At 68.0% G+C, this 434,710-nt stretch carries 410 protein-coding genes, 9 tRNA genes and 4 pseudogenes (1 of these 423 only partly in view); 250 read left to right on the top strand and 173 right to left on the bottom strand.

Translation table 11 applies throughout. The features are described from left to right. The 4 genes from BLR41_RS05145 to BLR41_RS22375 form a co-directional block, all read left to right on the top strand. Positions 1–398: DUF3558 domain-containing protein (locus BLR41_RS05145; protein WP_092626858.1), on the top strand; the 398-nt coding region annotated here is incomplete at its 5' end. Between the two features lie 567 nt (positions 399–965). After that, entirely contained in the window at positions 966–2,165 is a 1,200-nt protein-coding gene (locus BLR41_RS05140; RefSeq protein ID WP_143012999.1) for a glycosyltransferase 87 family protein, read from the top strand. Positions 2,166–2,326: 161 nt separating this feature from the next. Continuing rightward, a complete protein-coding gene (locus BLR41_RS05135) occupies positions 2,327–3,370 on the top strand; it encodes a S66 family peptidase (protein ID WP_092626781.1) in 1,044 nt (347 codons plus the stop codon). Positions 3,371–3,611: 241 nt separating this feature from the next. Continuing rightward, positions 3,612–3,929, top strand: a complete 318-nt coding sequence (locus BLR41_RS22375; protein WP_143012998.1) for a hypothetical protein — start codon at positions 3,612–3,614, stop codon at positions 3,927–3,929. Between the two features lie 470 nt (positions 3,930–4,399). Here BLR41_RS22375 and BLR41_RS23330 read toward each other — a convergent pair. The 4 genes and pseudogenes from BLR41_RS23330 to BLR41_RS23780 form a co-directional block, all read right to left on the bottom strand. Continuing rightward, positions 4,400–4,699 (bottom strand): annotated as a pseudogene (locus tag BLR41_RS23330) (DUF1330 domain-containing protein). Between the two features lie 439 nt (positions 4,700–5,138). Beyond that, entirely contained in the window at positions 5,139–5,894 is a 756-nt protein-coding gene (locus BLR41_RS22370; protein ID WP_143012997.1) for a hypothetical protein, read from the bottom strand. Continuing rightward, positions 5,869–6,330 carry a very short patch repair endonuclease gene (locus tag BLR41_RS05120; protein WP_281240929.1) on the bottom strand — a complete coding sequence of 154 codons (462 nt, stop codon included), beginning with the start codon at positions 6,328–6,330 and terminating at the stop codon, positions 5,869–5,871. The genes BLR41_RS22370 and BLR41_RS05120 overlap by 26 nt, the downstream gene beginning before the upstream one ends. Before the next feature lie 2 nt (positions 6,331–6,332). Continuing rightward, positions 6,333–7,559: a DNA (cytosine-5-)-methyltransferase gene (locus BLR41_RS23780; protein WP_092626857.1), complete on the bottom strand. Its 1,227-nt coding sequence runs from the start codon at positions 7,557–7,559 to the stop codon at positions 6,333–6,335. Positions 7,560–7,665: 106 nt separating this feature from the next. Here BLR41_RS23780 and BLR41_RS05110 point away from each other — a divergent pair. Together BLR41_RS05110 and BLR41_RS05105 are read left to right on the top strand one after the other, a co-directional pair. Next, positions 7,666–8,904, top strand: a pseudogene (locus BLR41_RS05110) (helix-turn-helix domain-containing protein). Between the two features lie 95 nt (positions 8,905–8,999). Continuing rightward, on the top strand, positions 9,000–9,458 hold the full coding sequence (locus tag BLR41_RS05105; protein WP_176797821.1) for a flavoprotein: 459 nt from the start codon (positions 9,000–9,002) through the stop codon (positions 9,456–9,458). Positions 9,459–9,488: 30 nt separating this feature from the next. On the opposite strand, the gene BLR41_RS05100 is transcribed toward BLR41_RS05105, so the two are convergent. From BLR41_RS05100 to BLR41_RS05090, 3 genes are all read right to left on the bottom strand, one after another. Next, positions 9,489–9,881 carry an NUDIX hydrolase gene (locus tag BLR41_RS05100; protein WP_092626778.1) on the bottom strand — a complete coding sequence of 131 codons (393 nt, stop codon included), beginning with the start codon at positions 9,879–9,881 and terminating at the stop codon, positions 9,489–9,491. 64 nt (positions 9,882–9,945) lie between these two features. Further along, positions 9,946–10,152 carry an HAD family hydrolase gene (locus BLR41_RS22745; RefSeq protein ID WP_176797820.1) on the bottom strand — a complete coding sequence of 69 codons (207 nt, stop codon included), beginning with the start codon at positions 10,150–10,152 and terminating at the stop codon, positions 9,946–9,948. A gap of 240 nt (positions 10,153–10,392) precedes the next feature. After that, positions 10,393–10,466: transfer RNA gene (locus BLR41_RS05090), tRNA-Gly, on the bottom strand. 80 nt (positions 10,467–10,546) lie between these two features. Between BLR41_RS05090 and dcd the strand changes: the two genes are divergently transcribed. Together dcd and BLR41_RS05080 are read left to right on the top strand one after the other, a co-directional pair. Further along, positions 10,547–11,128 (top strand): dCTP deaminase, encoded by a 582-nt coding sequence (gene dcd / locus BLR41_RS05085; RefSeq protein ID WP_092626776.1) that lies wholly within the window; start codon positions 10,547–10,549, stop codon positions 11,126–11,128. Positions 11,129–11,336: 208 nt separating this feature from the next. Continuing rightward, a complete protein-coding gene (locus BLR41_RS05080; RefSeq protein WP_092626775.1) occupies positions 11,337–12,743 on the top strand; it encodes a sugar porter family MFS transporter in 1,407 nt (468 codons plus the stop codon). Between the two features lie 173 nt (positions 12,744–12,916). On the opposite strand, the gene BLR41_RS05075 is transcribed toward BLR41_RS05080, so the two are convergent. The 3 genes from BLR41_RS05075 to BLR41_RS05065 form a co-directional block, all read right to left on the bottom strand. Continuing rightward, the gene (locus BLR41_RS05075; protein WP_092626774.1) at positions 12,917–13,945 is read right to left on the bottom strand and encodes a hypothetical protein; all 1,029 of its coding nucleotides are present in this window, start codon (positions 13,943–13,945) and stop codon (positions 12,917–12,919) included. Further along, positions 13,938–14,510 (bottom strand): RNA polymerase sigma factor, encoded by a 573-nt coding sequence (locus BLR41_RS05070; RefSeq protein WP_092626773.1) that lies wholly within the window; start codon positions 14,508–14,510, stop codon positions 13,938–13,940. Before BLR41_RS05070 ends, BLR41_RS05075 begins: the two co-directional genes overlap by 8 nt. A 169-nt stretch (positions 14,511–14,679) precedes the next feature. Then, a complete protein-coding gene (locus BLR41_RS05065) occupies positions 14,680–14,889 on the bottom strand; it encodes a hypothetical protein (protein WP_092626772.1) in 210 nt (69 codons plus the stop codon). A gap of 162 nt (positions 14,890–15,051) precedes the next feature. On the opposite strand from BLR41_RS05065, the gene BLR41_RS05060 reads away from it, so the two are divergent. Next, complete coding sequence (locus BLR41_RS05060) at positions 15,052–15,885, top strand: helix-turn-helix domain-containing protein (RefSeq protein WP_092602135.1); 834 nt, start codon at positions 15,052–15,054, stop codon at positions 15,883–15,885. A 9-nt stretch (positions 15,886–15,894) separates the two neighbouring features. After that, positions 15,895–16,089 (top strand): DUF397 domain-containing protein, encoded by a 195-nt coding sequence (locus BLR41_RS05055; RefSeq protein ID WP_170837467.1) that lies wholly within the window; start codon positions 15,895–15,897, stop codon positions 16,087–16,089. 80 nt (positions 16,090–16,169) lie between these two features. Here the strand turns inward: BLR41_RS05055 and BLR41_RS05050 are convergent, their stop codons facing one another. The 5 genes from BLR41_RS05050 to BLR41_RS05030 all read right to left on the bottom strand — a co-directional run bounded on the left by BLR41_RS05050 (position 16,170) and on the right by BLR41_RS05030 (position 25,115). Next, positions 16,170–16,775, bottom strand: coding sequence for a Uma2 family endonuclease (locus BLR41_RS05050; protein ID WP_092626771.1), 606 nt, complete (start codon positions 16,773–16,775; stop codon positions 16,170–16,172). Between the two features lie 84 nt (positions 16,776–16,859). Then, positions 16,860–18,335: a TIGR02679 family protein gene (locus BLR41_RS05045; RefSeq protein ID WP_092626770.1), complete on the bottom strand. Its 1,476-nt coding sequence runs from the start codon at positions 18,333–18,335 to the stop codon at positions 16,860–16,862. Further along, positions 18,332–22,372, bottom strand: a complete 4,041-nt coding sequence (locus tag BLR41_RS05040; protein WP_092626769.1) for a TIGR02680 family protein — start codon at positions 22,370–22,372, stop codon at positions 18,332–18,334. The genes BLR41_RS05045 and BLR41_RS05040 overlap by 4 nt, the downstream gene beginning before the upstream one ends. Beyond that, positions 22,369–23,604 (bottom strand): TIGR02678 family protein, encoded by a 1,236-nt coding sequence (locus BLR41_RS05035; protein ID WP_092626768.1) that lies wholly within the window; start codon positions 23,602–23,604, stop codon positions 22,369–22,371. Before BLR41_RS05035 ends, BLR41_RS05040 begins: the two co-directional genes overlap by 4 nt. Beyond that, positions 23,601–25,115, bottom strand: a complete 1,515-nt coding sequence (locus BLR41_RS05030; RefSeq protein ID WP_092626856.1) for a TIGR02677 family protein — start codon at positions 25,113–25,115, stop codon at positions 23,601–23,603. The genes BLR41_RS05035 and BLR41_RS05030 overlap by 4 nt, the downstream gene beginning before the upstream one ends. A gap of 1,120 nt (positions 25,116–26,235) precedes the next feature. On the opposite strand from BLR41_RS05030, the gene BLR41_RS05020 reads away from it, so the two are divergent. Next, positions 26,236–27,096: a hypothetical protein gene (locus tag BLR41_RS05020; RefSeq protein WP_245693884.1), complete on the top strand. Its 861-nt coding sequence runs from the start codon at positions 26,236–26,238 to the stop codon at positions 27,094–27,096. 113 nt (positions 27,097–27,209) lie between these two features. Here the strand turns inward: BLR41_RS05020 and BLR41_RS05015 are convergent, their stop codons facing one another. Both BLR41_RS05015 and BLR41_RS05010 read right to left on the bottom strand, forming a co-directional pair. Beyond that, positions 27,210–28,079: an NmrA family NAD(P)-binding protein gene (locus tag BLR41_RS05015; protein WP_281240928.1), complete on the bottom strand. Its 870-nt coding sequence runs from the start codon at positions 28,077–28,079 to the stop codon at positions 27,210–27,212. A 332-nt stretch (positions 28,080–28,411) separates the two neighbouring features. Then, complete coding sequence (locus tag BLR41_RS05010) at positions 28,412–30,667, bottom strand: (Fe-S)-binding protein (RefSeq protein WP_092626765.1); 2,256 nt, start codon at positions 30,665–30,667, stop codon at positions 28,412–28,414. A gap of 569 nt (positions 30,668–31,236) precedes the next feature. Here BLR41_RS05010 and BLR41_RS05005 point away from each other — a divergent pair. The 3 genes from BLR41_RS05005 to BLR41_RS04995 all read left to right on the top strand — a co-directional run bounded on the left by BLR41_RS05005 (position 31,237) and on the right by BLR41_RS04995 (position 32,712). Next, positions 31,237–31,683, top strand: a complete 447-nt coding sequence (locus BLR41_RS05005; RefSeq protein WP_218119902.1) for a DUF1707 domain-containing protein — start codon at positions 31,237–31,239, stop codon at positions 31,681–31,683. 121 nt (positions 31,684–31,804) lie between these two features. Beyond that, complete coding sequence (locus BLR41_RS05000; RefSeq protein ID WP_092626763.1) at positions 31,805–32,128, top strand: DMT family transporter; 324 nt, start codon at positions 31,805–31,807, stop codon at positions 32,126–32,128. Then, a complete protein-coding gene (locus BLR41_RS04995) occupies positions 32,125–32,712 on the top strand; it encodes a TetR/AcrR family transcriptional regulator (RefSeq protein WP_092626762.1) in 588 nt (195 codons plus the stop codon). The genes BLR41_RS05000 and BLR41_RS04995 overlap by 4 nt, the downstream gene beginning before the upstream one ends. Before the next feature lie 99 nt (positions 32,713–32,811). On the opposite strand, the gene hisG is transcribed toward BLR41_RS04995, so the two are convergent. Next, a complete protein-coding gene (gene hisG, locus BLR41_RS04990) occupies positions 32,812–33,678 on the bottom strand; it encodes an ATP phosphoribosyltransferase (protein WP_092626761.1) in 867 nt (288 codons plus the stop codon). Positions 33,679–33,954: 276 nt separating this feature from the next. Between hisG and BLR41_RS04985 the strand changes: the two genes are divergently transcribed. From BLR41_RS04985 to BLR41_RS04965, 5 genes are all read left to right on the top strand, one after another. Next, entirely contained in the window at positions 33,955–34,734 is a 780-nt protein-coding gene (locus BLR41_RS04985) for a DUF4097 family beta strand repeat-containing protein (RefSeq protein ID WP_218119901.1), read from the top strand. Between the two features lie 539 nt (positions 34,735–35,273). Then, positions 35,274–37,142 carry a molecular chaperone DnaK gene (dnaK, locus tag BLR41_RS04980; RefSeq protein ID WP_092626760.1) on the top strand — a complete coding sequence of 623 codons (1,869 nt, stop codon included), beginning with the start codon at positions 35,274–35,276 and terminating at the stop codon, positions 37,140–37,142. A gap of 80 nt (positions 37,143–37,222) precedes the next feature. Then, entirely contained in the window at positions 37,223–37,888 is a 666-nt protein-coding gene (gene grpE / locus BLR41_RS04975; protein ID WP_092626853.1) for a nucleotide exchange factor GrpE, read from the top strand. 138 nt (positions 37,889–38,026) lie between these two features. After that, positions 38,027–39,226 carry a molecular chaperone DnaJ gene (gene dnaJ, locus BLR41_RS04970; protein ID WP_092626852.1) on the top strand — a complete coding sequence of 400 codons (1,200 nt, stop codon included), beginning with the start codon at positions 38,027–38,029 and terminating at the stop codon, positions 39,224–39,226. Then, the gene (locus BLR41_RS04965; RefSeq protein ID WP_092626759.1) at positions 39,223–39,687 is read left to right on the top strand and encodes a heat shock protein transcriptional repressor HspR; all 465 of its coding nucleotides are present in this window, start codon (positions 39,223–39,225) and stop codon (positions 39,685–39,687) included. Before dnaJ ends, BLR41_RS04965 begins: the two co-directional genes overlap by 4 nt. An 83-nt stretch (positions 39,688–39,770) precedes the next feature. On the opposite strand, the gene BLR41_RS04960 is transcribed toward BLR41_RS04965, so the two are convergent. After that, on the bottom strand, positions 39,771–40,538 hold the full coding sequence (locus BLR41_RS04960) for a YwqG family protein (protein ID WP_092626758.1): 768 nt from the start codon (positions 40,536–40,538) through the stop codon (positions 39,771–39,773). Between the two features lie 74 nt (positions 40,539–40,612). Beyond that, on the bottom strand, positions 40,613–41,794 hold the full coding sequence (locus BLR41_RS04955; RefSeq protein ID WP_092626757.1) for a globin domain-containing protein: 1,182 nt from the start codon (positions 41,792–41,794) through the stop codon (positions 40,613–40,615). Positions 41,795–42,025: 231 nt separating this feature from the next. Between BLR41_RS04955 and BLR41_RS04950 the strand changes: the two genes are divergently transcribed. The 7 genes from BLR41_RS04950 to clpB all read left to right on the top strand — a co-directional run bounded on the left by BLR41_RS04950 (position 42,026) and on the right by clpB (position 52,200). Continuing rightward, positions 42,026–42,922, top strand: a complete 897-nt coding sequence (locus BLR41_RS04950) for a pyridoxamine 5'-phosphate oxidase family protein (protein ID WP_218119900.1) — start codon at positions 42,026–42,028, stop codon at positions 42,920–42,922. Positions 42,923–43,339: 417 nt separating this feature from the next. Then, positions 43,340–43,834 carry a MarR family winged helix-turn-helix transcriptional regulator gene (locus BLR41_RS04945; RefSeq protein ID WP_218119899.1) on the top strand — a complete coding sequence of 165 codons (495 nt, stop codon included), beginning with the start codon at positions 43,340–43,342 and terminating at the stop codon, positions 43,832–43,834. A 183-nt stretch (positions 43,835–44,017) separates the two neighbouring features. Next, positions 44,018–44,509 carry a MarR family winged helix-turn-helix transcriptional regulator gene (locus tag BLR41_RS04940; protein ID WP_092626755.1) on the top strand — a complete coding sequence of 164 codons (492 nt, stop codon included), beginning with the start codon at positions 44,018–44,020 and terminating at the stop codon, positions 44,507–44,509. Continuing rightward, a complete protein-coding gene (locus tag BLR41_RS04935) occupies positions 44,506–47,217 on the top strand; it encodes an MFS transporter (protein ID WP_092626754.1) in 2,712 nt (903 codons plus the stop codon). Before BLR41_RS04940 ends, BLR41_RS04935 begins: the two co-directional genes overlap by 4 nt. Before the next feature lie 194 nt (positions 47,218–47,411). Next, positions 47,412–48,272 (top strand): YceI family protein, encoded by an 861-nt coding sequence (locus tag BLR41_RS04930; RefSeq protein ID WP_092626753.1) that lies wholly within the window; start codon positions 47,412–47,414, stop codon positions 48,270–48,272. 278 nt (positions 48,273–48,550) lie between these two features. Next, positions 48,551–49,366 (top strand): NAD(P)H-binding protein, encoded by an 816-nt coding sequence (locus tag BLR41_RS04925; RefSeq protein WP_143012996.1) that lies wholly within the window; start codon positions 48,551–48,553, stop codon positions 49,364–49,366. Positions 49,367–49,617: 251 nt separating this feature from the next. Beyond that, on the top strand, positions 49,618–52,200 hold the full coding sequence (gene clpB, locus BLR41_RS04920) for an ATP-dependent chaperone ClpB (RefSeq protein ID WP_092626751.1): 2,583 nt from the start codon (positions 49,618–49,620) through the stop codon (positions 52,198–52,200). Between the two features lie 334 nt (positions 52,201–52,534). On the opposite strand, the gene BLR41_RS04915 is transcribed toward clpB, so the two are convergent. The 4 genes from BLR41_RS04915 to BLR41_RS04900 form a co-directional block, all read right to left on the bottom strand. Next, the gene (locus BLR41_RS04915) at positions 52,535–54,877 is read right to left on the bottom strand and encodes a heavy metal translocating P-type ATPase (RefSeq protein WP_092626750.1); all 2,343 of its coding nucleotides are present in this window, start codon (positions 54,875–54,877) and stop codon (positions 52,535–52,537) included. Continuing rightward, positions 54,874–56,022 (bottom strand): cytochrome c oxidase assembly protein, encoded by a 1,149-nt coding sequence (locus BLR41_RS04910; RefSeq protein WP_245693877.1) that lies wholly within the window; start codon positions 56,020–56,022, stop codon positions 54,874–54,876. Before BLR41_RS04910 ends, BLR41_RS04915 begins: the two co-directional genes overlap by 4 nt. 24 nt (positions 56,023–56,046) lie before the next feature. Further along, entirely contained in the window at positions 56,047–56,724 is a 678-nt protein-coding gene (locus tag BLR41_RS04905; protein ID WP_245693875.1) for a DUF5134 domain-containing protein, read from the bottom strand. 162 nt (positions 56,725–56,886) lie between these two features. Beyond that, positions 56,887–57,807 carry a LysR family transcriptional regulator gene (locus BLR41_RS04900; RefSeq protein WP_092626743.1) on the bottom strand — a complete coding sequence of 307 codons (921 nt, stop codon included), beginning with the start codon at positions 57,805–57,807 and terminating at the stop codon, positions 56,887–56,889. Between the two features lie 70 nt (positions 57,808–57,877). On the opposite strand from BLR41_RS04900, the gene BLR41_RS04895 reads away from it, so the two are divergent. Continuing rightward, positions 57,878–59,005, top strand: coding sequence for a TDT family transporter (locus BLR41_RS04895; RefSeq protein ID WP_092626741.1), 1,128 nt, complete (start codon positions 57,878–57,880; stop codon positions 59,003–59,005). An 86-nt stretch (positions 59,006–59,091) separates the two neighbouring features. Here BLR41_RS04895 and BLR41_RS04890 read toward each other — a convergent pair whose 3' ends face one another. Then, positions 59,092–59,697 carry a CGNR zinc finger domain-containing protein gene (locus tag BLR41_RS04890; RefSeq protein WP_092626740.1) on the bottom strand — a complete coding sequence of 202 codons (606 nt, stop codon included), beginning with the start codon at positions 59,695–59,697 and terminating at the stop codon, positions 59,092–59,094. 93 nt (positions 59,698–59,790) lie between these two features. Here BLR41_RS04890 and BLR41_RS04885 point away from each other — a divergent pair, with 93 nt between their 5' ends. After that, positions 59,791–60,654: an alpha/beta fold hydrolase gene (locus tag BLR41_RS04885; RefSeq protein WP_218119898.1), complete on the top strand. Its 864-nt coding sequence runs from the start codon at positions 59,791–59,793 to the stop codon at positions 60,652–60,654. Between the two features lie 212 nt (positions 60,655–60,866). On the opposite strand, the gene BLR41_RS04880 is transcribed toward BLR41_RS04885, so the two are convergent. Further along, positions 60,867–62,096 carry an MFS transporter gene (locus tag BLR41_RS04880; protein WP_092626738.1) on the bottom strand — a complete coding sequence of 410 codons (1,230 nt, stop codon included), beginning with the start codon at positions 62,094–62,096 and terminating at the stop codon, positions 60,867–60,869. Positions 62,097–62,180: 84 nt separating this feature from the next. Between BLR41_RS04880 and BLR41_RS04875 the strand changes: the two genes are divergently transcribed. The 4 genes from BLR41_RS04875 (at position 62,181) to BLR41_RS04860 (ending at position 65,892) form a co-directional block, all read left to right on the top strand. Beyond that, positions 62,181–62,810: a TetR/AcrR family transcriptional regulator gene (locus BLR41_RS04875; protein ID WP_092626737.1), complete on the top strand. Its 630-nt coding sequence runs from the start codon at positions 62,181–62,183 to the stop codon at positions 62,808–62,810. 117 nt (positions 62,811–62,927) lie between these two features. After that, complete coding sequence (locus tag BLR41_RS04870) at positions 62,928–63,650, top strand: type III secretion system chaperone family protein (protein ID WP_245693873.1); 723 nt, start codon at positions 62,928–62,930, stop codon at positions 63,648–63,650. 282 nt (positions 63,651–63,932) lie between these two features. Then, a complete protein-coding gene (locus BLR41_RS04865; protein WP_092626734.1) occupies positions 63,933–64,706 on the top strand; it encodes an SDR family NAD(P)-dependent oxidoreductase in 774 nt (257 codons plus the stop codon). A 220-nt stretch (positions 64,707–64,926) separates the two neighbouring features. Next, on the top strand, positions 64,927–65,892 hold the full coding sequence (locus BLR41_RS04860; RefSeq protein ID WP_245693871.1) for an SAM-dependent methyltransferase: 966 nt from the start codon (positions 64,927–64,929) through the stop codon (positions 65,890–65,892). Between the two features lie 292 nt (positions 65,893–66,184). On the opposite strand, the gene BLR41_RS04855 is transcribed toward BLR41_RS04860, so the two are convergent. Continuing rightward, positions 66,185–66,682 carry a GNAT family N-acetyltransferase gene (locus tag BLR41_RS04855; protein ID WP_245693869.1) on the bottom strand — a complete coding sequence of 166 codons (498 nt, stop codon included), beginning with the start codon at positions 66,680–66,682 and terminating at the stop codon, positions 66,185–66,187. A gap of 155 nt (positions 66,683–66,837) precedes the next feature. On the opposite strand from BLR41_RS04855, the gene pyrE reads away from it, so the two are divergent. From pyrE to BLR41_RS04840, 3 genes are all read left to right on the top strand, one after another. After that, a complete protein-coding gene (pyrE, locus tag BLR41_RS04850; protein WP_092626846.1) occupies positions 66,838–67,416 on the top strand; it encodes an orotate phosphoribosyltransferase in 579 nt (192 codons plus the stop codon). Between the two features lie 34 nt (positions 67,417–67,450). Next, a complete protein-coding gene (locus BLR41_RS04845) occupies positions 67,451–68,254 on the top strand; it encodes a TrmH family RNA methyltransferase (protein WP_092626733.1) in 804 nt (267 codons plus the stop codon). A gap of 198 nt (positions 68,255–68,452) precedes the next feature. Further along, the gene (locus BLR41_RS04840) at positions 68,453–69,394 is read left to right on the top strand and encodes a DUF368 domain-containing protein (RefSeq protein ID WP_092626732.1); all 942 of its coding nucleotides are present in this window, start codon (positions 68,453–68,455) and stop codon (positions 69,392–69,394) included. A gap of 111 nt (positions 69,395–69,505) precedes the next feature. Here the strand turns inward: BLR41_RS04840 and BLR41_RS04835 are convergent, their stop codons facing one another. From BLR41_RS04835 to BLR41_RS04825, 3 genes are all read right to left on the bottom strand, one after another. Then, on the bottom strand, positions 69,506–69,733 hold the full coding sequence (locus tag BLR41_RS04835) for a hypothetical protein (RefSeq protein ID WP_092626730.1): 228 nt from the start codon (positions 69,731–69,733) through the stop codon (positions 69,506–69,508). Positions 69,734–69,779: 46 nt separating this feature from the next. Next, entirely contained in the window at positions 69,780–70,958 is a 1,179-nt protein-coding gene (gene nagA, locus BLR41_RS04830) for an N-acetylglucosamine-6-phosphate deacetylase (RefSeq protein WP_092626728.1), read from the bottom strand. A 575-nt stretch (positions 70,959–71,533) separates the two neighbouring features. Then, a complete protein-coding gene (locus tag BLR41_RS04825) occupies positions 71,534–72,127 on the bottom strand; it encodes a SigE family RNA polymerase sigma factor (protein ID WP_092626727.1) in 594 nt (197 codons plus the stop codon). A 97-nt stretch (positions 72,128–72,224) separates the two neighbouring features. Here BLR41_RS04825 and BLR41_RS04820 point away from each other — a divergent pair, with 97 nt between their 5' ends. The 3 genes from BLR41_RS04820 (at position 72,225) to BLR41_RS04810 (ending at position 74,386) form a co-directional block, all read left to right on the top strand. Then, the gene (locus BLR41_RS04820) at positions 72,225–72,506 is read left to right on the top strand and encodes a YciI family protein (protein ID WP_092626726.1); all 282 of its coding nucleotides are present in this window, start codon (positions 72,225–72,227) and stop codon (positions 72,504–72,506) included. Positions 72,507–72,623: 117 nt separating this feature from the next. After that, positions 72,624–73,034, top strand: coding sequence for a DUF3151 domain-containing protein (locus tag BLR41_RS04815; protein ID WP_092626845.1), 411 nt, complete (start codon positions 72,624–72,626; stop codon positions 73,032–73,034). 224 nt (positions 73,035–73,258) lie between these two features. Further along, a complete protein-coding gene (locus BLR41_RS04810) occupies positions 73,259–74,386 on the top strand; it encodes an FUSC family protein (protein ID WP_092626844.1) in 1,128 nt (375 codons plus the stop codon). 114 nt (positions 74,387–74,500) lie between these two features. Here BLR41_RS04810 and BLR41_RS04805 read toward each other — a convergent pair whose 3' ends face one another. Next, a complete protein-coding gene (locus BLR41_RS04805) occupies positions 74,501–75,157 on the bottom strand; it encodes an HNH endonuclease family protein (RefSeq protein ID WP_092626724.1) in 657 nt (218 codons plus the stop codon). A gap of 153 nt (positions 75,158–75,310) precedes the next feature. Then, entirely contained in the window at positions 75,311–76,015 is a 705-nt protein-coding gene (locus BLR41_RS04800; RefSeq protein WP_176797817.1) for a hypothetical protein, read from the bottom strand. 145 nt (positions 76,016–76,160) lie between these two features. On the opposite strand from BLR41_RS04800, the gene BLR41_RS04795 reads away from it, so the two are divergent. Then, positions 76,161–77,447: an adenylosuccinate synthase gene (locus BLR41_RS04795; protein WP_092626722.1), complete on the top strand. Its 1,287-nt coding sequence runs from the start codon at positions 76,161–76,163 to the stop codon at positions 77,445–77,447. Positions 77,448–77,878: 431 nt separating this feature from the next. Here BLR41_RS04795 and BLR41_RS04790 read toward each other — a convergent pair whose 3' ends face one another. After that, positions 77,879–79,033 carry a glycerophosphodiester phosphodiesterase gene (locus tag BLR41_RS04790; RefSeq protein ID WP_218119896.1) on the bottom strand — a complete coding sequence of 385 codons (1,155 nt, stop codon included), beginning with the start codon at positions 79,031–79,033 and terminating at the stop codon, positions 77,879–77,881. A gap of 155 nt (positions 79,034–79,188) precedes the next feature. On the opposite strand from BLR41_RS04790, the gene purD reads away from it, so the two are divergent. Continuing rightward, positions 79,189–80,472, top strand: a complete 1,284-nt coding sequence (gene purD / locus BLR41_RS04785; RefSeq protein WP_092626720.1) for a phosphoribosylamine--glycine ligase — start codon at positions 79,189–79,191, stop codon at positions 80,470–80,472. A 222-nt stretch (positions 80,473–80,694) separates the two neighbouring features. Here the strand turns inward: purD and BLR41_RS04780 are convergent, their stop codons facing one another. After that, positions 80,695–81,081, bottom strand: a complete 387-nt coding sequence (locus BLR41_RS04780; protein WP_092626718.1) for a VOC family protein — start codon at positions 81,079–81,081, stop codon at positions 80,695–80,697. After that, positions 81,078–81,371 (bottom strand): ArsR/SmtB family transcription factor, encoded by a 294-nt coding sequence (locus BLR41_RS04775; protein ID WP_092626716.1) that lies wholly within the window; start codon positions 81,369–81,371, stop codon positions 81,078–81,080. Before BLR41_RS04775 ends, BLR41_RS04780 begins: the two co-directional genes overlap by 4 nt. A gap of 225 nt (positions 81,372–81,596) precedes the next feature. On the opposite strand from BLR41_RS04775, the gene BLR41_RS04770 reads away from it, so the two are divergent. Beyond that, the gene (locus tag BLR41_RS04770) at positions 81,597–81,800 is read left to right on the top strand and encodes a hypothetical protein (protein ID WP_092626714.1); all 204 of its coding nucleotides are present in this window, start codon (positions 81,597–81,599) and stop codon (positions 81,798–81,800) included. Positions 81,801–81,884: 84 nt separating this feature from the next. On the opposite strand, the gene BLR41_RS04765 is transcribed toward BLR41_RS04770, so the two are convergent. Continuing rightward, positions 81,885–82,535, bottom strand: coding sequence for an HAD-IA family hydrolase (locus BLR41_RS04765; protein WP_092626712.1), 651 nt, complete (start codon positions 82,533–82,535; stop codon positions 81,885–81,887). An 18-nt stretch (positions 82,536–82,553) separates the two neighbouring features. Further along, the gene (locus tag BLR41_RS04760; RefSeq protein WP_092626711.1) at positions 82,554–83,573 is read right to left on the bottom strand and encodes a threonine aldolase family protein; all 1,020 of its coding nucleotides are present in this window, start codon (positions 83,571–83,573) and stop codon (positions 82,554–82,556) included. Between the two features lie 168 nt (positions 83,574–83,741). Here BLR41_RS04760 and BLR41_RS04755 point away from each other — a divergent pair, with 168 nt between their 5' ends. From BLR41_RS04755 to BLR41_RS04725, 7 genes are all read left to right on the top strand, one after another. Continuing rightward, complete coding sequence (locus BLR41_RS04755) at positions 83,742–84,260, top strand: SigE family RNA polymerase sigma factor (protein ID WP_092626710.1); 519 nt, start codon at positions 83,742–83,744, stop codon at positions 84,258–84,260. A gap of 13 nt (positions 84,261–84,273) precedes the next feature. Next, entirely contained in the window at positions 84,274–84,957 is a 684-nt protein-coding gene (locus BLR41_RS04750) for a hypothetical protein (RefSeq protein WP_092626708.1), read from the top strand. 164 nt (positions 84,958–85,121) lie between these two features. Continuing rightward, positions 85,122–85,445, top strand: a complete 324-nt coding sequence (locus BLR41_RS04745; protein WP_092626706.1) for a DMT family transporter — start codon at positions 85,122–85,124, stop codon at positions 85,443–85,445. Positions 85,446–85,648: 203 nt separating this feature from the next. Further along, positions 85,649–86,236, top strand: coding sequence for a TetR/AcrR family transcriptional regulator (locus BLR41_RS04740; RefSeq protein WP_092626705.1), 588 nt, complete (start codon positions 85,649–85,651; stop codon positions 86,234–86,236). Positions 86,237–86,411: 175 nt separating this feature from the next. After that, positions 86,412–87,845 carry an adenylosuccinate lyase gene (gene purB / locus BLR41_RS04735; protein WP_092626703.1) on the top strand — a complete coding sequence of 478 codons (1,434 nt, stop codon included), beginning with the start codon at positions 86,412–86,414 and terminating at the stop codon, positions 87,843–87,845. 129 nt (positions 87,846–87,974) lie between these two features. Beyond that, on the top strand, positions 87,975–88,859 hold the full coding sequence (locus BLR41_RS04730) for a phosphoribosylaminoimidazolesuccinocarboxamide synthase (RefSeq protein WP_092626702.1): 885 nt from the start codon (positions 87,975–87,977) through the stop codon (positions 88,857–88,859). Between the two features lie 402 nt (positions 88,860–89,261). Then, positions 89,262–90,020: a polysaccharide deacetylase family protein gene (locus BLR41_RS04725; protein WP_143012995.1), complete on the top strand. Its 759-nt coding sequence runs from the start codon at positions 89,262–89,264 to the stop codon at positions 90,018–90,020. 25 nt (positions 90,021–90,045) lie between these two features. Here BLR41_RS04725 and BLR41_RS04720 read toward each other — a convergent pair whose 3' ends face one another. Both BLR41_RS04720 and BLR41_RS04715 read right to left on the bottom strand, forming a co-directional pair. Then, on the bottom strand, positions 90,046–90,681 hold the full coding sequence (locus BLR41_RS04720; RefSeq protein WP_092626699.1) for an MBL fold metallo-hydrolase: 636 nt from the start codon (positions 90,679–90,681) through the stop codon (positions 90,046–90,048). Between the two features lie 93 nt (positions 90,682–90,774). Further along, positions 90,775–91,449, bottom strand: coding sequence for a TetR/AcrR family transcriptional regulator (locus BLR41_RS04715; protein WP_092626698.1), 675 nt, complete (start codon positions 91,447–91,449; stop codon positions 90,775–90,777). 95 nt (positions 91,450–91,544) lie between these two features. On the opposite strand from BLR41_RS04715, the gene BLR41_RS04710 reads away from it, so the two are divergent. The 4 genes from BLR41_RS04710 to BLR41_RS04695 all read left to right on the top strand — a co-directional run bounded on the left by BLR41_RS04710 (position 91,545) and on the right by BLR41_RS04695 (position 95,434). Further along, entirely contained in the window at positions 91,545–92,135 is a 591-nt protein-coding gene (locus BLR41_RS04710) for an SCP2 sterol-binding domain-containing protein (RefSeq protein WP_092626841.1), read from the top strand. Between the two features lie 193 nt (positions 92,136–92,328). Further along, on the top strand, positions 92,329–93,537 hold the full coding sequence (locus tag BLR41_RS04705) for an acyl-CoA dehydrogenase family protein (protein WP_092626697.1): 1,209 nt from the start codon (positions 92,329–92,331) through the stop codon (positions 93,535–93,537). Positions 93,538–94,363: 826 nt separating this feature from the next. Further along, positions 94,364–94,867: a hypothetical protein gene (locus BLR41_RS22740; protein ID WP_176797816.1), complete on the top strand. Its 504-nt coding sequence runs from the start codon at positions 94,364–94,366 to the stop codon at positions 94,865–94,867. 105 nt (positions 94,868–94,972) lie between these two features. Continuing rightward, the gene (locus tag BLR41_RS04695) at positions 94,973–95,434 is read left to right on the top strand and encodes a pyridoxamine 5'-phosphate oxidase family protein (RefSeq protein WP_092626695.1); all 462 of its coding nucleotides are present in this window, start codon (positions 94,973–94,975) and stop codon (positions 95,432–95,434) included. Between the two features lie 364 nt (positions 95,435–95,798). Here the strand turns inward: BLR41_RS04695 and BLR41_RS04690 are convergent, their stop codons facing one another. Genes BLR41_RS04690 through pdhA form a run of 3 tightly spaced genes read right to left on the bottom strand, consistent with a single transcriptional unit; the run spans position 95,799 to position 99,620 of the window. Further along, on the bottom strand, positions 95,799–97,334 hold the full coding sequence (locus BLR41_RS04690; protein WP_092626694.1) for a dihydrolipoamide acetyltransferase family protein: 1,536 nt from the start codon (positions 97,332–97,334) through the stop codon (positions 95,799–95,801). A gap of 10 nt (positions 97,335–97,344) precedes the next feature. Continuing rightward, the gene (locus tag BLR41_RS04685) at positions 97,345–98,364 is read right to left on the bottom strand and encodes an alpha-ketoacid dehydrogenase subunit beta (RefSeq protein ID WP_092626693.1); all 1,020 of its coding nucleotides are present in this window, start codon (positions 98,362–98,364) and stop codon (positions 97,345–97,347) included. Next, complete coding sequence (gene pdhA / locus BLR41_RS04680; RefSeq protein ID WP_176797815.1) at positions 98,364–99,620, bottom strand: pyruvate dehydrogenase (acetyl-transferring) E1 component subunit alpha; 1,257 nt, start codon at positions 99,618–99,620, stop codon at positions 98,364–98,366. The genes BLR41_RS04685 and pdhA overlap by 1 nt, the downstream gene beginning before the upstream one ends. Positions 99,621–100,176: 556 nt before the next feature. Here pdhA and BLR41_RS04675 point away from each other — a divergent pair. From BLR41_RS04675 to BLR41_RS04650, 6 genes are all read left to right on the top strand, one after another. Continuing rightward, complete coding sequence (locus BLR41_RS04675; RefSeq protein WP_176797814.1) at positions 100,177–100,881, top strand: GOLPH3/VPS74 family protein; 705 nt, start codon at positions 100,177–100,179, stop codon at positions 100,879–100,881. Between the two features lie 196 nt (positions 100,882–101,077). Further along, positions 101,078–101,773, top strand: a complete 696-nt coding sequence (locus BLR41_RS04670) for a GOLPH3/VPS74 family protein (RefSeq protein WP_176797813.1) — start codon at positions 101,078–101,080, stop codon at positions 101,771–101,773. 58 nt (positions 101,774–101,831) lie between these two features. Continuing rightward, complete coding sequence (locus BLR41_RS04665; RefSeq protein ID WP_092626687.1) at positions 101,832–103,256, top strand: M20/M25/M40 family metallo-hydrolase; 1,425 nt, start codon at positions 101,832–101,834, stop codon at positions 103,254–103,256. Between the two features lie 376 nt (positions 103,257–103,632). Next, on the top strand, positions 103,633–104,439 hold the full coding sequence (locus BLR41_RS04660; protein WP_092626686.1) for a transporter substrate-binding domain-containing protein: 807 nt from the start codon (positions 103,633–103,635) through the stop codon (positions 104,437–104,439). A 139-nt stretch (positions 104,440–104,578) separates the two neighbouring features. Then, positions 104,579–105,364, top strand: a complete 786-nt coding sequence (locus BLR41_RS04655; protein WP_092626684.1) for an ABC transporter permease subunit — start codon at positions 104,579–104,581, stop codon at positions 105,362–105,364. A gap of 21 nt (positions 105,365–105,385) precedes the next feature. After that, positions 105,386–106,168 carry an amino acid ABC transporter ATP-binding protein gene (locus BLR41_RS04650; RefSeq protein ID WP_092626683.1) on the top strand — a complete coding sequence of 261 codons (783 nt, stop codon included), beginning with the start codon at positions 105,386–105,388 and terminating at the stop codon, positions 106,166–106,168. A 42-nt stretch (positions 106,169–106,210) separates the two neighbouring features. Here BLR41_RS04650 and BLR41_RS04645 read toward each other — a convergent pair whose 3' ends face one another. The 3 genes from BLR41_RS04645 to BLR41_RS04635 all read right to left on the bottom strand — a co-directional run bounded on the left by BLR41_RS04645 (position 106,211) and on the right by BLR41_RS04635 (position 109,843). After that, positions 106,211–106,495, bottom strand: a complete 285-nt coding sequence (locus BLR41_RS04645) for a hypothetical protein (protein WP_092626682.1) — start codon at positions 106,493–106,495, stop codon at positions 106,211–106,213. Positions 106,496–106,886: 391 nt separating this feature from the next. Beyond that, entirely contained in the window at positions 106,887–108,716 is a 1,830-nt protein-coding gene (locus BLR41_RS04640) for a phosphoenolpyruvate carboxykinase (GTP) (protein WP_092626680.1), read from the bottom strand. A gap of 428 nt (positions 108,717–109,144) precedes the next feature. Further along, positions 109,145–109,843 (bottom strand): DUF6802 family protein, encoded by a 699-nt coding sequence (locus tag BLR41_RS04635; RefSeq protein WP_176797812.1) that lies wholly within the window; start codon positions 109,841–109,843, stop codon positions 109,145–109,147. A gap of 243 nt (positions 109,844–110,086) precedes the next feature. Here BLR41_RS04635 and BLR41_RS04630 point away from each other — a divergent pair, with 243 nt between their 5' ends. After that, a complete protein-coding gene (locus tag BLR41_RS04630; protein WP_092626679.1) occupies positions 110,087–111,112 on the top strand; it encodes a siderophore-interacting protein in 1,026 nt (341 codons plus the stop codon). 233 nt (positions 111,113–111,345) lie between these two features. Here the strand turns inward: BLR41_RS04630 and BLR41_RS22735 are convergent, their stop codons facing one another. Next, the gene (locus BLR41_RS22735; protein WP_176797811.1) at positions 111,346–111,510 is read right to left on the bottom strand and encodes a hypothetical protein; all 165 of its coding nucleotides are present in this window, start codon (positions 111,508–111,510) and stop codon (positions 111,346–111,348) included. A 349-nt stretch (positions 111,511–111,859) separates the two neighbouring features. Between BLR41_RS22735 and BLR41_RS04625 the strand changes: the two genes are divergently transcribed. The 3 genes from BLR41_RS04625 (at position 111,860) to BLR41_RS04615 (ending at position 113,675) form a co-directional block, all read left to right on the top strand. Beyond that, positions 111,860–112,090, top strand: a complete 231-nt coding sequence (locus BLR41_RS04625; RefSeq protein WP_143012994.1) for a hypothetical protein — start codon at positions 111,860–111,862, stop codon at positions 112,088–112,090. 630 nt (positions 112,091–112,720) lie between these two features. After that, entirely contained in the window at positions 112,721–113,053 is a 333-nt protein-coding gene (locus tag BLR41_RS04620; protein ID WP_092626676.1) for a hypothetical protein, read from the top strand. A 25-nt stretch (positions 113,054–113,078) separates the two neighbouring features. After that, complete coding sequence (locus BLR41_RS04615) at positions 113,079–113,675, top strand: DUF3558 domain-containing protein (protein ID WP_176797810.1); 597 nt, start codon at positions 113,079–113,081, stop codon at positions 113,673–113,675. 221 nt (positions 113,676–113,896) lie between these two features. Here the strand turns inward: BLR41_RS04615 and BLR41_RS04610 are convergent, their stop codons facing one another. Together BLR41_RS04610 and BLR41_RS04605 are read right to left on the bottom strand one after the other, a co-directional pair. Next, positions 113,897–114,088 carry a DUF397 domain-containing protein gene (locus BLR41_RS04610; RefSeq protein ID WP_092626673.1) on the bottom strand — a complete coding sequence of 64 codons (192 nt, stop codon included), beginning with the start codon at positions 114,086–114,088 and terminating at the stop codon, positions 113,897–113,899. Further along, positions 114,085–114,969 carry a helix-turn-helix domain-containing protein gene (locus BLR41_RS04605; protein ID WP_245693859.1) on the bottom strand — a complete coding sequence of 295 codons (885 nt, stop codon included), beginning with the start codon at positions 114,967–114,969 and terminating at the stop codon, positions 114,085–114,087. The genes BLR41_RS04610 and BLR41_RS04605 overlap by 4 nt, the downstream gene beginning before the upstream one ends. Positions 114,970–115,055: 86 nt before the next feature. On the opposite strand from BLR41_RS04605, the gene BLR41_RS04600 reads away from it, so the two are divergent. From BLR41_RS04600 to BLR41_RS04570, 7 genes are all read left to right on the top strand, one after another. Beyond that, entirely contained in the window at positions 115,056–115,280 is a 225-nt protein-coding gene (locus BLR41_RS04600) for a hypothetical protein (protein ID WP_245693857.1), read from the top strand. Then, entirely contained in the window at positions 115,277–115,525 is a 249-nt protein-coding gene (locus BLR41_RS04595; protein WP_092626002.1) for a hypothetical protein, read from the top strand. Before BLR41_RS04600 ends, BLR41_RS04595 begins: the two co-directional genes overlap by 4 nt. Continuing rightward, the gene (locus BLR41_RS04590) at positions 115,522–115,935 is read left to right on the top strand and encodes a hypothetical protein (protein ID WP_092626671.1); all 414 of its coding nucleotides are present in this window, start codon (positions 115,522–115,524) and stop codon (positions 115,933–115,935) included. Before BLR41_RS04595 ends, BLR41_RS04590 begins: the two co-directional genes overlap by 4 nt. 446 nt (positions 115,936–116,381) lie before the next feature. Further along, positions 116,382–116,768: a hypothetical protein gene (locus BLR41_RS04585; RefSeq protein WP_143012993.1), complete on the top strand. Its 387-nt coding sequence runs from the start codon at positions 116,382–116,384 to the stop codon at positions 116,766–116,768. A gap of 81 nt (positions 116,769–116,849) precedes the next feature. After that, positions 116,850–118,166: a WXG100 family type VII secretion target gene (locus tag BLR41_RS04580; RefSeq protein ID WP_092626668.1), complete on the top strand. Its 1,317-nt coding sequence runs from the start codon at positions 116,850–116,852 to the stop codon at positions 118,164–118,166. A gap of 31 nt (positions 118,167–118,197) precedes the next feature. Continuing rightward, a complete protein-coding gene (locus BLR41_RS22365) occupies positions 118,198–118,779 on the top strand; it encodes a hypothetical protein (RefSeq protein ID WP_143012992.1) in 582 nt (193 codons plus the stop codon). Next, positions 118,776–119,432, top strand: a complete 657-nt coding sequence (locus BLR41_RS04570; protein WP_092626664.1) for a hypothetical protein — start codon at positions 118,776–118,778, stop codon at positions 119,430–119,432. Before BLR41_RS22365 ends, BLR41_RS04570 begins: the two co-directional genes overlap by 4 nt. Positions 119,433–119,739: 307 nt before the next feature. Here the strand turns inward: BLR41_RS04570 and BLR41_RS04565 are convergent, their stop codons facing one another. Beyond that, the gene (locus BLR41_RS04565; RefSeq protein WP_176797809.1) at positions 119,740–120,135 is read right to left on the bottom strand and encodes a DUF2267 domain-containing protein; all 396 of its coding nucleotides are present in this window, start codon (positions 120,133–120,135) and stop codon (positions 119,740–119,742) included. A gap of 258 nt (positions 120,136–120,393) precedes the next feature. Between BLR41_RS04565 and BLR41_RS04560 the strand changes: the two genes are divergently transcribed. After that, entirely contained in the window at positions 120,394–121,431 is a 1,038-nt protein-coding gene (locus BLR41_RS04560; RefSeq protein ID WP_092626839.1) for a baeRF2 domain-containing protein, read from the top strand. A 171-nt stretch (positions 121,432–121,602) separates the two neighbouring features. On the opposite strand, the gene BLR41_RS04555 is transcribed toward BLR41_RS04560, so the two are convergent. The 8 genes from BLR41_RS04555 to BLR41_RS04520 form a co-directional block, all read right to left on the bottom strand. Next, complete coding sequence (locus tag BLR41_RS04555; protein ID WP_092626661.1) at positions 121,603–121,845, bottom strand: DUF2283 domain-containing protein; 243 nt, start codon at positions 121,843–121,845, stop codon at positions 121,603–121,605. A 185-nt stretch (positions 121,846–122,030) separates the two neighbouring features. After that, positions 122,031–123,830, bottom strand: a complete 1,800-nt coding sequence (locus tag BLR41_RS04550) for an IucA/IucC family protein (protein ID WP_092626660.1) — start codon at positions 123,828–123,830, stop codon at positions 122,031–122,033. After that, on the bottom strand, positions 123,827–124,417 hold the full coding sequence (locus tag BLR41_RS04545) for a GNAT family N-acetyltransferase (RefSeq protein WP_092626658.1): 591 nt from the start codon (positions 124,415–124,417) through the stop codon (positions 123,827–123,829). Before BLR41_RS04545 ends, BLR41_RS04550 begins: the two co-directional genes overlap by 4 nt. Continuing rightward, positions 124,414–125,751 carry a lysine N(6)-hydroxylase/L-ornithine N(5)-oxygenase family protein gene (locus BLR41_RS04540; protein ID WP_092626657.1) on the bottom strand — a complete coding sequence of 446 codons (1,338 nt, stop codon included), beginning with the start codon at positions 125,749–125,751 and terminating at the stop codon, positions 124,414–124,416. Before BLR41_RS04540 ends, BLR41_RS04545 begins: the two co-directional genes overlap by 4 nt. Positions 125,752–125,776: 25 nt before the next feature. Next, positions 125,777–127,342 carry a pyridoxal phosphate-dependent decarboxylase family protein gene (locus BLR41_RS04535; RefSeq protein ID WP_281240926.1) on the bottom strand — a complete coding sequence of 522 codons (1,566 nt, stop codon included), beginning with the start codon at positions 127,340–127,342 and terminating at the stop codon, positions 125,777–125,779. A gap of 709 nt (positions 127,343–128,051) precedes the next feature. After that, positions 128,052–129,932: a dynamin family protein gene (locus BLR41_RS04530; RefSeq protein ID WP_092626654.1), complete on the bottom strand. Its 1,881-nt coding sequence runs from the start codon at positions 129,930–129,932 to the stop codon at positions 128,052–128,054. Further along, on the bottom strand, positions 129,929–130,519 hold the full coding sequence (gene grpE / locus BLR41_RS23945; RefSeq protein WP_425426878.1) for a nucleotide exchange factor GrpE: 591 nt from the start codon (positions 130,517–130,519) through the stop codon (positions 129,929–129,931). Before grpE (BLR41_RS23945) ends, BLR41_RS04530 begins: the two co-directional genes overlap by 4 nt. A gap of 107 nt (positions 130,520–130,626) precedes the next feature. Next, a complete protein-coding gene (locus BLR41_RS04520) occupies positions 130,627–132,225 on the bottom strand; it encodes a dynamin family protein (protein WP_218119895.1) in 1,599 nt (532 codons plus the stop codon). A 110-nt stretch (positions 132,226–132,335) separates the two neighbouring features. On the opposite strand from BLR41_RS04520, the gene BLR41_RS04515 reads away from it, so the two are divergent. From BLR41_RS04515 to BLR41_RS04465, 11 genes are all read left to right on the top strand, one after another. After that, positions 132,336–133,535, top strand: coding sequence for a sensor histidine kinase (locus BLR41_RS04515; protein ID WP_245693855.1), 1,200 nt, complete (start codon positions 132,336–132,338; stop codon positions 133,533–133,535). A 62-nt stretch (positions 133,536–133,597) separates the two neighbouring features. Beyond that, a complete protein-coding gene (locus tag BLR41_RS04510) occupies positions 133,598–134,254 on the top strand; it encodes a response regulator (RefSeq protein WP_092626650.1) in 657 nt (218 codons plus the stop codon). Between the two features lie 157 nt (positions 134,255–134,411). After that, positions 134,412–135,662 (top strand): NAD(P)/FAD-dependent oxidoreductase, encoded by a 1,251-nt coding sequence (locus BLR41_RS04505; RefSeq protein WP_092626649.1) that lies wholly within the window; start codon positions 134,412–134,414, stop codon positions 135,660–135,662. A 107-nt stretch (positions 135,663–135,769) separates the two neighbouring features. Continuing rightward, entirely contained in the window at positions 135,770–136,579 is an 810-nt protein-coding gene (locus tag BLR41_RS04500) for an HAD family hydrolase (protein ID WP_092626648.1), read from the top strand. Between the two features lie 240 nt (positions 136,580–136,819). Then, positions 136,820–137,788 carry an ABC transporter ATP-binding protein gene (locus tag BLR41_RS04495; protein ID WP_092626836.1) on the top strand — a complete coding sequence of 323 codons (969 nt, stop codon included), beginning with the start codon at positions 136,820–136,822 and terminating at the stop codon, positions 137,786–137,788. Positions 137,789–138,074: 286 nt separating this feature from the next. After that, positions 138,075–138,824 carry an ABC transporter permease gene (locus BLR41_RS04490; protein WP_092626646.1) on the top strand — a complete coding sequence of 250 codons (750 nt, stop codon included), beginning with the start codon at positions 138,075–138,077 and terminating at the stop codon, positions 138,822–138,824. A gap of 759 nt (positions 138,825–139,583) precedes the next feature. Beyond that, a complete protein-coding gene (locus BLR41_RS04485; protein ID WP_245693853.1) occupies positions 139,584–140,192 on the top strand; it encodes a hypothetical protein in 609 nt (202 codons plus the stop codon). Between the two features lie 149 nt (positions 140,193–140,341). Then, positions 140,342–141,055: a tRNA (guanosine(46)-N7)-methyltransferase TrmB gene (trmB, locus tag BLR41_RS04480; RefSeq protein ID WP_092626834.1), complete on the top strand. Its 714-nt coding sequence runs from the start codon at positions 140,342–140,344 to the stop codon at positions 141,053–141,055. A gap of 679 nt (positions 141,056–141,734) precedes the next feature. Continuing rightward, a complete protein-coding gene (locus BLR41_RS04475; protein WP_092626645.1) occupies positions 141,735–143,558 on the top strand; it encodes a sensor histidine kinase in 1,824 nt (607 codons plus the stop codon). Further along, the gene (locus BLR41_RS04470; protein WP_092626644.1) at positions 143,555–144,214 is read left to right on the top strand and encodes a response regulator; all 660 of its coding nucleotides are present in this window, start codon (positions 143,555–143,557) and stop codon (positions 144,212–144,214) included. The genes BLR41_RS04475 and BLR41_RS04470 overlap by 4 nt, the downstream gene beginning before the upstream one ends. Before the next feature lie 626 nt (positions 144,215–144,840). Continuing rightward, positions 144,841–146,172, top strand: coding sequence for an amidohydrolase family protein (locus BLR41_RS04465; RefSeq protein ID WP_176797808.1), 1,332 nt, complete (start codon positions 144,841–144,843; stop codon positions 146,170–146,172). A gap of 130 nt (positions 146,173–146,302) precedes the next feature. On the opposite strand, the gene BLR41_RS04460 is transcribed toward BLR41_RS04465, so the two are convergent. The 3 genes from BLR41_RS04460 to BLR41_RS04450 all read right to left on the bottom strand — a co-directional run bounded on the left by BLR41_RS04460 (position 146,303) and on the right by BLR41_RS04450 (position 150,834). Further along, positions 146,303–146,989, bottom strand: coding sequence for an SDR family oxidoreductase (locus BLR41_RS04460; protein WP_092626643.1), 687 nt, complete (start codon positions 146,987–146,989; stop codon positions 146,303–146,305). A gap of 170 nt (positions 146,990–147,159) precedes the next feature. Then, the gene (locus BLR41_RS04455; protein WP_092626641.1) at positions 147,160–149,268 is read right to left on the bottom strand and encodes a PhoX family protein; all 2,109 of its coding nucleotides are present in this window, start codon (positions 149,266–149,268) and stop codon (positions 147,160–147,162) included. Between the two features lie 342 nt (positions 149,269–149,610). Beyond that, positions 149,611–150,834 (bottom strand): MFS transporter, encoded by a 1,224-nt coding sequence (locus tag BLR41_RS04450; RefSeq protein WP_092626640.1) that lies wholly within the window; start codon positions 150,832–150,834, stop codon positions 149,611–149,613. Positions 150,835–150,987: 153 nt separating this feature from the next. On the opposite strand from BLR41_RS04450, the gene BLR41_RS04445 reads away from it, so the two are divergent. From BLR41_RS04445 to BLR41_RS23775, 4 genes and pseudogenes are all read left to right on the top strand, one after another. Continuing rightward, positions 150,988–151,638: an HAD-IA family hydrolase gene (locus BLR41_RS04445; protein ID WP_092626832.1), complete on the top strand. Its 651-nt coding sequence runs from the start codon at positions 150,988–150,990 to the stop codon at positions 151,636–151,638. 60 nt (positions 151,639–151,698) lie between these two features. Beyond that, positions 151,699–152,205, top strand: a complete 507-nt coding sequence (locus tag BLR41_RS04440; protein ID WP_092626639.1) for a GNAT family N-acetyltransferase — start codon at positions 151,699–151,701, stop codon at positions 152,203–152,205. A 131-nt stretch (positions 152,206–152,336) separates the two neighbouring features. Continuing rightward, a complete protein-coding gene (locus BLR41_RS04435) occupies positions 152,337–152,744 on the top strand; it encodes a YciI family protein (RefSeq protein WP_092626638.1) in 408 nt (135 codons plus the stop codon). Then, positions 152,741–153,032: pseudogene (locus BLR41_RS23775) on the top strand (sigma factor); the annotation flags it as partial. The gene BLR41_RS04435 and the pseudogene BLR41_RS23775, both read left to right, overlap by 4 nt. A 118-nt stretch (positions 153,033–153,150) precedes the next feature. On the opposite strand, the gene dnaB reads toward BLR41_RS23775, so the two are convergent. The 6 genes from dnaB to BLR41_RS04400 all read right to left on the bottom strand — a co-directional run bounded on the left by dnaB (position 153,151) and on the right by BLR41_RS04400 (position 160,212). Next, complete coding sequence (gene dnaB, locus BLR41_RS04425) at positions 153,151–156,453, bottom strand: replicative DNA helicase (RefSeq protein WP_092626636.1); 3,303 nt, start codon at positions 156,451–156,453, stop codon at positions 153,151–153,153. Between the two features lie 543 nt (positions 156,454–156,996). After that, complete coding sequence (rplI, locus tag BLR41_RS04420; RefSeq protein WP_092626635.1) at positions 156,997–157,449, bottom strand: 50S ribosomal protein L9; 453 nt, start codon at positions 157,447–157,449, stop codon at positions 156,997–156,999. 203 nt (positions 157,450–157,652) lie between these two features. Next, complete coding sequence (gene rpsR, locus BLR41_RS04415) at positions 157,653–157,892, bottom strand: 30S ribosomal protein S18 (protein WP_092626633.1); 240 nt, start codon at positions 157,890–157,892, stop codon at positions 157,653–157,655. A 181-nt stretch (positions 157,893–158,073) separates the two neighbouring features. Continuing rightward, complete coding sequence (locus BLR41_RS04410) at positions 158,074–158,541, bottom strand: single-stranded DNA-binding protein (protein ID WP_092626631.1); 468 nt, start codon at positions 158,539–158,541, stop codon at positions 158,074–158,076. 60 nt (positions 158,542–158,601) lie between these two features. Then, a complete protein-coding gene (rpsF, locus tag BLR41_RS04405; RefSeq protein WP_092626630.1) occupies positions 158,602–158,973 on the bottom strand; it encodes a 30S ribosomal protein S6 in 372 nt (123 codons plus the stop codon). A gap of 234 nt (positions 158,974–159,207) precedes the next feature. Further along, positions 159,208–160,212: a hypothetical protein gene (locus tag BLR41_RS04400; protein WP_176797807.1), complete on the bottom strand. Its 1,005-nt coding sequence runs from the start codon at positions 160,210–160,212 to the stop codon at positions 159,208–159,210. Between the two features lie 492 nt (positions 160,213–160,704). Here BLR41_RS04400 and BLR41_RS04395 point away from each other — a divergent pair, with 492 nt between their 5' ends. Together BLR41_RS04395 and BLR41_RS04390 are read left to right on the top strand one after the other, a co-directional pair. After that, positions 160,705–161,463, top strand: a complete 759-nt coding sequence (locus tag BLR41_RS04395) for a deoxyribonuclease IV (RefSeq protein ID WP_092626629.1) — start codon at positions 160,705–160,707, stop codon at positions 161,461–161,463. A 191-nt stretch (positions 161,464–161,654) separates the two neighbouring features. Next, positions 161,655–162,995 (top strand): hypothetical protein, encoded by a 1,341-nt coding sequence (locus BLR41_RS04390; RefSeq protein WP_425426877.1) that lies wholly within the window; start codon positions 161,655–161,657, stop codon positions 162,993–162,995. Here the strand turns inward: BLR41_RS04390 and BLR41_RS04385 are convergent. Further along, positions 162,925–164,616 carry a glycosyltransferase family 87 protein gene (locus BLR41_RS04385; RefSeq protein ID WP_092626627.1) on the bottom strand — a complete coding sequence of 564 codons (1,692 nt, stop codon included), beginning with the start codon at positions 164,614–164,616 and terminating at the stop codon, positions 162,925–162,927. The genes BLR41_RS04390 and BLR41_RS04385 overlap by 71 nt on opposite strands. Before the next feature lie 97 nt (positions 164,617–164,713). Further along, on the bottom strand, positions 164,714–167,707 hold the full coding sequence (locus BLR41_RS04380; RefSeq protein ID WP_245693840.1) for a transglycosylase domain-containing protein: 2,994 nt from the start codon (positions 167,705–167,707) through the stop codon (positions 164,714–164,716). 273 nt (positions 167,708–167,980) lie between these two features. On the opposite strand from BLR41_RS04380, the gene BLR41_RS04375 reads away from it, so the two are divergent. After that, the gene (locus BLR41_RS04375; protein WP_092626623.1) at positions 167,981–168,448 is read left to right on the top strand and encodes a hypothetical protein; all 468 of its coding nucleotides are present in this window, start codon (positions 167,981–167,983) and stop codon (positions 168,446–168,448) included. Positions 168,449–168,465: 17 nt separating this feature from the next. Here the strand turns inward: BLR41_RS04375 and BLR41_RS04370 are convergent, their stop codons facing one another. Continuing rightward, on the bottom strand, positions 168,466–168,870 hold the full coding sequence (locus BLR41_RS04370; RefSeq protein ID WP_176797806.1) for a DUF5318 family protein: 405 nt from the start codon (positions 168,868–168,870) through the stop codon (positions 168,466–168,468). 334 nt (positions 168,871–169,204) lie between these two features. On the opposite strand from BLR41_RS04370, the gene BLR41_RS04365 reads away from it, so the two are divergent. Continuing rightward, a complete protein-coding gene (locus tag BLR41_RS04365; protein WP_092626622.1) occupies positions 169,205–169,789 on the top strand; it encodes a PadR family transcriptional regulator in 585 nt (194 codons plus the stop codon). Between the two features lie 21 nt (positions 169,790–169,810). Further along, on the top strand, positions 169,811–170,914 hold the full coding sequence (locus tag BLR41_RS04360; protein ID WP_092626620.1) for an inositol-3-phosphate synthase: 1,104 nt from the start codon (positions 169,811–169,813) through the stop codon (positions 170,912–170,914). 135 nt (positions 170,915–171,049) lie between these two features. Here the strand turns inward: BLR41_RS04360 and BLR41_RS04355 are convergent, their stop codons facing one another. The 3 genes from BLR41_RS04355 to BLR41_RS04345 form a co-directional block, all read right to left on the bottom strand. Further along, positions 171,050–171,811, bottom strand: coding sequence for a DUF3558 family protein (locus tag BLR41_RS04355; protein WP_092626619.1), 762 nt, complete (start codon positions 171,809–171,811; stop codon positions 171,050–171,052). 78 nt (positions 171,812–171,889) lie between these two features. Further along, on the bottom strand, positions 171,890–172,126 hold the full coding sequence (locus tag BLR41_RS04350; RefSeq protein ID WP_092626617.1) for a DUF397 domain-containing protein: 237 nt from the start codon (positions 172,124–172,126) through the stop codon (positions 171,890–171,892). Next, the gene (locus tag BLR41_RS04345; RefSeq protein WP_143012991.1) at positions 172,123–172,989 is read right to left on the bottom strand and encodes a helix-turn-helix domain-containing protein; all 867 of its coding nucleotides are present in this window, start codon (positions 172,987–172,989) and stop codon (positions 172,123–172,125) included. The genes BLR41_RS04350 and BLR41_RS04345 overlap by 4 nt, the downstream gene beginning before the upstream one ends. Positions 172,990–173,238: 249 nt before the next feature. Here BLR41_RS04345 and BLR41_RS22730 point away from each other — a divergent pair, with 249 nt between their 5' ends. Then, positions 173,239–173,409: a hypothetical protein gene (locus tag BLR41_RS22730; RefSeq protein WP_176797805.1), complete on the top strand. Its 171-nt coding sequence runs from the start codon at positions 173,239–173,241 to the stop codon at positions 173,407–173,409. Between the two features lie 39 nt (positions 173,410–173,448). Here BLR41_RS22730 and BLR41_RS04340 read toward each other — a convergent pair whose 3' ends face one another. From BLR41_RS04340 to BLR41_RS04330, 3 genes are all read right to left on the bottom strand, one after another. Further along, complete coding sequence (locus BLR41_RS04340; RefSeq protein WP_092626612.1) at positions 173,449–174,492, bottom strand: glucose 1-dehydrogenase; 1,044 nt, start codon at positions 174,490–174,492, stop codon at positions 173,449–173,451. Continuing rightward, positions 174,489–176,366: a glycoside hydrolase family 15 protein gene (locus BLR41_RS04335; RefSeq protein WP_092626610.1), complete on the bottom strand. Its 1,878-nt coding sequence runs from the start codon at positions 176,364–176,366 to the stop codon at positions 174,489–174,491. Before BLR41_RS04335 ends, BLR41_RS04340 begins: the two co-directional genes overlap by 4 nt. 234 nt (positions 176,367–176,600) lie before the next feature. Beyond that, positions 176,601–177,176, bottom strand: a complete 576-nt coding sequence (locus BLR41_RS04330; RefSeq protein WP_092626609.1) for a type VII secretion system-associated protein — start codon at positions 177,174–177,176, stop codon at positions 176,601–176,603. Positions 177,177–177,426: 250 nt separating this feature from the next. Between BLR41_RS04330 and BLR41_RS04325 the strand changes: the two genes are divergently transcribed. The 6 genes from BLR41_RS04325 to BLR41_RS04300 all read left to right on the top strand — a co-directional run bounded on the left by BLR41_RS04325 (position 177,427) and on the right by BLR41_RS04300 (position 183,218). After that, entirely contained in the window at positions 177,427–177,882 is a 456-nt protein-coding gene (locus BLR41_RS04325; RefSeq protein ID WP_092626830.1) for a PRC-barrel domain-containing protein, read from the top strand. Between the two features lie 468 nt (positions 177,883–178,350). After that, on the top strand, positions 178,351–179,139 hold the full coding sequence (locus tag BLR41_RS04320; protein WP_176797804.1) for a helix-turn-helix domain-containing protein: 789 nt from the start codon (positions 178,351–178,353) through the stop codon (positions 179,137–179,139). 94 nt (positions 179,140–179,233) lie between these two features. Further along, positions 179,234–179,644, top strand: a complete 411-nt coding sequence (locus BLR41_RS04315; protein ID WP_092626608.1) for a sterol carrier family protein — start codon at positions 179,234–179,236, stop codon at positions 179,642–179,644. 90 nt (positions 179,645–179,734) lie between these two features. Continuing rightward, a complete protein-coding gene (gene purF, locus BLR41_RS04310; protein WP_092626606.1) occupies positions 179,735–181,306 on the top strand; it encodes an amidophosphoribosyltransferase in 1,572 nt (523 codons plus the stop codon). 196 nt (positions 181,307–181,502) lie between these two features. Continuing rightward, on the top strand, positions 181,503–182,627 hold the full coding sequence (gene purM / locus BLR41_RS04305; protein WP_092626605.1) for a phosphoribosylformylglycinamidine cyclo-ligase: 1,125 nt from the start codon (positions 181,503–181,505) through the stop codon (positions 182,625–182,627). Positions 182,628–182,765: 138 nt separating this feature from the next. Then, the gene (locus tag BLR41_RS04300; RefSeq protein WP_092626829.1) at positions 182,766–183,218 is read left to right on the top strand and encodes a DUF4396 domain-containing protein; all 453 of its coding nucleotides are present in this window, start codon (positions 182,766–182,768) and stop codon (positions 183,216–183,218) included. Positions 183,219–183,556: 338 nt separating this feature from the next. Here BLR41_RS04300 and BLR41_RS04295 read toward each other — a convergent pair whose 3' ends face one another. Beyond that, positions 183,557–183,733 (bottom strand): DUF3073 domain-containing protein, encoded by a 177-nt coding sequence (locus BLR41_RS04295; protein ID WP_092626604.1) that lies wholly within the window; start codon positions 183,731–183,733, stop codon positions 183,557–183,559. 233 nt (positions 183,734–183,966) lie between these two features. Between BLR41_RS04295 and BLR41_RS04290 the strand changes: the two genes are divergently transcribed. Then, positions 183,967–184,851 carry a DUF8083 family protein gene (locus tag BLR41_RS04290; RefSeq protein ID WP_092626602.1) on the top strand — a complete coding sequence of 295 codons (885 nt, stop codon included), beginning with the start codon at positions 183,967–183,969 and terminating at the stop codon, positions 184,849–184,851. Between the two features lie 201 nt (positions 184,852–185,052). On the opposite strand, the gene BLR41_RS04285 is transcribed toward BLR41_RS04290, so the two are convergent. From BLR41_RS04285 to BLR41_RS04265, 5 genes are all read right to left on the bottom strand, one after another. Continuing rightward, a complete protein-coding gene (locus BLR41_RS04285; RefSeq protein WP_092626601.1) occupies positions 185,053–186,021 on the bottom strand; it encodes an asparaginase in 969 nt (322 codons plus the stop codon). Then, positions 186,018–186,578, bottom strand: coding sequence for an RsiG family protein (locus BLR41_RS04280; protein WP_092626600.1), 561 nt, complete (start codon positions 186,576–186,578; stop codon positions 186,018–186,020). The genes BLR41_RS04285 and BLR41_RS04280 overlap by 4 nt, the downstream gene beginning before the upstream one ends. A 123-nt stretch (positions 186,579–186,701) precedes the next feature. After that, positions 186,702–187,487 (bottom strand): 3-keto-5-aminohexanoate cleavage protein, encoded by a 786-nt coding sequence (locus BLR41_RS04275; RefSeq protein WP_092626598.1) that lies wholly within the window; start codon positions 187,485–187,487, stop codon positions 186,702–186,704. A gap of 262 nt (positions 187,488–187,749) precedes the next feature. Continuing rightward, positions 187,750–188,895: a CAF17-like 4Fe-4S cluster assembly/insertion protein YgfZ gene (ygfZ, locus tag BLR41_RS04270; protein ID WP_176797803.1), complete on the bottom strand. Its 1,146-nt coding sequence runs from the start codon at positions 188,893–188,895 to the stop codon at positions 187,750–187,752. An 80-nt stretch (positions 188,896–188,975) separates the two neighbouring features. Next, positions 188,976–189,410: a Fur family transcriptional regulator gene (locus BLR41_RS04265; protein ID WP_342745324.1), complete on the bottom strand. Its 435-nt coding sequence runs from the start codon at positions 189,408–189,410 to the stop codon at positions 188,976–188,978. A gap of 238 nt (positions 189,411–189,648) precedes the next feature. Between BLR41_RS04265 and BLR41_RS04260 the strand changes: the two genes are divergently transcribed. After that, positions 189,649–190,497: an aminodeoxychorismate lyase gene (locus BLR41_RS04260; protein ID WP_092626595.1), complete on the top strand. Its 849-nt coding sequence runs from the start codon at positions 189,649–189,651 to the stop codon at positions 190,495–190,497. Between the two features lie 109 nt (positions 190,498–190,606). Here BLR41_RS04260 and BLR41_RS04255 read toward each other — a convergent pair whose 3' ends face one another. Together BLR41_RS04255 and BLR41_RS22725 are read right to left on the bottom strand one after the other, a co-directional pair. Beyond that, complete coding sequence (locus tag BLR41_RS04255) at positions 190,607–191,281, bottom strand: heme-binding beta-barrel domain-containing protein (protein WP_176797802.1); 675 nt, start codon at positions 191,279–191,281, stop codon at positions 190,607–190,609. 66 nt (positions 191,282–191,347) lie between these two features. Next, positions 191,348–191,509, bottom strand: a complete 162-nt coding sequence (locus BLR41_RS22725) for a hypothetical protein (protein WP_176797788.1) — start codon at positions 191,507–191,509, stop codon at positions 191,348–191,350. 82 nt (positions 191,510–191,591) lie between these two features. Here BLR41_RS22725 and BLR41_RS04250 point away from each other — a divergent pair, with 82 nt between their 5' ends. Beyond that, positions 191,592–192,341, top strand: a complete 750-nt coding sequence (locus BLR41_RS04250; RefSeq protein ID WP_092626594.1) for a methyltransferase domain-containing protein — start codon at positions 191,592–191,594, stop codon at positions 192,339–192,341. 54 nt (positions 192,342–192,395) lie between these two features. Here BLR41_RS04250 and BLR41_RS04245 read toward each other — a convergent pair whose 3' ends face one another. From BLR41_RS04245 to BLR41_RS04225, 6 genes are all read right to left on the bottom strand, one after another. Further along, positions 192,396–192,701: a DUF1416 domain-containing protein gene (locus BLR41_RS04245; protein ID WP_092626593.1), complete on the bottom strand. Its 306-nt coding sequence runs from the start codon at positions 192,699–192,701 to the stop codon at positions 192,396–192,398. After that, complete coding sequence (locus BLR41_RS04240; protein ID WP_092626591.1) at positions 192,698–193,543, bottom strand: sulfurtransferase; 846 nt, start codon at positions 193,541–193,543, stop codon at positions 192,698–192,700. The genes BLR41_RS04245 and BLR41_RS04240 overlap by 4 nt, the downstream gene beginning before the upstream one ends. Positions 193,544–193,580: 37 nt before the next feature. Then, a complete protein-coding gene (locus BLR41_RS04235) occupies positions 193,581–194,030 on the bottom strand; it encodes a DUF4395 domain-containing protein (RefSeq protein ID WP_092626590.1) in 450 nt (149 codons plus the stop codon). A gap of 103 nt (positions 194,031–194,133) precedes the next feature. Beyond that, positions 194,134–194,205, bottom strand: a complete 72-nt coding sequence (locus BLR41_RS23940; RefSeq protein WP_408626654.1) for a putative leader peptide — start codon at positions 194,203–194,205, stop codon at positions 194,134–194,136. A gap of 183 nt (positions 194,206–194,388) precedes the next feature. Then, on the bottom strand, positions 194,389–194,931 hold the full coding sequence (locus BLR41_RS04230) for a TlpA family protein disulfide reductase (RefSeq protein WP_092626589.1): 543 nt from the start codon (positions 194,929–194,931) through the stop codon (positions 194,389–194,391). After that, positions 194,931–195,737, bottom strand: a complete 807-nt coding sequence (locus BLR41_RS04225; protein ID WP_092626587.1) for an LmeA family phospholipid-binding protein — start codon at positions 195,735–195,737, stop codon at positions 194,931–194,933. Before BLR41_RS04225 ends, BLR41_RS04230 begins: the two co-directional genes overlap by 1 nt. Before the next feature lie 371 nt (positions 195,738–196,108). Between BLR41_RS04225 and BLR41_RS04220 the strand changes: the two genes are divergently transcribed. Next, a complete protein-coding gene (locus BLR41_RS04220) occupies positions 196,109–196,942 on the top strand; it encodes a winged helix-turn-helix transcriptional regulator (protein WP_245693838.1) in 834 nt (277 codons plus the stop codon). Here BLR41_RS04220 and BLR41_RS04215 read toward each other — a convergent pair. Beyond that, a pseudogene (locus tag BLR41_RS04215) lies at positions 196,841–198,082 on the bottom strand (APC family permease); the annotation flags it as partial. The gene BLR41_RS04220 and the pseudogene BLR41_RS04215 overlap by 102 nt on opposite strands. Positions 198,083–198,462: 380 nt before the next feature. Here BLR41_RS04215 and mshD point away from each other — a divergent pair. From mshD to pstB, 5 genes are all read left to right on the top strand, one after another. Further along, positions 198,463–199,428: a mycothiol synthase gene (gene mshD / locus BLR41_RS04210; protein WP_092626826.1), complete on the top strand. Its 966-nt coding sequence runs from the start codon at positions 198,463–198,465 to the stop codon at positions 199,426–199,428. A gap of 206 nt (positions 199,429–199,634) precedes the next feature. Beyond that, positions 199,635–200,747 carry a phosphate ABC transporter substrate-binding protein PstS gene (gene pstS, locus BLR41_RS04205; protein ID WP_092626585.1) on the top strand — a complete coding sequence of 371 codons (1,113 nt, stop codon included), beginning with the start codon at positions 199,635–199,637 and terminating at the stop codon, positions 200,745–200,747. A gap of 130 nt (positions 200,748–200,877) precedes the next feature. Then, the gene (pstC, locus tag BLR41_RS04200; protein WP_176797801.1) at positions 200,878–201,963 is read left to right on the top strand and encodes a phosphate ABC transporter permease subunit PstC; all 1,086 of its coding nucleotides are present in this window, start codon (positions 200,878–200,880) and stop codon (positions 201,961–201,963) included. Then, on the top strand, positions 201,960–202,874 hold the full coding sequence (gene pstA, locus BLR41_RS04195; protein ID WP_092626583.1) for a phosphate ABC transporter permease PstA: 915 nt from the start codon (positions 201,960–201,962) through the stop codon (positions 202,872–202,874). The genes pstC and pstA overlap by 4 nt, the downstream gene beginning before the upstream one ends. Positions 202,875–202,889: 15 nt before the next feature. Continuing rightward, a complete protein-coding gene (gene pstB, locus BLR41_RS04190; protein ID WP_092626582.1) occupies positions 202,890–203,666 on the top strand; it encodes a phosphate ABC transporter ATP-binding protein PstB in 777 nt (258 codons plus the stop codon). Positions 203,667–203,960: 294 nt separating this feature from the next. Here pstB and BLR41_RS04185 read toward each other — a convergent pair whose 3' ends face one another. The 7 genes from BLR41_RS04185 to BLR41_RS04155 all read right to left on the bottom strand — a co-directional run bounded on the left by BLR41_RS04185 (position 203,961) and on the right by BLR41_RS04155 (position 212,813). Beyond that, positions 203,961–204,818: a helix-turn-helix domain-containing protein gene (locus tag BLR41_RS04185; protein WP_176797800.1), complete on the bottom strand. Its 858-nt coding sequence runs from the start codon at positions 204,816–204,818 to the stop codon at positions 203,961–203,963. A 170-nt stretch (positions 204,819–204,988) separates the two neighbouring features. Further along, a complete protein-coding gene (gene phoU / locus BLR41_RS04180) occupies positions 204,989–205,645 on the bottom strand; it encodes a phosphate signaling complex protein PhoU (protein WP_092626579.1) in 657 nt (218 codons plus the stop codon). 315 nt (positions 205,646–205,960) lie between these two features. Next, the gene (locus BLR41_RS04175; protein WP_245693831.1) at positions 205,961–208,714 is read right to left on the bottom strand and encodes an LCP family glycopolymer transferase; all 2,754 of its coding nucleotides are present in this window, start codon (positions 208,712–208,714) and stop codon (positions 205,961–205,963) included. Between the two features lie 479 nt (positions 208,715–209,193). Beyond that, positions 209,194–210,069 carry a GGDEF domain-containing protein gene (locus BLR41_RS04170; RefSeq protein ID WP_092626576.1) on the bottom strand — a complete coding sequence of 292 codons (876 nt, stop codon included), beginning with the start codon at positions 210,067–210,069 and terminating at the stop codon, positions 209,194–209,196. Positions 210,070–210,581: 512 nt separating this feature from the next. After that, positions 210,582–211,007, bottom strand: a complete 426-nt coding sequence (locus BLR41_RS04165; RefSeq protein WP_092626575.1) for a hypothetical protein — start codon at positions 211,005–211,007, stop codon at positions 210,582–210,584. 29 nt (positions 211,008–211,036) lie between these two features. Further along, positions 211,037–212,182: a tRNA dihydrouridine synthase DusB gene (dusB, locus tag BLR41_RS04160; protein ID WP_092626574.1), complete on the bottom strand. Its 1,146-nt coding sequence runs from the start codon at positions 212,180–212,182 to the stop codon at positions 211,037–211,039. Between the two features lie 55 nt (positions 212,183–212,237). Further along, complete coding sequence (locus BLR41_RS04155) at positions 212,238–212,813, bottom strand: superoxide dismutase family protein (protein ID WP_092626572.1); 576 nt, start codon at positions 212,811–212,813, stop codon at positions 212,238–212,240. Positions 212,814–212,954: 141 nt separating this feature from the next. Between BLR41_RS04155 and BLR41_RS04150 the strand changes: the two genes are divergently transcribed. Further along, positions 212,955–213,911: a DMT family transporter gene (locus BLR41_RS04150; protein ID WP_092626571.1), complete on the top strand. Its 957-nt coding sequence runs from the start codon at positions 212,955–212,957 to the stop codon at positions 213,909–213,911. Between the two features lie 75 nt (positions 213,912–213,986). Beyond that, positions 213,987–214,062, top strand: a tRNA-Lys gene (locus BLR41_RS04145). A 94-nt stretch (positions 214,063–214,156) separates the two neighbouring features. On the opposite strand, the gene BLR41_RS04140 is transcribed toward BLR41_RS04145, so the two are convergent. From BLR41_RS04140 to BLR41_RS04130, 3 genes are all read right to left on the bottom strand, one after another. After that, positions 214,157–214,483 (bottom strand): ribbon-helix-helix protein, CopG family, encoded by a 327-nt coding sequence (locus BLR41_RS04140; protein ID WP_092626569.1) that lies wholly within the window; start codon positions 214,481–214,483, stop codon positions 214,157–214,159. Further along, positions 214,480–214,788, bottom strand: a complete 309-nt coding sequence (locus tag BLR41_RS04135) for a hypothetical protein (protein WP_092626568.1) — start codon at positions 214,786–214,788, stop codon at positions 214,480–214,482. Before BLR41_RS04135 ends, BLR41_RS04140 begins: the two co-directional genes overlap by 4 nt. A 259-nt stretch (positions 214,789–215,047) precedes the next feature. Next, complete coding sequence (locus BLR41_RS04130) at positions 215,048–215,479, bottom strand: GNAT family N-acetyltransferase (RefSeq protein ID WP_092626566.1); 432 nt, start codon at positions 215,477–215,479, stop codon at positions 215,048–215,050. 187 nt (positions 215,480–215,666) lie between these two features. Between BLR41_RS04130 and BLR41_RS04125 the strand changes: the two genes are divergently transcribed. Next, positions 215,667–216,326: an HD domain-containing protein gene (locus tag BLR41_RS04125; protein ID WP_092626565.1), complete on the top strand. Its 660-nt coding sequence runs from the start codon at positions 215,667–215,669 to the stop codon at positions 216,324–216,326. Positions 216,327–217,108: 782 nt separating this feature from the next. Beyond that, entirely contained in the window at positions 217,109–218,626 is a 1,518-nt protein-coding gene (gene putP, locus BLR41_RS04120) for a sodium/proline symporter PutP (protein WP_245693825.1), read from the top strand. 846 nt (positions 218,627–219,472) lie between these two features. On the opposite strand, the gene BLR41_RS04115 is transcribed toward putP, so the two are convergent. Beyond that, on the bottom strand, positions 219,473–220,024 hold the full coding sequence (locus BLR41_RS04115) for a GNAT family N-acetyltransferase (RefSeq protein WP_092626563.1): 552 nt from the start codon (positions 220,022–220,024) through the stop codon (positions 219,473–219,475). A gap of 91 nt (positions 220,025–220,115) precedes the next feature. Next, positions 220,116–221,330: a dipeptidase gene (locus BLR41_RS04110; protein WP_092626562.1), complete on the bottom strand. Its 1,215-nt coding sequence runs from the start codon at positions 221,328–221,330 to the stop codon at positions 220,116–220,118. Between the two features lie 410 nt (positions 221,331–221,740). Between BLR41_RS04110 and BLR41_RS04105 the strand changes: the two genes are divergently transcribed. The 4 genes from BLR41_RS04105 (at position 221,741) to BLR41_RS04090 (ending at position 226,771) form a co-directional block, all read left to right on the top strand. After that, on the top strand, positions 221,741–222,013 hold the full coding sequence (locus tag BLR41_RS04105; RefSeq protein ID WP_092626823.1) for a DUF3311 domain-containing protein: 273 nt from the start codon (positions 221,741–221,743) through the stop codon (positions 222,011–222,013). Between the two features lie 226 nt (positions 222,014–222,239). Beyond that, complete coding sequence (mctP, locus tag BLR41_RS04100) at positions 222,240–223,901, top strand: monocarboxylate uptake permease MctP (protein ID WP_092626561.1); 1,662 nt, start codon at positions 222,240–222,242, stop codon at positions 223,899–223,901. 153 nt (positions 223,902–224,054) lie between these two features. After that, on the top strand, positions 224,055–225,713 hold the full coding sequence (locus BLR41_RS04095; protein WP_092626559.1) for an FAD-binding dehydrogenase: 1,659 nt from the start codon (positions 224,055–224,057) through the stop codon (positions 225,711–225,713). 329 nt (positions 225,714–226,042) lie between these two features. After that, positions 226,043–226,771 (top strand): PIG-L deacetylase family protein, encoded by a 729-nt coding sequence (locus BLR41_RS04090; protein WP_092626558.1) that lies wholly within the window; start codon positions 226,043–226,045, stop codon positions 226,769–226,771. A 314-nt stretch (positions 226,772–227,085) separates the two neighbouring features. Here the strand turns inward: BLR41_RS04090 and BLR41_RS04085 are convergent, their stop codons facing one another. The 7 genes from BLR41_RS04085 to paaI form a co-directional block, all read right to left on the bottom strand. Next, positions 227,086–227,277, bottom strand: a complete 192-nt coding sequence (locus tag BLR41_RS04085) for a hypothetical protein (protein ID WP_092626822.1) — start codon at positions 227,275–227,277, stop codon at positions 227,086–227,088. Between the two features lie 118 nt (positions 227,278–227,395). Then, entirely contained in the window at positions 227,396–228,319 is a 924-nt protein-coding gene (locus tag BLR41_RS04080) for a diacylglycerol/lipid kinase family protein (protein WP_092626557.1), read from the bottom strand. 269 nt (positions 228,320–228,588) lie between these two features. Next, on the bottom strand, positions 228,589–230,262 hold the full coding sequence (locus BLR41_RS04075; RefSeq protein ID WP_092626555.1) for an APC family permease: 1,674 nt from the start codon (positions 230,260–230,262) through the stop codon (positions 228,589–228,591). A 482-nt stretch (positions 230,263–230,744) separates the two neighbouring features. Next, positions 230,745–232,385 (bottom strand): APC family permease, encoded by a 1,641-nt coding sequence (locus BLR41_RS04070; RefSeq protein ID WP_245693820.1) that lies wholly within the window; start codon positions 232,383–232,385, stop codon positions 230,745–230,747. Between the two features lie 436 nt (positions 232,386–232,821). Continuing rightward, positions 232,822–233,433 (bottom strand): TetR/AcrR family transcriptional regulator, encoded by a 612-nt coding sequence (locus tag BLR41_RS04065; protein WP_092626552.1) that lies wholly within the window; start codon positions 233,431–233,433, stop codon positions 232,822–232,824. 129 nt (positions 233,434–233,562) lie between these two features. After that, a complete protein-coding gene (gene paaK, locus BLR41_RS04060) occupies positions 233,563–234,894 on the bottom strand; it encodes a phenylacetate--CoA ligase PaaK (RefSeq protein WP_092626550.1) in 1,332 nt (443 codons plus the stop codon). Between the two features lie 13 nt (positions 234,895–234,907). Next, positions 234,908–235,285, bottom strand: a complete 378-nt coding sequence (gene paaI, locus BLR41_RS04055) for a hydroxyphenylacetyl-CoA thioesterase PaaI (protein ID WP_092626821.1) — start codon at positions 235,283–235,285, stop codon at positions 234,908–234,910. Between the two features lie 308 nt (positions 235,286–235,593). Here paaI and paaZ point away from each other — a divergent pair, with 308 nt between their 5' ends. The 8 genes from paaZ to BLR41_RS04015 all read left to right on the top strand — a co-directional run bounded on the left by paaZ (position 235,594) and on the right by BLR41_RS04015 (position 242,589). Further along, positions 235,594–237,636, top strand: a complete 2,043-nt coding sequence (gene paaZ, locus BLR41_RS04050) for a phenylacetic acid degradation bifunctional protein PaaZ (RefSeq protein WP_092626549.1) — start codon at positions 235,594–235,596, stop codon at positions 237,634–237,636. Between the two features lie 67 nt (positions 237,637–237,703). Further along, on the top strand, positions 237,704–238,672 hold the full coding sequence (paaA, locus tag BLR41_RS04045; RefSeq protein WP_092626547.1) for a 1,2-phenylacetyl-CoA epoxidase subunit PaaA: 969 nt from the start codon (positions 237,704–237,706) through the stop codon (positions 238,670–238,672). Further along, positions 238,669–239,013: a 1,2-phenylacetyl-CoA epoxidase subunit PaaB gene (gene paaB, locus BLR41_RS04040; RefSeq protein WP_245693810.1), complete on the top strand. Its 345-nt coding sequence runs from the start codon at positions 238,669–238,671 to the stop codon at positions 239,011–239,013. Before paaA ends, paaB begins: the two co-directional genes overlap by 4 nt. Before the next feature lie 176 nt (positions 239,014–239,189). After that, positions 239,190–240,080: a 1,2-phenylacetyl-CoA epoxidase subunit PaaC gene (paaC, locus tag BLR41_RS04035; RefSeq protein WP_092626546.1), complete on the top strand. Its 891-nt coding sequence runs from the start codon at positions 239,190–239,192 to the stop codon at positions 240,078–240,080. Continuing rightward, complete coding sequence (paaD, locus tag BLR41_RS04030) at positions 240,074–240,610, top strand: 1,2-phenylacetyl-CoA epoxidase subunit PaaD (RefSeq protein ID WP_092626544.1); 537 nt, start codon at positions 240,074–240,076, stop codon at positions 240,608–240,610. Before paaC (BLR41_RS04035) ends, paaD begins: the two co-directional genes overlap by 7 nt. Before the next feature lies 1 nt (position 240,611). Beyond that, entirely contained in the window at positions 240,612–241,706 is a 1,095-nt protein-coding gene (gene paaE, locus BLR41_RS04025) for a 1,2-phenylacetyl-CoA epoxidase subunit PaaE (RefSeq protein WP_092626541.1), read from the top strand. Positions 241,707–241,861: 155 nt separating this feature from the next. Next, positions 241,862–242,224: a type II toxin-antitoxin system RelE/ParE family toxin gene (locus BLR41_RS04020; protein WP_092626539.1), complete on the top strand. Its 363-nt coding sequence runs from the start codon at positions 241,862–241,864 to the stop codon at positions 242,222–242,224. A 2-nt stretch (positions 242,225–242,226) separates the two neighbouring features. Then, on the top strand, positions 242,227–242,589 hold the full coding sequence (locus BLR41_RS04015) for a helix-turn-helix domain-containing protein (protein WP_092626819.1): 363 nt from the start codon (positions 242,227–242,229) through the stop codon (positions 242,587–242,589). A gap of 314 nt (positions 242,590–242,903) precedes the next feature. On the opposite strand, the gene BLR41_RS04010 is transcribed toward BLR41_RS04015, so the two are convergent. From BLR41_RS04010 to BLR41_RS04000, 3 genes are all read right to left on the bottom strand, one after another. Next, positions 242,904–243,842 carry a sporulation protein gene (locus BLR41_RS04010; RefSeq protein ID WP_092626537.1) on the bottom strand — a complete coding sequence of 313 codons (939 nt, stop codon included), beginning with the start codon at positions 243,840–243,842 and terminating at the stop codon, positions 242,904–242,906. Between the two features lie 381 nt (positions 243,843–244,223). Continuing rightward, a complete protein-coding gene (locus BLR41_RS04005; RefSeq protein WP_092626536.1) occupies positions 244,224–244,430 on the bottom strand; it encodes a hypothetical protein in 207 nt (68 codons plus the stop codon). 160 nt (positions 244,431–244,590) lie between these two features. Further along, a complete protein-coding gene (locus tag BLR41_RS04000; RefSeq protein ID WP_092626534.1) occupies positions 244,591–245,211 on the bottom strand; it encodes a YigZ family protein in 621 nt (206 codons plus the stop codon). 271 nt (positions 245,212–245,482) lie between these two features. Between BLR41_RS04000 and BLR41_RS03995 the strand changes: the two genes are divergently transcribed. Continuing rightward, positions 245,483–245,683 carry a hypothetical protein gene (locus BLR41_RS03995; protein WP_092602537.1) on the top strand — a complete coding sequence of 67 codons (201 nt, stop codon included), beginning with the start codon at positions 245,483–245,485 and terminating at the stop codon, positions 245,681–245,683. 203 nt (positions 245,684–245,886) lie between these two features. Continuing rightward, a complete protein-coding gene (locus BLR41_RS03990) occupies positions 245,887–247,044 on the top strand; it encodes an FAD-dependent oxidoreductase (protein WP_092626533.1) in 1,158 nt (385 codons plus the stop codon). A 314-nt stretch (positions 247,045–247,358) separates the two neighbouring features. Here BLR41_RS03990 and BLR41_RS03985 read toward each other — a convergent pair whose 3' ends face one another. Both BLR41_RS03985 and BLR41_RS03980 read right to left on the bottom strand, forming a co-directional pair. Further along, positions 247,359–248,189, bottom strand: a complete 831-nt coding sequence (locus tag BLR41_RS03985) for an aldo/keto reductase (protein ID WP_092626531.1) — start codon at positions 248,187–248,189, stop codon at positions 247,359–247,361. 193 nt (positions 248,190–248,382) lie between these two features. Next, positions 248,383–249,654 carry an MFS transporter gene (locus tag BLR41_RS03980; protein WP_092626818.1) on the bottom strand — a complete coding sequence of 424 codons (1,272 nt, stop codon included), beginning with the start codon at positions 249,652–249,654 and terminating at the stop codon, positions 248,383–248,385. Positions 249,655–250,069: 415 nt separating this feature from the next. On the opposite strand from BLR41_RS03980, the gene BLR41_RS03975 reads away from it, so the two are divergent. Next, positions 250,070–251,137, top strand: coding sequence for a hypothetical protein (locus tag BLR41_RS03975; protein WP_092626530.1), 1,068 nt, complete (start codon positions 250,070–250,072; stop codon positions 251,135–251,137). Next, positions 251,137–251,742: a zinc finger domain-containing protein gene (locus tag BLR41_RS03970; RefSeq protein ID WP_245693808.1), complete on the top strand. Its 606-nt coding sequence runs from the start codon at positions 251,137–251,139 to the stop codon at positions 251,740–251,742. Before BLR41_RS03975 ends, BLR41_RS03970 begins: the two co-directional genes overlap by 1 nt. Positions 251,743–251,784: 42 nt before the next feature. On the opposite strand, the gene ctaD is transcribed toward BLR41_RS03970, so the two are convergent. Continuing rightward, a complete protein-coding gene (gene ctaD, locus BLR41_RS03965) occupies positions 251,785–253,488 on the bottom strand; it encodes an aa3-type cytochrome oxidase subunit I (RefSeq protein WP_092626528.1) in 1,704 nt (567 codons plus the stop codon). A gap of 300 nt (positions 253,489–253,788) precedes the next feature. Here ctaD and BLR41_RS03960 point away from each other — a divergent pair, with 300 nt between their 5' ends. After that, positions 253,789–254,589 (top strand): DUF427 domain-containing protein, encoded by an 801-nt coding sequence (locus BLR41_RS03960; protein WP_092626527.1) that lies wholly within the window; start codon positions 253,789–253,791, stop codon positions 254,587–254,589. Positions 254,590–254,663: 74 nt separating this feature from the next. Here BLR41_RS03960 and BLR41_RS03955 read toward each other — a convergent pair whose 3' ends face one another. Then, positions 254,664–255,284, bottom strand: a complete 621-nt coding sequence (locus BLR41_RS03955; protein WP_092626525.1) for an SACE_7040 family transcriptional regulator — start codon at positions 255,282–255,284, stop codon at positions 254,664–254,666. 141 nt (positions 255,285–255,425) lie between these two features. Between BLR41_RS03955 and BLR41_RS03950 the strand changes: the two genes are divergently transcribed. The 3 genes from BLR41_RS03950 (at position 255,426) to BLR41_RS03940 (ending at position 260,542) form a co-directional block, all read left to right on the top strand. Further along, a complete protein-coding gene (locus tag BLR41_RS03950; protein ID WP_092626523.1) occupies positions 255,426–257,039 on the top strand; it encodes a carboxyl transferase domain-containing protein in 1,614 nt (537 codons plus the stop codon). A 205-nt stretch (positions 257,040–257,244) separates the two neighbouring features. Next, complete coding sequence (locus BLR41_RS03945) at positions 257,245–259,317, top strand: acetyl/propionyl/methylcrotonyl-CoA carboxylase subunit alpha (protein ID WP_092626521.1); 2,073 nt, start codon at positions 257,245–257,247, stop codon at positions 259,315–259,317. A gap of 64 nt (positions 259,318–259,381) precedes the next feature. After that, positions 259,382–260,542, top strand: a complete 1,161-nt coding sequence (locus BLR41_RS03940; RefSeq protein ID WP_092626520.1) for an acyl-CoA dehydrogenase family protein — start codon at positions 259,382–259,384, stop codon at positions 260,540–260,542. A 364-nt stretch (positions 260,543–260,906) separates the two neighbouring features. On the opposite strand, the gene BLR41_RS03935 is transcribed toward BLR41_RS03940, so the two are convergent. The 3 genes from BLR41_RS03935 to BLR41_RS03925 all read right to left on the bottom strand — a co-directional run bounded on the left by BLR41_RS03935 (position 260,907) and on the right by BLR41_RS03925 (position 263,131). Next, positions 260,907–261,491: a dihydrofolate reductase family protein gene (locus BLR41_RS03935; RefSeq protein WP_092626518.1), complete on the bottom strand. Its 585-nt coding sequence runs from the start codon at positions 261,489–261,491 to the stop codon at positions 260,907–260,909. A 470-nt stretch (positions 261,492–261,961) separates the two neighbouring features. Further along, positions 261,962–262,543, bottom strand: a complete 582-nt coding sequence (locus BLR41_RS03930; RefSeq protein WP_092626517.1) for a hypothetical protein — start codon at positions 262,541–262,543, stop codon at positions 261,962–261,964. 369 nt (positions 262,544–262,912) lie between these two features. Continuing rightward, entirely contained in the window at positions 262,913–263,131 is a 219-nt protein-coding gene (locus tag BLR41_RS03925; RefSeq protein ID WP_092626817.1) for a heavy-metal-associated domain-containing protein, read from the bottom strand. A 273-nt stretch (positions 263,132–263,404) separates the two neighbouring features. Between BLR41_RS03925 and BLR41_RS03920 the strand changes: the two genes are divergently transcribed. The 5 genes from BLR41_RS03920 to BLR41_RS03900 all read left to right on the top strand — a co-directional run bounded on the left by BLR41_RS03920 (position 263,405) and on the right by BLR41_RS03900 (position 265,326). Continuing rightward, positions 263,405–263,647: a hypothetical protein gene (locus BLR41_RS03920; RefSeq protein ID WP_092626516.1), complete on the top strand. Its 243-nt coding sequence runs from the start codon at positions 263,405–263,407 to the stop codon at positions 263,645–263,647. A 432-nt stretch (positions 263,648–264,079) separates the two neighbouring features. Further along, positions 264,080–264,685: a ScbR family autoregulator-binding transcription factor gene (locus BLR41_RS03915; RefSeq protein WP_092626515.1), complete on the top strand. Its 606-nt coding sequence runs from the start codon at positions 264,080–264,082 to the stop codon at positions 264,683–264,685. A gap of 358 nt (positions 264,686–265,043) precedes the next feature. After that, positions 265,044–265,119, top strand: a tRNA-Glu gene (locus BLR41_RS03910). A gap of 28 nt (positions 265,120–265,147) precedes the next feature. Next, a tRNA-Asp gene (locus tag BLR41_RS03905) sits at positions 265,148–265,224 on the top strand. Between the two features lie 28 nt (positions 265,225–265,252). Beyond that, positions 265,253–265,326 (top strand) — tRNA-Phe (locus BLR41_RS03900). Positions 265,327–265,452: 126 nt separating this feature from the next. On the opposite strand, the gene BLR41_RS03895 is transcribed toward BLR41_RS03900, so the two are convergent. Next, entirely contained in the window at positions 265,453–265,854 is a 402-nt protein-coding gene (locus BLR41_RS03895; protein ID WP_092626513.1) for a VOC family protein, read from the bottom strand. 138 nt (positions 265,855–265,992) lie between these two features. Here BLR41_RS03895 and BLR41_RS03890 point away from each other — a divergent pair, with 138 nt between their 5' ends. The 3 genes from BLR41_RS03890 (at position 265,993) to BLR41_RS03880 (ending at position 267,542) form a co-directional block, all read left to right on the top strand. Next, the gene (locus BLR41_RS03890) at positions 265,993–266,424 is read left to right on the top strand and encodes a TraB/TrbI/VirB10 family type IV secretion system protein (protein ID WP_143012990.1); all 432 of its coding nucleotides are present in this window, start codon (positions 265,993–265,995) and stop codon (positions 266,422–266,424) included. Next, positions 266,417–267,109, top strand: coding sequence for a hypothetical protein (locus tag BLR41_RS03885; protein ID WP_092626511.1), 693 nt, complete (start codon positions 266,417–266,419; stop codon positions 267,107–267,109). The genes BLR41_RS03890 and BLR41_RS03885 overlap by 8 nt, the downstream gene beginning before the upstream one ends. A gap of 103 nt (positions 267,110–267,212) precedes the next feature. Beyond that, the gene (locus tag BLR41_RS03880) at positions 267,213–267,542 is read left to right on the top strand and encodes a GNAT family N-acetyltransferase (RefSeq protein WP_143012989.1); all 330 of its coding nucleotides are present in this window, start codon (positions 267,213–267,215) and stop codon (positions 267,540–267,542) included. Positions 267,543–267,574: 32 nt separating this feature from the next. Here BLR41_RS03880 and BLR41_RS03875 read toward each other — a convergent pair whose 3' ends face one another. Both BLR41_RS03875 and BLR41_RS03870 read right to left on the bottom strand, forming a co-directional pair. Continuing rightward, entirely contained in the window at positions 267,575–268,075 is a 501-nt protein-coding gene (locus BLR41_RS03875; protein ID WP_092626508.1) for an Imm1 family immunity protein, read from the bottom strand. A 293-nt stretch (positions 268,076–268,368) separates the two neighbouring features. After that, positions 268,369–268,764: a DUF3224 domain-containing protein gene (locus BLR41_RS03870; RefSeq protein ID WP_092626506.1), complete on the bottom strand. Its 396-nt coding sequence runs from the start codon at positions 268,762–268,764 to the stop codon at positions 268,369–268,371. Positions 268,765–268,885: 121 nt separating this feature from the next. Between BLR41_RS03870 and BLR41_RS22720 the strand changes: the two genes are divergently transcribed. The 5 genes from BLR41_RS22720 (at position 268,886) to BLR41_RS03850 (ending at position 272,132) form a co-directional block, all read left to right on the top strand. After that, the gene (locus BLR41_RS22720; RefSeq protein ID WP_176797799.1) at positions 268,886–269,044 is read left to right on the top strand and encodes a hypothetical protein; all 159 of its coding nucleotides are present in this window, start codon (positions 268,886–268,888) and stop codon (positions 269,042–269,044) included. 158 nt (positions 269,045–269,202) lie between these two features. After that, positions 269,203–269,430, top strand: coding sequence for a helix-turn-helix domain-containing protein (locus BLR41_RS23020; protein ID WP_218119891.1), 228 nt, complete (start codon positions 269,203–269,205; stop codon positions 269,428–269,430). Positions 269,431–269,541: 111 nt separating this feature from the next. After that, complete coding sequence (locus BLR41_RS03860) at positions 269,542–270,687, top strand: hypothetical protein (protein ID WP_218119890.1); 1,146 nt, start codon at positions 269,542–269,544, stop codon at positions 270,685–270,687. 308 nt (positions 270,688–270,995) lie between these two features. Beyond that, positions 270,996–271,316 carry a hypothetical protein gene (locus tag BLR41_RS03855; RefSeq protein WP_143012988.1) on the top strand — a complete coding sequence of 107 codons (321 nt, stop codon included), beginning with the start codon at positions 270,996–270,998 and terminating at the stop codon, positions 271,314–271,316. A gap of 399 nt (positions 271,317–271,715) precedes the next feature. Next, the gene (locus BLR41_RS03850; RefSeq protein ID WP_092626816.1) at positions 271,716–272,132 is read left to right on the top strand and encodes a VOC family protein; all 417 of its coding nucleotides are present in this window, start codon (positions 271,716–271,718) and stop codon (positions 272,130–272,132) included. A gap of 69 nt (positions 272,133–272,201) precedes the next feature. Here the strand turns inward: BLR41_RS03850 and BLR41_RS03845 are convergent, their stop codons facing one another. After that, positions 272,202–273,437, bottom strand: a complete 1,236-nt coding sequence (locus BLR41_RS03845; protein ID WP_092626502.1) for a cytochrome P450 family protein — start codon at positions 273,435–273,437, stop codon at positions 272,202–272,204. A gap of 226 nt (positions 273,438–273,663) precedes the next feature. Between BLR41_RS03845 and BLR41_RS23935 the strand changes: the two genes are divergently transcribed. After that, complete coding sequence (locus BLR41_RS23935) at positions 273,664–274,098, top strand: GrpB family protein (protein ID WP_092626498.1); 435 nt, start codon at positions 273,664–273,666, stop codon at positions 274,096–274,098. Positions 274,099–274,312: 214 nt separating this feature from the next. Here BLR41_RS23935 and BLR41_RS03830 read toward each other — a convergent pair whose 3' ends face one another. From BLR41_RS03830 to yczE, 4 genes are all read right to left on the bottom strand, one after another. Then, complete coding sequence (locus BLR41_RS03830) at positions 274,313–274,540, bottom strand: hypothetical protein (RefSeq protein ID WP_092626497.1); 228 nt, start codon at positions 274,538–274,540, stop codon at positions 274,313–274,315. Positions 274,541–274,938: 398 nt separating this feature from the next. Beyond that, positions 274,939–275,967 (bottom strand): magnesium and cobalt transport protein CorA, encoded by a 1,029-nt coding sequence (locus BLR41_RS03825; protein WP_092626495.1) that lies wholly within the window; start codon positions 275,965–275,967, stop codon positions 274,939–274,941. 37 nt (positions 275,968–276,004) lie between these two features. After that, positions 276,005–276,841, bottom strand: coding sequence for a protein phosphatase 2C domain-containing protein (locus BLR41_RS03820; protein ID WP_092626494.1), 837 nt, complete (start codon positions 276,839–276,841; stop codon positions 276,005–276,007). Between the two features lie 7 nt (positions 276,842–276,848). Continuing rightward, the gene (gene yczE, locus BLR41_RS03815; protein ID WP_092626492.1) at positions 276,849–277,490 is read right to left on the bottom strand and encodes a membrane protein YczE; all 642 of its coding nucleotides are present in this window, start codon (positions 277,488–277,490) and stop codon (positions 276,849–276,851) included. Between the two features lie 71 nt (positions 277,491–277,561). On the opposite strand from yczE, the gene yczR reads away from it, so the two are divergent. From yczR to BLR41_RS03800, 3 genes are all read left to right on the top strand, one after another. Next, the gene (gene yczR, locus BLR41_RS03810; protein WP_092626491.1) at positions 277,562–278,989 is read left to right on the top strand and encodes a MocR-like transcription factor YczR; all 1,428 of its coding nucleotides are present in this window, start codon (positions 277,562–277,564) and stop codon (positions 278,987–278,989) included. A gap of 1,194 nt (positions 278,990–280,183) precedes the next feature. After that, entirely contained in the window at positions 280,184–280,777 is a 594-nt protein-coding gene (locus BLR41_RS03805; protein WP_092626490.1) for an RNA polymerase sigma factor, read from the top strand. Further along, on the top strand, positions 280,774–281,289 hold the full coding sequence (locus tag BLR41_RS03800; protein WP_092626488.1) for a hypothetical protein: 516 nt from the start codon (positions 280,774–280,776) through the stop codon (positions 281,287–281,289). The genes BLR41_RS03805 and BLR41_RS03800 overlap by 4 nt, the downstream gene beginning before the upstream one ends. 218 nt (positions 281,290–281,507) lie before the next feature. On the opposite strand, the gene BLR41_RS03795 is transcribed toward BLR41_RS03800, so the two are convergent. After that, positions 281,508–282,674, bottom strand: a complete 1,167-nt coding sequence (locus BLR41_RS03795; RefSeq protein ID WP_092626815.1) for a pyridoxal phosphate-dependent aminotransferase — start codon at positions 282,672–282,674, stop codon at positions 281,508–281,510. Positions 282,675–282,850: 176 nt separating this feature from the next. On the opposite strand from BLR41_RS03795, the gene BLR41_RS03790 reads away from it, so the two are divergent. Further along, positions 282,851–284,056, top strand: coding sequence for a DUF445 family protein (locus BLR41_RS03790; protein WP_092626814.1), 1,206 nt, complete (start codon positions 282,851–282,853; stop codon positions 284,054–284,056). 48 nt (positions 284,057–284,104) lie between these two features. On the opposite strand, the gene BLR41_RS03785 is transcribed toward BLR41_RS03790, so the two are convergent. Next, the gene (locus tag BLR41_RS03785) at positions 284,105–284,716 is read right to left on the bottom strand and encodes a CGNR zinc finger domain-containing protein (RefSeq protein WP_245693804.1); all 612 of its coding nucleotides are present in this window, start codon (positions 284,714–284,716) and stop codon (positions 284,105–284,107) included. A gap of 45 nt (positions 284,717–284,761) precedes the next feature. On the opposite strand from BLR41_RS03785, the gene BLR41_RS03780 reads away from it, so the two are divergent. Continuing rightward, complete coding sequence (locus BLR41_RS03780) at positions 284,762–285,175, top strand: VOC family protein (protein ID WP_092626485.1); 414 nt, start codon at positions 284,762–284,764, stop codon at positions 285,173–285,175. A 126-nt stretch (positions 285,176–285,301) separates the two neighbouring features. Here BLR41_RS03780 and BLR41_RS03775 read toward each other — a convergent pair whose 3' ends face one another. Further along, positions 285,302–286,060, bottom strand: a complete 759-nt coding sequence (locus BLR41_RS03775; RefSeq protein ID WP_092626484.1) for a nucleotidyltransferase domain-containing protein — start codon at positions 286,058–286,060, stop codon at positions 285,302–285,304. Positions 286,061–286,356: 296 nt separating this feature from the next. On the opposite strand from BLR41_RS03775, the gene BLR41_RS03770 reads away from it, so the two are divergent. From BLR41_RS03770 to BLR41_RS03755, 4 genes are all read left to right on the top strand, one after another. Beyond that, positions 286,357–286,824 carry a helix-turn-helix domain-containing protein gene (locus BLR41_RS03770; protein WP_176797826.1) on the top strand — a complete coding sequence of 156 codons (468 nt, stop codon included), beginning with the start codon at positions 286,357–286,359 and terminating at the stop codon, positions 286,822–286,824. Between the two features lie 5 nt (positions 286,825–286,829). Next, positions 286,830–287,669 (top strand): hypothetical protein, encoded by an 840-nt coding sequence (locus BLR41_RS03765; RefSeq protein WP_176797798.1) that lies wholly within the window; start codon positions 286,830–286,832, stop codon positions 287,667–287,669. Positions 287,670–287,877: 208 nt separating this feature from the next. Continuing rightward, positions 287,878–288,144, top strand: a complete 267-nt coding sequence (locus BLR41_RS03760; protein ID WP_245693799.1) for a DUF2516 family protein — start codon at positions 287,878–287,880, stop codon at positions 288,142–288,144. Next, on the top strand, positions 288,144–288,947 hold the full coding sequence (locus tag BLR41_RS03755; RefSeq protein WP_218119889.1) for an alpha/beta fold hydrolase: 804 nt from the start codon (positions 288,144–288,146) through the stop codon (positions 288,945–288,947). The genes BLR41_RS03760 and BLR41_RS03755 overlap by 1 nt, the downstream gene beginning before the upstream one ends. A gap of 198 nt (positions 288,948–289,145) precedes the next feature. On the opposite strand, the gene BLR41_RS03750 is transcribed toward BLR41_RS03755, so the two are convergent. Continuing rightward, complete coding sequence (locus tag BLR41_RS03750) at positions 289,146–289,895, bottom strand: maleylpyruvate isomerase N-terminal domain-containing protein (RefSeq protein WP_092626480.1); 750 nt, start codon at positions 289,893–289,895, stop codon at positions 289,146–289,148. Positions 289,896–289,928: 33 nt separating this feature from the next. Then, positions 289,929–290,480, bottom strand: a complete 552-nt coding sequence (locus tag BLR41_RS03745; RefSeq protein WP_092626478.1) for a DUF2505 domain-containing protein — start codon at positions 290,478–290,480, stop codon at positions 289,929–289,931. A 39-nt stretch (positions 290,481–290,519) separates the two neighbouring features. Here BLR41_RS03745 and BLR41_RS03740 point away from each other — a divergent pair, with 39 nt between their 5' ends. Beyond that, positions 290,520–291,617: a UDP-N-acetylmuramate dehydrogenase gene (locus BLR41_RS03740; RefSeq protein WP_092626812.1), complete on the top strand. Its 1,098-nt coding sequence runs from the start codon at positions 290,520–290,522 to the stop codon at positions 291,615–291,617. A gap of 81 nt (positions 291,618–291,698) precedes the next feature. Then, the gene (locus tag BLR41_RS03735; RefSeq protein WP_092626477.1) at positions 291,699–292,739 is read left to right on the top strand and encodes a hypothetical protein; all 1,041 of its coding nucleotides are present in this window, start codon (positions 291,699–291,701) and stop codon (positions 292,737–292,739) included. 274 nt (positions 292,740–293,013) lie between these two features. Here the strand turns inward: BLR41_RS03735 and BLR41_RS03730 are convergent, their stop codons facing one another. After that, positions 293,014–293,793, bottom strand: coding sequence for an SDR family NAD(P)-dependent oxidoreductase (locus BLR41_RS03730; protein ID WP_092626475.1), 780 nt, complete (start codon positions 293,791–293,793; stop codon positions 293,014–293,016). 154 nt (positions 293,794–293,947) lie between these two features. Between BLR41_RS03730 and BLR41_RS03725 the strand changes: the two genes are divergently transcribed. From BLR41_RS03725 to BLR41_RS03665, 12 genes are all read left to right on the top strand, one after another. Continuing rightward, positions 293,948–295,132, top strand: a complete 1,185-nt coding sequence (locus BLR41_RS03725) for a L,D-transpeptidase (RefSeq protein WP_218119888.1) — start codon at positions 293,948–293,950, stop codon at positions 295,130–295,132. A 310-nt stretch (positions 295,133–295,442) separates the two neighbouring features. Further along, positions 295,443–296,741: a D-inositol-3-phosphate glycosyltransferase gene (gene mshA, locus BLR41_RS03720; protein WP_092626472.1), complete on the top strand. Its 1,299-nt coding sequence runs from the start codon at positions 295,443–295,445 to the stop codon at positions 296,739–296,741. A gap of 91 nt (positions 296,742–296,832) precedes the next feature. Then, positions 296,833–297,360, top strand: coding sequence for a type III secretion system chaperone family protein (locus BLR41_RS03715; protein WP_092626471.1), 528 nt, complete (start codon positions 296,833–296,835; stop codon positions 297,358–297,360). A gap of 707 nt (positions 297,361–298,067) precedes the next feature. After that, positions 298,068–298,817, top strand: coding sequence for a phosphoglyceromutase (locus tag BLR41_RS03710; RefSeq protein WP_092626469.1), 750 nt, complete (start codon positions 298,068–298,070; stop codon positions 298,815–298,817). A 414-nt stretch (positions 298,818–299,231) separates the two neighbouring features. Beyond that, complete coding sequence (locus tag BLR41_RS03705; RefSeq protein ID WP_281240925.1) at positions 299,232–300,476, top strand: sensor histidine kinase; 1,245 nt, start codon at positions 299,232–299,234, stop codon at positions 300,474–300,476. Continuing rightward, positions 300,473–301,159 (top strand): response regulator transcription factor, encoded by a 687-nt coding sequence (locus BLR41_RS03700; protein WP_092626466.1) that lies wholly within the window; start codon positions 300,473–300,475, stop codon positions 301,157–301,159. Before BLR41_RS03705 ends, BLR41_RS03700 begins: the two co-directional genes overlap by 4 nt. A 495-nt stretch (positions 301,160–301,654) precedes the next feature. Continuing rightward, positions 301,655–302,644 (top strand): Ppx/GppA family phosphatase, encoded by a 990-nt coding sequence (locus BLR41_RS03695; protein WP_092626811.1) that lies wholly within the window; start codon positions 301,655–301,657, stop codon positions 302,642–302,644. A 60-nt stretch (positions 302,645–302,704) separates the two neighbouring features. Then, entirely contained in the window at positions 302,705–304,294 is a 1,590-nt protein-coding gene (locus BLR41_RS22715) for a hypothetical protein (protein ID WP_176797797.1), read from the top strand. A 180-nt stretch (positions 304,295–304,474) separates the two neighbouring features. Then, entirely contained in the window at positions 304,475–305,329 is an 855-nt protein-coding gene (locus BLR41_RS03680; RefSeq protein WP_092626462.1) for a sugar phosphate isomerase/epimerase family protein, read from the top strand. Between the two features lie 100 nt (positions 305,330–305,429). After that, the gene (gene proC, locus BLR41_RS03675) at positions 305,430–306,260 is read left to right on the top strand and encodes a pyrroline-5-carboxylate reductase (protein ID WP_092626460.1); all 831 of its coding nucleotides are present in this window, start codon (positions 305,430–305,432) and stop codon (positions 306,258–306,260) included. 320 nt (positions 306,261–306,580) lie between these two features. Then, positions 306,581–307,615 (top strand): NAD-dependent epimerase/dehydratase family protein, encoded by a 1,035-nt coding sequence (locus BLR41_RS03670; RefSeq protein WP_092626458.1) that lies wholly within the window; start codon positions 306,581–306,583, stop codon positions 307,613–307,615. A gap of 9 nt (positions 307,616–307,624) precedes the next feature. Beyond that, positions 307,625–308,683, top strand: coding sequence for a lysophospholipid acyltransferase family protein (locus tag BLR41_RS03665; protein ID WP_092626455.1), 1,059 nt, complete (start codon positions 307,625–307,627; stop codon positions 308,681–308,683). A gap of 11 nt (positions 308,684–308,694) precedes the next feature. Here the strand turns inward: BLR41_RS03665 and BLR41_RS03660 are convergent, their stop codons facing one another. From BLR41_RS03660 to BLR41_RS03650, 3 genes are all read right to left on the bottom strand, one after another. Continuing rightward, positions 308,695–309,453 carry a GAF and ANTAR domain-containing protein gene (locus BLR41_RS03660; RefSeq protein ID WP_092626453.1) on the bottom strand — a complete coding sequence of 253 codons (759 nt, stop codon included), beginning with the start codon at positions 309,451–309,453 and terminating at the stop codon, positions 308,695–308,697. Positions 309,454–309,497: 44 nt separating this feature from the next. Then, on the bottom strand, positions 309,498–310,244 hold the full coding sequence (locus BLR41_RS03655) for a GAF and ANTAR domain-containing protein (RefSeq protein WP_092626810.1): 747 nt from the start codon (positions 310,242–310,244) through the stop codon (positions 309,498–309,500). 157 nt (positions 310,245–310,401) lie between these two features. Then, positions 310,402–311,112, bottom strand: coding sequence for a GAF and ANTAR domain-containing protein (locus BLR41_RS03650; protein ID WP_092626450.1), 711 nt, complete (start codon positions 311,110–311,112; stop codon positions 310,402–310,404). Between the two features lie 699 nt (positions 311,113–311,811). Here BLR41_RS03650 and BLR41_RS03645 point away from each other — a divergent pair. Then, on the top strand, positions 311,812–313,620 hold the full coding sequence (locus BLR41_RS03645) for a putative bifunctional diguanylate cyclase/phosphodiesterase (RefSeq protein WP_092626447.1): 1,809 nt from the start codon (positions 311,812–311,814) through the stop codon (positions 313,618–313,620). A 141-nt stretch (positions 313,621–313,761) separates the two neighbouring features. Here BLR41_RS03645 and BLR41_RS03640 read toward each other — a convergent pair whose 3' ends face one another. Both BLR41_RS03640 and BLR41_RS03635 read right to left on the bottom strand, forming a co-directional pair. After that, the gene (locus tag BLR41_RS03640; protein ID WP_342745323.1) at positions 313,762–314,658 is read right to left on the bottom strand and encodes an HAD family hydrolase; all 897 of its coding nucleotides are present in this window, start codon (positions 314,656–314,658) and stop codon (positions 313,762–313,764) included. 394 nt (positions 314,659–315,052) lie between these two features. After that, positions 315,053–315,700 (bottom strand): sigma-70 family RNA polymerase sigma factor, encoded by a 648-nt coding sequence (locus BLR41_RS03635; protein WP_245693796.1) that lies wholly within the window; start codon positions 315,698–315,700, stop codon positions 315,053–315,055. 425 nt (positions 315,701–316,125) lie between these two features. Here BLR41_RS03635 and BLR41_RS03630 point away from each other — a divergent pair, with 425 nt between their 5' ends. From BLR41_RS03630 to BLR41_RS03535, 18 genes are all read left to right on the top strand, one after another. Further along, positions 316,126–316,377: a glutaredoxin family protein gene (locus BLR41_RS03630; RefSeq protein WP_092626444.1), complete on the top strand. Its 252-nt coding sequence runs from the start codon at positions 316,126–316,128 to the stop codon at positions 316,375–316,377. A 719-nt stretch (positions 316,378–317,096) separates the two neighbouring features. Further along, entirely contained in the window at positions 317,097–317,942 is an 846-nt protein-coding gene (locus tag BLR41_RS03620; RefSeq protein ID WP_092626441.1) for a redox-sensing transcriptional repressor Rex, read from the top strand. Further along, on the top strand, positions 317,939–319,363 hold the full coding sequence (locus tag BLR41_RS03615; protein ID WP_092626439.1) for a glutamyl-tRNA reductase: 1,425 nt from the start codon (positions 317,939–317,941) through the stop codon (positions 319,361–319,363). Before BLR41_RS03620 ends, BLR41_RS03615 begins: the two co-directional genes overlap by 4 nt. Beyond that, complete coding sequence (gene hemC / locus BLR41_RS03610) at positions 319,360–320,298, top strand: hydroxymethylbilane synthase (RefSeq protein ID WP_092626438.1); 939 nt, start codon at positions 319,360–319,362, stop codon at positions 320,296–320,298. Before BLR41_RS03615 ends, hemC begins: the two co-directional genes overlap by 4 nt. 14 nt (positions 320,299–320,312) lie before the next feature. Continuing rightward, entirely contained in the window at positions 320,313–321,845 is a 1,533-nt protein-coding gene (locus BLR41_RS03605) for a bifunctional uroporphyrinogen-III C-methyltransferase/uroporphyrinogen-III synthase (RefSeq protein WP_092626436.1), read from the top strand. Positions 321,846–322,160: 315 nt separating this feature from the next. After that, entirely contained in the window at positions 322,161–323,156 is a 996-nt protein-coding gene (gene hemB, locus BLR41_RS03600) for a porphobilinogen synthase (protein WP_092626435.1), read from the top strand. Beyond that, positions 323,153–323,710 (top strand): hypothetical protein, encoded by a 558-nt coding sequence (locus tag BLR41_RS03595; protein WP_245693794.1) that lies wholly within the window; start codon positions 323,153–323,155, stop codon positions 323,708–323,710. The genes hemB and BLR41_RS03595 overlap by 4 nt, the downstream gene beginning before the upstream one ends. Before the next feature lie 73 nt (positions 323,711–323,783). After that, on the top strand, positions 323,784–324,581 hold the full coding sequence (locus tag BLR41_RS03590) for a proline-rich domain-containing protein (RefSeq protein ID WP_143012986.1): 798 nt from the start codon (positions 323,784–323,786) through the stop codon (positions 324,579–324,581). A 37-nt stretch (positions 324,582–324,618) separates the two neighbouring features. Next, positions 324,619–325,062 carry a hypothetical protein gene (locus BLR41_RS03585; protein ID WP_092626432.1) on the top strand — a complete coding sequence of 148 codons (444 nt, stop codon included), beginning with the start codon at positions 324,619–324,621 and terminating at the stop codon, positions 325,060–325,062. Continuing rightward, a complete protein-coding gene (locus tag BLR41_RS03580; protein ID WP_092626430.1) occupies positions 325,059–325,568 on the top strand; it encodes a hypothetical protein in 510 nt (169 codons plus the stop codon). Before BLR41_RS03585 ends, BLR41_RS03580 begins: the two co-directional genes overlap by 4 nt. A 24-nt stretch (positions 325,569–325,592) precedes the next feature. Further along, positions 325,593–326,006, top strand: coding sequence for a hypothetical protein (locus BLR41_RS03575; protein ID WP_176797796.1), 414 nt, complete (start codon positions 325,593–325,595; stop codon positions 326,004–326,006). Between the two features lie 174 nt (positions 326,007–326,180). Then, on the top strand, positions 326,181–327,530 hold the full coding sequence (gene hemL, locus BLR41_RS03570; protein WP_092626429.1) for a glutamate-1-semialdehyde 2,1-aminomutase: 1,350 nt from the start codon (positions 326,181–326,183) through the stop codon (positions 327,528–327,530). Continuing rightward, positions 327,527–328,162, top strand: a complete 636-nt coding sequence (locus BLR41_RS03565; protein ID WP_092626427.1) for a histidine phosphatase family protein — start codon at positions 327,527–327,529, stop codon at positions 328,160–328,162. The genes hemL and BLR41_RS03565 overlap by 4 nt, the downstream gene beginning before the upstream one ends. Continuing rightward, the gene (locus tag BLR41_RS03560) at positions 328,159–328,881 is read left to right on the top strand and encodes a TlpA disulfide reductase family protein (RefSeq protein WP_092626425.1); all 723 of its coding nucleotides are present in this window, start codon (positions 328,159–328,161) and stop codon (positions 328,879–328,881) included. The genes BLR41_RS03565 and BLR41_RS03560 overlap by 4 nt, the downstream gene beginning before the upstream one ends. A gap of 407 nt (positions 328,882–329,288) precedes the next feature. Further along, complete coding sequence (locus BLR41_RS03550) at positions 329,289–330,074, top strand: cytochrome c biogenesis CcdA family protein (protein WP_092626806.1); 786 nt, start codon at positions 329,289–329,291, stop codon at positions 330,072–330,074. Beyond that, complete coding sequence (resB, locus tag BLR41_RS03545) at positions 330,074–331,717, top strand: cytochrome c biogenesis protein ResB (RefSeq protein WP_092626423.1); 1,644 nt, start codon at positions 330,074–330,076, stop codon at positions 331,715–331,717. Before BLR41_RS03550 ends, resB begins: the two co-directional genes overlap by 1 nt. Continuing rightward, entirely contained in the window at positions 331,714–332,733 is a 1,020-nt protein-coding gene (gene ccsB, locus BLR41_RS03540) for a c-type cytochrome biogenesis protein CcsB (protein WP_092626422.1), read from the top strand. Before resB ends, ccsB begins: the two co-directional genes overlap by 4 nt. Positions 332,734–333,013: 280 nt before the next feature. Then, complete coding sequence (locus BLR41_RS03535) at positions 333,014–334,522, top strand: MinD/ParA family ATP-binding protein (RefSeq protein ID WP_092626420.1); 1,509 nt, start codon at positions 333,014–333,016, stop codon at positions 334,520–334,522. 388 nt (positions 334,523–334,910) lie between these two features. On the opposite strand, the gene BLR41_RS03530 is transcribed toward BLR41_RS03535, so the two are convergent. Beyond that, a complete protein-coding gene (locus tag BLR41_RS03530) occupies positions 334,911–335,099 on the bottom strand; it encodes a hypothetical protein (RefSeq protein ID WP_092626805.1) in 189 nt (62 codons plus the stop codon). A gap of 544 nt (positions 335,100–335,643) precedes the next feature. Continuing rightward, positions 335,644–335,865, bottom strand: coding sequence for a BldC family transcriptional regulator (locus BLR41_RS03525; RefSeq protein WP_218119915.1), 222 nt, complete (start codon positions 335,863–335,865; stop codon positions 335,644–335,646). Positions 335,866–336,028: 163 nt separating this feature from the next. Between BLR41_RS03525 and BLR41_RS03520 the strand changes: the two genes are divergently transcribed. After that, positions 336,029–336,460, top strand: a complete 432-nt coding sequence (locus tag BLR41_RS03520; RefSeq protein WP_218119886.1) for a DUF4229 domain-containing protein — start codon at positions 336,029–336,031, stop codon at positions 336,458–336,460. A gap of 170 nt (positions 336,461–336,630) precedes the next feature. Here BLR41_RS03520 and BLR41_RS03515 read toward each other — a convergent pair whose 3' ends face one another. From BLR41_RS03515 to BLR41_RS03500, 5 genes are all read right to left on the bottom strand, one after another. Continuing rightward, a complete protein-coding gene (locus tag BLR41_RS03515) occupies positions 336,631–337,047 on the bottom strand; it encodes a hypothetical protein (protein ID WP_092626418.1) in 417 nt (138 codons plus the stop codon). Further along, positions 337,044–337,301: a hypothetical protein gene (locus BLR41_RS03510; protein ID WP_092626416.1), complete on the bottom strand. Its 258-nt coding sequence runs from the start codon at positions 337,299–337,301 to the stop codon at positions 337,044–337,046. The genes BLR41_RS03515 and BLR41_RS03510 overlap by 4 nt, the downstream gene beginning before the upstream one ends. 278 nt (positions 337,302–337,579) lie before the next feature. Continuing rightward, positions 337,580–337,849 (bottom strand): hypothetical protein, encoded by a 270-nt coding sequence (locus BLR41_RS22355; RefSeq protein ID WP_143012985.1) that lies wholly within the window; start codon positions 337,847–337,849, stop codon positions 337,580–337,582. After that, positions 337,842–338,105, bottom strand: a complete 264-nt coding sequence (locus tag BLR41_RS03505) for a hypothetical protein (protein WP_092626414.1) — start codon at positions 338,103–338,105, stop codon at positions 337,842–337,844. Before BLR41_RS03505 ends, BLR41_RS22355 begins: the two co-directional genes overlap by 8 nt. Further along, the gene (locus tag BLR41_RS03500) at positions 338,102–338,320 is read right to left on the bottom strand and encodes a hypothetical protein (protein ID WP_092626413.1); all 219 of its coding nucleotides are present in this window, start codon (positions 338,318–338,320) and stop codon (positions 338,102–338,104) included. The genes BLR41_RS03505 and BLR41_RS03500 overlap by 4 nt, the downstream gene beginning before the upstream one ends. A 145-nt stretch (positions 338,321–338,465) precedes the next feature. Here BLR41_RS03500 and BLR41_RS03495 point away from each other — a divergent pair, with 145 nt between their 5' ends. Both BLR41_RS03495 and BLR41_RS03490 read left to right on the top strand, forming a co-directional pair. Next, on the top strand, positions 338,466–339,329 hold the full coding sequence (locus BLR41_RS03495; protein WP_092626412.1) for a helix-turn-helix domain-containing protein: 864 nt from the start codon (positions 338,466–338,468) through the stop codon (positions 339,327–339,329). Continuing rightward, positions 339,310–339,504, top strand: coding sequence for a DUF397 domain-containing protein (locus BLR41_RS03490; RefSeq protein WP_092626410.1), 195 nt, complete (start codon positions 339,310–339,312; stop codon positions 339,502–339,504). Before BLR41_RS03495 ends, BLR41_RS03490 begins: the two co-directional genes overlap by 20 nt. A gap of 110 nt (positions 339,505–339,614) precedes the next feature. On the opposite strand, the gene BLR41_RS03485 is transcribed toward BLR41_RS03490, so the two are convergent. The 3 genes from BLR41_RS03485 to BLR41_RS03475 all read right to left on the bottom strand — a co-directional run bounded on the left by BLR41_RS03485 (position 339,615) and on the right by BLR41_RS03475 (position 341,439). Beyond that, the gene (locus BLR41_RS03485; RefSeq protein ID WP_092626409.1) at positions 339,615–340,031 is read right to left on the bottom strand and encodes a nuclear transport factor 2 family protein; all 417 of its coding nucleotides are present in this window, start codon (positions 340,029–340,031) and stop codon (positions 339,615–339,617) included. A 123-nt stretch (positions 340,032–340,154) separates the two neighbouring features. Next, positions 340,155–340,907 (bottom strand): SDR family NAD(P)-dependent oxidoreductase, encoded by a 753-nt coding sequence (locus BLR41_RS03480; protein WP_092626407.1) that lies wholly within the window; start codon positions 340,905–340,907, stop codon positions 340,155–340,157. 100 nt (positions 340,908–341,007) lie between these two features. Beyond that, positions 341,008–341,439 (bottom strand): Rrf2 family transcriptional regulator, encoded by a 432-nt coding sequence (locus BLR41_RS03475; protein ID WP_092626803.1) that lies wholly within the window; start codon positions 341,437–341,439, stop codon positions 341,008–341,010. A gap of 229 nt (positions 341,440–341,668) precedes the next feature. Here BLR41_RS03475 and BLR41_RS03470 point away from each other — a divergent pair, with 229 nt between their 5' ends. Then, on the top strand, positions 341,669–342,880 hold the full coding sequence (locus BLR41_RS03470) for a dipeptidase (protein WP_218119884.1): 1,212 nt from the start codon (positions 341,669–341,671) through the stop codon (positions 342,878–342,880). A gap of 137 nt (positions 342,881–343,017) precedes the next feature. Here the strand turns inward: BLR41_RS03470 and BLR41_RS03465 are convergent, their stop codons facing one another. Together BLR41_RS03465 and BLR41_RS22710 are read right to left on the bottom strand one after the other, a co-directional pair. Further along, a complete protein-coding gene (locus BLR41_RS03465; protein ID WP_092626403.1) occupies positions 343,018–343,440 on the bottom strand; it encodes a hypothetical protein in 423 nt (140 codons plus the stop codon). 45 nt (positions 343,441–343,485) lie between these two features. Continuing rightward, entirely contained in the window at positions 343,486–343,938 is a 453-nt protein-coding gene (locus tag BLR41_RS22710; protein WP_092626401.1) for a MerR family transcriptional regulator, read from the bottom strand. Positions 343,939–344,831: 893 nt separating this feature from the next. On the opposite strand from BLR41_RS22710, the gene BLR41_RS03455 reads away from it, so the two are divergent. From BLR41_RS03455 to BLR41_RS03430, 6 genes are all read left to right on the top strand, one after another. Further along, positions 344,832–346,148: an MFS transporter gene (locus BLR41_RS03455; RefSeq protein WP_092626399.1), complete on the top strand. Its 1,317-nt coding sequence runs from the start codon at positions 344,832–344,834 to the stop codon at positions 346,146–346,148. A gap of 267 nt (positions 346,149–346,415) precedes the next feature. Beyond that, positions 346,416–347,015: a DUF3558 family protein gene (locus BLR41_RS03450; RefSeq protein ID WP_092626398.1), complete on the top strand. Its 600-nt coding sequence runs from the start codon at positions 346,416–346,418 to the stop codon at positions 347,013–347,015. A gap of 138 nt (positions 347,016–347,153) precedes the next feature. Next, on the top strand, positions 347,154–347,483 hold the full coding sequence (locus BLR41_RS03445) for a type VII secretion target (RefSeq protein ID WP_092626397.1): 330 nt from the start codon (positions 347,154–347,156) through the stop codon (positions 347,481–347,483). A gap of 132 nt (positions 347,484–347,615) precedes the next feature. Beyond that, entirely contained in the window at positions 347,616–348,578 is a 963-nt protein-coding gene (locus BLR41_RS03440) for a WXG100 family type VII secretion target (RefSeq protein WP_092626395.1), read from the top strand. Positions 348,579–348,627: 49 nt separating this feature from the next. Further along, positions 348,628–349,062 (top strand): hypothetical protein, encoded by a 435-nt coding sequence (locus tag BLR41_RS03435; protein ID WP_092626394.1) that lies wholly within the window; start codon positions 348,628–348,630, stop codon positions 349,060–349,062. Between the two features lie 10 nt (positions 349,063–349,072). Then, entirely contained in the window at positions 349,073–349,549 is a 477-nt protein-coding gene (locus BLR41_RS03430) for a hypothetical protein (RefSeq protein ID WP_143012983.1), read from the top strand. Between the two features lie 140 nt (positions 349,550–349,689). On the opposite strand, the gene BLR41_RS03425 is transcribed toward BLR41_RS03430, so the two are convergent. Together BLR41_RS03425 and menE are read right to left on the bottom strand one after the other, a co-directional pair. Then, on the bottom strand, positions 349,690–350,562 hold the full coding sequence (locus BLR41_RS03425) for a 1,4-dihydroxy-2-naphthoate polyprenyltransferase (RefSeq protein ID WP_092626391.1): 873 nt from the start codon (positions 350,560–350,562) through the stop codon (positions 349,690–349,692). A 112-nt stretch (positions 350,563–350,674) separates the two neighbouring features. Continuing rightward, complete coding sequence (gene menE / locus BLR41_RS03420; RefSeq protein WP_092626802.1) at positions 350,675–351,919, bottom strand: o-succinylbenzoate--CoA ligase; 1,245 nt, start codon at positions 351,917–351,919, stop codon at positions 350,675–350,677. A gap of 202 nt (positions 351,920–352,121) precedes the next feature. Between menE and menD the strand changes: the two genes are divergently transcribed. Both menD and BLR41_RS03405 read left to right on the top strand, forming a co-directional pair. Beyond that, positions 352,122–353,840 (top strand): 2-succinyl-5-enolpyruvyl-6-hydroxy-3-cyclohexene-1-carboxylic-acid synthase, encoded by a 1,719-nt coding sequence (menD, locus tag BLR41_RS03415; RefSeq protein WP_092626389.1) that lies wholly within the window; start codon positions 352,122–352,124, stop codon positions 353,838–353,840. A gap of 401 nt (positions 353,841–354,241) precedes the next feature. After that, on the top strand, positions 354,242–354,532 hold the full coding sequence (locus tag BLR41_RS03405; RefSeq protein ID WP_092626386.1) for a hypothetical protein: 291 nt from the start codon (positions 354,242–354,244) through the stop codon (positions 354,530–354,532). A 33-nt stretch (positions 354,533–354,565) separates the two neighbouring features. On the opposite strand, the gene BLR41_RS03400 is transcribed toward BLR41_RS03405, so the two are convergent. Then, positions 354,566–354,811, bottom strand: coding sequence for a hypothetical protein (locus BLR41_RS03400; RefSeq protein WP_092626384.1), 246 nt, complete (start codon positions 354,809–354,811; stop codon positions 354,566–354,568). Positions 354,812–355,104: 293 nt separating this feature from the next. On the opposite strand from BLR41_RS03400, the gene BLR41_RS03395 reads away from it, so the two are divergent. Continuing rightward, on the top strand, positions 355,105–356,625 hold the full coding sequence (locus BLR41_RS03395) for a M1 family metallopeptidase (RefSeq protein ID WP_092626383.1): 1,521 nt from the start codon (positions 355,105–355,107) through the stop codon (positions 356,623–356,625). 231 nt (positions 356,626–356,856) lie between these two features. Beyond that, complete coding sequence (locus BLR41_RS03390) at positions 356,857–357,057, top strand: PqqD family protein (protein WP_092626382.1); 201 nt, start codon at positions 356,857–356,859, stop codon at positions 357,055–357,057. A 42-nt stretch (positions 357,058–357,099) separates the two neighbouring features. On the opposite strand, the gene BLR41_RS03385 is transcribed toward BLR41_RS03390, so the two are convergent. Beyond that, positions 357,100–358,263 carry an isochorismate synthase gene (locus BLR41_RS03385; protein ID WP_245693783.1) on the bottom strand — a complete coding sequence of 388 codons (1,164 nt, stop codon included), beginning with the start codon at positions 358,261–358,263 and terminating at the stop codon, positions 357,100–357,102. Positions 358,264–358,727: 464 nt separating this feature from the next. Here BLR41_RS03385 and BLR41_RS03380 point away from each other — a divergent pair, with 464 nt between their 5' ends. The 3 genes from BLR41_RS03380 to BLR41_RS03370 all read left to right on the top strand — a co-directional run bounded on the left by BLR41_RS03380 (position 358,728) and on the right by BLR41_RS03370 (position 361,309). Then, positions 358,728–359,240, top strand: coding sequence for a DUF3592 domain-containing protein (locus BLR41_RS03380; RefSeq protein WP_245693782.1), 513 nt, complete (start codon positions 358,728–358,730; stop codon positions 359,238–359,240). A 258-nt stretch (positions 359,241–359,498) separates the two neighbouring features. After that, complete coding sequence (gene paaC, locus BLR41_RS03375; RefSeq protein WP_092626381.1) at positions 359,499–360,449, top strand: 1,2-phenylacetyl-CoA epoxidase subunit PaaC; 951 nt, start codon at positions 359,499–359,501, stop codon at positions 360,447–360,449. Positions 360,450–360,664: 215 nt separating this feature from the next. Further along, positions 360,665–361,309, top strand: a complete 645-nt coding sequence (locus tag BLR41_RS03370) for a hypothetical protein (protein ID WP_092626380.1) — start codon at positions 360,665–360,667, stop codon at positions 361,307–361,309. Positions 361,310–361,324: 15 nt separating this feature from the next. Here BLR41_RS03370 and BLR41_RS03365 read toward each other — a convergent pair whose 3' ends face one another. Both BLR41_RS03365 and BLR41_RS03360 read right to left on the bottom strand, forming a co-directional pair. Beyond that, complete coding sequence (locus BLR41_RS03365) at positions 361,325–362,164, bottom strand: inositol monophosphatase family protein (protein ID WP_092626379.1); 840 nt, start codon at positions 362,162–362,164, stop codon at positions 361,325–361,327. 176 nt (positions 362,165–362,340) lie between these two features. Beyond that, the gene (locus BLR41_RS03360; protein WP_092626377.1) at positions 362,341–363,030 is read right to left on the bottom strand and encodes a demethylmenaquinone methyltransferase; all 690 of its coding nucleotides are present in this window, start codon (positions 363,028–363,030) and stop codon (positions 362,341–362,343) included. Positions 363,031–363,504: 474 nt separating this feature from the next. Here BLR41_RS03360 and BLR41_RS03355 point away from each other — a divergent pair, with 474 nt between their 5' ends. From BLR41_RS03355 to BLR41_RS03275, 17 genes are all read left to right on the top strand, one after another. Next, entirely contained in the window at positions 363,505–364,803 is a 1,299-nt protein-coding gene (locus BLR41_RS03355) for a geranylgeranyl reductase family protein (protein WP_092626375.1), read from the top strand. 159 nt (positions 364,804–364,962) lie between these two features. Continuing rightward, positions 364,963–365,328 (top strand): NADH-quinone oxidoreductase subunit A, encoded by a 366-nt coding sequence (locus BLR41_RS03350; RefSeq protein ID WP_092626373.1) that lies wholly within the window; start codon positions 364,963–364,965, stop codon positions 365,326–365,328. Between the two features lie 93 nt (positions 365,329–365,421). Next, a complete protein-coding gene (locus tag BLR41_RS23325; RefSeq protein WP_092626371.1) occupies positions 365,422–366,135 on the top strand; it encodes a NuoB/complex I 20 kDa subunit family protein in 714 nt (237 codons plus the stop codon). Then, positions 366,132–366,872 carry an NADH-quinone oxidoreductase subunit C gene (locus tag BLR41_RS03340; RefSeq protein WP_092626369.1) on the top strand — a complete coding sequence of 247 codons (741 nt, stop codon included), beginning with the start codon at positions 366,132–366,134 and terminating at the stop codon, positions 366,870–366,872. The genes BLR41_RS23325 and BLR41_RS03340 overlap by 4 nt, the downstream gene beginning before the upstream one ends. 70 nt (positions 366,873–366,942) lie before the next feature. Then, on the top strand, positions 366,943–368,325 hold the full coding sequence (locus tag BLR41_RS03335) for an NADH-quinone oxidoreductase subunit D (protein ID WP_245693780.1): 1,383 nt from the start codon (positions 366,943–366,945) through the stop codon (positions 368,323–368,325). Continuing rightward, positions 368,326–369,126 carry an NADH-quinone oxidoreductase subunit NuoE gene (nuoE, locus tag BLR41_RS03330; protein ID WP_092626367.1) on the top strand — a complete coding sequence of 267 codons (801 nt, stop codon included), beginning with the start codon at positions 368,326–368,328 and terminating at the stop codon, positions 369,124–369,126. Positions 369,127–369,135: 9 nt separating this feature from the next. Next, positions 369,136–370,482 carry an NADH-quinone oxidoreductase subunit NuoF gene (nuoF, locus tag BLR41_RS03325; protein ID WP_092626365.1) on the top strand — a complete coding sequence of 449 codons (1,347 nt, stop codon included), beginning with the start codon at positions 369,136–369,138 and terminating at the stop codon, positions 370,480–370,482. Further along, a complete protein-coding gene (locus BLR41_RS03320) occupies positions 370,479–373,178 on the top strand; it encodes an NADH-quinone oxidoreductase subunit G (protein ID WP_092626363.1) in 2,700 nt (899 codons plus the stop codon). The genes nuoF and BLR41_RS03320 overlap by 4 nt, the downstream gene beginning before the upstream one ends. Next, positions 373,175–374,509: an NADH-quinone oxidoreductase subunit NuoH gene (gene nuoH / locus BLR41_RS03315; RefSeq protein WP_092626361.1), complete on the top strand. Its 1,335-nt coding sequence runs from the start codon at positions 373,175–373,177 to the stop codon at positions 374,507–374,509. The genes BLR41_RS03320 and nuoH overlap by 4 nt, the downstream gene beginning before the upstream one ends. Further along, the gene (gene nuoI, locus BLR41_RS03310; protein ID WP_092626359.1) at positions 374,496–375,062 is read left to right on the top strand and encodes an NADH-quinone oxidoreductase subunit NuoI; all 567 of its coding nucleotides are present in this window, start codon (positions 374,496–374,498) and stop codon (positions 375,060–375,062) included. The genes nuoH and nuoI overlap by 14 nt, the downstream gene beginning before the upstream one ends. Positions 375,063–375,067: 5 nt before the next feature. Then, on the top strand, positions 375,068–376,150 hold the full coding sequence (locus BLR41_RS03305) for an NADH-quinone oxidoreductase subunit J (RefSeq protein ID WP_342745321.1): 1,083 nt from the start codon (positions 375,068–375,070) through the stop codon (positions 376,148–376,150). Beyond that, complete coding sequence (gene nuoK, locus BLR41_RS03300) at positions 376,147–376,446, top strand: NADH-quinone oxidoreductase subunit NuoK (protein WP_092626357.1); 300 nt, start codon at positions 376,147–376,149, stop codon at positions 376,444–376,446. Before BLR41_RS03305 ends, nuoK begins: the two co-directional genes overlap by 4 nt. A 67-nt stretch (positions 376,447–376,513) precedes the next feature. After that, entirely contained in the window at positions 376,514–378,484 is a 1,971-nt protein-coding gene (nuoL, locus tag BLR41_RS03295) for an NADH-quinone oxidoreductase subunit L (protein ID WP_218119913.1), read from the top strand. A 52-nt stretch (positions 378,485–378,536) separates the two neighbouring features. Beyond that, positions 378,537–380,135, top strand: a complete 1,599-nt coding sequence (locus BLR41_RS03290) for an NADH-quinone oxidoreductase subunit M (protein ID WP_092626355.1) — start codon at positions 378,537–378,539, stop codon at positions 380,133–380,135. 71 nt (positions 380,136–380,206) lie between these two features. Further along, the gene (gene nuoN, locus BLR41_RS03285; RefSeq protein WP_092626797.1) at positions 380,207–381,769 is read left to right on the top strand and encodes an NADH-quinone oxidoreductase subunit NuoN; all 1,563 of its coding nucleotides are present in this window, start codon (positions 380,207–380,209) and stop codon (positions 381,767–381,769) included. Between the two features lie 158 nt (positions 381,770–381,927). Further along, positions 381,928–382,854: a polyprenyl synthetase family protein gene (locus BLR41_RS03280; RefSeq protein WP_092626796.1), complete on the top strand. Its 927-nt coding sequence runs from the start codon at positions 381,928–381,930 to the stop codon at positions 382,852–382,854. Positions 382,855–382,944: 90 nt separating this feature from the next. After that, positions 382,945–384,432, top strand: a complete 1,488-nt coding sequence (locus tag BLR41_RS03275) for a sunset domain-containing protein (protein WP_092626353.1) — start codon at positions 382,945–382,947, stop codon at positions 384,430–384,432. Between the two features lie 390 nt (positions 384,433–384,822). On the opposite strand, the gene BLR41_RS03270 is transcribed toward BLR41_RS03275, so the two are convergent. Beyond that, on the bottom strand, positions 384,823–385,263 hold the full coding sequence (locus BLR41_RS03270; protein WP_176797795.1) for an Lrp/AsnC family transcriptional regulator: 441 nt from the start codon (positions 385,261–385,263) through the stop codon (positions 384,823–384,825). Between the two features lie 74 nt (positions 385,264–385,337). Between BLR41_RS03270 and ddaH the strand changes: the two genes are divergently transcribed. After that, positions 385,338–386,207, top strand: a complete 870-nt coding sequence (ddaH, locus tag BLR41_RS03265) for a dimethylargininase (protein ID WP_092626349.1) — start codon at positions 385,338–385,340, stop codon at positions 386,205–386,207. 175 nt (positions 386,208–386,382) lie between these two features. Here ddaH and BLR41_RS03260 read toward each other — a convergent pair whose 3' ends face one another. Then, a complete protein-coding gene (locus BLR41_RS03260) occupies positions 386,383–387,267 on the bottom strand; it encodes a YceI family protein (RefSeq protein ID WP_092626347.1) in 885 nt (294 codons plus the stop codon). A gap of 484 nt (positions 387,268–387,751) precedes the next feature. Here BLR41_RS03260 and htpX point away from each other — a divergent pair, with 484 nt between their 5' ends. Further along, positions 387,752–388,627, top strand: coding sequence for a zinc metalloprotease HtpX (htpX, locus tag BLR41_RS03255; RefSeq protein ID WP_092626345.1), 876 nt, complete (start codon positions 387,752–387,754; stop codon positions 388,625–388,627). Between the two features lie 587 nt (positions 388,628–389,214). On the opposite strand, the gene rfbA is transcribed toward htpX, so the two are convergent. Further along, complete coding sequence (rfbA, locus tag BLR41_RS03250; RefSeq protein WP_092626343.1) at positions 389,215–390,114, bottom strand: glucose-1-phosphate thymidylyltransferase RfbA; 900 nt, start codon at positions 390,112–390,114, stop codon at positions 389,215–389,217. A 78-nt stretch (positions 390,115–390,192) separates the two neighbouring features. Beyond that, complete coding sequence (locus tag BLR41_RS03245) at positions 390,193–390,684, bottom strand: YajQ family cyclic di-GMP-binding protein (RefSeq protein WP_092626341.1); 492 nt, start codon at positions 390,682–390,684, stop codon at positions 390,193–390,195. 119 nt (positions 390,685–390,803) lie between these two features. Here BLR41_RS03245 and BLR41_RS03240 point away from each other — a divergent pair. Continuing rightward, positions 390,804–390,884 (top strand) — tRNA-Tyr (locus BLR41_RS03240). Between the two features lie 198 nt (positions 390,885–391,082). Here BLR41_RS03240 and BLR41_RS03235 read toward each other — a convergent pair. Together BLR41_RS03235 and BLR41_RS03230 are read right to left on the bottom strand one after the other, a co-directional pair. Continuing rightward, positions 391,083–392,045 carry a zinc-binding dehydrogenase gene (locus BLR41_RS03235; protein WP_092626339.1) on the bottom strand — a complete coding sequence of 321 codons (963 nt, stop codon included), beginning with the start codon at positions 392,043–392,045 and terminating at the stop codon, positions 391,083–391,085. Further along, positions 391,943–393,499: a DHA2 family efflux MFS transporter permease subunit gene (locus tag BLR41_RS03230; RefSeq protein WP_092626337.1), complete on the bottom strand. Its 1,557-nt coding sequence runs from the start codon at positions 393,497–393,499 to the stop codon at positions 391,943–391,945. Before BLR41_RS03230 ends, BLR41_RS03235 begins: the two co-directional genes overlap by 103 nt. Positions 393,500–393,706: 207 nt before the next feature. On the opposite strand from BLR41_RS03230, the gene BLR41_RS03225 reads away from it, so the two are divergent. Together BLR41_RS03225 and BLR41_RS03220 are read left to right on the top strand one after the other, a co-directional pair. Further along, complete coding sequence (locus BLR41_RS03225) at positions 393,707–394,042, top strand: MarR family winged helix-turn-helix transcriptional regulator (RefSeq protein ID WP_218119881.1); 336 nt, start codon at positions 393,707–393,709, stop codon at positions 394,040–394,042. Between the two features lie 571 nt (positions 394,043–394,613). Then, the gene (locus BLR41_RS03220; RefSeq protein ID WP_092626333.1) at positions 394,614–396,374 is read left to right on the top strand and encodes a P-loop NTPase fold protein; all 1,761 of its coding nucleotides are present in this window, start codon (positions 394,614–394,616) and stop codon (positions 396,372–396,374) included. Positions 396,375–396,419: 45 nt separating this feature from the next. Here BLR41_RS03220 and BLR41_RS03215 read toward each other — a convergent pair whose 3' ends face one another. Beyond that, a complete protein-coding gene (locus BLR41_RS03215; RefSeq protein ID WP_092626331.1) occupies positions 396,420–397,205 on the bottom strand; it encodes a GNAT family N-acetyltransferase in 786 nt (261 codons plus the stop codon). Between the two features lie 50 nt (positions 397,206–397,255). Continuing rightward, entirely contained in the window at positions 397,256–398,569 is a 1,314-nt protein-coding gene (locus BLR41_RS22705) for a pentapeptide repeat-containing protein (RefSeq protein ID WP_176797794.1), read from the bottom strand. Positions 398,570–398,785: 216 nt separating this feature from the next. On the opposite strand from BLR41_RS22705, the gene BLR41_RS03205 reads away from it, so the two are divergent. Next, entirely contained in the window at positions 398,786–399,703 is a 918-nt protein-coding gene (locus BLR41_RS03205; protein WP_092626329.1) for a haloalkane dehalogenase, read from the top strand. A gap of 187 nt (positions 399,704–399,890) precedes the next feature. On the opposite strand, the gene BLR41_RS03200 is transcribed toward BLR41_RS03205, so the two are convergent. Beyond that, complete coding sequence (locus BLR41_RS03200) at positions 399,891–401,501, bottom strand: solute symporter family protein (protein WP_092626327.1); 1,611 nt, start codon at positions 401,499–401,501, stop codon at positions 399,891–399,893. Further along, positions 401,498–401,917 (bottom strand): DUF485 domain-containing protein, encoded by a 420-nt coding sequence (locus tag BLR41_RS03195; protein ID WP_092626325.1) that lies wholly within the window; start codon positions 401,915–401,917, stop codon positions 401,498–401,500. The genes BLR41_RS03200 and BLR41_RS03195 overlap by 4 nt, the downstream gene beginning before the upstream one ends. A gap of 795 nt (positions 401,918–402,712) precedes the next feature. On the opposite strand from BLR41_RS03195, the gene BLR41_RS03190 reads away from it, so the two are divergent. From BLR41_RS03190 to BLR41_RS03175, 4 genes are read left to right on the top strand one after another with little or no spacing between them, the layout of a single operon-like run. Next, positions 402,713–406,201: a sensor histidine kinase gene (locus BLR41_RS03190; protein ID WP_245693775.1), complete on the top strand. Its 3,489-nt coding sequence runs from the start codon at positions 402,713–402,715 to the stop codon at positions 406,199–406,201. A 59-nt stretch (positions 406,202–406,260) separates the two neighbouring features. Then, positions 406,261–406,701 (top strand): roadblock/LC7 domain-containing protein, encoded by a 441-nt coding sequence (locus tag BLR41_RS03185; RefSeq protein ID WP_092626323.1) that lies wholly within the window; start codon positions 406,261–406,263, stop codon positions 406,699–406,701. 7 nt (positions 406,702–406,708) lie between these two features. After that, positions 406,709–407,326 (top strand): DUF742 domain-containing protein, encoded by a 618-nt coding sequence (locus tag BLR41_RS03180; RefSeq protein WP_092626321.1) that lies wholly within the window; start codon positions 406,709–406,711, stop codon positions 407,324–407,326. Continuing rightward, a complete protein-coding gene (locus tag BLR41_RS03175) occupies positions 407,307–407,912 on the top strand; it encodes a GTP-binding protein (protein WP_092626319.1) in 606 nt (201 codons plus the stop codon). Before BLR41_RS03180 ends, BLR41_RS03175 begins: the two co-directional genes overlap by 20 nt. Positions 407,913–408,099: 187 nt before the next feature. On the opposite strand, the gene BLR41_RS03170 is transcribed toward BLR41_RS03175, so the two are convergent. Beyond that, complete coding sequence (locus BLR41_RS03170; protein ID WP_092626317.1) at positions 408,100–408,417, bottom strand: hypothetical protein; 318 nt, start codon at positions 408,415–408,417, stop codon at positions 408,100–408,102. Positions 408,418–408,580: 163 nt separating this feature from the next. On the opposite strand from BLR41_RS03170, the gene BLR41_RS03165 reads away from it, so the two are divergent. Further along, positions 408,581–408,847 carry a hypothetical protein gene (locus BLR41_RS03165; protein WP_092626315.1) on the top strand — a complete coding sequence of 89 codons (267 nt, stop codon included), beginning with the start codon at positions 408,581–408,583 and terminating at the stop codon, positions 408,845–408,847. Between the two features lie 445 nt (positions 408,848–409,292). On the opposite strand, the gene BLR41_RS03160 is transcribed toward BLR41_RS03165, so the two are convergent. Further along, a complete protein-coding gene (locus BLR41_RS03160) occupies positions 409,293–409,718 on the bottom strand; it encodes a TIGR03668 family PPOX class F420-dependent oxidoreductase (RefSeq protein ID WP_092626313.1) in 426 nt (141 codons plus the stop codon). Here BLR41_RS03160 and BLR41_RS03155 point away from each other — a divergent pair. The 7 genes from BLR41_RS03155 to BLR41_RS03125 all read left to right on the top strand — a co-directional run bounded on the left by BLR41_RS03155 (position 409,717) and on the right by BLR41_RS03125 (position 415,604). After that, positions 409,717–410,733 carry an alpha/beta fold hydrolase gene (locus BLR41_RS03155; RefSeq protein WP_092626311.1) on the top strand — a complete coding sequence of 339 codons (1,017 nt, stop codon included), beginning with the start codon at positions 409,717–409,719 and terminating at the stop codon, positions 410,731–410,733. The two genes, BLR41_RS03160 and BLR41_RS03155, sit on opposite strands and share 2 nt — an antisense overlap. Positions 410,734–411,148: 415 nt before the next feature. Further along, positions 411,149–413,806, top strand: a complete 2,658-nt coding sequence (locus tag BLR41_RS03150) for a putative bifunctional diguanylate cyclase/phosphodiesterase (RefSeq protein ID WP_092626309.1) — start codon at positions 411,149–411,151, stop codon at positions 413,804–413,806. Between the two features lie 187 nt (positions 413,807–413,993). Next, positions 413,994–414,066 (top strand) — tRNA-Thr (locus BLR41_RS03145). Positions 414,067–414,148: 82 nt separating this feature from the next. Then, a tRNA-Met gene (locus BLR41_RS03140) sits at positions 414,149–414,220 on the top strand. A gap of 100 nt (positions 414,221–414,320) precedes the next feature. Continuing rightward, positions 414,321–414,491, top strand: coding sequence for a 50S ribosomal protein L33 (gene rpmG / locus BLR41_RS03135; protein ID WP_084133824.1), 171 nt, complete (start codon positions 414,321–414,323; stop codon positions 414,489–414,491). A gap of 229 nt (positions 414,492–414,720) precedes the next feature. Then, positions 414,721–415,185: a MaoC family dehydratase N-terminal domain-containing protein gene (locus BLR41_RS03130; protein WP_092626307.1), complete on the top strand. Its 465-nt coding sequence runs from the start codon at positions 414,721–414,723 to the stop codon at positions 415,183–415,185. Next, a complete protein-coding gene (locus BLR41_RS03125; protein WP_092626306.1) occupies positions 415,182–415,604 on the top strand; it encodes a MaoC family dehydratase in 423 nt (140 codons plus the stop codon). Before BLR41_RS03130 ends, BLR41_RS03125 begins: the two co-directional genes overlap by 4 nt. 477 nt (positions 415,605–416,081) lie before the next feature. On the opposite strand, the gene BLR41_RS03120 is transcribed toward BLR41_RS03125, so the two are convergent. Further along, entirely contained in the window at positions 416,082–417,317 is a 1,236-nt protein-coding gene (locus BLR41_RS03120) for a pyridoxal phosphate-dependent aminotransferase (protein WP_092626304.1), read from the bottom strand. Positions 417,318–417,527: 210 nt separating this feature from the next. Between BLR41_RS03120 and BLR41_RS03115 the strand changes: the two genes are divergently transcribed. From BLR41_RS03115 to rplA, 5 genes are all read left to right on the top strand, one after another. Next, positions 417,528–417,600: transfer RNA gene (locus BLR41_RS03115), tRNA-Trp, on the top strand. Positions 417,601–417,708: 108 nt separating this feature from the next. Next, positions 417,709–418,095 carry a preprotein translocase subunit SecE gene (secE, locus tag BLR41_RS03110; protein WP_092626302.1) on the top strand — a complete coding sequence of 129 codons (387 nt, stop codon included), beginning with the start codon at positions 417,709–417,711 and terminating at the stop codon, positions 418,093–418,095. Between the two features lie 96 nt (positions 418,096–418,191). Then, positions 418,192–419,022, top strand: a complete 831-nt coding sequence (gene nusG, locus BLR41_RS03105; protein ID WP_092626300.1) for a transcription termination/antitermination protein NusG — start codon at positions 418,192–418,194, stop codon at positions 419,020–419,022. 157 nt (positions 419,023–419,179) lie between these two features. Further along, on the top strand, positions 419,180–419,614 hold the full coding sequence (gene rplK, locus BLR41_RS03100; RefSeq protein WP_092626298.1) for a 50S ribosomal protein L11: 435 nt from the start codon (positions 419,180–419,182) through the stop codon (positions 419,612–419,614). Positions 419,615–419,729: 115 nt separating this feature from the next. After that, positions 419,730–420,446 (top strand): 50S ribosomal protein L1, encoded by a 717-nt coding sequence (gene rplA, locus BLR41_RS03095; protein ID WP_092626296.1) that lies wholly within the window; start codon positions 419,730–419,732, stop codon positions 420,444–420,446. A 251-nt stretch (positions 420,447–420,697) separates the two neighbouring features. Here the strand turns inward: rplA and BLR41_RS03090 are convergent, their stop codons facing one another. Together BLR41_RS03090 and BLR41_RS03085 are read right to left on the bottom strand one after the other, a co-directional pair. Beyond that, positions 420,698–422,935 (bottom strand): hypothetical protein, encoded by a 2,238-nt coding sequence (locus BLR41_RS03090; protein ID WP_092626294.1) that lies wholly within the window; start codon positions 422,933–422,935, stop codon positions 420,698–420,700. A 230-nt stretch (positions 422,936–423,165) separates the two neighbouring features. Continuing rightward, positions 423,166–424,080, bottom strand: coding sequence for a hypothetical protein (locus tag BLR41_RS03085; RefSeq protein WP_245693774.1), 915 nt, complete (start codon positions 424,078–424,080; stop codon positions 423,166–423,168). A gap of 421 nt (positions 424,081–424,501) precedes the next feature. Between BLR41_RS03085 and rplJ the strand changes: the two genes are divergently transcribed. The 5 genes from rplJ (at position 424,502) to BLR41_RS03060 (ending at position 427,978) form a co-directional block, all read left to right on the top strand. Continuing rightward, positions 424,502–425,017 carry a 50S ribosomal protein L10 gene (gene rplJ / locus BLR41_RS03080; protein ID WP_092626292.1) on the top strand — a complete coding sequence of 172 codons (516 nt, stop codon included), beginning with the start codon at positions 424,502–424,504 and terminating at the stop codon, positions 425,015–425,017. Between the two features lie 95 nt (positions 425,018–425,112). Next, positions 425,113–425,499: a 50S ribosomal protein L7/L12 gene (gene rplL / locus BLR41_RS03075; RefSeq protein ID WP_092626290.1), complete on the top strand. Its 387-nt coding sequence runs from the start codon at positions 425,113–425,115 to the stop codon at positions 425,497–425,499. A gap of 575 nt (positions 425,500–426,074) precedes the next feature. Further along, positions 426,075–426,569: an STAS domain-containing protein gene (locus BLR41_RS03070; protein ID WP_092626288.1), complete on the top strand. Its 495-nt coding sequence runs from the start codon at positions 426,075–426,077 to the stop codon at positions 426,567–426,569. 117 nt (positions 426,570–426,686) lie between these two features. Further along, positions 426,687–427,457, top strand: a complete 771-nt coding sequence (locus tag BLR41_RS03065; RefSeq protein ID WP_425426876.1) for a Mut7-C RNAse domain-containing protein — start codon at positions 426,687–426,689, stop codon at positions 427,455–427,457. Between the two features lie 146 nt (positions 427,458–427,603). Continuing rightward, entirely contained in the window at positions 427,604–427,978 is a 375-nt protein-coding gene (locus BLR41_RS03060) for a hypothetical protein (protein ID WP_245693772.1), read from the top strand. A 145-nt stretch (positions 427,979–428,123) separates the two neighbouring features. Here the strand turns inward: BLR41_RS03060 and BLR41_RS22340 are convergent, their stop codons facing one another. Continuing rightward, positions 428,124–429,524, bottom strand: coding sequence for a hypothetical protein (locus tag BLR41_RS22340; RefSeq protein ID WP_143012981.1), 1,401 nt, complete (start codon positions 429,522–429,524; stop codon positions 428,124–428,126). A 273-nt stretch (positions 429,525–429,797) separates the two neighbouring features. On the opposite strand from BLR41_RS22340, the gene BLR41_RS03055 reads away from it, so the two are divergent. Continuing rightward, on the top strand, positions 429,798–430,469 hold the full coding sequence (locus BLR41_RS03055; protein ID WP_092626282.1) for a transposase family protein: 672 nt from the start codon (positions 429,798–429,800) through the stop codon (positions 430,467–430,469). A 115-nt stretch (positions 430,470–430,584) separates the two neighbouring features. Here the strand turns inward: BLR41_RS03055 and BLR41_RS03050 are convergent, their stop codons facing one another. Then, entirely contained in the window at positions 430,585–434,175 is a 3,591-nt protein-coding gene (locus BLR41_RS03050; RefSeq protein WP_092626280.1) for a polymorphic toxin type 17 domain-containing protein, read from the bottom strand. A gap of 355 nt (positions 434,176–434,530) precedes the next feature. On the opposite strand from BLR41_RS03050, the gene BLR41_RS03045 reads away from it, so the two are divergent. Next, positions 434,531–434,710 carry the beginning of a hypothetical protein gene (locus BLR41_RS03045; RefSeq protein ID WP_092626278.1) on the top strand. The gene runs 237 nt beyond the window's last position, so 180 of the gene's 417 nt are visible here — the first part of the coding sequence; it begins with the start codon at positions 434,531–434,533; the stop codon falls past the right edge of the window.

The following is a 434,710-nucleotide window of genomic DNA, read 5'->3' as shown; positions in this document are numbered from 1 at the left end:
AATCGGTGCAAGGGATGCGGATAGGCCAGGAATCGCAGAAACTTGGCTTTGCTCCCGGAATAGAGGCGGAAGGCAGTACCTGTTTCTACAGTATCGAGATCGGGAACAGGATATACGTCAACACGATAACGAACCAAGGGATCGATCGGTGGATTGATCCTTCTGATGAAGATGCGAGATCCGAGGAGGTTTCCCGGATCCAGGGTTTTCGTACGATCAAGGTGTGGTTCGACAGCAAGCGCCCGGATCCGGATCACAAGTGCAGGATCTACGTGGATGTGGCTGCTGGTCAGTCGCTGGAGGTCAGGGTTGAGCAGTCCTACAGCGACGAGGATCCGCCGACCTGCACCACGGCTCGTCGGTTCGCCGAGGCCGCGATGCGGACGCTCGCCAACTGAGTGCTGTTAAGAGGGTGTCTCATGCGAGGTGTTTTCGTAGCAGGTTAGGGGCGGCGGCGAAAGCGGGAAAGGCGGCGTAATGGTTGGCTGTGCTTTCGTAACGTTGGGTCAGGCGGCGGTATTCTGAGAGTAAAGCCAGGCTGCGTTCGATGATCCATCGGTGTTGGCCTAGCGTGTGGCGGGGTTCGATCTCGGTACGGGCTATGCGGAGTGTGATTTCTCGCTGCCAAATGCACCGTAACAGCGTGTCGTCGCAGCCTTTCTCGGCTTGCAGCTTGGCGGTTTCGTCTGCCAGGGTCCCCTCAAGATCTAAGACAGGCCGGAAAAGCAAAAATTTATTCATCTGGTGGTCGAATTATTTATGCCATAGCAGATTCCAAATAATGATCCCCGTGGTTCTCGGTGCTGTCCGGGATCGCTGAAAATTTTTCCCGTCGGGATGTGGGATAATTGGGGTGCTCGTGTTGAGCAACCGGCATCCACACTGCGAAAGTATATGACTTGAAGTTCGTGAGCACGGAAGAAGTCCCAACGGGAACCAACCGCGTCTCGTGGCTGTCGAATCACATGCCTGCGGTGGTAGCGGTCGCGCTCACCGCGTTCGCCGCTCCCACGTTGCTGCAGTGGATGTTGATCGGGACCCCCGTGTTGGGGGATTTCCTCGACGTGACCGTGTATCGAGCTGGTGGCGCCGCCCTGCTCAACGGTGAACCGCTGTACGAATCCGATCTGCCCGCGCTCACCGGGTCGTATCCGTTCACTTACCCGCCATTCGCGGCGATAATCTTCACTCCGCTGTCATTCGTGCCGACGTGGCTTTGCCGCGCCCTCGTCATACCAGCGCACATGCTCCTGCTCGTCACGGTGGTTCGCGAGCTCCTGCGGCACGCGAATGCCGCGAGCATTCGAGAACGTCGTCGAGCGACGGTTGCCGTCGTCGCATTGGTGTTCTTGGTGGAGCCGTTGACGTGGACGATGTGGCTCGGTCAGATCAATCTGTTGTTGTTGGCCCTCGTTCTCCTCGATCTTGTCGGCGAGCACCGGAGTTCTGGAGTTGCCGTCGGTATCGCGACGGGGATCAAACTCACGCCCGGGCTGTTCATCGTGTACCTAATGTGCACGCGGCGATTCGGCATGGCCGCTCGTGCGGCCGGAGCGACGGCGGCGACGATCGGGCTCGGGTTTCTGGTCGCCCCGCATGATTCGTTGCGTTACTGGTCGGGAGTTTTCGCCGACAACTCCAGGTTCGGTGCCACCGCCGGGCAGGGAAACCTGTCGATCAACGGTGCGGTAGCTCGAATGCTGGGGGATGGGGACCTTCGGGTGCTGTTGTGGCTCGTTCTGGCCGGTATCGCAGTCGTCGCCGGGCTGGCCGTGGCGACCGCGGTACACAACCGAGGCGAGGTCCTGCTCGGACTGACGTTGTGCGGGCTCACCACAACCGCTGTGTCGCCGTTCTCGTGGAGTCACCACTGGGTATGGCTCGGCCCTCTCACGATCCTGGCACTGCTGTACGCGCCGAAATCGGTGTGCGCTGTACTGGGAGTGCTGACTTTCGCGTGGCCGGTGCACATCATCCTGGGGCTCGAGAGCCACTTCCCTGTCCTCGGTATCAGTACGTTTCCGCCTTGGCACGGGTTCGAGATGGTTTACGGGAACGCCTACCTGATCACCTTCGTCGGTACCCTGATTTTCGTATCCGCAGGATGGTTTCTCCGGACGGAACCCGGCCGACAACTGCCGCGAACGAGCAGCCGATCTCGGTGACTTGTCCGCTGATGACCTCCCGGCTACCTCGTGTACCGGTGACAGTACGGCTGGATCGGTGAGGAAAGCGCACTCGGTCAAGGTTGATCGGCTCGTCCTGATGCGTACCCGCGTCACATCCAATGCCGAAACGAGGTGACAGTACTCCTAGAGTTGGTCACATGGCGTTCGCCCACCCCCGGAAGGCCCGGCCCGGCGACAGGATCGCTGTGCTGTCGCCGTCCTTCGCTGCTCCCGCGGTCGGTTCCGCCGTGCACGAGCAGGCATTGCGACGGCTGCGGAACATCGCGGGTCTCGTGCCCGTCGAGTTTCCGACCACTCGGAAGCTCGACGCCACCGCGCGCGAACGCGCGGCGGACCTCAACGCAGCCTTCGCCGATCCGGAGATCCGGGCGGTGCTGACCACGAGTGGTGGAGATGACCAGATCACGGTCGTGCCGCACCTGGACGCCGAACTCGTCGCCAACGATCCCAAACCCTTCCTCGGGTACAGCGACAACACGAACCTGCTGAATCGGCTCTGGACGCTCGGGGTGCCCGGCTACTACGGCGGCTCGACCCAGGTTCAGCTGGGGCCGGGACCGCACGTCGATCCGGTCCACGAGCGGTCGCTGCGGGCCGCCCTGCTCACCGGCGAACGCATCGAGCTCACCGAGCCGGGCGAGTCCGAGGACATCGGGCACGACTGGAACGATCCCCGCGCGCTCAGCGAATTCGGCGAACGCGAGGCCACCGAGCCCTGGACCTGGGCCGGTCCTGCCGAATCCCGCACCGGCAGGACGTGGGGCGGGTGCGTCGAGGTGCTGCAGTGGCTGCTCACGGCCGGGCGTTTTCCGGTTGATCCGGCCGTACTCGATGGCGGTGTGCTGCTTTTGGAGACGTCGGAGGAATTGATCCCCGCGCGGGAGTTCGGTTGGATCCTCCGTTCCCTCGGGGAACGCGGGATCCTGCGTGCGGTTGATGCGGTAGTCATCGCGAGGCCGCCGACCTCGAACTTCACCGTGCGTCCCACGGCCGAGCAGCGGCGGGAGAACCGAGCGGAGCAGCGCGACACCGCGATTTCCGTGGTGCACGCCTACAACCCGGACGCGGTCGTCGTGGTCGGCCCGCCCTTCGGGCACACCAGACCACAGTGGATCGTCCCCTACGGCGGCTTCATGACGGTCGACGGCGCGAACGGACGGCTGTTCGCCGATTACGGCTGAGCCGTATTCGGCACGTCAGAGAGGCAGTGTCTCTAGCTCCTTGGCTGGCGAGCCGATACTCGTGTCCGCGCATGGCTCCTGTCCTGCGGTGCGAGCTGATTTTCGGCAGCCGCCCTTGACCGTGGAGAACCATCCTTGATGGCCCGCGTGTGGCCCGGAAGCTCACCGCGAGCCTGGTCAGAATGGAACAGATCGTCGCGAATGGCACACAAGGTCATGCCTGGAAGCGCAGTATGGAGCCATGTCGTCTGGTGAGTCTCGCTGCGAGCGATGCGATCTGCCTGTCGGGCAGTGCGAACACACTCGGAAACCCAAGCCCGCTGGGCAGCCCGCGCCTGCTCTGATCCTCATCAGCCCGGCGGGGATGGCGCATATTCCCGGCTGCTTCCACAAGGGTGATGATCCCGATTACTCCGACTGGGGAGAGATCCGCGACGTGCCGCGTGCCTGGGAGCGCATCGGAAACGGCGATGTCATCGCCGCGAACGCCGGCGCCAACGTCGAACTCCGGGCGAATCAACGCTGCAAGGACTGCGACAACCGAGCCCGTCATCCGTAACGAGATCCCGGTTGGTGACCCGGTTGATGTGTGGCAAGGCTGTAGTCAGTGCGGTCCGCCCCGATCGTGCTCACGATGAACCGCACCAACCTGCTGCGGTTCAAGGAAACCGTCGACGTTGCGGTTTCCGAGCTCGCGGTGCGGCCGGAGTCCTCGGGCCTCGCGGACTGAAAGCCGCTTCCGGGGTAGCCGACCGACGAGCTTCGGCACGGAGCCGCCCTGCACCGGCACCCCGCTGCCGGAGGTCGCCAACTCTCCGCGCACGAAAAAGGCCCAGGCGGAACTCGGAAGTTCCTGGCCTGGGCCTTCACCGTTGGAGCGGGTGACGGGGGTCGAACCCGCGTTCTCAGCTTGGGAATCCGATACTAGCGTCCGCGCACGGCTCCTGACCTGCGGCGCAAGGTGGCCTGTGGTGACCGTCATTGACCGTGGTTGACCGCCCTTAATGGCCCGCGTGCGGCCCGACGTCCTCAGGCGGCGTCAGTGCCTTCGACGAACAGTAAACGCCTGTCCAGAGCCGTTCCTCGTACTTCGAGTGCCCGCGCGTACTCGGGCGAGTCGTACCACTCGTGAGCGCGCTGCATGGTCGGAAACTCGACGACGATGACGCGCCGTCCTTCGGATTAGTTTCCCTCGACAACGTTCGGTGAGGCACCGCGGACCAGGTAGCGCCCGCCGTACTGCTCGATTGAGCGCTTCGCCAGTGTTCGGTACTGATCGGCAAGTTGTTCGTCGAGTACCTCGACCTCGGAGATCACATACGCCGTCATGGGAGACAGCCTGTCAGTAACAGCAGGGTGCATGTGGTCGTTCGAGGTGATTCGTGTGTGGCGATCGCGCACTCAGCTGCTCTCAAAGCTTTGGGGCAAGGCTGTGGTCAGCGCGGCTCGCCCAGCGAGCCCCGATGTCCACAGGCGCGGCAGCGATCGCCGGGCTCAGCGGCACACGGCTGCGGCAGATACGGCGATCGACGCGGACGGACTGTGCGACAGGGGCCGACCGGAGGAGGTTGGCTCTGCTCCCCCGGTGTCTCGCTCGTCTTCGGTCGGCTGGCTTGCGCGCGAACGGCCGCCAGGCCGCACGCGCAAGCGCCATGCCAAGCCGTCCCGGAGCGCGCCGCCGCAGGCGGCGCGCCTTGATCCCGTAGAGCGCAATTCGGCAACTTGCTATAGTTGGCATAGCTTTACAGCTATTAGGACACCTGGTGCCCTATGCTGCAGGAGGAAAATCCCATGTACCGTGTACGATGCAACTTTCTCTCTGTATTTGACCGATGGTTACTTTGGCGTCGCTCCGGTCGATCCTGATTTCGAGGTCCGGAGTAATAGACCCGTACGGTAGTTTGATCTTGGGGCCATCCGCGTTGAACTCGGTGACCGGAACTTGAAATATAGGGTCGAACAGAGTCCCAGGAATCTCTACTAGTTCGTACCTGCTAACTGTTAGGTCATCATTTTTGAACCCGCGAAGCATGAATATTGATTTGACCTGGTAGCGAAACTCATGAAAGAGTTCTAATGTCTTGTCTCGCCTCCCCGAGGCCGTACGTTGATCTTGGATCCAAGCAGCTTCAGTCAGCTTTGATATATGCAAGTAATAATGACTGATGTTCTTGGCGGCCGTTGTTTTCAACGAGTAGTACGAATGGTCTACTGCTATGTCCCAGAAACGGTTAGTTGCAGACTCAGATTTTAGGGTATCGCTACCGGCTGCTTCGCACGCTGCAGCGAAGGCGTCTTCAAATGTTGTTCGAGTGAGGGGTGCAATGTTGACAGCATGATGAGCCTGAATCCGGCTCCTGAACTCTTCGAGCCAACTTGTCGTAACCAGCGATGATTCAGGATTAATCCCCTCAAATAGAGATCGCGTAAGTGCGTCGACATATTGTGATACACGATAAACTTGTGAAGTGTTGAGCGCATCAATCTTGTCGTGTAAGTCATCGCGCGCATTCTGTCCAGTCACAAGATACGTTTCTACCATAATGGTTAAGGTGTGTCACGAGCTGGTAGATTCGCTGTGCTGCCTCGGCAGGCTCCTCGTGTTCCCAAATTCGGACTACTGACCATCCGGCGTTCGACAGTTGATAGTCAGTTTCCTGATCCCTGTTCCTGTTTTTCAGTAGCTTCTCGGACCACCAGTCGGAGTTCGATTTTGGAAGCATTCCATGCGCTGGACAGAAATGCCAGAAGCAGCCGTCAACAAAGACTGCCAACTTGCACTTCGAAAATACGATATCAGCTTCTCGTCGGATACCGTGTATTGGACGTTGATGAAGACGGTAGCGAAGTCCTAGCGCGTGAAGATTTTTTCTTATTTTTAACTCGACCTGGGTGTGACGTGTTGCTTGCTTCCGCATCCTCTGCGAGACTTCTGATGAAGATGGGGATGGTTTTTTCATGGTCATTGTGTGTCCTCACTGTCACAATATAGAATATCTGACGGCCGTAGCGAAGTGCCTTCAAGTGCAAGATTTTCGGCGTCAGGTCGTTTTTCGCCGAGTATCCACGCTGCCAGCCAGGCGAGCTGGTAAGAGATCAACGGTGGAACAGCGTCACCTACATGCCTGTAGGCATTCGCAAGGCTTTGCTCCTGAAACCTGTAACCTTGGGGGAATCCTTGCAAGGTCGCCATTTCGCGCAAGGAGCAAAGTCGGTCCTGTTGAGGGTGGGAGTATCTGCCGTTACCCACGTGTGCGCACTCCCTTTTGATGGTTCTTGCGGGTTCGTCCCACCACATTCGACCGTAAACGTCGGGATGTGAGCCAACTTTGCCCAAATTGATGATTCGTCGATGTGCAGGGTTCAGGAGTTTTTCGGTCGTCGGGTTTCCTACAAGGTCGGCCCAGGATCCGCCGTCTTGAGGAATTGCTTTCATTCGACGAAAAGTTAACTCACTCCTGAATGATGGTGCAGTGTGCGCCGGGTCGTTATCATCTTGTTCCCCTGCCTCTAGCCAAGGGAGATGGGAAATTGCGTTTCGCACCGTGAGGGCCTTTGGGACAACACAGTAATTCCTCCAAAGGTCTTCTAGGGTCTTGATTTGGAGTGGTTTTCGTACGGCTACGACTAATGCTCGTTCCCGTATTTGTGGCAATCCAAAATTGTTCAAGAAATGTGTAGCTGCATGTGTCTCGTAGCCAGCCGCGTGTAGATCGGCTATTAGTGCGTTGAGATGATGACGTTGTCGTCCCATCGCGAGTTCGCGCGCATTTTCCATGAGTATGATACGCGGCTTTAATTCGTCGACGAAATCAGAGACTCGTCCCACTAGGGAATTACGGGGGTCATCATAGGTGTGGTTGGAGGCAGTTGTTCTGCTGAAACCTGTGCATGGAGGACATGCGCAAAGGACATCGAGCTGGCCTGGTTGTATGCCCCAAGACTCGCGTATGAAACGTGGGTTGACGTCCGCGAGGTCGACTTCTTGCGGCGTAAGGTTAATGTTTGTAGCGTAGGTCTGGTTACATGCGAGAGACCCGATGGCCGATGAGGGCTTGCCCATCTGAGCATCTGCGGCGCCGATTACTTGGAAATGATCATGCACCTTGAAGCCGTAGCTCATGCCTCCGGCCCCTGAGAACAGGTCGCCAACAGTAAACCTGTCTCGTGGTTGGATCTGCTCGGTCATGGTGTCAATATACTGGTAGGTCGAGGCCGTGGTCGTTGGCGGCACGGTGGCGTTGGAGTGCGTTGATTGGTCCTGGGTTGGTGACTCTGTTGGTATCCTCGATCGCGTGCATGGTGCTGGTGATGAGCTGAGCGTCGGGGAGCGCGTGGCGTTCTACCGGCGTCGGCGTGGGCTGTCGCAGGCGGTGCTTGCCGGGTTGATGGGCAAGTCCGAGGACTGGGTGAGCAAGGTCGAGCGGGGCGATCGGCAGGTCAACCGGATTGAGGTGCTCGTCGAACTCGCTCGGCAGCTTCGGGTCACGCTCAACGACCTGATGGGCGAGCCGGTCCTGTTCGAGGACGACGAGGACAACGACGACGTTCCCGCCATCCGTGACGCGCTCATGTCGCCGGAACGGCTCTCGCGCACGCTGTTCGGCGGTGCGATGCAACCGGAATACGTCGATCCCGAACCGGTCGCGCGCGTCGCCGAGGAAGCCTGGCACCAGTACCAGAACGGCAGCGTCGGTCACGTCGTCTGCGTGCTTCCCGGCCTGCTGAAATCCGCGCAACAGCTCGAACGCACCTCCTCCGGGCATCCCTCCTACTACCGCCGCGCACACGCCGTCTCGGCTCGGGTTCACCACCTGGCGGCCACCACACTGAGCAAGGTCGGTGAGTCCGACCTCTCCTGGATCGCCGCCGAACGGGCCATGCAGGCCGCCGACCGCTCCGAGGACCCGCTCGTGCTCGCCTCCGTCTCCCGCGCTGGCACCCACGCCCTGCTCGCGGTGGGGCGCTTCGACGACGCCTTGAGTCTCGGCGAAACAGCTGCCCGGTGGCTCACCCCGCAAGTCCGGGAGGCGGAACCGGAAGCCCTGAGCCTGTACGGGATGCTCTTCCTGCGCACGGCGGTCGCCGCCGCTCGTCGGCAGGACCGCCAAACCACCCGCGAACTGCTCGGCCAAGCCGACACAGCCGCGCGATGACTCGGTGTCGACGCGAACTACTGGCAAACCGGCTTCGGGCCGGCCAACGTCGAACTGCACCGGCTGTCCGCCTCGCTCGACCTCGGCGACGTGTCCAACGTGGTCGAACGGGGCGAATCCGTCCATCCCACGCACCTGCCGGTCGAACGTCAGGTCACGCACTCGATCGACCTTGCACGCGCTTTGAGCATGCTGGCGCGCGATGACGACGCCACCCGCGTGCTGCTCGACGCCGAGGCCAAGGCGCCCCAGTTGGTCACGCACAGCTCGATGGTGCGCGAAGTTGTGCGCACCATGTACCGTCATGCTCCGGTGACCAACGGATCGAAGTCTTCCCCGCTGCTGGGACTCGCCGAACGCTGCCGGGCGGTGCGATGAGTACGCCTACTCTCGGGCTGATCGGGTCCGCGGCCGGTGGACTGGAGAACATCCGAACTTCCTTGATCGAACCCGCGATCGCGCGCGGGCGGTAGGTGGCGGTGACGCTCACACCCACGGCAGGAACGTGGCTGGAGGACACCGGGGAGCGGGAACGGATCGAGGCCGCGACGGGGCTGCCGTGCCGGGTGGCTCCGAGGATGCCGCGTGAGGACAGTCCACACCCGCCGATCGACTGCTTCCTCGTCTGTCCCGCGAGCGCGAACACGGTCGCCAAGTTCGCGCTCGGGCTGGCCGACAACCAGGCACTGACAACCGTGTGCGAAGCGATCGGTACTCAGTCCGTGCCGATCGTGGTGTTCCCGAGGATCAACGCCGCGCACGCCCGGCAACCCGCCTGGGACTCCCACATCTCCGCCTTGGAGCGTGCGGGGGCGCACCTGCTGACCGGCGACGAGTACTGGCCGCTGCACGAACCGCGCGGCGCACATGCGGGCAAGGACCTCCCCTGGAGCAAGATTCTCGACGCTGTCGATGCTGTGAGCCGTGCGTGAGTTGGAACTCTCTCGTTCTAGCTGCGTTCGTCAGTCGAGTAGTGCTTGCTCGTAGAGGTGGTCGAAGATGAGTTGGTCGACCGGTGAGACATGTTCTCGGTCTTGGTAGGCCAGCCAGATGACCTCGGCGATCTCGCTGGAGGGCGTCAGCGTTCCCTCGTAGTCGGCTGCGTAGCAGGTCATTCGCACGGTGGTTCCGTCGGGATGTCCGTCTGCCTGTGCTTGGAAGGTGCCGACATGTGTCGTGCTGGCAGCAGTGATCGCGACAGCGAGTTCCTCACGGATCTCGCGAACCAGGGTGTCCGTGTCGGACTCGCCGGACTCCCGTTTCCCACCGGGAATGTAGTAGACGCTCTTGCCGTGTGACCGTGTACTGAGGATACGGCCGTTCTCAAGTCTGATCCATGCGATCTTGTCGATCATTGTGTGTTCCAGGCTTTCAAACGTCGTGTCCAACGGTGTGGGTGAACGCCATGCTGCTCGGCTACTACAGCTCACTCGTGATGAGTTCCAGTTGTTCGGCCACGGTGTCGGCTCCGGCGTTGGTGAGCTTCTCGAACTTGCCGGGCTTGTTCGCGTAGCCGATCGCACGGGCACCGAAAGCGTGTGCGGCCTTGATGTCGCTCGGTGAGTCCCCGATCAGCGTGCAGTCGGCGGGGCTGCTGGCTGGCGCGGGAACCCCGATCGTGCTCACGATGAACCGCACCAACCTGCTGCGGTTCAAGGAAACCGTCGACGCTGCGGTATCCGAGCTCGCGGTGCGGCCGGAGTCCTCGGCCCCCGCGGACTGAAAGCCGCTTCCGGGGTAGCCGACCGACGAGCTTCGGCACGGAGCCGCCCTGCACCGGCACCCCGCTGCCGGAGGTCGCCAACTCTCCGCGCACGAAAAAGGCCCAGGCGGAACTCGGAAGTTCCTGCCCTGGGCCTTCACCGTTGGAGCGGGTGACGGGGATCGAACCCGCGTTCTCAGCTTGGGAAGCTGATGTTCTGCCATTGAACTACACCCGCATCGCCCTCAACGCGACGTAATCAAGCCTAGCACGGCGGCCGACGGCGATGTTCACCCACCCACCCGATACGCTGTTTCCGTGTTGCTCAGTGACCGCGACCTGCGTAAAGAGCTCGACGAGGGCCGCCTCGAACTCGATCCGTTCGACGACACGCTGATTCAGCCGTCGAGCATCGACGTCCGGCTGGACCGGTTCTTCCGGGTCTTCGACAACTCCAAGTACACCCACATCGACCCCTCGCGGCAGCAGGACGACCTGACCTCGCTGGTCGAGCACTCCGACGACGACGCGTTCGTCCTCCATCCGGGCGAGTTCGTGCTCGGCTCCACCTACGAGACGGTCCGCCTCCCCGACGATCTCGCGGGCAGGCTGGAGGGCAAGTCCTCCCTGGGCAGACTCGGCCTGCTCACCCACTCCACCGCCGGGTTCATCGACCCCGGCTTCAGCGGGCACATCACGCTGGAGCTGTCCAACGTCGCGAACCTGCCCATCACCCTCTGGCCGGGTATGAAGATCGGCCAGCTCTGCCTGTTCCGCCTCTCCAGCCCGGCCGAACACCCCTACGGCAGCAAGGCGGCCGGTTCCCGCTACCAGGGCCAGCGCGGCCCCACGCCCTCGCGCGCGCATCTCAACTTCGGCAGGGTCGACACCAGCCGCTGATCACGATCGAGATCCATTCGTTACCGGGTCAGACGCAGCTCGCTTCGATTCAGAAACGAAACGCATCTGAACCCGTCACAGTGGCGAGCGTCACGCTGAATCGTGGAAGTCAAGTGGGCCGAATGTGACTTACGTTGTCGCGTAACCCGTCGTTAACGAGCGGTGTGCGACATGGCACATCGGCGATCGGGGGCTCAGGAGTACTTCGATGTCGGTAGATCAGACGAGAGGTCGTTCCACCGATCACCTTGCGCACGTGGTGATGATTGCCGGGGCAGCCGCCCTGGGAGGCTTCCTGTTCGGCTATGACACCTCGGTCATCAACGGTGCGGTGGGAGCCATCCAGGAGAACTTCGGCGTCGGCGCGGCACTGACCGGTGTCACCGTCGCCGCGGCGCTGCTCGGATCGGCACTCGGTGCGGCCATAGCCGGTGGCATAGCCGACCGGATCGGGCGCACCAGGGTGATGCAGGTGGCGGCCGTGCTGTTCATCATCAGTGCCATCGGTTCGGCGCTGCCCTTCACGGTCTGGGACCTCGCCTGGTGGCGAATAGTCGGTGGTGTCGCCGTCGGTATCGCCTCGATGATCGGCCCCGCTTACATCGCGGAGGTCGCGCCCGCCGCCTATCGCGGCAGGCTCGGTTCGCTACAACAACTCGCGATCGTGCTGGGGATCGCGGTTTCCCAGCTGGTCAACTACGCACTCGCCTCCTCGGCGGGCGGCAGTGCCTCGGCTCAGCTCGGCCCGCTGGACACCTGGCAGTGGATGCTGGCCGTCGAGGCCGTCCCCGCGTTGATCTACCTCGTGCTCGCCTCGGTCATCCCGGAATCCCCGCGATTCCTCGTCCGTGCGGGCAGGTTCGACCAGGCTCGTGGGGTGCTGCAGCGCATCGAGTCCGAGGACGCGGACACCAAGATCCAGGAGATCCGCGACGCCCTCGGCGGCGAGCGCAAGACCAGGCTCAGCGATCTGCGCGGCAAGTTCGGCGTGCTGCCCATCGTCTGGGTGGGTATGGCCATCGCCGCACTGCAGCAGTTCGTCGGCATCAACGTGATCTTCTACTACTCCTCCACGCTGTGGCAGTCCGTCGGCGTCGAGGAGAGCAACTCGCTGCTGCTGAGCCTGTTCACCTCCATCGTGAACATCGTCGGTACGATCGTGGCGATCGCGCTGGTCGACAAGATCGGCCGCAAGCCGCTGCTGGTCGTCGGCTCCCTGGGCATGAGCATCGCTCTCGCGCTGACCGGTTGGGCCTTCAGCTACGCCAACGTGGTCGACGGCGAGACGACGCTGCCCTTCGAGTGGGGTGCTCTCGCGCTGGTCTCGGCGAGTGCCTTCGTGTTCTTCTTCGCGGCATCCTGGGGTGTCGTGATGTGGGTGCTGCTGGGCGAGATGTTCCCGTCCCGCATCCGCGCCGCCGCGCTGGCCCTCGGCACGGCCACCAACTGGATCGCCAACTGGCTGGTCACGGTGACCTTCCCGAGCATGCAGGCCTGGAACCTGCCGGTCACCTACTTCATCTACGCGGCGTTCGCGCTGCTCTCGCTGTTCTTCGTGGTGCGCTACCTCAAGGAGACGAAGGGTCGTTCCCTGGAGGAGATGGGCACCAGCTGATCGAGGTCAGCCGTTCGTCCTACGGAGTACTCGGCCGGCGGGATCTCCCGCCGGCCTTCGCTCCGGTAGGGGCTGTTCGCTTCGGTGCATCACCGGGAGGGGCGTCGTGCCGCACGACGCCCCTCGCTTCGTGACTGTGGCCGGATTTCCGCGGGTGGATTCCGCGAGGCGGCTCAGCCCCGCGTGTTCGTCCGTCCGTACTCCTCGAAGACCACGTAACCGGTCAGTTCGCCCCGGCCCAGGTTGAGACTCTCGAACGAGCGCAACACCCCGGTCGCGCTGTCGAACAGCAGCACCTCGAAAACCTCGCCGACGGACGCCGAGCTGGTGAGTCCCACCGCGAACACCTGGTGACCGCGCACCTCGCTCTCACCCCGGAAGCGCACGCCCGGAGTGCGGGCGAGCACCCGCAGCAGCTCCGCGCGGACGTCGCGGGGAAGTAGCTCGTGCTTGAACAGCGATACGGCGCTCCGGAACACGTCTCGGGAATCGTTCCCCCGCACGTTCAGACACTCCGCGACCCTTTCTGCTCGTTCGGGAACGCACCGCGCCAGGTGAACACTGTTCGGGCCGATCCGCTTCTCGCTGGTCCTGCGATGTCCGGTCCAGCCGCTCTGCCGCTTCCAGAAGTTCCGGTCCGCGGTGGAACCGAACTCGGGTGGCTGTGGAACCGTTCGCGTTGTTCCCACGGCCGGTTCCCGCAACCAGGCCTCCCGCTGCCGCGGGTAGTGGGCGCAGTGCTCCACCTCCGAGGAACACAGCGATCCGGACCACTCGTGGGTACGGATGTAGCCGAACTCGCCCTCGGCGGTTTCGTAGGGGGCGGTCTGCAACCCGTCCGCCCTGTTGAGCAGCTCATTGGTGGCCGCTTGCCCGGAAACGTCCGTACCGAGTTCGGTTGCCTCGCGCACCGGCCCGACCTCGGGCGGGCTCTGCTCGGATACGGCGGTCGTGCCGCTCAGCAGCGGAACGCTGCCGAGCAGCGCGGCTGCCAGGATCGACGCCGCCACCACTACGAGACGGCGCTGTTTCCCGCCCCGGCGGGCGGGCGAGTCGGGCCACGGGACTTCGCTCCCGGCGTGCTCGCGCAGTTCCGCCCGCGCGATCAGATCCGCGGCGCTGGGCCGCTCCGAACCGGACTCGGTGTCTTTGCCCGGGTCGGAGCGGCCGACGAGCTCGCGGACGGTATCGACGTCACGCATGGGACTCCTCCAACGGTTCGACAGCTGCCGGGCAGGGAGCTGAAACGGCGTTCTCCCGCTCCGAATCGGGGTTTTCCAGGGATTTCGCCAGCCGTCGTCGCGCGCGGAACAGCCGAACCCGCGCCGTTCCGCGCGCGCAGCCCAGCACTCGGGCCGCGTCGCCGAGGTCGAGGCCCTCCCAACCCACCAGTCGGAGGACCTCCTGGTCGGTCTCGGAAAGCGCGTCCATCGCGCGGTGCACATCGACGTGCTGAGCCCCGCGAGCCGGGTCCTCCCGCCGGTCGCGCAGCACGTCGTCGGAGGGAAGGGCCATCGCTTCCGGTCTGGCCCTGACCGCGCGGCGGTCGTTGGCCAGTACGCGGCGTGCGATGCCGTACAGCCAGGGCAAACAGTGTTCCGGTGCCCGGGTGCGACGTCGCCAAGTGATCACGAAGACCTCCTGGGCGAGTTCCTCCGAGGTGCTCGGATCTCGCAGCCTGCGCAGTACGTATCGGCGGACGGCGTCGTAGTGCTCCTCGTAGACAGCGGTGAACCACGCGACTCCCCGTTGGTCGACAGACCCCACATCAATCCCGCCTAGTCGCTGGATGTCGTTTACGTCCCCATCCGTGTCGCGCGAGCCGTCGGCGTTACCGCCCGGCGTCGATTTCTCGCGAAATCCTCGTTGTAATGGGGTGGCGCTGCGCTGCCCGGGCGTAAATTTCTCGCGAAATCGCCGGGCGGCGGGGTGGGAGTCACGGCCGGTAGAGCACCAGGTCGAACAGCGGGCCGAACCGTTCGGCCGCGCGATCGGCGTTCTCGAACACCGCGAACTGGCTGCGACCGCCTTCCTGCCAGTACAGGATCGCGCCCTCGGCGGTTTCCATTCCCCACAGCAGCACCGAGTCCGGGTCGGGCGCGCCGGTGTCGTCCTGCCGAGCGAGGCCGAAAACGTTCGGAATCACGTGAACCTCCTAGAAAGTCAGCCGTTTCACCGAGCACTGTCCGAACGGGAATCGCCCACCGGGAGGCCGTGCATCGGGATCACCGGATGCGGGAATCCCGATCACGGATTCCCGCTGGGAGCATGGTGTGGGTCACGACCGTTGTCGGGGAGGTCTTTTGCGGTGGTTCGCACCAGCCCCACGTTTCGGCGCCGCAGGCTCGCACGCAGGATCCGGTATCTGCGGGAGCGGGCCGGGCTGACCCAGGAGCACGCGGCCTGCGAGCTGGACATGTCCACCAGCGCGCTGAGCCGCAAGGAGAACGGCGATGTGATCACCTCGGTGCACGAGGCCAGATCCATGATGGACCTCTACGACATCCGGGACCCCGAACTGCTGGACCTGGCCAGAGCCGCCAGGGAACGCGGCTGGTGGCGGGCCTACGGCGTGGAGGATCGCGGCTACGTGGACCTGGAGACCGAGGCGTGCTTCGTTCGGGACTTTCAGGTGACGACTGTGCCCGGTTTGTTGCAGACTGAGGACTACGCGCGAGCGCTTTTCCAGAGTGGCCGCATCGGCGCATCACCGGAGCAGATCCGCAACGATCTCGCTGTTCGAATGATTCGGCGCCAACGTTTGACTGATGTCGAAAATCCGCTCGAACTCCGTGCTGTGGTGGACGAAGCAGCTCTCTGGCGGACTGTCGGGGAACGGAGAGTGATGTACGAACAGGTGGTTCACCTTGCCGAATGCGCGGAGATGCCCACTGTCGAGTTGCAGGTTCTGCCGCTGGGAAGCGGTGCACACTGTGCGATGAACGGTGCGTTCACGCTTCTGGAGTTCGCCGAACCGGCCGATCCGGAAGTGCTCTACGTCGAGTACCCGACGGGCTCGCTGCACGTGGAGAAGGCGTCCGAGGTCAGGGCCGGTAGACTCCTGTTTGAGGATCTACGGTCGAGCGCACTAGACTTCCAAGAGTCCGTGAAGCTGATCAAGAAAGTCGCTGAGAAGCTGTGAGGAGGCGCCATGTCGACGGTGGACGTCTCCAACGATGGATGGCGGAAGAGTAGTCGCAGCGGCAACAACGGTGCCGGGGGGAACTGCGTCGAGGTCGCCTTCGCGGGGCCCGCCGTGGCGGTGCGGGACTCCAAGGTGCCGGACGGCGCGGTGCTCGCCTTCGACCAGCGTGCCTGGGCGTCCTTCCTCGCTAGCCTGCGCTGAGAACCGAATTGGTGGGAACCGCTGCGCTGAGAACCGCAACGGCGACGGGTTCGCGACGACGGATTCTTCCGGTCGCCGCCTCAGTCCTCCAGTAGTTCGGCGGGGTCGAACCGGAGCGGGAACGGCTCCCGCGTCTCGAAGGTGTCGCCCGCCAGCGCCTTGGCGTGCACCTTGTAGGCACCGTTCTCACCGAGCCGCAGCAGTACGACCTCGGCGTGCTTCTTGGCGTAGGAGACCTCCACGCGCATGAAGTACGCGATGCCCGCCTCGGCGCACATGGCGGGTTTGTCGATCCGGTCGGCCACGCGGCTGAACGGCGAGACGCACTCGCCGAGGAGCAGCGCCCGGGTGGCGGGTATCCATACTCCTCCACGCGCCGGTTCGCGCAGCACCGCGAAATCGGGCTGGATCCAGCGATTGATGCCCAGCTGAACGTTCAGCGTCGGATAAACTCGGCACCCCAATCCTCTGGCCGGGGGTTCCATGAGGGTAAGCATTCGGTAAGTGGCGTATGTGTTGGCCGAACCCCCGTAAGGGCTCACGATCAGGTGTCCGTCCTGGCACTCGTACTTCACCGGTGGCATTCCGGGAATCGGCAGGTACCGGTCGGCGAGATCGGGGGTCCAGACGCCGCGCAGCTCGACGAGTAGGTCGAACGCGCCGGTGTCGTGGGCAGGTGCAGCCACAGGTATCACCCCTTCGGCCACCACGGCACTCATACCCCGAGCCTGCCGCGAGCGGTCGACGGTGTGGGATGTCGCGACGATCTTTCACTCCATCGGGGAGGACGGCGGCGACGCGGCTTTTCCTGCCAGCTCGTCCAGCAGCGTCTCGGCCACCCGCTCCTCGGGGGCGGCCACCCCGTGCTCCCGCACGGCCGCCGCGAGCTCGGGATCCCACGGGGTGTCCGGCACGGAGCCGGTGGCCGGTCCACCGCGTCGTGATCCGGCCGCGGCTGATCCGGTCCCGTCCGATGCGGCACCCTCCGAACCAGCGCCGTCAGATCCAGCCCCGTCAGATCCAGCCCCCTCCGAGTCTGCCCTGCCCGATCCCGCGAGGGCAGCCAGGTAGTCGGCCGCGGTCATCCGCCACGGCCGCACGCCCACCCGCTCCACGAGGTGTCCGATGATTCGCAACCCCTCGCCGTCGAAATCCCCGTGGTAGCGGGCAAGCACCCCGTGCGCGGCGAGTTCCCGCAGCAGCAGGATCGCCGCGCTGTTCGGCCACCCCGACACGCACACCATGGGCGGGCAGCACGAACCGAACCGCCGCAGCGCCAACGTCAGCACCGCCGGATTCTCCACCACGTACACCTCGGTCACGCCCTCGGCCGGTACGATCCCGCCATCCTGGGCACCGCCACCATGAAATCCGCCCCCTTGGTCACCGGCGCGCAACTGCGCCAGGGTCAGCGCGACTGCGCAGCCGTCCTCGCGCCCCACCCGCAGCATCCGGGCGGCGGTCCCGTGCCCACCGAGCAGCGGGCCCGCCACCAGCACCGTCGCGGAGAGCTCGTCCTCGGCCACCCCGGCGCGCTCCCACAGCTCCCGGCGCTGCTCGGCGTACTCCGGCACCGGGACGCCGTGCAGCACGGCCAGCGCACGCAGCACGAGTCCCGCCATCCGCGTGTCGGCGTCCAGCGCGTGCGGATCGCGCAGCTCCCGCTCCGCCAGCACCGGCAGCGGAAGCCCCGCGCCGGAAAGCCCGGACTCGGGCAGCCCACCCTCGGGAAGCCCTGCCAGCACCCGCAGCGCGTCGCCGAGCAGCTCGCGGGTCCGGGAGACCGAACCGTCCACGAGTCCGCCGCGCCGGACCTGCGCCACCCACTCGGCAAGCTCCGGGCGTGCCGCCACCACTTCGTGCTCGGCCAGCCACCGCCACAGCTCGGTCACCTCGTCGGTGTGCCGCTTCCGCCGCGCCGCCTGGTCGTCCAGCGGGCCGACCAGCTCGGCGACCACCGCCCGGCTGTCCCGGCCGCACACCTCCCGCAGGGCCGCGTCGAGCTCGGCCAGCGCGATCCGCTCGTACTCCCCCGGCAGCCGAGTCCTTCCCAGCAGGTCGGCCAGCCGGGAGCGCTGCGCCTCGTCCAGCGGCCCCACCCGGACCCCGCGCACGGTGCGGCCGGAGGACAGCCGTTCGTGCACCGCGCGCCAGAGCGGCGTCAGCTCGGCGTCGCGCAGCGAGTCCGGAAGACGCTCCCGCGGGGAATCCGGCGGACCCGTCCGTGGTGAATCCGGGAGGCTCATTCGCGCCACCCTTCGCCGTCCCACACGAACCGGGTGGTGGTGACCGCGTCGTCGCCGTCGCCGGTGGTCAGCGCGTGGATCGCGATGCCGTCCAACTCCCGGTACGTCCCCCACTCGTGGTCCGAGGTCAGCATCAGGTCCAGGTCCAGCGAGTTCAGCAGCTCGAACACCTGCCCCCGGTTGGCGCTGTCCACACCGACGAACACCTCGTCGAGCAGGATCAGCCGGGGTGCTCCGGTCATCGACTCGTAGTGCGCCGCGATGGCGGCGAACAGCGGCAGGTGCAGCGCGATGGCCTTCTCCCCGCCGGAGAGCGCCCCGTGCAGCTTCTTGGTCAGCAGTTCCCAGCCGCGGTCCCGTCCCCGGTCGATCCTGACGTCGAACCGGTGCCACTGGGTGTAGTCGAAGACCTCGCGCAGCTGCTCCTCCCAGGACGTGGCGGTGTTGTTGGTCTTGGCGTCCTCGATGCGTTCCCGGAAGAACCGGTGCAGCGACTCACGGTCCTGTTCGGACAGCCGTACCGGGTCCTTGAGCAGCAGGTCCCGCGCCGCCTGCGTGCCCGCGGGAAGGTCCCGCCCCACCTGCCACACCAGCCGCACCGCCACGTCGGATGCGGTGCGCACCCGTTCCAGGCGGTCGTTCATCGCGTCCACCAGCTCGTTGGCGCTCCTGATCCGCTCCGCCAGGTGCCTGCGCACGTCACCGGTCAGCGTCTTGTCGAACAGCTCGTGCTCGTGTTCGGTGATGTCGGTGCGCTGCCGCTCGTGCTCCTCGCGCAGCGACTCCAGCAGCCGCGTCGCACCCAGCCGGACGCCGTTCATCGTCGCCACGAACACGTGGACGTCCTCGTCCAGTTCCAGCGCCACGGCGGCGTGCTCGGCCAGTGCCTCCCGGTAGCCGTGCAGGGTCTCGTTGAGCCGGTCCAGCGAGTCGTTGATGTTCTTCGTCGTGTGCGGCGTGTTGGGCCACTTCTCGGTGACCGACCGGGCCGCCTCCAGGTTCGTCCGGATCGCGTTCGAGCTCGCGTCCAGCTCGATCCCGGCGTCGCCAGGGATGCTCGTCCCGGCGATCCGCCGGAACCGTTCGAGCCTGTCGTCGCGCAGCCCCACAGCGCGCTCGTGGTCCTGCGCGGTGGACACCCGCGAGCTCTCCAGCGATCCGATCCGGCCCGCGAGCTCCTGCAGCTGTTCGTTCAACGACTCCGAGTCGTTCTGGGCCTGCCGCAGCCTGCCCCGGACGTCCTCCAGCGCACGCAGGATCTCGCTCTGTTCGGTGCCGAGCGCGCGTTCCCTGGCACGCAGTTTCGTGGCTAGCGCCGCCGCGCGCTGCTCGGCACGCTCGGCCTCGGCCTCGCGCTGTCGCGCGACGGTGAGCGAGCGTTCGGCCTGTTCCGCCCTGTCCCGTGCGGTGTGTTCGGCCGTGGTGGCGTCGCGCATCGCGTCGATCCAGGTTTCCCCGGCCCGTTCGAACCCCTCCAGCGCGTTCTCGAACTCCCGGAGCGCGGTTCGTTCCCTCGGCAATCCGTACTCGTCGGCCTTGGCCGCCAGCGAGTTCCGGGTCCGTTCGACCGCTTCGGCGGACTCGGTGACCTGACGCTCGCCGCGACCCACGGCGTCCTGCCGTACGGCCACCGTCGCGGTGGCCGTGTCGAGCTCACCGCGTGCGGTGTCGACCTCCTCGGCGGACGGCAGCGAGTCCCGCTCGGCGCGCAGTCGTTCGCGGCGCCGTTCCAGCCCGTCCAGGGTTTCGTCGATTTCGGACAGTGACTCGTCCAGCACGGTCACCAGCTCCGAAAGCTCCGCGATCCGCCGTTCGCGGGCTCGCTCCCGTGCCGTCGTGCCGATGTGGGCCACCGCCGGTTTCGCCCAGCTCCCGGTCGCCGGGCCGAGTCGCCAGTGCCCGTCCGCTCCGATCGCCACCGGGTGCTCGGCGGGCAGCCGCTCGTCGAAGGCGATCGCGGCGAGTATCCGCTCCAGCCGCCGCGCGGGCACCGCGTGTTCGGGTTCCGGACGCAGCACCTCGGCGAGCGTTCGTCCGCCTGCGGGTTCGACGGATTCGGCTGTCAGGAACGTGTCGTGGCCGTCTGGGGTGAGCTCGCCCGCCGGGGTGACCCAGGCGTCTAGCAGGCCGCTCGCCTGCAGCGCCGCCTCGACGCCCGCTCGGGTCGCCTCGTCGGTGCGCTCGGCGAAGTCCACCAGTTTCCACAGCGGCGCACCGGGCAGTGTCGAACGGTCCGCGTCGCGGGTGGCCGGTGCGGTCGGCGGCAGGTCGGTCTCGTGTCGGAGCCGTTCGATCTCCGCCACGTGCGCGTCGCGGCGTTCGGCCAGGTGGTCGCGGCCCGCACGTGTCTCGGTTCGTTCGGTGGTGAGCGCTTCGGCGGCCGGTTCGGCGGCGTCCCACACCAGCCGTTGCACCGTGGAGTGGTCCGCCGCCGCTTCCGCGAGTTCCTCGACGTCGTCGATCCGCAGCTCGACGTTGGCCTCGGCCCAGTCCCGCAGCCGCTGTGACTGTTGCCGCACCGCTGCGGCGTGGGCCTGCTCGGCCGCGTCGCGGCGTTCGGTGGCCTCGGCCAGCTCGGTTCGTGCCTGTTCGGTCCGTTGTTCGGCCTGCTCGTGGTCCCGGAGCGCCGTCTCGTGGGTGCGCAGCGCGGTGTGCAGCTCGTCGAGCGCCTTGCGTTTGCCGTCGAGCGCCGCGCGCAGCAGTGCCCGCGCGTGTTTCGAGTCGTGCTCGGATCCGGCCATTTCCCGGTGGGTGGCCGACATGCCGAGTCGCCGCGCCGACTGCCCGGCCGCCTCGGCTGCTTCCCGCCGTTCGCCCTCCGCCCGGCGGGCGTTCTCGGCCGCCTCGACCGAACTCCGCTCGTTCTCCTCGGCCCGCGACCGGGCGTCGGTGGCCTTGTCCCGCAGTTCTGTCGCGTCGCTGTGCGCGTTCTCGCTGTCGGTCGCGAGTTCGCTCAGCTCGCTGTTGCGGTTGTTGAGCCCGTCGAACTCCTCCCGCAGGTTCGTGATCGTGCCGTCGGTCTCGCTCTTGCGCTGCCTTAACCGCTCGCGTTCGGTGAGCGAGTCGTCGTACTCCCGCTGGGTTTCGCGGGCGATGCCGCTCGTCCTGTCCACCTCGGAATTGGCCGAGGTCAGTTCGGTGGCGGCGTTGTAGAGCACGCGCCGTGCGTACTGTCGCTGTCGTTCGGCGAGTTTCTCGGCCGCCTCGACCTCCGTTTCGAGCCTGCCGATCCGTTCTCGTTGTCGGTCCAGCCGTTCGAAGCCGTCCGCGAGCTCGCTGATCTCGGCGTCACCGAGCGGTGGTAGCGCGTTGGACAGCAGTTTGGACAGGAAGTTCGGGTCGAGCCGCTCGGAGAGCTTCGGGGTGCGAAGCTGCAGCAACGCGCTGATCAGCGACTCGTAGCGCTGTTGCCCGATGCCACCGAAGAGCCTGGAGCGCAGCTCGGTGCGGTAGTCAGCCGGACTCTGGTGCACCTGCCCGGAATCCCCGAGTGCTTCGCCCAGGGCGGCCTGGGACAGCGGCTGACCGGAGTCGTTGAGCAGCGACAGGGTTTCCGCCACCTCGCCCGCTGTTTCCGCCACGTCGTGCACGGGAGAGTCAGGGGTGTGTATCCGGCGGGTGGTGGTGAAGTAGGCGGTGGTCACGTTGCTGGTGCGGCTGCTGGCCTGCAGTCGGGCGCCGCAGCAGAACCACTCCGTGCCCTCCTCGGTCTCGCGGGTGAACTCCAGCCAGACGTAGCCGACCCGCGTGGTTCCGCCGGCTCCCTCGCCCATCAGGTTCCAGTGCATGCCCCGGTCGGAGCCGAACGTGGACAACCGCCTCGGGGTGAGTCGCGCGTCGAACAGGAACGGCAGCAGCAGTTCCAGGGCCTTGGACTTGCCGGTTCCGTTGGGCCCGCGCAGCAGCAGCCTGCCGCGGTGGAACCGGAAGGTCTCCCCGTAGTAGCGCCAGATGTTGACGATGCCCGCCCGGTTCGGCTGCCAGCGGTTCCGCGAGGTGTCGGCGCTGTTCCGCGTCGGCAGCTCGGTGACGCTCATTCGTGGGTTCCTTCCGAGGGAGCCGAGACTTTCACGCCGTCGAGGCGGTAGCGGGCGGCGGCCGGTCGGGGAACGACCCTGTCCTCGTGCCGAACGACCAGGTCGAAGTCGGCCAGTATCCGCAGCGCGTCGCCGACCAGGCGGGAGGTGCCGTCCTCGGAGCGGTAGGACTTCGCCCAGCGGGGTTCGCGGGCCAGCATCTCCGCCGTGGCTTCGTGCAGCCGCTGTGTCGTCACGCCCTCCGGGTGAGCGTTGAGCTCGTCCAGCAACCGCAGCGCGGCGATCTTGGCGTTGCCCGAGTCGTCCGGGAAAGTGCTGTCGGTGGCGATCTGCTCCCGATCCACCAGCAGCACACCCTCCGCCCGTTCCTCCAGGACGAACCCCGCCTCCTCGGCGGCCTTGCGGATCAGCTGGCGACCGGCCTGCGAACCGGCGTAGCCGCGCTGCTGCTCGCTCAGGTCCTTCCAGTACACCACTGGATCGTCGAACAGCCTGCGCAGCACGGAGTGCCGTGCCCAGAGGTTCCGCTGGTTCCGCGAGGAGTGCTCGGCGGTGGTCCCGTAACGCGGATCGGTCGAGATCGTCCCGATCAGTTCGTCGGGGTCCGTGTAGTCGGTTTCCGCGTCGTCGATCCGGGAAGGACCGGTCACCGTGCTGAGCAGCCGCATCAGCAGGGTCGAGTCCACCCGGTAGAGCACCTGGGCCAGCTCGGTCTCGACGAAATTCTCGGTGCTGCCGTCCACCGTGACCAGCACCGTGTACGACTCCAGCAGCCGAAGTACGTCCACATAGGCCATTCGTTCCGAGCGGATCGAGGTGTCGAAGGTGGGCACCACGGGATCGTTCCCGGTGCTGTGGCGGACCCGCTCGGCGAGCATCCCGATGGTGGTGGTGGGAGTGGCCAGCAGCTCGGCCGCCACTACGCACAGCAGCGCGTAGCGGCGGCGGTCGAACGGTGCCCTGCCCGAACGGAGTCTGCGGGCAGGTCTGCTCGCGTCCACGTCGCCGCGGCTCTTGTGCAGCCGGGCGTAGCCCGCTCGGGGCATGACGGTCAGCGTCCAGCCGCAGTAGTAGTCGAACCAGGAGCGAAGTGCCTCGTGACGACGCCTGGCCGTGTCGAAGTCCTTCGGGGAGTCCTGTTTGGTCAGCAGCGGATTCGCCAGCAGCACCCTGATGCAGCGCGCCAGTTCCTCGCGCTCGGTGACCACGAGCTGGTTGTTGAGATTGCTCAACTCGCCTCCCGGGCGGGCTCTTCGAGATCACGACCCACGATGCGGATGTCGACCGCGAAGTCGGGGCCGGTGAACGTGCCGTGCGGGGTGCGCAGCGTTGTTTCGCCCCGGTCGTCGGGATCGCGCAGTTCGATCTCGGCACGGCCGTCCGGGGTACTCGCCCGGCGCGCCCCGGACTCGTCCCGCCCGGCGGCCAGTGCTCTGCCCAGCAGTTCGAGAAGTCGTTGGAACACCGTGTGGTCCAGCTCGGCGAAGTCGGACAGCCGTGCCCGCCCGTCGGTGGCCAACCGTTGCCAGGCGGCTTCGAGCTGGGCGCGCTCGGCACGCGCCAGTTCCGCGCGTTGCCGTTTGAGTTCGGCGACGTCGCGGACCCTGCCGGTGCGGGCGAAGCTCTCCTTGCGTCCCCCGGTGCGCAGCGTCGCCGAAATCCCCACCGCCGGTGCGTCGGCCCACGATGTGGAGGGGGCGATGACCTCCGGGTCCTCGTGGATCAGCTGGGCGTGCCGCGCCGATCCCAGGCCGAACGCGGCGGCGAACAGGCGGTGCAGCTCGTCCTCGTCGGGTGCTCGGGTGAACCAGCGGGCCAGTTCCCGGAAATCGGAGGCCACGCTGGAGGAACGTTTCCGCGAATCGTCGATGCGTTCCAGTACCTGCAGCAGGGTGACGATCGCCTGCCGCGCCACGGTCAGCAGCTGCTCGGCGCGCGGCGCCGAGTCGTCCTCCGGGTGGAACCAGATCCGCAGTCCCTGCCAGCGGGTGGCGCGATGATCCAGCCACTCGGTGCGTCGTTCGTCGCCCGTTCCGGGGGGTAGTTCCGCGCCCCGCAGCGCACGCCGGTGCAGCTCCGCCACACCGCGATCCTCCACTTCGGTGATGCCGGAGGCGATGGCGTGGCAGCGCTGTTCGAGCTGGTCGCAGAACTCCTGCAGGTAGGCCACCGTGGCCGATTTGACCTCGTGGAACGTCGTGAGGTCCACACCCTCGGCGCGCAGCAGCCGCTGGAGTTCAGCGTTGAACTGCTTGGTGTTGTTGCGCAAGGCCTCCAGATGGCCCTCCAGTTCCTGCAGGCTGCTGAAGATCCTGCGGTCGGCGGAGGTCGGGTCGCGTAGCAACTCGTTCAGCTCGCCCAGCCGGTCGGCTATGGCGTCGAGCACCGCCGTCTGCAACGCGCCGCTGGAGGCGAGTGTCGCCATCGCGTGTTGTACTCCGGCGAAGGCGGCCTCACCGAGCTTGGTCAACGAGTACTGCAGGTTGCGGCGTTCGTACTCGGCGGCGGTGCGGTAGTTCTCGGCGTGGTTCTGGACGTTGTCCAACAGTCCCCAGTCGCCCAGCTGCTTCAGCGCGGCGTGCAGGTCCTCGTCGGAGAGCGCGTCGAACCAGCCCACCGAGCGCAGCCTTTCCCGCACCTCGTCGATGCTCAGCGCGGTTTCCAGCCGTTCGTTGGCCTCGCCGAAGGCGTGCAGGATCGCGGAGTAGAGCTCGGAGCGGTCACCGGTGGTGAACCTGAACATCTCGCTCGGGACGCGCAGCGGCTGCACGGCACCCCCCTTTTCCGGACCGCTGGAACCGTCTCGGGAAGCGGTCACCCGACGCCACCATAGGAGACGCTACCGACACCTCGGGTGCCCGTGGTCGATTTCCCGCGAAACGCGCGGAACGTCGGGCCGCGCAACCGGTGCGTCCGGTGCTCGGACGTGTTTCCCGGACGACAGCGAGAGTGTTTTTCGTCGGCGCCGTCGGCATACGATTCGGCGTTCTTCTTACACGATCAGTGAATAGCGGTGGGCTGTTTCGCACGGCAATCTGGAGCAGCTCTGTCGAACGGGCGGAGTTTCCCGACCGGCGACGAGGTCCCACCCGTGTACTGCCCTACCCGGCGGTCCGTGTTCCGGAGGATCGAACATGCACCACGAACGACGTCCACTCATGCGGCGAACATCCGGCGTGTCCACTACGCCTCGACGATGGAGCACCGTACTGGTCTCGACGGTCGCTCTCACCGGTTTGCTCACGTCTCCGGCGATGGCGGCCGTACCGTCACCCACCGTCGAGCGGACACCGGATGCGGTTCCGATGCCGGGTTCGACGGCGAACAGCACCGACGAGCCCGACCTTCCTCCGAAGATCATCAAAACGAAGCTCCAGCAGGCGATCGATCCCGAGGCCGTGCCCGCCGTCGCGCCGCGCGACGTCGGGGCGAGTTCGCCGAGATCCGGTGAGAAGGTCGAAACGCTTACGGTCGGGAGAGGCGCTCCCGCCGAGACGTCGGCCGGGTGTACCCCAGTGGCCGACTCCGACAATCCGCACGTTTCGGGGAACCGTTCCGATGTATCCGCTCACGCGTGGTGGCACCAGGGCGACTGCGACAACGACAGGGCAACGGTCACCGCGTGTCTTTACGAGTGGTATACCGATCACACGTGGCGACGGAAGGCGTGCAACACGAACGAGAACCAGAAACCGGGTCGTAGTAGTAGCAGGTGGCTCAATGTCCGCGAACGCTGCGACTCCTTCGCGAGAACCTCGTGGCGTGCTCACGTTGACGTCGACGTGAACTGGGAAGTCGACAATCCCGGGGTCTCCACCAAGCAGGCCGATGTGGACTGTCGAGTCCATGACTGAGGGAGCCGATTGACTGACAGCGGTGAAGAACCGAGTCCCGGAGTGGCACCCGACAGCAGCGGCCCGGTGGGAACCGTGTTCGCCGCGCTGTACGGCGAGCTCGAACCGCACCCTTGGCGGGAGCCCGACGCGGAGCAGGACCTCTACGCCTTGTTCCACGCCAGGTCACAAGCCATGGGGTGGCTGCACGACATCGGCACGAGTGCCCGGAAGACCGCCACTGGGCAGCTCACGGATGTGAGACAGGTCGGAGCCACGGGCCTGTGGGGCATGAACGATGCCGGACTCGAGCACCCGCTCTCCGATCCCGAGGCGCCGCTGGCCGCGTGGGTCCAGGTGGGGGTGCGACCGCTGACCGAAGAACGACCGATACCTGTGCAGCCCTTGCTGCGCTGCGTCGGTGACGCGGTGGCACGGATCGGGACGCTGCGGCTGCGAGCGGTACAGCTGCTGCTGCCGGTTCAATGTCTCGATCCAGCCGCTTCCCGGATGCCGCCCTCGCTGTTCACCGCCGAGTGGTTCCTGAGCGGTGCTCCGGGGGGCGAGCTCCCGGTGCGGGTCACGCTGGACAGCGGGCAGGACCCCTCCCTGCCCGAGGCCGTGCCCGGGATTCGGGAGCGGATCAACCGACAGAACCAGGAAGTGTTCGTGTGCCGGACGCACTCACCGGACGGCCACGAGCCGTTGGCTTTGCGGCCGCCGTTCGGGGATCACCTCTGGAACGGGCCGTCGCTGCACCGGACGACCTTCCACGGCACCCTCGCCGAGTGGTCGTTGGACGCCCTGGGGTGGGTCGGTGGTTTCCTGGCGGATCTCAGTGCCTGCCAGGGCGTCGACACCCCGCTGGTGCTCACCGCCGTTCCGGAGTGACCGAGCTGTCGGTTTCCCGCGAAACCGCCGCGCGAGGGTGCGGGACGCCGGACGGACGTGCAAGGTGGTCCCCGGCTATGGGCATCCGACCGCTCGGCCGGGATCGCGGTCGGCTACGTCCTCGGGCGGAGGTTCTCCCAGGCCCAGGATCCGAGCGTGGTCGGCGTGGTGGTGACCGGATCCCGCCGCTGCTCGGGCGTGAAGTTCTCACGCATCCCCGCCGACATGCCCACGATTCCCTCGATCCGCCGCTCGGACAGTCCCACCGCCGACAGCGAGGCGCGGAGCCAATCGTCTGAGATCCGTTCGGGAACCACGTCGTGTCCCAGGACCTCTCCCAGCACCCCGGCCACGCGCGAGAAGGTCAGGTCCTCGGGACCGTGCACGGCCTGTACCCGCTGTCCGGACCACTCGTCCGACAGCAGTCGGGCCGCCGCCACCTCACCGATGTCCCGTGGATCGACCCACGCCATCGGGAAGTCGAGCGGCCACGGTGTTCGCAGCACTCCGGTCCGGATCTCCTCCGCCTGCGCGAGCAGGTTGGTGAAGAAGTAACCGCACCGCAGGTGCGAGACATTCGCACCGGTTTCGTTCAACAACCGTTCCGTCCGTGCGAGCCCGTCGATCTCGCCGACTCCGGAGCCCTTCTCAGCACCGATGCTGCTGACGAACACCGTTCTGCCGATTCCGTTCTCGGTGACGGCTCGGGCGGCGTTGGTCCCCATGTGAGCGTAGCCCGTGATCGGATCGTCATCCGAGTCCGGCGGGTTGATCCAGAGCAGGCGTTCGGCTCCCCGCGTCGCCCGAACCACCGCCTCGGCATCCCCCTGGTCACAACGGTGGACCTCGACCAACTCGCGGGTCGCCCGGTCGAGGTTGCCGGGTTCGCGAAGCAGCACTCGCGGTCTGATCCCCGCCTGGAGGAGTACGCGCACGGCCCGGGAGCCGATCTTTCCCGTGGGAGTGGTTACGACAGTGGTAATGGGGCACCTCCGGGACTGCTGGACAGCGGATTCCGCGGCGGAGTATGCCCGGGGGGACCGACACGGGACGGCTTTCGCGGGGCGGCGTCGATTTCTCGCGAAATGTACACGGGGAGGGGCGGTGCTGCTCCGTCGAATGGCAGCGGACAGCACAGGGGCCGCGCGGTACGGGACCGGAGAGGAAGCGGAGCCGGGCATAAAGCGGGGCCGGACTCCCGAATGGGAATCCGGCCCCGTTCACCGAACGAAAGCCCCTGGCCGGGAACTCGGGTGGCCGGGAAGTCGGGCCCGAGCGGGGGAACGCAACCCCCGTGAGGGGACTACGGCCTCGGTCAGCCGCTGGACTCGGCGCTCGCCGCGACGCCGTCCGAGTCCTGGGCCCCGTCACCGCCGGAACCGTCACCGTCGGTGCCGCGCCTGACCGACTGCAGCAGCAGCTGCGCCACGTCGACGACCTCGACGTTCTCCGAGGCGACCTGCTCGTTCTGCCGCGTTGTCATCCCGTCGGTGAGCATGACCTTGCAGAACGGGCAGCCGGTGGCGACCTTCGACGACGCGGTGCCCAGTGCCTCGTCCACCCGGTCGAGGTTGATCCGCTTGCCGGTGCGCTCCTCCATCCACATCCGGGCGCCACCCGCGCCGCAGCACATCGCGCGGTCGGCGTGGCGGGGCATCTCGCGGAACGAGGCGCCCGAGGCGTTGACCAGGTCCCGCGGCGGTTCGTAGACCTTGTTGTGCCTGCCGATGTAGCACGGGTCGTGGTAGGTGACGTCCTCGGTGACCGGGGCCACCGGGACCAGCCGCTTCTCCCGCACCAGCCGGTTGAGCAGCTGCGTGTGGTGCACCACCTCGTAGTTGCCGCCCAGCTGGCCGTACTCGTTGGCCAGGCTGTTGAAGCAGTGAGCGCAGGTGGCGACGATCTTGCGTTTGCCGGGCTCGCGGTTCTCGAACACCGAGTTCAGCGTTTCCACGTTCTGCTCGGCCAGCGTCTGGAACAGGAACTCGTTGCCCGCGCGGCGCGCCGGGTCGCCGGTGCAGCCCTCGTCCGGGCCGAGCACGGTGTACTTCACGCCCGCGATGTGCAGCAGTTCGGCGACCGCCTGCGTGGTCTTCTTCGCGCGGTCCTCGAACGCGCCCGCGCAACCGACCCAGAACAGGTATTCGACGTCCTCCTCGAGTTCACCGTCGAAGACCGGGACCTCGAAGTCGAGATCCTGGGTCCAGGCCAGCCGGTCCTTGTTGTTCTGGCCCCACGGGTTGCCCTTGTTCTCCAGGTTCTTGAACATCCCGCCCAGCTCGGTGGGGAAGTTCGACTCGATCATCACCTGGTAGCGCCGCATGTCGACGATGTGGTCGACGTGCTCGATGTCCACCGGGCACTGCTCGACGCAGGCGCCGCAGCTGGTGCAGGCCCACAGCACCTCGGGGTCGATGATCCCGGCTTCCTCCGGGCCGCCCACCAGCGGTTTCTCCGACTCGGCCAGCGCCAGGGCGTCGATCCTGCCCTTACGCTCCTCCGCGTCGTCACCGGTGAGGCCGACCTCCTCGCCGGTCATGTCCTTCTTGCCGCCCTCCAGCAGGTAGGGCGCCTTGGTGTAGGCGTGGTCGCGCAGGCTGGTGATCAGCATCTTCGGCGACAGCGGCTTGGCCGTGTTCCAGGCCGGGCACTGCGACTGGCAACGCCCGCACTCGGTGCAGGTGGTGAAGTCCAGCCAGCCCTTCCAGGAGAAGTCCTCCACCTGGCCGGCACCGAAGGTGTCGGTGTCCGGGTCGGCCTCCTCGAAGTCGATCGGGGCGCCGTTGCTCATCATCGGCTTCAGCGCGCCCAGCGCGGTGCGTTCGGGATCGCGCTTGAAGTAGATGTTGAAGAACGCGGTGAACCGGTGCCAGGCCACGCCCATGGTGATGTTCGAGGCGATGACGATGACCCAGATCATCGCCGAGAGGATCTTGAACGCGGCGAACAGCGAGACCGCGAACGCGCTGGCGGGCAGTACGCTGCCCAGCGCGAAGCTCACCGGAGCCGACCACACCGGGGCGTGGAACAGGTCGGAGGAGACCTTGAACGAGCGCAGGCCCATGATGCCCACGCCCTCCAGCACGACCACGGCTTCGACGAAGTAGGCCTGCCAGAAGTTGGAGCCCGCGAAGCGGGAGACCCTGCCGGCGCGGCGCGGGTGGTTGAGCTGGCGTATGGCGCTGAGCCAGATACCGCCGAGGATGGTGGTCACGCCCAGGATCTCGACGATCAGGTTCCAGGGGCCGAACGATCCCAGCCACGGGATCTCGAACGGCGCGTGGAACACTTCGCCGTAGGCGACCAGCACGCTCAGGCTGAGTCCGCCGAAGCCCAGCATGACGAACCAGTGGGCCACTCCCACGTGGCTCCACTTGAGCATCCTGGTGTGCCCGAGGACTTCCTTGAGCATGTTGGAGAATCGGGTACCGAACGGCCCCTTGCGGTTCGGGTCCGGTTGTCCGAGCCGGATGGACTGCACCATCCGTCGAACGGTCCTGACCACCATGACCACCGCGACCGCGGTCACGGCAAGACAGATCAGGCCCAGGACGAGCTGCAGGGCTACCATGCTCGTGGCCTCCTGTTCGCGGGTTTGGACGCTGAGCTTAGCCTCTATTACTCGTCGGTAACCATAGGGGCGTCGCTCGGGGTGGGAACAGTCGGTGATTGTGCGAGACGGCGACACGGAAGACTAGTCGGGCGCGAGGTCGTCCGCCTGCCGTCGGCGTGGAATCCGGGGAAGCGTAACAGAACGCTACGCTGCGCTGTTCGCGCTGCGCATCGCGGGTGTGTCTGATTGCTCGCCGCTCGTCGGTGGCGCGTCGAACTGCGCCGCGCGGCCTGCGCGAAGGCACTGTCGCGCCCGGATGGTGCGAGTTCATGGCGGGTGCGATTTTCGCCACTCTCGTGGTCCGAGTCCGGCTTTGATCGATCCAGTCGGAACCATCGCGGTGCGTTCCGGTGTCGCCGTTGTGGTGAAACGTCCCCGGCACGACCACGACTTCGGTATCCTCCTCGCACAGCATCGTGCCGGAAGTACCGCGCGGTGTGGCGTACCTCGGGAACGGCCGATCGGGAGGCGTGATGTCCGGCCCAGCAGCGAGTGGCCCGGATGGGAGCGGCCCGAACGAACGGGGCGTGCGCGCCTCGGACGCCGAGCGGGAGGCGGTCGCCGAGCGGCTGCGCCACGCGATGAACGAGGGCAGGCTCGACATAGCCGAGTTCGACGAACGGGTCGGGCAGGCTTACGCCGCGGTGACCCGCGCCGAGCTGGAACCCCTGACGCGGGATCTGCCGGACACCTCCCGGCCCGCCCGGCAGGGGCGTTCCGCCGTCCCGGCGGTCGGGAACGACGACGAGCACGAGCAGTCGGTCGAACGGAACCGCGGGCGGCGAAGCCGGGGCGCCGAGTGGCGGGACTGGGCGGGGACCTCCTTCGTGCTCGTCGGTATCTGGCTGATCACCTCGATCGCCTCCGGCGGTCCCACTTTCTTCTGGCCGATCTTCCCGATGGGGATCTGGGCCGTGATCCTGCTGTCCTCGATGATCTTCGGTTCCGGCGAGGACGAGCGCGGCGGTCGGTAGCGCTGAGCTGACACATCGACACTCCGGAACGGCGGCGGTATATTGAAGAAGTAGTACAGTCGTTCAATTTTTGGTCGGTTCGCGGTAGCCGCGACGATCCGTACGGGAGTTCGGAGGGCAGTTGGCCTACATCGTGTTGGTGGTGGCGATCCTGTCGGAGGTGCTCGGCACCCTCTCGCTGCGGTTCGTCGACGGGCTGAGCAGACCTCTTCCCCTGGTGTTGGTGGTGCTCGGCTACGGTTCCGCGTTCGTGGCGCTGGCGAACGTGCTCAAGATGGGCATCCCCGTCGGCGTCGCCTACGCCATCTGGTCTGCCGCCGGGGTGGCCCTGGTGGTGCTGATCGGCGCGTTGTTCCTGAACGAGACCATGACCCTGACCCAGATCGCGGGGATCCTGCTGATCATCGGTGGTGTGGTCGCGCTGGAGGCGGGAGGCACGCATTGACCCACGGCGGCAATCCGACCGAGCACTCCGACGGGCGCCGCGCCAAGGGGGAACGCAGACGCAGGGAGATCATCGACGCCACCCTGCGCGTGATCGAACGGGACGGCATCGCGGGGGTCAGTCACCGCAACATCGCACGTGAGGCCGGTGTGCCGCCCGCTTCGATCGTCTACTACTTCGAGAGCATCGACGGGGTGCTGATCGCGGCCCTGCTGGAGAGCTGCGAGACGATGATCGCCGAGCTGCGCGAACTCACCGAACAAGTGGTCGACGATCCCGAGGGATGGGTCACCGCCACCGCCGAGATGCTCTCCCGCATGGTCCGCGAGCAGCGCGGCCGGACGCTGGCCGAGTACGAGCTGTACCTGCTGGCCGCGCGCAGACCAGCGCTGCGTCCGGCCGCACGTCGCTGGATCGAGGTGGCCACCGGATACGTGCACGACACCGGGACCAGCGACACCGGCGCGGTACGCGCGCTGCCCGCCGCCATCGACGGACTGCTGATGCAGGCCCTGATCGCCGAGGAACCGCCCGGTCCCGAGGAGTTCCGCCCGGTGCTGGCCCACCTGGTCCCCGAGCGCTGACGAGGGGCGGCGCCGCGCAGAGGCGGTGCCGCCGCGGCGAGCTCAGGCGAGAGGTTCCGCTACGGCACCGACCTCGCGAACCGAGTCGACGAAGTCGGCTCAGAGCCTGCAGGCCTCCAGCCGGGTCACCAGGATCTCGGTGGCCCCCACCTCGGCGAGCTTGTCCATCACGTCCTGCACGTCCGCCCTGGGGACCATCGCCCGTACCGCTACCCAGCCGGGCTCGGTGAGGCTGGAGATGGTGGGCGACTCCTTGCCCGGGGTGATCGCCGTCGCCGTCTGCAGCGCGGTCTCCCGGCAGTTGTAGTCCATCACCACGTAGGAACGGGCGTCGAGCACTCCTCGCAGCCGTTGCCCCAGCACCTCGACGGCGTGCTCGCGCTCGTCACCGAGGGAGGCGCCCGCGCCGCGAACCAGCACCGCCTGCGAGCGCAGGATCGGTTCGCCGAGGGTGGTCAGCCCCGCCGCGCGCAGCGAGGACCCCGTCTCGACCACGTCCGCGATCGCGTCGGCCAGCCCGAGCTCCACGGCGGTCTCCACGGCACCGTCCAGTTCGACCGGCTCGATCCGGATGCCGTGCCGCGCCGCCGCCTGTTCGGCGAGTTTCGGGAACGAGGTGGCCACCCGCTTGCCGTCCAGCTCGGGGACCGAGGTGATCGGGCCCTCGTTGGCGACCGCGAAGTAGAACCGGGAGCTGCCGAAGCCGAGCCGCAGCAGCTCGGTGGTGCTCGCCGCAGTGCCCGCGCCCGCCAGCAGGTCCTGTCCGGTGATCCCGACGTCGAGCACCCCGGCACCCACGTTGCGCGCGATGTCGCTGGCCCGCCAGAAGATGAACCGCACGTTGTTGCTCGTGTCCTCGGCGAACAGGGCGCGATGCTCGCGATGAAGCCGGTAGCCCGCCTCCTCGAGTAGCTGGGTGGTCGGACCGTGCAGCGATCCCTTGTTCGGGACGGCGACGCGCAACATCAGGCATCCTCAATACGGCGTATGGCCTCCGGGAACGATTCTAATGCTTGCCGCTCCAGCGGGGTTCCGGCGCACCCCGTCCCACGGACTCCGATCTCCGGCGGAGCCCGGAGGCGCTCCGCGTGCGGACGAGTGGGCGCCCCGGATTCGCACTTTCGGAGTCTCCGGGGGTGTTCCGGGTAAATCACCGATGCCGTGCCCCCGCGCTCGGCGGTAGTTTGACCTCGTCGGGTGGACCGGGCACCCCCCTGAGAGCCAATCCCCGAGATCGGAGTGATGACGATGCGCACGGGACTCGCGGTGGGCGGCGCCGTACTGGTCCTGCTGGGTGGGGCCGTGCTCGCCTGGGGAGGGCCCTCGGACACCCGGACCGACTCGCCCTCCGGTGTGTCGGCCGTGGAGCTGCGTTCGGGTCCGAGCGCGGTGGAGATCAGCTACCGGGCCGGTGCCGAACCGAGGGTCCGCGAGGAACGCGACGGCTGGTGGGGCGGCTGGCGGGGCTCGGAGACGAGTTACCGGGTCGACGACGGCAGGCTCGTGCTCGACGCCGATTGCGGCTGGGGCTGTGACGTGGAGTACGAGGTGACGCTGCCCCGGCGCGTTCCGGTGACCGGCGGACTCGGTTCCGGTTCGTTGGAGGTCACCGGGATGTCCTCGACCGACGTGCGGGTGGACTCGGGAGCGTTGGAGCTGCGCGGCATCGACGGGGAGGTGCGCGCCGAGACCGGCTCCGGTGGCATCGAGCTCACCGACATCGGTGGCCCGCTCAACGTCTCGACCGGCAGTGGCCAAATAGAGGGGGAGGGCATCGACTCCGCCGAGGTCACGACGCGGACCAGCTCGGGCGGGATCTCGCTGGAGCTGTCCGAGCCGCGTTCGGTGCGTGCCGACACCGGCTCCGGCGGCATCGAGCTCACCGTCCCCGCGAACAGCTACAGCGTCCGCGCCGACACCGGCAGTGGTTCCACCGACATCGAGGTGCCCCGGGACGCCGACGCCGAGCGCTCGCTGCGACTTTCCACCGGTAGCGGCGCCATCGAGGTCGAGAGCTCCTGAAGAGCCGCCCCGCGGCGACTCCACCCGCGTGGGCCGGGGGTGCCCTCGTGTTCCCGATCAGTGCCCGCACCCGACCAGTGCCCGCGTGTTCCGAGCAGTACCCGCGCGGTCCACGGGTGTCCGTGCGGGCCCGTGGTGTGATTACCGGCTCCCGTGGTTGGGAATTCTCCCGAAAGCGGCCGGTCCGGCGCGGTCCCGTGGACGCCGCGAACAGGTGACTATCCGCCGGTGCCGTTCGCGGGACGGCCTCCCGCCTCGTCGACTCTTCCGGCCCCGGACCGCGGCCGAGCTCCCCGCCTCCGGGTGTCCCCACCTCCAGGGGAGCGAGACAGCCGCTCCCGGCGATACGAATCACACCCGCCGCGGCGAGCGTTCGGGAACACTCGTGGCTGGTCACGCGTTGTTCGGGCAGGAACCTTGAGCCTTGACGACTCAAACCCGGTTTGACGGATCGGACTCGGTTTCGGTAATACTTGAGTCAGTAGGGCTCAGGAGTTATCAGTCCTAAGCAGAGAACCAATACGCTGGAGGAGACTTCAATGGGGCGAGCGGTCGGTATCGACCTCGGGACGACAAACTCCGTCGTTTCCGTCCTGGAGGGCGGTGAAGCCACGGTCATCGCCAACTCCGAGGGCGCGCGCACGACCCCTTCGGTCGTCGCGTTCGCGAAGAACGGCGAGGTGCTCACGGGGCAGCCCGCCAAGAACCAGGCGGTGACCAACGTCGACCGCACCATCCGGTCGGTCAAGCGCCACATGGGCACCGACTGGAAGACCACCATCGATGACAAGGAGTACACCCCGCAGGAGATCAGCGCGCGTGTGCTGATGAAGCTCAAGCGGGACGCCGAGGCGTACCTCGGCGAGGACGTCACCGAGGCGGTCATCACCGTTCCGGCGTACTTCGAGGACGCCCAGCGGCAGGCCACCAAGGAAGCGGGCCAGATCGCCGGACTGGACGTGCTCCGCATCGTCAACGAGCCGACCGCGGCAGCGCTGGCCTACGGTCTGGACAAGGGCGAGAAGGAACAGCGCATCCTGGTCTTCGACCTCGGCGGCGGCACGTTCGACGTGTCCCTGCTCGAGATCGGCGAGGGTGTGGTCGAGGTCCGCGCCACCAGCGGTGACAACCACCTGGGTGGTGACGACTGGGACGAGCGCATCGTCGAGTGGCTGGTCGAGAAGTTCAAGAGCGCCAACGGCATCGACCTGACCAAGGACAAGATGGCGCTGCAGCGGATCAAGGAAGCCGCCGAGAAGGCCAAGATCGAGCTTTCCAGCTCCGCGCAGAGCAACATCAACCTGCCCTACATCACCGTCGACGCGGACAAGAACCCGCTGTTCCTCGACGAGACCCTGACCAGGGCCGAGTTCGAGCGGATCACCTCGGACCTGCTGGAGCGCACGCGCAAGCCGTTCGAGTCCGTGCTGCGTGACGCCGGTATCAAGGTCGGCGACATCGACCACGTGGTGCTGGTGGGCGGTTCCACCCGCATGCCCGCGGTCACCAACCTGGTCAAGGAGCTGACCGGCGGCCAGGAGCCGAACAAGGGCGTCAACCCGGACGAGGTCGTCGCGGTCGGCGCGGGCCTGCAGGCCGGAGTGCTGCGTGGCGACGTCAAGGACGTGCTGCTGCTCGACGTCACCCCGCTGTCCCTGGGCATCGAGACCAAGGGCGGCATCATGACCAAGCTGATCGAGCGCAACACCACCATCCCGACCAAGCGCTCGGAGACCTTCACCACCGCGGACGACAACCAGCCCTCGGTGCAGATCCAGGTCTTCCAGGGCGAGCGCGAGATGGCCGCGGAGAACAAGAAGCTCGGCATGTTCGAGCTGACCGGCCTGCCGCCCGCGCCGCGTGGCGTGCCGCAGATCGAGGTCACCTTCGACATCGACGCCAACGGCATCGTGCACGTCAACGCCAAGGACCAGGGCACCGGCAAGGAACAGTCGATGACCATCACCGGCGGCTCCGCGCTGCCGAAGGAGGACATCGACCAGATGGTCAAGGACGCCGAGGCCCACGCCGAGGAGGACAAGAAGAAGCGCGAGGAGGCCGAGACCCGCAACCAGGCGGAGTCGATGGTCCACCAGACCGAGAAGGTCCTCTCCGACAACGACGAGAAGCTGCCGGACGAGAGCAAGCAGAAGGTCCGCAGCGCCATCGACGAGGTCAACGAGGCGCTGAAGGGCGAGGACTCCGACGCCATCAAGTCGGCCGTGGAGAAGCTGGCCACCGAGTCGCAGTCGCTGGGCCAGGCCCTCTACAGCGAGGGCGACGCGAGCGCCGCCGCCGGTGCCGCCGGTGACGAGGCCGGGCAGGCGACGGGCTCCGCCGACTCCTCCGGTGCCGAGGACGTGGTGGACGCCGAGGTCGTCGACGACGAGGACGAGAAGAAGAAGTGACTCCGAACAAGCCAGAACAGGACCGGGGGCCGCAGCAGGCCTCCGGCGCACAGGACGAAGGCGAGCAGGAGCCCGTCGTGGTGCGGGACCGGCGCAGGATCGACCCGGAAACGGGTGATCTCCGGTCCTCGGACGACAGCCAGTCGGAGACCGGTGAGGTGACCGACAGCATGTCCGGATCGTTGGACGACGAGTTGGCCAAGGTGGCGGCCGAGGCCGACGCGGTGGAAACCGCCGCGGAGGCCGAGGCGCCCACTTCGGACGCGGAGAGCGAACTGCGTCGGCAGGTCGAGGAACTCACCGCTGACGTCAAGCGTGTGCAGGCCGAGTACGCCAACTACCGCAAGCGCGTCGAGCGCGACCGGGACTCGGTGATCAACAACGCGAAGGCGTCCGTGGCGGAGTCGCTGCTCACCGTGCTGGACGATCTCGAACGCGCCGAGTCGCACGGCGACCTCACCGGCCCGTTCAAGGCCGTCGCGGACAAGCTCACCGCCGCGCTGGCCGACGCCGGGCTGGAGGGCTTCGGCCAGGAGGGCGAGGAGTTCGACCCGAGCGTGCACGAGGCGGTCCAGCACGAGACCTCTCCCGAGGTCTCCGGGCCCACGGTCACGACGGTGCTGCGCCGCGGTTACCGCTTCGGTGAGCGGGTGCTGCGTCCGGCGATGGTCGGAGTCACCGACCACGAGCCCGACGGGAACGGTGCCGAGCCGGAATCGCAGGGCGAGACATCCGAACAAGGCTGATCCACGAGACTGCTTAGGAACCGCCGTGTTCAGTAACCGTTACGGGCTCGCACCCGCGTTCTCGCGAGGAGGATCACCGTTTCCCGGTGAACCGTCGTGGCGCACGTCAACGGATCGAGACGGAAGGAGGGGCGTCCGGTGAGTGCCAGGGAATGGCTGGACAAGGATTTCTACGCCGAACTGGGCGTCTCCTCCGACGCTTCGGCCGACGACATCAAGAAGGCGTACCGGAAGCTGGCCAGGGAGAACCATCCCGACGCCAATCCGGGTGACACCAAGGCCGAGAACAAGTTCAAGGCCGTCTCCGAGGCCTACGGCGTGCTCTCCGACCCGGAGAAGCGCAAACAGTACGACGAGGCCCGCAGGCTGTTCGCCTCCGGAGGCGGCGGCCAGGGTGGCTTCGGAGGTTTCGGCGGCGGTTTCGGTGGCCAGCCCGGCGGTGCGGGCGGTCCCGGATTCGACGTCGGTGACCTGTTCGGTGGCCCCGGAGGCCAGGCCGGTGGCGGGATCGGTGACCTGTTCGGCGGGCTGTTCGGCAACCGCAGAGGCGGTGGTGCGGGCACGGCCGGTAGAGCGAGCAGAGGCTCCGATGTGGAGACCGAGGTCCGCATCGACTTCACCGAGGCGGTGAAGGGTGCGACCGTCCCGTTGCGCCTTTCCAGTCCCACCACGTGCTCCACCTGCCACGGTTCCGGCGCCCGACCGGGCACCAGCCCCCGGAAGTGCTCGACCTGCTCGGGGCAGGGAGCGGTCACCCGCAACCAGGGGGCGTTCGCGTTCAGCGAGCCGTGCCCGGACTGCCGGGGGCGTGGCAGGGTCGTCGACAACCCCTGCCAGGAGTGCCGCGGCGAGGGTGTGAGCACCAGGACCAGGACGTTGACCGTGCGGATCCCGCAGGGCGTCTCCGACGGGCAGCGAATCCGGTTGGCACACCAGGGTGAACCCGGCCGCAACGGCGGCAACTCGGGTGATCTCTACGTCGTCGTGCACGTGAATCCGCACCAGGTGTTCGGCAGGTCGGGGCACGATCTCACGATCACCGTGCCGGTGACCTTCCCCGAACTGGCGTTGGGCGCTACGTTGACCGTGCCGACCCTGGAGAGCAAGGTGTCGGTGAAGGTGCCCGCGGGCACCAACAGTGGCCGTACCCTCCGGGTGCGCGGCAAGGGCATCGGCAGGAAGGACGGCAGCAGCGGGGATCTGCTGGTGACGTTGCAGGTTGCCGTGCCGAACAAGTTGGACGGCAAGGCCGCCGAGGCGTTGCGGTCCTACGCGGAGGCGACGGAGCAGCACGATCCCAGAGCCGAACTGAACGAGCTGGTCCGGAGGGCGGAATGACCGCGCGTGAGTCTGCCGCGGAATCCGGCGGTATGGCCGGATTCCCGCCAGGTGCGTCCGAGGACACCCCGGTTTTCGTGATCTCCGTGGCCGCGGAGCTGTCCGGGCTGCACGCCCAGACGCTGCGCAGCTACGACCGGCTCGGCCTGGTTTCGCCGGGCCGGACCCCCGCGGGTGGTCGGCGCTACTCCGCGCGCGACATCGCGGTGCTCCGCGAGGTGCAGCGGCTCTCCCAGGAGGAGGGCGTGAACCTCGCGGGCATCAAGCGCATCATCGAGCTGGAGAACCAGGTCGACGCACTGCGCGACAAGATCAAGGAACTCTCCGAGGAGGTCGCCGCGGCCTACGCGGCCGCCGAGCAGGCGGCCGCGCGGGTGCACGCCTCCTACCGGCGCGACCTGGTGCCGGTGCGGCAGGAGACGGCGCTGGTGGTCTGGAAGCCCGAGCGGCGCCGTCGCTGACCCTCGGCGACCTCGCGGACGACGGTTTCGCGACTCTCTTCGGTACGGTCACCGAGCCGCGAGGCCGCCAGCAGCCGAGCCGTTCAGCAGCACTGCATTTCCAGCCGGACACGGCTGAAGTCGCCCGCTCGCAGGTCCTGCTCCCCGATGAGGAAGTAGAGGCTGCCGCAGTCACCCCACATCCACTTCATCCGCTCGTCGCTGTCCAGCTGGGCCAGTAGTAGCTCCTCGCCGGAATTCCCCAGCACAGGCTCCTGGATCAGATCCGGCCAGCCACCGATCCGATGCGCGGGTTCGTCCTCGCCCTCGCGGCTCCCTCGGTAACCGTCGAACAGCTGGTCCGGTAACTCTCCCGCCTCGTCCGGAGGTAGATCCTCCAAGTCCGGGACGGTGAGGAGAGCTCGGCCGTGCAGCGCCCGTTCGCGGTGGCGCGTCGTTCCCTGCGATGGCGAGGTCAGCACTGCGGTCTCGGGGTGGGCGTGTATCACCCGCCAGCCGTCCGAGTCTCCCAGATCGAGCCCGGTTACGAGTTGTTCGGCCGGGGCATAGCAGAAATTGAGTACCCCGTGCCGCGGCAGCGGTAGTTCGGGGTTGATCGGGGCGATGGCGGTGAGGTCGAGCACGGCGAGCAGTTCGAGGGGTTTCGATTCGTGTTCCGGCCACGTGGTGTTCGGTGGTAGTAGTGCGTCGCCGCCGAAGCGGGAGACCCCCAGTGGTGCTCCCGCTTCGCTGTCGGTGCCGAGTGCGACGGAGGTGGCGGCCATAGCCGTGATGCGTTCGGCCTCGATGGTGCACACGTGTTCGGTCAGGGTGTGTCGGAGGTGCTCGCGTTGTTGTTCGATCCCGGACATGCGCGCACTCTCGCACCGACCACCGAGCCGGTCCTCGGGAGCTTCCGCCGCGTTCTCGGGAGCTCCGCGCCTGCTCAGTCCAGGGTGAACGGATCGTAGTGGATCCGTTCCAGCGGGGTGCCCGCCACCATCATGCCGGACACCGTGTTCCGGATCATCTCCGGCGAACCGCTGACCAGCACGTCGTGCTCCTGCCACGCGCCGTGGCGGGTCGCGGCCTCCGCCAGGGTGCCGTGCTCGGCTCCCTGCGCGGTGGGGTCGTTCTCCAGTACCGGGATCACCTTCAGCCACGGGTTGCTCATGGCGACCTGCCGCAGGTTGCGCAGCTCGTACAGGTCGTCCCGGGTCCTGCCGCCGTAGAACAGGTGGACCTCGGGGTTGTTGCCGTACTGCGCCAGGTCCTGAATGATCGACCGCATCGGTGCGAGCCCGGTGCCGCCCGCGAGCATCACCACGTCGCGCTCCGAGTCACGATCCACACCGAGCCTGCCCATCGGGGAACCCATGCGCCACTGGTCGCCGAGCTGGGCGTGCCCCACGATGGCGCGGCTCACCCAACCCGTCGGCACGGCACGTACGTGGAACTCCATCGTGCCGTCGTCGGAGGGTGGGTTGGCCGGTGACAGGTAGCGCCACAGCCTGGGACGCTGCGGCACCTCGACGCTGACGTACTGGCCCGGCTGATACGGCACGGGGTGTTCCGGCCTGATGCGCACCATGGCGACGTCCCAGCTCAACCTTTCGTGCTGCACAACCTCGCCGTTGTACCAGGCGGGACCGTCGTCCTTGGACGCCGCGTCGGTCATGGTCGTGGCCATCACCGCATAGGCCTCTCCCCAAGCACGCTCCACGGCGTCGTTCCAGGCGTCGCCCGCGTACTTCTTGATCGCTGCCAGCAGCGCGGTTCCCACCGCCTCGTAGTGCTCGGCGACCACGCCGAACTTGCGGTGGTCCCTGCCGAGCTGTTGCAGGAACGGAGTGAGTTCGTCCGGGCGGTCCACCATCTGCACCACGTGCACCAGGGCACGCAGCAGTCTGCTCCGCTGCACCTCCATGTTCACCGGGAACAGTTCCCGCGTGGCGGGAGCCAGGCTGAACAGCATGCTGTAGAAGAACCGCGACACGTCCTCGGCTTGTGGTTCCACCACGGCCCAGCTGTCCCGGATCAGCCGAACCGTCTCGTTCACGTCGGTCGGGCGCTCGCGATCAGCTGAGCCGCCGGGGCGCTCGGGGTGTAAAGCGGCGTTGGCTGTCATGATTCGGGCGATTCTCTCCACATAGGCGGCCGTGTCGGTCCGGCACGGTGTCCGTATACCTGAGGTCCGTATACATGTCCCCCGACTGCCCGAGACTCTAACCCCTTTTTCGGCTTGTGTGACCCTTGATGCCACCTTCGAGTGGTTGTTTAATACTCATCGTCATGAGAGCTCACACACTCGTGTTGAATCCGTTTCGGCACACTTGCATCCACATAGCGGCGTGACACGGTGAGGCGCGTGATCGCGGACTGGTTACCTTCCCCCGAATCCCGCCGTCCCACGGGGATGGCCACGGCGGAGCTGTTGGAGCTCGAACTCGCGGATTCGTCACCGAGCGTTTCCGATCGGATGCGGTCCGAATCGCACTCCGGTGGGCAGCGTCGCTACGACGACGGTCCGACGCGCCCACAGCTGCACCCCGTTCGTCCCGATCAGTCCACTTCGGACTACGAGGACGAGTCGAGTCGGCCGGAGGACCCGTTCGCTCCGAACGAGCGGAGCACCATGCCCGGCTCGGCCGGGGAACACCTGCTGCAGAGCGCCTACGAGACCGAGCGCCGTGCCCACAAGTTCTACAACGACCAAGTGCTCGATCACCTCAACGAGCGGATGAAGGAGTTCATCGTCTCGATGAGCATGGCCTTCATCGCCACCGCGGACGGACACGGCGAGTGCGACTCCAGCTTCCGCGCGGGACCCAAGGGGTTCATCGAGGTGCTGGGTGACCGCCACGTGGCCTACCCCGAGTACCGGGGCAACGGGGTCATGGCGAGTCTGGGAAACATCAGCGAGAACCCGCACGTCGGTATCCTGCTGATCGATTTCGTCGACGAGCTGATCGGGCTGCACGTCAACGGCAAGGCCAGGATTCTGGAGGACTCCGACCTCAGGGCCATCCATCCCGGGCTCCGCTCGGATTTCGAACGCGGCCGCAAACCGGAACGCTGGGTGGTCGTGCAGGTCGAGGAGGCCTACATCCACTGCCGCAAACACATTCCGCGGATGGCTTTTGTCTCGCGGGAACGTTCCTGGGGGACCGACGACGTCAAGCGCAAGGGCGGAGACTACTTCGCGGCCAAGGGGACGGCACGTCCCTGGCACCAATCGCAACCCCAGCACGACTGACCGGGCACATCAGCAGTTGTCCGCGTGGTCGGTTAGCCGGCACGTGAGTCGGCGCCTTGCGGCGTCGGGCCGGCTCTTGAGTAGCGACCTACGCGGCGAGCGGCCCGGCCTCGCGACGCATCCGACTCCCGCACCGGGGGCAATCGCGCTGCTCACCCGGTACGACCATCGGTGAGGCTCCGTGGCCCGGTTTGCGTGGCGGTGCGGGTGCCGGAACCTCCCGCGGGTGGCCGGGTCGCGTTGGTGGTTGTTTCGGCGCTGCCGCGCCGAAGACGCGGTTGGTTCCTCCGCCCTGCCGTGCACCGATGGTGCTCTCGTTCATCGGAGGAGGCCGACCCGCCGTACGTCGAGGACCGCCTGCCGCGTCGCCGCGGACCACCGGCACACTTGTGGTGTCGGCGATGGGAGGGCGAGCTCGTGACCGAAGAACTGCCGGGCGGGTCCTGTGAGGCGGAGTCCGGGGAGCGGGGCTCGGCCGGATCCGAGCGTGAACAGGCCGCCGCCGAGGTCGAGCGTGAACTCGCCATGATGTTCCGCCGCGCCCGCAAGATGTCGTTGGAGGTGGCCGCCGAGGTTCATCCCGAGCTCGATCCCGCCTCCTACAGCCTGCTGCTCATGGTCGCCGACGCGGGATCGCTGCGTGCCATCGAGATGGCCGAACGTATCGGCCTGGACAAGTCCACGGTCAGCAGGCAGATAGCCAACCTGGAGCGGTTGGATCTGCTGCGCCGCGCACCCGACCCGCAGGACGGCAGGGCCAGGCTGATCCAGCTCTCCGAGTCCGGCAGGCAACGACTGGACGGGGCGCGGCAACGTCGTTCCCGCCACTTGCGGGAGGACTTCGTGCAGTGGTCCACCGACGATCTGCACCAGTTCGCGAGGCTGCTCGGCAAGCTCAACGCGATGTACTGATCTCGGCCTTTCCCGCCGCTTCTTCCACCTGAGCCGTCGGGACGCCCGATTGCTCCCGAAAGCGCGGTTATCGCGGCTCGGTCCGGCGGGCGAGTGTGACCCCGCTCTCCGTCGGGCACGATTAAGTTGCTTATCGAAACTAAGGATCTTTATGGTTGGTTGTACCAACCAAAGGAATACTCGATGGGATCGCACTTCGAATCCTGCGAGCGATTACTGGAACCGCTCCGCAAGTTGCTGGGGATCAGACAGCTGGCGCTGCAACGGGCGCAGCACGGCAACGAACTGAGCACCTCGGGGACCGGCCTGTTGTCCGAGCTGGTCCACGGCGGCGAGTCGAGGGCCTCCGAGCTCGCCCACAACCGGGTCGTGGACACCTCCGTGGTGAGCAGACAGCTCGGTCAGCTCGAACAGGAGGGCCTGATCGAGCGCAGACCCGATCCGACCGACCGCAGGGTCTCGTTGCTGCGAGCCACCGAGCGGGGGCGGGCCGCGCTCGAGGAGCGCGAGCGGCAGAAGGCGCGCTGGCTCAGCGAAGTGGTGCTCAGCGAGTGGGACGAGAGTCGGCTCACCGAGCTGGACGGACTGCTCCGCGCGCTCTCGGACGACTTGCTGACCGCGTCCAGGCAGCTGCTCACGAACCCGGAAGACGCGGCCAAGGAAGGAAATCGATGACCACCTCGAACGTCGCGGGGGGTGAGGCGGGACACGCCCCGCCCGGCGAGTCCGCCGACGGAGGGGCCCCCGCGCGGGACGCCTCGTCTCCCGGCGCCGGTGGACCGGGGAGCTCCGGCGGAGCGATGACGCACCGCCAGGTGCTCAAGGCCCTGACCGGGCTGCTGCTGGCCCTGCTGGTGGCGATCCTGAGCTCCACGATCGTGTCCAACGCGCTGCCCAGGATCACCGCCGAGCTCAACGGCACGCAGGGCCAGTACACCTGGGTGGTCACGGCCATGCTGCTGACCTCCACGGCCACCACCCCCATCTGGGGCAAGCTCTCGGACCTGTTCAGCAAGAAACTGCTGTACCAGCTCTCGATCACCATCTTCACGCTCGGTTCGGTGCTCGGCGGTTTCTCGCAGTCGATGGGGATGCTCATCGGCTTCCGAGCCATCCAGGGCATCGGCATGGGCGGTATGCAGGCGCTGATCCAGGTGGTGCTCGCCGCGATGGTCGCGCCGCGCGATCGCGGCCGCTACACCGGTTACATCGGCGCCACCTTCGCCGTGGCCACCACCAGCGGACCGCTGGTCGGTGGGCTCATCGTGGATTCGCCGCTCGGCTGGCGCTGGTGCTTCTGGGTGACAGCGCCGATCGCGGTGATCGCGTTCCTGGTGCTGGGACGAGTGCTGCGGTTGCCGGTGATCAAGCGCGACGTCTCCATCGACTGGTTCGGCGCGCTGTTCCTCGTCGGCGGAGTGAGCCTGTTGCTGGCGTGGGTCTCGTTGGCGGGCAAGCAGTTCGACTGGCTCTCCTGGGCCACGTTCGGGTTCGTGGCGGGCGGTGTGCTCGCCGTGATACTCGCGGTGTTCGTCGAGACCAGGGTGCGCGAGCCGATCGTCCCGCTGGGGATGTTCCGCAACCCCACTGTCTCGCTGGCGATCGTCGCGATGGTCGCCGTCGGCACGGCGATGTTCGGCGGTGCGGTGTTCCTCGCGCAGTACTTCCAGCTCGGGCGCGGTTACACCCCCACCGAGGCCGGACTGATGACGCTGCCGATGGTGCTCGGCCTGTTCGTCTCCTCGACGGTGACCGGACAGATCATTTCCCGCGTAACGGGCAAGATCAAACCGTTCCTGATCGGTGGCAGCCTGGTGCTGACCCTGGGGATGGGGCTGCTGAGCACGATCGACTCGGACACGCCGCTGCCGCTTGTGGACGTCTACCTAGCCCTCATGGGGATCGGGGTCGGCGCCCTGATGCAGAACCTGGTGCTCGCGGTGCAGAACAGCGTCGACATCAAGGACATGGGATCGGTCACCTCGGTGGTGACCTTCTTCCGCACCCTCGGCGGTTCCGCCGGCGTCTCGGTGCTCGGTGCCGTGCTGGGCAGCAGGGTCAGCGAGTACGCCAGGGAGGGGATGGCGGAACTGCCCGGGCCGACCCCCTCGTTGAGCGGCGGAAACGGGAGCGTCTCGCTGGATGTCAACAGCCTGCCCGCGCCGATCGAGGCGATCCTGCACGACTCCTACGGCAGGGCGATCGGGGATCTGTTCCTGATCACCGCCTGCGTCTCGGTGGTGACGCTGCTCGCCGTGCTGTTCATTCGCGAGGTGCCGCTGCGTACCACCGTCGAAAAGCACGATCAGCCCGCGGAGGGCGGCAAGCACCGGGCTGTGGAGAACTTGAGCGAATCTGTGGACAACTCGTCGAGTGGTGGTGACGGATCGGTGGCCGGTGCACCGAGTTCGGCGCAGCCGATCACCCACGAAGGACACATATCGGAGGCAGTGGAGCGCCCTGTGAACACATCGAGCGACCCTGTGGACAACTCTGTGGAAAAGTCTGTGGAAAACATTGGGGAGAACTCGGTGGGTGGCAGGTCAGCCGCATTGTCGAACAACGGATTCGAGATGAACGAGCACAGTGCGAACGGTGTCAGTCTGGCCGGTTCGCTCTACCCGGACGACGGTGCTCCCACCGTGTACGGCGTGGTCCGAGGTCCTGGTGGCGTCCCGCTGGCGGGGGTGGTGCTCACGCTCACCGACTCGGTGGGAAATCAGGTCGATCGCACCCACTCGGATGACCTGGGGAACTATCGGGTGAAACCCGCCGGTGGCGGCACCTGTGTGCTGATCGCCGCGGCTGACGACTACCAGCCCTCGGCGGCCATGGTCGCGATCTCCGGGCGCACGGTGCGCCACGACGTCGAGCTCTCCGGCGGTGCCGGGCTCTCCGGCATGGTCCACAGCGGTCCGGTACCGGTGCCGGACGCCACGGTGGTGCTCACCGACGTGCGCGGCTCGGTCGTGGCCGCCGCGCGCACTGGCGGTGGCGGCGGCTACGAGTTCAAGGATCTGGTCGGCGGCTCCTACGCCCTGACCGTCACCGCCGAGGGGTACCAACCCACCAGCACCGAGGTGGCGCTGCCCGAGGGACAACGCGCCACGCTGGACGTCTCGCTGGAGTCGGGTGCCGAGGTGCGCGGCGTGATCCGCTCCGCCCGCCTCGGGCACGCAGTGCCGGAGGCCCAAGTGACCCTGCTGGACTCCTCGGGCGGCGTGGTCGCGGCCACGGTCACCGGTCCGGACGGGGAATACCGGTTCACCGATCTCTCGCACGGGGACTACACCGTGATCGCCACCGGTTACGCGCCGACCGCGAACAACCTCAGCGTGCGGGGCGAGCACGTCGACCACGACATCGCCCTCGGTCTGGAGTAGTGGGCGAACTCGCCCGATGGGGTGGCCGCTCCGCGGCACCGGCCTCCGACCGTCGACGACGCGGTCCCCGATGACGGGGCCACCGACGAGGCGGTCACCGACGACGGGACCACCGACGACGCGATTCTTCGAACCGGACCGGCGGATCCGGCGATTCCCGGATCCGCGGTTCTCACGCAGGAGAGGACACTCCGATGAGCCTCGGCCACGGCGAAGTGGGCGAACGACAGGATCCGACACCGAGCGGAGCGGTCACAGTGCGGGCCCGAACGCTCGGTGGTTGGCCGCTGCCGGAGGCGGTGCTCACCGTCACTGACGCCTCGGGAACCCAGGTGGGACGCGCACCCGCCGATTCGGCGGGGGAAGCCACGGTGCCCGCGCTGCCGCCGGGGCGCTACACGGCGATCGTCACGGCGCTGGGGCACCAGCCGCTCGCGCGCACCGCGATGGTGCGGCAGGGCAACGCCGTCGAGCTGGACGGGGTGGAGCTCTCCCCGGTGGGAGGCGGTGACGAGCTGCCCGAACCAGGGTTGTGGCGCATCGACCCGGCACACTCCGCCATCCGTGCCACCGCGAAGCATCTGGGGATCAGCAGCATCCACGGTCGGTTCAACGAGTTCGAGGGCGAGATCCGGATCGCCAGGCCGGTGGAGGCCTCCTCGGTGGACGTCCGGATCGACGCCGCGACTGTGGACACCGGAAACGCGCAGCGAGATGAGCACCTGCGCAGCGGCGACTTCCTCGACGTGGTGAACCACCCCCGGATCGGCTTCACCACCACCGGGATATCGCGCGGGCACGACCGCTGGGAGCTCGACGGTGAACTGACGCTGTGCGGCATCACCCGTCCGGTGCGGCTGGCGACCAGGTTCACCGGGGTGGGGCCGGACCCGTGGGGCGGCACCAGGGCGTCCGCCTCGGCCACCACGATCCTGCGTCGCGAGGACTTCGCGATGACCTTCAACCAGTCGCTGAGCACCGGGATCGCCGCGATCGGCACCACGCTGCGGATCGAGCTCGACGTGCAGGCCGTGTTCGCCGAGGACGCGAGCTGAGCTGGTCGCCGTCTCCGGTTTGATGTTTCACGCGAAACATTCCCCTCCGGCGCTCCGTTCCGCGACTCCCCCGGCGCGGTCGTGCTTGGTCCGGTCGTGCGTGGTGTGGTACTGCGCGGTGCCGCATTCCGGGCATCGTTGACTTCGAGCGCGCTGGAAGATCCAGACTCGTGGACGTGCCGCCTTCGGCGCGCGAACTCCCCGCGGAGTCCTCCGGTGGGGTTCGTCGCGCCCGGCGGTTTTCGCCCGTTGGTTTCGAGACGAGGTTCGGAGAGCGCATGATCCTGGTGACTTCGGCGACCGGCAACATAGGTCGCTGCCTGGTACGTGAACTGCAAGAGTCGGGCCACGCGGTGCGGGCGACCACCCGTGATCCCGGCGGGGCGGAGTTCCCCGACGGGGTCGAGGTCGTAGCCGGTGATCTCGAAGATCCGGACTCGCTCCGGGATGCCTTCGCGGGGGTGTCGGGGTTCTTCCTGCTCGGTTCGCCCGGCGACGTTCCGGCGATACTGCACCGGGCCGCCGAGGCAGGGGTGCGGCGGGTGGTGCTGGTCTCCTCGCTGCTCGCCGAGACGCACCCGGGCTCCTTCATCGGCAGCGGTGCGCTGGCAGGGGAGAAAGCCGTCCGGGACAGCGGACTCGAGTGGACCGTGCTGCGGCCGTGGGAGTTCACCTCCAACGCGTTCTGGTGGATCCCCTCGATCACTGAGCACGGCAGCGTGTACTCCCACGAGAACCCGGAGGGCTCGCAGGTCGTCGATCCGGCCGACATCGCAGCGGTAGCGGCCAGCGCTCTCACCGAGCTGGGTCATGAACAGCGGATCCATTCGCTGACGGGGCCCGAGAAGCTCACCGTCGCGCAGCGGGTGGCCGTGCTGGCCGAGGAGCTCGGTCGCCCCGTGGACTTCGTGGAGCTGAGCACCGAACAGGCCCGGGAGCGGATGCTGGAGTACATGCCCGCCGGGATCGTCGAGGACATGCTCGCCACGGAAGGTGGGGATCCGGGGCTGTCGGACACGGTTCGGCGGATCACGGGAAGGCCCGCGCGTAGTTTCCGGCAGTGGGCCAGGGAGCACATCGCGGCCTTCGGCTGAGGCCGGTGCCGCGACATCAACCACCCGCGGGGGACGTTTCGTACGCGAGACGTCCCCCGAATTCGTGGTTGCCCCGATTCGAACGATTGCGGATGACGCGAGTCGGATCGTGTCTGTATAGTTGAGTCATACAGGCTCAACTTTGTTTCCATAGTCGCTGTGTTGCGGCTGTTACGTCGGGCGGCCTTCGGGGTATGGCGGGAAGGCATGCCCTCGCCGGGGCGACGAAGCCGCTACGAGAGAGGTGAGGAATGGACGCGTTCAACCCGACGACCAAGACCCAACAGGCGATCTCCGCCGCGGCGCAGGCCGCGACGATGGCGGGCAACCCCGACATCGCCCCCGCGCATCTGCTGGGCGCGCTACTGGCGCAGAGCGACGGCCTCACGCCCTCGCTGCTCTCGGCGGTGGGCGCGGATCCGGCACGGGTGCGCGAGGAGTGCGAACAGCTCGCCAACGGGCTGCCCTCGGCGAGTGGCTCCACGGTGTCCACCCCGCAGCTGTCCCGTGAGTCGATCAAGGCTCTCACGCACAGCCAACAGCTGGCGACGGAACTCGGCGACGAGTACGTCTCCACCGAGCACCTGCTCGTCGGGCTGTCCGCCGAGGGCGGGCAGGTCGGTGAGCTGCTCAACCGCTACGGCGCGACCCCGGACGCGCTCAAGGACGCCTTCACCAAGGTGCGCGGTTCGGCGCGCGTCACCAGCCCCGATCCCGAGAGCACCTACAACGCGCTGGAGCAGTACGGCCTCGACCTGACCGACCGCGCCCGCAACGGCGACCTCGACCCGGTCATCGGCAGGGACGCCGAGATCCGCAGGGTCGTGCAGGTACTCTCCCGGCGCACCAAGAACAACCCGGTGCTCATCGGCGAGCCCGGCGTGGGCAAGACCGCGATCGTCGAGGGCCTGGCACAGCGCATCATCGCCGGGGACGTGCCCGAGTCGCTGCGCGACAAGCGAGTCGTCGCGCTGGACATGGGGTCGATGGTCGCCGGTGCCAAGTACCGCGGCGAGTTCGAGGAACGCCTCAAGGCGGTGCTCAAGGAGATCACCGAGTCCGAAGGGCAGGTGATCACCTTCATCGACGAGCTGCACACCATCGTCGGTGCCGGTGCCACCGGTGAGGGCGCCATGGACGCCGGGAACATGATCAAGCCGATGCTGGCGCGCGGCGAGCTGCGCATGGTCGGCGCGACCACGCTGGACGAGTACCGCAAGCACATCGAGACCGACGCCGCGCTGGAGCGCAGGTTCCAGCAGGTCATGACCGGTGAGCCCACGCCGGACGACACCGTGGCGATCCTGCGCGGCCTCAAGGAACGCTACGAGGTGCACCACGGCGTGCGGATCACCGACGGCGCGCTGGTGGGCGCCGCCACGCTCTCCGACCGCTACATCACCGACCGGTTCCTGCCGGACAAGGCCATCGACCTGGTCGACGAGGCCGCCTCCCGGCTGCGGATGGAGATCGACTCCCGGCCGGTGGAGATCGACGAGGTCGAGCGCGCCGTCCGCAGGCTGGAGATCGAGGAGATGGCGCTGTCCAACGAGGACGACCCCTCCTCCCGGGAACGCCTCGACTCGCTGCGCCAGGAGCTGGCCGACCAGCGGGAACGGCTGTCCGAGCTGACCGCCCGCTGGCAGCGCGAGAAGGAGTCCATCGACAAGGTCCGCGACCTCAAGAGCCGGCTGGAATCGGTGCGCGGCGAGTCCGAACGCGCCGAGCGCGACGGCGACCTGGGCAAGGCGGCCGAGCTGCGCTACGGGCGCATCCCCCAGTTGGAGAAGGAGCTGGAGCAGGCAACCGAGGAGCAGAACCGCTCCAAGGCGATGCTGCAGGAAGAGGTCACCCCCGACGACGTCGCCGAGGTCGTCAGCTCGTGGACCGGGATTCCGGCGGGGAGGCTGCTGGAGGGCGAGACGGAGAAACTGCTGCGCATGGAGGACGCCATCGGGTCGCGCGTCGTCGGCCAGCAGGAGGCCGTGCGCGCGGTCTCGGACGCGGTGCGCCGTGCCCGCGCCGGGGTGGCCGACCCGGATCGCCCCACCGGTTCCTTCCTGTTCCTCGGCCCGACCGGGGTCGGCAAGACCGAGCTGGCCAAGGCGCTGGCCGAGTTCCTGTTCGACGACGAGCGCGCGATGGTGCGTATCGACATGAGCGAGTACTCCGAGAAGCACTCGGTGGCACGCCTGGTGGGCGCGCCACCCGGCTACGTCGGCTACGACCAGGGCGGACAGCTCACCGAGACGATCCGCAGGCGGCCCTACTCGGTGGTGCTGCTCGACGAGGTGGAGAAGGCGCACCAGGACGTGTTCGACGTGCTGCTGCAGGTGCTCGATGACGGCAGGCTCACCGACGGTCAGGGACGCACCGTGGACTTCCGCAACACCATCCTGGTGATGACCTCCAACCTGGGATCGCAGGCCATCGCGAATCCCGATCTGTCGGAGGCCGAACGCGACGAGGCGGTCATGTCGGTGGTGCGCACCCAGTTCAAGCCGGAGTTCCTGAACCGGCTGGACGGCACGCTGGTATTCCACGCGCTGTCCACCGAGCAGCTGACCTCCATCGTGGACATCCAGGTGGACCGGTTGGCCAGGCGGCTGGCACAGCGGCGGCTGACCCTGGACGTGCGGCAGCCCGCGCGGGAATGGCTGGCGACGCACGGTTTCGACCAGGTGTTCGGCGCTCGGCCGCTGCGGCGGCTGGTGGAGTCGGCCATCGGTGACGAGCTGTCCCGCAAGCTGCTGGCCGGTGACATCAAGGATGGCGACAAGGTGACGGTCGATGCGGCCACCGAGGACAACGGTCTCACCGTGAACTCGGAGTGAGCTCTTGGTGGAGTTCGCTGCCGCCCGTTTGCCTGGCGGTGCGGGTGGCGGAACCTCTCGCACGGCTCTCGCTGCGGCTCCCCCGACATCGGGTAGTCACTACACAACGTCGGGGGCGTCCTCGCGAGAGCCGCACGGGAGAACCCGCGGCGGTGCCGAGGGCCAGGGTGGTCGGAGCTCTGCCTGCGAGGGTGGTGGGAGCTCGCCCTGCGTCGGTGGCGCGGCGATTTCGCGAGAAATCGACACCGCCGAGGCCGTACTGCCCCGCCCACCCCGCGATTTCGCGAGAAATCGACGCCGTTCGAGCGGTACCCCGTTACTGGGTGCCGCGTCGTTAGGGGGTGAGTGCGCCTCCCGGCCGGGTTCCGTCCACCGGTGAGCCGTCGGTGGAAGATTCGTCCGGAGTCGCTTCCCGACGGGGCGATTCGGTGCCGAACCTGCGCAGCCGCAGGCTGTTGGTGACCACGAACAGCGAGGACAACGCCATGGCCGCCGCGGCGATCAGCGGGTTGAGCAGTCCGAGGGCGGCCAGCGGCAGCGCGGCGAGGTTGTAGCCGAAGGCCCAGGCCAGGTTGCCCCGGATGGTCCGCAACGTCCGGCGAGCCAGGCTGATCGACTCGGGGACGATCTCCAGCTGGTCCCGCACGAGCAACAGGTCGGCCGCGTCCAGCGCCACATCGGTACCGGAGATGACGGCGATCCCGAGATCGGCACCGGCGAGTGCGGGAGCGTCGTTGATCCCGTCGCCGACCATGGCGACGGTGCGGCCCTGCTCCCGCAGTCCCGCGATGGTGGCCGCCTTGTCCGCCGGCAGTACCTCCGCCAGGGTCTCGTCGATACCCACCCGCTCGGCGACCGCCCGCACCGTGGCGGTGTTGTCCCCGGAGAGCAGCACCGTGCGCAGCCCGAGCCGGTGCAGTTCAGCGACCATGCGAGCCGCCGAGGGCTTGACCGTGTCGGTCAGGGCGAAGATCCCCCGCGCTTGGCCGTCCACCGCCACGGCCACCGTGGTGCGCCCCTGGCTCTCCCAAGCCACCCGCCTGGCTTCGAGCTCCTCGGGCAGCTCGCTGCCGCGCTCCCGCAGCAGCCTGGCCGACCCCACCAGCACCGAACGGCCCGCCACCGTCCCGGCCGCGCCCAGACCGGAGAGGCTGGTGAAGTCGGCGACCGGCTCCGGCCGCCCGAGTTCCTCCCCGGCCAGCGTGCTGATCGCCCGAGCCACGGCGTGTTCGCAGGCGTCCTCCACGGCGCCCGCCAGCCGCAGCACCGTGGCGGTGTCGGTGTCCGAGGTGGTGCGCAGGTCGACCACGGCCATCCTGCCGGTGGTCAGGGTGCCGGTCTTGTCCAGCACCACGGTGTCGATCGCACGGGCGGACTCCAGGGCCCGGTGCCCCTTGATGAAGATCCCCAGCTGCGCACCTCGTCCCGTGGCGGCCAGCAGCGCGGTGGGGGTGGCAAGCCCCAGCGCACAGGGGCAGGCGATGATCAGCACGGTCAGCGCGGCGCTGAAGGCTCGTTCCGGCGGCGCCTCGAGCAGCCACCAGCTCAGCAGAGTCAGCGCGGCCAGCACGCCGACGGCGGGTACGAACCAGCCGGAGATCCGGTCGGCCAGCCGCTGCGTCCGGGCCTTGTCGTGCTGCGCCCGCTCGACCAGCCCCCGCAGCCGGGCGAGTTGGGTCTCCTCGCCGACGCGGGTGGCCCGCACCACCAGGCGGCCGCTCGTGAGGATGGTGCCTCCCACGACTTCGTCACCCGCCGACGCTTCGACCGGGACCGGTTCGCCGCTCATCGCGCTGGTGTCCACGGTGCCGTGCCCGCGCAGCACCTCGCCGTCGGTGGCCACGGTCTCACCGGGGCGAACCGTGAAGTGGTCCTCGCGCCGCAGCCGCTCGACCGGCACCCGACTCTCGTTGCCGTCCCGGTCCAGCACCGCGACGTCCTTGGCACCGAGCGCGGCCAGGGCGTGCAGCGCACCGCCCGCGCGCTGTTTGGCCTTGGCCTCGAGCAGCCGTCCGGCGAGCATGAACACGGTGACCGCGGCCGCCACGTCCAGGTACACCGACCCGGCGGGTTCCAGCAGCAGCCCCGTCAGGCCCCGGTCACCGGTCGTTGTCTCCCGATAGGCGAAGATCGTGTATCCCGACCAGCAGGCGGACGCCAGGATGCCGATGGAGACCAGGGTGTCCATGGAGGTGGTTCCGTGGCGGGCCTGCACCAGCGCCTGGCGGTGGAAGGGCCAGGCGCACCAGGTGGCCACCGGCAGCGTCAGCGCCAGCAACACCCACGGCCACCCCGGAAACCGCAGTGAGGGGGTCAGGGCCAGCGTGATCGACAGGTCGGCCAGCGGCACCCCGCACAGCAGCGCCACCACCAGGCGGCGCCACAGGTAGCGGACCCGTTCGGCAGGGTCGCCGTCCTCCGGACTGTCGGGTCGGATCACCTCGGCGCCGTATCCCGCGGTCTCGACCTGCTTCAGCAGTCGTTCGAGCGCCACCTCGTTCGACGCCTCGACGGTGGCCTTCTCGGTGGCGTAGTTGACACTGGCCGACACGCCGTCGAGCTTGTTGAGCTTGCGCTGCACCCGCGTCGCGCACGCGGCGCAGGTCATCCCCGTGACGGCCAGGTCCACCGAGTAACCCTCGGAGTGTGACTCCTCGGACGGTGCCACCGAAGTCATCCGCTCCCCCGTTCCGGCCGCTCGTGCCGTGTCTCCCCGCTACTGTCCTCGGCCGCGGGGGGATCCGCTCGGGCGGTCTCGACGGTGGAACCGTCCGGGGCTTGCCGCCCGTCGCCCCGGTTCGCCCCCGTGCCCTGGCTTGACGCAGTGCCCTGGTTTGACGCAGTGCCCTGGTTTGGTTCCGTGCCCTGGTGCAGCCGGGCGAGCATGGCGTTGTAGTCGGCCAGCGCCTGCTCGTCGGCGTCCACATCGGCGGAGTCGCGCAGCGCGGGAGCGGTACCCGAGGCGGTGTGGGCCAGCGCGCTGCGGCGCGCGGACTCCAACCACGTGCCGAAGCCCGCTTCCGGGCCGCGGGAGCGCAGCCAAACCCCGACGGTGATCAGTGCCAGCACGGCCATGGTGGCGTCACCGAAGAACCACATGATCGCTCCGGCGAGGTGCTGGTCGTCCAGCAGCGTCGGTCCCCAGTCGGGACGGGCCAGGCGATAACCCGGTGCGATGGGACTGGGGGACATCATCAGCACCACGCCGACCAGGGTGTCCGGCAGCATCCCCGCCATCAGCAGCACCACGCGCAGCGGATGGGGGAAGCGCCGCCACCGGAGTGGTTCGCTGCCGAGCACGGGAAGGAAGAGCAGGTAACCGCTGGTCAGGTACAGCACGATCTCGAAGTGCCGCAGCCACTCGTGCTCCAGCCGCAGCTGCGCGAACACCGTCAGGTGGGTGACCACCAGCACGGCGGTGTAGTACACGAACGAGGTCGCCGGGTGGGTGAGCGCGTTCACGGTCCGGCTTCGCAGCGCGCTCTCCAGCCGTCCTGATGCGTTGGTTCCGCCCGCCGCGACCCAGAGTTCCAGTGGGCGTCCCACGATCAGCAGGATCGGCACCGCCATGATCAGCACCAGGTGCTGGACCATGTGTACCCAGGTCAGGGCTTCGCTGTAGACGCCGATCGCGCTGTTGACCGCCAAGACCAGTGCGAACAGCCCGCCCAGGAAGGCGACGGAGCGCCGGATCGGCCAGCGGCCGATTTGCCGGTACCGGAGCAGTCCCACGAGGTAGGCCACGGCCAGCAGCACCACGAGCCCGTCCCAGGGCGAGAGCTGCCAACTGGTCAGTGCGTTCGACCAGGTCAGGGGGGTCACCGCCGACATCGTCCTCGCTTTCCGCTACATGACGGCGATCATGTAGGCCATGCTCGCCGCCATCACTGCCAGCGTCACCCGCACTCCCACGGTGGAGTGCGCGACCAGTCCCACCACCGGCCCCGCCGCCGGGTCGGGCGCGGGTTCGGCCGTCAGTGGTGTCACCCCGTGCTCGTGCTGCCGGACGGGTTCCGCCGCCGGGGTGGAGGGGGTGGCGACGGTGGCCGGAACCCGGTGGTCGAACACCGGAAGTCGGTCCCATGCTCCCACGCCGTAGGCCACCGCCTGGCAGGTCAGGTAGACCACGAACGCCCAGTTCAGCCAGTCGGGGCGTGCCGTGGGCGCCAGCAGCATGTAGGCCATCGCCGCCATGTCCACCGTGGACAACAGCCACAGCGGGTTGAGCGCGCCCTCCCGGACGCGGAAAGCGACGGTGAGGGCGGCCTGCGTGAGCGTCACGAGCACGAACAGGGCAAGGCCGATCCGGTACAGCTCCGGGTTCGCCATGCGCGGGAACAGATACATCACGGCCATTCCCGCTGCCATGACCGTGTGCCCCGCGTGCCAGGCGCGGTGTTGTCCGGACATCGCGACCAGGTGGCCGGCGTGCACCACGATCACCACGAAAAGTGCCAAGGCCCACACGATTCGTAACCACATGGGTAAAAGTGGCATGTGCATTGCCGCCATCTCACCGTGCATGCCCGTTTCCGTTTCTCGACCGTCGGGTCGTGGGACGAACCGTGTTCGCCGTGCACGTCGTCCGGAGGGGGCGTTCGGTTCCCGAGGGGCCGCCGAAGTCGTACCCGGAGTGGACAACGTCACACCCGCCCGGCGATCTCTCGCGAAATCGCCGCGCCGGTGTCACTCACCACGGAGTGCGATGGCGAGCAGATCGCGGGCCGGGCCGCGCAGCGGCGTTCCTTCGGGCCAGACCGCGCGCAGGCTCCGGGTCAGATCGAGTTCGGCGACCTCGAGCCGCACGAGCGTCCCCGCGGTGAGTTCGGTGCTCACGGCACGGGCGCTGAGCACGGCGGGACCGATCCCGCCGGTCACGGCAGCCTTGATCGCGGTGGTGGAGGAGACCTCGAGCAGTGGCTCGGCGGTTTCGAGTCCGGCGTGTTCCCGCAACGCTCGTTCCAGCGCCCAGCGGGTTCCGGAGCCGCGTTCCCGGCTCACCAGCGAAGTGGCGGCCAGCTCCTCGGCCCTCGGTTCACGTCGGCGGTTGGCCCAGGGGTGCGACGGCGCGACGACCAGCGCCAGTTCGTCCCTGGCGACCTCACGCGCGGACAGGCCGCTCGCCACTTCCGGGCTCTCGACGAATCCGATGTCGGCCGTACCGGCCAGCACGTTCGTCGCGACCTCCGCCGAGTTGCCCGAGTCCAGCGCGACCACGGTCTCCGGATCGGCAGATCGCAGCGCGATCAACCAGCGTGGCAACAGGTACTCGGCCACCGTCAGGCTCGCCGCGATCCGGACGTGGCCGTGGCGGTCGGCCCGCAGCGCCGCGATGCCCGCCGCCAGGTCCGAGGCCGCTTCGATCGTGGCCTGCGCCCAGCTCGCCACGAGTTCGCCCGCCGTGCTCAGCCGGGTCCCGCGTGCGCCGCGCTCGAGCAGGGCGGTGCCGACATCGGCCTCCAGCTGCCGCAGCCGTGCGCTGGCGGCGGGCTGGGACATGTCGTGCGAGCGGGCGGCCTGCCCGATGCTGCCGAGTTCGGCCACGCTCAGCAGCAGCTCGTATCCGGTCAGATCGCGCACCGACCGGGGTAACGGCCGAGAAGACATAGGCGCAGCTTATGCGTTCCCAACCGACGAGGGACTACTCGGGCACGAGGAACCGCACGAGGGTGGAAGCATGACCGGCACCGCCCTCGCCGAGGAACCCGCGACGTCGCGACGCTTCGGCCCGTTGCGCGAACTCGATCACCCGGCTCGGGTCTTCGCCCGACTCGGCCCCAACTGGTTCGCCTCCGTGATGGGGACCGGCATCGTGGCCAACGCCGCCGCGACCCTGCCGGTGTGGCTGCCCGGGGTACGCACCGCGGCGACGGTGGTGTGGGCGTTCGGTGCGCTGCTGCTCCTCGCCCTCTGCGCCGCGTGGGCGGTGCACTGGATCCGCCATACCGGGGCGGCGCGTGGTCACGCCCACGATCCGGTCATGGCCCAGTTCTGGGGCGCCCCTCCGATGGCGCTGCTGACGGTCGGTGCGGGCACCCTGCTGCTGGGCAGGGACTGGATCGGGCTCGGTCCGGCACTGACCGCGGACTGGATACTGTGGACGGCCGGAACCCTGCTCGGGCTGTTCACCACCGCGTGGATCCCCTACCGGATGATGACCACGCACGACATAACGCGCGAGAGCGCCTTCGGCGGTTGGCTGATGCCCGTGGTTCCTCCCATGGTCTCGGCGGCCAACGGCGCGCTGCTCGTCGAGCACCTGCCGGCGGGCCAGCCGCGCCTGACCATGCTGCTGGGTTGCTACGCGATGTTCGGCATCAGCCTGTTCGCGACGCTGTGCATCGTTCCGCAGCTCTGGCAGCGCCTGCTGCGCCACAAGACCGGTGCCGCCGCGACCGTGCCCACGGTGTGGATCGTGCTCGGCCCGCTCGGGCAGTCCATTACCGCGGTCAACCTGCTGGCCCGCCCCGCGGGGAACGTGTTGCCCGCGCCCTACGGTGCGGCCGCCGACGCCCTCGGGCTGTTCTACGGGGTGGCAGCCTGGGGCTTCGCCCTCGTCTGGCTGGCGTTGGCCGCCGCGCTCACCCTCCGCACCGCCCGCTCCGGGTTGCCTTTCGCGCTGACCTGGTGGAGCTTCACCTTCCCGGTGGGCACCGTCGTCACCGGCACGAGTGGTCTGGCCGCCCGCACCGGGTCGCTGCTGTTCACCGTTGCCGCCGTGGCGCTCTACCTGCTGCTGGTGCTCGCGTGGCTCACCGTGGCCGTACGCACGGCACACGGCAGCTACCGGGGCGGACTGTTCTGAGCGACAGCCGGGTCTGAGGGGCCGAGTCCGACGGGGGCGGGGCGTCGATTTCTCGCGAAATCGCCGCGCCGGATGCCCGGCCGGGCTCACCGGCTTCGGCCCCGCTGGTGGCGCTCGACCTTGGCCCGGTTGCCGCAGATCGCCATCGAGCACCACCGGCGTCGTCGGCTCGGTGAGGGGTCGAGGAAGAGCCAAGAGCACCGGCCGCACACGCCGATCAGCGACCGCTGTTCGCTCAGCAGCAGTTCCGCGCTCGCCAGTGCGACTCTGCGCGCCACCAAACGCGGTCCGAGACGCACGGTGTCGAACACCCAGGTATGTCGGGTGCGGAACAGCTCCGAGGGTTCCGCCTCCTGTTGCGCGGTCAGGATGTCGGCTTTGACCCGGTCCCGGACGGCCCGCTCGCATCGGACCTCTTCCACTCCTGCGAGCAGGAACGTGTGCAGCGCCTCGCGTTGTTCGCGCAGTTCCACCAGCGCCGCGTCCGCTTCCGCCCGGTCGTCCGCCGCGCGGCTCAGCAGGTACTCGTGCTCCTCCGGTTCGAGCAGCCCGATCGCGTGCGCCCAGTCGGCCGCGTCGGTGAACTCGCTCAGGTACTCCACGTCACGGCTTCTGGTGCGGCCTCCGACCGTGTTGACGAAGACCAGCGCCGGATGGTCACCGATCAACGAGTCAGCCGTCCAGTCGGCCATTTTCCTCCTCCGCGAGTGTGGCGCCGGTCGGGTTGACAGCGCGGTGTGCCGCGGCAACCATACTAACCATAAAAACGGACAAAGGGGTTAGTTATGTTCGAGATGTCGGACCGCGAGTCGTGGAGCCCACCCGAGACGTTCGAGTTCCGTGGTCAGCAGATCCGTTACGGAGTCATGGGAGAGGGCGAGCCCGTGGTCCTGCTGCACGGCACACCGTTCTCTTCTGTGGTGTGGCGACGGATCGCGCCGCAACTCGCCCGTCACCACCGGGTGCACTACTTCGACCTGCTCGGCTACGGCCGCTCGGAGAAGAAGGCGGGACAGGACGTGTCGCTGGGGGTGCAGAACAAGCTCTTCGCCGTGCTGCTCGACCACTGGGAACTCGATTCCCCACACGTGGTCGGGCACGACTTCGGCGGGACCACCGCGCTGCGCACCCACCTGCTCGACGGCCGCGACTACCGCTCGATGACGTTGATCGACCCGGTTGCGCTCAGTCCGCACGGCTCGGAGCTCGTAAGAACGGCCCGGCGCCACGAGGACGCGTTCGGTGAACTGCCCGCCTACATCCACGAGGCGATCCTGCGCGCCTACATCGGCGGAGCGGTGTGCCGCTCGCTTTCCGAGCGGGAGATGCGGTACTACCTCGACCCCTGGTTGGGAGAGTCGGGTCAGTCCGCGTTCTACCGCCAGATCGCCCAGATGCGCGACCGCCAGATCGCCCAGATGCGCGACCGCCATACCGACGAGATCCAGGATCGCTACGACGAGATCCGCTGTCCGGTCAGTCTGCTGTGGGGTGAGCGGGACGCGTGGATTCCGCTGGAGCGAGGTCGGGAGTTGGCCGCACGTATGCCGCACACCGAGTTCGGCGTCGTCCCCGAGGCGGGACACCTGGTTCCCGACGACGCTCCCGAGGCGGTCGTGGCCGCGGTGCTCGACTCGTCGCGTCGGTAACGGAAGCGGTCCTGGTTCGGTTCGCGTGCCGAGGACGTGGCCGCGGCATCGGGTGCGGTCAGGAGTGCGTCCGGGTGGACGTGCTCGTGGTTCGGCCGTGGGGCCGAGCGGCCACGAACGGGCACGGCGCTGCCGTGGCGCCGAACACCCCGCCGAACCGATCGGCGGAGCTCGACCGGGTGATACCGCTCTCGTGGTGACACCGCTGCCGGTCAACGGGCCCTGCCGCTGCCGATCCCGGCCAGCACGGCGAACGCTCCCGCCGCGACGGCGAACACGATCGTGGCGTTGTCCAGTCCGAACAGCGTGGTCAGGTAGCCGAGCAGGATGCTGGAAAATCCCGCGGACAGGTAGGCGACCACGTAGATCATCGCCGAGGTGCCCGCCCGCTGTTCGGGTTTCGCCAGGGCGCTGAGCAGTCGGAAACCACCCATGAACATCAGCCCCCACCCCGCGCCCAGCACGATCGACCCGGCGAACAGCAGCACGGCGTTTCCGAGGATCACCGCCGTCGCGACGGCGGTCAGCCCGACCAGCAGCAACGGGACCGCCAGCCGCACCGCGCGCGTGCCGTGCCACCCCGAGGCCAGCACCTGCCCGATGCTGCCGACCCCGGCCAGCACCGTCACGGTCAGACCACCGACGAAGTGCGAGTTGTCCTCGACCAGTCCGCCGGCCACCGAGGGGCCCAGCGACATGAACATCCCGCCGACCGTCCAGGCGGCCAGCATCGTGGTGGCCAGCAGTGCGAACGTCCGCCCCTGTCCCGCGGGCACGATCGGCCGCTGCGGGCGCAGTAGCCGTCGCGCCTCGACACGGCCTCGTGCCACGGGTTCGGGTATCGCCGGCACCCCGAGGAACAGCACGACCAGCGCGGCGATCAGCACCAGGTAGCTCAACTCGGTCGGTGCCGGAGCGAACTGCACCAGCGCACCCGCCATCGCCGAGCCCACCGCCATGCCCGCCGAGGCGGCGATCCCGTTCACCAGCGGTCCGCGTCCGCTTCCCGGTGGTTGGAAGTCGAGCAGCGTGGCGCTGACCGCGCTGGTGACCGCTCCGGTGGCCAGTCCCTGCAGAATCCGACCGGCGCACAGCCAACCGACACCGGGGGCGAACGCCAGCACCAGCAGCGAGACGATCTCCAGCGCCAGCGCTCCGAGCAGTACTGGGCGTCGTCCCAGGTGGTCCGACAACGAGCCGAACAGCAGCAGCGCTGTCAGGATGCCGACCATGTAGACGGCGAACACCACCGTCAGCACGGTGCTGGAGAACTCCCACTCCCGTTGGTAGACGGCGTACATCGGGGAGGGTGCCGTGGAGGCCATCAGAAACACCGCGAGCACGGCTGCCGCCAGTGCGAACGCTCCGCCGGGCGAGAAGCGGCGGGGGTGCGAGGTTTCCGCGGTTGGTGGGGAAGTGGTGGGGGTCGGCTCGGGCGACATGATTCTCCTCACCGGAACGAGTCATTCCGCACGGCGCAACACAACCCCGGAGCGGATCATTCCGTTCCGAGGTATGCTGTGGCCATGCCCACAACCCAGCACGCCGCGGACTACGACGAACGCGTGATCAGCGCGGCTCGCGAGGTGTTCGCGCAGCAGGGATTCGCGGCTCCGGTCTCCGAGATAGCCGAGCTCGCCGGAGTCGGAGTGGCCAGCATCTACCGGCGTTACCCAAACAAGCGACGCCTGGCCGAGCAAGTTCGGATCGCCGCCATGAGTCGCGTCGTGGCCGAGGCGGAATCGGCGAGGGAGACCGAACCCGACGACCCCTGGGCCGCGTTCGTGCGGTTCATGCGGGGCTGTCTGCGCGCGCACGCCGGGATCGGCGTGGTGCTGCCGCCCTACGAGGAGTCCGCGGACGTCTCCGAGGATTTCACCCGGCTGCGGCAACGCATGATCGAACTCATCGAGGAGCTGGTGAGCACGGCCCAGCGTGCGGGGCAGCTGCGCGATGAGCTGCGCTCGGCCGATGTGTTCCTGCTGTTCAAGCACCTCAATCCGCCACTCGCCACCGACGAGGAACGTCGTGCCGAGCTGCGGCAGCGCTACCTCGAACTGCTGCTTCCCGGGCTCCGTGAGCGGGCGGACCGGCTGCCCGGCGACGCGCCCGAGTGGGACGAGCTCTTCCGGATGTGTGTTCCGGGTGGACAGTGACTCCGCGGGGCGATCCGGCCGGTTCGGCCACGTCTTTTCGGGGTTCTTCCGAGTGGTACCGCGATTTCGGGAGCAGGTGATCTTCGCACCGCTCCGGCGGCCGACTACCCTGCGCGTGTGGGCATACCTGCTTGGGTCTGGTTCGCCGTGGCGGCGGTCGCGACAGCGGCGGGCGTCACGCTGCTGATCACCGACCACGCGCGGCGAACGGCGAAGAACCGGGAAAGAAGACGTTGGGCGGCGCTGCGTGGTTGGCAGTTCGCCGAGTTCGATCAAGTGCTGCCGACCAAGTGGCAACGGGGGCTGCTGCCGCAGTACAACGGAGCGGTGGCCACCGACATCGTGGCCGGGTCCACCTTCACCGCCGACGGGAGGCGCCAGGTCTCGGTGCTCGACCTCGTGGTCGGCGGCAGGACGGTGGCAGTGCTGCTCGGGCTCCGCTGCCGCCGGTCGACGGCCACCACGCTCGAACTGTGGTTGCCGGAGGTGCCGGTTCCACCGGAGTCCGAACTCGACCTGCTCGGTCCGGTGGGCTCGCGCTACGCGTTCGTGGGCGACGTCGCCACGGCTCGGCCGCTGGTCACCCCGGACGTGGTCGACGCCGTCGAGGAGTTCGGCGACGACGTGACCGTGGCCTGGGCGGAGAACGACTGGGTGCTCGCGGCGCTCGAACCCGCCGCGGCCGAACCGGAACAGCTGGAGGGCACGCTGCGCGCGTTGGGCCGGTTCGCCGACCTGCTCGATCCGTTCGAAGTGGACCCCAACGGCGAGACCCCGAGCGCGGAGCGTCCCGACGACGAGATAATCCCGAGCCCCACCACCGAGGACGACACCGCCTGAGCGGCATTCCACCGCGCACCGGGCCGCCCCCTCGGAACGGCGCGGTGTCCCGTGGGGGAGGCGGCGCACCCTCGGGACACCGCGATTGGGCACCGCCACGTGCCCAGCCCCTACGGCCCGGCGATTTCGCGGGAAATCGAGGCCGCCGGTGCCTCCGCACCCCGTCGCGCGGAGGAAGCCGCACCGTAGCCTCGGAGATTCCGCCGACCGGGTTTAGGCCTACCGATCCGGGAGCTTCGACGGAAGCGGTCGTCGAGGAAACTCGCGGGTAGGGTCCGAGACATGTCTACCGCTCTCGTAACCGGTGCCACCGCCGGTATCGGGCGGGCTTTCGCCCGCAGGCTCGCAGCAGAGGGCTACGATCTGGTGCTCGTCGCCCGTGATTCCGAACGGCTGGCTTCACTGGCCGAGTACCTGGGGGATCGCTACGGTACCGTCACCGAGCGGTTGCCCGCGGATCTCACCCGGGACGAGGAACTCGCGGAGGTCGAACGTCGCCTCGGCGACGCGACGAGGCCGATCGAGCTGTTGGTCAACAACGCGGGTTTCGGTACCTCCGGTGCTTTCTGGGACACCGACCCCGAGACGCTGCGGCAACAGGTGGATCTCAACGTCACGGCCGTGTTGCGGCTGACCCGCGCCGTTGTTCCGGTGCTGCGTGACCTCGGCCGGGGCGACGTGATCAATCTGTCCAGTGTGGCCGGTTTCTTCGCCATGTCCGGTTCCACCTACTCGGCGACGAAGGCCTATGTAACCACGTTCTCCGAGGGCTTGTCCGCCTCATTGGCGGGAACCGGTGTGCGGGTCATGGCGCTTTGCCCCGGTTTCACCCGCACCGAGTTCCACCAGCGCGCCCGGTTGGAGATGAGCTCGTTGCCGAAGGCGTTCTGGCTGGATGCCGACACGCTCGTGCACGAGGCGCTGCGCGATCTGCGTCGCGGTCGCACCGTGTCGATTCCGGGCGCTCAGTACAAGGCCGTGGTGGCCCTCGGCAAGCTGATACCGAACCGGTTGCAGCGGTTCGTCGTCGGTCGCGCCGCGCCGGGGCGGACCTGAGCCCGAGAAACCAACCCGACGATTTCGGCTCGGTGTGGTTCCGTCGAATCCACGCCGAGCCGTAAGCGTCCGGAAATACCGTCCAGTAGAAATGAAAATGTGTCGCGTCGTTCTCGCTCGGGCGGGGTAACACAACGGGTTGGAAGTGCTGCTACTTTCTTCGCGGTGACACCCTGTCCGGAAGACACCGGTGTTCGGTTTCGGATGAGCGTCCCTCGAGATGTCGTCGATCACCGACAACGAACGCGGTTTCTTCGGAAAGTGGCAGTCCTGCCAGCAGTCATTCGGAAACGAGTTCACCGAGAACCGGAGACACGACATGTCAAACCGAGCGGCATTGGGATCCGCCCTGCCGGCGACCGGCATCGAGAATGCCTACGAACGGTTCGCGCCGTTGGCCGAGAAGTACTGGGGTCCCGATCTGCACAACGGGTACTGGTTCGACGGTGCGGACGAGAGTTCCCTGGAGGAAGCCACCGCCAGGCTGGCGGAACTCGTGATCGACAAACTGCGCGTGTCTTCCGGCGACCGGGTGCTGGACGTGGGGTGCGGTAACGGCCGTCCCACCGTAGCGGCGGGCGTCCGCACCGGTGCCGACATCACCGGTATCGACGTCAACCGTCGTGCGCTGCGAGAGGCCGCTACCCACGCCAGTTCGAACGGTGTGTCGCACTACGTTTCCTTCGAGTACGCCGACGCGCTCAACCCACCGTTCCGCTCCGAGAGTTTCGACGCGGTGATGTCCGTCGAGTCCTCGCCGCACTTCGAGACGGGCGAACTGCTGTCCAGTATGGCCCGGTTGCTGCGCCCCGGCGGACTTCTGGTGCTGGAAACGCCCTACGCGCGAGTTCGAATGACGGAGCGGCTGCGCTCCCGCACCGCCGAGTACTACGAACTGATCCAGGCGGTCTCGCTGGACACGTTGGCACGATACTTCGAGCTCGCCCACGCTGCCGGGTTGGCACCGGTGGAGTTCCTCGACATCACCGAGAACACCGCCCCCACCTGGCCGACGGCGCTGCGTCGGTTGCGGGACGACTGGGGTGAGATCGAGCGTGCGCTCGGCTCCGAACTGCCGGAACGTGCGGTGGCCACGGTAAGCGCGTGGCGCGAGCTTCCCGAGCTGGGGAGCATGATCCTCACACTGCGTCGGGACGACGAGCTGGCCGCTGCCCTAGGGCAGTAACGGGCGGGCGTTCCGCGTGGAATCCGCACTCGCCGAGGCCGGAGCGTATTTCCGTGGTGCGGACCAATCCGCCGAGCAAGCACGTCGCCCCGCTGGTGGTGTCGTTCCGGGGATTTCCCCAGCTCACTCGCCAGTGGTGATCCGGTCCCGCGCGATTCGTGGCTTCCGTCCCGTCGGAAACCACGAATCGCGGTCCGGGCTCGTGGCTACTCGATGTCGCGGCCCCGGAACGAGAGCCCGCGGTGGGTTCCGCCAACCGACCGGCTCGACCATCCGAGCGGAAGAACTTCGATCAGGCGTCGCTGGTGGCGAACTCCTCCTCCGGTGCCACGGACTTGATCCAGTCCAGGCTGGGGGCGGCGAACAGGGTCATCGTGGTCAGTTCGGTGAATCCCATCGAACGGGCGAGCAGCTTGGATTCCCGGTTGGACGTCGAGATGTCACCCACCACCCGGGTGGCGCCGGCGTGGTAGAGCGCACGGATGGTCGCGTCGGCCAGTTTGGTCGCCAGCGCCTTGCCCCGGAAATCCCTACGCAGCCCTATCCATTCGACGTGGCCCCAGTACTTCTGGTCGAAGAACGGCATCGAGGCCAACACGAATCCCACTTTCCGCGAGCCCACCTCCGCCACGTGGCAGGCTTCCGGTTGTTGGTCGAGATGTTTGGCTATGGCTCCCAACGACCACACGCTGTAGGGAAATACGGAAACGTCGAAAATCTCGTTGCCGAGTTCAAGTATTTCCGGGACGTCCCTGTTCTCGATCGGGCGTACTTCGGCGATTGATGTCATGGCGGAAATAGTAACCGCTGGTTCCTTTTCGGGAAGCATCCCTATTCGATCACACGATTAGGTGAGATTTTTCGTTCTGGCCAAAATTGACTTCGGTTTCGGGTAATATATCCGAATTTCGTGGCAGGGCGAAAATGATCACCGGACGGAGCGGTATGCTGCCGGTCGTGAAGGAACGAACCGCGCACACTACGGTTGACCAGCAACGTCGTGACCAGCTCGCCCGGCTCGTCCGGGACCTCACGGTGGTGCACGAACCGGTCACGCTGTCCTCGGGACGTCGGGCCGACTACTACGTGGACCTGCGCAGGGCCACGTTGCACCACGAGGCGGCGCCGCTGATCGGAACGCTGCTGCGGCAGCTCACCTCGGACTGGGACTACACGGCCGTGGGCGGACTCACGCTGGGCGCGGATCCGGTGGCCACCGCGGTACTGCACTCCTCCGGGGCCCCGCTGGACGCGTTCGTGGTGCGCAAGAGCGCCAAACAGCACGGCATGCAGCGTCGGATCGAGGGGCCGAACGTCTCCGGACGTCGGGTGCTGGCCGTGGAGGACACCTCGACCACCGGGGACAGCGTGCTCACCGCCGTCGAGGCCCTGCGAGAGGTCGATGCCGAGGTGCTCGGAGTGGCCACCGTGGTCGACCGCGACACCGGAGCCCGGGAAGCCATCGAGGCTGCGGGGCTGCCGTATCGGTCGTTGCTGGGAGTCACGGACCTGGGGCTGGACTGACCGAACCGACGAAGCACTACCACCAGGAGCCTTGGTGAGTTCCAACGACGGCGCCGGAGCGCACCCGAACGCGACCGAGGACGAGCGCACGGGCGGTGTCCCCGGGGACGCCGGCCGGCAACAGGCCGACCCGCCGTCTTCCGGCCGGGAACCGGCCGAACAGGGGGCCTCCGGGCACGATTCCTCCGAACAGGCACCAGCCGAGGCCGGGCCGACCGAGTGGGGTGCCCAGGTCGGGGTAGGCCCGTGGGAAGGGGAGTGGCCCGCGGACGAGCACTACGATCCGGAACTTCTGGAACACGGTGATCGTCGCAACGTGGTCGACCGCTACCGCTACTGGAGTCGGCGGGCCATCGTGGCCGATCTGGACCGCAGGCGGCACGGCTTCCACGTCGCCATCGAGAACTTCCAGCACGACCACAACATCGGAACGGTCGTACGCACCGCCAACGCCTTCGCGGCGCAGGAGGTGCACATCGTCGGCCGCAGACGCTGGAACCGGCGCGGTGCCATGGTCACCGACCGCTACCAGCACGTGCGCCATCATCCGGGACTGGACGAGCTGCGTGCCTACGCCGAGGAGCACTCGCTGCACGTGGTGGCCGTGGACAACACTCCCGGAGCCACCCCGGTAGAGCGGGTCGAACTGCCTGCCGACTGCGTGCTGCTGTTCGGGCAGGAGGGACCCGGTCTCGGTGACGACTCCCGTCGCATCGCCGATCTGGTGGTCTCCATAGCGCAGTTCGGCTCCACCAGGTCGATCAACGCGGGAGTGGCCTCCGGGATCGTCATGCACACCTGGATCAGACAGCACGCCCGGCTGGAGAACGCCTGGTGAATTCACCACTGCGGGGTGCCGGACTGCTTTTACGATCTCCGGCGAGCCTGCGAGCACTGCCGGGTGGCACCATGAGGGCGATCGGTAGCGTCGTACTCACGTGAACCGGCGAATCCCTTCCGCCGGAGCGTTCGGCACGGGCGGGCCCGGTGGCGCCGCCGGTTGGTTTCTCCAGTGTCCGACAATGAAAAGCAGGTCATGGTCAACTCATTGCGTGCGTATCTAGCGAACCTGGTCCGCGGTGCTCTGATCGGTACCGCCGAGATCGTCCCCGGTGTAAGCGGTGGAACGATCGCCCTGGTCACCGGGATATACGAAGCACTGATCGGTTCCGCCGGACATCTGCTCAGCGCGTTGCGGCTGGCCGTGGCCGACGTGCCGCGGGGCGCCGGTTTCACCCGCGCGGGGGTCGAGTTCCGCAAGGTGCGCTGGGACGTGGTGCTTCCCGCGCTCATCGGGCTGGTGTGCGCCGCGTTGATCGCCGCCAAACTGCTGGAACCGGTGATCGAGGAGCACCCGATCTCCTCCCGCGCGGTGTTCTTCGGGCTGGTGCTGGCCTCGCTGTGGGTCCCCATATCCATGATCGGCCGTGCCTGGCGGGCTGCCGACGTCATCACGGCCGTGCTGGCCGCCCTGCTCGCCTTCGGGCTCACCAGCCTCCCCCCGACCGCTGTCTCACCCAACCCGCTGATCGTGGCGCTGGCAGCGGCAGTGGCGGTCTGCGCCCTGGTGCTGCCCGGGGTCTCCGGTTCCTTCTTCCTGCTTTCCTTCGGGCTCTACGAAACGACGCTCTCCGCGCTCAACGAGCGGGACATCGGCTACATCGCGACCTTCGCCGTGGGGGCGATCATCGGTCTCTCGCTGTTCGTCAAACTGCTGCAGTGGCTGCTGGAGCACCGTAGGCGGATCACGCTGGTCGTGATGACCGGGCTCATGGCCGGTTGCCTGCGCGCCCTGTGGCCCTGGCAGACCGAGGAGCACCGCGAGCTGCTCGCCCCCTCGGGCAACGTGGGGGCGACGGTGCTGTTCTTCCTGCTGGGGGTGGCCCTGGTGGCTGCGGTGCTGGTGAGCGAGCACCTCGCGCTGCGGAACAGGCCGAACGACGACGAACCCACCGAGCAGATCTCCAGGGTTGGCTGACTGCGGGGTTCTGCGGTTCGGCCGGCGCAGGGGCTCGGGTGGCGGAACCTCGCGCTGGCAGGGGCTCCGCCGTGCCGCCGAGCTCCCCGCGTCGAGCTCCCTGCCTCGAGCTCAAAGCATCGAGATCACGCCCGCTATGCCGCCGACGAGGATCCCCAGCAGCAGCGCGTAGAGCAGCACGAGCAGCACCGGCAACCGCCGCGGATTCGGTTGCCGCGGCGGTCGTCGGTTCGGCGCTGACTCGGGTTCCGCGTTCCCGTTGCCGGTCGCCTGGGCGCGCAACGCGGCGGAGAGCACCCGTTCCGCATCCGGTTCGCCACCCGTCGAGGACGTACTCATGCCCCTCAGCGTAGGTATCCGTGCGGTTGCCGCGCGGGAGTGGTGCTCATCCGGCCAAGCTGGCGGCGCTGTCCGGTGCCGCCGGGACCGGCGAACCGTCCTTGAGTACGTGTCGCGGCCGCAGACGCTCGTCCAGTACCACCAGGTCGGCGGCCAGGCCGGTGCGGATCGAGCCCAGCCGCTCGGACAGACCCAGCAGCTCGGCCGGTTTGGTGGCACAGGCCGCCACCGCCTCCGGCAGGCTCAGACCGCAGCGTTCGACCAGGTTGCGCAGCGCGGTGTCCATCGTCAGCGTGCTGCCCGCCAGTGAGCCGTCCGCCAGTCTGGGTTCACCGTTGGTGACGGTCAGTGGCAGGCTGCCCAGCTCGTAGTGCCCGTCGCCCGCCTCCGTGGCGCTGATCGCGTCGGTGACGGCGACGGTGCGCGAGGGGCCCGCGTGCCGTGCGACCAACCGTGCCACTGTCGGGTGCAGGTGCACCATGTCGCAGATCATCTCGACGGTGATCCGCTCGTCGTCCAGCAGGGTGCCCACCGGCCCCGGCTCCCGGTGGTGCAGCGGACGCATCCCGTTGAACAGGTGGGTCGCCACGGTGGCCCCGGCGTCGATCGCCGGGCGCACCTGCTCGGCCACCGCGTCGGTGTGACCGACGGCGGCGATCACCCCCGCCTCGGCGAGCTGTTTGACCGCTTCGACGGAACCGTCGAGCTCCGGCGCCAGGGTGACCATCCGGACCTCGCCCTCGCCTGCTTCGAGCAGTTCGGCGACGGTTTCCGGGTCGGGGGCGCGCAGCATGTCGGTGTCGTGGGCGCCGCACCGCACCGCGGAGAGGAACGGGCCCTCCAGGTGGATCCCGGCCAGCAGCCCCTCGCGCACCGGATCGAGCAGCGAGGTGATCTGTTCCCGGAGTCGCGGCACGGAGGCCGTGACCAGGCTGGCCAGCATCGTCGTCGTGCCGTGTGCACGGTGCGCCGCCACCGCGGTGTTGATCTGCCGCCGCTCCGTGCTGGTCAGTGACCCGCCACCTCCGCCGTGGCAGTGGATGTCGACGAATCCGGGGACGATCCAGTGGCCGCTGAGCTCCGGCCGCAGTCCGTCGGGGGTGGGGCCTTCACCGATCTCGGCAATCCGTCCTCCCTCGACGCGGATCCAGCCGTCCCGCGGCGCTCCCTCGTCGGTGACGATCCGCCCGCCGATCAGCGACGGCTCGGTTGCTTCGTTGCTCACAGTCTCGGCGTTCCTTCCAGGAGCGGCTGCGGTCGATGCCGCTGGAGTCGCCCCGTGTTGCCGGGCGAATGTTTCGGGTTGCTAATCCGATCCTGCGACATCGACCCCATTTTGGTCTACACCACCTGTCGGAGACGTGGTGCGTGCCGCTCTTTCAGGGCAATCGGCGAAGTGAATCGATTCAGTAAGTGAGTATTCCGGTGCGCGACGTTACGAGCCGGCAGCCTTCGTGCCACCTACGAACGGCTCTCGGGACGGCCGCCGGACGTCCGCGAAGGGGGTATCGCCAGGGAAGACCCCGACCCACCGGGCCAGGGCCAACGCCCCGCTGCAAGGCGACGGCTCAGGAACACATCCACACGTTTCCTGAACGGTGCGTAACCGAGACCGCCCCTACCGGGTGGCAGTACCGAAATCACCTACAAGGCCCGGATGCTCGCGGGGTCCCCACTTCCGCCCTCGCGAGAACGATCCCAGCGTGGTGCGGAGCGCCCCGAGGTCGGGGCCCGCGGCGCGAACCGGCGGGAGGTTCCGCCACCCGCGCCGCCGAACGAGCCGAGGTGTGGAACTTCCGGTCAGGCGTTGCCGAGCTGCTTCTGCAACGCCTCCAGAGCCCGGCTGGCCGTGGATTTCACCGTTCCCTTGGACACACCGGTCGCCTCGGCGATCTCACCCTCCGACATGTTTCCGTAGTAGCGCAGCACCAGCACCTCGCGCTGCCGCCGGGGCAGGTGTCCCAGCGCGGCCACGATCGCCTGATGCTCGCTGGAGAGCATCGCCAGCGACTCGGCGGAACGCGCATCGGGCTGGTGCGGCGGCTGGTACTCGCGTGCGGTCTTGCGTCGTCGCAGTACCGAGCGGCTGCCGTTGACCACTGCCGTGCGCAGGTAACCCACGGCGGCTTTGGAGTCCCGCAGCTGCGACCAGTTGCGATACAGCCCGGTGAACGCCTCCTGCACCACGTCCTCGGCGGTCGCCGGGTCGTCGACGAGCAGTATGGCGAGCCGCACCATCCGCATCTGCTGGTTGCGGTAGAGGTCCTCCAGTGTCAGTGGTGCCTGGGACTGAGCGTCCTGATCCTCCTGTTCGTCCGAGCCGTCCAGAGCACGTAGGTGGCCGAGCGTGCGCTCGACCGAGCGTTCCACTCCGCTGGTTCCGTCCCCGATCACGATTCAGCAAGGTACCGGCTCAGCCCCCGGTTCGTCTGCTTACCCGGTAACCTCCGCAAGAAACTTGTGACCAAAACATCGTCCGAAAGGGTGGGAAATGGCCACTTTTGTCGTGCACATCCGATACGGCGAGGACCGTGAACTGCTCGAACGTGTCCGCCCGGACCACCGGGAATACGCCAAGGCGCTGGCCGACCGCGGGGTACTGCTGGCCGGTGGTCCGTTCGTCGACGGTGACGGCGCGATGCTGGTCTACGAGGTTCCCGACCGCGCCGAACTCGACCGCGTCCTGGCCGAGGACCCCTACACAAAGGAGGGTGTCCTCAGTGAGACCACGGTGCGGGAGTGGAAGGCGGTCACCGGCAGCTGGCTCGGCTGATCGGAGATCCCGGTCGAGCACCCCGCACGGCGAGCTCCCGTCGGTCGGGCCCGGTTCGGCGCACCGGCGCCCGCGACCGGCGACCTCGCCCGGCCCGGCTGGCAGGATGAGGTCATGATGACGCGAGGAAACCTGCTGGAACCGCCGGAGACAATGCTGCCCGAGGACAGCGATGCGCAGGCGGAGCTCGACCGAGGGGACGACCCCGCCGACGTCGCGGCTCGGCACCCCACCTTCAGCGCCGCGTGGGCCCGGCTGGCCGAGCTCGCCCTGGAATCCGGGAGCCCCGTCGCCGCCTACGCGTACGCGCGCACCGGCTACCACCGTGGCCTGGACGCGCTGCGCAAGGCGGGCTGGAAGGGTTTCGGAGCCGTCCCGTGGCACCACCGCCCGAACCAGGGGGTGCTGCGTTCCGTGGCGATGTTGGCGAAGGCGGCCCGGGACATCGGCGAGGACGGGGAGTACCAGCGTTGCAGCCAACTGCTCGCCGACAGTGATCCGGCCTCCCTGGAGGCCAACGGGCTCTGAGCCGATCGGGCCGGGCCGCCCGAGCGGTCCGGCCGCCGGTCACGTCGCTGCCCGTCGGGGAGCGGTTCCGTCCTGCCGTAGCCGCTCACCGGCCGGGTGACCGTCGCGAGACATCGAATCGTGGTGTTCGGGAGCACTCCCCGAGCGGCCTCCGCCACGGGCACCTGCCGGGGACGTGCCCGGGCTGACCGGATCACGCCCCGTGATTGTCGCAGAATGACAGCGTGCAGCGATTTCGCCAGGAACTCCTCCGACGAACGCAGCGTCTGCTGCGGACCGGCATCCCGATCGTGCAGTGCGCGATCTCGGCCGGGATCGCCTGGTTGATCGCCCGACACCTGGTGGGTCACCCCGAGCCCTTCTTCGCGCCGATAGCGGGTGTGATCGCACTCGGCATCTCGCTGGGACAGCGGTTGCGCCGCGCCGCCGAGCTGGTCGTGGGGGTCAGTGTCGGTGTGGGAGTCGGCGACGTACTGATCTCCGTCATCGGAACGGGACCGTGGCAGATCGCGCTGGTGGTGGCGCTGGCCATGAGCACGGCCGTGCTGCTGGACGCGGGTGGCGTGATCGTCATGCAGGCCGCTTCGTCCTCGGTGCTCGTCGCCACCCTGCTACCGCCCGCCACGATGGGCGGGCTCAACCGCATGGTCGACGCCGCGATCGGCGGCGTGGTCGGTCTGATCGTGGCAGCGCTGCTGCCGCAGAACCCGCTCGCCGTGGCCCATCGCTACGGCAGGACGGTGCTCGGCTCGCTGGCCGACGCGCTGCGCGGCATCTCCGCCGCCATGGCGGGCGAGGACAGTGCCGCCGCCTCCGACGTGCTCGTCGCCGCGCGCAAGAGCCATCGCTCGGTCGAGGAACTGCGTTCCGCGCTGACCACCGGTGACGAGATAGCCAGATACGCCCCGATCCGCTGGCGCAACCGCAGGGAGCTGGAGCACTACCAGACCGCCGCCACCCCGGTCGATCGCGCGTTGCGCAACACCCGCGTGCTCGCCAGGCGCGCGCTGGCCGCGCTGCGCGACGAGGAACCGGTCCCCGACCCGGTACCGGGGATGTTGGAGGAACTGGCCGGGGTGGTGGTGTTGCTGCGGGACGAGCTCGCCGACGGCTCGGAACCGCTGCGCACCAGGGAAGCGGCCCGTTCGGTCGCGCGTCGCACCACGGTTCGACTGGTGTCCGAAACGGACTTCTCCATGCAGGTGGTGGTGCTGCAGATCCGTTCCATCACGGTGGACCTGCTGCAGGCCACGGGACTGAGCCGTTCCGAGGCGCTGAACAGCCTGCCCTCGCTGCACCCGGATTCCGGGGAGGACTCCGCCGAGGCTCCCTCCGACCGGAACCCGGAGTGACCCGCGTTCGCGCCACGGCCGCCCGTCGCTGCCCGAGGGCTTCGCTCCCGGAGCGGGAGGCCGCCGGAGGTTCCGCCCCGAGGAGCATCTCGCCACCCCGACGGGGAACTCCGCTCAGCAGCCGTCCAGCACACCGCGCAGCGCGGTCCGCTCGGCTTCGGTGACGCTCAGCTCCCAGTTGTGCTTGGTGCCGATCCAGGAGCTCGCGTACTCGCAGTGGAAACTCTCGTCCGGCGGTAGCCACTCGTCCGGGGTGTCGTCACCCTTGGACTGGTTGACGTTGTCGGTGACGGCGAGCAACTGCGGACCGGACAGGTCGTTGGCGAACCGTTCGCGCTTCTTTCGCGTCCAGTCGGAAGCCCCGGAACGCCACGCCGCGGCGAGCGGAACCATGTGATCTATGTCCAGTTCGGAGGGGTCGCTCCAGCTGCCGTCGTCGTAGGGGCTGTCCCAGGTCCCCGACGTGGGATAACAGTCCGAACCGGTTCGCACGTTCTCACCGTCGCGAATGAGCACCCGCTCCCGTACGTTGCAGTTCTCGCCCTCGGCCTCGTCCCAGTGCGGGAACTCGTCGCGGTCGTACCCGTCCATCGAGCCCTCCCGCGCCGTCCGGAGGTCGCCGAGCATCTCCTCCGCCCGTGCGGTGTCCGGTGCGCCCGGTGGCCCGGCGGTCGAGTCGGTTTCCTCCGTCGGGGTGAGGGTGGCGCATCCCAACACGACGAGGACGGGTAACACGGCTGTCGCCGTACGCAGCGTTCTTTCGACGGGCATGACTGCCTCCGGGACGAATCCGGCCGCGGGGCGGCCGTGGTGGGGTGTTGGAGCTCGTGAGGTGCGGAAGGTACCTGATCTCGGCGTACGGGTGTTGAGCCGGACCACGCAATCCCCCGTCCGATGCTCGTCTTCGGCGCGGGGAGCCGGGAGTCACGGGCGGGCGAGCAGCAGGTCCCGGGTGTGCCGATACCATGCACAGCGGTGCAGCGGCCTGGGATGCGCCACCCCGTCCCGGTGGACCGTGGTCTCCTCGAAACTGGCCTGCATCGCGCGACCACGTGCCGATTCGCGCCGCTGCCGCAGCAGCTTCCGGGTGGTCACCACGGTCATCAGGCCGGTCGTGACCGGCGCTGGCTGCGTGGCCAGCGGGTCGTCGGTGGGTTCGCTCAGCGGGGGCGCGTGCGGGTCGGGGAAGACCTCGACCGAGCGTGCCGAACCGTGCAGCATGCGCTGGTCGTCGCAGTACACCTGCCCGGTCATCGGTGCGATCGCGCCGCGTCCCAGCAGCACCCCGCCGGAGTCGTCCCTGATCAGCGGAGTGGCCCTCGCCGGGGCCGCCAGCGCCGTGTCGAACTCCCCGACCGGGAGGGACCACACCGAGCTCGCGGGGGAACGGGTGACCGGGACATAGCCCACGGACAACTCCGCTAGTAGATTCTTACGCAGCAGCCGCAGCACCACGGCGGCCAGATCCGCATCCGTACCGTGTACCACCACACGGCCCTCGGCCTCGAGCAGTAGCGGATCCACGTCGGTGCGTGACGGCTGGGGCGGCAGATCGAACCACCGCACGTCGGCCCGTGCCGGGCGTGCTTCGCGTTCGATGTTTCCGCAGGATAGTGCGGTGGTAGTCACGTTACGCTCCTGGTTTACCCTGATCGGTCGGCATTCGCAGGTGCCGGGCCTTCCTCGGTGTGGCGACGCACCCGTGGCCACCGACAGCGATGACCCGCCGTTACCAGTTGCACAGACCGTCTCCAGTGACAGGTTGGAGTTTCACATGCCGGCAATCGTGTTGATCGGCGCCCAGTGGGGTGACGAGGGAAAGGGTAAGGCGACCGACCTGCTCGGTGAGCAGGCGCAGTGGGTCGTCCGCTACCAGGGTGGCAACAACGCAGGTCACACGGTGGTTTTGCCGGACGGGCAGGACTTCGCGCTGAAACTGATCCCCTCGGGGATCCTCAGTCCCGAGGTGCACAACGTCATCGGTAACGGTGTGGTGGTCAGCCCGGAGGCCCTGCTCGAGGAGCTGGACGGGCTGGAGTCCCGCGGCGTGGACACCTCCAAGCTCTCGCTGTCGGCGGACGCGCACCTGGTGATGCCCTACCACGTGGCGATGGACCGGGTCACCGAGCGTTACCTCGGCAAGAAGCGCATCGGTACCACCGGTCGGGGAATCGGTCCCTGCTACCAGGACAAGGTCGCCCGGGTCGGGGTTCGGGCGCAGGACGTGCTGGACGAGAAGATCCTCCGCCAGAAGGTCGAGGCCGCCCTGGAGTACAAGAACCAGGTGCTGGTCAAGGTCTACAACAGGCGTGCGATGGACCCCGAGGAGGTCGTCGACACGGTGCTGGCGCAGGCCGAACGGTTCGCGGGCCGGGTAGCGGAGACGAAGCTGATGCTGGACCAGGCGCTCGGCCGGAACGAGACGGTGCTGCTGGAGGGGTCGCAGGGCACGCTGCTCGACGTGGACCACGGCACCTACCCGTTCGTCACCTCCTCCAACCCCACGGCCGGTGGTGCCTGTGCCGGAGCGGGGATCGGCCCGAGCCGGATCGACTCGGTGATCGGCATCATCAAGGCCTACACCACCCGGGTCGGGGCCGGTCCGTTCCCCACCGAGCTCACCGACGAGGCGGGCGAGAACCTCCGCAAGGTCGGCGGTGAGGTCGGGGTGAACACCGGCAGGGACCGCCGCACCGGCTGGTTCGACGCGGTGATCGCGCGCTACGCGACCAGGGTCAACGGCATCACCGACTACTTCCTGACCAAGCTGGACGTGCTCTCCGGACTGGAGACGGTGCCGGTCTGCGTGGCCTACGACGTGGACGGGATGCGCACCTCCGAGATGCCGATGACCCAGACCGGCGTGCACCACGCCGTGCCGGTCTACGAGGAGATGCCCGGTTGGCGCGAGGACATCAGCGGAGCGCGCGCCTTCGAGGACCTGCCTGCCAACGCCCGGGCCTACATCGAGCGGCTGGAGGAGCTCGCCCAGGCGCGGATCTCGGCGATCGGGGTCGGTCCCGGACGGGATCAGACCATCGTGCGCCACCAGATGGCATAGATACTTTCCTGGTTCCCCGGTTGCGTGGCGGTGCTGGTGGCGGAACCTCGCGCACGGCTCTCGCTCCGGGAGGCCCGACATCGGGTAGCGACCTACCCAACGTCGTGCCTTCCTCGCGAGAGCCGCACGCGAGAACCCGCGGCGGTGCCGGTGGGAGACGTGGCCGTAAGCGGCTGCGCCGCTTGGGCGTAGCTCGGGTTTTCGGTCCGCCCGGGGCCTCGGTCGCGGGACTGTGTGTCGCAGCGTGCGTGTCTCGAGCGCGGGAGTCGGATGCATTGCGAGGCCGGGCCGCTCGCCGCGTAGGTCGCTACTCAAGAGCCGGCCCACCGCTCCCGAGGCGCCGACTCACGTGCCGGCTACCCGACCACCGCGCCGGAGCGACCGGCCCGGGAAAACAGCGAGGCGCCCCGGAGCTTCCGCCGAGCGCCCAATTACGCCGAGTGAGCCTCCCACTCTTCTTTCGCGTGAAGGGCGAGATCGGGCTGATCGGCGAACACGGCATCCACGCCGGTGGCGAACAACTCCCGGAGGAAGCCGAACACGTCGCCGTAGGCGCCGTCCACGTCGGAGCTTCGGAACTCCGTGGGCAGGAAGGTGTTCTCGGCCCGCACCGTGTAGGTGACCACGCGCAGACCGGCCTCGTGGGCGTCGGCCACCAGGTTCGTCGGCTCGGTGAGGCGACCGCTCTTGTCCCTCGGCAGGATCATGGTCGTGACCGGCGCCACCCAGTCGGCGTACTCGGACATCTCGCGCAGTCCCTCCGGGGTGACCATGTCGGCGTACTGGCGCGGGTCACCGCTCTCGACGAAGTCCCGTGGCGCACCGCTGCTCCACACCAGCTGCACCAGATCGACGTGCAGCCGCCGGTCCAGCCATCGCAGATTGCCCACCTCGAAGGACTGCACCGCCACCTTCGCGTGCGGGTGGTTGAGTCCGTTGCGGTCGAGAGCCCGCACCACGCCGGGTTCCATGCCCAGTCCCACCGAGTGGAAGTAACTCGGGTGCTTGATCTCCGGTGCGATCCCGATCCGCCTGCCCAGCTCGCGGGACAGTTCCCGCTTGAGGTCGATGATCTCCTGGAAGGTCGGGATCTCGAATCGCCCGTCGAAGACGGTGTTGTGCTGTCTGAGCTCGGGAAGACGTTCGGTCGCCCGCAGCGTCTTGAGTTCGGCCAGGGTGAAGTCCTCGGTGAACCAGCCGGTCACCCGCTCCCCGTCGATGACCTTGGTCGTCCTGCGGTCCGCGAACTCGGGGTGCTCGGCCACGTCGGTGGTGCCGCTGATCTCGTTCTCGTGCCTGGCTACGAGCACTCCGTCCTTGGTGGGTACGAGGTCGGGCTCGATGTGGTCGGCGCCCATCCGCGCCGCCAGCTCGTAGGAGGCGAGGGTGTGTTCCGGGCGGTAACCCGGTGCCCCCCGGTGACCGAGGACCCGGATGGTCTCGTCCCCCTTCGGGTGTCGTTTCGCCTTCGAATGCTCCGGGGCGGCGGGGTCCGCTTCGGCGGTCGAGGAAACCCCCAGCACCGGCAGCGCCGCGAAGGCCAGCGTACAAAATACCGCGATCTCGCGTATCCGTTTCCGTGGCACGTGGACCTCTCCTGCTCGCGTATTCGTTCGGGGAGATCGTCGAGCATGGTCGCGCACCTCGCGGCGAACTCGGGGTGAACGATCGAGGTCGTGTCGGCCACTTCTCGGCGGGGGGCGAGGCGTGCGCGGTCCGGCCAAGCTTTACGCTGCGGGGCGTGCGCATCCTCGTGATTGGTGCAGGCGGCAGGGAACACGCGATCCTGCGGGCGCTCTCCCGCGACCCGGAGGTGACGGCCCTGGCGTGTGCCCCCGGCAACGCGGGCACCGCGACGATCGCCGAGTCGTACTCGGTGGATGTCGCCGCCCCTGATGAGATCGCCGAACTCGCGGTGAAGTGGCGAGCCGACCTGGTGGTGTTCGGCCCCGAGACCCCGCTGGTCGTGGGCGCGGCCGACGCGGTTCGAGCGGCGGGGATCCCCTGCTTCGGGCCGTCCAAGGCCGCGGCACGTATCGAGGGTTCGAAGGCCTTCGCCAAGGACGTGATGCTCTCGGCCGGTGTGCCGACCGCGCACAGCGAGACCGTGGACAACCCGGCGAAGCTGGACGCCGCGCTGGTCAACTTCGGCCCCACCTGGGTGGTCAAGGACGACGGGCTGGCGGGCGGCAAGGGAGTGCTCGTCACCAGGGACTTCGATGCCGCCCGGGCTCACGCCTTGAAGCTGCTGGATGACGGCCATCCGGTGCTGCTGGAGTCGTTCCTGGACGGCCCGGAGGCGTCGCTGCTGTGCCTGGTCGACGGCACCACGGTGCGTCCGTTGCTGCCCGCACAGGACTTCAAGCGGGTCGGGGACGGCGACGCGGGCCCCAACACCGGCGGGATGGGGGCCTACGCCCCGCTGCCATGGGCTCCGGAGGGAATGGTCGCCGAGGTCGTCGACACCGTCGTGCGCCCCACGGCGGAGGAGCTGGCACGGCGCGGTACTCCCTACTCCGGCCTGCTCTACGCCGGGCTGGCGCTGACCTCGAACGGTCCGCAGGTCATCGAGTTCAACTGCCGCTTCGGCGACCCCGAGACGCAGGCGATCCTGGCCATGCTTCGCACCCCGCTGGCGACCCTGCTCGCCGCCGTCGCCAACGGTGAACTGGCCGAGGCGCCCGAGCCCGAGTGGGAGCCCGGCGCCGCGGTGACCGTGATCCTGGCCGCCGAGGGCTACCCCGGAAGGCCCCGCGTCGACGACGTGATCGGCGGCAGCGACGGCCCCGGTGTGCTGCACTCCGGTACCCGCAGGAGAGAAGAGGACGGTGCCGTGCTCGCCGCTGGGGGGCGGGTGCTGTCGGTGGTGGCCACCGGGGAGGATCTGGAGTCCGCGCGTGCGGAGGTCTACCGGCGCGTGGAAGGTGTGCACCTGCCCGGTGCGCACTACCGCACCGACATCGCGGCGCGTGCCGCGCGCGGCGAGGTGGCCGTCCCCGAGAACAATGACCTCACCCGGAGTTAAGGACCGGCACTCGGTGCACTGTGCTCGGGTGGTGCTGTGGCGGAACCTCTGACACGGCTCTCGCTGCGGGGAGGCCCGACATCGGGTAGCGACCTACCCAACGTCGGGCCTTCCTCGCGAGAGCCGAACCAGAGAACCCGCGGCGGCGCCGGTTGCGGGAGTGGTGAGTTCGCGGCAGTGCCGACGTGCAGTGGTGGTTTCGGCCCTGGCCGGCCGGGCGTGTCAGTGATGTTGGGCGATCTGGATGAGGTTGCCGCAGGTGTCGTCCAGCACCGCCGTGGTGACCGGCCCCATGTCCACCGGTTCCTGGGTGAACCGCACCCCCAGCCGACTGAGCCGGTGGAACTCTGCCCGCACGTCGTCCACGGCGAAGGAGGTCGCCGGGATGCCGTCCTCGAGCAGTGCCGCCTTGTACGGCTTGACGGCGGGATGGGCGTCGGGTTCGAGCACCAGCTCGGTGCCCTCCGGTTCCTCCGGCGAGACCACGGTCAGCCAGCGGTGCTCGCCGAGTGGGACCTCGGTCTTCTTCACGAAACCCAGCACGTCGGTGTAGAAGCGCAGGGCCTTTTCCTGGTCGTCGACGAACACGCTGGCCAGGTGAATCTTCATCGGTTGTCCTCCGCTGCGTCGGTCCTGAGCCATCGGGTCACGAGGCGCTCGAGGGGTGCGGTGTTCAGGTCGTGGAACTTGTAGCGGCCCTGGCGCCGTGTTCGGATCAGCTCCGCGGCTTCCAGCACGGCGAGGTGCTGGCTGATCGCCTGGCGGGACATCCCCAGGCCGTGCTTGGTCGCGAGCCGGGCGCGGATCTCGAACAGGGATTGGCCGCTCCGGTCCGCCAGCTCGTCGAGGATGTGGCGACGTGTGGGGTCGGCCAGCGCCTTGAAGACGTCTTCGGGCACACCCCCACAATAGGCAAGTGACGGCTTGCCTGGCAACCCTAGGGGACATCGGGTTCGGCGTTTCGGGAGGAACTCCCCGGCAACCGAATCGAATGCCCCGGAAGTGGTTCACGGGCAGCGGAGTTGTGGGAAGCTGGAGTTGTTGGCTCCGGACCCGCGGTAGCCGTTACGCGATCGGTCTCCGCTCAGCAGCGGAGCCGTGCCCTCGTGGTGAGGTGAGCAGCGATGTGGTGGAAGGTAGTTCTCGGCCTGCTGGCGCTGTGGCTGGTGCTCTCGGTGGCCGGAGCCGTGATCGGCTTCGTGGTGAAGGGATTGTTCTGGCTCGCCGTGATCGGTGGTGCGTTGTTCCTGATCACAGCCGCCGTCGGCTGGGCCAAGCGGGACAGCCGCCAGGTCGGCGGCAGGGATCGCGGTCGGCAGCTCCGCTGAGACCACCGCTTGCCGCCGGGTGTGCGGCGGCGTTCGGATCCCGGAGCGGCTCCGGTGAGTTCCGAGGTCCTGCGTGTTCCCGCCTCAGTCGTCGTTCGCGGCGGGCAGCACTCCGCGCGAGCGGAGCACTTCCCGTGCGTGCTCGGGCCCCTGCCAACGCCGAGCGTGCAGCCCCGCCGCACGGGCCGCCGCCACGTTGGGCTCGCGGTCGTCGAAGAACAGGCAGCGCTCGGGTGACGCGTCGATCCGTTCCAGCAGCACGCGCCAGATCTCCTCGTCGGGCTTGGCCATGCCCAGATCGGCGGAGAACACCACTTGGTGGAAGTGCTCCGCCCACCGCGTGCGTTCGGCTTCCCGCGCGAACGAGCCCGGCGCGTTGGACAGCAGCGCGAGTGGGGTGCCGGAGGCGGTCAGCTCCCGCAACAGCAGCAGTGTTCCAGGATCGGTCTCGGACCAGCCCGCCACATCGAGCCGGGTCAGTTCTCGGGACAGCCGCTCGTCCACGCTCGTACCCAGCCGGGCGGCGACCGCGCTCCAGTACTCGTGATCGTCGCAGCCGCGGTCGTACGCCTCGCGCTCGGCGAAGTAGGCCGCGCTCACGCTGTGCAGCGCGGCGCCGTCCATCCCCAACTCGGCCGTGATCCGCGGCAGTGCGCTGGTGGGTTTGCTGATCACCTCACCGTAGTCGAAGACGACCCAGCAAGGCCGCTCGCTTCCGGTTCCGCTCGTTCCCATCGCTTTCCCCTCCGCTGGTCAGTCCGCTTTCCCGATCCGGCGCAGCACCTCGTCGATGTCGCCGGAGTCGACGTCGCGGTGCGTCACGAAACGCACCCGCCCGGCCATCGGGACCGCGAGCACCCCGGCCTTTCGCAGCCGCTCCAGACTGTGACCGACGTCGGGAACGGTGGCCAGCACCATGTTCGTCCGCGGCGAATTGACGTGCCAGCCCAGCTCGGTCAGCCCTTCCGCGAGTCGGGCGGCGTTGTCGTGGTCGGTGCGTAGCCGCTCGGTGTCCTCCAGCGCCACCAGACCGGCGGCGGCGATCACGCCGCCCTGCCGGACCCCGCCGCCGAGCATCTTGCGCATCCGGCGGGCCTCGGTGACGAATTCGGTGGTGCCCCCCACAGCCGAACCGACCGGCGCCCCGAGCCCCTTGCTCAGGCATGTCTGCACCGTGTCCACCCCGACCGTCAGCGCCGCGGGCTTCACCCCCAGCGCGACCGCGGCGTTGAACAGGCGCGCCCCGTCCAGGTGGATCGCCAGACCGTTGTCGCGCGCCGCGGCCACCAGCTGCGCGTGCTCCTCCGGCGGGATCGCGGCTCCGCCCGACTCGTTGTGGGTGTTCTCCAGGCACAGCAGGCTGTCGCGCAGCGAGTCGTACCCCGCGCTTCCCCCGGTGACGGAGCGCACCAGCCCGGCGCTGGGTCTGCCCGGTCCCGCGTCCCAGTCCAGCGGTTCGGGCATCCCGCCCGCCAGCCATGCCGCGGATCCCAGCTCGTGGGTCAGCACGTGTGCCCCGCGCGGCGCCAGGAACCGGTCGCCGCGCCGCAGGTGCAGCGAGAGCGCGATCAGGTTCCCCATGGTGCCGCTGGGGACCCACAGGGCGTCCTCGGTGCCCAGGACCTCAGCGACGCGGCGTTCGAGCTTTCGCATGGTGGGATCCCGGTCCAGCACGTCGTCGCCGACTTCCGCGGCGGCCATCGCCGTGGTCATCCGCTCGTCGGGACGAGTCACCGTGTCGGAGCGTAGATCGATCGGGGCTGTTTGGGTCACGAAAGGATCACACCATATTCGGCCCGGTGAGCGGTATCGGGTACGCGGGCCTGCGGGTTCGTCGACTTCCACCGGGGGTGTGGTGATCGCGCCTCACCGGCGTGCAACCTTGAACGTTGGACGTTCCGTCCTGGTACGTGTTGGCACGCAACGAGCGGAGGCTTCCGCGTGGAGCAACGCGAGGAGCAGGAGTTCGCGGAGTACTTCGCGGCTCGGCGAGAGGCGGTGCGTCGAATGGCGTACATGATGTGCGGGGACTGGCACCGAGCGGACGACCTGACGCAGAACGCGTTCATAGCGGTCCACCGCAGGTGGCGCAAGATCCGCGACAAGGAGGCGCTGGACGCCTACGTGCGCCGCACCCTCACCCGTGCGGTGATCGACGACTCGCGCCGCCCCTGGCGTCGGGAGCGCGCCGTGGACGAGCTGCCCGAGCACTCGGCGGACCGGGTCGACATGGACGACTCGGTCGTCACCCGTCGGACGCTGCTCGCGGGGCTGCGGCTGGTTCCGCCGAAACAGCGGGCGGTGCTGGTGCTGCGTTATCTGGAGGGACTCGATGTCGCCGGTGTCGCCGAGGTCATGAAGTGCAGCGAGGGCAACGTGAAGAGCCAGACGGCCCGAGGGTTGGAGGCGCTGCGTGCCGCCCTCGGTGATTCGCTCGGTGATCTGCGGTCGATGTCGTGAGGAGGTGTAGGCAGTGCGAGAGCACGAACTCGCGGAACTGTTCCGCGACGCGGCCGATTCCGCCCCCGAAGCGACCTTCGACGCGGGGGACATCGCCAAGGCGTCGCGGCGTGTGACGGCGCGGCGCAGAGTCGGCGCCGCCGGGGGGTCGCTGCTGGCGCTGGCCGTGGTGGCGGGCGGTGTCGGTTTCGGAACGGGCTGGATCGATCCGCGATCGTCCCACCGGTCCGATACCGCTTCCACCGGTGTCTCGGAGCGCACGAGCGAACCCGCTCCCAGGGTGGGCACCGGACAGCAGGAGCCCACGGTGCTGTCCGCGCCGGGCGACCGCTCCGCGGGCTGCGGTCCACCCGACCCCGAGCTGGCCGACGCCCTTTCCGAGCAGTTACCCGCCGTGAGCGACGCCAGCGCGCCCGTGGCGGCCCAGCGGTGTCCCCCCGGCGCGCGCACCGCGTCGTTCCAGCTGCGCACCGAACGGAGCAACGGCAACGTGACCGTGATCCTGGGGTCGGCGTCCTCGGCTCCCTCCGAAGGGTCGGTCGAACCGCGACGCCGGGGCGACGACGGGGTGCAGGTGGCCGTGCGCACCGGCAGCGGACGCGAGCTGATCCTGCGCAGCAGTTCCGACTCCAGTGGTCCACCGCCCTACGAGGGCGAGCTGACCGGGATGGCCCGGCGGCTCGCGGGCGAACTCTGACCCGAGCCGTTCCCGGATCCGTCGAGTCCCGGATCCGTCGAGTCCCGGATCCGTCGAGTCGTGGTGGTGTCGCACACCAGAATGGTACGTCCGTACCACTCTACGGGTAGTCTTCCCGGCGTGAGCGTGGTTCGTATCGCCGACCGTGGGAGGGCGTGCTCGTTATGGCTTGGCTGGTGCTGCTGTTCTCCGGAGTACTCGAAGCCGGTTGGGCGATCTCGCTCAAGCTCTCGGAGGGCTTCAGCAGGCTGGTTCCCAGCATGGCCTTCCTGGTGCTCGCCGCGGGCAGTTTCGCGGGGCTGGCGTGGGCGATGCGTCTGCTGCCGGTCGGCCCCGCCTACGCGGTGTGGACGGGCGTCGGCGCTGCGCTGACCGCCGCGATCGGCATGATCTGGCTCGGCGACGCCGTTTCGGTGCTCAAGATCGTTTCGATCGTGCTGATCATCGCCGGGGTGCTCGGCCTCAACCTGGCGGGCGTCGGGCACTGAGTCCGGTGGAACGATCCACCGCCTGGGCGGCTGTAGGAACCGGGTCTCCGGAAGACCGGGTCTCCGGAAGACCGGGTCTCCGGAAGCGGGGGCGGGGACTTCCCGGTCGTGGGCGGGACTTCCGGTCGTGGGTGGGGCGGACACCGCGAGAGCCTCGCCTCACGTCCCCCAGTCGAGTGGGCAGGGTGGCTAGGATCGACGCGATGACGGCGGCGAGTACCCCGAAAGGTGAACGGCGGCGGCAGCTGCTCGTGGTCGCGGCGGCGGAACTGCTCTCCGAGGGCGGCTTCGCGGCGATCCGGCACCGCGCGGTGGCCGAGCGCGCCCGGCTGCCGCTCGCCGCCACCACCTACTACTTCGACTCGCTGGAGGAGCTGATCACCGCTGCGGTGCGCCACGAGGCCGAGGAGGAACTCGCGGCGGGCAGGCGCAGGCTGGAGGAGCTGGCCGAGCGGCGGCTCGGCACCGAGGAGGTCGTCGAGCTGGTGCTGGACCTGCTGCTGGGCACGGACTCGCGTGACGGCGGCACCGAGTCCGTGCTGCTGCGGTACGAGCGGCTGGTGGGTTCGCCGAGACGGCCCTACCTCGCCGAGTCGATGCGCGATCTGCACTCGCGGTTGCACGAGTTGCTCGCCGAGATCTTCCGCCGCTCCGACGCGGACATCGGCCACGAGCGGATGTTGGAACTCATCGCGCTGGTCGACGGTGCGGTGGTCAACGCCCTCATCGAGAGCGACCCCGATCCCAGGGGAGCCGCCCGGCGGATGCTGCGCGCCCAACTGCTCCGGTGATCCTTCCCGACCTCCCGCGCGGCGATTGCGCGAGAAATCGAGGCCACTCTGGGCCGCAGCGCCGTGCCCTGCCGTTTCCTCCCGGGCGGCCCGGCGATTTCGCGAGAAATCGCGACCCGACCGCACCGGGGCCGCCCGGCGCGTTCCTCCGTTGGTGGAAGTATCCTCACCACTCGTGACGGACAAGCCCAGCATTCCCGACCCGCTCGCCTCCCGCTACGCCTCGTCCGAGCTGGTCCGGCTCTGGTCGCCGGAGCACAAGATCGTGCTGGAGCGCAAGCTCTGGCTGGCCGTGCTGCGGGCGCAGGCCGAACTCGGCGTCGAGGTCCCGGACGGCGTGGTCGAGGACTACGAGCGGGTGCTGGAACAGGTCGATCTCGACTCCATCGCGGAGCGGGAGCGCGTCACCCGGCACGACGTCAAGGCGCGGATCGAGGAGTTCAACGCGCTCGCCGGGCACGAGCAGATCCACAAGGGCATGACCTCGCGCGATCTGACCGAGAACGTCGAACAGCTCCAGATCCGCCGCAGCCTGGAACACGTGCGCGACCGCACCGTGGCGGTACTCGCCCGGCTCGGGCAGCTCGCCACCGAGAACGGCGAGCTGGTCATGGCGGGCCGTTCGCACAACGTGGCCGCCCAGGCCACCACCCTCGGCAAGCGGTTCGCCACGGCGGCCGACGAGATGATCGTGGCCTTCCGGCGGCTGGAGGACCTGCTGGCGCGGTACCCGCTGCGCGGCATCAAGGGACCCGTCGGCACGTCCCAGGACGCGCTGGACCTGCTCGACGGTGACCAGGAGAAGCTCGCCCAGCTGGAACGCAGGGTCGCCGGGCATCTCGGCTTCGGCAAGGTGCTGGGCAGCGTCGGCCAGGTCTATCCGCGCTCGCTGGACTTCGAGGTGCTGACCACCCTTTCCCAGCTGGCCGCCGCGCCCGCCAGCCTGGCCAAGACCATCCGGCTGATGGCCGGCCAGGAGCTGGTCACCGAGGGTTTCAAGCCGGGGCAGGTCGGTTCCAGCGCGATGCCGCACAAGATGAACGCCCGCTCCTGCGAGCGCGTCAACGGACTCGCCGTGGTGCTGCGGGGCTACGTCTCCATGTCGGGCGAGCTGGCCGGGGACCAGTGGAACGAGGGGGACGTCTCCTGCTCGGTGGTGCGGCGCGTGGCGCTGCCCGATGCGTTCTTCGCGTTCGACGGGCTGCTGGAGACGCTGCTGACCGTGCTCGACGAGTTCGGCGCCTTCCCGGCCGTGATCGCGCGTGAACTGGACCGCTACCTGCCGTTCCTGGCCACCACCAAGGTGCTCATGGCAGCGGTGCGGGAAGGGGTGGGCAGGGAGACCGCCCACGAGGCCATCAAGGAGAACGCCGTCGCCGTCGCACTGGACATGCGCGAGCGCGGGCTGGAGCGCAACGACCTGCTCGACCGGCTGGCGGCCGACGAGCGGCTGCCGCTGGACCGCGAGCGGCTCGGGCAGCTGCTCTCCGATCCGCTGGAGTTCACCGGGGCCGCCGCGAACCAGGTACGCGAGGTGACCGAGGAGATCGGCGAGATCACCGGCCGCCACCCGGAGGCCGCGGCCTACGCCCCCGCCCCGATCCTCTGAGGCGCCGTTTCCTGGGGGCGAGCGGCGATTTCTCTCGAAATCGCCGCTCGCCCCCTCGGTCCCGCGTACTCTGCCGCGACGGCGGCCCGTCGGCCCGCCGATCGTTCGGGTGAGGCAGAATTCCGAACCGTGGTCGCGCTTTCCGAATACCGCCCGGTGGCAGCGGGCAAGGTCCGTGAGCTCTACGAGGTCGACGACGAGCACCTGCTGATGGTCGCCTCCGACCGTGTTTCCGCCTACGATCACGTGTTGGAGACGCCGATCCCGGACAAGGGCCGGGTACTGACCGCCATGAGCGTGTTCTGGTTCGAACTGCTCGGTGATCTGATCGACTCGCACCTCGTCGCCGCCGACGACCCGCGCATCCCGGACGAGGTGCGCGGCCGGGCGCTGCTGGTGCGCAAGCTGGACATGCTGCCCGTCGAGTGCGTGGCACGCGGCTATCTGAGCGGCTCCGGGCTGGCCGAGTACCGCGAGACCGGCAGTGTCTGCGGGGTACCACTGCCCGACGGCCTCACCGAGGCCTCCCGACTGCCGGAGCCGATCTTCACACCGGCCACCAAGGCGGAACTGGGCGAGCACGACGAGAACGTGACCCTGGACGCGGTGGCCGCCACCGTCGGGCGGGAGCGTGCCGAGCAGCTGCGGGACACAACGTTGCGGATCTACGAGCGCGCCGCCGAGCACGCCCGGACGCGCGGCGTGATCCTGGCCGACACCAAGTTCGAGTTCGGCCTCGCCGCCGACGGCACGCTGGTGCTCGGTGACGAGGTGCTGACCCCGGACTCCTCGCGGTACTGGCCCGCCGACGAGTACGCGCCCGGCAGGTCGCAGCCCTCCTTCGACAAGCAGTACGTGCGGGACTGGCTGACCTCGCCGGAATCCGGTTGGGACCGCGCCTCCGACGTGCCGCCGCCCCCGCTGCCCGACGAGGTGGTCGCGGCGACCAGGGCGCGCTACGTGGAGGCGTACGAGCGGATCACCGGACGTGATCTCACCGACTGGCCCGATTGAGGGGTCGTCGGCTCGGTTCGCGTAGCTGGTGCCGTGGCGGAACCTCTCGCACGGCGCTCCCTCCGGGAGACCCGACATCGGGTAGCGACCTACCCAACGTCGGGCCTTCCTCGCGAGAGCCGCACGTGAGAACCCGCGGCGGTGCCGATTGCGAGGGTGGTCGGAGTTCTGGCTGCGAGGATGGTGGGGGTTCGGCACCGCGTCGAAGCGGCGCGGCGATTTCGCGAGAAATCGACGCCGCGCCGGTGCTGCCGGACCGCTCCGAACGGTAGCGACAGGCACCGGACACCGTCCGGGTGCGTTGGCTCGGTGAATCCCGCTGGGCGGGTTTCTCCGAGAGGTCATGTCGGTTTCATTCGTCGGTCACCGGCACGACGATCCGGTCTGGCGCCATGAAGCACCGTGAGTACGCGACTCGTGGTCTCGTTGTACGGCATCCGCGGCGAGCAGGACCTCGTACGCTGCGCCAGCTTCGCCGCTCGGCTGGACCGGCTGCGTGCCGGGTTGTCGGTGTTCGTCCCCGCCTCGCTGCTGACCGGCTCGGCCGTGACCGACTGGTTGCGGGAGCGCCTGGCCTCGGGTGACGCCCTGGTGCTGCACGGCCTCGAACCGCCCCGTTCGAACCGGATTCGCGGCCGCCACGACGACCGTCGTCGCCCCCGACACGAGGCCGGGCTGCGGCTGACCGCGGTGAACGCGGTTCTCGAAGCGGCCGGGCTCGGCTCCGAGACGTTCGCTCCGCTGGGTGGCCGGGCCTCTACGGGCACCCTGGCGGCGCTGCGAGCCGCGGGCTTCGGGGCCTGCGTCGAGCCGGAGGTGCTGCGGGACCTGCGCACCGGGCGGGTACGACGCAGCAGGGTAGGAACACTGACGGGCTTCCGTAGCGAGTCGGCACGCTGCCGAGGGCTGCGTTCGATGGCCGAACGGGAGATCCGTGCTCGGCCGGGACGTGCCTGGCCGGGACTGGTCAGGCTCGCGATCTCCGCCGAGGATCTGGGGCATCCCGCCCGTCGCGCGGCGGTGCACGACGCCATCGACCTCGCGCTGCTGCACGGAGCCGTCCCGGCGACCTACCCAGAGCTGGTCGCACCGCCGCCCGCACCGCCGTATTCGGCTCCGACGGTGCGCGGCACCCCGAACCCGGACCCGCTGACCAGTTGATCAGCGGGTCCGGGGTGTGGTGCGCTCAAAGGCTGGTCGGTTCGCCCCGGTTGAGCACGGTCACGGTGGTTCCCTCCGGCCCGAGCCGTTCGAACATGCCGTAGTGCATCTGCGGCATGGACAGCACCGCCTCGTGGATCGGCACCGCCACGCGGGGTTTCATCGCCCGCAGGAAGTCCACTGCCTCGGAGAGCTTCAGCCAGGGCGCCCCGGTGGGCAACCCGAGCACGTCGACGTGCTGCGCCGGGACGTGGAAGGAGTCGCCGGGGTGGTAGAAGGCGCCGTGCTCGACCAAGTAGCCGATGTTGGCGATGCGCGGGATGTCCGGGTGGATCACCGCGTGCTGGCCGCCGACGACGTTGATCGCCACCCCGGCGAGCTCGAACGCGTCATCGGGGCGGGCCGTCTCGGCCTCGATTCCGTTCTCGGAGAGCTTGGCCGCGGACTCGGTGTCGGCGACCAGCCGCGCGTTCGGGTTGTTGCGCAGCACGTCCGGCAGCCGCTCCAGATCCAGGTGGTCGGGGTGCTGGTGGGTAAGCAGCACCGCGTCGAGGTCGCGCAGCGCCTCGAAGTCGTGGGAGAACGTCCCCGGGTCGATCAGCAGTCTCGCCGTCGAGGTCTCGACGAGGACGCAGGCGTGGCCGTAGTGGGTCAAGCGCAAGGTTGCCTCCGTGTGTTCGTGTCGGTTGTGGGTATCGCGGTGATCGAGTGGCCGCGTGCCGACCGTGCCGGTGACCGTGCGGCCGTGGTCGCGTCAGGAGGGTTTCCAGCGGCGTCCCTGCACCATGTCGCCGAATCCCATCCACACCAGGTTCATCAGGCGCATCGACAGCGCGTCGGCGGTGTACTCCGGATGGTCCGCCCACCAGTCGAGCATCGACTCGCCCGCTCCCACCAGCGCGGCGGCGAACGGTTGCATCTGCTCGAGCTGCACCGGTTGTTCGCTGCTTCCTCCGGCGCGGGCCAGCAGTTCGGCGACCATGTCCATCGCGCGGTCGCGCCACTCGGAGAGCTCGGAGGTGAAGGGCTGCCCCTGCACACTCGCCTGCCGGTGCAGGACGGTCCAGCTGTCGCGGTTGTCGTTGACGTACTCGAAGAACGCGTGCAACCCGCGCCAGAGCTGTTCGTCCGGTTTCAGATCCGTGTCCACCGCCTGGCTGATCGACTCGATCAGCCGGTTCGCCTCCCGCCGGATGCAGGCCACGAAGAGTTCGTCCTTGGCGCCGAGGTAGGCGTAGATCATGGGTTTCGAGATCCCGGCCACGTCGGAGATCTCGTCCATCGCCGCCTCGTGGTAGCCGTACTTGGCGAACACCTTCACGGCGGCGTCGAGGATCTGGCGCTCGCGCACCTGCCGGGGCAGGCGTCTGGAGCGGGGCTTGGCGGTGGTTCCGGACGGGTCCGTCCGGTTGTCTCTCGCGTCCTGCACTCTTGGCACGGTAGAACAGTGTCGATCAGGGGGTTGTATTGCCGGTCTATCTACCCGGGAGTAGTCTTACTCGTGAGTAGGTAATGGAGGGCAGCATGTCGGAATCCGACCCCATCGCCGCGTTGGCGGCCACCGATCCGAAGCAGGTCAGCAGGGAGGAGTTCGTCCGTCTGCTGGCGGCGGCCTCCGAGCTGGCCGCGGCCGACACCGAAGTCGATCTCAGTTCGCTGGAGCCGCAGCAGTTCGCCAGGCTGATCTCCCGCGCCTCGGACGAGCAGCTGCGGGACGTCATGGACCGCCCGGAGCTGGCAGAGCGGATCCTCGACGAGCTGTTCCGCCGCATGGGCGAGCACTACCGCTCCGACAAGGCCAAGAGCACCGAGGCCGTGGTGCGCTGGCGTATCAACCTCGACGGTTCCACCTCGCAGGGCTCGCCCGACTCCGATGACGACGAGACCGGGGTGCTGCGCTACGAGTGCGTGCTGTCCGACGGCACCTGCACCGTGAGCAAAACCCCGGAGCACGAGCCCAGGGCCACCGTGATGCTCGGCCCGGTGGAGCTGCTCAAGCTCGCCTCGAGCAACGCCTCGGCGCCCATGCTGTTCATGTCCGGCAAGCTCAAGGTGGCTGGGGACGTCGGCTTCGCCGCCGGGCTGACCAAGCTCTTCCAGATCCCGAAGGCCTGATCCGAACGAGCCCGGCGCTCCCGATTTTCGGGCGTCCCGACGTTTCCGACGCCCCGGATGCCCCGGCGATCCGCGTGCGGGCTCCCCACCGCCACACGCGTCCACCGCGGAGAGCCAAGACGCCGCCGGGTCGGAACCGGGTTCACCGTCCGCCTCGCCCGCGAACCACCAGCAACGACACCCGAGGAACCCCATGAGCTTCTCACTGGAACTCACCGAAGAGCACCAGGAACTGCGCGACTGGTTACACGGCTTCGCCAAGAAGGAGATCCGGCCCGCCGCCGCGGAGTGGGACGAGCGGGAGGAAACTCCCTGGCCGATCATCTCCGAGGCCGCCAAGGTCGGCCTCTACGGCTTCGAGACGTTGGCGACGTTCTGGGCCGACGAGACCGGCCTGTCGCTGCCCATCGCCAACGAGGAACTGTTCTGGGGCGACGGCGGTATCGGGATGGCGATCTTCGGTACCACGCTCGCGGTGGCGGGCATCTTCTCCGCCGGAACCCCGGACCAGCTCGCCGAGTGGGTCCCGCAGTGCTACGGCGACGTCGACGAGCCCCAGGTGGCCGCGTTCTGCTCCTCCGAACCCGAGGCCGGGTCGGACGTCGCCGCGATGCGCACCCGCGCGGTCTACGACGAGGCCACCGACGAGTGGGTGCTCAACGGGCACAAGGCGTGGGCGACGAACGGCGGGATCGCCAACGTGCACGTGGTGCAGGCCGTGGTGGACCCCGAACTCGGGCCGCGCGGTCAAGCCGCGTTCGTGGTCCCGCCCGGTACGCCCGGGCTGTCCGCACCGGGCAAGATCCGCAAGCACGGGCTGCGCGCCTCGCACACCGCCGACGTGTTCCTGGACGACGTGCGGGTTCCGGGCCGCTGCCTGCTGGGCGGCAAGGAGAAGCTCGACGAGCGGCTCGCCCGCGCCAGGGAGGGCGGCAAGTCCAGCTCGCAGGCGATGCGCACCTTCGAGCTCTCGCGTCCCACCGTCGGCTCGCAGGCCATCGGCATCGCCCGTGCCGCCTACGAGCACGCCCTGGAGTACGCGACCCAGCGGGAGACCTTCGGCCGCCCGATCATCGACAACCAGGGGATCGCGTTCACCCTCGCCGACATGCGCACCGAGATCGACGCGGCCCGGATGCTGGTCTGGCGGGCCGCCTGGATGGGGCGCAACGAGATCCCGTTCACCGCCGGTGAGGGCTCGATGTCCAAGCTCAAGGCCGGTCGGGTGGCGACCTGGGCCACCGAGCGGGCCATCCAGATCCTCGGCGGCAGCGGCTACACCCGCGAGTACCCGGTGGAGCGGATGCACCGCGACGCCAAGATCTACGACATCTTCGAGGGCACCGAGCAGATCCAGCAGCTCGTGGTGGCCAGGGCGGTCTCGGGGCGGCACATCCCCTGACGCCGCAGGTGACGTGTCGGCGTGCCGTCCCCGCGCCGGAAGAGGTCCGCGTGCCCGTCCCGAGCCCCGTGCGGGACGGGCACGGACGCGCGCCGGCTCAGGCACGAGATCTCGGGCGAACGGTTCGTCGCGGGTGCGCTGTGATGCCCTCCGCGTGCCGTCGCGAGTCGAGGCACCTCGCCCACCCCGGAGGGTGCGCGATTCGACTACGGCGGCGTCCGGAGGTACGCCCCCTCGACTCGGCCGTCCCCGTCGGCGAAACTCACCAGGCCGCCCGCGAGTTCCTCGCCACCGGCCCAGCCCCACCGGCCCAGCCCCACCGGCCCAGCCCCACCGGCCCAGCCCCACCGGCCCAGCCCTACCGGCCTCGACTGGCAGGATCCCCGGTACTGATCAGGCCCGAGGCCGTCCCGGCATCCGGGCGGTTCTCCGTTACGTATCCTGCGTCACTTTTCGGTGCGGGGACCCCGTGCCTTGGGGTTACGAGGGGACCCTGTGAGCAAGCTCGCAAGCCGTGCGTGGTCTTTGCCACGGTTCGGAATTGTCGCCCGTTTCCGCTTTGTTTCTCTGGAATGCTGGTGGGTTGCGGCCGGGTGAAGTCGGCACACACCTCACCTGAAGAGGTGAGATTGTGCGGCTTCGCCTGCGAAGACCGTTGCCCCTGTGTTTTATCGGCGCGGGCGGCCCTCGGGTCGGCCGCGGGCCACGAATCACCGCCGGGGATTCGTGGTGCCGACGCTTGGGTACACCACGCCGGGATCTCCGTCGTACGCGAGACACCGGCAGTATCCCGGCTCGCTTCGAGAGTGATTGGGAGGGCGAAGCGGTGAGCAAGGCGACATCCGACCCTGGAACTCCGATCTTCGGTGAGCTCAACAGCGAGCTCGAGCTGCCGGAGATCGACGTGCACGACTTCGAGTCGCACGAGTTCGACTTTCCGGAGGGGCCATCGGCCACCCAGCCACCGGAAGCCGAGCCGGCCACCGAGCAGGCGAAGGCCGCCGCGGCGGGCGGAGAGCAGGGCTCCGAGCAGCAGCAGGGGACCGGGCAGGCCGAGCGGCCCGAGAGCGGCTCCGGCGGTTCCCGGCGAGCCGGTGCGCAGCGGAGCACCCAGCAGAAGTCCGCCCCGACCACGCCGAACGGGGCCTCACAGGCCCACGATCAGCAGCCCGAGGGCGCTTCCGCCCAGCCGACCAAGACGTCCGAGGCCGACGACAGCGCCAACTCCGGGGCGCAGGAGTCCGGGCAGCACACCAGCGCGGCTGCCCAGGCCGTCGCCGGGGCCGGGGCCGCGGCACAGCGCGGCGGCCGCAGGCGCAAGGAGGAGTGAGGCGGCTCCGAGTTCGGGAACCTCGCGCCACGAGCCGGGGCGCCGCCGAACCGCCGAATCCGGCGGCGACACCGTGTTGTCGGGGGTTCGTGCGATGTTGGCCGCGTGACCGATTGGCAACAGTTCGAAACCGAAGCACCAGAGTTCGCGGCGGCCGTACGGCGGTGTTTCGAAGCACACCGGCACCACGTCCTGGCGACACTCCGCGGCGACGGATCACCCCGGGTCAGCGGCACCGAGGTCCAGTTCCACGCCGGGAACCTGACCATGGGGTCGATGCCACGCGCGCTGAAGGCGCTCGACCTGCGGCGTGATTCGCGCGCCGCGCTGCACGCCCACCCCTGCGAGATGACCGAGGGGGATGTGAAGGTCGCCGGGCGTGCCGTCGAGGTTCCCGACGGCGAGGAGCTGCGCGGCTACGCCGCCGAGATCCAGCACGAGCCCGGCACCTTCCACATGTTCCGTTGGGAGTTGCACGAGATCACCCACACCAGCGTGGTCGATGACCAGCTGCTGATCCGCACCTGGCATCCCGGAGCCGGGATCACCGACCACCACCGCTCCTGATTCCGAGTTCCGGTTCGGGTTGCGCGGCGGTGCGGGTGGCGGAACCTCCCGCACGGCTCTCGCTGCGGGTCCGGCGACATCGGGTAGCGACCTACACAACGTCTCCGGCGTCCTCGCGAGAGCCGCACCGGAGAACCCGCGGCGGTGCCGACTGCGGGGGTGGTCGGAGTGCGGCTTGCGGGAGTGGTGGCAGTGCGGCCCTTCGTCGGCACTGATGGCCCGACGATTTCGCGAGAAATCGACGGAGCTGGGATCACACCTCCGTGCGGGGGGGCGTCAATTTCTCGCGAAATCGCCACGCCCCGGTGGGGCGCCGACTCACGTGCCGGTAGCCGCTCCGGCACGTGAGTCCCGCCCCGCATCCTCAGAACGTCAGGGCCATCCCGGGATCGGACAGTATCGCTCCGACGTCGGCGAGGAACCGCGATCCCTGCTGGCCGTCCACCACCCGGTGGTCGAAGCTCAGCGCCAACTGGCAGACCTGGCGCGGCACCACCTGGCCGTCGACCACCCAGGGCATCTCGCGGATCGCGCCGAACGCCAGGATCGCCGACTCGCCCGGGTTGAGGATCGGCGTCCCGGTGTCCACCCCGAACACGCCCACGTTCGTGATCGTGATCGTGCCGTTGGTCATCGCCTCCGGCGAGGTCCTGCCCTCACGTGCGGTGCTGGTCAGTTCCTCCAGCGCCACGGCCAGTTCCCGCAGCGACATTCCGTCCGCGTCGCGCACCTTGGGCACGACCAGGCCGCGGTCGGTGGCCGCGGCCACGCCCAGGTGCACGTAGTCCTTGTAGACGATCTCGCCCGCCTCGCCGTCCCAGGAGGCGTTGACGTCCGGGGTCCGCTTCGCGGCCAGGCACATCGCCTTGGAGGCGATCGCCAGTGGCGTGACCTTGACGTCCCGGAAGTCGGGGTGCTTCTTGAGCCGCTCCCGGAACTCCATCATCGGAGTGACGTCGATCGTCAGGAACTCGGTGACGTGGGGGGCGGTGAACGCGCTGTCCACCATGGCCTGCGCCGTCGCCTTCCGGACACCCTTGATCGGGACCCGCTGTTCCCGCTCGGCACCGTCGCGGGCGGGTCGGGTTCCGACAGCGGAGCCCTCGGGGGCCGCGGCCGTGACGTCGCCCGCCGCCGCGCGCTCCACGTCCTGCCGGGTGATCACGCCACCCGAGCCGGAACCGTGCAGCGAACGCAGCTCCACGCCGAGGTCCTTGGCCAGTTTGCGCACCGGCGGCTTCGCGAGCGGCACTCCGCCACCCGCTGCGACCCCGCCACCCGCTGCGACGTCGGTGCCGCCTGCGGCCGACTCGGCCTGTCGGGAAGCGGACGGCGTGCTCACGGCAGAGGCGGAGCCGTTGAGCACGGTGCCGTTGGTGCCGGCGCTGTTGGTGCCGGCGCCGGTCGCCACCGGTGTTCCGTTGGCGGCGGGCCGTTGTCCGGCCGAGCCGTTGGACCCGCCGCTGCCGGAACCGCGCTGCCCGGCCGTGGCGTTCCCCTTGCGGGGGCGGCGTTTCGCGCTGGTCGAGCGCGGACCGTATCCCACCAGGGTGGCGATCCGGCCGTCGGCCCCTTCCTCACCGATCTTGCCGCCCTGCTCGGACGGCTCGCCCTGCTCGGCGGGCTTGTCCGGTTCCGGCTCGTCGCCTGCCGCGCCGGCCGGTTCGATCGTCAGGATCGGGGTTCCGACCTCCACGGTCTGGCCGGGTTCGGCGAGCAGCTCGCTGATCTTCCCCGCGTAGGGGGACGGCAGCTCGACCGACGCTTTCGCGGTCTCGATCTCCACGATGATCTGGTTCAGCTCTACCGCGTCGCCGGGACCGATCCGCCAGTTCAGGATCTCCGCCTCGGTCAGTCCCTCGCCGACGTCCGGAAGCGGGAAGTTCTTGAGTTGCGCCATGCCTGCCCCCTCAGTAGGCCAGTGAACGGTCGACGGCATCGAGTACCCGGTCGAGGTCGGGCAGGTAGCCCTCCTCCAGCTTGCTCGGTGGGTACGGCGTGTCGAATCCGTTCACCCGCAGCACGGGGGCCTCCAGCGAGTAGAAGCACTCCTGCTGGATCCGGGTGGCCACCTCCGAGGTGACCGAGGATTCCGGCGGCGACTCGCTGACCACGACCAGCCGTCCGGTGCGCCGGACCGACTCGGCCACCGGGCCCAGGTCCAGCGGTGAGAGCGAACGCAGGTCCACGACCTCGACGTCGTTGCCGTCCTCCTCGGCCGCGGTCGCGGCTTCCATGCAGGTCTTGACCGTCGGCCCGTAGGTGGCGACCGTGACGTCGGATCCGGTGCGCAGCACGGCGGAGCTGATCATCGGCAGGTGCTCGGCCGTGGGGTCGAGCTCGGCCTTCTCCCAGTACCGCCGCTTCGGCTCGAAGAACAGCACCGGATCGTCGGAGTCGATGGCCTGCTGCAGCATCCAGTAGGCGTCCACCGGGTTGGAGCAGGAGACCACCTTCAGGCCCGCCACGTGGGCGAACAGCGACTCCGGAGACTCGGAGTGGTGCTCCACCGCCCCGATACCGCCGCCGAAGGGAACCCGGATGACCAGCGGAACCTTGACCTTGCCCTGGGTGCGGTAGTGCATCTTGGACAGCTGCGAGACGATCTGGTCGAAGCCGGGGAAGATGAACCCGTCGAACTGGATCTCGCATACCGGGCGGAACCCGCGCATCGCCAGGCCGATGGCCGTGCCGATGATCCCGGACTCGGCCAGCGGCGTGTCGAGCACCCGGTGTTCGCCGAAGTCCTTCTGCAGCCCGTCGGTGACGCGGAAAACACCGCCGAGCTTGCCCACGTCCTCGCCCATGACCAGGACCTTCGGGTCGCGCTCCATGGCGTTGCGCAGCGCGTTGTTCAGGCCCTTGGCGATCGTGATCGTCTGGGTCGGTGTCGTGCTCGAACCGGTCGATTCCATGGTGGGCGCGGCCATCAGCGAACACTCCCCTCGGTGTCGTGGCCGGAGTCGGCGAAGCCGGCAAGGTAGTTCAGGTAGTCCTCCCGCTGCGCCGCCACCACGGGGCTCTCCTCCGCGTAGACGGCGGAGAACATCCGTTCCGGCGGCGGTTCCGGCATGTTCACGCAGAACTCGCGGAACCTCGCGGCCAGTTCGTCTGCCTCGGAATCCACCCCGTCGAAGAACTCCTGGTCGGCGATCTCCTCCCGGAGCAGGTGCGCCCGCAACCGTTCGATCGGGTCCTTGAGCTTCCACGCCTCCAGCTCGTCGTCCAGCCGGTAGCGCGTGGCGTCGTCGGAGGTGGTGTGCGCGTCCATGCGGTAGGTGAACGCCTCGATGAGCAGCGGCCCGTTGCCCTGCCTGGCCTCGTTCATGGCCCACTGGGAGACGGCGAGGCTGGCGAGCACGTCGTTGCCGTCGACCCGGATGCCGGGGAAGCCGTATCCCTTTGCGCGTTCGTAGAGCGGTACCCGGCTCTGCCGTTCGGTCGGCTCGGAGATCGCCCACTGGTTGTTCTGGCAGAAGAAGACCACCGGCGCGTCGTAGACCGAGGCCCAGACCATGCCCTCGTGCACGTCACCCTGACTGGTGGCGCCGTCGCCGAAGAAGACCATGGTTGCCTCGTTCGAGGCGGGGTCGTCACCCGAGTTGCCGACCTTGCCATCGAACTTCTGCCCCATCGCGTAGCCGGTGGCGTTCACGCACTGGTTGCCGATGACGATGGTGTACAGGCTCATGCCGGTTTCGTTCGGGTCCCAGCTGCCGTGGTCCGTGCCGCGGAAGATGCCCAGCAGCTCGGTGGGGTCGATGCCCCGGCACCAGGCGACTCCGTGCTCGCGGTAGCTCGGGAAGGCCATGTCCTGCGGTCGCATGGCGCGACCCGCGCCTATCTGCGCGGCCTCCTGACCCAGCAGCGGAACCCAGATTCCGAGTTGGCCCTGGCGTTGGAGTGCGTTGCCCTCGCGGTCGGCACGCCGCACCAGCACCATGTCGCGGTACATGCCGCGTAGCTGCTCGTCGGTGATGTCGATGTCGAAGTCCGGGTGCGATACCCGCTGACCCTCCGGCGTCAAGAGCTGAACGAGGTCAGCTCCGCCTTCGCTGGTCGCACGCAAACCGGCGATCACCTGCTCCCTCGTTGGTGTTGCTGAGGTTGCGGCAGGCACCGCGGTGTCCGCGAGTCGATCGCGATCGTCGGGTCGGCTCGGTCGCGTCCAGTGTTCGGGGGACATGTGGATCTCCTAGTCTCACCCCGGCCGTTACCGCTTGTGGCGGCTGAGGCCGGTTACCCCTAACGGTGCCGTCGACCAGGTGGGTCTCGGGTCATCCGATCGGGGTCGTTGGATCGCTCCTCGCCATCCTGGCATGACAACGGCCACTTCCGTGAGTCCTGACACAGAGATCGATGCCGCCTGCAAACCTTGTCCGGCGCACCGTAGCTCGCGGTTGGATCAAGCGAATTCGCAGGTCATCAGAGGGGTGGATCTCCGATGGATGGCGTTGTGACAGTTGTATAACCGATTTTTTCCCGGTTGGTTCCGGCACTGGTCAGCGTTGTCGTGGCTCGTGCTGAATCGATGGTGAGTACACTCGGTGGGTGCTCGGTTACTCGCGGGTTGCGGACCGTGGCACGGTGCACGGTCGGGCTTCGGCCGGGCTTCGGCCGGGCTTCGGCCGGGCTCCGGCCGGGCTTCGCCTCCGGCGCGGGACCGGTCTCGGCCGGGGAGCGAGGCACCGGATCCTCCGAAACGACCTCGGATGTGGCGGGTGTGATCTAGCATCCCCGGCGTGGAAGCACATCTGTCGCTGTCGCTGCCGGCCCAGATCGTGTTGTTGCTGCACGGCCCGGACGGCAGGCAACACCACGGGGTCAATCACCAAGTGCTCACGCCGGCCGCCGAGCTCGCCGAGCTCGTGCTGTACGGCCGCGCGGAACTGAATCGCTCCGCGCTCGGCGGTGTCAAAATCGGTCTGCTCGACTCCACCCCGGTGGGGTTCGAACCGCTGGAACGTCCACTCTCGGCGCTGGCGGGCCGAATCGAGGGGAAGGGCAAACCGCTGCCGTTTCACACCTGGTTGTCCGAGCGACGTGGTGCTTTCCGGGAACAGCGCTGGGCACTGCGGCAGCAGGGGTATCTGGAGTACGAACCGGAAAAGCTGCTCGGCTTCATCCCGCGCGACCGCTACCGGCCGCACGGGCCCCTCCAGCAGGAGTTGATCGGCGAGCTGGGGCAACTCGCTCGTGGCGAGCGTTCACCGGACGATCGGCTGGCGCTGTTGGTCGCGATCGTTCATCCCGCCGGGCTGCCTCGCAGGCTGCTCGGCTTCGACCGGTCGCAGGGTCGCAGGCTCAAGCACATCGCCAAGGGCCAGGACCTCGAAGGGGCCGTTTCGGCCGCGGTGGCGGCCACGGGTGCCGCCATCGGCGCCGCGGTCGCGGGTGGTGCGGGCGGCGGTGACGGCGGTGGTGGTGACGGCGGCGGAGGCAGCTGAGCCGAACGGGGAGGATTTCGGCGAAACCGGCTTCCACTTCGGTTCCGTTCACTACGATCACTCTTGAACCGCGGCGTGCTCCCGCCGGCGAGTGCTCTCCGTGGGGGCGGTCCCGGGCGGTGAGAGCTCCCGTGGTGGGGGCCGGATTCGCCCGAAGTGGGCCTCGGCGCGCTCCGTGTGATCTAGCATCCCCGGTGTGGAAGCACATCGGTCGCTGTCGCTGCCGGATCAGATCGTGTTGTTGCTGCACCCTCCGAGGGGTAGGCCGTTCACCAGTGTCAACCGCGATGTCGTGACTCCGGCGGCTGAGCTCGCCGAGCTGGTGGTGCACGGACGCGCGGAGCTGACCCGAACCGTGTTCGGCAACGTCAAAGTCGGCCCGGTCGATCCGACCCCGCTCGGTGTCGAAGCGTTGGACCGGCCACTGGCGGCCCTGGTGAACCGCTCCGGTGGCGCGGCCAGAGCGTTCTCGTTCCGCTCCTGGCTGAGCGAGCGGACCTGGGCGTTCCAGGAGCACCGCTCGTCGCTGCAGCAACGGGGGTACCTGCGGCACGAGCCGGACAAGATACTCGGTTTCCTGTCCTACGACCGCTACCGGCCGCACGAGGCCACGCGGCAGCCCTTGGTCGACGAGATCCTCCGGCTGGCGGACGGCGAGCGATCGCCGGACGACCGGTTGGCTCTGCTGGTGGCCATCGCCTATCCGAGCAGCTTGCACCGGCAGTTCGTGACCAGCTGGTCCCAGTCGAGCAGGCTCAAGCACATCGCCAAGGGTCAGGACCTCGAAGGGGCTGTTTCGGCCGTCGTGGCAAAGGCGGGAGGCGCCATAGCCTCCTCGGTGGGAGGTGACGGCGGTGACGGCGGTGGTGGTGACGGCGGCGGAGGCAGCTGATCTTCACCAACTCGGGCTTCACCAGGGCGGGTGAGCTTTCCCGAGGACTGGGAATACGATCGCGGGTGTGGATCGCACAGCAGTGAACACCTTCGTGCAGCAGCAATGGGAGTCCTCGGTACTTCCCAGCCTCTCCGAGCTGGTCGGCATCCCGGCCGTCTCACCGGCGTTCGACGCGGACTGGGAGGCCAACGGCCACCTGGACGCGGTCGTCGAGCACGTGCGCGGCTGGACCGCCGCTCGCGGGATCACGGGTGCAGACATCGAGGTGGTTCGCCTGCCGGGTCGGAGCCCGCTGCTGCTGGTCGACGTGCCCGCCACCGAAGGAGCCTCGGCTGAGACCGCGCTGCTCTACGGCCACCTGGACAAGCAGCCGCCGGTCGGGGGCTGGTCCGAGGGACTGGGGCCCTGGACGCCGGTGGTGCGCGACGGCAGGTTGTACGGCCGCGGTGCCGTGGACGACGGCTACTCCGGATACGCCGCGATCACCGCCATCGAGGCGCTGCGTTCGCACGGCGGTGCGCATCCGCGCTGTGTGCTGCTGCTGGAGACGGGCGAGGAGTCCGGCAGTCCCGATCTGCCCGCCTATCTGGAGCACCTCGGCGAGCGGCTGGGCCGCGTCGGCCTGGTGGTGTGCCTGGACTCCGGCGGCGGGGACTACGACCGGTTGTGGCTGACCACCTCGCTGCGGGGGATGGTGCAGCTCAACGTCACGGTTCGGGTGCTGGACGCGGGGCAGCACTCCGGTGCGGCCAGCGGGCTGGTGCCCGACTCGTTCCGGATCGCCCGGCAGCTGCTGGACCGGCTGGAGGACTCCGCCACCGGCGAGATCCGGCTGCCGGAGCTGAACGTGCGCGTCCCGGAGAACCGGGTGGCCGAGGCCAGGGCGGGTGTCGAGGCCGCGCCGGGGCTGGTGCGCGAGTCCGTCGAGCTGCCCGAGGGCATGCGGATGATCAGCGATGACGAGGCCGAGCTGGCGTTGCACAACTGGTGGCGGCCCACGCTCACGGTGATCGGTGCCGACGGGTTGCCGCACCCCTCGGAAGCGGGCAACGTGCTGCGTCCCCACACCACGCTGGATCTCAGCTTCCGGCTCCCGCCCACCGCCGATCCGCAGCGGGCGCTGGACGCGGTGCGGACCGCGCTGGAGACCGACATCCCCTACGGTGCGAGTGTCGAGTTCGGCCACGCCGAGGCGGGCCAGGGCTTCAACGCGCCCGACACTGCGGAGTGGTTGAACGACGCCCTGGACGCGGCGGGCACCGAGGTGTTCGGCAACGACTGGCGCACCATGGGGCTGGGCGGTTCGATCCCGTTCATGGGGCTGCTGCACGACAACTATCCCGACGCCCAGTTCGTGGTGACCGGGGCGCTCGGGCCGGGCAGCAACGCGCACGTCCCGGACGAGTCGCTGCACCTGGACTACGCCGCCAAGGTCACCAGCGCCGTCGCCTACGTGCTGGACGCGCACGCCCGGCGCTGATCGGTCACCGAGGAACCCGCCCGTGGCGCGCCCGGCCGTCCGTGCGTCGGTCACCGGCGGGTCGGTGATCGGCTGCTCGATCGGTTCGACGGGAATTTCTTCCGGTCACTCTTGGTGATGCTCGCCGACCCGCGATGCTTCACCCGATCAGCGTAACGGTATCGTGTGTTCCGCTTACGCGGCCGTTGCGCTCGATATCGTCCGGTTTCCGGCTCGATGGGGGCTGCGGTGGGTGTGCGTTGCGTGATCGATCGCGGTGCGGCTGTCCCGCTTCCGAGTGGATTTGACGTGATCGAAACACGCGAAGCTGTTTGTAACGGCCCCGGATGATGGCAGGATCCCAGCATCCGGATTCCCGTCGAGGAGGAGTGACACTGTGGCGCTTCGAACAACGTTGCGGGCCGCGGCCCTGTTACCCGCGCTCGCGCTGGCCGCGGCAGTAGCGGGCTGCGGCAGTGGTGGTGGCGGTGAGGCCAAGGGCGTCCCGCTGGTGAACGAGGGACAGCTGACCACCTGCACCAACCTGCCCTACGAGCCGTTCGAATCGCGCAAGGACGGCGAGGTCGTCGGCTTCGACATCGACCTGATCGACCTGGTCGCCAAGGACCTCGGCGTCGAACAGCAGGTCACCAACGCGCCGTTCACCACCATCCAGTCGGGCCAGGCCCTCAACGTGGGCAACTGCGACGTGGCCGCCGCCGCGATCACGATCACCGACGTCCGGAAGAAGAACTTCGACTTCTCCGACCCCTACTTCGACGCCACGCAGGCGCTGCTCGCCCCCAAGGGCTCCGGCCTCGACAGCTTCGAGAAGCTGCGGGGCAAGACGCTGGGGTACCAGAAGGGCACCACCGGCGCGGAGTACGCCAAGGAGCGCGCCGAGAAGAACGGCGTCACGCTCAAGCAGTTCGCCGACCTCGGCCTGCTGTTGCAGAACATGCGCACCGGCAAGATCGACGCCGTGATCAACGACGACTTCGCGCTGATCGACTTCGCGGACCAGAACCAGAAGTTCGAGGTCACCAAGAAGCTCAAGACCGACGAGAGCTACGGCTTCGGCGTCAAGACCGGCAACGGCGAGCTGCAGAACAAGATCAACGAGGTGCTGGCCAAGGCCAAGGAGGACGGCACCTACGACCGGCTGTACGAGAAGTGGTTCGGCCACGCGCCGTCCGAGAAGTGACTCGTTCCGACGGGTGAACCGACCACACCGGTCCTCCCGATGATCTCGCACGTGGCGGGACGGGCGTCGACCGCGTCCGTCCCGTTCCGACTGCCCTGGAGCCTCGATGGCAGTGCAAACCCGACCCGCCACCAGCGGGATGAGTAAACGCCAACGCGCCAAGATCGGGCGCGGTGTGCAGTACGCGGTACTGCTCGCGGTCGTCGTCGTGGCCGCGCTGCTCGCCGACTGGGGGCGTCTCCAGGATCAGCTCTTCAACCTCGAAGTCGCCCGCGCGCTGTTCCCCACCGTGTTGACAACCGCGCTGCTCAACACCGTCCTCTACACCGCCTCGGGGTTCGCGTTGGGCCTGGGGCTGGCGCTGGTGCTCGCGCTGATGCGGATGTCCTCAGTGGCGCCCTACCGCTGGATCTCCGGCGCCTACATCGAGTTCTTCCGCGGGCTGCCCGCGCTGCTGGTGTTCCTGTCGGTCGGAATCGGCATCCCGACCGCGTTCAACAACGTCAGCTTCAACCGCAACGTCACCGTCATGATCGCGCTGGGGATCGTCGGTTCGGCCTACATGGCCGAGACCATCCGCGCGGGGATCAAGGCGGTGCCCAACGGCCAGCTGGAAGCGGCCCGCTCGCTGGGGATGTCGCACGGCAGGGCGACGGTCACCGTCGTCATCCCGCAGGCGTTCCGCATCATCCTGCCGCCGCTGACCAACGAGCTGATCCTGCTGACCAAGGACTCCTCCTTGACGTTCGTGCTCGGTGCCACGCTCGCTCAGCAGGAACTCACCCAGTTCGGCCGAGCCGCGATGACCACCTACCCGGGCATGACCCCGATCCTGGTGGTCGGGCTGTGCTATCTGGTGATCACCATCCCGCTGTCGGTGCTGCAGCAGCGGTTGGAACGCAGGTTCGGACCCGACGGTCGGTAACGGCAGCCGAGGGAGCTTCACATGAGCGACGTAAAGATCGAGATCTCCGAACTGCGCAAGTCCTTCGGCGAGCTGGAGGTCCTCAGCGGGGTGGATCAGCGGATCGAGGCGGGCGAGGTGGTCTGCGTCATCGGCCCCTCCGGGTCCGGCAAGTCCACCTTCCTGCGCTGCGTGAACCTGCTCGAACAACCCACCTCGGGCAGGATCGTGGTCGACGGGGTCGAGCTGACCGACCCGGACGCCGACATCGACGCGGCGCGCACCCGCATCGGCATGGTCTTCCAGCAGTTCAACCTGTTCTCGCACCTCTCGGTGCTGCGCAACCTCACCGTCGCGCAGCGCAAGGTGCTCGGGCGTGACCGGGTCAAGGCCGAGGAGACCGCCCGCGAGAATCTGCGCAGGGTCGGGCTGGCCGCCAAGGAGAACGCCACCCCCGCCCAGCTGTCCGGCGGCCAGCAGCAGCGGGTCGGCATCGCGCGCTCGCTGTCGATGGACCCGGACGTGATGCTGTTCGACGAACCGACCTCCGCGCTGGACCCGGAGCTGGTCGGCGACGTGCTGGACGTGATGCGCGGGTTGGCTGACGAGGGCATGACCATGCTGGTGGTCACCCACGAGATGCAGTTCGCCCGCGAGGTCGCCGACCGGGTGCTGTTCATGGACGGCGGGGCCATCGTCGAGCAGGGCAGGCCCGCCGACGTGATCGGCAACCCGCAGCGGGAGCGCACCCGCCACTTCCTGGCGCGGGTGCTCAACCCGACGCACGCGGTCTCGGCCGTCGAGTCGGACTCCGACCACGGGTAGCACGGCCCAGCACGGGCAGCACGACGTGGTCGGTTTTTCCGATCAGTCGCTCTCGGGGTTCTCGGCCCGCTTCCTGCGCAGTGACAACATCGAGCGATACGCTTCCGGGCCGTGCGTGACGCCGCCGCGCGCGGCCGGGCCGTACGAGTCCTCGGAGCGTCCCGCCTCGCTGGTGGTCGGGTGGTTCGGTGCTGGGGGAGCGACGCGGCTTCGATAACGGGCCAACCCGGCGCTCCGGCGGCTGCCCACGCTGTCGGCTCCCCGCAGGAACAGCCACACGGCCAGCAGCGCGACCAGAACCAGTGCGATCATCGCCAGATCTACCATGACACACCTCCCGGGGTGTGCAGGCTTTCCGGTTTTTCTCGGACGTTTCCGAGTGTGCACCGGTTCGTCCGGTTCCGGCCAATCAATTCCTACGCGGGTGACCCTGAGTGTTCCTACGCAGTGCGAACGGTTCGAGGGATCGTTCACCGACGTTTGTGCCGCTCGGGGCGGCTCCGGCGCGTTCTGTTCAGCCGTGAGTTCGCGAAAATATCCGTGATTACCCACGATCGGGGGTTTTCGGTGCATTTACCGACGCGTGTCGAACCACGCTTTCGGGGGCGTTTTTCGAATGAATTCGATTCACACAATGCGCTGCGTGAACCGAGGGGTGTCGACATTCCGGAAAACGGAATCTCGACACCCCTCGGATTCGCGAAACCTCGCCGAAGCGTCACTCACCGATGCGCTGCTTGAGCGCCTCCAGCTCGTCGCGCATCGAGGTGGGCAGGTCCTCGCCGATCGTGTCGAACCACTCCTCGATCAGCGGCAGCTCCTCGCGCCACTCCGGCAGGCTCACCTCCAGGGACTGCTCGATCTCCTCGCGGGTGGCTTCGAGCCCGCTGAGGTCGAGCTGCTCCGCCGTGGGCACGCGGCCGATCGCGGTCTCCTCGGCGGCGGCGTTGCCCTCCAGCCGGTCCACGATCCACTTCAGCACCCGGCAGTTCTCGCCGAAGCCGGGCCAGACGATCTTCTTGCCCGACGGGTCCCTGCGGAACCAGTTGACGTAGTAGATGCTGGGCATCTTGGAGGCGTCGGCCTCCTTGCCCATGTTCACCCAGTGCTGGAAGTAGTCGCCGACGTTGTAGCCGATGAACGGCAGCATCGCCATCGGGTCGCGGCGCACCTCGCCGACCTTGCCCGCCGCGGCGGCCGTCTTCTCCGAGGACAGCGTGGCGCCCATGAAGACCCCGTGCTGCCAGTCGAAGGCCTCGTTGACCAGCGGGATCGTGGTCTTGCGCCTGCCGCCGAACAGGATCGCCGAGATCGGCACGCCCTGCGGGTCGTCCCACTCGGGGGCCAGGATCGGGCACTGCGACATCGGCGTGCAGTAGCGGGAGTTCGGGTGGGCGGCCTTCTCGTCCGAGTCGGGCGTCCAGTCCTGCCGCTTCCAGTCGGTCAGGTGCTCCGGCTGCCCCTCCATCTCTTCCCACCACACGTCGTCGTCGTCGGTCAGCGCGACGTTGGTGAAGATGGAGTTGCCCCGCTCGATGGTGCGCATCGCGTTCGGGTTGGTCTTCCAGTTGGTGCCCGGCGCGACACCGAAGAAGCCCGCCTCCGGGTTGACCGCGTAGAGCCTGCCGTCCTCGCCGAACCGCATCCAGGCGATGTCGTCGCCGAGGGTCTCCACGCGCCAGCCCGGGATGGTCGGCTCCAGCATCGCCAGGTTGGTCTTGCCGCACGCCGAGGGGAAGGCCGCTGCTACGTAGTAGACCTTGTTCTCGGGCGAGATCAGCTTCAGGATCAGCATGTGCTCGGCGAGCCAGCCCTCGTCACGCGCCATCGCGGAGGCGATGCGCAGCGAGTAGCACTTCTTGCCCAGCAGCGCGTTGCCCCCGTAGCCGGAGCCGAAGCTCCAGATCAGCCGCTCCTCGGGGAAGTGCGTGATGTACTTGATCTCGTTGCACGGCCAGGTGGAGTCCTGCTGGCCGGGTTCCAGCGGCGCACCCACCGAGTGCAGTGCGGGCACGAACTCCACGTCCTCGCTCTCGGAGAACCGCTCCAGCACGCGGTCACCCATGCGGGTCATGATGTGCATGGACACCACGACGTACTCGGAGTCGGTGATCTCCACGCCGAGCCTGGGCGGCTCGGCCTCCACCGGCCCCATGCAGAAGGGCACCACGTACATCGTGCGGCCACGCATGCAGCCCCGGTAGAGCTCGGTCATGGTGGCCTTCATCTGGTCGGGGTCCATCCAGTTGTTGGTGACCCCGGCGTCCTTCTTCTCGCGGGAGCAGATGAAGGTTCGTTCCTCGACCCGGGCGACGTCGGTGGGATCTGAGGCCGTCCAGAACGACTCGGGCTTCTTCGACTCGTCCAGACGCTTGAAGGTACCGGCCTCGACCAGTCGGTTGGTCAGGCGTTCCCATTCCTGCTGCGATCCGTCGCACCATACGACTTGCTCGGGCGTGGTCAGCTCCGCCACCTCACGTACCCAGGACAACAGGCGTTCGTGATTCACGGGTGCCTGGTCGAGACCGGGGATGGTCAAAGCGGTCATCGCGTCGTGTCTCCTGACTGGGCGCCACAGCCCGGATTCTCTCCTCTCGCCGACGCGTGGGCCGGCGGAGCTTTCAAAATGCTTCGCTCCGCCCGGAAATCCGGACGGAGCTGCATTTGGGGATGTACCGAGGCTAACCGGAGGTGCCGGGGTTGGCGGAGATCAGTCCTGTCACTTCCCTCACAAGAACGATAAGGGAATCGATTCAGATGGCGGGGTGTCGCGAAAATCCGACTGTTCCGAGGGGAGCTGGATCGATGTTTTCCGTCGTCGAGCCTCGCGGACTCGCTCGTTCGGATGATTATTCCCGAGCGAGCCCGCGGAAATCGGATGTGTTCCGGGGCACATTTTGATCCGAATTGCCGCCATTCGTGTTAATGGCTTCGGGTTCCGTTTCGGGAATCCGTGGCGCATTCAGCGCGCGGGGGTCAGGTCCAGAACGAGTCGTCGGCCGGGTCGGTGCCCGAGGCCTCGCCGCGGCCGGTGCCATCCCGCTCCTCGCCGTCCCAGAGCCAGTCCTCGGTGCCGCTGACCTCGAAGGGGCGCTGCTGCGTCGCGTACTGCCCCTGGCCGTCGACCCGGCCCTGCTCGACCACGGTCCACTCGCCGTCGCCGGTGTGCTTGGCGACGGTCACCTCGCCGGAATCGCTGATCTCGACCATCTGGTCGGCGGAGCCGTCCCCGTCGGCGTCGGTGACCATCATCTGGCCGTGCTCGGTGTCGACGATCGCGGTGTCGGCCCTGCCGTCGTTGTTGGTGTCCTCGGTGGGCGGGCCGACCTCCCGGTCCCCCTGCGGGGTGTCCACGACCATCGATCGGCCCTCGTCCTCGCCGTTTGGTTCCTGGACCGGTGATTCGTCGGGTTTCTCCCTGGTCCACTCGCCGGTCGTCTCGTCGTAGCGCGCCTGCTCGACCACGTTGCCCCGCTCGTCGATGCCGCGCATCACGTCGGCCTCGCCGTCGGCATCCGAGTCGGTGTAGGCGAGGAAACCGTCGTCGGTCAGCACGGCGACGGTCTCGTCCACGCCGTCGTCGTTGAGGTCGTAGTTGGCCTCGGCGGTGTACTCGGAATCGGCGATTTCGATCCGGATGTCGCCGTCTCCCGAACCGGTGTCCTCCACGTACATCAGGGCGCTCCCGTGCGGTTGGGTCTCGTCGGTGGGCTTCGGCGGTTGGGACGCGGCCGGGGCCGGCGCGGTTCCGGGAAGAACGCGGTTCGGGGCGTTCCGCTTCCGGGGCGGTGCTGTCGAGATGTGTCGTGCGACACGCTCGATCGCCTGTCGTCAATTGGCTGAGCGTAGGCTAACCTTACTGCAGAAACTCAGGCTAGCCTCACCGAAGCACCGTATCTCGTGATTGGGAGGAACGGTATGGCCACTGCTACCGGGACGGTACGTGCCGCGGCACCCGCAAGCACACGACCCGAAGCGACCGCCAGGCCCGAGTCCCGGGTCTACACCGTCGAGGTGGCAGGCAGGCAGCGGCTCAGTCCCAATTTCGTGCGGCTCACCTTCGCGGGCGAGGGGCTGCGTTCCTTCGGTGCCGGTGGGGTCGACCAGCGCATCAAGCTGATGCTGCCCAAGCCCGGCCGGACGGTGGCCGACGTGCCGGACGGTCACGACTGGTACCCCACCTGGCAGGCCATGCCGGAGGAGATCCGGCCGACCATGCGGACCTACACGGTTCGGTCGTTCCGCCCCGAGCGCGCGGAGATGGACATCGACTTCGTGCTGCACGGTTCCGGCGAGGAAGCCAGCGGCCCGGCCTCCGCCTGGGCGAACGGCGCCCGCATCGGTGACCGGGTGGCGATCCTCGGGCCCGACCGTCCCGGTTCCGGCAGGATGTGGGGTTGCGAGTGGTGCCCGCCCGCGACCGCGCGGCGGTTGCTGCTGGCGGGGGACGAGACCGCGATCCCGGCGGTGGCGGCCATCCTGGAATCACTGCCCGCCGATTCGCGGGGTATCGCCTGCCTGGAGGTGCCCAGCGAGGCCGATGTTCAGGCGTGGGACCACGTGCCGAGCGGTGTCGAGATCCGTTGGCTGCCGCGCGACATCGCCGGCAGCGAGCACGGTGAGCTGCTGGAACAGGCGCTCGAAACCGCGCTGGGTGAGCTGTGCGCCGGGCCGAAGGTGGACGGTTGCCCCGCCGCGAGCGAGGCGATCGCCGCGCTGGAGGACGTCGACGTCGACAACTACCTGCTCTGGGAGATCCCGGGTAGTCAGCACCAGGACCCGGCCTTCGACGAGAGTCTCGACATCGCGGGCGGGGAGCTCTACGGCTGGCTCGCGGGTGAGGCCGGTGTCATCAAGCGGCTGCGCCGGATGACCGTGCAGGGCTACGGCGTGCCGCGCGGTTCCGTGGCGTTCATGGGCTACTGGCGCCAGGGCCGCTGCTGAGGTCGTCGCCGAGCCGCCGCTGCCCCACCGCTGCCCCACCGCTCCGCGATTTCTTGGGAAATCGACGCCCGGTCGGACAGTCCACACTCGACCGCGCTCCCCGAATACCCCGGACCCCGTTACCGACCCGGCGCTGCTCGAACCCCGTGGTATCGCGGCGACCGGGTCCTTTCTCGGTAGGTACGCTTGGCACCGTTCGCGGTTGTCGGTTTCGGTGGTCTGTCCGCCCGGTCTCACGCCGACTCGTCGTCGATGGCGGCGAACAGCTCTGCCGCGCTGGTGAACGCTTCTGAGCACTCGCCATCGGCGATCTGTTGAGTGGCTTCGGCTTCGCCCGATTGCCACTCCGGCGTCCAGAACCAGCGTTGCTCCGCCGGGATGCCGCCCGATTCGTGCACGGTTGCCGCCCTCCATCGCTGCGACTTGGCGTGTTTCCTTGCCCGCGCTCGTCCCGCACGGGCTCGTATCCGTGCCATGATGTCCGAGTCATGATCGTGCCGGGAGTTCACGCATCTCGCGCCGGACGAAGGCGATGGCTTTGTCGGTTGACTTCGACATGTCGTCCACATCGGACTTCTGTGTCGAAGGACTGCCGAGATGTGTCGGCGGTATCTCGTCGCCGAGGTGTGGCGATCGGTTGGTGGAACCGCTGGCGGAGCTCACGGTCACCGAACCGAGTTGAGAGGTCGTAACTCAGTGGCAGCGGAACAACTCCAGCCCGTCTACGTACGTGCCCCGGGACTTCAGGTGACCATCGAGTTCTTCGGGGGAACTCCGGAGCAAGTCACCGAGAAGGTACTCAAGCTCATGCAGTCGAAAGCCGTTGTGCCCGCTATGGACTCCGATGGTGATACCTACCTGGTGAACTTCGGTTTGCTTCAGGGCGTCGGTGTCTCCAAGCTCGCTCCGCATGAGCTCGAAACGCCGGACGGGAAGGTACTGGTGAGCGCCGACTTGAACGATATTCCGGACCTGTAGCCCGAGAGCGAGTCGGCTCTGTCCGATGAGGTGTGACGGAGTAGTGTTCACAGCATCTTCGCCGCGCTAGAATCCCAGCGCAGTGAGTGTAGGCCCCGCGCACGCGGGGATGGACCCCACGCGGCCATGTAGGTCTGCGGAGGGATGCGGTAGGCCCCGCGCACGCGGGGATGGACCCACGTGGGCACGCTCGCCTTCCTGCATGGACAAGTAGGCCCCGCGCACGCGGGGGCTGAGACAGCAAAAGCGCCTCCGGAGCGTTCCGGAGGCGTTGTGTTGCTGCTGGGGTTCAGCCGAAGTGGTTGTTATTCACCGCGTTGATGAAGGTGGATCACCGCCGCCCGGTGGTAGTGAGGTGTCGGGCTGGGCGGTCCTTGGTTGTGCGCGTGGTTGCTCATCGCTGTGGCTGATGGTTGGGTGATGCGTTGTGATCGCTTGGGTCGATGACAGCGGTTTGGGTGACTGTCGATGCACCGGGGCGTTCGTTTGCCCGCAGTGTGATCAACGGGGTGAGTCGAGGTGTCCCGCGTCCTCGTGACAATTCAGTCGTTCCGCTGACACGGTGTGTGCTGATCCGGCAGGATGCGGTGCCGGGTGTGAGACCTGTGAGTTGGAGTGGGGAGACAGCACATGGGGCAGGACGGCTTCGGTGTCGATTACGACAAGCTCCGCGAGGCGCGCAAGGACCTCGAAGCGGCTCGGGAAGAGGCCCGGGAATTGGAGCGGAAGGCTCAGTCCACTGATCCGGGTGAGCTTACCGCGCTGGACAACACGACCGACGAGGCTCGTAAAGCGTTTCAGCAGCGCATAACCGGAGAAGAGGGTTCAGTGCGTAGCGCTGCTCGCGATATTCGGAAAATACTGGAAGAGAAGATCGAGGCGTACGACGCGGTGCTGGCCGAGTACGGGCTGGCCGATGACAACGCTTCGGTGGCGCAGCGGGATATCGAGAGGCGGAGCTGAGATCGTGGGTAGCTTGCGGAGCGGGATGCGTCGCAGTGGTGTCATCGCGGGCGGTGTGTTGCTGAGCGTGGTGCTCGCCGGGTGTTCGTCCGGTTCGGCCGAGCAGAACGGGGACTCGGCGGGAACCACCACGGGCGAGAGTACGTCCTCGTCGGAGTCGTCGTCCGGTTCGGCGATCGCGAATCCCAAGGATGCGACGGCTGTGGGGGTGTGCGAGCTGTTGCCCAAGGAAGCCGCTGTACAACTCGGGGTTCAGCCTCAAGGGGAGAAGGAGGAAGTCGAATCCGGCTCTGCCCCAGCTTGTGTTTGGGAGAGCGCGGAAGACTTCACTTCGGTTTCGTTGTCTCCCGTTCAGGGGCGTTCGCTGGATACCTACTACGAGCACGAGTCGGAGTACGTCGACTTCGAACGGATAACGGTGCACGGGCATCCGGGAGTGCGATCCAACAGGGTCAAGCCGATGGAGTCCGGGTCGTGCGGGATGCACGTCGCCGTGCAGGAGGATCAGCTCGTGCAGTCGTTCACGACTGTCCCGTCGGACGATACCGGAAGCGCCGACCCGTGTGCGTTGGCGAAGAAGGCTCTCCGGCTGTCGTTGCCCTCGTGGCCTGCCGCGGAGTAATCGGTTCTGTCCGATGAGGTGCGGCGGAGTGGTGTTCACAGCGCCTTCGCCGCGCTAGAATCCCAGCGCAGTGAGTGTAGGCCCCGCGCACGCGGGGATGGACCCCATCAGCCACCCCCTCGCGTCTGCCAGTCCAGGTAGACCCCGCGCACGCGGGGTCTGAGACAGCAAAAGCGCCTCCGGAGTGCTGTTCCGGAGGCGCTGTGTTTGTTCGCTGGGGTTCAGTCGAAGTGGTTGTTCTTCACCGCGTTGATGAACGTGGCCCACTGCTGCTCGGTGGTGGTGAAGTACCCGGCGGCGCGGTCCTTGGTGTCGCGGACGGCGGCGCCGTCGTGGGTGCGGCCGATTTCGACGCAAGCGGTTTCGCGGGACGAGTAGCTGGCTTTGCGCCAGCCTTCGGGGGATGCCGTCATGTGCTCTCCTCCAGTCGCTCCATGATGGAAGTGATGAACTCAGCTGTCTCCTGTTCGGTCATCGCTGCCTGTCGGAGGCTACCCATGGCATCCGTGTAATTGGAGATAGCTCCGGGTGAGGAAAGGAATACACCGGAACCGAGCGTCTCCAAATGCACGATCGGTGCCGCGTCGCCGAACTCGAAGTGGATGAAGTGGCCGCTGTGCAGGTGTGTCCATCCCAAGTTTTTGGGAAGCGCCCGAATCGAGACGTTCGGCAGCTCGGCCATCTTGAGCAGGTGCCGCAGCTGATCGGCGTGCGCTGACGCATCGCATACCGAATCACGCAGGACGTGCTCCAGGATGAACGCCTCGAAGACCGGAGCCTGCACCTTGGTGAGTACATCGCGCCTGGCGGCTCGCATCCCCACTTTGGCCTCACGTTCACCTGCCGGAAGACCGGACATGATCGCCCGGGCGTAGTCGGCGGTCTGCAGGATGCCGGGGATCAACAGTGGGGCGGCTTCGACGAAATGGGTAGCCGTGCGCTCGTACTCGATCAGCGTCACCAGCTCTTCCCGGACTCCGGGAATGCCGGGACGCAGCCAGTCCGGCTGATCCGCTTCCCTGGCCATGTCGACCAGACGTTCACGGTCCTCGCTGGAGATCTCCAAGGCAGCCAGGATGCTGGTCACGTCCGCAACGCTGATCGAGCGGCTGCCCGATTCGGTCCTGGTTACCCAACCGTGTGATGTTCCGATCCTGCGAGCCAGTTCGCGCACGCCGACATCGGCATCTTGGCGAAGTTTACGCAGTTCAGCCGCCAGCGAGCGTGCTTTGGGACTGCCAGGTTTGGATCGGTTCATAAACCAACCGTAGATGATATCGGCCTCGAAGATCATCACTCGATCGCGCTATTGCACCAACGTAACTCAATCCACCACTCTGGATTGCGATACAGCGATACAGCATTGCGAGGAGGTCATTGATGCCAGGTAATTACGAGGTCCGTCATCCGGGTGTGCGGGTGTGGTGTGGCAACGAGTCGGGGTGGTCGTCGTCGTTGTTGGTGTGGATCTCGCGGTGGTCGCCGGAGGTGATTCGGATCGAGACGCCGACGGTGTTCCACCGGACGGTGTGGACGGTGGATCAGGCTGCCCACCTGCGGGATGTGCTCACCTCGGCTGTTCAGACTGGGGGTGAGTCGTGGTGACCAGTTATGCGGGCAGGTTGGGCATGTGGCTGGCCCACGAGCAGTGGAAGCTGGAACAGGCCTCGTATGACATCCCGGCGCGGCAGGCCACCCCCAGGCAGTGCGCCGAACTCGCCGGAATATTGCAGCGGCTCTCCGACGAGCTGCGTGACTACGCCGCCGGACTGGCCTTCGGCGGCGGCCATCCGCCGGAATCGAGTTCGATCGACCCGGACGAGTTCCGCAGGCGGGGTGATGGGGAGTGAGCACCCATCCGGCGATGCTGCTGACCACCGCCATCGTGCTGGCCGCCACGGCGATCGTGCTGGGCGGCTGGGGCAACCGGGCGAGTTACCGGCCCCGCCACGCGGGCGGCAGCGGCCCGGCCGCCAGACGGCTGGCCGCACTGCGGCTGGAGCACCATGTCCGCGACGAACGCCCCACCACCGAGCTGATCGGCTGGCCGTTGTGCGACCCCGACGAGCATCCGCACCTGTTCCACCTCGACCCACCGGCCCCGGTGCTCCCGAAACCGATTCCGGCGCAACCAGCAGCACCGCTTCCCACCGTGACGACCAGCACCACGGCACCTGAACCCGCCACCGATCCCAGCGGGACAGAGCATCCCGAGCTGGCACTCATGCGCCGCGTCCTCAACGGGCTCCATCGCCTCTAGCCACCAACTACTCGCCAGCGTCCGCCCCCACGATCCATCTCTCCAGCCCAGACCGGCCCGGAACCGTGCACTCGGCCAACCCCCGACAACCGCCGAGACACCCCGGGCCCCGGTGGCGGGGCGTCAATTTCCCACGAAATCGCCGCGCACGCCCCACACTGCGGCGACGATTTCCCACGAAATGTACAAACCGCCACCACCGAAAACCCCGCCCGGCCGGGCCTCCCTCCCCACTCCCACCCGGCCGGGCGGGGACCCACCAGAACGCTCCGAACTCCCGCACCCCCGTTTCGGTTCCCCGTGAAACCCACAATCGGTGGTGCCGCATCGTTGCGTGGATTCCTCCGCTTGGTGCTGAGGGGCACCGGATGTCTCGTTTCGCCCCCGAGCGGCTTACGGGATTGCTACGTTGCCGAAGCGACGATCGTTCGTTCGGGGAGGACTTCGTGGGTGACGGTTATCGCGTCGACATCGAGAAACTGACGAGGCTGATAAGCGATCTGGACCACGCCGCCGACGACATCACAGCGGCGAACAGGGCGCTCAGCGATGCCAGAGGTCGCGACCTGGGCAGCCCCGGCATCGACGATGCCAGCGAGGGGTTCCGGGAACGCTGGTCGCACGGTATCGAGAAGATCGCCGAGGGGGCGAAGGCCACCAGCGACGCGTTGGGGTCGGCACGCGAGACCTACGCCAAGCTCGAACAGGAGGTCGTTTCACTGCTCGCCTCCGCTGTCTCGCAGCAGTCCTCGCCCGACGGCTCCGGAGGACAGGGAACGCAGGAATCGCAGGGTGAGATGTCCGCCATCGAGCAACGCATGGCGGGACAGTGACGCCTGCGGAGAACACAGTGGACATATCGAGCCGGTGGATCGAATGATCGACAACCCGGACGAGTGCTTACAAGGACGACGATGAGTGGAAACTCCGAGTACCCGGCACTGGGCTTCGATCCCGCCCCCGGAACCGTCGCCACGGTCGAGTCGGTGGCCACCGACCTCGGGAACGTGGCCACCAGGATGGGAAGTGCCCACGAGGCGCTGTCGAAGATCAGCGGCCAGGAAGGGCTGTGGCAGGGCAAGGCCGCTGAAGCGTTCCAGGACACCGTGGGCGAATTACCCAAGTACCTGCAGCAGGCGCACCGTTCGCTCGGTGACGCCTCACGGACGCTCACGCAGTGGTCGCACGACCTGAGCTCGTTCCAGCAACGAGCACGGGACTACGAGGCCAAGGCCGCCGCCGCGCGAAAACGTCTCCGCGAGGCGGAGTCGAATCCGGATCTGAACCTGGCCAACCAGCGGTTCCCGGACCAGGAATCCCTGCAGCAGGCGCAGCGCCGACTGGACGCCGCGCAGGCGACGTTGCGTGAAGCCGACAACGAGCTGCAAGCGATCCTGGACCAGGCCAAGCGTCTGCTCGCCCAGCACGAAGAGCTGGCCAAGCAGGTGGAGAACGCGTTACGCCGCGCCACCGACGAGGCTCCGGAGAAACCCGGCCTGCTGGAACGTCTCGGCGACGCGCTCGAAGAACTCGGCGAGAGCATCAGCGAGGTGGCGGACCGGGCCTGGCAGTGGGTCGAGGACCACGCCGAACTCCTGAAACAGATCGGCGACGTGCTCAGCACCGTGAGCACCGTGCTCGGTGTCGTCGCGATCGCGACCTCCTGGATCCCGGGAGTCAACGCGGTCACCTCGGCCGCCGCCATAACCGTCAGCGCCGCCGCGCTGGGAACCAACGCGCTGGCCAAGGCCGGTGGTGCCGATGTCTCCTGGGGAAAGATCGGTATGGACGCCATCGGAGTTATTCCCGGCGGACGCCTCGTCGCCGGTGCGAAGAACGCGGCTTCACAGGCAGGGAAGGTCGCGGCGGCATCCAAAATACCGAGCAAGGCGAGCGGTCTCGGTAAGAAAGCTTTGAGTGTCGATGGAATTACTTCAAAATCGGACATTCTGAAGCAGGCTACCGGGAAGACGGATATCTCTCCGATCACCAAAGCAGAGCTGAGGGCTAATCCCAAGGAAGCCATCGAAAACGCCGCGATTTACACTCATGCGAAATCTGTCGATTTGATTAACACGGTGACGAAATCTTCGATTGATCCATTTTCTAATGCGGGGGTTGCTATTGGCTCTGGGGTGGAGTCGGTCAAAAAGGTTGCTATAGCTGAAGGCAAGGACTATGCTTCGGGGCAGGCTGAATCCTATGTTGAGTCAAAATTGAACGAAAAATAAAAATAGCAACAAAATTGGGGTGGTTTGTCCAGTGGATGAGCACGAGCGCGATGTTGTTAAGGGTCGGTATGTCGATGCTTGGTCTGAGTCTTGCGAGGTAATCTACTTCCGTTGGGAAAAATTTGAGCTCAGTGATTTCAATGGGCGGGAGGAGATTGGGACCAGGTCTATTGGGTTCAAGATTGGTTTTGTAGTCTTTTTCCCGCTGCTGGTTGCCTATGCCTGGATCAGGGAATGGTTCGAGGCCTTCGGCCTGGTCAAGGAGTCCTATCACCACGTCAAACCGGCGCCCGGCGTCATCTCCGTCTCCGGTTCGAAGAGCAATCCCGGCCCGACCTCGTTGATCGACACGGTGAAACGCACGCAGCGCCGGTTGTGGCTGGTGGTTTCCCGCTCGCGGGTCGCGGTGGTGGTGCTGAACAAGCCGGACAAGCCGCCGCGTGTGGTGTGGCAGAGCGACGAGTCCTCCTCGGTCCGGTTCCACCACGCCTCGCAGCAGAGCATCGAGGTCGCCTGGCCGGACGGTTGCCGGGCGTACTTCTGCCCCACCATCGAGGAACGCAAGCTCATTACCCGCTTCGTCAACGCCACCTGGAACAACGAACCACGATGACCGACATCACCGACGACACCACCGATACCGCTCAGGAAGTACCCCGCTACTCGCTCGTGCTGCCCGAGGGCTTCATCGAACTTCCCGACGGGGAGCCGACCGAGGAGAAGCTGCACGCGCTGGCATCGGCCGTGGCGGTCCGGTTCGGGCTCCCCGAGGACACCGAGATCGATCAGGGGCTGGCCGGTGTCGCGGCGATGCTGATGACGCTCGGCGCCTCCGCAGAGGCGGGCGGGGCGCACTACAACGCCGCCGCCGTCTTCCGATCGGCCCAGGAAGCGCAACGACCGTTGATGGTCGTGGTCAGCTGCTTCGTATTCGGCTCGGAACGAACCACACGGCACACCGCCGTCGCCGCGCTGGAGCAGTACTACGGCAATCAGTCGGGCACGGAGGTCGAAGTGGTCGAGCTTCCCGCAGGTGAATCCGTCGTGACCCGTGCCGCCACCCCAAGCACCGTCGAAGTGGGCGAGGAAGCCGTCGAGCTGACCAATCACGCGATCACGGCGTGGATTCCCAGTCCTGCCGTGTCGGACATCCTGGGGGTTTCGGTCACGAGCAACAACACCGAGGACTGGACCGACATCGCCGACCTGGCCCGGGGGATATTCGAAACGGTCGAATGGCTGCCCGACGATGACGACACCGCCTGAAAGTGCGGCAGGGTGAGCGGAGTTCCTTACCGGCGACCCCACGGTTTTCGCCTGAGCTTCTTCGTGGTGCGCGGCATCACCCGACACCGAATCCGCGTCAATTTCTCGCGAAATGTACGAACGACGCCGACGGCACCGCCGCCGAACCGGCGTAAATTTCTCGCGAAATCGCCGCGCGGCGGTGCTGGTCCGGCTTCGCTCGGGCACCGGGTGCGGTCACTGGCTGCCGAGTGCGATCACTGGGAACCCCCGAGATTCGCCGAGGAGCTCCGGGAACCCCGGGAACTCCGGGGGGGCTCGCGGGACGCTACTGGAAGAGCCCGGCGATGGAGCCCGGCAGCTGCTCCACGGTGTCGGAGGTCTCGCCGGCGGGAGCCCACTGGCGCAGCGTGCTCAGCACCGCCCTGACCTGGTCCTCGGTCGTCTCCAGGTCGGTGGTGGCGATCTCGCCGCTGACGCGGTCCAGGAACTCAAGCTTGTTCAGCGAACGCGCCTGCCCGCTGCGCTGCGAGAGTTCGTTCCGCAGCTCCTCGGGCAGCCCCTCGGCGAGTTCGTCGACCTGTCCGGCGCTGACGGCCTCGGCCAGCGTGGTCAGGGTGGCGCGAGCGACGCGGGACGCCTCGTCCGCCGAGGACATGCCCGCGCTCTGCCGTACCTGCTCGGCGAAGTCGCGCATGGGCTCGCTCTGCCAGATCTCTGCCATCGAACTCCCTCTTCGGATCGTTTCCGCCTCCCGTCCCCGAAACCGGAGTGGTCTCCCCGGGGCGGCTCTCATCGCAGTGCCCACGCCGCCGTGGTCAATAAACGTGATCTGAGTCACTCTATGGCACTCTGTGGGTTTGCCGCGCTGTGTGCGGGGCATGCACATGCCAGTGACTGTGATCGACGTGTGAGCACTTCTCGTGAGCGTTCGACGTCGGTCCGGAAGAACGGTCCTTGGAGCTGAGAGAGGGGAACGATGATGGACTTGACGCGGCTGCGGTCGGTCTACGAGAGCGAGGGACCGTTCGCCACGGTGTACCTGGAGGGACGCTCCCCGAGCGAGGAGTCGGCCGATCAGCTGCGACTGCGGTGGCGTGGCCTGCGAGAAGGATTGGCGGGCGCCGGCGCCGGTGACGAGGTGCTGGACGCGCTCGAAGCGTACGTCCTCGACGCCGAGTACGGCGAGGAACAGGCCAACGGGCGGGTGCTGGTGGCCACCGAGAACGAGGGAGTGCTGCTCGCCGAGCCGTGGGACGCCGCCCTGGGAGCCGGTGACGCGCAGTACTGGACGCGGCTGCCGGAACTGGGCGCCTACGTGCGCGAGGAGTGCCGCTCGGTGCGCATGCTGGTGGTCATCGCCGACGAGCAGGGTGCGGTGGTCCGGCAGGAGGTCCTGGCCCAGCAGCACCATCCCCGGGAGCTGGGCAGTGAGACCGTCGAGGGCGGTGCCGAGACCGACACGCACAAACCGCGCGGCGCGGCCCTGGCGCACAAGCAGTTGCAGCGCCGGGCCGAGCAGGCCGTCGAGCACAACGTCGAGGACATCGTCGAGCGGCTGCGCACCATCGAGGCCGAGTTCCGGCCGCGGCTGCTGGTGCTGGCCGGTGAGACGCAGGCCCGCAGCATGGTCCGCGAGAAGCTGCCCGAGCGGCTGGCCGAGCTGCACGTGGACGCCGACCGCGGTGGTAACCAGGACGAGGCCGCGGAACAGGCACTGAACGAACAGCTGCGCGAGATCGCCGAGAAGGAGAGCTCCCGCAACGCGCAGGAACGCGCCGAACAGCTCAACGCGGGACTGGCGCACGGACAGGCCGTGCACGGTGACCACCCGGTGGCCCGCGCCGCCGAGATGGGCGCGGTGGACACCCTGCTGCTGGAGTACGGCACCGGAACCGAGCGCGAGGCGTTCCTGCTCAAGACGTGTGCCGAGACCAGCGCCCGCGCTGATCTGGTGGAGTCCGGCACCGGTCTGGCCGAGGGCGTCGGAGCGCTGCTGCGCTTCCCGGTCGACAACTGAGTCGACAACGGACCGGTGGACCCGCCCTCCGGCCGGTCGCGGTACTCCTTCGGATGATCACGGACGACCCCGGCTTCGGAACAGGCCGGGGTCGCCGCGTGTCCGCCACGACTCGATCCCGCTCGACGCTGCGCACATGCTCGACGAGTCGTTACCGAGCAGGACCGGATCTCAATCCCGACATGAACGCGGCATGTGCTTTTCCGCGTCCAGCAGTTCCAGGTTCAACAGTTCGCCGTCGTCCGAGAAATCGAGAAGCGCGACCGTTTCATCGTTTTTGCCGCGCACCTCCAGCGTCTCGGGAGGGTTGCCCGAAAGTTTCCCGTCGAACTTGAAAACCGCGGCGTTGGCTCGTTTGTCCCAGGACCACTCGACGTGAAGTGATCCTGTTGCTTGGGGCTCTTGTTCGTTCATTCCAAGTGTTTTTCCGGTGGGGATTTTTCGCTGAGCATCGAAAACCGTACCGGTGGGGCGTGTATCGGGAGTTTCGCGAGATCGCGGGACACATCGCGTGCAACCACGCCACGCGCCCCACGACCTTGAGTTGCTAATCACGCGGGCGGCTAACCGACCACCGACGCGAGCTCCGCCATGGCTCCTCAGTCCCGATCGGGCGCGTGGGGCGCGATGGGGTTGTCCAGCGTTCCCGCGATCTGCAGCGCGCTCGCCGGGTCCTGCAGGTTCACCATCTGCTGGTTGTCGCCCAGCTGCAGCCGGTTGAGGCAGGACAGCTCGTAACGCTCGGCGAACAGGTCGTACTTGCGGAACCGGTCCCGCAGCTCCGGCGCGGCTGCCTCGTAATCGGCCACGCACTCGGCCACCGTCCGCCAGAACTCCCGCTCGTCCAGCAGCCCGTGCTCGTGCGTGATCGAGCACAGGAAGCGGAAGAAGCAGTCGAAGATGTCGGTGAACAGCGAGAGCGCCCGCAGGTGCTCCGGCACCTCGGAGCGGATCCGCTCGATCTCGGCCGGGAGTTCGGTCTCCGGCTCGATCACGGCGACCTCCTCGCCGATGTCCTTGAGCAGTGCCCGCTTCGGCACCCCGTCCTCCAGCACCAGGATGATGTTCTCGCCGTGCGGCATGAACACCACGCCGTAGGCGTAGAAGCAGTGCAGCAGCGGGCGCAGGTAGGCGTCCAGGTAGCGCCGCAGCCAGTCGGCCGGTGCCAGCCCCGAACGGTTGATCAGCGTGCCGACCAGGGGCTCGCCGGACTCGTCCACGTGCAGCAACGCGGCCATGGTGGCCAGCCGCTGCCCCTCCCGCAGCTTCGGAACCGGGCTCTCCCGCCAGAGCGCGGCCAGCATCTTGCGGTACGGCGAGTCCTTCGCGGCGGCCGTGTAGTACTCGTTGTGGTATCCCACCGCCGCGCGTTCCCGCAGGATGTCGAAGCCGGACTCGCGCAGCAGCTCGTCACCGGCGACCAGCTCGCCCACCCAGTCGTTGATGGCCGGGGTGGCGCGCATGTACTCGGGCGAGAGCCCCCGCAGGAAGCCCATGTTCAGCACCGAGATCGCCGTCTTGACGTAGTTCCGCTCCGGCGAGTCGGCGTTGAAGAACGTGCGGATGGACTGCTGCGGCAGGTGATCGTCGTCGCCGTCGCCGAGGTGGATCAGGTTGCGGGTGGCGAACTCCGCCGCGAAGGTCACCGGCAGCTTGTTGTCCCACTGCCAGGGGTGCACCGGCACGAACAGGTAATCGGCGGGATCCAGCCCGAACTCGCGGATCCGCTTCTCGAACCGCTCCCGGGTCGATCGGTCCAGTTCGGACCGCACGAGCTCCTCGTAGTCCAGCCCCGCCGAGGCGCTGAAGCCGACCCGGTCGCGGTGCGCGGCCAGCCACACCAGCTTGAGCGGCACCCCCGCCTCCGGCGCGTACTTCGCGGACTCGGCGAGGTCGAACCCGATCCGGCCGCTGTTGGCCAGGAAGCACGGATGCCCCTCGGTCATGCCCGACTCGATCGCCTGGAACCCGGCGTCCAGCAGCTCTCCTGAGCTCACCCGGGGCTTGGCGAGTTTGAACGCGTCGCTCTCCAGCGTGCTGCTGATCTCCTCCAGATACACCGGCAGCAGCCCCTCGTGCAGCCCCAGCGTGTCGCGCAGCTCCAGGAAGAGCTCCAGCGCGTCGAGCGGCAGCTCCGCGCCGTCGCGGTGCCGGGTGATGCTGTCGGTGTCGATCGACCAGTGCCGCAGGCTCCCGATCCTGGCCCGGAAGTGGTAGCGCACCCTGCCGTCGTCGCTGCCGAGCACGTAGCGTCCTTCCCCGACCGGGGTGGGGGTCAGCAGCCGTTCGTGCGAGAGTTCGGCCAGCGCCTTGCGCACCAGGCGGCGGTTCACCAGCCGCCAGTGCTCCGGAGTCAGATGGCCCGCGGGCTCGTGCGTGCCGGGGTTGCCGGAACTCACCGTGATACCTCCCCCTCGGTCGAACCCGCGGTCCTGCTCGCCAGGTAGTCGGCGCGGGTGCAGATGCTGAGCAGCGCTCTCTTCTCGGGCAGCGAGACGGTGTCGACCACTCCGAAACCGACCTCCGCGTTCAGCGCGTGCACCGAGGTGTTGTTCACGTCGGGTTCCACGACCACCCGCTCGGTCGCGGGGTCGGTGAACAGCATGTCCATCACCGTGGTGAGCACGGCGCGGGTGAAGCCGTGCACCGGCATACCGGTGGGCGCGGCCAGGAAGTGCATCCCCACGTCGCCCGGCCGAACGGGATACAGCTCCGCCAGTTCCGAACGGGCCGGGTCGTACCGCTCGATCAGGAAGGCGGGAATCCCGTTGTGCAGGCCGACGAACGCGTCGTTGCCCGGCGTCGCCTCGATGGTGCGGAACTGCCGCCGCACGTCGGCCGGTTCGGCGTCGAGCATCAGCCAGAAGGCCGACTTCGGGTGGGTGAGCCAGCCGTGCAGCAGCTGGGTATCCTCGTCGGCCGACACGGGGCGCACGGCGAACTCGCCCAGCCGTTCGTCCGTGCGCTCGAACACGATCTCGGTCATGCCGCCGACTCCTCTCCTGCCGGTTCGCTCCGGGCAGGTCCGAGGTCGCCGGGAGCGCCGAAGTCCTGGAAGGCGATCGAACGTTCGACCGGGTAGTACTCCTCGCCGAGCATCCCCTGGATGATGCGCGAGTTCCGGTACGCGGCCATCCCGAGGTCGGGGGTGACGAAGCCGTGCGTGTGCAGCTCGGCGTTCTGCACGTAGATCTCCTCGCCGGTCGGGTCCACGCCGTAGCCGCGGCCGACGTCGAACCTGCCCGACTCGTCCCAGCTGATCCGGTGCGTGATCGGTTGCAGGAACTCCGGCGTGCGGTACCGGTAGCCGGTGGCGAGCACGAGCCCGTCGGTGTGCAGGCTGAAGTCCTCCTGCTGTTCCCACTGCCGCAGTCCCAGCGTGTAGCCGCCGTCCGCCGGGTGGTGTTCGGCCGAGGTCACCTCGGTGTTGGTCAGCAGTCTGGTCGGGCAGGGCCCGGCCACCCGCTTCAGGTAGAGCAGGTCGAAGATCTCGTCGACCAGTTCAGCGCTGATGCCCTTGTAGAGGCCGTGCTGCTGCGCGAGCAGCGACTGCCGGGTCCTGTCCGGCAGCGAGTGGAAGTAGTCGACGTACTCCGGCGAGGTCATCTCCAGGGTCAGCTTGGTGTACTCCAGCGGGAAGAACCTGGCCGAGCGGGTCACCCAGTTGAGGGTGTAGCCGTGCTCGTCGATCTCACCGAGCAGATCCCGGTATATCTCCGCGGCGCTCTGTCCACTGCCGACGATCGTGATGCTGGGTTTGCGCACCAGCGAGTCCCGGTTGTGCAGGTACCGCGACGCGTGAATCACGTCGCCGCCCAGGTCGCGGCACGGTTCGGGGACGTGGGGCGGGGTGCCGGTGCCCAGCACCAGCCTGCGCGCCCGGTGCGTCTCCGTCCGCCCGGTGGCGACCTCGGTGGCGTGCACCAGGTAGACGTCCTCGGTCGGGTCGTGCTCGATGCGCTCGACCCGGTGGCCGAACCGGACGCTGTCGAGGTTGCGCGCCGCCCAGCGGCAGTACTCGTTGTACTCCACTCGGGGTGGGAACCAGTCCGCCCGGATGTAGAACGAGTAGAGCCTGCCGACCTCCTTGAGGTAGTTCAGGAACGAGAACGGCGAGGTCGGATCGGCCAGACTCACCAGGTCGGCCAGGAACGGCGTCTGCAGGGTGGTGTCCTGCAGCATCATCCCGCCGTGCCATTCGAAGTCCGGCTTCTCGTCCAGGAACAGCCCGTCGAGCTCGTCGATGGGCTCGGTCAGGCAGGCCAGACCGAGATTGAACGGACCGACCCCGACGGCTACGAAGTCGTAAGTGGGGGGCATGGGGTTTTCCCTTCGGAGTTCTCGGTCAGCTCGCACGGCGCTCGGGATCCGCCTCGGGCGTCCCGGTCAGGTACCGGTTGCCGTGTTCGACGATCAGCTCGCACACCTCGGCGACGTCCCGCAGCGTGGTGCGCGGGTTGAGCAGGGTGAACTTCAGGTAGGTGTTCCCGTCGACGACCGTCTCGGCCACCATCGCGGCACCCGAGCGGTACAGCGCGTCGCGCGCGTGCAGGTTGACCCGGTCGCAGAGCTGTCCGTCCGCGTTCGCGGCGGGCACGTAGCGGAACACCAGGGCGCTCAGCTCGGGACGGTTGACCACCTCGAAACGTGGATCGGCCCGCAGCATCTCCCAGGTGCGCTCGGCCAGGTCCAGCACGTCGTCGAAGAGTCGCCCGAGCGCGTCCGGGCCCATGATCCGCAGGGTCAGCCAGAGTTTGAGCGCGTCGAACCGCCTGGTGGTCTGGATGCTCTTGTCCACCTGGTTCGGAACCCGTTCGGCCACGTGGCGCTCCGGGTTCAGGTAGTCCGCGTGGTAGGTGGCGTGCCGCAGCACGGAGCCGTCCCGCACGAGTACCGCGCTGGAACTCACCGGCTGGAAGAACGACTTGTGGTAGTCCACGATCACCGAGTCGGCGCGTTCGATCCCGTCCAGTCGGGCGCTCTCCCGGGAGACCAGTAGACCGCAGCCGTACGCCGCGTCCACGTGCAGCCACACCCCGAACCGCTCGCACAGCGCCGCGATATCGGAGAGCGGGTCGATGCTGCCGAAGTCGGTGGTGCCCGCCGTGGCCACCACGGCCATCGTGGTCAGTCCCGCCTCGTGGCAGCTCCGCAGCAGCTCGTGCAGCTCGTCGGCCCGCATGCGCCGGTGCTCGTCGGTGGGCACGGTCAGCACCGAAGCAGCGCCCATGCCCAGCAGTTTCGCCGCCTTGACAACGCTGAAGTGGCTGTCGGCCGAGGCGATGACACGCAGGCGCGACAGCTGTTCGGCGCGGTCGCTCTCCGGTCCGCCGGTTCCGCTCTCCGCCGCGTGCCGTTGCAGCGCCTGCTCGCGGGCTATGAAGAGTCCCTGCAGGTTGGACTGGGTTCCTCCGCTGGTGAACACCCCGTCGGCGGTCGGGCCGAAGCCGATGCGGGCAGTGGTCCAGTCGATCAGCCGCCGTTCGATGAGCGTGCCGCCCGCGCTCTGGTCCCAGGTGTCCAGTGAGGAGTTGATCGCCGAGCCGATGGCTTCGCCCAGCAGGGCGGGGATGACGATCGGGCAGTTGAGGTGGGCCAGGTAGCGCGGGTGCTGGAAGTAGACGGCGTCGTGCAGGTAGACCCGTTCCAGCTCGTCGAGCGCGCTCTTGGTGTCCGGCAACGGTTCGTCCAGGTCGATTCCGCCGATGACCGGCCCGAGCTGCTCGGGGGTGACTCCGGTGGTGGGCTGGTGGCCCGGATCCAGGAGTTCGCCGATCACCCGCTGTACCCCTTCGGTCACCGAATCGCGGTACTGCTCGGTGTTGTGTTCGTCCAGCAGGTACGACTTGGGGTCGACGGACTGTGCCGATGTCGCAGCGGTCTGCTCGGCCGGTGGTACGAGGAAACTCACGAACCGTCCTCCTCGGTGCTGGGTGTGCGATGCCGGATGGCTTGGGGGCGTGCGCCGCATCGCGGCTTCGAGTACCTCGTTGCGAGGTCAGCCACCGTGTTCGGCGCGTCGCGACCGTGCGGAATTAGGTTAGCCTAATTTTCATTGAACTTAGGCTAACCTATTTCGAGCTCGCTGTGTCGTGAGTCCGTTCACGTCGGACGTTCGGTCGGGTGGTGGTGTCGTCGGGTGGTGGTGTCGTCCTCGCGGCGAAACTCGCCGGCGAGGCCTCGGAAGCGAATACCCGCCACGGCCGGCTGCCCCTCCCGGAGTGTGGGAAGCGGAAGTGGTTAGAGGTCTCGCTCGTGGGGTCCCCTGTGGCCGCTCAGCCGTCCCCGCGCCACCGTGTCCGCGGCGTCGATTTCTCGCGAAATCGCCGGGCGGCTGGGCGAGGGGACCCGGTGCGTGAAGTGGTCCGGCCTGGGCGTTCGTCAATTTCTCGCGAAATCGCCGGGCCACTTCAACGCAGGCCGAACTCCCACCACCTACACAGGCCGAACCTCGACCACTCACGCAGTCGGCACCGCCGCGGGTTCTCGGGTGCGGCTCTCGCGAGGACGGTCCCGACGTGGCGTAGTAACACTCGATGTCGGGGCACCCGCAGCGAGAGCCGTGCCAGAGGTTCCGCCAAGCGACCACCCACACAACCCGGCCGGGCAGCCCCGATCCTTCACCCGGAGCGGTCGCGCAGCCCGCGTATCCGTTCCAGCAACCGCTCCACGTTGTCCCGGCCGGAAACCGCCTCCTCCAACCTGCGGTTCACCAGCTGCAACTGCCGGTTGCGCTCGGCCGAGTCCAGCTTCAGCGCCTGGTCGATCTCGCGGAGTTCGCTCTCGATCGACTCCATCCGCTTGCTCAGCGCCTCGTCGAGCGCGAGCGACAACTGCTGCTCCGCATCGATGAGCTGTTCGGAGACCAGTTGGTCCAGTGCCGAGCGCGCTTCCGAGATCGCGTCGCCGAGCCACTGCTTCATGTGCTGCTTGTCGGCAGCGTGCTTGCGGGTGCGGGCCATCCACCAGCCCGCCCCGAGGCCCAGCACGATCGTCACCGGCAGCACCACGGGATTGAGTGCGCCCACCCCGATCCCCGCCAGCGGCATCGCCGCGGCGCGGCCGACTCCCAACCCGCCGGAAACGCCCATGAAAACCAGCAGTTTGTCCTCGGCGGTGGGTGGCCTGCTCTCCGGTGGGCGCAGCGCCACCGGGGAGCGGTTACCGCGTGCGAACTGGGCGCGGATCACGTTCAGCTCCGCCTCGCCGAACAGTTCGGCCAGCGAGTCGCGAGCCACCTCGTCCAGGCGGCCCGACAGCAGGGTGGCCACTCGCGTCGAGACCAGCTGCAGCGCCGAGTCGACCTGCCCGGGCAGCGACGCCAGCTTCTCCCCGTCGGCAGTATCGACCTCGCGTCGGAACCAGTTCTGCACCTCGCGCACCCGGTCGGTGACCTCGTGGCTGGTCTCCACGCGGGTGCGCTGGATCCGCCCGCGCAGCTTGACCTGCCAACCCCGGGTGGAGGAGCGGCGCGCCGTCGCGAGCTCCTCCCGTCTGGCGCGCAGTGACTCCACTTCCCTCTCCCCTGCGGTGAGCGCCCGTTTCTCACCCTCCAGGCCGGAGACGATTTCGCTGAGCACTGTGGACATGCCGCGCATGGTGTTGGCCTCGCCGAGCATCGCGGAGTGGCCCGCGACCAGTTGCCGCAACGCGGAACGCAGCTCGTCCACACCGGAGCGTTCCCGCAGCATCGCCGCGCTCTCCGGGGCGGAGGAACGTGCGGCGAGTTCGGCCATCCGCGCCGAAACCGGATATATCGGAACCTCGGCGAACCGCGGGGCGTGCGTGGCCAGCAGTTGCCGGTTCTCCTCCAGCACCCTGCGCCAACCCCGATGCCGATCCGTCTTGGTCAGCACGAACAGCACGGTCTCCACGCGGTTGCTCACGCTGTGCAGGAAGTCCAGCTCGCCGCGACCGAACGGAGCCGAGGCGTCCGCCACGAACAGCAGCGCGGTCGCGGAAGCGGCGGCTTCGGCGGCGAGCTCGCCGTGCACGGCCTGCAGCCCGCCAACTCCGGGTGTGTCCACCAGCGTGAGTTCTCGCAGCGGTTCCAGCGGAGCATCGACCCTGATGTATCTCGGTGGCAGTTCACCGGCCGGGAGCTCGCCAGCTCCCGAGGACCAGGAGCCCAGCTCCTCGATGTCGAACCGCACCGGTTCCTGCTCGCCGGGGTAGCACGCGTAACCGGCCCACTCGGTACCGTGCTGGAACCACAGATAGGTGGACGTTGCCACATCGGCATCCACGGGGGACAGATCATGGCTGCCCAGCAGAGCGTTGACCAGGGAACTCTTTCCCCGGTTCGTCTCGCCGACCGCCACCACCCCCGGAACGGCGGTGCGCGAGTTCCTGATGCGCTCGATCCACTCAGCAGCCTCGGTGTCGACCTCCCGCACCAGCGCGGTCAGGTTCTCCCGGGTCTGCTTCACCTGGGTGGGCAGTTGCGAGGCCGCCGCCGCGTCGGCGCCCGGCAGGTTCGAGAGCGGAGAGTTCGTGCTCATGACGCGGTGGACTCACCGGAGGACGTCGGTTCCACGGTGGAACTCTCGTGGTTCGAGCGGTAGACCACCACGACGGGGGGCCGCAGCATCCGTCCTCGGTCGGAGAACCCGAGAACCTCGGTTTCCGCGATGACACCGTCCAGCGAGTGGTCACCGGTGGCGACCGTGCCTCCCGCCTCGTGCCTGGTCGGGTCGAACCGCTCCCCGTCGGGACGTAACGCGGTTACCCCCACAGTGCTCATTCCCTCCGTCAGCCGTTCGGTGACGCCCGCGCTGCGCGTCCGGTCGAAGGCGTACATGCACAGTTCGATCAGCTTTTCCCGCTCCGCCAGCGCCTGGTCCAGCGGGTCGACGAGCGATTCGTTGCTCAAAGTGGCCATCAGCGTTTCCGAACTCCGTTGCGGCTTGCCCAACCCCAGGTCTCTCGGCCGAGGGACGCGATACGAAGCCCCTGCTGCCGCCGCATTGGACGCGGCGGCGCGGTGTTCGGTTCCACTCGCGAGTAATCTCGCGCTCGGTTCCGGCAGGGCTGTTCCGGCAGGGCTGTAACGACGCCGCCCGGCATGGCTGTGACCCCCACCCGACAGGGACCCCCACCCGACAGGGACCCCCACCCGACAGGTGTGGGGCACACCGCGGGTCGGGCGGAGCGGGGCGGGCCATCGAGCACTGTCGGCACGTTCGAGGAGTCCGGTCACCCGCGCGTCCCGCTGCGCAGTTGCTGCCACAGCAGGAAGTAGGCACGGTGCACCACGTGGGCCACCCGGCTCTGCGCCGGGGTGGCGCCCAGCGATGCGAACGAGCGCCACCAGTTGGCGCGTTCCATCGCGTACTCGAGCAGCCGCTCCGGAGCTCCCCCGAGCATCCCCAGCCTTTCGGACGGATTGTTCGAGGCCCCCAGCCGCAGCACCTCGTCGAGCAGGTCGTTCGGCAGCGTGACCTCGCCCGAGGAGACCAGCGTCAACACCTCCAGCAGCCGCAGCTGGTGCGCGTCGGGCCGTGCCAGCAGTGCTTCGATCCCGTCCTGGATCCGCCCGCGTTCCGCCGGGTCCCGACTCCGCTGCGCCACGGCCGTCATCGACGCCAGACCCGCCGCGGCCTTGATGCCGTCGGCCCGGGCGCGGAAGACCGCGTTCAACCTGCGGGAGACCTCGGACAGGCCGGAGGACTCGTGCAGCACTCGACGCAGTTCCCCCGCCGTGATGTCCGGGTCGGCGGCTATGGCCTCCAGGGCACACCTGATGCCGTACAGATCGAGCAGTTCCAGCAGGCGGGTCCGGGTGCCCGTCGGCACGTCGCACTCCCAGCCGGTGAACAGATCCGCGGAGATCAGCAGGGTTTCCCTGGTCGTCTCGTCCAGCCCGGCAAGCCGGTGCAGCGCCTCGGCATCGGAAGCGGTGAACACCCCGGTCTCGGCGGTCTCCGCGAGCAACCCGACCACCGGGAGCACGTCGGTCACCCGCGGGCCGAGCTGCCGGGCCTGCCTGCCGGCCAGCAGACTCGCCGCGTGCCACACGCTGCCGTCGCTCTCGCGCACCGACTCCGGCTCCACCGTGTCCGCCTTGTTCAGCACGGCCAACGCGTTCGCCGGGCCCGCGGGGCGGTTGCCGGTCGCGGCGCCGAACGAGCTCAGCGCCCGCCGGTCGTCGGCCCGCACCGACTGCGTGACGACGTAGAGCACGGCCTCCGCGCCCGCCACCGCGCTCCGCGACACCGGGTCCAGTGCTTCGGCGCGTTCCTCCGGCTCCGCCGCTTCGGTCCCCGCCGCTCCGGTCTCCGCCGCTCCGGATTCGCCCGGCACCGCCTCCCTACCCAGTACCGCCTCGGTGCGGGCGACCGAGGAGTCGTCGGTCGACCCCAGCCCCGGAGTGTCGATCACCGTCAGATCGCGCAGCGCCTCGTTGGTCAGGTAGGCCTCCAGGTGTGAGACGCGCTCCCGCTCCACTCCCAGATCAGCCGGGATCGCCCCGTCGGAGGTGAACGGCAGCGACCGTTTGCCACCGTCGCGCAGGACCACCTCGACCCGGTCCACCGTGCCGTACCGGAATCGGGTGACGACCCGCGTGCACTCGCCGACGTCGGTCGGCGCCACGTTACGTCCGATCAGGGCGTTGACCAGCGTGGACTTGCCGGACTTGATCCTGCCCACCACCGCAAGCTGCAACGGTTCCCCGAGCCGGAGCACCACCTCGTGCAACCCGTTCGCGGTGTCCGCTCCGACCCTGCCGCGCAGGTCGGCGCACAGCCGCGCCACCACGTCAGACAACGGCCCGCGGGTTCGCTGCGTAGTCAACGGGCTCCTTCCGTGCGAGGCGCTGTCGACCCTCTGCCTCTCAAGTATGACCTCGATTTCGACCCCGGAATGAGGCGATCGCCGACTCACCTGGCATAGCATCGGCGGACGTGCGGCGACTCAGTCTGTGGATGCGTGCGCATCCGAGCGTGGGCGATGTCTCGATCATGGTATTGCTGCTGTTTACCGAGCTCGCCGCTGTGGTGATAACCTGGGGTGCCGAGCATCTGATCGGGTTCTGGAGCGTCCTGGCGGGCGCGCTGCTGGTGTTCCCACTCGCGTTCCGGCGGAACCTGCCCGGTGTGACGGCCTGTGCCGTGCTGCTCGGTCTGCTCTTCCAGCTGTTCGGTCCGCACCCACCCCTCTTGCGGCCGGGTTTCCTGGCAGTGCTGATCATGGTCTACACCCTCGTCGCCTATGTCGGCAGGAGGGCGGGGGGCGGTTACGTGGGCGCGGTGCTCGCGGTCTGGCTGCTGTCGAGCTATCCGACGACCGGTGTCACGCCCCCGTGGGCGCTGTTCGCCGTGCAACTGGTGCTCGTGCTCGGATTCTGCTGGGTGCTCGGCGAGTACTTCGGGGCCCGCCGGGCCTACCAGGAGGCGATGGAGAGCCGGCTGCGCGGTCTGGAGTTCGAGCGCGACCAGCAGGCCAGGATCGCGGTGGCCGAGGAACGCAACCGCATCGCCAGGGAGCTGCACGACGTGCTGGCCCACTCGGTGAACGTGATGGTCACCCATGCCGACGGCGCGGCGTACATCGTCCGCGACGCCCCGGACAACGCTGTGCGGGCGCTGCACACGATCGGGGACACCGGCAGGGAGGCACTCGTCGAGTTGCGCAGCCTGCTGCACGTGCTGCGGAACCGGACCGAGGCCGACGACAGCGCCCGACGCGACCCGCAGCCCGGCGTCGGCGGGGTGTACGAACTGGTGGAGCGGGTGCGTGGTCTGGGGCTGCCGGTGACGTTCCGGGTCGAGGGTGATCTCGATCGGATTCCCACCGGACAGGGGCTGGGGATCTATCGCATCGTGCAGGAGTCGCTGACCAACGTGCTCAAGCACGCGGGATGGCACGCCACGGCCGCCGTGCTGCTGCGCAACGACGGCGAGCGGGTGCGGATCGAAGTCACCGACAACGGGGCCAGGGGAGTGCTCGCGTCGGAGGCGGTGCCGGGCGGCAACGGTCTCATCGGGATGCGCGAACGCGCGGCCATCTACGGCGGGAGCCTGGAGGCGGGACCGGCGGAGGAGGGCGGTTGGCGGGTGCGCGCGGAGCTCTTGTTGGCTGGGGAGTCCGCGACCGCGAGCTGAGCGGGGTACCCGTCCCCCACTACGGAAACCGGGCCGGAGAATTCTGCTATAGGCTGATCCGCATGGTTCGGGTGGTGCTCGTCGACGACCAGGAACTCATGCGGGTGGGGCTGCGCATGGTGCTGGACGCCCAGGAGGACGTGGAGGTGGTGGCCGAGGCCGACGACGGTGCCGCGGCGGTCGAACGAGCACGGGAACTCGCTCCCGACGTGGTGCTGATGGACGTCCGCATGCCCGGCATGGACGGGGTGCGCGCCACCGAGCTCATCGTGGGCGAGGAGCTCGCCAAGGTGCTCGTGATGACCACCTTCGACCTGGACGACTACGCGCTGTCCGCGCTCCGGGCGGGAGCCAGCGGATTCCTGCTCAAGGACACGCCTCCGGCGGATCTGGTCTCCGCGGTGCGCTCGGTGGACGAGGGCGACGCGGTCGTATCGCCGAGCGTGACGCGCAGGTTGCTCGATCGTTTCATCGGAACGGGCGAGACGAAGCTGCGTGACGACTCCGTACTGGAGTCGCTGACCGGGCGCGAGCGCGAAGTGCTGGTCAACATGGCACGTGGCCTGTCCAACGGCGAGATCGCCGAGCGCCTCTACCTTTCGGAGGCCACCGTCAAGACCCACATCGGCCGTATCCTGGCCAAACTCGAGCTGCGCGACCGGGTGCAGGCCGTGGTGCTCGCCTACGAGACGGGACTCATCCGCCCCGGCACGGAGTGATTGCCGCTGGCTCCGCCTCGGTTGGGTCCGGGGTGGCGCCGCTCGGTGTTCACCGTCCGTGCACCCCCGGACCCGTGCCGCCCCGGTCTTCCGGTGAGCGAGCTCGACTTCCAGTGCCTACCCTCCCCCTAACCGCCCTGGTGGGGAGGGAGTTCTCATGTCCGAGACATTCGTCGTGGTCGGTGGTGGCCTGGCAGGCGCGAAGACCGTGGAGGCGCTGCGGGAGCGGGAGTTCCCCGGTCGTGTCGAGTTGATCTGCGAGGAGGAGGCACCGCCCTACGAGCGTCCGCCGCTCTCCAAGGACTACCTGGCAGGCAGGGCCGAGGTGGCCGACTTCGCCGTTCACCCCAGGGAGTGGTACGTCCGGAACGACGTCGAGCTGCGGCTGGGCACCCGGGCGACCGGGCTGCATCCGGGCAGCCACGAGATCGAACTGGCCGATTCCACCCGGTTGGGGTATGACAAGCTCGTGCTCGCCACCGGCTCCCGGCCTCGCCGGTTGCCGCTGCCCGGAACGGATTCCCGAGGCGTGCACTACCTGCGCAGACTGGGCGACGCCGATCGGCTCGCCGCCGCGCTGCGGCGCGTGGAGCGGCTGGTGATCGTGGGTGCTGGCTGGATCGGGCTGGAAGTGGCCGCCGTGGCCCGGAGCTACGGGGTGGAGGTTCACGTCGTCGAAGCGGCGCGTCAGCCCCTGTTGCTCTCGCTCGGGCCGCGGATGGGTGAGTTCTTCGCCGACCTGCACCGCGAGCACGGGGTCACGCTGCACCTTTCCTCCCACGTCTCCGAGATCATGACCCCCTCCGGGGTCACCGGAGTGCGGCTCACCGACGGGTCCGAGCTGCCGGCGGATGCCGTGCTGCTCGCGGTGGGGGCCCGCCCAGAGCTCGGCCTGGCCGAGGGCGCGGGACTGGACATCGACCACGGGGTGCTGGTCGACACCGGCCTGACCACCAGCGATCCGGACATCCTCGCGGTGGGTGACATCGCCGAGGTGCGGCATCCGTCGTTCGGTGGGCTCCGGGTGGAGCACTGGGCCAATGCGCTGAAACAACCCGCCGTGGCGGCGGCGACCATGTTGGGGCACTCGGCTTCCTACACCGAGTTGCCCTACTTCTTCACCGACCAGTACGACCTGGGGATGGAGTACCACGGTTTCGTGCCCGCCGGGGTTGAGGAACGGGTCGTGGTGCGTGGTTCGACGGACGAGCAGCGGTTCGTCGCCTGTTGGCTCGACAGCTCGGAACGGGTGCTCGCCGCCATGAACGTCAACGTCTTCGGGGTGGCCGAATCGATCCGCGGTCTGATCCACTCCGGCGCCTCGGTGGTGCCCGAGCGGTTGGTCGACACCGCCTACTCGTTGGACGACATCGAAGCACTGCGAAAACGTCCGGTCGGCAGTGCGTGACGGTGTCGGCAGTGCGTGACAGGGGTTTCGCCCCGAGCAGCGCTCCCGTAGTGTTATTCGACTCGCGACCGACCCCCGCCACCGGGCCGAACGGATAGGCTGCTGTTGTGACCACGAGATCCAGCTGGACACCGAGTCTTGTCGCCCTCGACGTGGACGGGACGATCGTGGATCCCGAGACGCAGTTGCTGTCCGACCCGGTGCGTCGGGCGGTGCGGCGTGTCGCCTCCTCGGGTAGCTACCTGGTCCTCGCCACCGGTCGGAGCATGCTCGGGACGCTGCCGGTGCTCGACGAGCTCGGCGTCACCGACGGGGTGGCGCTGTGCTCCAACGGAGCCGTCCGGGTCGATGTGGCCACCAGGGAGGCCGTCTCGGTGGAGACCTTCGATCCGCAGCCCGTGCACACCCGACTCTCCCCGTTGCTGCCCGGCTCGCTGTTCGCCGCCGAGCGCATCGGCGTCGGCAGCATGGTGACCGCCCCGTTCACTCCGGAGGAGCTGCACGGTCCGCAGTGGCACGTCGGGCTGGCCGAACTGCTCGGACATCCGGTGCCCCGTTTCATAGTGAACTGGGCGAACCGTGATCCCGCCGAGGTCTGGGGGCGCCTCGAAGGTCTCGAGCTGCCGGGGTGCACCTTCACGATCGACCACTACGACCCGTGGGTGACGGTCGTCCCCGCAGGGGTGAGCAAGGCTGCCGCCCTGGAGAAACTCCGGTTGGAACTCGGGGTCTCCCCGGATGGGACCTTCGCGGCCGGGGACGGTGACAACGATCTCCAGATGCTCGAATGGGCACACCACTCGGTGGCGATGGGCCAGGCACCCGCGACCGTGCGGCTCACCGCCGCCGAGGTGGCGAACCCGGTGACCGAGGACGGGCTGGTTCCCGCTCTCGAACGCTGGTTCGCCCCCGGCTGAGCGCCTCCGTGGCAGCGGCGGGTTCGTACCGCCGTGCCCTCCGGTCGAGTGAGCGATCCCACCCCTGCGAACGAGCTCCGGGCTGAGGGTCTCAGGGGGATCCGGGAAGACTACGACCTGAAGTGGATTCGGTTCTATACCCCGGGTGGACGCGGTGACGGCCGTTCCTCGGGCAGGCTGGTAGGTGACATGAGGCCGGATCACATTTCCGGCCGGTCACCGGAATCCACAGGAGTGACGATGATCGAGGCTGTGGGCCTCACCAAACGCTACGGCTCCAAGCTGGCGGTCGACGATCTCTCGTTCACCGTCAAGCCCGGCAAGGTCACTGGGTTTCTCGGGCCGAACGGGGCGGGCAAGTCCACCACGATGCGCATGATGCTCGGCCTGGACCGCCCCACCGCCGGCAAGGTCCTCATCGACGGCAAGCACTACACCGAACTCAAGAACCCGCTGCGCACGCTGGGGGCGCTGGTCGACGCCAAGTGGGTTCACCCGAACCGCTCCGCCTACGCGCACCTCAAGTGGATGGCCAGGTCCAACGGCATCCCCACCAAACGGGTGGACGAGGTGCTCGACATCGTCGGGCTCTCGGAGGTGGCCCGACGCAGGGCGGGCGGGTTCTCGCTCGGCATGTCCCAGCGGCTCGGCATCGCCACCGCACTGCTCGGCGATCCCAAGATCCTGATGTTCGACGAGCCGGTAAACGGGCTCGACCCGGAGGGCATCCACTGGATCAGGCGGTTCATGCAGCGCCTCGCGGCGGAGGGGCGCACCGTGCTGGTCTCCAGCCACCTGCTCTCCGAGATGGCCCAGACGGCAGAGGAACTGGTCGTCGTGGGACGCGGCAAGCTCATCGCGCAGTGCAGCACCCAGGAGTTCGTGGAGAGCTCCAGCAGCACCTCGGTGAAGGTCCGCAGCCCGCAGGCCGATCAGCTCGGCGAGGTCCTCACCTCGAACGGTTTCGCCGTCACCCGCGAGAACCAGCAGGAGCGGGACACCCTGCTGGTGCCCGACGGCGCGACCGAACAGATCGGTGAGCTGGCCGCCAAGTACGACTGCGTACTGCACGAACTCACCGTGCAGCGTGCTTCGCTCGAAGAGGCGTTCATGCAGATCACCGGGGAGGAAGTGGAGTTCAGCACCGGGAGCTCCGGTGCGGAGTCTTCCGGCTCCCCGGGCGAGGCGCCGGTCGCGGCGGAGAAGTGACCCCGCACGACCAGTAGGCATCGAACGGGAAGCGAGACGGCAGTCGTTTCCGGCAGCCCCGCGGTGGGTGCCGAGAACGCTGCCCCGTGGGAGTTCCGGTACTGGGGGAGCACGCGGTCCCGCAGCGTGGGACCTCGATCCGGCCCGACTTCTCGGGCCGTCCGAATCTCCCGGACATCCGGCGGAGTCGTGTTCTAGCGCCCCGTTCGAGACGACAGACAGCCACGAGCACTCGGCGACGCCGCGCGGAGCGGCTTCGCCGGTCACGAGCATCGGGATATTCGAAATGACATTGCTGGCAATCGAACGCATGAAGCTGTTCACCACCCGTTCCCCGTGGTGGTGCATGTTCGCAGCCCTGCTGCTGACCGTAGGGCTCGGTGTGCTGTACGCGGCCACGGCGCCCGCGGAGTTCACTGTCGTCGGCGCCACCCAGTCGGGCGGCCAACTGGGCATGATGGTGATCATGGTGCTGGCCGCGCTGGCCGTGACCACCGAGTACCGTTTCGGCACCATCAAGGCGACTTTCCAGGCCGTGCCGAACCGGACGGCGGTCATGCTGGCCAAGAGCGGCGTGGTGGCGGCGCTGGCCTTCGTGATCGGTGAGATCGCGGCTTTCCTGGCCTGGGGCGTCAGCTACCTGATCACGGGCGGCGAGACGCTCGTGCTGGACGCGGGGCACGAGTGGCGCAACGTGGCCGGACTCGGCCTGGTCTACGCCGGTGCCGCGCTGTACGCCCTCGCGGTGGGCATGCTGGTGCGGCAGAGCGCCGGAGCGATCTCGCTGGTGATCGTCTGGGCACTGCTGGTCGAGTCGTTGGTCGGGCTGCTGCCCAGGGTGGGCGACGACATCTTCGACTGGATGCCCTTCGCCGCCGCCAACCAGTTTTTGCAGGGCGGTGCTCCGCAGACGCCGATGACCTCCCAGATGCCTGAAGCGCCGATCGGACCGTGGGCCTCGTTGGTCTACTTCCTCGCCGTCGGGGTGGCGCTGCTGGTCATCGCGCTGATCACGGTCCGCAAGCGCGACGCCTGAGGTCGTCGGCCGGTAACCGAATCCGGTTCGGTAGCGGCTGTGCGGTGCCGCACGTCGTTATCGAGCCCGGGGGAGATACTGCTCACCCCTACCGATAAGATCAAGAGAAATCGAACTTACCGCTGGTTGTGAGATTGAGCGGGCCGCCGGAGTGTCTGTCGTGGCAATCCCGGACCGGTCGCGCACAGCCGGAAACCGACTGGACGGGCGCTCGGGGGTGCCTGTGGTCGGGACGGGGGAGGGCCAGGGCTGTCATTCGGGGGATGGCCCTGGCCCTGTATTTTTCGGCCGCATCGATGTTCTCCAGCCGGGCTGTGGAGCTGTTCGCTCGGCGGAACCCCAGCCTGCTCTCGCTCCGGGCGGCTGCCACATCGGGTAGGAACCGCACAACGTCGGGGGGTCCGTGTGAGAGTGCGCGGCGGGAGAACCCGTGCTCGCTCGGGAGTGATGTCCCATCGCGACGGATTTCGCCGCGAACGTCCCACAGTGGCCGATTCGGTGACCATGCTCACATAGCCCGTTCGCGTTGTTTCGTTCGGTTGAACGGCTGATTGCGCTGCGGGTCCTGCATTCTCGCTGGACAGTGTGAGGGGTAGCACATTCTTCGGAATGTTGCATACACCCACCGTGTCTGTGGTAACCCGTAAGGTAAGAGATGTAGCTCCAGGGGGCCGATGTCTCCGGAGCACATCCCTGGGGGTAAGGCCGCGAGTCGCCTACCCGAATCCCCTCGCGGCTCACGCGGAGGAGGGTGAAGCTGTGGTTCTGTCGAGTGAGTTTTCGTCGCTCAATCAAAAATCCGCCAAGGCCATCGAGGAAACCGAAGTAGCAGAGGACACCGAAGTCACCGAGGAAGCCGAGGACGTACGACTGATTCCCACTCCCCGGCTGGAGTGGTCGCTGGCAACCGAATCGAACCAGCCCGAGGGAGAGGCGGGTTCGCCCGAGTCGATGCGTACCGGATGGGTGCACACCGCTTCGCAGGACCAGGTGCTGGATCTGTTCCGCAGACTCGGCGGCCCCGATGGACGCCTGCCTGCTCCATGGTGGCTGCACGCGTTGCACCGGGGCGAGATCGGCACCCGCGCCGAGGCGTTCCGGTTCGAGGACGACCTCCACGCGCTGCTGATCACTCGGCCCGGTTGGGTGTTCGTGCCCTGGTCCACCGCAGGTGAGATCGGTTACTGGGAGTACGGTCCTTCCGATCGTCCACCGATGTCGGTACCGACCACGGTGACGCTGACCGACCAGCATCCGGGGTGGATCAACATCGTGCCCGCTCAGACGGAGGGAGCGCCCACACCACGGGTGCCCGCACCGGGCGTCAGCGAGCTGGCCGCGATCCTGCCTCGAATCGAGGCCTGGTAACACGTGCGCCGCTCGGTGGTCGGATCAGCCGTCCGGTCACCGAGTGATGGCGCTTCGACAATTCGACAACCTGCTCCACTCGTCCGGACGACACGGGCAACCGGTGGTCCGCCTCGGCCCCGGAACCGCGTTTGCGATACTGGCTCGACGTGAGTGCTTCCGACCAGCAGATTCCCCACCACCGCACGGTCGTCAGCTATGTGCAGCGCGGCGAGCGCATGACGACCGGACAGCAGCGTGCGTGGGATCGGTACTGGCACGAGTTCGGCCACGACATCTCCGAACTGCCCGCGGGGCCGCTCGACACCACCGGATGGTTCGGTCGAACCGCCCCGCTGGTGCTGGAGATCGGCTCCGGTATGGGGGAGACGACGGCACAGCTCGCCGCGGCCCAGCCGGATCGCGACCACCTGGCTGTCGAGGTCTACAAGCCCGGGCTGGCCCAGCTACTGGCACGTGCCGAGAACCTCGGCATCGACAATCTCCGGTTGCTGCGCGGCGACGCGACGGTACTGCTGCGGGAGCACTTCTCGGCGGACACGTTGAGCGAGGTGCGGGTCTTCTTCCCGGACCCGTGGCCCAAGAAGCGCCATCACAAACGACGGCTGGTTCAATCCGGTTTCGTGGCGTTGGTCGCCTCGCGGTTACGCCCCGGTGGGGTGCTGCACCTGGCTACCGATTGGGAGAGTTACGCCGAGCAGATGATGGAGGTCTGCACCGCGGAACCGAGCCTGCGGAACCGCTGGGCGGACTTTCCGGGGGGATGGGCGCCGCGGCCGGAGTGGCGACCGGTGACCAAGTTCGAGAACCGGGCCCATTCCGAGGGTCGTGAAGTGCACGACCTGCTCTTCGAGCGCGTCTGATCGAATTTTTCCGGTCGGGTGGACGGATTGTTCGCTCGGCGGAATTTCTCGGCTGTGCTAGCTCCGAGTGCGGAGAAACGTGCCGGGTGTGGAGACTTCGGGGTAGTCACCTGCCCGATCTCGGCAGGTTGCTCGATCTTGGCAGGTTGCTCGATCTTGGCAGGTTGCTCGACGTCGGCACGTCGTTCGAGGTTGACCGGCGCGATCCCGTTTCGACAGTCGTGGCGACGGTGGGCGGTTCATTCGAACCCGGGCGCATGCCTCCGGATGCGTGCCTTGCACACCTGCGTCCCTCGTCGTCTTCGACCGCGCCGGATGAGAACCTGACCTGTCGTTCGGTGGTCAAAACGGATCACCGGTCAGCGTCCGTGGTGGAACACCTCCCAGAGGTCGGGCAGCGTCGCGCTGAGTGCCATCAGCACCAGTACGGCCAGTGCCAGTACTGTCCCGATGACGGATAACGTGGTAAGCACGGTGTCGCTCCTTTCGTGCCGCCGGTCGTGTCCCGCGCCGATTCCGTGTCGGCAACGGCCCGTGTCGGTAACGGGAGGCCGCCGGTTACTGCATTGCGTCACCGAGCGTGACTGGCGATCGTCACGTGTTGTATCGGCCATGTGGTTATTTCCTGCCGACCGATCGGCCAAGGGGCGCGGGCGCTCGTGCCGGTTAGGGTTCGGATGTGCTGCCTCGGTCCGGTCGCTCATCCACCACTCGGCCCAGTCCCGAGCAACCGGGACGGTGGTCGGCACGATTCCTGTCACGCCGCACGGCGCGTGCGCTGCGGGAGCAGTGGATCTTCGCGGCCCTGCTGCTGCTGACCTGGCTCGGCGAACTGGCCCACACACTGGATGCCGGTTTTCCGGAACTGGGACGCATTCCGCTGATCACGGTGATGGTGCTGCTCGCGCTGGCCGCTCGGTGGTATCCGGTCAGGTGCGGCCTGCTCGGCGCGGGCACGTTGCTGCTCGGGGTGGTGTTCTCGTATGCCCCGGGGTTCGAGCCGGGCCCCGGAGTGCTCGCGAACGTCTCGATCACCGAGAACGTCGCGGGGCTGCTGCTCGTGGTCTACGCGTTCCGTGGCCTTTCTCGGAGCAGAGCGGGCCTGGTCACGTTGGTCCTCGTGGCTTCCTGCCTGGCAGCGGTGTTCCTGCGGGACGCTTCCTCGGTGTTCGTCCCGAGGGACCGGAGTCTGGAACTCGGATTCCTGCAGCTGGTGCTCGCGGTGGGCACCGGTATGTATCTGCGGGACAACCGCGAACACCGGGTCGCACGTTCCCCGATCGTCGAGCTGCTGCGCGAACAGTGGCCGATCACCGCCGTGCTGTCCGTTCTGCTGTTCGTGCAGACGATCAACATCGACTTCCTCAGGATGCCCTGGGGCGGCATGATGCTGCTGGTCAGCTGTGTGCTCATGTCCGTGCTCGCGGTGTTCGCCCCGCTCCGACCGGTGCATGCCGCGCTGTTCGGGGCGGTGACCGTCGTGTTCACCACGGTGTTGGGTTGGCTGTTCGACGCGATGGGAGAAGAGGCCGTCATAGCCGGCATCCCGGGCATGGGTGCGCTCCCGGCACCGATCGTCGTGGCCGGAATGCTGCTCGTGGCCTTCGCGGTCCGGCTGGCGTCCACACGTGAGGCCACCGTGGCCACCGGCGCCCTCACGGCCTCGGCCGTGTTCGGTGCGGTTCTCGTTCCGCAGACGAGGTACAGCGAGCCGCTGTCCCAGCTCCTCGGCCTGCTGTTCCTGGGGGCAGTCCTGCTGGTGATGGCGGTCGGCACCGGGATGTACTTCCGCGCCCGCGACGAGGACCGGGCCCGTGCGGTTCGTGCGGCGGTGAAGGGGGCGCAGCAGGACGAGCGGATGGCACTGGCCCGCGAACTGCACGACGTGGTCGCACATCACGTCACCGGGATCGTGGTGCAGGCACAGGCCGCGCTCAAGGTCGCCGAGAAGAACCCGCGAGCCGCGGGCGAGGCATTGGAGCGGATCTCGTCCAGCGGTACCGAGGCCCTCACGGCCATGCGGCGGCTCGTCGGCAGCATGCGTGACCCCGAGAACGACTCGTTCTCCGCACTGGAGACGGAGCCCACCGCCGACCTGGAGGCCGACCTGCGGAAACTTGTCGAGCACAGCACGCGCGAGGCTTCGGGGAAGCGGATCGAGCTGGAGGTGCGCTTGACGAAGGAGGTGCCGCAGGAAGTGGGGCGTTCGGCACTGCGACTCGTCCAGGAGGCGGTCACCAACGCCGAGAAGCACGCCCTCGACGCCGACCTCGTGACGATTTCGGTCAACACCGCGAACGAGCACTTACTGGTCGAGATCACCGACGACGGAACAGCTCCCAGCGGGCAGCCGCCGGGCGGCTCCGGTGGATACGGTCTGGTCGGCATGCGGGAGCGAATCGAACTGCTCGGCGGTCGGTTGAGCGCGGGACCGGGGCGAGGATGTGGTTGGCGAGTCGAGGCTCGGCTGCCGCTGACGGATACGGAGGAAAAGCGGGCATGATCCGGGTACTGATCGCCGACGACCAGGAAATGGTCCGAGCCGGCTTCCGGATGATCCTGGACAGCGAGGACGACATCCAGGTGGTCGGTGACGCGGGAAACGGCGATGAGGCCGTACGGCTCGCACGCGAACTGCGCCCGGACGTCTGCCTCATGGACATCCGGATGCCGGGCATCGACGGCCTGGAGGCCACCGGACTGCTCGCGGGCGAGGAGGCCACCGACCCCATCAAGGTCGTCGTGGTGACGACCTTCGACCTCGACGAGTACGTCGCCACCGCGCTCAACAACGGTGCCAGCGGTTTCCTGCTCAAGGACGCCGGGCCGGCGCTGCTGGTGGAAGCGGTGCACGCCGCCACCCGCGGCGACGCCCTGGTGTCGCCGCAGATCACCGTGCGGTTGCTCAGGCACTTCCACGAGTCCGGCACACACCGCGAACGCGAAGCGGACAAGCCCGGGGAACAACTGACCAGCAGGGAACACGACGTGGTCCGTGCGGTGGCCCGCGGCCTGACCAACACCGAGGTGAGCGGCGAGCTCTACATGTCGCTCTCCACCGTGAAGTCCCACCTGGCCTCGGTGCAGGGCAAGATCGGGGCGCGCAACCGGGTGGAGATCGCGGCCTGGGCGTGGCGCACCGGCCGGATGAACGACTGACCGGGCTGGCGATCCCGCAGTACCCCCCGGGGAGTGGAGGCGACCTCGTACGGGCAGTGTCCGAGCACCGGCCGTTCGGCGGATCGTTTCTGGCCGAACTGCCGAGGTGAGCGCACCGAACCGCGCGCATGCTGGGGACATGACGCGACACACGCAAGCCCGAATGCCGCTGCAATCCCGAAGCCCGCTGCAATCCCGAACCTCGTTGCAATCCCGAACCTCGTTGCAATCCCGCTCCCTGTTGCGCCCCAGGGCCCTGCTGCGAGCGTTGACCCCGCTGCGAGCTCTGCTCCCGTCGCGAGCGCGAGACAAGTTCCGTGAAGGCGCAAGCCCACGGCTGCCGGGACATTCCCGACAGCAGGACGCCGTTCCGGGAGGGAGGGTCCGTGAGTTCTCGGTCGCCGCGCGAAGACTTCGCGAGGGACTGATCTGTGCGGCACTGTCGTGCGGCATGCTCGCCGCTGGGCTGGTGATGTTTCACATCATGAACGCACTCGGGCCATAAAACAGGTAACCCGGTCTCCCGCCGTCCCGGGAGGAATCCAGACATTGACCGGTGCCCCGCCGCGGCCGAAGGCGTACCGGGTAGCTTCCGGCCCGCCGGTCGCCGGTTGGACAATGCGGTCATGCCGATCGCTCGACGCCTACGCGCCCCGCTGATGCTTCCCTGCGACGAGACCTGCTCGGTCCGGCGTGACGCTGTCGTGGACATCGACGAGCAGGGCAGGCTGGGCTACTGCGGTCCGCGTGTCTCGGCTCCCGAACCGGATCCGAACACCGTCGTACAGGACTGTCCCGGGCTGTTGCTGCCGGGAATGGTCAACTCCCACGCGCACACGCCCATGACGCTGTTGCGGGGCATCGGAGGTGAGCTGCCGCTGCTCCGCTGGTTGCGGGAAGCGGTCTGGCCCGCCGAGTCCCGGCTGCGGGCCTCGGACATCCGGGACGGCATGCGGCTCGGCAGCCTGGAGATGCTCAGCGCGGGAGTGACCACCAGCGCGGAGATGTACTTCGCGCCCGAATCCGTCGCCGAGGCGATACTCGAAGTGGGGTCGCGTGCGGTGATCGCCTCCGCGGTGATCGACACTCCCGACCTGGGTGACCTGGGCGGTTGGCAGGGCATGGTGGACCGGGTCAGCCGTTGGATCGACAGTGACGGCCTGCGCTTCGGCCCGGGCGAGCGCGTGGAACTCGCCTACGGCCCGCACTCCGCCTACACCCTTCCGCCGGAGGCCCTGCGAGCGATCGGCGAACAGGCGCGCGAACGCGACGCGCTGGTGCACACCCATGTGGCCGAAACCGCGGACGAGGACACCGAGCAGCGACGTTCGTACGGCTCGGTGCCGCGCATGTTGGCCGAACTCGGGGTGCTGGAGGGGCGTTTCCTGGCAGCCCACGGGGTTCATCTCGACGACACCGACATCGCCACCCTCGCCGAGCACGACGCGGGCCTGGCCCACTGCCCCGGTTCCAACGCGAAACTCGCCTCCGGTACGGCCCGGTTCGTCGATCTGCTGCGGGCCGGCATCCCGGTCGGGCTCGGCACCGACGGCCCGTCCAGCAACGACGACATCGACCTCCGGGAGGAGATCCAGCTCGCCGGGATGTTCGCCCGGCTGCGGGAGGGCGATGCCAACGCGGTCGGCGCGGCGGAGCTGCTGCTCGCCGCCACCAGGGGAGGCGCGCAGGCCCTGCACCGTACCGACATCGGCGTGCTGGAACGCGGCCGCTGGGCCGACGTCGTCCAACTGGACCTGGACACCCCGGCTTTCGTGCGCGGTGCCGACACCACGGACGAACGCATCCTGTCCAACCTGGTTTGGGCGGCGGGAGTCGACCGCGTGCGCGATGTCTGGGTGGCCGGTGAACAAGTGTTGCGTGCGGGGGAACCCACTCGGGTGGAGCGGGACTCGGTGTTGAAGTCCGCACGCGCGGCGGCACGCCGAATCGAGAGTTGAACCACTCGGTGGCTTCCCGACCGGTTGACTCCGCCGGGATGCGGTGCCTCTCGCTTCCGTCGTGCCGGTGCTCGCCACCGGCCGAGTCCCGACGCTGGACCGACGCGGGTCCGGGACGGGTCCCGGCCGGTCAGCCGTCCGGCCGCAGCACTATCTCCGTCATGTGCGCGTCGGCGCCGGCCCGAACGCTGGACACCACAGTGTCGGCGACCGATTCCGGCCGCAGGTAGCGCTCCGGTTCGAAGGCTCCGCCCTCGGACTCGCGTACCTCGCGTTGCATGTCGGTGGCGACACGTCCGGGGAACACCGAGGTCACCCGGATTCCGTTGGTGGCTTCCTCACCGCGCAGCACGTCCGCGTAGGCCCGCAGCGCGAACTTGCTGGCGGCGTAGGAGCCCCAGTTCGGTTTGGCGGTCATGCCCGCGCCGGAGTTGATCAGCACCACGTGGCCGGCGGAGGCCCGCAGCGCGGGAAGCAGTGTCCTGGTCAGCTCGGTCACGGCGAACAGGTTGAGTTCGAAGGTGCGGCGCCACGAGTCGACCCCGGTTTCGGAGACCGAGCCGAGCTCGATCATGCCCGCACTGTGCACCAGCACGTCGAGTTCCCCGATCCCGGCCGCCGCCGCTGCTATTCCCTCGTAGTCGGTGAGTTCGGCGGGCCAGGGGCTGGCCCCGGGCAGATCCGCCGCGAGCTTTCGCAGGGTTTCCTCGTCGCGGCCACCGAGCAGCACGTCGTGGGTTTCGGAAAGCCGGTGTGCCACCGCCGCCCCCACACCCCGTGAAGCGCCCGTGACCAGTGCGGTCGGTCGTGAAGTCATCCCGATTACGGTAGCGCCGTCACCACGGTGCACACCGCACGCCCCGGTCGTGCCGGGGTTTCTCGACCCCGGCACGACCGGTCGGTTGTCGCGCTTCCGTCACCGTTCCCTACCAGGGGAGCGCATCGGTGCGATCCGGGTGCGCGGTGGGGGGGGCTCACCGCCGTGGTTCAGCGTCGTCCGATCTCGCCCACGCGGTGGCCGTGGTCGCGCCACACGGCGACCAACGACGGGCGGGGCTGGGAGTCACCGCCGTCCGGCCAGTGCGAACCGGGGTCGGAGGGGCCGGACCCGTTGTCGCCCGGGTGCTGGACGCACACGGTCACGACGTCGTCGGTGATGATCGGGCCGCAGGTCTCGGCGCCGTTGGGCACCGTCAGGAACTGCTTGACGTGCCCCCGTTCCGGGCCCGTCACCGGCACGGCGAACAGCCCGTCGTGCGAGCCGAGCTCGTTGCCGTCCGTGGAGACCCAGAGGTTGCCGTGCCGGTCGAACGCCACGTTGTCGGGGCAGGAGATCGGGCTCACCTGATCCTTGTCGAACCCGCCGAAGTAGGTGCCCGCATCCTCGGGGTCGCCGCAGACCAGCAACAGGCCCCAGGACATGCGGGTCGACGTCGGATCGTCGTGGTTCTCGCGGATCTCCAGCACGTGACCGTGCTTGTTGCCGATCCGGGGGTTGATCTCGTCGACCGGTGCGTGCCCCGCCGCTCCTCGGTTGGAGTTGTTGGTCAGCGCGCAGTAGACCCGCCCGTTGGAGGGGTTCGGCTCGATGTCCTCGGGGCGGTCCATCTTGGTCGCCCCCACCTCGTCGGCCGCGAGGCGGGTGAACACGTAGACCTCCTCGGCCGTGAAGCCGGGAACGTGCGAGGTGTCGCCCGTGGCCAGCGGCAGCCACTCACCGGAGCCGTCGAACTCGCCGTCGGAGGGCAGCTCGCCGCTGCCGTCGATCTCCGAGGCGGGGCTGTCGCCGGAGAACCGCGCCACGTACAGGGTGCCGTGGTCCAGCAGCGACATGTTGTGCCTGCGGGCGTGGGCGCTCCGGCCGTTCTTCAACCTGCCGCTGGAGACGAACTTGTAGATGTAGTCGAACCGCTCGTCGTCCCCCATGTAGGCGACCACTCGGCCGTCGTCCGCGGTGCGGATCGTGGCGCCCTCGTGCTTGAAGCGGCCCAGCGCGGTGTGCTTGACCGGTGTCGAGTTCGGGTCGTGCGGATCCACCTCGACCACCCAGCCGAACCTGTTGGACTCGTTCGGCTCCCGGCTCGCGTCCCAGCGCTTCTCGAAGCGTTCCCACTTGCGGGTGCTGCTGCCGGTGCCCAGTCCGTAGCGGCGCATCCGCTCCCTGGTCTCCGGGTCGCTCACCCGGTCGGCGTGCGCGAAGTACTGGTGGAAGTTCTCCTCACCGGAGAGCACCGTTCCCCACGGGGTGACACCCCCGGCGCAGTTGTTCTGGGTTCCCAGCACCCGGGTACCGCTCGGGTCCTCGGAGGTCTTGAGCAGTTCGCTCCCGGCAGCGGGGCCACGCAGCTCGAACTCCGTCCGCAGCGTGATCCGCCTGCTGTACCAGCTCGGCAGTGGGCTGAGTCCGCCGCGTGCCGGGTCGCGCCGGACCAGCAGCACGGACATCCCGTGCGCGGCCCAGGCGGTCCGCACCTGCTGCTCGGTGGGTTTGTCCGGGTCGTAGTCGGCGAACATGTGGGTTTCGGTGGTGTACTCGTGGTTGACCACCAGCAGGTTGTGAATTCCCGCGTTGTCCAGCGGGATCAGCCCGGCGAAGTCGTTGTTGTAGCCGAACTGGGCCTGCTGGGCCTCGGGCGTCTGATTCCAGAAGTCGAATTCGGGGGCCGAGTGCAGTACCGGGTCTCCCCACCGGATGACGACCTGCTGCTCATACCCTTCGGGGATGACCACCCTGTCCTGGGTGTTCGGCGGCACCGGGTCGAAGTCGGTGCCGAGGGCAGCGGCGCCCGAGTCGTTCCCGTGACCGTTCCCGTGCCCACGGCCGTTTCCCCGCCCCGGGTTCGCCGCTGCCGTGCCCACGGCCGTGGCGGTCGCCCCCGCCGCCACGGACAGCACCGCGCCCGCGCGCAGCGCGCCCCGTCTGTTCACGACCCGTCGCACCAGGTCTCCGAAGTAGCTGTTGTCCGATTCGTTCGGCGCGTCGTGCGCGCAGGCGTTCCCGCAGCGGTATTCGCAGGTAACCGCGGATCGGCTGGCGGAGTGGTGGTCCAGCAGCGGTAGCGGGAGCGTGCGTGGTTCGGCTGAGTTGGCGGACATTTCCTGCCTTTCCACAGCTTTTGTCAGTGGGACGTGCCGACACTATGCGCGGCAGGCGAGGTCCCAGCTGATTGAACGTGAACGGCAGGGAAATTCGTGACGGTGAGTCGAGTCCGGCTGCTGCACAACGGTGAAAGCGTCGTCCCACGACCGGATGTCGGACAGCGCGAAGGCGACCCAGCGTTTCCACTTTCGACACTGTTACCTCTCGATGTGATTTACGGCACCGCCGATTTGTCGATCCGTCCCGCGCTCGGGCGCGCCGAAATCCGTTGTGGACTCGCGGTTCTCGTTCGTTGCTCGTTTTCGGGGCGTTGCCGGGGCGTGCTCCGTCGGGGCTGATCAGAACTCCTCGCCGACCACCGCTGCCTCCTCCGGGACCCGGTGCGGATCGGTGGCGTGCGAGCGCAGTCCCACCGCGAGCAGCCCGGCCGCGATCAGGCAGGCCACCGCGCCCGCCGCGAACGGTGCCCTGGGCCAGTCCAGCCAGGTGGCGATGTGGCTGACCAGTGTCGCGGCCAGTGCTCCGCCGAGCCACCGGCAGAAGTTGTATCCCGCGCTGGCCACCTGGCGGGGAGCCCTGCTGACGCTCATGGCGCTACCGGTGAACAGCGTGTTGAGCAGTCCCGAGACCAGACCGCTGACCACGATGCCCGCGATCAGCACGGCCTTGCTGTCGATGGTCATGATCAGCAGCAGTACCGCGTACAGCAGCACGGCCAGCACCGTGCCGCCCAGTTCGCCGAACCTGTTCGCGAGTTTCGGGGCCAGCGTGACCCCGGCGAACGCCACGCACACACCCCAGCCGAAGAACACCAGCCCCACGGCGATCGCGCCGTACTCCAGCACGAACGGGGACCACGCCAGCACGGTGAAGAAGGCCGCGGTGTACAGCGCCGAACCCACGGAGGTACGCAGCAGCGCGCCGTGCCGCAGGGCGCGCAGCGGGTCGAGCAGCCTGACCGGCTCACCGCGGTTGCCGGTGTCGGAGGGCAGGAAGCCCACGGCCAGGATCAGGGCGATGGCCATCAGCACGGCGGTTCCGGCGAACGGCCCGCGCCAGGAGATGTTGCCGAGCAGCGCCCCGAGCAGTGGTCCGGTGGACAGGCCGATGCCGAGCGCTGCCTCGTAGAGCAGGATCGCGGCCTGCTGTCCGCCGCTGGCCGCGCCGACGATCACCGAGAGTGCCGTGGCGATGAACAGGGCGTTGCCCAGGCCCCAGACCGCTCGCAGCGCCACCAGTTGTACGACCGTGCCCGCCAGCGCGCAGGCCAGGGTGGCCAGCACGATCAGCACCAGACCGGTGACCACCGTGCGCTTGGCGCCGAACCGCGCGCTGAACGCGCCGGTGATCAGCATGGCCACCACCTGGACCCCCAGGTAGGACGAGAACAGCAGGGTCACCTGCTCCGGGCCCGCGTCGAGTGCTTCGGCTATGGAACGCAGGATCGGATCGACGAGGCCGATGCCCATGAAGGCGATCACGGCCGCGAACGCGGTGATCCAGACGGTCTTGGGCTGCCCCTTGAACACCTCGCGCAATGGGGTGGCTTCGGACCCGCTCATGGGCGCGCGCTCCTCTTGTGGACGAAGTATTTCGTTAGAAATGCTAACTTTCATGCCGGGTGGCTGCCCCTCCGGGATGAGCAAGCTCACCGAGCGAGCCGGGAACCGCGTCCGGGTCATACCATCGACGGCGTGGGCGACGGCAGCGATGGCGTGACCGCGGTGTTGTTCGATCTCGACGGTGTGCTGGTCGATTCCGAGCACCTCTGGGACCGCATACGGCGCGAGGTCACCGAACAGCACGGCGGCGAATGGGCCGATGGTGCCAGTGAACGCATGATGGGGATGAGCACGCCGGAATGGGCCGAGTACCTCGTCACCGGGCTGGGCGTTCGACTGTCCTCCGAAGAGGTGGCCGAGACGGTCATCGACCGGATGGCCGAGCACTACGCCGCCGAACCACCGACGCTGCCGGGAGCCGTCGAGACGGTGCGGACCGTGGCCGAGCGGTACCCGGTCGCGATCGCCAGTTCGGCCCCGCCACGCATCATCGGGGCGTTCCTGGAAACCGGTGGACTCACGGACGTGGTGCGCCACACCGTATCCAGTGAGCAGGTGGGGGCGGGCAAGCCCGCCCCGGACGTATACCTGCGCGCGGCCGACGAGCTGGGGGTGGACGCGCGTAGGTGCGTGGCGGTGGAGGACTCCTCCAACGGGCTGCGCTCGGCGGCGGCCGCGGGCACCACCGTCGTCGCCGTGCCGAATCCGCACTTCCCACCCGCCGCGGACGCGTTGCGACTGGCCGAACGGCGCCTGGAACGCATCGACGAGCTGCCCGGGGTGCTCGCCGAACTGTCCGCGTGAGAGGTCGCTGGGGTTCCCGCCTCCCGGCCGGCCCCTCGATTGCCTCCCGGACCATCGGTGATGGATGCTGGTTACGTGCGTATCAGGGAGGCGACGGCCGACGACTGGCCCGCGATCTGGCGCTTCATGCGCGACATCGTCTCGGCGGGCGAGACCTTCTGCTGGGAGCGGGACACCACCGAACCGAGTGCTCGCGCGGGGTGGATGCGACTGCCGCCGGGCCGAACCGTGGTGGCCATCGACGACGAGGGAACCGTGGTGGGAACCGCCGAGACCCACCCCAACCACCCCGGGCCCGGCGCGCACGTGGCCAACGCGGGCTTCATGGTCGACCCGGCCCACGCCGGACGCGGTTACGGCCGTGCGCTGGGGGAACACGTGGTCGAGCAGGCCCGCGCCGACGGTTACTCGGCGATGCAGTTCAACGCGGTGGTGGAGACCAACACCGGGGCGGTGGCGCTGTGGCGCTCCCTGGGATTCGAGATCCTGACCACGGTGCCGGAGGCCTTCGAGCACCCCGAGAAGGGTTTCGTGGGGCTGCACATCATGCACCGCGCGCTCCGGTGAGACTTCGTCGACTCGGCTCGCGTGGCGATTTCGCGAGAAATCGAGGCGCAACGGTGTCGAGAACAGCGCGCTGGCTCCGTCCCCGGGGCACGATCGGATCAACCGGTCGTTCGACGGATAGGGAGCTCATCGTGAAGTATCTGCTGCTCAAGCACTACCGAGGTGGTCCGGAACCGGCTGCGGACCATCCGACCATGGATCAGTGGACTCCGCAGGAGGTCGACGCGCACATCCAGTACATGAAGGACTTCGCCGCCCGTCTGGAGGAGACCGGCGAGTTCGTGGATTCGCAGGCCCTCGCTCCCGAGGGCACGTTCGTGCGATACGACGGCGCGGGACAACCGCCGGTGACCGACGGCCCGTTCGCCGAGACGAAGGACCTCATCGCGGGCTGGATGGTCATCGACGTGGAGTCCTGGGAGCGCGCGGTCGAGCTGGCCGGGGAGCTCTCGGCGGCTCCCGGGAACGGCGGCGAGCCGATCCACGAATGGCTCGAAGTACGGCCGTTCCTCACCGAGCCACCCACGGTGACCGAGTGAACGAGCCACTGCTGCGGGAACTCGGACCCGTGGTGATCGGCGTTCTCGTCCGTCGCGGAGCTGAATTCGCCTCGGCCGAGGACGCCGTGCAGGAGGCGCTGGTTCGGGCACTCGAAGCCCGGCCGGAGGAGCAACCGCGCGCCCCCGAAAGCGTGGCTGATCTCGGTCGCGTGGCACAAGTTCCTCGACTCCGCACGGGCCGAGAAGTCCCGGCGCGAGCGGGAGCTGGCGGTGGCGGCCGAACCAACCGGCGTTCCGGTGCCCGGAACCGACGACACGCTGCGCGTGTAGGCCGAAGCCGCCCGCGCCGCCACCAACCTGGCCGAACGCGAGCATCTCACCCGCGAAGCAGCACGCGCGCGGCACCGGGCGCGGACCTCATGACCGGCTCGCGAGGACTGCTGCCCTACTCCTGGGCCATGTCCACGAACCGGCTGTAGTGCAGCTGGTGCGCCACGGTAACGGTCTCGGTGGGGCCGGCACGGTGCTTGGCGAGGATCAGATCCGCCTCGCCCATCCGGGGATCGTCCCGTTCGAACGCGTCGGGCCGGTGGATCAGGATCACCATGTCGGCGTCCTGCTCCAGGCTGTTGTGCACGACCACCGAGTTGGCCACGAAGTTGTGCGTGTCGGCCACCGTCGCGTCGTAGACGGGCTGCTCACCGAGCGAGGTGATCTCGACGATCTCGTCCCAGCGCACGTCGTCCCAGCGCACGTCGTCCGAGTACACCTCGTCCGAGGGCACCTCGTTCCGGCGCGATCCGGCGTCGGTGGTGACCGCTCGTTCCCGCCGATCGGCGGAGAACGTGCCATCCCCTACGGCGACCGCCCCCGGTTCGAGGGACCCACCGGCTCGGGCGACCGGTGCGGGTGCCGTGCTCGCGATCTCCCGACTCGCGACCTCCGCTCCGGCGATCTCGCGCGCGAAGCGCTGTCGACTGTCGATCCCGTCGAGCAGGATCTCCCAGCGGTTCGGATCCGCCTCCGGCGACGGGCGACGCAGCCTGGTGTGGACGGTGAACCGCGACAGCAGCAGTTGGAACCCGTCGGCCAGCGCGCGACCCTTGACCGTGCGGCGTTCCCACCCCGCCCGTAGTTCGCGCGGTTCCGCCGCGCTCCCCTCGCCGTCCCAGCACAGCCGCAGGAACAGCGCGAGTTGCCCACGTGGCAGCGAGAAAACCCGATGTGGCACCTCGCCACCGTCGAGCGCCGACCGGGCCAGCGAGACCACTTCGGACTCCGACACCGGTTCCGCGTCGAGCGGGTCCGGAACCCGTCCCGGCACCGCGACGTGGGCTCCCTCGGTCAGCTCGCCGAGCGGGGTCCAGCCCCACGGGGTCAGCATCGGGTGATTGGCGGTGGCCTCGACCTCCCGGCCGGAGGCCAGCACGACACGGAACGCCTCCTTGACACCGCTGCTGAACACGTTCGTGATCGGTCGCGGGACCATCCGCCGCTGCTCGTCCACCGACCACACCAGCGGTCGCTGCCCCTCGGCCATCAGCTCGTCGAAGGTGATCTCCGAACCGTCGTCGGCCCGCAGCAGTCGCGTACCACCGGTCAGACAGCCCGACTCGCGCAGGTCGGACAGTTGTGGTTTGCGGTCGTTGCGCTGCTCCGGACCACGGTTGAGCTGCGAGATCGCCACAACCGGGATCTCCAGTTCCTTGGCGAGCAGCTTGAGGCTCCGGGAAAACTCCGAGACCTCCTGCTGCCGGGACTCGACCCGCTTGCCCGAGGTCATCAGCTGCATGTAGTCGACCACGATCAGCCCGATGTCGTTGCGCTGCTTCAGGCGCCGCGCCTTCGCGCGGATCTCCATCATCGTCAGGTTGGGCGAGTCGTCGATGAACAGCGGTGCTTCGTTGATCTCGCTCATCCGGCGCGCGAGGCGGGTCCAGTCCTCGTCGGTCATCCGGCCACCGCGCATGTCCCCGAGCCGGATCCGAGCCTCGGCGGAGAGCATGCGCATCACGATCTCGGTGCGGCCCATCTCCAGCGAGAAGATGACGCTGCCGAGCCCGTTCCTGATCGAGGCGGCACGGGCGAAATCCAGTCCGAGCGTGGAGTTGTGGGTCGGGATCATCGACCGGCTCGCGAGGTAGAGCCGGTCGGGTGAGTCGACCTCCACGCACCGCACGGGGACACTGTCCACGCGCCGCACGGCCCTGACACCCCGGGGGCGCCGGTTGCCGCCCCGCTTCAGCTTGTGCTGGTCGTCGAGTTCGGTGCGGCGGAAGATCTGGTCCTCGCCGCTGTCGAAGACCACGAGAGTGGTGATCTCGTCACCCGAGTCCGGGTCCACGGTGGCGGTGCACGGGTATCCCAGGGTGAGGACGAGCTCGCGAACCCGCACCGAAAGGGACTCACGCACTCGCAGCAGCACGCGGCCGTCCTCGCCCACGCTGCCCGCCGTGTCCGCGAGTCCGGCCAGCAGCGAACGCCGCTGCTGCTCACTCCCGCGCAGGTAGTCGGCGGGGACCTCGGCCTCGTGCCACACTCCCAGCCCGGCCAACTCGGCCGCGGTTTCCTCGTCGAGCACGACCCCGTCGTTCGCGCGTACCAGGCCGTTCGGTTCCGGGGTGGCCGGTTCCAGGTTGGCCAGTACGTCCTCGCCCACCCCGGACAGTTCACCGGCCTTGTCGCCCGCCGCAAGCCACACTCCCAGCAGGTAGGGCGCGATCGGCAGGTCCCGCTGTGCCAGCGAGAACGGCCCGTGGTCGGGCAGCTCCACGTCCATCCGGTTGCCGAGCCTGTCGCGGAGTCCGGCCGTGGTGCACACGGTGCCGTCCCGCAGGCCCCACTGGTGCTGCTCGTCGGCGACCACCAGCGTGCCGTCCGAGAATTCGATCTCGTAGCAGACGTGACCGTGCATCACCTCGGTGGCCGCGGTCACCCGGACCGATCTGCCGTCCGCGCCGAGCAGTTGGTCGCCGACGGAAACCGCGCCCATGGTGGTCCAACCCTCCGGCGTGGGCAGCGGTGTGTGCAGCGCCAGTGCCTTGCCCACACCGGGACGTGCCGCGACGATGATCATCTGCCCCGGGTGCAGCCCGTTGGTCACGCCGTCCAGATCCACGAAACCGGTCGGGATCCCCTCGGATTCGCCGCCGCGCGAGGCGATGGCGTCGATCTCGTCCATCGTCGGCTGCAGCAGCTCTTCGAGCGCGACGTAGTCCTCGCTGGTGCGTCGTTCGGTCACGTCGTAGACAGCGGCCTGCGCGCGGTCCACGACCTCCTCGATCGCGGCGCCCTCGGCGCCGTTGTAGCCGTACTGCACGATCCTGGTGCCCGCCTCGACCAGCCTGCGCAGTACCGCCTTCTCCGAGACGATCTCGGCGTAGTAGTTGGCGTTGGCCGCGGTGGGGACCGTCCGGAGCAGCGTGTGGATGTAGGCGCCACCACCGACCTTGCCGAGTTCGTTGCGCCGTTCCAGCGCGGCGGACACCGTGACCGCGTCGGCGGGCTCACCCCGCCCGTACAGATCGAGCACGCACTCGTAGATCACGTGATGTGCGGGACGGTAGAAGTCTTGTGGCTGGAGCACCTCGACGACGTTGGCGATGGCGTCCTTGCTCAACATCATCCCGCCGAGCACCGACTGCTCGGCGGCCACGTCCTGCGGTGGTTGCCGTTCGAAGGCCGCTCCGTGATCGCCATCGTTCTCGTCGGGGGGCGGTTCCGTACCGCGCTCGTCAGCCAACGCCACGGCTTACTGCCACCTCCTGGACGCAGAGTCCGGCCCCGATGCCCGGGCCGAGTTCCGACATACGCGTCACCGTGCCGACCCGATGGGGTCGCCGGGTCACGAGTCGTCGCGGCAAATGATCGCGGAGACATCGACAGCGCCCGGTTGGTCGCGGCCCGGCGTGTCGCGAGTGCGTGCTGTCATGTCCGTGATCTCGAAGGTGCCCACATCATACGTGACCCGGTTCGGAACCGAGCCGACGCGAAGGGGCTGTGGACAAGTCGGAGGACAGCGTGTCGAACGGAATTGGACACACGTGTCCACTCGACGGTGCGCGTTGTGGACAAACTGGGGACAACTCTGTCGTGGTGCTCGTCTTCGCAGCGCACTTCTCGACGAAGGCCCTGTGGACAGGTTGTGGACAGCTTGCCGGTCCGTGACGGATACGAAACGACCGTCCCCAACCGTGGTGCTGTTGGTGCGGAAACACGGGGTAGGAACGGAACCGAACCGGTTCCGCGCGGCCGGTCTTCGCCACCTCCGCGCGGAACCGCGTTGAATGATTCAGCCGCCCGGCGTGACCTCGACGTGCATCGAGGCGTAGACGTCGGGGTGCAACCGCACGCCGACGGCCATCTTGCCCAGCGACTTGACGTTGCCCTTCAGTTCCACCGAACGCTTGTCCAGGCTGGGGCCACCCGCCTGACGCACGGCCGAGACCACGTCGGACTCGGTGATCGAACCGAACAGCTTGCCCTTCTTGGAAACCTTCTTGGAAAGCCGCACCATGCCCATGTTCTGCAGCTGTTCCTGCAGCTCCCGGGCATGCTCCAGGTTGCGGACCCTGCGGTTCTCCTGCGAGCGGCGGATGGTCTCGACCTGCTTCTGCGCACCCTTGGTGGCCAGGATGGCCATGTTCTGCGGCAGCAGGTAGTTGCGGGCGTAGCCGTCACGTACCTCGACAACGTCACCCGAGGCGCCGAGACCGCTCACGTCCGAGGTCAGAATGATCTTCACGGCGTGTCTCCTTTCAAAGCCGAACCGAGGTCACCCCGGCCCCGTCGCCGACCGGCACCGACGAGCCGGCCGGTCTCCCAGGCGTGATCGAGCGTGTGACCGAGTTCCCGAATCCGGGCAGCGGGGTCGCGCCCTGACGAGCCGGGGCTCCGTCGTGAATCGTGCACGCGTGGGAGCGCGGGGCGGTGGCGAGTATCCCGGTTTTACCGGGCGGTCGAGGTGTACGGCAGCAGCGCCATCTCGCGGGCGTTCTTGACCGCGATGGCAACGTCCCGCTGGTGCTGACTGCAGTTGCCGGTCACACGCCGTGCCCGGATCTTGCCGCGATCCGAGATGTACTTACGCAGCAGCGTGGTGTCCTTGTAATCGATGCTCAGTGCGTTCTGGTCATCACAGAAGGCGCAGACCTTCTTCTTCGGCTTGCGCACGGGCGCCTTGGCCATGTGCTTGCTCCTTCGAAGCGAGCGAGAACTCCGTAATGGACTTTTCGTTCGGCCGTGGGCCGGAAGCGACCGCAGGGGCGCGCCGACCACGGCCGGGCAATTCCCGGGCATTCGCGAGAACGCCGCGGCCACGGCGGGACGGGATGCTTCGGTCACCCGGTGACCGTGCTCCTCCCGCGGATCAGAAGGGTGGCTCGTCGCTGAAGCCGCCGCCGGAACCGGCCGGAGGGGCCGAGCTCCAGGGATCCTCCCCGCCTGAGCCGCCACCGGAGCCACCACTGCCGCGGCTGATCTTGTTGACCTTCGCCGTGGCGTAGCGCAGCGAGGGGCCGACCTCGTCGACCTCCATCTCGACCACGGTGCGCTTCTCGCCTTCCTTCGTCTCGAAGGAGCGTTGGCGCAACCGCCCCTGCACCACCACGCGCATGCCCCGGGTGAGTGTCTCGGCAACGTTCTCGGCTGCCTGCCGCCAGATGTTGCAACGGAGGAAGAGGGCTTCGCCGTCCTTCCACTCGCCCGCCTGGCGGTCGTAGAACCGCGGTGTGGACGCGACGGTGAAGTTCGCGACCGCCGCGCCGGAGGGAGTGAAGCGAAGTTCCGGGTCGGCGGTCAGGTTGCCGACCACTGTGGTTACGGTTTCACCGGCCATCGCCTGTTGACTCCGTCTCTGTGCTGAGGTCGGGGGCTGGGCCGCTCGGGAGAGCGGGGATCAGACCGAAGCGCCGACCTCGCCGCGGGTGGCGGCCTTGGCGGCCTTGGCGCTGGCACGGGCCAGACGGGCCTCCTTGCGCGGCTGCACGATCTTGCGCAGCATCTTGGTGCGCAGCACGTTCTCGCTCAGGTTGAGCTGCCGGTCGAGTTCGTTGACCGAAGCCGACTCGGAGTTCAGATCCACTACGACGTAGATGCCCTCGGCGCGCTTGTCGATCTCGTAGGCCAGCCTGCGGCGACCCCAGACATCGACGTTCTCGATGCTGCCGCCGTCGTTGCGAATGACCTTGAGGTAGTTCTCCAGGGACGAGGCGACATTCCGCTCGTCCAGGCTCGGGTCGAGAATGACCATGAGCTCGTAATGACGCATAACGACCACTCACCTCCTGTGGACTTACGGCCGCGGACTCTCCGCGGCAGGAGGGTCGCCATATCCATGGCGATCCGGTACAGCGTAGCAATCCGGCGAATCGGCCGGTGACCTGGGTATCGCGCGTACTGCCCGGTTACCCGGCACCGCTTCGTCCTGACGATCGGTGCTCACGCCCCCGCGCCGCGAGCGTTCACCCGCGGGCGAGTCCGAACGGTCGAGAAGCGGCACGTCTCAGACCCGGCGCAGCACCCACGTCCTGATGAGCGCGGCGGTCACCCCGGCCAACGAGACGGCGGCCAGCAGCACCGGCAACGCGACGCGCTCCCCGGAGCCGGTGGGCAACGCCTGAGCGCTTCCCGCCTCGCGCACCCGGTCCTGCTGGTTGTGCTCATCGCCGGTTCGCAGGTCACCCGTGGCGGGCTCTCCACCGGACGTCTCGCCGAACCGGCTGTCCGACCACGGCGGCAGCGACCCCGGCACGTAAGCGTACTCGGAGGGCGCCACCTGTTCGGCGGACCCCGGGGAGTAGTTCGAGCCCGGCCCGCCCGCCTGCCGCTGCGGCTGGTCGTCGATCGGATCCGTGGTGGGATCACCGCCGCTGCCGGAACCGGGTGTGCCGGGATTCCGCTTCTCGTCGCCGGACGAGCCCGGATCCGGGGATTCGGTGGGCTGGCCGGTCGTCGGCTCATCCGGGGTGGGGCTCGGTTCGCTCGGTTCCGGTTTCGGTTGGCCCGGCACGTTCACGCCGCCCAGGCAGGTGACCGCGAGGTTTCCCACGTGGAAGTTCATCGTGTCGCCGCGGTCCTCGACGGCGGCGAGCCCGGCGATACGATTCGCCAGCGCATCGGCCAGCGCGGAACCGGAGAAGTGCTGTTCCTCGGCTGTCACTTCGCCGATGCGGATCGGCGCGGTTCGCAGGAACTGCTGGTGGATCCGGTCTATCCGGTCGAAATCGAGCGGAAAGGTCAGTCCGGCCGCGTCCTTGACCCGGGAGTCCAGCGCACGGGGTGAGACCACGATCGGTTGGCCGTGCTCGGCGCTCGTCACGTCCTCGGTGCAGGTGCCGATCACCACCGGATCCGCCGCGGCGGCCACACCGCCGCCCAGGAACCCGCTCGTCGCCACCACGGCGCCCGCCGCCGTGGCAGCGGCCGCTCGCCGCAGCGCAGCGGGTGCTCGTTTCCGAGCGTCGAGAGTGGATTCCTCGGTCGGGTGGTCATCGCGCTGACTGCTCATACACGTACCCCTCACTCCGTGCGCGCTCTCCGGGACGCCCGCCGTTGGCTCGCGGGTGGGCGGTTCGCGGAGATCGAAGCCCTCACCCTGGTTAACGCGTGAGTACGGTCACGGTAACGCCATAGTGTGAAACCGTTTCGAATCGCCTCCGCCGCGCGCTCCCGGAGGCGGTACCCCGATCCCTTTCGTAGCCCGCGCCATCACTCTCCCGCTTGAGGCCCCACTGCTCACGTGGTCGGTGCCGCCGGGGTTTCTCCCGTGCGGCGTCAATTTCTCGCGAAATCGCCGCGCCGCTTCGACGCAGGGCGAACTCCGACCACCCTCGCAGCAGGACCGACCGCGGGTTCTCGCGTGCGGCTCTCGCGGGGACGGTCCCGACGTGGTGTAGTGGCCACTCGATGTCGGGGCACCCGCGGCGAGAGCCGTGCGAGAGGTTCCGCAACCCGCACCGCCACGCAAACCGACCCGAGGCGCTCCTACTAAGGTCGGGGTATGCAGATCGGTGCCCATGTTCGTGACGACGATCCACTGACCGCCGCGAGCGAACGCGGCGCCGAGGTCGTGCAGTTCTTCCTGTCCGATCCGCAGGGTTGGAAGGCTCCGCAGCCGCATCCGCTGGAGGAGCGGATCCGCGACTCCGAGCTGCGGGTTTTCGTGCACTCGCCCTACGTGATCAACGTCGCCTCGCCGAACAACCGCATCCGCATCCCCTCCCGCAAGTCCGTGCTCTCGCAGACCGCGGCCGCGGCGCGGATCGGGGCCGAGGGGGTGGTGGTGCACGGCGGTCACGTCACCAAGGACGAGGATCCGGCCGAGGGAGTGGCCAACTGGCGCAAACTCTTCGAGCGACAGGCCGCCGAGGGCGGCTTCGAGGTGCCGGTGCTGATCGAGAACACCGCGGGCGGTGCCAACGCCATGGCGCGCGGGTTCGACGACCTCGCCCGGCTCTGGGACGCGGTCGGCGAGTTCGGCGCGGGATTCTGCCTGGACACCTGCCACGCGTACGCGGCAGGTGAGGACCTCGTAGGCATCGTGGAGCGGGTTCGCGCCATAACCGGGCGCCTCGATCTGGTGCATCTCAACGACTCGCGGGACCCGTTCGGCTCCTGGCGCGATCGACACGCCAACGTCGGTTCCGGCACCATCGATCCCGAAGTGCTGCGCGAGGTCTGCGCCACCGCCGAGGCCCCGATCGTCGTGGAGACCCCTCCCGAGGGGCAGGCCGAGGACATCGCCTACCTCCGTGGTTGAATTCCCCCGGCCAGGGGAGGCCGGCGATTTCACGCGAGCTCGACGTCGGTAGGAGCGAGTTTCCCCAGCCGGAGGACCGGGACCTCGATTCTTGTCCGGGAGCGAGTGTGCGCGACCGATCGGTGGGACGGCGAACGACCGGACTCTCCGCCCTGGCCCTGGCGGCACTGTGCGTGCTGACCGGGTTGACCATGCTGTTGGGCTACGCCAACAAGGCCCGCTGCACCGGGCCCGAGTTCGACGAGTCCGGCGTCTCGCGCTCCGACGTCGCGTCCCGCAGCTCCCGCTACGTCTGCTACTCGGACCTGCAGTACCTGTGGAACGCGCGCGAGCTCGACGAGATGGGCTTTCCCTACGCCACCGGTGGGATCACCGAGGACGGGGAGCTGTACGGCAGCGTCGTCGAGTACCCGGTGCTGATCGGGGTGCTGGTGTGGCTGGGGTCGCTGTTCGTGCGGACCGACGCGGGTTTCCTGGCCGCCTCCGCGCTGCTGTTCGCCCCGTTCGGACTGCTCACCGCCTGGTGGCTGGGAAGGCTGAGCCGCTGGCGGGCGCTGTGGTGGGCGCTCGGCCCGCCGTTGGTGCTCTACTCCTTCCACAACTGGGACCTGGCCGCCGTGGTCTGCTCGGTGGGGGCGATCTACGCCGTGCATCGCCACCGGGCCACCGGGCTGCGACGACCAGCTCTGCTGGCGGCCGTGCTGTTGGGGATCGGCGCGGCCTGCAAGCTCTACCCCGCGATGTTCGCCCTGCCGCTGGCGCTGTACGTACTCACCGGTGGCGCTGCCGGTGCCCGCGATGCCGCCGGTTCCCGTGGTTCCACCGGTGCCGGTGATTCCGACAGGCGCGGCGGCCGGTTCGACATCGTTGGTGCGTTCGGCGTGCTCGGCACCGCGCTGGGAACTTTCGTACTGATCAACCTGCCGTTCGCGGTGATCGGTTTCGAGGGGTGGGCGGCCTCGTTCCGGTTCCAGCTGCGGCGCTCGGTGGACCTGACCACCAACTCGATCTGGTACTGGGGCCTGCGGCCGCTGGTGGCGGAGGACCGGTTCGAATCCCTGGTCGGGGTGCTTTCCCCGGTGCTGGTGCTCGTGTCGTTCGCGCTGGCCTGCGTGCTGGGGATGCGCCACTGGTCCCGTGGCGGGGCCTTCCCGTGGGTGGCGGTCTCGGCGGCGATGCTGTGCGGCTTCCTGCTGCTGCACAAGGTGCACTCCCCGCAGTTCGCGCTCTGGCTGCTGCCGTTCCTCGTGCTCGTGCCGGTACGCACCGGCTGGCTGATCGCCTACCTGCTGGCCGACGCCGCCATGGGGATCGGGTTCTTCCGCTGGATGTATCTGATCGGCACCGACCAGCCCTTCGCCATCTACGAGTCGTTCGCGGCGCAGGCGGTGATGATCGGGGTGTGGGGTCGCGCGGCACTGCTGGTCGGGTTGTTCGTCGCGTTTCTCGGGGCCGCCGGCTTCAGGTTCCCCGGAAGTTCACCGCCACGGGCGGCCGCCGAGCGGGATTCCCGACCCGCCTTCGCCGAATAGGCAGCACGAACCGGTCGGGTTTGTTGTCCAGGAACCCGCCGTGCGGATCGGAGTGCGGAGCACGGCGGACCCTGTCCAGTTCCGGACGCAGGATCTCCCGCACGATCAGCACGCAGATCAGCACCACCACCGCGTCGCGGACCACGACCGCCCCCAGGAACCAGTCCTCGGGCAGTCCGTTGTTGGAGGTGCCGAGGAAGTAGTACATCCGCGGCGCCCAGAGCGCCGCGTCGAGCAGCATCCACGTCGCCAGCAGCCGCCAGCGCGGGATGGCGAGCACGGCCAGCGGCACCAGCCACAACGAGTACTGCGGACTCCACACCTTGTTGGTCAGCAGGAACACCGCCACCACGAGGAAGCACAACTGCGCCAGCCGTGGCCGCACCGGTGCGGAGAGCGCCAGCACTCCGATCGCCGCGCAGCCCAGCAGCAACAGCACGAAACTCACCGCGTTCAGCACCGAGGGAGTCTCGTTCGGCCCCAGCGGACCGTCGAAACCCGCCCAGTCGCCGAAGTGCATGACCACGTTGTACAACGAGTCCGGATCCGCCGGTCGGGCGCTGTTGAACCGGAAGAACTCCCACCAGCCACGCGGGAACATGATCATGATCGGCAGGTTCACCACCAGCCACGCGCTCAGCATGGCCAGCAGCGCGCGCAGCCCCTCGCGGACCCGCCCGGAACGCAGGCACAGCACCAGAATCGGGCCGATGAGCAGCAGCGGATAGAGCTTGGTCGCCGCGCCCAGCCCCAGCAGCACCCCGGCGAGCGTCACGCGCTTGCGGGCCCAGGCGAGCAGTCCGGTGGTGGCCAGCGCGGTCGCCAGCGCGTCGAAGTTGGTGAAGGCGTGCACGAACGCCAGCGGGGCGGTGGCGGCCAGCGCCGCGTCCCACGCCCGGAACCGGCACAGCCGGTACAGCGCCCAGACGGTCACCAGCCAGGCCGTGGCCAGCCAGAACGCGCTGATCTCGAAGTAGACCGCGCTCTCCGCCGTGGCAGGCAGCACCCCGTGAGCCGCCAGCGTCATCCAGCCGTCGGTCAGTTTCGCGTTGGCCCACTGGAACAGCCCCGTGAGCACGGGATACATCATGTAGCGGACCTGCTCGTGGGGGGTGCCCGGATCGTCCACCCAGGACGTCTTGTAGGGGAACGCCCCGTCCGGCGCCAGGTCGCCGGCTCCGTAGCGCGGGATGAGGTCGGTGTAGCACAACGCGACGTACTGCCGGTTGTCCCGCCAGTCCAGCCGGGGGCCGTCGGTGGTTTCGTAGGTCTGCGCGCAGGGTGCCTTGAGGAGCCAGCTCGCCGCCAGCAGCAGTACCGCCAGCAGCAGGATCACCCGTAGCGGGGTCCAGAACCACTGCCTGCCCACTTGGGCGTGCACGCCGAGTCGCCCGCCGAACAGGTTGCTCAGCTTGATCGCGAGCGGTTCCGTCCAGGTGGGTGGAACGCGTTGGGTCCTGTCGAGTGAGGCGCTGTCCACCCGCGCCACCCGCTCGGTGGTGGCGACCGGTTCGGCTCCGCCCGGGTCCGGAGTGCCGTGGCGTTCTTCACCGACCCCTTCGGCGGGGTCCCGCTCGTTTCCCGCTCGTTCGGGCTGCTCCGGCTCGGACACGGTCCGCATGTTACGGAGCCCTCGCTACGAAGAGTGCGGCCGGTTCGTGGAACCGGCCGCACTCCGCACGAGATTCAGGAGTTCATGGGGACATCACGCCGGACGGTCAGTCGGGACCGCGGGCGCTGTTCTCGTCGTTCCCGCTGCCCTGCTGGTGTGGTCGCTCTTCCTCGGACGCGCTCGGGTTCGTGGTGTCACTTTCGTCCTCGCAGTCCGAGAACCAGGGGTTCTCCTGGCACTCGTCGTTTCGGTCCGAGCTCTCCCCGCCAGTCGGGGGGAAGTCGCTGGGCCCCGTTTCGTCGGACGGTGCTTCGTCGGACGGTGACTCATCGCTCGGGGGAGTCTCCGACTCGTTCTTCTCGTCCTCCGGGGGATCCGGACTCGGTGGCGGGGGCACGGTGAACTGGCCGATCGGATCCGGCTCCTGGAACTCCTCTACCGGCTTGCCCTCCAGGTAGGAGTTCATGAACTTCTGCCAGATGGCGCCGGGTTGGTCGGCGCCGTAGATGTCCGCACCCGAAGCGTCGGTCAGTGGTTCCTGTTTGGTGGTGGACTTGTTGAGCACGACCGCCGTGGAGATCTGCGGGGTGTAGCCCACGTACGAGGCGGTGGCGTTGTGCCCACTGTCCCGGAGCTGGTGGGTACCGCTCTTGGAGGCCACCGGCCGATCACCGTTCAGGTCCAGCCCGTACTCCTTCGCCACGTCCCGCATGCTCTCGGTCACGTTGGCGGCGATGTTGGCGCTGCTGTGGGAGCTGTCCGAGAACGCGGTCTCGGTCTCGGAGGAGAAGTCCTCCTTGACCTCGCCCTCGTTGGTCACGAGCTTCTCGACCAGGAACGGCTCGGCCCGTTCTCCGTCGGCCAGCCCGCCGTAGCCGTTGGCCAGGCTCAGCGTGCTCACCGGGTAGGCACCCAGTGTGACGCCGAGATTCGTGTTCCCCTTGGAGTTGGCGAGCACCGGCACGGTCTCGCCTTCCCTGTTGACCTTCTCGCGCGGGATGCCCGCCTGGTAGGCCGTCTCGGCCACGCTCTGCGGTCCGAACTTGTTGGCCATGTTCAGAAACGCGGTGTTGACCGACTCCTCGGTGGCCGTGCGTACGCCGCAACGTTCCGGATTACTGCCGCAGGTGACCCCGGCCGCGTTGCCGTATTCGGTACCCGCGATGGTCTGGTCGTCCGAACCGTCGTAGGTCTCCCCGATCCCGTAGCCGTCCTTCAGGCCGGTCGCGGTGACGAACGGTTTGAACGAGGAGCCGACGGGCTGGCGTTCCTCGACCCAGTCGTAGCCCTTGTTGCCCGGTGAGTAGGCGCGCACCGCGCCGGTTTTGGGATCCACGGCCGCCAGGGCCGGGTTGATCTCTTCGGGCTGGTCGGCCATCACCTGCTGCACCGCGTCGCGGGCGGCCTGCTGGGCCTGGCTGTCCAGCGTGGTGACCACCTGCAGGCCCTGACTGGTCAGCTCGTCCTTGGTGTAGTTGTGCTCCTCCAGCTCCTGGATGATGCGCCGCTGGATGTGGATCTGCGCGGTGGTGGTCTTCTGCTGCCACGCGAACCTTTCCCGGGTTTGCGGCATCTTCAGGTTCTGGTACTCCTGCTGGCTGATCCAGCCGTTCTGCTTCATCTGGAGGCTGACGTACTCCCAGCGGTCCTTGGCCCGCTCGGCGTCTATCTGGGGATCGTTGCCTCGGGGTAGCTGCACCATCCCGGCCAGCACCGCCGACTCGGAGGCGTTGAGCTCGCTCGGGTCCTTGTCGAAGAAGGCCTCGGCAGCGTTGTCGATGCCGTAGGCATCCCTGCCGTAGTAGGCGGTGTTGAGGTAGGCCTTGAAGATCGTGGTCTTGTCGTACTGGTTGGTCAGCTTGAACGCCCGCACGATCTCGGTGAACTTCCGGGTGATGCTGTGGTCGTCCTTACCCGTGCTCAGCTTGATGTACTGCTGCGTCATGGTCGAGCCGCCGCCCTGGCCACCGGAGAGCTGGTTGTAGACGGCGCGGCCGATGCCGGTCACCGAGAATCCGGGATTGCTGTAGAAGTCCGCGTCCTCGGCGGCCATGGTGGCGTGTCGCATCTCCTGCGAGACCTCGCTGAGGTCCTTGATGAGCACGCGCTCCTCCCCCTTTTCGGGCGAGAACTTGTTCAGCACGCTGCCATCGGAGTACTTGACCACCATGCTGGTGCTGTAGTTCTTGGCGACCTTCGAGGGTGGGGTGACCTCGAAGGTGAAGTAGCACCAGGCGAATATCGCGCCGGGCACCAGGATTCCCAGCGCCGCCGCGACGTAACAGGTACGCCGGAGACCGCGCCAGATCCTGCGCCTGCCGCGTTTCTTGCGGGCGAGGGCCGTCATGTCGTCGTCATCCGGATCGTCGGGATAGTCGAGTTCGTCGTCGAACCCCTCGTTGAAGCCGTCCTCGAAGTCGTCGTACTCGTCGGCGGAGTAGGGGTCCGAGTCCGAGTAGTAGCTGTAGCCGCCGTGCGAGGCGCGGTGCGTGATCAGCCCCGGATCGCTGTCCGGGGGCGAGGACTGCTCGGCGCGGGTCATGCCGAACTCGGCGGAGCTTTCGGGCGATTCGGACCGGGCCGAAGCCGTCGCGTCGGCTTCCTCGCGGGAGCCCGGAGTGTCCCGGGAGTTTCCGGCGGTTCCGTCCGGGCCGTTCGGGCCGGCGGAGGCCGCCGCGCCCGCGGCGGCGCCTGCCATGCCCCCGGCAGCCGCACCAGCCGCACCAGCCGCACCAGCCGCACCAGCCGCGCCAGCTGCCTTACCGCCGGTGGTTCGGTGCTCCCGGGTCGGTTCCTCGCCACCGCGGGGCGCCGCGTTCGGCCCACCCACGGAAGCTATGTGCTGGGTCGGTGCCTCACCCGGATCGTTCGGGTGCTGTCCGGGACCGCCCTGCCCCGCGGGTGGGCCCTGCGGGGGGCCTGGCGGTGCGGTCTTCCTGGTCGGCACCTCGTCCGGATTGCCGCCCTGCTGGGGTCCGGGGGTGTTGCCCTGCGCGCCGCGCCCGCCGGTGTTGCCCGGCGGTGGAGCGGGTGCGCCGGAGGGCGGCCTGCCCGAGGCGTCACGGGGGTTTCCCGAGCCGTCCACGGCCGGATGCTGCACGGTGGCGTCCGGGTCGGCCGGTGGCCGCTGTTGACCACCGGGTGGGGGTGCCGGTGGCTGCTGGCCACCACCCCGCTGCTGCGCGCCGGGCCACTGTGCGGTGGCGTCCTCGCCGGGCCGCCCCTGGCCACCCTGTGACGGCTGTTGTCCGGCACCGGTCTGTGGCGGTCCCCCGGCGTGCGGCTGCGCCTGTCCTCGTGGTGCCGCCGGTCCCTGCGGTGGTCCGTTCTGTGGCGGAGGTGGTGGTTGTTCGGAGGCGGGGCCGGGCGGTAAGTGCCCCCCGTCGGGACCCTGCTGCCCGGGACCCTGCTGCCCGGGGCCCTGCTGCCCGGGATACTGCGGTGGCGGCGGACCTCCCTGCGGAGCGGACGGCTGTCCGCTCTGCTGACCACCCGGCCAGCGGTGCTGCGGTGGTTGTTGTCCACGGGACGCCTGTGGTGGCGGCGGTGCCTGCGGCGGCGGTTGCCCCCCGCCTCGCTCGGGTGGCGGTGGGGGCGGCTGGTTCCCCGGCGGGGGCTCGTTGTGCTGCCCGGCCTGTTCTCCCTGCTGCTCCGTATGGGGCGGTCGGCCGGGTTGCCGCCCGCGCTCCGGCTCCCGATCCTCGGCAGCTGGCTGCCTGTGGCGGCGGCCGTCTTCGGACCGGTCGTCACGCTCGTCACTCACGAGAAGTCGTCCTCCGGGACAGGCGTCAACACGGACGCCGTGCGATGCGTTCACGTCGGCGGGTGCCACCGGCCGTGACCGATGAGGCTACTTGCTCACTCGGCCACGGTCCTGCGTCCCCGACCGCGGCCGTGGTGGCCCCCGGTACCGAGGACGTATGACTGCACCAGGTGGTTCCAGTTACATGTACGGCAAACCTCGACGACGAACACATTGAACTCTTCGAACATGGTGGCCATACGTGCCAGTTCCGCGTTGCTCCGGGCCGAATTGTCGGCGTGCTTGAGCTGCTCGCCGAACACCCAGGAGACGTAGGTCACGTGCTCCTTGCGGCACACCGGGCAGATCACGTCACTGGACTCACCGTGGAACTTGGCTGCCTGCAGCAGGTACGGTCCCGCGTCGCAGACCTCCTTCACACCTACCCGACCAGCATGGAGTCGCGCGAGCAGCGACCGACGCCGCAACGCGTAATCCACCACTTGCCGTTGGGTCCGCACGCCCTCAGCGTACGTGTCCTGCGCCCGGGCTCAATTGGGCCGTTCGGGGCAGCCCCGTGGCGGGGTGTCTCCGAACTACCGACGGTGACCGTGCCACGACGGGGTGACTCGGTGCGAAACGGGCCGGGTGCGGGGGTGCCTCGATTCGTCCCGGCGATTCGTCCCGGCCAGTGGGACGCCGGTCGGCTGCCACGGTCACGAGACCGGTGCTGCCCCGCCGGGGCCCGGAACGGTGATGCGGCAGCGGCGAGGACTGTAGTACTCCGATGTATCGGGACGATATAATCATCACCGGGTGCTGCTCGGCTGGGCTTCGTCCGCGAGAGGAGGGCCGGTGCTCGAACTCGCGGTGCTCGGACTGCTGCACGAGGCGCCGATGCACGGTTACGAGCTGCGCAAGCGACTCCAGGAGATTCGTGCGTTCTCCTGCGGAACGGTCTATCCGACGTTGCGCCGGATGAGTCGTGCGGGGCTGATCGAGGAAACCCAGGAAGAACAGGAGGCGCAGCGGTCACGGCGGGCTCGGCGTGTCTATCGTCTCACCGAGCCGGGACGGGATCGCTTCGTCGAATTGGTCGAGGACTGCGGGCCACGAGCGTGTCAGGACGAGGCGTTCGACGTGAGGCTGGCTTTCTTCGCACGAACACCGCCAACGATCCGGATGCGGATTCTGGAGAGCCGCCGGCGGCGCGTGGAGCAGCGCCGGGAAGGGCAACGGGCGATCCTGGCCAGAGCCGACGAGCAGTGCGACCGGTACACGGCGCAACTGCACCGCCTGGGCCTGGATCACAGCGAACTGGAGGTTCGCTGGTTGGACGAGCTGATCGCGCACGAGCGGGCCGAGCAGGGAGCCGAGCGGCCCGCGGGTGTGGGTGGCCTCGACCGAGGCTTGGACAGGGACACGACGAACGGGACATGACGGAGAAGGAGGCCGGCGACCATGGGCGGAGATCGTCACGACGAGGCGACGACCGGCAAGGTCCGAGTGGCGATCGTCGGTGTGGGCAACTGCGCCGCGTCGCTGGTACAGGGTGTGCAGTACTACGGGCGGATGGATCCGAGTGGTCGGGTCCCGGGTCTGATGCACGTGGACTTCGGCGGTTACCACGTCGGTGATCTGGAGTTCGTCGCAGCGTTCGACGTCGACGCGAAGAAGGTCGGCCGCGATCTGTCCGAGGCCGTGGTGGCGAGCCAGAACAACACGATGAAGATCGCCGACGTCCCGCCGCTGGGGGTGCCGGTGCAGCGCGGTCACACGATGGACGGGCTGGGGCAGTTCTACTCCGAGACCATCGAGGAGTCCGAGGAACAGCCGGTCGACGTGGTCGAGGCGCTGCGCGAGTCCCGTGCCGACGTGCTGGTTTCCTACCTGCCGGTGGGCTCGGAGGAAGCCGACAAGTTCTACGCGCGCACCGCGCTCCGAGCCGGTGTGGCCTTCGTCAACGCGCTGCCGGTGTTCATCGCCTCCGATCCCGAGTGGGCGCGCGAGTTCACCGAGGCGGGCGTGCCGATCGTCGGCGACGACATCAAGTCCCAGGTGGGTGCCACGATCACCCACCGGGTGCTCACCAAGCTGTTCGAGGACCGCGGCGTGCACCTGGACCGCACGATGCAGCTCAACGTCGGCGGCAACATGGACTTTCTGAACATGAAGGAACTCGGCAGGCTGGAGTCCAAGAAGACCTCCAAGACCAATTCGGTCACTTCGCAGGTGACGCGTGACATGGGGGACCGCAACGTGCACATCGGTCCTTCGGACTACGTCCCCTGGCTGGACGACCGGAAGTGGGCCTACATCCGGTTGGAGGGACGCGCTTTCGGCGACGCGCCGGTGAACCTGGAGTACAAGCTGGAGGTCTGGGACTCGCCGAACTCCGCGGGCATCATCATTGATGCCATTCGAGCTGCCAAGATCGCCGCGGACCGCGGGGTCGGCGGACCGGTGCTGTCGGCATCCTCCTACTTCATGAAGTCGCCGCCGGAGCAGTACTCCGATTCGGACGCCTATCAGGCGGTGGAGTCGTTCATCGCGGGGGAGAGCTGATCCAGTAGGCAGTGGTGGTCCCGCCGCTGCCCGGGCGCGTCGATTTCGCGCGAGATCGACGCGCAGCGGGGCGGTGCGGCCGTTCCGGTGCGGCGATCTCACGCGGGATCGCGGGATCGCCGCACGGCGTCCGGTTCAGGAACTGCCCAGATTCCCGATGATCATCTTCGCTATGCGGTTGCCGAGCTTCTTCGTGGCGGCGTCGTCACCGAGCACCGTGGACTGCACGTCCACGCGCGAGGTGTCGGTGACCGCTATGCCGATCAGACAGTTGCCGTACTCGCACTGAATCTTCGCTTCGTGGCCGGTGATGGTGGTCTTCTCGGCCTCGCCGGTCATGCCGCTGAACTCGTTCAGGCCCTGCTCCTCGTGGATCGCGAGCAGCGCACTCGTGCCCGGCCCGTTGCCCTGCGGAGGGTTGAACTCGCAACTGCGGGTCTCGCCGTTCCGCTTGTTGGCGGTGGTGCGGGGCAGCCCCAGTTCGTCGCGTTGTGCCTCGGTCAACAGTTCGCACGGGTCGGTACCCGCCAACGTCGGTGCGGGTGGTTTCGCGCCGCCGCCCGGACCGCCGCTGCCCGCCGAGCCGGAGGTGTCGCCATCGTTCGCTCCGCCGGAATTCGCCTCCTCGCCGGAGCCGTTGCCACCGTCCCCGGAGGCGTCGCCGGACGACGCCGCTTCCGATCCACCGGCGTCGGATTCGTCCGGTGCGGTGGACTCGTCGCCGCTGGGATCCGAGCTCGGGGAGTGCGAAGCCGTGGCCGAAGGCGCAACGGAACCAGCGGTCGAATCGTTCGCGCTTCCATCGCCACCGCAACCGGCCGCGGTCAGCAGTGCGAGTGCCGCCAGCGGCGCGATAATCGTTCTGAGGGCAGGTGTCGTCGAGCTGTGCTGCGTCATGATCCCGTGAGCTTATAATTCCACCGTCCACTCCGGAACCGTCCACTGTCCCCAACGGGGCGGGCGCGCGGCCAGCGGTCACGGCCGCCGGGGTAAATCGGTTCGGTGGTCGAACCTGCCGGCCTTGACGGCGCCCAGGAACGCACCGAACCTAGCTGGCTCGAAGACCAGCACCGGTCCTTCGTCGTCCGGACTGTCGTTTCGCAGCCACACCGCGTTGCCCCGCGGCGATACCTCGACACATTGGCCGTGGGTCGCGCTGTAGCTGGACTTGTGCCACTTCTTCGTGTTCCCCGAGTTCCACTGTCCGTTCAAGGGACGAACTCCTCCCGTGCCTGTCGGAGCAGCCTTCGCGACTCGCTCTCGTCCAGGGACCGCGCGAGGAGGTGTGCCATGACGCCGATGTACTCGGCTATTTCGTCGGCGTCCTCGTAGTACCTCCCGCCCAGCCGGTCCTCCAGATAGACCACGCCCGGATCGCCGGGGATCGCGAAGTCCATCAGGGTGAAGGGTCCGTGCAGGGCCGGATGCACGCCGACGTCCGCGCCGAGGATCCGTACGGCGACGTTCGTGCGTTCCGAGACGTCCAGCAGATGTTCGAGCTGTTCCCGCATGATCCGCGTGTCGCCGATTCGTCGCCGCAGCACCGACTCGTCGACGACGGTCGTCAGTTCCAGCGGTGTGCCCTCGCGGTCCAGGACCTGCTGTCGGGCCAGCCTGAGTTCGGTTCTGCGTACCGCCTCGTCCTCGGGAAGCTCCTCGTCGTGCCCCCGCATCAGCACTCCGGCGTACTCCGGGGTCTGCAACAGCCCCGGAACGATCATCGCCTCGTAGGAGCGGATGTTGTGCGCCCCCTGCTCGAGCCCCAGGTAGATGTCGAATCCCCTGGGAACCTCGGCCAGCCGTGCCAGGTCGGAGTCCTGGGGCACGTCCTTGAGCATGGTGATGACCTCCCGGAACTCCTCGACGCGTCCGGTGGCTCCGTAGTGGGGCAGCAGCACCTCTACATCGGCCGGTCGGGGAAGGTTGCGCATCGACTCGAAGTGATTGATGCGCACCCTGGAGCAGCCGAGTTTCGTCGCGGCCTCCTGCTGCGTGACGTCGGCTGCCTTGCGCATGCGCTGCAGTTCGAAAGCGATCATTCGGCGATACACCGCGGGGCTGAGCAGTCGTGCCATGTGATCACTCTGGTCGAGACGCCACCGCGACCGCACGCGGGTGGGAGGTTTCGCTCGCGGGCGAGCCGGTCGGGGCGCTCGGCGAGCGGGGCGGCTGCCGCTTCGTTCGGCGGGGTTCCCGCTTCCGAGTCCGGAGCCGCACAACTTGATCACTCGGCGGAGGGAAATCTTGAGGCGCAGCACCTCACGGAAGAGTGAGCGAGAGTTGTCACGATTGCCAGTTACCGTAACTCAGTTACTGTTACTGCCGTGTGGCAATCGGATTCCTCGTTCTGGGACGTGCTGCCGGCGGCGTTGCTCGCGCTGGCCATGCTGAGCTGGCCGCTGGTGTGCGTACTGCTCGGACGGATCCGGACCGCCCGGGGCGCGATGTCGAGCGCACGGCCGCCCGCCGTGTGTTCGAACTCGGAGCCGGGGTGATTCCCACGACGGGGTGTCGCGGCCCGTTCCTGCCCCGTCTCATTCCCCCAGTCGCACCGTGACCTTCACGTCGTCCTCTTCCGCGCGTAGCGCTCGTTGCCACTCCGTCAGCGGCACCCTGCGCGAGATCAGCCCGTTCAGCCACTCCCGGTCCGCCGCGTCCAGCGCGTGCACCGCGCCGCGGTAGTGCCGCAGGTTCGCGCTCACGGTCCCCAGCACCGTGTCGTTGTCCAGCACGAGTTCGTCGTTGATCGCACCGGCCGGGATCCGCATCGTGTGATCACCGCCGGACAGCCCCAGCAGTACGGTGATCGCGTTCCGGGCGGTTCTGCGCAGTACGTCGAACACCACGTCCCCCGAACCGGTGGCCTCGAACACCAGCTCGGGTTCAAAGTCCAGCTCGTCCAGCGAATTGTGGTACCCGGCACCCAGTTCACGAACCAGATCCGGTTTCGCTCCCCGCTCGACCCGGTCCATCACGTGCACGTCCAGTTCACGCTGCTTGCCGAGCAACGCCGCCAGCAGCCCCACCGGTCCGGCACCCGTGATCAGCACCCGTCGCGGGGCGAAGTAGGAGCGTCTGGCGACGAACTCGGCCTGCTCCCACGCCTTCTCCACGATCGAGGTCGGTTCGGTCAGCACTCCCAGCTCGCCCAGCCGGTGGGGCACCGGTACGGCGAACCTGGGCTCGACGGTCCAGCGTTGCGCTCCGAACCCGTCGAGTCCCCTGATCCCGCACTCGGTGTACTCGTTGTTGCGGCAGAAGTCCCACTGCCCGGCGGCGCACGCCGGGCACGGCCGGGGGTCGGGTCTGCGGACCACCCCCACAACGTGATCGCCCTCCCGGAAGCCGCTGACCGCGGGGGCGTAACTCACCCTGCCCAGCGACTCGTGGAACAGCACAATTCGCTCCCGACCCGCGGGAGACGTGCCGTGCTCGGACCCCACGACCTCCTCGTCGGTCGAACACACTCCCGCCAGCAGGCCCTCGACCAGTAGCTCCCCCGGATCCGGTGAAGGATCGGGCAGCTCGTCGACGGCCGAGGAGCCCGGTTTTCCCGGAATCACGGTCGCCGCCTTCAACGCCGGCTCCCTCCGTCGCGTCGACTGGATTCCTCGCGAGTGTGCCCGCCGTAGAGCATCGCCGCCGAGTTGACCAGGGCGAGGTGGCTGAACGCCTGCGGGAAGTTGCCGGTGAACCGCTCCGCGTGGGGGTCGTACTCCTCGGCGAACAGGCCCACGTCGTTGCGCAGCTCCAGCAGTTCCCCGAACATCCGCTCGGCCTCGTCGCGCCTGTCACACAGCGCGAGCGCGTCGACCAGCCAGAACGAGCAGGCCAGGAACGAGCCCTCCCGACCCGTCAGGCCGTCGACGGAGTTCGTGCCCGGCTCGGTGCTGTAGCGGTCCACCAGCACGCCGTGCCGCAGTTCCCGCTCCACCGCGCGCACGGTGCCGCGGACCCGTTCGTCCTCGCCCGGCAGGAAACCCAGTGCGGGGATGAGCAGCGTCGCGGCGTCCAGCGTGGTGCCACCGTAGTACTGGGTGAACGCGCCGAGCTCGGTGTTGAACCCCTCGCGCAGCACTTCCTCACGCACCGAGTCCCGGATCTCGCGCCAGCGGTCCACCGGTCCCGGGAGGTCGTCCTCCTCCACCGCCCGGACCGCGCGGTCGAACGCCACCCACACCATCACCCTGGAGTGGGTGAAGTGCCGGTCCGGCCCGCGCACCTCCCAGAGCCCCTTGTCCGGCCGCTGCCAGATGGTCTCCAGGTGCTTGAGCATTCCCCGCTGCAGCGCCCACGAGTCCGGGGTCTCCGCGACTCCCCGCTCGCGAGCGAGGTGCAGCGCGTCCATCACCTCGCCGAACACGTCCAGCTGCAGCTGGTCGTAGGCCGCGTTGCCGATCCGCACCGGTGAGACGTCCTGATAACCGGGCAGCCAGTCCGGCTCCCACTCCAGCAGGTGTCGCTCACCACCGACGCCGTACATGATCTGCAGATCCGCCGGATCTCCCGCGACGGCCCGTAACAGCCACCGCCGCCACGATGCCGCCTCCGCCGAGCACCCGAAGTTGTCCAGCGCCAGCAGCACCAGCGTGGCGTCCCGCAGCCAGCAGTAGCGGTAGTCCCAATTGCGGTTCCCGTCCAGCGCCTCCGGCAGCGAGGTCGTCGGAGCCGCGATGATGCCGCCGGTCGGGGCGTAGGTCAGCGCCTTCAGGGTGGCCAGTGAGCGGTACACCGGTTCGCGGTGCGGTCCGGTGTAGTTGATCCGGCGCGACCAGTCCCGCCAGAAGTCCTCGTTGTCCCGCACCTCCTGCACGGGATCCATCGGGGCGGGCAGATCGTCCGGGTCCGAGGACCACTGCAGCACCCAGGAGTAGCGTTGCCCGCCGCTCACGGTGGTCGTGATCTCGTGCGCGCGCTCGTCCTCCTTGCGGACGGGCAGCACGTCGCCGCGCAGCACCACGGTGTGCGGCCCGGCGAGCGCGAGCAGGTACTCGTCCGGTATCGGCTCCCGCTCGCGGATGGTGCGGACCCACGGCATCGAGTGGCCGTAGGCGAACCGCACCACCCAGCGGATTCCGATCTCCACCTCGCCGGAGATTCCCTCGACGGTCCGCACCACGCACGGCTCGTCGTTGTGGTTCTTCTCGTGCGGGGGCATGCTGTCGATCAGTCGCACCACGCCGGTGTCGGTGTGGAAGTCCGTTTCCAGCACGAGCGAGTTGTCCCGGTAGCGCCGCTCGACCCGCCGCACGGGGCCGGTCGGTGCGATGCGCCAGTGACCGTGGTTGTCCTCGCCCAGCAGTCGGGTGAAGCAGGACGGGGAGTCGAACCTGGGCAGGCAGAGCCAGTCGACGGAGCCGTCCCTGCCCACCAGGGCGGCGGTACGCAGATCGGACAGCAGCGCGTAGTGCTCGATCGGTCCGGGACCGCCGTTGCGTTGATCCTCACTCACAGGGTCGAGGCTAACCGCGTCGCCCGTGTCCCCCGGTTGTGGCGCCGAGCACGTGTCCGAGATGGCCCCGTGCCTCGCCCGGTGGCACCGGACTCTTCCCACCCGGCCTCTTCCCACCCGAATTCTTCCCACTCGGACTTCTCGGCGTCGAGCGTGTCGGGGAGAACCGACGCGAGCCACCCGGGTCCGCCCTGGCACGGCACGACCCGACGAAGCACCATCGGGAAGGTCGGCTCACTCCGAGGTGGGCGCCTGGGCCAGCATGTCGTGGGGGATCACCGCACGCACCGGGTCGTCCAGGTTCAGCCCCAGGTCCAGGCCGTCGAGCAGCTCGGGCAGCCGCGCACCCGCGACGGTGCGGTAGCTCGGCCAGTCCTCCGGAACCCGGTTCACGGATGTGCAGGCGGGTACGAGCCTGCTTCCGTCGTCCAGCTCCGCCTCGTAGAGCGCGTCCTCGTCGTCCTCCTCGGCGTAGAGCAGCAGCTCCCCCGCCAGCACGGCGGCCGGTAACTCGGACTCCGAGGCGTGGCCGGTGGCGATCAGCTGCAGCACCCGCTCCAGCTCGTTGCTGGGTTCGAAGGTGCTGGTGCCCGGTTCGTACTCGTCGTTGGGGTGGAAGCGCTCGTCGATCTCTCCGGACTCGTCGATCCGGAACGCGCCCACCACACCTTCGGGCGGAACGTGCTCCCCGGAGGCCTCGTAAGCCGGGTCCACGATGTAGAGCCAGCTGTTGGGGGTCTGTTTCGCCTGTTCCCGCATCTCCTCGGTGATCTGTGGCGCGTAGGGGGGTAGCGATTCGTCGGCTGCCATTTCGGTTCACGGCCCTTTCGGATGCGGTGGTCGGTTCGTACGGAGCCCGCCCGTTCGAACGGATCCCGCACGGCAGTATGCGCCCCGGTCGCCGGGCCCGAGGGTCTCGGTCCGGTCCGACGCGCGGTTTCGATATGACAACGGCTCTGTGCCGCACGGATGATCGGGATGCTTCGTGCGGGGGTAGGCGTGCAGACTAAACAGTCGATGCTCGTGTCGGGGCGAGCAGGTGGGTGGGAGGTGGTTGCTCTTGATCGGACAACGAGAGGCGTTGCGGCTGACCGGTTGTGAGACGTTCGATCCGCGCGGTAGTCGGATCGGCGTCGTCGGCCGGGTATTCGTGGATGATGACACCGAACAGCCCGCTTGGATAACGGTGCAGACCGGGTTGTTCGGTACCAACGAGAGTTTCGTTCCGCTGGCCGGCGCCGCGTTCGACGGTGACACGCTCACCGTGGCCGTCGGTCGGGAAACGGTTCGACGTGCACCGCGCGTGGCACTCCAGGACGGCGATCTGGAACCGGAGCAGGAAACGAAGTTGTACGCGCACTACGGGATGCGCTACGGCGTGAACACTCCGGAACCGGTGCTGCCCCTCGAGGAGACGCCACGACATTCCGCCGTGGCGGAGGGCAGCCAGGTGCGGGCACTCCGCACCCGGTTGCGGCGTTGGGCGGCGGCCCCCCCAGTAGGGGTCCGCCGGTAGGAGTGCGACGACAGGAGTCCCCCGCACGTCACGCGGGTGATGTCCTCGCGGAATCTTCCGCAGGCTCTCGCTTCGGGCGGCCCGGTACGAGTGGCGAGCAACGTCACGTCGTGGGCCCCGGCGAGAGCGCGCGGAAGACCCGCCGCGTCCGACCGACGGATTCGATTTCCCCGCGAATGTCGGAGGATCGCGTTAAAATGTTTTTCGGCCCGGTTACGAAGTGTTCGGGACCGGGGCCGCGCATGTTTCCGCTCGGGGGCGAAAAATCCGCCCCGTCCGATTCCTCCGGGTTGATTCGATCTTAGTGTTCGCACTTCGGAATGCTTGAGTCCGTCGTTCGTTCTAAGCCCTACGGCTGGTTGGGCTCCCCCTAAAGTGGGTTCCGCGACATGTTCGGCTCGGATACTTTGCCGCGCAGGAGAGGACGACGGTCCGATCCTGGCCGGGCACCCACTGAGAGGGGTAATCGTGCCGAGTATCCAAGCCGGAATGCCGCCACCCGCGGATCCGACACCCCGGAACCCGACCGGGAACAGCACCGCGGCCGGACACGACGCGCACACCAGAGCGCGGAAAGCCGTGGAATCCGTGACCCGCTCGACCGTGGCAGCGGACGGCGTACTACGGGTCGTGCACGGTGCCGAGCGGATCGGCAACACCGCACACCGCCTGCAGCGCGGTGCGAGCAGCCTCGTGCGTGGTGTGGTCAAACCCCCCTACGCCGCCACCGAGCCGCTGGACACCCTGGAGCGCCACAAACTCGCCGAGGGCGTCGAGTACCGAGTGCTCTACGACCGTGCCGCGTTGGCCCGTCCACCGCAGCTCGAGACGACCACACGCCTGATGCGTCGGGGCGAACAGGCGCGGGTGGTGCAATTCGCCCCGACGAAACTGCTGGTCGTCGACGACGAGTTCGGGCTGCTGCCGCTGACCGGTGGTCCCGAGGAGCTGGAGAGCGCGGTGCTGGTGCGCGACTCGGCGATGCTCACCGCCCTGATCCGCGTCTTCGACGACCTGTGGCGCCCGGCGGCCCCGGTGCGGGAGTCCGCCGCCTCCGCCGAATCGGATGTCCCCACCGACGAGGAACGTTGGATCCTTTCGCTGCTGGCCTCGGGAGCCACCGACGACACCATCGGAAGGCTGATGGGATTCAGCTCCCGCACGGCCCATCGCAGGGTGCGCGAGCTCGTCACCAAGCTGGGAGTGGAAACCCGGTTCCAGGCCGGAGTGCGGGCGGTGAAGCTGGGCTGGCTCTGACCGAGCCCGGCCCTCCTCGTGCCCGAGGCGTCGAACGGCGCTCGGTCGGCGGCCGGTGTCGTGCGGCTCCCGGCAGACTCGTAGGCTGCCGGACATGCCGGCCCGACGAGACGTCGATCCCGCTGAGCTGCGTACCGCCGTGGCCGCCACGTTGCCGTGGCTGGACGACCGAGCGCCGCGCCCCGGGCGAAGCGAACTGGCCCGGGCGGTGCGGCTGAGCCTGCGCACCCTCGAACAGCTGGCCCCGGGGCACACGGTCGAGGTCCGGGTGCCTCCCTTCTCGGCGGTGCAGTGTGTTTCCGGCCCGCGGCACACGAGGGGGACACCGCCCAATGTCGTCGAGACCGATCCGCACACCTGGCTGTCCCTCGCGACGGGAAGGATCGGCTGGGACCGAGCGATCCGTCAGGAGCTGGTCGCAGCCTCCGGCTCCCGAGCCGATCTCTCGTGGTGGCTTCCGCTGCTGCGCATCGCCGATCCGGACGGCCAGGCCCCGGAGAAGTGACCGGCCCCACCCTCGGGAGGTGGATACGGCCGGATGACACACGGTTTACACTGAGGTGTAACTCCGGCTCCGTCCCTCAGGGAGTTTTCGGTGGTCACCGACCTGCCATATCCGGGCAGCGCCGAGGCGGTCGAGCAGGACACCCCGCGCGAGGAATGTGGTGTCTTCGGCGTTTGGGCGCCCGGCGAGGAAGTCGCCAAGCTCGCCTTCTACGGACTGTTCGCACTACAGCACCGGGGCCAGGAGGCCGCGGGCATATCCGTCGGCGACGGCTCGCAGATGCTCGTCTACAAGGATCTGGGGCTGGTCAGCCAGGTCTTCGACGAGCAGGTCCTCGCCTCGCTGCGAGGACACGTGGCGGTGGGCCACGCCAGGTACTCCACCACCGGTGGCAGCACCTGGGAGAACGCCCAGCCCACCTTCCGGACCACGGTCACCGGCCGCGGCCTCGCGCTGGGGCACAACGGCAACCTCGTCAACACCGCGGAGCTGTTCGACCGCGCCGTGGAGCAGGGTGCCGACACAGCCGTGGGCAACGCCTCCTCCGCCGCGGGCGCTTGTCAGCGCGCGACCTCCGACTCCGACCTGGTGTGCGGGCTGCTGGCGGTCAACGCCGCGGACAAGGGCGTGGAGCAGGCCGCCATGGAGCTGCTGCCGACGGTTCGCGGCGCGTTCAGCATGGTCTTCTCCGACGAGTCGACGCTTTACGCCGCCAGGGACGCGCACGGCGTCCGCCCCCTGGTACTCGGCCGGCTGGAGCGCGGCTGGGTGGTGGCCAGCGAGACGGCCGCGCTGGACATCATCGGCGCTTCCTTCGTGCGTGAGGTCGAGCCGGGCGAACTGCTGGCCATCGACTCCGAGGGGCTGCGTTCCCAGCGGTTCGCCAATCCCGAACCCAAGGGTTGCGTGTTCGAGTACGTCTACCTGGCGCGCCCCGACACCACGATCGCGGGGCGCTCGGTGCACAGCACCAGGGTGGAGATCGGGCGCAGGCTGGCTCGGGAACATCCCGCGGAGGCCGACCTGGTGATGCCGGTGCCGGAGTCCGGAACTCCGGCGGCCATCGGTTACGCCCAGGAAGCCGACATCGCCTACGGCAACGGCCTGGTCAAGAACGCCTACGTGGGCCGTACCTTCATCGAACCGTCCCAGACCATCCGCCAGCTCGGCATCCGGCTCAAGCTCAACCCGTTGCGAGAGGTGATCCGGGGCAAACGGCTGCTCGTGGTCGACGACTCCATCGTGCGCGGCAACACTCAGCGCGCCCTGGTGAAGATGTTGCGCGAGGCCGGAGCGCTCGAGGTCCACGTCAGGATCGCCTCGCCGCCCGTGCGCTGGCCCTGCTTCTACGGGATCGACTTCGCCTCGCGGGCCGAGCTCGTCGCCAACGGGCTCGATCTCGACGGGGTCCGGCAGTCGATCGGTGCCGACTCGCTGGGTTACGTCTCGCTGGACGGGCTGGTGGCCGCTTCCGAGCAGCCCCGCAACCGGTTGTGCGCGGCCTGTTTCGACGGGAACTACCCGATCCCGATCCCCGAGGAGGACCGGATCGGCAAACACCTGCTGGAAAACCCCGAGCCCAGCAGCGGGGAAACCGCGGGCTCGTCCGACCCGGTGTTACCGAGCGGCTACGGAGCCGAGGACGCCGTGAGCAGGCCATGACGCCGCGGGGTCGGGAGAGGAGGTGCCGGGGGCGGCGAAGGCCCGGCGCCGTGGCCTCCCCGAGTTCGAAACGTCCTCGCAACTTTGGCGGCACCGTGCTCGTTACCCCGGTCGTCCATGTTCGTCCGTAGCGTGGTCGTGCCACGCACGGCTACGCACACCGCATCCGAAACGCGCACCAGATCTGGAGCAAGACGTGTCCGAAGACCTGCTGGCAGGGTCGAATTCCGGTTCCTCCGATCCGGAGGGGCCCGCAGCAACCTACGCCGATGCCGGGGTCAGTATCGAAGCGGGCGACGAGGCCGTCGAGCGGATGCGTCCCCTGGCGGCTCGTGCCACGCGTCCCGAGGTGCTCGGCTCCATCGGTGGTTTCGCAGGCTTGTTCCAGCTCAAGCTGGACCGGTGGACCGAACCGGTGCTCGCCTCCTCCACCGACGGGGTGGGGACGAAGCTCGCGATCGCGCAGGCCATGGACATCCACGACACCGTCGGTATCGACCTGGTGGCGATGGTGGTCGACGATCTGGTGGTCTGCGGCGCCGAGCCCATGTTCCTGCAGGACTACATCGCGACCGAGTCGGTCGACCCGGACCGGATAAGCAGTCTGGTCAAAGGGGTCTCGGACGGCTGCGTGCAGGCGGGATGTGCGCTGCTCGGCGGGGAGACCGCCGAACACCCCGGGATGATGGCCCCCGGTGAGTACGACATCTCGGCCACCGGCGTCGGTGTGGTCGAGGCCGACGACATGCTGGGGCCGGACCGGGTTCGCCCGGGTGACGTGCTGATCGGGATGCGTTCGTCCGGGCTGCACTCCAACGGGTTCTCCCTGGTTCGGCGCGTGCTGCTCGAACAGGCCAGGATGCCGCTCAACGGGCATGTCGAGGAGTTCGGTCGCACGCTCGGCGAGGAGCTGCTGGAACCGACGCGCATCTATGCCAAGGAGTGCCTCTCGCTGGCGGCCGAGGCCGAGGTGCGGGCCTTCGCGCACATCACCGGCGGCGGGCTCGCCGCCAATCTCGAACGAGTGTTGCCCAGCGGGCTCAGTGCCGTGATCGACCGGGGCAGCTGGACACCGGATCCGATTTTCGGGTTGATCGGGCAGCGCGGCAGGTTGGACAACGCCGAGATGGAGCGCACCTTCAACATGGGTGTGGGCATGGTGGCCGTGGTGGCCGCCGAGGACGTGGACCGTGCGCTGGCCGTCTCGACCGCCAGGCATCTGCCCGCCTGGGTGCTGGGCGAGGTGGTCAAGGACGCCACGAACTCCGAGGCCGGGGCCGCGGAGCGGGTCGTGCTGCGGGGGAACCACCCCAGATTCTGAGTGTCGGGTCCGCACCCGTCGGGGACCGCGGGCCCCGCGCGGCGAGCATCGTCGGGGTCCGTGGCGACTCCGCGAGTGGGGAATATACCCCTCCGGGGTACTCGTTGGGTGGAACGAGTCGCGATCACGGAGGAGTCGATGTCGACGCACGCCGCTTCCTGGACGATGGCCGCTTCGGCGACGCTGCACTGCCTGACCGGGTGCGCCATCGGTGAGGTCCTGGGGATGGTCATCGGAACCGCGCTGGGACTGCACAACGCCGCGACCGTCGTTATCGCCGTCGTGCTCGCGTTCGTGTTCGGCTACGGCCTCACCATGCGCGGCGTGCTGCGTGCCGGGGTGGGGTTCAAGCGCGCGTTGCGGTTGGCCCTCGCCGCCGACACCCTCTCGATCGCGGTGATGGAGCTGGTGGACAACCTGGTGATGGTGGGCATCCCCGGGGCGATGCACGCCGGGCTGGCCAACTGGTTCTTCTGGGCGGCGCTGGCATTCGCGCTGGCGATGGCGTTCCTGCTGGCGTGGCCGGTGAACAAGTGGATGATCGGCCGTGGCCAGGGGCACGCCGTGGTGCACGGTGCGCACGCGCACTGAGTGGTTCGGCTCCGGTGCGACGCTCGCCCGGCCGGTGCGGTCGGTCGGTGCGGCGGAGAGGATCAGCCCGAGGAACCGCGATCGACTCGCGGTGACCACGTGCTGGTGACGCCCGATCCCGCTGGGCGCTGTCCGGACAATTCCCCCGGGACAATACGGAACCCACCGAGCCGCATCACCAAAACCGGTGACACAACTCGGTGGGATCTCCGAACAATCGGTCGCGTAACCGGCGCATCAGTCCCGCTCGCTCGTGATGCCGGCCGTTGCCTCGCCCGCCGACAGGAACCCGAAACCCGGTCGACGAATGAACCCGTCACTCGTCGACGTGGCCGCGTTCACCTTCGGTGGTCGTCGTCCCTGTCGTCGTCGTAGTAATCTTCCTCTTCGTACCACTCAGGGGTGTAGTCAGAGGAAAGCTCACGCTCCAACGCCCCGAGGTCAACACTGGGGGAATTGTACTTCAGCTCGCGGGCCACTTTCGTCTGCTTGGCCTTGGCACGGCCGCGCCCCATGGCTCGACCCCCTCGCGCAGGGTTTGCGGGGCGGCCAGGGGAACGGCGGCCCCGCATGAATCTCGACAACCTTTTCCTGTAACTACCGTACCGTGCCGATGCGGTTCTTCGCGACGTGGTAGGCCAACCCGCTCTACCTGGAGCTGGTGACGTGGACCGCAGCGGTACCCGGCGGTTGTCACACGGGACGGGCACTGCCGATCCGGTTCCGACGACATGGCAACATACACGCTGTGCCGGAGCCGTTCGTCGCCTACCTGAGGGTGTACGAGCCCCTGTCGTCATTCGAGTCGCCCCGACGTGAACAGCTCTCCGAAGCGCTGGATCAGGGTGCTGTGGATCCGGTCGGAGTGGGATCTCGGGAACAGCACAGGTGGCTGCGTACCCAACTGTCCATCCGTCCGCGCCTGCTTCCCGGTGAAGCGGTCGACGGTACCGCCCAGGGGCCGGACGAGGTGCTGGCCCTCGACACCGAGGAGGTTCCCACGGGGGATGCCTCCGCGGTGGGGCCGGGGCCGCTCGTCTGCCCACTGGACCTGCGCGGTCGCGCCGCCGCCGCGCTGGTCGGTTTCATCGGCGCGGCGGAACCCCCGCTGCGAACAGCCGCTCTGCACGTGCCCGAGGACACCGCCAAGTCCAAGGCCTCCGCCGTGGTGCAGGAACTCTCCGACAGCGCCGTCCACGTGATCTCCTCGACCTGGACCATCCCGCTGCCGTGGTTCGCGGTGGTGGATCCGGAACAGCGCACCGTGCGCCACGACGAGTACGGGCGGATCAGGCGGCTCTACTGGCTGACCTCGATGGCCGACGCCCGCAGGCGGGTCTCCCGGGCGCACACCGTCACGAGGAACACCCTCGGTGACGAGGGGCCACCGAAGATCCTGCGGGAGACCGGGCGCTGGTTGGAACGGTTCCACCCCCACGCGGCCGTGGAACTGGACTACGGCGGTCTGGTGCAGATGATGTCCGACGAGGACCTGGAAGCGGACTCCTCGGCCGAGGACGTGCACGCGATCGTCGACGCCATGGAACTCGGTCACACCACCGAGGTCGGGGAACGCTACGAGGCGTTGCGCGAGTTCTGGGCCGAGCTGGCCGCGCACGAACGCTACAACTGATCCGAGCCTTCCCACCGCCTCGACCTGGGCGCTCGATCAACGGGGTGGGCGGCCTCCGCCGTCTCGGTGACCGCCCTGAACCTGTCCGTCCTGCCGCTGTCCGTCCTGCCGCCGGCCGCCCCGGCTCCGCTCGCCGGGTCCCTCGTCCGGTCCGGGCTCCTCCGGCCCGTGTTCGTCCGGAGGGGGCAGCGCGGCTCGGACTCAGTCGAACAGGCCCTTGAGCGCGCGGACGGTACCCATCCGGCGACCTCCGCCCAGCACGCTGCTCTCCGCCAGTTCCGTCAGGCTCTCGTTGTCGACCCCCACCGCGCGCAGCGCGGCCACCGCCACCGGCAGCCTGGCCCGCGCCGAGCCGTCGGCGATCTTCAGGGCGATCGCGTGCCCGTCGGGCAGTGCCAACGCCAGCACCCCCTCGACCCCCGACTTGCTCAACAGGCCCGGGACGGCACGCATCAACAGCGTGTCCTCGCGCTCGGTGCCCGCCACGAACCACGGGTGCGCCCGCATGGCGTCGGCCACCCGCCGTTCGGTCGTCCCGGTGGTCGCGGTGACCATGCTCCGGAACGTACGGGCGAGCCCGGTCAGCGAGAGCGCGAACAACGGAGCCCCGCAGCCGTCCACCGAGACCGAGTCGATCGGTTCGCCCGCCAACTCGGCCACGGCCCCGTGCAGTTCGATCTGCAGCGGATGCTTGGGATCCAGGTAGTCTTCGGTGGCCCACCCCCGTTGGGTGCAGGTGGCCAGCATCGCGGCGTGCTTGCCCGAGCAGTTCATGGTGATGCGCTGCTTGCCGAACCCCTCGGAAGCACGCCGGTCCCGCTCGTCCTCGCGCAGCGGCCAGTCGGTGGGGCAGCGCAGTGCGTCCTCGGTCAGGTCGTGGCGGTGCAGCACCTCCCTGGTGCGCAACACGTGTTCCGGCTCCCCGTTGTGGGATGCCGCTGCCATGGCGAGGTCGGCCTCCTCGTCCAGCCGCAGCCCGGCCCGCAGCATTCCCACGGCCTGCGCCGGTTTGTTCGCCGAACGCGGGTACATCGGGCGGTTGACCTCACCCGCGAAGCGCGCCACCCGCCCGTCCGGCGCCAGCACGACCACGGATCCGTGGTGCAGCCCTTCCCGGATCTCACCACGAACCAGCTCCACCAGCGGAGTCTGCTCGACCTGCTCGTTCAATGCCCGTCCCTTTCCGCGGCCAGTAAATCGTCCACCGAGGCGACGCCCTCGCGGTACCGCCGGGCGATCTCGTCGTTGAGGGCGTCCACCACCGCCTGCACCTGCTTGCGCCTGGTGGAGACGGACTCCTCCTCCGACTCGAAGGCCCGCAGCGCGACGTCGAGTTTCGCGGCCGACAACGACATCACGTCGGACAGGTCCACATCCGAGATCAGCGCCTCCACGTGCCTGCGGTGTGCCTCGACCCGTGAGGGCTCCACGGTCTGGTAACGCCCCGAACCGGTGGCCGGTCCGACGGCGTTGTCCGAAAGGATGCCGACCAGTTCCTCCACCACCGTGGCGGAACCGTTCTCGGCGCGTCTGCGCTGTTCCGCACGCACGATGTCGATCCGCGCGTGCAGCATCCGGCGCAGATAGGACAGGTCGGTCTCCTCCTGTGCGGCTTCGTCCCGCAACGAGCGCACTTCATCGAGATCACGTTGTTCCAGACCGCCCGCGAAGTCCGGGTCCAGAACCCGGTCGATGCGTCGGCGGCCTCCGGGGCGCACTTCGATCACGGCTAAATCCTCTGCATCCAGGCGCTGACTTCACCGGAGCCGGCATTTCGGCGCTCGATTACCCACATCCTAGGGGAGGCGATCCACCACTTGGGCCGATCGGAGGTGTGCCGCCCGGTCGAATCACCCGGACAGGCCGAACAGTCCACGAACGTGGGATACCGCTAGTGGCAATCGCTGCGCTATTTTCGCCACACCGGCCGCACGTGCCACCAGTTGTGCGTTGTCCCGCACCGGTTCTCCCGGCGAGTACTCCAGTGTGTCCGCCATCCCCACCCGGACGTGCCCGTTCGTCGCCAACGTGGCCAGCAGCATCGGCACCGCCGTGTCGTCCAGTCCGGTGACCGTGTAGCCGGCCCCTTCCGGGAGCCGTGCCACGGCTCTGCTCAACGTCTCCGGGTCGCCGTGCATACCGGAGTCGGTAGCCGAACCGAAGACCAGAACCGCGTGCACCGGCCCGGTCTCCGCCGCGCAGCGCGCTCGCAGCGTCTCCAGCTGTTCGAGTGTCCGCACCTCGTGGTGCACCGCGATCCCGCGGGTGCGCGCCCCCTCCCGCAGGGCGGCGACGAAGTCCTCCGGCGCGTCCACCGGACAGGTCAGCACTTCGGCTCCGGAGTCCAGCAGGGTGCTCAGGGTTTCCGACCGGGCGTAGGCGGCCACCCGAACCACCAGGTCCGTCCGGTTGTGCACAGCGGCCACCACGTCCGGAACCGAGGTGTCGTGTCGGGGTTCCAGGTCGATGACGGAGGCACCCACCCTCGCGCAGGAAGCCGCGGCCGCGGCGACCTCCTCGCTGCCCACCGGCAGCGCGGGGACATCGGCTTTCGCGTGGGCTCCAGTGACCGCGACCGTGATGATCGTTCCCGGACGCGCCCGGGAGCTGGCTGGATCGGTTGCCGGCGCTGTCATGCTTCGATCTTGGCACAGCTCCGTCTCGCGGTGACCCCGTGGCGAGCACCGTTCCGGGATTTCACCGACACGACTCGACGGTTCGCGCACGGTGGCCGCACCGGAGGGCTCTCCCGGCCGACGCCAGCAGGGCCGACGTCAGCAGGGCCGACGCCAGCAGGAGCGCGGTCAAGGGGAGCGCGGTTGGTGGGGAACCCGTCGTCCGGAGTGCTCGCGAAGCATGGGCCGCCGAGCCACCGAAGGGCGGGGACGCCTCACCCGGTCAGTGGCCCCGGACCCGCTGGGCGGCGATCCTGCCCGGCGGCTCCCCGGTGTCCGGTGGCACCGAGTCCGGGTCCACCGCGGCGGCCACCTGACGTTCCTGCTCGGCATCGCCTGCCAGCAGCTCCTCGTCGACGGGGGCCGAGCGCTTCAACAGCGCCAGCGCCACCGGTCCGAGCTCGTGGTGCAGCACCACGCTGCCCACCCGCCCCACGGTGCGCTCGCCGCGCAGCACCGGATCACCGGTCTCGGGACGTATCTCCACCGAACCGTCCAGGTGCAGCAGCAGCATTCTGCGCGGCGGCTTGCCCACGTTGTGCACCTTGGCCACGGTCTCCTGGCCGCGGTAGCAGCCCTTGGCCACGTGAGCGGCGGTGTGGATCCAGCCCAACTCGTGCGGGATGGCGCGGTCGTCGGTGTCCAGGCCCACCCGGGGGCGCAGTGCCTCCACGCGCAGCGCCTCGTATGTCATGCTGCCCGCTCTGCGCGCGCCGTTCTCGGTCAGCCGCATCCACCAGTCGACCATCGAATCCCGCGGTACCAGCAGGTCCGCGGTGAAGATCTGCCGGAACGGCACGTGGCGCACCAGGCCACCGCCGGGCAGCCCGCTCACCCCGTAGGGCTCGCTGGGCACCGACACGCCGGACGCCTCGAGCACCTCGCCCGCCCGTGGCCCGATCACGGTGAACACGGCGAACTCCTCGGTGGCCTCGCGCGGCTGGACGTCGGACCAGAAGCGCATCGCCTCCAGGTACTCCGGCAGCGACTGGGTGCCGTCGGTGCCCATGGTGGGCAGCGCGCTGGTCGCCCTGGAACCCGCCTCGCAGTCCAGGTAGACGACCTCGTCGTGGTGGGCCACCATCGTGTGGCTGTCCACCCGCCCCTGGCTGTCCAGCACCAGAGCCTCGGTACCCCGGTTCTCCGCCAGTTCGGTGAGGTGCTGGGACAGCACCAGGTGCAGCCAGCTCAGGCGCTCCCCGCCCGGTACCGCGATCACCTGCCGGTGCGAACGATCCACGACCGCGGCGCCACGAGCGGCCGCGCGCTGTTCCCCGAACGGGTCACCGAAGTGCCACGGCACCCCGAAATCGGGGGAGTCCTCGGGTGCGGGCACCGCACCGGGAAGTTCGAGCAGCGGTGAGTTCATCCTTCTCCCATCGGCGGGAACCCCGGCGGTTCGGTCGCGGGGCCGTCCGGTCGGGTGCTGTTCGGTGTTCGCGCGGCGACTCAGTCGCCTTCGCCAGGGTCAGCTCCGTGTGGAGCTTGGATATTCCCGTCCTGATCCGCCTCTTCAGCCAGGCAGGAGGCGCAGGTCCCGGACAGTGCGAGATGGGTGGCGTCCAGCTCGAAGCCGCGTTCGCTGCGCAGCAGTCCGCCGAGCTCCTCGAACCACTCGCAGGGGACCTCGTCGATCCCGCCGCAGCGGTGGCAGACCAGGTGCACGTGTTCGTGCTCCTCCACGGAGTAGGTGGGAGCCCCGTGCCCCAGGTGGGTGTGCCGCACCAGCCCGAGCTGCTCCAGCAGGTCGAGCGCACGGTAGACGGTGGTGATGTTGACCGTCGGTGTCGTGCGCTGTACGTGTCTGCACACCTGTTCCGGGGTCGCGTGTGCCAGCTCCCTGACGGCGTCCAGCACCAGCTGGCGTTGCGGGGTCATGCGCATTCCCCGCCGGTGCAGCGTGCTGCGCAGCGCGGGCTTCGTGGCACTCCGCGTCGGACCCACACGCGAAGATGTAGTGCTCGTGCCCCGTTCGTCGTCCTGCCTCATCTGAGCTCTCCCGCGGGTAACGGTCCGCGCACGTTCTCCAGCGCTTCGGCCGACTCTCGCTTTCGATCGTACGACCGGGTGAGCCGGCGCGGCCCGCTCGGGCACCCGGGTGTGTAGGTTCTAGGCTGCGAGTATGCGCATTCTGGCTCTGCTGGACGGCACCCTGGCCGATCCCGAGGTCCCGCTGCTGCGTTCCGACGACCTCGGGGTGCAGCGCGGCGACGGGATCTTCGAGACGATCCTGGCGGTCGACGGTGATCCGCGGGAGATCGAGGCCCACCTGGACCGGTTGGAGCGCTCCGCCCGGCTGATGGAACTCGGGCTTCCGGAGCGGGAGCACTGGTATCGCGCCGTGCGGTCGGTCCTCGCGGAGTGGCCGTGGGGCAGCGAGCCGGAGAGCGCGATCAAACTCGTGTGCACCAGGGGCCTGGACGGCGGGGACGGCACCCCCACCGCGTTCGTCTCGGGGCAGTCGCTGTCGGCGGAGCTGATGCGCAAGCGTGCCGAGGGCATCTCCGTGGTCACCCTGGAACGCGGCATCGACCCCGGGATGATGGAGCGCGCGCCCTGGCTGCTGCTCTCCGCGAAGACGCTGTCCTACGCGGTCAACATGGCCGCCCTGCGCGAGGCGGAACGACGCGGCGCCGACGAGGTCGTGTTCACGGCGACCGACGGTTCGCTGCTGGAGGGACCCACCTCCAACGTGGTGCTGGCCGAGGGGGGCAGGCTGGCCACCCCACCGCCGAGCTCCGGCATCCTGCGGGGCACCACCCAGGGCGCACTGTTCCGGGCCGCCGAGGAGGCCGGTTGGTCGACCGCCGTGGAACCGATCACCGCCGAGCGGTTGTGGCGGGCCGACGGTGTCTGGCTGGCGTCGAGCATCCGCAAGATCACCCAGGTGCACACCGTGGACGGCACACCCGTGGCCACCGACCCGGGGCTGAACGAGCGGATCTGCAAGCTCTACGAGTCGCAGTACTGACGTACCGGGAGTTCGGCGCGGGCGGTGTCGTTTTCCCGTGAACTCGCCACGATCACCGGCGAGGACAGCGGAAAACCCGATGCCTCCCGCCTCGGGGGCACTACGGCGCTCAGCCGACCACGCGTTCCAGCTTGGCGGAGAGGCGGGGCTGCAGCTCGTGCTCCGAGGTGGCGCGTTCCTCGACGTAGGCCAGCGAGCCGTCCACCACGCCGTACAGCCTGGTCGCGGCGGTCACGTCCTCCGAAGTGGGGGTGCGCAGCACCGCGTCGGTGGACAGCTGCCAGCTGGTCTGGTTGAGGGGGTTGCCGAAGAACATCTCCGCGATGCCCGAGGAGTGCACCAGCAGCAACTCGATGCTGTCGTCGGGCTGCGGCCGCCACCAGCCCAACTCGCGGAAAGCGGGCTCCACGATCTCGCCGCCCTCACCGTCCAGCTTCCAGGCCCGGCTCTCGTAGTACAGGAAGGGCCTGCCGTCGTGGGCGAAGGTCACCTGCTGCAGGAAGCGGTACTTCTCGTCCAGCGTGGGGTGGTTGGCCTCGCCCTCGCCCCGCCAGACACCGACCAGCGGCAGCAGACCCAGGCAGGCGCCGTCGAGTTCCGGGCCCATGCGCAGGTTCGCGGTGTCCCCGATTCCCGGCAGGTCGTCGAACTCGGGAATGTTGCGCCCGCGGGTCTTCTCCGCGCGCTCGGCCTGGGCGCGCACCGCAGCGTCACCGCTGCCGGGCTGCGGTTGACCGTTGGACGGGCCGGACTGTTCGGACGGCTGGTTGGGCGTGGCAGACATCGCCTCCGAGGTTACCTCGAAGGCTCGCCGCGCTCGTCGCCGCTCCCCCGTCCAGTGGTGGGCGGATCAGTCGCTGTGCAGGCGATACACCACGTAGAAGGCGAACCAGACCGTCGCCAGGGCGGCGATCCCCACCAGAGTGACCAGGCCGTAGTGCACGAAGTCGATGAGTGTCACGGCTCTAAGCATAACCACCACCCGGCTCGCGTGGGATGTGGTCTCAGGCATGATCTGCTCGGACCAGAGGGTTGCTCAACCGCGTTTCGGTGCTCAGCGGGTCTGGGGCCGGCGCCGAGGAGACGGGGATCACATGGAGTTCGCGACGCTGCGGGACAAGGCGATGAACTACCGGGAGTGGTTGCTCGGACGCAAGTCCGAGATCGATCCGGAGTTCCCCTGGTATCCCTTCGACACCCTCGCCAACATGCTCCACCTGGACGGGTTGTTGTCCGGGGACAACCGGACCGTGTTCGACCGGTTGGCGGGGCAACGGATCGCCGATATCGGCGCCGCCGACGGCGACCTGGGTTTCTTCCTGGAGTCCCAGCTGGGATGCGGGCTCGACGTGGTCGACACCTCGGCCCCCAACTACAACGGACTGCGGGGCGCGCGGCTGCTGGCCGAACGGCTGGGCTCCGAGGCGGGCATCCACGACGTGGATCTGGACAGCCAGTTCCGACTACCCGCCGAGCACTACCGCGCCGTGTTGTTCCTCGGGCTGCTGTACCACCTGAAGAACCCGTTCTACGTGTTGGAGACGCTGTCCCGGCACAGCGAGCTCTGCTTCGTCTCTACCCGGATCGCACAGCTGAGCCCCGACCACGGGACCCGGTTCGCCGAACAACCGGTGGCCTATCTGCTTCACCCCACCGAGGCGAACGACGACGCCACGAATTTCTGGATCTTCTCGGAGGCGGGGCTGCGCAGGTTGTTCGACCGCACGGGGTGGGAGGTGCTCGAGTTCACCACCGTCGGACGAACCACGGACTCCGATCCGGCGGCGCAGGACCGCGACGAGCGGGCGTTCGCCCTGCTGCGCTCCCGCAACGTCGGGGAGTGAGATCACGCTCGGGGGTGGTGTCGGCGCTTCCCGCGTCGACACCACCCACCGGCATCACGCCACGGCGATCTCCACCTCGTGCAGGCCCGGCCCGTTCGCGGCGACCTCGGACTCGCCGCTGCCGTCGCGGTGCAGCGCACGCACGGTCCAGGTTCCCTCGGTCGCGTAGAACCGGAAGTCACCGCTCTCGGCGGAGACGACCTCGGCGGTGAACTCCCCCGCCGGATTCAACAGCCGGACGAAGGCACCGCCCACCGGCTGACCTCCGGAACGCACCTTGCCCGCCACCACGGTCTGGTCACCGGTGTCCGCCCCCGCGGCCGACTGGTCCGGTGCTCCGCATCCACTGCTCACGATCACGCCTCCTGCTCACTCGGGTTCTCGATCGGCACACCGACCAGCGAGCCGTACTCGGTCCAGGAACCGTCGTAGTTCTTCACGTGCTGGTGCCCCAGCAGTTCGTGCAGCACGAACCAGGTGTGCGAGGAACGCTCGCCGATCCTGCAGTAGGCGATCGTGTTCCTGGACTCGTCGAGCCCGGCCTCGTTGTAGACCTTGCGCAGCTCGTCGTCCGACTTGAAGGTGCCGTCCTCGTTGGCGGCGCGGCTCCAGGGCACGTTGATCGCCGAGGGGATGTGGCCGGCGCGCTGCGCGGACTCCTGCGGCAGGTGCGCGGGTGCGAGCAGTTTCCCGGAGAACTCGTCGGGCGAGCGCACGTCGACCAGATTGCGCTCGCCGATCGCGTCCACGACCTCCTCGCGGAACGCACGGATCGAGTTGTCCGGCTCCGCCGCGACGTAGTTGGTGGCCGAGCGCGCCGGGACCTCCTTGGTCAGCTCTCGGCCGTCCAACTCCCACTTCTTGCGGCCGCCGTCGAGCAGTCGCACGTCGCGGTGCCCGTAGAGCTTGAAGTACCAGTAGGCGTAGGCGGCGAACCAGTTGTTGTTGCCGCCGTAGAGAACCACCGTGTCGTCGTTCGAGATCCCCTTGGCGGAGAGGAGCTTGCCGAAGTCCTCCCGGCCCACGAAGTCACGCCGCACGTGGTCCTGCAGTTCGTTGCGCCAGTCCAGTTTGACCGCGCCGCGGATGTGTCCACCGTCGTAGGCTGTGGTGTCCTCGTCCACCTCGGCGAACACGACCCCGTCGGCGTCCAGGTTCTGTTCGGCCCAGTCGGTGGTTACCAGGACCTGTTCACGACTCATCGAGCGACTCCTTTGCTCGTATCGGCGAAGTGAATTCTCAGCGGATTTCGGAGGTTAGTCCCGCGGGAACCAACCTCCGGATCAACGGATACAACCGGCAACCGAGGCAGAAACCGAAGGCGGCGTTGAGCAGCGCGGCGACCAGTGCCAGCGCGTTCGCCGTCACCCCCAAGAGGATCCACCCTCCGGCGTATCCGACGGTTGCCATCAGGGTGCAGGCGAATCCGATTCCCTGGGCGAAACGAACCGGTTCGGGGGCCTCGTACGACCGCTCGTCATCCTCGGGCAAGCGAGGGCGCACCGTGTGCCGGTAGAGGTGCCCCCACGGATTGAGGCGTAGCCCCACGAACGCACACAGCGCGAACAGCGCGGTCTGTGCGGCCAGAATTCGCCAGCTCCCGGTCAGCAGCCCCAGGACGAGGATGCCGCTGGTGATCCATGCCGTGAAACGGACACCGCGTGGATCGAGGCGGTCATCACTGGGCATGGTGTCTCCTGGCTGGTGGAAGAGGGTGCCGAATCCGCCGGGCCGGGTAACGCCGCCGCGTCGATGTGAGAACCGATCGCATTCGGTGCCGCCGCCCTGGTCGTCACCCGCGACACAGGCTGCTTCCGACGCGGCACAGATCCACCGCGCGCCTGGAGGTCAGCAGTACATGCACACTTCGGAGGTTACCCGTCCCGACCGGCGAGCGGAAAGATTGTTCACCTGTTGGGATGGATGTATCCGGACCGGATTGTCGTGTCGCTCATCTGACTACCCGATGTCGGGACTCCCCGCGGCGAGGGCCGTGCGAGAGGCTCCCCCGAGCCAGCGACCCGACGACCCGAGCGGAAAACTTCGCTCAGGGAAGGTGCGGGCGCAGCGCCTCGGTGAGCCCCTCCCGGCGCGGCACCCCGGACACCCGGAACAGTTCCCGCCCGTCGGCGTCCAGCGCGAGCGTGGTGGGTGTGGTGTGCACCCCCAACGGTGCCGACCACTCCGGACGGTGCGTCAGATCGACCTCCACGTGGCGCAGCCCCGTGGTTCGTTCGGTCATCGTCGACAGCAGGATGCGGGCGTGTCTGCACGGGGCGCAGAACGTGGTGGACAGTTGCAGCAGGATGATCTCGGGCGTGCCGTCTCGTGCGGCTGAGCTGTCCACCGGACCGGCCGTGCGCCCGGTTCCGGTCACCCTGTCTCCGGTCATCCTGCCGCCGGTGCCGGTGACCTCGCGGCGCAGCACCTCGGCGATCTCCGCGGGAAGCTGATCGAACACTGCCAGGGAAACTCCTTCGGCGCGGCGGTTATTCCGCTTGGTGATCCGGCCCTCCCGCACGCGGAGCACCGAGCCGAGCACCAGCGTCACGAGCAGCGAGAGCAGCAGCGCCCACCACTCCGGTGGCATCAGCCAACGGTTCCGTTCCCGTTGATGACCACGTCCTCGGCGCTGCCCGCCACCACCAGCGTGCCGCGCTCCACCTCGACGGCCGTGGGCCGCACGTCGAACGGCAGCCCTCCCGGGTCGAGCGTGGTGTCGAACCGCCGCAGGATCATCTTCTCGAAGGTTCTCGCCAGGTCCACCCGGCCGACGGCGCTGTTCTCCAGGTCCAGTTCGTTCGGCACGATCCGCAGCTTGCCGTCCGACAACCGCAGCGTGCCGGTGACGGTGACCTGGTTGCTCGTTCCCGCGATGTCGACCTTTCCGCGCATCCGCACCCCCGTCGAGGAGTCAGTCCCCGCGGAATCGGTGCCCGCGCCGTCGGACGCGGCTGCCGAGGTGGCCGGGGTCTCGACCGGAGTGATGCGCAGGTCCTCGACCGGTACGGTCTTGTCCAGATCGGATTCGTCGATTCGGAGCTTCCCGGTCACCTCGTCGACCGCTATCCGGTTGTTCCTGCCGGTCAACATGCCCAGCGTGGAGATCCGCGCGTGATGCAGCCGGGCACGGACGTCGACATCGCGCAGCGGACCGACGTCGACCCCCGGTACGCGTAACCGCACATCGCGGAAGTCCCCTCGCGCCGCCTGGGTCAGGAACGGAAAACCGGTTATCCGGACCCCGGGGTCGCGCCCGAGCTGGAGTTTCTTCCCCAGTTTCTTGGACACCTGGTACTCGGCGATGGCCGCGCCGCCGAAATCTGCCGCCAGGAACAGACCGAGCAGCACGACCAGCGTGATCGTGAGCTTCTTGGCCGGGAAAGCACGTCGCACCGGGAGGTTTCCGTTTCTGTCTGGTGTATCCGCGGCGGGGAGACACGGTCTTCTCACTCTAGTAGGAGTTCTTCGAGTCACCTTTCGCGACGGCTCGCGCGGTGGCACCCGTCACGGTGGTCCGGGCAACGTGCGCGGCCGTTCCGTCACTCGTCGCGCAGAGCCCGGACACCGGGTGGTTCGTAACCGAGGTCCCTTCGGGCCGGTCGCGCTGCCTCGGTCGTGTGAGCTGTGTTGCGTTACTTGTGCTTGTGCTGCGTGTTATGGGTATTCTCATCGTCATCGGAGGCAACGGAGCCTCGCAGCCCGGTTACGGCGCATTTTCCGCATCGCCCACTTCCGGCGTTCCCGCCGGTTCACGGAGGCATTGTATGAGCTCCGATCTGCTGCTGTTGAGCAACGAGTCCGACTGCGAGTCCGTGCTGCCCGCGCTGTCCCTGCTGCCGCATCGGGTGCGGGTGATCGCTCCGGACAGCTCCGCCATGGTCACCGCCGGCGGACACGAACTCGTCGTCGTCGACGCCCGCGACAACCTCGCGAACGCCAGGAACCTGTGCCGGATGCTCTCCTCGGGAGGCGCCGGGGTGCCGGTCTTCGCCGTGGTCAACGAGGGCGGCCTCGTGGTGGTCAACGCCGAGTGGGGCGTGGACGACGTGCTGCTGCCCACCGCCGGCCCGGCCGAGGTCGACGCGCGAATCAGGCTGCGTACCGCACAGCGTGGGGCCGACTCCGTCGCGGGTGGGCCGGTGACCGTGGGAGACCTGGTCATCGAGGACGAGACCTACACGGCCAGGCTCAAGGGCAAGGCCCTCGAACTGACCTACAAGGAGTTCGAGCTGCTCAAGCACCTCGCCACCCACGCGGGCAGGGTCTTCACGCGGGTACAGCTGCTGCAGGAGGTGTGGGGCTACGACTTCTTCGGCGGCACCCGGACGGTGGACGTGCACATCAGGCGGCTACGCGCCAAGCTGGGCCCCGAGCACGAGGCCATGATCGGAACGGTCCGCAGCGTGGGCTACAAGTTCGTGCGGCCTTCGCGGACGAACCGGGATTCGAGTGGGTCACGGCGGGCCGATTCGGCCGCGCAGCAGGAGGGAGCGGAGCTTCCGCCGCTCGCGGAACAGGAGTCCGACGCCGAAGCAGCCGAGTCCGGCCACGACGGCCTGCCACGGCAGGCTGAACGCGAGTACAGCGCACCCCACTAGACCCACGGCGGGCAGTGCCCTGGGGAACCACCGTTGCTCCCCGGGCAGGGTCCACGCCGCCGCGTTGGCGATCGCGTAGTAGACCAGCACGCCGAACGAGGAGAAGCCGATCACCGCGCGCAGGTCGCCCGCCGCGATCAGCACCACCACCACGGCGGCCACTCCGAGTTCGGCGTGGTGCGGGGTGCCGAACCGGGGGTGAACGCGGTCCAGCGGCCCGGGCAGGTCCCGTTCGCGGGCCATCGCCATCGCGGTTCTTCCCACCCCAGCGAGCAGGGCGAGCAGCGCGCCCAGCGCGGCCGTGCCCGCCGCGATCCTCGCCGCCGGGGCGAGCCACGGAAGCGGCCCCGCTTCTACCGCCTCGGCGAGCGGTGCCGTGGACTCGGCCAGCCCTGCCGGGCCCAGCGAGCCGAGCAGCGTCACCCCGACCACCAGGTACAGCAGCACCACGATGCCCAGCGCGATCGGAATGGCCCGCGGGATGGTCCGCTCGGGATCGCGAACCTCCTCGCCGAGGGTGGCTATCCGCGCATACCCGGCGAAGGCGAAGAACAGCAGCCCCGCCGCACCGGTCGTTCCCCACAGGCCACCCCAGCGCGAGCCGGTCTCCGCCGGGACGCCGCCGGTGCCGGGTAGCAGCGGTGGATCCGAGTCCGGAAGCCATGTGGCGACGAGCGCCACCGCCAACCCGGCCAGCGTGATCAGCAACAGCACCCGGGCCAGCCGCGCCGTGCGGGTGATCCCGACGTAGTTGGTCCCGGCGAGCAGCAGCACGAACACCACCGCCACCACATCGCGGTGCGACGGCGAGAGGTAGTTCGCCGCCGTCAACGCCATCGCGGCGCACGAGGCCGTCTTACCGGTGACGAATCCCCAGCCGGCCAGGTAGCCCCAGAGCGGACCGAGTCGTTCGCGGCCGTAGACGTAGGTACCTCCCGCGGCGGGGTGGCGTGCCGCCAGCGCCGCCGAACTCGACGCGTTGCAGAACGCCACGAACGCCGCCAGCAGTAGAGCCGGTACGAGATTCCAGCCCGCCAGCGAGGCCGCCGGGGCGAACGCCGCGAAGAGCCCGGCGCCGATCATCGAGCCGAGCCCGATCGTCACCGCGTCGGCCGTACCGAGGCGGGCTTGCAAACGCATGACCACTTCTTTCGTTCGTGCGGGGCTTGGGCTGCGTGGCGGTGTGGGTGGCGCGGAACCTCTGGCACGGCTCTCGCTGCGGGGAGGCCCGAGATCGGGTAGTTACTACACGACGTCGGGCCTTCCTCGCGAGAGCCGCACCGGAGAACCCGCGGCGGTGCTGGTGGCGAGGGTGGTTGGAGTTCGGCCTGCGTCGAGATGGCGCGGCGATTTCGCGGGAAATCGACGCCGCCTCGGGGGTGGGGGTTCGGCGTGCCGCGCCCGTTCGTCGTTCCACTCGCTGCGACTTCTGGTTTCGTGTCTGGCCTTCCTTGGGTTTCGTACTCGAGTGGGCTCACGCGGGCAACCAACTCCGGTTGAACATCGGTAATCTCGGTCGCGTGGTGCATCTGACGTGGCGAAACGGACTTGACGAGAGCGAGACCGGCGAGGTCTTCGACCTGCTGACCGCGGCCGAGCGAGCCGACGGGGTGGCGCCGGTCGGTGAGCACGTGATCCTGCGGCTGCGCTCCCACCGCGGGGTCAGTGAGCAGATCGAGCCGGTGCAGGCCGACGTAGCGGGTTCGGAACACTTCGTGATCCGTGCCGACGGTGGCGAACTGGCGGGCTACGCCCATGTGGACAACGAGGGCGAGTCCCGGGGAGAACCATTGGTGGCCGAACTCGCGGTAGATCCCCGGTTCCGGCAGAAAGGGATCGGTACCCAGCTGGTGGGGGCGTTGCTGGAACGTGCCGAGATACCCCCCGAACCCGACGAGGAAGGGGACTCGTACCGGTTGCGCATCTGGTCGCACGGCCTGCACGCGGCCGCGGTTCGCCTGGCCGATCGCTTCGGTCTCGCGCGGGTTCGGGAACTGTGGCGGATGGGGCGTGAGTTGAGCGGTGCCGAACTCGACGAGCCGGTGCTGCCGGAGGGGGTGACGATACGTGGTTTCCGGGCCGGTGCGGACGAATCGGAGCTGGTCCGGGTCAATCACCTCGCGTTCTCCTGGCACCCCGAGCAGGGTGGGATGACCGAGGCGGAGCTGCGGGAGAAGGAGGGGCTGGACTGGTTCGATCCGGCCGGATTCCTGCTGGCCGTGGACGATGCGGACCGGCTGCTCGGATTCCACTGGACCAAGATTCATCCGGACGGAAGTGGTGAGGTCTACGTGGTCGGAGTAGATCCGGACACGCAGGGTAGTGGACTCGGGAGGGCGCTGACGTTGGCCGGGCTGCGCTACCTGCGCGACGTCGGATGTCCGAGGGTGATGCTCTACGTGGAGGCGGACAACGGCCCCGCGGTCAGCGTTTACCGCCGGCTCGGCTTCGAGCGCTGGGATGTCGACGCACAGTTCGGCCGGTGAGCAACGCTGAACACTGTGGGTGTTCATAATTGCGGTGCGGGTGAGCATGTTTCGGATGTGCTCACCCGCTTAGCTGTGTGCTTGCTTACTTAGCGTGCCGTGTTCATTTTCTGTTCATCTGAATGGTGGTCGACGGCTACCGAGTCGACTTAAGGTCGCTCTCGGAACGGCACACGCCGTCAACTCCGTTGTCTTGGAGGAGCGACGTGCACTTCGGGCGGCACAGGTTCGCGCTCGGGTTTCTCGCGGTCGGTGTTCTCGCGCTGACCTCCTGCGGAACCGATCGCAACGTCACCACGGCCGATCTGAACCCCGAGTTGCGGCAACTCGAGGTCGACTGCGGAAACGCCTCCGTGGTCGCCGAGGGTTCTTCCGCGCAGAAGAACGCGATGGATGTCTTCGCCAGGGACTTCGGTGTCAAGTGCGAGGGCAGGCAGCTCAACTACACGGCCTCCGGCTCGGGCAAGGGAATCTCCGCCTTCACCGCCGGGCAGGTCGATCTCGCCGGCTCGGACGAGGCGCTCAACAGTGCCGAGGCCAAGAAGGCCAGGGAACGCTGCGGGGGCAATCCAGCCTGGAACATCCCCATGGTCTTCGGGCCGCTCGCGATCACCTACAACCTTCCGGGGGTCGACGACCTCAACCTCAGCCCGGAGACGATCGCCAAGATCTACCAGGGGGAGATCACCAGGTGGAACGACCCGGCCATTCAGCGGCTCAATCAGGGAGCCGACCTTCCGGGGACGGATATCGTTCCGTTCTACCGCTCCGACGAGTCCGGCACCTCGGCCAACTTCCAGGAATACCTCTCCATCGCCACCGACGGGATGTGGAACGGCTCGGGCAAGACGTTCCGCCCCGGATCCGGTGTGGGCCAGGGCAGGGCAGGCACCGACGGAGTCACCTCCTCGGTGGAGCAGACCGAGGGCGGGATCACCTACGCGGCCTGGGCCTTCCCGAAGAACGCCGGACTCGGCATCGCCGCCATCGACAGCGGTAACGGCCCGGTCGAACTCACCAGCCGATCCGCGGGCAAGGCCATCGACGGTGCCGAGATAGCCGGTACCGGGCACGACCTCCGGCTGAACCTGGAGTCGATCTACGGCAACGACTCGCCGGGGGTCTACCCGCTGGTGCTGGCCACCTACGAGGTCGTCTGCTCGGCAGGCTACGACCAACAGACCGCGAAATCCGTGAGCGCCGCGCTGCGGATCGCGGCACACGCGGGCCAGGAGAACCTGGAGCAGGCGGGATACGTACCGCTGCCCCCGAAGTTCCGCGAGAAGGTCCTCGACGCGGTCGAGGCGATCCGGACCTGAGCCCGGCAGTGCCGAGCCAGGTCGCCACCAACCCGACGTCCTCCCGGGCTAGTGCGGGCTCGCGCCGTGCGGCAGGCACGGCACACGAGCACGACCGGGAAATCCGGAAACTGAGAGGTCGCGAACAACGGTGACCGAGTCGACGAATTCCGAGTGGCGGTCCGCACCGCCGGGCGAAGCAGTCACCTCCCCGGGCGATACCGGCAACACCCTCGTGGGAAGTTCCGAAGAGGCGGCGTCTCCCGAGCACCCCACACCGCCGGAGCAGTCCGGCGGCAGGAAGAAGGTGATACGCCTCGGGGACCGGCTGTTCCAGAGCGTGGCGACCGGATCAGGGATCTTCGTCGTCGCCATCATCGCGTCAATCGGGTTGTTCCTGCTGGTCAGGGCCATCCCCGCGTTGCAAGCCAACGAGGCCAACTTCCTGCTCTCCGGGCAGTGGCGCACCGGCGATCCGGAGGACATGGCCTTCGGTATCGTCGATCTCGCCTGGATCACCGTCGCGAGCTCGTTGGTGGCGCTGATCATCGCGATGCCCGTGGCGGGCGGAATCGCGCTTTTCCTCACCCAGTACGCCCCCAGGGTGCTGGCCAAGCCGTTCGCCTACGTGGTGGACCTGCTCGCCGCCGTCCCCTCCGTGATCTACGGCCTCTGGGGAGCGCTGGTGCTGGCGCCGGTGCTCAAGCCCGTCGCGCTCTGGATCAACGGGACACTGGGTTGGATACCGATCTTCGCCGACGGAAACGTGCCCGCCAACAGCGGTTCGAACGTCTTCACTGCGGGCATCGTGCTCGCGGTGATGATCCTTCCGATCATCACCGGGGTCGCGCGCGAGGTCTTCTCGCGAACCCCCTCGGCACAGATCGAGGGCGCCCTGGCACTGGGGGCGACCAAGTGGGAAGTGGTGCGCACCACGGTCTGGCCGTTCGGCCGCAGCGGGTTCGTCGGCGGAGCCATGCTCGGTCTCGGCAGAGCGCTGGGTGAGACCGTCGCGTTGACGGTCATCCTCAGCTACACCTTCGAGGGGCCGCACTACAGCATCTTCGACGCGGGGGCGACCTTCGCCTCGCGGATCGCGCTCGGCTCGGCCGAGTTCAACAACCACCTCACCGTCGGTGCCTACATCGCGGCCGGGCTGGTGCTGTTCATCAGCACCTTCGCCGTCAACGCGCTCGCCCGCTGGATCGAGAGCGGCAGCGGTAAGGGGAAGAAATGAGAACGGACACCGCTGACCTCGAGCGGCCCGCCAGCGCCCCCGCCTTCCAACAGCTCGGCCTGGGGCGCAAGATCAAGAATCACACCGCCACCGTGCTGTTCGGCCTGGCGTTCGTGATCGCGGTGGTTCCGCTGCTGTGGGTGTTGTTCACCCTGGTGCAGCGCGGCCTGGCTCCCATGCTCAACGCTGAGTGGTGGAACCACTCGTTCTACGGGTTGCTGCCGAACGACTCCGGTGGCGGTGTCTACCACGCGCTGGTGGGAACCCTGGAACAGACACTCGTCTGCGCCCTCATCGCGGTTCCGCTCGGCGTGACGGTCGGGATCTTCCTCATCGAGTACGGCAGGAACTCCAAGCTGGCCCGGACCACCACCTTCATGGTGGACATCCTCAGCGGGCTCCCCTCGATCGTGGCCGGGCTGTTCATCTACGCGCTGTGGATCACCACGTTCGGTTTCGACCGCAGCGGATTCGCGGTCTCGCTCTCCTTGGTGCTGCTGATGCTGCCGGTGGTGGTGCGGGTGACCGAGACGATGCTGACGATCGTCCCCGACGAGCTGCGGGAGGCTTCCTACGCGCTGGGCGTCCCCAAGTGGAAGACCATCCTGAAGGTGGTGCTGCCGACCTCGTTCTCCGGCATCATCACCGGCATAATCCTCGGGCTGGCCAGGGTGATGGGCGAGACCGCGCCCCTGCTCATCCTGGTCGGCTATTCCAGGGCGATCAATTACAACCTGTTCGAGGGGCCGATGGCCTCGCTGCCCCTGACGGTCTACACGGCACGCAAGACGTCCACGGAGGCGGGCGAGTACCGGATGTGGGGGGCGGCGCTCACCCTCGTGCTGCTGATCATGCTGATCAATCTGCTGGCAACACTGTTGTCCAAACTGTTCGCGGTAAAGACCAGGTAGGGCGGTAGCCGAATCATGGCCAAACGTCTCGACATCAACGATCTCAACCTCTACTACAACAAGTTCCACGCGGTGCAGGACGTCACGCTGCAGGTGCACGCCCGCAGCGTCACCGCCTTCATCGGCCCCTCCGGTTGTGGCAAGTCCACCGTGCTGCGAGCGCTGAACCGCATGCACGAGGTGATTCCCGGCTCCAGGGTCGAAGGCAGCGTGCTGCTCGACGGTGAGGACGTCTACGCACCGGGGGTCGACCCGGTCCAGGTGCGTCGCACCATCGGGATGGTGTTCCAGCGGGCCAACCCGTTCCCCACGATGTCGATCCGGGACAACGTGGTGGCCGGACTGAAGCTGGCCGGGGTCAAGGACAAGAAGCGCCTGGAGGAGATCACCGAACACTCGTTGCGCGGAGCCAACCTCTGGGAAGAGGTCAAGGACCGGCTCAACAAGCCCGGCGGCGGGCTCTCCGGTGGCCAGCAGCAGCGGCTGTGCATCGCCCGTGCCATCGCGGTGCAGCCCGACGTGCTGTTGATGGACGAGCCCTGCTCGGCACTCGACCCCATCTCGACGCTGGCGATCGAGGACCTCATCGCCGAGCTGAAGAAGGACTACACGATCGTCATCGTCACGCACAACATGCAGCAGGCCGCGCGGGTGAGTGACCAGACGGCGTTCTTCAACCTGCCCGAGGTGGGGCAGCCCGGCCAGTTGGTCGAGATCGGGGAGACCGGGAAGATCTTCTCGAACCCGAGTCAGAAGGCCACCGAGGGCTACATCTCCGGCCGCTTCGGCTGAGGGGACCGCGTCGGGTCGGCCTGCCTGGCGGTGCTGCTGGCGGAACCTCCCGCACGGCTCGCGCTGCGGGTGCCCCGACATCGGGTAGCGACCTACACAACGTCGGGGCCGTCCTCGCGAGAACCGCACCGGAGAACTCGCGGCGGTGCCGACCGCGAGGGTGGCCGGAGTACGGCCCGCGGGCATGGTGGGATCCCGAGACCGTACCGAAGGCGCGGCGATTTCGTGGGAAATCGACGCCGGCCGAGCGAGCGGATCGCCCGGCCGGGGACCGCGGGGCCTTCGGGGGCCGGCTCACTCGCGGTGCTCGTCCGCGATGCTCGATATCAGCATCGTCGATTCCTTGGGCGGCAACGCCAGTGCGCACACCCGCTCCAACGCGGCCAGGTACGGAGCGGTTTCGGCCGGTTTCTCCCAGAACCGCGAGTTCGTGGAATCACCCACGTGCACCACCTGCGGGTCGCCCGTCTCCCGGAACGAGAAGGCGGTGACACGGTCACCGAGCAGCGGATGAGCTCCACTGCCGAACGGCAGCACCCGCAGCGTCACGTTGCGCCGGTAGCTCATCAGCACCAGGTGCTCCAGCTGGGCGCGCATTACCCGGGGCCCGCCCACGCCGCGCCGCAGCGCGGACTCGTCCAGCACCGAGTACAGCTCCAGCGGATGCTCCCCCAGCAGACGCTGCTGGCGGGTAGCCGTGATGGTCAGCCGTTCGGAGATCTCGTCCTCGGTTATCGTCTCGCGTTCCGTCGCCAGCAGTGCCGAGCAGTATTCCTCGGTCTGCAGTAATTCGGGGAGGGGATCCGCCCCGAACGTGCTCACCGCTTCGGCGGCGGTCTCCAGCCCCAGGTAAGTGTCGAAACCGTTGCGGCGGGCGGTGCTGGCGTACGCCTGCCACCAACCGCGTTTCTTGGAGCCCTCGGCGAGTTCGAGCAGTGTGGTGACCTGTTGGCCGCTCGAGCCGTAGAGCTCGGCCATGAGCCGGACATCCGCGGTACGGACCGGGACACGGCCGAGCTCGATCTGGCTTATCTTTCCCTGTGAGCAATCCAGGTGAGCCGCGACTTCGCGGTGTGTGCGCTGCGCTGCCTCGCGCAGCTTACGTAGTTCGCTGCCCAGACGTCGGCGGTGCACGGTAGGACTCTTACTCACGTCGGCAGACTCGCACACCGCGGCCGTGAACAGCCGTCGTCAACGCCGACTAATAATAGCGTTCACTCGATCGAATGAGCGCTGTGCGGAATCGACGACGTTGAGCCGTCAACAGCGTTCCGTGTGCTCGCCCGTTCCGGTGAGAAAAAGACGCTTATCCGGAAACTCGGTCACGAATGGTCGCTGCTCGGCATGGTTCCCGTCACCACGTAGATGATCCGTCGGGCCACCGAGACCGCGTGGTCCGCGAAACGCTCGTAGAACCTGCCCAGCAGGGTGATGTCCACCGCCGCCGATACGCCGTGGGACCACTCGGAGCCCATGACCACGCTGAACAGGTGACGGTGCAGGTCGTCCATCTCGTCGTCGTCGCCTTCGAGATCCCGCGCCTGCTGCACGTCCTGGGTGCGCAGGATCTGGTTCAGTCGGTTCGCGAGCTTGACCGCGACCTGGCCCATCTGCGAGAAGTAGGTTTTCACGTCCTCCGGGAGCACGGGCTGCGGGTGCCTGCGCCGTGCCGCCTTGGCCACGTGCAGCGCGAGATCTCCCATCCGCTCCAGGCTCTCGGCGGCGTGGATGGTCGAGATGACGGTACGCAGGTCTCCCGCGACCGGTGCTTGCAGCGCCAGCAGCCCGAAGGCGTGCTCCTCGCAGCGCGCTCGGGCCTCGTCGACCTTCAAATCGTCGTCGATGACCTGCTCGGCCAACGACAGGTCAGCTCCGAGCAGCGCGGTGGTTGCCTGCTCCATCGCGTTACCGACCATGGTCGACATCGCGGCGAGCTCGTCGGCGAGCTTGTCGAGCTGTTCCTGGTAGACCTCACGCATGGCTCCCACCCTACTTCGTGGGGGTATTGCGCAGGGTTCCCGTTGGTTAACCTGCGGTGAACACGATTTGAGTTCTCACTCGAAAAGACGAGTACGGGCGCGGTGGGGCATCACTGTGGGTGAGATTCCCCGAGTCCCGAGCGGGCTTTCCGCGTCGAAATCCGCCACCGGCGTTGGTTCCGGTGCCCACCACTCCCGCCGAACGTTCTCCGGAAAAAGGGGCGGGGGCCGATGTGCGAGCCGCACGCCCCCGTGGCCCCGTGACCGACTGCTCGGTACGAACGAGCACGCCGGTCACGGGAGAACACGTTCCGGTTAGCCGCTGACACCGCCGCACTTGTCCTCACCCGCGTTGACGGTCGAGAGATTCTCCGGAACGTCCACGTCACCGCTGTCCGGCTTGCGAATCCGGTTTTCGTAATCGGTCCCCAACTCCAGCCGGAGGGTCTCGCCGGCCGAGGAATCGGCCACGATCTCGGCCGAGGGCACGGCGGAGGCGAGCAGCTGTGCCCGCTGCTTGTTCCCCTCCGAATACCGGATGACCGTCCGGTCGAGCGGCGAGTCCAGGTTGCCGACGTCGCCGACCGCGAAGTCGAACTCACGCAGGTCGCTGGCGGTGTTGCTCGCGAGGCCGCTGCGTTCGGTGCTGTTGAACACCGAAACGCTCACCTCGGAGGGCTCGGGTTTCGCCGAGCCGTTCCCCTGCTCCTGCTGCGTGAAGGCCATGGGCGAGGTGTCCGATGCGGCCCCCTCCGAAGCCCGCCCGCTCTGCTCTCCGGACGAGGAGTCGAGCGGCACGTCCTCGATGATGGCCCGGAACAGCGAATGAGCCTTGGACTCCGCCAGCACCTCGTTGCCCCGTGAGTTCGCGGTTCCGGTGGTGGGGATGGTCACGAAGGTGACCTTCTCCGGGTCGAGCCCGTCCAGCGATTTGCCGAGCGAGATCAGCTTGTCACTGTCGACGTTGTCGCCGAAGGTGTTGGCGATGATGGCGTTGGCCAGGTTCGTGAGTTTGCCGGGGTTGAGCAGCACGTTCGCCGAGGTCGTCTTGCGCAGTAACGCGCCTAGAAACAGCTGCTGCCGCTCCATCCGGCCGTAGTCCGCGGTGACGTCGTTGGTGAGCTTGCGTGCCCTGACGTAGCGCAGCGCCTGCTGTGGACCGAGCTTGTGCGTGCCCGCGGTTTCGAGGATGGTGCCCAGCTCGTGGTCGATCATCGGCTTGTTGGTGCAGATCTGCACACCGCCCACCGCCTTGACCATGGACTTGAACCCCTGGAAGTTGATCCCCAGGAAACTGTTGATCTCGAGTCCGGAGAGCTGCTGCACCTGTTTGGTGACGCAGGCGGGCCCGCCTTCCCCGAACGCGGTGTTGAACTTGACGTTCTGCCGGGCCGCCACCGTCTCCTCGCTGTACTTCCCGGTGGCGGAATCCCACTTCTTGCAGGTGTCGGCGTCGATGTCGATCTCCAGGTCGCGCGGGATCGACACGATCACCACCCGACTCCGGTCGGCGGGAATGTGCGCGATCATCGTCGTGTCCGAACGGGCACCGGGCACCCCCTCGGTCGTGCCGATGTCGTCCGAGGTCTCGGCGCCCTGGCGAGTGTCCGAACCGATCAGCAGGAAGTTCTGATCTCCCTCCTGCAGGTGCGCGTCCTGAATGGCGTCGGAGTTCTCGTTCAGCGCGCGGATCTGGTTGAAGCTCGCGTCCAACCAGGTCTTGCTGCCCCAGCCGATCCCCGTCGTGACGAACACCAGAGCCGCGACGCCGACGGCCGCTACCCGTCCCAGCGTCTGCATCCGCCTACGCCGCTTCCCCTTGCGCCACTCCACGCGCGAGGAGTTCGCGTCGCGGTCCTCGGCGAAGTCGAACGGCATGTCCTGGCCGGGTTCGGGCTCCTTGCGGCTTCCCCACAGCCAGGCGTACTTCTTGCGCCGCTTCTCCTCCTCCGCCGCGAGCTCGTCGTGTACCGCCGAGAACCTGGCCAGCGTCGCGTCGATTGCGGCGCTGGCCTCGTTGTCGTCGTCCTGCTCGTCCGCCGACTCCTCGTCGTCCGTGGCCGCTTCCCGGGAAGTGGTGGACTGGGCAGTGCCGGACGAGTCGTGCTGCGGGGCGATGGCGGTGGTGGCGGGATCGTGCTCCGTCCCGGAGGTCCGGGCGCCGACCGCGCTCTCGGGGCTCCGTTCCGGTTGTGCGCCCTCGTACGGGGAGGGGGTTTCCGGTGCGGGCCCCCCGGCCCGGGGCGAGCCGTTCAACATCTCTTCCGCGGCCGAGGGAGCGCTCGGATCCGGAGCGGCGGTTCCCTCGCCACGGGCGGGTTGTCGTGGTGACTCGGGCGGGTACCCGCCTGCTTGCGGCGGCGTTTCGCCGCGTACCGCGGGCTGTTGAGCGGTGGGTTCCTCGGAGGGAATCTGCTGGGCCCCGGTTTCCCGGGAGCCGGTTTCCCGGGACCAGGTTTCCCGGGACGGGGGCGGTGGAGCCGGAGCACGGCGGTTCTGATTCAACGCCGCGCTGATCGGCTGGTTCGGGCGGGTGCGGTCGCTCGTGTCGGTTCCGGTGTCGCCCCCGGGCCGGGGTGGCGTAGCCGGCGTCGGGTTTCCGGTGGCCTGTTCCGCCGAGGGCGGAGCCATGGGTGAGGTGTGTGAGGAGCTCTGGTCCGCGGGCTGTTGGGTGTTGTCGTTGCTCCTGGCTGCGTTCGGCCTGCGCGACGCACCGAGGAACGGCGTCATCCGTGCCGTGTCGTCGCTCTCCGCGGGCGGAGCGTTGGTGGATCCGATTCCATCGGAGGGCGGTGGGGAACTCGCCGAACTGGGGATCTGCCACTGGGTCTGTTCGGACTGTCCCGGCTCGGCTCCCTCGGGCTGTTCCGGTTCCTGCCGCCTGCGGCGAGCGCGGCGACCACGAGACCGGCGGCCCCCGTCCTGGGGCTGGTTCTCGTGTGATGGCGGAGTCTCCGGCACGGCCTCGGTTGTCCGCGTGGGCTGCTCCGGCGATTCCTCGTCCGGCCCGTTCCGGGGGGATCGTGGTCCGGATTGTTCCTCGGGTGGGACGAATTCCGATTCGTCCACTTCGACCTTTCGGTGCGAACCGGTGTTCTGGCTCTGCCCCTTACCGTGTCGGGACAGCAAATCTCCGACTCGCGTACCACCCGTACCGTCGTCCCCGAGAGCCCTTCTGCGCCTGCGCGAAGTGGCCCGGCTGCCCGTCTCGGAGCCGTTTCCGGTTTCGTCTTCGGGAGACGCCCACTCCGAGTGGGAACTCTGGTGCCCCGAACTGCCTCGACGGGGATTATCCGGCACCTGCGTTCCCTCCCACCTTGCTGTCATTGGCTTTCATTCGGACGGTTGGCGATCCCCACCCCCGAAGCTGTATCGCCAGACTCGGTCAAGATGCTACGGCTGATCGCTCGCACTGACGATAGCGGCGCCGGATTCTTCACAATCAGTGCACGGCACAACCGTGTTATGTAGGGTAAATCACAGCTCTCGCTCGTCCGAGTGGGGCAGCGCTCTGGTGCCGAACACCCACGTGACCGAAGTGATCGCGTTCAGTAGTTCTGTGATGACGATTCGGATCGCCTGGTGATCCCTGTCAAGTGGACTTCACCGCGCTTTCGGTAGGCGACGACGTTCCGCCCCGATTGTTTGGCCGCGTAGAGCAACACATCCGCCCCGAGAATTTTCTCTTCCGTCCCGGACGTGACGGCCTCCCCGGCCGTTGCGTCGTACGTCAATCCGATGCTTACCGTTATGTGAAGTCCGCGTGCCACTCGCTGCCACGGAAAGTCCGCTATCCGCGACCGTGCACGTTCGCACAGCGAAATCGCGGTCGGCTCGTCGATACCCGGCAGCACCAGTACGAATTCCTCGCCGCCGTATCGCGCACAGAATCCCCCATTGGGTAGTTCTTCCTGTAGTAATTCGGCGACACGCTGCAACACGCGATCGCCGAGTACGTGCCCGAAGGTGTCGTTCACCTGCTTGAACCAGTCCAGGTCCACCAGAGCTATACCGAGCCCCTCGGGAGTTTCCCGCGGCAGACTCTCGAGACGTTCGTCCAGATAGCGCCGGTTGTAACCACCCGTCAGGGTGTCGCGCAGACTTTGCTCCCTGACGCGTGCGTGTTCCCGCCGCAGCCAGTTCACCTCGTGTCTGAGTTGTTCCGGTACCGGAGGAGTGAGCTCGCTGTTGCGTAGATCCAGCGCGGCCCGCAGGTGGTGGTAGGCCTGCTGCCAGCGTCCCCGGGAGGCGAGCAGTTCCGCTATGGCCTCGTGCAGTTCGGCCAGTCCGGCGGCGGTGGCCGAATCGCTCGCGTAATGCCTGCCGGTGCTGTGCTCGGTGCACGGGAGGTCGTGCAGCCGGGCCCTGGCGGCTTCTTCCCGCCAGGTCTCCGATTTGGCAATACCATCGCAAAGTCCGGACATCGCACTCACCTCCCGTAGTGGTGTCGTCCGGTGAGCCACCGGGCTTGAGTCGGTTCCGCTCAACCGGACCCGATTTCGCTCAACCGGCGTACCGCGTCACCGGCGTGCCCGGACAACCCGTTCGTCCGCTCGGCCTCCCACCCGTCGCTCCGGTCACGGGGTCGATGCCTGCCTCGACCCCCCTTCTCCGAGCGCTCCTGTCACGTCCCGTCACGATTCATTACCGGAGGCTTACGTAGCCATACCCCATTCAACCCGGTTTAACGTAACCACGCATAGTGGCATGTCGAGGACGAAGCGTTGTTCGTGCCGGCGGCAGCCCGTAGTGCTCCGAGGGGACGGGCCGCGCCCACCAGGAGGTATCCATATCTGGGCTCGCCGCGACGGGAGTCCGGCAGAGGTTCGGCCGAGTGAGCGTGCGGGAGGAACCAGCCGACGAACTCCTGATCGGGGCAGGGAGCTCCTCCGAGGTAGGACCCTCCCCGACGCAGGACCCTCCCCGACGCAGGGGCTTACCCGGGGCAGGGAGCGAAGCCGTACCAACGGCCGTCGAGCACCACCAGGTGCTGCGAACCGAGCTGTCTACCCACCACGACCCCCTCGCGGCGCACCGTGATCTCCACACCCACGACCCAGACCCTCCCCGCGGGGTGCCGCCCGGCCACCGTGAACTCCCCGTCGGGGCGCATCGTCCCGAGCGCTGGTTCCGCCGTGACGGTCATTCCGTCCAGCGAGCAGCGCCGATCCCGGTAGTCGGGATGCTGGGTACGGCGCAGGAAGCTCCGTTGCGCGTCCGGGCCGCGCCGTGCCGCCGCGTTGTTGGTGCGGAAGTAGGCCGTGACCGAGCGAACGGCTCCCGATTCCGGCGACGGTGGAACGGGCGTGGGGCTGTCCGAGAGCAGGCAGCACCACAGCAGCACCAGCAGCGGTGACGCCATGAGCGTCCCCGAGCGGCGCGGGAGGGAACTCATCCTCCACTGTGGTCCAGGTCGGCACCCACCGGCACTGAGTTGTCCTCCGGATCGTCCAGCCAACCCTCCGGCAGCGCCACCTTGCCCGGTGAGCCCTGCCTGCCGCGCGGCCCCTCGGCATCGGCGGGGAAGGGGACGTCCGGATCGAGCTCGTCCAGCATGCCCGCCAGCTCGCCGAGCGTGGACACGACACCGAGCCTGCGGCGCAGTTCCGAACCGACCGGAAAGCCCATGAAGTACCACGACATGTGCTTGCGCAGGTCGCGCATGGCCTTTTCCTCGCCCATGAGTTCGGCCAGCAGGCAGGCGTGGCGGTACACGATGCCACGGATCTCGCCGAGATCCGGCGGCTCGGGGATCGGTTCACCCCGCAGCTCGGCGTGCAGCTCCCGGAACAACCACGGCCGACCCAGGCAGCCACGCCCGACCACGACGCCGTCGCAACCGGTCTCGTCCATCATCCGCCGGGCGTCCGAGGCCGTGAAGATGTCCCCGTTGCCCAGGACCGGAATGCTCCGCACGGTTTCCTTCAGCCGGGCGATCCGTTCCCAGTCGGCCGTCCCCGAGTAACGCTGTGCCGCGGTGCGGCCGTGCAGCGCCACGGCGGAGGCCCCCGCCTCCTCGGCGATGCGCCCCGCGTCGAGGTAGGTGGTGTGTTCGTCGTCGATTCCCACCCGGAACTTGGCCGTGACCGGAACACCCGCCGGTTCGGCCGCCCGCACGGCGGCCGAGATGATGTCCTCGAACAGTCTGCGCTTGTAGGGAAGTGCCGCTCCACCGCCCTTCCGGGTCACCTTGGCGACCGGGCAACCCCAATTCGTGTCTACGTGGTCGGCCCAGCCCTCGCCCACGACGATCTTGACCGCCTCGGCCATGGTCGCCGGATCCACACCGTAGAGCTGCATCGAACGCGGGTGCTCACCCTCGTCGAAACTCATCATCCGCAGCGTCTTGGCGTTGCGTTCCACGACCGCGCGGGCCGTGATCATCTCGCAGACGTAGAGCGAGTCGCGACTGCCGTACTCCCGACACAACTTCCGGAAGGCCAGGTTCGTGATGCCCGCCATCGGAGCGAGCACCACGGGCGGATCGACCGCGTACGGGCCGATCCGGAGTGGTTCGGTGGCTGGCGCGAGCGACATACCTCCATTGTCGGTGTTCGCCACCGCCGATCAGCACCGGGCGGACGCAGTCCGTTCAGAACGCCACGTTCAGACAGGCCAGCCGGGCCCCGGCCTCACCTGCCGCACCGGGCGCCGTGCGGGTGCGGTGCTCGTGGATCACCACCGACGAGGCGTCACCCCGGTGCGGGTTCCATTCCCCGAAAGCGCCGCTCACCGCGTTGCCGGCCGCGTCGGTGCGGAAATCCAGCCAGATCTCGTTGCTCGGGTTGGCGTAGGCCGGATCACCGGACACGCCCTCCGGCGCGGGTACCCGCTGGAAGTGGGGCCCCGCGTCGGAACCCTCCGCGCCGCACGGGCGGGTGTGCACGTGGGCGCCGTAGGTGCGGTTCGGGCGCAACCCTTCCAGGACAGCGGCCACGGACGTGCCTTCCCCGGGAGAGCTCTCGGCGAACACCGCCATCCGGGCGCCCGGCGGCACCAGCTCGGGCGCGTAGGTGATCGCGGCAGCGGATTCCTGGTAGCGGGTGAAAACTCCCTGCGCCACCGTCCGGCTGTTCCCCTCGGAGTCCGAGGGCTCCGCCTGCGCGGTGGCGGGAACCGCGATGATCAGGGCCGTCACGGCCAGCACGACACTCGATACGGATCGCATGTGTCCGGTTCTACGTGCCGCGCGGTCCTCACCGGTGGATGATCGCCGGAAAGGGTGAAACGGCGTGTCCGGCGGTGAGTGTGACGAGGATCGTCCTCGTCGCGGGAGCGTACCGGTGTGTAGGCGCGCTACGTTGATCCGATGACTGATTCGGGGCGCGACCGGACCTGGTTGGTCGCGATCGCCACCGCGATGTGGGGGACGGACGCGCTGTGGCGGATGCCGCTGGCGACCAGCTTACCGAGCACCACCGTGGTGCTGTGCGAACATCTGATCGTCACGGTGCTGCTGGCGCCGCTGCTGCCCAGGGCGTGGCGGGCGTTCGCCCGGTGCGGCGGCAAGCAGCGGGCGGCGGCGCTGGTGGTGGGGGCCGGTACCTCCGCGCTGGCCACGCTCATGTTCACCGCCGCCTTCGGCTACGGCGATCCGGTGACTCCCGTGGTGCTGCAGAAACTGCAACCGGTGTTCGCCGCGGTGGCCTCGTTCCTGCTGTTGCGCGAGGGCTTCCGCCGTGGCTACCTCGCCTTCGCCGTTCCCGCGCTGGCAGGTGCCTGGCTGCTGGCGTTTCCGGATCCGACCCAGGTGAGCGTCTCGCGGCTGATGCCCGCGCTGCTGGCGCTCGGGGCTGCGGCGCTGTGGGCCGCCGGGACGGTGCTGGGGAGGATGTTGAGCAGGGAACTGGCTCCGATGGAGGTGACCACGCTGCGGTACTCGGTGGGGCTGCCCACCGTGGCGCTGGTGCTGTTGCTGCGGGACGGTTCGATCACCGAGGGGCTGTCGAGCATCGGTGAGGCGCTGGCGGTGGGCTGGGCGAACCTCGGAGGACTGCTGCTGCTCGCGCTGATTCCCGGCCTGCTGGCGTTGAGCCTGTACTACCTGGGGCTGCGCGCCACGCCGGCTGCCCGGGCGACGTTGGCGGAGCTGTCGTTTCCGGCGACCGCCGCCATCGTCGGTGTCGGTGTGCTGGGCGAGACCCTCACCGTCACCCAGTGGGTCGGTTTCGTGCTGCTGGTCGTGATGATCACCGCGCTGGGCTGGAACGAACGTGCCGGTAGTCGGAAGGTCGTCCAACCGGAAGTCGCACTCGTGCGCGGCTGAACCGACACGCCGGGCGGGCGATCGGCCCGCCCGGCGATGCACCAGATCAACGGCTGCCTGTAAGGTGTATCTCGCGGGCCGTTAGCTCAATGGGCAGAGCAGTGGACTTTTAATCCACGGGTTCAGGGTTCGAGTCCCTGGCGGCCCACCAGAAGCGCAGGTCAGCGAGTTTCTCCACTGACCAGTCAAGATCACGAGTGCACTTTAGGCGCACAAAATCCGTGTTCCGGTGTGCTGTCCGATGTTCAGTTGTGCTGGAGTTCTTCGCGTGCCACACGGCGGGCGATCTCTTCCACCTGAGCAATGGTGGGAGAGGCACCGTGATGTTCCTGCATGGCTTGTCGCAACAGGCGGCGCACCAGCGCCGAGGTGGGGATGTGCTCGGTAGCGGCCCACTCGCGCAGCTGTGCGTCCAGTTGTTGATCGATGCGCAAGTGCAGCGGGACATCCAGCGTCGTAGCGTTTTCGACCGCTTCCGCTTCGGCGTTCTCGGCCTCTTCAGCTGCTACTTCGGCTCGGATCTCCGCATGTCTGGCACGGCGGAGTGCCCGGTTGTCCTCTCTCCTCGTCATGTTCCGGCCTCCTTGTTCTTCAGATAGTCGCGTAGGTCGGCACCACGCGTTTTCCAGGCCGTAACCCCGGAGAAGTCCTCGGGGTCGACGATGACGGTGATCACGAACTCGGCGCTCGTGGAGTAACCGATGATCCGGATGTAGCTCGCTCGGCTTTTCGGGTCCGGATCACGTACTACTCGGTGAGCGTCCGTGACCGCTTCTGTCGTCCAACTCGGTTCGATGTCGGTCGCTCCGGGATAGCGGACCGAACGAGTACGTATGTGTTCGACGTCCTCTTCGTCCCACCAGAGCTCGATTGTCACGCTCTAAGTGTAGCGCAATGTGCTACTTGGTCCAGCCATTGAGAGGTCGACCGTTTTCTGATCTTGCTCTGTTCGTCATCGCCTCCGCTCATCGAAACGTCAGGGGCTGCGGTGTCGAAGGCTGACTCGGGGCCTCCCCTCGTGCCGCTGCGATCGGGGTCCGCAGTCGAGTCGCGATCTCCGGAGCTACGGGTGGCAGGCTCCGGGAGGTGACCGAGAGGCTGGATGTTCGTGTATGAGCGGCCAGCCGGTCGGTCGTTCAGCGTGGGGCGATGAAGAACAGCTCCGGATCCCCTTCGTCCAGGCCGTAAACGATGCCCGCGGATTGCCATCCCAGCGAAAACAACAGGGATTGCATGGCGTGGTTCGACAAGTTGGTTGAGGTGAACAGTTTCGTCGTCGCCCAACGATGTTCGGCGTCGCGCAGCAGTGCCGCGCCGACGCCGTGCCGCCGGACGCGTTCGTCGACGGTGAGCAGTACGACGAACTCGTGACCAAAGAACGAGCGGTCGACGACGCAGTAGCCCACCACCGCTGCGTTCATCTCTGCGACGCGGGTTTTCCCGGTTTCCACATACCGGTGGATCGAGTCGGACCGAGTAGCATCACCATGTTCGGCCAGCGGATCGATACCGATCGTCGACAGAATGTCGGCGGGTGTCGCGTCGCGTACTGTGATCGAGTTTTCCACGAGATCATCTGAGCATGCGGATCGCTCGCATTCGCCCAATCCCCGAGAGCTCGCACACTCGAGCAAGCTCACTCCGGGCAAAGCCCGCAGGTAAGGCTCGCAGCCGCGCAACCGGAGTCGTACCGGTTACGAGCAGACACGACGAAGCCCTGTCATTGCTGTGGACGCTGTGTCATCGTGTACTTACGTGACTGATGATCGCCGGAGCGAACCGCTCGCAGCGAAGACCCCGTTCCCCGCCGAGCTGGACGAACGCCTGCGTGACCAGCTGACCTTCTTGATCGAGGTTGATCACCTCAAAGCGGTCCTTCGCCAGTCCCCGCTCGTGGCCGCTGAACAACGCGAGAACGACGCCGAGCACTCCTGGCATCTGGCCATGATGGTGGTCCTGCTGGCCGAGTACTCCGACGAGCCCATCGACACCGGGCGCACCGTGCGACTGGTGCTTGTCCACGATCTCGTCGAGATCTACGCCGGTGACACACCGCTGTACGCGGCCAACGACAGAGACGACCAGTACGAGCGCGAAGCTCACGCGGCCACCGAGTTGTTCGGCTTGTTGCCCGAGGACCAGGCTTCGCGGCTTCGCACGCTGTGGGACGAGTTCGAAGAACGCGACACGCCCGAGGCCCGTTTCGCCAAGGCCATGGACCGTTTCCAGCCGCTCCTGCTCAACTGGATGGCTCGCGGTGGTACCTGGCGTACGCCCGGTACCACCGCCGACGACGTCCGCAGGCGGAAAGCCGTGATCGGCGACGCCTCGACGTATCTGTGGGAAGCCGGGCAGCGCCTCATCGCCGAAGGAGAAGCCCGCGGCTGGGCCCGCCCCGGACAGTCCGCTGAGTGACCCGGCGGAACAATGTCCGGCCCGAGGTGTGTTTTGGGGCCCTTCTGGGGCGCAGCCACACTTTTCCCACACAAAACGACGACAGACGACGAGCACCGACCAGTCACAGCGATCGGTTCGGAGGCGGCATCGAGCCAGGTGACAGCGGGTATCGGCACCCACCGGCAAACGACGGCGGGAACCGACCCGCTACTCCACGGGTTCAGGGTTCGAGTCCCTGGCGGCCCACCAAAAGGCCAGGTCAGCGAGTTCCGCCACTGACCGATCAAGATCACTGCCACACTTTATCCCCCCGAAATTCGGGTGCCGGGCGTTGCCCGATGCTCAGCTGTGGTGGCGCTCTCGATCGCTTCCGCTTCGGCGTTCTCGGGCTCTTCCGCTGCTACTTCGGCCCGGATCTCCGCATGTCCGGCCCGGTGGGTTCTCCGGCTGTCCTCGCTCCTCGTCATGTTCCGGCCTCCTCGTTCTCCGGGGGTCGCGCAGGATGGCGAATCCTTCCGGTGCCCCGAGCCGGTGCCGTCGGTTTTCGGAACTTCACGTTTCGTTTCTGAATCTTCCATTGGGTGAGACGAGGTTGCATTCACTCTTCGGGGTGAGCGCTCGTTGTTCGATCGGACAACAAAAACGCCTAAATCATGTGATATCGCACGAATACGCCGTTGCGAATACCACTTACTATCCTTCGAACACTTACCGCGAACACATGCCGGCCTCGATTCGTGACCACTGACTGTGATCCGCTTCGGCGGAGCGCATGTGTCGTCCCGGCTGAAGGAGTATCAGTGTTTGAGATCAGTCCAGTGGTGCTGACGACCTTCGCCGCGTATCTGGTCGTCATGCTCGTGATCGGAGTGTGGGTGTACACCCGCACCAACACTCTCGCCGACTTCGCGCTCGGCGGTCGAAACCTCAACGCGCCGACCGCGGCACTGTCGGCGCAGGCCAGTGACATGTCCGGCTGGTTGCTGCTCGGCCTCCCGGGAGCGGTCTACGCCCAGGGCGTGGGGGCCACCTGGATCGCGATAGGCCTGGCCCTCGGTACGTACCTCAACTGGCTGTTCGTGGCGCCCCGGCTGCGTACCTACACCGAGCGGGCCAACAACGCCGTCAGCCTGTCGGCCTACCTCGAATCGCGATTCGAGGACCGCAGTCGTTCGCTCCGGCTGGTCTCCGCGCTGGTGATCGTGGTGTTCTTCACCGTCTACGTCGCCAGCGGCCTCGTCGCCGGGGGAGTGTTGTTCGAGGACGTCTTCGGCGTGGACTCCACAACGGCGATCTCCATCTCGGTGGCGGTCATCGTGATGTACGCCTTCCTGGGCGGGTTCCTCGCGGTGAGCTTCACCGACGTGGTGCAGGGAACGATGATGTTCCTGGCCCTGGTGGTGCTCCCGCTGATCGGTATCGCACTGCTGGGCGGTTTCGGCGGCCTCGGCGGGGCCCTCACCGAGCAGTCCCCCGCGTTGCTGGACATGGGCCAGGAGGCGAGCTTCACCGACGGGAGCTGGTCGAGCGGAAGCGGCCTGAGCTTCGTCGCGATCGTGTCGCTGCTGGCCTGGGGGCCGGGCTACTTCGGGCAGCCGCACATCCTGGCGCGGTTCATGGGAATCCGCAGTGCGCGGCACATTCCCGTCGCCCGGCGGATCAGCACCACCTGGGTGCTGGTGACCCTCCTCGGCGCCTCGCTGGTCGGCCTGGTCGGTATCGGCGTGCTCGACCAGCCGTTGGACGATCCGGAGCAGGTGTTCATCGCGCTGGCACAGCAGCTGCTCAACCCGTGGATCGCGGGCATCCTGCTCGCCGCGGTGCTGGCGGCGGTCATGTCCACCGCCGACAGTCAGCTGCTCGTCGCCTCCACCGCGCTGACCGAGGACTTCTACCGCGCTTTCGTGCACAAGGCGGCCTCGGAGCGGCTGTTGGTGTGGGTCGGGCGCGCCACCGTGATCCTGGTGGCGATCGTGGCCTACGTGATCGCGCTGGGCGGCGGAGCTGTGCTGGACATCGTCTCCTACGCGTGGGCCGGTTTCGGTTCCGCGTTCGGCCCGGTGATCCTGCTCTCGCTGTTCTGGTCCCGCATGACCTGGACCGGTGCCCTCGGTGGTGTCGTCGGTGGCGCGGTGACCGTGCTGGTCTGGAAGAACGTGGACGCGCTCAGCGGCACCGGGGTCTACGAGATGATCCCGGGCTGGATCGTGGCCCTGCTGGCCATCGTGGTGTGCAACGGTCTCGGCAAACGTCCGGAACGTGACTGGTCCGGGGACATGGCCGAACCGGTCGAGGACGCCGAGCCGGCCAAGTCCTGAGGTCAGGGCGTCTCCACGGCAAGGAGGGGCGGGGCCGCTTCGGCGAATGCCCCGTCCCTCGCGTGTCGTCGGCTCCTCGGACCGCCCCACCGAGCGGCGATTTCGCGGGAGATCGACGACGGCTTCGCGCGCGTGCGCGCGGTCGGAACTCACCCGCACGACTCGCGCTGCGTAAGCCCGGCAGGGCCGCCGACGTGCCCAGCGATTCCCCGAAAAACCGCCAACCGGTGCCCCGCTCGTCTGCCACCGAAGCGCGCGGCGGGAGGAGCTACGGGGGTATGTCCCCCTGACCGCGACCGTGTCGAAGACACCGGTCACAGGTCCGTGGGGTGGGAATCCACGTGCGGGCACTACTCCGCACTCGCCGGGGTTACAGCGGTAGGAGCCGCTGCTCTCGTGCCACGCGCTCCCAAGATTGCCGAACCGGGCGACCGTCGCCGGGTGTCGTGGCACTCGTCTCCCGGCCCGCTCTGACCGGGGTAGTCGCGGTCGCGAACCGCGCCCCGGACTTATCCCGTCCTTCGGCCTGCCGGGAACGGCTGAAGCGGGAGCGTATACGTGCTACGCTGGCATCTGCTTTTTTCGTTTCTTGGCAGATCGAAATATAGCACGGTCGGCCCCCGGTGATCCGGGGGCCTTCTCGTAGCGCTACCGGTTCCACACGCTCGGTGACTTTCCGTCGCTTGTGGCCGGTCACCTCGCGGCCCCGAGATTGCGCGAGAGAGTGGTGCCCATCTTCGCCGTCCCGCCCCGTCGGAGCGGCGATTTCGCGCGAGATCGACGGCAGTGGGTGCCGGGATGCTCGGTCCGCTTTCCGCTACTGGCCGCTTCGTGAGCAGAAACCGGTCAGGATTCCCGCCCGTGCCACTCCTCGGCGAGCACCGCCCAGATCTGCATGTCGTGGCGCTTGCCGTTGAGCGGGAAAAGACTGCGCAGCGTCCCCTCGTGGGTCATCCCCAACCGTTTCGCCACCGCGATGCTGCGATGGTTCTCGGCCGAGACGCGGTACTCCACCCGTGCCATGCCGCGAATCCGTACAGCCCAGTCGATCAGGTGCTCGCAGGTCCGGGTGATCAGCCCGCCACCCTGCGCCGCCTCGGAGAGCCAGACACCCAGTTCGCAGCAACCGCTGCTGGTGTCGAACACCCGCCACAGCGCACCGCCGATGAGCTCCTCCCCGTGCCAGATCCCCATGATCCGGCCGGAGTCGCCGGCCTGCTTGTCCGCGTATTTCTGCAGGAACCGCCGTGCCGACTCCTCGTCGAAGACGATGCCCGCCCAGGGCATCCAGGGCTCCAAGTGTTTTCGGTTGGCTTCGGTGAACTCGGCGAACTCCGCCGCCTGCCAGGGCTCCAACGGCCGCAACTCGGCGTCGGCCCCCAACGGATGTGCGAACACTGCGGCCCCTCTCGAACGACTGCCCGCTACCTTCCTACCCGCACGCGCAACCGGATTTCCGGAAACCGCGCGAGTCCGGGGCGTGCCGCGATCAGTCCGCCGCGGCCCCGTCGAGCTGCTCCACGGTGGCGATCGACGGGCTCTCGGCGCGCCGCAGCCGCTCGGCCACGTTCTCCGCGTCGCGCAGCGCGCGCAGCGGGTTGTGCCAGGTGAGCTTGGCCAGCTCCGCCTCGGACCAGTTCCGCTCCAGCAGCTCGGCGAGCAGGTTGGGATACCCGGCGACGTCGTCGAGCCCTGCCGTGGTGAACGGGGTGCCGTCGAAGTCACCGCCCAGTCCGATGTGGTCGATTCCGGCCAGCTCGCGCATGTGATCCAGGTGGTCGGCCACATTGGACACGGTCGCCACGGGGCGCGGATTCTCCCGCTCGAACTCGGCGCGTGCCCGGTGTCCCTGTTCGGTGCCGTCCAGCGGGTGCAGCCCCAGCCCGGTCAGGTGCGCGTCGACCGCCCGGTCCCACTCGGCGGCCTCGGGCAGCACGAACTTCGGCACGAAGGTCGCCATCGCCACGCCGCCGTTCTCGGGCAGCGCCCGCAGCACGTCGTCCGGCACGTTGCGCGGATGGTCGCAGACCCCTCGCGCGCTGGAATGCGAGAAGATCACCGGGGCGCGGCTGGCCCGCAGTGCGTCCCGCATGGTGTCGGCCGAGGTGTGCGAGAGGTCGACCAGCATGCCCAGCCGGTTCATCTCCCGGACCACCGCCTCGCCGAAGCGGGTGAGACCACCGGCGGCGGGTTCGTCGGTCGCCGAGTCCGCCCAGGGCACGTTGTCGTTGTGCGTGAGCGTCATGTAGCGCACGCCCAGCTCGTACAGCGCCCGCAACGTGCCCATCGAGCAGTTGATCGAGTGTCCGCCCTCGGCACCCATGAGTGAGGCGAGTCCGCCCGATTCGCGGCAGCGCTCCACATCCGCGGCCGACCGGGCCGGAACCAGTCGGTCCGAGTACCGCTCGGTCAGGGTGCGCACGCAGTCGATCTGCTCCAGGGTGGCCGATACCGCTGCGTCGCCGGTGAGGTCGGTGCGTACGTAGACCGACCAGAACTGCGCGCCCACACCGCCGGAACGCAGTCGAGCCAGATCGGTGTGCAGCACCGCCGACTGGTCCGTTGCGATGTCGGCCCGGTCGGTGTCGTATCCGACCGTTTCGCGAAGTGCCCAGGGCAGATCGTTGTGGCCGTCGAACACGGGGTGTTCGTTCAGCAGCCGTGCGGTACGCCGCCGCGACTCGGACTCGGTGGGCTCGGTCATGGGTCCGCCTTCGTTCTGCTCGAGATGTGTCGCCCGATGCCGGGTGGCCCTCCGGTGATGTCCGATCGGGCTCGTCGGTGGGCCGTGCTCGGAGTGTGCTCCGAGTTCGAAGTGTGCCGGACAGCCGGTGGGTGTATGTCCCGGGCGTTCCCGGTCCGGTGTGCGAGTGGCGAAACACCGCGCCCACCCACCGAAACCGGGTGCACCCCGTGAAAACCGGGCACACCCCGTGAGAACCGGGCACCCGCCGTGAAAATCCGCGTTGGCGGCCGAGGCCGCGTCCCAATCCGTCGGACAGCCCTTCCCAGCGAGATCGAGTCCGACTAGCATGCTGCTGCCCGATCGGGTGATCCGCACTGGTCCAGCCTGGGGAGACGTCCATGACCGAGCAGCCCATGAGTGAGCCACCCATGAGTGAGCCACCGAGCTCCGCCGCGCGAGCGCGGCACGGAACCGACCGCTCCCCGGGGAACCTGCTGCTGCTCGTCCCGCTGCTGATGCTCGTTACTCCACTGTGGAATCACGACGAGCCCAGGCTGTTCGGCCTGCCGATGTTCTACTGGTCGCAGTTCCTGTTCGTGCCGCTCGGCGTGGTGTGCGTGGGGTTGGTCGTCCGCGCCGCGAACCGACGGGAACGCGCTGCCACGGGCTCCGCCGCCGACGGCACCGAGCGGAAGAACTGACCGATGCTTTCCCGAGTCGTCGTCCGCCCCGGCGATGATTTCGGCGCGCGAGCGCCGAACCACCACCTCCCCGACTCGACCACCCGCGGGTTCTCCCGCGTCGCGCTCTCGCGAGGACGGCCCGACGTTGTGTAGGTCGCTACCCGATGTCGGGCCCCCGGAGCGAGAGCCAGCGGGAGGTTCCGCCACCCGAGCCCCCGGCAACCCCGACAGGAAACTCTGAAAAATGCAGTGGATCGAATTCGGCGTTTTTACCGCGCTCTTCCTGTTCGTCTCGGTTCTGGGGTTCGCCGCCACGCACTGGCGCCGTGCCGAGTCGATGCAGCACCTCGACGAGTGGGGACTCGGGGGCCGCAAGTTCGGCTCCTGGATCACCTGGTTCCTGGTGGGCGGTGATCTCTACACCGCCTACACCTTCGTGGCCGTCCCGGCGCTGGTCTTCGGGGCCGGTGCGATGGGCTTCTTCGCGCTGCCCTACACCGTGGTGCTCTACCCGCTGGTGCTGCTGCCGCTGCTGCGCATGTGGTCGGTGTCCAGAGTGCACGGTTACGTCACCCCGGCCGACTACGTGCGCGGCCGTTACGGCTCGCCGCTGCTGGCCACGCTGATCGCGGTGACCGGAATCGTCGCCACGATGCCCTACATCGCGCTGCAGCTGGCCGGGCTGGAGGCCGTGCTGCGCACCATGGGGCTCAACGCCGGTGGATTGGCCGGGCACGCGCCGCTGTTCATCGCCTTCGTGGTGCTGGCGCTGTACACCTACCAGTCCGGACTCCGCGCCCCCGCGCTGATCGCGTTCGTCAAGGACCTGCTGATCTACGTGGTCATCCTGGTTGCCGTGTTCTACCTGCCCAGCAAGCTCGGCGGCTGGGGATCGATCATCGACCAGTCCGCCGAGACGTTCTCCGGCCCGGACTCCGGTGGATCCATCCTGCTCGGGGAGCACAACCAGCTGCAGTACGCCACCCTCGCGCTGGGCTCGGCGCTCGCGCTCTTCCTCTACCCGCACTCGCTGACCGGTATCCTCGCTTCCTCCGGCCGCAAGGTCATCCGGCGCAACATGGTCGCGCTGCCCGCCTACTCGTTCCTGCTCGGAATGCTGGCGCTGCTGGGCTACGCCGCACTGGCCGCCGGGGTCGAGCCCATCGTCAACGGCGCCACCGGCGAGCCGGACTCCAACACGATCGTGCCGGTGCTGTTCGACCAGATGTTCTCCGACTGGTTCGCCGGGCTGGCCTACGCCGCCATCGGTATCGGCGCCCTGGTTCCGGCCGCGATCATGTCCATCGCGGCGGCCAACCTGTGGACCCGCAACATCTACAAGGAACACCTGCGTCCCGGCGCCACCCCGGCGCAGGAGGCCAAGCAGGCCAAGCTCGCCTCGCTGGTGGTCAAGTTCGGCGCGGTGCTGAGCATCGTGTTCATCGACCCGCAGTTCTCCATCGACATGCAGCTGATCGGCGGCGTCATCGTGCTGCAGACCCTGCCCGCCGTCGCGATCGCCCTCTACACCAGGTGGCTGCACCGTTGGGCGCTGGTGGCGGGCTGGACGGTCGGCATGGCCTGGGGGTTGTGGCAGCTGTACCTGATCCCGAAGGACCCGGCCACCGGGGAGGGGCACTTCGGTGGTTCCGCGATGCCGTTGTCGGACTTCAGCCTCTTCGGTTGGCAGCCGTTGCCGGACGTCCGGACCCAGATCTACGTGGGTGCGGTGGCGCTGCTGCTCAACCTGCTGGTCGCGGTGGTGCTCACTCCGCTGCTGCGGTGGTTCGGCGCCGCCGAGGGCAGCGACGCCACCGCCGAGGCCGACTACTACGCCACCGAGGCGCCCGCCGGTGCCACCGAGGCGGCGGAGGCCGAGACCTCCGGGGAGACCGCGTCGCGGTGACGCGCGGTTCGGGGAGCGGCAGTCGGAAGTACTGTTTCCGGCCCCGGCCTGTATCGGATAGTGTTTCGTGACTCACGCCTCGCTCGCGGGAGGACTCGGAGAACCGATCGCGAAGGCGTGTGAGCGGTCCCGAGCCTGACGGGAGGCGTGGCAATGGCATCGGACGCGGACGTCATCGTGGTCGGCGCGGGACTCGCCGGGCTGGTGGCCACCTACGAGCTGACCCGCGCGGGCAGATCCGTGCTGCTGGTCGAACAGGAGAACGCCGACAACCTCGGCGGGCAGGCCCACTGGTCCCTCGGCGGGCTGTTCCTCGTGGACAGCCCGGAGCAGCGCAGACTCGGTGTGCGGGACAGCTACGAACTGGCGCTGCGGGACTGGAACAGCAGCGCCGCCTTCGACCGCCCGGAGACGGACCACTGGCCGCGACGCTGGGCACAGGCCTACGTGGCTTTCGCCGCGGGGGAGAAACGCTCCTACCTGCGCGACCTCGGGATGCGGTTCATGCCCTTCGTCGGATGGGCCGAACGCGGCGGTGGCACCGCGAGCTCCCACGGCAACTCGGTGCCGCGGTTCCACTTCGGCTGGGGAACCGGGCCCGAGATCGTGCGGGTCTTCGCCGAGCGGGTACGAGAAGCCGAGCGTGCCGGGCTGGTGCGTATCCGGTACCGCCACCGGGTGGACGAGCTGCTCACCTCCGACGGCGTCGCGCACGGGGTGAGTGGCAGCGTGCTGGCGCCCAGCGCGGAACGCAGGGGAGTGGCCTCCGCACGCGAGGTGGTGGGGGAGTTCGAGCACCACGCGCAGGCCGTGGTGGTCACTTCCGGCGGGATCGGCGGTAATCAGGAGTTGGTGCGGCGGAACTGGCCCTCCTGGCTGGGGCGGAAACCGGAGTCCATGCTCACCGGCGTTCCCGCCCACGTGGACGGCAGGATGCTCGACATCGGTGAGCGCGCCGGGGCCAGCGTGGTCAACCGCGACCGGATGTGGCACTACACCGAGGGCATCACCAACTGGGACCCGGTCTGGCCGGGGCACGGCATCCGGATTCTGCCCGGACCGTCCTCGATGTGGCTGGACGCCACCGGTGAGCGACTGCCCGCGCCCTACTTTCCCGGTTTCGACAACATGGGAACGCTGCGCCACATCCTCGGCACCGGTTACGACTACACGTGGTTCCTGCTGGACCAGCGCATCCTGGAGAAGGAGTTCGCGCTGTCGGGGTCGGAGCAGAACCCCGACCTGACCGACAAGAGCCCGCGCAAGCTGCTGTCCCGGGTGCGCAAGGGGGCTCCAGGCCCGGTGGAGGCGTTCAAGCGCCACGGGGTCGACTTCGTGGTGCGGGACAACCTGCGCGACCTGGTGGCCGGGATGAACGAGCTCACCGGCGAGTCGCTGCTGGACTTCACCGCCGTGCGGGAGCGGGTGGCGGCCCGCGACGCCGAGATGCATCGCTCCTACGGCAAGGACATGCAGGTCTCGGCGATCCGCGCCGCGCGCGGGTTCATCAGCGACAGGGCGATCCGGATCGCCACACCGCACGGACTGCTGGACAGCGGTAACGGGCCACTGATCGCGGTGCGGCTCCGGTTGCTCACCCGCAAGACCCTGGGCGGGCTGGAGACCAATTTGGACTCCCAAGTGATGCGGCCCGACGGCTCCGCGTTCGACGGGCTCTACGCCGCCGGGGAGGTGGCCGGCTTCGGTGGTGGCGGGGTGCACGGTTACAACGCGCTGGAGGGGACCTTCCTCGGTGGCTGCGTGTTCTCCGGCCGAAACGCGGGACGAGCACTCGCTCGCGATCTTGCCTAATCCATCGTGCACTGAGCTGCGAGGGCGGTCGGGGTTCCGCACTGTGCCGAAGTGGCCCCGCTTCGCCACGCAGCCGACTCACGCGCTCCAGACACCCGCGCTGTTCGCCCGCACGACTCCGGCCCGACGGGCACCGCGGCGATTTCGCGAGAAATCGCCGCCCACGTGGCCACATCGCCGCACCGGATCGAAAATTTCGCGAGAAATCGCCGCCCACGTGGCCACATCGCCGCACCGGATCGAAAATTTCGCGAGAAATTGACGCGCCCTGGGCAGCACCCGACAATCCGAGAACCGCTCGCCGACTCCGGGACACCGATGGGGGATTCATGACCGAGACGCTCGAACCCATGCCGACCGACTGGCAACGTGCGCTGGTGATCGTGGCGCATCCCGACGATGTGGAGTTCGCCGCCTGTGCGGCGGTGGCGAGCTGGACCGATGCGGGACACGAGGTCAGCTACCTGCTGGCCTCGCGCGGCGAGGCCGGTATCGACGGAGTTCCCCCCGAAGAGGCCGGGCCGTTGCGCGAACGGGAACAGCGCGAGAGCGCCGCCCTGGTCGGTGTGCACGACGTGCGCTTCCTCGAGCACCGGGACGGCGTCATCGAGTCCGGTACCGCGCTGCGGCGTGACCTGGCGCGCGGGATACGCGAAGTGCGCCCGGACCTGGTGGTCACGTTCAATCACTACGACCGCTGGGGATTCGGCGGCTGGAACAGTCCGGACCACCGCGCGGTGGGACGGTCGGCGCTGGACGCCGTCGGCGACGCGGGAAACCGCTGGATCTTCCCCGAGCTCGTCACCGACGAGGGGCTGCACCCCTGGAACGGGGTGCGCCGGATCGCGGTGGCCGGATCACCGCATCCCACGCACGCTGTCGACGTCGGCCCGACCCTCGACCGGGCGGTGGGCTCGCTGGCCGCGCACGCCAACTACCTGGCGGCACTGAGCGAGCAGGCACCGGAGGACATGGCCCGCGACTTCCTGCACCGCACCACCGCCGAGGCGGGGGCGTCCTTCGGCGCCGAACACGCCGTCGCCTTCGAACTCGTCTAGAGCTCGCCAGTTCGGTTGGGCGAGGCGGTTCCGTGGCGGAACCTCTCGAACGGCTCTCGCTCCGGGAGGTCCGATATCGGGTAGCGACCTACACAACGTCGGGCCTTCCTCGCGAGAGCCGCACGGGAGAACCCGCGGTCGGTCCCGTTGCGAGGGTGATCTGAGCTCAGCCTCCGGGGTGGTCGGAGTTCGGCACTGGATCGAAGCCTCCCGGCGATTTCGCGGGAAATCGACGCCCACCGCCGTGGTGCTGCCCCAGCGTCTAGGAAATTTCGCGGGAAATCGACGCTGCTCGGGTTCCACAACGGAGTGTCCTATTCGGATTCACTTCGGTCGGCCCGCTCGAACTCCGGTGACCACACGTGCCAGCTGGACAGCTCGATCGGGCACTGATAGGCCACCAGCCTGCCCTCGCTGGAGTTGACCAGGGTCTGCGCCTGCTGTTTGGTGATGATCGCGCGATGCGCGCACACCGTGCATCTCGGAGCGTTGCTGTAGTTCCACATCGTCAACGGCGGTTTTTCCTCACCGGTATCTCGCTGTGCGGGGAGTTCGGGATGCGGTCGCGCGGTGCGGCTACGGCCTCGGAGAGTCGCGATCGTCGGCCGTGCGACACACCCGTCCTCACCCACCGTCCACCCAGTCCTGCGGTACGACCACGTGCAGTGCGTTCCGAGCCACCGAGAAGTCTCGCGGCGTCCCCGCGACGAGTTCACCGTCGATGTTGATCGGCATGTTCGGAGTCGTCTCCAACCGCATTCGCCTGGTGCGGATGTGCTCCGCCTGATCGGTTTCCAACAGCCTCGTGCTCTTGAAGTTCCGTGCCACAGTGGCCAGCTCGCGAACGTTGCCGTGTTTGATCACCGTCACGTCCAGCGTACTGTCGTCGATGCCCGAATCGGACACGGCGAGCTGACCCCCGCCGAAGTAGCGACCGTTGGCCACGGAGACCTGCAGCAGGCTGTTGAACTCCCTCGTCGGATGATCCCCGTCCGGGAAGGTCAGCCGTGCCGGGAACGGCCGATGTCGCATGAAGCCCCGGGCCGATGCCACCGGGTAGGCCAGTTTCCCCACGAGCTTCTTCAGTTTGGGGGACATGGCGGTGGCGACGTTCGAGCCGATGCCGACCGAGGCCCGGTTCGCGTAGTAGTTGTTGCCGCACAGTCCGAGATCGATATCGACGATCTTGCCCCGGGCGATGGTCTCGCACGCCTTCTCGATCTCGGTCGGGATCTCCAGGGTGCGGGCGAAATCGTTCGCCGTGCCCAGCGGCAACAGTCCCATCGGAACACCCGTGTGGGCGAGCACGTCGACCACCGAGCTGATCGTGCCGTCCCCACCGCCGATGATCACGAAGTCGTGCTCCTCGTCGATGGCGGCCCGTACCGTCTCCACCAACCGTGCCGGATCCTTGAGCGGATAGGTGGTCCCCAACGGGACCCCCAGCTTCGTCAGACTCCGCACGGCCTGCGTGTAAGCGATGCTTCCGGTCCGGGACAGCGTGTTGACCACGACCGCCACCCGGTTCAATCCGCCGCTGGTGGACACCACTGCTCCCGTCTGCCTGCTGCGCCTACGCCCCGAAAGGTCTGCACCCCGAAGTGTATGCGGGGTGGCGCGATGCTTCCTCGGTGTGTGGTGTGTGCTACGCCATTGGCGATCCCGAGGTCATCAGCGACCGGCAAGCGCGTACGGGATCACCGGAGTTACGTACGTGGCAACTGGCCGGGACGAGAACGGGGCGGGACCACGCGGTCCCGCCCCGGCTGCGATCTCGCCGTTTCCGGACCTTTCGGCCCGAACCGGTTGTCGACGCCTCAGCCCGCTGTGGCGGGCGCGTCGGTCGGGGTCTTCTCGATGTAGGCGACGGCGCGCTGCGCGGGCAGGCGTACCGCTATCGCGTAGAAGTACAGCGCCACGCTCCACACCGCGACCACGAGCGAGCCCAGCCCGATGCCGAGCACCCCGTCGCCACCGCCGAGGAGACTGTCCGCGACCTCCCCACCGGGAGTCACCTCACCGAAGTAGCTGAAGACCATCAGCCCGGCGAGCCAGATCGGGAACCAGGAGCCGGCCTTGAAGTCCACCGGCGGGGTGTCGTGCTTGGTGGTCACGTGGTAGATCGCGAAAACCACGTAGCCGACCAGCAGGCCGATCAGCATCTTCTCGTTGATCGACCAGTTGGACCAGAACACCAGCAGGCCGGAGGCGATGAACGCCAGCACCGGGATCAGGTCTCCGCCGGGCAGCCGGAAGGGGCGTTCCTGGTCGGGCAGCTGCCTGCGCAGCGCACCCACCACCAGGCAACCCGGTGCGAAGGAGACGGCGAAGGCCGAGCTGATGAAGCCGATGAACTTCGACCACGCGGGGAATGGCAGGAAGAAGAAGCACCCGACCACGAACATCAGCAGGATGGAGACCCACGGCACGCCCTGCCGGTTGAGCTTGGTCAGCACCTGCGGTGCGTTGTCGTTGCGGGCGTTGGCGTAGGAGAGCCTGGTGGTCACACCCGCGTAGATCAACCCGGTGTCGGCCGGGGAGATCACGGCGTCGACGCGCAGCAGGAACGCCATCCACGCCACGCCGAGAGTCAGCGCCAGCCCGGCCAGCGGCCCGGCGTTCTCGGCGAACTCGAGGTTCTCCCATCCGCTGCCCAGCAGTCGTTCCGGCAGTCCGGTGATGAAGGCGATCTGCAGCAGCACGTAGATGATCGCGGTGACCACGACCGAGCCGATCAGGGCGAACGGGACGTTGCGCTGCGGGTTGTCGGTCTCGCCCGCGAACTCGACACCGTTGCGGAATCCCAGGTAGGAGAACGCGATACCGGCCGCCGGGATGGCGGTGAAGATGGCGCCCGCCCCGCTGGGCATGAAGCCGCCGAAGTTGGTGAGGTTGCCCGGGTTGAACTCAGCGTAGAACAGCACGACGATGACCAGCACGATCACCGCGAGCTTCCACCACACCAGAATGTTGTTCAGGTAGGCGAAGAGTCGGACGCCGAGCACGTTGATCGCGCTGTAGAGCGCCATGAGCCCGATGGCCACGAACCATCCCGCTCCGTTGACCAGGTACTCGCCGTCGGACTCGACCATGAGCCAGCTCGCGTAGGGGTACGCGTACTGCATGGTGGCCAGTACCTCGATGGGGGTGACCGCGGCGGCGGCCAGCCAGCTGATCCAGCCGGAGCTGAAGCTGGCGAAGGAGCCGAAGGAGTAGTGCGGGAAGCGGATGATTCCGCCGACGACCGGGAACATCACCGACAGCTCGGCGTAGACGAACCCGATCAGCATGATCATGATCGCGCCGATGATCCAGGACAGGATCGCTGCCGGACCGGCGATCTGGGAAGCGTAGAGGGCGCCGAACAGCCACCCGGAACCGATGATCGCGCCGACCCCGGTGAACAGCAGGCTGATCCGGTTCACGTCCCTGCGAACCCCGTGATCGAGCTGCACCTTGGCCTGCGTCGGTGGCGCAGTTGGTGTCGCCATCTATTCGCCCTTTCCGTACCTTTGTGAGGTCGATAACTACTTTGAGCGTGGACTCTCTAGGATTCGGGCGGCGTCGTCAACACGAAACGGTTAACCTGTCGCGCAATCAAGTAACATTTTGTGTACGGAACTGTGCGTAGGCCGTGCGATCGTGTCGCGTATTGGGCGATTCGTGGCCTTTAGTGTGATCAGAATCGCGTGAAGATCAGGAGCGCGTTGACCGGCGAGCTCCCACAGTGTGGAACGAGTTCTCCCGCCGGTGTACGTGCTTCGATCGTCGGGGTTCCCGCGGTACGGGAACGCCCCTACCTGAGGTAGGTTCCGCGAGGCGGCCCCGGACAGCCGGGAGGACGCTCCTCGTGCCCGCTGGCGGGGACTCGAAACGTGGTGGGACCTCGAAACGTGGTGGGACCTCGAAACGTGGTGGGGACTCGAGAACGCAGCGGGGACTCGAGACCCCGGCGGGTCGGGAAGCGATCCGGTCAGCCCGCCGTGTGGGGAGCGTCGGTCGGAGTTTTCTCGACGAAGGAGGCCACCCGGCGGGAGGGCAGCCGTACCGCCATGGCGTAGTAGTAGATCAGTACGCTCCACACCGCGATGATCAACGCGCCGAGCCCCACCCCTATCGGGCCGTCACCGCCCTGCAGCAGCAGCGCCTCCTCGGCGGGCTGGTTGGGAGTGACCTCCCCGAAGTAGCTCAGTGCCAGCATCCCGGCCAGCCACACCGGGAACCAGGAGCCGGCCTTGAAGTCCACCGGCGGGGTGTCGTGCTTGGTGGCCACGTGGTAGATCACGAAAACCACGTAGCCGACCAGCAACCCGATGAGCATCTTCTCGTTGATCGACCAGGTGGACCAGAACACCAGCAGATTGGACGAGAAGAACGCCAGTAGCGGAATCGTGTCCCCACCGGGCAGCCGGAAGGGGCGGTCCTGGTCGGGCAGCTGGCGGCGCATGGCGCCGACCACCAGGCAACCCGGTGCGAAGGAGACGGCGAAGGCCGAGGTGATGAAGCCGATGAACTTCGACCACGCGGGGAATGGCAGGAAGAAGAAGCACCCGACCACGAACATCAGCAGCACCGAGATCCAGGGAACTCCCCGCCGGTTCAGCCTGGTGAGTGCCTGCGGTGCGTTGTCGTTGCGGGCGTTGGCGTAGGAGAGCCTGGTGGTCACACCCGCGTAGATGAGTCCGGTGTCCGCCGGGGAGACGACCGCGTCCACTCGCAGCAGCCAGGCCATCCAGACCACACCGAGCACCAACGCCAGCCCGGCGAGCGGTCCCGCGCTCTCGGCGAAGGTCAGCTCGCCCCAACCGTCACCGAGCAGGTCCCGGGGCAGTCCGGTGACGAAGGCGATCTGCAGCAGCACGTAGATGATCGCGGTGATCACCACAGAACCGATCAGGGCGAACGGGACGTTGCGCTGCGGATTGTCGGTCTCGCCCGCGAACTCGACACCGTTGCGGAATCCCAGGTAGGAGAACGCCACCCCGGCCGCCGGGATGGCGGTGAAGATGGTCCCGGCGCCCTCCGGGGTGAACCCGCCGAACTCGGAGAGGTTGCCGGGATTGAACGACACCGCGAAGAAAACCACGATGACCAGCACGATCACCGCGAGCTTCCACCACACCAGAATGTTGTTCAGCCGGGCGAACACGCCGACTCCCAAGGCGTTGATCGTGCTGTAGAGGGCCATCAGCGCGATCGCGATCAACCAGCCGTAGCCGCTGACCAGGTACTCCCCCTCCACCGGAGTCATCAACCAGCTCGCGTAGGGGTACGCGTACTGCATGGTGGCCAGTACCTCGATGGGGGTGACCGCGGCGGCGGCCAGCCAGCTGATCCAGCCGGAGCTGAAGCTGGCGAAGGAGCCGAAGGAGTAGTGCGGGAAGCGGATGATTCCGCCGACGACCGGGAACATCACCGACAGCTCGGCGTAGACGAACCCGATGAACAACACCATGATCGCGCCGACGATCCAGGACAGGATCGCTGCCGGACCGGCGATCTGGGAAGCGTAGAGGGCGCCGAACAGCCACCCGGAACCGATGATCGCGCCGACCCCGGTGAACAGCAGGCTGATCCGGTTCACGTCCCTGCGAACCCCGTGATCGAGCTGCACTGTGGCACGGGTAGGTGAACCAGCCGGTGTGCCCATAGTCGGCCCCATTCGAGTGATAGGAATCACTTCGGCGTCCCCATAGCACTCTCAGGGAGAGACCGGAGTTCGGCAACACGAACACGCCTGCGGCGCGAAGACGCTCCGCGTCCCGACCCGAGCGAGCACCGCGCGCTCTGCTCGCTGCTGGGCTCGGCAGTGCCGATTCCTCGCGAAATCGCCGGTCCTGCGGCACTACCAGAGCCGAACTCCGACCACTTACGCAGGCTGAGCTCCTGTCACTCATGCAGTCGGCACCGCCGCGGGTTCTCTCGTGGTGCTCTCGCGAGGAAGGCCCGACGTGGCGTAGTACCTACTCGATGTCGGGCCTCGCCGCAGCGAGTGCCTGCGAGAGGTTCCGCCATCCGCACCGCCACGCGACCCGTGCCGGGCGCGGTAGTCAGTCGTGACGTTTGAGTCCCTCGAAGGCGATCGTGGTCACCGCCTCGGCGATCTCCTCCTTGGTGAGCCCCTGCCGGGGGCGGTACCACTCGATCACCGAGTTCACCATCCCGAACAGCAGCCTGCTGGTAAGTGCGGGGTCCAGGTCCAGCCGCAGGCTGCCCGCCCGCTCCGCCTCGGCGACGAGCTCTCCCACCAGGTGGTCGAACTCCCGGCGTCGGGCGAGCGCCTGGCGCTCCACCTTGCTGTTGCCACGTACCCGCAGCAGCAGGGTCACGAACGGCAGCTCGTCCACCAGCACCTCGACGCTGCGCCGCACCACGTGGTGCAGCCGGTCGATGGCGGGACCCTCCAACGACTCGGGCTCGTCCAGCACCGCGAACAGCGCGTCCAACGCCCGGTCCACGCTCATCCGCAGCAGTTCCTGCTTGCTGGAGACGTGGTAGTAGATGGCCGATTTGGTGATGCCGAGTCGTTTGGCGAGGTCCTCCATGCTCGTGCCGTCGTAGCCACGTTCGTGGAAGACCTTGACGGCGGTGCGCAGCAGCGAATCGAGATCGTAACCCGGTCTGCCGCGCCCAGCACCGTTGTTCGTAGCCGCACCCGCCATGGTCTTCAGTCTCGCAGTAGTGGCCGGGGAGCGCGGTCACCGGCCCGCGCGGCCCCGGCGGGGGTGTCCACCGGTTCTCGTCGGCTCCGGTGAGGGGTCGCCCGCACGGATCCGGTGGGGACGGCTCGGTCAGCTCTCGCGCAGATCGACGATCCGGCGCAGCTTGCCGACCGAACGCGGCAGCGTGTCGGGCTCGACGATCTCCACACCCGCGCTCACACCGACCGCGTCCTTGATCGCTGTCGCCAGCGCACCCGGTGCTTCCGAACGCTGCGCGTCGGTGGTGGTCTCGTCCGCCTCGATCTTGACGCGCATCTCGTCGAGTCGGCCCTGCGTGGTGAGTTCGAGCTGGAAGTGCGGCGAGAGACCGTCCTGCCGCAGCACGAGCTCCTCGATCTGGCTGGGGAAGACGTTCACGCCGCGCAGGATGATCATGTCGTCGCTGCGTCCGGTGATCTTCTCCATCCTGCGCATCCCGGGGCGTGCGGTTCCGGGCAGCAGCCTGGTCAGGTCCCTGGTGCGGTAGCGGATCACCGGCATGGCCTCCTTGGTCAGCGAGGTGAACACCAGCTCGCCGTGCTCGCCGTCGGGCAGCGGCTCCTCGGTGACCGGGTCGATGATCTCCGGGTAGAAGTGGTCCTCCCAGATGTGCGGGCCGTCCTTGGTGCTCACGCACTCGTTCGCCACGCCGGGCCCCATCACCTCGGAGAGTCCGTAGATGTCCACCGCGTCGATCCCGGCCGCCTCCTCGATCTCGCGGCGCATCTCGGCCGTCCAGGGTTCGGCCCCGAAGATGCCGATCCGCAGTGAGCTCTTCCTGGGGTCGAGTCCCTGCCTGCGGAACTCGTCGAGCAGCGTGAGCATGTAGGAGGGGGTGATCATGATGATCTCGGGTTCGAGATCGTGGATGAGTCGTACCTGCCGCTCGGTCATCCCTCCGGAGGCGGGGATCACGGTGCAGCCGAGCCGTTCGGCGCCGTAATGCGCACCGAGCCCACCGGTGAACAGCCCGTATCCGTAGGCCACGTGCACCTTCTGGCCCGGTCGGCCGCCCGCCGCTCTGATGGAGCGCGCGACCACATCCGCCCAGGTGTCCAGGTCCCGCTGGGTGTAGCCGACCACGGTGGGCGTGCCGGTGGTGCCGCTGGAGGCGTGTACCCGCCGCAGCTGGTCCTGACCCACCGCGAACATGCCGAACGGGTAGTTCTCCCGCAGGTCGTTCTTGGTGGTGGTGGGGAACTTCGCCAGGTCGGCGAGGCTGTGGCAGTCCTCGGGCCGCACCCCGGCCTCGTCGAACTTCCTCCGGTAGCAGGGCACGTTCTCGTAGGCGTGCCGCAGGGTTTCGCGGAGCCGTCGCAGCTGCAGCTCGGCCAGCTCGGCGCGGCTCGCGCTCTCCGCGGGGTCCGGTCCGCTACTCGGCTCGGCGGGGGTCGATTCGGTGTGCGCGGCGAGTTCGGTCAATGTCGTGCTCCCTTCAACTCTTGATGCTGCGGCTGTGCCCGCGGAACTCGGCGACGGTTTCCCCGTCGGTGGCGTCGCGGAACACCGTGGTGTCGTAGATGCCGCTGCGTCCCCTGGTGTGGCGTTCGACCGCCCGGGCGTGGAGCAGTTCTCCCTCGTGTGCGGGGGTCAGGAACGTGATCTGCGCGCTCGCGGCGACGGTGACCGGCCCGTGGCTGTTGCAGGCACAGGCGAAGGCCGTGTCCGCCAGCAGGAACACGTAACCGCCGTGGGCGATGGCGTGCCCGTTGACCATTTCCGGGGTCACGCGCATCCGCACGAGCGCGCGGCCCTCCGAGGCTTCGAGCAGCTCTATGCCGAGTGCCTTCGAGGCGTGGTCCTCGTCGAACATGGCCGCGGTGGGGGCGGCTATCGGCGGGTGATCGGCGTCCAAATCGGTTTCACCACCTCGGATTACTGACCGAACAGTCGGTTGCCGACCCGGGGTCGCCGTGGTTCCAGCGCGTGCCGCGCTGCCGGTCTTCGATGGTTTTTTCGTGGGCAACTATCGGTCAGGTGATTGTGCACGAGCTTGTTCTGCGTCACAATGCTTTACCGACCGATTGGTCAGTAATAAGCGAACTCGGCTGCCCGGCCACGCCACGGCGGGCGGAGCGAGCACTCGGACGACAGGCGGACTACCCCAGGGAGATCGCGACGATGGAGCCATTGCGCAGCTACCTCGCGGGACGGTGGCAGCGACCCGACGCGGCCGGAACGCCGTTGCACGACGCCGTGACCGGGCAGGAGGTCGCGCGGATCTCCACATCCGGGCTGGACCCCGCCGCCGCGCTCGCTTACGGCCGGGAGACCGTCGGTCCCGTCCTGCGCGAGCTCACCTTCCACCAGCGGGCCGCGCTGCTCAAAACCCTGGCCTCCCACCTGCGGGAACACCGTCACGAGCTCTACTCGCTCTCGGCCCGGACCGGCGCCACCAAGGGCGACTCCAAGTTCGACATCGACGGCGGCATCGGCGTGCTGTTCAGCTACTCCAGCAAGGGCAGACGCGAGATGCCCGACGACACCGTCTACGTGGACGGCGCCACGGAACCGCTGAGCAAGCAGGGAACCTTCCTCGGGCAGCACATCGCCACCCCGCTGCGAGGGGTGGCGGTGCAGATCAACGCGTTCAACTTCCCGGTCTGGGGACCGCTGGAGAAGCTCGCCCCCGCCTTCGTCGCGGGAATGCCGACCCTGATCAAACCCGCTCCGCAGACCGCCTACCTGACCCACCGGCTGGTGGAGCTGATCGTCGAGTCCGGCATCCTGCCGGAAGGGTCGGTTCAGCTGCTGTGCGGCGATCCCGGCGATCTGCTCGACCACCTGACCGAGCAGGACACGCTCTCGTTCACCGGATCGGCCGCCACGGCGCGGCGCCTCCGCGCGCACGAGAACGTCGTTCGGTGCGGCGTGCGGTTCAACGCCGAGGCCGACTCGTTGAACTGCTCGATCCTCGGGCCGGACGCCACCCCGGACAGCCCGGAGTTCGAACTGTTCGTGCGCGAGCTGGTCACCGAGATGACCGTCAAGGCGGGCCAGAAGTGCACCGCCGTCCGCAGGGCCTTCGTCCCGGCAGAGCTCGCCGACGAGGTGACCGAGGCCGTACGGCGGCGGCTGGCCGACATCAGGGTCGGCGATCCCGCTTCGAGCGAGGTCGACATGGGTGCGCTGGCCGACCTGGAACAGCGCGAGGAGGTCCGCCGCTCGCTGAAGGCGCTGCTGGAGTCGTGCCGAGCGGTGCACGGCGACCCGAACACGCCGTTCGAACTCGTCGACGCCGACTACGAGCAGGGCGCCTTCGTGCCGCCCATGTTGCTGCGCTGCGACGATCCCGAGCTGCCGCAGCCGCACGAGGTGGAGGCGTTCGGCCCGGTGAGCACGATCATGCCCTACCGCGACGCCGAGCACGCCGTGGACCTGGCGCGCCGGGGCAGTGGCAGTCTGGTCGGTTCGGTCGTCTCGGCGGATCCGGAGTTCGTCCGCACCGTCGTGACCGGCGCCGCTTCTCAGCACGGACGCATGCTCGTGCTCAACCGCCACGATTCCGCGGAGTCCACCGGCCACGGTTCCCCGCTGCCGCAGCTGGCGCACGGCGGTCCCGGCCGGGCCGGCGGCGGTGAGGAGATGGCCGGGTTGCGCGGCGTACTGCATCACATGCAGCGCACCGCCGTGCAGGCCGACCCGGACACCCTCACCTCCCTCACCCGGAAGTGGACGCCGGGCAGCGCCCGCGAGATCACGGCGGTTCACCCGTTCCGCAAGCACCTGGAGCGGTTGCGCGTCGGGGACAGCGTGGTCGGCGGCCCCCGCACCGTCACCCGGGAGGACGTGCGACGGTTCGCCGAGTTCACCGGGGACGAGTTCTACGCGCACACCGACGAGGAGGCAGCCGCCGCCAACCCGTTCTTCGGGGGTCTGGTGGCGCACGGCTACCTCGTCGTCTCGTTCGCCGCCGGGCTGTTCGTCGCGCCCGAGTCCGGGCCGGTGCTGGCCAACTACGGCCTGGAGAACCTGCGGTTCCTGACGCCCACCTATCCGGGCGACGAGATCACGGTCACGCTGACCGCCAAGCGCATCACACCACGGCACAACGCCGACTACGGCGAGGTGCGCTGGGACGCGGACGTGACCAACCAGGACGGCGAGTCCGTCGCCAAGTACGACGTCCTCACCCTCGTGGCCAAGGAGAACCCACCGGAATGAGGCGCCGCCGCCGGGTGGCGCAGCCGGACGAAGCGAAACGGAAGAATTCGGGGAGGAGGTGAGTGGCGTGAGCACCGAGGAAGCCACGATCACCGACGAGGAGCGGTTACACCAACGGTTCGAGTCGACCGTCGAACACGACCAGCGCGTCGAGCCGCGGGACTGGATGCCCGAGGGCTACCGCAAGACCCTGGTGCGCCAGATCGCCCAGCACGCGCACTCCGAGATCATCGGGATGCAGCCGGAGGGCAACTGGCTGACCCGTGCCCCGAGCCTGCGGCGCAAGGCGATCCTGCTGGCCAAGGTGCAGGACGAGGCGGGTCACGGGCTCTATCTGTACTCGGCGGCCGAGACGCTCGGCGTCGAGCGCTCCGACCTGACCGAGAAGCTCGTCGCACGCCGCCAGAAGTACTCCTCCATCTTCAACTACCCGGCACTGACCTTCGCCGACATCGGCGTGATCGGCTGGCTGGTGGACGGGGCCGCGATCGTGAACCAGGTGCCGCTGTGCCGGTGCTCCTACGGGCCCTACGCCCGGGCGATGATCCGCATCTGCAAGGAGGAGTCCTTCCACCAGCGGCAGGGCTACGAGCTGCTGCTGACCATGATGCACGGCTCCGAACAGCAGCGGCGGGACGTGCAGGACGCGGTGGACCGCTGGTGGTGGCCCTCGCTGATGATGTTCGGACCGCCGGACGGGGACTCGCCCAACACCCAGCAGTCGATGGCCTGGGGCATCAAGCGGCACACCAACGACCAGCTGCGGCAGAAGTTCGTGGACATGACCGTGCCGCAGGCGGAGGTGCTGGGAGTCACGCTGCCCGACTCCGGGCTGAGCTACAACGCCGAGCGCGAGCACTACGAGTTCTCCGAACCGGACTGGGAGGAGTTCCACCGCGTGCTGGCCGGTGAGGGGCCGTGCAACACGCAACGCGTCGAACGGCGGCGCGCCGCGCACGAGGGCGGCTCCTGGGTACGCGAGGCCGCGGCGGCGCACGCGGCGAAGCAGGCGGAACGCGGGAGGGCCGCGGTATGAGCACAGCATCCGGAACCGGGGAGAACGACCGGGACGCTACGGGCGGGGTGGAACGGCCCAGCACGGCCTGGCCGCTGTTCGAGGTCTTCGTCAGGGGGAAGCGGGGGCTCAACCACGTGCACGTGGGCTCGCTGCACGCCGCCGACGAGGAGATGGCGCTGCACAACGCGCGCAACCTCTACACCCGACGCAACGAGGGCGTGAGCATCTGGGTGGTGCGCGCGGCCGACATCACCGCGTCCAGCCCGGACGAGAAGGACCCGTTCTTCGCGCCGAACGGGGACAAGGTGTACCGGCATCCCACCTTCTACGAGATACCCGACGATGTCCCCCATATCTGAGGTGACGGTGTCGGCCGAGCTGTCGGGGTGGTCCGATGGCGGAACCTCTCGCGGCGGTGCCGACTGCGGGACTGGTGGAGGTTCGGCCCAGTACGGCTCTCGCTCCGGTCCCGAACTCGACAAGTCGTGGCGCCGCGGTTCGGCGGCCACGTTCGCAACCGGTGAGGTAATTCCCCATGTCGTTCGACAACGCCTACGAGGCAATCGCCGAGACACATCCCGAGGGGGACGCTCGCTGGGCGTTCGGCACCGGGTTCGACGATCCGCTGTCCGGAGTGGACACCACCCTGCCCGCCGGTGTCGACACCGGCGATCTCGCGGCCTACTGCCTGATGCTCGGCGACGACGCGCTGATCCTCTCGCAACGGCTCACCGAGTGGGTGACGTGTGCTCACGAGCTGGAGGACGAGGTGGCGCTGGCCAACATCGCCCTGGACCTGCTGGGGCAGGCGAGGATGCTGCTCTCCCGCGCGGGTTCGGTGGAGGGGCTCGGCCGTGACGAGGACGCGCTGGCCTACTTCCGCTCCGAACCGGAGTTCCGCAACGTGCGGCTGGTCGAGCTGCCCGGCGGGGATTTCGGCAGGACCATCGCCGCGCTGCTGGTGTCGTCCACCTGGCGGCTGGCGCTGCTCAACCGCCTGGTCTCCTCCACCGATCCGGTGCTCGCCGCGATCGCCGCGAAAGCGGTCAAGGAGGTCACCTACCACCGGGAGTACGCCGCACGCTGGGCCGTCCGGCTCGGTGACGGCACCGAGTACTCCGCCGAGCGCCTGCGCAGCGGTTTCGCCGACGTGCTGCCACTGGTCGACGAGCTGTTCACCGGGCACGCCGTGGAACGGCGACTGGCCGCATCGGGGGTGGCCGTGGACAGCACCGAGCTGCGAGAGGAGTTCGACGGGGTGCTGGCCCAAGTGGCCGAGCAGGCGCTGCTGCGGCTGCCCGAGGTGAACCGGGTGGGGTCGGTCGGCGGCCTGGCCGGCCGCGACGGCGTCCACACCGAACACCTCGGCTACCTGCTCGCGGAGATGCAGAGCCTGGCGCGCAGTGATCCGGAGGCGACATGGTAACCAGCACCGAACGCGATCGGACCGTGGCCGCCGAGGTCGCGGAGTCGGTGACCGATCCGGAACTTCCCATGCTCACCCTCGCCGATCTCGGGGTGCTGCGCGAGGTCACGGTCACCGACACCGGCGGCGTGGTCGTCACGATCACACCCACCTACTCCGGCTGCCCGGCGCTGACCGAGATGCGTACCGACCTGCACCGCAGGCTCACGGCGGCGGGCTACGCCGACGTGCGGATCCGCACCGAGCTCTCCCCACCGTGGAGCAGTTCGTGGCTCACCGAGCGCGGCAGGCGCAAACTGGCCGAGCACGGCATACACCCGCCGGACGAGCGGGCCGGTGAGTGGGCCCCCGGAAACGGTGGTGCCGGTCCGGTCCCGCTGACCCTGGGGCCGCCGCGACGGGAGATCCGCTGCCCGCAGTGCGATTCCCCCGCCACCGAACGCACCTCCGAGTTCAGCGCCACCGCGTGCAAGGCGCTGTATCGCTGCCTGGACTGCCGGGAGCCCTTCGAGTACTTCAAGGAGATCTGACGTGTCCACCCCGACAGCTACCGCGCCGAGGCGTCGCGCGGACAACTCCTTCCACACCCTCCGGGTGGCCGAGGTCGAGCGGCTGTGTGACGACGCGGTCGCGGTGACTCTCGACGTTCCCGCCGAGCTGGCGGCCGAGTTCGACTTCCTGCCCGGGCAGTCGCTGACCCTGCGGCGGCGGGAGGCCGACGGTGAGCACCGGCGTTCCTACTCGATCTGCTCCGCGCGGGGCACCCGGCCCCGCATCGGGGTGCGACTGGTGCCGGAGGGGCTGTTCTCCGGGTGGCTGACCGGGGGGATCGAGGTCGGTGACGAGGTCGAGGTGATGCCACCCACCGGGAGGTTCACCCCGGATCTGACGGTCGCGGGCAGGCATGTGCTGGTCGCCGCGGGGTCGGGGATCACCCCGGTGCTTTCCGTCGCGGCTACGCTGCTGGCCGAGACCGAATCGGCGGTCACGGTGATCTACGGCAACCGTCGCAGTGACACGGTGATGTTCGCCGACGAGCTCGCCGACCTCAAGGACCGCTATCCGAGTCGCTTCGAACTGGTGCACGTGCTTTCCAGGGAGCCCAGGGAGTCCGAACTCGTCAGCGGGCGGTTGGACGCCGAGCGGCTGCGCGGTCTGCTGGGCACGCTGGTGCCGCTCGACGGCTCGGAGCATTGGTGGCTGTGCGGCCCGTACGGCATGGTCGAGGACGCCGGAGCGGTACTGGCCGAACTCGGTGTGCCGGGCGAGCGGGTGCACCGTGAGCTGTTCTACGTCGACGACGTTCCCCCCGAACCGGTGCGGCACGAGGAAGGCGACTACGAGGGCGAGGTCGCCCGCGGGCGGGTGACGCTGGACGGCCGCACCACCGAGGTCGCGCTGCCCACCGACACCCCGGTGCTCGACGCGGCCCAGCGGGTCCGCTCGGATCTGCCGTTCGCCTGCAAGGGCGGGGTGTGCGGTACCTGCCGTGCCAGGATCACCGATGGGCAGGTGCGGATGCGCCGCAACTTCGCGCTGGAGGACTCCGAGGTGGAGTCCGGGTTCGTGCTCACCTGCCAGTCGATCCCGGTCACCGAGGAGGTCGCGGTGGACTACGACGTCTGAGCCCTCCGCCCGGCTCGTCGATCTCTCGCGAAACGTGCGGGCGGCGGGGCGCGCAAAGAGTACGTGCCGGGTCTCTCGTACCGGAACGCTCGTCCCGCCCGGACAAGCTCCGGCCAGGTTCCTTGTGTCTATAACCCAGAGGTTATAATATTACCGTGAGCTGGGAACTCGAACTGCATCAGGAGGTCGAGAGCTGGTTTCTTGCCCTGAGCGAGGAGGATCCCGAGTCAGCGGATCTCGTCGAACAGGCTTTGGACATGCTCGCCGAGAGAGGGCCGAATCTCGGCCGTCCTCTTGTTGATCATGTCAAAGGATCCCGAAACAACAACCTCAAGGAACTACGCCCCGCATCTACCGGTAACAGCGAGTTGCGACTGCTGTTCGCCTTTGACGCACGGCGCTCTGCGTTCATCCTGGTGGCCGGGGACAAGGCCGGAAACTGGAGAGGTTGGTACGAAACCACTGTTCCCATAGCCGACAAGCGCTTCGAGGAGCACTTGGCCGTACTGGAGGAGTGAAGTTGGGTCGATCCTGGAAAGACGTCAAGAAGGACAAAGAAGCTCTCGATCGTTCCAACGGGCGTGACGTGGAGACTGCTCGGGAACACGCTTCTGCCCTAACTCAGGGCTTTGTGCTGGGTGATCGCTTGGCGCAGTTGCGCGAGGAGCAGCATCTCAGTCAAACCGAGATGGCTGAGCGGCTGGGAGTCAGCCAGGCGCGTGTGAGCAAACTGGAGCAGGGAAATCTCGCACATCTCGAGTTGGGGACCATCCGGCGCTATGTCGCCGCGTTAGGGGGCACGCTGAAACTCGTGGCTGATTTCGCCGATCACGACGTCACGGTCTCCACGAGCCAGGTCGATCGTTCCTCGATGTGTGCTTGACGCGGTCTCCTCCGGGGCAACCCGGCTCGTCGATCACTCGCGAAACGTGCGGACGGGAAGGAGTGCCGCCGCGTCCGCGGCGAATCCCCGGTCACGGTCGGCCGTGACCGGTAGCCCTTCGCCCGACTGAGGTGGGGCGGAGCGCTGCCGGGGCGACCGAGCACACTCTTACGGCCGCCCCACGGCAACGACCCGAACCGGTTCGGGCGGGGCGTCCGACCGGTCAGCGCTGTGCGGCCCGCCACGAACGCCCTCACCCTCGCCACGGGGTTTCGAGACCGGTCAGGAGCCCGCCGGGTAGGGGGCGGGAGGGATCAGCCTTCCTCTTCCTCCTCCTCTTCCTCGCCCTCCAGGGCCTCGCCGAGCATCATGCCGCCGAGAACACCTGCCGCGGCGCCCGCGACTCCGCCCGCGACGGCACCACCCAGTCCGGAACCGGAGCGACCCGAGCCGTGGCCGTGGTGATCGTGCCCACCGCCGAAGAAGCCGCCCGAGGACTGCGACACCGCCTGCAACCAGTGCTGGATCTCGGAGGTCCAGTCGGTGTGCAGCGCTTCCTCGTGACTGCGGTGGATGCGCCCCAGCGCGTCGCCGCCGGACGTGAACAGACCGCCCCGTTTGTCCGCCTCCAGCACCACGTCCAGGCTGTCGGGACGCGCCACGAAGGTCAGCTCGACCTCGTTGATGCCGCCCGCGAACTGCGGCGGGGCGAAGAACTCGATCTCCTGGTAGAAGGGGTACTGCTGCGCGATGCCGTGCAGCACACCGTGCTCGACATCGGCGCTTTTCAGTGGCGCGCCCATGTTCAGCAGCGCCTCGATCACCGGTTGCTGCGACGGCAGGGGCTCGACGTGCAGCGGGTCCATGTCACCGGTGTCCACCGCCTTGGCCACCGCGACCTCGGTGCGAACGCCGAGCCGCATGCCGCGCAGCGGCTGGCCGCGCAGTGCCGTGATCGGTAGCTCCCAGGGCAGCGGCAGTTCGAACGGAATCGTGGAGTACTGCTCGGCCTCCAGCGTGAACTCCCCGCTCACCGTGTGACGCTGGAACTCCAACGTTCCCTTCTGGTCGTCGGAGGTTTCCACTTCGGCGACCAGGATCAGGTCGATACGTTGAATCTCGGCGGTTCCGTTCGCTCCGCCGATGCGGACCTCCCCCGAGACCCGACCACCCGGTTGGCAAGCCTCCCCCTGCAGCACTGTGTCCACGGAGGGGCCACCGATTCCCACTGCCTGCAACATGCGTTTGAACACCGCGCGATCCCTTCATCGCCGACCGTTTTCGCGACTCCCGCCGGTTCGGGGGGTGCCACGTGCTCTCGCCCGTGCGACGATGCTGCCGCCGATGTGGTTTCCGTGTTGGCGTTGTCCGGTTCGATCGTTACCGCATCTTGACTGGAAAATCCCGTAAGTCCGGAGTCGCCGAAGGCGGGCCGACTGTCGATTTCGCGCGAAATCGTCGCGCGGGGTGGGGGTGCCGACGCGCTTCGAAGGCCCCGGGCCGAGCCGGTTCCCGGTGGGGCACGGTCCGGGAACGACCGAGCGCCGAACAGGGCTCCCGGAACGTGCCGGGAGCCCGCGTCGCCACAAGACTGTCCACAGTGTTCGAGAAAGTGGAGTCCGGCGAACTCCGAATCAGTCGGCGAGCTGGTTGATCGCCTGCGCCCAGCGGAAGTACTTGTTGTTGCCCAGGTCCCTGATCGTGCGGATCCCGAAGGCCTTCTCGAGCTGTTCGGCGTCGCTTTCGCTGACTCCCTGCAGCGCCGCCACGGGAGCGTCGGGAAGCTCGCTGAGCGGCTTGCCCTCGTAGGCCTTGTCGAGCTTGTCCGCGATGTCGGTCATCCGGTTCCTTTCGGCGCGTCGTGTTGTGAGTGCCAACTCCCCTCGGAAGTGTGCTTATCACGCAGTGCGGCCGGGCGAACACGGCAATGTTGATCTTCTCACTGGTGCTTTCGTCCGGTATGGAGTTTTCGCTAAGATCCGCCGGAAGTCGTCGGGAGCGTCACTCCGCCACTTCCACGAAGATCCGGTTACCCCGGCTGACCCGGGCGTCGCCGCCCGCCGTCTCGGTGAGCCAGTGTTCGAAGGCCCCGATGTCCGGTTCCGCTACCGGCACGTCGAACTCCACGAAACTTCCGTAACGCGTGTCCGAGGGTTCGTATCCGGTAGCGCGTAGCTCGTTGTCCAGTCTTCCCGCCGTGGAGTGATCCACGGCGACCGAAACGACCCGAGCCGGCTCCCGCCGGGCCAGCCCGACCTCTTCCAGCGCTCGGCCGGTAGCCGTACCGTACGCACGGATCAGGCCACCCGAGCCCAGTAGTACACCGCCGAAATAGCGCACCACCACTGCCACGGTGTTGGTCAGCTCGTTGCGGTGCAGCACCCGCAGTATCGGCATCCCCGCCGTACCGGACGGTTCCCCGTCGTCGTTGGACTTCTGCACCTCGGCGTGGTCGCCCACCACGTAGGCGTAACAGTGGTGCCTGGCATCCGGGTGCTCCTTGCGGCACCGCGCCACGAACTCGCGCGCCCGCGACTCGGAATCGACGCGTTGCAGCACGCACAGAAAGCGGGACTTCTTCTCCACGAGCTCTGCCGAACCCGCCTGTCGGATCGTGCGCATGCCCTCCTTCCTACCGGAAACGGGCGGCGGGGCCCTACCGTGCCCGAAAGCGCCGCGGCGGACCGTTCGCCCGCGACTCCGGCAGTGGTGAGCCGACTACGCAAGGTGGCCCTCGCGTCGGCGGCGTTGGTGACAACGCTCACCCGAAAACCGGTGTGATCTCGGGCACATCCGGTAACCGGCGTTGATAGCACCTGCACACGCTTCCGTGGGCGGATACCGGTGGGAGTGATTTTTCGTGCCGCCAGCCGGGCACGTACCGTCCACTCTCATGGAGCAGTCATCGAGTCCGTTGGAACCAGGCACCCGGGTGCGCGCTTCCTTCGGCCGTTTTCAGGATCAGACGGGAACCGTGGTCGAGGCCGCGACCGGTCTGCCGGACGTCTTCGACGGTCCCGTGCTGTGGGTTCGTTTCGACGGAGACGAGGAGCCCGGCCTGGTCGCGGGCCGCTTCCTCGAACGCGCGGCCTGACCGTGTTCGCGGTCGGCCCGCGCGTCCCTGGAATTCCGGTCGATGCTCGCGCGGACCGGCGGATGATCCGGATGTGAGTAATCGTAAGTCCCGTTCCGGTCGAGTTCCGGATAAAATGCACCCGAGGTGCAGCGTTGTAGCGAGGACGGTTCTGCTGGTCGCGCTCCCGCACATGGGGCGCCGGTGACGAAACGGACGGAGACATGCGGGTTCTGGTCATCGGGGGAGGCTTGGGAGGACTCGCCGTGGCCAAAGGCCTGCTCGACAACGGTCACCGAGTAAGGATCTACGAGCACGCCGAGCAGCTTCGGGACGGTGGTGCCGGGGTCACGGTGTGGAGCAACGGAACCGCCGCGCTGCGCGGGCTGGGGATCCCGCTGCAAGGCGTCGGACGCCAGCTGCACAGCCTGCGTGCGATGACCGCGACCGGCAGGTTGCTCTGGGAAGCGGATCTGGACGAGGTGACGGAACGCCTCGGCTCTCCCACGGTCGAGATCCCCCGGCGGGAACTGCTGTATCGCATGGCCGAGGCGCTGCCGAGCGACGTCTTCCGGTTCGGTAAGCGCTGTGTCGGCGTCCGGGAGTTCGCCGATCACGCCGTGGCCGACTTCGCCGACGGCAGTTCGGAAACCGGGGACGTAGTCGTGGGAGCGGACGGGCAGCGGTCGATGGTCCGCCGCACGGTGCTGGGCGGTGAACCGGCGCGGCCGACCGGTTGGGCGAGCTGGCAGGGGCTGACCCGCAGCGACCTGCCGATCGCCTACGGGTACCAGACGCTGAACATCGCGGGACGCGAGGGCCACTGTGGGCTCATACCGGCGGGTGAAGGGCTGCTGCACTGGTGGTTCGACATGCCGTGGCGGGACGACCAGGCCGAGTTGACCGTGGCAGACCTGCGGTCCGTTTTCACCGGCTGGCCGGAACCCGTCGAGGAGCTGCTGGCATCGGTGTCCGAGGAGGACCTGGGATTCTTCCCGCACATCCGGCATCAGATACCGAAGGTCTGGGGTGGGCCGCGAACCACCCTGATCGGTGACGCGGCGCACGCGATGCCGCCCGCGGTGGCGCAGGCCGCCAACCAGACGATGGAGGACGCCTGGTTGCTCTCCTGTTCCCTCGCCCACGACGGCGGAAGACACCCCGAACCGATGTTGCGGGACTACGAACAGCAGCGCAGACCCCGGGTGGCCAAGGTGTCGCGCACCGCGGCGCTGACCTCGGCGCAGCGTCGCACCCCGCTGCAGCGCATCGGCAAGTTCCCGCGCTGGATCGCCACTCGCAGCCAGGTGATCTCGCTGCGCTCCGGCAGCAACATCCTCCGCGGGCTTACCCCACCCTCGGTCTCCGTGGGCGTAGCGTGACTGAAATGTCGGCGGTTTTCGGCGTGGCCGGTTAGCCGGCACGTGAGTCGGCGCCTTACCGTGTCGGGCCGGTTCTTGAGCAGCGACCTACACCACGTCGGTCCGTCCTCGCGAGGGCCGCACCGGAGAACCCGCGGCGGTGCGGGCTGCGAGGGTAGGGGAGTTCGGCCTGCGTCGAAGTGGCGCGGCGATTTCGCGCGAACTCCAGGGAGCCCGTCGCCGGGGGCGGTGCCGAGTGGGAGGCACACCCGGTGCCCCCCACTCGCGGCGCAGCAGCGCCTCTCCGCCCGCTTGAGCGGTGATTCAACCTTCGGTCACGCGCCGAAGACGTCCGGGTTGGGTCCGACCCGACCACCGTTGTCCAGCTCGCCGATGGCCTTCATGTCGTCCTCGCTGAGTTCGAAGTCGAACAGCTCGAGATTCTCCTGAACGCGCGCCGGGGTGGCCGACTTCGGGATGGTCACGTTGCCCAGCTGGATGTGCCAACGCAGCACCACCTGTGCCGGGGACTTGCCGTACTTCTCGGCCAGGCCCTGCAGCCGGGAGTCCTCCAGCAGTCCCTTGCCCTGCCCGATCGGGCTCCACGCCTCGGTGGCGATGCCGTGCTCGGCGTGGAACGCCCGCAGCTCTGCCTGCGGCAGGTTGGGGTGCAACTCGATCTGGTTCACGGCGGGAACCACGTTGGTCTCCTCGAACAGCCTGCGCAGGTGCGCGGGGTGGAAGTTCGAGACACCGATGGACTTGGCCCTGCCCTCGGCGTGGAGCTTCTCGAACGCCTGCCAGGTCTGCACGTAGGTGTCCTGACCGGGCATCGGCCAGTGGATCAGGTAGAGGTCCACGTAGTCCAGCCCCAGCTTGTCGAGGCTCTCGTCGAACGCGCGGAACGTCTCGTCGTAGCCCTGCCTGTCGTTCCACAACTTGGTGGTGACGAACAGTTCCTCACGCGGAATGCCCGACTCCGCGATCGCCCTGCCGACGCCTTCCTCGTTGCCGTACACGGCCGCCGTGTCGATACTGCGATAGCCCGCTTCCAGGGCGGCCCTGACCGGTGCCACGACCTCCTCGGAGGGGATCTGGAAGACGCCGAAGCCCAGCTGCGGCATCTTCGCACCGGTGTTGAGCGTGATGTTCGGAACCTGGCTCATCTGGTGTTCCCTTCACGAATGTCGACTCGTAACACGGCCACCAATCGGACGGCGTCTCCTCCCCTGTTCGGGGGAAGTACGCCGTCCCGTGTAACCAGTGGAATCGATCAAGCATTCCCGACCGTGGTGATTGCATCACGAGCGGAGCGGAATCGCCCGGTACGGCCTCGCCACCCGGGGAGGTGAGCTCGGCTCAGCGCGCGTGCGCGGTCGTCGAGCTCGCCGACTCCGCTACCCGGGCGGGGGTGGTGTCCTCCGAAGCGGCCCCGGAATCGGCGGAGCGATCCCGGCCGCCGGAAGCGCCGCCGGAAGCGCCGCCGGCACCGCGACGGTCGAGCCTGCCGGAGAGCACCGCGAAGCCCAGGCCCACCAGGGCCAGTACCGCTCCGACCCAGCTCGGCGAGATCAGACCGAATCCGGCTGCGATGACCAGCCCGCCCAGGTAGGCGCCGAGGGAGTTGGCGATGTTGAAGGTGGACTGGATGCTGGCCGAACCCAGCGAGGGCGCCTCCTTGGCCTGATCCAGGATCCTGGCCTGGATGCTCGGGATGGCGGCGAAACCGGTGACGCCGACCAGGAACACGTTGACCGCTACCAGCACTGTGTTGTGCGCGGTGAACGTGAACATCGTCAGGGCCACGGCCAGTGCGGTCAGGAAGACGTAGAGCGTGCGCATCGGGGAGCGGTCCGCCAGCCTCCCGCCGATCACGGTGCCCAGCGTCATGCCGGTGCCGAACAGCGCCAGCAGCACGGTGGCGGCCAGCGGCGTGTAGCCGCTCACCTGGACGAGCAGGGGCTTGATGTAGCTGTAGAACGAGAACGTGGCCGCGAAGCCGAAGACCACCACCGCGAAGGCCAGCCACACCTGGGGGCGCCGGAAGGCCGACAGCTCGCCCCGCACGCTGACCTCGGTCGGTTTGGCCTGGCGCGGCACCAGCACGCTCACGGCGGCCAGCGCCACCGCTCCGATCAGCGCCACCAGTCCGAAGGTCCAGCGCCAGTTGATCGCCTGGCCGAGGAGCGTGCCCAGCGGAACGCCGATGATGTTGGCCACGGTCAGCCCCACGAACATCATCGAGATGGCCCGGCCGCGTTTGTCCCTGCTCACCAGGCTCGCGGCCACGACCGCCCCGATGCCGAAGAACGTGCCGTGCGGCAGCCCCGCGACGAACCGGGCCGCCAGCAGCGATTCGTGCGTCGGCGCGATCGCGGACAGCAGGTTGCCCACGATGAACAACCCCAGCATGCTCAGCAGCATGGTTTTTCTGCGTATGCGCATCCCCGAGATCGTCAGCAGCGGCGCGCCGATGACGACTCCCAGTGCGTACAGCGAGATGTAGCCGCCCGCCGCCGAGATCGACACGTTCATACCGGTGGCGACCTCGGGCAGCAGCCCCATCATCACGAATTCCGTGGTACCGATTCCGAATGCCGCGATGGCGAGTGCCAACAGGGCAACAGGCAACGCTTTCTCCTTGCGGTGTAACGCGGACACGCCGACGTGTTTCGGTGGACGCGAGCCGGTGTTTCCGGTTTCGCGGCCACGGTCAAGAGATCGGGAACGGTCGATCGATGCGTGGGCTTCCTTGCCCGGTCGGGTGGCGCCTGTTCACGCGACCCGCAGAGATAACGCTACAGTGCGCGGGGTCTGTTCCTGCATCGATTATGAAGGGCGCCACTTCGGGACGAGGGTGGTTCCACCCGAAAAGAGCAGGCGAGCCACTCAATGTGTCCAAATGTGTCCAAAAGCCTCCCGAAACGCCTCCCACGCGGCGGGCTCGACGGCTTCGCACGGGGGCGGCGCACGCTGTCCGGGGGTGCCGCCGGGCGGTATAGCCTTGTCCGAGCACGGCGTGTGACACCGATGGAGGGGTCGTTCGATGGATGGTGCGCTGTCTGCCGGCTGGGACGGGTGGATAGCGGTCCCGGCCGAACTGGCTCAGGACAACTCCATGAGCCTGCAGGCCAGAGCGGCCTTCACACTCATCCAGGCCAAGGGGCGGGTGCGGTTGAGTGATCTGGCCTCCGCGGGGGCGTCGGATCCCATAGAGGTGATCGCCGAGCTGGAGCGCTACGGCTGGTTGACCGGGGCCTCGGCGGAGACCGGGGTGCAGTGGACCCTGCACGCTCGTGCCGTCGCTCCCGCCGAACGGACCGCGCTGGCCAAGGAGGCCACGGCCCCGGTGGCCAGGTCGACGGTCCCGCGGGAAACCGAGCGTCCTTCCGGGGTGAACACCGGTTCCGGCTCCGGTGGCGGGGCGGGAGCCAACAACGGGTCGGCCTCCGGCAGCGGCTCCGGTTCGAACGGCGGGTCCGGTTCGAACGGCGGTTCCGGCAACACCATGAGCACGGAGAGCCTGGTCCGGCAGTGGGCCGAACAGCAGAAGAACCCGATACCCGACCGGATCCTGGAACGACTGGCCGGCGAGATCAGGGCCAAGCGCGAGATGTCGCCGCTGGCCAACACCGGAGACCTCATCGCGGCGCTCAACATCTGGCGCGACAAGAAGACCTCGCCGAGCAGGTTCTCCGAGTGCTACGGGGAGGCGTTGCAGCGTTCGGCGCGGGACGTCTACGACGGCTCCTCGTCGAGCACCGCCGTCGCCAAGGAACCACCGGCCGAGCGCGCGAATCCCCGGGCAAGGCACCTCTCGCTGCCGGACTCGAAGGAGAAGGCGGTCGGCGCGTCCACCCGCCCCCTGCCGGGGCACTGTGGTAATGCCGGATGCGACAGCGGCTACATCGAGCAGAGCGACGGGAGGCTGCGCAAGTGCCCCGACTGTCTCCCGGAGCCCGCCTTCGGTCGCCGAGCCTTCGACCTGCCCAGACAGGCACACTACGTGGCCGCCCAGAACAAGCGGCGGATGCGCGAGAAGGTCGAGCACGACCAAACCGAGAACGACTCGGTCATCGACATCGACGGCCCGCAGGACGAGGAGGAAGCCTGATGGAAACCTACGAACTCCCCGAGCTGTTCCAACTCGCCGCGAGTTACGACAGGTCCTTCGAGGGGTTCGCCTACCCCAAGACCGAACAGCAGCAGGGCAAGGCCGATCTGACCGCGGAGTCGTGGGCGGCGGCGCTGGGAGACGTCCCCGCCGACTTCGCCAAGTCCGTGGTGGTGGAGCACTACCGCAGGAACTCGGTGTCGATTTCCACCAGCGTGATCCACCGGGAGTGGGTGGAGTACCGCAACCAGCAGATCCAGAAGGCCGAGAGCGCGGAGATCAAGTCCAAGCCTCGTCCCTCGGCTGCCGAGTCGCTGCGCGGTTGGGAACGGGCCACCGCCGCGCTGCTGGAAGCCAAGGGACAGGATCCCGACGAGGCGATTCAGGACATCAAGGCCCGACGGCAGGTGCTGCAGGTCAAGTGCCCGGTGTGCCGGGCTTCGCCGGGTAAGGGCTGTGTCTCCAGCACCGGCAACAAGGTGCAGCCGTTGTCCAACAACAGGTCGCACCCCTCCCGCTTCGAGGAAGCGGGGGTGGAGATGCCGGTCCCGAACGCGGCGAGCGAGGAGCAGGACTCCGAGGGAGCCGCAGTGGAACGCGGTTGACCCGGAAACGGCGCTCGCGGCAACGCCCCGCGGTCGTGCTACTCACTCCTTGCGGCGCTCGGGCCTGGGGCCGGTCACGTGGGCCTCCAGCGCCATGCGCTCCGACATGTGCGGGTAGTGCAGTTCGAAGGCGGGCCGGCTGGAGCGGATCCGGGGGAGCTCGTAGAAGTTGTGCCGCGGCGGCGGACAGGAGGTCGCCCACTCCAGCGAGTTGCCGTGTCCCCAGGGGTCGTCCACGTGGACCTGCGCGCCGTACCGGTAGCTCTTGAACACGTTGTACAGGAACGGCAGCATCGAGGCCCCCAGCAGGAACGCCCCGGCGCTGGAGATCACGTTGAGCGTGAGGAACCCGTCGGTGGGCAGGTAGTCGGCGTAACGCCTGGGCATCCCCTCGTTGCCCAGCCAGTGCTGCACCAGGAACGTGGTGTGGAAGCCGATGAAGGTCAGCCAGAAGTGCGCCTTCGCCAGCCGCTCGTCCATCATCCGGCCGGTCATCTTGGGGAACCAGAAGTAGATGCCCGCGAACACCGCGAACACGATCGTGCCGAACAGCACGTAGTGGAAGTGCGCCACCACGAAGTAGGTGTCCGAGACGTGGAAGTCCAGTGGTGGTGAGGCCAGCAGCACACCGGTCAGCCCGCCGAACAGGAAGGTCACCAGGAAGCCGACGCTGAACAGCATCGGTGACTCGAAGGTCAGCTGGCCGCGCCACATGGTGCCGATCCAGTTGAAGAACTTGATCCCGGTGGGCACCGCGATCAGGAACGTGGTGAAGGAGAAGAACGGCAGCAGCACCGCCCCGGTCACGTACATGTGGTGTGCCCAGACGAGCACCGACAGGAACCCGATGGCCCAGGTGGCGTACACCAGCCCGGTGTAGCCGAACAGCGGCTTGCGGGAGAACACCGGCAGGATCTCGGTGATGATGCCGAAGAAGGGCAGCGCGACGATGTAGACCTCGGGGTGGCCGAAGAACCAGAACAGGTGCTGCCACAGCACCGCACCGCCGTTGGCCGGGTCGAACACGTGGGCGTCGAGGTGCCGGTCGGCCAGCAGGCCGAACAGCGCGGCGGTCAGGATCGGGAAGGCTATCAGGATCAGCAGGCTGGTGACCAGGATGTTCCACGTGAAGATCGGCATCCGCCACATGGTCATGCCGGGCGCGCGCATGCAGACCACCGAAGTGATCATGTTGACCGCGCCGAGGATCGTGCCCAGGCCGGAGACGATCAGACCCGTGATCCACAGGTTGCCCCCGATCCCCACGCTGAACCCCGAGAGCGGTGGGTAGCCGGTCCAGCCGAAGTCGGCCGGACCGTCCGGGGCGAGGAAACCCGCGATCACGGTTATGCCGCCGAACAGGAACAACCAGTAGGAGAACGCGTTCAGCCTGGGGAAGGCCACATCCGGCGCGCCGATCTGCAGCGGCAGTATCACGTTGGCGAACCCGAACAGGATCGGCGTGGCGAACAGCAGCAGCATGATCGTGCCGTGCATGGTGAACAGCTGGTTGTACTGCTCCTGCGAGATCACCTGCATACCGGGTGCGGCGAGTTCGGCGCGGATGAACATCGCCATCAGCCCGCCGATCAGGAAGAACGTGAAGGCGGTGGAGAGGTAGAGCACGCCGATCCGTTTCGGATCGGTGGTGTGGGTCAGCGCGATCAGCACCGAACCCTTCCTGGCCCGCTGGCGGCCGGATGCGCGCGTCGGGACGGGTGTGGGCTGTGCGTCGGGCGTAGCCATCCTGCCTGCCTCCCTCGGCTCGGCGGCCGAACCCGTCCAGTCTTGCGCCGCTGTCGTCACCTCGCAAAACGTGTTCTTAACCCGATGGGTTGATGTTGCTGCGCTCCGGGAGCATGCTGCGAGTGGGGAGTGTTGTCACCGGTGTGGGAGCGACGGGGTGACCTGCCACGTTCATCCCGTGGGCCATCGGAAGCGGCGGATCGGTGCCCGAGGTGGTGGCTCGACTCGGTGATTCCCGCTCGTCCACCCGGCCGGGGGCCGGGCACGAAACGACTTCCGAGAGAGTTCGAGGTTATCGCAGTGGCTCTTACCCTGGGCGGCGGTCCGCTCACCAGCAGGCCGCCGGAAACGGTGAACTACCGCATCGAGGGACCCGCGCACCGACTGCTCTGGCAGGACTTCCCGCGGCGCGTGCGGGCGAGGTTCGCGGGGGAGACCGTGCTGGACAGTTCGCGAGGCAAGTTGCTGCACGAGAGCAACTTGCTGCCGCAGCTCTACGTGCCGGTCGAGGACGTTCGTGCGGAACTGCTCGAGCCGAGTACGCGGCACACGCACTGCCCGTTCAAGGGCGATGCGGAGTACCGGTCGGTGCGGGTGGGCGATTGGGTCGCGGAGAGCGCGGTGTGGGGCTATCCCGCTCCCCTCGAGGAGGCGTCCTGGCTGGCCGGGCACCTGTCCGTCAGCTGGGGGGCGATGGACCAGTGGCTGGACGAGGAAGAGGAGGTGCTCGGGCACCTCCGCGATCCTTATCACCGGGTGGACGTCCGGAAAACCGCACGTCACGTCCGAGTGAGCAGTGGCGGTGTGGTGCTGGCCGAGAGCGCCCGGGCCAGGCTGTTGTCCGAGACTGGGCTGCCCAACCGGTTCTACCTGCCCGCCGAGGACGTGCGCACCGAGCTGCTGGAAACCAGCGCCACCACCACGGTCTGCCCCTACAAGGGGACCGCCACTTATCGGTCGGTGCGTGGCGAGGGCCTGGACCTGCCGGACGCGGTGTTCCGCTACGAGGAGCCGCTGCCCGAGTCGGCCGGGATCACCGGGTTGTACTGCTTCCTGGTCGACGGTGTGACGACCACGGTGGACGGCGCCGCGGTTGCCTAGATCCGGCTCAACAGCTTCCTTCTCCTGGTCTCCCGCCCGCCGGGCTCGCCGCACCGAAGTGCCCGGACCGGCCGTCACACCCCGTCGGTGCCGGCGCCGTTCCGCCGGTCGGCCAGCAGCGCGTTCATCGCCATCCGGTGCAGCAGTTCCGACATCCTCGTGGGGTCGAGTCGCGCGCTGTGCGGGGTCGAGTTGATCAGCCCGAGTACCGCGTGGGCGGATGCGCGCGCGGTGTGCTCGGAGAGCTCGGGGCGACACTGCAGCAGGGTGTCGACCCAGACCTCGACGTAGCCGCGCTGCAGTTCGCGGACCCGGTGGCGATCGGGTTCGGCGAGGCTGTCCAGGTCGCGCAGGTGCACCGTGATCAGCGCCGAGTTCGTCAGCGCGAACTCCACGTGCCAGGCGACCAGGGCTTCGAGCGCGGCGAGCGGGTCGGGGGTGTCCACCGTTCTGGCTCGCCCGCCGTGGAGCAGCCGTTCGCTGATGCCGGTCAGCATCTCGCCGAGCATCGCGTCCTTACCTCGGAAGTGCCGGTACAGCGCGGGTCCGGAGATTCCGACCGCAGCGCCGATGTCGTCTATGCCGACTCCGTGGAACCCGTAGCGGGCGAACAGTTCCGCGGCCGCGCTCAGCAGCTGTTCACGTCTCGACGTGGCACCGCCACGTCCGGTTCCGTCGGGGGTCTCGTTCGACATCGGATCCGATACTAGACGAAACTGGTTAGTCAGCGTTAACATCGCTACGTTAACGATCATTAACTACATTGGTCGTGCCCGTGAGCGCCCACCGGCGTTTCCCGGCGCGGCCGCGCCCGAACGGAAGGTACGGGTAGCGAGATGGATGCACCGGTGCTGTCCACCAACGTGGACCCCACGGCCGAGTCCTACGAGCGTTACGCCTCGGAACACACCGCACTCGTGGCTGACCTCAACACCCGCCTCGAACGGGTCCGGGCGGGCGGCCCGGAGAAGACCAGGCGCCGCCACGTCGAACGCGGCAAACTGCTGCCGCGCGACCGGGTGGAAACGCTGCTGGACCGCGGCTCCCCGTTGCTGGAGCTGTCCCCGATGGCCGCGCACGGGCTCTACGACGACGAGGCGCCCGCCGCCGGGATCATCACCGGCATCGGAAGGATATCCGGGCGGGAGTGCGTGATCGTCGCCAACGACGCCACGGTCAAGGGCGGCACCTACTACCCGGTCACCGTCAAGAAGCACCTGCGCGCCCAGGAAGTGGCGCTGCACAACAACCTGCCCTGCGTCTACCTCGTCGACTCCGGCGGTGCCTTCCTGCCGAAGCAGGACGAGGTCTTCCCGGACCGGGAGCACTTCGGCCGGATCTTCTACAACCAGGCCACCATGTCCGCACGCGGCATCCCCCAGATCGCGGCGGTGCTCGGCTCCTGCACCGCCGGTGGCGCCTACGTCCCCGCCATGAGCGACGAGGCCGTGATCGTCCGCGAGCAGGGGACCATCTTCCTGGGCGGGCCCCCGCTGGTGAAGGCGGCGACCGGTGCCGAGGTGACCGCCGAGGAGCTCGGCGGCGGCAGGCTGCACGCCCAGACCTCCGGCGTCACCGACCACCTCGCCGCCGACGACGCCGACGCGCTGCGCATGGTGCGCTCCATCGTCAGCACCCTGCCGCCCGCGCCCGAACGGCCGTGGCAGGTCGCCGAGGTGGAGGCACCCGCCGCCGATCCCGAGCAGCTCTACGGCGTGGTGCCCACCGACAGCCGCACCCCGTACGACGTGCGCGAGGTCATCGCCCGCGTGGTCGACGGCAGCCGGTTCTCCGAGTTCAAGGCCGAGTACGGCACAACGCTGGTGACCGGCTTCGCCCGGATCCACGGACATCCCGTGGGAATCGTGGCCAACAACGGCATCCTGTTCGGCGAGTCGGCACTCAAGGGCGCCCACTTCGTGCAGCTCTGCGACCGGCGCCGGATCCCGCTGGTCTTCCTGCAGAACATCTCGGGCTTCATGGTGGGCAAGGAGTACGAGGCCGGGGGCATCGCCAAGCACGGCGCCAAGATGGTCACCGCCGTGGCCTGCGCCCGCGTCCCCAAGCTGACCGTGGTCATCGGGGGCTCGTTCGGTGCGGGCAACTATTCCATGTGCGGCCGGGCCTACTCCCCGCGGTTCCTGTGGATGTGGCCGAACGCCCGGATCTCGGTGATGGGCGGCGAGCAGGCCGCCTCGGTGCTGGCCACCGTCCGCCGCGACCAGTTCGAGGAACGCGGCGAGCACTGGTCGGCGGCCGACGAGGAGGAGTTCAAGCAGCCGGTGCGGGAGCAGTACGAGCACCAGGGGCACCCCTACTACTCCACGGCCAGGCTGTGGGACGACGGCGTGATCGACCCGAAGCAGACCAGGGACGTGCTCGGGCTGTCGCTGTCGGTGGCGGCGAACGCCCCGCTGGAGCAGGTGGAGAACGGCGTGTTCCGCATGTGACCGAAGCACCCGGAAGGCGTGCCGACCGGCGGAGATCCCGCCCACACGACCCCGCCGACACGACCACGGCCACCCGAACCCCGGTGGCCCCCTCGGAGGCAAGGACATGGCCGACAACCAGCCGTCACCAACCCGGCAGGCAGTGACCCCCCAGGCAGCGAGCCCACAGGAACGGCCCGGCCGACCGGAGAACGAGTCGCATGGGATGCGGCGCTTCGACACCGTGCTGGTCGCCAACCGCGGCGAAATCGCGGTACGCGTCATCCGCACCCTGCGCGAGCTGGGGATCCGCGCGGTCGCGGTCCACAGCGACGCCGACACCACCGCCAGACACGTCGTCGAGGCCGACGCCGCCGTGCGCATCGGCCCACGGGCGGCGACCGAGAGCTACCTGGACGTCGACCGCGTGGTCGAAGCCGCAGTCTTCTGCGGTGCCCAAGCCGTTCACCCCGGATACGGCTTCCTGTCCGAGAGCGCTGCCTTCGCCGCCGCCTGCGCCGAGGCGGGACTGGTGTTCATCGGCCCCTCGGCGAGCGCCATCGAGTCCATGGGCGACAAGATCCGCGCCAAGCGCACGGTCGCCGATGCCGGTGTTCCGCTGGTGCCGGGCAGCGCCGAGGAAGGGGCCACGGACGAGGAGCTCCGCCGCGCGGCGCTGGACACCGGGCTGCCGGTGCTGTTCAAACCCTCCGCCGGGGGCGGCGGCAAGGGGATGCGGCTGGTGCACCACGAGCACGAGCTCGACCAGGCCATCACAGCGGCCCGCAGGGAGTCCCGCGCCGCCTTCGGCGACGACACCATGTTCGTGGAGCGGTTCGTGACGCGCCCGCGCCACATCGAGGTACAGATCCTGGGCGATTCCCACGGCCACGTGATCCACCTCGGCGAGCGGGAGTGCAGCCTGCAGCGCCGCCACCAGAAGATCATCGAGGAGGCCCCGTCCCCACTGCTGGACGCCGCGACCAGAGCGCGGATCGGCGGCGCGGCCGTGGACGCCGCCAAAGCCGTCGGATACGTGGGCGCCGGCACGGTGGAGTTCATCGTCTCCGCCGACCGCCCGGACGAGTTCTTCTTCATGGAGATGAACACCCGGCTGCAGGTGGAGCACCCGGTCACCGAGCTGGTCACCGTGCTGCCCGATCGGGCCGGAACCCGACCTGCCGAGGAGGGGGCGGGAATCGACCTGGTGGCGTGGCAGGTCCGCATCGCTGAGGGTGAGCCGTTCCCCTACGACCAGCACGAGCTGGGCATGACCGGGCACGCCGTCGAGGCCCGCGTCTACGCCGAGGACCCGGCACGCGGCTTCCTGCCCACGGGTGGCGAGATCCTGTACCTCCGCGAGCCGGGCGGGGCCGGTGTTCGGGTGGACTCCGGTGTCGCAACGGGCAGCGTGGTCGGCTCCGACTACGACCCGATGCTGGCCAAGGTGATAGCCCACGCCCCGAACAGGTCCGAGGCGCTGCGTCGGCTCGACGGCGCGCTGGCCGAGACCTCGCTGCTGGGGCCGGTCAGCAACCTCGGCTTCCTGCGCGCGCTGCTCGGTCGGCCCGAGGTGCGTTCCGGCGAGCTGGACACCGGCCTGGTGGACCGGGAGCTGGCGAATCTCGTCGGCACCGAGGGCGCGCGCGAGCGTCCCCCGGAGCACGTGCTGATCGCCGCCGCCGCGGCGCTGCTGCTGGCCGAGGAGACCGCGACCGAGTCCGGAGACCCCTGGGACACGTTGGCGGGCTGGCGGCTCGGCGCGCCGGGGTGGATGAACTGGCGGTTCGCGGTGGACGGCGACCGCACCACGGTGTGGCTGCGGGGCGGTTCCGGCGCGGCCGAGGTGGTGGTCGATCCCGGCGGTGAGCAGCTGTCCCGACACCGGCTGCGCGCCCACCGCGCCGGTCGGTCCCTCACGGTCACGCTGGACGACCACACCCACCGCTACGACCACGTGGTGCGCGGCGACACCGTGCACCTCGCCGCGGGCGGTGCTCACTGGGCGCTGACCGAGCACACCCTGCTGGCCGACGCGGCCCGCGACACCGGCGCCGCCGACGGGGCGGTGGTCAGCCCGATGCCGGGAACCGTGCTGGTCAGCAACGTCGAACCGGAGCAGCGGGTGGCGAGCGGCCAGCCGCTGTTCGTGGTCGAGGCGATGAAGATGGAGCACACCGTCGTTTCCCCGGTCGACGGCACCGTCACCGAGGTGCGCGTCACGGCCGGACAGACCGTCGATCTGGAACAGTCGCTCGCGGTGGTGACCGCGGACGAGGACACCTCGCGCGGGGAGTGATCCTCCCCCCGCGAGTCGAATCGACACGGCACTACCTGCCGTGTCCCGCCCCCAGGAGGTCGGCATGGTGGACTATCGACTCAACGACGAGCACGAACAGCTGCGGCTTGCCGCGCGTTCCTTCGCCCAGAAGGAAGTGGCACCGGTCATCGGGGAGCACTACGAACGCGAGGAGTTCCCCTACTCCATCGTGGCCGGCATGGGGCGGATGGGGCTGTTCGGGCTGCCCGTGTCCGAGGAGTACGGCGGCATGGGCGGTGACTACCTCGCGCTGTGCGTCGCGCTGGAGGAACTGGCCCGCGTGGACTCCTCGGTGGCGGTGACCCTGGAAGCCGGTGTCTCGCTCGGGGTGATGCCGATCTACCGGTTCGGCGACCAGCGGCAGCGGGAGCAGTGGCTGCCCCGGCTGGCCTCCGGCGAGATCCTAGGCGCGTTCGGGCTCACCGAACCGGGCGGCGGTTCCGACGCGGGGGCCACCCGCACCACCGCCGAGCTGCGGGGGTCGGAATGGGTGATCAACGGTTCCAAGGCGTTCATCACCAATTCGGGGACCGACATAACCGGATTCATCACCGTCACCGCCGTCACCGGCACCAAACCCGACGGCCGCAACGAGATCTCCACCATCATCGTCCCCGCCGGCACACCGGGGCTGACCGTGGCGCCCAAGTACTCCAAGGTGGGCTGGAACGCCTCGGACACCCACGAGCTCGCGTTCGACGACTGCCGGGTCCCGGCGGAGAACCTGCTGGGGGAGCGCGGTCGCGGCTACGCGCAGTTCCTGGCCACGCTGACCGAGGGCCGCGTCGCCATCGCCGCGCTCGGCGTGGGGCTGGCGCAGGGCTGTGTGGACGAGTGCCTGCGCTACGTCGAGGAGCGCAGCGCCTTCGGCCGCAGGATCGGCGAGAACCAGGCGATCCAGTTCAAGATCGCCGACATGGAGCTGCGCACCCACACCGCCAGGCTGGCCTACTACGACGCGGCCTCCCGGATGCTGCGCGGCGAGCCGTACCAGAAGCAGGCGGCGATCGCGAAGCTCGCCTCGTCGAACGCGGCGATGGACAACTCGCGCGACGCGACCCAGATCTTCGGCGGGTATGGCTTCATGAACGAGAGCCCGGTCGGCCGGTTCTACCGGGACGCCAAGATCCTGGAGATCGGGGAGGGAACCAGCGAGGTGCAGCGGATGCTGATCGCGCGGGAGCTCGGGCTGCCCGCCGAGTGAGCTCGGGGCGCCGCGAGTCCCGAAGTAGCGGAACAGGACCTTCGGTAGCGCGTGGCTTCGATCCGGCAGCCTCGATCTGCCAGCCTCGATCTGCCAGGACGGTGCCGTTACATCCCCCACGCCTCTCCACGGAAGCGCACTTGGGGGATTTTCGCTGTTCGGCAGCCGGAGCGCACATGTCCTGAAAGAACGATTCCGAGTCGCCGGGTTCGCGTCGCGGGTCGAAGAACTACGGTGTGGTCACTGTCGAGGATCGCTCGTTGAGATCTTCCTGTCCGAGATTTCGGTCTTCGGATCCTTTCCGCTCCCGAGGCCGTCGGAGACCGCTGAGGACACCGAAGAGGTCATCCGATAGCTGGCGAGTCTATCGTTTCCGATACGTCAGGTGCAGCACGTCGCTGTCGTAGCGTTGCGTTTCCGACAGCGTGAATCGCTGCGGGGAGAACTCACCGTCGAACAGGGGAATCCCCGCCCCGGCCACTACGGGGTGGAGCTTCACGATCAGTTCGTCGATTTCCGAACGCAGGGTGGCGGCGAGTCGTGCTCCACCGCACAGCCAGATCTTCTTCCCGTCCTCGCGTTTGAGTTCGCGGACCGTCTCGACCGGGTCGGTCGAGACGAGCTCCACGCCCGGATCGGGAGCCTGGGTCACGGTGCGGGAGAAGACGTAGTGCCGCAGGTGTGGATAGGCATTCGTGACGCCGGCTCGCAGCCCCACCTCGTAGGAGCCGCGTCCTTCGAGGACGGTATCGAACACCTTGTTCGCGGGGTGCGTGTTCAGGGCGGTGCGTACCGGTGCCGGGATGATGTCCGGGTAGTCGGCGAAGATCGCCTCCATGTGGCCGCCCTCCGCCACGAAGAAACCGTCCGGACCCGACGGATCCGAACCGTCCGGCCCGGCGATGAACCCGTCGATCGTTGCCGCGACGAAATAGGTCAGTTGACGCAACCGCACCTTCCCCGGAACAGTGGACTCGGGTCGATCCTACGATCACGGCCGCTGCCGTCGCCTGTCGCACCTCGCCCAGGATACGAGGACCACGGTACGGCCCTGTACCGGCGGGGGCTCAGGGGCGGGTACCGGGTAGCCACCTCGTAATCGTCGGAAGGATTCGAGCGGCTGGTACAGGTAATCGCGTTGGTTGCCTTTGCAGTGTCGACGCAGAGACGGCGTCGAGCACTCTTGGCGATCCGGCCACTGCCCGCGAAAAACAAAACCCCCGGGGCGTATCGCTTGGATACTGGCTGACCGGGGGACTACGACGACTATCCTAACACGACAGCTGTGCGTACGAGCGCCTTGTTGGTCCACGCGATGTCGGAAGCCCCGGGATTCGCACCCGCCCGTGATCTCGAGGAGATCGGACGGCGGCTCGCCACGGGGGTCGGCAGCGGCTGTCGGGAGTCGTCCTCCGGAGCTCAGTAGTAGCGGTACTGCCCGTGCGGGATGGTGATCTCGGTCTCTGTTTCCGAGGTGTTGCCACCCCCGGCCCCGTGCTTCGGATCTTCGGAGAAGGCCGTGGTGGGGTACTCGTCCGGTGAGGGCGGACCGTCCTGGAACTCGGTGGGAAAGCCCTCGTCGCCGTAGAGCTCGTTGCCGTACAGCTCACCCCCGTAGAGTCCCGGGTCCCGAACGTCGTCGGTCTCCTCCTCGGGGCGGGCGTGCGCGGGCCGTTGCTCCCCGCCGCTCGGCCACTCCGGCTGCGGCGGTTCCTCGGGGATCTCCTGCAGGTGTTGCAGCACCCAGTCCCGTGCCAGCGCGCTCGGCGACGTGCCCTGCTCGGCCGCCAGCTCCTTGAGTCGTTCGTTGGCCATCAGCGGCAGTCGCAGCTGATGGACCTCGGAACCGCCGAAGCTGCGTCCGGTACCCGTCGTCTCCGGATCCGCGTCCGGTGAGAGCGCCGCCAGGTAGGAGTCCAGTTCCTGGTCCGACTCGGCCGACCGCTGTTCCGCGTCGTCCGTACGTTGCCTGCGTCCGCTCTTCGCCCGTCCTAGCACCACCCGGACACGATAACGGTTCCACGGCGTCGTGACGGCGGATGTGGGGGTGGTCACGATGTGCCGGAGCCGATCCGGGAGCGACGGCCCTGCCGTGAGGCCGGCGACGGCCCTGCCGTGAGGCCGGTGAAGAGTTCCTGACGCCTCGGCGGCTTCCCGCGCGGAGGCCCGGTTTCCCGGCCTGTCCGCGCGAACAACGCGACGGACGCCGAGAGGGGATCTCAAGAGTCGGCCCCCGCGTCGGGGGAAGAGCGCGGGGGCCAACGCAATGCCGATCTCCACAGCTGCTGACCGGGGGTGTGTCAGCGATTCGATTGTGGCACGTCGAGGTGCCCGTTGGGGAGTGTCGCGAGGATTTTTCGTTTATGTCCGTTAGCTCCGGTTCCACTCGGCCACGGTGTAGCCGGCCTCCTGCACGGCGGCGCTGGCGGCCTCCTCGCTGATCCCGTTCTCCGATGTGACGGTCACGTCCCCGTTGTCCAGGGAGACCTCGACGTTCGTGACCTCGGGCAGTTCCCCCAGCTCCTCCTGGACCGAGGCGACGCAGTGCTGGCAGGTCATTCCGGCGACCTTGAAGGTTTGCGTGGACATCGGGGCTCCTTCGTGGCGAGTGTCGTTGTCCTCGACCTCGAAAATACCCCAGGGGGGTAAGCGGTCGGGGATGAGTCGGGTCACTGTCGCCCGATTTCGGGTTGCCGCTGCCCGCGTTCGGGAATCCGGTGGACGCGTTCGGAGTAGTGTCGGATGTGATTTCCCTCGGTGGGGTAGCAAACACGTTTCGTGTTCGCGAATCACTCCGCAGGGGGCTATGTTTGAAGCCGATGGGTGGATAACCTGCGGCGACACCCTAGTCGGGGAGGGGTTATGGACGGGTCACTCGACGTACGCAAGTTCCTGGCGTTGCAGGACAGAGCTTCCCCCAGGTCCGCGGCCGCCGCGGTTCCGGCGCAGCGCGACGGCGACTCCGGCGGGCTCTCCCCCGAGCAGTTGCATCGTGCGCGTCTCGCGGTCGCACGTGGCGCGCGGGACCGTGCGGACTGTCGGATGCTGCTGGCGATGCTCGGACTCACCGACGACGACAACGAGGAAGCCACGCGGGAGGACTGACGACCGCGCGGGTTCCCGCGAACACGACCGGAACGCGCTGTTGGTTCCGGTGACGACCGCGCGTCCCGGCGCGCGGAAAGCACGCCGTTCTCCCGCTCCCCGGTGTTCCGCCGATTGTGTCCCCGGGCTCTCGTGAAGCCGACCCCGCGAGACGCACACCCCCCGGTGGAGCGTCTCGCGGGTCGTCGGCGGACGGCCTTGTGGCCACACCGAAAACCTACCTGCGAGTCTCTTTTGGGTGTTCACCAGGTGGCCGATGTTGTTCGACCGCTCGTTCCAATCGCTGATGACTGGGCCGATGGGATGAAATTTGCCCACGCGCGGTAACTTCAACTCGTAAAGTTGATCATCCGTTCGTGGGGGACAGCTGTTCGTTCTGTCACTGAGCGTGCTGGCTGTTCGTCCGCGGGCACCCGTTGGAGCCGCGTACACATGCCTCAGCAACGTCGTGCCCAACTGACTCGTCACGCGATCGTGGTCGCGGCAGCCGAGGAGTTCGACAGAACGGGTTATGACGCCACGCCGTTGAGCGCGATCCTGCGTCGCAGCGGAGTCACCAAGGGGGCGTTCTACTTCCACTTCGCGGCCAAGGAGGAGCTCGCTCTGGCGCTCGTCGAGTCGCAGGCGCGGCGCTGGCCCAAGTTGCGTGGCGACTGGCTGCGGCGCGAGCTCGACCCGCTGTCGATCGCTGTCGGGATGCTCAGCGAGGCGGCACGGCTGCTCGAGGAGGACGTCGTGCTCCGCGCCGGGACGGGACTGGCCCGCCACCGGATCGCGGAAGGGAGGGGTCTCGACTCCGAACCGGACTGGGAAACCCTGCTGCTCGACCTGCTCCGCAGAGCCTCGGCCGACGGGATGCTGCGGCCCGGCGTGGATCCGGAGGCCGTCGCCCGCGTCGCCTACGCCGCACTGGTCGGTGCGCGAGTGCTCGGTTCGAGGCGGGAACCGGGTGCGGGCGTGCGGATGGAGGAGACCTGGCGGATCACCTTGCAGGGGGTCGCCAGTCCCGAGTGGTTGAGCAACCGGAAGGCTCGTTGAGCCTTCCGGGGCTCCCCGTGGAGCGGCACGCCCGATCTCCGGTCGATGTTGCGACCGGCGTCACGAAATCGCCTCGGGTGGGTGATCGAGGGTTCAGTGGGGGTGTTCGGCGGGTGCGCGAGCTCGTTCCGGCGTGTCGGACGTCGTGGCTTCGTTGGTTGAAGCAGCAGCTCAGCGGTGTAACTTCGATGTGGGCGGCCGGGTTCGCCCGGCTGTGGCGGGAGGGCGTGTGTCGATAGGGGACCCCCCGTTTACAACTCCCCGAAGGCATGACGTAAGCTTTTAATCGTTCCCAACGGGGCATCCGACAACGGAAAGCCGGTTGGAGGCAAGGCCGAGCAGGAATCTGGTCGACCAAGCCCCCATCGTCTAGAGGCCTAGGACGCCGCCCTTTCAAGGCGGTAACGCGGGTTCGAATCCCGTTGGGGGTACCACCGGACTCGTCCGGTGACAACAACACATGGCCCAGTGGCGCAGTTGGTTAGCGCGCCGCCCTGTCACGGCGGAGGTCGCGGGTTCGAGTCCCGTCTGGGTCGCCAGCGCGATCGGCCATGAGCCGGGTTGCACGGCCAGGTAGCTCAGTTGGTACGAGCGTCCGCCTGAAAAGCGGAAGGTCGGCGGTTCGACCCCGCCCCTGGCCACGTGGAACGACCAGCGAGAACGGCCCTCACCGGAAACGGTGGGGGCCGTTCTCATGGTCGGTGGGTCTCAGTTCCGGTCTCGGTTGTTCGTCCGGTGGCTTCGGACCCGCCTCGCCGCGGGAGTGATCACCGATACGGCCGTGGGCCAAGCAAGTCCCAGCGGTTGCCCGCGACGTCGAGGAAGACCGCGACCTCGCCGTAGGGTTCCCGGCGCGGCTCGGTGACGAACTCGACCCCCGCCGCACGCATCCGGTCGTAGGACGCCTGGAAGTCGTCCACGCGCAGGAACAGGCCGACCCGAGCCGCGAATTGATCTCCCACCACTCGCTCCTGCCGCTCACCGTCAGCTCGTGCGAGCAGTAGGCCCGTGGCGGCGCCGGGCGGTCGTACGACCACCCACCGCTTCTCGCGCCCGTCGTCGGTCAGGGACCGCGAATCCTCGACGAGCTCGAACTCCAGCGCTTCCAGGAAGAACCGGATCGCCTCGTCGTAGTCGTCGACGATCAGGGTCAACCGCTCAAGGTGCATTACGTTAGGCAACCACGACGACCGGCGCCTGGCTGGACGTGCGACCGCTGCGGGCTACCTGGGCGCGCATCCTCGCCTCTCGCCTGTGGGTGACGCCCCCGGGTTTACACATTTCTCGATCCGGGGCATGATGCTCGTATGAGTCGTAACCCCGGGGTTGACGCCGCTTGGGACGCGGTGCTTTCCCACCGCCCGGACGAGACGCGTGCCGCGGTGGCAGAGCGATTCGTCGACAACGGCATTTCGCCAACCGACGTTGCTTCGGTGCTGGCGGACATGGGCGACGGGTTGTACGCCGCCGCAGCGCAGGGTGACGAGCACTGGACCCAGCGATTCGGTGGCCCACTCGCCGTGGCCTTGCTGGCCGCCGAGGTCAGTGCGCTGGCCGCCCACCTGAACTCGCGCGCCTCGGCGGTGCGGGCCCGGGCGACGGACGGTCTGCTCGACGACTTCAGCGCCGTGACCGTCGCGGCCCGACTGGGGGTATCGCGGCAGAAGGTCTACGACATCGCCCGCAGCAGTACGAGCGGCCCCTTCATCGAGCAGGCCCCAGGAGGAAGCCATGCGTGAACTCACCGAACTCGTCGATCTGCCCGATGCGGACGTCCAACCGCTGGTGCACCCGCTGGACCTGTGCGAAGCCCGCCGACCGTTTCGGCGCGCGCAACTCATCACCGCGCTCACGAACCCCGCGATGGGGGTGTGCCTCGCCGCGATCGTCTGGTTCGCCACCCACGGCTTCCTGCCGCCGCTGATCATGGCCGCCGCGATCATCGCTTTCGGTGCTCTCGCGAGTCACCTCGATCGCGAGCGGGCATGGGCTTTCATTCCCCGCAACCGGCAGGATCGGCACCGCACTCTTCCGCTGAGCTGGGATGTCGGGGCCTCGGTGGTGCTCGCGGCGGCCCTCGCCGTGGTGCTGATCCTGGTGGCCGTCCGGCTCGGCCAATCCGATGTGTCCACCGAGGTTCGGCGGTTCACCTTCGGCATGGCAGCCGGGACCGCTCTGCTCATGGTCGGTGACGCCGTCACCAGAGTGCTCCGCAAGCAGGGCAGGCGCGCGTTGCTCGGGCTGCCGAGCCTGTTCGCCGTAGCGGGATCTCTCGCAGCCGCTACCTCCCACACGCTGTCCGGTACCCCGCACTCGACGACATCGCCCACCGTGTTCCTGGGCCTGATCACCATGCTCGGCATCGGAGTTCTCGTCGGCGGGTGGAAGTACCGCGAACACCAACACCGAGTGGTCGCACACTGAGCATCCATCCGGCGAACCCTGTCGGACTCCGCCTCGGCTGAATCCGACAGGGCAGGGCCTAGTCAGAGCCGAGCGCCGTGGCGAAGCAGGACAGTGCAGCGGAGTGACTAGCCGAAGTGAGGCGACTCGGGCGGAGCGTGCCGATTTCCGCGCCGTCCTGGATCTCGGTTCGCACCGCTCGTACTGTCCGGAGGCGCAACGAACACGCTTGCCTCGCCGCGGGCAGCAGAACCGGGACTGGAGCGATCTCTTGGGGTACCGCCATCGCCTCGCCACGCGTGCGGATCTGCCCGCGATCGTGGACATCTACAACGCCGCGATCCTGGAGAAGGCGAGCACCTGCGACCTGGAACCCGTCAGCGTCGCTTCCCGCGAGGAGTGGTTGGAGTCCTCGCGCTCGGATGCGGCACCGGCGAGCAGAACCGTGACTTGAAATCCGGTGTGTTCCGAGTGCGGAGTCCTCGTTCAGAGGACGAGGTATCCCTGCTGCCACCGCACGGTGGTGGGGCGTGTGCCGGTCTCGGCGTATTCGCACAGGGCATGGCGTATCCGTTCGAGCGGCGGGGACGCGGAGTTGGGGAGATAGCTGGGCTCGTCGGCGGCGAACACCAGGGCGGGCCGGTCCTCCAGCTCGGCCGGGTCGAAGGTGTCGAGCACTTCGCCCGCAGTGAGCTCGATCCAGGTCATCGCGCCCCAACCCGTGTCGGGATCGACGGCGACGCGGAGGTAGGCGGGTGGGTACTCGGGTTGACCATCGTCGTGATGGGAGTGGGCCGGTCGGGTCCACGCGGTGACAAGCGTGGTGCGGTTTCCCTCGGTGGATTCGGTGACCACGTGGTCGAGAAGAGTCGCGATTTCCTCGGCTGTGCAGGCGTGATGTGACCGGCGGTACTGGTCGAACATGACCGTGAGCACGGTCGCGGTGTCGCTGATTTCACGCTGCTGAGCGCTGATTTCGTGGAGCATGGATCGCTCTCCTCGCCGGCCGAATGGAAGTGGGTGGATGCCGTCCAGCTGAGCGAGTGGAGAAGAAATGCCCGAGCGGGCGGTTGATGGCGGCCCGATGCCGATTGTCGGTGGTTCGACCACGCCCCTGGTCGTGCGGAACGACCAGCGAGCACGGCCTTCATCGGAACCGGTGGGGGCCGTTCTCTTGCTCGGTGGGTCCGAGAGCTAATCGTGTCCGCTCCTGGTCAGTGAGTAGTGAGAGCGATCAGAGGCAGCCGTGGCGAAGATCGGGTGCGACTCTGTGGCAGTTCTTAAAGCGAGTAGACGAGGGTGAGGACCTCTCGCTGAACCTCCTTCGCGTGGCCCGAGATGTTCGTGAGCTCTCCGGTGCCGGAAGTCGGGACGATGTTGCCGTAGCTGTTCTGGTGGGCTCCTTCAGCCAGGCCGCCGTGTTGAATGACGAAGGTGCCCTGGCGGCCGTCGATCGTGCCTGCAACCCGCTCGGAAGCGACGTAACCCGCACCGGCGGCTCCTTGTGCGGTGAGCACCTCGACTACCCCGGAGCCTTCGATCGTGCCGTGGTAGCGCTTCCGGATCGTGATCCGGGTCAGCTTGGGGCCCTCGACCGGTTCCTCGTAGACGGTCTCGTTCCACTCAGTGATCTCGAAAGGGGCCTCGAGCTCGTGGGTAGCCTGTTGCTCGGTCATGCCGGGAAAACTAGCGCTCACGTCCGACATCGAGCGTGGAAATCGTTCCGTCCCGAGCTGTGTCACTCGTCCTCGGCGTCCAGGCGGTGCCGTAGAGCCGGGTGGTGATCGTGCGGAGTGCGTGGGTGGTGCGGTCTTCGTGCGTGCCGGGTGGCTGGTGGTGCATCTCGTCGCGGGCGGTGGCTGTGGCGTTTCCGCCTTCGGCGAGCAGCTTTTCCAGCACCATCTCGTGGACGAGACACTCGTCGTCCAGTGCGGAGAGTTCGAGCCCGTCGCGTAGCGCGAGCCACAGTGCGGGGCTCGGTTCTTCTCATGCCGCAATGCCATCAAGTGGGCGACTTCGCGGCGACGACATCGAATGACCGAAGATGAGCCATTCCGGGGACATTGAGGGGACATTCCAGTCCGAATGGGGATTGAGCACCTAGGGTTGGGGACATGGCCGGGGCTTCCGCAGCACGTACCCAGAACTCCGCTCTGATCGGGCTTCGCGAGGACGCCGGGCTCTCGCAGGAAGACCTGGCCGAAGAGCTGAACGCATTGGCCGGGCGGAAGCACAAGAAATACCCGAACGTGACCAAGAAGACCGTGGGCCGTTGGGAGTGTGGCGAAGTCGCGTGGCCGCAGCCGTTCTACCGTCGGTTGCTGGCGGAGTTCTTCGACTGAGCTGCCGATGAGCTGGGATTCCAACGACCGCGTAGGACTACCGACAACGCTCCCACCAGCGACGGGGAACTGCTGACCCTGGTGGCCTCACCCGGCACGGTCGATCCGCGCGTGGACAAGGATCAACAGGACTGGAAGGACACTCGCGCGGTGCTGGGCACGTTCCGGCGGGGTTTGGCCCTCGCCGCCGAGCGGCTCTATCCGGATTCGACGGTGCCGAGCTCTGAGGGCAGCGGCGTGATCACCGGTCCGGATTGGCTTCCGAGTGTCCCGGTGCCGTTGTCGGAGCTGGAGCTCGAACTCGACACGGACTCCGCGGTTCCGGCTGTCGATGGTTCGGAGCGGCAGAGTGCGGGCGTACGCCCCCTGGCGTCGGCCGAGCAGCGCTACCACCGCTACAGCCACGCGGTGCGGGATCTGGCCGCGCCACGCCTGTTCGAGAACCGGCTGTGCTTCCGCCTGACCGCTCTCGATCGCTCGCACCCGAACCTGCGGTTGCAGTTCGGCACGATGGGGTTCTTCGACTCGATCGACACGAACGAAGCCCTGGCGCACGAGATGGCCGCGCATCACCTCGTTCGCGACGGGCACGGCGACCTCGGTGTCGGTCGTGCGTCGTGGCGGCGGCTGACGTTTCGCAAGCACGTCGGTGATCCGTTCGACCTGGCCCGGCGGCCGTTGCTGGGCGCGATCGGCACGTTGACGATTCGGGCGGGGGAGAGCCCGAGCATGGTGCTGCACCAGCGGGACGGCGGCCGGGTGGTCGGTGGCGGCGGGATGGCGCACCTGTTGCCCGCGGGCATCTTCCAGCCGTCGAGCGTCATTCCCGACGCGGTGCGCAACGACTTCTCGATCTGGCGGAACATGCAGCGCGAGTTCGCCGAGGAGCTGCTCGGGCACGTCGAGTACGACGGCAGCGGCAGGCCGATCGACTACGAGAACCGCGAACCGTTCGCGGGTATGGATCGCGCCCGCGGCGGGGGGCGGATTCGGGTCTACTACCTCGGCGGCACGCTCGACGCGCTCACGTTGTCCGGTGACATCCTCACCGTGGCTGTGATCGAGCCCGACACCTACGACGAGTTGTTCGGTGCGGCCGTCACCACCAATGACGAGGGCCGCATTCCCGCCCGGCACCTGCCGTTCGAGGCCAATACCATCAGCCGTCTTCACGAACTGGGCCAACTTTCGCCCGGAGCCTCGGCGGCGGTGAACCTGGCCTGGCAGCACAGAAGGGCATTGCTCGCCCGGAGTTGAATTGTTCGCCGCATGGAGTGTTCGGGTGTTCGTTCGCGATGAGCCGTGTCGAAGGACTACAGCGCTCTTCGGTGAACCCGGCATTCATGACCCGAAAAGCAGAACGTCGGCGGTCTGGGGTCCGGTGAGTGGTCAGGCCGCTGGTCGAAGCCGGAAACGCGGCGGAGAAGGGAGCACTCCTGCCAGTTCCCGGCTACGGAACTGACAGGGATCGTGAGCGTTCAAACGTGCTGTTTTTCGTGGATAATCCGATGGACAGTGGTAGCGAGATTCACATTGAATGACGGGACGGTTTCGTGCTACATCTCGTGATCATGTGGATAGTTGGTCTCATCGTACTGCTGGGCGGCATTTTCCTCGCCGTTTCGGGAAAGTATCTTATTGCCGGGTGTGTTCTGCTGGCGTGGACAGTAGCGGACTCCATTGTTTCCTCGATTCGTCGCCGCAAAGTTTACGCCGAGTTTCGCGAGAAATTTCCGACGTCGGATGATGTGGCTCGGTCTCTGGACCGTGAAGAAATTCGACGACTGCGTGACGACGAGGGAAAAGCGCGGGCCGTCCGTCGGGTGCGTCAGGATATCCCGGAGGTGCCGCTCGTGGAGGCCGCGAAACTGGTGGACAAGTTGTGACTTTTCACCGTGGGACAGGCGGCTCATAGCGTGACCTTCCGGCGTCGTCACTACCGCTGTGCGAGGAGAACAACGCCGTGGGATAACGACCCGTCGGTACTCAGGAGGGCAGCGGGTACGGAGCGGGCGAGTTGTCGTACTCGTCCGAAGTGACGCCCTAATCCGGCCCACACCCCACTGCGAGAGCCCCCGCCTCCCGGCTTCTTCGCCGGCAAACGAATCGATCCGATCGACAAGTCGAGCTCGCTCGGCCGCTCCGTAGTTACATGACCTTCGCTCGCAACATGCCACGAGGAAGTTCTCACCGTACGGGTAACCGCACCCGCTGTGGATCCCGCCGAATCCGTAGTGGGGCCGTTCTCGTGCTTCCGTCCAGGAGACACCGCTACGTTGGAGGGCATGGCTGACAGTTCGGCGTCCTCCGTCTGGCCGATCCTGCACTACGACGACACGCGCTCCGCGCTGCGCTTCCTCGTCGATGTCCTGGGATTCCACGAGGTGCTCGCGGTGCCGGACGACGAGGGGGACATCGTGCACGCCGAGCTGCGTCGGCCCGGTGGTGGTGCGCTGGTCTTCGGGTCGACGAAGCACACCGACGGGGTGCACGGCCGGATGCGGGCCGGAAGCAGCGCCGTCTACGTCGCCACCGAGGACGTGGACGCCGTCCACTCCCGAGTGAAGGCGGCAGGGGGTGACGTCGTCGAGGCGCCGCACCACACCGAGTTCGGTTCGGGAGCCGGTTCATACGCGCTCACGGTGCGGGACCCGGAGGGCAACCTGTGGACCTTCGGCACTTACCGGGGCGCCGAGGCGTAGCGCGCCGACGTCGCGCCCGCTACCGCACCGCGCCGGTAGTGGACCCCCACCAGTCGCTGTTTCCGAGTCTCAACCGAGGTGAACGGGCAGCTCCTCGTAGCGGGTCCAGAACGGCATCGGTTCGAGTGCGAGTTCGGAGCGGTCGGTTGCCAGCCGCAGGTTCGGGTTGCGGCGGACGAGCGCGCGCAGTGCGACGCGGGTTTCCATGCGGGCCAGGTTGGCGCCGAGGCAGAAGTGCACTCCGTGGCCGAATCCGAGGTGGGCGTTGGGGCGGCGGTCGATGTCGAAGGTGTCCGGATCGTCGAACGCGGCGGGATCCCGGTTGGCCGCGGCCAACACGGGAATCACCGTCGCACCGGCCGGGATCGTCGTGTCGTGCCAGGTGACTTCCTCGACGGTGGTGGATGGTTTGGTTCCGCCGATCGGTCCGCCGTAGCGCACGACTTCCTCCACGGCGCTCCGCCACAGCGCTTCGTCATCGGGTGCCGCGCGCAACCGCGCGAGCTGGTGGGGGTGATCCAACAGCGTGAGCACCGCGTTGGTGATCAGGTTGTACGTGGTCTCGTAGCCCGCGGTGACCAGCAGAAAGACCATCGCGACCAGTTCGTCTTCGGAGAGGCGATCCCCGTCCTCCTCAGCCTGGATCAGACCGGTCAGGATGTCCTCGCCGGGTTCGGATCGCTTGTGCTCGATCAGTTCGCGCACGAGCTCGGTCAGGGCGTTCATCTCCCGGGCCCAACTCTCCTGGCCGAGCCGCGCCATACCCGTCACGAGGGCATTCATTCCTCGGCCGAAACGGTCCCGGTCGGCGTGCGGCACTCCGACCATCTCGTTGATCACCGTAGCGGGGACGGGCAGCGCGAACCGCTCGCGCAGCTCCACTCGACCAAGGGGTTCCAGCTCGTCGAGCAGCGCGTGCGAGAGCTCGTCGACGCGTCCGCTGATTCGCTCGATCGCCCGGGGAGTGAAGGGTTTGGCCACCAGCTTGCGCAGGCGTCGATGCCCCGGATCGTCCATCAGGATCATGTTGCTGGTCGTCATCAGCCGTATCGGTTCGCGGACCGAGTCCGGAAACCCCGCGAGCATCGCCGGGCCCTGCCCTCCCGGCGAGCGCAGGAACCGGTCATCGGCCAGCATCAGACGGCAATCCTCGTACCGGGAGACCAGCCACACGTCCTGTTCGCCCATGTAGGCCATCCGCCCGCAGTGGACCGGGGCGTTCGTACGCAGCCACGCGTAGTGCGCGTGCGGGTCGGCGAGGAACTCCGGGCTGCCGACGGTGATCGTGGTTTCTGGTGTGGTCATACAGGGCTCCTCGGCCAACTCGGCGCTGCCGCTCAGCACGGAGAACCGCGGAACCGTCGCGGTCTCCGACGTGCCGCTTCGAGTGGTGGAATCTTTCCGGACCGGATTCGAGGGTGCGTCGCGACACGGCTGGTTGCCGCTCGTGCTCGCGATCGTAGTGGTATGCCCGGATCGGTGTCGGAGATCGAGGTGGAATCCCCGATGAGATCGCGCTAGATTCACTCGAATGCCCGCCCCGGAGGAGATCACCCGCCACCACGATCCCGACCCCGCTGAGAACCCGTGGGTTCACGGCCCGCCCGCCCCGGAAACCGTGGCGATCGTGGCGTACGACCCGGAGTGGTCCGCTCGCTACCGCGCTCTGGCCGCCGACATCGTCGCGGCTCTCGGCGAGGTATCGCTCGGCATCGAGCACGTCGGCTTAACGGCGGTGGTGGGGCTCGCGGCGAAGGACGTCGTCGACATCAACCTCACCGTGCCCGCCACCGGCGGTAGCTCACGGGGCTCACCGCACGGCGACCACGAGGAGCTGTCCGGCAGCCGGAAGGTCGACGGCAGCCGCACGGAGCGGACCTCCCGGCAGTCCACCGTCCCCTCTGGACTGAGGATCAGTTCCAGCAGTGCGATCCCGGTGCGTCCGCTCCCGCCGGCCAGCGCGTAGCGACGGTCGCCGCGCTCCTCGGTCCAGGTGGTCAGGCCGTAGGCGGTGCGCTGATCGTTGATCTCCGCCCGGTCGGCCGCGAAGATCGCTCCGGCACCGCTCTCCCACACCGTTGTTCGAGGCGATGCCGCACAGCGGTCTCCGGGTCACCTACGGGGTCACCTGCGGGGTTACCCGCGGCGAGCGCTCTCGGCTCCCGGACGGTGTAACCTAGTCAGCCCGCCTGGGGGTGCTCCGCCGACTGCGAGTCGGCGTACTTGTAGACCCAGAATCCGCGCCCCATGTGCTGGTCCCGCTCGTACCAGGCGACGCCTTCGTTCTCCTCCGAAGCGCGCGGTACGGGGAGGGGTGACAGTGGCTCACCCTCGCCGCTGACGGGAAGCGTGATCTCGCGGCCGTCTTCCGGGCCGCCGTACAGCTCGATGCGGGCGTGCAGGTTCATGGCGTGCCTCCGTGTGAAAAACCTCCGGCTTTTATTACTGACGATTAGGTCTCGGGTTTGGTTCCGCTTTTTCACCCGAACGGACCAGCGATCGGGCTCCGGTGCGGGATGACGTACCACCGTTCGACCCCCGTCCGGATGCGTGGCGGCCCCTCGAATCGGAGCATCGCACGACCCGCCCGGCCGCACTCGGCGAATCGGGAGCTCACGGCACTAGTCAACCGGAAAGGTGACACCCGAACGAAAAGTGCGCCCCCGCTCTCAACCGGCCTGGGGGTCACCGGGAGTGCGGGGGCGCCAAGTCCACCCCTGGGGGTCAGGTGGACGTCGCCCAGGTTACTAAACAGTGGAGCAGATGTCTCTAGGGGAAGAGATCTTTTTTGGGCGGATTCGAGTGGTCACAACCAGTCGCGCCTTCGGAACACCGCGTAAAGCGATACCGCCACCAACAGCATCAGCAGCAGCGCCATCGGGTAACCCAGCGGCCAGTCCAGCTCCGGCATGTGCGTGAAGTTCATGCCGTACACCGTCCCCACCAGCGTGGGAGTGAACAGGATCGCCGCCCACGAGGAGATGCGCTTCATTTGCTCGTTCTGCCGCAGACTCGTCTCGGTGAGTCTGGTGGCCTGCTCGTTCTGACGCTGCGAGTGCAGCGAGGAGTTCACCAGGAGGATGTTGGCCAGCAGTTGCCGGTGCGACTCGACGCGCTCCGCCACGTCCGCCGCGTGGTCCCGGACGTCCCGCAGGTGGCGCTTGAGTTCCACACCGTCGCGCAACTCGTGGAACGCCTGCTCCATGCCGTCCAGCACTTCCATGATCGGGCCGGTGGCCCGCTGGAACTCGATCACCTCGCGGGAGAGCCGGTAGATCCGTTTGGACACTGTGGACTCGCCGCCGAAGACCTCGGTCTCGATCTCGTCCAGGTCGTGCTGCAACCCGTGCTCCACCGGCAGGAAGTCGTCCACCACCCGGTCCACGAGGGCGTAGAGCACGGCAGGCGGGCCGTGCGCCAGCAGCTCCGGCTGGTTCTCCAGCCGGTCTCGAACCGCGTCCAGGTCGGGCCGGTCGCTCTGCCGCGAGGTGATGACGAAGTCCGAGCCGATGAACGCGTGCATCTCGCCGAGCGCCACGTTCTCGCTGTCTTCCTGGTAAAGCGCGGAGCGCAGCACCATGAACAGCGTCTCGCCGTAGCGGTCGAGCTTCGGCCGCTGGTGCGCGAGCCTGGCGTCCTCCAACGCCAGGTGGTGCAGTTCGAACTCGGTTCCCAGCGTCGTCAGCTCGTCCCCGTCCGGCCTGGACAGATCAATCCACCCGAACGTGTGATCGGAGTCGGAGCCGCGTCGCAGCTCGTGCAGCGTCTGCTCCACCGTCTCGCAGCGCTGCCACGACCTGCCGTTCAGATAGATGACGCTGTTCGCCAGCACCATGCCGGACACCTCCGCGGGGACGAGCGGTCGAGTGCTCTCAATCGTCCGGGGCGAACTCCACGACCGCGAGTGCCTGGTCGTCGTGTCGCTTGGGGCGCGGCCAGCGACTGCCGTCCGGATCGGCGTGTTCGGAGGCGCGGACTCGCTCCAGCACCGCCCCCGCCGATTCCGCCCGGGCGTGTGCGAGCAGTTCCCGCCAGTCGCGGTAGCTGTCGTACTGGTCGACACCGCAGGAGACACCGTCGCTCGCCAGCAACGCCGAGCGAACCTCCGTCCTGGGCCAGCTTCGCCGGATCGCACGGTGCGCGGCGGACGGATCGGCCTCGGCCACCCAGAAACCGCCCTCGACGTTGCGCCAGCGGCCGGTCGCGTCCACCGCGGCTCGCAGCTCGTCGTGATGCCGCTCGTCGAAGCCACCGCCCCCGCGCAGCCGCTGCCGGTAGTCACCGTTGCCGGTGGTGCGCAGCGCGTGCAGCCGATCGTCGGTCACCGCCTCGGGTCCCGAGTCGGTGAACACCACGATCGGGCTGTCGGCCAGCACGAGCGCCTCCACGGTCCGCTCGTCCCACCGCAGGATCGACACGGTGGTGGAGGGGGAGTGCCCTGGTTGCAGCCCGTGGGCAGTGCTGACCTCCTCGATCGCCGACGCCAGCGAGTCGGCCAGGTCCGGGGCGGCTCCGGAATCGAGGTGGGAGCGTAACTCGAGGCGGCGACGCAGCGCCGCCGCGAGTTCGGCGGCGTACCAGCCGCCGGTGCGCTCGGTGGGGCGCAGCGAGGTGGCGCCGTCCAGCACCACAACCGCGTTGGGCAGGGTGAGCACCACGTCCTCGCTGGGTTCGCTTCCCGCCTGTTCGGCTACCTCGACAGTGGGCATGCCCGGATTATCCGGCGTTCGGAGTTCGTACCGCCACAACGGGCATCGCGAGTTGCGCCACCGGGCCGATCGCCAGCGCGTAGAGCGCGGTTCCGAACCCCACCGAGCCGCCCAGCACCCAGCCCGTCAGCAGCACCGCCAGCTCGACGCAGGTGCGGACGGCGCGCAGCGACAGCCCCGTCGTGCCGTGCAGGCCGGTCATCAGCCCGTCGCGGGGGCCCGGACCGAGCCGTGCTCCGACGTAGACCGCGGTGGCGAGGCCGTTGCACAGCACGCCGCCGAGCAGCAGTGCCACCCGGACCGGCAGGTTCTCGACCGGTGGGATGAGGTACAGCGCGACGCTGACCGAGAGCGCCACCATGAGCACGTTCGCGACGGTGCCGATGCCGGGCCGCTGGCGCAGCGGTATCCAGCACAGCAGCACCAGAGCTCCGGTGATCGCGGTCACGGTGCCGAAGCCGAGGCCGGTGCGTTCCACCAGGCCGTCGTGCAGCACGTCCCACGGCGCGAGTCCGAGTTCCGCACGCACCATCATCGCCATGCTCGTCCCGTAGCAGGCCAGGCCGGCGAACAGCAGTAGCAGCCGGGTGCCGGGGCGGTGCGTCACCGGTATCGGTTCGAGGTCCACTGGTGCCGTTCGTTGGGGCATGTTCGATTCGTATTCGGTGCTGGTCTGTTGTGAAAAGAGCCAATCGTGAAATATTGGTACCCGTGACGAGTATGCAAGCGGGACGAATGGGGGCCAATGTTCTGGCGCGGATGTTGGGCAACTGGTCGCGGAACGGCCGTCCCAGTGCCGACGCGCTGTACTCGGCACTGCGCCGGCTGGTGCTGGACGGACAACTGCCGCCCGGTACGCGACTTCCCGCCGAACGCGAACTGGCCGACCGGCTCGGCGCCAGCCGCAATCTGGTGACCGCCGCGCTCGACCGGCTCCGGGAGCAGGGGTTCGTGCGGAGCAGGCGGGGAGCGGGTTCCTGGATCGGGGTGCCCGCCACGGCCGGTGGCGCCACCGAGTCGGGTGGTTGGTACCCGCCGGAACGCGGCGAGAGCATCAACTTCGCCCAGGCCACCCCCGCGGCGTCCCCCGAGGTCTACGAGGCGTTCGAACGGGTGATCGAGCGGTTCGCCACGCTGTTCCACGGGCACGGTTATCAGACCCAGGGGCTGCCGGAGCTGCGCGAGCGGATCGCACGGCGCTTCGCGGAGCGCGGCCTGCCCACCGACCCCGAGCAGATACTGATCACCAACGGCGCGCAGCACGCTTTCGCCCTCGTGCTGCGCACGATGCTCACTCCCGGGCAGCGGGTGCTGCTGGAACACCCCACCTACCCGAACGCGATGGAAGCCGTCCGCGGCGTACACGCGCGACCGCTGCCGGTGCCCATGGTCGACGGCGGGTGGGATCCGGAACTGCTGGAGGCGACCCTGGCACAGGCTGCTCCCCGGTTGGCATATCTGATTCCCGACTTCCAGAACCCCACCGGCGCGCTGATGACCGCGGCAGAGCGGGAACGACTGGGCCACGCGCTGCGGCGCCACCGCACGACGGCGGTGGTGGACGAGACGCTGGTCGAGCTCAATCTCTCCGGAGAGCCGCTTCCGCCTCCCGTGGCGGCCTTCGCCGACTCGCAGACGGTCACGGTGGGTTCGGCGAGCAAGTCGTTCTGGGGAGGTCTGCGGCTCGGTTGGATCCGAGCCCCGCACGAGTTGGTACAGCGCCTCGTCGTCGGTCGTGCCGCGATAGACCTCGGCAGTCCCGTTTTCGAGCAGCTCGTGCTGCGGGAGTTGCTGGACGACGCCGATCGCATACTGGGTCGGCAGCGCACGAGGCTGTCGCACCAGCGGGACCGGTTGGTGGCGGCGCTGCGCGAGTTTCGCCCCCAGTGGACCTTCACCGTTCCGGACGGTGGGCTCTCGCTGTGGTGCCACCTCGGCTCCCGACGAGCCGGTGGGCTGGCTGTGGCCGCCGAACAACGAGGCGTGCGGCTGGCCTCCTCCGGGAGATTCGCGGTGGAGGGGGAGCTCGACGACCGTCTCCGACTGCCCTACAGCTTGCCGGCGGAAACGCTGCGGCGGGCGGTGGAGTCGATCGCCGAGGCCGATGACTCGATCAAGCCTGAATCGCCGCCCGACCTGGTTACCTAGTGGGAACAGTGTTGGTTGCGCCGCGTGGCGGTGCTGGTGGCGGAACCTCTGGCACGGCTCTCGCTGCGGGTGCCCCGACATCGGGTAGCGACCTACACAACGTCGGGGCCGTCCTCGCGAGAGCCGCACCGGAGAACCCGCGGCGGTGCCGACTGCGAGGGTGGTCGGAGTGCGGCCCGTCTCGAAGCGGCGCGGCGATTTCGCGGGAAATCGACGGCAGCCGGGCCGCGTGGGGTGACCGCGATCCGGTGTTGCCACTCCGTGGGCGCGGCGATTTCGTGGGAAATCGACGCCGTGCCGGAGGCGAGTGGTGCACACCGTTCGCGCGGCTCGCGGCGGGAGTGGCTGTTCGGCCACCCGCCGGCACGGCCCCTCGACGTGCCGGTGGGTGGCCGCTCGACCCGGTGTCACAGGGGCAGTGCGACACCGGGGGCGGGGCGGTCTGCCGCTCTCGTGACGATTGGCTCGCCCTGATGCGGCGCCCCGACCGACCCGGTCGGGCGCAGGCAACCGGATCGGAGGTCTCGGCGTTCGGGTCGTTCGGAACGAGCGGCGAACTCTTACTACGTACTTCGGCCTAGCGCTGCGCTTCCGTTCTCGTACTGCGCTTCCGGCCTCGCGCTGCGCATTCGGTCTCGCGCAGTGCATCCGGCTTTTCGCAGCGCGCTTCGGGTCAGCCGCCGTCCGCTGCCCGCGGTCTGGCGCGGAAACGCCCCGCATGCTTCGGGAACCGGAGCGCCCCAACCGGCGATCGTCCGGTCTCGGTGAATGTGGACGCTCCCGCACCGCTCGGGACTGCCCGTTGCATCAGAATCACCGCCCCGTGGCTCGCTGCCCGCGTTCGACCATCATCCTCCCGAGTAATCGGCGAATTGGCATCCGCAAACGCCGCTTGTCACCCGGTTAGGCGGCGTTATGAACCAACAACGCTCCGCCGTGACTCGTTGGTTTTTCCCGAATGATCTCCGGTAGCGAGTGCGAACGGTTCGGGGCTGGACGCGCCTTCCCCGGGGCTACCCGGCAGCTACGTATTACTACTCGAACTCTTGCCCCGTTCGGGGGTTTACTGCCGCACCGTGAATCCAACGGCGGCCGGGACGTCTCCTATTCGGCGAACCGGCCCGAGTCGTGTGCTTCGCTCGACGCGCACCGCTCCCGGGCCGGGGCCGATCCCGAAGTAGGAAAGGTGTTCCAGTGACGGAACGGGAGCGATCCTGCGGTACCGCCGTGTTGCTCAGTCGGCTGGCCGTGGGTGACGAGCGTGCCTGGCGTGATCTGGTGGACCGCAACAGCGGTGTGGTGTGGGGAGCCGTTCGCGCCTACTCGGCCAATCGCGCCGACGCCGAGGACGCCTGGCAGGCGACCTGGTTGCTGCTGGCCGAGAACCTGCACCGCCTCCGCGATCCCGAAGGGGTGTCCGCGTGGCTGGTAACCACCGCCCGCCGCGAGTCGATGCGGTTGGCACGCGCCCGACGCAGGGAATCGCCCAGCGGGCTGGCCGGACTGCTGGCCGAGACCGCCGACAGCAGCGAGACCCCGGAGAGCAGTGCGATGCGTTCGTTGTCGGCCGCGCGGATGGCACAGGCGTTCGCCCAGCTGTCCCACCGCTGCCAACAGTTGTTGCGGATCATGGCGGTGGCCCCGGACGCGAGTTACGAGCAGATCGGTACCGCCCTGGGGATGGCCCGCGGTTCCATCGGTCCCAAGAAGCAGCGATGCCTGCGAGCGCTGCGCCTGCGGATGCTCGCCTCGGGGAGTCCGGAAGCCGTGGAAGGGGTGGCGGTGTGAGTACCGGCGCAGGTGCGAGCACGGGAATCCCGGAAGAACTCCGTTCGTTGGGCAGGCTGTTCCGCCGAACGGATCCCACCCCCGAGCGGGCGATCAGCGTGGCCTACGGGGCCGCGCGGCGCCTGGTCCGGGAGCGTGACTCCGTCGGAGTGCTGGAGCCGCTCGGCGATTCCGCCTTCCGAGGCCGCGCTGTCGACGAGTCGCGCGGCGCTGCGGAGGTGCGCACGCTGAGTTTCGCCGCGCCGGGCAGACTCGTCGAACTGGAGTTGCGCCAAACGCGGCAGGGGAGGTTCCTCGCCCGCGGCATCGTGTTGAGCCGTGCCGGGCAGCCCAGCCCCTCGGGCACGGTGATCCTGCGGCACGGGCGGGGAGAGTGTCGGGGCGAGTTGGACGGCTGCGGCGGGTTCGCCGTGGCCGGTGTTCCCGCCGGACCGATCTGTCTGCGGCTGCACACCCGGCGAGCGGACGGTCTCGTCACGCATCGGACGAGCAGCGACTGGTTCGTGTGCTGACCGGGGCACGGGGTTTCCCGAGCGTGGTGGGGAGGCGTTCGGTTGGCCGGATTCGTGCGGATCCCGGCCAACCGGGGCCGTCACCAGCGGGGTAGCAGCCATGCGGCGGCCCCGCTCGCCACCGGTGGCTTCAGCTCGCCTCGGCGTGTGCGGGGTGCGCTGGTGAGTTCCGGGGAAAGAGGTAGCTCGGAGGGGTGCGGACCACCCCGGCGGGCCTCTCAGCCCAGCTTGTGCAGCCGCCGCACTCCCTCGTCGATCACCTCGTCGCGTTTGCAGCAGGCGAACCGGACGAGGTGGCGTACCGGCTCCGGATCGTCGCAGAGCACCTGGAGCGGAATGGCCGCGACACCGGCCCTCTCGGGTAAACCGCGGCAGAACTCGGCGCCGTCGGTGTAGCCGAGCGGCCGGATGTCGGCACACAGGAAGTAGGTTCCCTCGCAGGCGAGCACGTCGAACCCCGCCGAGCCGAGCCCGGCCCGGAGGCGGTCCCGTTTCTGCTGCAGTTCGGTGCGCAGTTCAGGCAGCCAGTCCCGCTCCTCCCGCAGGGCGTGGGCCACGGCGGGCTGGAACGGGGCACCACCGACGAAGGTCATGAACTGCTTCGCCGCGCGCACCGCCGCGACCAGTTCCGGAGGACCGCAGACCCAGCCGATCTTCCACCCCGTGACGTTGAAACTCTTGCCCGCGCTGGACACCGAGAGGGTGCGCTCGGCCATTCCCGGGAACGTGGCCAGCGGCACGTGGCCGCGCCCGTCGTAAACCAGGTGTTCGTAGACCTCGTCGGTGATGGCGAGCAGATCGTTCTCCCGGCAGACCCGGGCGACCTCGGCCAGCTCCGCCTCGGTGAACACGGCACCGGTCGGGTTGTGCGGCGAGTTGAGCACGAGCGCGCGGGTGTTCGGTCCGACCGCCGCTCGCAGGGCCGCGGCGTCGAGCCCGAACCGTCCGCCGCTCACCCGCAGTGGCACGGTGCGTCGCGTGCCGCCCGCCAGCGACACGGCTACGGGGTAGGAGTCGTAGTAGGGCTCCAACAGCACCACCTCGTCACCGGGCTCGACGAGGCCGAGCATCGCCGCGCTGATCGCCTCGGTGGCGCCGACGGTCACCAGGATCTCGGTCTCCGGGTCGTGCTCGATGCCGTAGTCGGCGGCGCGCTGGGCACCGATCGCGGCGCGCAGCTCGGGCTCGCCCGGTCCCGGAGGGTACTGGTTCGTGCCGTCCGCGATCGCCCGTTCGGCGCTGCGGAGCATGCCAGCGGGACCGTCGGTGTCGGGGAACCCCTGTCCCAGGTTGACGGCTTCGTTGCGCCGAGCGAGCTCGGTGATCTCGGCGAAGATCGTCGAGGTGAACGGGCGCAGTCGACTGCTCAAGGGTGGAGTACGCACGGCTCGCACCCTACTAGTGGAGGCCGCGGTGACTCGGTTTCCGTAGTGCTCGCCCGGCGGAGTTCCGCCGGTTCCGGAAGGTGAGCAGTGGTGGGCGTGCTCGGCAGCGCTGCCACAATCGTGGGGTGTCGGATACTTCGGTGGCCGAGCTTTCCCGCAAGCGCGGGCTGCGCCGTATGAAGGGCGTGGCCACGGGTCTGTTCCTGTTGGCGGCGTTCGTCTACCTGTGGACCGGGTGGCTGGTCCCGGACGGCTCGGGCTGGGTCGGATACGTCAACGCCGCCGCCGAGGCGGGGATGGTTGGCGCGCTGGCCGACTGGTTCGCGGTGACGGCGCTGTTCCGCAGGCCACTGGGGTTGCCCATCCCGCACACCGCGATCATCCCCAACCGCAAGAACGCGCTCGGGCAGAGCCTCGGTGACTTCGTCGGCAGCAACTTCCTGTCTGAGCAGGTCGTGGTGGACAAGCTGGACCGTGCCGGGATAACCGGTCGGCTCGGTGAGTGGCTGTCGCGGCGGGAGCACGCGGAGCGCGTCACGGCGGAGTTGGCAGCGGTGTTGCGCGGTGCGGTGCGGGTGCTGCGGGACGAGGACGTGCGGCAGGTGCTGGAACAGACCGTGCTGCGCAGGGTCGTCGAACAGCCGTGGGGACCGCCGTTGGGACGCGTTCTCGGCAGGGTCTTCGAGGACGGTTCGCATCGCGGTCTGGTCGATCTGGTCTGCGATCGTGCCTACGACTGGGTCCGGGACAACTACGAAACGGTTTCGCGGGTGGTAAACCAGCGTGCTCCCTCCTGGTCGCCCAGGTTCTTCGACTCGCTGGTGGCGGACAAGCTCTACAGCGAGGTACTGGCGTTCGCCTGGGCCGTGAAGACCGATCCCGAGCACCAGATGCGCAAGGCCGTGGACCGGTTCCTGGTCGAGTTCGCGCGGGATCTGCGGGAGGACCCGGCCACGATGGCCAGAGCGGATCGCATCAAGTGGCAGGTGCTGGAACACCCCGAGGTGCGGAGCCTGGTCACCGACGCCTGGACCACGGCCAAGGGCATGCTGCTGGAAGCCGCCGAGGACCCCGAGAGCGAGCTGCGGCAGCGGGTACGCGACGGTCTGGTATCGCTTGGTGGCCGCCTCGCCGCCGAGCCGGAGTTGCGTGACAAGGTGGACGGCTGGCTGCGCGAGGCGGCCCGTTACGTCGTCAACCACTATCGTGCCGAGATAACCACGCTGATCACGGACACGGTCGACCGCTGGGACGCGGCCGACACCTCCCGCAGGATCGAGCTACAGGTCGGGCGCGACCTGCAGTTCATCCGTGTCAACGGCACGGTGGTGGGTGCGCTGGCCGGGCTGGCCATACACACGGTCACCGAGTTGTTGTTGTGACCTCCCGCGGCGGCCACGCGGCTGTGCCGAGCGGTGTCGCGATGGTGCTCAATGCGGGGTGTGGCGTTCCCGCCAGGAACGTGCCTTCTCCCGATTGCCGCAGACCCGCATCGAGCACCAGGTGCGCGATCGGTTTCTGGAACGGTCGTAGAAGGCCCACAAACAGTTCGTCGCGGGACAGATCTTGATGCGATGCCAGCGGCCCACCGTGGCGATGCGGGACGCCGCCGCGAGGACGGCTCCGAGTGCATCACTGCCGGAGGCGACCGGCACTCCTTCCTCGAGATGAATGCGCACCGGCCATTCCGCTGTCGCGGGAGGTATGGCCGTCGATTCGCCTGAACCGCAACTGATCGAATCGCGCATCAGGTCGCGAATCTCGCGTGCTGCTGCCGTGTCCACGGATGCCTGCCCGGTGTGTCGCAGGCACCACTGCTGCCATTGTTCCGTCTCCGCCAGCACATCAGTGCCGGTCTCGGCGTCGACGGTGTTGAGAAACGCCAGCAGAAGGTCGATGTCCTGTTCCGTGTCGGGCCCGACGGGCTCGGATGGTGCCGCTGATAGCCCGTTCGGCGCGACGGCTGCGACGGCTTTGCTGTTCACGGTCCCATCGTAAGCCAGCGATTCCTTGCGGTAACGCGGTTGCGAGGTCATAATCATCGATTGGTAACCATTGAAACAGTTACGGTAGTTACGGAGACTTCGATGGCAGGAGCCGAACGCGCCACCTCGTCCCAGCTGCGCGTGATCTCCTTCGTGCTTGACGGGCCCGATCCGCGCGGGCTGGCCGAGTTCTACGGCGAGCTGCTCGGCTGGCCGGTCGACGAGTCGGTGTCCGACGAGCGGTGGGTGGAACTGGCCGACCCCGAGGGCGGTGCGCGGATCTCCTGCCAGCTGGATCCGCACCACACCGCGCCGGGGTGGCCCGACTCGCCGCCGCAGCAGCAGGCCCATCTCGACATCCGGGTGACCGACTTCGAGGCCGCCGAGGCCCGTGCGCTGCGTGCCGGAGCCACCCGGCTGCCCCAGCCGGCGGACGAGCTCGAATCGAAGTTCCGGGTCTACGCGGACCCGGCCGGACACCCGTTCTGCCTGTGCTGGGGACCGCCGCCCGCGTGATCTCGCGAGAAATCGAGATCCCCCGGACGGGATCGACGGTGCCCCGCGTGTCGCCCGAGGGGGCGGCACGCGCGCCGGTGGCTCAGGAGAGGCCCCCCGGTACCGGTGCCGTCCGCCCCACGGTTGTCATCGCATCTCGGCCGTGACGGTTCCGAACAGCTCGTTCGCCTGGTCGAAGGCCCGTCGCAGCGTTTCGGGGTCGGGCCCCAGCCCGGCCACGATCCCGTCCACGCCCTCCAGGCCGGCCTGCCGCAGCAGCGACTTCTCGTTGGTCACCCACTCGCCACGAGCCGCCAGCACGGCGTGCGCGAGCTGCATGGCCGCGGTCGCCAACGCGCCGGCGAATCCGGTGACCCGGCCGCGCTCGACGAAGGCTCCCTCGGCGTACCGGAGCGTGAGCATCGCTCGGTCGTGCCACACCGGAGGTGCCGCCGCACGCAGTGCCTCCGGATATTCGGGGTCGGGCGGACTGCCGCGCAGCACCCGGTTCCGTGCCAGCTCCGCGAGCACCAGGTAGCTGGGTATGCCGGCGAGGTGGAACATCAGCGGCTCCCAGTGGAAACGCCCCTGCCTCGCCTCGGCGAGTTCGTGTTCCACGACGTCCAGATCGCGGTAGTGGACATCCACGTGGCTGCCCTCGACGGTCAGCCAGGCCCCGCCGTTGAACACGCCGCCCCAGTCGCCGATTCCGGAGACCTCGCCGGGCCAGCCGAGCGCGCGCAGCTCCGCGGGATCGAAGTCACCGCGGTAGTACAGCGCGAAATCCCAGTCACTCTCGGCGGTGTGGGTGCCCAGTGCGCGTGAGCCGCCGAGAGTCACAGCGCGCACGCCGGAGAGTGTCGCCAGCCGTTCGGCGACACGCCCGGGGAAGGTTTCGTCGTTCATCGGGAATCCGATCGGATGAAGTGGACGGCAAAGAACCCGCTCTCGGCGCGAGTGGCCGGAGCGTCTCGGACGGAGCGGGACCGCTACGCGGTCCGCGAGGGGCCATCACTTCATCGCGCTCGATCTTAGCGAACACCGGGCTCGTCACGGCGATTTCGCGAGAAAGCGACAGCCCTCGATTCCGCGGTGCCGACCACCGCTCTTTTCACCTGTTCGAGTGCAAGCACTGTGCTTGCAATAGTTAGCAACGGTGCTAGCGTGGACGTGACGGGAAAGGTGGCGCGAGCGTGGAACGGATGGATCACCCGGTCAAAGCGGTTAACCGGGCCGTCAACGACCTGGGAGGCTACATCCGCGCGCAGCGCGCCACCGCCCAGATCTCGCTGCGACAGCTGGCGAAGCGGGCCGGGGTCTCCAACCCGTACCTCAGCCAGGTGGAACGAGGACTGCGCAAGCCCAGCGCGGAGATCCTGCAGCAGATCGCCAACGCCCTGCGGATCTCGGCCGAGGCGCTGTACGTGCAGGCCGGGTTCCTGGAAAGCCGTCCGGGTGGGCCGGTGGTCGACGCGATTCTGGCCGACACGGAACTGAGCGACCGACAGAAACAGGTGTTGCTCGACGTCTACACCTCGTTCCGCGGCGAGAACGGCGAGAACGGGGCATCCGAGGCGGTGCTCGGGCGGGACCGGGAGTCACGGACCGAGCCGGAGTCACGGGAAGAGACCGCCGTCCACGAGACAGTTCGATCCGAATCCGAGGAGTGAGCACCATGGCGACGCGAACCGACAACAGTGAGACCGAGCAACCGGGTGGTCGTGCGGGCCAAGCCGCCGAAAACCTCTACAAGCAGGCTCGGATGCCGCTGGTGGCGGCCCTCGGAGCGGGCGAGGTCGCCGCGCACGCCGTGGCCGACAGCGTGCACCGGGTGCGGGAGCAGCTCAACGAGCACGCGGGATCGGCACGCGAGACCGTGAGCGAACTGCCCTCGGACCTGGGGGAGCTGCGCGACCGGATCCGTTCCGGCGATCTGCGCGAACTGCTCGACAACTACCGGGATTCCGCCGCGAAGCTCTACGGCTACTTCGGCGAGCGCGGTGAGGACGCACTGCAGCGACTTCGTGCCCAGCCGGGTGTGCGGAGCGCCAAGAGCCAGGTGGAGCACGCCCAGGAACGTTTCGAGGGAGCCGTGGGAGAAGCCCGCGAGCTGGCCGACGACGTGCTCGGCAGGGTCAGCACCACCACCCGCTCGTCCGGGGAGAAGGCGGCCCGCACCACCGAGACCGTGGCGGAGGAGAGTGCCGAAACGGTGCGGGAGACGGGGAAACGTGCCGCCTCGGAGACCCGCGGTGCCACACGACGCACCGCCAACCGCGCCTCCACGGCGAAGAGCGGCGACCGGACCGGTTCCGGCAGCAGCGGCCGGACCGGTTCCGCCAGTGGGAGTTCCGCCGGTGGGAGTTCCGCCGGTGGGAGTTCCGGCAGCGGCAGCTCCGCCAGCGGCAGCTCCGGAGGCGGGAGCCGTTCCGGTGGGCAGCGTGGTTCGACCGCCGGCAGGAACAATCCCTCGAAGCAGCCCAAATCCGCCGCGCGGAACAAGGAACAGAGCTGACCGGACCCGGCCGCCTGCGGGAACGGCCGCGGTCAGGCACGACCGCTGCCGGGAACGACCGCTGCCAGGCACGGTCACCGGCCTGCTACCCCCCGTCGGGCGCGGCCACCGCTGCTCGCGCGGCCGAGGTCGCGCCCGTTCGGTACACGACCGGGACTTCCGTGAGGATTACCCGTATCCTTGCGGTGTGCTTCTGGCTCAGGTGATCGTGACGGCTCTCTGGATAGCGGGTATCCCGGTCGGGGTGTACGCGTTCGGGCACGCGCTGATGCAGCGCGCCGACGCGTTCACGGCGGCGGACAAGCAGTCCAAGCCGATCTGGCTCGGGATTACCGGCGCCGGCGCGCTGGTGCTCATACTCATGGTCAGGGGACCCATGACGATTATCTGGATCGCCGGTCTGGTCGCCGCGCTGGTCTACATCGTGGATGTGCGTCCCCGGGTGACCGAGGTGCAGAAGGGCAGTTCCTGGTAGTGACGGTCGGTTCGACGGGAACCGTCGGCGGTGCCCGCCCGGAACTCGCCTCGGGAGCCACTTGGCGCGTGCACGGCAGCGGTGCGCCGGTGACGCTGGTGGTGCACGGCCTCGGTGCCACCGAGGGTGAGGCACGCATCCCCGCCTCGGGACTGCGCGGGACCCGCGTGGTGCTCACCCTGCCCGGCCACGGTGGTGCGGCGGACCCGGTAGCCGGTTACTGGAGTTACGAGCGCGTGGCCGACGACGTACTCGAAGCGGCCGATCGGGTGGGGGCCGAGCGGGCGGTCGGGGTCTCACTCGGCGCCGGGGCGCTGACCCGGCTAGCCGCGCGGAATCCCACGCGTTTCGAACGGCTCGCCCTGCTGCTTCCCGCCGCGTTGGACCGGCCGCGTGGTGGTGCGGTGACCGCGATCTTCGAACAACTTGCCTCGGGAGTCGACGCCGCCGCCGAGGACGACGGCGAGTGGCTGCGCGGGATCGTCGCTTCCGGGCTCCCGGAAGATGCCGACGTCGGCGAGTACGTCGAGCAGCGCGCGGCGACGCTGCGGCGCCTCGGTCCCGCCCTGCGCACCCTCCCCGGGCAGGCTCCGTTGCACGACAGCGCCGAACTCTCCGCCGTTGCTTCCCCCGTGCTGGTGATAGGCGCCGCCGCCGATCCGCTGCACGAGCCCGCGGTGGCCGAACGACTCGCGGCCGTGCTGCCCGATGCCCGGCTGCAGGTGTTCGATTCCGCCGCGCCCATGCTCGACAGGCGTGCCGAGTTGCGGCGGTTGCTGACCGGTTTCCTCGACGACCGGTGACGGAACCCGTCCTCCCGGTTTGACCGGGGCCCTCGTGAGGGCGCTGATCGGGTTCGTTGCCGGGCAGGTTGTGACTGCCCGATGGGCGGCCAGCCTATGAGCCTTCACCCCAGGTCAAGCCACGTGTTGCATTCACCGGTTGAATCGAAGCGAGAAATCGACGCTGCCAGGGCGCTCGGTCCTCGGTATCCGCGCTGGTCACCTGCCGTTGACCAGCCCTGCCAGTTCCCGGTCTCCCCTGGTCGTCGCCGTGTTGGGGCGCCCCCACACCCTGCGGTAGAGCGTGTCCGCCTCGCCCGCGACCGTCGCCTCCGGTTCGATGTCACCGGTAGCGGTGCCGCGTCGGCGTTCGATCGAAGGGGACTGCCCGGCCTCGAACGTCACCAGCCATGCCCGCTCCACGTCCACCGCGTGGAACAGCAGGCGTCCGGTATTCCGTGCCGCGGACCAGTCGTGGCCGACCGCGAGCAACATCGTCAGGAATTCGTCGATCCCATCCGCGGCGAATTCGGCGTCGAACAGCAGCCCGCGCTCGTCCGATCCGCCGTTCGGGAGGGCGTACTCGGCGTCCAGCCGGTGGATGGCGGTCTCGTGCACCATTCGTCTCGCCCAGTTCCGTGGGGTGCCGCCGGGGAAGAAGGACCACACCGCGCGGTCCGGTGACTCAGCGGCCAGCCGCGTGGTCAGCTCCGTCAACCGCTCGTCCATCCAGTGCAGCGCGGCGTCGAACTCGCGGGGAGCCGACTCGGGCCTGGGCCTGGAATCCTCGGGGTCCAGCCTCAGTGCCTGACCGACCATCGCGTAGACCTTGCCCAGGTGCCGGACCAGCTGCAGGACGTCCCACTCCGGGCAGGTGGGCACAGCCGCGTCGGCCCCCGCGCCGGACGCGGCCTCGCGTAACGCCGTCGCGTGTTCGCGTAACCGTGCGTGATTCGGGTCCTCGTTCATGTCACGGAGTTTAGGAGGAGATCGGCGACCCACCTACCCGCCGGTGCGGCTCAGCCAGTCGGCCAGGAACTTCCGCTCCTGAGCGATCACGCGGCGCACCTGAACCGCCAGCAGTTCTTCCGCCCGATCGCTCAGGAACGGCAGCCGTACGCTCACCTCGCCGTGGAACACGAACTCACTGGCCCACGGTCGATCCCCGGCAGCGGTGTCGGTGTCGACCTCTTCGCCGGGTGTCAGATCGCGCAGCCACAGTGAGCCGGTGACGGTACTCGGAACGCCTCCCAGCGTGGCTGCCACCTCCCCCACGAAATGACCTTCTTCCCGCCGCCGCCAGGTTTCGCTGCGGTCCACGACCGGGCTCCCCCCGAGCACACCGCGGATCACGCCGGGCAGGTCCTGCTCGGGGAGCTGTTGCCGGATCTGGAAGCGGACCTCGTCCCCGGTGACGGTGTGCGACACCAGCCGCGCGGCCGCACCTCCCAGCGTGTCCAGCCGCTCGCGCAGACACGCCTCATCGACCAGCGCCGCGTGGATCCGTGCCGCGGGCCAACGCGACATGCTGTGGTGCTCGATGCGGCTTGTCATGCGGCGCAGGTTACCGTGGCGACCGTGACCTCCAGCTCGATGTCCGAAGGCGGCGCCGTGGAGGCCCCGGCTTCCGCCGCTCCCAGCCGTTCGCTGGCCCGATACACCACCCTGCGGTTGGGCGGCCCCGCGACCGAACTCGTCACCGCCACCGACTCCGGACAGCTCGTCGAGCTGGTGCGTACCGCCGATCGTGCCGGAACGCGGCTGCTCCTGCTCGGCGGCGGTTCCAATCTGGTCGTCTCCGACGAGGGGTTCGACGGCAAAGCGGTGTGCATCGCCACGAGCGGGATCACCTACGACCGGTTGGGGGACGGTCTGGTGCGGCTCACCGTCGAAGCGGGCGAGGACTGGGACGAGGTGGTCGCCGATACGGTCCGTCGCGGCCTGGGAGGCCTGGAGTGCCTCTCCGGCATCCCCGGCCTGACCGGGGCCACCCCGGTGCAGAACGTGGGGGCCTACGGGGTGGAGATCTCCGAACCGCTGATCTCGGTGGATCTGCTCGATCGTCCCACCGGGGAGGTGAGCACGGTGCCCGCCGAGGAGCTGGGGCTGAGCTATCGCAGCAGCATGCTCAAGCGCACGGATCGGGCGGTGGTGCTGCGAGTTCGGTTGCGGCTGCGGGAGGACGGGCTCTCCGAACCCGTTCGCTACGGCGAGTTGGCCGGTGAGCTGGGAGTGGCGCCGGACGAGCGTGTGCCGGTGGAACGTGCCAGGCAGGCGGTGTTGCGGCTTCGCGGCGGCAAGGGGATGGTGCTCGATCGCGATGACCACGACACCTGGAGTGCGGGCTCGTTCTTCACCAACCCGATCGTGGGAGCCGAGCACCTGCCGGGCGTGTTGGAACGCATCGAGGAGCGGGTGGGGCAGCAGCGTATCCCGCGTTATCCCGCAGCGGACGGAGCGGCCAAGCTCTCGGCGGCCTGGTTGATCGAACGCGCGGGCTTCGCCAAGGGCTACGCCGGTCCGGGTGGACGGGTGGGGCTGTCCACCAAGCACACCCTGGCGCTGACCAACCGTGGTTCGGCCACCACCGCGGACCTGCTCAGCCTCGCGGGTGAAGTACGGGACGGAGTGCGGGACGCCTTCGGCGTGTTGCTGGCTCCGGAGCCCGTATTGGTGGACTGTCTGCTCTGATGCGCATCCGAGACGCTCCACTGTGTTGACTTTACGTGACTAATAGTCACCCTGCGTGTTAAATGGTGGGCGGAGGCTGCCATGATTAGCGTCAGGGAAGCACGCGACCGGGCGGCTATTCGTCCGATCAAGCGTGCGGTGGAGGATCAGCTGCTGGATCTTCCGGGCGTGGGGCTCGTCGACATCGGCGAGAAGTGGACATCCGGCCGTCCCACCGGACAACAGGTGATCATCGTTTCCGTCGCGCGCAAGAAACCGATGGAGTGGCTCGAGGTCGGGGAGTGCGTGCCGTCCCTGATCCTGGGCATCCCCACCGATGTGGTGGAGGAACGGGTGTTTCCGCAGCACGCCCACTGTTCGCTCGACGAACTCGTTCCGGCCGTGCTGCCCACCCCTGCCCTAACGGTGTTCGGGGGCGTGGGGATAGCGCCCTCCCGTCCGGTCGTACTCGGTCCGGTCGGTTCCGTCGCCGAAGGCCAGCACCGGGACGGCGGGCAGTACCGGCGGATCGGAACCCTGGGTGCCCTCGTGACCGGACGGGGGTCGGCCGTACTCACCATGGGACTGACCACTTTCGACGTGGCCTGCATGGACGATGCCTGGTCGGTGGGCGACGCGATGCTGGATCCGCACTCCGGCCGCTGCTACGCCGAGCTCTCGCGCGCGGCGTTGTCCGGGAGGGTGGACGCCGCGGCAGTCATGATCGACGAGGCTTTCGACTGCTGTCGCACGATTCCCGGTGTGGGGGCGGTGACCGGCCAGGGGGTCGCCGAGGTCGGGGACACGGTGCGCAAGAGCGGGTTGGGCACCGGCCTCACGCGGGGTTCGGTGGCTTCCACCGACGCCACGCTGCGGATCGACCACGGTGATGCGCTGGGTGTTCGGACCCGCCGCGAACAGCTCAGAGTTGTCACCACCCGCGAGAAGCCGTTCACCGGTGCCGGTGACGCGGGGGCGGTGGTGGTGGACGGGGAAGGAGGCGTGGTCGGCCTGCACACCGCGGGCAGCGCGGACGGTCGTACCGGGTTCGCCTGCCCGATAGCCGACGTACTCGCCGAACTGGACGTGAAGCTGGCCGTCACGTTCCGCAGACTGCGCCCCCACGACCAGCAAACCCGCTGAGCTCGGACTTGACCTGTGCTCACACGACGTGGTGCGGGTTACCGGGGTCGTCAATTTCTCGCGAAATCGCCACGCCGCCAGCGCCGAGGAATAGCCACACTCTTACCACTCCAGCAACCGGCACCGCCGCGGGTTCTCCCGTGCGGCTCTCGCGAGGAAGACCCGACGTTGGGTAGCTCGCTACCCGATGTCGGTTCTCCCGCAGCGAGAGCCGTGCGAGAGGTTCCGCCGCTCGCACCGCCGGGCAAGCCGGGTTCCACGGTTCTACTGTCGTTCAGGTGCGGTGGGAGCGCGTGGCCGATGCCTGGTCCCGCGGCTTCACCACGATCTGGTCGAGGTTGACGTGTGCGGGTCGCGTCGCCGCGAAAGTGATCACGTCGGCCACGTCGTCGGCCACTAGTGGTGTGAGGCCACGGTAGACGGCTTTCGCGCGTTCGGTGTCGCCGTGGTAACGCACCTCGGAGAACTCGGTTTCCACCAGCCCCGGGGCGACCTCGGTGAACCGGACCGGCTCGCCGAGGTGCTCACCGCGCAGGGTGCGGTGCAGCGCCGCCTCGGCGTGCTTGGCCGAGGTGTATCCCGAGCCGTTGTCGTAGACCTCCAGTGCTGCCACCGAGGTCACCGTGATCACGTGCCCGTTCTCGGAGGCGACCAGTTTGGGCAGCAGCGCTTTGGTGAGGCGGAGCGTTCCCAGCACGTTCGTTTCCCACATCCAGCGCCAGTCGCTCTCGTCGGCCTCCGCGACCGGGGCCGATCCCTTCGCGCCCCCCGCGTTGTTGACGAGAATCCGGCAGGTGGGCACCTGCTCGACGAATGAGTTCACCGAGTCCTCGTCGGTGACGTCGAGCGGCAGGGCGGTGCCGCCGGTCTCCGCGGCCAGTTCGCGGAGTCGGTCCACTCGTCGTGCGCCCAGGATCACGTGGAACCCCTCGTTCGCCAGGCTGCGTGCGGTGGCCGCTCCGATTCCGGAACTCGCTCCGGTGATCACGGCTACATCTCGGTCACTGGCGATGACGGATCGGTTACTCGTTCCCGCTGTCGACTCTGTGCTCACGTTACGATTCTCCCGTAGTCGGGACGTGTTTCGCCCGATACGGGGGCAGTGTGATGCAGCACACTTTCCGGTTCGGGCATCCCGCGGAGGCAGCCAGGCGTCCCAGGGAACGAGGAACGGAACACATGTCCATTCGCGATGGATCGAGGTAGGAGTGTCCACTAGGGGAAACGGTTCGCACGGGCGTTCGTCGAAGGGCGCGCTCGGTGTCGTGACGGCGGCGTTGTTGCTGCTTTCGGGCTGTGGCGGCGGTGCGGCGAATGTCGCGGGATCCGGCGGGGACTCGACGAGCTCCGCGCCGGAACCGCAGGTCTCACTGCAACCGGGCGACGGCGCGACCGGGGTCAACCCCAAGGACTCGATCAAGGTCTCGGCTGAGCACGGGGAGTTGCACAACGTTTCACTGGTCAACTCTTCGGATGAAGAAGTCGAGGGCAAGCTGGTGAACAACGACTCGGCCTGGAAGGCCACCGAGCCGTTGGGCTACGGCAAGACCTACGAGTGGTCCGGCGAAGTGGTCGGTTCCGGTGGTCAGAGCTCTCCGGTCGGCGGCAGCTTCCGCACGGTCGATCCGCAACGCGTGGTGCGCGCCACGATCAACCCCGTCGACGACAAGACCGTCGGTATCGCGATGCCGGTCAGCATCAAGTTCGACGCGCCGGTGGAGAACAAGGCCGAGGTGCAGCGTGCGCTGAGCGTGGATCCGTCCGAGGACGTCAAGGGCTCGTGGGCCTGGTTGAACGACAAGCAGGTCGACTGGCGCCCCAAGGAGTACTGGCCCGCCCACACCACGGTCAAGGTCGACGCCCCGCTCTACGGTCTCGACTACGGCGGCGGCAAGTACGGCAAGGCCGATCTGACCACCGAATTCGAGATCGGCAGGTCGCAGATCGTCAAGGCCGACGTGCAGCGTCACCGGGTGCGCGTGATCCGCGACGGTGAGCAGATCGCCAGCTACCCGGCCAGCTACGGCCTCGACTCGGTGCCCGACCGGCACACCCACGACGGCACCTACATGGTCATGGCCAAGCACCCGGTGGAGATCATGGACAACCCGAAGTACGGCTACACCGACGTGAAGAAGAAGTGGGCCGTGCGCATCTCCAACCACGGTGAGTTCATTCACGAGAACGAGCAGAACCGTGCCAACATCGGCAAGCGAAACACCTCGCACGGTTGCGTGAATCTCACCAATGCCGACGCGAAGGACTACTTCGACAGCGCGATGATCGGGGACCCGGTGGAGGTCAGCGGCTCCGGGACCGACATGCCCGCGAAGTACGCCGTCTACGACTGGATGCTGAGCTGGGACCAGTGGCAGAACATGTCCGCGCTGTGAGTCCGCTCCGCTCGCGTGGCGGGTGCCGCACCCGCCACGAGGTCGGGCCGGGGCGGTTCGGTCGGTGAGCCCCGGCCTCCGATGTGTCCTGCAGCACAGTCCCATCGTTCGCGCCTGCCGCGCCGGCCCACCGAAGTTCGGTGGTTTTCGCCGGTCAGCGTTCCGGCGTTCGGCTCGCGGTGCCCGATCGGTCCGGAGTGGCCCGGCGAACTCCCGCTCGGACGCCGGAATGTTTCCGGCGGGTTGTGCGTCGTGACCGCACGGGCCCGAAGGTCTCGGGTGTGCACGACGAGCTTGCGATGAGCGTTAGATGACTTCCAGCAGACTTCAGACTCGCCCTCGGCGTGTCGCCGTGTTCTCGTTGCATACTTCGCCGCTGGAGCAGCCCGGAACGGGTGATGCCGGCGGTATGAACGTCTATATCGCCCAGACGGCGACCAGGATGGCCCGGTTGGGCACCGAGGTGGAGATCTTCACGCGTGCCACCTCCTCGGATGTTCCCCCGGTGGCGGAACTGGCGCCCGGTGTCACCGTGCGCAACATCGTGGCGGGACCGTTCGAGGGGCTGGACAAGAACGATCTGCCCGCGCAGCTCTGCGCGTTCGGAGCGGGCGCGTTGCGCGTGGAGGCGCGACACGAGCCCGGCCACTACGACATCGTGCACTCGCACTACTGGTTGTCCGGACAGGTCGGTTGGCTGGCGCGGGAACGCTGGGGTGTTCCGCTGGTTCACACCGCGCACACCCTGGCCAAGGTGAAGAACGCCTCGTTGGCCGAGGACGACAAACCGGAACCCAGGGTGCGGGTGGTCGGCGAGGAACAGGTCGTCGCGGACGCCGATCGGCTGGTGGCCAACACCGAGGCGGAGGCGCGGGAGCTGGTGTCCCGCTACGACGCCGCCCCCGAGGAGGTGACGGTGGTGCCGCCGGGCGTGGATCTGGAGCGCTTCACCCCGGGGGACGTCGGTGCGGCGCGGGAATCGTTGGGGATCGAGCCCGACGCCCTCGTGCTCGCCTTCGTCGGTAGGGTCCAGCCGTTGAAGGGGCCGGACGTGCTGCTGCGCTCGGTCGCCGAACTGCTGACCCGTCACCCGGCGCTACGCACCCGGTTGCGGGTGCTGCTGGTGGGAGGGCCCTCGGGCAACGGCATGGCACGCCCCGAGGCCATGCACCAGCTGGCCGAGGCACTGGACATCACCGACGTGGTGCGCTTCCTGCCCCCGCAGCGGGGCGAGGAGCTGACCGCCGTCTACCGTGCGGCGGACCTGGTGGCGGTGCCCAGCTACAACGAGTCGTTCGGGCTGGTGGCTCTCGAAGCGCAGGCCTGCGGCACACCGGTGATCGCCGCGGCGGTGGGAGGGTTGCCCTACGCCGTGGCGGACGGTGTGTCGGGGAGGCTGGTTGCCGGCCACGATCCGGTGGACTGGGCCGACGTGTTGGCCTCGCTGCTGCGGAACCCCGAGCTGTTGGCCCGACTGGGCGAGGCGGCACCCACTCACGCGGCGGGTTTCTCCTGGCAGCGGACCACCGAGTCGTTGCTGGAGACCTACGCGCGTGCCCGGCGGGACTTCCGCGCAGCGCCCGCGCGAGTGACCGGGTTGTCGGCGTGATCGGAACCGTCGGCGTACCGTTCGGAACGACGGCGCGCGGTGCCCGGAGCGGTGCGGGTAACCGGTTGGTCAGGAATCGACGAGGAGGACGATGAGCGCGACGACGCGGGACTCGTTGGATCGGGTTATTCGAACCACGCTCGACAGCGACGAACTCGAGTACGAGCACCCCGAGACCGGTCGTTTCTTCGTCGCCCTTCCGGGCAACAAGAAGCTGCGCACGAACTGCTGGCTGATTGTCACCGAGCACGCCCTGCTCGTCGAGGCGTTCGTGTGCAGGCAGCCGGACGAGGCCCACGAGGAGTTCTACCGCCACGTGCTGCGACGCAACGCGCGGCTCTACGGGGTGCACTACACGGTGGACAGCGCCGGTGATCTCTACCTGGTGGGCCGGACCGCGCTGCACGCGGTCACGAGCGAGGAACTGGATCGGATCCTCGGTCAGGTGCTCGACGCCGCCGACGGCGACTTCAACACCCTGCTGGAGATCGGTTTCGCGACCGCGATCAGGCGGGAGTGGGGTTGGCGCGAATCCCGTGGTGAGTCCCTGGCGAACCTGCGTGCCTTCAGCTCGCTGGTGGAGCGGCAGGGAGCGCTGCCCCCGATGTCGGAGGAGTAGCGGAGTTCGTCTACCCCGGGAAGCGGTGATCGAGCCGTTCCGGCGGGTGCGCCGCGAGGCCGGATCCGAACCCGGCGTGGGGACGGCTCGGGAGAGAGGGGGAGTCACGAGCTCGAGCCGTCCCCACGCGGGGGTTTCGCTGTGCCGGGCGCAGTAGGCGGGGAGACCCTGGCCCGGCAGGCACGACCCGACGGGGGGAAGCGGGCCGTACGCCTACTCCGACGGGATCGGGGAGTGCGTGGGAGCCGATCACGCCAGAGCGTTGCCAAACTTCGCAGAGTCGGGCTGATGACCACAAGGCCATTAACCTGCTCTATTCGAGTGAAGTTTGAATTGAAAAGTAACGCTGTGAAGCATCTTTGTCGCTAGTTCACACTAAGATGTGATGAGTGACACTTTCGAGGGAACAAAATGGTGGCAGGAAAATAACCGTCCGGTTTCGGTGAGCCTTTCGCGCCTCGTCAGGAGGCCGGACAGTGCGTTTTCGGGGAGGTCCTCGAAAGTGGATCGAAATTTTCCGTTCGGATCGCGAACCGTGCCGTGGCGCTTTTCCGGCCGTGGCCCCGCGCCGCCGCGCCGACCGATGGTGGAGTTCGGTGTGGCGGGGTTCGGGGTGCCGGCGTCGGCATCTCGCGCACTCACTTTCGGAACGACCGAAGCGACGAGCACGAGTTATCGCGGCCGTGCGTAACGGATAGCCTGGCCACATGACTGCTGTCGGGACTCTTGTACTGCTGCGCCACGGTGAGAGCACTTGGAACGCGCAGAACCTGTTCACCGGTTGGGTGGACGTTCCGCTGTCGGAGGACGGCGAGACCGAGGCGCGACGAGGCGGTGAGCTGCTCGGCGAATCCGGGCTGCTGCCGGACGTGCTGCACACCTCGCTGCTGCGCCGCGCCATCAGCACCGCCAACATCGCGCTCGACGTCGCCGAGCGCCACTGGATCCCGGTGCGCAGGCACTGGCGGCTCAACGAGCGCCACTACGGAGCACTGCAGGGCAAGAACAAGAAACAGACCATGGAGACCTACGGCGAGGAGCAGTTCATGCTCTGGCGCCGTTCTTACGACACGCCACCCCCCGAGATCGATCCGGCGGACCCCTACAGCCAGGAGGGGGACCCGCGCTACGCCGACCTCGGGGAGGAGATGCCGCGTACCGAGTGCCTCAAGGACGTCGTGGCGCGCCTGCTGCCCTACTGGGAGTCCTCGATCGTTCCCGATCTGCGTGCCGGGCGGACCGTGCTGATCGCCGCGCACGGCAACTCGCTGCGCGCCATGGTCAAACACCTGGACGGGGTTTCCGAGCAGGACATCGCCGCGCTCAACATACCCACCGGCATCCCGCTGCGTTACGACCTGGACGAGAACCTGACCCCGGAGAACCCCGGCGGAACCTATCTGGATCCGACGGCGGCCGAGCAGGCGGCGGCCTCGGTGGCGAGCCAGGGCCGCTGACCTCCGGAGCCCCGGGGCCGGTGACCCCGGGAGGGCTGAACTCGAGAGCTTCTGAGCTCGGCGCGTCGCGGCCCTCATCGGCCCGACGCTCGTCCCCGGGGTGGGGGTGGCCCGCCACGGTCGGTCCGGACGGTGCGGCGCCGAGTGGCCGGTATCGCCGCCCGGTGGCTGCCCGGTCCGCCGACCGTGGCACCGAACAGATTCTTCGCTCTTTCGGTGTCATGCTTTCGAAGGGAAGGGCAAAACGGGCGTAGCTGCCCGTGACCGACTGGTACACGCACTGTTCTCGCGTTGAACAACCGGCCACGCGGAAGTGACGTGAGGATGAAAAACTTCACTTTCGAGTGTCACGGGCATCACTGAATGGCCGCATACTATGGCCCACCCCTGCCCCTGCTTGCTTACGATGCGGTTGTGACCGCATTGGGCTATAGCGCCCTGTTGATCGGCGTGCTGGCGCTGGGCTTGGTGGCGGGGTACCGACTCGCCGCGGCCAAGGGGCGTCCCCAACGCAGCCGGCCGACGGGGCCAACAGTCGCGGAACTGCTCCAGCGCTTGGTGCACACCAGTGACAACGGCATCGTCGTGCTCAACAACTTCGGCGACGTCGTGGTGCACAACCCACGTGCGGACGAGCTCGGCTTCGTCCGGGACAACCGCCCCGACGCGCGTGCCCGCAAGGCCTCCGAGCAGGCACTGAAGACCGGCAGACCGGTGCCGGTGGACCTGTCCCCGCTCAACCGGGACGAGCCGCACGGGCGCTCTCCCGCCGCGGTGCTCGGTGACGTTCGTCCGCTGGGGGACGGCTTCACCGTGGTGGACGCGGCCGACGAGTCCGAGGCGGTCCGCCTGGAGGAGACCCGACGCGACTTCGTCGCCAACGTCAGTCACGAACTCAAGACACCGGTCGGCGCGCTGGCCCTGCTTGCCGAGGCCGTGCTGGACGCGGCCGACGACGCCGAAGAGGTCCGGCGGTTCTCCAACAAAATCCTGCACGAGTCGACCAGGCTCGGGACACTGGTGTCCGAGCTGATCGCCCTGTCCAGGTTGCAGGGGGCCGAGCCGCTGCCCGAGCTCTCCACCGTCGACGTCGACGACGTGGTCGAGGAAGCACTCGGCCGCTGCCGCATGCCCGCAGAATCGGCCGGTATCGAGATCACCCTGGACGACTCGAGCGGGCTGCGACTGGAGGGGGACCGCACCCTGCTGGTCACCGCCCTGAGCAACCTGATCGACAACGCGATCTCCTACTCGCCCGACGCGAGCCCCGTTTCGGTGAGCAGGCGGCTCCGGGACGGCTGGGTGGAGATCGCCGTCACCGACCGCGGCATCGGCATCGACCCCGCCGACCAGGAGCGGGTGTTCGAACGGTTCTACCGGGTCGACCGGGCGCGATCCAGGGCGACCGGGGGGACCGGCCTGGGACTGGCCATAGTCAAACACGTCGCCGCCAACCACGGCGGTGAGGTCAAGGTGTGGAGCAAGCCGGGCACCGGTTCCACCTTCACACTGCGGGTGCCCAGGTCCTCGGGTAACGAGGCCGCCCGCACCACCGAAGACGCGTCAGCCGGGGACGACCGTCCCGAGGGCGATACCGACGACCGCGCGGAGCGCGGGGGGCAAAGGACGCGAACCGTCGAAACGGGAGGAGTCCGGTGACCAGGGTGCTGATCGTGGAGGACGAGGAGTCCTTCGCCGACCCGATGGCTTTCATGCTGCGCAAGGAGGGATTCACCGCATCCGTGGCCACCACGGGCCAGCAGGCTCTGGAGGATTTCGAGCGCAACGGTGCCGACATCGTGCTGCTCGACCTGATGCTTCCCGGCATGAGCGGCACCGACGTGTGCAAGGAGATCCGCCAGCGTTCCACCGTTCCGGTGATCATGGTCACGGCCAGGGACGCCGAGATCGACAAGGTGGTCGGACTGGAACTGGGGGCCGACGACTACGTGACCAAGCCGTACTCGGCGCGGGAGCTCATCGCCCGGGTACGCGCGGTGCTGCGGCGCGGCGGTGAGGCGGAGGAGCCCACCCAGCCGGGACAGGTGCTGGAGGCGGGACCGGTCCGGATGGATGTGGAACGCCACGTGGTCACCGTTTCCGGTGAGGAGATCGGGCTGCCGCTCAAGGAGTTCGACCTGCTGGAGTACCTGCTGCGCAACATCGGGCGGGTACTGACCCGTGCCCAGCTGATCGACCGGGTGTGGGGAGCCGATTACGTCGGCGACACCAAGACCCTCGACGTGCACATCAAGCGGCTGCGCGCCAAGCTCGAGCCCGATCCCACCGACCCCAAGCACTTACTGACCGTACGAGGACTCGGCTACAAGTTCGAAACCTGACTCCTATTCAGGCCGGCCGGTTTGCCGAGTGGGTCTGGTAGCCGGCACGTGAGTCGGCGCCTTGCGGCGTTGGGCCGGCTCTTGAGTAGCGACCTACGCGGCGAGCGGCCCGGCCTTGCAATGCATCCGACTCACGCACCGGGGACACCCGCGCTGCGTGGCACCGAGGACGGATTCCGCGGCCCGGCGCTCGTGAGGGTGCTGGTGGCGGAACCTCCGGCACGGCTCGCGCTGCGGGTGCCCCGACCTCGGGTAGTTACTACACAACGTCGGGGCCGTCCTCGCGAGAGCCGCACCGGAGAACCCGCGGCGGTGCCGTTGGTCAGGGTGGTCGGAGTGCGGCCTGCGTCGAAGCGGCGCGGCGATTTCGCGAGAAATCGACGCCGCACGAGCGGTGAGCCGGCCGCGCAAGTGGCCGGTTCGTGCCGGAAAATCTCGGGTGAGTTCGACACACCACGCACCCGTTACGCCCTCGCGCACGGTAGGTTGGCCGCCATGCGCCTAGGGGTGCTCGACGTGGGTTCCAATACGGTTCACTTACTGGTGGTGGATGCGCACCGAGGTGCGCATCCCACCCCGATGACCTCTGAGAAGTCGGTGCTGCGCCTGTCCGAGCGGATCGGGGAGGGCGGAGCGCTGACCGATTCCGACATCGAGGAGCTGGTCAACACCGTCCAGGCCGCCAGGGATTCGGCCCGGGGCCTCGGGTGTGCCGAGCTCATGGCCTTCGCCACCTCCGCCATCCGACAAGCGGACAACGCGAGCACCGTGCTCGACACCGTGCGGGAGCGGACCGGGGTGTCCCTCGAAGTGCTCTCCGGAGAACAGGAGGCCCGGCTGACCTTCCTCGCCGCACGGCGCTGGTACGGCTGGTCCGCGGGCAATCTGCTGTTGCTCGACATCGGAGGCGGCTCGCTGGAGATGGCGCTGGGCATCGACGAGCAGCCCGACATCGCGGTTTCGCTCCCGCTCGGAGCGGGTCACGTGGCGCGTACCGCCACGCTCGGGGACCCGCCGGAACGCGAGGAAGTGAAGCATCTCCGGAACCGGCTGGCCGAACAGCTCTCGGACGCCGTCGAGCGGTTCGCCGAGTTCGGCGCACCCGACAAGGTGGCCGCGACGTCCAAGACCTTCCGGTCGCTCGCCAGGTTGGCCGGTGCCGCGCCGCCCTCGGCGGGGCCCAGGGTGCGGCGCACCCTCACCGACACCGCGCTGCGGCAGCTCCTGGCGTTCATCACCAAGATCTCGGCGCGGGACCTCGCTTCGCTCGACGGAGTGAGCGGAGCCAGAGCCCACCAGCTGGTCAGCGGTGGGCTGGTGGCGGAGGCGACCATGGACGCCATGTCGCTGCGCGAACTGGACATCTGCCCGTGGGCGCTGCGCGAAGGTGTGATCCTGCGCCGTCTCGACCACGTCAACGGTGCCGAGAGCCCGGATGACGGCCTGGGCACACTCACGCCGACCGGGACGGGCGATACTGGGTAACGGCCGCGCGATCGCGGAGTGAACTGGACGCGAGATCTAGCACGGGGCACGGTGGAGTCGATGAGTCGGGACAGTGGGTCCGGTGACCCTAGCCAGCGCACCGTCGCGGAACTGCTGGCCGAACACGGCGGTGGTGGGCAACGCGGCTCCCGCCGCAGGCGCAGGCGTGCCGAGGACCCGTCCGAAACGGCTCCGCAGGCGATCATCGAACGGGTGAATTCGGACAGCGGGAGGATGCTCCCCGTCGACGCACCCGAGGCCGAGGACGAATCGTCGCCCGAGCACGGAACGGCTTCCGGTGCGGAGACCTCGGCATCCTTCGGCGCCGCGGCGCAACCGCCCGTGACCGCGCCGCCGCCTGCCGCCGGAGCCTCCCCGGAGCCTTCCCCACTCCAACCACCGCAGCCGGGCCCCACCGTCGACCAGCCGACCGGCCCGGCGAGCGACGATTCGTCGGCCCCCTCGCGCAGACGTGTTTCGGGGGCCGGGCCTCGCCGTCCCACGCGACCGGGGGCGCGATCCGCCGAACCGAATGCGCAGCCGGAGGCGGAGGACGAAGCCGGGAAGTGGTCCACTCCCGCTGCCGAACCGGGAGGGGCAGTGCCCCCCGCTGCGGCGACACCTCCCGCCGCCGCGACACCCCCTACCGCGGCGACACCACCACCCTCGACCCCCACGAACTCCGCACCACCCGCCGACGAGACCGAGACGACCGCCCAGCAACCCCCGCTGCCGGTGCGGACGCCCGGCACGAGCGGAATGAGCCGGAAGGGGCCCTCCGCTCCCCCCGGCGACACGCCGCAGTGGCAGGGGGGCACCTCCCCGGCGTCCGAACCGGACACCTGGGCCACCCCTGCTCAGGGCGGGGCGAGCCCGGACAACGCCGTGCCGGACAACGCCGTGCCGGACAACGCCGTGCCGGACAACGCCGTGCCGGACCACCCGGTTCCGGACGGCGCCGTTTCGGACGCGATGGCTCCGGAGAGCCCGGCTCCGAAGAACTCGCCCGCACGGGAGGACGCAACCGAGCAGTTCCCCCCGGTCCGGGGGAGCACTTCCGCCGGTGACCCGGAAGCGACCGACGGTGACGGAACCGCGTTGCTGGAGTATCCGATACCCGGCGGTGCCGACTCCGTCGGTGCGGAGCCGACCGAGGCCGAGCGGGACGCCCCGGACGAGCCCCACGGCACCGCCTACTTCGACCCCTACGAGGGCATGGAGTCGGAGTTCGGGGACTCGGACGCGTTCTACACCGGCATGGTGGACGACCCCTATGCCGATTCGGACGACTACGCCGAGGAGGACGAGTACTCCGCCGAGCAACCCCCCACCGGTCTCCCGGCCGAGGAGTACGAGGCCGAACGGGAAGCCGAGCACGGCGGACGTTCCGCTCTCAGGGAATGGGTGCTCCTCGTCGCGCAGACAGTGGCAGGGCTGGTCGGTGGCGGTCTGGTGTGGATCGGGTTCCGCTGGCTGTGGAGTGAACTGCCGCTGCCCGCCCTGGCAGCCGCGCTGGCCTTCACCGGCACGCTCGTGCTGGTCGCGCGGAAAGTGCTGCGTACCGATGATCTGCAGACGATTCTGCTGTCGGTTCTGGTCGGCCTGGTCTGTACCGTATCGCCGGTGGCGTTCCTGCTGCTCGGTTACTGAACGTCCCCGAATCGTGACTCGCCGGGTCGGGGCTGTGGGATCCCCCGGGGGCCCGGGAGCCTCGGCTCGGGACTGGCCGCTGCCCCGACGCGTTCCCGGCTACCGTGGTGACGCCGCGTACACCAGTCCGCGTCAGCATCGAGCCCTGACGGGGACACGAGCAGTGAAACGGTTCCAGTGATGTCCGAACCACACCGGCCCGCCGTTCCAGTCGGTCTCTCCAGCGCGTCCGTCTGGCCACAGCCGGTCCGTGCCGCTTTCGAGATGGCCGCCGATCTGGGTTACGACGGGGTCGAGGTGATGGTCTGGGCCGACGCGACGAGCCAGGACGTCTCGGCGCTCCGGCGACTGGCCGAGCAGCACGGCGTGCCGGTGCTCGCGGTGCACGCGCCCTGCCTGCTGATCACCCAGCGGGTGTGGTCCCCCGAGCCGGAGGAACGGTTGCGCAGGGCGGTGGTCGCCGCCAGCGACCTCGGTGCCGGTACGGTCGTCGTGCATCCCCCCTTCCGCTGGCAGCGCAGGTACGCGGAGAACTTCGAGGAGCTCGTCGCGGACCTCGAGGAGGCCAGCGGCATCCGGATAGCCGTGGAGAACATGTTCCCCATCCGCCCGCCGAACAGCTGGGACAGGCTGCGCGGTACCCGGGCCTCCGGGCTGTCGGCGTTCCGCCCCTCGCCCGACCCGACCGAGGTCGGGTTCCGCAACTACACCCTGGACGTCTCGCACGCCGCCGCGTCGCAGAACGACCCCCTGGAACTGATGCGCCGCATGGGTGAACGGCTCGCGCACGTCCACCTCACCGACGGCACCGGCACCCCCAGGGACGAGCACCTGCTGCCGGGGCACGGCAGTCAACCCTGCGCCGAGATCTGCACCGCCCTGGGGTCGGGGGGATACACCGGGACCGTCGTCATCGAGGTCAGCACCAGGAAGGCCAAGACCGTGGACCAGCGCGCCGCCCAACTCGCCGAGGCGCTGCTGTTCGCCAGGCTCCACCTGGAGCCGTTGCGGGAGAATCCCGACTTCGAACTGTGAACCAAACCGCCCGCCGCACCGAGTTGTTCAGGATGTGGGAGAACTTCCACGTCACCGGGCCGGGGGCCGCTCGAATCGGCTGCTCTGGCACCCTGACCGCATGTCGACGATCGCCGTACTCGGGGCGGGAAAGATCGGGGAGTCGTTACTCTCCGGCCTGCTCAACGCGGGATACTCCCCGGAGAACCTGTTGTTCACGGAGCGGTACCAGCAGCGTGCCGAGGAACTGACCAAGCGATACGGCGTGCGGGCGACCGACCTGCCCACCGCGGCGCGGCAGGCCGACGTGCTGGTGGTCTCGGTAAAACCGCAGGACATCGAACCGCTGCTGGACGAGGTGGGCGATCTCGTCACGCCGGACAAGCTGGTGGCCACCCTCTGCGCGGGGCTGCCGACCTCGATGTTCGAGCGTCGCTTCGCCGCCGGTACCCCCGTGGTGCGGGTGATGCCGAACACGCCGATGCTCGTGGGTGAGGCCATGAGCGCCGTCTCGGGGGGAACCCACGCCACCGAAGCGCACCTGGACCTCGTGGAGGGGCTGCTCGGCAGCGTCGGCCGGGTGGTGCGGATCCCGGAGGATCAGCAGGACGCGGTCACCGCGCTCTCCGGCTCCGGGCCCGCCTATTTCTTCTACCTGGTAGAGGCCATGATCGACGCCGGGATACTGCTCGGCCTGCCCCGCTCGGTGGCGGCCGAGCTGGTGGTGCAGTCCGCCGTGGGCTCGGCCACGATGCTGCGCGAGGGGGAGGGGCACCCGGTGATCATGCGCGAAGGGGTGACCTCGCCCGCGGGCACCACCATCTCCGGGGTCCGCGAGCTGGAGAAGCACGGTGTCCGGGCGGCGTTGATCGACGCCGTTGAGGCGGCCCACTCCCGCTCGGTGGAGCTCGGTGCCAAGCATCGGCAGGAGACCGACTCCGAGGGAGCCTGAGCCGTCCCGCCCTTCCGGTGCGCCCGGCCCGGTGCGCGGAGCGCTGCCCGGGGCGGTGGTTCCGGGAAGCGGCCCCTGACCGGGACGCACGGCCCGCCGCGCTCCCGTTTCGCTCGTCCACCGCGTGTCGTAACGGTGCTGACACGCGGTGGTGATGCGATCGCGGTTACGATCGTCACCGGGAGCCGGTGCGCCGTGGTGTTCCGGGACACCGGTCGTCCCGGTTCTCGTGTGTTCGGCAGTCTCACGGTGTGCTCGGAGGCGTGCCGCGATCACCTCGCCGAGGTGGTTCGACACCGCGGCCGCGGTCAGGAGGCCCCATGGTCCCGAACGTCGTGCTCGTTACCGGAGTCAGCCGTTTCGTCGGTGCCCACTTGGCGGGCAGGCTGGCCGAGAATCCCGCGGTGGGACGAGTGCTCGGGGTGGACAGCGAACGCCCGCGCCGTGAGCTCTCCCGCCGCATGGGTCGTGCGGAGTTCGTCCGGGCCGACATCCGGAACCCGCTGATAGCCAGGATCATCTCGGAGGCGGCGGTCGACACCGTGGTGCACGCCTCGTCGAACACCGACGAGATGCCCGTGGCCCGTGCGGCGATGAAGGAGATGAACGTTCTCGGCACGATGCGGCTGCTGGCCGCGTGTCAGGAGTCCCCGCACGTCCGCAAGCTGGTGGTCAAGTCCACCAGCGCCGTCTACGGTGCCAGTTCCCGAGATCCGGCTGTCTTCGACGAGGAGATGGCGCCCAAGGACCTGCCCTCCTCCGGTTACGCGAAGGACGCCGTCGAGGTCGAGGGGTACGTGCGTGGTTTCGGCAGGCGTCGTCCCGACGTCGCCGTCACGCTGCTCCGCTTCACCGATCTGATCGGGCCGCGCATCGACTCCGTGCTCACCAGGTACTTCTCGCTTCCCCTCGTTCCCACGGTGTTCGGTCACGACGCGCGACTGCAACTGCTGCACCCGGAGGACGCGCTGGCGGTGCTGCGCCGCGCGGCGCTCGAGGAGCTTCCCGGGGTCTTCAACGTCGGTGCCGACGGGGTGCTCATGCTGGGGCAGGCCATTCGCCGCGCGGGGCGTGTTCCCGTGCCGATCCCGGGAACGATGGTTTCCCCGTTGGCCGGATTCTTCCGGGGAACCAACCTGGCGTCGCTGTCCGCCGAACAGATGAGATTTCTGAATTTCGGACGGGTGGTGGACACCGCGAAACTGCGTGACCGGTTCGGATTCGCTCCGAGGTGGACCACGCAGCAGGCGTTCGACGATTTCGTGCACGGACGTGAGCTGCGCCCGGTGATCGACCCCGAAATGGTCGAGGGCGCCGAGCGGGAAATCAACAGGACGATCACCCGGTTACGTTGAGGAGATGTGATGGCGGACGCGCGAGTCATTCCGCTGCATCCGGAGGATGACGGTGGCGGCCGGGCGGAGTCGGGCTCCTCGAGTCGGTGGGCCGGGGACGCTCGGGCCGCGGCCTCCGGAGCGCCCGGCTCGGCTCGGGAGCGTCCGGCGGGCTCCGGGGAGGCCGGTAGCGAGGAGGACGGTGCCGGCGAGGGCGGTGCCGGGAACGAGGGTGGCGGGGAAGGGCTGGACTGGCACGAGACCCTCGCCGACCTGACGGCCTTCGCCCGTAGGCGATTGCTCGGGCAGTACCGGGTGGACGAGTTCGGGTTCGACCGCGAACTGACCGAGCGGTTCTTCCTGCCGCTGCTGCGCACCGTCTACGACAACTGGTTCCGGGTCGAGGCGGTCGGGCTGCACAACGTGCCGCACGATTCCGGTGCCCTGGTGGTGGCGAACCACTCCGGGACGCTGCCGTGGGACGCGCTGATGACCACGGTGGCGCTGCACGACTACCACCCCACCGGGAGACAGCTGCGGATGCTCGGGGCCGACGTCGTCTTCGGGACGCCGCTGGTCGGGGCGCTGGCGCGGAAGACGGGTCAGACCCTGGCGTGCAATCCGGACGCGGAACGGCTGCTGCGCGGTGGTGAGGTCGTCGGTGTCTGGCCGGAGGGATTCAAGGGGATCGGCAAGCCCTTCCGCGACCGGTACAAACTGCAGCGGTTCGGCCGGGGCGGGTTCGTCTCGGCCGCGATGCGCAGCGGTGTGCCGATCGTGCCGTGCTCCATCGTCGGCGCGGAGGAGATATACCCCAAGATCGGCGACATTCGTCCGCTGGCCAGGTTGTTGGGTCTGCCGTACTTCCCGGTCACGCCGTTCTTCCCCCACTTGGGGCCGCTGGGCACGGTGCCGCTGCCGTCCAAGTGGTACATCGAGTTCGGCGAACCGATCGACACCGCCGAGCACGGTCCGGAGGCGGCCGAGGACCCCATGGTCGTCTTCAACCTGAGTGACCAGGTGCGCGAGACGATCCAGGAGACGATCTACCGGTTGCTGGCACAGCGGCGGACCGTCTTCTTCGGTTAGCGACCGACCCGTCACTCGCGGGTGTCGGTGCTGGGATGCGCCCGGAATTCGAGCAGGTCGTCGGCCCGGGTGGAGCGGGTGGTGAGGCTGTGGGCGAGATCGGTGAGGTGGTGTCCGTGGACGCGGGCGTGCTCGCGCAGCAGTTGGAACGCCTGGTGCATGGTCAGGTTCCCGGCTTCGGCGAGGATACCCTTGGCCTGTTCGATGACGACGCGGTGATGCAGGGTGGCCTGCAGCTGTTCGACCAGGGTTTCCTCGCGGCGCAGTGCGCGGTGGTGCAGGATGCCGACGGTTGCCTGGTCGGCCAGAGCCTGCCCCAGTTGAATGCCGTTGGTGTCCACGGCGCTGGGTGTGGTGTCCAGCAGCGTGAGGGCACCGATGGTCCGGCGGCGAAGCCGCATCGGTACGGCGGCGGCGGTACGGAAACCGGCGGCCACGGCCGCTTCGCTGAAGGTGGGCCAGCGGGCGTGCTCGGCGCTGAGGTCATAGCTGGTGACCGGGGTCGAGGTGTTGATGCTGTCCTGGCAGGGGCCCTCGTGGGTCTGGGTGGCCAGCAGCTGCAGCAGGTGGGCGTCCTCGGTGGACGCGGCGGTGGGGTGCCAGCCACCACGTTGGTCGGACAGGATTACTCCGACAGCGGTGACTTCGAGCAGTGCGGTGGCTCGTTCGGCCAGCAGGGTCAGGAAGTCGAGCACGTCGAAGTCGTCGACCAGGGTGTCCGACAGCGCCACGAAGGTCTGGGCCAGCCGTTGTTCGCGCCGGGTAGTCATCGCCGATCTCGTTTCCCTCTCGGTATCGAATCCGTCGTGCCGACTCAGGCGGGTGTGCCCTGCTGATCGTCGTCGGGCTCGTCGGTGAAGCGCAGTTGTCTGTCGGTGACCCGGCGGGCCACGTCGAGCAGGGGTAGGGAATAGGTGTAGGCGTGGGCGCGGAGCCGTAGCAGCGCGTTCTCGGTGGTGGTGTTCAGCTGGGCCTGGATCATGCCGGTGGCCTGGTGTATCTCGGCGTGCGGGTCGGCCAGCCAACCGGCGTCGCTGCTGGCGTGGCCTTCGAGTTCGGTGATGACGGTGTGGGTGGCCAGGTCGGCCAGGATCAACGCGTCGGAGATCTGGGCGTCCGAAAGCCTGCCGGGACGGTCGTGGTACATGTCCAGTGAACCGAGTCGCGCGGCGCCGATGTGCAGTGGGAAGGAGAACACCGCGGCCGCGCCCAGGGCCAGCGCGCCGGGTGTGAAACCGGGCCACCGGGTGTGAGTCTCCGTCAGATCGGCGACGAGTACCGGTCCGCCGGTTACGAAGGCGTCCAAGCAAGGTCCTTCGCCGACGGTCAGCTGCAGGTCCTCCAAGCCGGTGCTGATTTCGTTGGTGGCGTGCACCAACCCGCGACTCGGATCCTGCCCGTCCCCGTCGGCGAGCGAGGCCAACACCGTCGCCCCCGCTCCGGACACGGTCAAGTGCTCGACTGTCAGCGCACACAGCACACTCATCCGCGACGCCGTCTCCCCGGCGGCGAGCCTGTTTTCCAGCCGGGACAACAGCACGGTTCGCCGGTCCTGACTCATCACCATCTCCCACCGCGGGGGCGGTCTCGATGCACTGTGCGGGAGCCGTACCGATCGCTGGGTGGTGAACCGGCACGGCCTGAGGAGCTATCGTAGCCCGGCTCACGAGAACGGCCCGTCCACCAGGGGTGTGTCCCGTCGAACCGGCGGGGAACCCTCACGCGTCCCGCTCGTCCGACGCCTCGGCTCGGGTCAACCATCGTGCCACCGCCACGAGTTTCATGTTGGCGTCCTGGGCACTGCGGGCCAGCAGCCGAAACGCCGTGTCGGCATCCACTTCGAAACGCTCCATCAGGATGCCCTTGGCCTGTCCGATCACATCGCGGGTGGCCAACGCCCGGTGCAGCTGAGCCACGTGGCGGGCCCCGCCCAGGGCGGTCGCGGCGTGCGCGGCGAACAACCCACCCAACAGCTGTGATTCCGTTCCGAAACTGCGCGGGAGTCCGGAATACAGGTTCAACGCGCCCACGGAGTCGTCGCGGGTGAACAGCTGAAACGACAGCATGCTGGCCACTCGCAGCGCGGCCGCCTCGGGAGCGAACCGGGGCCAGCGGTCCGTCTCGGCGCTCAGGTCGTCGACTATGACCGTGTGCTGCTCCCACAGCGCGGTTACGCACGGGCCTTCGCGGTAGTCGGCCTGCAGCTGATCCACCTCTTCGACGGTGGCATCGCTGATGGCCGCCGAGGTGATCCCGCCGTCGCGATGCAGCAACGACACCCCCGCGTGCTCGGCGCCCGGGACCGTGTCCACGGCGCCGGTCACGATCGATCGCAACGCTTCGTTCTCCGAGTCCGGACGCTGCAATCGCTGCGCGGCCCGCGACAGCTCGACCACGAGACCGCTGTCTTCGTCGATCGTCTCGTTCATCGTCCACCACCTGATTTTTGTCGCGAACCGCCCCATCCGCCGTGCTGCTCCCACCCGGGGTCCGCCGGTCCGCGCCCGGTCGCGGCGAGGTCGCGTGGGATCGATCTCCGGGACTCGGCCGTGCCACCTCCGTATCGACCTCGCACGGGCCGGAGCGTCCCCGCGTCGGACCGGGCGTCTCCTCGATCCGGCCGGCGCGAAGTGTTCTCCGGCCGGGGATGGCGACAACGACTCCTCCCCGACTCTTGCCGCTGCTCCCGCCCATAACCGCTTTCAGCGGGCAGTGACGGGCGAACCACTCACGCCCGATCCAACTCGTGCCCGGTTCGACTCTTACCCGATCGTCGGAACCAGGGTTCGTCTCCCCCGGGGATCCGAGAGCCCGTCGAAGCCCCGACGGTGCTACTCTTTTTCATCACTTCCAGTGTATACACCCACACACGGTGTGGTGATACCGGTCAAGCCGTTCCGTTGCTATGCTGAGTTCAGCTGGTTGAGCAATAGCTGGCACGGTTTACTGTTCCTGGCCACGAGTGATCCTGGCCACGAGCCCGCTTCGACGAATGAGAATTCCTGTGGCTCGACGTATCGCGCTCGACCGGTCAGCGGGGCGGTGTCCTCCATCGCAGCCAGCCGCGACGATTTCGGTAATCACCCCGTCCACACGGAGGCGGCCCGGTCCTGGGGCCGGGGGAACTGATGGTTGATTCGGCCCATTTCCTGCGGCGGGATGCGTTGATCAGCCTGCGGGAGCGACTGAGCGACCCGGACGGGTATCACGACGGCGTGCTAAGCCATCTCGACGCGCTCGACGACGCCATCCGAGTGGCGGGACGGCCGTCACCACCGCGACTGATGCCGGGCTTGTTCGACCTCGTGCCGGTGGCCCTGTTCATCGTCGACGAATCCGGCCGAGTGCTGGATGCCAACGACGCGGCCGGGAGGCTGATCGGCCGTGACCGTGCGGAGCTGTTCGGCATGAGCGATTCCTCGTTGCTGGGCGAGGCCGACTCGGGAACGGCGCCGAGATCGGCGAACCTGCCCCACGGGGAACTCCTGCCCCACGGGGAACTCCTGCCCCACGGGGAACTCCGGTTGTTGACCCACGCGGACGGGCATACCGTGTACTGCCAGATCCACACCGCTGCCTCGGTCCAGCACGACGGCACTCGCCTGTGGCTGAAAGTGGCCCAGAACGTCACCTCGCAGCAACAGCGCATCGAACAACTGCATCACCGGGCCCACCACGACGAGCTGACCGGCCTGCCCAATCGCCAGGGGCTGCACACCCTGCTGGCCACTCACCTCGCCCAAGGGCTTCCGGAGGGCTTCGCCGTGCTGTTCTGCGACATCGACAACTTCAAACGCGTCAACGATTCGTGGGGCCACGCCGTCGGCGACGAACTGCTGATCACGGTGGGCCGGCTGTTGACGGACGCGCTGCCGCCCGACTGTCGGGTGGGCCGCTTCTCCGGCGACGAGTTCCTGATCACCTGCCCCGAGGTGGCCGTGCACGGAGGACTCGAGACGTTCGCCGCCCGCGTGTCCGGCATCCTGCGTGCCAGCCTCCCGCTCGGAGGACGCCTCGTGCGGATCTCGGGCTCTGTCGGGGCGGCCGCCGTCGGCGGCGCCGCGAGCACCTTCGAGGACCTGGTCCGCTTCGCCGACGCCGCGATGTTCGACGCCAAACGACGCGGAACCGGTCGGGTCGCCATCGCCGACACCGCTCCCGACAACGCCAGCACCGGCCAGCTCGATCTCGAGGACGAGCTCCGCGACGCCCTGGCCAACGACGGGCTCGCGCTGCACTACCAACCCCTCGTCGACGTCCACGGCAGGATCACCGGTGCCGAGGCTCTCCTGCGCTGGCCGCACCCGCAGCGAGGCATGCTGGCTCCGGACGTGGTGATCCCCCTGGCCGAACAGGGCGATCTGCTCGCCGAACTCGATCGCTGGGTCCTGCGCACCGCGCTGGCCGAGGCAGTCACCTGGCCCGAGATCGACATCGCAGTCAACCTCTCCGGCCCGCCCACCAACGAACCCGGCCAGCTCGAAACCCTGTCCAAGCTCGTCACAGCATCCGGCATCGATCCCCACCGGGTCATTCTCGAACTCACCGAAACCGCGCTACTGGAACTGCCGCTGCTCCAGCAGCACGCGATGGGCCACCTGACCGAGCGCGGCGTGGCCTTCGCCATCGACGACTTCGGAACCGGCTACTCCTCACTGGCCCGCCTGCGTGAAATGCCCGCGCAGATCATCAAACTCGACCGCACTTTTCTGCCCGCCACCGATGCCGACGAAACCAGCGTGGCCATCATCCGCGCCATCGTGGACCTGTGCCGAGCCACCGGGCACCGTTGCATCGCCGAAGGCGTCGAAACCCGCGCCCAACGCGACCTGCTCGCTCACCTCGGTATCGACGCGTACCAGGGCTGGCTCTTCGGGCACCCGGTCCCCGCCGCCGAGTTCCGCCGAACCGTGATCACGGGTCTTCGGCGGCGGTGAGTTCCGGCGACGGTGAGTTCCGGGAGTGGTGAGTTCCGGACGGTCCACTCGGTCAGCCCCCGGGAAGGTCGGTGCGTCCCGAGCGGAAGCAGCGGTCCGAGAACCGGAGAGGCGCACGGCCGGGGGGTTCGACCCGCCCGGTCAGGAACGGTCTCTGCGACGCAACGCCAGGCCCGCGGCCAGTCCCGCGCTCAACGCTCCCACACCCAGTACGGAGCGGGCCCCGATCCGCACGGCCTTGCGGCCGGTTCGGAAGTCGCGGATGTCCCAGCCGCGCGCGCGTGCCGTCTCGCGCAGCCGCTGGTCCGGATTGACGGCTACGGCCTTACCCACCACCGACAACATCGGCACGTCGTTGGCCGAGTCCGAGTACGCGGTGCAGCGGCGCAGATCCAGCCCTTCGCTGGCCGCCAGTGCCCGCACCGCGTGCGCCTTCGCCCCGCCGTGCAGCATCTCGCCCACGAGTTTGCCGGTGTAGACACCCTGCACGTGTTCGGCCACGGTGCCGAGAGCACCGGTCAGACCGAGCCTGCGTGCCATTACCTGTGCCAGCTCCACCGGCGTCGCCGTCACCAGCCACACCCGCTGGCCCGCGTCGAGATGCATCTGGGCCAGTGCCCTGGTGCCCGCCCAGATCCGGTCGGCCATCAGCTCGTCGTAGATCTCCTCGCTGAGTCCTTCCAGATCCGAGACGTCGCGGCCCGCGACGAACGAGAGCGCCTGCTCCCGGCTGGATTGCAGATCCGTCGCGTTCTCCGCGCCTCCGATGCGGAACTTGATCTGTTGCCAGGCGAACCCGGCCAGATCTCCTGCCCGGACGAACTTCCGCGCGGCCAGCCCCCTGGCGAAGTGGAACAGGGACGCCCCCATCATCATCGTGTTGTCCACGTCGAAGAACGCGGCCGCGGTGAGATCTCGCGATGTCGCCGTGTTCTCGTCGTCCGAGGTCGTGGTGACAGCCGCCTCCGCCGAGGCGCGTCCCGCGACTTCGGCGCTGTCCGGGGCGTCCTCCAGCGTGGGCTCCCGTGGTTCGGACACGCTGTCGTGCTGGTCCCCGTCGTTGGTTTCCTCGGCTGAGCCTGGCCGTCTCGGCACCGCCGCGCCTCCCGGTCTCCTCCGGAGTCGTCCGTTCGCTGCTGGTCCGCGAGCGGTGTGGCCTGTTCTCGCGCTGTTGCCCACCACCAGCATTCCTAGCTTAGATGTATTGTCCGTTTTCGGTGTTGACCCAGTCGGGGGCGGCGTCGTTCCAACGGGGGGAGTGATCGCGGGTTCGCGTCGTCCGAGCCCTCGGCCGTACGGCTGTGGCCGTCCGGGCCTGGTGGCGGTGGAGCTGGTGGCGGTGGCGGGGTGTGGCTCGCTCCGCGAGCGAGACGGTTGTTCGCGACTACCGCGGCCTTCGGGGTTCACCTGCCGCCGTGTCGGGGTGGCGGTCTCAGCGCGGATCGTCCGGCAGCAGCTGGGCCAATCTGCGGATCGCCCGGTGCTGCAGTGCTTTCACCGCTCCCTCGTTGCGGTTCATGACACCGGCCGTCTCGGTCACCGACAGGCCCAACAGGAAACGCAGTCTGATGCATTCCCGCTGATCCGGGTTGAGTCTGCGGACGCAGTCCAGCAGTTCGCGGTGGGCCGCTTCGGCCAGCACGTGCTGTTCCGGCCCCATCGGTTGTTGCGGGGTGCCGCCACTGTTGGCCTCGCTCGGGTCCGCGAGCGGGACCTCCAGTTTGTTGCGGCTGGACTTGATGTGGTCCAGCAGCAGGTTCTTGGCGATTGTGATGAACCAGGCGGCGACGTCGCGCCCCTGGTAGCTCACCGAGGCTATCCGCCGTAACGCTCGCGCGAAGGTCTCGCTGGTGATGTCCTCCGCCAGGCAGTGGTCGCTGACCCGCAGCAGGACGTAGCGGTAGACCAGGTGCGCGTACTGGTCGTAGAGCCTGCCGAACGCCTGGTTGTCGCCGTCCTGCGCGGCGCGCACGTGGCTCCAGCCGTCCCACTCGTTCGGCTCGGGCACCGTCGACCGCGGTGTCGGGGGTGGTTCGGTGGGCAGCCGTGATTCCTCGGCCGGTGTCGGCTCCCGTGCCACCGAGGGCTCCTCGCGTAACGGGGCTGCTGACGACGGCTGGCGCGCCTCGTGGGGTGCGGGTGGGAGTCGCGGCGTTCGCTGATGTTGCACCGTTGCCTGAAGCATTTTCTGGTCCCTGGAGTCTTCGGTGTGATCGTGCGAGCCTCGTCGGGAATCGGTTGTCAGGATCGGCAGCATACGTCTTGTTACTGCCGGGTAGGTAGTGTGTCCGGAGGTCGAATTGATACCGATTCCCCGAAGTCCCCACCCGAAGCCCTCACCCGAACTCGTCCTCCGGGGGCGGAATCCGGTGATTTCCACCACTCGCGATTCGCCGTTCTCCCTGCGCACCGGCTGATCCGGCGACCGTCGGGTCGGGCGTGGGGTGGACAATCACCAGTGGCGGGCGATCGTGTCCGCGAAACGGCGAGACGGGGTGGTATCGAGTGTCCGAGAGGGCCAGGCACGAGGTGACGCTGCTCGTTCGGCGGGACTGTCCCGCCTGCGACACCGCCGCGGCCGAGATCGACGGCGTGTGCTCCGAGCTGGGGGTCGCCTGGAGCACCTCGGACGTCGACGCCGATGCCGAACTCAGGGCGGAGTACGGCGACAGGGTTCCGGTGATACTCGTCGACGGCGTCGAGCACGGGTTCTGGAAGGTGGAGCCGCAGCGGCTGCGCGCCGCGCTGACTCGTTGAGGCCGGATCGCCGCGCCCCGGTCCCGACGCGGGCCGCCGGCGTTCCCGAAGCTCGTCGTCAGGCCCTTCCCGGTGGCTTCGCGATCCGCAGACCACTCGTTTTGGCACCTCGGGGGGCTGTCGGGGAGGATGTGTTCAGTACCTGTTCCACCACTCGGTCCGGTGGTCGAGGGTCACCCTTCGAGGCGGTTCCCGATCGTGGCGCGGAGCGTGACGGAGTTTCATCCGTCCGTGTTCGCCGCTCGTTCGGTCGTCCGGCTCGGTTTCGGGGATCACGGCCGATTCGGGCGGAGTACCCGGTCCGATCGGAGCGGATCCGGAACGGGTGCCCACCCGTGGGTTCTTCGGGAATCGCGGGGAACGGACGATCGGGTCGGCGGGGCCACGACAGCACGGTCGAGCCCGGCGATCGCCCGAGAATTCGGCCCCGCGTCCGGCAGGGCGTTCGGATGGTTGTGGGGCTCGTTACTACGGGCCGGGTCGACTTTGTGCATGTGTTCACAAATAGCTACGGTGGGCGGTGTCGTGTTGCCGGACTCGTTCCGCGGAATCTCCGCACGCGATTACCGGTGGCGTTGGCATACGCCCCCGGAAGTCACCCCTTCGTGGTCGGTGTTGCGTCCAACCGGGTGTCACGTAGTCCAACGTGGCGGCTGCCGGTGCGCGCTTCCTCCGGCCACCCACGAAAGCAACAGCAGGCAGGTCGAGGGAGAGCCAGCGTGACGGCGCACGGAGACGGCGTGCGAGACGACGCGAAAGCCGCGACCGCGGCGGAAGCGCGGTCGTCGGAGTCGGAGGGGGTGAGCATCCCCGAGCCGCAGGACCGCGCCAGGTCGATCCCGGAAGCGGCGGTGGCACGACTCGCGGTTTACCTGCGCGTGCTTTCCGGCCTGCACGAGCGTGAGGTGCACACCGTCTCCAGTGAGGAACTGGCGGTGGCCGCGGGTGTGAACTCGGCGAAACTCCGCAAGGACCTCTCCTACATAGGCTCTTACGGCACCAGGGGAGTCGGCTACGAGGTCGCCGTACTCATCGGGCAGATCGAACGCACCCTGGGACTGACCCAGCAGAACCGGGTCGCGGTGATCGGTATCGGTAACCTGGGGCACGCGCTGGCGAACTACGGTGGTTTTCCCAGCCGGGGTTTTCCCGTCGCGGCGCTGTTCGATCTCGATCCCGACCTGATGGGGGTGCCCGTCGGCGGCATCCCGGTCGACCACGTCGACGACATTCCCCGGGTGTGTCCCGAGCGGGACGTGACCATCGGCGCCATCGCCACTCCCGCCAAAGGTGCCCAAGAGGTCTGTGACCGGTTGGTCAAGGCGGGGGTTCGGTGCATCCTGAATTTCGCGCCCGTGGTGCTGCAGGTCCCCGAAGAGGTCGAGGTGCGCAAGGTCGACCTCGCCGTGGAGATGCAGATCCTGTCCTTCCACGTGGCCCGGCGGAGTCAGGAATCCCCCGACTCCACCGGTTCCGAGCACGCGGCGACCGGGGCGCCACAGTCGAAAAACAGTGATGTGAACACCGGGATCAACCCGGTGGACGGGATGGTGGTTCGGCCGTGAATCTGCTCACCGTCGGTCTGTCGCACAACAGCTCCCCGGTACGGATGCTCGAACGCATGGCGGTCGGCGCTGACGACGTCGGCAAGCTGCTGCACGAGCTGCTCCGCAGCGAGCACATCTGCGAGGCGATGCTGGTGGCCACGTGCAACCGCGTGGAGGTCTACGCGGTGGCCGAGACCTTCCACGGCGGTCTCGACGACGTCACATCGGTACTCTCCAGGCACGCCGGCGTCGAGTTCAGCGAGCTGGCCGACCACCTCTACGTGCACTACGCCGGGGCCGTCGTCGAGCACCTGTTCTCCGTCGCCGCCGGACTGGACTCGATGGTCGTGGGCGAGGCCCAGATCCTCGGGCAGCTGCGGCAGGCCTACAGCGACGCGGACGAGGCCGAGACGGTCGGCAAGACGCTGCACGAGCTGGCGCAGCAGGCGCTCCGGGTCGGTAAGCGGGTGCACTCCGAGACCGACATCGACGCCGCGGGTGCCTCGGTGGTCTCCGAGGCGCTGTCCGACGCCGAGGACGTGCTGGCGAGCCTTTCGGGCCGTTCCGCCCTGCTGGTCGGTGCGGGATCGATGGGCGCGTTGGCCGCTTCGCAGCTCAAGCGGCTCGGGGTGGCCGAGGTGGTGATCGCCAACCGCACCTCCGGCAACGGGGACCGGCTGGCCGAGTCGCTGCGTTCGGAGGGGCTGTCGGCCGCCACGGTCCCGCTTTCCGAGCTCAGCGGCGCCATCCGCGAGGCCGACCTGGTGGTCACCTGCACCGGAGCAGTCGATGCCGTGCTCGACACCGCCACCGTGTCGAACGCACTCGCGGCCAGGTCCTCGGACGCACCGCTGCTGTGCTGCGATCTCGGGCTGCCGCGCGACATCGAGCCCGAGGTGGCCGAGCTCACGGGCGTCACCGTGGTCGACCTGGAGTCACTGCAGCGCAGGCTGGCCGACCAGCACGGTGGCGGAGCCAGGCAGGAGGCGGGCGACATCATCGCGGAGGAGGTCCGCTCCTACCTGGCCGCGCAGCGCTCGGCCGAGGTGACCCCCACCGTGACCGCGTTGCGCAAGCGTGCGGCGGAGGTCGTGGACTCCGAACTGCTCCGGTTGGACTCCCGGTTGCCCGAGCTCGACACGGATGTCCGGGGGGAGCTCGCGCGTACCGTCCGCCGCGTGGTGGACAAGCTGCTGCACTCCCCGACCGTCCGGGTCAAACAACTGGCGTCGGCCCCGGGCGGCTCCGGCTACGCCGACGCGCTTCGTGAGCTATTCGAACTCGATCCGCAAACCGCCGCGGCCATCGGCACCCCGCAGGCCGTCGAGGAGGGCGAGCACACCGCGCCGGGCACGCGTACCTCGGTCTCGCACGCCCAACCTCCCAGGGCCGCCGCGGTCTCGCGCGATCGTTCCGAACAGGACGGTGAGGACCGTTGACCAGAACCCTCCGGATCGGCACCAGGGGCAGCGCGCTGGCGATGGCGCAGAGTTCCATGGTCGCCGAGGAGTTGGAACGCGCCGGTTACACGACCGAACTGGTTCGGATCGCCACGTCCGGTGACCAGTCGGAGGCGCCGGTTACCGAGATCGGTGTCGGTGTTTTCACTTCCGCGCTGCGCGAGGCACTCGCGGCCGGTGAGGTCGATGTGGCGGTGCACTCGTTCAAGGATCTGCCCACCGCGCCCGATCCCCGACTGGCACTGGCAGCCGTCCCACCGCGGGAGGACCCCCGGGACGCGCTGGTGGCACGGGACGATCTGACGTTGGGGGAACTGCCTCCGGGCTCCGTCGTGGGGACCGGTTCGCCGCGCCGCGCAAGCCAGCTGGAAGCCCTGGGACTGGGGCTGGAAACGCGCGGTATTCGTGGCAATGTGGACACCCGAATGCGCAAGGTGAGCGACGGCGAGCTGGACGCCGTCGTTCTGGCCCGCGCGGGCCTGGCCAGGGTGGGCCGGCTTGAGGTGATCACTGAATCGCTCGATCCACTGCAAATGCTGCCCGCACCCGCTCAGGGCGCGCTCGCGGTGGAATGTCGCGTCGATGACGTGGACACCGAGCACTTGCTGCAGTCCGTGTTGGACGATGAGGCCAGCCGCGTCGCGGTGGCCGCCGAGCGCGCCATGCTGGCAGCGCTCGAAGCCGGCTGTACTGCGCCCGTCGGCGCATTGGCCGGAGTGGTGGAGGACCTCGACGACGACGGCCGTGTGGTTAACCGGCTGTCCATGCGCGGGGTGGTGGCGACCGACGAGAACAGGTTGGTGCGCGCATCCGCCACTGGTGAGACGACCGCCGCTGAGCAGCTGGGCAAGGATGTCGCCGCCCAGCTGCTCGAAGCCAGGGCCGCGTCGCTCCGCGGCCCCGGCAGTAGTTGATGGGGAGTGCCCTGATGACCCGAGCACGTAATACCCCCGGACGAGTGGCTTTCGTGGGCTCCGGTCCCGGTGATTCGGGCCTGCTCACCGTCCGGGCCAGGCAGTTGCTTACACACGCTTCGCTCATCGTGACGGATCCGGATGTGCCCGCGGAGGTTTCCGGACTCGCGGATGACGCCGCCGAGGTGCGTCCGGCCGTCGGTGATCCCGCCGATGTGGCGGGCAACCTGGCGGGCGAGGCCCAGACCGGTCGCCCCGTGGTGCGGCTGGTCGCAGGTGACCCGTTCACCGCCGACGCGGTGGTGCGCGAGGTGCAGGAGATCTCCAAGACCGACGTCTCCTTCGAAGTGGTCCCGGGAGTGTCCGCGGGGACGGCTGTCCCCGCCTACGCGGGCGTCGCGCTCGGCTCCGCACACGCGGAGGTCGACGTGCGCGGCGAGGTGGACTGGGCCGCGCTGGCCTCCACCAACGGTCCGATCGTGCTGCACGCTTCCGGCAGTCACCTGGCGGAGGCGGCCTCGGCGCTGGCCGAGCACGGCATGAGCCCGCAGACTCCGGCCGCGGTCACCGCCTCCGGAACCACCGTGTCCGAACGCACCATCGACACCACCCTGGCCTCGCTGCCCGGCGACGCCGGTGAGCTCCAGGGGCAGCTGGTGGTCACGATCGGCACCGCCGCGGGCAACCGCGCGGCACTGTCCTGGTGGGAGACCAGGGCGCTCTACGGCTGGAAGGTCCTGGTGCCGCGCACCAAGGATCAGGCCGGGGCGATGAGCGACCGGCTGTGGTCGCACGGTGCCGTGGCGCACGAGGTCCCCACCATCTCGGTGGAGCCGCCGCGCAGCCCGGCCCAGATGGAGCGGGCCGTCAAGGGGCTGGTGGACGGCCGCTACCAGTGGGTGGTGTTCACCTCCGCCAACGCGGTGCGCGCGGTGTGGGAGAAGTTCCACGAGTTCGGCCTCGACGCGCGTGCGTTCTCCGGCGTCAAGATCGCCTGCGTGGGGGAGGCCACGGCCGAGAAGGTGCGTTCCTTCGGGATCAACCCCGAGCTGTTGCCCTCCGGTGACCAGTCGAGCGAGGGCCTGCTGCAGGACTTCCCGCCGCACGACGACGTGCTCGACCCCGTCGCCAGGGTGCTGCTGCCGCGCGCCGACATCGCCACCGAGACGCTCTCGGCCGGGCTGACCGAGCGCGGCTGGGAGGTGGACGACGTCACGGCCTACCGCACCGTCCGTGCGGCCCCGCCGCCCGCGGAGACCCGCGAGATGATCAAGACGGGTGGGTTCGACGCGGTGTGCTTCACCTCCTCGTCGACCGTGCGGAATCTGGTCGGTATCGCCGGTAAGCCGCACGCCAGGACGCTGGTGGCCTGCATCGGCCCCAAGACGGCCGAGACCGCCAAGGAGTTCGGCCTCCGGGTGGACGTCCGGCCGGACCAGGCCCAGGTGCCGTCCCTGGTGGACTCGTTGGCCGAGCACGCGGCCAAGCTGCGTGCCGAGGGTGCCCTTCCACCACCCAAGAAGGCCAAGCGCACCCGCCGTTCTTGAGTGAACGGTGCCCGTCGGGTTGCCTGCGGCTTGCTCGGCGGAACCTCGGCGGTAGCCGAAAATCTCGGCGAGATTTTCGGCCGGATCGTGAACCGAGTGGTGCTCTTCGGCGCTGCCGGGGAGCACTCCGATCACTCTCGCAGCCGGCACCGCCGCGGGTTCTCGCGTGCGGCTCTCGCGAGGAAGGCCCGACGTTGTGTAGGTCGCTACCCGATGTCGGGCCTCCCGCAGCGAGAGCCGTGCGAGAGGTTCCGCCACGCAACCAACCTCGACAGCCGACCCCGTTTTTGATTACTCCCGCGAGGTGTTCGAGATATGTACCCGTCGGTCCGCCCGCGCAGGCTGCGCCGCAACGCCGCGCTGCGGCGGCTGGTCTCCGAGACCGAGGTGCGGCCGCGGCACCTGGTGCTGCCGATGTTCGTCCGCGAGGGCGCGACGGAGCCCGTCGAGATTCCCTCCATGCCGGGCGTGCTGCACCACACCAGGGACTCGCTGCGCGCGGCTGCCGTGGACGCCGTGGCAGCGGGCGTCGGCGGGCTGATGCTGTTCGGCGTCCCGAGTGAACGGGACGCCACCGGCTCGGCCGCCGCCGACCCGGACGGGATCCTCAACGTGGCGCTGCGCGATGTCGCGGCCGAGGTCGGCGACGACACCGTGCTCATGGCCGACACCTGCCTGGACGAGTTCACCGACCACGGGCACTGCGGTGTGCTGGACGACCAGGGCAACGTCGACAACGACCGCACGCTGCGGCTCTACGGCGAGATGGCGCTCGCGCAGGCCGAGGCGGGGGCGCACGTGCTCGGCCCCAGCGGCATGATGGACGGGCAGATCGGCGCCATCCGGGAGACGCTGGACGCCGCCGGATTCCACGACACCTCGCTGCTGGCCTACTCGGCCAAGTACTCCTCCGCCTTCTACGGCCCGTTCCGCGACGCGGTCGACTCCCAGCTGTCCGGGGACCGCAAGACCTACCAGCAGGACCCGGCCAACGGCAGGGAAGCGGCCCGCGAGGTCGGGCAGGACATCGCCGAGGGCGCGGACATGGTGGTGATCAAGCCCGCCATGTCCTACACCGACGTCGTCAGGCAGACCGCCGAGATCTCCGAGGTCCCGGTCGCTGCCTATCAGGTCTCCGGGGAGTACTCGATGATCGAGGCCGCCGTCGAACGCGGCTGGCTGGACCGGCGTCGAACGGTGCTGGAGACCCTGACCTCGCTACGCCGTTCCGGGGCCGACATCGTGCTGACCTACTGGGCCGCGCGGGCGGCCCGCTGGCTGCGCGAGGAGTCCGGAGGGGATGCCGCGTGACCGCGCCGCCCGACCCGCACGGCGGTGTGGACCACCGCGCTCCTTCCGCACCCACCGCACCGCCCCGCTCGGTGTGGTTGGCCAGGTGGCTGTGGATAGCCGCCGCGCTCGTGGGGCTGGGGAACACGCTGGTGCGGTTGGCCGACCGCGAGATGCTCATCGGCGAGCTGCGGCGGGTCAACCCCGAGCTGTCGCAGCAGGAAGTGGACGCGGCGGCCAACGGCGGGATCATGTTCGCGCTGTTGGTCATGGCCGGGCTGACGCTGTTGTACGTGTTCTTCGGCAACCGGATGGCGCGTGGTGCCAACTGGGCACGCGTGCTGGTGATGGTCCTCTGCGGGCTGTACGTCTGCGGCAGGTTGTTCGCGTGGTTCACCATCAGCATGGCCCGGTCGGTGCTGGGACCGCAGCTGATGCCCGAGATGGCGGTCGGCCCGCTGACTGTGCTGTTCACCACTGTGATCGCGGCACTGAACATCGCGGTGTTCGTACTGCTGCTGCGTGGTGATTCCAGGCGTTTCTTCGCCGGACCGGGGGTTCGTCGCCCCGGTTGAGCGGGGTTTCCATCCGGTTTCCCCGCCATCGCGGAAATTGGACATCTCGACGGCGGGTTTCTACCGTTTCCGCGTGACTTCCCCACAGAATCCTTGGGAACAGGATCCCGCGAATCAGGGGCAGTACCCGCAGCAACCCGGGTACCAGCCCGACCCGCAGTCGGGTGGCTTCCAACAACCCGATCCGCAGTCCGGCGGATTCCAGCAGTCCGGCTACGGTCCCTCTCCCTACCCCCAGCAGGGCTACCAGCAACAGGGTTATCAGCAGCAGGGCTACCCGGCCGGTCCCGCGCAGGGCGGCTACCCCAACCCCTACGCCGCGCCGCCGGTCTCGGCACAAGAGATCGAAGGCCCGCCACGCCCCAACACGATCGACATCGCTTTCTGGATCGCGGTCGTGGTGCCCCTCCTGGCCACGATGCTGTCGGCGATCTCGATGGTGCTGCAGCGGAACTACATGGAGCGGATGCTGGAGGAGATCTCCGGCAGCTCCACGGTCATGAGCGAGGACATGCTGCGGTTCGCCATGATGTTCGGCGTCGTAGCCGGACTGATCATCTCCGTTGTGCTCACCGGACTCTGGATCCTCTTCGCGTTCAAGATGCGCGCGGGCCGCAACTGGGCCAGGATCACGCTGACCGTGCTCGCCGGTGCCTGGATACTCAACGCCCTCAGCGGCATGGTCACCGCCGCCATCCCGCAGACGGTGCAGCTTCCCGAAGGGGGGAGCTACACCCTGGAGATCCCCACGGCACAGCTGGTGACCAGCTACGTGCAGAGCACCCTCACGTTGCTGGCGATGATCGCTTTCATCGTGCTGGTCTACCTCAAGCGGTCCAACGGGTTCTTCCAGGCGACGGCGCGCCGGTGACAGCGCAGCCGCCGCACGGCGAGCGGGACGGGCACGGATGACGAACACCTCCGAACCGGTACCCACGGGGGTGCCGCGGACGTTGCGAGTGGGACTGGGGCTCTGGGTGGCGCTCGGCGTTTTCCTGCTCGTCCGTGCCGCGATCTCGTGGACCGATCTCGGTGCGCTGCGCGGCGGTCTCGTCGACACGCGAGGGCTGGCTCCGGAGCGAGCCGAGCAGCTGGCCCGCGAGTTCCTCGTGGTCAACACGATCCTGGCGGTCGTGTTGGCCGCGGGCTACGCGGGGCTGGCGTGGTCGGTGCTGCGGCGGCACTCCTGGGCGCGGATCGCGGTCAGCCTGCTCGCCGTGGCGCACGTGCTGTTGCTGCTGCTGTCCGGAGCCTGGAGTGCCTCCAATCTGATCGTGCTCGTGCTGGCGGTGCTCGCGTGGGCGTGCTTCTGGCGCCGGGAGACCTCGGAGTGGTTGGCCGGTGACCGTTGACCGAAGCCGCCGAGATCCGCTACGCCGAGCCGGGGTCGAGTTGGTGGCCGCTGCTCTGGGGACCTGCGTTCGCACTGCTCGGTCTCCTCGTCGAGTTGACGACTCCGGGGCCGCTGCACCTGCCACAGTGGCCGGTACTGGCGGCCCTGCTGGCCGCGGCCGCGGTGCCGTGGATCCGGGCGCGCAGGCGCTTCCACTCGGTAACACTGACTACAGTGGAGCTGACCGTGGGCGGGGAGTCGGTCCCGCTCGACCGTCTCGCGCTGCCCGGGACGGAGCCCACGGCACGCGCCGCTCGGGTACTCGGGGAATCGAGCACGGTGCCGAAGGGGATGACCGAGGTTCCGCTGCTGCTGCGGCAGCCCGCCGATCCCGACAGCGCTGGTGATCCCGATACCGCTGCCGATTCCGACACCACGGCCGGAACCGAGACCGTGGTGCTGGCCTGGGCCCGTTTCCCGGAGGCGTTGCATGCCGAACTCGCGACACTGCTGCGTTCGGAGTAGTTCGCGGCATGCGATGCTGGTTCGGTGCATGATCCCCAATCCGAGCCGACCGCGTCCGAGCGGCCACCACGGCGGTTGCACCAGCCGTGGCGACTGGGCGTGTTCGGGGTCGAGGTGCTGCTGGCGGCGGTGCTGATCGCGTTGGCCTTTCCGGCCTGGGAGAACTCGGTGGTCCGTATCGAGCTGCCCGAGGCCTCCGGCGGTACCGGCGTCTCCCGCATGCTGGGCAGCTGGGTCGCGCTCGCGGTACTCGCGGTCACGACCGGCGGGCTGCTGCTGATCGACGCCCTCCGCCACCTGACGCTGGGAGTGCGCGCCGGTCGTTCGGACAGGCGGTCCCGGGTCGGGCCGGAGCCGGAATCCCACTCCGGGGGAACACCCGAGGCCGGGGGAACACCCGAGGCCGGGGAAGCACCGGATTCGGACGCCCGTTCGTGAACCGAACGACCGCGCTCTGCTCGGTTCGGCCCGCCACCCGGGATCGGCCGCGGGCACCCGTCGACCGAGCACCACTCGAACTGAAGCGGCACGCCGGAAAACGAGCGCGAGATTCACCACCTCCGGCGGGGAGCCCCGAGCCGCGCTCTTCCGCTGCCTGGCAAACTGGGCGGTGTGACTGCCGATAATCCAGCCAACGCGACGACAGCAGCATCCGATCCGGCGCCCCGCTCCCGGCAGCTCTTCGAACGAGCGGAGGCGGTGACCCCGGGCGGGGTCAACTCCCCGGTGCGTGCGTTTCACTCGGTCGGCGGCACCCCACGCTTCATGGTCCACGGGGAGGGCGCGTACCTCTGGGACGCCGACGGCAACAGCTACGTCGATCTCGTCTCCTCCTGGGGGCCGATGATCAACGGGCACGCGCACCCCGACGTGGTCGGCGCCGTGCGCGAGGCCGCCGTCGACGGGCTCTCGTTCGGCACTCCGGCCGGCGGCGAGATCGATCTCGCGCAGGAGATCATCGACCGGGTCGATCCCGTCGAGCACGTGCGGCTGGTCAACTCCGGCACCGAGGCCACCATGACCTCCATCCGGCTGGCGCGCGCGTTCACCGGCCGCGACAAGGTCCTCAAGTTCACCGGCTGCTACCACGGTCACGTCGACTCGCTGCTCGCCGGAGCCGGATCCGGCGTGGCCACCCTCGGGCTGCCCGGCACACCCGGTGTCACGGAGGCGCAGGCCGCCGACACCATCGTGGTGCCCTACAACGACCTGGAGGCGGTGCGGCGGGCCTTCGCCGAGCACGGCGACCGGATCGCCTGTGTGATCACCGAGGCCGCCGCCGGCAACATGGGGGCGGTGCCGCCGCGCGAGGGCTTCAACGCCGCGCTGCGCGAGATCACCCGCGAAGCTGGGGCGCTGCTGGTGATGGACGAGGTCATGACCGGTTTCCGCGTCTCGCGCGCCGGCTGGTACGGCGTGGACGGCGTAGCCGGCGACCTCTACACCTTCGGCAAGGTGATGTCGGGCGGGCTGCCCGCCGCCGCCTTCGGCGGCCGGGCCGACGTGATGGACCTGCTGGCGCCGCGCGGTCCCGTTTACCAGGCGGGCACCCTCGCCGGTAACCCGGTGGCGGTGGCCGCCGGGCTGGCGAACCTGCGCGCCGCCGACGCCGAGGTCTACACCGCGCTGGACCGCAACGCGAGCCGCCTCGGGGAGCTGCTGGGCGACTCGCTGCGCGCGGAGGGCGTGCCCCACCAGATCTCCTTCGCGGGCAACATGCTCAGCGTCTTCTTCACCGAGACCCCGGTACACGACTTCTCGGGTGCGCAGGCACAGCAGACCTGGCGGTTCCCCGCCTTCTTCCACGAGCTGCTGCGGCGCGGGGTATACCCGCCGCCGAGCGCGTTCGAGTGCTGGTTCGTCAACGCGGCCATGGACGACGACGCCTTCCAGATCATCGCCGAGGCGCTGCCCCACGCGGCCGCCGCCGCGGCAGCGGCGGAGCCGGGGGAGTCCAAGTGAGCGGCAGAACGACCGTGGTCCACTTCGTGCGGCACGGTGAGGTGCACAACCCCGAGGGCATCCTGTACGGCCGCCTGCCCGGATACCGGCTCTCCGAGGAGGGGCAGCGGCAGGCCAAGGTCGTCGCCGGTTTCCTGGCCGACCACGACGTCCGGGTGGTGCACGCCTCCCCGATGCAGCGGGCCGCCGAGACCGCGAGCCCGGTGGCCGAGCAGCACGAGCTGGACATCGACACCGACGAGCAGCTGATCGAGGCGGCGAACCGCTTCGAGGGCTGCCGGGTGTCGGTGGGTGACGGCGCGCTGCGCTCGCCACGCCACTGGCCGAAACTCTGGAACCCGGTGCGTCCCTCCTGGGGCGAGGCCTACCTCGGTATCGCGCGCCGGATGCTCGCGGCGGCGCACCGCGCCCGGGAGGCAGCCGGGTCCGGCGAGGCGGTCTGCGTCTCCCACCAGCTGCCCATCTGGATCCTGCGCAGATTCATCGAGGGCAAGGCGCTCTGGCACGACCCGCGCAGGAGGCAGTGCTCGCTGGCGTCGGTGACCAGCCTGGTGTTCCGGGGTGAGAAGTTCGAACGCCTGGCCTACGCCGAGCCGGTGGGCGAGACCGACGCGAGAGCGAGCGGTGCATGAGATCCGACCGGTTGTGGGGCCGTGGTGGCCGTCGCGCGGGTAGGCCTGTCGCCGCGTTGGCGCTGGTCGCGCTGTTCGCGTTGCTGTCCGGGTGCGCGGGCAGCGAGAACGCGGTCTCCGACAACGGTGAGTTCACGTTCGTCTCGCCGGGTGGGCGGACCCGGCTGTTCTACTCGCCGGACGAGCGCGGGCGCGTCACGGGCCTGAAGGGCGAGTCGTTGGCCGACGCCGACAACACCATCCGGTTGTCGGACTTCAGCGGCGAGGTCGTGGTGCTCAACGTGTGGGGCTCCTGGTGCCCGCCCTGTCGTGCGGAGGCCGACGATCTGCAGGCGGTGCAGGACGAACTCGATGACCGGGGTGTGCAGGTCCTCGGGATCAACGTGCGGGACAACCGCGACGCCGCCAACGACTTCGTGCACAACCTGGACGTCGACTACCCCTCCATCTACGACCCGTCCGGCCGCGCGATGCTGGCGCTGAACGGCTTTCCCCGCAGCACCACCCCGGCGACGGTGGTGCTGGACCGCGAGCACCGCGTGGCGGCGATCTATCTGACCGAGGTCACCGAGCAGGGCCTGTTGCCGAAGGTTCGCGACATCGCGAACGAGAACTCCGGCTCCGGTGGGGCCGGGAACACCGGTGATTCCGGCGACAGGGGAGGTTCCAGTAGCACGGGCGGGTCGAGCCCGTCCGAGGAGCGGGAGCCCGGCCGGTAACGAACAGGCCGGTAACGAACAGGCCGGTAACGAACAGGCCGGTAACGAACAGGCCGGTAACGAACAGGCCGGTGCGGACTCCCGGTGACGGCTTCCCGGTCGGTCCGGCGTGAGCGGGAGCCCTCCCCACCGCCGCCGTACGGGTTCCCGGCGGCAGCTGCACGCTCCCGGCGGCACCGGAGCACGTCCGGTGCTCGCCCCGCGAGACGCGGGACCGGAGCATCGCGGCGCGAGCGATGTCCGGATTTTCCGATTCGATGACCTGCGTACTCGTTCCGCCGCGCCGGGAACCGCGGAGCGCTTCCAGCAGCCGAGCCCCGTGACCGGGGCGAACGCGCGCCTCGATGTGGCTTCGGTCACCAGGGGTGCTGTGTGGGCTCGGCAGCGGCTTACCTACCCTCGGGTTCGTGGATCCGACCGAGCTAGTCCAGACCGGCCCGCTGATTCTGGCGGTCGGGTTCGCTGTTCTCGCCGGGACGGTCAGTTTCGCCTCGCCCTGCGTGATTCCGCTGGTCCCCGGTTATCTCGCCTATCTGGCCGGTCTCGTCGGTGCCGACGCCCCGGCGGTCGACACCGCGGAAACCACCGCGGGCCTTCGCCGCGGGCGATGGCGGGTCGCGGGTGCGGCGCTGCTCTTCATGCTCGGGTTCACCGCCGTGTTCGTGATCGCCACGGTCGGCGTTCTCGGGCTCTCCGACGCGCTGGCCCTCAACGAGCCCGTGCTGCGCAGGCTCGGCGGTGTGGTCACCGTGCTCATGGGCCTGGTCTTCCTCGGCGTGTTCCCCGCGTTGCAGCGTGACGTGCGTGTTCGGCGGGTGCCGCGCGGCGGCTTATGGGGCGCTCCCGCGCTCGGCGCCGTCTTCGGACTCGGCTGGACCCCCTGTCTGAGCCCCACGCTCACCGGAGTCGTCTCGCTGGCCTACAGCACCCAGTGGCAGGGCGGGGCCGCGCTGCGCGGTGTCGTGCTGGTGCTGGTCTACTGCCTCGGCCTCGGCATCCCGTTCGTGGTGCTCGCACTCGGCGCGCGCTGGGCCGTACGCGGCACCGGCTGGTTGCGCAGGCACTCCCGCACCATCCAGTGGGTCGGTGGGTTGCTGCTCATACTCGTCGGCCTGCTGCTGGTCACCGGTCTGTGGGGAAGCATGATCGCGTCGCTGCGCGCCCCCATCAACGGATTCGAGTTGCCCATCTGATGAACACTTCGGCCCCCCGGCGAGTCCTGGCCTTCCTGCGCAACACCTGGCGCGGGCTCACCTCGATGCGCACCGCCCTGGTGCTGCTGTTCCTGCTGGCACTCGCGGCGCTGCCGGGTGCGTTGCTGCCGCAGTGGTCGCTGAACCGCCAGAACGTCGAGACGTTCTACGACAATCACCCCACCTGGGCGAAGGTTCTCGACTCCATCGGCGCGTTCAACGTGTTCAGCTCGGTGTGGTTCGCCGCGATCTACGTGCTGCTGTTCGTCTCGCTGATCGGTTGCCTGGTCCCGCGCAGCGCGGAATACCTGCGGCAGCTGCGCGCACGTCCGGTGCGCACCCCGCGCAACCTCGAGCGCATGCCGCACCACGCCGCGGGTACCGTCTCGCTCTCGCCGGACGAGATGTCCGACTTCGCGCGCCGCAGACTGCGGCGCTGGCGCGTGGCCGAGAACACCGAGCAGGACGGCACCCGCACGTTCAGCGCCGAACGCGGTTACCTGCGCGAGGCGGGCAACCTCGTGTTCCACTTCGCGCTGGTGGGGCTGCTGATCACCGTCGGCGGTGACCAGTTGATGCGCTACGAGGGCCAGGTGGTCGTGCAGGCCGACGGCTCGGGGTTCTGCAACTCGGGAACCTACAACTACGACTCCTTCGACGCGGGCCTGACGGTCGACGGCACGAACCTGAGCCCGTTCTGCGTGCGGCTCAACGACTTCGACGTGCGCTACCTGCACTCCGGCCAGCCCGAGCGGTTCCACGCCGACATCGAGTACCAGTCCGGCGAGGCGCTCGACAACGGCAACTGGAAATCCCACGACCTGCGGGTCAACAATCCGCTGCGCACCGCCGGTGACCGCATCTACCTGACGGGCAACGGCTACACCCCGATATTCACCGTCACCTTCCCGGACGGCACCCAGCGGACCAAGAAGACGCAGTGGCAGCCGGTCGACACCACCACCATGCTCTCGCAGGGCGCCACCAAGTTCGACCGGCCCGGCATGTCGAACGAACAGCGCAGGCACAACAACCAGCTGGCGATCACCGGGCTGTTCGCCCCGACCGCCAGCCTCGACGGCAAGGTGCTCAGCTCGCGCTTCCCCGCGCTGCGGGACCCGATGGTGGCCGTGGACGTGCTCAAGGGCAAGCTCGGACTCGCGGGCGACACCGGCCAGTCCATCTTCAGCGTGGACCAGTCCCTCATCGACTCCGGTGAGCTGAACCGGGTGGCCCGCGAGAACCTGGCCGTCGGGGAGACGATCCGGCTGGACGACGGCACCACCATCCGGTTCGACGGGGTGCAGCGCTGGGCGAACCTGCAGATCTCGCACAACCCGTTCCAGCGATACGTCCTGGTCTTCGCCATCGCGGTGGTCATCGGACTCGGTGCCTCGCTGAGCATCAAACGCCGCCGGATCTGGCTGCGGATCAAACCTCTCGCGGACGGTTCGGGCCACACCGACGAGAACGCTTCCGCCGCCGGTGGCGGTGGTGCCTCGGTCGAGATCGGTGGACTCGCGCGAACCGATCAGGCCGGTTACGGCGAGGAGTTCACCAAGCTGACGGACGAGCTGCTCGGAAGTGGGGCGGAACCCACCGCGGGCTCGTCGGGGACCGACTCCCCCGGAAGGAGCAGTTGATGGTCAACCAGACACTGTCCGATTTGAGCGACATGGCGTTCGCGACCTCGGTCGTGATCTACATCCTCGCCATGTTGCTCTACTTCGCCGAGTTCGCCTCCGGCAAGGCCACGGGCAACGCCGCCGAGAACGCCGAACCGGCGCGGGCGACCGTCGGCGCGGGCGGGGTAGCCACCAAGGAGCCGGGCTCGGGGCCGGTCGTCGGTCGGCTGGAACCCGAGCCCCGCAAACCGTGGTCGGAGCGGTTCGGCGGCATGGCCGTGGCCGTGACCGTGCTCGGTGTGCTCGTGCACGCCTTCTCGCTGGTCATCCGGGGCGTGGCAGTGGGGCGCGTGCCGTGGGGCAACATGTACGAGTTCGGCTCGGCGATCTGCCTGGTCGCGGTCGTGGCGTGGCTGGTGGTGCTCTACCGGCAGTCCCGCGCCGTCCGCAAGCCCACCACCGCGCCCAAGCTGCGGGGGTTGGGCGGTTTCGTGCTGCTGCCCGCCACGTTGTTGCTGTTCCTGTCCGGCACCGCGCTGTACGCCACCGCCTCGCAGCTGCAACCCGCGCTGCGGTCCTACTGGATCTGGATCCACGTCTCCGCCGCGATCGTGTCCACCGGTGTGCTCATGTTCGCCGGTGTCGCCAGCGTGCTCTTCCTCGTGCGGCTCCGGAGCGAGAACAATCCGACCGACCCCGGCCGCATCGGCGAGCGGCTGCCCAGCAGCCAGGTGCTCGACCGGTTCGCCTACCGCGCCACCGTGCTGATCATGCCGGTGTGGACCTTCGCGATCATCGCGGGCGCGATGTGGGCCGAGGCCGCGTGGGGACGCTTCTGGGGCTGGGACCCGAAGGAGACCTGCTCGCTGATCGCCTGGATCGTCTACGCCGCCTACCTGCACGCCCGGGCGACCTCGGGGTGGCGGGGGACCCGCGCCGCCTGGATCAACATCTTCGGCCTGGCGGTGATGATCTTCAACCTGTTCTTCATCAACATCGTGATCTCCGGGCTGCACTCCTACGCGGGGCTGTGACCGGTCGTCTCCTCCCCCATCGGTGGTCCTTCGTCGAGCCGTGGCGGCGCATTCGCGCTCGTGGCACCCGGTGCTCGCGTGATCGTGGATATTGTCCGTAAGATCGCGGTTGTGGTATGGCCCGGTGATCCGGGCGGGCCCGCGGGAAACGGCGCGGGCTTGCGGGAAACGGCGCGGGCCGGGCCCCGCGTCGGACGCCCGCCGTGAACCGGGTGAGTTTCCGCCACTACCGTGCACACGGGCCGGGTAGGTCTCGATTCGTTCTTGGAGGATTCGAACGGTGACCGGAAGAAACGACGAGCCGGACGCCCGGCAGGATTCGGGACGGTTTCCCGCCGGGGGAGGAGCGGAACCGAACGCGGAGTCGGCCGAGAGCTCGTCCTCGTCGGGGCACGCCGCCCCCGACTACGGCGCTCCCGCCCAGCAGGCGGGAGGTCATCCCGAGCAGGCACAGCAGTACCCCGTGCCGGGGCAGTATCCCCAGTCCGGCCCGAATCCGGTGGTCAACCCGTACGCCAATCCCGCGGCTTCGGGGCCCAGGCCGGTTCCCGGCGGTGATCCGAACCAGGCACAGTCCGGCCCGTACCAGATGCCGCCAAACGCCCCGTCCGGTCCGTACCCGGCTCCGGGAAGCACTTCCGGGCCGTACGCCGCCGCACCCGGGCAGCCCTATCCGCCACAGGGGGTTCCGCCCAACCAGCAGGCCCCCAGCCAACAGGCCCCCGGCCAGCACCCCGTCCCGGGGCAGCAGTGGGTCCAGCCTCAACCGGGCCAGCAGCCCCAACCCGGTCAGCAACCCCAGCCCGTTCCCGGTATGCAACAGGTGCCGCCCGGTCAGCAGGATCCCGCCGCCGCGCAGGACCTGTCCTCGGCGCAGTTGCTGCGCCAGGCCAAGCGTCCGCCGCAGTCGGGATGGCGGCGCGCGATCTACCTCGCCAGCGGCAAAACCATCAACCCGGGCGAGAGCCCGGCCGATGTGCACCGCAGGGAGCTGATCTCGCGCATCAACCAGCCGCTCCACGGCTGCTACAAGATCGCCATGCTCAGCCTCAAGGGCGGGGTCGGCAAGACCACCACCACCGCCACGCTCGGCTCCACGTTCTCCTCGCTGCGCGGCGACCGGGTGGTCGCGGTGGACGCCAACCCGGACCGGGGGACGCTGAGCCAGAAGATCCCGCTCGAGACCACCGCGACCGTGCGTCACCTGCTGCGGGACGCGCCGCGCATCCGCAAGTACAGCGACGTGCGCTCCTACACCTCGCAGGGCCCGAGCAGGCTGGAGATCCTCGCCAGCGAGCAGGACCCGGCGGTTTCCGAGGCGTTCAGCGAGAACGACTACCGCACCGCCGTCGACCTGCTGGAGCACTTCTACAACGTGGTGCTCACCGACTGCGGGACCGGGTTGATGCACTCCGCGATGAAAGGGGTGCTGGACGTGGCCGACTCGCTGGTCATCGTCTCGCCGGGCTCCATCGACGGCGCGCGCAGCGCTTCGGCCACACTGGACTGGTTGGACGCCCACGGTTACGGCGAGCTGGTGTCGCGTTCGGTGGCGATCATCAACTCGGTGCGGCCGGGCTCCGGCAAGGTCGACGTCGACAAGTTGGCCGCGCACTTCGGCTCGCGGTGCCGCTCGGTCTCCAAGATCCCGTTCGATCCGCACCTGGAGGAGGGCGCGGAGGTCGATCTGGACCAGCTGGCCGCTTCCACCAGGCTGGCGCTGCTCGAGCTGGCGGCCACGGTGGCCGACGACTTCCCGCACGCAGCCGGTAGGCAGCAGGCCGGCTGACGAGACGTTTACTTCGCAGGCTGCCGAAGGGCTAGCTTGGCGGAACCTCGCGCACGGCTCTCGCTGCGGGTCCGGAGACATCGGGTAGTTACTACACAACGTCTCCGGCGTCCTCGCGAGAGCCGCACGGGAGAACCCGCGGCGGTGCCGGTGGCGAGGGTGGCCGGAGCTCGGCTTGCGAGGGTGCTCGGAGCTCGGCCCGCGTCGAAGGGGCGCGGCGATTTCGCGAGAAATTGACGCTGCCCGGGCCGCGTACCGCCGTACTGGGGGCGTCAATTTCGTGGGAAATTTACGGCTACGGGGCGCACGGCCTCGGCGAGCAGCGATTTCGTGGGAAATTTACGTTGCTGACGGCCGGAACCCGGTCACGGGGACCGGGCCGGGGTACTCAGCTCTCGTCGCGGGGTTTGCGCTGTTGCTCGGAGATCCTGCGGAGGAACTCGGGGTCGTCGTCCGGTGCGGTTGGGCGTTGGGGCTGTTCGGTGCGCTTCTCCAGCGTCTCCCGAATGGGACCGAAGCCCTGCCACAGCAGCACGACGAGCGTTATGGCACCGATTGCCGCCAGGATGTAGACCATCGTGGTCACCTCCGTTGTTCCGTCGGGGCAGCGGATCCGCCGGTTGTGGCGCTCGTCCCGCTGTTCGTTGCCGCATGCCGGATCGCTCGCCGTGGTGCGGGGATTTGTCCGATCCGTGTGGCGTGCGAAGTTCCATGATAACCGGTCGACGAAACCGGCAGGAGTGTCGATTATCGCGCGATGCGGTGAGGAATGTCGCGCGGTGGGGGCAGGCGGTGCTCGCAGGGCAACGCGGGCAGCATCACTCGGTGCCGAAGGCAGTATCGCTCGGCGAGGTAGCCGGGACTTGTCGCCGAGCCGGTGGTGCGGAGTTGTCTCACAATCTCGGCGGCCCGGATGAAGGGTGGGTGTTGTCGCCCGGCGCCGAGCCGGTCGCATTGCCGGACGGCAGGGTTCGTGACCTCGTGGTTCGTACCTCGCGGTCGCCGTACCCTGCCACACAGCAAGGCGTCGGCTCGGCCGGGCGTGCTTCCCCGTTCACCCGGAGTCGGGTGAGCACCCGGTCGAGGGTGCGCGCCGAACCCCGCTCAACTGGGAACTCCGCTCAGCGGGCGGTGCCGATCCCGTGGGGCATGTCCGCGTCGTTGGTCAGCTCGGCGAGCATCGTGCGAACCTCGGACTCACGGAACCGACGGTGGCCGCCCGGTGTGCGGATCGAGCCGATCCGGCCCGCGGTGGCCCAGCGGGTCACGGTTTTCGGGTCCACCCGGAACATAGCGGCGACCTCTCCTGGGGTGAGCAGATGGTCCTGGCCGTTCTGCGTGATCTGTTGGGTCGACGCTGTCACTGGTGACCTCCACGGTCGAACGAATGGTATCCGGGCATTCCGGTCGCATCCTGGCACCGATAGGGGCAAGTACTCGAACCGTTGGGTCCAGGTAAAGGGAAAGTAAGGGACGAAAGGTGCGGTTCGGGCGCGGTGAGGGTTCGTGGTGGCGTCCTCTACCCTGGCTGACGTGCAGCAACAGCAGCAGGAAACGCCCGAGGGCCCGGAGGAACCACGCGGCGGGGAGACCTCCGGCGCGGAGCGGCCACCGCGCGGTGGAAACCTCGCGCGGGACATCACGCTCTACACCGTCGCCAGGTTCGGACTGCTGGCCGTGTTGGCCGGGGTGCTGGTGCTTTTCGACGTTCCGTTGCTGGTGGCGCTGGCCGTGTCCGTGGTGGTGGCGATGCCGCTCTCCCTGGTGGTTTTCTCGGGGCTGCGCCGCAGGGTGGCCACGGGCATGGCCGAGCGGGCCGCCGAACGCGCCGAACGTAAAGAACAGTTGCGGGCGCAGCTGCGCGGCGAGGCCGACAGCGTCGAATCCGACCCCCCGGTGGACGACGAGCACTCGGACTCCGACCCGCCTCGTGACTGAACTCACCTTCCGATTAGTTGTTCGCCCCCACCCGCCCGGCGATTTCGCGAGAAATTGACGCGCTCCGAGGCCGGGCGAAAGTGGCGAGGCAGCGATCCTCCCGCCGTTTCCCGGGGCGGGTAGTGCTGGGCGAAGTCGGGTAGTGCGGGGCGAAGTGGTGGCGGAAGCTTCTAGAGTCGGTGCAGTCCGTCGAGCACGCGGCGCATGAGCGCGAGATCGGGATGCTCGGCTGCGGGACTCTCCGTGGCACCGGTGGGGTTTCCGTTCCCGGTGTTCGCGCCGGAGATCGGTTGTACGGGTTCCGGAATCGCCGGGCCGGGCGGCGGAACCGGTTGCGGTGCCGCGAGGTCGAACAGCCGCGGGTATCGGTCCGGGTCGCACAGCGGCCAGCCGATTACTTCGGCTGAGGGGCGTTCGGCCCGGAAGTGAGCTTCCAGCCGCAGTGCGGCCAGTCGTCGGGCGGCGGGACCACTGCCACCCGCGTGGCGGGGTCGGTAGCTGACGCGGTTTCCCCAGGCGCCGAGCACGATCGCGGTGCCCAGCAGCAGCACCGCCGTGCCCAGCAGCATGGCCGGATGGGTGTTCATTCGGAATCCTCTCGCTTCCGTGGTTCCTCGGGAGTTGGCCCGGTGGTGGGTGGCTGCTCGCTCGGTGGCAGGCAGCCGAAGGCGAGTACCGCGGCGTGGTCGCTCAGTTCGTGGGAGAGGTGTCGCAGTGCCGAGGCGGTCTCGGCGCACTGCCGGGCGGTGGCCCGACCGGCCGCTATGTCGTGGATGGTGCGGTTCAGCCGTTCGGGGTCGTGGTTCAGGGCGATGTTCGGCCGCGTCGGGTGACCGGTCACGAGGCATCACCGGCGCGCGGCGCCGTGTCCGGCTCTGTCTCCCGCGTGCGGGGAGTTCCGCGTTCGGCGGTCGTCATTCCGGTTGTCCTTTCCGCGTCGCTGTGTCGTCTCGGCAGATCGTCGTGTCGTTCCGGGGACTCGTTGGCGTTTCGGTGGTCGGGGCGCGCGGTTCTCGCGCTGTTGGGAACCGCCCGGCCGAGACGGGGAAGGGGAGCGGCCCGGCCGGGCGGCGGACGGTCCGGCCCCGGAGGTCGGGGCTCACGGGACCGGGCCGTGGTTCAAAGGGCGCGTAAACCGGAGAGGACGCGGGCGAGCAGCTGTGGGTGTGGCGGGGCGAGGGTTGTCGGCGCGTTGATCTCGGCGGGCCGAGCGGGTAGGTCGCTGTTGCCCGGTCGGCGCTTCGCGATCGCGGGTAGTGGCAGCGTGCCGCGCCAGCGGGACCAGCGACCCGCCCTGATGGCGGGCATGATCTCCGTGGGTGCCGCGTCGGCCCGGAGCTGTTCCGGCGGTGCGGCGGGTGGCGCTTCCGGGGGCGGTGCCTCAGGCATCCGATTCGTTCGCGTCGTCAGTGGGAGTGCTGTCAGCGGGAGTGCTGTCGGGGGGAAGTTCGCCGGTGGGGAGCTCGCCGCTCGGCAGTGCGGCGGCGTGTTGCCGCAGTGCGGCGGCGAGCTCGTCGAGCACGGTGGCGGTGTCGCGGCACTGCGTCGCGGTGTAGCGCTGCCCGCCGATCTCGAAGGCGGCGTCGCTGAGCATCCACTCGCCACGCCGCAGGAAGACGGAAAGCTGGGTGTGCGGACGGCTCATGACCGCTCGCCCGCCCGGATCGCGTCGTCGAGCACGTCCCGCAGCAGCTTCGCCTGCTCGACCGTCCACTCGGTCCGGTTGTAAACGGTCGGCGTGTCGATCCGGATCACCCTCGGCGTCCACTGTGACCGCCAGATCCGCAGCGACGACGAGCCGGACTCATCCCTGCACCGCAGCCGTATGCCCGGGTGCGATACCTGATTTCTCTGGGGCAACTCGTTACTCCTAGCCTGTACCGAAAGCAATGGGCAATGTCTTCCTTGATGGACATGTTCCATTTTTTTGGAACATGTCCAGCGTATGCAATCCTTCGATCAGGTGATGGTTTAGTGCCATGCGTGACGGCCTAGGATCTGGTACATGGCGGTTACCAGAGGTGGAACGCCCAAAGCACGTGCACTCGGCGCTGAACTGCGTGAAGCGCGTGAGGCGAGTGGGCAAAGTCTTCGTGCGGTGGCACGCGAACTCGAAACCAACCACGTGAAACTGGGGCGATACGAATCAGGAGCTCAGGTTCCCGCCCCTGAATTCGTCGCGGTCTACCTCGCGGCCTGCGGTACCACCGCTTCAGAACGAGACCGCGTTGTTGAGATGGCGCGTGATGCGGATCAGCCCGACTGGCTCACGACGGGGCGGAACGGGTCTCGTCACGAGCTGACCACGCTGATCGAGTTCGAGCGGACGGCAATCGCGATCTCTGATGTTGCTACGGATCTTGTGCCGGGATTGCTGCAAACTTCGGCATACGCTCGCGCGCTCATGTTGGAAATGTCCGATCAGGAGCGCGAGACGCGTGTGTTGATGCGTGTCGGCCGCCGTGAAGTCCTGACGGACAAGGGCGTCGCGTTCACAGCGATCATCAGCGAACGGGCGCTGTCGGAACCGATCGGCGGTCACCCGGTGATGGCGGAGCAGCTACGCCACATCGTCGACATGAGTGAGCGGCCCAATGTCGCTGTTCAGGTGCTGCGTTCAGGATCGACCGTTGCACATCCGGCGCATATGGGGTCGTTCGTGCTCTACAACTTTCCGAAAGCTTCACCGATCGTGCATTTCGAGCACTATCAGTCGGCTTCGTTCCTGCACAACCCGACCACTGCCCAGGACTACGCCGAAGCGGTTACTACCCTGCAAACGTTGGCGATGAACGAGGAAGAGTCTAAAAAGTTCATCGCCAACCAAGCAGAGGAAATGGAGGCCATTGATGACGGTACACCACCCTGAGGGATGGCGGAAATCGAGCCGTTCTGGCCGGGTTAGCAACTGTGTTGAGGTCGGTCGTATCGCGGATGGCGCGGCGGTGCGTGACACCAAGGATCGCTCGGCCGGGTACTTCACCACTACCGGCCCGCAGTGGTCGGCGTTCATTGACGCGGTGAAGGCCGAGAAGTTCGGCTGATTCAGCGGCGAGAAGTCCAGCGCCTCCGGATGCGTTCCGGAGGCGCTTTTTCGTGCGAGTCCCGCCCGGCCGGGCCGCCCCGTGTCACGGAGTGCCCGAATCCTCTCCGCTCAGTCAGCGGTGAACGCCTTGTCGACGGCCAGCGTGTCCTCGTGCAGGTGCATGCGGACGATCCGGCCGTCCTCGACCACCAGGTGCATGGCCACCGGTGTGGTGAACTCCTTGCCGGTGGACACGACGGTGTGCGTGAAGATCGCCAGCAGCATCACGTCACCACCGTCGACGATGACGCGATCCAGCACGACCTCGCTCCTGCCGAGCTCGAAGTGCGGCCACCTCGTGGTGAAGTACGGCGCGACCTCCTCCCGGCGGGTACGGGGTCCGGACCAGGGCAGCGCGTCACTGCCGGGGACGTACCAGTCGATCTCCGCGGCGAACAGTTCCTGGATGCCTTCCGGATCCTGCCTGCCGAGGCGCTCCACGAACTTCTCCACCACGGCCCGCGAGGTCTGCGTATCCGTTGCCATCGCCCTCGTCCTTCGTCTCGTCGTTCGCGTGTGGTGTGTCGGTCGGGCCGCAGCCCTGGGGCCGGAAGTGCTTGCCGCTCAGCGGTCCGCCGAGCACGGGCGTCCCGTATCGCCTACCGGTGCCTAGAGCTGTGTGGCGCCGCCGTCGACGAGCAGTTCCGCACCGGTGGTGAAGCTGCTCTGGTCTCCGGCCAGGTAGAGCGCGGTGGCGGCGACCTCGTCGGGACTGCCGATCCGGCCGAGCGGGGTGAGTGGGGTGGACTCGGCTTCGGTGGGCTGATCGCCGTGCGGGAAAGCGGCGCGCAGTTCGTCCCCGCCCGGGGTCTCGACATCGCCGGGCGTGAGGGTGTTGACGCGGATACCCCGGTCCGCCAGCTCGGCGGCCCAGGTGCGGGCGAGGCTGCGGATCGCGGCCTTGGTCGCGGCGTAGACGCCCAGCCCCGGGGCGGCCCGCAGGGCCGCGCTGGAGGAGACCAGCATCACCGAGGCCCCCGCCGTCAGCAGCGGCAGTGCTTTCTGGACGGTGAAGACCGTCCCCTTGAGATTGATCGAGGTCGTGCGGTCGTACTCCTCCTCGGTGATCGTGCCGAGCGGAGCGTAGTCCCCGACCCCTGCGTTGGCCACCACGACGTCCAGTCGGCCGCTGCGGTTCGCGATCTCGGCGAAGAGCCGGTCGAGGTCGCCGTGGTCCGAGGCGTCGCTCTGGACGGCGATACCTCGGGTGCCGACCCGCGCGACAGCGGTGTCCAGCTCGGCCTTGCGGCGGCCGGTGAGGTAGACGGTCGCGCCTTCGGCGGCGAAACGGCGGGCGATCGCCAGGCCGATGCCGCTGGATGCGCCGGTGACGAGGGCGCTCTTGTCGTCCAGCTGTCCCATGGGATTTCTCCGATTCCTTGCTGTAACCATTTTTGTTACATCGATGGCCGATGTTCGCGGCCGTGATCTCCCTAAATCCGGGAAGATCAACGGCCCGAGGTCAGGCGGTTTTCAAGACGTCCCGCAGTACGTCCTCCAACGTGGTCTTGGCCAGCTCCCCCCGCAGGGCGGCCTCCACCTCGTCGTACACGGCGGTCATCGCCGGTCCGATGCCGTTTCCCACGACGCACTCGGGGTTCGGCCTCGCGCGGTGCAAGGCGAAGATCGGCCCCGGGTCGATCGCCTGGTAGACGTCGAGCAGGGTGATCGTCTCCAGGTCCCGCACGAGCATCCAGCCCGCCCCCGCTCCCCGCTGCGAATCAGCCAGGCCCGCCTTGCGCAGCTCGGCCAGCAGGCGGCGGATCACCACCGGGTTGGTGTTGACACTCGTCGCGATCTGCTCGGAAGTGGCGACCTCATGACCGCGCCGCTGATACAGCCCGATCCAGGTCAGGGCGTGCGCCGCGACGGTCAGTCTGCTGTTGGCGCTCACGTCGGTCTCCACCACCTTGACTCTCACTCCTGGTTGTAACACTAATCGTTACAACGACATGCGGCAAGTCCTGCGGAGCGATCCCGGTCGAGCCGGGGCTCGCCCGGATGCAGGCCGCGGTCGAGAGCATCGCTCGGCCGTCGCTGCTGTTCGGAGGTGTCATTCCTGTTCGCCGGTGCACAGCCGAGCCGGGCCGATCCCCGCGTGCGCGGGGATGGACCACGGATCGGTGAAAGCGCTACGGTTCGCGTTCGTGGCTCGGATCAAGCGCGGGTGGCTGCGGTGGACCGTCATTGCGGGGTCGATCTTCGTGGTGCTCGCGGTGATCGCGTTCTTCGTGTTCGCGCCCGGGATCGTCGAGCGCAGGATGAACCAGGTCGTCGACACCCGCCTTCCCACGGTCGACGCCTCCACGCGGGAGCTGCACGATTCACTGCCGATCGTGGACATGCACGCCGACACGCTGATGTGGGACCGTGACCTGCTCGAGCGCTCCGAGCGCGGGCACGTCGACCTGCCTCGGCTCGAGGAGGGCAACGTGAGCCTCCAGGTGTTCTCGTCGGTGTCGAAGTCCCCGAGGGGGCAGAACTACGAATCCAACTCCGCCGACACCGACAACATCACCCCGCTGGCCATCGCCCAGCTGCAGCCACCGGCGACGTGGACCTCGCTGCTCGAGCGATCGCTCTACCACGCCGAGAAGCTCAGCGACGCGGCCGCGCGTTCCGACGGTCGCCTGGTGCGGATCCGCACCGGAGCCGACCTCGACGAGCTGATCGCCGCCCGCGAAGCTGGTGAGCGGGTCACCGGCGCGCTCTTCTCCGTCGAAGGCCTGCACAATCTCGAGGGCGAGCAGGAAAACGTCGAGGTGCTGTTCGACGCCGGCATGCGGATGGCGAGCTTCGCCCACTTCTTCGACAACGAGCTCGTCGGCTCGATGCACGGTATCGACAAGGGCGGACTCACCGAGCTGGGCCGCCGGGTGTTCGACGAGCTGGAACAACGGGGGGTCATCGTCGACATCGCACACTCCAGCCACCGCGCGGTGGCCGAGATGCTCGACCGTGCCACGAAACCCGTGGTCTACAGCCACGGCGGTGTGCAGGCCACCTGCGACGTCAACCGCAACCTGACCGACGAGGAGATCCGCGGCGTGGCGCGTACCGGCGGAGTCGTCGGCATCGGCTACTGGGACGCCGCCGTCTGCGACACCACTCCCGCCGCCGTGGTCGACGCCATCGAGCACGTCATCGACGTCGGCGGCATCGAGACGGCCGCCTTGGGCAGCGACTACGACGGGTCGACGACGGTCGGTTGGGACACCAGCGACATCGCGGTGATCACGCAGGAACTGCGCGACCGCGGGCATTCCGAGGCCGACATCGCCGCGATCATGGGCGGCAACACGATCCGGGTCATGCGCGAGGTGCTGCCCGACTGATTACCTTGCCAAAAGCCTCCATGCAGAAATCCAGGGCGGTACTGGCTTCGTGCGGCACCGGAAGCTTCATCGTGTGCCGAGGAGCCTGTCGGGGCGGTATCTCTCCGAAGCGCTGTTTCGGCGAATCAACCTGTGCGTCAGGGTCGTAGGCGTTGGGCCCGCTGGGCCAGCTCGATGATCTCGTCGTCATCCGAGGGCGGATGCCCTTGTTCGTCGCAGCACGGTGGTTTCGTCCGCGTTCGCGCGGACGGGGTTTCGATCCCGGCCAGGGCGTACAGGTGCCGGTAGACATCGATGCCGGGATCGCTGTCGTCGTGGGGCCCGATGAGAACGATTGTGGCGTGTTCGGCGTTGTGGAACGCGACGATCACGCGCAGCGGGCCGGTGAGGTGCCGTACGCAGAGTCGTTCGACGAGATCGCCGGTCAAGCGGTACTGGAGCGCACGGCAACCGTCCCGTTTGAGTTTTTCCAACCACTGCTCGAAGTGTTTCGCGTGTTTGTTGCGAAGCATCTTTCGCTGCTGCTGAGCAGTGCTGGTGATTTCGACGTCAACGGTCACGCGGTGATGATCTCAACACCACCGGTAGTCATTGATAACTGTCGGTCATGCTTTGTGCACGTCGCCGCTACGCATCTCCGCCAGGCTGTCGGCCAGGTCCTCCCGGTCGAGGACGGCCTGGTCGCTGAGCTTCCACCACACCGCGTCGAGCAGATCTGCTCGTTTGCCGCTGGCGCGCAACTCGCGCACGATGTGCAGCACCTCGTGCAGCCGTTCGGGGTCCAGCAGTCGTCGGGTGCTGGCCGTGTCGGCCTCGGTGAGCACACCTTCCTCGGTCCAGCTCCTGATCGTTTTCTCGTCGAGGTCGAGCAGCTCACTGGCCAGGGAGACACGAACCGGCTTGATGCCCGCGAGCGTGCGTCGTGCCACGGAGCGCAAGCGTTCGAGCTGGGTGGGGTCCAGCTGCGCCGAGGCCTGTTCGGCGACCTCTTCGAGCTCCTCGACCCGCTGGAACTGGTCGAAGAGCTCGTCGCGCTCACGCTGTTTGGTCGTGGTCACGGCACACCTCCCACAGCCGAACCAACACCTTTCAATCCCGAGAATAATCCAAAAAATCGGGAATGGCACCTCGGCGGTATGGCGGGGTGCATCACATGCCCAATCGATACCGACTTCGAGGCCCTTACGTGAGCACGACGTGTAGGCGCGGTGCTGAGCGGCCTGTTCCAGGGTGGCGTCCCGCCGGAGGCCGACTTCGTCGTCCTCACGAGGCTGGCCTCGAGTGCACGGGGCCAGCCTCGTGAGCCTCGACCCGGTCGAACACGCGTACGATCCATCCCCGCGTGCGCGAGGCCTACCACCGGATCGATTCGCTAATTCAGCGCGAGGAGGGTCCATCCCCGCGTGTGCGGGACCTACCCAGCGCTACCCTGGCCCGTCCGGTCGCCCACCGGTCCATCCCCGTGTGCGCGGGGCCTACGGTGCAGCGCACATGGGAACCCCACGCTGGCTCGGTCCGTCCCCGCGTGCGCGGGGCCTACATTCACTGACCTGGAATTCTAGCGGCGCGAACGCGCTGTGAGAACCACTCGTTCCGTCCTCCTCCGATCGTCCGGCATGACGACGGGGCTCGGGCGCTCGTCGCCCCCGCTAGCCACTTCTCCCGCCACAGCGTACGACCACTGTGGACCGTGCTGTGCCGGGTCGGCTCGAACCTCCGGAAGACGGTCGCGTTCTTCCGTCGCGCCCTCGCCGCGCTCTCCGTTCTCCGGCGGCGCCCGCTCTGCCGCCGCCGATCCCTTTCGTACTTTTCAAGATCGAGTTCCGCTGCCCTCTTGTGATTGCCGCGCTTCGCCGTTAGCGTTCCCAAAACTTACAGCGTTAGTTATCTGCGCCACACCCACCTGTCCGTGCGAGTCCCCGTCAGCTTCGACACGAAGGGTGCATACCAAATGGTCGGTACGTCCCAGCCGAACTCCCGAAAAGTGGCCTTCGCCAGCCTCATCGGCACCACCATCGAGTGGTACGACTTCTTCATCTACGGCACCGCCGCCGCGCTGGTGTTCAACAAGCTGTTCTTCCCCGAACTCGACTCGATGGTCGGCGCGATCGCATCCTTCGCCACCTTCGCCGTCGGCTTCATCGCCCGCCCGCTGGGCGGCGTCGTGTTCTCCCACTTCGGCGACCGCCTCGGACGAAAACCGATGCTGATCTGGTCGCTGATGCTGATGGGCGTGGCCACGCTGCTCATCGGACTGCTACCCACCTACGAGACGATCGGTGCCTGGGCGCCGCTGCTGCTGGTCACACTGCGCTTCGCGCAGGGCATCGGAGTCGGCGGCGAATGGGGCGGCGCGGCCCTGATGGCCGTCGAGCACGCCCCCGAGAACCGGCGCGGCTTCTACGGCTCCTGGCCGCAGGTCGGCGTGCCCGCCGGGCTGCTGCTGGGCAACCTCACCTTCTCGGCGATCTCGGCCAGCATCGGCGACGAACAGTTCTTCGCGTGGGGCTGGCGGATCCCCTTCCTGCTCAGCGCCGTGCTGATCGTGGCAGGGCTGGTCATCCGCATCACGATCAGCGAGAGCCCGGTCTTCGAACAGGTGATGAACACCAAGGAGAAGGCCAAGATGCCGGTGCTGGAGGCGCTGCGCTCGCACCCGAAGACGATCCTGCTGGCCACCGGCATGTTCCTGGGCACGCACGCCACCTTCTACATCACCAGCACCTGGATGGTCTTCTACACCACGCAGGAGGGGCTCTTCGAGCGCACCACGGTGCTCAACGCGAACTCGCTGCTGAGCTTCGTCGACATACCGCTGATGCTGCTGTTCGGCTTGCTGTCCGACTTCTTCGGCAGGCGCAGGATGGTGCTCGGCGGCATGGCCGTGATGGCGCTGATCGCCGTGCCCTACTTCATGCTGGTCGGCACGGGCTCGATCATGCTGTACCTGCTCGGCGGCATGGTGATGCAGCTGTGCCGGACAGCGGTCTACGGCCCCCAGTCCGCCTACTTCTCCGAGCTGTTCTCCACCCGGCTGCGCTACAGCGGCATCTCGGTGAGCTACCAGCTCGCGTCCATCCTCGGCGGTGGCATAGCCCCGATGATCTGCACCTGGCTCTACGGCACCACGGGTTCGGCGATGTCCATCGCCGTGTACGTGATCGTGCTCGCGGTGATCTCGTTCGGCTCGGCCTACCTGCTGACCGAGACCTACAAGCGTGACCTCACCAACGACGAGGCGCCCACCACCCCTGCCGCGCACCACTAGGGCGTTCGGTTTCCGATGTGGACACCGAGGGCGTTCCCGGTTCGTGCGTCGCCGGGGCGCCTTCGGAATGCACGGTGGCCACACCGTTGTCCGGCCGGCAACGGTGTGGCCGCTTTTCCGGAACGGCGGTGCCCCTTTCCGGCACGGCACCGTCAATTTCTCGCGAAATCGCCGCCGCGCCCGGGCGTGGCAGCGCGCTCGGCGAAAATTTCTCGAGAAATCGCGCAGCCGCCGCGCCGCGTGACGGTCTAGGGCATCCTGGGGAGCATGTCTTGTGCTTCTGTCGTCGGCTCCCGGTTCGGGCGCGCCGGGATGCCCCGCGTCACGGCCTGCGCGGGTGCGCTGCTGGTATTCCTGAGCGGTTGTGGCGGTGGTGGCAGCACCGATACCGATTCCACCGGCACCGGGCGAACGACGACACCGGCACCGTCGTCCTCCGCCACCCCCACCACTCCCACGGAGCAGCGCGACGAACTGGCCGAACTCTCCGCCGAGCGGATGTGCTCGCTGGTCGAGCCCGCCGAGCTGCGCGAGTTGGCGTTCGCGGTGGGCAACGGCAAGGCGGAGGAGGTCAGTTTCGATCCGCCGGTGCGGGGCTGCCGCTTCCCGGCGAAGCAGGCCCCCGAGTCCGACGACTCGGTGCTCCTCGCCGCCCAGCCCGACGGTTTCGAGCAGCTCGGCAGCGAACGGATCTCCGACTTTCCCGTCGTCGCCAGTAGGACCTCCTACGCCAACGACTGCACCGTCTACTCCGAGGTGACGGGAGCGACCCTGCAGGTCGTGGTCAGCGACCAGGAGTCCGGCACCGACCAGTGCGAGGCCGCCAAGCGGATCTCACGCCTGGTGCTGGAGTCCGTGGCGCACTGAGCGGAAAGCTCGCCCCACCACCGATCGGAAAAACCGGTATTCCCCGGAACCGTCAGCCGTGCGGTCGCGTCACAGTCGTGGTCCGAACGAGTGAGACACGTCCGGCCACGTCCGGAACGGTTCTGCAGAGGGGAAACGGTGTCGGAGAGAGTCGAAGCCGTACCGTCGCGGCTCCGCGACTACGGCGGTCTGTTGGGGCGCAACGCCGAGTCGTTCAGCGGTATCGAAAGCTACGCCAACGAGACCGCTTCGGACACCAGCGGTTTCACCGGCGTAATGGCGACCCTGATCCCGGTGGTGCAGGGGGCCACCGCGCTCTACTCCGAAACCCTGCGACTGGCGCACGCCAAGTTGCTCCGGGTGCGTGAGGAGCTGGACAACACGGCCGCCGAGTACGAAGAACGTGAACGCCAGATCGAACAGCTGCTCAGCGGCATAGCGACCGCCCTGAGCGGGATGCGGCCCTGAGCGCTCGGCGCCGGAACGATCGACAGCACCGGGTGGCCTCACCGTGGCGGGCTCCGAACGGAGTGATCAGGGGAGATTTCCCGAGGCCGCGGCCGGTGCGAGCCATTACGGGCAGGTGTACTAGGGGGACGAATGGCATTCGCCGATGTGGACGATCCGATCGCGAAGCTCGAACAGCGGACCGGGCAGGCGGACTCGGAGACCCTGAAGTCGGCCGTCCAGGACGCGAGCTGGCAGGTCCAGGGCGTCAACTGGATCTACGAGCAGGTTACCGGGCAGAACCTCGTGGAGTCGTTGATCTCGCCCATCACCGGTGACTTCGCCAAGATCGAGCAGAACGCCAAGGCGTGGAGCGACATCGGCGAGTCACTGCGGGCAGTGCGACGCAACCTCAACCACGGTGTGAGTGATCTGCGGCAGAGCTGGGACGGTGCCGCCGCCGCGGCTTTCGAGTCCATGATGGTCGGTGGTTGGACGGTCGCGCTGGAGGCCGACGCGGCGGCGGCCGAGCTGGTGAGCACGGCTTTCACCAAGGCCGCCGACACCTCGAAGATGCTCTGCTCGAAGATCCTGGAGCTGATCGACAAGCTCGTGAACCGGCTGATCCAGGCGGCGTGCACCGCCTGGGTGCCCGTCGGGGGTTGGGCCAACGCGGTTCGCATCGTGATCCGGTGCATCGACATCGTGTTCATGATCATGGACATGATCCAGGCGGTCATCCGGATCTACCAGGGTGTGAAGCAGGTGGTCGAAGGAGTCAAATCCACCGGAACCTCGCTGGCGAAGATCCAGGAGGTCGCCAGTGGTGATGGTCCGCGCGGTACCGGTGACGCCGTCAACGCCGCGCTGGACCGAACACGGGAGCTCACCGGTGCCGTGTCCGGAGTGACCGACGGGGTCAACCAGGTGAGAGAGGGCGCCACGCAGGTGCGCGGTGGTGCCTCCGACGTGCGACAGAGCGCCTCGGACATGCGTGGGGGCGGAAGTACCGGCCAGCGGGAAGGTGCTGGTCAGCGGGAAGGTGCTGGTCAGCGGGAAGGTGCTGGTCAGCAGGACGGTTCGGGCCGCCGCACGAGCATGGCGGGAGATCTGTGACGCCGGACCCCACCGAACCCGTCGAAACCGGCGAACCCGAGGTGAGGACTTGCAGGACTGGAAAACACAGCAGATCCGCGACGCGGAGGCCGCGCTCGACGAAGCCGTGACCGACGCGGAGCGCGTCGCGGCGCGCGCCGAGGAGCTGAACAGCGAGCTACCGGAAGCGGAACTCTCCGAGGAGCAGACCGAACAGATCGAACAGCTCGTCCGGCGGGGTGAGGCGCCTACCGGGATCGCCGAGTTGCAGCGGCGCATCGACGAGGGGGAGCTGAGCTGGCAGCAAGTGACCAGCGGCCGGGCGATGGCGGACGAGGGAGTGCAGCGCGCCTTCGAAGCGGGTGTGCCCGCCATGCGGCAGGTCAAGGAGATGCTGGACGAGGGGCACGAGACTCCCGAGATCATCGCCAACGATCCGAACCGTGCCCCGGAACAGGACGACGAGGAACCGCCTGATTCGTTCCTGCAGCGCGGTAACTGGTGAGTGAGGACGGATGTTACGGAAAGCAGTGCTGTACCTGGCGATCGGCTGGGTCGTGCTCATGGTCGCCGGGTTCGGGGTGCTCTACGGAGCCGCGACGCTGAACGCCACCACGGTGCACTCCGATCGCGGGGTCACCGAGGAGAACGCGGACGAGTACCGCTGGCGCGGGAAGACCATCGCGCTCACCGACAACCTCCGGAAGAACGGCTGGGCCAGTTGCGACGTCGTTCCCGACAGCGGCGAACGACGCAACATCCGGAGCCCGCGCCACGATTCCACCGTCTCCTACCGGCAGTACCAGCCGTGGTTCTCCGGCGCCGCCACGGTGACCTGCGGCGAACGGGCCACCATCCGGTCGGGTAGCTCGCTGGCGATGTACAAGCTGGCGACCTCGCGGCTGGTGCAGCTCGGAGCCGCGGCGCTCGCCGCGATCCCGCTGGTGCTAGCGCTGATCTGGTACTACGGGCTGGTGCGGATCCGAAGGTGACTGCCTTCGGTGAGGCTCTCGACCCTGCGGCGGGATTCGGGAGTGGCGTCGTCCGCGTGGGCGGCGCCCACCGCGTCGCTCGACCCGGTACCGGTCCCGTCACCCCTGACGTCGGCACTCCGCGACCGAAGGGCCACCCCTCAACCGATCGCCAGCCCCACAGCGGTAGCCACCGCCCACAGCAGCATCGCCAGGCCGGTGTCGCGCAGCACCGGAAGCAGGCTCAGCCCGGTGTCGCCGCGCGTCACCCGCCGTATCGGCGATATCACCAACGCCAGCGCGACGAACCCGAGCAGCGCGGGCGTGATCCGCAGCCCGGTCAGCGTGGTGATCAGGAACGGCGCCAGCACCAGGGTCACGTACAGCGTCCGGGTGTCCCGGTCGCCGAGCAGCACCGCCAGCGTGCGCTTGCCGCTCTGCCGGTCGGTGGGGATGTCCCGCAGGTTGTTGGCCACCAGCACCGCGCTGGAGAACGCGCCCATCGCGACTGCCGCGCCGATCCCCGAACCGTTGATGCTGTCGGCCTGCACGTACATCGTGCCGAGCACGGCGGCGGGACCGAAGAAGCAGAACACCGCCAGCTCGCCCCAGCCCGCGTAGCCGTAGGGCCGCTTGCCACCGGTGTAGAACCAGGCTCCCGCGATGCTGACCGCGCCGAGCAACACCAGCCACCAGTGGCCGCTCAGGTACAGCACCGCGAGTCCGGCGATCGCTGCGATGCCGAAGCAGCCCAGCGCCACCGCCAGCACGCTGCCCGGACGTGCCGAGCCCGAGCCCACGAGCCGTTGCGGGCCGGTCCGCACCTCGTCGGTGCCGCGGATACCGTCCGAGTAGTCGTTGGCGAAGTTGACCCCCGTGATCAGGGCCAGTGCCACCACCAGCGACAACAGCGCCAGCGGCAGGTCGAATCCGGCTGCTCCGGCAGCGGTGGCGCTGCCCGCGATCACGGGAGCCACGGCGTTCGGCCAGGTCCGGACCCGAACACCCTCCACCCATTCAGCGACTGAGGCCATGCCGCAATCCTCGCGCACCGGTGATCCGGCATATCGCCCCAGGGTGTTCCGCCTGATCTCGGTCACCGAGCGGTGCCGGTGCGCGAGACGGTGCGCATCCGGTCGGGAACGGTCAGCCGAACATTTCCAGCAGCGCCCGCTTGTCGGGTTTGCCCGGACCACGCAGTGGCAGCTCGTCGAGCACCACGAACCGCTTCGGGGCCGCCGCCGCGCCGAGACGCCGGCGCACCCGCGTGTGCAGCTCCCGCTCGTCGGGTGCGTCGCGTTCGGGAACCACGGCCGCCAGCACCGCCTGCCCCCACTCCGGGTCGGGGCCACCGAGCACGCACGCCTCGCGGACGTCGGGATGCTCGGTCAGCGCGCGTTCCACCGCCGCGGGCACCACCTTGACGGCGCCGGTGACGATCATGTCGTCGGCCCTGCCCAGCACTTCGAGGTGCCCGTCGCGCCACTGCCCGACGTCGCCGGTGCGGAACCAGCCCGCCTCGAACGCGGTCCGCTCGGGGGTGTGGCCGTCGTCGGGTGAGTGGCCGCTGTGCTGGGGATCGCCACTGCTGGGGGAGTGGCGATAACCACGTGCCAGTGTCGGCCCGGAGAGGCTGATCCGCCCCGGCTCCGGGGGCTCGACGTGCACCCCGACACCGGGCAGCGGGGTGCCGTCGTAGACGCAGCCGCCCGCGGTCTCGCTCATCCCGTAGGTGGTGACCACGTTCACCCCCGCCGCACGCGCCCGCTCCAGCAGGTCCGGCGCCGCCGCCGCGCCGCCGAGCAGCACCGCGTCGAAAGCACGCAGCGCCCGGAGCCCGCGCGGATCCCCCGCCGCGTCGAGCAGCCGCCCCAACTGGGTGGGCACCAGCGCCGTGTAGTGCCGGTGTTCGGTTCGCAGCAGCGGTTCGGCCGCGTCGGCGAACGCCTCGGCGGTGAAGCCCTCCCGCGTGTCCACGGTCTCCGGGGCGTGGCCCGCCACGATCGAGCGGACCAGCACCTGGATTCCCGCGATGTGGTGGGCGGGCATCGCCAGCAGCCACAGGCCGGGGCCACCCAGGTGGTCGTGGGTGGCCCGGGCGGAGGCACGCAGCGCGGACGCCGACAGCAGCACCCCCTTGGGCCTGCCGGTCGAGCCGGAGGTCGCGATCACCAGGCTCGTGGGGTCCGACTCGGAGTCCTCCGCAGCGGCCAGCGGCTCTCCCACGCCGAGCGCGCGGGCCGTTTCCCCCGAGGCGGGATCGTCCGTCGCCAGCGGCAGCAACGCCGGGCCGGTCCCGTCCAGCGCGGTCCGCAGCTCCGCCACCACTGTCGTCAGCTCGCCCGGCTCCCGGGGAATCGTCAGGGCGCGGAGTTCTCTGGCGCTGCTCATGGCCTCCATTGTCCGCCCGGCTGAGCAGCGTGTTCCCCCGTCCCCGGCCGCGTTGCGCCCGACGTCGATCGGTCCGTACCGAGCTCCGCCATGCTCCGCTGTCCGGACTTCCGGTCGTCCGAACCTGCGAAAGCGGAGGTGAGGCGGTTCTGTAGAGTTACGAGCAGTCCACCGCAGCTCTCCCGGACACCGGGGTGATCCTTTGAATCCCGCGACGGCCCAGGCCGAGGTGCTCGTCGACGAGCTGGTGCGCAACGGGCTGCGCCACGCCGTGCTGTCTCCGGGGTCGCGAAACGCCGCGTTGGCCTTCGCGCTGCACCGCGCCGCTTCCGGAGGACGTCTCGCGCTGCACGTGCGGATCGACGAGCGCAGCGCGGGGTTCCTCGCCCTCGGCATCGCCGCGGCGAGCGGGGAACCGGTGGCCGTGGTCTGCACCTCCGGCACCGCCGCGACGAACCTGCACCCGGCCGTGACCGAGGCGGGCCACGCCGGGGTGCCGCTGCTCGTGCTCACCGCCGACCGGCCGAACGAACTCCGCGCGGCCGGAGCCAATCAGACCGTCGACCAGCACGGGCTCTACGGCAGCTCGGTGCGGTGGTTCGACGAACTGGCGGTCGCCGAGAACCGCGCGGGACAGCACGCCTACTGGCGCGGCCAGACCTGCCGTGCCGTGCACGCGGCGCTCGGTGGTGCTCGTCCGGCCGCGCCGGTGCATCTCAACCTGCCGTTCCGGGAACCACTGGTGCCCGACGAACCGGTCACTACCGTTCCGAGCGAGTCGGGCGGCGAACCCGCAAGCCACCGATCGGAGTGGTGCGAATCCCTGGCGGGACGCCCCGGCGGGCGCCCCTGGACCGAGTTCGCCGAGGCACCGCGCGCCCCCGCCCGTTACAGGCCCGACTCGCCGTACGGGCTGGTGCTGCTCGCCGCGGACGGCGGGGAGCACGACCTCGACTGGGCGAGGCGGCTCGGTTGGCCGGTGCTCTCGGAGACCGGTGGGGTGGGCTCGGGCGCCGAGACGCTGCTGCCCACCGGGATGTGGCTGCTGGAGCTCGCCGAGTTCGTGCGCGTCAACCGCCCCGATCAGGTCGTCTGCGTCGGCAGGCCCACGGTGTTCCGCCAGGTGCAGCGGCTGCTGGCCGACCGCGAGGTGGAGAAGGTCCTGCTGCATGACCAGCCGGACTCCTGGCCCGCACCCGCGCACGACGTCTCGCTGCTGGCCGACTCGGTGGACCCCACGGCGGTGACTCCCGACCCGGTGTGGCTGGACGCGTGGTCGGCGGCCGACCGAAAGGCGGGGGAGGAACTGGCCGCCGCGCTCGACCGCGAGTCCGGCTCGCAAGGCCCCGTCGTCGCCGCCCGAGTGCTCGACGAGATTCCGGCCGACTCGACGCTGGTCGTGGGCTCCTCGAACCCCACGCGCGACGTGGCGCTGTCCGCCAGAGCACGCCCCGACGTGCGGGTGCACCGCAACCGGGGCGTGGCGGGGATCGACGGCACGGTCTCCACGGCGCTCGGCGTGGCCCTGGCCGGCGGGACACCCACCTACGCGCTGCTGGGTGATCTCACCTTCCTGCACGACACCAACGGCTTGCTGCTGGGGCCGCACGAACAGCGCCCGGACCTGACGATCGTGGTGTGCAACGACGATGGCGGCGGGATCTTCGCGCTGCTGGAGCAGGGGGACCCGGCCTACGCCGCAACGTTCGAGCGGGTCTTCGGCACCCCGCACGGCACCGATCTGGCAGCGCTGTGCGCGGCGCACGGGGTGCCGCACCGGTCGGTCGGGCTCGACGGCATCGGGGAGGCGCTGCGGTACCGGCCCGGGTTGCGGGTGGTCGAGGTCCGCACCACGCGCGACGGGCAGCGCGAACTGCGGGGACGGCTGTCGGAAGCCGTCGCGTCCGCCGTGCTCGGCTGAGCGGAGCCGAAATCAGCGAATCAGTCGGACCTCCACGCCGGTATCCAGCTCCTTCCAAGCCCGATCAGCGGTGACGGCCGGGACGTTCAACCGGGTCGCGACGCCCGCACCCGCGCTTTCCCCGAGACCTCGACAGCGGCGGCCGCACGGCGTTCGGCCAGCAGTTCGTCCACGGCGGGTTCTCCGTTGTTCCAGCTCGCTGCCACGTCCCGCCGGATTCGTTCGATCAGATGAGTAAGGGTTTCGGTGACCCCGCGTCCGGTGCTATCGAATTCCTCGGGCGGTCGGGTGAACACCCCTCGTGTCGGAGCGGTGTCGGTGCGAGACTGTCGGATCACGGGCTGCCGTGCCGCCGAACGCACGCGGCGCCGTTACGCCGGAATCCGATCACGGGAGCAGCGATGACCCGGCTGTACACCGCCGAGGAGATCACCGACCAGCACTACGAACCGATCGTCGACCAGGAGCGGGCGACCGTCGGCTACGAGGTCTACGTCGCCGGGGACCACCTCGGCAGCGTCGTTTACCACATCGATCCGGCCGGGTGGGTCGCCTACACCACCTACACCGACGTGCCGATCCCGCACCGGCGTGGCCCGATCGCGGGAACCAGTGTCGAGGCCGTGCTCGATCTGCTGCAGCACCTGCGCGATCACGACCACATCGGACCGACCATGCCCGGCAAGGAGTGACGGCGTTTCGCGCGTCCGGCGCCACGAGGAATGTCACCCACTCGTGTGGTCCTGGCGTGTTTCCGTAGCCGGATTCGTTTCGGACGCGCGGTCCCGCACCGCTGACTCGATCCGCAGTCCCGTCCCCACCACGCAGAGCATGAGGGCTACGACGTAAGGGCCGCCCGAGGCGTGACTGCCCGTCGACAGCTGTATCGCGGTGATGATTCCGGCCGCGAGCAGAGCGGTGTTCCCGATCGGACGGGCGCTCGGGGCGACTCCCCGTGTGCTGTTCGACATGCCCGCATTGTGCGTTCGAGTCCCGGGGGGACGACAGGATCCGCCCCACGGCTCGGCGGCGGCCGGTGCTCGCCATTCGCCGATGCAGCGCCGGGGCCGTACCGATGCGGGGCAATCCCGAAGTGGGCCGTTCCCGGTTCTTCTCGCAACCCGGTAAGACCCGTGATCACCACGTGCTGGTCCGGTGCTGCCGTGGGCAATAGAGTCGGCCCGCTGATCCGGTCCGATCTCGCTTCGTATGCGTATGATCACTGGTTGTGTTCCGAGTCCAGCACCGTGTTAGGAGTTGTCACTTGTTGCGGAGACGAGCGCTACGTACCGCCGTCGCAGCCTGCGCCGCGACGGCGGTTCTCGCGACCCCGGCCCTGGCGGGAACCGGCGGTGCCGGCGCACCCGGGGTCGGCGATCCGTACTACCCGGAGGCGGGCAACGGCGGCTACGACGTGTCCCACTACGACATCCGGCTGCGCTACCAACCGGAGAACGACCTGCTGCGCGGCACCACCACCATCGTGGCCGAGCCGACCCAGGACCTGAGTTCGTTCAACCTGGACTTCGCGCTGCGGATTCGGTCCGTGCGGGTCAACGGAGCGCCCGCCCGAGTGGAGCGGCAGGGCGCGACCGAGGTGACGGTCACGCCGAAGCGCAAACTGCGCGAGGGAAGCCTGGCCACGTTCGTGGTCAGCTACGCCGACAAACCCTCCACTGTGGAAGTCAACGGGAAGACCCCCTGGAAGCGCACCGAGAACGGGGCCGTCGCGGTCGGGCAGCCCCTGATCTCCGAGTGGTGGTTCCCCGGCAGCGACCACCCCTCGGACAAGGCCTCCTTCGACATCTCGGTGGCCGTACCGCACGGAACCGAAGTGCTGTCCAACGGCAGGATGACCGCTCGTACCCGTCAGGGCGACTGGACCCGCTGGCACTGGCGCATGCCCAGCCCCAGTGCCACCTACCTCGCGTTCCTGGCCATCGGGCAGTACGACGTGCACAGCAAGCAGGGCGCCTTCGAGCAGCCGATGATCACCGCCTACGCCGACGGCCTGGGTGATCTCAAGGGGCCCGCCGAGGCCAGTCTGGAACGCACCCCGGAGATCCTGGAGTTCCTCTCGGGAATCGTCGGGCCGTATCCGTTCGAGACCCAGGGGGGCGTGGTGCCCGCCGAAGGGCTCGGTTTCGCGCTGGAGAACCAGACCAGGCCCGTCTACAGCCAGAACTTCTTCCGGATCGGTTCCAACACCTCGGTGGTCACCCACGAGCTCGCGCACCAGTGGTTCGGTGACTCGGTGGCCGTGGCGGACTGGTCGAGCATCTGGCTCAACGAGGGATTCGCGAGCTACGCCGAGTGGTTGTGGGCCGAGCACCAGGGCAACGGAACGGCCCAGGAACTGTTCGACCACTACTACTCCTCCTACCCGGCCGAATCGCCGTTCTGGCAGGTCACGCCGGGTGATCCCGGCAAGGAGGACCTGTTCCACGCCTCGGTCTACAACCGGGGCGCCATGACGCTGCACGCGTTGCGGAACCGGATCGGCGACGCGAAGATGCTGCGCACCGTGCGGACCTGGTTCGAGCGGAACCGGGGCGGCAACGCCACCGTGTCGGACTTCGTCGAGCACGCGGAGCGCGTTTCCGGACAGCGGCTGGACGGTTTCTTCGACAAGTGGCTGTTCAGCAAGGGCAAACCGCGGGTGGGAAGCGAGACCGGAGTCTCGCGGACCGCCGCCGCGCGGCCCGCGGACGCGCCCGAGCCGAAGGCGGTCGAGCAGCTGAACCACACTCACGAGTTGCTGGCCCGGATGCACAACCACGGCTGAACCGGTCGCTCTCGTCACCGTCCCCGCTCGCCCGGTGTGAGCGGGGACGATTTTTCGTGGCGTTCCACAGCCGCGCGAGTCGTACCTTCGCGTGAATTCCGGTGCGGCGGCTTTGCGGGAACCGGAGACCTCGTTAGCGTTCGAGTGGAAGCACCCGGTCGGTCCGGTGTGGAGTCCAGGATTCGCGCAGCCGCATCGTCGGCCGGGCGGGCTCGTGGAGGTCCGAAGAGGATGTTGTTGCACGACGAGATGTCCGGAGAGCTCAACGCGACCGGAGCCCGGGTGTTGCGCGATCTCCTGAACGGTGAGGATCCCGAACGTGTGGCCGAGAAACTGGTCATCGCCTACCGGGCGGATCCCCGAGCGGCTGCCGACGACGTGGACGCGGTGCTGCGGAAACTACGCGCCGCGTGCCCGACCGAGCACGAGTGAACACCCTCCGGAAGGAAGCTCGGCGTCGACGACCAACCGCGCTCAACGCACTCCTTCCAGCGCCTCCCGCACGGGAAGCAGTTTCGCCTCGGCCTCGGTGACCTCGGTGTCCGGATCGGAATCGGGCACCACACCGCAGCCCGCGAACAACCGCGCCCGCGAGCCCTCGCCGGAGCGCCAGGTGAGCCGCGCACAGCGCAGCGCGATGCCGAACTCCCCGTTCCCGTCGGCGTCCACCCAGCCGACCGGCCCCGCGTAGCGCTCCCGGTTCATCTCCTCCAGCTCGTCGATCAGTTCGAGCGCGCCCGTGGTGGGTGTCCCGCCGACCGCGGCCGTGGGATGCACCGACTGCACCAGTCGCAGCAGCCCGGCGTGGCCGTTCTGCGCGAGCATCGGGTCCAGCCGTCCGGAGACGTCCGAGGCCAGATGCATCACGTTGCGCAGTCGCAGCACCTCGGGACTGGTGGGCACGTCCAGCTCCTTGCAGAACGGTTCCAGCCCGTTCGCCAGCGAACGCACCGCGTAGGTGTGTTCCCCGCGGTTCTTGGCCGAGCCCAGCAACTCCGACATCAGCTGCTGCTGGGTGCGCCCCTCGTGCGGCCACGCCGTCCCGGCGAGCACCCGGGAACTCACCTCGTTGCCGTTGCGCTGCAACAGTAATTCCGGAGTGGCCCCCACCAGCCCGTCAACCGCGAACGTCCAGCACCCGGGGTAGCGTCTACCCAGGTTGCCCAGCAGGTAGCGGGAGCTCAGCGGTTCCGAGGTGGTGGCCAGCAGATCGTGCGCCAGGACCACCTTGCTCAGCTCGGGCGAGCCGCGCATCCGGCGTACCGCCTCGGCGACCGCCTGCCGATAGCGCGTGGTGGGGAACTCGCCGTCGCTGTAGCGGATGGTGCCGGGGGCCCGCGCGGGAGCGGCACGGGAGAGTCTTCGGTCGTGCTCACCGATGGTGGTGACCCAACGCACCCCGCCGCGCTGCCCGATCACGACCTCGGGAACTATCAGCACCGAGGAACCGGGGTCGTCGCCGAAGGCGATACTGGCGAACGCCACCGGACCGGTTCCCGGCAGCTGCACCTCGTCGTCGACCTCCATCCGCGCCGCGAGTCGCTGCCATCGCTCGTCCGCCGCCACGAACCGCTCGCTGCGCGCCGTCTCGATGCGCAGCGCTTCCCCCCAGCCGACCACTCCTTCGCCGTGTCGCATCCAGCAAAGCGGCCCCGAATCGGGTGATATCCCTTCGGGCAACAGGTCCAAAAGATCGTAGTGTCCCTCTGGAGACGGAACCCTACGTGTGCGGACAGTCAGATTCTGCTGGAAGTGCTCCACGTTTCGAGGGTAGGTGTCCTGCGACTCCGTCGGGTGACACCCGTCTCGCGCGTGCCCGCCACCACATCGGACGTGTCGGGGGTCACCGGAGACGCGCACCGTGCGTCGCGACGCGAAGCGTGGCGCGCACGGGACTTCCGGCCCTGCTGTTCGGGGAGCCTCGGGGAACCGCCCGCTCGGGCGAGCCGGTGACCGGTTCGGAACAGCGTTTTCGATCATCTCGTCCGAGCGGGTGGCACTCCGCACGGCAGGTCCTCCGGCCGGGGAAGGCGGGCCTCGTCCGGCCCTCCGAACGGGTCGTTTCGCGATCCGGTTCGTCGGGCGCACTACAATCACCGGTTGTGACTGGCGAGACGCAACCGGAGCGGGCGGTCGGCACCGCGGAACCGAACAGCGCCGACAACCGTCCGGGGAAGCGGTGGTTTCCCCGCGGGTTCCGGCGCCTCGCGCCGTTGCTGGTGCTGGCGGTGGGGGGGTTCTTCACCGCCCTGGGGCTGGCGTTGCTGCTGGCCTGCCACATCGACGACCGCAGCATCGAACAGGACATGGGCATCGCCTCCGCCGAGGTCGTGGAGAAGTCCTACCTGCGTACCGTGGTCCGGTTCAACACCGACAGCGGTCGGGTCTACACCCCGCCGAACGGCGTGCTCTACCCCGTGGGGTTGCAGGAGGGGCAGCTGGTCAGCGTCGAGTTCGACCGGGGGAACCCGGATCTCGTGCGCGTGGGTGGCAGGAACATGTCGGTGGCGATCCTGCCGATCGGCAGCGCGCTGGCCGTGCTGTGGGCGATCGTGCTGCCCGCTTACTGGCTGACACGGCGCGCCGTCGACGCTCGAAGTTCTGGCGGCTCTTGAAGTTCTGGCAGCGATTGAAGCTCCCGGCCGTGCCCGCAGGCCCGCAGCCGCCCGTCACTCTATTGGGGGTATCGCGTTGCGGTGGGAGAATGGCGGTGTGACCCGGCGCTGACAGCCGAACCAGTGCTGCCAGCCCAACCAACGCTGACAGGCGAACCAACGCTGCCAGCCGAACCAACGCTGACAGGCGAAGTGGCATCCCGCGGTCCGGTGCGAGGGGACCGGAGCCGAGGGAACCGGGCGGAAGGGGAGGTGGCCATGGTTACTTCCGGTATCGGCGACGCACCGCAGTGGTTCCCCACGCGACGGGGCGCTCGCGAGGGCGGTGGCACCACCACGCCCGAAAACATTTCGAACCCCCGCGGTGAGCAGCAGCGTTGGACCGTGCGGACTGCGAGCACCCCACTGGCCTCGACGGACCGCGGCGTTCCGGACGATGTTTCCGCGGCCGACCTCTCGGTCTACTGCATGATGTTGGGCGACGACGCTCTGGTACTGGCACGACGTCAGGTCGGTTGGTGCCAGCACTCCCCGGACCTGGAGGAGGACTGCGTCCAGGTCGGCATCTTGCTGGAGTTGCTCGGCCACGCCCGGGAGCTGTTGCATCGCGCCGCGACCGTGGAGGACAGCGGGCGCGACGAGAATCTGCTCGCCCACGAGCGGGGCTTGGAGGAGTTTCGCAACGTTCGGCTCGTCGAGCTCGACTGCGGCCCCGGAGCGGGTGGGGACTTCGCCGTCTCCATCGCCAGGCTGATGGTCTGCGCGGCCTGGCGAACCGCCCTGTTCGGCAAGCTCGTCGCCAGCCGTGATCCGGTGCTCGCGGAACTCGCGCGGGTGGCGCTGCCGGAAGTGCGGGGCCACCGCGATCACGCCGCGCAGTGGGTTATCCGCCTCGGCGACGGCACGTCGGCCTCGCGGGAGCGGATGAGCACCGGACTGGCCCGCGTCTGGCCGATGACCGGCGAACTGTTCGTCCCGCACCCCGTGGAGCGCCGGTTGGCCGAGCTCGGTTTCGCGGTGGATCCGACCGGGCTGCGTACCGAAGTGGCGGCGTTGCTCGACGAGGTGCTCTCGGTGGCGCGACTGGAACCGCCCGACGCGCGGGTCTTCCACGAGGACGCGGAGCCGCTGGGGCGCTCCGGCGTGCACACCACCGCGCTGGAGTTCCTGCTCGCCGAGATGCGGCAGTACGAGACGGTCGAGGCATGAGAGCCCACGTGGAACCCCAGCGTCCCTCGGGAACCCCGCCGATCGGTATTTGAGTACTTTCCCCCAAGCGAAGCGGGCCGCTCGCCGGGCACACTCTCCGAGTGGCGTAGTGCGCGCCTCGGGGTTCTCGTGGCAGCGGAGCGTTCCCAGCGTTCCGGTCGCGCGGAAGCCCGGTACACGGCCAGGGGGAGTTCGAGCGAAGGGCACCGCGGGAAATGGGCGGATTCTGGACGCACCTGATCGTGGCGTTGGCCGCCGGTGTGCTCGGTGTACTCCTGGGGGTGTTGGCCCGACGTACGTCGAGCGCGCCCCCGGTGCCCGAGGAGCCGCCGGAAACCACGGCGGGCACCCGCACCGAGCCCCGTGCCGGGCTCGAACACGCGTTGACCGAGCACCGCGACGCGTGGCTGTGCGAACTCAACCGTTGCGAGCAGGCCGTGCACCGGGCGGTTCGAGCCGCCGACACGGTCTCCTCGCTACCGGTGCGGCGCGGATTGCGGCAGGTCGTTTATCGCATGGACGCCGAACTGCCCACGGTCCGAACGCTGGTGCAGCTGGCCCGCGAGCTCGACGCCGGTGAGTCCCCGGTCGCCACCGCCGATTCGACACGGCTGGTGGCGCTCCGCAGGCTGCAGGACGGTGTGGTGGTGGCGGTCTCGCGGTTCACCGAGCTGGGAGATCAGCTGAGCGGTGTGGTGGCCGAGCTGGCCGCGGGAGTCGATCAGGAGCACGCACAACGCCGTATCGCCGCGTTGCGGGAACGCTTCCCCCTGTTACCCGCGATGTCCGCGATCCTGGAAGGTCGAGCCGGTTCGGGCGGCACGCCCGAGACGTCCTCGCTGGTGAAGGCGCGGGCCTGAACGGCGGGCTACTGCTCACCCCGGTTCCGATGCCTGCAACCACCACCCGAACGCGGTCTCGGTGGCTCCGGGAGCGGCCACCAGGAGGCCGTCGTGCGGCAGTGTCGCCGGTCTTCCGTAGCTGTCCAGCACGTTGGCGCCGGATTCCACGGCGAGGGCCAGCGCGCCCGCCACATCCCCCTCCCCGTAGGTGGGGAGCACCGCGGCCACCGCCTGCCCGAGCGCCACCTGCGTGATCGCCAGCGCGGGCGAGCCGAGAACCCGGACACCCACGTGATCGGCCGCGGCGTTGGCTATGAACCTGTCCATACCCCGCCAGGGCCCGAACCTGGTGAACTCGGTGCATACGATGCTCGCCCTGGGGGAGCGCGCCTCCGTCAACCGCACCGGTTTTCCGTTCGCCCGCATCCCCCGACCGCGGGCGGCCGCGTATATCTGCGCCCGATAGGGGTCGGCCACCACACCGACCACGGGGCCCTGGGCGTCGAGCATCGCCAGGCTGTAGGCGCACCAGGGCACCCCGGCGACGTAGTTCGCCGTGCCGTCCACCGGGTCGACCACCCAGCGGAAATCGCCCTGTCCCCCGCCCCACGCGGCCGCGTCGAACTCCTCGCCGTACACCGGTATGCCCGGAAAGTGCTCCGCCAGGATCCTCCGGGTGTGCCGTTCGAGGGTGCGGCCCACATCGGTGACCCAGTCGAAGGGGGAGTCCGGCTCCGAGGGTGGGGTGTCGTGTCCCGCCGTTGCCGTGATGACATCGGCCGCTTCGTTGGCCAGCCGCCCCGCGGTCTCCAACGCGCGTGAGATCAGCGCCTGCTCCGCACGGCCGGTCCTCGGGGGAGGCGAAACACTCATACCGCACCATTGTGCTCGCTATGGGTAACCGGCAGGCCAATTGCGCGTGGCCGCGCGGCGATGCTCCGGTCAAGAATCCCGGCTCGCTCACGTGCGGGGTGCGGAGCGGTGCGCGGGTTCGCCCGGTCCGGCTGGTCTCCACACAGGGCGTGCCACGCCCCACCGGACGAGTTCGGTCAGTAAGGTTTCCAGGCGTGGTGGAGGGCTACGATTCCTCCGGTGAGATCACGCCAGGCCACCTCGGACCAGCCGGAGCGGGCGATCGTGGCGGCGAGCTCCCGCTGGTCGGGCCAGGCGAGGATCGACTCGGCCAGGTAGACGTAGGCGTCCGGGTTGCTGGCGACGGTCCGTGCGACCGGTGGAACCGCGCGCAACGCGAGGTTGCGGTAGGCGGCGCGCAACGGCCTGTAGGTGGGGGTGGAGAACTCGCAGATCACCAGCCTGCCACCGGGGCGGACCACGCGTGCCATCTCCCGCAGCCCGGCCTCGGTGTCGGCCAGATTCCGAAGCCCGAAAAGCATGGTGGCCCCGTCGAACGCATCGTCGGCGAACGGGAGACGAAGCGCGTCGGCCGCCACCATCGACAGCTTCCGGTGGCCACCGGCGGCGAGCATCCCCAGTGAGAAGTCGGCGGCCACGCAGTACGCGCCCGAGCGGGAGAACTCGGCGGTGGAAACGCCGGTTCCGGCGGCCAGGTCCAGGATTCGTTCTCCCGGTGCGGGAGCGAGTGCCCGACGGGTCGCGTTCCGCCAGTGGCGGTCGAGCCCGAAGGAGAGCACCGTGTTGGTGCGGTCGTAGCCACGGGCGACGCCGTCGAACATCGCGGCTACCGCACGGGGATTCCTGTCCAGGCCGGCTCGAGACACACCCGCAGCCTACTAGTGGGGGTCCGGCGACTCGGCTTCCGCGGGCGGGGGTTCGGCCCGTGGGGGCGGTGGGAGTTCGGTACCGCATCGACGACTCGGCGATTTCGCGAGAAATCGACGGCAGCCGGGGCCGCACCGCCCCACTGCGGCGGCGATTTCGCGAGAAATCGAGGCGCCCGAACGGTCTAGCCGGGTGCCCCGGAGGAGGCAGCGCCCGGTACCGCGGCGGGCGGACCGTGTCGGGCGGACGGCGGCCCCTCCCGCCCCGAGCCGCGTTCGCCGCGCTACTTCCGCCGCGGTCGCGATTTCTTTCGCTCGCGATGTCTCGATCGAGCGGGATGTCCGTCCTAGACTCGTTAGTGAACTTATTCACAAGGTCGCCGATGTCGCTCGGGCGGTGCGGCGGCGCGTTCCGCCGGGATCATCGGAGGGGAACGACGTCGATCCGAACAGCAAGGCTGGACAAGGAGCACCATGACAACCACCCCCATCCGAGGCCGGGCCACCGACGACGCCGAGGTCATCGTCGTCGGAGCGGGACCGGCGGGGGCAACCGCCGCCACCTACCTCGCCAAGGCGGGCCTGGACGTTCTCGTCCTGGAGAAGAGCGCCTTCCCCAGGGAGAAGGTGTGCGGCGACGGCATCACACCGCGCGGGGTCAAGGAACTCATCGACCTCGGGGTGGACACCCGCCCGGAGGCGGGCTGGCTGCACAACCGGGGCCTCCGGGTGGTCGGCGGCGGCGTGCGGCTGGAACTGGACTGGCCGGAACTGGCCGAGTACCCGCCCTACGGGGTCGTCCGCCCCCGGAACGACTTCGACGATCTGCTGATACGCCACGCGCAGCAGTCGGGAGCGAGGCTGGTGCAGCGGACTTCGGTGACCGAGGCCATCACCGACGACCGAACCGGTCGTATCACCGGGGTGCACGCCAAGTCCGGACCGGAACGCGCCGAGGTCAGCTATCGGGCGCCGCTGGTCATCTCCTGCGAGGGAGTCTCGGGCAGGCTGGCGCTGTCCATGGGCCTGCAGCGCAGGGAGGACCGCCCGATGGGCGTGGCCGTCCGGCGCTACTACGAGAGCCCGCGCGCCGAGGACGACTACCTGGAGTCGCACGTGGAGCTCTGGAACGGCTCGAACCCGAAGGGCGCCGAGCTGTTGCCCGGCTACGGCTGGATCTTCGGGATGGGGGACGGCACCGTCAACGTGGGGCTGGGGGTGCTGTCCACCTCGAAGGCCTACGGCAAGACCGACTACCGGGCGCTGCTGCGCACCTGGTTGGACGGCACGCCCGAGGAATGGGGACTCCGGGAGGACAACGCCACCGGCCGGATCGGCGGGGCCGCGCTGCCGATGGGCTTCAACCGGATGCCGCACTACAGCTCCGGCCTGTTGCTGGTCGGTGACTCCGGCGGAATGGTCAACCCGTTCAACGGCGAGGGGATCGCCTACGCGATGGAGGCCGCCCGGTTGGCCGCCGAGTGCGTGATCCAGGCCAGGTCCCGGACGGATGCCGCCGCCAGGGAACGCGCGCTCGCCCGCTACCCCGATGCCGTCGCCGAATCGCTGGGCGGCTACTTCCGGATGGGAAACCTGTTCAGCAAGATCATCGGCCACCCGACGGTGATGCGCACCGCCACGAAGTACGGCCTTCCCCGCAGGTCGCTGATGCGCTTCGTGCTCAAGCTGCTGGCCAACCTCTACGACAGCAGGGGAGGTGACGCCGTGGATCGTGTGATAAGTACCACTACTCGGCTCACACCTAGCGCCTGAGGGCGCCCGTCTGATCAGATTCCGACGGCCCTGTGCGGTAATTCATAAAGTTAGGTTCACCTCAATACGGGGTGCGTGCAGCCGGAAGCATAAAGTGCTGAGTGTGGTCGCCGAGCTCGCTCGGGGCGTAGCGGGAACTGGATTAAGGAGGCAGGCACAGTGCTGGATCCCTACATCCCGCTGGTGCTGATGTTCGCGTTGGCGTTCGGCTTCGCCGCGTTCTCCGTCGCGATCGCGCCGCTGGTCGGTCCGCGTCGGTACAACAAGGCCAAGCTCGACGCCTACGAGTGCGGGATCGAACCCTCGCCGCAGCCGGTCGGTGGCGGTGGCCGCATGCCGGTCGCCTACTACCTGACGGCCATGATGTTCATCCTCTTCGACATCGAGATGGTCTTTCTGTTCCCCTACGCCGTTTCCGCGGACGCCCTCGGGCTCTACGGCGTGGTCGCGGTGATCCTGTTCATCCTGACCTTCGGTTTCGCCGATCTCTACGTGTGGCGGCGTGGTGGTTTCGATTGGAACTGAGCGGCGAAGTGAGTACGACAGCCGTCCGGTGCGGGCGCGTCGGGATCGGTGGTGCCCCGTTCGCCGGGGCGACTCGTGGGAAGGAGTGCCGAGATGGGGCTTGAGGAAAGCCTGCCCAACGGCATCCTGCTGGCCAATGTGGAAAAACTCGTCAACTGGACCCGTAAGACCTCGATGTGGCCCGCCACGTTCGGGCTGGCCTGCTGCGCCATCGAGATGATGACCGTGGGCGGTTCCCGCTACGACATCGCCCGCTTCGGGATGGAGCGGTTCTCGGCCACACCTCGGCAGGCCGATCTGATGATCGTCGCGGGCCGGGTCACCAACAAGATGGCCCCGGTGCTGCGGCAGATCTACGACCAGATGCCCGAGCCCCGCTGGGTGCTCGCGATGGGGGTCTGCGCCTCCAGTGGCGGGATGTTCAACAACTACGCGGTCGTGCAGGGCGTGGACCACGTGGTTCCGGTGGACATGTACCTGCCCGGTTGTCCGCCGCGTCCGGAGATGCTGCTCGACGCGATCCTCAAGCTGCACGCCAAGGTCATGGACGAGCCCATCAACGGCAAGCGCGCGGCCGAGCAGGTGGAGCAGGGGCACCGCACGGAGCTGCCCGCCTCCTCCGAGAAGTACGCACCCCGGCGTGGGTCCAAGCGGCGCATGGCCGAGCGGCAGCAGAACGCGCAGCGCCGCGAGATGGGCGCGGAGGGCGAGCTGGGCGCCGCCGGTATCGAGAGTTTGCCACCCGGTGACTCCCGCGGACGCGCGGAACCGGAACGAGACGACGGTGGGCAGGTGATTCGGCGATGAGCGGTGACGACACCACCGGGGGACTCCCGGAGACGGCGGCCGAGCACACCGGTCCCACGGAGGAAGCGGCCCCCGAACAGATGGTGGCGGGTCGCGCCCGGAAGGGCATGTTCGGCGTGACCGGCAGCGGGGACACCTCGGGCTACGGCGGTCTCCGAGTGCCCGCCTACGTCCCGCCGGAGGCGGAACGGCCCTACGGCGGCTGGTTCGACGAGGTGGCCGACGAGCTGTTCGAGGGCATGAAACGGCGCGGTATCCCGGACTCGGCGGTACTGCGGATCACCGTGGACCGCGGCGAGATCACCTTCTACGTCGACCGGGAGCATCTGGTCGAGATCTGCCGGACGTTCCGCGACGAGCCCGCGCTGCGGTTCGAGCTCTGCAGCAGTCTGTCCGGGGTGGACTACGGCCCCGATGTGCCGCAACGGCTGCACTCGGTCTGTCACCTCACCTCGCTGACCTACCGGCGTCGGATCCGCGTCGAGGTCGCCGTGGACGTGGCCGACCCGCACGTCCCCTCGGTGGTCGACGTCTACCCGACGGCCGACTTCCAGGAACGTGAGACCTGGGACATGTACGGCATCGTCTACGACGACCACCCGTCCCTGACGCGGATTCTCATGCCGGACGACTGGGACGGCCACCCGCAGCGCAAGGACTATCCGCTCGGTGGCATCCCGGTGGAGTACAAGGGAGCCGAGGTTCCACCGCCCGACCAGCGCAGGTCCTACACGTGAGCGGGCCTGGATCCATCGGGTGCGGCCTCCGGACTCGGAGCCGGGCGGTCGCGCTGTTCGAGGAGGCAGCATGAGTATCGACGCCGAAACCCCCACCGGTTCCCGACCGGGTGGTGACGGGTCCGGCGGTGATCGGTCCGGTGGCGACCCGTTCGCCGCCTCCGCCCGGGAGACCACGGAGGGCAGGGTCTACACGGTCACCGGTGGTGACTGGGAGGACTTCCTGGACGACACGCAGCAGGAGGAGCGCGTCGTCATCAACCTCGGCCCGCAGCACCCCTCCACCCACGGCGTGCTGCGGCTGGTCCTGGAGCTCGAGGGCGAGACCGTCACCAAGGCCCGCTCGGTGATCGGCTACCTGCACACCGGTATCGAGAAGAACACCGAGTACCGCACCTGGACCCAGGGCGTCACGTTCGTCACGCGGATGGACTATCTGGCGCCGCTGCACAACGAGACCGCCTACTCCCTGGGCGTGGAGAAGCTGCTGCGGGTGTCCGCTCCGGAACGGGCGCAGACGATCCGGGTGCTGCTGATGGAGCTCAATCGGATCTCCTCGCACCTGGTCTTCCTGGCCACCGGCGCGATGGAACTCGGTTCCACCACCGGCATGACCTTCGGGTTCCGCGACCGCGAAGAGGTGCTGCACCTGCTGGAGTTCCTAACGGGGCTCCGGATGAACCACGCCTTCATCCGACCGGGCGGGGTCGCCCAGGACATCCCGGAGAACTCCCGGGAGAAGGTCCTGGAGTTCTGCAAGGTCATGGAGAGCAGGCTGCCCGACTACGACAAGCTCTTCAGCGGCCAGCCGATCTGGAAACAACGCCTCAAGGGCGTCGGTTACCTGCCGTTGGACGCCTGCCTGGCGCTGGGCACCACCGGCCCGATCCTGCGCTCTGCCGGACTGGCCTGGGACCTGCGCAAGGTCGAGCCCTACTGCGGCTACGAGCAGTTCGACTTCGAGGTTCCCACCAGCACCGATGCCGACTGCTACGCGCGGTTCCTGCTGCGGGTGGAGGAGATCCGGCAGTCGCTGCGGATCGTCCGGCAGTGCATGGACAAGTTGGAACCCGGACCGGTCATGGTCGACGACCCCAAGATCGCCTGGCCCGCCCAGCTGAGCATCGGGCCGGACGGCATGGGCAACTCGCTGGACCACGTCCGCAAGATCATGGGTCAGTCGATGGAGTCGCTGATCCACCACTTCAAGCTGGTCACGGAGGGATTCGACGTCCCGCCTGGCCAGGCGTACACGCCGGTCGAGGCTCCCAGGGGGGAGCTGGGCTACCACCACGTGTCGGACGGCGGGACCCGCCCGATGCGGGTGCACGTCCGGGACCCCAGCTTCGTGAACCTGCAGGCGTTCCCGGCGATGGCCGAAGGTGGGCTGGTCGCCGACGTGATCGCCGTCGTGGCCTCGATCGATCCTGTGATGGGTGGGGTGGACCGCTAGATGACCGAGCAGTTCGACTACACGACCACCGAGCACGTGCTCACCCCCGGCGGGCAGTCCCCGACCGAGTCGGCGGAACAGGCCGCGGCGGGGGAGGCGGTGTTCGGCGAACGCGTCCGGGCCGAGGCGCGGAGCATCATCGAGCGCTATCCCGAGTCCCGCTCGGCGCTGCTTCCGATGCTGCACCTGGTGCAGTCGGTGCAGGGGCACGTCACCGCCGAGGGGATGCGGTTCTGCGCCGAGCAGCTCGCGCTGTCCACCGCCGAGGTCAACGCGGTCGCCACGTTCTACACGATGTACAAGCGGCAACCGTGCGGGCAGTTCCTGGTCAGCGTGTGCACCAACACGCTGTGCGCGGCGATGGGCGGCGACGAGGTATACCGTGCGCTGTCCGAGGAGTTGGGCACCGGGCACGAGGAGACCGCGGGCACCCCCGGTGCCGAGGGCTCGGTGACGCTGGAGCACGCCGAGTGCCTGGCGGCCTGTGACTTCGCGCCGGTGCTGCAGGTCAACTACGAGTACTTCGACAACCAGACGGCCGAGAGCGCGCTGGAGACGGTCCGGGCGCTGCGGCGCGGGGAGCGGCCGCAGCCGACCCGTGGCGCGCCGCTGACCGACTTCCGGGACACCGAGCGTCAGCTCGCCGGGTTCTTCGACGGGCCCGGTGCGGCGGAGGCCGCCGAGTCGTCGGCCGCGGCCCCCGAGACGGTGCGCGGTGCCGAACTCGCCCGCGAACAGGGCTGGAACGCACCACCGATGCCCGACGAGGTCGAATTTCCGCCCATTCCGGAGAAGAAGTGAGGGCAGGCGATGACCGAAGCGAACGCATCAGACGGCAGCGCCCCGGAACGGGCCGCGGTGAGTCCGCTGACTCCCGTGCTCACCCGGCGTTGGCTGTCCCCGGAGTCCTGGTCGTTGCGCACCTACGAGCAGCTCGAGGGCTACACCGCGCTGCGCACCGCGCTCGCGGCCGATCCCGACCAGCTCATCGAACTGGTCAAGACTGCCGGGCTGCGCGGCAGGGGCGGTGCGGGCTTCCCCTCCGGGGTGAAGTGGGGCTTCATGCCCAAGGACCGTTCCCGACCGCACTACCTGGTGATCAACGCCGACGAGGGTGAGCCGGGGACGTGCAAGGACGTCCCGCTGATGATGGCCGACCCGCACTCGCTGATCGAGGGCTGCGTCATCGCCGCCTACGCGATGCGGGCGAGCACCTGCATGATCTACGTGCGCGGCGAGGCGCTGCACTGCATCCGCAGATTGCACCACGCGGTGCGCGAGGCGTACGAGGCGGGTTACCTCGGCAAGAACATCCTGGACTCCGGGTTCGACCTGGACATGGTGGTGCACGCCGGAGCCGGTGCCTACATCTGCGGCGAGGAGACCGCGCTGCTCGACTCGTTGGAGGGCAAGCGCGGTCAGCCCAGGCTGAAACCACCGTTCCCCGCGCAGGCGGGGCTGTACTCCTCGCCCACCACCGTCAACAACGTCGAGACGATCGCCTCGGTGCCCTACATCGTCAACGGTGGTTCGGACTGGTTCCGCGCCATGGGGCGGGAGAAGTCCCCCGGGCCGAAGATCTTCTCGCTGTCCGGGCACGTGGAACGTCCCGGGCAGTACGAGGCTCCGCTGGGCACGACGCTGCGGGAACTGCTGGAACTGGCGGGCGGCATGAAGGACGGGATCCCGCTGAAGTTCTGGACTCCGGGCGGGTCCTCCACGCCGCTGTTCACCGCCGACCACCTCGACGTGCCGCTCGACTTCGAGGGGGCCACCGAGGCGGGGTCCATGCTGGGCACGACCGCGTTGATGATCTTCAACGAGACGGTTTCCGTGCCGTGGGCGGTGATGAAGTGGACCCAGTTCTACGAGCACGAGTCGTGCGGCAAGTGCACCCCCTGTCGCGAGGGGTGTTTCTGGCTGGCGCAGGTGCTGGAGCGAATGGTGGACGGGCGCGGCAGCGAGCAGGACATCGACACGCTGCTCGACGTCTGCGACAACGTGCTCGGCCGTTCGTTCTGCGCGCTGGGTGACGGCGCTGTCAGCCCGATCACCAGCGGCATCAAGTACTTCCGCGAAGAGTTCCTCGCGCTGTGCGAGAGCAACCGCGGGCAGGACACGACAGAGGAACCCGCACTGGCAGGAGTGGCCCGATGACGGTGGCATCCGCGTCCGGAAACGACGCCGCGCAGTCCCGTCCGGTACCGGAAGGGCACGTTCGGCTGACCATCGACGGTATCGAGGTCGACGCCCCGAAGGGCGAGCTGGTGATCCGTACCGCCGAGCGGCTGGGCATCGTGATTCCCCGGTTCTGCGACCATCCGCTGCTCGATCCGGCGGGTGCCTGCAGGCAGTGCCTGGTCGAGGTCGAGGTCAACGGCAAACCGATGCCCAAACCCGCGGCCTCCTGCACCACGGCGGTGGCCGACGGAATGGTGGTCAACACCCAGCAGACCTCGCAGGTGGCCGACAAGGCCCAGCAGGGCGTGATGGAGCTGCTGCTGATCAACCACCCGCTGGACTGCCCCGTGTGCGACAAGGGCGGGGAGTGCCCGCTGCAGAACCAGGCGCTCAAGCACGGGCGCAGCGAGTCGCGGTTCGTGGACAAGAAGCGCACCTTCGCCAAGCCGGTCTCGATCTCCTCGCAGATCCTGCTGGACCGGGAGCGCTGTGTGCTCTGCCAGCGCTGCACCAGGTTCTCCAAGCAGATCGCGGGGGATCCGTTCATCGAGCTGCTCGAACGCGGCGCCACGCAGCAGATCGGCATCGGCGAGCAGCAGCCGTTCCAGTCCTATTTCTCCGGGAACACCATCCAGATCTGCCCAGTGGGAGCGCTCACCAGCGCGGCGTACCGATTCCGCTCCCGCCCGTTCGACCTCGTGTCCACCCCAGGGGTCTGCGAGCACTGCTCCTCGGGCTGCTCGCAGCGCACCGACTGGCGCCGCGGCAAGGTGATGCGCAGGCTCGCGGGCGAGGACCCCGAGGTCAACGAGGAGTGGAACTGCGACAAGGGACGCTTCGCTTTCCGGTACGCGACCGCCAGCGACCGGATCACCCGCCCCATGGTGCGGGACACGGACTCGGGTGAGCTGCGGGAGACCTCCTGGACCGAGGCGCTGCGCCGGGCCGCGAACGGGCTGCTCACCGCGCGCGACTCGCGCGGTGTGGGGGTGCTGCCCGGCGGCAGGCTCACCCGCGAGGACGCCTACGCCTACGGCAAGTTCGCCCGGATGGCGCTGGGCACCAACGACATCGATCACCGCGCCAGGCCGCACTCCACCGAGGAGCTCGACTTCCTGGGTGCCTCGGTGGTCGGAACCGGCCCGGAGGACGGTGTCAGCTACTCCTCGTTGGAAGCGGCCCCTACGGTGCTGTGCGTGGCCTTCGAGCCCGAGGAGGAGTCGCCCATCGTCTTCCTCCGGCTGCGCAAGGCCGCCCGCGACTCGGGAACCAGGGTTTTCCACCTCGGCCAGTGGGACTCGCCGGGCGTGGAGAAGACCACCGACATCGCCGACTCCGGCAGCCCCATCCACAGCGGGGGGCTGCTGCCCTGCCTGCCGGGCGGGGAGGCCGCCGCGCTGTACGAACTTCCGTCCGAAGTGGAACAGGCGCTGTCCGAGCCGGGTGCCGTCCTGCTGCTGGGGGAGCGCTGCGCCCAGGTCTCCGGGGTCTACACCGCCGCGATGCAGGTGGCCGAACGTACTGGGGCGGGCATCGCCTGGATCCCGCGTCGCGCCGGGGAACGCGGTGCGGTCGAGGCGGGGACGCTTCCGACGCTGCTCCCCAACGGCCGCCCCGTCTCCGACTCGGTGGTGCGCTCCGGGATCGAGCAGGCCTGGGGTGTCCCGGAGGGCAGCCTGCCCAGCATCCCCGGGCGGGAGCTCGACGGCATCCTCACCGCGGCGGAGTCCGGTGAGCTGTCCGGCCTGCTGGTAGGCGGGGTCGATCCCGACGACCTGCCGGACCCCGAGCAGGCCCGCCGCGCGCTGCGCTCCGCCGGGTTCGTCGTCAGCCTCGAGCTGCGCCCCTCGGGCGTGACCGAGCACGCCGACGTGGTGCTTCCCATCGCGCCCACGGTCGAGAAGTCCGGCACCTTCCTGAACTGGGAGGGACGTCCCCGCGAGTTCGAGATCACCATCGAGGGCACCGGCGCGCTGCCCGACTGCCGGGTGCTGGACACCCTCGCGGTGGAGATGGACGTGGACCTGTTCACCCAGACCCCTGCCGCGGTGGCCGCCGAGATCCGTCGGTTGGGTGCGAATCCCGGGGCGCGGCCGAAACCCCCGGACATACCGGCCGAGCCGGTTGCCGAACCGGTCGGGGACAAAGCGCTGCTGGCGAGCTGGCGGCACCTGCTGGACAACGGTTCGATGCAGCACGACGAACCGAACCTCGCGGGCACCGCCCGACCGCCCGTGGCGCGGATCTCCCCGGACACCGCGCGGCGGCTCGGCATCGAGCCGCACCAGCCGATCCGCGTCAGCACCGAGCGGGGAACCGTCGCGCTGGAGTCCGAGATCGTCGAGATGCCGGACGGTGTGGTCTGGTTGCCGGGCAACTCGGGGCCGGCCAAGGTCCACGGCGTGCTCGGTGCCGGGCACGGCACGGTGGTAGGCCTCGCGGCCGGTCCGCTTCCCCCGCCCGGTGGTGGACCGAAAAGCCCGGAGCCCGCTGCGACCGCGGCCGGGGAGACGGTCTCGGCGGCGACCAACGGCCACGGTGCCAACGGGCACGGCGACGGGGCCAACGGTCACGGCGACGGTGCCAACGGTCACGGCGCGGGCGGCCTCGGCGCCGCCGGGCACGGTCCGAACGGCAAGGGTCACACCGGCACCGACGGGGGTGTGGCATGAACGAGACGGCACGGCTGATCTCCGACGACCCCATCTGGCTCATCCTGATCAAGGTCGTGGCCACGTTCGCCTTCCTGGTGGTCATGACGCTGCTGACCATCTGGGCCGAGCGCAGGGTCATCGGCAGGATGCAGCAGCGCCCCGGGCCGAACCGCGCGGGCCCCTTCGGGATGCTGCAGTCCCTGGCCGACGGTCTCAAGCTCGCGTTCAAAGAGGACATCCGCCCGGTGATGGCCGACAAGTGGATCTACATCCTCGCGCCGGTCATCTCGGCCACCCCGGCACTGGTCGCCTTCTCGGTCATCCCGATCGGCGGCGAAGTCACCATCTTCGGCGAGCCCACCGCGCTACAGCTGGTGGAACTGCCGGTCAGCCTGCTCGTGGTGCTGGCCTGCGCCGCCGTCGGGGTTTACGGCATCGTGCTGGCCGGCTGGTCGTCCGGATCCCCCTACCCGCTGCTCGGCGCGCTGCGCTCGGCCGCGCAGGTGATCTCCTACGAGATCGCGATGGGGCTCTCGTTCATCGCGGTCATCCTCTACTCGGGCACGCTTTCCACCTCGGGAATCGTGGCCGCGCAGCAGAACGGCTGGTTCTTCGCGCTGCTGCCGTTCAGCTTCCTGGTCTACGCCATCGCGATGGTCGGCGAGACGAACCGGGCGCCCTTCGACCTGCCGGAGGCCGAGTCCGAGCTGGTCGGCGGGTTCCACACCGAGTACTCCTCGCTGAAGTTCGCGCTGTTCTTCCTGGCCGAGTACATCAACATGGTCACCGTCTCGGCCCTGGCGACCACCCTGTTCCTCGGTGGTTGGCACGCCCCCTGGCCGCTGTACCTGATCGGCGACGGGGTCCTCAACACCGGCTGGTGGCCGGTGCTGTGGTTCCTGGGCAAGACCTTGTTCTTCCTGTTCGTGTTCGTCTGGCTGCGCGGCACGCTGCCGCGGCTGCGCTACGACCAGTTCATGAACCTCGGCTGGAAGATACTGGTGCCGCTCAGCCTGGTCTGGATCTGCGCGGTCACCGCCATCCGGGGCGTACGCAACGCCGACCTGCTCGGCTCGCAGCAGTTCCTGTTCATCGGGGGCGGCATCGTCGTGCTGCTGCTGATCGTGGCCTTCCTCGTGCCGGACCGGAAACCGCCGGAGGAGGAGCAGGAGGAACCGCGGGCACCACTGTCCGGCGGTGGCTACCCCGTGCCGCCGCTCGACCTCAAGGTTCCCGAAACCCCCAGGGAGACCCGGGTTTCGGCCACCACGGGTACGCGATCCCGGCTGCCGGAAGCCGGGCAAGAGCCCACCAGCTCAACGAAGGAGGCACCCGATGGGAATGACTGATCCCCTGAAGGGCTTCGGCGTCACCCTGTCCAAGATGTTCAAAACGGTGCTGACCGAGGAGTATCCCGAGGTCAAGAAGATCCCGGCTCCCCGGTTCCACGGCAAGCACCAGTTGAACCGGCATCCGGACGGGCTGGAGAAATGCGTCGGGTGCGAGCTGTGCGCGTGGGCGTGTCCAGCCGACGCGATCTTCGTGGAAGGCGGGACCAACACCGACGACGAACGGTACTCGCCCGGTGAGCGCTACGGCTTCGACTACCAGATCAACTACCTGCGCTGCATCGGCTGCGGGTTGTGCATCGAGGCGTGCCCGACACGTGCGCTGACGATGACCAACGAGTACGAGACGGCCGATGACAACAGGCAGAACCTGATCTACACCAAGGAGGACCTGCTCGCGCCGCTGCTGCCCGGTATGGAACAGCCGCCGCACGACATGCGGCTGGGTGAGGACGAGCAGGACTACTACGTCAACGGACCGGAACTCGCCCGCGGGCAGGGAGTACCCGACGGCACCACGGTCGAGACCGGTGGCGAGGAGGCCGTTCGGTGATGACCATGACGGCTACCACCGAGGTGCTCGTGCGGACGCCGCTCGCGCAGACCGCGCAGCAGGGTGTCGTGGGCACCGGAGAGACGGTGGTGTTCTGGATTCTCGGGCCGCTGGCACTGCTGGGCGCGCTCGGGATGGTTTTCGCGCGCAGCGCGGTGCACTCGGCACTGTGGCTGGTGCTCACCATGCTCAGCCTCGGGGTGCTGTACATGGCCCAGAGCGCGCAGTTCCTCGGATTCACCCAGATCATCGTCTACACCGGCGCGATCATGATGCTGTTCCTGTTCGTGCTCATGATCGTCGGCAGGGACGCGTCCGACTCCGTGGTCGAGGTGCTGCGCGGGCAGCGGCTGGCCGCGGGGGTGCTCGGGGTGGCGCTGGCGGCGTTGCTGGTGGCAGGCCTGGCGCGCTCGCTCGACGCGGTGGTGCCCGCCGCGCCGCTGAATCCGTGGTCTCCCGGCGGCGGAGCCGCGGGCGGCCTGGGGCAGGTGATCTTCACCGACTACCTGTTCCCGTTCGAGCTCACCTCGGCGCTGCTGATAACCGCCTCGCTCGGGGCGATGGTGCTGGCCTACGGGGGCAAGGGACGCAAGCCGCGCATGACGCAGCGGGAAACCGTGGAGGCCAGGTTCCAGGGGAAGTACTCCAGGCCGTCCCCCCTGCCGGGACCCGGGGTGTACGCCACGGCCAACTCGGTCGCCACCCCGGCACTGCTTCCGGACGGTTCCGTGGCGGAGGACTCGCTGTCCGAGATCCTGGACAGCACCCCCGTGGAACGGCTGCGCCCCGACCGGGACGCCGTCTCCGGCAGTGTTCCCCCGCCCGACGCGCACGCGCTGACCGGAACCGGTCACCCGGAGCACGGCAGCGAACGGAGCACGTCGGGGTCCACCCCGGACTCCGGCGGGGAGGAAACCCCCGACGGCGATTCCGGTGACGGCACGCCGGGTGACGGTGGCGGTAAGAACGGCTCCACCGGTCACGCCGGGAGCCACGGGGCGGCGGGAGCCACGGACGACCCGCAGTCCCCGGACGACACCGCGCACCCGGACGCCGGCTCGAGTTCCCCCGAGGAGGTCAGGCAGTGACCCCCACCTACTATCTGCTGCTCTCGGCGCTGCTGTTCACCATCGGCACGGTCGGGGTGCTCATACGCCGCAACGCGATCGTGCTGTTCATGTGCGTGGAGCTGATGCTCAACGCGGTCAACCTTTCGCTGGTGACGTTCGCGCGTATCGAGGGATCGATCGACGGGCAGGCCATGGCCTTCTTCGTGATGGTCGTCGCCGCGGCCGAGGTCGTGGTCGGACTGGCCATCATCATGTCCATCTACCGCACCCGCCGCTCGGCCTCCGTCGACGACGCCAACCTCCTGAAGTACTAGCCCGACGGAACGAAACGCACAGCGAATGGACCAACGGAACGGATTGGAAGACGGCGTGACAACCTCCATGCTGGCCGCTCCGGAGCCGGTACAGGCCGCTCAGGGAGCGATTCAGAACAATGCGTGGCTGATCATCGCGATTCCGTTGCTCGGTGCCGCGGTGCTGCTGTTGGCGGGTAGACGCGCCAACGGGTGGGGACACCTGCTGGGCTGCGCCACGGTGATCGCCTCCTTCGGCTACGCCCTGGCGCTGTTCACCTCCGTGGGAGGAGCCGAACAGGCCGCGCGTTCGCTGCACCTGTTCTCCTGGATCCCCGTCAACTCCCTGCAGGTCGACTTCGGACTGCGCATCGACCCGCTGTCGCTGGTCTTCGTGCTGCTGATCACCGGCGTCGGTGCGCTGATCCACATCTACTCGATCGGCTACATGGCCCACGACCAGCAGGGGCGCGCCGGGCGGGGCAACACCGAGCGGCGCCGCTTCTTCGGGTACCTGAACCTGTTCGTGGCGGCGATGCTGATCCTGGTGCTCGGTAACAGCTTCGTGACCCTCTACCTCGGCTGGGAGGGTGTCGGGCTGGCCTCCTACCTGCTCATCGGCTTCTGGCAGCAGCGCCCCAGCGCCGCGGGAGCGGCCACCAAGGCCTTCGTGATGAACCGGGTCGGCGACGTCGGACTGGCGCTGGCGATCTTCCTGCTGTACGCCAGGCTCGGAACCACGCAGTACTCCGAGGTCTTCGCCCGCGCCGGGGAGCTCTCGACGGGAACGGTGCTGGCCATCTCGTTGCTGCTGCTGCTGGGAGCCTGCGGCAAGTCCGGCCAGGTGCCGCTGCAGGCGTGGCTGCCCGACGCCATGGAGGGTCCCACCCCGGTCTCGGCGCTGATCCACGCGGCCACCATGGTCACGGCGGGGGTCTACCTGATCGCGCGGGCCAACCCGCTCTACAGCATGACCGAGACCGGTCAGCTGGTGGTCGCGATCGTCGGGGTGGTCACCCTGCTGGTCGGTTGCGTGATCGGCTGCGCTTACGACGACATCAAGAAGGTGCTGGCCTACTCCACGGTCAGCCAGATCGGCTACATGATGCTCGCCGTCGGGCTGGGGCCGGCCGGGTACGCGCTGGGAATCATGCACCTGCTCACGCACGGTTTCTTCAAGGCGGCACTGTTCCTTGGTGCGGGTTCGGTGATGCACGGCATGCGCGACGAGGTCGACATGCGCAAGTTCGGCGGGCTCTACCGCTACATGCCGATCACCTTCGCCACCTTCGCGGTCGGCTACCTGGCGCTGATCGGTTTCCCCTTCCTCTCGGGCTACTACTCCAAGGAAGCCATCATCGCGGCGGCCTTCGCCGAACCCGGTTGGCAGGGCTGGGCACTCGGCGGTGCGGCGGTACTGGGTGCCGGGCTCACCGCCTTCTACATGACCCGCCTGATGCTGCTGACCTTCTTCGGGGAGCGGCGCTGGCAACACCGGACGGCCTCCGACGGCGGGGAGTTCCACCCCCACGAGTCGCCGCCGGTGATGACCGGGCCCATGATCGTGCTCGCCGTCGGCTCGGTGGCAGCGGGTTTCCTGTTCACCAGCGGCGAGCGGTTGGTGCACTTCCTGAGCCCCGCCCTCGGCGAACTCCAGGAGGGACACACGGTGCTGCCGCACTCGGTGATCCCGGTGTTCACGCTCGGATTCTCCGCGCTCGGTGTGCTGGTGGCCTGGCTGGTGGTGGGGCGCCGTCCCGTTCCCGAGACCGCACCGTCCCGGGTCTCGCCGCTGGTGCGCGCGGCCCGCGCCGATCTCTACGGCAACGCGCTGAACCGCGCGGTGGCGGTGCGTCCGACCGTGGGGTTGGCCGACGGGCTGGCGCGGTTCGACCGGGCCGGTGTCGACGGCACGGTCAACGGGGTCGCCACGACCCTCGGCGCGGCCTCGCAGGTGCTGCGGCGTTGGCAGACCGGCTTCGTCCGGTCCTACGCGATGTCCATGTTGGTCGGCGGCGTCCTGCTGGTGGCCGCCCTGCTCTCGGTGGGAACCCCATGACGACGGCCCGCTGTGCGAATTCCCGCGAAATAGCCGGAGAAGAGGAGACGCGATGAACCTGCTCCTCGCGCTGATTCTGTTGCCGCTGCTCGGCGCGATCGTCGTGGCGCTGCTGCGCGGCAACGAACGCGCGGCCAAACCGGTAGCCCTGGGCTTCTCGCTGGTCGAACTTGTGCTCGCGGCGGTGGCCTGGCTGAGTTACCAGCCCGGTGGGGCCAGGCTGCAACTGAGCGGCTCCGTCGAGTGGATCCCGCAGTACGGCATAAGCCTCTCGTTCGGGCTGGACGGCATCGCGCTCGTCATGGTGGCGGTGATCGCGCTGCTGATGCCGGTGGTACTGGGATTCAGCTGGCAGGAACGGCTTCCCGCCGAGCGCAGCCGGGGCGGCTTCTTCGCGTTGCTGCTAGTCGAGCAGGCACTGACGGTGGCGGTGTTCGCCACCACCGACCTGTTCGTGTTCTACGTGCTGTTCGAGATCATGCTGATCCCGATGTACTTCCTGATCGGCGGCTACGGCGGCAGCAGGCGGCAGTACGCGGCCGTGAAGTTCTTCCTGTACTCCTTCCTCGGTGGACTGATCATGCTGGCCTCTGCCATCGGGGCCTACTCCTACGCGGCGAGCGCCACCGGGCGGGGAACCTTCGACTGGGCCACGTTGCGCGGAGTGCTCGCCGACGCACCGACCTCGGTGCAGGTGTGGATCTTCCTCGGTTTCTTCACCGCGTTCGCGATCAAGGCACCGCTGGTTCCGCTGCACACCTGGCTGCCCGACGCCACCGAACAGGCCCCCATCGGGGTGGCGGTGATCGTGGTGGGCGTGCTGGACAAGGTGGGCACTTTCGGATTCCTGCGCTACAGCCTGCCGCTGGCTCCCGAGGCGTCCCAACTGCTGGCACCGTTGGTGCTCACGCTGGGCGTGATCGGCGTGCTGTACGGCTCGCTGCAGGCGTTCGGACAGACCGACCTCAAACGGTTCATCGCCTACGTCTCGATCGCCCACTTCGGATTCATCGCGCTGGGGATCTTCGCGTTCACCTCGCAGGCGCAGGTGGGCGCGGCTTCCTACATGGTCAATCACAGCATCGCCACCGGGATGCTCGTGCTGGTGATCGGAATGATCATCGCCCGTGGCGGTTCCAGCAGGATCGCCGACTACGGCGGCATGGCCCGAGTCACCCCGGTGCTGGCCGGGATGCTGCTGATAGCCGGACTGAGCACGTTGTCGCTGCCGGGAACGAACTCGTTCATCAGCGAGTTCCTCGTGCTGATCGGTTCCTTCACCACCCGGCCGGTGTTCGCGATACTCGCCACCGTCGGGATGGTGCTGGCGGCTGTCTACGTCCTCCGCCTCTACCAGCGGGTGATGCAGGGGCCGCTCTCGGGGACCGCCCTGCTCGACTCGGTCGGCGGCCCGGGAGCCGCGACCGACCCGGAGGTCGCGGTGGACGGCGGCTCCGGCCCCGGGGCCAGTCGGCTCGCCCTCCGCGATCTGGACAGCAGAGAGATCGGCGTCCTGGCTCCGCTCGTGGTGCTGATCGTCCTGCTGGGGCTGTACCCGGCCCCGGTCCTGGACGTGATCACCCCCTCGGTGGAAGCAACTATGAGCGAGGTCGGCGTCACCGATCCCGTGACCTCTCAGGGAGGTAACTGACAGTGGGAGTGGTAGCGCGAACCGGTGCCCCGGACCGGCATTCCGAACTGCTGGCCCAGCAGACCACCGACATGCCGCCGATCGACTACGCCGCCATCGCGCCGGTGCTGATCGTGCTGGTGGCGGCGTGTCTCGGTGTGCTGATCGAGGCCTTCGTGCACCGGCGGCAGCGTTGGGCCGCGCAGGTGGTACTGAGCCTGCTGGCGGTGATCCTCGCTGGTGCGCAGGTGATCCGGCACGCGAGGGAGATCAACACCGGCGGGACCACCCTGTCGGACACGGTCGCCGTGGGACCGGCGACCCTCTTCCTGTGGGGAACGCTGCTGGCGTTGGCATTGGGGGCGATCCTGCTGATCGCCGATCGTTCGATCGAACCCGGCGGTGCGTTCGTCGCCGAGACCAACACCGCCGAGACGCCACGACAGCCCGCCGACGCGCCCGGCGCCGCCTCCGCGTCGGTGATGGACCGCGCCACCGCCTCGGTGGCCGGGATGCGCACCGAGGTTTTCCCGCTCACGCTGTTCTCCCTCGGCGGGATGATGGTGTTCTGCGCGGCCAACGATCTGCTGACGATGTTCGTCGCGCTCGAGGTGCTGAGCCTGCCGCTCTACCTGCTGTGCGGGCTGGCCAAGCGGCGCAGGCTGCTCTCGCAGGAAGCCGCGGTCAAGTACTTCCTGCTGGGCGCCTTCGCCTCCGCGTTCTTCCTGTACGGGCTGGCCCTGCTCTACGGCTACGCGGGCTCGGTGAAGTTCTCCGACATCGCCGACGCCACAGCGGGAAGCCTGCGTTCTGACACACTGCTGTTCGCGGGCCTCGGGCTGGTGATCATGGGGCTGCTGTTCAAGGGTTCGGTGGGGCCGTTCCACCTCTGGACCCCCGACGTCTACCACGGTGCCCCCACCGCGGTGACCGGCTTCATGGCGGCATGCACCAAGGTGGCCGCCTTCGGCGGGATGCTGCGCCTGCTGCACGTCGCCTTCAGCGCTTCCAGCTGGGAGTGGCACTGGGTGCTGTGGACCGTCGCGGTGCTGTCGATGCTCATCGGGGTGGTGTCCGGGCTGACGCAGCGGGACCTCAAGCGCATGATCGCTTACTCCTCGATCGCACATGCGGGATTTCTCATGGTCGGGGCGATCACGCTGACCGAACGCGGCCTGTCCGCCACGTTGTTCTACCTGTTCGCCTACGGGTTCACCACGCTGGCCGTGTTCGGCCTCATCGGCCTGGTCCGCACCTCGGAGGGTGAGGCAACTCACCTGTCGGACTGGGCGGGACTGGCCAAGCGCTCGCCGCTGCTGGCCACGGTGTTCACGTTCCTGCTGCTCGCGTTGGCCGGTATTCCCGCGACCAGCGGTTTCATGGGCAAGTTCGTGGTCTTCTCCGCCGCGTTCTCGGCAGGTATGGGCCCGCTGGTGGTCATAGGGCTGTTGGCCAGCGCGCTGGCCGCCTTCCTGTACCTGCGCGTGATCGTGCTGATGTTCTTCAACGATCCGGCACCCGACGGGCCCACCGTCAGCGTGCCCGGGGCTTTCACCACCGCGGCCATCACGCTCGGGGTGGTTGTCACGTTGCTGTTCGGGCTGGCACCGCAGCTGGCGCTGGACTGGGCGAGTGTCGGTGGCTTCGTGTCGTAAGGTGTCCCTCGCAGGGCATTTCCGGGGGAGACGAAGGCGACGGTGACGTGACCAGCCCAGTTGGTGAACCGACCGGCGGTGTGCCGTGGGAGACGGGCGCCGCGGTCGGTGGTTTCGACATTGCCGATCCGCAGCTCGCCGAATCGGTGCGGGCCGGGATGACGCGGGTGGAACGACTGCTGCACGAAGCGGTGCACAGCGATCTCGACTTCGCCACCCGCGCGTCCCTGCATCTCGTCGAGGCGGGTGGCAAGAGGTTCCGGCCGCTGTTCACGCTGCTGGCCGCCGAATTCGGGGAGCCGGAGCGGGAAGCGGTGACCAAGGCGGCCGTGATCCTCGAAATGGTCCACCTGGCCACGCTCTACCACGACGACGTGATGGACGAGGCCACCATGCGGCGCGGGGCGAGCAGCGCCAACGCCAGGTGGGACAACTCGGTGGCCATTCTCACCGGCGACTTCCTGTTCGCGCAGGCGTCCCAGTTGGCGGCCGATCTGGGCAGCGATGCGGTCCGCATGCTGGCTCGTACCTTTGAGTCCCTGGTGACCGGCCAGATGCGCGAGACCGTCGGTGTCGAGGGCGGCGAGGATCTCGTGGCGCACTACCTCGAGGTGATCGACGAGAAGACCGGCTCGCTGATCGCCACCTGCGGCAGGTTCGGTGCCCTGTTCTCGGGCGCGCCGCAGGAGCAGATCAATGTGCTGGAACGGGTGGGAAAGATCGTCGGCACCGCTTTCCAGATCTCGGACGACATCATCGACATCGCCTCCCCGCCGGACGAGTCCGGCAAGACGCCCGGTACCGATCTCCGCGAGGGAGTTCGTACACTGCCGATGCTCTACGAGTTGACCCTTTCCGACTCCGACGCACGGTTACGTGAGCTGCTCTCGGGATCACTGACGGCCGATGCCGAGGTGCAGGAGGCGTTGCGACGGCTGCGCGACTCGTCCGGGTTGGTGCGTGCTCGTCAAACCCTCGATACTTACGCTGAACAGGCGAGGGCCGAGCTCGCCCGACTGCCGGACTGTGCGGCACGGCAGGGGTTGTTCGCGCTGGTCGACTACGTCGTGGCCCGCACCCGATGAGGTGCCCCGGCGTTTCGTTCGCCACCGTGCCGGTTCCGGGCGTGGTCGTACTCGTCGACGGTTGACTTCGCGAGAGAAAGGACCGCAGCGGTGACGTGGCTGTTTACCCAGGTGTGGCTGTGGAGCCTGGCCGCGTTCGCGGCAGGCGTGGCGGCCACCTGGCTGCTGTTCGTGCGGCCCGCCCACCAGCGGCTGCGTGAGTTGCGGGACCACTCGTCCGCCGAAGGCGACATCCCGCTGTGGGACTCCGAATCGGTCCCGGACAGCGAGTTCCACCGTTATTCCGAGTTCGAGAGGGCCGCCGCGACGACCCGCGACACCGCGGTTCAGCCGGTTCCGGAGAACGGGACAGTGCGCGATCGTGTCCCGGAGTCCGATGGCGAAACCACCGCGCGCCACCCCGAGCCCCCGGACGCGAGCACCCCCTCCGACGCGGGCGCCGTCGAGCGGCCTACCGAGCACGTGCCCCGGCCGCTGGGAAACCAACGAGCGCGCTGGATGGAAGCCGCCTCCGAGGACTTCGGCGGGTCGGTCTTCGCGGCCGAGCCCGGGGTGGAAGGCGCGAGGACCTCCGAGCCGGACGAGTGGCAGCCCGTCCAGGAGACACCGCACGGTTCCGACACCACCTCCTTCGACGAGTCCGAACTGCGGCTGGAGCGGGAACGCGAGCTGCGCGAAGAACATCCGCGCAGGCAACCTCCCGAATCGGCCCCCGCACCGGGCGGCACCGGGTGGCCCGCCACACCCACCGCACCCGCCGAGGTTGGGACCGGTGCGGAATTCTCCGCTCCCGCTGGGGACCACACGTGGTTCTCGGCCGCTGAGTTCGACATGTACGACACCGACAACGTCGCCTCGGAGAGCGCCCCGGGGCGGTTCGGTGGTGGCGGTTCCGAGCGTCCCGGTTCGGGCTCGGAACCGGGCGAGCCCCACCGGGGAGCGGCAGCCGGTGGGCACTCCGGTGAGCCTTCCGAAGGGGAGCTCACCGGCAGGCTGCGTTCACTGTTCGAGCCGATGGTGACGCCCGGGATCGATCCCGACCGCAGCGGTGCGGAACTGCCGGACAGCTCGGCCTCGCCGGTGACCGACAGCGCGGGGGCGGCTCCGAATCCCGGGGAGACCACGGGTGGTACCGCACCTGCCGTGGGCGCTGATCCCGCCGGACCCACCGACTCCGCGTCGGGGAGTACCTCTGGCGTCGAGGAGACCCCGGAGGGACTTCCCAGAAGGGTCCCCGGCGCCAACGCTCGGCGCGGTGGCCCCGCCGCCAACGCCCACTCCGTGCTCAGCGGAAACGTTCTCGGTAACCCGGCCTCGGGAAGGCCTTCGGACGACACGGCCGGTGACTCCGACGCCGCCGCCGGGCACGAACCGCAGGAGTGGTACCCCGACGAGAGGTATCCGGAACAACCGAGACCGGACGAGAGCTACACGGTCAAGGGGCAGTTCGGGTCGCGGCAGTACCACACCGCCGAGTCGCCCTATTTCGATCGGGTGGTCGCCGAGGTGTGGTTCCGCGGCCCGGCGGATGCCGAGCAGGCCGGTTTCGTCGCCTGGGACGGCCGCTCCCGCTCCTGAATGGTCCGTGCGGTGTCTGAGTGGCCCGTGCGGTGTAGATTTCTCGCGAAATCGCCGCGCCGCTGGACGGGGGACGCGGTGTGTACGGCGGTCCGGCGTGGCTCCGTGCTCGTCGATTTCTCGCGAAATCGCCGAGCCCCTGTGCCGTCGCGAAGTTGCACTCCAGCCACCCCCGCAGGCCACGCTCCGACCGCCCTCGCAGTCGGCACCCTCGGGACGTGACCCATGCGGATAAGCAGCGTGGGGAACCCCGGTGCGTGAGTCGGATGCATTGCAAGGCCGGGCCGCTCGCCGCGTAGGTCGCTACTCAAGAGCCGGCCCAACACTCCCAAGGCGCCGACTCACGTGACGGCTACCCGACCAGGCACGCAAGTCTCGACACTGCCCTCATCATGCCTGGGGTGGTCTGTCCAGTAACCGGGACAGCACGACGGTGGAAACGGTCCGGTTGATGAACTCGACCGCACGCAGCCGTTCCAGCGCGGTCTCGAGGTGATGGATGTCGGCCGCGCGGAGGTGCACGATCGCGTCCGCCTCTCCGGAGACGGTGTAGGCGCGAACCACCTCCGGCAGCGGTTCCAGGCCCGCGAGCAGCCGGTCGGTGGGCACGTTGCCGTGGCAGTGCACTTCCACGAAGGCCTCGGTTCCCCAGCCGAGCGCTTCCGGGTCCACCACGGCGGTGAAGCCCTGCAGCACGCCGTTGTCCAGCAGTTTGTCCACACGTCGTTTCACAGCGGGCGCGGAGAGTCCCACCACCTCGCCGATCTCCGCGTAACTGGCCCTGGCATCGGTGACCAGTTGCGAAACGATTCGTTGATCCAGGGGGTCCATGTGCAACATTCTGCCGTATTCGCCGCAATGAAGGTGCATTGAATGCTGCAAAAGCGGGGATTAGATTACGTAATATGTCGGTGACCACTGTCGCAGCGCCCGATCCCGTGCAACGTCCTGCCACGGCCGAGAACGTGCCGACGAGGCGTCACTACGTGATGTGCCCTCCGAAGCACTTCACGGTGGAGTACTCCATCAACCCGTGGATGGACCCGGACGATCCCGTGGACACCGAACTGGCGATGTCGCAGTGGCGGGAGCTCGCGGACATCTACCGTCGGCTCGGTCACACCGTCGACACGGTGCCGCCGCAGCCGGGACTACCCGACATGGTCTTCGCGGCGAACTCCGCCACGGTGATCGGTGGCCGAGTGCTCGGTGCCCGGTTCAGGTCACCCGAACGCGCTCCCGAGGCAGAGCACTTCCGGCGGTGGTTCTCCACGAGCGGCTACCGTGACCTGGTGATGCCCTCCCGGATCAACGAGGCCGAGGGGGACTTCGCCTGGACCGGGCAGCTGCTGCTGGCGGGCAGTGGTTTCCGGACCGATCCGCAGGCCCACGCCGAGGCCCAGGAGGTGCTCGGTGTCCCGGTCGTGTCGCTGCGGCTCACCGACCCCCGCTACTACCACCTGGACACCGCCCTGTTCGTCCTCCGCAAGGGCGATCGACCCCAGGTCGCCTACTATCCCGAGGCCTTCTCCGAGGGATCGCGGCAGGTACTGCGCAGGCTCTTCCCCGACGCGGTGATCGCGGACTCCGCCGACGCGGAGTGCCTCGGGCTGAACGGGGTCTCCGACGGCAGGAACGTCGTGCTGCCCAGCGAGGCCACCGGCCTCGCCGAACGACTGCGCGCACACGGCTACGAGCCGTTGCTCACCGACATCTCGGAGCTGCGCAAGTCCGGTGGGGGCCCCAAGTGCTGCACCATGGAACTGCACGAGTAGCGACCGCGGTGGCGGCCGGTCCGTCCTTCGGCGCCGCGTGATGCCCGCACCGGCCCGCCGCCGATCCTCCGGGGTGCCGGAGCGGGCGTCGGCTTCCCGGCGCCGGAGACGCGAGCCCGACCCTGTGCGGAACGGCGACCGGGCGGGCACGCGGGCTCCGTCACGACCTCTCGGGTCACTCCTCCAGCACCGCTTGCACGTCCAGCTCGATCCGGACCGTCGGGCCGACCACGCCGATTCCCTTGCTCAACAGCTGTTGCCAGTTGACCGCGTAGTCCTCCCGGCGCAGTTCCGTGGTGGAGTGGCACGCCGTTCGGGTGCCGTTCCAGGAGCGCGTTCCCAGGTAGGTGGTGTCCAGCTGCACGGGGCTGCTCCTGCCGCGCAGCGTCAGCTGGCCACCGACCGCCCAGCGGTCACCGCGCAGCTGGGTCAACCTGTCGCTGCGGAAGTACAGCTTCGGATGGTTCGCCACGTCCAGAAAGTCCGCGGAACGCAGGTGGTCGTCCCGCATGCGTACTCCGGTGTCGATGCTGGCGGCGTCGATGGCGACCTCGACCACGGACTTCTCGAACGGTTCCCGGACGGTGACGCGTCCCTCCAGCTCGCGGAAGGCTCCGTGAATCTTCGACATGCCGATGTGCTGTGCGATGAACCGGATCTCGGTGTGGTCCGGATCGAACGTCCAGACACCCGGTTCGGGGAGCGAACTCTCCGGATCCCGCTCCAGCCGCACCGAGCCGATGGCGGTGTGCCGGTTGGTGCGAACCTCGGCCCTGGTGCCCGTGCGCTGGTAGCCACCACCGGTGATCGAGACCTTGTGGGTGCCCGGCTGCACCGTGGCGAGGAAGAACCCGTACCCGTCGGTGGTTCCGCTGGCCACCTGCTGATTCAGTCGGTTCACCACCGTCACGGTGGCCTCCGGGAGCGGGCGGTCGGCTTCGTCGTGTACCTGACAGCTCAGCGTCCCGCCGTCCAGCGGGGTGGGAGGCAGCGCGTTGCTGGCGCCTTCCCGGGCGGGTTTGCGCGCGGCACCACGGCCGAGCAGTTTCGACAAGACCAATCCGAATCCTCTCCGCCGCCTCCCGGATGCCGGTGGCGGCAGTACGCCCCTGAACCCGTCCTCCGGTCGCGGGACCGGAGGAGCGGCCTTATCCCGACCGATGTCTCATGCGGCGGGGGAGTGCGGCGGAGAGCTCCGCCGCGTAGCCACCACAGCAGCCGGTGCGACAACGTTCCGCCGCCGGGCGGCCTCGCGTCTCGGCACGGGCCGAGCGCGTGAGTCGGTTACAAGTGTTCCTCAGTTTAGTTTCTTCGCGAGAGAAAGTTGATCGGTGGGGCCATGAGCTCGATCTCCGACGAAGCTGTGACGTGTTCGGCGTGGGGTGTTAAGGAACTGGCGCTCCTCGCGCGACGTTGTCCGAGTGAGTTCTTCACGGGGCGCCCGGTCGGCGTGAATCGCCGCTCACCGTGCGTGCTTCCCGGTCACCGCCGAAGGTGACCGGCCCCGGAAACTGGTCCGGAAACCGGGCGGAGGCGGGAGTACCTTGCACAGGCATTGGAACGGAGTAAAAACGGCGCTCTTGCTCGGTGCCATGAGCGCACTCCTCGTGTTGATCGGGTCGCTGTTCGGGCGGTCCGGCATGGTCGTGGCGCTGTTGATCGCGCTCGGAATGAACGGCTACGCGTACTTCAACTCGGCCAACCTCGCGCTGCGGTCGATGCGGGCACGACCGGTTTCCGAAGCGGAGCAGCCCGCGATGTATCGCATCGTGCGTGAACTCGCCACTTCCGCGAAGCAGCCGATGCCCGCGCTCTACATCAGTCCCACCGTGGCGCCCAACGCGTTCGCGACGGGGCGCAACCCCCGTAACGCCGCCGTTTGCGCCACCGCCGGGATCCTGGAACTGCTCGACGAGCGGGAACTGCGCGCGGTGCTGGGTCACGAGCTCTCCCACGTCTACAACCGCGACATACTGATATCCAGCGTCGCGGGTGCGCTGGCCAGTGCGGTCACCTTCATCGCGAACTTCGGGATGATCTTCGCCAGCTTCGGCGGGGACGACGAGGAACGCCCCAACCTGATCGCGTTGTTGCTGGTGTCACTGCTCGGGCCGGTGGCGGCCGCCGTGGTCCAGATGGCCGTGAGCCGCTCCCGCGAATACCAGGCGGACTCATCCGGGGCCGATCTGACGGGGGATCCGCTTGCTCTGGCATCGGCGCTGCGCAAACTCGAGCGGGGGACCAAGCAGGCCCCGCTGGCGGCCGAACCCAAGCTGGTCAGCGAGTCCCACCTGATGATCGCCAACCCGTTCCGCTCCGGGGAGCGGATGACGCGGCTGTTCTCGACACACCCGCCCATCGACGACCGGGTTCGGCGGCTGGAGGGTCTGGCAGGACGCAAGCTACCCACCCACTATTAAGAGGGAGCATCAACACTCACTTGCGTGGTCGGGTAGCCGTCACGTGAGTCGGCGCCTTGCTGTGTTGGGCCGGCTCTTGAGTAGCGACCTACGCGGCGAGCGGCCCGGCCTTGCAATGCATCCGACTCACGCACCGGGGATACGTGCGCTGCGTGGCACCGAGGACGGATTCCGCGGCCCGGTGTGTAGTTTGTCTCGGCGGAACCTCTCGTACGGCTCTCGCTGCGGGTGCCCCGACATCGGGTAGGTACTACACAACGTCGGGGCCGTCCTCGCGAGAGCCGCACGGGAGAACCCGCGGGTGGTCGGGCTGCTCTGGTGGTGGTTTCGGCGCTGGGAGCACCAAAGAGGACGCGAGGCGACGTCGGGCCGGCTCTTGAGTAGCGACCTACGCGGCGAGCGGCCCGGCCTTGCAATGCATCCGACTCAAGCACCGGGGACACCCGCGCTGCTCAGCCGCATGGTGCAGTCCCGACCGCGGTCCCGCGTGGGCGACGATTTCGCGAGAAATTGACGCCCACGGGGCCACCACGCCGCACTGGCGGGGCGATTTCGCGAGAAATCGCTACAACCGGGGCGGAGCCGACTCACTCGGCTCCGGCGTTCAACTTCCGTCCGGCAATCGCCTCGGCGATCTCCATGACGTACTGGCCGTAACCGGACTTGGACAGCCGCCACCCCAACTCGTGACACTCCTCGGGCGTGATGTACCCCATGCGCAGCGCGATCTCCTCCAGGCAGGCGATGCGCACTCCCTGGCGGTGTTCCAGCACCTGCACGAACTGCCCCGCTTCCAGCAGCGACTCGTGCGTGCCCGTGTCCAGCCAGGCGTAACCGCGATTCAGCTCGATCAGGTGCGCACGACCCCGCTCGAGGTACGTCGTGTTGATGTCGGTGATCTCCAGCTCGCCCCGGCTGGACGGGCGCAGCGTACGGGCTATCTCGACCACCTCGTTGTCGTAGAGGTAGAGGCCGGTGATCGCCTTGTTGGAGCGGGGGACGGCGGGTTTCTCCTCCAGCGAGACAAGTCTGCCCGCACCGTCGGTCTCGCCCACGCCGTAGCGTTGCGGATTGCGCACCGAGTAGCCGAACAGTGTGCAGCCCTGCAGCTCGGTGGTGCTGCGCTGCAGCAGTTTCGAGAATCCCTGACCGTAGAAGATGTTGTCGCCCAGTACGAGCGCCACCGAGTCGTCGTCGATGAAGTCGGCGCCGATCAGGAACGCCTCGGCCAGCCCGTTGGGCTCGGTCTGGGTCGCGTACTCGATGCGCAGCCCGAGGCTGCTGCCGTCGCCGAACAGGCGGCGGAACAGTGGAAGGTCCTCGGGAGTGGAGATCAGCAGGATGTCGCGGATCCCGGCCAGCATCAGCACCGAGAGCGGGTAGTACACCATCGGCTTGTCGTAGACCGGGAGAAGCTGCTTGGACACCACCTGGGTGACCGGGTGCAGCCGCGTGCCGTTGCCCCCGGCCAACACGATTCCCTTCAACGAGCTCTCCCGTCGACGGTTAAGAGTGCTTTGCGTGCGGCGCGATCACCCCGCGAGCGGGCCCGTCCCCGCACCCGCTCAACGGTAGTTCTCGAACTGCAACGCCACGTCGAAATCACTGCTTTTCAGTAGCGAGATCACGGACTGCAGATCGTCCTTCTTCTTGCCCGAGATCCGCAACTGGTCGCCCTGGATCTGCGCCTGCACTCCCTTGGGTGCCTCGTCGCGGATCTTCTTGGAGATCTTCTTGGCCGTTTCCTGCGCGATCCCCTGCTTGAGGGTGCCGGAGACCCGGTGGACCTTGCCCGATCTGACCGGTTCGCCCAGTTCGACCGCCTTCAGTGAGACGCCCCGCTTGACCAGTTTCTCCTTGAAGACCTCGACCGCGGCCTTGCATCGCTCCTCGGTCTCGGACTCCAGGGTCACGGCCTCCTCGCCGGACCAACTGATCTTCGTGTCGGTTCCCCTGAAGTCGAACCGGTTCGCGAGTTCCTTGGCAGCCTGGTTGAGTGCGTTGTCCACCTCCTGCCGGTCGACCTTGCTCACTACGTCGAACGACGGGTCCGCCATGTCGGAAACTCCTCACGTGGGCTGTTGTGGTGAGCGAATACGCTACCCGGACCCCCTTACGTGAGTGCGGGTGCCGGTATGTATGATTTTGGTACAAGCCAACAGCGGATGGCTGATTAGCCGGGTTGCCCGAGCGGCCAAAGGGAGCTGACTGTAAATCAGCCGCGCAAGCTTCAGAGGTTCGAATCCTCTACCCGGCACAACTGGGAACACCGCCCCCTGACCTGCACAGACAGGGCAGGGGGCGGTTTTTCGTGTACCCGGTGGTACCCGAAACTCCCCGAGCCCTCCCGGCTCTCGCCGGCCGATGGCTGACCACGGCCTCAGCCCGAGGATCGGTCTATGCGGGCTCCCCCGAGGCTCATGCTCCCCGTCGTCGGAGGCGGGAAGTTCCCTGATCACGGGATGAGTAGGGTTTTTCCGATCACGGTGCGGGCGGTGATGTCGGAATGGGCTCGCGCCGCAGCTTCGAGGGGGTAGGTCTGCCCGATGGTGGGTCGCAGACTCTTCGTTGATCCCAGGGCAAGGGCTTCCTCGACGAGGTCGTGGAGGCTGCCGGGGGTACCGCCGATCGCGTCCAGGCCGATGTGGGTGATCCCGCGCGAGGTGGCCTGCTCGTCGGGGCTTGCCCAGGTGCCGCTGGCGGCTCCGTGCGCGACGTATCGTCCGCCTCGTCGTACCAGCGGGTGAAGGGCGTCGGTGGTGGTGCCACCGACGCCGTCGAACACGACATCAACTCCGGAGGGTGCAGCCTCCCGCAGTGCCGAGGCCCATTCGGGGGCGCGGTAATTCACCCCGGTGTCGGCGCCAAGAGCCCGCGCGTGCTCCACCTTCGAGTCGGAGCCTGCGAGTGCGATCACGCGGGCGCCTGCGGTGGCGGCGAGCTGGACGAGAAGACCGCCGACTCCCCCAGCGGCAGCGGTGACCACCACGACGTCCCCGTCTTCGATTTTCGCTGCGGCGTTGAGCCCTACGGCGGTGCGCCCCTCGGCGAGCAAGGTGACCGCTTCCCGTGCTCCCAGGGGGTCGGGAACCCGGTGGAGGTCGGGCACTCGGGCCACAGCCTGGTCGGCGTAACCCCCGGTGCCGCCGGTGGAGGTCACGACCAGGGTGTTCTTCCACGCGGGGTCGACGTCCTCTCCCAGCGCATCGACGTACCCACCGACACCGTTGCCCAGTACGGCCGGGAACTCGATCCGGGGACCGATCGAGCTTCCGGAGCGTATCTGGGTGTCGATGAAGGTGATCGCGGCGACCTCTACGGCGATTCGGACCTGTCCGGCTCCGGGGACGGGGTCGGGCAGCGTGGTCGGTCGGAGCACCTCGGGGCCCCCGGGTTGGTCGACGACGATGGCGCGCACGTGTCAAGTCCTTTCGTGGGGTGCGAATGATGGTCGGAGCCCGCTGGACGGGCAGGAAGGCGGGCAGCGGAGATGAGAGTCGCCGTCGCGAAGGTGGCGGCCCACCAGAACGTGTGCGAGAACCCCGCAGCGGTATCGCTGTCGGCGAGGCTCGAATTGGCGAGGTTCAGTTGCAGAATGATCGCCATCACGGTGGTTCCGAGAGCCGCGCCGAGTCGTTGCACGACGTTCAGCAGGCTGGTGGCGTGCGGGACGGAGGTTGGAGGGACGTCGCGGTAGGCAGCGCTTGAGACGGCGACGCCGGTAGCGCCGAAACCGGCTCCGAGCAGCAGTAGGCATAGGGAGAGCGTGGGCGTGGCGGCGGAGGCGCCGGTCATCGCGAGCCCCGTCGTGCCGGCTATGGACATGAGGGTTCCGAGGACGCCGAGGAGGCGCGGGCCAAGCCGGTGGCTCCACCGTCCGGCGAGCCCCAGCGCGGCCATGGTGCCCAGGCCCTGCGGTGCGAGCAGTAGTCCGACATCGCCCACCTCGACCTCGTGGACCCGCTGATAGAACAGCGGTAACAGGATCAGGCTGCCGTAGAGCGAGAAGCCGAACTGCAGCATCATCAAGGTCGCGACACCGAAGGTCCGTTGCCGGAGCAGTCCGACGTGGAGCAGGGCTTGGTGTCCGAGGCGACGGGCGTGGAGCCAGAATGCGCCCACGAGGGCGACTCCCAAGCCGAGCATCAGCGGTGCCGGTGCGGGGGCCATCGTCTGCTCGGTGCTCGCCGTGCACCCCCACAGGATGGCCACGGTGGCCGGGAGCAGGAGCAGCAGCCCGCCGCGGTCCAGCCGGGCCGGTGTGCGCGGCTCGTCGTCGGCGAGGTGGCGGTGGGCGACGACGAGAGCCAGCAGGCATATCGGGATGTTGCTGAGGAAGATCCACCGCCACCCCGCGGTTGCCAGTAGCAGCCCCCCGAGGACCGGCCCGAGGATCGGCGCCAGTTGGCCGGGGATTCCGACGTAGCCCATGACGCGGCCAACCCGGTGGGGACCTGCCGCACGGGCGAGGATCGCCTGTACGAGCGGCAGAATCAGGCCTCCACCGAGCCCCTGCACGATCCGGAACGCGATGAGCGTCCCGATCGACCATGCCACCGAACACAGCACCGAGCCCACTAGGAAGACCCCCACCGCGCCCAGCCAGACCCGTCGGCACCCCCATCGGTCGGTCAACCAGCCCATCGTCGTGATCACCGCGACCATCGCCAGCACGTAACCGGTGGTGACCCATTGGGTCGTGGCTACCGAGGTGTCGAAGTCCTGGGAGAGACCGTCGATGGCGACGCCGATGATGGTGGTGTCCAGCAGCGCCACACTCGCGCCCACGAGGAGCACGCCCATGATCCGCCGCAGTTGCGGATCGATCCCCTCCGAGTTCGGAGGGCCGGGCGCGAGCCGGAATGTTGGCATACCAACGATCGTAGCTAATTGCTGGCGTGCCAACAAACCCAATAGGCTGTCCCAGTGGTGCACTCCTCCCAGCAGCGGTCCGCCCCGGAAGCCGAACCTCGACGGCACGTCGGTACCAGCATCGACGGCGCGCCCGTTGGTTCATTGCTCCTTCAAGTCACCCGCGCGCACGCCCGGGTAGGCACCGCGCTGCTGCAGGAAGCAGGCGTGGCCTCACCACACGAAATCGTTCTGCTGTACCTCGATGAGCACGGTCCGGTCCCACAGACAGAACTCGTCCACTACCTGGGGCGGGATCGCTCGACCGTCACGGTCACGTTGCAGGCGATGGAACGGGCCGACCTGGTGACCCGCACCTCCTCCCCAACCGACAAGCGGGCGACGACCGTCGTGCTGACGGACCACGGCCGTGAAACCGTTCCCAGAGCGCGCGCCGCATGGGCCGAACTCGAACGACGTACCACCAGTCCACTGAGCGCCGACCAGCAGAACGCGCTGCTGGAGGCGATGACTCTCATTCGCGACGCCCTCAACCAGACCTAGCGACAGGTGAACAGGCCGGCGGTGCCTACTACGCCGCGACGCCTATCCCATCCTGGGCGAACACGCGCGTACAAGGCGATCTCACTGACGCCGTACCGGAGTCGTCTGAGTGGTTCAGCCTTCTACGTAGGCAGCGATCACCCGAGGAATGCAAAACAGCCGCGCGAAAGCGCTACAGAGGATCGAATCCGCTACCCGGCACAACCCCGAGTAGACCGCCCCCTGACCCGCGGAGACGGGACGGGGGGGGCGGTTCCTTGTCTCCGGATCCGTCGAACCGTGCGCCGGAGCGCGGTTCGGTCCGTGCACGGAAGTCGCTGTTCTCGACACGAGCGGTAGTACTGGCTGCGAGCATGTATCCGATGCGGATGTGGGATCGGATCGGGGTGAGACAGGGTGCTTCAGCGGCCAGTGCGGCAGCACGGAGTGCGTCGATACCTCGCCGGGGCGAACCGGGAAACCGGTGCGGCACGGCTCGCCGTCGTTGACGGGAGCTCGGGGGCGACACGGCACGGAGGATCTCATCACTCCGAGATGAACCAGTGGAAATCGCTGTTAGGAGAGGACAGAGGTGCAACCGTCGGCGGACGAGCGTTTCGTCGTTCTCAACGACGAGCCGGTGAGCGAGCACGGGGAGGATCTGCTCGGTACGAGTGAGACCGCCGACAGGCTCTCCGATCTGATCGTCTCCTCGCGGGACTCCACTCCATTCACGCTCGCGATCGATGCCGGCTGGGGCATGGGAAAAAGCAGTCTCATGCGGCAACTGCAGCTTCGACTGGACGGGACGGAAGGGGTGCAGACGGCTTGGTTCAACGCCTGGACCTCGGGATCCGACGCCTTGGAGGTCCTGATCAAGTCCGTGCTGCTGCGTTTCGATCGCAATATCGTGCGCAGGGCTTACCACAGGGTTGCCGGAGCGCCACGGCTGTCGAGGTGGCTTCGTATCGGATTCCGCCTCGCGATGACCACGTTCGGCCTTCGACGGCTGGTGGACGAACTCTGGGCCCAGCTTTCGGTGGATCCGAAGTCGCGCAACGAGATTCGGGGCGCGGTGAGGGACATGGCCCAGGAGTGGGTGAACTCGGCGAACTCGGCGGGGAAGCAGATCGTCGTCTTCGTCGATGACTTGGATCGTTGTCGGCATGATGTGGTGGTGACCGTCTGCGAGGCGATCAAGCTCTACCTGGATGTGCCGGGACTGGTGTTCGTCATCGGCTGTGATCAGTCCGCTCTCAACCGCAGCATCCAGCAGGCGGACATCGCGGGCGCTCACCCTGCCGGGTATCTGGAGAAGATCGTCCAGGTGAACTACCACTCGCCCCAGCCGGGGCAGCGGCAGGTGCGTGACCTGGTCAACGGTTACGCCTCGAGGTCGGGTACCTCGCAGTTCTTCGACGAACACGTACTGAACTTCGTGGCCGAGCGGACCGGGCGCAATCCGCGGCGTATCAAGAGGCTGATCAACAGTTTCGTGCTCGAATACCACCTGGACAAGGAATGGCAGGAGTTCGGCGCGAAAATCCTGGTAAGAGTCCTGCTGCTGCAGCACTTCTATCCGGTGTTCTACAGACTGCTGACCAGCTCCGAGACCGAGGATCCCGTCCAGGAATTCCTGGAATACCACGATGCTCGCGAAAACATCAACATGGGCGGCATAAACCCTGAATCGTGGCGGAACGTCTTCAAGAACCACAAGATCGAGCCACCTGGCGAGAACGTGGACCGGGACGTACTTCGCGACTATCTCGGGCAGTTGGAGCAGCAGCTTCCGGAGTCCTTCCCCAGGCTTGTCAGCGATGAAGTGTTCACCACCACGCTGCGTCAGCTGAAGGAGTCCTCGCGCTTCGATCACTTGCGGCAACACTTGCAACGTCGGCGGTTTCGGTTCGACCCGGGCGGGATCGCCGACGCCGAGGAACGGCTGCCGGGCGAGCACACCGACATGCAGGGTGGGTACGCACTCGTCGTGGACGACGTCTTCGCGGAGAAGAACGGTGAGTTCTCCGACACCGGAAGAATCGTCACCACCCTGCGGGGATGGGGTGCGAAGGTGGACACCGCCAGTGACTTCGAGTCGATGAAACGGGCCATACGTGGCAGAGTTCCGGACATAATCGTCTCCGATATCAACCGGTACGGGGTCGATGATTCCGGGCTGCAGGATGTTCAGGCGTTGCGGGACCAGAACATCTACAAGGGACCCGTGGTTTTCTACGTGGCACGGGTCACGCCCGCGCGGCGCAAGTGGGCCAGTGAGCTGGACGCAGTCGGGGTGACCAACAATTTCAGCGAGGCGATGGAGTGGGTCCGAATGTCGATATTCGGGTGAGTCGGCTTTCGAGGCTCCATCGTTGCCGCCGATGTGCCAATCGGTTCACGCCGCCCTCGTTTCGGTGGGAAGAGTTTCACCGGCCGGCTTCGTGAGCTCGCGGTAGTGATAGTTCGCCGCCGGGGCGAACCCCACTCGCTCGTAGAGCGTGCGAGCGGCGTGGTTGTCGGCCGTGACCTGCAGCCAGGTGTGCTTCGAGCCGTGCTCGGCGGCTCGTTCCAGCAGGCCGCGCAGCACGGCCTGTGCGTGGCCGCGACGTCGCGCGTCGGGCCGGACGGCCATGCAGTACACCCCGACCCAGGAGTCGACCAGGGCCAACCGTCCCACCGCCGCGATGCCGTCCCGGTGGTGGCTCCTCGCGTAGAGCCCCGGGACGCCGGTCAGGATGTCGTGGGAGAGCTCTCGCGAATCGGGGCCGCCCCGGCCGTCCACTTCCCACCACAGATCCATCCAGGTCGTGTCCGGCCGGCGACGCACCCGGACATCGGCCTCGGAGTCGGGGAGGCGGTGCAGCACGTCCTCGATCGTCGCGATCTGAACGATCGTCGGCGTTCGGAGTTCGTAGCCACGCCGCGCCAGTACCGAGTCCAGACCGGATGGCTGTGCGGCGGGGCCGAGCTGGAACACGGGCGGCAGTCCGTGGCCGCGGTACAGCTCCTCGACCCGCGTGAGGGTCCGTTCCGCATCTGATGGTGCGTGGCACGGCAGGACCGAGTTGGCTCGCCGGGTCACTCCGCCGGACAGCCGCGCGAGCCAACCGTCGACCGTCGTCTCCCGAGTCGCGGGCCATCCCCCGCGCATGAGCTCGTCCAGCTCGACAGCTGAGATCACAACTTGAGCATAGCAATGCAACAGCGTGCATACCCAAAGTTTCGCTGTGCTCAGCCCTGCATCCGCCGGATCGTGTCGCGACTATCCGAAGTGGAGGGGTTGCCCGCGGAGACCGCCGCCGAACTGGGCTCGTCGGGCGGTGCCAGCTGGTCCCGAGTCTCCCTCCCTTCGGTGTCCGGCGCTTGCCCGGTCCGTACCCCGGGTCTTTCGTATTCTCCCGGAACGCTTCCGGGCAGCGGCGGACTTTCCCCGAACGAAGGTTTGGACGGAGCTTCCCACCCCGAGTCCGCTGTCCGCACGTCCCGGAACGAGGACGAGCCGTGGAACACCGCTCCCGCCAGGCTCAGCCACTCCTCGAACACCGCCCGGTCGAAATCGGCCTCGGCGTGGAACTCCGCGCGGTCCAGCCGCACGAACTGCCGGAACGTGGTGTCGGCGAACCAAGCCTCGCGCTGGAAGACCGTCTCCCTGGCGCGAACCTGCCCGGTGAACTCGGCCCGGTCGAACGCGGCGGGACCGAGAAACCGCGCGCGGTCCAACCGCACGTGACGCACCCGGCAGTCCACCAGGTTCCAGTCCTGCAGGGTCGCGGTGGTCAGGTCCAGACTGATCTCGTGCCAGAACTTCGGATTGCTCGGCTCCCCGCTCGCGTCCGGATCCGGTCGGAGGTGTGACCAGATCAGCCGCTGCGCGGTACGCCTCACCTGTTCTTCCTGCTGCTGTTCCTCCTGCTGCTGTTCCTCCTGCTCGTCGCCCGCCTCTAGGCCGTTGATCGGTACGAGCAGGGAGGGGTGTGCGCCGTTCATCCGCCGGGTGGGCGGACGCAGTCCCAGCCGCTGCGCCCGGTTGGTGCTTCGCGTGCCGCTCGCTTCGGGCTGTTCCGGATCGGCGGGTGTGAACGGCATCCGCAGGTAGGCGCAGAACAGGTCGACGACCGTCTGGCGATGTGCGGGATTGTTCTGCCCGAGCCGCTCCAGCGCGTAGAGCGCCGCCAGCCGTACCGGTGCCTTGTCCGAGCCGAGCTGTTCCGCCGCCGCCGCGTACAGCTCGGTGACCCGCCGCTCGGTGGCGTCGTGCCTGGCGTCGGCGGCCGCTCGCTCTTTCTGGTCGAGGGAGAGCTCGGTGGCCCGTTGCCTGCGCGCCGCCAGCAGCAGTGCCACCCCTCCGCCGGTGCCCAGCACGATGCCGCCCGCGACCTTGACGGCCTCCAGGCGGGTTTTGTCCCGGGCACTGCCGCTGCCGAACGACTCCAGCAGCAGCCACATCGACAGGCCCGCCACCAGAACCAGCACCAGGGCGCCGACCCAGATCGTCCAGCCGGGCATGACCGGAGTGCGCCTGGCCGTTGTGGGGTCGTTGGACATCGTGGGCTCCGACTCCTGGAGGTGTTGTCCGGAGCCGGGACGCCCCGGGCTCCCCGGAACTTCCGGCGAGAGCTCGGAACCGAGCCGTACCCGAGATTAGCACCGTCCCGACACCTGGTGCGGCGATTCGGAAGCACTGGGTGTTCCCGGTTCCGGTGCTTGCGGAACGGGACGGTTCCGTGGACGCCTTGCGGAGCGCGGTTGTAACGTCCCCGCATGCGCGTACTGACCACGCCCGAAGAGCGCTTCGAGGCGATCCCCGGATTCCGGTACTCCCCGCACCACGTCGAGCTGTCCGATCAGGACGGCGGGACGCTGCGCATGGCCTACGTCGCCGCCGGTCCGGAGCACGGTCCGACGGTGCTGCTGCTGCACGGGGAACCGAGCTGGTCCTTCCTCTACCGCGACGTCATGTCGGTGCTGGCGGAGGCGGGCATCAGGGCGATCGCTCCCGACCTCGTCGGTTTCGGACGCTCGGACAAGCCGTCGGAGACCGGTGATCACAGCTACGCGCGGCACGTCGAGTGGCTGCGCCAGTTCGCCTTCGACATGCTCGACCTGCGTGAGCTCACCCTGGTGGGGCAGGACTGGGGAGGTCTGCTGGGACTGCGACTGCTCGCGGAGCACCCCGACAGGTTCTCGGGCGCGGTCGCGGCCAACACCGGCATGCCCACCGGCGACCACGACATGCCCGAGGTGTGGTGGCGATTCCGCAGGGCCGTGGAGCGGGCGGAAACCCTCGACGTCGGGCGACTGGTCGCGGGCGGATGCGCCCGGCCGATGTCGCCGGAAGTACGCGCCGCCTACGACGCACCGTTCCCCGACGAGTCCTACAAGGCCGGGCCGCGTGCCATGCCGGGGCTGGTGCCGACCAGCCCGGACGATCCGGCCACCGAGGCGAACCGCGCCGCGTGGCGAGCGTTGACCGCCGACGAGACACCCGTGCTGACCGCGTTCAGCGACAGTGATCCGATCACCGCGTCCATGGGGCCGGTGCTGCGTAAGCTGCTGCCGGGCGCGGCCGGACAGCGGCACGCGACCATCGCCGAAGCCGGTCACTTCCTCCAGGAGGACGCGGGTGTCGAACTGGGCCGCGTGGTGGCCGAGTTCGTGCGCCGTCCGAACCGAACGTAGGCAGATCCGAGCAGCGCTGGAACCGAACAGCGCTGGAACCGAACAGCGCCCGAATCGAACGGGCGCGGTGCGGTTCCGGCGCGAGACCCCTTGGCCACGGGACCCGGCGGGAACGGGACCCGGCGGAGGCCGCACCGAGCGACCCCCGCGGAAACCGCGCCGACGAGATCCCGCCGACCACGACTCCTCAGTACACCACGTCCCGCGCACCGATACCCGTGAGCGAGCGCACCTTCATCGCGTCGAAGTCCTCCGGATCGGCGGAACGCGGCCGTACGAAGGTGCCGATGACGCCGAACAGGAACGACATCGGGATGGAGACGAGTCCGGGGTTGCTCAGCGGGAAGAAGCTGAAGTCCACCGAGGGGAAGATGGAGTCGGCGGACCCGGAGAACACGGGGGAGAACAACATGAGCAGCAGGCAGGATCCGAGCCCGCCGTACATCGCCCACAGGGTTCCGCTGGTGTTGAACCGTTTCCAGAACAGTGTGAACACCAGAGTGGACAGGTTCGCGGAGGCGGCGATCGCGAAGGCCAGTCCCACCAGGAAGGCGATGTTCTGCCCGTTGACGAGGATTCCACCCAGGATGGCCGCGAAACCTATGACCATCGCGGTGATGCGAGCCACCCTGACCTCGGAGGTCGGATCGGCCTTACCACCGCGCATCACGTTGGCGTAGAAGTCGTGCGCGAACGAGGCGGAGGCCGTCAGGGTCAGGCCCGCGACCACGGCGAGGATGGTAGCGAAGGCGACCGCGGAGATCACACCGAGCAGTACGGTCCCGCCGATCTCGTAGGCGAGCAGCGGAGCGGCGGAGTTCTCGCCGCCCGGCGCGTTGTTGATGGTCTCGGTGCCCACCAGTGCCGCGGCGCCGAACCCGATCACCAGCGTGCAGAGGTAGAACAGCGACATCAACCAGGTGGCCCACACGACCGATCGACGTGCTTCCCGCGAGTTCGGCACCGTGTAGAACCGCATCAGCACGTGGGGGAGTCCGGCCACGCCGAGCACCAGGGCCATCGACAGTGATACGAAGTCCAGCTTCGTCAGCGCGTTTTCGCCGTACTGCGCGCCCGGGGCGAACATGCCTTCACCGAGCGGATTGTTCTCCGCGGCGCGGTGCATCAGGTCGCTGAAGTTGAAACCGAACTTGCCCAGTAGGAAAAGTGTTATCAGTGATACCGACAGCAGCAGCATGACCGCTTTCAGCATCTGCACCCAGGTGGTGCCCTTCATGCCGCCGATGAGCACGTAGAAGACCATGACCACGCCGACCACGGCGATCACCAGGGCCTGCCCCGTACCGCTGCGAATGTCCAGCAGCAGGGCCACCAGATCGCCCGCTCCCGCCATCTGCGCGACCATGTAGGCGATGGTGACGAACAGGGTGGACACGGCGGCCGCGGCACGCACCGGGCGTCGGCGCATCCGGAAACTGAGCACGTCGCCCATGGTGAACCGGCCGGTGTTGCGCAGCCGCTCGGCGACCAGCAGCAAATTCACCAGCCAGGCCACGAGAAAACCGATCGAGTAGAGGAACCCGTCGTAGCCGTGCACCGCGATGGCGCCCGCGATGCCGAGGAACGAGGCAGCGGACAGGAAGTCGCCGGAAAGCGCGACTCCGTTCTGCGCACCGGAGAAGGTGCCGCCCGCCGCGAAGTAGTCGCTGGTGTTTCCGCTGCTGCTGGCCCGGTAGGCGATCAGCAGTGTGAGCAGGATCAACCCGGCGAACACGCTTATGTTGACGACGGGACTGGTGTCGCCGAGCGGGGACTGCTGTTGCGCCAGTGTGTTCACCGCTGACCACCACCGGCGGTCTCGCGCAGCTTGTCCACCTCGGGGTCCACCCGCCGTTCCGCGAACTTGACGTAGAGCGTGGTGATCAGGAGCGTGGAAACGAACTGCCCGACTCCGAACAGCAGTCCGACGTTGATGTTGCCGAGGACCGGTTCGGCCATGAACTCCGGCGCGTAGGCGGCCAGTAGTACGTACCCGAGATACAGGGCGAGAAACAACACGGTCATCGGCAGCACGAAGCGCTTCAACCGTGCACGCAGTTCATCGAATTCCGCCGATCCCGCAATTCCCGCGAAATCGGGGCCGGTTTTTGCGCCGAGTGCCGCGCTTTTCTCGATACCGCCGAAGGAAGCGTGCGTTTTCTCGCTTCGCTCCCCGTACCGCGCGCGCAGTGGTGGTGGCGTCGTGTTGCTCATGCGCTCTTCTTCCGAAGTCGGTGAACTGTGTCGGTGGGGTTGTGCCGATTCGGTGTGTTCGGCGCGACCACGTCGACAGCCGACGCGAATCGCGGCGCCTCCCGGCCGTGGTGCCGGCCCGCCGGAGCCTGTCCGGTCAGCGCAACATACTACGTCCTTGTTCCCGCTATCGGGGGAATCCTGCTGCTTCCTTCGCCGTACGCGGACAGATGTACAGTCCGGACTTCGGGGCATGGCCGAGGGGATGTCGCTCTGTCGTGTCGCAGCTCATGGGCCATTACCGATGAGTACCACAGTGGCTCGCCCGCGTTGCGCCTGTCCCGGTTTTCACAGTCGGCCGAACACGATAGGGTACTTCGGTTCGACACCTTGTGCGAACTTTCTCCGTCCTTCGTGTGTCACGCTGCGGGGCAAGCCTAAAACATGATCTTGTATGTGTCCGGAGTGCCTGTTCGAGTGGGCGGGGTGGAAAACTCGCCCCGCGATCGGTACCTTGTCCGCTATCTTTACAATCCGAGATGGCCACAAGCCGCGCGTCACCCGTTCGAAAAGGCTGGTGAAGTGACCCTCGCGGTACGCGACTATTGGTGACGGAGCGTATTGTGGGATCGCGTCCGCCCAGAATGTCGCGTATCGAAGTGATCCGGGATGCGCTCGGAGTGACTCGGGGAACACGGCGATATGCCTTCACTCGGCCGGGTGGCACAGGCGCCGTTCTCCTACGATTTGTTCGTTCGGAAGGGACCGCACCGTGACAGAGCAGGACGAACGACAGCTTGACTTTCGGGAGCTTTCGTGAGTGCGGCGGCACGACGGGCGAACCGGGAACAGGTCCGAGACACCCGAGCCCCGCAGAACAGGCCCGGTGGTGCGCGGCGCGCCTCACTGCGCGACTGGCGGAACTGGCGGATTCCGGTCAAGCTCGGCGCCGTCGTGCTCGTCCCGGTCGTGTTCGTGCTCGCGCTCGGTGTCTTCCAGATCAACGACGAGGTTTCCCAGGCTAATCGCTACCAGGAGATCAGCAGGCTCACCGAGGCGCGGGACAGCATTCAGCCGCTGCTGACCGGGCTGCAGACCGAGCGCACCAAGGCCGCCGAGCTGCTCGGTGAGGCTCCCGGCGCGCGCCAGGAGTACCAGAAGCAGTACGCGAAGGTCACCGAATTCGCGAAGAAGGCACCGCAGGTGCTGGACAACGTGCAGAAGTTCAGCCCGGTGACCTCGGCGCAGTTCGACCAACTCCGCCAGCAGCTCGCGAAACTGCGCGAACTGCGCGAGGGAGTGATGACCGGTTCGCTGCGGCCTGTCGACGCGATCGGCACCTACAACGAGATCATCAGTTCGCTGCTGTCGTTGGAGCGCGCTGTCATCAACACCATCGACGATTCGAGGCTCTACAGCACGATCAGCGCGCTGCACGAACTCTCCAGGGCCGAGGACGAGATCCGGATCCAGCGCGCCCTCGTGGACGCCGCGCTGCCCCGGAGCGATTTCACTCCCGCGCTGACCGACGCGCTCAACGACTCCAGAGCCCGGTTGGACTCGCGGATAACCAGCTTCGAGTCCGTTGCCAACTCCGAGCCGAGACAGGCCAGGCAGGTGGTCAACAGCGACGTCATGCAGCAGTGGCTGGAGACCGAGGATCAGCTCATGCGGGCGATCCGAGTCGACGAGGTGCGCTCCTCCCTGACGTTGGACCAGTGGAACCAGCTTTCCGACAAGCTGATCAACAGCACCACCCAGGTGCGTTACGAGCTGTCGGAGCAGTTCAACCAGCGCGCTTACTCGTTGTACGACGAAGCCAGTGACCGGGCCGGACTGACCACGGTGATCATGGTCGCGGGACTGATCGTGGCCGCGGCCGTCATCATCGTGATGGGGCGCAATCTGCTCAGGTCGCTGGATCAGCTGCGTCGCGGTGCGCTGCACGCCGCCGACGAGCAGTTGCCCCGTGCCGTCGAGCGCATCCGGCACGGTTCCTTCGAGTCCGATGTGGAGGTCGACGCGGTACCGGTGCAGACCACCGAGGAGGTCGGTCAGGTGGCCCGCGCCTTCGACGAGGTCAACCGCCAGGCCCTCCACCTCGCCTCGGAGCAGGCGAACCTGCGGCGCGGCTACAGCGACTCCTTCGTCAACGTCTCCCGGCGCAGTCAGAGTCTGCTGGAGCGGCAGCTGCGACTGTTCGAACAACTCGAGCACGACGAGGACGACCCGGACCAGCTGGCGACACTGTTCCGGCTCGACCACCTCGCCACCCGGATGCGGCGCAACAACGAGAACCTCATGGTGCTGTCCGGCAGCGACATGGCACGCCGGTTCACTCAGCCGGTGGAGCTGTCCGACGTGCTCCGTGCCGCGATCTCCGAGATCGAGCACTATCCCCGGGTGGTGGTGCAGGCGCCTCCGACGGCACGACTGGTCGGTTACGCGGGCAGTGATCTGGTGCGGCTGATGGCCGAGTTGCTCGACAACGCCGCGAACTTCTCCTCACCCGAGACCTCGGTCACCGTCTCCAGCCATCAGTCCGAGGACTCCTCGTTGACCATCGACGTGCTCGACCACGGGATCGGCATGGGGGAGCAGGAACTCGCCGAGGCCAACGAACGACTGGCCTCCTTCGACGAGTACGACCTGTCCACCTCCCGCCGAATGGGGCTGCTGGTCATCGCGCGGCTCGCCGGCAGGCACGGCATCACGGTGCGGTTGCACGGTGGGGACGACGTCGACGGAATTCGCGCCACGGTCCGCATCCCGCCCGACCTGGTCATTCCCGACGGGTCCCCGCAGCCCACCGTGCGGGCCACCCCCGAGCCGAGCCCTCCCACCATCGAACAGCGGCTGTCCGCTCCCGGTCAGGACGCTTCCGGCAGCACCGCCGCCGAACAGTCGGGCCAGGGCAACGAACAGCCCCGCAACGGCAACGAACAGGCCCCGGCCCCCCGTGCGAACGGAGCCAACCGGCATCAGATCCTGGAAGGCGGTCTGCCCCGCTTCGACCTGGGAGAACCCCCCTCGCTGCCGACCCAGCAGCGTGGCGGCTCCCAGTCGGCTCCCACCCAGCCCCCGTCCCACACCGGTGATCGTTCCCGACCTCCGGAGCAGGGGGACTCGCGGCCGCAGGCGCCGACCCCGCCCACCGCGCCGGTTTCCCAACCGGAACCTCCGGCCGCTGCCGAACCCGTCCGCTCCGCGAGTCAGGAGCGGGATCCGGAGCCGTCGGACAGGTTCCGCGGTCTCTTCGAACCTCCGGAGGGGCAGGAGTACGTGGAAAGCACCGAGGAGGACGACTCGCTCGGGGAATCGCTGCACTTCGACGACTTCGCGTCAAGGGAAGGGCCGGAACAGCGTTACTCGGACAGCGCGCCGACCGTGGTGCACGCGATAGCCCCCCAAACCGGTTCACCCGGGATGTTCACCGATTCCGCACCACAGTGGTTCCACCCGTCGCCCGAGGACGCCTACCACCAGACCTCCTCGGGGCAGTCCGGCACTGGTGGGTGGTCCTGGCCCACCGGTGAGGACACAAACGATCGGCGAGGCCCGAACGAGCGGGCTACCCCCGAGGACGGGGGAGCCCCCGTGGGGCCACCGGCTCCGCCGGGAAGCACGGAGGAGACAACCCAACATCCCAGGGTGGAGGAACCCGTCTCCGAATCGCGTGCCGAACCGGGTGGTTTCACCCCCTCCGGCCTGCCGCGCCGTACGCCGCGCGGCCAGTCGAACGACTCCGGTGGCCGGTCCGGGGCCGCTCCCGGCGCTCCGCAGGCAGGTGGGAACGCCGGTGCCGCCACCGGCCGCAGCGGGCTCAGCTGGATGGAAGAGGCCGAGCTCGAAAAGTCCTCCAACAGTGCCGCCTCCGACGTCCCCGGTGGCGGTTCCCCCGGCCAGGGGCCGCGGCGCGAGCAGTCGCCCGCGACGGCGCAGCAGGCCGGTGTCCCCGGAGCCGAAGCCAACCATCAGCTCGACGGACGAGCTCGACAGCAGCGGAATTCGTCGAGTTGGATCACTCGATCGGAGTCTCCGGTGAACGAGCCCTCCGCGTGGAACTTCGAAACCGACCAGGCCCAGCAGGAAGCGGCCGCGGCCGCGGATCCACAGCCCTCGGACTACACCTCGGCGGGCTTACCCAGGCGAGTGCCCAAACAGCATCTCGCCCCGGGAAGCGCCCCACCACCGAGTGATCAGAGTTCCGGGCCGCAGAACACACCGGCGCCGGACGAGACACGTGGCCGGTTGTCGAGTTTCCAGCAGGGTGTGCGTCGGGGTAGGCACAGCGCTGGGGAATAGATAGGTGGGGCCGAGTTCCGCCCGCTCAGCCACCGCCGAACCAAGCAAAAGGAGGCGACATGTCATCTCAGCAGGCGAAGATCGACCAGTTCAATTGGTTGGTCACCGATTTCACGGAGCGCGTCAGCGGAGTAGCTCACGCGATCGTGGTCTCGGCGGACGGACTGCTGTTGACGTCTTCGGACAAGTTGCCGCGGGACCGGGCCGAACAGCTCGCCGCGGTGGCTTCGGGCTTGTTAAGCCTCACCCAGGGCGCCGCTCGATGCTTCGAAGCGGGACAGGTCAAGGAGACCATAGTCGAGATGGATCGCGGCATGATGCTGCAGATGTCCATCAGTGACGGTTCCTGCCTGACCGTACTGGCGGCACCGCAGTGCGACATGGGCCTGATCGCCTACGAGATGGCGATGCTGGTCGAACGAGTCGGTCGAATTCTCACGCCCGAGCTGCGTTCGAAGCTGCAGGGTGCTGACAACTCCGTTTCAGAGCAATTGGTGTGAGGCCACCATGAGCAGGGATTCCGACTACAACGAGCGTCGTTCCGACGAGGCCGGGCGGTGGTACGGGCGGGACGAGGAGCAGGACGTCGAGGAGGCGACCTTCGCCGACGTCTACAACGGGCTCAATTTCGGAAGTGGGCGCGGCCGGAACAAACGGAGGTCGGAGGAGCAGGAGGGCGCAGCGCGTCCCCGGCGCTCCGAGCGCACGCGTTCCGACCGCGCCCGGCCCGAGGAGTCGGTCGGTCGTGAGAACGAACCGGCGAACCGGGCCGAAGAGGGGGAGGACACTCCAGCGGCCAGCATCCGTTCCTACGCGTGGACGGGGGGACGTACCAAATCCAATGTGGAACTGGAGCTGGAGACACTTATTTCCACCAGCGCGCAGTACCGTCCGGGCACACCCTTGCGGCAGGAGTACCAGTCAGTGGTACAGCTGTGCGGTCAGCCCCGGTCGGTTGCCGAGATCGGGGCGCTGCTTGGTGTGCCGTTCGGTGTGGCCAAGGTCCTGCTGGCGGATATGGCCGAACAGGGTCTGGTCGATATCCACCAGACCGTGACCGACAGCGGCAGTGAACCGCACATGATGTTGATGGAAAGGGTGTTGAGTGGACTCCGCCGGCTTTAAGGCGCCCCAGCAGACCGGAAAATCCTCCACCAGCTCGGCCAAGATCGTGGTGGCCGGTGGGTTCGGCGTGGGTAAGACGACCTTCGTCGGTTCGGTCTCCGAAATCGTTCCGCTCACCACGGAAGCGGTCATGACGGAGGCCAGCCAAGGGATCGACGACCTGGCCGCCACCCCGGGCAAGAACTCCACGACCGTGGCGATGGACTTCGGCCGGTTGTCGCTGGATGCCGATCTGATCCTCTATCTGTTCGGCACGCCGGGACAGCAACGGTTCTGGTTCATGTGGGACGACCTGGTGCGCGGTGCTATCGGTGCCGTCGTGCTGGTGGACACCCGCAGGCTGGCCGACTGTTTCTCGGCGATCGACTTCTTCGAGGACCGAGGTACTCCTTACGTCATCGGAGTGAACTGTTTCGACGGCAAGCTGCAGCACAGCATCGAGGAAGTGCGTGAGGCACTGGCGGTCGGCTCGGACGTTCCGTTGCTGAGTTGCGACGCGCGCGATCAGGCCTCCACCAAGGAGGCCCTGATCGCGCTGGTCCAGTACGCGATGAGCAAGTGGGTGGCCTCGGGCCGCAGCGCTTGAGCACCTTCCGGCGCCGTGGTCGGTGCCGGAGGAGCAACCACCGTGTCGCGGGCCGCCGACTCGTTCGGCGGCCCGCGACGGCTCGCCGGCCGATGCTTTCCCGTCGTGTGGTCGACCGGGGCTTTCTCGGTGTCGACACCTCCGAAAGCCGCGTCACCCACGCCACCACCCCATCGGAAGACTTCGATCAGTCCTGCCCGGTGCTGTCGCCGTACACCAGGTCGTCGGCCTGGCGCAGTCCCGCGTCCAACAGGCGCAGCTGCTCCGGGGAAAGCCGCTCCCGGAAGTCCGGGCCCGCTGCCCGCACCAGCACCATGAGCTTCTTGCCCATCCCCCTCGCCTGGGTGAGGCGCACATCCGTGGCCGCCAGCATCTCTCGTGAGTCGTGGATCAGCTTGCGGTAGCGATGATTGATCTCGGCGTGCCGGTCCACGACCTCGAACGCCTCGGCCAGCGGGGACAACCGTGCTGTCCGCACGCGGAGTTGATACGGATCCTGCTGCACACCGAAAACCCTATTGAAGTTCCTCGACCGGGCGCGGGGTGCCTCCGTGCCCGAAGTTCGAGAGTGATACTCGTCACGACACTGGCGCCGGTGGTGCGCGGAATGCTGTGGCTCGTCTCTCACCGCTCCGGGACAGCGCGGCACGCGCCGTTAGCGTGGCCGTGTGAGCATAGACCGGGTGCGTCGCGCCAGGCGGCGACAGGCGCGTCGCGACTCTTACGCGCGACGCTTCGACGGCTCCGGACAGACCGTCACCGGCGTGGACGGACTGTTCGAGGCGGGCAGCAAGTACCGCCTGGAACGGGCCGAGTGGGTGGCCGTCGCCAAGGAGGACGACCGGGAGAGCGGTGCGGGACCGTTGGATCTTCACTCCGGACGTGTCCGGATGCACCGCAGGTCCGAACCCGCGGGTTCGGAATCGGAAAAGTGAGTGACCCGGCCCATCGGTGACTCGACAGCAGGCACGCCCGATCAGTAGTGTCGATTACGCGTCCCGCGCTCCCGGTGACCCCCAGGCCGGTTGAGCGCGGGACGCCTTCGAATCCGCAGCAGTGCTCGTTTCGTCGGTGGTGCTGTCGCGGAACCTCTCGCACGGCTCTCGCTGCGGCAGGCCCGACCTCGGGTAGCCACACACAACATCGAAACTTCCTCGCGAGAGCCGGCACGGGAGAACCCGCCGCGGTGCCGAGTCCGTGCGTGGTGCTTCGGCGCCGGGAGTGCCGAAGCGGCGCCGCGATTTCGTGGGAAATTGACGCCCGCCGCGCGGGGAACCAACCCATGCGCACCGTGAACCTCGCCCAGCAACGCGGCGATTTCGTGGGAGATTTGCGTCGCCGGTCCGGTGCGCTCCCCGTCAGTTCGCAGTCAGTTCGCCGTCAGCTCCCCGTGGCGGCCCAGCCGGTGATCCGTTGTATCTCGATCAGTATCAGGCTCGCGGTTGGGGGCCGCCGTCGGTACTGCTCGTACTTGTCCCGCAGCGCTCGTACGGCTTCCGGAGAGGTTTCGGCCGAGTGGACCGAAGCCGTGCCGTCCACGCGTACCCACCAGAGCTCGTCCCAGTTCTCCGAGTAGTGATCGGCCAACACCGACACCAACGGGTTCCGCTCGATGTTGCGTAGCCTTCGCAGCGAAGTGGTGGTCTTGGGTTTGTGATCCACGGCCGTGGCGATCCGTTCGCCGCCGCCGGTCAACGCGAAGGTCACGGGAACCAGATGCGGCTGCTCGTCCCGGCCCACGGTGCCCAGTCGAGCGACGCGCGCCCGGTCGAACAGTCGGATTGCCTGCTCCCGGTCGATGCGCATGGGGCGATTCGCTCCGTATGTTCGTAATGTGTTCTCGGGTTCGCGAGCCAGGTCTCCCATCGGTTCGGCCGAAGCCGCCCCCGGCTATCTGGAGCACACGCACTGGCTGCGCTACCAGGAATTCTTCCCCGGTGCGCTGCGCAGCACCACCACGAATTCGCCGACCGAACACCGGTGGTCCTGGCGCGGTGCTCCGCTGCACCTGGACGTCGTCCGGCGGGACGACGCGGCGGCCAAACTCCTGATGCTGCACGGTATAGGCGGTTACGGCAGGATGCTGGCGCCCTACGCCAGGTTGCCCGCGCTGAGCGGGCTGGAGTGTTTGGCCCCGGACCTGCCGGGGCACGGGTTGAGTCCCGCGGTCGGTTACCACCTCACCTACCGGCACTGGGTGGACTGCGTGATCGACCTGATCGCGGCCGAGCGCGTGGCGGACCGTCGGCCGGTGGTGCTGTTCGGGCTGGGGCTGGGCGGCTGGTTGGCCTACCAGGTCGCCGCCAGGGTGCCGGACCGAGTGGCGGCGCTGGTCGTAACCAGCCTGGCCGATCCGCGTAGCCCGGACGTGCGGGGCGGGCTGGTTGCCAACCCCGGCGCGGGGCTGTTGGCCGAGGCGTTGGCACGGGCGCCGATGTTTCCCGTTTCGCACCGGGTTCCGTTGCACCGGCTGCTCGACATCACCGCGGTTTCCGACAACGCGCGGTTCGCCGCCGTCTACGCCGCCGACGAACTCGGCGGTGCCACCACGATCCCGCTGCGGCTGTTCCGGAGTTACCTACGGCTACCGCCCGCCGTTTCGCCCGCGAACTTCACCGCGCCACCGGTGCTGCTGGCCTCTCCCGAGGCCGACCGCTGGACTCCGGGGGTGCGTTCCGAACGCTTCCTGGGTCGGTTGAACGCGCCGAAACGCTCGGTGCCGCTGCCCGGCTCCGGACACATGCCCAGAGCTGAATCCGCACTGGCCGAACTGGACCGGGCGGTGGGGTACTTCTTCGAGGAGTTCCGGATACCGCACTGACGGCCCGCCCCGGAGCGGGCAGCACGTGGAAACGGGCCGGTGCGCTCCGCGTTCCGCTGGACGGTGGGCAACACCAGCGGCGAGCGCCGGGAGGGCGATTGTTACCGAAAGTCTCGTCTCGACACGTACCGTGCCTGTTCCCGTGGGTTGCTGCGGCAAGGTTCACAGCGGTTCTCGGTTGCTGTGCGTGATCTCTTGCTGGTTCCGTTTCCCGGTGCGCCGGGTGGCGCTTGCTGATCTTTCCGTTTACTTCGGAGGATGAACCGGCCACATTCAGTGGTGGGATTTAGTAATCTGCTCGATGGTCCATCCACGATGGCACCAATCGAAGACTGGTCAAGCAGGGTTGTCGTGCGTCACGATCGACGCTGAGTAACGCGACCACGAAACGGGTCGCTTGGCGGGAGGAGCGTGGATGATCGAGCATCACCGCTCTTCGGAGCCGGGGTTGACCGCCGATGTTCCCCGCCCTCCGGTTCGGTCCGAAGTGTCGCCGCGAAGGCGACGCATCTTCCTGGGATTCTCGTTTTCCGTGCTGCTGAGCGGAATGCTCGTCTCGCTGCTGGTAGCACTGTGGCTGCCCTTCCCGCGGAATCCCGATCTGCTGTTCATCGGCCCGCTGCTGGCGGTCGGGTTCCTGCTGGCCGAGCAACTCACGATCGACGTGGACGCCAAGCGGGTCGGCTGGACCATCTCCTTCACCGAGATCCCGCTCATCCTCGGGCTGCTGACCGCACCGTTCGAAGTGGTGCTGGCGGCCAACCTCGTCGCGGGACTGGCGATACAGGTACGCAAACGCGCGGCCAGTCACGTGGCTTACAACGCCGGGGTGCTGTGCTGGGAGATCGCGATCCCCTTCCTGATCGCGGGCGTGTGTCGCGATGCGCTCGGTGGCGTGGTGCCGCTCTGGTTCTGCGCCGGGATCGGCGCCGTCAGCTCCTCGTTGATCAGTTGTGGTTGTGCCGTGGCCGCGCTGTACGCGCTGGGCAACGGAATGCGCGTTTCCGCGGGGCTGTTGCTCGGTGGTCGCACCCTCGTCGTCGGGCTGCTGAACACCTCCATCGGGCTCGTCGGATACGAACTCGCGGTCAACACCCAGTGGGGTTGGGCGCTGGTGACGGTGCTCATGGTCGGTGTGCTGGCGCTCTACCGCGCCTACTCCGGGTTGCTGCGCGAACAGCGCGACCTGGAGGCGCTCAGCGACGTGAGTCTGCGGGTCGCACGTTCCGGACAGCACGCGTCACGAGTTCTGTCCGATTCGGATGCTCCTGCCGTGAGCGCCATCGGTGAACAGGTCTCGATCGACGAGTGGGAACCGGTGGCCGAACGGATCAGGGAGCAGCTCAACGCCACTCGTGTGGTGCTGCGCCTCTCGTTGGACCCCAGGGGAGAGGTCAGCACCCTGGTGGCGGGCAGCCCGCAGCCGGAGGAGATGAGCACCGAAGGGGCGACGCTGCTGCGCGAGTGCTCGCTGTTGCAACTGCCGGGGACACACGTTCGTTCCTTCCGCAGCGTCGACGCTCCGGAGGAGATCCGCGTGGCGCTGAACCGCAGGGCGGCGCACGAGGCCCTGGTCGTGCCGCTGCGCGGTACGAACCAGCTGCTGGGTGCCATCGAGGTGCACGACAGAGTGAGTCGGTGGCGCGGATTCGGCCGCGCCGACATCAGGCTGCTGCACACCCTCGCGAGTCATCTGGCCACCGCGATGGACAACCGCAGGCTGTTGGCCCGGTTGCGGCACGATGCCTACCACGATCCGCTCACCGGGTTGCTCAACCGCACCGGTTTCCGCGAGATGTCCGCGGAGGCGTTGCAGGAGAGCACCGCCGTGGTGCTGCGCGTCGATCTCGAACTGCTCACCACGGTCAGCGAGGCGCTCGGCTATGCCTGGGGTGACCGCATGATCGTCGCGGCGGGCAGGCGGATGCGCGAGTACCTCGGGGCGCACGTGCCGGTCGCACGGTTGGAGGCGAACTCCTTCGCGGTGCTGCTGCAGGGGCACACCGAGGCGCAGGCCGCGGAGATCGCCGGCGCGCTACGCGAGCTGATAGCCGAGCCCTATCCACTCGACAAGCTGGTGGTGGAGGCCACGGCCGTGGCCGGTTACGTTTCCTCCGTCCCGGCGGAGGAGGACACCGCGGGCGATGTGGACGTGCTGCTGCAACGTGCCGACGTGGCGGTGCGCGCCGCGCGCAGCGGTGAGGACGGCGTGCGGGGCTACGTCCCGAGCATGGGGCAGATCTTCCTGCGGCGCTTCCAACTGGTGACCCAGTTCCGGCAGGCGCTGGAGAGCGGTCAGATCGAGGTGCACTACCAGCCCAAGGTCGCGCTGCCCGGTAAGCGCATCGTCGGCGCCGAGGCGCTGGTGCGCTGGTCGCATCCGGAGTACGGGCGCCTCTCACCGGACGAGTTCGTGCCTGTCGTGGAGGCCACCGGGCTGGTGGACGCGCTCACCGAGTTCGTGCTGGAACGGGCGTTGATCCGTATCCGGGATTGGCTCGATCGGGGGCTGCGGCTCTCGGTGGCCGTCAACCTCTCGGTGCGCAACCTCGCCGACGAGACGTTTCCCGAGCGGGTGCGGGAGGCGTTCGATCGGCACGACGTGCCGCCGGGGCTGTTGACCTTCGAGCTGACCGAGTCCAGCGTGATGGCCGATCCGGACCGCTCGTTGCCGGTGCTGCGCAGACTCCGGGCGCTGGGCGTGGTGCTTGCGGTCGACGACTTCGGAACGGGCTACTCCTCGCTGGCGTACCTCCGGCAGCTTCCGGTCGACGAGGTCAAGATCGACAAGAGCTTCGTGCTCGGCATGGGGACCGATCTCAGCGATATGGCGGTGGTGCGTTCCATCGTCGAGCTGGGGCACTCGCTGGAGCTGAGTGTGGTCGCGGAAGGGGTCGAGGACGACGCCGCCAGGGATCAGCTCGTGCGGATGGGGTGCGACACCGCGCAGGGCTATCTCATCTCCCGGCCGCTCTCCGAGGAGCGGTTCGAGTCGTGGCTGTGGGCGCGGACCACGCGGGAATACCCGAAGGGGGCTCCGGAGTTGGGTGAGACGGTGCTTCGGGTCAACTGATCAGGCTCAACTGATCGGGGGCCTCCGAGCGGGTTGTCCGAGCGCTCGGTCGAGGTCTTCCTGGTCGTGGGAGGAGCTCACCCCGAGAGCTCCAGAGCGTTGTTGACCTGCGGATATACCAAAAGTCACCCCCGGTGCGGCGGCGGTGCGGATGTTGTGTAGAGTAGTAATCGCTCCGCGAGGGCACGCCCCAATAGCTCAGTCGGCAGAGCGTCGCCATGGTAAGGCGAAGGTCTACGGTTCGAGTCCGTATTGGGGCTCTGTAGGGCGGCCGCGGCACTCGGTTAAACTGGGTGCTGCGGCTGTCTTGTGAAGGTACTGTGTACCAGCGGATGTCCGCGAGGCGGTGTAGCTCAGGGGCAGAGCAAACGGCTCATAATCGTTGTGTCGCCGGTTCGAATCCGGCCACCGCTACTCCTGCGGCTGAGATGCCGCCCGGCCCGGGGCGGTATACACGTGGAGTGAACCGGACGGCAGCCTCGTCCGGTTCCAGACACGAGAGAGAGGTCTCCCCGTGGCTAAGACGCCCACCGATATTCGCCCCAAGATCACTCTTGCGTGTGAAGAGTGCAAGGAACGCAACTACATCACCAAGAAGAACCGCCGCAACGACCCGGATCGCATGTCGCTGAAGAAGCACTGCCCGCGTTGCAATGCTCACCGCGAGCACAAGGAGACCCGCTGAGTTCTCGCCGAACCCTTCGGGGTTCGACGCGGGATCGCTCGCGGAAGGGTGTCCCCGGAACCACTCGGCCGGACTCGGCTGAGCGGTGTCAGGGTCGACAACCTTTTCGGGAAGTCTCCTTACCGCTTCGGTGATTGGGCGTCTCGACCATGGGTCGAGAGGACTCGGGAAACCCGCTCCGGCTCCCGCCGGGGCGGGTTTCTTTTCGTACTGCGGTAACCTGCGGGTTGTGCCGCTCGACGAAGGATTCATCGGACGTGAGTACCCGCCCAGCGCCCCCTACGAGGTCGCGCGGGAGAAGATTCGCGAATTCGCGGAGGCGATCAAGGACGAGTCGCCGTTGTACCGCGACACCGAGGCCGCCAAGGCCGCCGGTTACCCGGACGTGATCGCTCCGCCCACGTTCGCGATGCGGTTGTCCGTGCTGGCGCAGGAAGCCGTGGTCGAGGACGAACAGCTGGGGCTGGACTACAGCCGCGTCGTGCACGGACACCAGGCGTTTCGGCACCACCGGCCGATTCGTGCCGGGGACGTGCTGGTGGCCGTTGCCCACGTGGACGACATCAAGGCGCGGGCGGGCAACGACTTCCTCACCGTGCGTGCCGAGATCGGCACGGCCGAGGGAGAGCCGGTGTGTACCGCCACGTCCACGCTGGTGGCGCGTGGCACGGCCGAGGAGGGAGAGCAGGCGTGACGACGACACTGTCGTCGGTCGCGAAGGGCGACCGGCTGCCCGAGTCCAGCGTTTCGATCACCAGGACGGATCTGGTGCGTTACGCGGGGGCCTCGGGGGATTTCAACCCGATTCACCACAGCGACACGTTCGCCCGGGAAGTAGGTCTTCCGGAGGTGATCGCGCACGGCATGCTCACCATGGCGTTGGCCACGAGGTTGGTCACCGACTGGTTGGGTGACCCAGGGCGGATCATCGAACACGGGGTCCGGTTCACTCGCCCGGTCGAGGTTCCCGACGACGGGCAGGGGGCCACGGTGGAGCTCTCCGGGAAGGTCGCCGACGTCGGTGAGGACGGCACCGCGAAGATCAACATCACCGCGAAGTGCGCCAACCAGGGCGTACTCGGCGGCGCCTACGCCTTGGTGCGCATTTCCTGAGCCGCTCGGTCGGCGTAAGTGCTCGCTTGGCGGAACCTCGCGCACGGTTCTCGCTGCGGGTCCGGAGACATCGGGTAGCGATCTACACAACGTCTCCGGCGTCCTCGCGAGAGCCGCACGCGAGAACCCGCGGCGGTGCCGGTGTCGAGGGTGGTCGGAGTTCGACCCACGGGCGTGGTGGGAGCTCGGCGTCGGTGGCACCAAGAGCCCGGCGATTTCGTGGGAAATTGACGCTGGCAGGGGCCGCATCGCCGTATCGGGGTGTAAATTTCTCGCGAAATTGACGACGCCGGGCTGCCGTCGGGACGCGGCCGTGAGTGTCGCAGCGCGGGTGGTCCCGGTGCGTGAGTCGGATGCATTGCGAGGCCGGGCCGCTCGCCGCCTAGGTCGCTACTCAAGAGCCGGCCCAACGAAGCAAGGCGCCGACTCACGTGCCGGCTAACCGGCCACCGCGTCAGGGCACCCCGCCCTCCAAAGTCACTTGGCTTCCGAGAGGAGGGTGGCCATCCTGCGGACACCCTCGGCGAGGTCCTCGTCGCCGAGCGCGTAGGACATCCGGAAGTAGCCGGGGGTTCCGAACGCCTCGCCTGGGACCACGGCCACCTCGGCCTGCTCCAGGACGAGCTCGGCGAGTTCGGTGCTGGTCTGTGGCCGGACCCCGCGTATCTCCGTGCCGAGCAGTTCCTTCACGGACGGGTAGGCGTAGAACGCCCCCTTCGGCTCCGGGCAGCTCACACCCGGAATCGCGCCGAGCAGCTCCACGATGGTGCGCCTGCGTCGGTCGAATGCCTCGCGCATCTCGGCCACCGCGTCCAGCGGCCCGCTCACGGCCTGCAGCGCGGCCCGCTGCGAGACGTTGGACACATTGGACGTCAGGTGGGACTGCAGGTTCGCAGCGGCTTTGATCACGTCGGTCGGACCGATCATCCAGCCGACGCGCCAGCCGGTCATCGCGTAGGTCTTGGCCACTCCGTTGAGCACCACGCACCTGTCGGCCAGCTCCGGCACCTCCACCGGCATGGAGACGTGCCTGGCGTCGCCGTAGACCAGGTGTTCGTAGATCTCGTCGGTGACGACCCAGAGATCGTGCTCCACCGCCCACCGGCCGATCTCGGCGACCCGCTCGGGCGGGTAGACCGCCCCGGTCGGGTTGGAGGGCGAGTTGAACAGCAGCATTTTGGTGCGCGGGGTGCGGGCGGCTTCGAGCTGTTCCAGCGTCGCGAGGTAACCGGTGGAGTCGTCCGTGGGGATCTCGACGGGGATTCCGCCCGCCAGCCTGATGGCTTCCGGGTAGGTGGTCCAGTACGGCGCGGGGAGCAGCACCTCGTCGCCGGGATCTAGCAGGGTGGCGAACGTCTGGTACACGGCCTGCTTGCCGCCGTTGGTCACCAGCACCTGGTTCGGCTGGATCACGTGGTTCGAGTCGCGTGCGGTCTTGGTGACGATCGCCTCACGCAGTTCGGGCAGTCCGGACGCGGGGCTGTAGCGGTGGTTGCGCGGCTCGGAGCATGCCTCCTGCGCGGCACGCACGATCGGCTCCGGGGTGGGGAAGTCCGGTTCACCGGCGCCGAATCCGATGACCGGGCGTCCCTCTGCCTTGAGTGCTTTGGCCTTCGCGTCCACGGCGAGGGTGGCCGATTCGGCGATCGCGCCGACTCGTGCCGAGACGCGGGATTCGGTGGTCGAGCTTGCCTGTGTTCCGGGTGCGGCCATGTCCGCATCGTCGCAGACGCGTGTCGCGTCGCACGAACCGTGCCCACCGAGGATGACGGAATCGGGGCGGGGGTTGGAAATCCACTTCGGTGATGTCGTACACTCTCGTACTCGGGAAGCCCGTACGGATCGATCGTGCCGGACCCGCTCACGGTGCGGTGTCGGTCGGGACGTAGGGTGTACCGATGTGGTCGGGACGACCGATCGCGGAGGGGTGTAGCTCAAGTGGCAGAGCAGCGGTCTCCAAAACCGCAGGTTGCGGGTTCAAGTCCTGTCACCCCTGCGTCGATGTTGACGGTGAGCGGAGGAAGTGGACGGTGTCGGCCGTGCGAGTCTCGGTGACCACCACTGACGAGTTCACGCGTCCGACGAGCGCCATCTAGGAGGAGGCGTGAGCGAGGACCGCGAGCAGGGCCAGGACGGTAACCGGGACGAGGAGTCCCGCCCTTCCAGCGCCGCCGCACGCCGTAGCCGCCGGGCCTCCGGGCGCTCCAGCGCCCGGAAGAGCGCGGGTGGTGATTCGAAGGACGCGACCGCTCCCAAGGGCAGGCCGACTCCCGCCAGGGACGGCCGCGGAGAACGGGTTTCGCTGTTCCGCAGGATCGGCCGCTTCTTCCGAGAGGTGGTCGCGGAGCTCCGCAAGGTCATCTGGCCGACGCGCAAGCAGCTATTGACTTATACTGCGGTGGTGCTGGTGTTCGTCAGCATCATGGTCGCGTTCATAGCCGGTCTGGATCTGCTCTTCGCGCAGGGTGTGCTCCAGTTGTTCGGCAACTGAATGCCGACCGTGGGCAGCTAGACGCCCGCACGGACTTCGTGCGGTGGCGGATGCCATCCACCGGGCACGCAACGCACGAGAGGAAGCGAGACCACTGTGACCTCCTACGACGGCCAGGAGTTGACCGGCCTGTCCGATGAGCAGGACGCCGTGACCGCGGAGGACTCCCCTACGGGGTCGTCGGACCCGGCCGAGGAGCGTCCCGAGGTGGACTCCGGCGGGGATGCCGAGGCGGGCGACTCCGCGGACACCGCCGACTCCGGAAACAGTGCATCGGCTTCCGAGGCCAGTGACGACGAGGAAGCCGAGGCGGATCCGGTCGAGGAGCTGCGCGCCATGCTCAAGCGCGCGCCGGGCGACTGGTACGTGGTGCACTCCTACGCCGGTTACGAGAACAAGGTCAAGAACAATCTCGAACACCGCGCGCAGACGCTGGACGTCGAGGACTACATCTTCCAGGTCGAGGTGCCCACCGAAGAGGTCACCGAGATCAAGAACAACCAGCGCAAGTTCGTGCAGCGCAAGGTGCTTCCCAGCTACGTTCTCGTCCGGATGGAGCTCAACGACGCCTCGTGGTCGGCCGTCCGCAACACTCCGGGCGTCACCGGCTTCGTCGGAGCGACCTCGCAGCCTTCGCCGTTGAGCACCGAGGAAGTCCTCAAGTTCCTCGCCCCGCAGGCCGAGCGGGAGGCGAAGGAGACCGCCGCCAAGAAGGCCGCCGCCAAGCCGGAACAGGGCAAGAGCACCGCGGTCGAGGTGGACTTCGAGGTCGGCGAGTCGGTTACCGTGATGGACGGGCCGTTCGCGACGCTGCCCGCCACCATCAGCGAGGTCAACGGCGAGGCCCAGAAGCTGAAGGTACTGGTGTCGATCTTCGGCCGCGAGACGCCGGTCGAGTTGTCCTTCGACCAGGTATCCAAGATCTGACCCACTCCCGGCCTTTCGGGAGTGTGGTTGCCGCGGTGGCCGGCAGGGGCGCGCCGCGGCTCTTCGGCGGGCGGTTCGGTGTTCACCACCGCCCGTGCGCGTGCCGGTGTGCGTCGCGCCCGGTACGGACCACAGTAACGAGGACAGGAAGAACGAAATGCCGCCCAAGAAGAAGCGACTCGCAGCGATCGTCAAGCTGCAGATCTCGGCCGGTCAGGCCAACCCCGCGCCGCCGGTCGGTCCGGCGCTGGGTCAGCACGGCGTCAACATCATGGAGTTCTGCAAGGCCTACAACGCCGCCACCGAGAACCAGCGCGGTGACGTGGTGCCGGTCGAGATCTCCGTGTACGAGGACCGGTCGTTCACCTTCCAGCTCAAGACCCCGCCCGCCGCGAAGCTGCTGATGAAGGCAGCCAACGTGCAGAAGGGCAGTGGCGAGCCGCACAAGACCAAGGTGGGCTCTGTCACCCGCGAGCAGGTTCGCGAGATCGCCCAGACCAAGTGGGTCGACCTCAACTCCAACTCGATGGACGAGGCCGAGAAGATCATCGCCGGTACCGCCCGCTCCATGGGTCTTCGCGTCCAGGACTGACGGCGCTCCGTGCGGCCCGGCTCCGCGCCGGGGTCGTACCCCTTGATCCACCGAGAGTGTGGGAGGGCTCGCAGCGCGGCCCCGACCACAACTGATCCGTTGAACAGGAACAGACATGGCAAAGCGCAGCAAGGCATACCAGCAGGCAGCCGAACTGGTTGACCGCAACCGGATCTACTCCCCCAAGGAAGCTGTCGAGCTGGCGAAGAAGACCGCCAAGACCAAGATGGACCCCACCGTCGAGGTGGCCCTGCGGCTCGGCGTCGATCCGCGCAAGGCGGACCAGATGGTCCGCGGGACCGTGAACCTGCCGCACGGTACCGGCAAGACGGCCCGCGTCGTCGTCTTCACCTCCGGCGACAAGGCCGCTGAGGCCGAGTCCGCCGGTGCCGACGCTGTCGGCTCCGACGACCTGATCGAGCGTATCCAGGGCGGCTGGCTCGATTTCGACGCGGCCGTGGCCACCCCGGACCAGATGGCCAAGGTCGGCAAGATCGCTCGCGTGCTGGGCCCGCGTGGCCTGATGCCGAACCCGAAGACCGGCACGGTGACGCCGAACATCGCCAAGGCCGTGCAGGACATCAAGGGCGGCAAGATCAGCTTCCGCGTTGACAAGCAGGCCAACCTGCACTTCGTCATCGGCAAGGCCTCGTTCTCCACGGAGGCGCTGTTGGAGAACTACGCCACCGCGTTGGACGAGGTGTTGCGTTCCAAGCCCGCCACCTCCAAGGGTCGCTACCTCAAGAAGGTCAGCTTCACCACCACGATGGGCCCGGGCATCACGGTGGACGCGAACCGTACCCGCAACATGCTCGAGACAGCGGCGGCATGACCGCCCGTTCCCGCGGCCGTTCGGGCCGCTGGGACTCCCGCGTGTGAGCCGCGACCGGGCCACCCCTCGCCGAGGGGTGGCCCGGTTCGTTCTTCAGCCGGCCGGTGCTGCTCGTGCGCCGTTCGGACCGGAATCGGAACGGCCCTGTTCCGAACGGCCCTGTTCCGAAGGGCCCTGTTCCGAAGGGCCCTGTTCCGAAGGGCCCTGCTCCGAAAGAGCCCGATTCCACCGGAACCATCGGGCTCGTCGTGTCACTGGCTGAACCAGTAACCGTAGGACGTGTAGTCCGGATAGGGACCGAGGTAATCGGCGCGGGGGCGGAACTCGACCCGCAGCGTCGAGTCGGTGACCAACTCACCCGGAACAGTGAAAGTGGCCTCGTGCCAACCGTTGTCACTCGAGCGCAGGGTCCGGTCCCGCAACTTTTGGCCATTCGCGAAGACCGCCGTCCGCATCGGGTCGGGTGGTGCTTCCCCGACGCGGGCGTAGCGTGCGGTGACCGTGACCGGTTCACCGGGGGTGAGGTTCCGGGCGGTGAGTGCCTCACCACCGATCACGTGCCTGCCGCTGTCGACCACCTCGCCACGCGGCGAGTTCACCGTGCGCAGGTCGGTGTAGGGCTGGAACTCCCGGTGCGCGGGCAGCACCTCGTAGTCGTGCCGCTGTTCGCTCCGCAGATCGGCCACGTTGACGTGGTCGCGGATCCGTCCCGGCGCGTCGCTCTCCACCGGCCGGTCCCCGGAGCCCAGCGAACTCCAGTCGGCCTTGTGGATGGCGACCTCGTCACAGAGCTTCGCGGCCTGGCACGCTCCCGCCGACCCCACCGTGCGGTACGAGAAGGTCGGCGATTTGGAGTGGAACGTGGCCAGCGGTTCCGCCGCGAACACGTCACCGTGGTCGAGATCGTGCACCTTCCACTCGGTGAACACCGCGAAGTAGTCGGGACGCCGTTCGGCGGGCATGTCGCGCAGCACCTCGTAGATGCTTCCCGCGCCGTGGTTGTTGGCGCGGGTGAACCGGTTCGTGGTCAGTCCGACGAGGTCGACGATCCGGTGACTGCCGAGATAGGCGGGCGCTCCCACGTCGTTGACCGCGAGCACGGCGCCGGGCGGCAGCTCCCGCTCCAGGAAGGCGGTGAACGAGACCTGCTGGTCGCGTATACCCGCCGATTGCTGTCCCAGCCGGATGGCCCAGGACGGCATTTCCGCCACGGTGAACAACAACGCCGTGACCAGACCGGCGTGCAGCACGATCCGCCGGTTGCGTCGGTGACGCAGCAGGCGGCTCGTTCCGTGGATCCCGAGCACGGCCAGCAGCAGCAGGATCGGCAGGAAGGGCTGGTGGTAACGCAGGTGGTGAATGGTGGCGGCGTGCAGCGTCGAGATCGCCAGCAGCACGAGCACGTAGCCGACCGCCAGCGCCCACGCCAACGGGGCCCACCGCGGTCTCCGCACCAGCAGAGCGATCGTGCCCGCCACGGCCAACAGCAGCGTACCGGGGAAGACGAAGTCGAAGCTGTTGAACCCGGTGAACACGCGCAGCAGCAGGTGGAACTGCTTCAGCACCTCGTCCAGGAAACCCATCGGGTAGAAGATCGGCTCGTACAGCAGCGATTTCGCCCGCATCCCGTTCGCCGAAGTGTGGCCGGTGGTGATTTCGTAGAGCAGTACCTGGCCGAGATAGGCCACCAGCGGCAACAGCAGCAGGGCGAGGCGGGCGAGCAGCCCCGCACGGGAGGAGCCGGAAGCACGCCGCCCGCGCAGCGTCGTCCACGCCATCGCCACGCTGAGCACCAGCACGAACAGGAACGCCTCCGGTCGGCTCAGTGCCGCGAGCGAGGCGATGATCGGTGTCCGCACGAACCGGTTTCGCGGGGCCTCGGTGGTGTAGGAGAGCACCGATCCCGAGACCAGCAGCGCCACGAGACCGATCTCCATCCCGCTGACCGAGCCCCACAGCAGCACCCCGTTCGTCGCCACGAGCAGACCCGCCCAGCTGCCGACCCGTCGATCGACCAGCGTGCTGCCGAGCCGGTAGACGCACACCGCCGTCAGCGCCATGCACAGCGCGCCGAGGCCCATCGCGGCCGGCAGCAGCGCCGCCCCCTGGAAGCCGAGCGTGTACAGCCCGCCGAGAACCAGCATGTACAGCAGGCTGCTCGCCCCCGTGCTGACCGGGTCCCCGGTGTTGTACCGCAGGAAGTGGCCCTCGGCGAACTGCTTCGCGTACTGCAGGTGGATGTAGGAGTCGTCCAGCGGCGGGATGAAGTGCCACTGGTTGTAGGACAGGTTGACGACCACGAACAACGCCGACAGCAGCAGTGACAGCGCCCCGATCATCCAGGCGGGATCACGGCGTGCGAACCAGTCGCGTAAGCGTCCGGCTCGCCTGCGCCTTTCGTGGCCGGGGATGCTCCCGCCCCGCTCCGTGGCTCCCCCGGATTCGGGGGTCGCGGGTTCGGGGTCGTCACCTTGCTCGGTTCGGTTCATCGATCGGGGACTCCTGCGGCGGCTGTGCAGCTGAAGGGGCGGAGACTGCGCTGCTGCTGGGAACGCTGGGCTACTGATGGAACACTGGGCTGCTGCTGAGAACACTGCGTTGCTGATGGAAGCACTTCGCGTCGCCCGGGAAGTCGCGACGTGCCGTCATCCTAAGGAGATATCGGTTCCACCCACGAGCAGGCCGACCGTGTCGCTGCCGCGACGCCTTTCGCGCGCTCTCACTCCCCGCACTTCGCGCCTTCGTAGCCGTCGATCAGCCAGCCCCCGGAGGACTCCTGCCGCAGCCGGAAGATCCCGAGTCGGGGGCCGCCGCTCACGCCCAGGTCGCAGGAGGAGATCCGGGCCCAGCTCCCACCCGTTTCCGACTCGAACTCCCGCACCGCGTTCCGGTCGATGTCCGGGTTCTTGTATTCGAGCCGCTCGGCCACCCGTTCGTTGAGCCGCCGCGCCGCGGCCCCGCAGTTCTCGGCGTCGTGCACGGCCGCGAAGCCGCTCCGCGCGTCCTCGTCGAACAGCAGGCAGACGGTGTCGGGTCGGTTGGCGAGCTCGTCGTAGACCGCTCGGACCGCGGCGGTCGGGGAGCGCTGCAGCATCGCCGACCTGCTCTCCTCGCCCCCCGGCGCGGAGCCGTTCGATCCCCCTCCGCCGCCACCGCCGAACATGCTGTTGTACAGGTACATCAGCACCAGCAGCAGCACCAGCAGGTACAGCAGTCGCCGCACGAACTTGAACCGCAGCAGTCGCAGCGCGCGGCGGTACCAGGGGCGCTTGCCGCTGCCGGCGGCCGTGGGTTCCGAGACCGGCGGTGTGTCGCCGTACTGCCGCCGCATCTCCCGGAACCGTTGGAACTCCAGGAACTGCTGGTACTCCCGGTGGGCGTCCTCCTCGTCGGAGCGGGTGGTTTCGGCGGTACCGGTCTCCCGTTCGGTTCGGGCCGCGTCGCCCGCGCCGCGTGCCCCGAAAGCCTCGGTCGCCCCGAAGGTCTCGTTCGGTCGCGCCGGAGCGCGCTCGGGCGGGTGCTCGTCGACCACCTCGGCGTCGATCGGCTCCGCGTCGTTCGTCCCGTCGGTTCGTTCCGGCGGGTGCTGCGGGGAATGCTCGGACGGTTCACGGTGATCGACCACGGTAATCATGATGCCCGGTGGCGCAAGTCTTCCCGCCCGAGCGGGGTGTGCAGTGTGGGGCGTCGGTGTCCGGGGCGCGGTCGGGGCTCGCGGCTGTACCGCCTGGCAGCGGCCGCCTGGGTGCGGGGCGGAGCGGCGGGGGTGGCTGCCGGTCCGGGGAATCCGTGGCGTACGCTGGAACAGGTTCCACCAGAGACCGCTGGTCTTTTCCCTCGGTGAGGTTCCCGGCACCGCCCGGTTCCCCCGATGGAGAACGAAGGTCCCGTAGAGACGGGCGACCCGCGCAGGAGGACGAGGCCCAGCAGCGCGAGATCACTGTCGCGCGGTGGATGATCTTCCACGCCCCGTGCCGAATGCGCCGGGGCGTTTTTGTCGTCTCAGGGCACTTGGCGACCGGCACACAGTCGCGAGGCACTAGAGAGGAGGCGACATGGCGAGGCCCGAAAAGGTTGACGCGGTCAATGAGCTCTCGGAGAACTTCAGCAACGCGACCGCGACCGTCGTGACCGAGTACCGCGGACTGACCACGGCCCAGCTCAAGCAGCTGCGCCGCAACCTCGGTGAGGACGCGACCTACCGCGTCGCGAAGAACACGCTGGTCCGGCGCGCGACCCAAGAGGCGGGCGTCGAGGGCATCGACGATCTCATCCAGGGTCCGACCGCGCTCACCTTCATCAGGGGTGAGCCGGTGGACGCGGCGAAGACGCTGCGCGACTTCGCCAAGGACCACAAGGCCCTGGAGATCAAGGGCGGCTACATGGACGGCCGCCCGATCTCGGCCGGTGAGGTCGAGCGCATCGCCGATCTGGATTCGCGCGAGGTCACGCTGAGCAAGCTGGCCGGTGCGATGAAGGCGAAGCTCAACGAGACGGCGGCCCTGTTCGCCGCGCCCGCTTCGCAGGTCGCGCGGATGACAGAGGCTCTGAAGGGCAAGAAGGAGGAGTGAGCCGTCACCGCCGTTCTCGGCGGTCGGCCCGGTTCTCCCGCGAACAACACCCGTGCGCCGCGCGCAGGCGCTGCTGATCCGAAAGGAACATCATCATGGCCAAGATGAGCAACGAAGAGCTGCTGGACGTCTTCAAGGAAATGACCCTGCTGGAGCTCTCCGAGTTCGTCAAGCAGTTCGAGGACACCTTCGACGTCACGGCCGCCGCCCCGGCCGCCGTCGCCGCCCCCGCCGCGGGTGCCGCCCCGGCCGAGGAGGAGGAAGAGCAGGACGAGTTCGACGTCATGCTCGACGACGCCGGTGACGAGAAGATCAAGGTCATCAAGGCGGTCCGCGAGATCGTCTCCGGCCTGGGCCTCAAGGAGGCCAAGGAGATGGTCGAGAACGCGCCGAAGCCGGTCGTCGAGAAGGTCGACAAGGAGCGTGCCAACGAGGTCAAGGGCAAGCTCGAGGAGGTCGGCGCCAAGATCACCCTCAAGTGATCCAGCCGGTACTTCACGGGGCGGTCGCCTTCGGGCGGCCGCCCCGGTTGCGTTCCGTCCCCGTTCGCCCGAGCACCCCTTGGGGGTGCGGGGGTCCGCTGGGCGAACGCGCGGATCGAACACGAACTCTTGTCGATAATCCGACGCCCACATGCACAGTGTGTTCTCACCAGGGTCTTTGGTCCCCGATCGGGTGATTTATCTTTGGACGGAAAGTAATAAGAATCCAAGTATTTCACTGAGTCCCGTCTGAATAATTCCTGAGAGAAAAATGCCGCCCGGCCACGTTCGGTGTTCGGTCCGTGGGGCGAGCTTGCCGTGGTCGGCCCGAACGATGATCAACGTTCTGACCAGGTATGACACTGCGTGTACATGACGGTTTCGTCCTATTGCGCTGTGAGTTGTTTCTCTTGGCGTGCCCTGCGAGGGCTGGCTACAGTCGGCGGTGACGTCGGGTCATGCGAAAGGGACTCTGACGATCGTATTCGCCGAATGCGATACGTCGTGGCGCAATTTTCGGATCAAGAGCGAGACGTCGGCTCTGCGCCACCTTTGGAGACCAAAAGGTGGATCATATGACTGAAGCATCGGTTCGGGGTACCGCCTCCGTCGCGGAATACGTGCGTGCCGTGGAGGAGAGCAACGAGAACGTCGCCTTCCGGATGAGTACGGAACGACCGCGGCGCGGTGTGATGGTCGTCAACGTGTCCGGCGAACTGGACATGGTGACGGTTCCCCGCTTCGCGGAACTGGTCCAACGGCGGTTGGAGTCCTCGGCGCCGGTGGTGGTGCTGGACCTGACCGGGGTGACCTTCCTCGGGGTCGAGGCGATCAAGGTGCTGGCGCAGCTGGATCTGCGAGCGCATATCACCGGAAAACGCCTGTCTCTGGTCACCGGTGTCCGGGCGGTGGACCGGCCGCTGGAAGTACTCGGCCTGGCGGGCCGCTTCACCTACGGCAGCAGGCCGGTGTTCGAATCCGCCGAGCGTGACCCGGGCGCCGCTTCGCGGCGTGCGCCGCGGCCCCCGGAACCGAGAACTGGCAGCCACGAGGCCGCGATGAGTCGTTGAGCGCGGCGTGGACCCACTGTGTGAACGGCAGTGCGGTAGCGGGGCGGGCTCCGTCGCGGCGTGAGCCCGCCCCCGACTCGTGTTCGGACTCGATCGAAGCGGGAAGCCATGACCGGGATGTCGACAGCGGAGCCCCGGAGCGGTCGAACGGGTGGACACGCGGTGCTCGTCCGACCCGCGCGGGAACTGCTGCTCTTCCTCGGACCGCGTGATCGAGGCGCACCGGTTCGGGTGCCGCATGACGGCACCGCCACGCTGGGGCATCTGGTGCAGTCGACGGGGGTGCCGTTGACCGAGGTCGGCGAGCTGCTGCTGGACGGCGTGCCCGCCGAGGCGGGGGAGCGGCCGTCCGACGGCGGTGTCGTGGACGTCGCACCCGTGCGCTACCCGGAGCGAACCCGAGACCGCTTCGTGCTGGATGTGCATCTCGGCAAGCTGGCGCGCCGGATGCGGCTGCTGGGGATCGACACCGCCTATCGCAACGACGCCACCGACGATGAGCTGCTGGAGCGGGCCGCGCGGCAGCGGAGGGTGCTGCTGACCAGGGACCGGGGGCTGCTGCGCCGGCGCGCGCTGCCGGAAGGTGCTTACGTCTACGCTTCCGATCCGGCCCGGCAGCAGACCGAGGTACTCGCCCGGTTCGAACCGACGCCGCGCCCCTGGACCCGCTGCGTCTCCTGCAACGGGAAGTTGGTGGAAGTACCGAAAGCCGAGATCGCCGCCAGGCTGGAGCCCGGCACCCGCAGGTGCTACGACGAGTTCGCCCGCTGTGTGGCCTGCGGCAGGATTTACTGGCCCGGTGCGCACAGCCCTCGGCTGCGCGCCATCGTCGAGTCGGCGCCGCGCCGAGCGGCGCGAGAAGATCACCGTATGGAAGAGCCGTACTGAAAGGCCGGACCGAGCTCATGGCTCGTCGCCGGTGAGCGCCTCCGGGAGCGTGCGGCGGCGGTCGGCGCTCAGTGCCGACGCTCGCTGCCGGAATCGGTCACGTAGGGCATGTCGCTCGTCGACACTGGGTAACGAACCCGGTTAACATGCCGAGTATGCCGATCTCGTCGAAGTTCCGGGAGCGTATTCAGCGGTTTCTGGAGACCGGTGAGCGTATCCGTTACGTCTTTCCCGCCGAGATCCTGGGCAGTATCTCGCCCGGCGTCGTCGTGGTGGTCAGTCAGCAGTCGATCACGGTGCTTTCGACCGGCATCTTCAACCGGAGCAAGCCGAAGGGCGTGCTCGCCAAGAGCCCGCGCGGTGTCCGGCTGGGGCCGGTGGACACCAACGCGGCGGCCTGGTTCACGTTCAACGGGGTGCACTACGAAGTGGACGACGAGTACGTGCCGGTGCTCAACGCCGCCGACGCCGAACTCGGTTCGCCCGACCAGGTGCCGCAGGACCCGCTGCCCGAGCTGTGAGGCGTTCTTGGGGTGGCTCGGTAACGGTGGTTCGAGGGCCAGCCCTGCGTTTCGCGGCGCTTTCGTCGGATCATAAGCCCCAGATAGGGCGGTTGACTGCAACCGAAATTTTATCAAGTAATATTTTGATTTATTGTTCCGGTGATCATTCCTTCCGCAAGTGTCGCGGGGGTCCGTGTGTAGCTCGTACTGCGATCTCGATTATACTGTCCTCCCTTTCGGGCTCGTTTGGGTTCCAGTAAATAATTGTTTCTTCTTTTGCGTCGTTTCCCCACGGGCGGGTGTAACTGCGCCATATCCCGCCACTAAGGGAGTTCATTGCTCCGTCCAATACCTGATTGTGGTCTCTTTCGAGGGTGTGAATTGACACTTGCGTCCTGTATCTTTCGGTGTCGATTTCCAATGTTTCCTCGAGGATGAGGCGGGTCTCTTTGTCGGAGATGTTTGGTTGGGTTTCGTTTATCAGGGCCAGGAATCTGTTCTCGGCCGTGCCGGGTTCGAAACATCGTATATCAGCGTGGACAACGAGCCAAACCTGCTCCAGGAATTCTTCCATATCTTGGATTGCTTCGTAAAATTCTTCTCGCTGTTTGTCGGTGATATTTTCTTCGAGTGAATCTTCCAGATCTTCTGGGGCATTATCGGGAGACTTCTCTGAAGCATCTTTATTGACGATTTCCAGTGGGTCGTACTTGATTCGGGCGTAAATTTCCGTAATTTTTCGAGTTTTCATCGGAGCTTGCTCTTCCTGGTGATATTCAGCCACACTTACAGGTTCTGCTCCCCAATGTTCGATGCTTACGCGATCGTCGGTTAATCCGTAAAAGTGTGCTGCCTTTTGGCTTGCCGCTAAGACCTGTTTTTCTTTTGAATTCAGTTCATCGCCGGAAATCGTATAGAGCAATGCTGCATGGTAACCTTCACCGGGGTGAGTACTGACGGGCAAAAGTTCGACCGCACTCGCATCAAGTTCTTGCAGTGGTTGTCGTATCAGTCCGACTGCTGTGCTCAGATCTGCGGCAGCGAGCCACAGCTGCAGGCGAACCACCACGTCATCCGGGTTGGATGCAGCGTTCCAGAACACGGAGTGCACGCGCTCGGAACGGTGTACGTCGCTTTCACGAAAAGGGTGATTCGATTCTACGTATTCTTCTTGGGCCCAGTTCGCAGTAAAACCAGATATCGAAAATACGTTCACTCCTAGCTTCGGGTAAAACCTGATTGGTGCCGCCAAATCAGCAAAAGTTCCCTCTTCGTCCTCGAGTATCTTGTAACGATCTTCTGCGAACTTGAACTTTTCAAGTGCGGGGTAGGCCGAAAAAAGCAGAGATTCGCTGGTGGTGAAATCGGGGCTGATTGGTTTCGGTGAAGCTGTGTGTGTTCTGAAATGAAGTACTGTTGTCTCTTCTTTGAAAATTTCGGTTCGAAGTGCAGGAAAGTTGAGATCCTCGGCTACAAGGCAGGACCTTTCAACTGCCTCGGTCAGTGTGTCGACGTCGATGTCGAAACTTACCCAAGTTACGGTATCGTTTTCAGTGAAATACAATTTTAACCTTGTGTGGCTCTTTTAGGGAACAGGCGTAAGGAAAACGTTTTGGGTTAATTTGTGTTGTAGGGGTGGTGCTTACTCGCACTGAAGGTTATGCAGGTGTGGTGATTAGTGGGGATAGGCACAAAAAGCAACGGCCTTTCCGGTATCATGCTGTTCGACCAAAAACAAGCAGTACGCCAAGGAAAGAGCGTTGCGTTACGAGGATACCACAGGGTTGAGTGAGGACCAGCTGTGCTGGTTGGCCGAGCGGATCAGTGAGTTGATTCGATGGGGCCCGAGAAAACATTGTCGGTGTTCATGGCTCTGGTGGTGACGTTGGATTCCTACCGGACGAATCTGACCCAGAAACAACTGGCTGTGTTCCGGAATACGAGCCAGTCGACGATCTCGCGCGTGATGCGCCGGATCGAGTCCGTCCTGGCCGACACGTTGAACGAGGTACACGCCCCGCTTGAGGAGTTCCACGGACGAGTCACCCTCGTGGATGGTGTACTCATCCCCACCGGGAACCGCCGTGACCAGCACGGGCTCTACTCTGGGAAACATCGGCGCTACGGCGTGCGCCTGCAGCTGACCACCGATCTCCGAGGGAATCTTCTCGCGTGTTCGGAGATCTTTCCCGGCGCCACCCATGACCTCACAGTGTTCCGGCATTCATCACTACACGAGACACTCAATCATGCCAACACCATCGGCGATCTCGGCTATCTGGGAAGTGCCGTCACCCAACCCACCAAAACACCGAAAAACGGAAAACTAGACCACGACAGAGAAAAAACCAACACGACGATAGCTTTCCTACGCTACCCGATCGAACGCGCCATCGCCCACCTGAAAAACTGGAACATCCTGGCCAGCCGATACCGCCGGCCACTCGTTCACCTTCAACGAATACTCCACATCATCACCGGACTCCGGCGACTCCAAGAGACCTGGTAAACAATTCAGTGCATAACCTTGACTGTATCACAGCCAAGAGTTAGGGGTGGGCGAGTTTTCCACCCCTAATTGTTGGTCAGTTTCCTAGCTTGTCGTTGGTTGACAGCTTATTGATTCAATGTGTCACGTTCCCCTCTTTGGATATGTTTGCGTGGCCTTTGTCCTTTGCGAAGTAACTCATGTAACCCTTTTTGCCGGTTCTCAGCTGAACATCCCATTCCCATCCGGTCTCATCATGTTTCTCTCCCTTTTTCCACAGATACCCGTAGTAGTCGTAGTATCCGCCGTGCTTTTTCTTGAAAGGTCTGTCCTTCGGAGGAACAAATGGAATTGGTCCGTCAGTTGGCAGTTCTTCGTGTTTTACTTTTTCCAGAAGGTCCGGTTTCTTCGCGTAGACACTGGCTGCTTTTTTGTGCAGATTGTTTATTGCTGTAATGTTTCTTTCTAATTTTCCTGGAGACGTGGCGTATTTTTTCGCTGACGCGAGAACCTCTTCAGCAAATTCATAATCTGATAATATTTTTTTTGCTATGCTTGGAAAGTTGTCATCAAAGTATTTTGCGTACTTTGCCGGTTTCGCGAAAGCGTCCCCCACGTAAGGGATGGTCGATGCTGCGGCTAAACCAGCTTGTGTCCATTCTCCTTGAATGAGACTTATGACTCCGGAGCCAATGTCGCTGCTAGGAGTGGGGTCGAATAATCCTGTTGTGTCCAGAATGAAGGAGATTTTGTCGGCGGCCGACAGTCCTCCCGACATATCCAGCTCACGCTGTGGTGGAGGTGGAGCTCCTTCATCTGCCTCGGGGATTTCACCCGGTTCTTCGGGAGGTACTGGGTCCGGCAACTTGTTGATCGCTGTGTTGATAGCGTCGAGCGCTGCCCGAGCGGCTGCTACGGTGTCCTTACCGGCTTCGAGAGCAGAATTCCGCGCGTCTTGTGCCGCCACATAAGCTTCACTCGCAAGAGAATTAGCCCGTGCAGCGGACATATTCGCTCTTGCTGCCGAGTTCGAGGCTTGTTCAGCCGATTCACGGGCGTTCGCTGCCGCGTCCTGTGCCGTCTTGGCCGATTGTGCCGCTCGATCCGCGGAGTTCTTCGCCTGCTGTGCGGATTGCTCGGCCTGGTCGGCGTACTGGGCCGCTTGGCTGGCGGAGTCCTGCGCTTGTTGCGCGTACTGGGCCGCTTCTTCGGCGGCATTGCGGGCCTTCGCGGCTGATTGGGCTGCCTCGTAGGCCTTACCCTGCGCCTCGGCAGCGGCCTCCATACCTCGCTTCACCAGCCGTTGCATCTCGGCGTGATGCACCGCTGCTCTGGCGTCCCGTTCCTTGGCCAGGTACTGCCCGACATCCAGGAAGTTGCGCAGATATTCCGGTGGTCCCTGCAATGCCGCTTGACCCGCAGCCTCCAGACGGGGCCCACCGCTGTCCATGATGCGCAGCACGTTGATGCGATTGTCGTGTTCGCGTGCCTCGTACTGGCCGGTTTTCAGGAACTCCTTGACATCGGCGTGAGTTCCGTCGAGGGCAGCGTTGGCGGCTTCCTTCACGGCGGGACCGGTTGCACTTGCGAGAATCTGCGTGGCGCGCAACCTGTCGTCATCCTCCTCCCCGGGATAAGCCTTCGTGCGGAGGAAAGCCTTGACGTCCGCGTAGGATCCGTCGAGTGCTGTCTTCGCGGCCTCTCGTAGAGCCTTCGGTTCGCCGGTATCTGCGATGTGGGCTACCCGAGCACGATCATCCTGCTCGGCGGCGATCAACCTACCCTTTTCCACCCATTGCCGCACGTCGGCATCGGTGCCCGTCAACGCATGTTGCGCGGCCTGTTTGGTCCACGGACCACCGGTGCTCAACAGGTTCACCGCTGCTTGACGACCCTTGCTGACCACAGTGGCCGGATCGGCATCGGGTGCTTCCGCGGCGTCGAGTAGCTTCCGGGTCTCCTCGGAGACGCGGTTCTGCTCGGCTTCCTCCCACTCAACGCGGGACTGCTCCTCCTGGTGTGAATCAGCCTCTTCTTTCGCTTCGGCTATCGCCTGTTGCTTGTCCGCACGAATACGTTCCACTTCGGCGTCGCGGGCGATTTGAACGATGCTCTGGGCCTGCTTGGCCGCGTCCATGGCGGTGTTGGCCGCGTCGATGGCCGCGTTGGCGTGTTGTGTGGCCTGCTGGGCGGCGTTTTCCGCCTCGCCCGCGTGAGCGGCCGCGTCCTCCGCTGCCGTTGCCGCGGCACGAGCGTGCTCCGCAGCCGAAGTGGCGGCCGCTGCCGCTTCGTCCGCGGCTGTCGAGGCACGGTCGGCCAGCGCGGTGGCAGCGTTCGCTGCCTGAGTGGCTCGGTTTGCCTGCTGTTGAGCTCGTGCGCCTGCCTCTCTGGCCCGTTGCGCCTGATACTCGGAGACGTTGGCATAGCGACCGGCTGCGTCGGCGGCCGCACCGGCGGCTGCCGCGTTCTGGGCGGCACTGGCCGCTGAGCGTGCGGCACGTGCCACGTCGCGGACCGCGTTGCCCGCGGCCTTTGCCGCTGCGGCGGCGCTCTGAGCACTGCTGGCGGCGCTTCGGGCCTGTTCGGCTGACATACGTGCCGCTTCGGCCATGCTGGCGTCGGTGGCAGCCGCCGAGGCCGCCGAATACGCGCGGGAGGCCGCTTGTCCGGCCAGACTGGAGGCGTTCGCCGCCCGAGCGGCCGCTGTCGCAGCGGTGCGTGCTGCCCGGTCAGCCGCGTTCGCCGCGTTGATCGCGGTCCGAGCCGCCGAAGTCGCCTGATCGGCCGCATCCGCGGCTCTTCCGGCAGCCGAACTGGCGCGGTCTGCATCGTTTTTGGCGGCTTCGGTCTCGGCCTTCGCCCGTTGTGCGGCCTTCTTGGCCTCACTGGACGCGTCGAGTGCTCGTTCAGTCGCCTGTTTGGCCGCGGCTGTTTGCTCTTCTGCCCGTTTTCGGGCGGCTTCGGCCCGTTCCACGAGCTCGGTGACGGTGGCCTTCTCCTGATCGCGAGCCTCGGCGACTTCGAGGCCGTGCTCCAGGAACCGCTTCAGTGCCGCTGTCGAGCCGTCGTCCAACGCTGCGTTGGCCGCCTCTTGCACGTGTGTCCCGCCTGTGGCCAACTTCTGCACCACACGCACCCGCAGGTCGTCCTCGTAAGGCTTCTCCCAGCCCTGCAGCAGGAATTCCTGCAAAGCGGTGACCGTCCCCGCCTGCAGCGCGGCTTCGGCGGCTTCCTTGACGCCGGGGCCACCGGAAGCCTTCATCTGCACCACACGTACCCGGAGATCGTCCTCGTAGGGCTTTTTCCAACCCTCTTGGACGAACTCTTCGAGTGCCGCGACGCTGCCGTCCTCGAGTACCTCGTTCCCGGCCAGCTTCATGCCGCGCCCGCCGGACGACATCATTCGCAGGACACTGATACGTAGATCGTTCTCGGCCGCGATGTCCTTGCCGGTGTTGAGAAACTCACGGATGTCCGCATCGGTCCCCGCCAGTGCGGTTGCCGCGTCGTCCTTGGTGTCCGGACCGCCGTTTCTCCAGAGTTCCAGCACCTCCTGGCGATCGGCCGGTGTCACCTCGGCCGCTTCGGCGGTGGCGATGCTCGCCGAACCAACCATGCCGCTCACTACCGACGTGGCCAGGAATATAGCGGTGAGTGCTCGTCTTCGACCGCGTGATGTGCGTGGTGGAGCGATTCCGTCCACTTCGCGATGCTTGTGGGTCCGCATGCTCGTATTGCTCCAAATGCAGTATCGAAATCATGCCCTGTTCGGCTTAGTGCTGAACTGGGGCCAGCAAGATCCTCGCTCAAATCAATGTGATCCACAAGGATTATCCGCGTGCGGTATCCGAGAATTTATTTGACAGGTGTTGTCAATGCCCTGTTTTAGAGTGTGATGATCGCGATATTTTACCGGAAACGCTGTTTATATTTTTGTCTTTTTGTTAAGTTGATCCGCGTTTCATTCGGGAATCGATTATTTTGTGTGTTTCGGAGAGAGGAGAATTGTGCGTAATACCGTTCGACTCGCCGTGCTCGGCGTTTCCGGATTAGTCGCCCTGTCGACTGGGATGGCGGTAGCTGTGACCGGGAACGACGTCACCACCGAGTCAGTGGCCGCTGGATCACCGCCGCCGATCGTGGAGGATTACTCCTACCCGGGGGCGGACCGCATCGAACAGCAGCGCGGGATCAAGCTCATCGAGGGTGACGGGAACATCGTGCTGGCCGACTGCGCTGCCTCGGACGAGCTGATCGAGGTC

This window comes from Actinopolyspora mzabensis, assembly GCF_900101095.1.
In the GTDB taxonomy this organism is placed as follows: domain Bacteria; phylum Actinomycetota; class Actinomycetes; order Mycobacteriales; family Pseudonocardiaceae; genus Actinopolyspora; species Actinopolyspora mzabensis.
The sequence above is the reverse complement of the archived record's forward strand: the minus strand, read 5'-3'. Positions and strand labels throughout refer to the sequence as shown.

What these genes read in the sequence shown, in the direction of transcription:
- BLR41_RS03660 (WP_092626453.1), bottom strand. Translation starts at nt 309,453, where the DNA reads ATGACTACCCGGCGCGAACAACGGCTGGCCCAGACCTTCGTGGCGCTG.
- BLR41_RS03455 (WP_092626399.1), top strand. Translation starts at nt 344,832, where the DNA reads ATGGTCGGTACGTCCCAGCCGAACTCCCGAAAAGTGGCCTTCGCCAGC.
- BLR41_RS03670 (WP_092626458.1), top strand. Translation starts at nt 306,581, where the DNA reads ATGGTCCCGAACGTCGTGCTCGTTACCGGAGTCAGCCGTTTCGTCGGT.
- BLR41_RS04005 (WP_092626536.1), bottom strand. Translation starts at nt 244,430, where the DNA reads ATGACCGACATCGCGGACAAGCTCGACAAGGCCTACGAGGGCAAGCCG.
- BLR41_RS04875 (WP_092626737.1), top strand. Translation starts at nt 62,181, where the DNA reads ATGCCCACAACCCAGCACGCCGCGGACTACGACGAACGCGTGATCAGC.
- BLR41_RS04565 (WP_176797809.1), bottom strand. Translation starts at nt 120,135, where the DNA reads ATGGCAGAGATCTGGCAGAGCGAGCCCATGCGCGACTTCGCCGAGCAG.
- BLR41_RS03440 (WP_092626395.1), top strand. Translation starts at nt 347,616, where the DNA reads ATGGCATTCGCCGATGTGGACGATCCGATCGCGAAGCTCGAACAGCGG.
- BLR41_RS03970 (WP_245693808.1), top strand. Translation starts at nt 251,137, where the DNA reads ATGGAAACCTACGAACTCCCCGAGCTGTTCCAACTCGCCGCGAGTTAC.
- BLR41_RS04620 (WP_092626676.1), top strand. Translation starts at nt 112,721, where the DNA reads ATGGGGCAGGACGGCTTCGGTGTCGATTACGACAAGCTCCGCGAGGCG.
- BLR41_RS03355 (WP_092626375.1), top strand. Translation starts at nt 363,505, where the DNA reads ATGACAACCACCCCCATCCGAGGCCGGGCCACCGACGACGCCGAGGTC.
- BLR41_RS03665 (WP_092626455.1), top strand. Translation starts at nt 307,625, where the DNA reads ATGGCGGACGCGCGAGTCATTCCGCTGCATCCGGAGGATGACGGTGGC.
- BLR41_RS03060 (WP_245693772.1), top strand. Translation starts at nt 427,604, where the DNA reads ATGCCGAGTATGCCGATCTCGTCGAAGTTCCGGGAGCGTATTCAGCGG.
- BLR41_RS03750 (WP_092626480.1), bottom strand. Translation starts at nt 289,895, where the DNA reads ATGAACGAGGACCCGAATCACGCACGGTTACGCGAACACGCGACGGCG.
- BLR41_RS03680 (WP_092626462.1), top strand. Translation starts at nt 304,475, where the DNA reads ATGTCCGAACCACACCGGCCCGCCGTTCCAGTCGGTCTCTCCAGCGCG.
- BLR41_RS22715 (WP_176797797.1), top strand. Translation starts at nt 302,705, where the DNA reads ATGAGTCGGGACAGTGGGTCCGGTGACCCTAGCCAGCGCACCGTCGCG.
- nuoF (WP_092626365.1), top strand. Translation starts at nt 369,136, where the DNA reads ATGACCGAAGCGAACGCATCAGACGGCAGCGCCCCGGAACGGGCCGCG.
- BLR41_RS04095 (WP_092626559.1), top strand. Translation starts at nt 224,055, where the DNA reads ATGGCATCGGACGCGGACGTCATCGTGGTCGGCGCGGGACTCGCCGGG.
- BLR41_RS04275 (WP_092626598.1), bottom strand. Translation starts at nt 187,487, where the DNA reads ATGACAGCGCCGGCAACCGATCCAGCCAGCTCCCGGGCGCGTCCGGGA.
- BLR41_RS04260 (WP_092626595.1), top strand. Translation starts at nt 189,649, where the DNA reads ATGCGCATTCTGGCTCTGCTGGACGGCACCCTGGCCGATCCCGAGGTC.
- BLR41_RS04615 (WP_176797810.1), top strand. Translation starts at nt 113,079, where the DNA reads ATGCGTCGCAGTGGTGTCATCGCGGGCGGTGTGTTGCTGAGCGTGGTG.
- BLR41_RS04630 (WP_092626679.1), top strand. Translation starts at nt 110,087, where the DNA reads ATGGCCACTGCTACCGGGACGGTACGTGCCGCGGCACCCGCAAGCACA.
- BLR41_RS05080 (WP_092626775.1), top strand. Translation starts at nt 11,337, where the DNA reads ATGTCGGTAGATCAGACGAGAGGTCGTTCCACCGATCACCTTGCGCAC.
- BLR41_RS04510 (WP_092626650.1), top strand. Translation starts at nt 133,598, where the DNA reads ATGGTTCGGGTGGTGCTCGTCGACGACCAGGAACTCATGCGGGTGGGG.
- BLR41_RS04085 (WP_092626822.1), bottom strand. Translation starts at nt 227,277, where the DNA reads ATGTGGAACTACAGCAACGCTCCGAGATGCACGGTGTGCGCGCATCGC.
- BLR41_RS04345 (WP_143012991.1), bottom strand. Translation starts at nt 172,989, where the DNA reads ATGGCACGACTGCTCAGCCCCGCGGTGTATCGCCGAATGATCGCTTTC.
- paaD (WP_092626544.1), top strand. Translation starts at nt 240,074, where the DNA reads ATGGTAACCAGCACCGAACGCGATCGGACCGTGGCCGCCGAGGTCGCG.
- BLR41_RS03775 (WP_092626484.1), bottom strand. Translation starts at nt 286,060, where the DNA reads ATGAACGACGAAACCTTCCCCGGGCGTGTCGCCGAACGGCTGGCGACA.
- BLR41_RS03990 (WP_092626533.1), top strand. Translation starts at nt 245,887, where the DNA reads ATGCGGGTTCTGGTCATCGGGGGAGGCTTGGGAGGACTCGCCGTGGCC.
- BLR41_RS03450 (WP_092626398.1), top strand. Translation starts at nt 346,416, where the DNA reads ATGTCTTGTGCTTCTGTCGTCGGCTCCCGGTTCGGGCGCGCCGGGATG.
- dnaK (WP_092626760.1), top strand. Translation starts at nt 35,274, where the DNA reads ATGGGGCGAGCGGTCGGTATCGACCTCGGGACGACAAACTCCGTCGTT.
- mctP (WP_092626561.1), top strand. Translation starts at nt 222,240, where the DNA reads ATGCAGTGGATCGAATTCGGCGTTTTTACCGCGCTCTTCCTGTTCGTC.
- BLR41_RS05135 (WP_092626781.1), top strand. Translation starts at nt 2,327, where the DNA reads ATGGCGTTCGCCCACCCCCGGAAGGCCCGGCCCGGCGACAGGATCGCT.
- BLR41_RS03230 (WP_092626337.1), bottom strand. Translation starts at nt 393,499, where the DNA reads ATGCCAACATTCCGGCTCGCGCCCGGCCCTCCGAACTCGGAGGGGATC.
- BLR41_RS04865 (WP_092626734.1), top strand. Translation starts at nt 63,933, where the DNA reads ATGTCTACCGCTCTCGTAACCGGTGCCACCGCCGGTATCGGGCGGGCT.
- BLR41_RS04165 (WP_092626575.1), bottom strand. Translation starts at nt 211,007, where the DNA reads ATGGCGTCACCGCTGCTGGTGCTGCTGTGGTGCTGCCTGCTCTCGGAC.
- BLR41_RS04170 (WP_092626576.1), bottom strand. Translation starts at nt 210,069, where the DNA reads ATGTCCGGACTTTGCGATGGTATTGCCAAATCGGAGACCTGGCGGGAA.
- BLR41_RS04960 (WP_092626758.1), bottom strand. Translation starts at nt 40,538, where the DNA reads ATGTCCGGGATCGAACAACAACGCGAGCACCTCCGACACACCCTGACC.
- BLR41_RS03695 (WP_092626811.1), top strand. Translation starts at nt 301,655, where the DNA reads ATGCGCCTAGGGGTGCTCGACGTGGGTTCCAATACGGTTCACTTACTG.
- BLR41_RS03340 (WP_092626369.1), top strand. Translation starts at nt 366,132, where the DNA reads ATGAGCGGTGACGACACCACCGGGGGACTCCCGGAGACGGCGGCCGAG.
- BLR41_RS04645 (WP_092626682.1), bottom strand. Translation starts at nt 106,495, where the DNA reads ATGGTAGATCTGGCGATGATCGCACTGGTTCTGGTCGCGCTGCTGGCC.
- BLR41_RS04840 (WP_092626732.1), top strand. Translation starts at nt 68,453, where the DNA reads ATGGTCAACTCATTGCGTGCGTATCTAGCGAACCTGGTCCGCGGTGCT.
- BLR41_RS03070 (WP_092626288.1), top strand. Translation starts at nt 426,075, where the DNA reads ATGACTGAAGCATCGGTTCGGGGTACCGCCTCCGTCGCGGAATACGTG.
- BLR41_RS03785 (WP_245693804.1), bottom strand. Translation starts at nt 284,716, where the DNA reads ATGATTATGACCTCGCAACCGCGTTACCGCAAGGAATCGCTGGCTTAC.
- BLR41_RS03585 (WP_092626432.1), top strand. Translation starts at nt 324,619, where the DNA reads ATGACGAACACCTCCGAACCGGTACCCACGGGGGTGCCGCGGACGTTG.
- BLR41_RS04685 (WP_092626693.1), bottom strand. Translation starts at nt 98,364, where the DNA reads ATGGCCGCGCCCACCATGGAATCGACCGGTTCGAGCACGACACCGACC.
- nuoI (WP_092626359.1), top strand. Translation starts at nt 374,496, where the DNA reads ATGGGAATGACTGATCCCCTGAAGGGCTTCGGCGTCACCCTGTCCAAG.
- rpsR (WP_092626633.1), bottom strand. Translation starts at nt 157,892, where the DNA reads ATGGCCAAGGCGCCCGTGCGCAAGCCGAAGAAGAAGGTCTGCGCCTTC.
- BLR41_RS04330 (WP_092626609.1), bottom strand. Translation starts at nt 177,176, where the DNA reads ATGGCAGCCGACGAATCGCTACCCCCCTACGCGCCACAGATCACCGAG.
- BLR41_RS04555 (WP_092626661.1), bottom strand. Translation starts at nt 121,845, where the DNA reads ATGAACGAACAAGAGCCCCAAGCAACAGGATCACTTCACGTCGAGTGG.
- BLR41_RS04905 (WP_245693875.1), bottom strand. Translation starts at nt 56,724, where the DNA reads ATGCACGGTGAGATGGCGGCAATGCACATGCCACTTTTACCCATGTGG.
- BLR41_RS04470 (WP_092626644.1), top strand. Translation starts at nt 143,555, where the DNA reads ATGATCCGGGTACTGATCGCCGACGACCAGGAAATGGTCCGAGCCGGC.
- BLR41_RS04855 (WP_245693869.1), bottom strand. Translation starts at nt 66,682, where the DNA reads ATGACATCAATCGCCGAAGTACGCCCGATCGAGAACAGGGACGTCCCG.
- BLR41_RS03290 (WP_092626355.1), top strand. Translation starts at nt 378,537, where the DNA reads ATGAACCTGCTCCTCGCGCTGATTCTGTTGCCGCTGCTCGGCGCGATC.
- rplK (WP_092626298.1), top strand. Translation starts at nt 419,180, where the DNA reads ATGCCGCCCAAGAAGAAGCGACTCGCAGCGATCGTCAAGCTGCAGATC.
- BLR41_RS04505 (WP_092626649.1), top strand. Translation starts at nt 134,412, where the DNA reads ATGTCCGAGACATTCGTCGTGGTCGGTGGTGGCCTGGCAGGCGCGAAG.
- BLR41_RS04835 (WP_092626730.1), bottom strand. Translation starts at nt 69,733, where the DNA reads ATGAGTACGTCCTCGACGGGTGGCGAACCGGATGCGGAACGGGTGCTC.
- BLR41_RS03895 (WP_092626513.1), bottom strand. Translation starts at nt 265,854, where the DNA reads ATGCACCTTGAGCGGTTGACCCTGATCGTCGACGACTACGACGAGGCG.
- BLR41_RS04635 (WP_176797812.1), bottom strand. Translation starts at nt 109,843, where the DNA reads ATGTACGTGGAGGACACCGGTTCGGGAGACGGCGACATCCGGATCGAA.
- BLR41_RS05140 (WP_143012999.1), top strand. Translation starts at nt 966, where the DNA reads ATGCCTGCGGTGGTAGCGGTCGCGCTCACCGCGTTCGCCGCTCCCACG.
- BLR41_RS04220 (WP_245693838.1), top strand. Translation starts at nt 196,109, where the DNA reads ATGAGCTCCGATCTGCTGCTGTTGAGCAACGAGTCCGACTGCGAGTCC.
- BLR41_RS03745 (WP_092626478.1), bottom strand. Translation starts at nt 290,480, where the DNA reads ATGACAAGCCGCATCGAGCACCACAGCATGTCGCGTTGGCCCGCGGCA.
- ddaH (WP_092626349.1), top strand. Translation starts at nt 385,338, where the DNA reads ATGTCGGTGACCACTGTCGCAGCGCCCGATCCCGTGCAACGTCCTGCC.
- paaC (WP_092626381.1), top strand. Translation starts at nt 359,499, where the DNA reads ATGGTTACTTCCGGTATCGGCGACGCACCGCAGTGGTTCCCCACGCGA.
- BLR41_RS03150 (WP_092626309.1), top strand. Translation starts at nt 411,149, where the DNA reads ATGATCGAGCATCACCGCTCTTCGGAGCCGGGGTTGACCGCCGATGTT.
- BLR41_RS04890 (WP_092626740.1), bottom strand. Translation starts at nt 59,697, where the DNA reads ATGGCCGACTGGACGGCTGACTCGTTGATCGGTGACCATCCGGCGCTG.
- BLR41_RS04390 (WP_425426877.1), top strand. Translation starts at nt 161,655, where the DNA reads ATGCTGTTGGGCTACGCCAACAAGGCCCGCTGCACCGGGCCCGAGTTC.
- BLR41_RS03765 (WP_176797798.1), top strand. Translation starts at nt 286,830, where the DNA reads ATGGCGACGCGAACCGACAACAGTGAGACCGAGCAACCGGGTGGTCGT.
- BLR41_RS04605 (WP_245693859.1), bottom strand. Translation starts at nt 114,969, where the DNA reads ATGATCTTCGAGGCCGATATCATCTACGGTTGGTTTATGAACCGATCC.
- BLR41_RS03715 (WP_092626471.1), top strand. Translation starts at nt 296,833, where the DNA reads ATGAGCGCGACGACGCGGGACTCGTTGGATCGGGTTATTCGAACCACG.
- BLR41_RS03180 (WP_092626321.1), top strand. Translation starts at nt 406,709, where the DNA reads ATGAGCAGGGATTCCGACTACAACGAGCGTCGTTCCGACGAGGCCGGG.
- BLR41_RS03825 (WP_092626495.1), bottom strand. Translation starts at nt 275,967, where the DNA reads ATGGTGCTGGCGAACAGCGTCATCTATCTGAACGGCAGGTCGTGGCAG.
- BLR41_RS03155 (WP_092626311.1), top strand. Translation starts at nt 409,717, where the DNA reads ATGGGGCGATTCGCTCCGTATGTTCGTAATGTGTTCTCGGGTTCGCGA.
- BLR41_RS03945 (WP_092626521.1), top strand. Translation starts at nt 257,245, where the DNA reads ATGCGGCGCTTCGACACCGTGCTGGTCGCCAACCGCGGCGAAATCGCG.
- pyrE (WP_092626846.1), top strand. Translation starts at nt 66,838, where the DNA reads ATGCTGCCGGTCGTGAAGGAACGAACCGCGCACACTACGGTTGACCAG.
- BLR41_RS04490 (WP_092626646.1), top strand. Translation starts at nt 138,075, where the DNA reads ATGACATTGCTGGCAATCGAACGCATGAAGCTGTTCACCACCCGTTCC.
- BLR41_RS03870 (WP_092626506.1), bottom strand. Translation starts at nt 268,764, where the DNA reads ATGACCGAGCAACAGGCTACCCACGAGCTCGAGGCCCCTTTCGAGATC.
- BLR41_RS04460 (WP_092626643.1), bottom strand. Translation starts at nt 146,989, where the DNA reads ATGACTTCACGACCGACCGCACTGGTCACGGGCGCTTCACGGGGTGTG.
- BLR41_RS04355 (WP_092626619.1), bottom strand. Translation starts at nt 171,811, where the DNA reads ATGACGCAGCACAGCTCGACGACACCTGCCCTCAGAACGATTATCGCG.
- BLR41_RS05010 (WP_092626765.1), bottom strand. Translation starts at nt 30,667, where the DNA reads ATGGTAGCCCTGCAGCTCGTCCTGGGCCTGATCTGTCTTGCCGTGACC.
- BLR41_RS03400 (WP_092626384.1), bottom strand. Translation starts at nt 354,811, where the DNA reads ATGTCGAACAGCACACGGGGAGTCGCCCCGAGCGCCCGTCCGATCGGG.
- BLR41_RS03055 (WP_092626282.1), top strand. Translation starts at nt 429,798, where the DNA reads ATGGGGCCCGAGAAAACATTGTCGGTGTTCATGGCTCTGGTGGTGACG.
- BLR41_RS03365 (WP_092626379.1), bottom strand. Translation starts at nt 362,164, where the DNA reads ATGAGTGTTTCGCCTCCCCCGAGGACCGGCCGTGCGGAGCAGGCGCTG.
- BLR41_RS04885 (WP_218119898.1), top strand. Translation starts at nt 59,791, where the DNA reads ATGTTCGAGATGTCGGACCGCGAGTCGTGGAGCCCACCCGAGACGTTC.
- BLR41_RS04965 (WP_092626759.1), top strand. Translation starts at nt 39,223, where the DNA reads ATGACCGCGCGTGAGTCTGCCGCGGAATCCGGCGGTATGGCCGGATTC.
- ctaD (WP_092626528.1), bottom strand. Translation starts at nt 253,488, where the DNA reads ATGGCTACGCCCGACGCACAGCCCACACCCGTCCCGACGCGCGCATCC.
- BLR41_RS03205 (WP_092626329.1), top strand. Translation starts at nt 398,786, where the DNA reads ATGCGCGTACTGACCACGCCCGAAGAGCGCTTCGAGGCGATCCCCGGA.
- BLR41_RS05045 (WP_092626770.1), bottom strand. Translation starts at nt 18,335, where the DNA reads ATGAGCCTCCCGGATTCACCACGGACGGGTCCGCCGGATTCCCCGCGG.
- BLR41_RS03940 (WP_092626520.1), top strand. Translation starts at nt 259,382, where the DNA reads ATGGTGGACTATCGACTCAACGACGAGCACGAACAGCTGCGGCTTGCC.
- BLR41_RS03430 (WP_143012983.1), top strand. Translation starts at nt 349,073, where the DNA reads ATGTTACGGAAAGCAGTGCTGTACCTGGCGATCGGCTGGGTCGTGCTC.
- BLR41_RS03485 (WP_092626409.1), bottom strand. Translation starts at nt 340,031, where the DNA reads ATGGCAACGGATACGCAGACCTCGCGGGCCGTGGTGGAGAAGTTCGTG.
- BLR41_RS03515 (WP_092626418.1), bottom strand. Translation starts at nt 337,047, where the DNA reads ATGAACACCCATCCGGCCATGCTGCTGGGCACGGCGGTGCTGCTGCTG.
- BLR41_RS03655 (WP_092626810.1), bottom strand. Translation starts at nt 310,244, where the DNA reads ATGAGTCAGGACCGGCGAACCGTGCTGTTGTCCCGGCTGGAAAACAGG.
- BLR41_RS04090 (WP_092626558.1), top strand. Translation starts at nt 226,043, where the DNA reads ATGACCGAGACGCTCGAACCCATGCCGACCGACTGGCAACGTGCGCTG.
- rplA (WP_092626296.1), top strand. Translation starts at nt 419,730, where the DNA reads ATGGCAAAGCGCAGCAAGGCATACCAGCAGGCAGCCGAACTGGTTGAC.
- BLR41_RS03335 (WP_245693780.1), top strand. Translation starts at nt 366,943, where the DNA reads ATGAGTATCGACGCCGAAACCCCCACCGGTTCCCGACCGGGTGGTGAC.
- pdhA (WP_176797815.1), bottom strand. Translation starts at nt 99,620, where the DNA reads ATGTCCCCCGAACACTGGACGCGACCGAGCCGACCCGACGATCGCGAT.
- BLR41_RS04610 (WP_092626673.1), bottom strand. Translation starts at nt 114,088, where the DNA reads ATGACGGCATCCCCCGAAGGCTGGCGCAAAGCCAGCTACTCGTCCCGC.
- BLR41_RS03185 (WP_092626323.1), top strand. Translation starts at nt 406,261, where the DNA reads ATGTCATCTCAGCAGGCGAAGATCGACCAGTTCAATTGGTTGGTCACC.
- BLR41_RS22375 (WP_143012998.1), top strand. Translation starts at nt 3,612, where the DNA reads ATGTCGTCTGGTGAGTCTCGCTGCGAGCGATGCGATCTGCCTGTCGGG.
- BLR41_RS03560 (WP_092626425.1), top strand. Translation starts at nt 328,159, where the DNA reads ATGAGATCCGACCGGTTGTGGGGCCGTGGTGGCCGTCGCGCGGGTAGG.
- BLR41_RS04745 (WP_092626706.1), top strand. Translation starts at nt 85,122, where the DNA reads ATGGCTTGGCTGGTGCTGCTGTTCTCCGGAGTACTCGAAGCCGGTTGG.
- BLR41_RS03985 (WP_092626531.1), bottom strand. Translation starts at nt 248,189, where the DNA reads ATGAGCCAGGTTCCGAACATCACGCTCAACACCGGTGCGAAGATGCCG.
- BLR41_RS04560 (WP_092626839.1), top strand. Translation starts at nt 120,394, where the DNA reads ATGGACTTGACGCGGCTGCGGTCGGTCTACGAGAGCGAGGGACCGTTC.
- paaI (WP_092626821.1), bottom strand. Translation starts at nt 235,285, where the DNA reads ATGTTCGACGAGGACCACGCCTCGAAGGCACTCGGCATAGAGCTGCTC.
- BLR41_RS04300 (WP_092626829.1), top strand. Translation starts at nt 182,766, where the DNA reads ATGTCGACGCACGCCGCTTCCTGGACGATGGCCGCTTCGGCGACGCTG.
- BLR41_RS04955 (WP_092626757.1), bottom strand. Translation starts at nt 41,794, where the DNA reads ATGACAGCCAACGCCGCTTTACACCCCGAGCGCCCCGGCGGCTCAGCT.
- BLR41_RS03875 (WP_092626508.1), bottom strand. Translation starts at nt 268,075, where the DNA reads ATGCTCCACGAAATCAGCGCTCAGCAGCGTGAAATCAGCGACACCGCG.
- BLR41_RS04075 (WP_092626555.1), bottom strand. Translation starts at nt 230,262, where the DNA reads ATGGCGACACCAACTGCGCCACCGACGCAGGCCAAGGTGCAGCTCGAT.
- BLR41_RS04820 (WP_092626726.1), top strand. Translation starts at nt 72,225, where the DNA reads ATGGCCACTTTTGTCGTGCACATCCGATACGGCGAGGACCGTGAACTG.
- BLR41_RS04155 (WP_092626572.1), bottom strand. Translation starts at nt 212,813, where the DNA reads ATGCGATCCGTATCGAGTGTCGTGCTGGCCGTGACGGCCCTGATCATC.
- BLR41_RS04925 (WP_143012996.1), top strand. Translation starts at nt 48,551, where the DNA reads ATGATCCTGGTGACTTCGGCGACCGGCAACATAGGTCGCTGCCTGGTA.
- BLR41_RS03915 (WP_092626515.1), top strand. Translation starts at nt 264,080, where the DNA reads ATGCCTCAGCAACGTCGTGCCCAACTGACTCGTCACGCGATCGTGGTC.
- BLR41_RS04985 (WP_218119901.1), top strand. Translation starts at nt 33,955, where the DNA reads ATGACGATGCGCACGGGACTCGCGGTGGGCGGCGCCGTACTGGTCCTG.
- BLR41_RS03280 (WP_092626796.1), top strand. Translation starts at nt 381,928, where the DNA reads ATGACGCGGGTGGAACGACTGCTGCACGAAGCGGTGCACAGCGATCTC.
- BLR41_RS03480 (WP_092626407.1), bottom strand. Translation starts at nt 340,907, where the DNA reads ATGGGACAGCTGGACGACAAGAGCGCCCTCGTCACCGGCGCATCCAGC.
- BLR41_RS03090 (WP_092626294.1), bottom strand. Translation starts at nt 422,935, where the DNA reads ATGAACCGAACCGAGCAAGGTGACGACCCCGAACCCGCGACCCCCGAA.
- BLR41_RS03405 (WP_092626386.1), top strand. Translation starts at nt 354,242, where the DNA reads ATGACCCGGCTGTACACCGCCGAGGAGATCACCGACCAGCACTACGAA.
- BLR41_RS04650 (WP_092626683.1), top strand. Translation starts at nt 105,386, where the DNA reads ATGAGCGACGTAAAGATCGAGATCTCCGAACTGCGCAAGTCCTTCGGC.
- BLR41_RS03495 (WP_092626412.1), top strand. Translation starts at nt 338,466, where the DNA reads ATGGCGGTTACCAGAGGTGGAACGCCCAAAGCACGTGCACTCGGCGCT.
- BLR41_RS03710 (WP_092626469.1), top strand. Translation starts at nt 298,068, where the DNA reads ATGACTGCTGTCGGGACTCTTGTACTGCTGCGCCACGGTGAGAGCACT.
- BLR41_RS03065 (WP_425426876.1), top strand. Translation starts at nt 426,687, where the DNA reads ATGTCGACAGCGGAGCCCCGGAGCGGTCGAACGGGTGGACACGCGGTG.
- BLR41_RS04940 (WP_092626755.1), top strand. Translation starts at nt 44,018, where the DNA reads ATGGGATCGCACTTCGAATCCTGCGAGCGATTACTGGAACCGCTCCGC.
- BLR41_RS04770 (WP_092626714.1), top strand. Translation starts at nt 81,597, where the DNA reads ATGTGGTGGAAGGTAGTTCTCGGCCTGCTGGCGCTGTGGCTGGTGCTC.
- BLR41_RS04795 (WP_092626722.1), top strand. Translation starts at nt 76,161, where the DNA reads ATGCCGGCAATCGTGTTGATCGGCGCCCAGTGGGGTGACGAGGGAAAG.
- BLR41_RS03650 (WP_092626450.1), bottom strand. Translation starts at nt 311,112, where the DNA reads ATGAACGAGACGATCGACGAAGACAGCGGTCTCGTGGTCGAGCTGTCG.
- BLR41_RS03920 (WP_092626516.1), top strand. Translation starts at nt 263,405, where the DNA reads ATGGACGGGTCACTCGACGTACGCAAGTTCCTGGCGTTGCAGGACAGA.
- BLR41_RS03955 (WP_092626525.1), bottom strand. Translation starts at nt 255,284, where the DNA reads ATGTCGAACGAGACCCCCGACGGAACCGGACGTGGCGGTGCCACGTCG.
- BLR41_RS03645 (WP_092626447.1), top strand. Translation starts at nt 311,812, where the DNA reads ATGGTTGATTCGGCCCATTTCCTGCGGCGGGATGCGTTGATCAGCCTG.
- BLR41_RS04860 (WP_245693871.1), top strand. Translation starts at nt 64,927, where the DNA reads ATGTCGTCGATCACCGACAACGAACGCGGTTTCTTCGGAAAGTGGCAG.
- proC (WP_092626460.1), top strand. Translation starts at nt 305,430, where the DNA reads ATGTCGACGATCGCCGTACTCGGGGCGGGAAAGATCGGGGAGTCGTTA.
- BLR41_RS04780 (WP_092626718.1), bottom strand. Translation starts at nt 81,081, where the DNA reads ATGAAGATTCACCTGGCCAGCGTGTTCGTCGACGACCAGGAAAAGGCC.
- BLR41_RS03530 (WP_092626805.1), bottom strand. Translation starts at nt 335,099, where the DNA reads ATGGTCTACATCCTGGCGGCAATCGGTGCCATAACGCTCGTCGTGCTG.
- BLR41_RS03385 (WP_245693783.1), bottom strand. Translation starts at nt 358,263, where the DNA reads ATGCGACACGGCGAAGGAGTGGTCGGCTGGGGGGAAGCGCTGCGCATC.
- BLR41_RS04530 (WP_092626654.1), bottom strand. Translation starts at nt 129,932, where the DNA reads ATGAGCACGAACTCTCCGCTCTCGAACCTGCCGGGCGCCGACGCGGCG.
- BLR41_RS03245 (WP_092626341.1), bottom strand. Translation starts at nt 390,684, where the DNA reads ATGGCGGACCCGTCGTTCGACGTAGTGAGCAAGGTCGACCGGCAGGAG.
- BLR41_RS04395 (WP_092626629.1), top strand. Translation starts at nt 160,705, where the DNA reads ATGCAGATCGGTGCCCATGTTCGTGACGACGATCCACTGACCGCCGCG.
- rplL (WP_092626290.1), top strand. Translation starts at nt 425,113, where the DNA reads ATGGCCAAGATGAGCAACGAAGAGCTGCTGGACGTCTTCAAGGAAATG.
- ygfZ (WP_176797803.1), bottom strand. Translation starts at nt 188,895, where the DNA reads ATGAACTCACCGCTGCTCGAACTTCCCGGTGCGGTGCCCGCACCCGAG.
- phoU (WP_092626579.1), bottom strand. Translation starts at nt 205,645, where the DNA reads ATGCGTGAGGTCTACCAGGAACAGCTCGACAAGCTCGCCGACGAGCTC.
- BLR41_RS03505 (WP_092626414.1), bottom strand. Translation starts at nt 338,105, where the DNA reads ATGAGCCGTCCGCACACCCAGCTTTCCGTCTTCCTGCGGCGTGGCGAG.
- BLR41_RS22705 (WP_176797794.1), bottom strand. Translation starts at nt 398,569, where the DNA reads ATGTCCAACGACCCCACAACGGCCAGGCGCACTCCGGTCATGCCCGGC.
- BLR41_RS03305 (WP_342745321.1), top strand. Translation starts at nt 375,068, where the DNA reads ATGACGGCTACCACCGAGGTGCTCGTGCGGACGCCGCTCGCGCAGACC.
- BLR41_RS05120 (WP_281240929.1), bottom strand. Translation starts at nt 6,330, where the DNA reads ATGAAAAAACCATCCCCATCTTCATCAGAAGTCTCGCAGAGGATGCGG.
- BLR41_RS04230 (WP_092626589.1), bottom strand. Translation starts at nt 194,931, where the DNA reads ATGCCACCGGAGTGGTGGGCGCTGCTGCTCTCGCTGCTCGTGACGCTG.
- BLR41_RS03370 (WP_092626380.1), top strand. Translation starts at nt 360,665, where the DNA reads ATGGGCGGATTCTGGACGCACCTGATCGTGGCGTTGGCCGCCGGTGTG.
- BLR41_RS05100 (WP_092626778.1), bottom strand. Translation starts at nt 9,881, where the DNA reads ATGATCGACAAGATCGCATGGATCAGACTTGAGAACGGCCGTATCCTC.
- BLR41_RS03780 (WP_092626485.1), top strand. Translation starts at nt 284,762, where the DNA reads ATGGCAGGAGCCGAACGCGCCACCTCGTCCCAGCTGCGCGTGATCTCC.
- BLR41_RS03950 (WP_092626523.1), top strand. Translation starts at nt 255,426, where the DNA reads ATGGATGCACCGGTGCTGTCCACCAACGTGGACCCCACGGCCGAGTCC.
- BLR41_RS04540 (WP_092626657.1), bottom strand. Translation starts at nt 125,751, where the DNA reads ATGCCCCCCACTTACGACTTCGTAGCCGTCGGGGTCGGTCCGTTCAAT.
- BLR41_RS03195 (WP_092626325.1), bottom strand. Translation starts at nt 401,917, where the DNA reads ATGAGCAACACGACGCCACCACCACTGCGCGCGCGGTACGGGGAGCGA.
- BLR41_RS03270 (WP_176797795.1), bottom strand. Translation starts at nt 385,263, where the DNA reads ATGGACCCCCTGGATCAACGAATCGTTTCGCAACTGGTCACCGATGCC.
- BLR41_RS04930 (WP_092626753.1), top strand. Translation starts at nt 47,412, where the DNA reads ATGAGCCTCGGCCACGGCGAAGTGGGCGAACGACAGGATCCGACACCG.
- BLR41_RS03820 (WP_092626494.1), bottom strand. Translation starts at nt 276,841, where the DNA reads ATGCCCACTGTCGAGGTAGCCGAACAGGCGGGAAGCGAACCCAGCGAG.
- BLR41_RS04400 (WP_176797807.1), bottom strand. Translation starts at nt 160,212, where the DNA reads ATGAGCAGTCAGCGCGATGACCACCCGACCGAGGAATCCACTCTCGAC.
- BLR41_RS03830 (WP_092626497.1), bottom strand. Translation starts at nt 274,540, where the DNA reads ATGAACCTGCACGCCCGCATCGAGCTGTACGGCGGCCCGGAAGACGGC.
- BLR41_RS22725 (WP_176797788.1), bottom strand. Translation starts at nt 191,509, where the DNA reads ATGCCTGAGACCACATCCCACGCGAGCCGGGTGGTGGTTATGCTTAGA.
- BLR41_RS04250 (WP_092626594.1), top strand. Translation starts at nt 191,592, where the DNA reads ATGGAGTTCGCGACGCTGCGGGACAAGGCGATGAACTACCGGGAGTGG.
- BLR41_RS05040 (WP_092626769.1), bottom strand. Translation starts at nt 22,372, where the DNA reads ATGAGCGTCACCGAGCTGCCGACGCGGAACAGCGCCGACACCTCGCGG.
- BLR41_RS04265 (WP_342745324.1), bottom strand. Translation starts at nt 189,410, where the DNA reads ATGCGCATGACCCCGCAACGCCAGCTGGTGCTGGACGCCGTCAGGGAG.
- rplJ (WP_092626292.1), top strand. Translation starts at nt 424,502, where the DNA reads ATGGCGAGGCCCGAAAAGGTTGACGCGGTCAATGAGCTCTCGGAGAAC.
- paaB (WP_245693810.1), top strand. Translation starts at nt 238,669, where the DNA reads ATGAGCACAGCATCCGGAACCGGGGAGAACGACCGGGACGCTACGGGC.
- BLR41_RS03845 (WP_092626502.1), bottom strand. Translation starts at nt 273,437, where the DNA reads ATGACCACACCAGAAACCACGATCACCGTCGGCAGCCCGGAGTTCCTC.
- BLR41_RS04360 (WP_092626620.1), top strand. Translation starts at nt 169,811, where the DNA reads ATGGGCGGAGATCGTCACGACGAGGCGACGACCGGCAAGGTCCGAGTG.
- BLR41_RS04385 (WP_092626627.1), bottom strand. Translation starts at nt 164,616, where the DNA reads ATGCGGACCGTGTCCGAGCCGGAGCAGCCCGAACGAGCGGGAAACGAG.
- BLR41_RS04710 (WP_092626841.1), top strand. Translation starts at nt 91,545, where the DNA reads ATGTCGGAATCCGACCCCATCGCCGCGTTGGCGGCCACCGATCCGAAG.
- BLR41_RS03605 (WP_092626436.1), top strand. Translation starts at nt 320,313, where the DNA reads ATGACCCGAGCACGTAATACCCCCGGACGAGTGGCTTTCGTGGGCTCC.
- BLR41_RS04315 (WP_092626608.1), top strand. Translation starts at nt 179,234, where the DNA reads ATGCCGGCCCGACGAGACGTCGATCCCGCTGAGCTGCGTACCGCCGTG.
- BLR41_RS03770 (WP_176797826.1), top strand. Translation starts at nt 286,357, where the DNA reads ATGGATCACCCGGTCAAAGCGGTTAACCGGGCCGTCAACGACCTGGGA.
- BLR41_RS04110 (WP_092626562.1), bottom strand. Translation starts at nt 221,330, where the DNA reads ATGACCGAGCCCACCGAGTCCGAGTCGCGGCGGCGTACCGCACGGCTG.
- BLR41_RS05055 (WP_170837467.1), top strand. Translation starts at nt 15,895, where the DNA reads ATGTCGACGGTGGACGTCTCCAACGATGGATGGCGGAAGAGTAGTCGC.
- BLR41_RS03085 (WP_245693774.1), bottom strand. Translation starts at nt 424,080, where the DNA reads ATGATTACCGTGGTCGATCACCGTGAACCGTCCGAGCATTCCCCGCAG.
- paaC (WP_092626546.1), top strand. Translation starts at nt 239,190, where the DNA reads ATGTCGTTCGACAACGCCTACGAGGCAATCGCCGAGACACATCCCGAG.
- BLR41_RS04690 (WP_092626694.1), bottom strand. Translation starts at nt 97,334, where the DNA reads ATGGCGCAACTCAAGAACTTCCCGCTTCCGGACGTCGGCGAGGGACTG.
- BLR41_RS04580 (WP_092626668.1), top strand. Translation starts at nt 116,850, where the DNA reads ATGAGTGGAAACTCCGAGTACCCGGCACTGGGCTTCGATCCCGCCCCC.
- hemB (WP_092626435.1), top strand. Translation starts at nt 322,161, where the DNA reads ATGTACCCGTCGGTCCGCCCGCGCAGGCTGCGCCGCAACGCCGCGCTG.
- BLR41_RS04935 (WP_092626754.1), top strand. Translation starts at nt 44,506, where the DNA reads ATGACCACCTCGAACGTCGCGGGGGGTGAGGCGGGACACGCCCCGCCC.
- rpsF (WP_092626630.1), bottom strand. Translation starts at nt 158,973, where the DNA reads ATGCGTCATTACGAGCTCATGGTCATTCTCGACCCGAGCCTGGACGAG.
- BLR41_RS23935 (WP_092626498.1), top strand. Translation starts at nt 273,664, where the DNA reads ATGCCCGCCCCGGAGGAGATCACCCGCCACCACGATCCCGACCCCGCT.
- BLR41_RS03925 (WP_092626817.1), bottom strand. Translation starts at nt 263,131, where the DNA reads ATGTCCACGCAAACCTTCAAGGTCGCCGGAATGACCTGCCAGCACTGC.
- BLR41_RS04880 (WP_092626738.1), bottom strand. Translation starts at nt 62,096, where the DNA reads ATGTCGCCCGAGCCGACCCCCACCACTTCCCCACCAACCGCGGAAACC.
- BLR41_RS04000 (WP_092626534.1), bottom strand. Translation starts at nt 245,211, where the DNA reads ATGCGCACGATCCGACAGGCGGGTTCGGCAGAGCTCGTGGAGAAGAAG.
- BLR41_RS05075 (WP_092626774.1), bottom strand. Translation starts at nt 13,945, where the DNA reads ATGCGTGACGTCGATACCGTCCGCGAGCTCGTCGGCCGCTCCGACCCG.
- BLR41_RS04600 (WP_245693857.1), top strand. Translation starts at nt 115,056, where the DNA reads ATGCCAGGTAATTACGAGGTCCGTCATCCGGGTGTGCGGGTGTGGTGT.
- BLR41_RS04640 (WP_092626680.1), bottom strand. Translation starts at nt 108,716, where the DNA reads ATGACCGCTTTGACCATCCCCGGTCTCGACCAGGCACCCGTGAATCAC.
- BLR41_RS22355 (WP_143012985.1), bottom strand. Translation starts at nt 337,849, where the DNA reads ATGCCTGAGGCACCGCCCCCGGAAGCGCCACCCGCCGCACCGCCGGAA.
- BLR41_RS04255 (WP_176797802.1), bottom strand. Translation starts at nt 191,281, where the DNA reads ATGTCTGCCACGCCCAACCAGCCGTCCGAACAGTCCGGCCCGTCCAAC.
- BLR41_RS03735 (WP_092626477.1), top strand. Translation starts at nt 291,699, where the DNA reads ATGATTAGCGTCAGGGAAGCACGCGACCGGGCGGCTATTCGTCCGATC.
- yczE (WP_092626492.1), bottom strand. Translation starts at nt 277,490, where the DNA reads ATGCCCCAACGAACGGCACCAGTGGACCTCGAACCGATACCGGTGACG.
- menE (WP_092626802.1), bottom strand. Translation starts at nt 351,919, where the DNA reads ATGAGCAGCGCCAGAGAACTCCGCGCCCTGACGATTCCCCGGGAGCCG.
- BLR41_RS03995 (WP_092602537.1), top strand. Translation starts at nt 245,483, where the DNA reads ATGGAGCAGTCATCGAGTCCGTTGGAACCAGGCACCCGGGTGCGCGCT.
- BLR41_RS04655 (WP_092626684.1), top strand. Translation starts at nt 104,579, where the DNA reads ATGAGTAAACGCCAACGCGCCAAGATCGGGCGCGGTGTGCAGTACGCG.
- BLR41_RS04900 (WP_092626743.1), bottom strand. Translation starts at nt 57,807, where the DNA reads ATGTCTTCTCGGCCGTTACCCCGGTCGGTGCGCGATCTGACCGGATAC.
- BLR41_RS03390 (WP_092626382.1), top strand. Translation starts at nt 356,857, where the DNA reads ATGTTGTTGCACGACGAGATGTCCGGAGAGCTCAACGCGACCGGAGCC.
- BLR41_RS04150 (WP_092626571.1), top strand. Translation starts at nt 212,955, where the DNA reads ATGACTGATTCGGGGCGCGACCGGACCTGGTTGGTCGCGATCGCCACC.
- BLR41_RS04545 (WP_092626658.1), bottom strand. Translation starts at nt 124,417, where the DNA reads ATGACCGAGATCGTGTTCGAGCGCACGGACGAACGGCTGGGCGAGTTC.
- mshA (WP_092626472.1), top strand. Translation starts at nt 295,443, where the DNA reads ATGACTTCCAGCAGACTTCAGACTCGCCCTCGGCGTGTCGCCGTGTTC.
- BLR41_RS04240 (WP_092626591.1), bottom strand. Translation starts at nt 193,543, where the DNA reads ATGAGTCGTGAACAGGTCCTGGTAACCACCGACTGGGCCGAACAGAAC.
- nuoH (WP_092626361.1), top strand. Translation starts at nt 373,175, where the DNA reads ATGAACGAGACGGCACGGCTGATCTCCGACGACCCCATCTGGCTCATC.
- BLR41_RS03740 (WP_092626812.1), top strand. Translation starts at nt 290,520, where the DNA reads ATGTCCGAAGGCGGCGCCGTGGAGGCCCCGGCTTCCGCCGCTCCCAGC.
- BLR41_RS04065 (WP_092626552.1), bottom strand. Translation starts at nt 233,433, where the DNA reads ATGGCGGGTGCGGCTACGAACAACGGTGCTGGGCGCGGCAGACCGGGT.
- BLR41_RS04450 (WP_092626640.1), bottom strand. Translation starts at nt 150,834, where the DNA reads ATGAGCGGGTCCGAAGCCACCCCATTGCGCGAGGTGTTCAAGGGGCAG.
- paaZ (WP_092626549.1), top strand. Translation starts at nt 235,594, where the DNA reads ATGGAGCCATTGCGCAGCTACCTCGCGGGACGGTGGCAGCGACCCGAC.
- resB (WP_092626423.1), top strand. Translation starts at nt 330,074, where the DNA reads ATGAACACTTCGGCCCCCCGGCGAGTCCTGGCCTTCCTGCGCAACACC.
- nuoL (WP_218119913.1), top strand. Translation starts at nt 376,514, where the DNA reads ATGCTGGCCGCTCCGGAGCCGGTACAGGCCGCTCAGGGAGCGATTCAG.
- BLR41_RS03850 (WP_092626816.1), top strand. Translation starts at nt 271,716, where the DNA reads ATGGCTGACAGTTCGGCGTCCTCCGTCTGGCCGATCCTGCACTACGAC.
- BLR41_RS04740 (WP_092626705.1), top strand. Translation starts at nt 85,649, where the DNA reads ATGACGGCGGCGAGTACCCCGAAAGGTGAACGGCGGCGGCAGCTGCTC.
- BLR41_RS04235 (WP_092626590.1), bottom strand. Translation starts at nt 194,030, where the DNA reads ATGCCCAGTGATGACCGCCTCGATCCACGCGGTGTCCGTTTCACGGCA.
- BLR41_RS04455 (WP_092626641.1), bottom strand. Translation starts at nt 149,268, where the DNA reads ATGTCCGCCAACTCAGCCGAACCACGCACGCTCCCGCTACCGCTGCTG.
- BLR41_RS03050 (WP_092626280.1), bottom strand. Translation starts at nt 434,175, where the DNA reads ATGCGGACCCACAAGCATCGCGAAGTGGACGGAATCGCTCCACCACGC.
- BLR41_RS04805 (WP_092626724.1), bottom strand. Translation starts at nt 75,157, where the DNA reads ATGCCCGTCGAAAGAACGCTGCGTACGGCGACAGCCGTGTTACCCGTC.
- BLR41_RS04765 (WP_092626712.1), bottom strand. Translation starts at nt 82,535, where the DNA reads ATGGGAACGAGCGGAACCGGAAGCGAGCGGCCTTGCTGGGTCGTCTTC.
- BLR41_RS04440 (WP_092626639.1), top strand. Translation starts at nt 151,699, where the DNA reads ATGGATGCTGGTTACGTGCGTATCAGGGAGGCGACGGCCGACGACTGG.
- hisG (WP_092626761.1), bottom strand. Translation starts at nt 33,678, where the DNA reads ATGTTGCGCGTCGCCGTCCCGAACAAGGGATCGCTGCACGGTCCGACC.
- BLR41_RS04140 (WP_092626569.1), bottom strand. Translation starts at nt 214,483, where the DNA reads ATGACGAGGAGAGAGGACAACCGGGCACTCCGCCGTGCCAGACATGCG.
- BLR41_RS04895 (WP_092626741.1), top strand. Translation starts at nt 57,878, where the DNA reads ATGACCGGCACCGCCCTCGCCGAGGAACCCGCGACGTCGCGACGCTTC.
- BLR41_RS04570 (WP_092626664.1), top strand. Translation starts at nt 118,776, where the DNA reads ATGACCGACATCACCGACGACACCACCGATACCGCTCAGGAAGTACCC.
- BLR41_RS04465 (WP_176797808.1), top strand. Translation starts at nt 144,841, where the DNA reads ATGCCGATCGCTCGACGCCTACGCGCCCCGCTGATGCTTCCCTGCGAC.
- pstB (WP_092626582.1), top strand. Translation starts at nt 202,890, where the DNA reads ATGGCCAAACGTCTCGACATCAACGATCTCAACCTCTACTACAACAAG.
- clpB (WP_092626751.1), top strand. Translation starts at nt 49,618, where the DNA reads ATGGACGCGTTCAACCCGACGACCAAGACCCAACAGGCGATCTCCGCC.
- BLR41_RS03160 (WP_092626313.1), bottom strand. Translation starts at nt 409,718, where the DNA reads ATGCGCATCGACCGGGAGCAGGCAATCCGACTGTTCGACCGGGCGCGC.
- nuoN (WP_092626797.1), top strand. Translation starts at nt 380,207, where the DNA reads ATGCCGCCGATCGACTACGCCGCCATCGCGCCGGTGCTGATCGTGCTG.
- BLR41_RS23020 (WP_218119891.1), top strand. Translation starts at nt 269,203, where the DNA reads ATGGCCGGGGCTTCCGCAGCACGTACCCAGAACTCCGCTCTGATCGGG.
- BLR41_RS03425 (WP_092626391.1), bottom strand. Translation starts at nt 350,562, where the DNA reads ATGGCCTCAGTCGCTGAATGGGTGGAGGGTGTTCGGGTCCGGACCTGG.
- BLR41_RS04915 (WP_092626750.1), bottom strand. Translation starts at nt 54,877, where the DNA reads ATGACTTCGGTGGCACCGTCCGAGGAGTCACACTCCGAGGGTTACTCG.
- BLR41_RS04410 (WP_092626631.1), bottom strand. Translation starts at nt 158,541, where the DNA reads ATGGCCGGTGAAACCGTAACCACAGTGGTCGGCAACCTGACCGCCGAC.
- BLR41_RS03120 (WP_092626304.1), bottom strand. Translation starts at nt 417,317, where the DNA reads ATGGCCGCACCCGGAACACAGGCAAGCTCGACCACCGAATCCCGCGTC.
- BLR41_RS03320 (WP_092626363.1), top strand. Translation starts at nt 370,479, where the DNA reads ATGACGGTGGCATCCGCGTCCGGAAACGACGCCGCGCAGTCCCGTCCG.
- BLR41_RS04495 (WP_092626836.1), top strand. Translation starts at nt 136,820, where the DNA reads ATGATCGAGGCTGTGGGCCTCACCAAACGCTACGGCTCCAAGCTGGCG.
- dusB (WP_092626574.1), bottom strand. Translation starts at nt 212,182, where the DNA reads ATGTCGCTCGCGCCAGCCACCGAACCACTCCGGATCGGCCCGTACGCG.
- BLR41_RS04105 (WP_092626823.1), top strand. Translation starts at nt 221,741, where the DNA reads ATGAGTGAGCCACCGAGCTCCGCCGCGCGAGCGCGGCACGGAACCGAC.
- BLR41_RS03975 (WP_092626530.1), top strand. Translation starts at nt 250,070, where the DNA reads ATGGATGGTGCGCTGTCTGCCGGCTGGGACGGGTGGATAGCGGTCCCG.
- yczR (WP_092626491.1), top strand. Translation starts at nt 277,562, where the DNA reads ATGCAAGCGGGACGAATGGGGGCCAATGTTCTGGCGCGGATGTTGGGC.
- pstA (WP_092626583.1), top strand. Translation starts at nt 201,960, where the DNA reads ATGAGAACGGACACCGCTGACCTCGAGCGGCCCGCCAGCGCCCCCGCC.
- BLR41_RS23325 (WP_092626371.1), top strand. Translation starts at nt 365,422, where the DNA reads ATGGGGCTTGAGGAAAGCCTGCCCAACGGCATCCTGCTGGCCAATGTG.
- BLR41_RS04295 (WP_092626604.1), bottom strand. Translation starts at nt 183,733, where the DNA reads ATGGGGCGCGGCCGTGCCAAGGCCAAGCAGACGAAAGTGGCCCGCGAG.
- BLR41_RS03885 (WP_092626511.1), top strand. Translation starts at nt 266,417, where the DNA reads ATGCGTGAACTCACCGAACTCGTCGATCTGCCCGATGCGGACGTCCAA.
- BLR41_RS23780 (WP_092626857.1), bottom strand. Translation starts at nt 7,559, where the DNA reads ATGACCGAGCAGATCCAACCACGAGACAGGTTTACTGTTGGCGACCTG.
- BLR41_RS03490 (WP_092626410.1), top strand. Translation starts at nt 339,310, where the DNA reads ATGACGGTACACCACCCTGAGGGATGGCGGAAATCGAGCCGTTCTGGC.
- BLR41_RS04815 (WP_092626845.1), top strand. Translation starts at nt 72,624, where the DNA reads ATGACGCGAGGAAACCTGCTGGAACCGCCGGAGACAATGCTGCCCGAG.
- BLR41_RS05030 (WP_092626856.1), bottom strand. Translation starts at nt 25,115, where the DNA reads ATGTTCAGGTTCACCACCGGTGACCGCTCCGAGCTCTACTCCGCGATC.
- nuoE (WP_092626367.1), top strand. Translation starts at nt 368,326, where the DNA reads ATGACCGAGCAGTTCGACTACACGACCACCGAGCACGTGCTCACCCCC.
- BLR41_RS03790 (WP_092626814.1), top strand. Translation starts at nt 282,851, where the DNA reads ATGAAGGGCGTGGCCACGGGTCTGTTCCTGTTGGCGGCGTTCGTCTAC.
- BLR41_RS04705 (WP_092626697.1), top strand. Translation starts at nt 92,329, where the DNA reads ATGAGCTTCTCACTGGAACTCACCGAAGAGCACCAGGAACTGCGCGAC.
- BLR41_RS03890 (WP_143012990.1), top strand. Translation starts at nt 265,993, where the DNA reads ATGAGTCGTAACCCCGGGGTTGACGCCGCTTGGGACGCGGTGCTTTCC.